Source organism: Corallococcus sp. AB011P, from assembly GCF_003611605.1.
Classification (GTDB): Bacteria; Myxococcota; Myxococcia; order Myxococcales; family Myxococcaceae; genus Corallococcus; species Corallococcus coralloides.
Genome location: NZ_RAVX01000001.1, coordinates 864,602 through 1,239,138, shown reverse-complemented (window position 1 = coordinate 1,239,138; position 374,537 = coordinate 864,602). Strand labels below are relative to the sequence as shown.

Genomic DNA, 374,537 nt, shown 5'->3' with positions numbered 1-374,537 from the left:
GCCCTGTTTCCCCTGAAGCAGTGCGGCTTCCCCCCCACCGACTCCGTCCCCCCCGCCGTGCTGCCCGTCCCTGCTGCCGGGGTGCCTAAGCATTCGCCGTGCCGCCGCTCCTCCGCGACATATTCCCCTTTGATATCAGTGCCTTGCGCCATCCCACCCCGCAGAACGACCCGGGCTGTGGGCTCGGAGCCGGAAAAAACTCCTGACCCTTCGGGGCCCCGGCCTAACGTGTGACAGCCTTGTTGACGGGATGATGGAGGAACCCGTGCGCCTTCCGGTCGCCGCCGCACTGCTCAGCCTGGTCGCCTGCTCCGAATCGACCGAAGGCACCACGCCGAAACTCGAAGGCCTCATCAATCCGTTGCAGCGGCTCGTCACACCCGCGCACGTCTGCAACGCCGGAGGCGGCGTGGACGGATGGCGCCTGGAGCTCATCGGCAGCCGCTTCACCCCCGTGCCTCGCGACGCGCTCACCGACACACCCTCCGTGGAGATGCCGCAGGTCTCGCTGAGCGGCCCGAGCGACTACACGCTTCCCGAGGACCGCGTCTTCTTCGCGCGCACCGAGCTCATGCGGATGGACCTGCCCACCGCCGACAGCAAGCCGTGGAAAGTGCTCCCACCCGGCAGCTATCGCGTCGCCGTGACCAACCCCCTCGGCGGCACCTCCGAGCTCGAGGACGCACTGCGCGTCGTGCCTCCGCCGATCATCGATCGGGTCATCGCGCCCAATGGCTTTCTCTACAACGCCGCCAGTCCCCTCATCATCGAAGGCAGCGGCTTCCGCTCGGACGCGCTGCCGAGCATCGTCCTCCGGCGCGAAGGCCAGGCGGACCAGCCTCTCTTCACGCTCACCGTCGTCTCCGACACGCGCATCGAAACCGAGGTGCCACCCGCGACACCGGAGGGGTCCTATTCGCTCACCCTCAGCAACCCCGAGGGCTGCTCCTTCACGCCGCCCCTGCCGCTCAACGTCGGATACAGGAAGCTGGGCCCCCTCGTCGTGTCGCCCTCGAGCGGTCCCGCCACGGGCGACACGGTCATCACCTTCACCAACCTCCTTCACAGTGGCATGGAGCCCTTCACGCCCGGCGCCCACGACGTGTACCTCGTCGCGCCCGTGAAGACGGATCCCAGCCAGACGGTGAACATCCCGCTGTACGGCGTGAACTACGTCTCCCCGACACAGCTCCGGGCCACCGTGCCCAACTGCTCGGGCTTCGACCCGCGGCCCGTCACGGATCCCTCGTGTCCCGGCGGCGTCGTGCCCGGCACCTATGGGTTCATCGTCGCGGACTCCACCGGCGCCTACGCAACCGTCCCCGCGTCCTCTGGCTTCACCGTCTCCCCATGAACGCCCTCGCCCTGCTCGCGGCCGCGGCGCTGGCCGCCGCCCCCTCCTCCAAGAAGGACAACGGAGGCCCCCTCTTCATCGCGCCCAAGGTGGGCTTCATCAAGCCCGTCACGTCGCTCGGCGGCGACCTCTTCCTGGGCGGCGAGGTGGGCTACCTCATGCCCTTGCTCCAGCGGCGCCTCGCGCTGGTGCTGGAGGTGAACTACTACCGGCCCTCCATGTCGGGGACGCTGCGCGGACCCCAGTTGGACAACCTGGGCCAGCCCATCGAGGCGCCGTACACGCTCGCCGAGCGAGAGGTGGCCATCCAGCTGTCCGCCGTGTTCCGCTTCCCCCGCGCGTTCGGGCCGCTCACGCCCTACGTGGGCGCGGGCCCCGGCCTGTACCTGCACCGCGCGACGGTGGAGTCGTTCGACAGCACCACGTCGGAGAGCGGCGGCGGGCTGGGCTTCCAGGCACTCGCGGGCGTGGAGCTGCCGCTGGGTCCGGGCGGCGCCTTCCTGGAGGCGAAGTACCACTTCGCGCCAGTGGACTTCCTCACCACTGGCGACGTGAACGCGGGCGCGGTGCTCGCGGCCCTGGGCTACCGGCTGCGCCTGTAGTCGCGCGGTGGCTCAGGCCCGTCCCACCGGCGGGCGCAACATCCGCAGCAGGTGCTGGGCCAGCAGGTCGCGCGTGGCCTGGAGCACCGAGCCCATCAAGTAGTGCAGTGCCTCCGCGGTGTCGCCGTGGGCTTCGCGCACGCGCTCGGAGCGGCCGTCGAAGATGCGCAGCCGGCCGGGCACCAGCGAGATGACCGGCAGCGACGGGTGCCGCTTGCGCAAGAGCCCCAGGAACAGCGGGTGGTCCTCGTCCGGGCGGCGCAGGTCCACCACCACCAGCGCGGGCTTGTTCTCCGCGATGGAGGCGAAGGCGTCATCGGGCTCGCCCGTGGCGGACACCTCCACGTCCGGCTCCGAGTCCAGGAAGCGGCTGAGCAGCGCACGGGACGCCGCATGCGGGCTGACGACCAGGACCCGCATCAGCGCGCCAACGCCAGGAAGGACGCGGGACTCCAACCTGCGGGCGGTACAGGGCGAACAGCGGCGGTGCGGGTCCAGGGCATAAGTGGAGCAGGTAACGCCCGGCCCCCCCTCAAAGCAATCCGCCCTGCGTCCAGAAGGCACGCCGTGCCGCCAGGCAGCCAATCGTCCGCGCCCGTGGCTTCTTCCGGCCGCGCGGGCCAGAGTGGCGGCGCGCCTTCCAACCCGCTACTTCCCATCCCGCGCGAGTCTCCCCCCACGTCGGTTCCCCTCAGAGTCCCGAGCGTCCGCCATCGAGCCCCTGCCCTCCCCCCTCACCGAGCTGCACTACGACAGCGGCACGCTGGTGGCCCCGACGCTGCCCGACGACGAGCGCCTGCACGCGCTCTTCCAGAAGGACGGGCGCACGGGCGTCTTCCGAGCGCCCGCGCTGCACTACCGCGACGTCGTCCTGCGCCTGCGCGAATGCGGGCTGCCCTACGAGGACCGCGCGAAGCGCTTCGAGCCGGCGGAGCTGCCCCTGGCGGTGCCCATCGAGCCGTTTCCGCATCAGCGCGCGGCGCTGGACGCCTGGACGCGCGCGGGAGGCCGGGGGCTGGTGGAGCTGCCCACCGGCGCGGGCAAGACGCTGCTGGCGGTGCTGGCCATCGCGTGGGTGAAGCGGCCCACGCTGGTGGTGGTGCCCACGTTGGATTTGATGGCGCAGTGGCAGGGCGTGCTGGCGAAGCACTTCGCCACCCCGGTGGGCATGGTGGGCGGCGGCGTCAATGACCGTCAGACGCTGACGGTGACGACGTACGACTCCGCGGCGATGCAGATGGAGTTCACGGGCAACCGCTTCGGCCTGCTCATCTGCGACGAGTGTCACCACCTGCCCGCGCCCAGCTACCGCTTCATCGCGGAGGGGACGCTCGCGCCCTACCGGCTGGGACTCACGGCGACGCTGGAGCGCGCGGACGGCGGCGAGCGCGTGTGCGAGGAGCTCCTGGGCCCGCTGGTGCACCGCACCGGCATCGACGAGCTCCAGGGCCAGTACCTGGCGCCCTACGAGGTCCGCCGCATCGAGGTGCCGCTCACGCCCGACGAGAAGGCGCGCTACGACGAGGCGCGAGGCCGGTACATCACGTTCGTGCGGAAGCTGGGCGTGCCGCTCGCGTCGCCGGAGGGCTGGGCGCGCTTCCTGGCGCAGAGCCAGCGCAGCGACGAAGGGCGCGCGGCGTACCGGGGCTACCGGGAGCAGCGCCGCATCGCGCTCACCTCCAGCGGCAAGCTGGACGCGCTCTGGAAGATACTGCTGGAGCACCGCGAGGACCGCGTCATCGTCTTCACGGACGACAACGAGACCGTCTACACGCTGGCGCGCAGGCTGCTCCTGCCCGCGCTCACGCACCACACGCCGCTGCCGGAGCGAAAGGCGCTGCTGGCCGCGTTCGCCAGCGCGGAGCTGCCGGTGCTGCTCACCTCGCGGGTGCTCAACGAAGGCGTGGACGTTCCGGACGCGCGCGTGGGCGTGGTGCTCAGCGGCAGCGGCAGCGTGCGCGAACACGTCCAACGCCTGGGCCGCATCCTGCGAAAGCGCCCCGGCAAGCGCGCCCTCTTGTACGAGGTGTGCTCCGCGCAGACGGCGGAGAGCGGCATCAGCGAAAGACGCCGGCAGCACCGCGCCTACCAGGAGCCGGAGGGCCCTCCCAATGCTGACGCGTGAGCTGCTCGCCTCGCGCGTGCGCGAAGGCATCCTGCGCCCCTCCTTCGTGAAGACCCACGACCCGTCCCTCCAGGCGCTCGCGAAGGAGCTGCTCGCGGACGCGGAGTCCTTCCGGGGCCAGAGCCGCGACGACGTGGAGGAGGCCTTCAGCCTCAAGGCCGGCGCGTTCAGCCGCCCCAAGGTCGCGCGCGGACTGGTGAAGCTGCTGCTCGACCGGCTCCTCTTCGACGAGGCCGGTGAAGGCGCCACGGAGGCGCGCTGGCGCACGCTGCTCGTGGGCGCGAAGGTGCTGCGGACCCTTTCGCCGGACACGACGCTGGAGGCCTACGAAGCGCGCCTCACCGAGGCCCTGGACGCGCCGCTGGCGGACACGCGCGAGGCGCTCTACTCGGACCTGCCCGGCAACCGGAAGCTGCTCGGGTGGGAGGGCGAAGCGCTCACGCAGCAGGGGCTGCTGGACCGCTACAACCTGGCGCTCGCGCAGGGGCCGCTGCTCAACGCACGGCGCCTCACCCTGCGCGCGCGGTCGCCGGAGCTGCTGCGCGTGCGCAAGCTGCTGCGCTGGTTGAAGTTCTGCCGGCTGGTGGCGGAGGTGCGGCGCGACGGCGAGGACTGGTCCCTGGAGGTGGAAGGTCCCGGCGCCATGCTGGCCCTGCAGAAGAAGTACGGCCTGCAGCTCGCGAGCTTCCTCTCCGTGGTCCCCATCCTGGAGCGCTGGGAGCTCTCCGCGGTGCTGGAGGACGCGCGCAAGCAGTCCACGCTCCAGCTCTCCCACGAGGATCCGCTGGTGTCCCCGCTGCCCGCCGCGCTGGGGCACGTGCCGCCGGAGGTGACCGCGCTGGCGGAGGGCTTCGAGGACGCCGCCTGGGAGCTGGACCTGACGCCCCTGCCCCGCCACACGGGCGCCGCCGGCCTGTGCGTGCCCGACCTCACCTTCCGCCACCGGAAGACGGGCCAGGAGGTCGCGCTGGAGCTGTTCCACCCGTGGCACGCGGCGCCGCTGTCACGCCGGCTGGCGGAGCTGCGCGCGCGTCCGGACGCGGGACTGCTCCTGGGCGTGGACCGCGCGCTGGCGAAGGAGCCGGCGGAGCGGCAGGTGCTGGAGGATCACCCGCAGGTGGTGCTCTTCAACGGCTTTCCCTCCGTCCGGAAGCTGCGGGAGCGGCTCGCGCGATGGGACGGCGCGGCGAAGGCCGGCTGAGCACCGGAGCGCCTTCAGCTCCGGGGTTTGAACTGCGAGGCCAGCACGCTGAGGATGCGGATGGAGCCCCGGTCCAGTTGCTTCGCGCGGCGCAGCAGCCGGCGCAACTCCGCGGACTCGCCGTAGTCGGACGGAGGCTCCGCGGCCCACTTCACGTCCTGCGACGGCTTGAGCCCCAGCGCCTCGTCCGCGGAGATGGACAACACCACGCACAACCGGCGGAAGGTCTGGATGCTGGGCAGCATGTGGCCGCGCTCCAGGCGCCCGTAGACCTCACTGGCGATGCCGATGCGCTCCGCCACGTCCGCCTGGGTCAGGTTCAGGCGGGTGCGGGCGACGCGGGCCGCGCCTCCGAGCCGGGATGCGAGGGTCTTTTCCATGGGGTCGTTAACCTACCGGGTTCGCCCATGTCGATATGACTTGAGAGGTTGGCTTCCAAGAACTTCCGGGGTAGGCTTTTCGCGACACAACCTCTTGCGTCTAGCTTGGTCGCACCACCCATTGCCTTCATGCGAGAGCCCTCCAGCCCACCACCCAGCTTCCTCTTCGTGGACGCGGATCCGCGTGCGCTGGCCGCGCTGCGACGGCTCTCCAGGCACCTGCCCGGAGACAAGCGCTTCGCCCTGGGCATGCGCGAAGCGGAGCGGCTGATGGTGGAAGCGGAGCCGTCCGTGGTGGTGTGCGGCTACGGCCTGCCGGATGGTGACGGGCTGTGCCTGCTCACGTGCGTGCGCGCCCGGCATCCGCGCGCCGCGTGCGCGCTGCACACCACGCATCCCCCGTCGCGCGGGCTGCGGGAAGAGGGCATCACCTGGATGGACCGCGCCGCGCCGCCGCAGCAGGTGCTGGCGCTCCTGGCGTCGTTGAGCTGACGGCGAGCTGACGGCCGGGCGTTCCCATGGCGTGCGCGGCGGGGAGCGTTAAGGTAGGGCCTTCCCCACGCACGCCATGAAGCTCTACGCCATCAGCGACCTGCACCTGCGGCACAAGGAGAACCACGAGGCGCTGGCCGCACTCGCGCCACGTCCGGACGACTGGCTCATCGTCGGCGGCGACGTGGGCGAAACGCTCGCGGACATGGAGCTGATGCTGCGCACGCTCACCGCGCGCTTCCGCCAGGTCGTCTGGGTGCCGGGCAACCACGAGCTGTGGACCATGCCCTCCGAACAGCCTCCGCTGAAGGGCGAGGCGCGCTACCTGCGCATGGTGGACCTGTGCCACCGCTACGGCGCGCTCACGCCGGAGGATCCGTATCCGCGCTGGCCCGGCGAGGGCCCGCCCCGCGTCATCGTCCCCATGTTCCTGGGCTACGACTACACCTTCCGCCCGGACACCGTGCCCGTGGACAAGGCGCTGGAGTGGGCCTGGGAGGACGACCTGATGTGCACGGACGAGGTGCTGCTGCATCCGGAGCCCTACCCCACCCGTCAGGCCTGGTGCCACGCGCGCGTGGAGCGCACCCGCGCGCGGCTGGAGCGGCTGCCGCCGGAGTGCTCCACCATCCTCATCAACCACTATCCGCTGCGCTACGAACACGTGCGGCTGCCGCGCATCCCGCGCTTCTCCATCTGGTGCGGCACGCGCCTCACCGAGGACTGGCACACGCGCTACCGCGCGGAGGTGGTGGTGACGGGGCATCTGCACATGCCCGCCACGCTGTGGCGCGACGGCGTGCGCTTCGAGGAGGTCTCCCTGGGCTACCCCATGCAATGGCGCCACCGGGGCGGCCTGGAGCGCTGCCTGCGCGAGGTACTTCCCGGTCCGCGGACGCCCGCCCCAGCGCCGTGACGTCGCGAGTCACCGCTCGACGCGGGCCGCGTCCCACCCCGCGCGTTTGACGTTGCGGAGCTCGCGGGCGTGTAGTTGCGCACCATGCCCGAGCCCTCCTCCGCCGGCCCCGTCGAACTCTCCGAGCGTGTGCACCTGCTGGACGCCCTGCGCGGCTTCGCGCTGCTGGGCGTCTTCGTCTCCAACAGCCTGAGCTGGTTCAGCGGCCGGCAGCTCCTGCCGAGTGAACAGGCACAGGCGCTGGCCGCGCCCATGCTGGAGACGGTGGTCCGCCAGCTCTACGCCTTCTTCGTGGACCAGAAGTTCGTCACCCTCTTCTCCCTCCTCTTCGGCCTGGGCTTCGCGCTGCAGCTGACGCGCGCGGAAGGGCGGGGCACGTCCATCGTGCCGGTGTACCGGCGCCGGCTGCTCGTGCTGCTGGGCATCGGCCTTACGCACATGTTCGGCATCTGGGTGGGGGACATCCTCAGCACCTACGCGCTGGTGGGCTTCGTGCTGCTGCTGTTCCGCCAGCGCTCGGACAGGACGGTGCTCACCTGGGTGGCGGTGCTCTTCGTCGTCCTGCCGCTCACGCTCTCCATCGCGCAGCGCTTCGGCCCGGAGCTGCTGCACGGCAAGGAGGCCGCGGAGCAGGCCGCCAAGGCCACGCACGAGGAGGAGGCCGCGCACCGCACGGCGTTCCTCACCGGCCTGTCCAGCGAGTCCGTGCTGACGTCGCAGAAGGCCAACGCCCTCTTCGCCTGGCAGAACCTGCCCAATCCGGGACGCCCCATCTGGCTGTGCATCATCCTGGGCCGCTTCCTGCTGGGCCTGTGGGCCGGACGCCAGAAGCTGCTGGAGGACGTGGAGCGCCACCGCAAGCTGCTCGTGCGGGTGATGGCATGGGGGCTGGGCGTGGGCAGCGCCGCCGCCACCCTGTCGTTGGTGCTCTATCTGAGGAACCGGGGCGCCCCCGGGGGCCCCGGCGGGCAGCTCAACCCGCCGGTGTGGATGGTGGGCATGCGCACCCTGCGGGAGGTGGGCTACCTCTTCATGGGCTGCGGGTACGCGGCGGCCTTCGCGCTGATCTTCCAGAAGGAGCGCTGGCGCAAGGTGCTGGGCGTGCTCACGCCCGCGGGCCGCATGGCGCTGACGCTCTACCTCATGCAGTCGGTGATCAGCATCGGGCTGTATGACGGCTGGGGCCTGGGGCTCGTGGGCCACACGCCGCCGTCGCGCACCGTGCTCATGTGCCTGGGCGTCTTCGCGGCGCAGGTGGCCTTCAGCCACTGGTGGCTGGCGCGCTTCCGCTTCGGCCCGGTGGAGTGGCTGTGGCGCTCGCTCACCTACGGCCGCGCGCAGCCCATGCGCCTTGCCACTGCCGGCGAGGCGCGCGCGGCGCACTGAGCTGTATCAAGAGAGGGGGCGCGTGATTTGACGCTGCCAAGGGCGCCAGCGTGTAGTGCCCGGCATGTCCGAGTCCCCTTCCGCCGGTCCCATTGAAAGCGCGCAGCGCGTCCACGCCCTGGATGCGCTGCGCGGCTTCGCGCTCCTGGGCGTCTTCATCTCCAACAGCCTGAACTGGTTCAACGGCCGGCTGCTCCTGCCGAAAGAGCAGGCCCTGGCGATGGGCGCGCCGCCGCTGGAGCTCACGGTCAATTCGCTCTTCGCGCTGCTCGTCGAGCAGAAGTTCGTCACCCTCTTCACCTTCCTCTTCGGCCTGGGCTTCGCGCTGCAGATGACGCGCGCGGAAGGGCGTGGCGCCTCCATCGTTCCGGTGTACCGGCGCCGCCTGCTCGTGCTGCTGGGCATCGGCCTTACGCACATGTTCGCCATCTGGATGGGCGACATCCTCACCACCTACGCGCTGGTGGGCTTCCTGCTGCTGTCGTTCCGCAAGTGCTCAGAGAAGACGGTGCTCGTCTGGGCGGCGCTGTTCCTGTTCGTGGTGCCCACCATCCTCTCCATCGGGCAGCGGGTGCTCCCGGTGATGCTGGACGGCGCGGCGGAGACGGAGCGCGCCCAGAAGGCCACGCGGGAGGAGGAGGCGGAGCGCCGCGCGGCGTACCTCGCCGGGCTGTCCAGCAACTCGGTGGTGACGACCCAGCAGGCCAACGTGGCCTACGGCTGGGCCAGCATCCCCAACCCCAACCGCCCGGTGCTGCTGTCCATCATCCTGGGCCGCTTCCTGCTGGGCCTGTGGGCCGGGCGCCGGGGGCTCTTGCAGGACGTGGAGCGCCACCGTCCGCTGCTGCGGAAGCTGGCCGCCTGGGGACTGGGGGTGGGCGGCGTCATCGGGCTCGGGGTGCTGGCGCTCAACCTCGCGTACCGGGGCGTGACGAGCCTGCCGGGGTGGCTGGTGTGGATGCGCATCCCGAAGGACGTGGGCATCCTCTTCCTGGGCGTGGGCTACGCGGCGGGCTTCGCGCTGCTCTTCCAGAAGGAGCGCTGGAGCAAGGTGCTGGGGGTGTTCACGCCCGCGGGCCGCATGGCCCTGACGCTCTACCTCATGCAGTCCGTGCTGAGCCTGTGCGTGTATGACGGCTGGGGCCTGGGACTGGTGGGCCGCACGCCGCCGTCGCTTTCGTTGCTCCTGAGCGGGGCCCTGTTCGCGGGACAGGTGGCCTTCAGCCACTGGTGGCTGGCGCGCTTCCGCTTCGGCCCGGTGGAGTGGCTGTGGCGCTCGCTCACCTACGGCCGCGCCCAGCCCATGCGCCTGGGCCCCACCGCGGCGCCCGCGGTGAACTGAAGCGGGACAAAAAAGAACCCCGGGTCCCGCGAGGAGGCGGGAGCCCGGGGTCTCAGGAGCGGAGCGCGGCACCTTCGCCGCGCCCCACACCTTCAGGCACTACTTGACCTTGTAGGAGGCCGCGAACACGGTGTTGATGTAGCCGTCCACCTCGGTGTCGACCAGGCTCGGCACACCGACAACCGTGATGTAGTACTTGCCCGCCGGGATGTTGCGCAGGATGACGCTCTCCGTCGCGCTCTCCCTCACGCCACGGCCCAGGTAGGACGTGAACGTCGGAGCGGCGGCGGCCTGCACGTAGACGTCGGCGTTGCCCTCGCCCTCGCCCAGCGCGATGGACAGCGTGTTGATGCCGGAGTCCTTCTTGAACTCAGGCATGTCGATGATGAAGGTGCGGGTGGAGCCCGGCACGCCCGAGAGGCCCTCGATGCGGGTCTCGTTGCCGATGTCCTCGAAGCCACCCTTCCAGGTCACGGACAGGCTGGTGCCCGTGTAGGTCGTGAAGCCCTTGATCATCACGTACCAGATGCCCTTCGCGCCGGAGGTGGCGAAGGTGCAGGTCTCCGCGTTGCCGGACTTGTACGGACGGCAGTCGTACAGGGAGTCCGTCGGGGCGTTGTTCTTGCGGACGTAGAGGTCCGCGTCACCCGTGCCACCGGACAGCGTGAAGGTCACGTCCGTGGCGCCCTCGGGGATGGTCACCGAGTAGTACACCTTGCTGCCGGAGGTGCCGTTGATGCCCGTCACGGGCACGCCCTTCTCGATCGGCGTGGTCACCGGAGGAGGCACGGGCACGCCCACGCCCACGGCCTTCCAGGCGTTGCCGACATCGGCGATCTCCGCCGCGGTGAAGCCCAGCTGCGTCGCGGCCTGCTCCGACGCGGTCTTCGCCGCCTCGAAGTTGGAGGACGCGGTCAGCAGGTCGGCGTTGATCTTGTAGAAGACCTTGGCGGCCTTCTCGAAGCCGATGCCGTTGACGACCTGGGTCGTCTTGGCGCGCGGGTGCGTGCCACCCTGGGACATCAGGTAGAACGCCAGGTTGGAGATACCCGAGCTGTAGTGCACGTCCACGCCCGAGCCGTAGTCCGGGTAGTAGTCGAGCGAGTCCCCGTCCTGCGTGGGGTTCTTCATGTAGCGCAGGCCGTCACCCGGGATGCTCGGGGTCCAGACGTCGTCGCCGACGATCCAGGTGCCCTCGTCGATGACCTTGCCCTTGCCGTACCACTCGCAGACCGCGCCGAAGATGTCGGAGATGGACTCGTTGAGGCCACCGGACTCGCCGGAGTAGGTGAGGTTGGACTCGTACTCCGTCACCGCGTGCGTCAGCTCGTGCGCCGTCACGTCCAGCGAGTTCGCCAGGTTGGAGGCGTTCACGCCGTCGCCATCGCCGTACACCATCTGGGAGCCGTCCCAGTAGGCGTTGACGTAGTTGTTGCTGTAGTGGACGTAGCTCTTCAGCAGGTGGCCGGCGTTGTCGTACGAGTCACGACCGAACAGGCTGCTGTAGCAGTTGTAGACGGTGCCGAGGTGGTCGTAGTTGTTGTTGATGACCGGGTCGGCGACCGGGGCCTCACCCTCGAAGCGGCCCTTGACGGCCGTGGGCAGGCTGGTGCGGTGCTGCAGGTCCCACACCTCGCGCTTGAGCGCGGAGTGGATGTGCGGAACGCGCTCGAAGACGTCGCCCGTCTTGGCGTTCACGTACACGGAGTCATCCACCGGGGTGGAGTCCTTCAGCTCGCCCTGGACGCGAATCTCGTACGCCAGGATGAGCTCGTTGCCCGAGCGGCGGTAGACCAGCTGGGGCTCCGCGTTGGAGGACGCGCGCTCCGGGGAGCCGCGGTCGCCGATGGCCGCCGCGATGGCCGCGTCGGACGCGATGGTGGCCTTCAGCTCGCCCTGCAGGTCGCCACGGGCGTTCGTGTTCACCGCGAACACGGAGCCGTTGCGCGCGTGCAGACGGAGCTCGGCGTCCTGAACCAGGATGCCGTTCTGGGTCACGCCGTAACGGTAGTGGGTGTCACCGTCGAAGCCGACGTAGGCGCGCTTCAGGAACAGGTCGTTCGCGTTCAGGCGGAACAGCGGCGCCACGCCCGCGAGCACCGGCGCCAGCTGCTGCTGGGCCGCGATGCCCTGGATGGCCGAGGGAGCGGGAACGGAGCCGAAGGAACCGGTGAGGAAGGTGGGGACCGCGTCGGAGTCCGCCGCGATGACCTTCTGACCCGCCGACAGGTTGGCGGAAGCCTTCTGGATGTTGGCGTCCTCCGTGTTCGCGGCAGGAGCGCCATCAGTGCAAGCGCCGACCATCAGGGACAGGGCTGCGGCACCCAGGGCGCCGCGTACTCGCTTCTCGTACATGTAATCCTCCTAAGGGGAAAGATTAGGAAACACTGTGCCACAGGAGAGGCGCGTATTTCAAGTACAGGCGAGATTTCTACTTTTACATCGTTTCTCAGACTTCGAGATATCTCGCAACTGCTTGAAATGACGGAGGGACTCACGCAGCCCGCGGAGAACGGGGTTGATGCTTCAAACCGGGAAGGCGGTTACTTCATGTTTGAAGCACCTGTCGGCGGATGCGTGCAATGAGTGAACGGCGGGGAGAAATTGCCGTCTCATTTATTCCCGACCCGGGTGGGTCCCGTGTCACCGGTGACATCCACGGGGGCTCTGAGGGCGGGGCAGGCGGGCTAGCGTCCCGGGCCCAGGAGGCGACACACACATGCGCGCATTGCAGCTTCAGCGGCTGGAGGGGCCGGAGGGCCTGGCGATGGTGGAGGTCCCGGAGCCGGAGGCCGGAGACGGGGTCCTCATTGATGTGGTGGCGGCCGGGGTGAGCTTCCCGGATCTGCTGCTCAGCCGGGGCCAGTACCAGATGAAGCCGGAGGTGCCCTTCGTGCCGGGAGTGGAGGTGGCGGGCGTGGTGCGCGCCGCGCCGGCGGGGGCGCGGGTGAAGCCCGGCGACCGGGTGATGGGCTTCTCCTTCACCCTGGGCGGCTTCGCGGAGGCCTGCGTGGTGGCGCCGGAGCTGGCCTTCCCCATTCCGGAGGCGTGGAGCTTCGAGCAGGCGGCGGGCGTGGTGATGAACTACCACACGGCGCACTTCGCGCTGCACCGGCGCGGGCAGCTGCGCCAGGGAGAGACGGTGGTGGTGCACGGCGCGGCGGGCGGCGTGGGCACCGCGGCCGTGCAGGTGGCGAAGGGCGCCGGGGCGCGTGTGCTGGCGGTGGTGAGCGACGAGCGCAAGAAGGAGGTGGCGAAGCGCGCGGGCGCGGACGTCGTCCTTCTATTGAAGGATTTCCAGGCCGGCGTGCGCGAGGCCACGGACGGCCGGGGCGCGGACGTGGTGCTGGACCCCGTGGGCGGCGACGTCTTCGAGAAGAGCCTCAAGGTGCTGGCGCCGGAGGGGCGGCTCCTGGTGGTGGGATTCGCCAGCGGCCAGATTCCCTCCGTCGCGGTGAACCGGCTGCTGCTGCGCAACATCACCGTGGTGGGCGTGGCGTGGGGCGCCTTCCTGATGCAGGCCCCGGAGCTGCCGGGAGACATCGCCAAGGAGCTGGAGGCGCTCGCGGCGAAGGGCATCCTCGATCCGGTGGTGGGCCGCGTCTTCCCCTTCGAGGACGGCGCGCAGGCGCTGCGTGAGCTGGAGTCGCGCCAGGCCGTGGGCAAGATCGTCCTGAAGGTGAAGGCCGGCTGACGTCACTCCTCGGGCAGAGGCAGGGGCGTGGGAGTCCCCGCCTCGCGCTCCAGGACGTCCGCGGCGCGGGCGTCCCGGGGCAGGCCGAAGCGGGCGCGCGAGCACATGAGGAGCTGGCCCGCGAAGACGCTGTCCGCCAGCGCGTCCGCGTACAAGCCGTGGGCCTCGCACAGGCGGGCCCGCTCATCCACCAGCCGGGCAAGGATGCGCGCCTGCTCCGGGTGGGCGAAGAGCCCGACGACGGAGCGCGCGTCGAAGCGGGCGAGCGTGTCGTACTCCATGCCCAGCGTCGTGATGCACACCTCGCGGATCCGCTCCAGGCACGCGTCCCAGGAGGCGCGCGACCGGGCGATGTCCGGCACCGAGCGGCCAAGCTCGCGGACGGCGTTGAGCAGGAAGGCGTGTCGTAGCGAAGGCATCCGGTCCTCCACTACAGCCCAGCCCCCCTGAATCATCCAGCGCCTCAGGGGGTGCGACCCCACCCCGACGAATCAGGTTGTACCCACCCGCCGGAGGCTCGCGCGCGGCGGCGGCACACCTCCACGGCAAAAAGACAGACATCGTCACCCTGGCGTGGGGATGCGCGCCCGCAACGCTCCAAAGATATATCCAGACAGGAATGACATACACGGCGTGCGGGCGTCCTCTGGCGGAGACGGGGGCGCGGATGACCCGAGCGGGTGTGTCTCAATCAAGACTCGGCGTGTATCACCGCGCGGTTCCTACGTATTGCGCGGACGCTGCCAGTCTTTAGACTTTTCAAACGCGAAGCCCCCGCGCGCGAGTCACCACATCCAAGGAATGCACCATGGCCCTTCCGTCCACGCTGCGTCTTCCCCCGACCGCGGAGATCGCCTTCGGCTCCACGGTGCTGAAGCAGCCGGAGCTGTTGCGCCGGGCGTCCCGGGTGGCGCGGCGGCTGCGGGCCGAGTGGAACGTGCGGCCGGGAGACCGCGTGGGGTTGATGGTGGTGCCCGGGGCGGAGGTCATCCCGGCCATCCTGGGCATCTGGATGGCGGGCGCGGCCTACGTGCCGTTGGATCCCTTCCTCCCAGATGAGCGACTCCTGCGCATCCTGCGCGACGCGGGCCTGCGCGGCGTCGTCACGCAGCGCATGCACCGGGTCTCCGTGGGGCTCCTGGAGACATGGCTGGGGACTCCCCTGCCCTTCCTGGAGGCGGATGCGGCGGCGGTGGACACGACGGAGGACGGCGAGGTCTCGGACGTCATCGACGCGCCGCCGGACCGGCCCGCCTACCTCATCTACACCTCCGGCAGCACGGGTGAGCCCAAGGGCGTGGTGTGCACGTTCCGGGGGCTCGTGAACCTGGTGCACGGCGTGGGGCCGCTGCTGGGCCTGGGGCCGGACACGCGGCACCTCCAGTTCGCCAGCATCAACTTCGACGCGTCCGTGTGGGAGGTGTTCCCCACGCTGTTCGCGGGCGGCACCGTGGTGCAGGGCACGCGTGAGGACCTGCTGCCCGGCCGGCGCATGGCGGAGTACCTGCGCCAGCAGCGCGTGACGCACCTGTGCCTGCCGCCGTCCGTGCTGGGGCAGTTGGGGCCGCACGTGGACACGCTGCCGGACGTGGCGTGCGTGGTGATGGCGGGCGAGCGCTGCCCGGCGCCGCTCGCGGAGCGGTGGCATGCGTCCGGCCGCCGCGTCTTCAACGCCTATGGCCCCACGGAGGGGACCGTCTGCGCGACCGCGTACCGGGTGAAGGGCGGCGAGTCGCCCGTGCCCATCGGCCAGGCGCTGCCGGGCGTGCAGCTGCGCGTGGTGGGACCGGATGGACAGGACGTCGCGGTGGGCGCGACGGGCGAGGTGTGGATTGGCGGCGAGGGCGTGGCGGAGGGCTACCGCAACCAGCCCGAGCGCACGCGGGAGCGCTTCCCCACGGACGCCCGGGGCGCCCGGTGGTACCGCACCGGTGACGAGGCCATGCGCCGCGCGGATGGGGCGCTCGTGTTCCTGGGCCGGATGGACCAGCAGGTGAAGCTGCGCGGCTTCCGCATCGAACTGGAGGCCATCGAGCAGGCGCTGTACGCGTACCCGGGCGTCGCGCAGGCGGCGGTGACGGTCTTCGAGCACACGGACGCGCAGGGCCAGACGACGGGCCTGCTGGTGGCGTACCACAGCGTGCAGGAGGGCCACACGGTATCGCTGGACGCGCTGCGCGCGCACCTGGGCGTCGTGCTGCCGGACTACATGGTGCCGCACCGCTTCGTGGAGCTGCCGCGCCTGCCGCTCATGCCCCACCTGGGCAAGGTGGACCGGCAGGCCCTGCCGCCCCCGGCGGACTGGGTGGGCGCCACCGCGTCCGAAACCCGCGCCGCTCCCGAGGCGCCCTCCGTCCCCGCGACCTCCATCGACCGGCTGTGCCGCGCCTTCGAGCGGGGCCTGCACGCGGCCCCGGGCACCGTCACCGCGAACACGCACTTCTTCCAGGCGGGCGGTGACTCGCTGGGTGTGGCGCACGTGCTGGCCCAGGTGGAGGAGGACTTCGGCGTGTCGCTGCCGTCGCGCCGCGTGTACTCGCACCCCACGCCCCAGTTGCTGCTGCCCTTCTGCGAGGCCGGCGCGGCCCCGGCCGAAGCAGGCCCCCAGGGCGTGCGCGCCACGCTGCTGACCGATGCGCGGTCCGCCGCCCTGCCCCCGCTCGCGACTCCCGTGCTCGTCACGCAACCGCCTCGCACGCTGCTGCTCACGGGGGCGACGGGGTTCCTGGGCATCCACCTGCTGGCCGCGCTGGCGCCCCGCGTGGAGCGCATCCACTGCCTGGTGCGGGCGCGCGACGACGCGGAAGCCGGCGCGCGGCTTCGCGCCACCGCTCGCAAGTACGGCGTGCACCTGCCCTGGCGCGACGGGCGCATCCAGGCGGTGGCGGGCGACATCACCCGGACGCGGCTGGGGCTGGAGGCGTCCGTGCATGACGCCCTGGCGCTCCAGTGCGACGCGGTGGTGCACTCGGCCGCGAGCATCAGCTACATCCTGCCGTACGCGGACGCGGGGAGGCCCAACGTCGCCGGCACGCAGCAGGTGCTGGCCTTCTGCGCGCACGGCCGCGCGAAGCCCCTGCACCACGTGTCCTCGCTCAGCGTCCACGGCGCGGTGGGCACGCTGCTGGGCCTGGAGGAGGTGGACGAGGACTTCGCGCTGGAGCGCTCGCTGGACCTGATGTCCTACGAGAATGGCTACACGCGGGCCAAGTGGGTCGCGGAGCGGCTCGCCGTGGACGCGCGCGACAGCGGCCTGCCGGTCAGCATCTACCGGCCGGGCTTCATCCAGGGCCACAGCCGCACGGGCATTGGCAACGCGGACGACATGCTGTGCCGGCTCTTGGTGGGCAACGCGCAGCTGGGCATGTCGCCGGACCTGCCGGACAAGTACTGGCTGCCGGTGCCGGTGGACTACGTGGCCAGCGCCACCGCGCACCTGGTGCTCACCCAGGCGCCGGGCGGCACGTACAACCTGGCGCCGGAGCGCGAGCAGGAGCCGAGCCACAATGCCCTCTTCGACATGCTGGGCGAGCACGGGCACCCGGTGCGCCGCGTGGCGCCGGCGGTGTGGCTGCGCGAGCTGGGACGGGTGGGGCCGGACAACGCCCTCTTCCCGTTGGTCGCGTTCCTGCGGGAGAAGGTCTACCACGGCACCCGCACGGTGCTGGAGCTGCACCACCGCACGCCGCGCGTGCGCACGGACCACACCCGCGCCGCGCTGGCGGGCACGGACATCCAGTGCCCGGACATCGACGCGGCCCTGCTGCGCCGCTACGTGAAGGACCTCTTCGCGCGCCACCGCTCCGCGGCCCTCGCCGCGTAGCGGGGGCGGGACGTCAGTGGTGCGGCGGGAACGTCACCTGTCCGTCGCCGAAGCGGTAGTGGGCCACCACCGGCTGGTGGTCCGAGGACTCGGTGGAGCGGTCCACCTCGAAGAGGACCGGAAGCAGGGAGCGCGTCGCGTAGAAGTTGTCGAAGCGCTTGCCCGTGGCGTGCACCACGCCGTGGCTGTCCGGGTGCGAGGTGAGCGTGGCGCAATCCGCGATGTCCTGCAGGCGCCACCACGCGGGGCTGTGCTTGGGAATCTGGCCGGAGCTCAGCTCCTGACGGGCGTGATGGGGCGTCGTCAGCGAGTGGTCCGCCAGCCGCACGCGCACCGTCGTCGCGTGGCACACCGTCTCCGGCAGGTCCTGCTCCAGCGTGTGCAGTTCGTGGCGCAGGCGCGGGTCCGCGATGTTGCCCACGCCGCGGTCGCCCACCGTGACGTTGTGCATGTCGTCGCCGTAGCGCTGACGGAACTCCTCGATGGTGTCCGTGTCGTTGTCCTGCTTCGGGTGCAGCAGGTGCGCCACCAGCCAGGAGCCGCCCCGCTTGATGGCGGTGTTGGCGTTGAAGTCGCCCAGTACGACGGCGGGGACACCTTCGCGGCGGCGCAGGAGCGCGTTGAGCTGGCGCAGGTTGAGGGCGTTGATGGCCGAGTCCCCCAGCGCGTGGTGCAGGTTGTAGAGGTAGAGCGGGCGCCCCCCCACCTGGAGCTTCAGCCACAGCACGCCCCGGTCCTCCACCAGCTCTCCCGCGTAGCCCTGGCGCGCGATGGCTTCATTGCGCTCGGCGTCGGTGAGGACGTAGGTGAAGTGCGCGGCGTCCACGATGGGGTGACGGCTCAGCCAGGCCTTGCCGTTCACCAGCCGGGTGCCGTCGTCGCCGTCGCTGCCCTGGTACGCCAGGTGGAAGCCGAAGCGGGACGCGAGCAGCACCGACATGGGCACGCCCGCCTCCTGCAGGCCGATGACGTCCGGCATGCGGTCCTGGGCCTCCAGTTGGGTGAAGTACTCCAGCAGCGCCTCCTGACGCTCGCCGCCCATGAGGATGTTGTAGCTCATCACCGTGAGGCCCGGTCCCCGGGGCGCGCGCGGCGCGGGGTGGTGCACGATGAAGGTGCGGCCGTCTCCCAACCGGCGCTCGCTTGAAGGCAGCGGCACGGCCTGGAAGTCCGGCAGGGTCAGGGTGGGGTCACGCTTTGGCAAAACATCCTCCTGCCCGCCCGGCTTGCGTCCGAGCAGGTGTCCGACGGCGGGCAGGTGTTCCAGCACTTCGGGCATCTTCATGCCGCCCTCCCCTTGCTGGGGCGCCAGGCCCGCGGGGTGCCATGAGCAAAGGGGAAGCGATGTCGGGCGTCATGCCGTCGCGCTGTGGGTTCCACCAAGCCTCCATCCAGAAGTCCTCCGCTCAAGTTCGTGGCGGCAGGCCTTGTCTGCCAGCGTCATGCAGGGGGCGGGCGGTCGGCCGGATGGTTGCCCTGCGTGCGCCGGGCATGAATTGGACGTCGGACGGTGCACATCCGTCCGGGGCGGAATCGGCCCGGGCATGAGGCCCGGATGGTTAGATGGGTGGGCGATGAAGGAACTCGATGACCTGCTGCGGGCATGCGGACGTGCCTCCGGTCCGGTGGTGTTGGCGACGGTGGTGGCGGTGTCCGGTTCGTCGTACCGGCGTCCGGGGGCCCGCATGTTGATGGGCGCGGACGGCTGGCTCGCGGGCGGGGTGAGCGGCGGGTGTCTGGAGGGAGACCTCGTGCGCAAGGCCTTCTTCTGGACGTCGGATGGGCCGCGCGTGCTGCGCTACGACACCACGGGCGACGCCGCGGAGGACGAGGGCGGCCTGTCGTTCGCGCTTGGTTGCAACGGCGTGGTGGACATCCTGCTGGAGCGCTGGGCGCCCGGCCCGGGTGACGCGCTCGGCTTCGCGGCCGAGGCGCGCAAGCAGTCGCTGCGCGCGGTGGTGGCTACCGTGTACCGGGGCCCCGCGGACGCGGTGGGTTCGCGGCTGATGCTGCGCGAGGACGGCGTGTCGGCGGGCAACCTCACGGGCGCGCTGCTCGAGCCGGTGCGCGCGGCGGCGACGGAGGCGCTGGTTCGCGGCGTGCCCTGGAGCGGCGCGTGCGGGGGCGCGGAGGTGCTGGTGGAGGTGGTGGAGCCGGCGCCGCCGGTGGTGGTGTTCGGCAGCGGCTTCGACGTCGCGCCGGTGGTGGCGCGCGCGCAGGGGCTGGGGTGGCACCTCACGGTGGTGGCGGACCGGCCCGTGGAGCTGCTGCGCCGCAGGTTCCCGCGCGCCCAGGCGCATGTCGCGTCGCGGGCCAGCGAGGTGCTGGAGAAGGTGCCGCTGTCCGCGCGCAGCGTGGTGCTGGTGATGACACACAGCCTGCCGCAGGACCGGGAGCTGCTGGAGCGGCTGGCGCCGCTGCCGGTGCGCTACCTGGGAGTGCTCGGGCCTCGCGCCCGGACGGAGCGCATCCTGCGGGAGCTGGCGCGCCCGCCCACCGCCGCGCAGTTGGAGAAGCTGCACGCGCCCATGGGATTGGACCTGGGCGCGGAGGGCGCGGACGAGATTGCCCTGTCCATCATCGCGGAGGTGCAGGCGGTGCTGGCCGGGCGCGACGGGGGACGGCTGCGCGAGCGGCAGGCGCCCATCCACGCGGAGGCCATCACGCCGGAGCGCAGGTCGGCGTGAGGGACCGCATCAGCGAGATGCACGCCACCGACGGGCTCAGCACGCGCACAGCGCATGAGCCCACCCGCGCGCGGAGGCGCGCATGACCGTCGCCATCGTGCTGCTCGCCGCGGGTAGCTCTTCGCGGCTGGGACAGCCCAAGCAGCTGTTGCGCCACGAAGGCACGTCGCTGGTGCGGCGCGCGGCGGAGCGGGCCCTGGCCGCGAGCCCGGTGGTGGTTGTGGTGCTCGGTGCGCGGCGCGAGGACGTCGCCTCGGAGCTGGACGGGCTCGCCGTGCGGTGCGTGGACAATCCGGAATGGGCGCTGGGTCAGGGCTCGTCACTGCATGCGGGCCTGCGGGCACTTCCTCCGGACGTGGACGGCGCGCTCCTGATGCTCTGCGACCAACTCCGCGTGGACGCGGTCCACCTGCGCTCGCTCATCGACACCTTCGAACGCACGCGCGCGCCCATCGTCGCGTCCGCCTACGCGGGCACCCGGGGCGTGCCCGCCCTCTTCTCCCGCGCCCTCTTCCCCGAGCTGGAGGCCCTTCCTCCCACGGGCGGCGCACGCGGGCTCATCGCCCTGGACCCTTCGCGCGTCGTGGAGGTTGTGCTGCCCGGCGGCGAGGAGGACGTGGACACCGCCGAGGACGCCCTGCGCCTCACGCGCCCCGGACGCGGTGGGTGATGCCCTCCGGCCCGGCCACCACCAGGTCGGTGGTCAGGTTCAGGAACAGGCCGTGCGCCATCACCCCTGCGCGGGACTCCAGCTTCGCGGCCAGCGCCGCCGGGTCGCTGATGGGACCGAAGTCACAGTCCAGCACCACGTTGCCCTGATCCGTGTGGTACGGCGCCCCGTCCAACGCGAGCCGCACCACCACGCGTGCTCCCAGCGACTCCAGGAACAGCGCCTGCGAGCGCCAGCCGAAGGGCAGCACCTCCACCGGCACCGGCCACTTCGTGCCCAGCCGGGGCGACAGCTTGGCCGCGTCCACCACGATGATCTCGCGGCGGCTGGCCTGCGCCACCACCTTCTCGCGCAGGAGCGCCCCACCGCCGCCCTTGATGAGTGACAGGTCCGGCGCCACCTCGTCCGCGCCGTCGATGGTGAGGTCCACCACCGGGTGCACGTCCAGCGTGGTGAGCGGAACGCCCAGCGACGCGGCCAGGGACTCTGTCGCGTGCGACGTGGGGATGCCCACCACGTCCTTCAACGTCCCGGCGGAGAGCAGCGCACCCAGCCGCCGCACCGCGTACGCGGCCGTGCTGCCCGTGCCCAGCCCCACCACCATGCCCGGCTGGATGAAGTCCACCGCGCGCTCCGCCGCCGCGCGCCTCTGGGAAGCGGAAACACTCTCGTCGGAAGTCATGGCTGGCTCTGAGGAAGGAGGGCGGCTTCAGTGCGGCGTCCCAGGATGCCCGGAGTCGGCCGGAGGCGCACGCCGCGCTTCACGCTGTGGCGGCGCGAGTGGACCCGCCAACAGTGCCTCGTCCGCGTTCCCCAGGCCGGAGGGCGGGGCCATCTCCTGACGGCGCTCCCGCTTCCACGTCTTGCGGCGCTCACGCTGCACCTCCGTGAGCAACACCTGCCCCGCCGCCGCCGCCGGCACCGCGAGGATGACGCCCAGCAGCCCCGCGACGGAGCCTCCCACCAGCGCCACCAGTGAGATGAGCAGCGGGTTCATCTTGATGGCGCGCCGCTGCACCAGGGGGCTGAGCAGGTGGGCCTCGAGCTGCTGGTAGACCATGAACAGCGCCAGCGCGAGGAGCGCCCGCTTCGAGCCCACCGACGCCAGCGTGGTCACACTCACCAGCAGCGCGGTGATGACACTGCCGATGTACGGGATGAGCCCCAACACCATCGCCACCAGGCCGAGCGGCAGGAAGTACGGCACGCCCAGCGCCAGCGACATGCCGGCCGTGAAGGCGCCGCCCACGGAGACGATGAGCAGCGTGCCGACGAGGTAGTTGCCCACCGCCTCGCGCATCCGGCCCACTACGCGGCGCACGCGGGGACGGCTGCGCGGGCGCACCCAGCCCAGGATGCTCGCGTAGAGGTCGTGCCCGAAGAGCAGGCCGAACACGGCCAGCGCCAGCACGGTGACGCCCGCGCCCAGCAACTCCACCGTGGACGACAGCACGGTGATGAGCGGCTTGGCCAGCACGCCGGGCTCCATGTTGAACGCGTCCTGCGGATGCGACAGCACGCCGAAGTGCTCGTCCAGCTTCCGCACCCAGGGCGCCTGGGTCAGCTCCGTGAGGAAGACCGGCGCCGCCTCCACCAGGTGCTGGAGCTGCTCCACGAGCAGCGGCACCAGCGTGAGGATGAGCAGGCCGATGACGCCCAAGAGCGTCAGCGCGATGAGCGCCACGCCCAGCCCCCGGCGCAGGCCCCACGACTGCAGCCGGCGGACGACGGGCTCCGCCGCCAGTCCCAGCAGCAGCGCCGCCGCCAGCAGCGTGAGCACGGGCCCCAGGCTCCGCATCGCCGAGCCTAGCAACACGAGCAGCACCACCTGGGCACCGACCGACCACACCGTCCGGGGCGGCACGTAGACGGGGAGCCCCCTGCGCGAAGCCTTCATGCCCCCAAGGTAGGGAGTCCGGGCATTCCAGGCAGGCGACGGAGCACCGTGAAGCAGGCAGTCAGCCGAGGGCTACCAGGAGTCGCTGCCACCGCCTCCGCCAGAATCTCCGCCGCCTCCGCCCCAGTCCGAGGAGGAGCTGGACGAATCACTGCTGAAGGACGACGAGGAGCCGTAGCTGGACGAGGAGTGTGTCACGTCCCCCATGAAACCGTCCCCTTGTCGCTTCGGCCCGGTCCCCCCCGGATCCGCGCCCGACGATACGTCAATTCCGTCCCGGGCCCGATAATGGCTCCCGTGTGCGTGGCGCCCGTCCATCGCTCCGGGCAGACTGCCGCGCCCATGGACAAGCCCCAGACAATGCGGTCGTTCGTGAAGCTGCTGGTGACGGATACGCAGGCTTCCGTGCGCTTCTATGAAGGCCTCGGCTTCGAACGCATCGCGTCGGAACCTCCCATCCTCCGCCTCCAGTGGGGAGGCGAGTCGGACGTGTACCTCGTGAGCCATCCTTCAAGCCTGAAGCTGGAGGGACGAAAGGGCATGGGCGTGCTCGTGGGCTTCCGCGCGGGCTCGGACGGCGTGGACGCGGTGGCCGCGAAGGCGGCGGCGCTGGGCGCGCACGTGGAAGGCCCCACGGAGCAGCCCTGGTACACCCGCGAAGTCGTCGTCACGGACCCGGACGGCTACCGGCTCAACTTCATCGAGCCCGCCTGACGCCCGGCCTCCACTTTCGCTCCGCGCCCCGTCCTCTTAAGGGGCGTGGAACGAACGATGGAATCCACGCCGTTGCGCGGACCCGGGGATGCCGCCCCGCCACTTGATTGCCCCAGCGGCTTGCGCCAGCCTGTCGCGGCCTCCGTGAGCCCGCCCCGCTACTTCGTTCCCCACGCCGCCAGCCCGGTCGAACCCGTGCCGTGCGATGCCTCGGAGGTCGTCCACGTCCTGGACGCCTTCCGGCTGGAGCCCGCGTACCTGGGTGAGCCCGAGTGGTTCGTCTGCACCGACGTCGTGGGCCAGCTCCAGCTCATCCCCGGCAGCGAACGCGCGCGGCTGCCCGCGTCCGTGCAGGCGCAGCTCGCGCACCATGAAGTCGCCTCCGGCAAGCCTCCGCGCCGCCTGGCCGCGACGGAGCTGTTCTTCTTCTCCCCGGAGGTGGTGGAGCACCCCTCCAACACGGAGGGCTTCAACGACCCCGTCTACCTCTACGGCACGCTCACGGGACCGTGGCCGGGCAACGCCGTCACGCGCGTGAACGGGCAGCTCACCGTCACCCGCGGTGACGTGCTCGCGGGCTTCGCGCATGGCGCGCAGGACGCCTTCCACTACGTGAAGGACGCGGAGAGCCGCGACTTGCCTCGCGCGTACCACGCGCTGTTGCCGGGAGACCGCGCGGATCAGCTGGCGCAGGGGCGTGGGCTCGTCCTCACCTACCCCGCGGTGCCCGCGGAGTTGCAGGCCCACCACGCCGCCAACGGCGCGCAGGTCGCGAGCATGCTGCACACGGTGCTCACCCAGCTCCAGGAGGACGCGCACACGAACCAGGGCCCCCAGGCCATCGCTTCGCTGGAGCTGCCCGTGCCGAGCCGCGCGATGGCCATCGCGGACCTGGAGCTGCGCGGCTACGAGGTGAAGGGCGACATCGCCACGCCGCGCCCCACGAAGGGCGGGCTGGTGGGGAAGCTCGCCGGCTGGCTCCAGGACGAGACCGTGCGCGTGCCCCGGGAAGCGCCGCCTCCCGAGTTCCTGGAGCTCGCGCGCCGCGTCCTGCCGCTCCTGCCGGGCTGGCCCACGGAGACGGAGCGCACGCTGCGCGCCCACGTGCTCGCGGGCACGCTGTCCCCGGGCACGCCGGTGATGCGCCCCACGGTGCCTCGCGCGCCCACGCCTCCCGCGTCCATCCCGCCGCGCCTGCCCACGCCGCCCGTTCGCTCCAGCGACTGGATGCAGGACTTCATCGGCGCGCATGGCAAGCCCGGCGGCGCGAAGCCGCGCCTCACGCAACTTCAACCGAAGCCCGCGCCCCGGCCGCCTCCCGCGAAGCCTTCATCCCCGGCCTCATGGCAGTCGGACTTCGCCCCGGCACCGGCTCCGGTCGCGCCCGCCCATCCGGCCACCAGGCAGCAGGAGAAGGCGCCCGCCACGCCCGGCAAGAAGCCAGACTGGATGAGCGACTTCGATGACTGACCCCGTCCGTTTGCGGTGCTCGCACACCGGGCGATAGCGTTTTCACCCTCCAGAAAGGCAGACCATGGGACACGAGAAGCCGATCGAGCCGTTTTCGGACCTGCACCGCGAAGGGGATCACGTGCGCGCGGTGCTGCTGCACGACCCCACGGTGGAGGGCCTGGACATGGCCATCTACATGGACGCGTCCGGCAGCATGCGCGAGGAGTACGCCTACAAGGCGCAGCAGCGCACCTTCCTGGAGTGGCTGCGCGGCGCGCCGATGAAGGAAGCCTCCAACGACGTGGAGCCGCAGGTCCGGTGGATGCTGGAGTATCTGGCCACCAAGGACCGCAACGGCCTCTTGCGCGTGGCCTACTGGGCCTGTGGCACCAACGGCCGCCAGGTGGAGCCCGTGGGTGAGCTCAAGGGCACCGACGTGAAGCAGTACAAGTTCCCCGGCGCGAAGCAGCTGGGCGGCTTCACGTACCTGGAGCCCGCGCTGCGCGACTACGTGAAGTACCTGGAGGAGCAGGTGAAGGTGGGCGCCAGGCGCGGCTGCGCCATCATCGTCACCGACGGCCGCCTCCATGACGCCGAGGCGGTGGAGAAGTTCTCCGCGGAGGTGGCGAAGAAGATCGCCTCCGGGCGCCTGCCGCGCATCAACTTCGTGCTGGTGGGCGTGGGCGACGACATCGACGAGGAGCAGCTGGAGCACATCGCCCACGCGGAGTACCCGGGCGTGGGCCACCTCTGGTGCCACCGCATCGCGAAGGAGATCACCCAGGTCGCGGAGCTGGTCGCCGTGCTGGTGGACGAGACGATGACGGTCGCCGCTGGCGGCACCATCTACGACGACAAGGGCAAGGTGCTGAAGACGTACGAGGGCCGCCTGCCCGCGGTGCTGGAGTTCGAGGTGCCGGAGGAGGCCAAGAGCTTCACGCTGGAGGTGAACGGCCAGCGCTACACCCAGCCGCTCCCCGACGAAGACCACGACGAGGACGAGGACCACCACTGATGGCCGGCCACGAAGTCATCAACCGCCCCTTCTCCGACGTCCACCGGATGGGCAACAAGGTCGTCGCGACGCTGCTGCACGACCCCACCGTGGAGGGCCTGGACGTGGCCCTCTACATGGACGGCTCCGCGAGCATGGAGAACGCGTACGGGCCGCGCGGCATCCTGGCGAAGCTCGCCCCGGTGAAGAACCAGGTCGAGCCGCAGATGCAGTGGATGCTGGAGTACCTGGCCAACAAGGACCGGGACGGCAAGGTGCGCGTCACCTACTGGGCCTGCGGCGACGGCACCCAGCTGGAGATGGTGGGCGACCTCACGGGCCCGCAGGCCAAGGGCTACCGCTTCCCCGGGCCGAAGTCCTACGGCAAGGCCACGGTGATGCTGCCGGTGCTGCGCGACTTCGTGGCGCACATCAAGCAGCAGGTGGGCGAAGGCGCCAAGCGGGGCCTGGCGGTCATCATCACGGACTCGCAGATCAACGACGCCCATGACGTGACGGCCTACGCCACGCAGGTGGCCAAGGAGATCGCATCCGGCCGCCTGCCGCGTATCAACTTCGTCTTCATGGGCGTGGGCGAGCACGTGGACGAGGAGCAGATGGAGGAGATCTCCCATACGACCTATCCGGGCGTGGGACACCTCTGGTGCCACCGCCACGCGGACCGCATGGAGGAGATGGCGGAGCTCGTGGCCGTGCTGGTGGACGAGACGATGACCGTCGCCGCTGGCGGCACCGTCTACGACGAGCAGGGCCAGGTCCTGAAGGTCTACGAGGGCCGCCTGCCCGCGGTGCTGGAGTTCGACATTCCCCCGACGTGCAAGCGCTTCACGCTGGAGGTCGCCGGCCAGCGCTTCGACCAGCCCGTCCCCGAGGAGCACGAGGACGAGGACCACCACGACGAGGACGAGGACGAAAAGCCCCAGGCGGCAACGCCTCCGGCCGCCGCGTCCTCGCATTCACGCCGCGGACACCGCCACTAGGCGACAGGAAGAGCCAAGCCATGTCGGAGCAGAAGAAGAGCGGGTCGCGGTTCGGCACGTTGAACATCAAGGGCCTCAAGGAGGCGGAAGCAGGCGGCAACGCCGTGCAGCGCCACGTCCACGGCCCGGGGTGCAACCACGACCACGGTCACGACCCCGACGAGGCGGACGGCTTGACCCACGTCCACACTGCCTCCTGCGCCCATGGCCACGACCACGGGCATGACCACCACGGACATGCCCACTCCCAGCGCGTCATCCGTCCGCCGGCGCACCGTCCGGCGGAGGGAGGCGGCTCGGCGCTCCAGCTGGACCTGGAGGGCACGCTGCCGGGAGAGACGGACGAGCAGGGCCGCTTCGCGCGGCTGGAGGCGGCCCTGGAGTCGCAGCACGGCATCACCGACGTGCACCTGCGCCGCGACGCGGGACACGCGGAGGTGTGCATCCACTACCAGCCGTCACTGGTGAGCGTGTCGAAGCTGGTGACGCTCGCGCAGAAGACGGGCGCAAAGGTGGCCGCGCGCTACCTGCATCACACCTGGTTCGTGCGCGGGATGGGCTCCGCGGACGCGGCCCAGGTCATCGAGCACGCGGTCTCCAAGATGAAGGGCGTGCTCACCGCCAGCGTCGCGTACGCCAGCGAGCGCCTGGTCATCGAATACGACAAGGAGGAGCTGAAGCTTCCGGACGTGGAGGCCCGGGTGAAGTCGCTCGGGTACGGGCTGGAAGTGCCCATGGCCGGCCACGCCTGTTCGCACCACGCGCACGGCGGCGGTCTGGCGCCGCTCCTGGAGCTGCCCCTGGTCGTCGCCTCCGGCGTGCTGTTGGCCGCGGGCTTCGTGGTGGAGCACTTCGCGCTGGCGCCGCCGCTGGTGGCCACGGTGCTCTGGGCGCTGTCCATGGCGAGCGGGGGTTTCTTCGCCATCCGGGGGTCGGTGCAGTCCATCGCGCAGCTGCGCATCGACATCGAAACGATGATGGTGGTGGCGGCGCTGGGCGCGGCGGTGCTCGGCGCCTGGTTCGAGGGCGCGTTCCTGCTCTTCCTCTTCAGCGCGGGCCACGCGCTGGAGCACCGGGCCATGGAGAAGGCGCGCCGTTCCATTGAAGCGCTGGGCCAGCTGCGCCCGGAGGTGGCGCGCGTGCGCCGGGGCTCGGAGGTCGTGGAGGTGCCGGTGGCGGACGTGAAGCGCGGCGAGCGCATCGTCGTGCGCCCGGGCGACCGCGTCCCGCTGGACGGCGTCATCCTCGAAGGCAAGAGTTCCCTGGACCAGGCGGCCATCACCGGCGAGTCCATGCCGGTGGCGCGCAAGCCGGGTGACGAGGTGTTCTCCGGCACCATCAACTGCGAGGCGGCGCTGGAGGTGGAGGTGACGCGCCTGTCGTCGGAGTCCGTGCTGGCGCGCGTGGTGGACATGGTGGCGCAGGCGGAGGCGCAGAAGGGCAAGCGGCAGCGCTTCGCCCAGCGGCTGGAGCGCACCGTGGCGCCGCTCGTGATGGCGGCGGCGGTGGTGTTCCCGGTGGTGCTGGTGCTGACGGGCACGCCCATGAAGGAAGCGGTGCTGCGCGCGGTGGGGCTGCTGGTGGCCGCGTCGCCGTGCGCGCTGGCCATCTCCACGCCGTCCGCCGTGCTCTCCGCGGTGGCGGCGGCCGCGCGCGGCGGCGTGCTGATCAAAGGCGGCATCTACCTGGAGCTGCTGAGCGGCATCCGCGCCATCGCCTTCGACAAGACGGGCACGCTCACCGTGGGCCGCCCCCGGCTGCTCACCACGTGGGCCGCGCCGGGCGTGACGCGCGAGGAGCTGTTGGGCACCGCCGCGGGCGTGGAGGCGCTGTCCGCGCACCCGCTGGCCAAGGCGGTGGTGGACGGCGCCGCCGAGGCTCGCATCGCAGTGCCCGCGGGCCGCGACCTGGAGGCCATCCACGGCCAGGGCATCCGCGCGAAGGTGGGCGACGACGCGGTGGAGGTGGGCAGCACGGCCCTCTTCGCGGGCGAGGCGATTCCCTCGGAGGTCACCGCCGAGGTGGCGCGGCTGGAGGAGGCGGGCCAGACGACGATGGTGGTGCGCCGCGCGGGCCGCTACCTGGGCGTGCTGGGCGTGGCGGACACGCTGCGCGGCGGCGCCCGGCAGGTGGTGCAGGCGCTGAAAGCGGGCGGCATCGAGCGCACGGTGATGCTGTCTGGCGACAACGCGCTCGTGGCGCGCTCCATCGCGCAGCAGGTGGGCCTGGACGAAGCGAAGGCGCCGCTGATGCCCGTGGACAAGGTGACGGCGGTGAAGGAGCTGGGCCGCACGCACCCGGTGGCCATGGTGGGCGACGGCGTCAACGACGCGCCCGCGCTCGCCGCCGCCGCGGTGGGCGTGGCCATGGGCGGCGCCGGCAGCGACGCGGCGCTGGAGACGGCGGACGTGGTGCTGATGAGCGACGACCTGGCGAAGCTGCCCTTCGCGCTGGAGCTGTCCAAGCGCGCCACGGCCGTGATGAAGCAGAACCTGGTCATCGCGCTGGGCGTGAGCGCGGTGCTCGTGGTGGCCGCCGTGCTGGGCCTCACGCGCATCAGCCAGGCCGTGGTGCTCCACGAGGGCAGCACGCTGCTCGTCGTCTTCAATGGACTGCGCCTGCTCGCCTTCCGGCCGAAGACGCCCGCCTCGCCGCCCCAGCCCGCCACGGGGCCCCAGCCCGCCGCCGGTTAGCCCGCACGCGTCATGCTTGGCGTGGCAACTTCCCCTACGCCCGGAGGAGCGGGCGCACGCGGGACGTGTTGTCTTGCAGGCTGCATGACTTGAAGTGGATGCATGCAGCGCGTCGTGAGCAGGGTGTCACAGGCGGCGCGTGTTGAACGTGGCATGGTGGGAAGTGCCATGCCTGTCAGCGTCTTCGACCTCTTCAAGATTGGAATTGGACCCTCCAGCTCGCACACGGTGGGGCCCATGCGCGCGGCCCGCACGTTCGTGGTGGGGCTGTCGGACGCGGGGCTCCTGGAGCGCGTGACGCGGCTCAAGGTGGAGCTGTTCGGTTCGCTGGGCGCGACGGGCAAGGGGCACGGCAGCGACAAGGCGGTGCTGCTGGGCCTGCGCGGCGACACGCCCGAGGACGTGGACGTGGAGAAGGTGCCGGCCATCGTCGCGCACTGGCGCGCGGAGGGGCGCGTGTCGCTGCTCCAGCGGCTGGTGCTCCCCTTCCGCGACGGCGAGCACCTGGTGATGCACAAGCGCAAGGTGCTGCCCTACCACCCCAACGGCATGCGATTCACCGCGTTCGGCGAGGGCGGGGAGACGCTGGCCTGCCGCATCTACTACTCGGTGGGCGGCGGCTTCGTGGTGGACGAGCAAGCGGCGACGGGCGCGGATCCGCTGCGCGCGGAGAGCGCGTCGGTGCCGCTGCCCTTCAAGTCCGCGGAGGAACTGCTCAAGCACTGCGAGCGGGAGAAGCAGCCCATCAGCACGGTGATGCTGCGCAACGAGCTGACGTCGCGGAGCGAGGAGGACATCCGCGCGGGGCTCCTGCGCATCTGGACGGTGATGCAGGCGTGCGTGACGCGCGGGTACACCACGGGTGGCATCCTGCCCGGCGGGTTGAAGGTGGAGCGGCGCGCGGCGGCGATGTACCAGCGGCTCATCAGCCGGCCGGAAGCGGGGCTCACCAATCCGTTGACGGTGCTGGACTGGGTGAACCTGTACGCGCTCGCGGTGAACGAGGAGAACGCGGCGGGCGGGCGCGTCGTTACCGCGCCCACCAACGGCGCGGCGGGCATCATCCCGGCGGTGCTGCACTACTACTGGCGCTTCGTGCCGGGGGCGAACGCGGACGGCGTGGTGCGCTTCCTCCTCACGGCGGGCGCCATTGGCTCGCTCTACAAGGAGAACGCATCCATCAGCGGCGCGGAGGTGGGCTGCCAGGGCGAGGTGGGCAGCGCGTGCTCCATGGCCGCGGGAGGGCTCGCGGAGGTGCTGGGCGGCACGCCGCTGCAGGTGGAGAACGCGGCGGAGATCGCCATGGAGCACAACCTGGGGCTCACCTGCGACCCGATTGGCGGACTGGTGCAGGTGCCCTGCATCGAGCGCAACGCGATGGCGTCCGTGAAGGCCATCAACGCGGTGCGCATGGCGCTGTCCGGTGACGGGAAGCACTTCGTCAGTCTGGACAAGGTCATCAAGACGATGCGCGACACCGGCCGCGACATGAAGGACAAGTACAAGGAGACCGCGCGCGGCGGCCTCGCGGTCAACGTCCTGGAGGTCGCGAACCTCAGCGTCGGCCTGCCGGAGTGCTGACGGCTCCGGCGGATTGAAGCGCTACCGCCCGCGAGTGTCGCGCGTAGCGGACGCAGGCAGCAGCCCTCGACACCCGCGCGGCCAGGCCTACCGCCTGCGCTTGCCACCGCGCCCGGCGGACACGGGCACCGCCTTTACCACCGGCGCGGGCCTCGCGGAGAGCCACGCCTCGACCTCCTTCGACTGCGCCGTGCGCCCCGCGGACCTGAAGCGCGCGAGCGCCTGTGACGCCGCGTCGCGCGCCTCCGCTTCGTCGCCCTCCGTCCACAGCGCTTGCGCCAGCGCGAAGCCGGACTCGCCCAGCGAGTCCTCCTGCACGTCCTTGAAGGACAGCGCCTGCTTCAGCGAGGCAATCGCGTCGCGCGTGCGGCCCAGGCCCAACTGCGCCTGCCCCACGCCATCCAGCGAGTAGTAGACCAGCTCGTCCTCTGGCCCCAGCTTCGCCTCCTTCACCTTCCGCGCTTCCTCGTAGTCCCGCAGCGCGTCCTCGTAGCGCTTGAGCGCGAGCAGGCTCATGCCCTCCTCGTCCAGCGCCTCCGCCAGCTTCACGCTCTGGTTCCCCAACAGCGTGCGGTGCAGCGACACCGACACCCGCGCGTGCTCCAGCGCTCCGGTGAAGTCCCGCTGTTCGCGCAGCGCCATGGACAGCGCCTGATGCCGGCGCGCCGTGTCCAGGTGCACGGGCCCCATCGCCTTCTCCGTCTGGGCGAGCGCGTCCTTCAGCACCGTCACCGCCTGCGCGCTCTTGCCCGTCTCCAGCAGCGTGCGCCCCAGCGTGAACGCCACCCGCGCCCGCTTGGGGTGCCCGTCCGGCAGCGCCTTCGCCAGGAGCCCCGACGCCTGCTCCAGCAGCTTCAGCGCGTCGTCCGGGTGGTCCTGCATCAGCGCGAGGTTGGCCGCGTTCACCTTCAGGTCGCTCTCCAACACCGCGTCGCCGCCCACGCGCTTGAGCGTCGCCTCGCCCAGCCGGCCCCAGCGCTGCGCGAGCGCGAACTGCTCCTGCTCGCCGTCCACGTAGAGCAACTTGTTCATCACCGCCACCGCGAGCCGGTCCGCCCTGCCGGCCTCCGCGTCGTAGACGGCCTGCTCCAGCACCGCGCCGCCCGCGGCCTTTTCGCCCAGCACAGCCTGCGCCCAGCCCAGGTGGAATCTCAGCTCCGCCATCAGCGGCAGGTAACCCGTGGCCATGACGCGCGCTTCCGCGGCCTTCGCCAACTCCAGCGCCTTGGGCATCCGGCTCAGGTCCACGCGGGCCTTCACGTCCGCCAGCGTCCCCTCCAACTCCTCCAGCTCCGCGCGCTTCGCGGGATCCGCGGGCCGGGGCTGCAGCTCCGTCAGCGACTCCACGTCCGCGCAGTCGCCCGGCGAGGGCAGCGCGTACGCCGCGTCCAGCGACTTGTCCACCAGCGCCACGTCCGCCGTCTGTAGCGTGGCCACCAGCGCGCCCAGGTCCTTGCGCCGCCGCTCCAGGCACACGAAGCGCTGGGACAGCAGTTCCTCCGTCTGCACCTCGCGCACGCGCGTGTCCTCGCACGCCGCCGTGTGCTGCTGCGCCCACTCCGCGCCGTAGCCGTCCAGCACCACGCCCACCCGGCGCGCCATGTCCTGCGCCACCGGGCTCTTCGTCGCGAGGAACGACTGCATCACCTTCTCGCGCGCGTCCGGCCCCCAGCGCTCCGCCACCAGGTTCGCCGCCCCCTCGCACACCTGCGAGCGCGACCACGCCACCCCGCCCGCCACGCCCAGCACCACCGTGGCCGCCACCGCCGCTCCCGCGCGGCGCTGGAGCAGGGCCCGCCGCTCACGCTGGCCCAGCACCGTCAACAGCTCCGCCATGGAGCGGAACCGGTCGCGAGGCTCCAGCGACAACCCCTTCATCAGCGCGCGGCGCACCCACGCCGGCACCTTCGAGTCGCGCGGCGGCTCCAGGATGGGCGACGGCGGCAGCACCTGCACCGCCGCGGCCTTGGTCACGCCGGGCTCGTCAGCCGCCCCCCCCTGGGGCCGCAGCTGGGACGCCACGCGCGACAGCTCGTCCGGGTCGAACGGGCGGATGCCATACAGCGCGCGGTACAGCGCCGCGCAGAAGCTGAATTGATCCGACCGCGAGTCCAGCAGCTCGCCCCGGAACTGCTCCGGGGACATGTACGCGGGCGTGCCCATCACCAGGCCCGCCTGCGTGAGCTGCGAGTTCAACGGCGAGTCGTCCCCCACCGGCCGCGTGCGCTCGCCGTCCTCGTCGTCGTCCTCCGCCTCGCCCATGGGCCGCGCCAGCCCGAAGTCAGTGACGTAGACGCGCCCGTCCTTGCCCACCAGCACGTTGGCCGGCTTGAAGTCCCGGTGCACCAACCCCGCCGTGTGCGCCGCCTCCAGGCCCCGCCCCGCCGCCAGGTACTTGTCCAACAGCTCCTGCCACGTCCGGGGCTTCGCCTTCGTCCAGTCCCGCAGCGTGCCACCGTCCACCAGCGCCATCGCCACGTAGACCTGATGGTCCCACTGCCCCACCTCGAAGACGGGGATGACGTTGGGATGGGAGATGCGCGCCATGGCCTGCGCCTCGCGCAAGAGCCGCGCCCGCCCCTGCTCCAGGTCCTCGTGGCCGCCCTTCACCCGCAGGAGCTTCAGCGCCACCTTGCGGTCCAGGTCCGGGTCATAGGCGGCGTACACCACCCCCATGCCCCCCTGCCCCAGCACCTTCAGCGGGACGAACCGGCCCACCTGCCGCGAGGACAGCCGCTGCGACTCGCCGCCCCCCGTCCCTCGCGAGGGCGCCGAGGCCTCCGCCCCACCCCGCCCCGTCGCGGGCGCGCTACCGCGACCCGTACCGTAAGTTTCTCGCGACGTCGAAACGCGAGGCGCGGAGCCGGGCGCGGAAGGCCCGTCGTCCCTGTCATGCCGGTTCGCCATGGGTCCAGTGTACCCCTCACTCCAGGATTCCATGTTTCTCGGCCCGGCCACCTGCCCGGTTGCGTCTGAAATCGCGCGTTTCCGTCAAAAGCCGTGATCCAGAAGCAACCTCCAAAGTCCTGCGCGGATAATGCGGGAGAAAAAAGACCCAGACGCGACAGGAGATGCCCGTGGCCATCAACATTGGCGCCAAGCTCGATTCGGTCATGGCCCGCATCCGCCAGGCCTCGGCGGAACGCGCGGCGGCGGCCCAGTCCGTGAAGGAGCCCCTGCCGGACGCGCCGGACGCCAAGGCGCTCAACCCCGCGGAAGGCCGCTACCTGGACTCCTTCGAGGAGGAGCGCGCCAAGAAGATGGGCCTGCCCTCCCTGGCCGCCCCCCCGCCTCCGGGCACGGACCCGGCCGCCAGCGCCATCCCCACCAACGAGGCGACGCAGGCCCAGAAGGAGCAGGGCTGGAACGCGCCGCAGACGACCGTCGCGCAGACGAGCAAGAAGGGCTGCGCGGAGGCCACCCTCACCTACCTGGAGCAGTCCAGCGCCGAGGAGGCCGTCCCGCTGACGCAGCAGGAGGCCCGCGAGAAGGTGCGCAACAAGGCGGGCACGATTGCCACGGGCGTGAGCGACCAGGTGGCCGTGAACCTGGATGACGGCGCGACCCCGGACGAGATGGGCGCCATGCTCGGCACCATGGGCATCAAGGTCACCAAGGGCTTCGGCGAGTGCAACACGGACGCGCTCAGCGGCGCGCTGAAGCACGGGCAGATGGCCCTGGCGATGGTGGACTCCAACGCGCTGCTCAACATGACGCTGGCGGAAGATGAGCAGCTCCCGGAGACCGGCGAGCTGCACTGGCTCACCATCGACGGAGTGAACCCGGGCCTGAGCGATAGCACGGACGACGACCTCTACCGCGTGCGCGACCCCATCAACGGCGCCTACTGGGTGCCGGCCAGCGACCTGAAGAAGAGCATCGAGCAGGCCCAGGAGAAGCACGGCAGCGGCGGCGTGATGACGGTGCAGAAGGACGGCACCGCGAAGACGGACGAACAGCGCCAGGCCCTGGCCCGCTCGAACCTGGAGCGCACCCAGCCCCTGGGCAAGGGCAACGGCGGCGCCAGCCGGCGCCTGAGCGTGGGCGAGTCCAGCTAGAGCCCCCGGCACCTCTCTGCTTCACCCCAACGCCTTCCCCAGCCTCGCGCCGGGGAAGGCGGTTCCACGTCCGGAGGACTCCAGCGGCTCGCCCCCCCAGCGTGACGGGACGGAGGCGAGGCTCGTGGGGCTCAGGTGCCGTCGATGAGGCGGTTCGCCAGGTCCGGGCTGAACTGCCCGGCGGGCGTGCCCGGGGCGATGCCGCACTGGCCATCCGAGTCGCCCGGCGTCTTCACCCACAGGAGCAGCTCCGCGCCGCCGCCCGTCTGGGACGTCACGCCCAGCTTGCGGCCACCGGGGTTGCACCACTCGCCGTTGGAGCCGTTGCCGTTGCGGCTGGTGTCGATGATGTACTGCCGCGTGTAGCCGTAGCGGCTGTTCAGCGCGGCGTTCACCGCGTTGCCGTACGTGGTGGACTGCACGGTGGGGTAGAAGTTGGAGACGTTGAGGGAGAAGCCGCGCACGTTGCGCACGCCCGCGGACTCCAGCCGCTGCGCCATGGTGTCGGCGGCGATCCAGCTCGCGTTGCCGCCGTCCAGGTACGTCCAGGTGTTGGGCGCGCGGTCGCGCAGCTGCTCGGAGGCGTAGCGAATGAGGCTCAGCCGCGTGGCGCGCTCCGTGTCGTTGGGCAGGCAGTCGAGCTGTGCGACGCCGTCCGGCTCCACGATGACCACCGCCGGCCGGCTGCCGATGGCCGTCGCGAAGGCGGAAATCCAGGCGCGGTACGCGTCCGCGCTGCCCGCTCCGCCGCCGGAGTGGCTGCCGCAGTCGCGGCCGGGGATGTTGTAGGCCACCAGCACGGGCAGCTTGTCCGCCGCGTCCGCCGCCGCCACGAAGTTGGACACATCCTGGGCGATGTTGCTGTTCCAGTTGCCGAACCAGCGCGCCATCGGCTTCGAGGCGATGGACGCGTTGATGCGCGACGCGCGGCCGTCACCGCTGTTGTTGCGCACCCACACCGCGGGGTTGGAGTTGGGGTCCACGTAGAAGCCGCTCGTCATCGCCACCGGGCCGGAGCCGGAGCCGCTCTCCGTGGTGAGCGAGATGTCATCCAGCCGCACGGTGACGGCGTTGGCGCGGCCACCCAGCTGGAACGTCACCTGCCCCTGGCTCGTGGACAGCGAGGACGTGAACGGGAACGAGAAGCGCCGCGACGTGCCGTCCAGCGTGAAGGACCGCGTAAGCGTCGACGTGAAGGGCGCCGTCTCCTGCTGCACCGTGGCCTGCGCGGTGATGGTCGCGGTGGCCCGGGCCGTGAAGGCCAGCGTGTACGTCCTGCCCGCCACGAGCGTCACGCCGCTCTGCCCGACAATGGCATCCCACGGGTTGGCGGTGTTCGCCGCCACGTCCACACGCCACAGGCCGCTCTCCACATACGACTGCGTGCTGGCGTTGTTCCACCACGGCGCCACCGAGCCGGAGCTAAAGGTGCCGTTGGTGAGCAACTCCGTGAGCGCGGCCTCCTGAGCAGTCAGGGCCGGAGCTTCAGGAGTGACGGGCTCGGCCGGGCCACAGGCCGCGAGCGCGAGCAGCGGAACGAACGACAGCGACAGCCGACGCACGGAACGAGGGGTACGCATGAAGGGGAACTCCTCAGCACAGGGAGCTCCCTTCTTGCGGCGCGTCAGTCAGGAATACAAGACTAAACGGCTATTTCAGCTCTTGACAGAATATTGCTGAAACATTCACGCCAAGGGGCCAACCAGGGCGATGTGTCACGGCCCCTGAGGGCCGGGGCTGGCATTGCCGCCGTCGGTGACGTAGCGCCACTGTCCATCGGCCTGCCGGCGCCAGACGGTGAGGTACTTCACGTGGTCCACCTCCGGCTGGCCCTGCTCGTTCTTGCCCGTGGAGATGGCACGGCCCACCGTGTACGCGAGGTCGCCAGAGCCCGCCGCGTCTCCCAGCACCGGCTCCCAGCGCAGGTCGATGGCCTCCAGCGTGAACGGCGCGTACGCCTTCGCGATGGCGTCATGGCCGAAGATGCCAGCGGATCCGAGCGGCATCACCGCGTCCTGTGCGGCCCAGGCGGCGAAGGCCTTGCCCATGCCCTCGGTGACGGACATGGCGGAGAACGCGCTGTCCGCGGCCTTCGCCTCCTCCAGCACCTTCGCGGGCGGAAGCGCGCGCGGCTCCGGCGCCGGCAGCGTGGACGAAGGCGTGAAGCCCGCGGGCGCCGTCATCGGCGTCTTGGTGGCGTTGAGCACCGCCACCGCCACGCGCCACTGCCCGTCCGGCTGACGCTTCCACGCGGTGATGTAGCGCGCGGTCGGCCGCACCGACGTGCCTCCCGACTCCACGGACACGTTGCCCACCGAGTACCCCAGCGTCCCGTCCGCGCTGACGTCCCAGCGCACGGGCGCCCAGCGCACCTTGCCCTCCGCCTCCAGCGGATGCGCGGCCAGCCACGCACGGATGGCCTCCCTACCCTTCGGCGCGTACGTGCCATCCACCAGCAACACCGCGTCGTCCGCGACGAAGTCCGCGAACGCCTGCGCCGAACCGGACTTCTCCGCCGCGTCCGACATGGCCTGGTCCGCCGCGCGCAACCCCGCGCGCTGGTCCTCCAGCGACTGCCGCGCCGCCACGGCCTCCGCGCCCGGCCCGGAGGCCTTCGCCCCACCACACCCCAGGGTCCCCAACGCCGCGACGACGAGCGCGCCCGCGAACATCCGTTTCATGTGCTGGTTTCCTTTCGTGAAACACCGGGCCCGCGCGCCATGTCCGGCACCCCGGGCTCCCAGGCCGCGAGCCATACACGTAAACACGGAATTCCGCTCGCCTCGTGTCCCGGCGCGATCCAGGAATGATGCGTTTCTACAATTAGGAGGGAATTTCTCCTCGCCGTGAAAGGAATCCCTCGAATGGATGGACGTAACGGAAGGACCGGCGGCGCCCGGCTGCTGCCGCTGACGGCGTTGCTGCTGGCCACCGGGTGTGAGCCGCGCACCGCGACGCCTCCGGCGCCGGAAGGCCCCACCGCGTCGGTGAAGTTGGGGGCGGGCAGCCTCTCCGCCACCGTGCGCAGGACGGCGCACGGCATTCCCCACGTGCTGGCGGACGACTTCGCGGGTGTGGGCTACGGCTACGGCTACGCGTTCGCGCAGGACAACTTCTGCGCGCTGATGGACGCGCTGGTGACGGTGAACGCCGAGCGCTCGCGCTACTTCGGGCCGGACGGCACGTACCTGGCCGCGCTGGGCAGCCAATACAACAACCTGAAGAGCGACTTCTTCTACCAGGCCATCAACGACGACGGCACGGTGGAGGCGCTGCTGGCGAAGCCGCCGCCCCTGGGCCCGTCCCAGGACGTGCGCGAGCTGGTGCGCGGCTACACGGCGGGCATCAACCGCTATCTGACGGAGACCGGCGTGGACGGGCTGACGGATCCGCGCTGCAAGGGCGCGGCCTGGGTGCGCCCCATCACCGAGCGCGACCTGTACCGGCGCTACTACCAGCTCAGCCTCTTCGCCAGCTCGCTCTTCTTCCTGGACGCGCTGGTGGACGCGAAGCCCCCGTCCCTCCTGCCGGACGGCACGCTGCCCCTGCCGCTGCCCGTGCCCGCCACGCTGGACCGCAAGGTCTTCCCCAGCTCGGAGACGCTGGGCCTGGGCAGCAACGCCTTCGGCCTGGGCAGCCAGGCCACGCGCAACGGCAAGGGCATGCTGCTGGCCAATCCGCACTTCCCCTGGGAAGGCTCGGAGCGCTTCTACGAGGCCCACCTCACGGTGCCGGGCAAGCTCAACGTCTCCGGCGTGAGCCTGCTGGGCGTGCCCGCCATCCTCATCGGCCACAACGAGACGCTGGCCTGGAGCCACACCGTCTCCACCGCGTACCGCTTCACCCCCTTCGAGCTGAAGCTCATCCCGGGCTTCCCCACGAAGTACCTGTACGACGGCCAGATTCGCGACATGACCACCCGCACCGTCACGGTGCAGGCGAAGACGGCGGACGGCTCGCTCACGCCGCGTCAGCACACCTTCTACCGTTCGCACCTGGGCCCGATGATGGAGTACCCATCCGGCCTGATGACGTGGAACGGCCTCACCGGCTACGCGTTCCATGACGCCAACGCCTCCAACCTGCGCCTGCTGGACGCGTTCTTCGCCATGGACCGCGCGACCAACGTGGACGAGCTGCGCACGGCGCAGGCCACCTGGCAGGGCATCCCGTGGGTGAACACCATCGCAACGGACGCGCAGGGCCGCGCGTACTACGCGGACATGAGCGTGGTGCCGCACGTCACCGACGCGAAGCTTTTGCGCTGCGTGCTGTCCCCCATCCCGCTGCTGGTGCTCGCGAGCGCGGGGCTGCCGGTACTGGACGGCTCGCGCTCCGACTGCGCGCTCGGCAGCGACGCGGACGCGGTGGAGCCGGGCATCTTCGGCCCGGGCAGCCTGCCGCGCCTCACCCGCGCCGACTACGTCACCAACTCCAACGACAGCTACTGGCTGCCCAACCCCGCCCAGCCGCTCACCGGCTTCCCGCGCATCCTGGGCGGTGAGAAGAACGTGCGCAGCCTGCGCACCCGCCTGGGCCTGAAGATGGTGCAGGGCCGCATCGCGGGCACGGACGGCCTGGAGGGCCAGGGCTTCACGCTGGAGCAACTCCAGACGGTGATGTTCAACAACCGCAACTACTCCGGCGAGCTGCTGCGCGACGCCGCGGTGTCGCTGTGCCGCCGCACGCCCTTCGTGCTGATGCCGGACCTCACCTTCGAGGACCTGCGCCCCGCCTGCCCCGTGCTGGCCGCGTGGGACCTGAAGGGCGACCTGGACAGCCGGGGCGAGCTGCTCTGGCGCGTGTTCCTCTTCACCGCGGTGGGTGCCACCGGCGGGCCGTACCTGGTGCCCTTCAACGCGAACGACCCCGTCAACACGCCGCGCACGCTCAACACGCTGAACCCGCAGGTGGCCCAGGCGCTGGGCACCGCCATCCGCACGCTGCGCGAGCGCAACATCCCGCTGGATGCGACGACGGGCTCCGTGCAGGGCAAGCGCAAGAACGGCATCTTCTACCCGGTGCACGGCTGCGCCCACGACGAGGGCTGCTTCAACCAGATCGCCAACCAGCTCCTGCCGGACGGCACGTATGAGCCCGTCCTGGGCTCCAGCTTCGTCATGGCCGTGTCCTTCACGGACGCAGGGCCCGTGGCGAAGTCCGTGCTCACCTACTCCCAGTCCACCAACCCGGCCTCGCCCTGGTTCGCGGACCAGACGGCGATGTTCTCCCAGAAGCAGTGGGTGGACCGGCGCTACACGGAGGCGGAGATCGCCGGAGACCCGGCGCTGACCGTCACACACCTCCAGGAGTAGTCAAAGCCAGACAGCAGGCCCATGCGGCCCGGTGTCCTTCCACCACGCGGGAGGGACGCCGGGCCGCGGTTTTTTTTGGGACGAGAGAAGAATGGTCGCGCCGGAAAGTAGCAATGTCATCGCATTCCCAGACGCTCCGCACTGCTTGGAAACGCGCCTGTTCAACGCACTTTCCGAGGTCTCAAGAATCCCAAATTGTTGCACTTGGCAAGGATTGTCAGGCCAACCCCCAGAAGGCAGAGTTCACTATGGGTGAAATAGGAATTCCCCTCCAGGAGGCGCACTCCCGCGTCCCTCTCCGGGATTCCCACCCGAGGAGACCCCCGTGAAGATGCTTCATTGGAGTGCGGCGGCGCTGGCGCTGTTCATCGTGGCCTGCGGCCCCGTGGAGGAGCAGCCGCTGGCGCCCGAGCCCGCGGCGCTGGAGACGCTGGAGACGCAGGAGGCGGCGCTGGCGACCCGGGCCTGTACGAACAGCCTGGGATGCCGGGAGGCTTGTGCCTGCCAGGGCGGATTCTGCGTACCGGACGGGTTCGGGCCGCCGCCGCCCGAGGGCCACTGTGACCAGGCGCCCGTGCGCGCCTGCAACGCGGGTTCGGACTGCGCCTCCGGCTGCAACTGCGTGGGCAACGTCTGCGTCAATGACGGCTTCAGCCCGCCCGCCAACTGCCTGCTGGCGCCTCCGGATTCGTACGAGAGCGACAACACGCACACCACCGCGTCCTCGTACCTGGGCACGCCGCAGCTCAACCACTCCTTCCACCGCCAGAACGACGTGGACTGGGTGCTGGTGGCCACGCCGATCAACCAGGTGATGACGGTGGAGACCTACAACCTGCGCAACGGCCCGTGGATGCGCATCGACATCTACGCGTACAACTACGCCACCCGCACGCTGGGCGCGCTCGTGGGCAGCACGTCGAGCACCGTCTGCTCGCAGATCACCCCGTCCTGCTTCGTCTACCGCGCGACGGCGAACGTCGTGGCGAATGGCGTCTACGCGGTGAAGATCACCGACGCGCGCAACCGGCCGTCGGGGTCCGACTACACGCCCACCGCGAAGTACGACCTGAAGATGTACTGAGCCCCAGGGCCATCAGTCGCGGGACGGCAGGTCGTCCGCCGTCCCGTCGATGATGCGCTTCGCGATGGCGAAGGAGAAGCCCGCGCGGGCGAGCGCCGCCAGGTCCTTCTTGCGGTTCTCCTCGCGCGTGCTCAGGTCGCGCCGGTAGGGGCCCAGCCGCTTCTTGCGCGCCCAGATGCGGGCGGCGGCGTCCTCGGGCACGTCCTGGGTGGCCTCCGCCAGCTTCTCCTGCACCAGCTCCGGCGCCACGCCCTTCATGCGCAGCTTCTGGGTGATGACGCGCGCGCTGCGGCCGGACGCACGCAGCGAGTGCACTCGCGTCTCCGCGTAGGTCCGGTCATTGATGAGGCCGTTGCGGATGAGCTTCTCCGCCAGCGCGTCCACCCAGCCCACGGCCTCCGCGCGGTCGGTGCCGTGGAACTTCACGGAGCGGTCCACCCGGCGCATCATCACGCGCTTGAGCTGGCTCACCGTGGCCGCGTACCTCTTGAGGTAGTGCAGCGCCGCGTTCTCCAGGTAGCGCTGCGACACCTTCCGGGGCGGCTTCGGTTTGCGAGGCTCCCGGCGGCGTTCCGGGTCCCTGTCGGTGGGATCATCCATGGCGGGACAGCTCTACCACCGGGGTCCGACTCGCGGGGGTGTGTCCGCCGCCCCTCCGGGTGGACCGCCCGGGGCCCGGCTGCCCGGTGGCCCGCCGTGACGGGTCCCCACCCTCGGCGTCCGGTGCCTGGCGCTGCTCCCGCGCGTAATGCGTGGGCGGCAGTCCGACGTGGCGGGTGAAGGCCACGCTGAAGGTGCTCGCGGAGCTGTAGCCGACCTGCTCCGCGACCTCGGCGACGGTGACCTCCTGCTTGCGCCGCAGCAGGTCCTTCGCCAGGGCCATGCGCCAGCCGAGCAGGTACTCCATCGGGGCCATGCCCATCGCGCGGTTGAAGCGCTCGAAGAACGCCGAACGGGACAGCGCGGCCTCCTTCGCCAGCTGCACCACGGTCCACGCCTGGGTCGGGCGCTCGTGCATCCGGCGGATCGCGACGGACAGGCGCTCGTCGGAGAGCCCGCGCAACAGGCCGGGCGACGCCGCGATGCCCGCCGTGGAGCGGAGCGCTTCGATGAGCAGCACCTCCATGAGACGGGCGAGGATGACCTCGCGCGCGGGCCGCCGTTCGCGCGACTCGTCCCTCAAGAGCTCCACGAGGGCGGTGAGCCTCTGCTCACCGCGAACGTGCACGAACTGGGGAAGGAGCGAAACGAGCAGGCTGGCGTCCGGAGAGGCGAAGGCGCAGTACCCCACCATCATCCGGACATCGGGCGGGCCGTGGTGGACGCCGTTCCTGATTTCACCATCGGGCAACACGATGCGAGGCGTCTCGTGCTTTCCCTTCGGTGGCTCGATGCTCGACGTCGTGAAGTCGAACGCCGCGGGAATCAGGACGAAGTCCCCCTTCTCGAGGATGACCGGCTCGCGTCCGTCCACCGCGAGGCGGCTCCGCCCCATGAGGACCGCGCAGTAGAAGGGCCTCCCATTCTCCGCGCGCCGCACCCGCCACCGGCCCGCGCCGCTGACGAGCTTGGAGAACGGGGCGCCCGGCTGGAGCAGCGAAACCACTTCCGCGAGGGGATCGACCATGACCGGACTCCTGCGAATGAAATATGGACTCCCTGTTGTAGCAGGTCCGGATTGCGCTCCCTATACCTGTCACCGGACCCCGCACTGACAGGAACCGCCATGAAGACCCTTTTGATCACCGGCTGCTCGTCTGGCTTCGGACTCGACACCGCCCGCTACTTCCTCGAGCGTGGTTGGAAGGTCATCGCCACGATGCGCAAGCCGCGCGAGGACGTGCTACCCCGCTCGGAGCACCTGCGCGTGCTCCCGCTCGACATCACCGACCCGCGGAGCATCCGCGAACTGGTGGAGGCCGCCGGCCCCATCGACGTGCTGGTCAACAACGCGGGCGTCGGCCTGATGAGCGTCTTCGAAGGCACGTCGATGGAGACGATCCGCGGCACCTTCGAAACGAACACGTTCGGTGCGATGGCCGTGACCCAGGCGTTCCTGCCCGGGTTCAGACAGCAGAAGTCGGGGGTCATCGTGAACGTCTCATCGGGCACGACGCTGAAGCCGCTCCCGCTGCTGGCCGTGTACAGCGCGAGCAAGGCGGCGCTCAACGCGTTCACCGAGTCGCTCGCGCTGGAGCTCCAGCCCTTCAATGTGCGGGTGAGCCTGGTGATTCCGGGGCGGTCCCCGGAGACGCCCTTCGCCCAGAACGCCCAGGCCCGGATTCAGGACCAGGGCGTCTCCGTCCCCGAGGCGTACTCCGGCTTCGTGCGGAGCATCTTCGACAGAAGGACGGAGCAGCAGTCGGGGCCGGTCACCCGGTCGCTCGACGTGGCGGAGGCCATCTGGCGCGCGGTGAACGACCCGTCATCCCCGCTCCGCCAGCCCGCGGGCGCGGACGCCGTGGAGATGGCCCGGTCGAGCTGAGCCCGGGGTTGTGCTTCAAGCGCACCGGCGCGTGAGCTATCCGTGTCGATCCACCGCACGGCCGTTCGTCGTGCGGATGGAGCCACGCCCCACACCCTCACCCCAGGAGCCCCCATGCGCTTCATGCTCATCCCCCGCCCCTCCACCCTCGAGCCCACGCACTCGGACGCGCCCTTCGACGAGGCCGTCTTCATCGCGCAGATGAAATTCAACGAGGAGATGCACAAGGCCGGCGTGCTCATCGCCTCCGAGGGCCTCAGCCCCTCCCCCGGCGCGCACGTCGTCTTCAAGGACGGCAAGTCCAGCGTGAAGGATGGCCCCTACGCGGAGACGAAGGAGCTCATCGGCGGCTTCTACGTGCTGGAGGTCAAGTCGAAGGAGGAGGCCATCGAGTGGGCCCGCCGCTATCCCGGCGGCATGGGCAACGACGACGTGATGGAGGTCCGCCCCCTCACCGGCGCCGGAGACATCCCGCCAGAGCTGGTGACGCTCATCGAGAAGGTGGCCCCCACCTGGAGCCAGACCTTCAAGGCGTCGTGACCCATCCGCGGCGCGGGGCTTCCTGGGCCCGTCAGACGACCATGCGATGCGGCGCTTCCCCTTCCTGGCGCCTCCCCCTCGGAGCCCCCTCCGAGGGGAGGCCCCTGCCCGCTTGCCCTCCAGGCCCGCTCAAGCCGCACCTTCCCCTGGCGCGCCCGGGAGGGTAAGCACCAGGGCGTGAAGAATCTGGCCGTCGAGAACCTCCCGCCGTCGTCGCCCGAAGCCGACACGGCCCTGCCCCCCGATGTCTCCGTCGAAGACGTGCGCCGCGCCACGGCGCTGCTCAACACGCTCGCCAGGCACCGCGTGCTCTTGCACCGCCTCCCAGACGAGGACCACCACGCCCTGCTGGCCGGCGCCAGCCGGCTCGTCCACCCGGACAAGGCCTCGAAGAACCGGCTCCAGAGCGCGCTCAAGAAGGAGCGCAAGGACGCGCAGCGCGCCAACGACCGCGCCGTGCGCGCCAGCACGGAGATCCGCATGATGCGAAAGGCGCCGGTGCTCAGCCTGCCCGCGCTGCCCGCGCCGCCGCCGGAAGCGGGCCCGGAGCGCCTGCTGGAGGTGCCGCGCAAGTGCTACGTGTGCAAGGGGGAGTACCGCAAGCTCCACTTCTTCTACGACGCCATGTGCATCCCGTGCGGGGACCTGAACTACGCCCGGCGCACGCAGCGCGCGGACCTCACCGGCCAGGTGGCGCTCATCACCGGCGCGCGGGTGAAGATTGGCTTCCAGGCGTCGCTGATGCTGCTGCGCTCGGGCGCCACCGTCATCGCCACCACGCGCTTCCCCCAGGACGCGGTGCACCGCTACGCACGCGAGCCGGACTTCGCGGACTGGGCCCACCGGCTCCAGGTGCACGGCCTGGACCTGCGGCACGCGCCCAGCGTGGAGCTGTTCGCGCGCCACATCGAACAGACGCACGAGCGGCTGGACATCCTCATCAACAATGCCGCGCAGACCGTGCGCCGGCCCCCGGGCTTCTACCAGCACCTGCTGGAGGGCGAGCTGCGCGACGCCGGCACCCTGGCGCCCAAGCTGCGCGCGCTACTCGCGGGCCATGAGGCCTGCATCGCCGCGCTCCGTCCCGCGCTGGGCCCGGGCGACATGGGCAACACGTCACTGCCCGTGGCGACCTGGCGCAGCGGCGACCCGGCATTGGGCATCCACTCCTCCGCGGCGCTGTCGCTGGTGCCCTACGCCATGGAGCAGGAGGGCGACACAGGCGCCCTCTTCCCGCAAGGAAGGCTGGACGCGGACCTCCAGCAGGTGGACCTGCGGGCTACGAACTCCTGGCGCCTCAAGCTGTCGGAGGTGCGCACCGCGGAGATGCTGGAGGTGCACCTGGTGAACGCGGTGGCGCCCTTCATCCTGTGCGGGAAGTTGAAGCCGCTGATGCTGAAGGACCGCTCGCGGCCGGGCCACATCGTCAACGTGTCCGCGATGGAGGGCAGCTTCTCCCGCGGCACGAAGACGGACAAGCACCCGCACACCAACATGGCCAAGGCCGCGCTGAACATGATGACGCTGACGTCCGCGTCGGACTACGCGCGCGACAACATCTTCATGAACGCCGCGGACACCGGCTGGGTCACCGACGAGGACCCCGCGCAGCACGCCGAGCGCAAGGTGCAGGAGCTGGACTTCCAGCCCCCGCTGGACATCCTGGACGGGGCCGCGCGCATCGTGGACCCCGTCATCACCGCCGTGAACACCGGCGAGTACGTCTGGGGCAACTTCTTCAAGGACTACCGCCCCACGAACTGGTGAGCCCCGGCCCTCAGCGCAACGCGCCCCAGTTGTAGGTCGCGTTGCTCCCGCCGGTCAGCACGCGCCAGTACGTGCTGTAATACCCATACGTGTCCTTGATGGCCTTGTAGTTGCTGGACACGTTCCAGTCGTTGGGGCTGGTCGTGCCCAGGTTGTAGACGAGCGAGTCGCCCCAGACGGAGTAGATGGCCCACGGGCGCGAGTCCAACTCGGACACCGTGCCGTAACGGCTGTCACCCCAGCGCACCGGCAGCTTGTCCGTCTCCGCCAGCATGCGCGGTTTGTTGTAGCCCGCGAGCCCCGTATAGAACTGGGCCGGGAAGTAGGGATTGCCGTGGTAGATGTCCACGCCCACCACGTCCACGCGGTCGTTGCCCGGGTAGTAGTTCCACGGGTCCCCGCCGTAGGTGCCGTCCCACTCGTACGGCGACCAGACGAAGATGAGGTTCTTCAAGCCGCGCGTCTTCACCAGGTAGTCGTGCGTGATGTTCCAGAGCTGCTTGTACTGAGCAGGGTCCTGGTTCGCCCACCAGAACGGTGACGCGCTCCCCTTCTTGTTCATCTCGTGGAAGGGGCGGTACAGCACCGGCACGCCCTGCTGCTGCAGGTACGCGAGCTTGTCCGCCGCGAAGGACAAGTCCCTCAGCAGCGCCTGGTACTCCGCCGTGTTGGCCTGCCAGTTGATGACCCGGCCGAACCAGTTGTAATCCATCCATGACTGCCGGAAGTTGTTCGGCCAGCTCTTCACCGGCGCGCCCGGATAGGACATGTGGAAGCTGAACCCCACGATGCCCTCCCCGTAGCTGAAGCGGTCGCGCGCGAAGCCCACCGCGTAGTCCACGTACGCTTCCGCGTAGGTGTTGCGGTAGTTGCCCGGCCCGAAGTCGAACTCCACGAAGCCCGGGCGCCGGCCGGAGATGTCCCCCACCTTCACCCAGTACTCGCCCGCGTAGGCTTCCTTCTGGGCCTCGCAGTGCTGGCCCATGATGGTCTGCTTCGTCCCACCGTTGCGGCTGTTGTTCTCCAGGTCCGTCAGCAGGTTGTAGACCTTCTGCGCCTGCGCCGTGGGGCCCGGCGTGCTCAGCGTCCGGGACACCTGCGCGCTCGCGCTGCTTGCGCCCAGGCACAGCACCAGCGCCGCCAACAGACAAGAGAGGGATGGCTTCGGGGGGACGTGCGTCACGCGGGGGACCTCCAGTGGCTGCCCGGGGAGCAGCCAGGGTGCCACTTCCTGCACGCGAATTACACGAATTTCAGCTTAGGCGAATCTGTCCACCGGCGTGCGGGCGGGTTCGCAAGGGCCTGGATTCACTGCCAAAGGGCCGGGCCGGTGGTATCAAGCAGGCCACCATGCCTGAAACGCCTTCGCCCCTGTTCAACGCGGTCCCCGTGGAGATGGACTTCCCGGCCGAGGAACGCCGCATCCTGGCCTTCTGGAAGGAGCGCGGCATCTTCGAGAAATCGCTCAAGGCGAACGAAGGCAAGCCCTCCTTCGTCTTCTACGAAGGCCCGCCCACCGCGAACGGCCTGCCCCACAACGGCCACGTCCTCACGCGCGTCATCAAGGACCTGTTCCCGCGCTACCAGACCATGCGAGGCCACTACGTGCCGCGCAAGGCGGGCTGGGACACGCACGGCCTGCCGGTGGAGGTGGAGGTGGAGAAGGAGCTCCGCATCCACGGCAAGGCGGAGATCGAGAAGTACGGCGTGGAGCCCTTCACGGAGCGCTGCATCGAGTCCGTGTTCCGCTACACGGGGGAGTGGGAGCGGCTGACCCAGCGCATCGGCTTCTGGGTGGACCTCAACGAGGCCTACGTCACCTATCACCGCGGCTTCGTGCAGAGCGTGTGGTGGGCGCTCTCCGAGCTCTACAAGAAGGGCCTGCTGTACCAGGGCCACAAGGTGGTGTGGTGGTGGCCGCGCGGCGGCACCGCGCTGTCCGCCGCGGAGGTGGGCCTGGGTTACAAGACGGTGGACGACCCCAGCGTCTACGTGGCCTTCCCGCTGCGCGATGCTCCGGACACGTCGCTGCTCATCTGGACGACGACGCCCTGGACGCTGCCGTCCAACATGTACGCGGCCGTGAACCCATCCGTGGACTACGTCACGGTGGACGCGGGCGACCGCAAGCTCATCCTCGCCGCCGCGCTGCGCGAGGAGCTGGCCAAGAAGCTGAAGAAGGACCTGCCCGTGCTGTCCACGCAGAAGGGCAGCGACCTGGTGGGCAAGCGCTACACGCCGCCCTTCGACACGTACTTCGCGAAGGAGGCGGACGCCACGCTGCCCCTGAAGGACGGCGGCTCGGACACGGTGGGCTGGCGCGTGATTCCGGCGGACTTCGTCACGCTGGACAGCGGCACGGGCATCGTCCACACGGCGCCCGCCTTCGGCGAGGACGACTACAAGGCCTACCGCAAGGACGCCACGCGCTTCCAGGACCCGGACGCGCTGGGCATGCGCTGCGCGGTGAAGCCGGACGGCACGTTCTCGGAGGAGGTGCCGCTCGTCGCCGGCCGCTTCGTGAAGGACGCGGACAAGGACCTGCAGCGCAACCTGAAGGAGCGCGGGCTGCTCATCCACACGGAGCAGTACCGCCACGAGTACCCCTTCTGCTGGCGCGCGGACGAAGACCCGCTCATCCAGTACGCCCGCCCCGCCTGGTACATCCGCACCACCTCCGTCATCGAGCAGGCCAAGGCGAACAACCAGCAGGTCAACTGGGTCCCGGAGAACATCAAGGACGGCCGCTTCGGCGACTTCCTGGCCAACAACGTGGACTGGGCCCTGTCGCGCGAGCGCTACTGGGGCACGCCGCTGCCGCTGTGGATCCACTCGGAGACGGGTGAGACGGAGGCCGTGGCCTCCATCGCGGAGCTGCGCCAGAAGCCGGGCAACAACGTGGCCGCCGTGGAGGCGGAGCTGAAGGCGTTCCTCGCCGGCAAGCCGCACGAGTCCAACGCGGAGCACCTGCTGGTCCACAAGCCGTGGATCGACAAGGTGACGTACGAGAAGGCCGGCTCCGGTGGGAAGTTCCAGCGCGTCCCGGAAGTGGTGGACGTGTGGTTCGACTCCGGCTGCATGCCCTTCGCGCAGTGGGGCTTCCCGCACGCGGAAGGCAGCAAGGAGACGTTCAACCGCGCGTTCCCGGCGGACTTCATCTCGGAGGCCATCGACCAGACGCGCGGCTGGTTCTATTCGCTGCTGATGGTGAGCACGCTCCTCTTCGACGAGGAGACGCAGAAGCGCATGGGCCTGACGCCCAAGCGTGAGTGGCCCATGCCGTACAAGAGCTGCATCGTGCTGGGCCACGTCTCCGACAAGGAGGGCAAGAAGGAGTCCAAGTCCAAGGGCAACTACACCCCGCCGGAGATCATCCTGGACGAGGTGCGCATGGACTTCGCGGTGCTCACCGCCACGGAGGCCGGCGTCCCGGCGGAGCCCGGCGTGGCGCTCATCGCGCGCGAGGACCTGGAGGGCCTGGACACGCAGGAGGGCGCGAAGGTGCTGCTCTTCCGCCCGGACCAGCCGGACGCGCCCGTCAGCGTCACCGTGAAGGTGCACAAGAAGCTCAAGCGCCGCGTGGTGCTGCTGGCGCCGCAGGAGCTTCAGCAGCTGGACGTGAAGCCCTCCGCGCGCGGCGTGGACGTGATGCCGGTGGAGGTGCCCCGGCTGGCGGCCACCGAGCGCGTGGTGCTCAAGGACCCCGCCACCAAGGCGCCGGGCGCGGACGCGTTCCGGTGGTTCTTCTACGCGGCCAGCCCCACCTGGTCCAACACGCGCCACTCGCTGGCGAACGTGCGGCTGTTGCAGAAGGACTTCCAGGTCAAGCTGCGCAACGTCTACTCGTTCTTCACCATCTACGCGAACATCGACGGGTTCAACCCGGCGAAGGGCACCGCGTCCAGCACGGAGGCGCCGTGGCTGGCCATCCGCAAGAGCCAGGGCTGGCGCGAGGTGAAGGCCCGGCCGGTGCTGGACCGGTGGATCCTCTCCGAGGTGCAGCTCACCCTGCGCGACGTGGCGAAGGCGCTGGACACGTACCAGGTCTACGACGCGGCCCAGCGGATGGTCGCGCTGGTGGACGCGCTGTCCAACTGGTACCTGCGCCGCAGCCGTGAGCGCTTCTGGGCGCCGGGCTTCGAACAGGACAAGCAGGACGCGTACTTCACGCTCTACGAAGCCTTGACGACCATCACCGCCATGTCCGCGCCCTTCATCCCGTTCTTCGCGGATGACATGTGGGGCAACCTGGTGGGCAAGCCGTGGGGAGCGTCGCAGCCGGAGAGCGTGCACCTGGCGAGCTTCCCGGACGTGGACGCGAGCCTCATCGACGAGGGGCTGGCCGCGGAGATGGGCGCCGTGCGCGAGCTGGTGTCGCTGGGCCTCAAGGTCCGCACGGACAACCGGCTCAAGGTGCGCCAGCCGCTGTCGCGCGCGGACGTCATCCTGTCGCGCCGTGAGCTGACGGAGCGCGTGGCGGTGTACCAGGCGCTCATCAGCGACGAGCTGAACGTGCACACCGTGAAGCTGGTGGAGCCGGGCAGCCCGGAGGCGGACGTGGTGCGCTACCGCGTGCGGCCCAACCTGCGCGCCATGGGCAGCCGGCTGGGCCCCAAGCTCGCGCCGGTGCGCAAGGCGTTCGACTCGGGTGATGGCCGCGCGCTGCACCAGGAGCTGCTCCAGACGGGCAAGGTCGCCCTGAACGTGGGCGGCGAGGACATGGTCTTCCCCGCCGAGGAGCTGGAGACGCTGGTGGAGGCGCAGCCGGGCTACGCCGCCGCGGGCGGAGGCGTGGGCGTGGTCGTGATGCACACGCAGCTCACGGAAGCCCTGGTGGACGAAGGCCTGGTGCGCGAGCTGCTGGCGCGCGTGCAGGGATCCCGCAAGGACATGAACCTGGGCTACACCGACCGCATCCGCCTGTGGGTGGACGGCGATGACCGCGTGAAGCGCGTGGTCGACGCGGCCCGCGACGAGATTGCTCGCGAGACGCTCGCCTCCGAAATCCACGTGGGCCCCCAGGGCCTCACCGGCACGGAGGAGGAGGCCAGCCTCAACGGCCTGCCCGCGAAGCTTCGCGTCGAGCGAGCCTGAAACCCGGCCCCCCGGATGGCAGGGAAAGACAGCTCCGGGTAAACACATACCCGGGGCTTTGAAGGCAGACATCCGGTGTGGCGCGGCGAGGGCCGGGAGGGCGTGGGCGACTCCCGGCTTGCCGCCTCAGGGGGCGCGTGTTACGCGGCAGGGCATCCCCCTGATTTCGCAAATCATTCTCAACCTGCCCACTCCGTTCCGCAGCCGTCCGCGCCACCTCGTCCCGGGGGCGTTGCTTGACGCCTCCCTCTCCCTCCTCGCCTCCCCTGCCCTGGCGCAGGAGCCGGTCGCGCCCCAGGAGCCCGGGGCTCCGGAGCCCGAGCAGTCTCCCATCGCGGGTGAAGACCTGGGGGAAGGCGACCTCTACCTGAAGACGGTGGTGGTGGAGAGCGAGCGCGCCAACGGCCCGGTGCTGGGCTACACCGCGCGCCGCAGCGGCAGCAGCACGAAGACGGACACCGCGATTGGAGACACGCCGCAGTCGGTGTCGGTGGTGGGCCGGGCGCAGATGGACGCGCAGCAGGTGCAGTCCGTGACGGAGGCCACGCGCTACACGCCGGGCGTGCGCTCGGACACGTTCGGCGCGGATCCGCGCAACGACTGGTTCCTGATTCGCGGCTTCGCGTCCCAGGAGGGCGGCTACTTCCTGGACGGGCTCCAGCTCTACTCCAGCAGCTTCGCCACCTGGCGCCTGGAGACCTTCGGCCTGGAGCGCGTGGAGACCCTGCGCGGCCCCTCCTCCGTGCTGTACGGCGGCACGTCTCCGGGCGGCCTGCTCAACATGGTGGGCAAGCGTCCGCCGGTGGAAGGGCACATCCGGCACGTGGAGCTGAGCGTCAACGAGTTCGCCAACGGCTACGCGGCCGTGGACTTCGGCGGCGCCATCGACTCGGGCAACCACTGGCGCTACCGGGTGACGGCGCTGGCGCGCGGCGGCGGCACGCAGGTGGAGGAGACGGACAACAACCGGCTCTTCATCGCGCCGGCCCTCACCTGGGCGCCGACGGAGAACACGGCGCTGACGCTGCACGGCAGCTTCATGGCGGATCGCACGCAGGGGCAGAACTTCCTGCCGTACGTGGGCACCGTGGTGGACGCGCCCCATGGCCGCATCCCCACCAACCTCTTCACCAGCGACAAGAGCCTGGACCACTTCCAGCGCAACCAGTCCTGGGCGGGCTACGAGTTCTCCCACCGCTTCAACGACACCTTCACGCTGCGGCAGAACCTGCGCTACGCGCACCTGGACCTGGACTTCCAGACGCTCTACGGCGTGGGCTACGTGGGTGAGCCGGCGGACGCGCAGCTGTCGCGCGGCAACTTCGTCACCCGGCCGACCGCGAACCTCTTCACGGTGGACACGCAGGGTGACGTGCGCTTCAGCACCGGCCCCGTGCGCCACCTGGTGCTCGCGGGCGTGGACTTCAAGAACTACGTGCTGAACGACGAGCAGGGCTACGAAGCGGGCGCGCCGCTGGACCTGCTCAACCCCGTGCGCGGCGACTACACGCCCACGGAGACGCGCTACACGCTGAACCAGTCCACGCAGAACCAGCTGGGCGTCTACCTCCAGGACCAGCTGCGCATTGGCGACCGGCTGAGCCTGGTGCTGAGCGGGCGTCATGACTGGGTGGGCCTGGACGTGGACAACGAGCTCGCGCCCACGTCCAGCTACGACGGCAGCGAGAGCGCGTTCAGCGGCCGCGCGGGTCTGCTCTACCGCTTCGACGTCGGCGTCGCGCCGTACGTCAGCTTCTCCAGGTCATTCAACCCGGTGGCAGGGACGAAGTCGGACGGCTCGCTGTTCGAGCCGGAGAAGGGCCAGCAGCTTGAAGCGGGCGTGAAGTACCAGCCGGATGTGTTCCCGGTGCTGGTGGGCCTGTCAGTGTTCGAGCTGAAGCGTCAGAACTTCGTGACGACGGATGGCGCCTTCAACCAGCTGCAGATTGGCGAGGTCCGTTCGCGCGGCTTCGAGGTGGAGGCCAACGCCACGCTGCTGCGCGGGCTGAGCCTGATTGGCTCCGCGTCGCTGTACTCGCTGGAGATCACGGAAGGGGCGGAGCTGGAGTTGGGCAAGCGCCCGGTGGGTGTGCCGGAGGTGCTGGCGTCGCTGTGGCTGGACTACACGTTCCAGGACGGAGCGCTGCGCGGCTTCGGCGCGGCGGCGGGCGTGCGCGGCGTGGGCAGCTCCTACGCGGACCGCGAGAACACGCTGGAGGTCCCGGGCTTCACGCTGGTGGACGCGAGCGTGCACTACGAGCGCGGCCCGTGGCGCGCCGCCATCAACGCCTCCAACGTGGCGGACAAGACCTACGTGTCCTCGTGCAGCTCCGCGACGGCCTGCTTCTACGGCGAGCGCCGCCGCACGTCCGCCACGGTCGGCTACACCTGGTAGCCGTCACGAGGGCCTGAAAGCCCTCACCCGCGACTGCATCCACGGGGCCCTTGTCTGGCACGTCTCCGCCAGCGAGGGCCTCATGTCGTTCCCGGCTGCCGCGCCTCGAGACGCGTGGAAGCGCCACGGTCACGCGTTGAAGGGACTTCCCCCCGAGCACCAGGCCCGCGGACACGAAGGTTGTCCCCATGGGTGAGAAGGTGAGAACCCCGCCGGGACGCCCCGTCGGCGGCGCACCGAAAAAACCTGTCCGGCTGTCGGACAAGTTCTGAGAGTCCGTGGCGAGGGAGCTCCGCTCCGCCCGGGCAGCAGAAACCTGTCCGACTGTCCGACAGGTTTGGAAGTCCGTGGCGCAGGGAACCGCTCCGCGGTCCGAGCAGCACGAACCTGTCCGACTGTCCGACAGGTTTGGAACTCCGTGGCCCGGGGGACTCCCTTCCGCCGGCCAGCGAGAACCTGTCCGACTGTCGGACAGGTTTTGAGAGTCCAGGCCACGGAGGAGCCACCGCTCCGCCCAAGCCTCAGGAACCTGTCCGACTGTCCGACAAGTTTGGAAGCCCGTGGCTCGGGAGCTCCGTTCCGCCGGACAGCGAGAACCTGTCCAGCTGTCGGACAAGTTTTGAGAGTCCGTGCCACGGAGGAGCCACTGCTCCGCCCGGGCAGCGGGAACCTGTCCGACTGTCCGACAGGTTTGGAACTCCATGGCACGGGGGGACTCCGTTCCGCCCGGGCAGCGGGAACCTGTCCGACTGTCCGACAGGTTTTTGAGAGTCCGTGGCCCGGGGCCCTTCCGCCCGGACAGCGAGAACCTGTCCGACTGTCGGACAGGTTTTGGAAGACCGCGCCCAGGAGGACCGCCTCGGATGCGAGGTGGACCGCATGGGCACTTGGAGCCTGGCACGCATCGTGCATTCAGGCTTCACAACCGCGCTGCGGGGAAGTCCCTCTCGCGCCCGCCGCGCTTCACGGCCGCTCGGGCCTCACGCCTTGACGAGGGGCCCTTCGGTCGCGGCACCACCGGACACGGGCACCGCCGTCTTCCGCCTGCGCAGGCCCCACGCGAGCCCGCCGCAGCCCAGTGCCATCGCGGCCAGGAACGCCTCCGCCACGAACACCGGGGGAAGGCCGCGCGACAGCGCCGTGAACAGGTTCACGTCCTGCGTCAGCACGTCGCCCACCACCACCGCGCCGAACAGCACCGCGGCCGCTGCGGACAGCACACTGCCCACCCGGCGTGACGACCCTCGCGGCACGAGCGCGATGACGACCGCGAGCGCCCACGCGCCCAGGAACAGGCCGAACTCCCAGTCCGCCCGCCGCGCCATCGCCCACGGCAACACCCGGTTCGCGACGCAGTACACCGCCGTGCCGAACGCGAGCCCCGCGGACACCCCCACCGTCAGCCGCTCCAGCACGCGGTTGCCCCTGCGCGTGCGCAGCGGGTCTCGGCGCTCCAGCCAGATGAGATTGCCGGTGACGAGCACCGCGCACATCGCCAGCGAGAGCAGCGCGTAGAGCGGCTTCATCAGCGCCTCCGCGAACCGGCCCGCGTGCAGGTCGAAGAGCAGCCGCTCGAAGGTGAAGTTCGGCGTGCGGGACTCCATGCTCGACCCGAACGTCTCTCCGCTCACGCTGTCCACGTGCGCGAAGTGGTCCGGCCCCAGCGGGGACAACTGGAAGTACACACCCGCCCAGCCACGCGCATCGCCGTAGCCGTGAAGCTCCACGTAGCGGGGCGTGCCCTCCGCGCCCGGCACCGACGCGCGCGCCCGGTCCACCACCGTGTCCAGCGACAGCATGGGCGCGTCCTTTCCCGCCGCCTCTCGCACGGGAGTGCTGTAGCCGCGCAGCTTCGTCACCCGGTCCGCCTGCCCCCGGTACACCGTGCTCCCGAAGCCCTGCGCCGCCAGCCCCGCCAGGCACAGCACCGCCCCCGTCCACGCCAGCATCGCGGTGAACGGCAGCCCGAAGACGCCCAGCACCTTGTGCGCGTCCGACGCGGAGAAGCGCGGCTTCACCGTGGGCCGGAAGCGCCACCACTGCGCGCGCAGGTCCCTCAGGTGGATCCACAGGCCGCTGACCAGCGCCACCAGCAGCGCCACCGACACCAGGCCCGTGAACTCCATCCCCCAGGGCACCCGGTAGAAGAAGTGCATCCAGTACAGCTCGCTCGCCAGCCGGCTGCGCTCCGGCAGCGCGGTGCCGGTGAGCGGGTCCAGCCACAGCACGCGCATCCCCGTGGGCTCGAAGAGGTACGCAGTGATGAACCGCGTCTCTTCGTGCGTGAGCATTCCCACGTGAGCGCCGCGCGGCAGCCGCCCCTGCTCCCGCACCCGATCGAGCATCAGGTCGAACGACGGCGGCGACCCCGAGGGCGGCGCGACATGGAGCGCGGGCTCCTGCCACACCTCCAGTTCCTCGCGGAACATCGCGAAGACGCCACAGAAGAAGATGACGAACAGGAACAGGCTGGCGACGACACCCGCCCACGCATGCAGGTCGAACTGGATGCGGAACGTCCGGGGCGACAGCTTCATCGCGGCCCCCGCACGACCAGCGCGACGGCCACCGGCACCACCACCGCCAGACACACGCCCCACGCCACCCGGCCATTCCGAGCCAGCGGCAACGCGCACGCGAGCCCCACCCACACCGGCAGCACCACGTGGAAGCCCAGCGCGAAGGCCCACGGCCCCGACACCGGCAGGAACGCCATCACCGCCGCGCCCACCGCGAACGCCGCGAGCGGAGCACCCAGCACCGTCGCCAGCGTCTGCGCGACGGAGTGGTTCGCAGCCTTGTCACCGCGACCCGCGCTCATCGGCCCACGCCCATCAGCGCCACCGGCACCAGTCCCGCCACGCCACTCACCCACGCGAACGTGCGCGCACGCGAAGGCCGGGACGAGAGCACCAGCACCAGCGCCGAGGCCGCCGTCATCGCCAGCACCAGCAGCACCAGCAGCCCCGCCACCCACCCGAAATCACCCACGCAGCACCCCAGCGACGCGAGCCCCGGCACGGCCGCGCTCCACCGCGCACGGCCACCCACGCCCATCCACGACACCGCCGACACGCAGAAGCACAGCGCGGCGAGGCTCAACATCGCGTCCACCGCGCGACCTCGTCTCTTGGTTCCAAGTTGATAATGATTTGCATCCTCACGACTGCCCCCAGACCTGTCAAGGCATGCGGAAGGCACCCGTGCTCACGGTGCGAGCGTCGACGCACGAACACCGTGCGCGCACCGCGCTTCCAGGAAATGTCGCGCTCTGGATGATGGCGGAATGAGCGAAGCCGGGACCTTGAAGGGAAGCTGTCACTGCGGTGCGACGCGGTTCGAGGTGAGCGCGCCGCCCAGGGACGTCACCCGCTGCAACTGCACGTTCTGCTCCAAGCGCGGCGTGCTCTGGGCCTACTACGAGCCCGAGCAGGTGACGTTCATGAGCCGCGACCAGGTGGCCACCTACGCGCGCAACGAGCCCGTGGCGCACCACCACTGCCAGCAGTGCGGCTGCGGCACGTGGACGGACATGCCCGCGTGGGAGGACAACGCGCCCGTGCCCGGCAGGTTCAAGGTGGGCCTCAACGCGCGCCTGTTCAACGACTTCAACCTGGACGCGGTGCGCGTGAAGTTCGTGGACGGCCGCAACCTCTGGTAGCCGTCAGAGGCGCGGGGCCGGAGCGCGGGCCTCCGGGAAGTCGGTGGACACGGAGAGGTCCTTCCACTTCTGGTCCTCCGCCTTGAGCGCGTCCAGCTTCTGCTGTGACAGCTCGAACGCGTCACTGCCCAGCACCAGGTGCAGCGGCGGCGAGGCCATCGCTGCCACCTGGTACGAGCTGGAGCACGGCCCCTCCGTGGACATCCCGGAGCCTGTCGCGCGCAGCAACCAGCACAAGGCGGCCGCCATCGCGAAGGCCCAGAAGGAGGGGCTGGTATCGAAGCACTTCGCGGCGGACGAACTGCTGGCACTGGTGCTGGCGCTGTCCAAGACGTGGGCCTTCCCGCTGTCGTACTGCGCCACGGCCACGCCGCCCACGCCCGCGGAGCTCCGCCGGCGGCGCCGCTCCGTCGTGGAGGCGGTCCGGCTGCTGGTGACGCCCGTCAGTTCAGCGCAGTGAGGCCCGTCAGGGCGCAGGCTTGAGCATGAACTTCCGCCTTCCCTCGAACGCTGGCTACGACACCCTGGAGGGCGCCATCCTGCGCCCGGTTCGCATCAACGACGAGCCGTGCCTGCTCCTCGAGCTGCGCACGACGGGGACCTACTTCAGCCGTGACAGGTCCCCCGCCGGGAAGGTGGTCGAGGACTATGCGTTCCGACTCCCGCAGGTGGTCGTGCTGCGGGACCGCATGGAGGACCTGCTGGACCACCTGCGCCACTGGCAGGTCACCCAGGAGGACTTCGGAGTGGACCTGGAACCGGAGGGACACGAGGCCACCTGCACGATGGAGGTCGGGATGCGCGAAGGCATGCACTGCGGCCCATACAAGCCGGCCTTCACGCTGTACTACTCCAGCGTGAAGACCCGCGTTGAAGTGACCTTCGTGGTCGACCCCTCATGCCTGCTGGAGTGGGCGGAGACGATGGAGCGGGCCTTGGAGCTGGCATCGCCTGCAAGGCGCCGTCCCCCCATCAGTTCGCGGTGAACGTCGTGTCGTTGCGGTACAGCAGCGTCCGCGACCAGTCCGCCGTGTAGACGAGCGTGTCCACCCGGTAGGTGCCCGCGCTCAGCGACGTGGGAAGGGTGAACGCGGACGTGTACCCGCGCGTCTGCCCCGCCGTGAACGCCTGGTTCGTGTACGACGTGGACGTCGCCAGCGCGGAGCCGGTCGCGTTGCGGATCTCATACTTCACCACCAGCGTGCGCGCGGCGGAGGACGTCACGGTGCCCGTCACGTTGAAGGACTGGCCGCGCGTCACCGTCGCCGGGCTCACCGTGGCCTTCGTGGTGGAGAGCTGCGCGGGCTGCGGGTCCTGGTTCGCGTAGAAGCCCTTGAAGGCCGCCGCGGCGTTGGGGAAGCCGGTGACGAAGGTGTTGCCGCCGTTGTTGTCCGCGCTGGACAGCTGGTGGTGACCGTCCGGCGCCTGGATGTCGAAGTACGAGTGGTAGCCCACGTTGTTCGCAGGGTCGAAGATGAACGCCAGCATCTGCTGCACGTAGTACGTGTCATCCCCGCCACCGCTCGTGGCCGCGTCGTTGACGCCCCACTCCGGCACGGACAGTCGCTTGTTGTGGGATTGGGCGAAGTTCTTGAACTTCGTCAGCGCCGGACCGAACTGCGCGTTCCACACCGACTGCCACCGCGTGAGCGCGCATGAACCCGAGCAGCCCGCCGGAATCGGATAGGCGCCGTTCCAGCCCTGGTCGTACATGTCCAGGCCGATGTAGTCGACTTACGCGTCGCCCGGATACGTGGCGCTCAGGTCCGCGGCGGAGATGTCGTAGTTCGGGTTCCAGTCGAACTCGAAGCCCGCGTTCGGCTGCTGCGTGCCCATGGCTGTCACGATGCGGCGGAAGCACGCGGCGAAGTTCGCCTGCTGGCCATTGCCGGAGTACCAGGGCATCCAATTGCCGCTGAACTCCCAGCCCAGCCGGATGATGGTGCCCTGGAGTTCGTAGGCCACCAGGTTGGTCGCCAGGTTCTTGAAGTGCTGGTCATACGCACCAGACGCGCACGCTGCGAGCGTGCCCTGCCCGCTGGGGAACATCGCCACCGAATAGTTGAAGCGCCGCCCTGGCTTCGCCTTCACCCAGGTGCGCCACGCGCCCAGTTGCCAGCCCGGGTTCTCGATGTTGCCCCACGAGTCCTTCGCCTGATGCCCCTGCCCCATCTTCACGTCGAAGCCCAGCCAGGTGGAGTACGCGTTCACCGCGTTCGGCTGCGAATACACCTCGCCCCGGTACACGCCCGTCAGCGGATCCGCCGAAGCAGTCATTCCGGCGCACAGCGTGGACACCACGGCCAGGGAGGAGGTGACGGAGAAGAACAAGCGATGGAGGCGCAAATGCATGGGGGACACTCCTGGAGTGAAATAAGACCTTCCAGACTATGCATGACTTACAGCCAGCAACTCCTGACAGCTGAAGGCAGCCCTTGCTCCTGAGCCGTCCAGACTCACTCTCCGTCAGGGGCTGTCAAGACACCATGCCAGACGCGGTGCTGACGTACTGCGACACATTGCACGGCATATTGAGTTCAATCACGAAGCAGTGCTACCCTTGCAATGACTCTCAACCTGGAGGACACATGCGTGGACTTATTTCAGCGTTGATGTTCGGGCTGCTCGTTGGCTGTGGTGGCGCGATGGAGCCCGCGACCGTGGATGACACGGCAAGCCAGACGGCGCCCGACGTCACCTCCTCGGCATTGCTTGAGTGCGAGGTGTTGGATGGCATGTCATGTCCATCTGCTGGGGCCAACCCGCGTACGTGTATTCGCCCCGGGGGTGTGGGCCATGCCTTCTGCTATTGCGACGGGGAAGGGTACGACTACTGGCGCTGCTACTACTAAAGCCAAGACCCGCGGCGCGCGCTGAAGTCTGACGCGCGGCCGCACGGGTGGTGGTGCGAGTGCGCTCCGCATGGAGCGCACTCGCTACGGATGGCTGTTACAGGTCAACACGGGGCCCGCCGGCTCCACTGTCCGTGGGCGCACGCCGATACGCTCCGGGCCCCACGCCCCAGCGGCGCTTGAAGGCCTTGCTGAAGGCGGGCCCGCTTTCGTAGCCGGCGCGCGCGGCGATGGTGTCCAGGCTGTCGGTGGACTCACGCAGCCAGCGCGCGGCGCGGATCATCCGCCAGTTGGCCAGGTAGTGCAGCGGCGTCTCTCCCACCAGCGCGTGGAAGCGCGCGGCGAACCCGGAGCGCGACACGCCCACGGACCGAGCCAGCCGCGCCACCGTCCATGGGGTGCCGGGCTGTTCATGCATCAGCGCGAGCGCGTTCCCGATGGCGGGGTCCGCCAGCGCCTTCCAGCCCGCCTGCTTTGTTCCTCCAAGTGACGTCTGGGCCCGCAGCGCGTGGACGAGCAGCACGTCCGCCAGCCGGCCCAGCACCAGCGCGCTGCCCGGCCCCGGCAGGGCGGTCTCCGCGGTGATGAGCTGCACGCTCGCGGCGAGCGAGGGCGTCCCCTGCCCCTCCTGCGTGGACAGGCGGATGATGGAGGGGAAGGCCCGCAGCAGCGGATGCGAGGGGTCCGCGCCGAACTGGAAGCAGCCGGTGATTAGCGTGGTGAGCGGCCCGGTTCCCCCCAGCCGCGTTGCGGGTGGGCGGAGCATCTGGGACGGGATGAAGTCGCTCGCGGCGGGGGTGCGGCGGCCGCCGTCATCCAGCACGTGCGCGGGCGCTCGGGGCAGCAGCACCACGTCTCCGGCGGACAGGAACACCGGCTTCGCCGTGCCCTCCACCTGGAGGCGCAGGCTTCCGCGCGCCACCACGTAGAAGGATGCGTTGGCCTTGCGGGGCATGCGCACCGCCCAGGGTGCCCCCAGCTCGAAGCGGCCGAAGAGCAGCGTCTTGAACCGCAGCGTCTCCAGCACGTCGGAGACCACATCTGTCTTTCCATCCGGAGGCATTGGACTTGGAGACAGTTCTTTTGGACGCAGTGACATGGAGCGTCCATAACGGGCGGCCTATTCCTGGTCCATCACCTCTTGCTGGAGGCCGCACATGGACCGCACTTCCCCTGACCTGGCACGGCTGATGGACGCGCACCTCGCGCTCATCGCCACGGACGTCGAGCGCTGGCTGACGCTCTTCGCGGACGACGCCGTCGTCGAGTTCCCCTATGCCCCCTCGCTCGGCGGCTCTGCCCGGCTGGAGGGCATCGAAGCCATCCGCGCCTACTTCGCGCCCATCACCAGGCACTTCCAGGGGCTCACCTTCACGAACGTCCAGCGCCACCCGAGCGTGGATCCAACGACAGGCTGGATGGAGGTGCACGGCTCCGCGACGCTGCTGCCCGGGAACATCCCCTACGAACAGGACTACGTGATGCGGATGCAGGTGCGCGACGGCCGCATCGTGCACTACCGCGAGTACTGGAACCCGCTGGCCGCGCCCCGCGGCACCTTCGAGTCCTTCACCCGGGAGCAGGCATGACGCGCATCCTCGTCATCGGAGCCGCCGGCAACACGGGCCGTCCCATCGCGCAAGGGCTCACGGCGGAGGGCTTCACGGTGCGCACCGCCACGCGCGACACGCGGCCGCCCGTCGCCGCCGCCGAACACGTGCGCTTCGACTGGGCGGATCCGTCCACGCACGAAGCCGCGCTGGAGGGCGTGGACCGGATGTATGTCCTGGCGCCCGCGCTGGTGGAGGACCCGTCCGCCCTCATGACCTCCGTCCTGAAGCGCGCGCTGGATGGCGGCGTGCGGCGGGTCGTCCTGCTCTCCGCGTCCGCCGTTCCGGAGGAGGGCCCGGGGCTGGGACAGGTACACCACTTCCTGCGCATGCACGCGCCAGAGTGGGCCGTGCTCCAGCCGTCATGGTTCATGCAGAACTTCATCAGCCCCAGCCACCACCACGCGGGCAGCATCCAACGCGACGGCGCGCTGGTGACGGCCACCGGCCAGGGACGGGTGGGCTTCGTGGATGCGGCGGACATCGCGGCGGTGGGCGTCCGGGCGCTGGCGGATGCCGTGTCCCATGACACCGCGCACGTCATCACCGGGCCCCAGGCGCTGAGCTACGACGACCTCGCGGCCATCCTGTCCCGCGTGTCGGGCCGCCCCATCCGGCACGTGCATGCGACGCCGGAGGAGGCCCAACGGCACCTTCAGGCCTCCGGCATGCCGGAGATCTACGCGCGCTTCCTCACGCTGCTCGATACGTCCATCCGGGACGGAGCGGAGAACCGCGTGACGGACACCGTGCTCCGGGTCACCAGCCGGCCCCCTCGCGACTTCGAATCATTCGCCCGAGCCCACATGAACGTCTGGCGTTGAAGCCGCACACCCAAGGGAAACACGCCACCGCCCGGGCGACGGGCGGCGGCGCGGACGGCTCAGGTGCAGTACTTCGGATAGCTGGTGTTCGGCAGGCAGACCAGCACCTGCCCACCGTTGCAGCCGCACCAGTTGGACGTGCACTGCGAATCGCTGCTGCACGCCGTCCAGTTGCCACACTGCTTCGGATACGTCGAGTTCGGCAGACACACGCGGGTCGTGCCCCCGTTGCAGCCACAGCGATTGGAGACGCAGTCCGAGTCTCCACTGCACGACGCCCAGTTGGGCTGCAGCTGCGACTCCACACTGCCCACTTCCACGTCAGACGTCGTCCCCTCCGACGGCACGTCCATGCCGCCGCACGCCAGCAACGGCAACACCAACAAGGCCAGGAACAGGCTTTGACGCTTCATCACATCGCCTCCATGCAGGGGTGACGTCCCAGCTCGCTCGGGAATGCGATTGCCGGGACGCCTGATCCCTACCAAGAGCGAAACTACGCGTCAAAGCCGCTTAATTTGATTTAATTGCATTAACCAGAGAGAAGTCCACCGACCGATGCCGGAAGTGTTGGCCTGGCATTGGCCTCATCACCCTCTGGACCTATTGCCTTTGAGAGGGTTGTGCCCTGGCAACGTGACGGCCCCTGTGCTCCGGGGCACGGCCGCGCGCCGCGCGACTTCGAATCATTCGCTCGCGCCCACCTGAGCCCCCTGCGTTGAGTCCGTGTCCGAGCGCAGGGCCTCCATGCCCACGACGCTGATGACGATGCCGGCCGTGAACACCAGGAGGGCACCGAGGATCATCATCGGCAGCTTCACCCAGAAGGGCGTGCGGTCCCACGGGCGTCCCGTCAGCAGGCCCGTGAGCCCCGCGATGACATAGGCGGCGCCCAGGAAGTACGTGGGCGCCACCAGGAGCTGTGCCCATCCGCCGTCGCCGCCAATGCGCAGCCAGACCAGGCCCCCCATGATGACGGCGCCCAGCAGCACCAGGCCCGAGCCCTTCGCCAGGGTCCACAGCGCGCGGAGCCGCACGGCGCCCGGCGTGAGGGGCGCATCGGAGCTGCCTGTCTCGGTGGAAAGCCGTTGGACCCCGTCCAGCAGGAACTGACTTCCGAGGCCCGGCTCACGTGATGGGGACTTCGTCTCGGGGCTCATGGCCCGCGAATCTATCGCCCCCCTGTCCCCACCCACCAACACCGGCCCTCCGGGCACGCCCCCTGGAGAGGGAGGTCAAAATCCGCCTGGGGGACGTGATGGCCGTGCCCGTGTACCGCTGGGTCCCACCCTCCCAGGCCTGGCGGCACCACGGCCAGGAGCGGGAGGCCCTGGCCACCTACCCGTGGGCGCGGGACCGCGAGTTCGGCGCGGGCGCGGTGAAGGTCGCGCCCATCCCCTCGGACACCCTCATCCCCTGCCAGGGCTCCCTGCACTGCATCACGAAGACGTTCCCGAAGCCGTCCCAGTGACGCATGGGGACTGCCGGGCACACTCGGGGGCGGGCGGGGCCACCAAGGCATTGCCCCGGGTAGGGCAATGCGCCTATGGGAGGGGCATGGCTGACGTGCCTCTTACCGCAGCGGACTTCCCGCCCCCTTCCGTCGAGGAGTGGCGCCGGCTGGTGGACAAGGACCTCAAGGGCAAGCCCTTCACGGTGCTCCAGTCGCCCCTAGAGGGCGGTCTGTCCCTCCAGCCCCTCTACACGCCCCAGGACGCCCCGGCGCCCTCGGAGCCGCCCGGCGTCGCACCCTACGTGCGCGGCACCCAGCCCCTGGGCCACACCGAGGGCGGATGGCTCCTGTGCCAGGAGTACGCGGGCCCGGACGTGGCCACGACCGCCGATGCGCTCCGCGACGACCTGGAGCGCGGGACGCAGGGCGTGTGGCTGCTTCTGGACGCGCCCCACGGCCTGGACGTGAAGGACGAGGCCACGCTGGCGCGGCTGCTCGCGCACGTGCCGCTGGAGCGCACGCCGGTGCACCTGGAGCCGACCGCGGACGTGCTGCGGCCCGCGTCCCTGCTGCTGGAGGTGCTGGCGAAGAAGGCCGGCGCCGCGAAGCAGGCCCTGCGCGGCAGCCTGGGCATCGACCCCATCGCGGCGCTCGCGCGTCACGGCGCCGCGAAGGTGGACGTGGCCCGCACGCTGACGGAGGCCGCGCCCATCGTCACGTCGCTGCTCAAGGACGCGCCGGGCCTGCGCGCGCTGCTCGTGTCGTCGCGTCCCTGGGCGGACGCGGGCGCCACGTCCGTGCATGAGCTGGCCTGGAGCATCGCCACCAGCGTGGAGTACCTGCGCGAGCTGGAGCGCGCGGGCGTGTCCCCGGGTGAGGCCTCGCGGTCCATGCAGTTCGCCCTGTCCGTGGGCGGCCAGTTCTTCCCGGAGATCGCCAAGCTGCGCGCGGCGCGGCTGCTCTGGTCCAAGGTCGTCGCCGCTTCGGGCGGCGCGCCGGAGTCGCAGGCCATGGCGCTGCACGCGCGCACGGCCAGCGCCACCAAGACGCGGCGCGACCCGTGGGTGAACATCCTGCGCGGCACCGCGGAGTCCTTCGCCGCCGTCGTCGCGGGCGCGGACAGCGTGAGCACCGCCCCCTTCGACGAGCCCCTGGGCACGCCTGACGAACAGAGCCGGCGCCTCGCGCGCAACACGCAGCTCATCCTGCGCGACGAGTCCAGCCTCAACCGCGTCGCGGACCCCGCGGGCGGCAGCTACTACCTGGAGCAGCTCACCGGCGAGTTCGCCCGCGCGGCCTGGACGGAGCTCCAGCGCGTCGAAGCGCTGGGCGGCATCTCCCGCGCCATCGCGCAGGGCGACGTGGCCCGCGTGCTCACGGAGACGCGCACCGCGCGCGACAAGGCCGTGCGCACGCGCAAGCTCCCCATCGTGGGCGTCAGCGAGTTCCCCCACCTCCACGAAGCCCCCGTGCAGCGCGAGGCCCGCGCCGCCGCGCCCGCGCAGGCCGAGGGCGCCGTCACCCCGCCCCAGCCCGTGCGCGTGGCGGAGGCCTTCGAGTCCCTGCGCGACGCGAGCGACCGCTACCACGCGGCGCACGGCGTCCGTCCTCGCGCCTTCATGGCCAACCTGGGCACCGTGGCGGAGCACACCGCGCGCTCCACGTGGATCGCCAACGTGCTCGCCGTGGGCGGCATCGAGCCCAACGAGCACCACGGCTTCGCGGACGCGAACGCCGCCGCGGAGCTGTTCGCCAAGGCGGGCACGACGCTCGCCGTCATCTCCGGTCCGGATGCCCTCTACCCGGAGGCCTTGCCCGCCTACGTCGCGGCCCTCAAGGCGAAGGGCGCCCGCACGGTCGCCGTCGCGGGCCGTCCCGGTGACCACGAGGCCGCCTTCCGCGCGGCCGGCGTGGATCTCTTCCTCTACGCGGGAGCGGACCTGGTCCAGCTCCTGAAGACGCTGCACACGCAACTGGGAGTGGCCTGATGCGCCCCACCGTTCCGGACTTCTCCCGCGTCGCCTTCGACGCTCCTGAAACCCAGACGCCCGCGTCCGTGCTGGAGCAGCAGCGCGCGCACGCGAGCCAGGCCACGGCCTCCGCCGAACGCTGGGACACGCCCGAGGGCATCCCGGTCAAGCCGCTCTACACCCGCGAGGACCTGGAGGGCGTGGCGCACCTGGGCTCGCTGCCGGGCCTGCCTCCGTTCGTGCGCGGCCCCTACTCCACCATGTACGTGCAGCAGCCGTGGACGGTGCGCCAGTACGCGGGCTTCTCCACGGCGGAGGCGTCCAACGCCTTCTACCGCCGCAACCTCGCGGCCGGACAGAAGGGCCTGTCCATCGCGTTCGACCTGGCCACGCACCGGGGCTACGACAGCGACCATCCGCGCGTCGCGGGTGACGTGGGCATGGCGGGCGTCGCCATCGACTCCATCAAGGACATGCGCATCCTGTTCGACCGCATCCCGCTCGATCAGATGAGCGTGTCGATGACGATGAACGGCGCCGTCCTCCCCGTGCTCGCGCTCTACGTGGTCGCGGCCGAGGAACAGGGCGTGAAGCCCGAGCAGCTCAGCGGGACCATCCAGAACGACATCCTCAAGGAGTTCATGGTCCGCAACACGTACATCTATCCGCCCGGTCCCTCGATGCGCATCATCGGGGACATCTTCAAGTTCACGGCGGAGCGGATGCCGCGCTTCAACAGCATCAGCATCAGCGGCTACCACATGCAGGAGGCCGGCGCGACGCAGGACCTGGAGCTGGGCTACACGCTCGCGGACGGCGTGGAGTACGTCCGCGCGGGCCTCGCCGCCGGCCTGGGTGTGGACGCGTTCGCCCCGCGCCTGTCGTTCTTCTGGGCCATCGGGATGAACTTCTTCATGGAGGTGGCCAAGATGCGCGCGGCCCGCCTCCTCTGGGCCCGCCTCATCAAGGGCTTCAACCCCAAGAGCGACAAGAGCCTGGCGCTGCGCACCCATTGCCAGACGTCCGGCTGGAGCCTCACCGCGCAGGACGTCTACAACAACGTCGTGCGCACCTGCGTGGAGGCCATGGCCGCGACGCAGGGCCACACCCAGAGCCTGCACACCAACTCGCTGGACGAAGCCATCGCGCTGCCCACCGACTTCAGCGCGCGCATCGCCCGCAACACGCAGCTGTACCTCCAGCTGGAGAGCGGCACCACGCGCGTCATCGACCCGTGGGGCGGCAGCTACTACGTGGAGCGCCTCACCCACGAGCTGGCCCAGAAGGCCTGGGGCCACATCCAGGAGGTGGAGGCGCTGGGCGGCATGACCAAGGCCATCGACGCGGGCCTGCCCAAGCTGCGCATCGAAGAGGCCGCCGCGCGCACCCAGGCGCGCATCGACTCCGGACGTCAGGCCATCATCGGCGTGAACAAGTACCCGCCGGAGCGCCCGGACAACATTGAAATCCTCAAGGTGGACAACTCCGCCGTGCGCGAGGCGCAGATTGCCCGCCTGCGCGAGCTGCGCGCGGAGCGCAACGCGGAGGAGGTCCGCCGCCGCCTGGACGCGCTCACCGAAGCGGGCCGGCGCAACGAGGGCAACCTGCTGGCGCTGGCCATCGACGCGGCTCGGGCGAAGGCCACCGTCGGCGAAATCAGCGACGCCCTGGAGAAGGTCTTCGGGCGCTACGAGGCCACCGTGCGCGGGGTGACAGGCGTGTATTCAGCGGAAGCGGGACAGGCGCAGGGCATCGCGGAGGCGCGGGCGAAGGCGGATGACTTCCTGGCGCGCTTCGGCCGCCGGCCGCGCATCCTCATCGCGAAGATGGGCCAGGACGGCCACGACCGCGGGCAGAAGGTCATCGCCACCGCGTTCGCGGACCTGGGCTTCGACGTGGACATCGGCCCGCTGTTCCAGACGCCGGAGGAGTCCGCGCGCCAGGCGGTGGAGAACGACGTGCACGTGGTCGGCGCGTCGTCGCTGGCCGCGGGCCACCTCACGCTGGTGCCGCAGCTCAAGCACGCCCTCAAGGCCCTGGGCCGCGAGGACATCATGGTCGTGGTGGGCGGCGTCATCCCGCCGCAGGACTACGACGCGCTTCGCGCCGCGGGCGCCGCCGCCATCTTCGGCCCGGGCACCGTCATCGCGAAAGCCGCCATCGAGCTGCTCGACAAGCTGGCCGCCGAGCAGGAGGCGGCGTGAAGCTGCTGCCCGCGGACACCTACGTGGACGGCGTGCGCGCGGGCGACAGGGCGGTGCTCGCGCGCGCCATCACCCTGGTGGAGAGCGAGCACCCGAAGCACGCCGCGCTCGCGCAGGAGGTCCTCACGCGGCTCTTGCCCCACACCGGCAGGAGCCGCCGCGTGGGCATCAGCGGCGTGCCGGGCGTGGGCAAGAGCACCTTCATCGACGCGCTGGGCATGCACCTGGTGGGCAGCGGCCACAAGGTGGCGGTGCTCGCCATCGACCCGTCCAGCAGCATCACGGGCGGCAGCATCCTGGGCGACAAGACGCGCATGTACCGGCTGGCGCGCGAAATGGCCGCGTACATCCGCCCCAGCCCCTCCAGCGGCACGCTGGGCGGCGTCGCGCGCAAGACGCGGGAGACGCTGCTGCTCTGCGAGGCCGCGGGCTTCGACGTGGTGCTGGTGGAGACGGTGGGCGTGGGCCAGTCCGAGACGGTGGTCGCGGACCTGGTGGACTTCTACCTGGTGCTGATGCTCGCGGGCGCCGGTGACGAGCTGCAGGGCATCAAGCGCGGCATCCTCGAAGTCGCGGACATGGTGGCCATCAACAAGGCGGACGGCGACAACCTGCCGCGCGCCACGCGGGCCCGCGCTGAGTACCGCGCCGCCCTGCACCTGATGCGCCCCGGCGCGGAGCCGGTGGTCACCACGTGCAGCGCCATGGAGGGAACCGGCATCGACACGCTGTGGGCCTCCGTGGTGGACGTCATCGCGAAGCGCGAGGCCTCCGGCGACCTTTCCCACCGGCGCACCCAGCAGCAGGTGGGCTGGATGTGGGCCATGGTGAACGACGGACTGCGAGCAGCCCTGCGGGCGCACCCCGAGGTGGCCGCCCTGGTGCCGGTCCTGGAGCAGGCCGTACGCGAAGGACGCGCGACGCCTACCTCCGCCGCACTGCGTGTGCTGGGGGCATTCCTGCCCTAATCGCAGGCGTGACAAGGCGCGTCGTCCATCGCGCAACGCCTGTCTCAATCGCTTGCCGGGCCTGCACCGCACTCCTAGTGTACGCCCGTGCGACACCCCCAACCGACCACCGCTCCCCAGCCGTACCGGCCCCAGCACCACGTCCGCATCGTCACGGCCGCCAGCCTCTTCGACGGACACGACGCGGCCATCAACGTGATGCGCCGCCTGATGCAGTCCTCCGGCGCGGAGATCATCCACCTGGGCCACAACCGGTCCGTGGCGGAGATCGTCGACTGCGCCATCCAGGAGGACGCCCAGGGCATCGCCCTCACGTCCTACCAGGGCGGCCACGTCGAGTACTTCAAGTACATGATTGACCTGCTGCGCGAGCGCGGCGCGAACATCAAGGTGTTCGGCGGCGGCGGCGGCACCATCCTCCCCACGGAAATCGACGAGCTGCACAAGTACGGCGTCGCGCGCATCTATTCCCCGGACGACGGCCGCGCCATGGGCCTGCAGGGGATGATCGACGACCTCATCTCCCAATGTGACTTCGAGAAGCGCCCGTCCGACTTCAAGGGCCTGCTCAAGGCCCCGCTGCCCCGCGAGCCGGAGCGCATCGCGTCGCTCATCACCATCGCGGAGAACTTCGCGGACGCGGGCGAAGAGCTGCGCACCGCGCTGAAGGACGCCGGCACGGACGCACCCCGGGTGCCCGTGCTGGGCATCACCGGCACGGGCGGCGCCGGCAAGTCCAGCCTGGTGGACGAGCTGGTGCGCCGCTTCCTGGCGGACTTCCCGGACAAGACGCTCGCGGTGCTCTCCGTGGATCCGTCCAAGCGCAAGTCCGGCGGCGCGCTGCTGGGCGACCGCATCCGCATGAACGCCATCGACAACCCGCGCGTCTACATGCGCTCGATGGCCACCCGCCAGAGCAACCTGGCCCTGTCCCGGCACGTCGCCCACTCGATTGAAGTCTGCAAGGCGGCGGGCTTCGACCTCATCGTGGTGGAGACCTCCGGCATCGGGCAGTCGGACACGGAAATCACCGAGCACTCGGACGTGGCGCTCTACGTGATGACGGCCGAGTACGGCGCGGCGACGCAGCTCGAGAAGATCGACATGCTCGACTTCGCGGACGTCATCGCCATCAACAAGTTCGACAAGCGCGGGTCGCTGGACGCGCTGCGCGACGTGAAGAAGCAGTGGAAGCGCAACCACAACGCCTTCACCCTGGCGGATGACGCGGTGCCCGTGTACGGCACCATCGCGTCGCAGTTCAACGACCCGGGGATGAACACGCTCTACCGGGCCATCATCGACGCGCTGGTGAAGAAGACGGGCGCGAAGCTGGACAGCCGCTTCCAGCTCACGCCCGGCATGAGCGAGAAGAAGTGGATCATCCCCCCGGAGCGCACGCGCTACCTGGCCGAAATCGTCGACGCCTGTGAGGACTACGACGGCTTCGTGCGCGCCCAGGCCGCCATCGCCCGGCGAATGTACCAGCTGCACGGCACCATCCAGGCCCTGCGCCAGAACGTGGGGAAGAAGAAGCTGGAGATCGTCGAGCCGAAGAGCGCGGACGACGTGGTGCAGGTGACCGAGCGCGTGGAGGGCGAGCCCGCGTACCTGGGTGACCTGGTGGCGCTGTACCAGGACCTGGAGAGCCGCCTGCACGCGGACTGCCGGCGACTGCTGGCCGAGTGGCCCGCCACGAAGAAGCGCTACGCCGCGTCCAAGTACCAGTTCCAGGTGCGCGACAAGGTCATCGAGCTGGACCTCATCAGCGAGACGCTGTCGCACCTGCGCGTGCCGAAGATTGCGTTGCCCAAGTATGAGGACTGGGGCGACATCCTGACGTGGCTCCTGCGGGAGAACGCGCCGGGCGCCTTCCCGTTCACCGCGGGCGTATTCCCGCTCAAGCGCGAGGGTGAGGACCCCGCTCGCATGTTCGCGGGCGAGGGCGGCCCGGAGCGCACCAACAAGCGCTTCCACTACGTGTCGCGCGGCCTGCCGGCGAAGCGCCTGTCCACGGCGTTCGACTCGGTGACGCTGTACGGCGAGGACCCGGACCACCGGCCGGACATCTACGGCAAGGTGGGCAACTCAGGCGTGTCCATCGCGAACGTGGACGACGCGAAGAAGCTCTACTCCGGCTTCGACCTGGCGGACCCGTCCACGTCCGTGTCCATGACCATCAACGGCCCGGCGCCCATGCTGCTGGGCTTCTTCCTCAACGCCGCGGTGGATCAGCAGTGCGAGAAGTGGATCCGCGCCAACGGCAAGGTGGACGAGGTCGAGAAGAAGATCGAAGCGCTCTACAAGGAGCGCGGTCTGCCGCGTCCGCGCTACCAGGGCGAATTGCCCCAGGGCAACGACGGGCTGGGCCTGCTGCTCCTGGGCGTGTCCGGTGACGAAGTCCTGCCGGCGGACGTCTACGCGAAGATCCGCGCGTCCACGCTCCAGGCGGTGCGCGGCACGGTGCAGGCGGACATCCTCAAGGAGGACCAGGCGCAGAACACCTGCATCTTCTCCACGGAGTTCGCCCTGCGCGTGATGGGCGACATCCAGCAGTACTTCATCGACCAGAAGGTGCGGAACTTCTACTCGGTGTCCATCTCCGGGTACCACATCGCGGAGGCCGGGGCGAACCCCATCTCCCAGCTGGCCTTCACGCTGGCGAACGGCTTCACCTTCGTCGAGTACTACCTGTCGCGCGGGATGCACATCGACGACTTCGCGCCCAACCTGTCGTTCTTCTTCTCCAACGGCATGGACCCCGAATACGCGGTGCTGGGGCGCGTGGCCCGCCGCATCTGGGCCAAGGCCATCCGGGACAAGTACGGCGGCAACGACCGGTCGCAGAAGCTGAAGTATCACATCCAGACGTCCGGCCGTTCCCTGCACGCGCAGGAGATTGCCTTCAACGACATCCGCACCACGCTGCAGGCGCTCTTGGCGCTCAACGACAACTGCAACTCGTTGCACACGAACGCCTACGACGAGGCCATCACCACGCCCACGGAGGAGAGCGTGCGGCGCGCGCTGGCCATCCAGCTGGTCATCAACAAAGAGTTCGGCCTGTCGAAGAACGAAAACCCCAACCAGGGCTCGTTCATCATCGAGGAGCTGACGGACCTGGTGGAGGCGGCGGTGCTCAACGAGTTCCGCGCCATCTCCGAGCGCGGCGGCGTGCTGGGCGCGATGGAGCGCATGTACCAGCGCTCCAAGATTCAGGAGGAGTCGCTCTACTACGAGATGCAGAAGCACGACGGGACGCTGCCCATCATCGGGGTGAACACCTTCCTGGATCCGAAGGGTTCCCCCACGGTGACGCCGCCGGAAGTCATCCGCGCGACGAAGGAGGAGAAGGACTACGCCATCACCGCGCGTGACGCCTTCTGGAAGCGCAACGCGAAGACGGCGCCCGCCGCGCTGGAGGCGGTGCGCCGCGCGGCCCTGGACAACGGCAACGTGTTCGGCGCGCTGATGGACGCCTGCAAGGTGTGCACGCTGGGCCAGCTGTCCCGCGCGCTGTACGAGGTGGGCGGCCAGTACCGGCGCAACATGTGATGCGAGCGCCGCGGTCCCGGGCAGACGTCCCGGGACCGCGGCGTGGGTTCATTCGGGGGCAAGGACTTCGAACTGGCAGGTGGAGTCCCCGAGCGTGGCCGTGGAGTCCGTCCACAGGTCGATGTTGTAGGTCCCGGACGTGGGGGCATTGATGCTCTGCACCCAGCGTTGGCCTACATGTTCCCGGGTGGACTGCACCCAGGTGCCCAGGCCCAGGCTGACGTCCGCGTACAGCTGCACCTGCCCCGGGGTTTCCTTCCAATCACAGCTGAACTGGTAGCGCTGACCGGCGGTGCCCTGGAACGAAAGGACGTCGTGGTCCAGCAGGTCCGGGATGCGAACGGACACGGTCTGCATGGGTCCCGTGAGCCGCGTCGCCGTGGCCAGGGTGTCGCCGTGGTCATCCGCGCCCAGGTCCTCGATCTGGAGCATGTAGTGCCCCTGCACCCAATACGCCGGCACGGCGGGATTGATGTTCACGCTCACGAAGTGCGGAGTCTGGGACGTCTTGAAGGCCGTCCTCGTGCGGTCACCCGGCGGACCGGTGAACTCGCCGCCCGGTCTGGCATTGCGAACCTCGCAGGCCTTGTCGCCGTCGATGGTGCATGACACCCGGTAGTGGTGACCGGCCAGGACGCCCAGGGAGAAGACGTCCGTGTCCGTGACGGTTTCAATCTTCGCCTGCACGGACGAGGTGCCCGCTTCGAGCCGGGTGGCGGTCTCCACGGTGTCGCCGTGGTCCTCCGCCCCCATGTCCTTCAGGACGCACGAATACGGCTGGGTGGTGGTGTTGTCCTGCTGGTCCTTGATGGATGCGAAGAAGACGCCCCCCGGAGACTTGAAGGCCGTGGCGGCATGGTTCTGCAGGGTTGTGTCGTTGTTCGCGACGCCGTAGCGCTGCCCGCGATCATTGATGATGGACAGGTCCCAGTACGGCGTGGGGAAGGTGCAGTCGAGCGCGTAGACCTTGCCCGCCACGGTCTTGAAGGAGAGCAGGTCCCGTTCTCCCCAGTGCTCCCCTTTGCCCACCAGTACCTGCTCCGAGGGCGTCCAGGGTGTCGCCGTGGTGGGCAGGTCGCCGTGGTCGTCCGGCCCCATGTCCACGAAGCGGAACGTGAAGGGCCGCAGGGCAGCCTCCGACGCCTGCGACACCTCCACGGTATGAAAGACGTTGCCCTTCAGTCCCGACCAATGCCGGGTGATGACGGAGGAGGTGGGGGGTAGCAGGCCTTCATACGCGAGCGTCGTGAAAGTCCCTTCCGCCATGCTCAAGTAGTGGCCGTCGTTCTCCGCTTCGATGATGAAGTCGTAGTGGTGTCCGGCCTGGGTGAGGAAGGCGAACCGGAGCGGCACGCCCCAATCGCCCCACGGGACGGAGTGGACCTCCGTGAACGACGGCGTCAGCAGCGTGTGGCCCTCCGGGATGACGGGCGGTGGTTGCTCCGTCGAACCGGCGTCCGACCCCGCGTCCGGCTCGGTCCCGGCATCGGTCCCCGCGTCGACGGAGGTGCCGGCGTCAGGGCTGGGGTCGTCCTTGGAATCACAAGCGCCCAGCGTGAACAGACAGGCGCCGAGCATGAAGGCAGACAGGGATTGTTTCAGCATGGGCATGGATGGGTGTTCAGGGGGTGAGCGCTTCGAACTGGAAGGTGTATTCCCCCAGGTTCGTGTCGACGTCCGCGGAGAAATTGATGCAGTAGGTCCCCGTCGTCGGGGCCGTGAAGGTCTGGACCCAGTTCGAACCGATGTGCGCGCGGGGCACCTCCTGGTCGACACCCGACATGTTGGTGACGATGGAGCGCACCTGCCCCTGACCCTCCCTCCACGGCGAGCTGAACTGGTAGCGCTGTCCGGCGGTGGTCTCGAAGGAGAAGACGTCGTGGTCGACGGGGACGAAGAGGTGGGCCCGGACGGTCTGCGACGGCCCCGTGAGCGGCGTCGCCGTGAACGGGAAGTTGCCGTGGTCATCCGGGCCCAGGTCCTCGAACTGGAGGGTATAGGGGAGCGCCCGCCACTGTGCCGGAACGACGCCGTCCCCCTGCGTCCACACGGTGTGCAGGGAGCCCCCCGCTTCGAAGGTCACACCCGGCCGAGAGGTGGACTGTTCGAAGCCCGGCTTCGCATGGACGATGCAGGGCTTCGAATCCTCCAGGGTGCATGACACGCGGTAGAAGCGCCCGGGCACGACCTCCAGATCGAAGACGTCCACGTCCTCGACGTAGTCGAGCTTCCCCTGCGCGGACGTCGTGCCCCGGGGCAGTTGGGTCGCCGTGGTTAACAGGTTTCCGTGGTCGTCCAGGCCCATGTCCCTCAACACGCAGCTGTACGTCCCTGACGACGGAGCCGGACTCCGGTCCTGGATGGAGACGACGTGCCGCCCGCCCTGGGACCTGATGGCCGTGGCGGCCCGCGTCTGCGTGAACGGGAAGCTGCCCACGACGCTGTAATACCCCTCCGTGAGCTTGAAGAAGGACAACTGCCAGTCCCCGGTCGGGAAGGCGCAGTCGATGGCGTAGACATGGTCCGCCACGGTCTCGAAGGCGAACGTGTCCTGCTCACCCGCATGCTCGCCCCGGCCCGTCAGAGGCTGTTCGGAGGGAACCCACGGGGTCGCCGCGAGGGGCAGGTCCCCATGGTCATCAGGCCCCTGGTCCACGAAGCGGAAGCTCAGCGATTCCCCTGCCGCGTAGCTCTCCTGCGTGAGCTCCACGGTGTAGACGGCACCGTCGGAGAGCCCCGACCAGTGCCAGGTGAAGGGGACGCCTGACTTGCTGGGGCCGGACTGGCTCAGCGTGACGGCCGCTGCGTCACGCAGGGTCAGGACGTAGCCCTGCGACCGCCCCTCCGCGGCGAAGTCATAGTGCTGCCCGGCCCGGGCCACGAAGGCGAACCGGATCGACGTCACCGCCGCGTCCCAGGCCACGGTCTGGCGCTCCGCCGACGGCGTCAGCAGCGTATGTCCTTCCGGGATGACAGGCGGTGGCGGTTCTGTCGGGCCGGCATCCGACCCCGCATCCGGGTCGGTCACGACGTCAAAGTAGTCCTTAACACAGGCGCTCAGCATGAGCAGACAGGCGCCGAGCATGAAAGCAGACAGAGGACGTCTCAAGACAGGCATAGGATGGGCTCCCCCTCAGAGGACTCCCACCCTATGCCATGACTGACATCCGCCCAACCACTCTCAGTATGGGCTCGACGTGGGGCGGATGATGATCTCGCTCACGTCCACGTCCGCGGGCTGGCTGATGGCGTAGCCGATGGCGCGGGCGATGGCGTCCGCCGGAATGGCATCCTTGCGGAACTCACGCATGTACTCGCGCGACGCCGGGTCGCTGATGCTGTCCGCCAGCTCCGACGTGGTGACCCCGGGCGAAATCACCGTCACCCGGATGTCCGCGCCCACCTCCTGGCGCAGGCCTTCGGAGATGGCCATCACCGCGAACTTCGTGGCGCAGTACACCGCCGCCGTCGGGCTCACCGCGTGCCCGCCAATGGAGGACAGGTTGATGAACTGCCCCGACTTCTGGCGCTTCATCACCGGCAGCCCCGCGGCGATGCCGTGCAGCACGCCCCGGATGTTCACGTCGATCATCCGGTTCCACTCGTCCAGCTTCAGCTCCTCCAGCTTGGACAGCGGCATCACCCCCGCGTTGTTGATGAGCACGTCCAGCCGCCCGAACTCCTTCAGCGTGAAGGCCACGAAGCCCTCCACGTCCTCGCGCTTCGTCACGTCCAGCGGCCGGTAGCGCACCTCGCCGCCCTTCGCCCTCAGCTCGCCCGTCAGCGCCTCCAGCCGGTCCGTCCGGCGCGCGCCCAGCACCACCTTCGCTCCCTGACTGGCGAGCAGGCGGGCTGTCGCCTCGCCAATGCCGCTGCTCGCTCCCGTGATGGCCACCACCTTGCCCTGGATGTCCGTCGTCATCGCTTTTGTCCTCGCGCTTGGGCCCGGCGCGAAGGGCGCCGGGGATGACCGCACCCTCTCAAGGAGCGTGGGGACGGCGTTATCCGGATGCTCGCGGACTCTTGCCCATTCCTGCACGAGCGCCCATCCCCGGCAGGAGTTAGAACGGACGCACATGCCGACCGCCCGCCCCACCTCCGACCTGAGCCCGCACCTGTCCGAGTTGGCGACGCTCCTGGAGCGCCACACGCCCACGGACGGCATCCACGCCACCGCCATCCCCCGCATGGTGCTCATCCGCGCCTCCCACCCCTCCACGCCCCTGCACGCGCTGCAAGAGCCGGCGCTGTGCATCGTGGCTCGGGGCCGCAAACAGGTGCTCCTGGGCGACGAGCTGTATGTCTATGGCCCGGACCAGTGCCTCGTCGCGTCCGTGGACCTGCCCGTCACGGGGCAGGTGGTGGAGGCGTCTCCCGAAGCGCCCTACCTCTGCTTCCGATTGGACCTGGAGCCCGGGCAGCTGGGCAGCCTGATGATGGAGGCGGCGCTGGAGCCGCCCGGCCCCACGGACATGGTCCGGGGCCTGGCCCTGGGGCCCGTGGGCGCGCCGCTGCTGGACGCGACGGCGCGGCTGGTGCGGCTGCTGGACACGCCGCGCGACATCCCCGTGCTCGCGCCGCTCGTCATCCGTGAAATCCTCTACCGCCTGCTGTCCGGCGAGAACTCCGAACGGCTGCGGCGCATCGCCGTGGCGGACAGCCGCCGCGAGTCCGTCACCCGCGCCATCCACTGGCTCAAGGAGCACTACGCCGCGCCGCTGCGCATCGAGCGGCTGGCGCGCACCGTCCACATGAGCCCGTCCGCGCTCCACCACCACTTCAAGTCCGTCACCGCCATGAGCCCGTTGCAGTACCAGAAGCAGCTGCGGCTCCAGGAGGCCCGCCGCCTGATGCTGGCCCAGGCCATGGACGCGGCCATGGCCGGCCACTCCGTGGGCTACGAGAGCCCGTCCCAGTTCAGTCGCGAGTACAGCAGGATGTTCGGTGCACCACCTTCGCGTGACATCGCGAGGCTGCGGGAGTCCCTCGCTTCCGCCCCGGCGGCGGTGCGCTAGCCCCCAGGGCCGATGGCGGGCCCGGCGCATCGTTTCCACGTTGTGCCCTCCTTCCGAGGCCATCGCACCGGAAGACATCCCTGGCGGGAGGGGCGCGATGTCATCTGGTGAAGGTGGAGACTGGGGACTGAAGCACACGGCGGAACAGCTCACCGCCGAGGAGCTGGAGCAGGTGGCCCGTGAGGGGCCGCTCCGGGACTCCGCCCTGCCCCGCTCGGGCAGCGCCGTGCGGTTCCTGCGGGTGCACCTCATGCGCATCGCGGGACACCTGGGCGAGTTGCACCTGCCGGACCTCAAGGAGGTGGTGGGCCATGCGCTCCAAACCGTGGAGGGCCCCACGCCCCTGCTCTTCGTCGCCCAGCTGAGGGAGCGGCTCGCCTTCGAGCGGACCAGTTCACGGCTCTACGCGGGCCTGCTGGTGAAGACCCATGCTTTGGGCAGCTACCCGGGAGGCCCCACGCCGGAGCGGCTGGTGGAGCTGCACAACCAGGAACTGGACCACCTGAACCTCATCCGCGAGTGCATCTACCGGCTCGGCGTGGACGTGCCCCAGCTGACGACGCCCGGGGACGGCGCGGATCCGCGGCCCCATGGGCTGCTCCGGGCCGTGGACGACCCGTGCGCCACGCTCCCGGACGCGCTGCGCGCGGTCCTCATCTCCGAAATCCTCAACAACGCCGGCTGGGCGATGCTCGTGGACCTGGCCCAGGAGCTGGGACCGCCCGACCTGGTGGACGCCTTCCGCGACGTCCTGCGCGAGGAGACGCTCCACCTGGAAGAAGTCACCACCTGGGTCGCCAACCTGCCGGACGACGTCCGCGTCACCGACGCGCGGGTCTCCGCCAGCTGAGGCGTTCAGCGGGGCATGAACCTCAGGCGTGACGGCGCTCGCGCAGGGGTTCGACCTCGCGGCGCAGCCGGGCCACGGAGAGGCCCAGGAACACCAGCATCCCCACCAGCAGCCCGCCGCCGAAGGCGAGCCCCAGGAGCCACGGCTGGAACGAGCGCACCAGCCCGCCCGCGACGCCCAGGCTGAAGGCTCCGCCCAGCCGCGTCAGCGCCGCGTCCCGGCAGGCCACGGCTTCGGCCCCCTGGCGCCCCTCGCATTCGGGAAAGACGGAGCCCAGCTCCTGGCGCGACTGCTCCACCATGGTGGTCGCCATCCGGCCCGCGGTGGCGGACAGGCTCTGACCCAACGGACCTTCTCCCTCTGGCCCCAGCTGACGCTCCAGCTCCGCGCTCAGCCCCTTCGCGACCTGCGAGGCCATCGTCGAGGAGTAGGTCTCGAACCCCGAGCCTCCCGTCCCGGTGCCACCGGATGCGTGCCCCAGGACTCCGCCGGGAACCTCCGCCACCGGCCCGCCCGACGGCGGGTCCCCTGGCGCGGTGGGCGGAGTCTCTGGCCGGGTGACCGCGTCGAGCATTCCGCGCGCGGCCTGCTCTGCTTCGCGGCGGGCCAAGGCGTCGTCGGTGGCCTGCTCCTCGGCGGTCTTCTCCGCCTCATGCTCCTGGATGGACTCCAGGGCGCCCTCCGTGCCCTGCTTCGCCACGTCATGGGCGATGGCACCACACCCCGTGCTCCCCAGGAGTACGAGCATCGCCAGCCCCACGGCCTTCACGTCGCGCATGCCGTCCCTCCCCGGTGGCATCTCTCCGCCACGGGTTCAACCTAGGGACCGAAGGGAACGCGCGACGCAGAGGCGGAAGGGATGCCCCTTGCCCGCCTGCCGGCCACCGCGCCCCTGTCACCCGCGCGGCTGTCCAGCAAGCAGGCGAACCCCTGTATCAGCGGGCCACGGGCCGCCTCCGGGCGACGCGCTCCCGCACGGTGGCGATGAAGGCCGGCTTGTCCGCGCTGCCCTTCACGCCGTCGAAGTCCAGGTCCAGGTTCTCGGCCACGGCCCGGAGGTATTCCAGACAGGGCTCGTCCTGGGGCGTCTTGCCTTCGGCGAACAGCGGATGGCAGACAGGGCAGTAATTGACCACCCAGACGCGCTCGCCCTCTGGAATCTCCAGCGAGACAGGGCTGCCGTCACTCATGTCCTCTTCGTACGGCTCGATGCGCCAGACGCCCGTGGAGTCATCGTCGTCCATGAGCAGCTGCCGGTAGTTGAGGCTGGGGACGAACTCCCAGTCGCCCCAGTCGTAGCCGAAGGACTGCGTCCGCGTGCGGCGGGCGCGGCTCCGGGCTTCCTCGAAGGCGTCCGCGTCCTCCGGCGCCTCGTCGGCGACGAAGAAGAACAGGTCCAGGAGGGCCTCGTCGTTGCCGAAGCCCTCCTCCTCGCACTCCTTGCCGGTCTTCTCACCGCACTCGAATGACGAGGGAGGACCGCAGACACTGCATCGGTAGTCGTGGACGCCCATGGCTGGAGCCTACCAGTCCCACCGCGTCACTCCTCGGGGGCCTCCGCCTCCGGCACGTCGAAGGTGCACGTCGGCTGGCCGCCATCCGCACTCGCCCCTGACCCTGGTGAGGTCTTTCAGCAAGAGGAAGGACGAAGCGCAGCAGGCGCGGGCCAGGAGCGGCAGCACGACGCGCGGCGGATGGGACATGGCCTTCATCCCATCCGGAGGGCCGTGGAGGCATGGCCCGGCCCGGTGGGCACGACCCGCCGGGCCGCGTGCCTCCGTATGAGGAGGCATGCGAGTCATGGACCTCCGCCGGACGCGGTACCTGCTGGGCGCCCTGCTGTCGTGGGGCGCCGCCGCCTGCCATGGGACGGACGGGCCTGCATCCCCGTGTGAGGGCTCGGAGTGCGCGGTGCCCGGGCTCACCCGGGCGTTCGAGCAGGGCACGCCGTCCGCCCAGACGCAGCCGCGCGGGGACTTCGGGGGCCTCAAGGTGCGGCGGGCCTCTGGACGCACCTTCGTGCTGGAGACGACGCGGGACGCGGAGGGACGGGACACCCGCCGGCTCACCGTGTCCGCGCAGGACGGCACGCGACCGTGGCGGTTCGACGCCGCGGCCGGTGACCACCTGAGCGACTTCACCGTGCATCCGTCCGGAGAGGTCACCCTGAGCGTCGAGCGCACCGGCGCGACCGCGGAGGCCTACGACCTGGTGCGCCTGTCCGCCGAAGGCCAGGTGCTGTCACGGCAGCCCCTGCCCGCGCCCGCGACGGTGCCCGGCGCGGACCTGGGAGACACCCTGCCCTCCCCCGCGTTCCGCATGAAGTCGCCCTGGGTCCACGCCCTCACCGACGGCTGGCTGCGCACGGAGGCGCGCGGCGAGGACGTGGCCGTGGCCTTCCTGTCGCTCGTGGCCATTCCGGAAGGCGGGCCCGCCACCCAGGACCTGGCGTCAGGCATGATGACGCTCCAGTGGATGGACGGGCGCTACACCGAGCAGTGGACCCGCGTCGTCGACGGGCGCCACTCCACGCAGCCGGCCGCCTGGGCCTATGACGAGTTCCGCTGGCGCGAGGCCCCGCTCCGGCCGCTGCTCGCGGTGGACTCGGACGGCCGGCTGGTGGTGGGCCGCACGTGGAACAGCTCCCGATGCCTGGCCTCCAGCCGCACGTTCAACGACTTCACCTCCGTGCACTGCCGCTCCGGCGACGACGTCACCACGCCCGCGGACACCGAACGGCAGCCCTTCGCCGTGACGGCCTTCACGCCCGTGGGGACGCGCATCGGGACGCACGTCTTCGTCCCTGTCCGGGCGGCGGAGTTCGTCGTCTTCGACATGGCGGTGCGCGACGGGGAGGTGGCGCTCGCGGGCACCGTGGTGACGGAGGGCTCGGATGGCGCCATCGCCTGGTACCCGTCCTCGCCGGGCGCGCAGGACCGGATGACGCCCTACGACGGTTACCTGGGCGTGCTGTCGCTCGACTCGGGCGCCCTGCGCTTCGAGCACCGCGTGGACACGGGCCGCGCGGACCACTTCTCCGCGCTGCGCTGGACGGACGCGGGACTGGCGGCCGTGGGCGCGTCCGGCTGGGACCGGTGGTACGGCGGGATGAGCATCTCGCGCGGCGCCGGGGCCCTGCTCGCGCTCGCGTCCACCGACGGCCAGACGGTGCGCACGCGGCGGCCCGGCCCCGAGGGACAGGGCCGCCATTTCCACCTGCTGGGAGTGGACGCGGACGGGGACTCGCTGGTGGCGGTGGGGCTCGCGGAGGCGCCGATGACGCACTCCGGAGACGACGGTCACCTGGAGGCGATGACCTTCGGCGGGCTCACGGTGGAGCTGCGCTGAAGCCACCCGCGCGACCCACGGGCTCAGTACGCCGGCGACACGTAGCAGAAGTCAGACAGGTAGGGGCAGTCCTGCGGGCAGCTGTAGGAGTTCTCCGCGCTGGGGTCGCAATAGCTGTCATCGCAGACGGCGCACAGGCCGGCGGAGGACGCGGACGCGAACCCCATGGGGCTCACGTAGCAGAATACGGTTCGAGGATGGCGCTCAAAGCCCCAGGGAGCGCGGCGTAGACTGCCGGGCATGACGACCTCCGCTTCCGACGCCTCGCAGTTCCTGGACCTGCTGTGGGAGCGCTACGCCTCCGAAGTCCCCTTCGCGCGCACCTTCGTGACGCTGTCCGGGGGACACTTCCGCAACGACCACGTCGCGTTCCGCACCCTCGCGCGGCCGGAGGGAGGCATCGCCCTCTTCTCCCGCGTGTTCGAGCGGTTCGGGTGGAAGCCGGCCGGCGCGTACACGTTCCCGGACGCGCACCTGTCCGCCATCTACCTGTCGCATCCGGACGGCCTGCCGCGCGTCTTCCTGTCCGAGCTGAAGCAGGAGGAGCTGTCGCCCCGCGCCCGCGAGCTGCTCGCCGCGCTGCCGGTGGATCCGCCGCCGCCGGAGGACGTGGAGGCGCTCGCGGCGTGGTTCACGGCGCCGCAGCCTCCGGACGAAGCCGCGCTGCTGGAGCTGGAGAAGGAGACGCAGTACGGGGCGTGGCTGCTGGCCTTCGGCCGCAAGGTGAATCACTTCACCGGCGCGGTGGACGACGTGGAGGCGTGGCAGCGGCGCATGCGCGAGGCGGGCGTGCCCATGAAGGCGGACATCGAGGGCGCGCCCGGCACTTCGCTCCGGCAGACGGCCACGCACGCGGCCCCGCTGCCCCTGACGCTCCGGGGCGGTGGCACGCGCTCGTGGCCGTATGCGTACTTCGAAATCGCCCAGCGCTCGGGAGGGTTCGACGGGTTCCTGGGGCCGCAGGCCCGCGCGCTGTTCGACATGACGAAGCGGGGCTGAGGCTCGCGGCCCGGAGAGGGGCGTGTCGGCTCCGCGATGGAGCTGTCCATCCCCGGGGTGGGGCCTTCAGGCAAGGCAGCGCGGAGGACGTGTTGCGAGGGCTGGGACGCCTCTCCACCTTGCCGCACGACAAACCCACGACAGAGGAGGCACACCATGCCCATGTCCCGACTGCCGCTGATGCTCGCCGCGACCGCTGCGCTTTGTTTCTCCGCGGGTTGTTCCAAGAAGGGGATGCACAAGGAGGAGTCCAAGGAGCCGATGTCCGCCACCGCGATGTCGTCCACGGGGGACCAGCGCTGCCCCATGTCGGTCCCGGGCGCGCAGGTCCAGACGCAGGACACGTCCGACGGCGTGGCGCTCATGTTCACCACGTCCGACCCGTCGCAGGTGTCAGACCTCCAGACGCGCGCCCGGCGGATGCTGAAAGAGCAATCCAAGGGCTCCAGCGAGGAGACGCCCATGGGCATGGCGCGAGCGGAGGACCTGGGCGACAGCTCCATGGAGATCCAGGATGGCCTCGACGAGAGCGCCACCGGCGGAGGTGGCGCCCAGGGCATGGCCGGGGCGCCCACCGTCCCCGCCAAGGCCGTGGCCACGGACACGCCGCAGGGCATCACCATCACCTACTCCGCGCAGGACCAGATGCAGAAGCGCCAGCTCATCGACGAGGTCCACGAGACCGCCCGTCAGCTGAAGGGTGGCCTCTGCCCCGGCATGTAGCCCACGCGCCGGGACGGCGTGATGAACGCCGTCCCGGTGGAAGTCCTACCGGCGGAACACCACCGTGAGGTTGTTGCTCGGCATCTCCACCACGCGCTCGCGCTGGAGCCCGTGGCGCGCCGCCTCGGTGGTCACCGCGCCCAGCTCGCGCACGCCCCAGGACGGATCGCGTGCGCGGAGCGACTCGTCGAAGGCGAGGTTGCTCGGCGCGGTCTCCCTTCCCTCCACGAAGTAGGGGCCGTACAGCACCAGCCGTCCGCCCGGGCGCAGCACCCGCGCCGCGCCCCGCATCAATCCCTGGCAGGCCGCCCACGGCGCGATGTGGATCATGTTCACGCAGAGCATGGCGTCCGCGTGTTCCACCGGCCATGCGTCCGAGCTCGCGTCCAGCCAGCGCGCGGGCAGGACGTTGGCCAGCCCGTCCTCCACGCGCCACGCGTCGATGCTCTCCAGCGCCGCCGGGTCGCCATCCGTCGGCTGCCAGGTCAGGCCCGGTAACGCCTTCGCGAAGAAGGCCGCGTGCTGGCCGGTGCCGCTCGCCACCTCCAGCAACGTGCCCTCCGTGGGCAGCACCTCCCGGAGGACGGCGAGGAGCGGTTCGCGGTTGCGTTCGGTGGCCGGAGCGTGACGCTTCATGCCCTCTCCTCTTCCACACCCGCGCACACGAGGGAAGGCCGGTCGCGGAAGATTGCAATCACAGCCAACACGACAACCTCCGCGCACGGAATCCGCAACACTTTCCGGGTCCTTTCGAAAACCTCCTGCTTCAACTCGCCTCATCCCCCAGGCAGGAGTGACCTTGACGTTCTTCAACCGGAATGTTTCACGCATGCTGTGCTCGGTGTCTCTGCTCGCGCTCTCAGGCTGCGGGCCGCTGGAAGCGGACGCTCCCTCCCTCCCCGAGCAGGAGGTCGCGACCGCCCGGCAGGCGGTGTCCACCATCGCGTACCGGAGCAGCGCCACGGCGGGCGGCAGCACGCGCACGTCGCTGAGCATCGCGAAGCCCACGGGCACGGCGGTGGGTGACGTGCTGCTCGCTCGCATCATCAACCGCAACAACGTGGCCGCGGTGGCGACACCGCCCGCGGGCTGGACGCTGGTGCGCTCGGACCAGAGCGCTTCGCAGCTCAAGGCGTGGATCTTCTACAAGGTCGCCACCGCGTCCGAGCCTTCCACGTACGCGTTCACCCTCGACATCGCCAGCTACATGGCCGGCAGCATCTCCGCGTTCTCCGGCGTGGACACGGCCAACCCCATCGACGCGCAGACGGGCCAGAAGAACGGCCTCACCTCCAGCTTCAACACGCCCGCCCTCTCCACCAGCACCGCCAACGGCGTCGCGGTGTGGTTCGGCTCACAGCTGTGGACCGGCGCCGCGTGCCCGGCGAGCCCCATCGTCCCGCCCGCGGGCTTCACCGAGCCCGTGGACACCTGCCTCGTGTCCTCGTCCACGGGCGTCATCTACAACGTGGCCCACAAGGACCTGGGCGCCGCGGGTGCGCAGGGTTCGTTCAACGGTTCGTCCCCGTACGCGGAGACGAACACCGCGCAGGTGGTGGCGCTGCGCGCGGCCAACGCCTCCGCCTCCTGCTCCGTGGGGGACACCTTCTCCACCGCGTACACCACCCAGGGCACCGTGACGGCCACCGCGCTGGTGGAGCCGTCCGGCATCGCCGCCAGCCGCCTCACGCCGGGCGTCCTCTACGCGCACAACGAGGACACCACCGCCATCGTCGCCATCAGCACCGCGGACGCGAGCACGCAGGGCACCTTCACCGTGTCCAACGTGACGCCCGCGGACTGGGAGGACGTCGCCACCGGCCCGTGCCCCGCGGGCCAGTGCATCTACATGGGCGACATCGGCCGCTCGAGCGCCAACTTCCCCACGCCGCCGTCCACCTTCGCCGTCTACCGCATCCCGGAGCCCGACATCGGCGCGGGCCAGACGAGCGGAAACCTCACCGCCGAGGCCTTCCCCTTCCAGTACCCGGACACGCCCAAGGACGCGGAGACCATCATGGTCCACCCCACCACGGGCGACATCTACATCGTCACCAAGTCCTATTCGGGCGCGAGCAAGGTCTACAAGTTCCCCCAGCCGCTCCCCACGCCGGGCACCATGAGCACGCTCGTGTTCGTGGCCAACCTCCCGCTGCCCACCACCACGGACACCAACTACGGCGCCGCCACGTCCGGCGCCATCCACCCCTGCGCCAACCGCTTCCTGCTGCGCACCTACCGCAAGGTGTATGAGTTCCGCGCCGCCACCGGCGCGGCCTTCGAGACCGCGTTCGCCGCCACGCCCGTCTCCCTGACGGACACCGTGGAGGGCCAGGGCGAGGCCATCGAGTACGACCCGACCGGCACGGCCTATTACACGATGAGCGAGTCGCCCTCGCCCTTCCGGCTCAAGCGCGTCGTGCGCCAGTAGCTCGCAATCGCAGTCATCCCCAGGCCGCGTCCGGCTCCCGGGCCGGGCGCGGCCTTTCGTGCGCCGTAAGACAGCCACGCCGAGACAGCACGTTGGCGGATTTTATGCTATTTCTCGTTTTCCATGTATAATCGCATCCATGCGATGCTTCCGTCCCCGTCTCGCGCGCGCCGCCGCGCTGCTTTCGGTGTTCACTCCGCTGGTGGCCTGCGGGCCGGACGGAGGCGCGCCGTCCTCCCCTGACGCGCTGCCCGGGCAGTCGCGGGCGTTGGCGGCGACGGGCCACCAGGCGTTCCGGGTGATGACGTACAACGTGCGCGGTCCCCTGGACACGGGCGTGCGCGCGTGGCCCAACCGCAAGGCGGCGGTCCTCCAGCGCATCCTCGCGAACAACGCGGACATCGTCGGCGTGCAGGAGGCCCAGGCGCCCTCGGGCGGCCCCAGCATCCCCGCGGACCTCATCGCGGGGCTCACGGGCGCGGACAAGCCCTACGGTGTCTACAACCCGGGCGGTGGCAGCCCGAAGCTCGTCTTCTTCAAGAAGAGCCGCTTCGAGATTGCCCCGGAGGTAGGCCAGGGCAACGAGGCGCTCGTGAATCCCTATGCCTCCAGCGAGACATGTTTCAGCCACGCGGAGGGCAAGAAGATTGCCTGGGTGGGCCTGCGAGACCTGGCCTCCGGTCAGGTGTACTTCGTGGCCAACACGCACTTCGCCTACGCGGCGGCGTGCTCCCTGGGGCGGCTGCGGGAAGCCGAGCAGATGGCGTCGTTCCTGGCCACGAAGCCCGGGGGTCTGCCGGTCATCGCCATGGGGGACTTCAACTCCGACGCGCAGGGCCAGTCCACGCCGGGGGAGACGACCATCGCGGACCTGGAGGGCGGGGCCCGGCTGTTCCGCACCGCGCGCTTCGACGGCGTGACGGGCGTGGACGACGCCACGTTCAACAACGCGTGGAACGGCTCCACGTCCACGAAGTACCAGCGGCTGGACTACATCTTCCACAACGGGGGCGCGCTCACCTCGTCCGCGCCCGCCATCGACCGGACGGAGAGCGGCGGCCTCACGCCGTCGGACCACTACCCGGTGCTCGCGACCATCCGCCCGTCCATCTTCACCGCGGGCTCCACCCTTTCGCCGACGCCCAGCGGCACGTCCACCAGCACGCAGCTGTTCTTCGCGGACGTCACCGGTGACGGCTGCGCGGACCGCATCACCTGGAACTACGCGGTGGGCGAAGGCGAGACGTGGGTGGCGAAATCGAAGTGCGACGGCGGCTTCGCCCCGGCGGTGAAGAACACGGGCGCGACGAGCGGGGTCGCCACCACGCGCTTCTTCTTCGCGGACGTCACCGGCGACGGGTGCGCGGACAAGGTCCTCTGGCGCCCCAACCTGGGGGACGGCGAGGTGCGCATCTACCCCGCGAAGTGCGACGGCACCTTCGGCGACCGCGTGGCCGTCACCCAGGCGGCGAGCACCAGCGACGCCACGCGCTTCTTCTTCGCGGACATCACCGGCGACGGGTGCGCGGACCTGGTGCGCTGGAACCCCACGCAGAAGTCCGGCGCCTTCGACACCTTCGTGTCGAAGTGCAACGGCACGGTGTCCTTCGGAGCCGCGGTGACGAGCACGACGGGAGCGAACACGAGCGCGGGCACCCGCGTGTACTTCGCGGACGTGGACGGTGACGGCAAGGCGGACCGCATCCTCTGGAATCCGGCGCAGGAAGGGGGCCGCACGCGCGTGTACCGCTCCACCGGCGCGGGCGCGTTCGCGCTGTTCTTCCTGCACGAGGCGGGCACCAGCGGCGTGGACACGTCCCGCTTCTACTTCGCGGACGTGGACGGCGATGGCAAGGCGGACAAGGTCTTCTGGCGGCCGGGCTTCCGCGAGGGCCGGATGCAGATCTACCCGAGCACCGGCAGCAACTTCGCGGGCAGCCCGGTGATGGACAACACGGGCTTCAGCAACTCGGAGAACACGGACTTCTTCCTCGCGGACATCGACGGCCGGGACGGCGCGGACAAGGTGTACTGGAACCCCGGCAACTACGACGGCGACACCAAGGTGTTCCGCGCGCTGGCGCCGTAACGCCAGCACGCGGCAGGGCGCGCGCCATCAGTCCTGGAGGACGGAGTAGCCGTACGTGTTCGAACTCCACGAGTCCGGTTCGAACACCGGGCGGGCCGCCTGGTAGAGGTCCTGGTAGCCGTGGCCCTTCCCCAGGGAGCGGGAGGACCACTGCACGAAGTAGCGGCCCGCGCCGAGCTCCCGCAGCGGCGACACCTCCGCGGGGAGGATGAAGGGGGTGAAGCTGTCCACGGTCGCGGGGGCGGTGACGTACCAGTCGAGCTCCGGCGCCTGCTGGGGAATCATGCGAATCGTCACGCTGTGCACGGCGGGGTCGGCGCTCCAGCGCAGCGTCAGCCCGGAGCGCGGTCCCGAACCGGGCGCCGCCTCCGTGCCCGCCACAGGCGAGGTGAGCGTCACGGGCTCGGGCAGGGCCAGCGACGTGACACCCCCAGCGGCCAGCGGCGCGTTCACGACCACCCGCCCGGATGAGATCCGCTCATCGCTGCCCGCCGTCGCGGACAAGCGGACGTCCACGGTGTCGAACGGCGGCGTCCGGGCCATGGCCGGGACCTCGATGGGCGTGGCGCCGGGGGTGCTCGTGGTGAAGAGGTACTCCGACCCGAGCGTGAAGGTGGCGGTGGCGCTCGACAGCGCCCCATAGGGCTGGAGGTTCGTCACTTCCACCGGCAGCCGCTGGTCCAGCGGGTGGTCCAGGGGGATGACCAGCCCGCGGGTGGTCCGCCCCTCTCCCACTGCGAGGTCCCGCAGCAGTCCCACGGCCGAAATCCGGCCGGTGTTGTCGGTGTTGTCGGTGACGAACAGCGCCACCTGGCCGGGGTTCTCCCCCCGGACGTCGACGCTGAAGGTGCCGTCCGCCTGCGTGTGGGTGATGCCCGCGAAGCCCTTCCCCACCACGCGCACCTGCGCCGGTCTTCCCAAAAGGTTCGTCACGCGGCCAGCGAGGGTGGCCTGCCGGCTGCCCGGGAAGCCCGCGAGCGAGCCGAAGCCGGAGCGGACCCACACCTCCGTGCCCTCCACGTTCAGCGTCGTGCTTGCCCACACCTTGCCGTCGCCCACCATGACGACGGTGATGTCCTGAGGGCCGGTGATGGCCGCGTCATGGAACCGCGCGATGCCGTCGCGGCCCAGCGGCTGACGGAAGCGGCTGCCGTCCCCCAGGAGGACGGTGATGCCCTGCATGTCGCCAAGGCCGGCGACGAAGTCCCACCAGTCCGAATGGACGATGAGGGTGGCCGGGCCTTCTGGGCCCGCATCCGGAGAGTGGGTGGGCGGGTCGGTCTTGTCGCCACAGGCGACGCACAGCAGCACGGCGAGCACAATCAAGCGATGCAATGAAGGTCCCCCAGCAGAACGATGCGGCATTCGAAAGCCGGCCCCCTGACGCAGGAACCCGCTCCAGCTGACGGCGTGCACGAAGAAAAGCACTCCAAGGCCCCTGCCCCACGAACCCATGGCCCCGGACGGTGCGACGCGCGCAGACTGCGCTCCCACATGCGCGCCCTGCTCTTCGCCACCGTCCTGTCCGGGGTCCTCGGCTCCGCGTCCGCGCGGGCCCAGGCCCCTGCCCGCTCCTACGTGCTGCGCCCGGCGCGCGTCTTCGACGGCACCACGCCCAAGCCCCACACGGGCTGGGTGGTGGTCGTCACCGGCGAGCGCATCGTCGCGGCGGGACCGTCGCAGGGCGTGAAGGCGCCGGAGGGAGCGGAGGTCATCGACCTGCCCGGCGCGACGCTGCTGCCCGGGCTCATCGAGGGCCACTCGCACCTGTTCCTGCATCCGTACAACGAGGCGAACTGGAACGACCAGGTGCTCAAGGAGTCCCTGGCGCTGCGCGTGGCGCGGGCCACGAACCACGCGAAGGCGACGCTCATGGCGGGCTTCACCACCACGCGCGACCTGGGCACGGAGGGCGCGGCGGACGCGGACGTGGGCCTCAAGCAGGCCATCGACCAGGGCATCATCCCGGGCCCGCGCATGGTCGTCACCACGCGCGCGCTGGTGGCCACCGGCAGCTACGGCCCCAAGGGCTTCGCGTCCGAATGGACGGTGCCCCAGGGCGCGGAGGAGGCGGACGGCGTGGACGGCCTCACGCGCGCGGTGCGCGGGCAGATGGGCCGCGGCGCGGACTGGATCAAGGTCTACGGCGACTACCGCTGGGGCCCGCGCGGCGAGGCGCTCCCCACCTTCTCCCTGGACGAGCTGCGCCTCATCGTGGAGACGGCGAAGAGCGGCGGGCGTCCGGTGGCCGTGCACGCCAGCACGCCGGAGGGCATGAAGCGCGCGGTGCTGGCCGGAGCGGAGAGCATCGAGCACGGAGACGCTGGCACGCCGGAGGTCTGGAAGCTGATGGCCCAGCGGGGCGTGTTCCTGTGCCCCACGCTGGCGGCGGGCGACGCCATGCTCCAGTACCGGGGCTGGAAGCGCGGCGTGGACCCGGAGCCCGAATCCGCGAAGAAGAAGCGCGAGGGCCTCAAGGCCGCGCTGGCGGCGGGCGTGCCGCTGTGCGTGGGTGGGGACTCGGGCGTCTTCACGCACGGGGAGAACGCGCGCGAACTGGAGCTGCTGGTGGCCAGCGGCGTGACGCCCGCGCAGGCGCTCCAGGCGGCCACCTCCGGCAACGCGCGGATGCTGCACTGGGAGGACCGCATCGGGCAGGTGAAGGCCGGGCTCTTCGCGGACCTCGTCGCCGTGGAGGGCGACCCCACGCAGGACATCCGCGCCGTGCGCAAGGTGCGGTGGGTGATGAAGGGCGGCACGCTGTACCAGCGCTGAAGCGGCGCTCAACGCCTCGCATGGAGGACGCGGCCGAGCAGGACGTCCGCGAGCCCCGCCAGCAGCAGCACCGGCGCGGCCAGCACCGCGCCGAACCAGGACAGCGCATAGAGGACTCCGAAGCCCATGCTCCAGGGACCGCCCACGACGGTCCCGGACAGCACGCCCACGGACTCACGGCCTCCGCCCAGGTGCAGCGCCAGGAAGAGCGCGCCGATGCCCAGCGCGGCAATGACATACGGGTGTCGCATCATCGGTGCGCCTCCAGGTGCGGCGCCCGCGCGAGACGCCAGAGAGGTCCTTCGACGAGCGCGTACAGCAGCACCGCGTCCGCGAGCGGATTGCCCGCCGCGAAGCGCAAGCCGGTGTCGTCGTGCACCGGGAACGCCGCGAAGTGGAGGCTCGTGAGCAGCCCGTCCAGCGCCGCTTCGTCGTCGAACGCCGCCGCCCCCACGAGCGCGAGCCCGCTGGAGCCCGCGTTCGCGTTCACCCACGGAATCGTGGGCCCGGAGTCGATGTCCTGCACCGCCTCCGCCGCCTCTGGCCACTCCCCCGCCCACGCGAAGCCCAGCGCCTGTCCCAGGAGCGCTGCGCGGGCCCGCTGGTACTGGTCGCTCGCGAAGTCCGCGTCCACCACCTGGAGCATGTGCGCGGCGAGCCACAGCGTGGAGCCCTCCGGCCCATCCTTCGTCACGCCTTCATAGGTGAAGCTGGACACGAGCAGACCGGTCCGACTGTCGGACAGGTTCTCCCGCGCGGAGGCCACCCACCGGCGCAGGAGCGCGCCATGGTCCCGCCCGTCCACCCTGTCCGACAGGCGCAGCGCCGCGAGCGCCACCGTGTTGCAGAAGGTCCAGCCCTCGTCCGGATAGCTCTCCGCCGCGAGCACCGGCGCGCGCTCCAGCTGTCCGGCGATGAGGTCCACACGCTCGCGCAGGAGCGGCGTGTAGTCCGCGCGCTTCTCCACCATCTGGCGCGCGGCGAGCATCAACGCCAGCTCACCGTCCACGAAGAGGCTGCGCCCGGCCGGGTCCTTGAAGGGGCCCGCGTGCACGTAGGGCAGGAAGAAGGCCTCGTGCGCCCGCCGTTCGTCTCGCAGCGTCCGGGCGATGAGCGCGTCCACGACGGCCAGGTGCTCCGCCCTTCGCGCGGGCTCCGACAACGCGAGGTTCGCGAACGACAGCACGGAGAAGGTGCGCACCATCAGGTCCCACTCCGGGTTCGAGCGGTGGAGCACGTCGCGCTCCGCGCTCGACTCCTGGAGCGAGAACGCGCGTTGGCGAAGGGCCAGCGCCGCCGTCAGCGCTTCCCGGTCGCGGGGCCGGAACAGGAGGTGGAGCGCTGGCAGCCACACCGCCACGGCCAGCACCAGCAGCACGAGTTTGCGTCGCATGCGCGGCAGTCTCCGTCGCGGGCAGGGCCGCATCGTGGCGCCTCGGGCCGGACGGTCGGCCCCGCGCACTGAACGGTCGCGGTCCCATCCGAACCGGCGCATCCCGCGAACGCCTTGTCCCAATCCTCCGGCCCCGCGTGTCTCAAGCGCCATGAAGACACACGGCTGGAAGGCCCTGGGCGTGGGGACGTTCTTGTTCGGAGGGGGCATGGTGCTGCCCCCTTCCGCGGAGGCGTGCAGCGGAGTGCCCTGCTACCCCCGATGGATTGATTTCCCGATGCCGGCGGACGCGGTCGTGCCCGCGAACGTGCCGGCGCTGGTGATGGCGTCGCCTGGATGGCCCCCCGTCGACAGCGGGAGTCTGCGCCTGCGCACGGAGGATGGCGCCGACGTGGAGGCACGGCTCCTGTCAGGCCCTCGCGGAAGCGGGGTCCTCGTCCCGGCGGCGCCGCTCGTGCCGGGGACCGGCTATCGGCTGGAGGGCTACAGCCCATGCCCGGGAGCTTCTGAGGAAGAGAACGCCGCGGCGACGACGTTCACCGCGGGCCCGGCGGTCGCGCTTCCCGCGACGTCGGGGACCCTGCAAGCCGGACCCGAGCAGCACGGATCCTTCCCGGTCCATGGCGGCGCTTCCTGTTCGACGGAGGTGGAGGGCAGCGAGGTGACGCTGGCGTTCACACCCGCACCGGAGCTGGTGCCCTTCCTGCCGTGGGTGCACTGGACGCTGGAAGTGGATGGGCAGCCTTGGGCCACCGCACCGCACGGCGCGGTGGAGCCGGCGGGCACTCTCCGCTTCTTGAACCGGCTCCAGTACCCGCATGCACTGCTCACCGTGTACTCGGTCTGCGAGTTCCCTCGGCAACAGCCGCCCCCCACGGACCAGGGGCTCGCGCCCGGAAGGCATGTGGCCACGCTGCGTCCGGTGCTCGAACAGTCCCCCACGCCGCTTCCCGCCCTGGAGGTCTCCTTCGAGCTGACGTGCCCCAAGGAAGAGCCCGAGCCCAAGGCTCCGCGAACCGAGGGGTGCTCCCAGGCGGGCGGAGGCCTCGCGGCGTTCGGGCTCCTGGCCACGCTCCGGCTCTGGCGACGCATGCCGCGCACGAATCGTCCCTGAGCGATGTCCCAACGTCCCGGGCTCCCGTGTCTGATGAAGCAAATGCACGGACACACCTGGACATGGGGCGCGGTGGGGATGTTCCTCCTGGGGCTGGGGGCGCTCGCGCCTCCCTCCGCGGAGGCGTGCGTCGCGCCCAACTGCCTCGTCGACGTCCGCTTCCCGCTCCCCGAGGACGGCGGCACGGTTCCCTCGAACGTCCCCGGGCTGGTGGTGGTGCCGCCGCTCCTGGAGAACACGGACGTCTCCACGCTCCGGCTGCTCCAGTCGGATGGCACGCCGGTGCCCTTCACGCTGGCGAATGGCGACCGGAGGACACATGTCGTGGTCCCGAAGGCGCCGCTCGTGCCGGGCACGCAGTACCGCATCGAGGCGAAGGGCCTCTGCCAGTTCCAGGACACGCAGACGCAGTCCGCGACCTTCACCGCGGGCCCGGAGCTGCCCCTGCCCACGACCCTGGGCACGCTGAGCGTGGACACGCCGAGCCAGGGGGTGTTCCCCGTGTTCGGAGACTCGAACTGCGGAAGCCCGCAGGAAGGCGAGGCCACCACGCTGCGCTTCACCCCGTCGCCGGAGCTGGTGCCGTTCCTGCCCTGGGTGCACTGGGAGGTGGAGGTGGACGGGCAGCCCTGGTCGTTCGCCAATCACCACGGGTTGACCTCGACGGGCGAGGACAACCCGGACAGCCACAAGTACGAGTACAGGCGGCAGCTGCTGTCCCTCTACACGGTCTGCCAGGCGTACAACCCGCCGCCGCCCAACATGGGCCTCACGCCCGGACGTCATCAGGCCACGCTCAAGGGAACGCTGGAGCACGCGGACCTCACGCTGCCGCCGCTGAGCGTGGACTTCGAGCTCCGCTGCCCCACGCGGTGCATGGCCGCGGGCTGCGCCGACGGGGGCACGGGCGTTGTCGGAGACCCCGTGGACGAGGAGCCCATCCACAGCCCGGCCAAGAGCGGCTGCACCCAGGCGGGAGGGGGCCTGACGGTGCTGGGACTGCTCGCCACGCTGCGGCTCTGGCGCGGCCGCAAGGCCCGGGATTGAGCCCCGGAGGCCGGGAGCGCCGACCTCCGAGGCCGGTACTCCCGGTCTCGGGTGGCTCAGGGCACCGGCGGCGCGGGAGCCGTGAAGCTCACAAGGGTGCCACCGGCTCCCCCGGCCACGATGCGAGTGGGTTTGGGGCCGTCCAGCGAGGACAGCGAGGTTCCCCCTGGATACGCGGTGGTCCACGTCGATCCGTCGTAGAACAGGATCCTCCCTTCACTGGTGGCGACGTAGATGCCCTTCTCACTGAAGGCAAGGACGTCCCGGATGCCGGCCTTCGTTGTTCCATTGGATTCGAAGACGGTAGGCAAGGAGGTCCAGACGCCTCCACTCCTCTTGAGGACCAGTCCATTCTCGCCTGCCGCGTAGGCGAAGCGGCCATCCGTGACATGGACGCCCCTGAGCTGTCCGTCGAAGGCTCCGCCCTGGAGGTCCGGCTGCCACGAGGAGCTTGCCGTGTCATAGCGGTAGGCAACTGCCTTGGCAGTTCCATCCCCGCCCACGGCCAGCAATGTGTCCTCGGACCCGCCGCTCGCGACCGCACGAAGGTTGGCGGGAACAGTGCCGAACTCAGTCAGATCCCTGCTGAGCTGGTTGTAGGGCTCTACCCATTTGAAGGTCTTGCCCTGGCTCGAGACCACATAGACAGTGGGGTCTTTGATCTGCTCGATACCCGTGATGCCATACAGCGTCGTCTGATTGTTTGAGCCGGGCGCGGTGGGAGTGAAACACTCCTGATCGGAGGTGTCGGGGCCCCGGGTCGTCATCCTCCCTGCATCCCCGACGGCGAAGACGCGCCCGCTCGCGGACGCCCACACCGCCTTCCAATTCCCCTTGCAGGAAGGTCTCGTAAACGACGTCGTCTCGCCGGTCGTGCTGTCGAAATGGACGAGCTTGTCCTCACCAACCAGCCACGCCTTCCGGCCCTCGTCGTAAAGGGCGATGGCCGTCACGTCCACAGTTCCTCCAACGCCCGCTTGCGTCGTCCAAGCGAGGGTGCCACACCCCTCGTCCACGGCATTGGAGCAGTTGTTGTCCAGCCGGTCGCAGAGCTCCGGCAGCCCGGGCCGGACGTAGACGGAGCTCTCATCGCAGTCCTCGGGTTGGAGAACACCGCCCTCCACGGGCGACTCACAGCCCAGCCCCACGTCCTGGCCCTTGGAACCGTCGCCGTCGCCGTCCACGTACCAGGCCACCGGATTCTCAGTCGGGAGTCGCGCACAGGACGTCTGGCTCGGCGTGGAAGCACACGCGACCTTGCCCGAGCACTTGAGCTCATCCTTGCAATCATCGCCGACGTCGAAATCCTCGTCGTTCATGCCATTGCAGTTGTCATCCTTGTCATCGCAGCGGAACTCCGCTCGATCCGGGCGGACCTGCCCATCGCCGTCGTTGCAGTCACCGCCTCTGTCGGCGGCCCCGGCAGGCCGGGTGCAGGCCTCCACCTGGGAGCTTCCGTAGGTGTCCCCATCCGCATCCACGAACCAGACCTTCTTGTCGACCGCGTCCGACTCCCCGAGGGTGCAGTTGTCATCCCTTCCGTTGCACACCTCCGTGGCCTTGGGGTTCACCGCACTTTCCCGGTCATCGCAGTCGGTGCCGCTGACGACACCTTCCGCGTCGGCGCTGCTGAAGTAGCCGTCCCCATCCCCATCGATGGCCCTCACGGTGAAGGACACGTCCTGCGTGCCTTCCTCGGGAACCTGCGCCTTCATCTCCTGTGGGTCGCCCACCACGGGACCCGAGCAGTCGACCTCATGCAGCTGCGTCGTCACGCTCAGCACGCGGCCCCAGTCCTTCTTCCGGTACACCGCCACCGACACGGTGCCCGGCGTCTTGCCGGGGATCGCCACGGCGAGGCTGTTCGTGTTCCCCGCGTTGTCCGCGTCCGTGGCTGTCACCGTGACGCATCCGCGCGTGAAGCCGCTGTAGCCGATGGTGACGTTCAGCGCTCCGGCCTTCGAGTCGTCCTTCTTGCACCCCGTCAACACGGAGGCACACAGCACTGCCATCAGGATTAAACGCATGGGGCGGCATTTTCGGGTGCGCCCCTGACCCGAGCAAGACGCATCGGAGAGAAATCACACCTACACGCACCCCGACGTGCGGATGCGTGCTTCAAGCCCGGTGCCAGGACGGGCTCATTCTTCCCGTCACACAAGAAGTCGAGGCCCGCGGCGTTGTGCGCTTCCGCCTGGTGCTCAAAGGGCTGAGGAAGCGTGCAGGCAAGCAGCGGCTCGCGCGTGAGCACGAGGCCGGCGTCGCAGTTGGTAGTTGGCGGACACGCAGCGAAGTGTCACGACCCTGGAGTGGGTGACCGACCAGAGCGCCCGGGCCGCTCAGACCCTGTCCGTCCGCAGCGGCGCCTTCATCCTGGCGAGCGCGGGACTGCTCGAGGGCGCCACCCGACTGAGCGCGCGACAGGTGATGGACCCCGCCGGGAAGGAATTCGAAGCCAAGGGACGCTGGACGCGCGTCAGTCCCGCGGCCGCCGGCCCGGCCTCACAGCTGAGCAGTGATTGGACGTTCAGCGGCCGCGATGACAAGCCCTGGACCGGCGTGCTGACCGTCCAGCCCGTGCCCGACGCGACCGGCCGGTACACCGCGAAGCTGTCCATCACACACACAACCGCAAACGCCGAGACCGCTCCGCGCGTAGCTTTTCAGTGACATCGCGGCTTTCCGGGTAAACCTTGACCGACACTCTCGTCCGCTGTTGCATCAGCACCTCACCAGCGAAAAGGAGTGTCACATGTTGCTTCGTGGATTCGCGATGTTCGCCGTCGTCTCCATCTTCGGGATGGGCTGTGGCGGCGCTGAAGTGACGGACGGTGCCGAGAGCGGTGTGCAGCCCGGTCAGGCTTCCGCCGAGCTCGTCAACAGCTGTGAGACGCTCCAGACCCGCCGCTGTTCTCCGGGGGGCATCACGGGCTGCCAGTGGGCCAATGGCACCTTTGGCGAGTGCTTCTGTCAGGAGATCCCCGCCAACAAGTGGGTCTGCTTGAGCAACTGAAGTCCCCGCGCCAACCGCCTCTGGCCGGGAATGCCCTGTCAGAGGCGGCATGGGTTGGCTTTGGCTTCTGTGTCGAGGAAGAACAGGGTCACTCGATGGATGGCGGCTCGGGCTCCAGGAGGTGCGGGGGCTCCGACTGCCCTTCGTCTCGGAGCCTGAGCGCGCGGTCGATGCGCGCGGCGGCGCTGATGAGGCCGAGGTGGCTGAAGGCCTGTGGGAAGTTTCCCAACTGCTCGCGCGTCAGCGGGTGGATCTCCTCCGCCAGCAGCCCCAGGTGGTTCGACGCCTCCGCGTGCGCGACGAAGACATCCTCGGCCTCTTGGATGCGATTGGCCAGCGCCAGCGCCTCCGCCAGCCAGAAGCCGCAGAGGATGAAGCCTCCCTCCGGCCCCGCGACCCCGTCATCCATCCGGTACCGGCGCAGGAACGGGCCCGCGCCCAGCTCCGCGCGCAGCCAGTCGAGCGTCCTCAGGATGAACGGATCCGTCCCCCGGAAGCAGCCCACGATGGGCAGCTGCAGCAGCGCGGCGTCCGGCTCGCGCCCTCCGTAGACTCCGACGAAGTGCTTGCGCGCCGGATCCACGCCGTTGCGCAGGATGTCCGCCCGGATGACGTCCGCCAGGGCGGCACTGGACTGCTCCAGCGCCGTCTCCCCGAAGAGCCGTGCCAGGTGCTGCCCCCGGCGCAGGGCCAGCCACCCCATGAGCTTCGAGTGGACGTTGTGCCGCATCTCCCGGCGCGGCTCCCAGATGCCGTGGTCGGGCTCGCTCCAGCGGCGGGCGGTGGTCTGGATGACCGAACGGAGCAGCCTCCAGGTGCGCAGCGGCAGCCGCCCGCCGGAGCGCTCGTAGAGGTACGCCGCGTCGAGCAGCGCGCCCGCGGTGTCGAACTGGAATTGGTCCCTCGCATCGTTCCCCAGCCGCACCGGCCGCGAGCCCTGGAAGCCGGTCAGGTGGTCCAGCTCCCGCTCCGGCGGCACGGAGGCACCGTCCAGAGTGTACATCACCTGAAGCGAGTCACCGCGCTGCAACGTGTCGCGCACGAAGTAGAAGAATTCGCGCGACTCATGCTGGAAGCCGAGGAGGTTGGTGGCGCGCACCGCCATCGCGGAGTCGCGGACCCAGCTGAAGCGGTAGTCCCAGTTGCGAGGCCCTCCAATCCACTCGGGGAGCGAGGTGGTGGGCGCGGCCACCATCGCGCCCGTGGGGCCGTACATCAGCAGCTTCAGCGCCAGCGCGGAGCGCAGCACGTGGTGCCGCCACGGCCCTTCGTAGTGGAGCTGTTGCGCCCACTCGCGCCAGGCCTGGCGCGTATCCCGCAGGTGGTCGAAGGGCCGGTACGTGGCCAGCGGCTCCGGCCGGTCGGAATCCCACGACAGGATCATCCAGCGCCGCTCGCCCGGCCCCATCCGGATGCGCGTCTGGAGGCCCGTGTCTCCCCGGCAGGGTTGGCCGCGCACCTCCTTGCAGGGCCGCCACTCGGCCTCCCCGCTGAGCACGGCGACCAGCCGCTCCCCTCCCGACCCGCGGGCGACAAGGCCGTGCTCCTCCCTCTCCACTCGCGTCCGCGACGCCCCGTAACCGAAGCGCGGGTCGAAGACGATGTTCAGCTCCACCGGGCCTTCCAGGCACTCGATGCGCCGGTGCACCTCGTGGACGGTGGAGCGCGGGTCGTTGGTCCACGGCATGTAGTCGATGATGCGGATGGCCCCCTTGCGCTCGAAGCGGAACAGCGTCTCCAGGACGTTGGTGTCCGGGTCGTAGCGCTGCAGGCTCTCGAAGGGCCACACGACGGGGGTGATGCCGGTGATGCCACCCTTCTCATCATCGAGGATGCCCGCGAAGACGCTTGGGCTGTCGAAGCGGGGGAAGCAGAGCCAGTCGATGACGCCGTCAGGCCGGACGAGCGCGCAGGAGCTTCCATCGCCAATCACCCCGCGGCCCGCCAGGGGGACCTCCCGGTAGGACGCCGGGTTGGTGAACCGGAAGGGGCGGGCCATCCGCCTGGCGGCGCTGTAGAGGTCCATGAGCAGGCGTGTCGCGGGGCAGGAGCGCGACCTCCCGCCCTCAAAGTAGCGACCCCCGCGACGGCCGCACCGGCAACCCACCCACGCAGGGGGCCCCCGCCCCGCCCCCCGCCCCGTGGATCATTCCTGGAGTCGAGTCCGCGCCCACGGGCGCCTGCGCGTGAGCGCGGACTTGAGGACGTGCCTACTCCCCGCCGTTCCGGACGGTGGGGGCCCGCGAGGGTGCGATGAAGCCCGAGTAGGCCATCCGGTTCGGTGAGCAGCGCCCGGGGTCGGTCACCTTGTCCGGCGTGGCGTTGCCCGTCATGGCGGTGCTGACCTCCTGCGGCGCGGAGGCGGGATGGGCCTCCAGGAAGAGCGCGACGATGCCGGTGACATGCGGGGTGGCCATGGACGTGCCGCTCAGCGTTCGGGTCGCCGTGTCATCACTGGCCCAGGCCGAGAGGATGCCCTCGCCGGGCGCGAAGACGTCCACGCAGTCGCCATGGTTGGAGAAGGACGCCCGCCGGTCCACGCTGTTGGTGGCCCCCACGGTAATGGCCTCGGCGGTGCGCGCGGGAGAGCGCTTGCACGCGTCCTGGTTCGCGTTGCCCGCCGCCAGCACGTACGTCACGCCCAACGCGATGGAGCGGCGCACGGCATCGTCGAGCGCCGCGTCCTCCCCGCCGCCCAGGCTCATGTTGGCCACCGCCGGGGACTGGTGGTGCTCGGTCACCCAGTCCACGCCCGCCACCACGCCCGCCGTCGTCCCGGAGCCCTCGCAGTCCAGCACGCGCACGGCGTGCAGCGACGCGCTCTTGGCAATGCCATACACGTTGCCGCCCACCGTGGCGGACACGTGGGTGCCATGGCCGTTGCAGTCCGCGCCGTTGCGACCGTCGCCGACGGCATCGAAGGCGATGTCCGCCCGCCCGGCGAACTCCTGGTGCGTGGGGCGCAGGCCCGTGTCGAGGACGTACACGTGCACGCCCCGGCCCTGCGTCTGGTACAGGTAGAGCTGATCGAGCGGCAGGTCGCGCTGGTCGACGCGGTCAATCCCCCACGTCGCACCGGACTGGCTCTCGTCAAGCGTCACCACGCCATTCTGTTGCACGTACTCCACCTCGGACGCGGCGGACATGGCACGGGCCTGCTGGTCGCTCATGCGCGCGGCGAAGCCCCGCAGCGCGTGCGTGTACACGTGGAAGGCCTTGCCGCCGAAGCGCTCGGTCAGGCGCTGCGCGACCACCACCGGCGCCGGCGCGGCATCCCCTTCCCGGGGCTCCTTGAGCACGACGACGTATTCACCGGCGACCGGCTTCGCGACCGTGAGGAACTTCTCGCGCACGGGTGTCTGTACGAACGCGGTGCCTCGGCAGGGTGTGTCACCGGGTGGCGGTATGGGATTGCCCGTGCTCTGGCACGCCGACAGCAGGAACAGCACGCAGGCGGACGCGGCCGTCCACGACAGGAGCTTCAGCGACATGGGTTCCCCCGGGGGTAGCACCTCCAGCTTCGGCCGGAAGCCGGGAAGGCAACGCTGGCGCGGCCCTCCCAGTGAATAACGCCTTCTGGCTCAAAGTGGTTGATGCCCCGCGGGGCCGCGAAACGTCCGAAACCCCCACCCGGACCGCCAGCGTGGGCGTGCGTCGAGCCAGGGTGCCCCGCCGTGCTCATTGGCTAGACCCACAGGGTGTGGCCCGAAGGCATGGGGACCGCCTTGCCGCCGATGACGACCCTCCGCTTGCCCATGGTGGGGGGCGATGCGGCCATCGTCCGTCCAGGCTATCCCCCCCACTTGCCTTCGTTCAGGCACTCTCGGAGCACCCAGGTCAGGTGCTCGTCGAAGTCGAAGGTGCAGGCGGAGACGTCGGGGGACTCGGCCAGCAGCCAGGACGCGAGGTCGAAGTCGTCATGGTACGCCTGGAAGATGAGCAGCCCCTCGGCGCGGCGCAGCCCCATGTCGAAGCAGTAGAAGTCGCGCACGTAGCGGGAGACGTGCGGGTACCCGGCTCATACTATTTCGGACCAAGCGTCATGAGTACCTCAGCAACTCCGTCCGCGTGCTGCGGGTTCTCCTGGGCCACCGTGCGGAAGCCACACTTCTCGAGGACGCGGATCGACCCGACGTTGTGGACAGCGACCCACGCATGGAGCGGACGAATCGGCTCAAGCACGAGGAACTCCGAGAGCGCCCGTGTCGCGATGCCCTTGCCCCAGTGCTCGCGACCCATCCAATAGGCGACGAGGCGCTTGCCGTCCTGTTCCCAACTGCCGATGTACCCAGCGACCAGGCCGCCAACGACGATGGTGCGGGTCACGTTCTCGGGGCGGAGAACCTTCGTGCGCCAGTGGGTCAGGAAGGCATCGCGTTCCCGCGACGGGAATGCGGCCATGCGCAGCGCGACTGCGTCCCGTTGGTGCTCGAAGAAGATCGAGAGGTCTTCATCTGTAACGTTGCGCAGGGTCACCATGAGAGCCGGTCTCCGCGAGCCGAGTGACGAGCCGACTCTAGCCCGCGTCTCACGCCGGGGTCGATGCTGCCGTGCCCCGTGCCACCGCTCCCGTCCTTCGCAATACCCTCTCCGCGCGACTCCCACCATCGTCTCCTGGCGCCCCGTCAACGCGCGCCTCATGGTGAGCGCCGGGGCCAGGTTGCCTCAAATGGGATGTAGCCAGCCGACGACGCGCACCTCGGCTGGGAACCGGCCTGCGTCCCGCGGACATCGCCTTAACGGACTTACCTGAAGCAGGTTGATGCACGCGAAGCCGACCCCCGCTGCGTTGCGCGACGGCATGCCGCTGTGCTGGCGGGGAACACGCGGGCTGCGGACGCAATGACAGAACGATGACCAACGCATGGACGCGGGCCCACCCTCGCGTCCATGCGCCTGCGTACCTTGGACACCGTTGCCGTTACCCGCCGTTCCCTCATGGGGCCACGCCGTGGCCCACGCGCACGGAGGCGCGTCTCGTTCCCGCCATGAACTTCACACTCGCGGGTCTGTGGACCCACATGGGTCCGGTCGCACAGCTCATTGTCATCGCCATGGGCGTGATGTCGATGGTGTCCCTCCTCATCCTCGCCGAGCGCACGATCGTCTTCCGCGCTTCCCGCCGCCACTCGCGCAGGTACGCCGCGCAGCTGGGCGCCATGCTCGCCAGTGGCGACTTTGACGCCGCCGCCGAGACGAAGACGGAGAAGGATGTGGGCTACCTGGGGAGGACCATCCGCGCGGGGCTGACGGCCTACCGCATCTCCGCCACCGACAGTCGTGAGGAGGCCATGGAGTCCGTGGCGCGAAGCCTGGAGCGACAGGCGCAGCGCGAGGTCCAGAGCCTCAAGCGCGGCCTGGGCCACCTCGCCACCGTGGGCTCCACCGCCCCCTTCGTGGGCCTGCTCGGCACCACCATCGGCATCGTCACCGCGTTCCAGGAGATGGGCGCCGCGAATTCGGGCGGCATCGGTACCATCTCGACGGGCATCTCCGAGGCGCTCGTCACCACGGCCTTCGGCCTGCTCGTCGCCATCCCCGCGGTCATGGGCTACAACTCCTTGCAGGGATGGGTGGACGCCCGCGCGGTGGACCTCTCCGAGGCGAGCAACGAGTTCCTCGATGCCACGTCCCGCGCCCTCAAGCGCACGCGCGGCACCGTGCGGTGAGCCGCACGACCTACGGCAGGATGTGCTGTCCACGAGCCCCCTGATGCTCCCGTGGGGCACACGCCGGCCCAGGTCCAGCCCGCCCCCTCCACCTGGCATCAGTGGAGTCGGGCGGAGCCCGGCGCGCTCCCGCGGAAGTCGAACGCCGTGGCGGGAGGCGGGGACGGCACGACACCGGCGTGGGAGACCGAGGAGCCGCCATGCGCCGCATCGGTGGAGTTGGTCCAGGTGTTCATGCCCCAGATGAGGAGCGGGATGCCCACGGCGGCGGGAAGGAAGGTGCCGACACAGTCAGCGCCGCCGACCTCGCTGCACGTGCTGACGACCGCCGCTCTGAAGGCTGGCGGTGGGGTGCGTGCCAGCCTGGAGCACCTGGGACTGCCCATGCAGCCTGGGAGGCGGGCCCCGGCGCGAGGGCCACCCCAGGCCTTCCCCTCTCCTTCTGATGCGCCGGACTACCAGGTGACGGGCAGTTCGTGCACGCCGAGCAGGTTCTCATCCTTCTTGAAGCGGACCTCCTCCGGTGGCACGGCCAGCCGCAGCGTGGGGATGCGTTGGAAGAGCGTCTTGAAGACCACCTCGAACTCGATGAGCGACAGCGCCCGCCCCGTGCACAGGTGGATGCCATGGCCGAAGGCGAAGTGACGGTGCACCTCGCGTTGGAGGTCCAGCCGGTCCGGATCCTCGAAGACCGTCTCGTCGCGGTTGGCGGAATCCGGCTGGGCGAGGATGCCTTCACCGGCGCGGATGAGCTGGCCGCCAATGGTGACGTCCACCGTGGCGACGCGTTGCCGGCCCAGGTGCGAGACATTGACGAAGCGCAGGAGCTCCTGGACGGCCGCGGTGATGGCCGCGGGGTCCTCCATCGCACGGAACTTCTCCAGCTGCCCCGGGTCGAGCAGCAGCGCCAGCGTGCCCAGGCCAAACATGTACGCGGGCGGCCCGTGGCCCGCGTAGAACAGCGCATGGAACATGGCGGCGGCATCCGGTGCGCTCAGCTTGCCCGTCGCCACCTGCTCGGACACGACGCGACCAATGAGCGTGTCCGTGGGCTCACGCAGGTTCGCCTCCACCAGCGCCAGGAAGACCTCGTCCAGTCCGGCCAGCGCCGCCGTCGCCTCCTCGCGCGACGAGGCCCGGGAGCCGATGGTCCGGCTGAGGACGTGCAGGCGCTCCGCGCCGTCATGGGGCACCCCGAGCAGGTCGCAGATGATGCGAATGGCGACGGGCAGCGCGAACGCGGCCATCAGGTCCACCGGATGCGGGCCCGCCAGCATCGTGTCGAGCGCCTCATCCACGGTGCGCTGGATTCGCGGCCGCAGAGCCTCCATCCGCCGGGGCAGGAACTCCTGCACGAGCATGGCCCGCTGCACCCGGTACTCCGCGTCCGGGCGAAAGAAGAAAGGCAGGGTCCGCTCCTGCCGGGCCACCGAGGAGGCGGAGATGTGCGGGAACCCTGGCAGCGTGGAGTCCAGGACCATCCGGGTATCGCTCAGGACCGCGAGCACGTCCTGATAGCGACTGACCAACCATGCCGTGTTGCCGTTGAACAGCCGGACCGGACACACCGGGACCTCCTGCCTCAACTGCTTGTAGTCGGCGGGAGGCTCCAACGGATGCTGCCAGTCCTTGGGAAACGGATAGGAATTGCTCATCGGAAGGCTCCTGTTCGTGTCAGCAGGGCGGCGGCGCCCGCCACGGTGGGATGCTGATACAGCTCACGCACTCCAAGGTCCCGGTCCAGCTCTGCCCGGACCCGGGCCGCGATTTCAATCAGCTGAAGAGAATGGCCGCCGAGCATGAAGAAGTCGTCGTACGGGTCGACCGAAGCGACCTTCAGCACGTCCGCGAAGATGCGGGCGAGATGTGCCTCCGTCGCGGTCTGGGGCGGACGCAGGCTCGTCACGCGGGCGTCGGGGCTCACGGTCCGCAGGACCTCTTCGTAGGCCGCCAGCAGACCTTCGATGAACGCGAGGTCGAAGAGACTCTCATCGAATTCGGCCCACACCGTGCACAGGCCGTCGGAGCGCTCCTCGACCCGCAGGGTGAGCTCGAACTTCGCGGAGGGGAGGTCCAACAGCAGCTCCGTCACCTCGCAGCCGTGCAGGGCCAGCGCTCCCGCCGTGTGGGGCGGATGGTAGGCGAAGTTCACCTGGACCACGGGTGACCGCGTGGGGTCCCTGGGAGGCGACAGGTCCTCCACGAGCTGCTCGAAGGGCAGGTCCTTGTGTGCGTACGCTTCCGCCGTGGAAGCGGCCACCCTCGTGAGCAGTTGGCGGAAGTCGGGGTCGCCGCGCAGGTCCACTTCCAGCACGACGGTGTTGACGAAGAACCCGAGCACGCGCTCGACCTCGGGCAGGTCCCGGTTGGCCACGGCCAGCCCCAGCAACACCCGCTCACGTCTCGCAAACCGACCGAGCACGAGGCCACACGCGGCGGCCAGCACCGTGAACACCGTCTGTCGTTCAGCGCTCGCCAGGGCGTGCACGGACCGGGCAATGTCGGCGGGCAGCACGCGATGCGCACGGCGTCCCTGGCCCCGCGCGGGACGCGGGGCGACCAGGTCCAGGAAGAGGGGGACGCCGGACAGCCGCTCACGCCACCAGCGAGACAGGGACTCACGCCGTGAAGCGGTGAGCTGTTCGCGCTGCCACGCGGACCAGTCCACGTACTGCACGGGCAGCTCGGACAGGCCCGTGGGTTCGCCCAGGACCGCCGCGCGGTAGGCGAGGGCCAGGTCCTCGGAGAAGACCTGAAGCGAAGCGCCGTCCGCCACGAGCAGGTGCAGCGCGACGACAAGGAAGTGCGTCCGGGGCTCCAGCCGGAGCACGGTGAGCCGCAGCAGCGGTCCGTGCTCCAGGTCGAACGGACGGGCCGCCTCTGCTTGCGCGTGGCGCAGGGCCTCGGCTTCGGTCGCCACGTCCACGACGTGGACATGTGCCTGCCCCTCCGGCGAGAGGTGCTGCTGCGTCCCCAGTGGGAAGACGGTCCGCAGCGGTTCGTGCCGGGCCACCAGCACGTCCAGGGCCTCCCGCAGGGCTCGCAGGTCCAGCGGCCCCGCCACACGGTGGCAGCGGACCGTGGCGTGGGCCGCGCCGGTGGGATCCATCCGGTGCAGGAAGCACAGCCGCTGCTGGGCGAAGGACATCGGGAACGCGGTCGTCATGCGCGCGGCAATCGCTTGAGGGTGGTGGGGGCGACCGGCGCCACGGTGAGCGCGTCGGCCAGCTGCGCGACGGTGGGTCCCATGAGGATGGTCGCGAGCCCGACCTCTCGCCCCATCATCCGGCCCAGCCGCGAGGCCAGCCGCATCGCCTGCAAGGAATGCATGCCCAGCGCGAGCAGGCTCTCGTGGACATCCACCCGGGTTATGCCCAGCAGCTCCGCGACCACCGCCGCGATGCGGACCTCGGTTTCGGTCCTGGGCGCCGTGAAGGGCGCTTCCGGACTCCGTTGGGTCGTGGTGGGCAGCCGGGAGCGGTCCACCTTTCCATGCGGGGTCAACGGCCACGCCTCCAGGACCACGACCTCCGAGGGCACCAGGTGTCCCGGCAGCCTGCGCGCCAGGTCCTCGCGCACGGCCTGCGCGGCCACCGCGACTCCCGGCTCTGTCACCACATAGCCCACGAGGCGGGGCTCCTCCGCGCGCGAGTCGATGACCGCGAGGGTGTCCGCCACGCCGGGATGTCCGGACAGGGCGGCGCGCACCTCCGCCAACTCCACCCGGAAGCCCCGGACCTTCACCTGCTCATCGCGGCGGCCCAGGAACTCGATGATGCCCCCCGGAAGCCACCGGCCCAGGTCTCCGCTGCGGTAGAGCCGCCCGCCAGGATGCGCCGCGAGCGGATCCGGCACGAACCGCTCCGCGGTGAGCTCCGGCCTGCCCCGGTATCCCCGCGCCACACCGTCCCCTCCGATGCAGATCTCCCCCACGGCGCCCGGCGGCGCTACCTGCCCGGACGCGTCGAGCACGACGACGTGGGCATTGAACAGCGCCCGGCCGATGGGCACGTTCGTGGCCTCGGGATCATGCCCTTCGTCGAGCTTGTAGGCGCTGGCCATCACGGTGGCCTCCGTGGGGCCGTAGGCGTTCGTCAGCTTCGTGAAGCCTGCTCGCTGAAGCGTGCGGAACGCCTCCGGGGGAAAGGCCTCCCCGCCCACCATCACCCGGTCGAGGGCGGCGAAGGACTCCGGGGCCTCCGCCGCCAACCGGGGCAGCACCACGGGGGGAATCACCGCATGCGTGATGCGCTCCTCGATGAGGCACCGGGCCAGCGACGGCACGTCCCAGACCGGCGGCAGGAAGTGGACCGCGGCGCCGTTCAACAGCGCCCCCCAGACCTCCAGCACCGAGACATCGAAGGAGACCGACGCCATCGCCAGCATCGTCTTGCCCGGTCCCAGGTCCTCGGCCAGGGCCGTCCGGTGCATGAGCGACACGACCGAGCGGTGTTCGATTTGAACGCCCTTGGGCTTGCCGGTGGAGCCGGAGGTGTAGAGGACGTAGGCCAGGTCCGACGGACTCCCCGAGGGCAACGGCGGACCGGACTTCGGGGGAAGATCATCCAGCACGACGGTGGGCAGGCAGGTGAGCCGGTCCGTCAGCGCCGCCGTGGTGACCAGGGCGTGGGCCCCGGCGTCCTGGACGAGCGACTCCAGGTACGCCGGTGGCGCCTTCGGATCCAGCGAGAGGAAGGCCGCCCCCGCCATGAGGCTTCCCAGCTGGGCCACGACCAGCTCCGCCGAGCGGTGGAGGCACACCGCCACCAGCGCCCCCCGGCCGACGCCCAGGCCTCGCAGGTGGTGCGCCAGGGTCTCCGCCCGGCGCGTCAGTGCTCCGTACGTCAGCACGGAAGCCCCTGCCTTTACCGCCGGAGCGTCGGGCGCGAGCCGGGTCCAGTGGGCCAGCAGCTCATGCACCTGATACGTGGGAGCCTGCTTCCTGGCGCCCACGCTGACGAGCGCGCGCTGTTGCGCTTCGTTCATCAAGGCCAGCCTGGACACGCGGGTGTCCGGCGCGGCGGTGATGGAGCGCAGCAGCTGCTGGTACGCGGACAGCATGCCGGTGATGAAGAAGTCCTCGAAGAGGTCGGAGTCGAACTCCCACGAGAGCAGGATGCCGCTCAGGGAGGCTCGGGGACTGGAGCGCACGGTGCTGTCGGAGCGGGGAATGGTCACCAGGTCCCCGGCGAACCGGCTGATGTGTCCCGGTTCGGCGTAGAGGGGCACCGCGACGACGGACAGCTCGAACTTGGCGGAGCCATTGCTCAGGCCCTCGACGATGGTGACGTCGAGCGGGGACGCTTCCAGCGAGCCCACCGACGAGTCATGGAAGTTGAACATCGTCTGGATCAACGGATTGAGCCCGCCCTGAAGCCGCGCGGGTGACTCCGCGAAGATGTGCTCGTACGGCAGCTCTTGGTTGTCGAAGACCTCCAGCGTGTTGCGCCGCACCCGCGCCAGGAACTCCGTGAAGGTGGGGTCCTCGTGCAGCTGGCCGCGCAGCACCACCGTGTTGACGAGCATGCCCAGGAGGCTCTCCGTGTCCAGCCAGCGCCGGTTCGCGACCGCGGTTCCGACGAGGAGGTCCCGCGAGCCGGTATAGCGGTGCAAGAGAACGAAGAACGCCGCGAGCAGTGTGGTGAAGAGGGACGTGTGGTTGCGGTCCGCCAGGCCCTGCAACCGGCGCGCGAGCTCCGCGTCCAGCTCCATCCGAGGCGCCACCCCACGGAAGCGCCGGGGCCCGGACGACACGCGGCGCGGGAGCTGGAGCTGCGTCTGCGCGCCCTCCAGTGCCTTGCGCCAGAAGCGGCGCTGCGCGTTCGCGGCCTCCGTGCCCACCCACTCCCGCTGCCAGCGCGCGTAGTCGTAGTACTGCACGGACAGCGGAGGGCGGCGCACCTGTCCGTAGCGCACATGGTCGGCGTAGCCGTTGAGCAGCTCGCGGACGAAGACGTTGAACGACCAGCCGTCATGCACGACGTGGTGCTCGACGTGCACGAGGAGGTGCTCCTCTTCGCCCACCTTCAGAAGCCGCCAGCGGAACGGCCGGCCCTCCGCCAGCGCAAAGTGCGCCTGGACCGCCTCGCGAACCGCCTCGCCCACCCGGGCCTCCAGCACGTCCTCACCCACGCCGCTGAAGTCCTGGAGCGGCACCTCCACCGCCCAGGGCGGCTCCAGCTCGCAGCGCAGCTCCCCATCCACCTCGGGGAAGCGGGTGCGCATCACGTCGTGGCGACGGACGATGTCCGTGAGGCTCGCGTGCAGCGCGGTGATGTCCAGGGCACCCGCCAGCCGGAAGACGGCTTGCGTGTGGTAGGCCCGCGCGTCCGGGTTGAGCTTGTGCATCAACCACACGCGCTCCTGGCCAAACGACGGAGCGATGGCGGCACCCGGCTCGCCTCCGCGAGGGCCCAGGTCCACCCCACCCTGCCCTTGCTTCAAGCCGGCCGCGAGCTGGGCGACCGTGGGCGACTGGAGCACCGCGCTCAACTCCAGCTGCGCGCCCAGGACGCGGCGCACCCGGGCGACGAGCTGGGTCGCGAACAGCGAGTGCCCGCCCAGCTCGAACAGGTCGTCATGCCGCCCCACCCGCTCCATCCCGAGCAGCGCCGCCGCGATGGCCGCCAGCGCCTCTTCGGAGGGGGACTCCGGCGGCTGGTAGCCGGTCCGCTCCATCCGCTGGGGACGGGGCAGCCGGGCCCGGTCCACCTTGCCGCTCGTGTTCAGCGGCCACGCGTCCACCACCACCATCACGTCCGGCACCAGATAGCCGGGCAGCCGGCGGCGCAGCTCCGCGCGCACCGCGTCGCCCGACAACACCGCGCCGGCGACCGGCATCACGTAGCCCAGCAGACGCTCCCCCGTGCCGTCGACGAGCGCCACCGCGTCCCGCACGTCCGGCAGCGCGGCCAGGGCCGCCTCCACCTGCCCCAGCTCGATTCGCGCGCCGCGGATCTTCACCTGGTCATCGCGGCGGCCCAAGAACTCCAGCGTGCCGTCCGGCAGCCACCGGCCCAGGTCGCCGCTGCGGTACAGCCGTCCTCCCGGCAGCGGGCCGAACGCATCCGGAATGAACCGCTCCGCGGTGAGGCCCGGCAGGCCCAGGTAACCGCGTCCGACCCCGTCGCCTCCGAAGCACAGCTCCCCCGGGACTCCGTCGGGGACGGGGTGCAGGTGCTCATCGAGCAGGACCACGTGGTAGTTCGAGATGGGGCGGCCAATGGGCACGCGCTCGCCATCCACGGAGCGCACGGCCTGGAGCGTGCTGGCCACCGTCACCTCCGTGGGGCCATAGCCGTTGATGAAGCGGTGCTGCGAGCCCCACTGCCGCACGGTCTCCGGCAAGCACACGTCCCCCACGCTCATCAGCATCTGGAGGTCGGGGAAGCCCCCCGGTCGCAGCGTGCGCAGGACCGTCGCGGGCAGCACCGCGTGGGTGATGCGCCGGCGCACCAACACCTGGGCCAGCGGCTCGCCGGAGAGCTGCGCCGCATCCAGGGTCTCCAGCCGCCCGCCATTCGGCAGCGCCAGCAAGACGTCGAACAGGGACGCGTCGAACGACGGGTGGAAGTACTGGAGCGCGCGCGTGTCCGGCCCCAACGCGCCCAGGAAGTCCCGCTGGGCGTGCAGGAGGTTGGCGACCCCGCGATGCTCGCTCATCACCAGCTTGGGCTCACCCGTCGAACCGGACGTGCAGATGATGTACGCGAGGTCCTCCTGAACGAGCACCGCGTCGTCCTCCCGCGACGCGACGGAGCCCGCCTCGGCCCCCGCATCCAGGAAGGGGACTCCTGGCACCGCGCTGTCCGGCGAGAAGCCGACCACGAGCGCCGCACCGACCCTGCGAACGATGTCCTCCCGCCAGGCTCGCGGATGCGCTGGCGACAGCGGAAGATAGGCCGCGCCCACCCTCCAGACCGCGAGCGCGAGCTCAACGAAGGCGGGGCCCCGGTCCAGCACGAGCGTGACCACGTCACCCCGCCCGATACCGCGGGCCCGCAGGTCCCAGGCCAGGGCGCGAGTGCGCGCGTCCAGTCGCGCATAGGTTGTTTCAGTGGTCCCGTCCGCGAGCGCCACACGGTCCGCGTGCAGCCGGCATTGCTCCGCGATGACGTCCACCACCGAGCGCCATGGACCGTGGTCGACCCGGGAGTCCGGGACACGCGCGGCCACGTCCCCGCCCTCCAGCGCCACCGCTGTGTTCCGGCCTTCCAGCGCCCAGGGGCTCTTGCGCCGCAGGCTTGCGAGCAGGCGTTCGTATTCGGTGCCGGTGACCCGGGAGGGAGGGGGCGTGGAGGTCAAGCGAGGGCTCCTGGTGCAATGACTTTCACCTCGGCTCTCCGCGCGGAGGCTCGCCGCCCGGCAGCCCGGTGTCCCGGACCTCTAACACGCGAAAAAACGCCCCGCTGCCATCAGTTGGAAACATCCCGGGTGACAATCCAGGGCGACGCCATGAATCGACGCCGGGTGGAATGGGGCCCTGTTTGAAGGCGGGCCCGCTGCTTCAGAGCACGTCGTTCTCCACCAGCGTGGCGAAGATGCCCAGGCCCAGGAAGGCCACGCCCAGCACGATGTAGAGCACTGCCATCCCGAGGGCCCGGCCCCCCGTCGCCTCCGTGTGGAGCGAAGGGTGAGGCTCAAACGGGTTCTTCGGCATCTGCGAGTGCATGGCTTTGCCAAGCAGGCCCGGCCACGCCCCGGAATGGGCGGGGTTCACGACTGTCATCCGCTTGCGCACCAGGGCTCGCACACCGGACACGAGGAAGAACAGGCTGAAGCCGCCGGTGATGATGAGCACGGCTGGATTGATTTTCATGGGGCGGCAGCTTCCTCGGCCCCGGGTCCAGCGCGCAAGCCACGGCCGTACGCCACGGCTCGCTGAACCGCGGGAGGCGCTCCGGTACGGGGTGCGACTGGAGACCGTCTGCCTGGGAGGGCGGCTTGAGCAGGTGTGTGTAAATGATTGGGCTGCGCGGTGGACGCACCGACGTTGGCTTCCGGGGCGGACTGCTCGGGAGAAAGCGAATCCGCGCTCATGGCGCAGCCTCCGGGCCCGTTACCCGCTGGCCGCGCACCTGGAGCCAGAGTGGCACCTCCATCGTCTTCGCGTGCCACGTTCCGTGCTCCCACAGCCCGTCCTCGCCCCAGCAGTCCCCATGGTCCGCCGTGACGAGGATGGTCGCCTCGCTGAAGGCATCAAGCAGCGGCGCGAGCCGGGCGTCGATGAACTCCAGACAGGAGCGCTGTCGTGACTCGCAGAGCGCACGGCTGTTGGTCTGGCCATAGGGAACGCAGGGGTTCTCCCCAGGGCTCCAGGAGGCCCCTTCATGCCAGTAGGGCACATGCGTCTCGCCGGCATTGAGGAAGCAGAAGGCGGGAGCGTCGCCGGTGGTCAGTTCCTTGGACAGCCACGCCAGCTGGCTGCCCAGCGCGGAGGGAGTTTGAGGGTAGAAGAATCGCTGGAAGTCCTGGCAGAGCCAGGCCCCGGTGGGTGTGCCGGGGTCGAACCAATCGACAGCGCCCGTGCCCACCGTGCGGTAACCGAGCTGGCCGAACCCGTCGATGATGCTGCGCCCCGGCAACAGGAAGCCGTCCCGGGGCGTGGCGCGGACCTTGCCATTCACCAACCGGAAGAGGCGTCCCCACTTCGGGTCGAGGAAGGGCTGCTTCAGGCCCGGAACGCCCGGCGTGGTGCCCACCCACATGGCCGCGTGCGAGGCGAACGTGAAGTGGGCCGGTGCCATGGCCCGGATGGGCGGGCCCAGCCGGGACAGCGAGGAGCAGGTGGCCCGCACGGCCGTGTCATAGCGAAGCGAGTCCAGCGTCACGAGCAGCACGCTCTCCGGCGGCAGTTTGCGAAGCTCCGTCATGGGCAGCCTCGGGAGGTGGGCTCCCGCACCAATTCCATGAAGCGCTGGTGCAGGATTTCAAATGAAGCCACTGCCTCCAGCCGCTCGGCACGCCAGCCCGGCGGGCCCTCCCAGAAGCCCTGCGCCAGGTCCTGCTCAAGCGTCCTCCGGCCGTCCTCGTCGATGACATTGGAGGAAACCGGCAGCTTCCAGTCCGGCCGCGGAGTGCCCGGCTCCTGGCGTGCGGCAAGCCGCTCGTGCCTGCGAGCATGCGGCATGACCAGCCAGACGGTGAGAAGCGGGATGGCGCTCTCCTGAAACGCATGCCGGACGGCGGCCCGGTGGATGCCGGAGCCGGAGAACTCGAAGATGCCCCGGGGCGTGCGCGAGCAGGCGCGGAGGAACCAGGCCCTGGCGAAGTACTCCCCCGCGACAGTGCCGTCACCGTGCTCGCGGCGGAAGCCGTCGATGTGGACGTGGGGCAGCTCCCAGCGGGAGCACAGGGCCTGCGCAAGCGTGGACTTCCCCACTCCAGAGAGCCCAATGAGGAGGATGCGCGGCGGCACGGCGACTGAACCGGACATTTCCAAATTCCTCCCCACTGCGGCAGGCACATCATCCTAGCCTCAACCCGCGCTCCTCCGCGTCTTGCAGTCCCCTGTCCGCTGCTCGTCGGACGCAAGGGCACGATTGGAGGGCATCCCGGGACCTAGGGAGCCGGTGCCCGGGGACGTGACGCGCGTCATGCGGCCCGCTATGTCCCTGCTGCGTGAGCACTCCCCTCCTCACCCTGCTTGCCCTCCTGGGCTTCGCCGCGAACTCGCTGCTGTGCCGCGCTGCCCTCTCGGGTGGCGCCGGGCGCGGCATCGACGCGGGTTCGTTCACGCTGGTGCGGCTTGCGTCGGGAGCGCTGATGCTCGCGCTGCTGCTGCGGCTCCGGCGGGGCGGCCGCGGGGCCACGGGGCATGGGAGCTGGGGCTCGGCGCTTGCGCTCTTCGTGTATGCGGCCGGCTTCAGCTTCGCGTACGTGCGCATCGGGGCGGGCGTGGGCGCCCTGCTGCTCTTCGGCTGCGTGCAGCTCACCATGCTCGCGGCAGGGCTCGCGCGCGGTGAGCGGCCACGCGCGCTCGAGTGGGCGGGGCTCGCGGTGGCACTCTCGGGGCTCGCGGGGCTCACACTTCCTGGAGCGAGCGCGCCGGATGCGCTCGGCGCGGGGCTCATGGCCGCGGCGGGCGTGGCGTGGGGCATCTACAGCCTGCGGGGGCGTGGAAGCACGGACCCTCTCGCGGCAACGGCCGGCAACTTCGTGCGCAGCGTGCCGCTGGCCCTGGCACTCGTGATGCTCGCCCACGCTCTGGACGCGGCCCCACGCCCGTCGCCGAAGGGGCTGCTGCTCGCGGTCACGTCCGGCGCGTTTGCCTCGGGCGTGGGCTACAGCCTCTGGTACGCAGCGCTGCCCCATCTGAGCAGCGCGCGCGCGGCGGTGGTGCAGCTGTGCGTCCCGGTCATCGCGGCGGTGGGCGCGGTGCTGCTGCTCGGAGAGCCCCTCACCCAGCGGCTGCTCCTGGGTGGCACCGCGCTGCTTGCGGGCGTTCTGCTGAGCCTGCGTGCGAAGCAGCGTCCCATGACGGCGAAGCACTGACGGGCACGTCCGCAGCGCGCCTATGCGCGAAGCGAGCTCGGGCGGAGACAAGAAGGGCCTGGAAGGGAATCCCACCTCACTGGCGAATCAGCTCATGGACGGGCTGCCCTTCCGGGCCCACACCATCCAGCCGCACGAAGTCGACCGAGAAGGGCCAGGACGTCTTCACGAAGACGTGCTCCAGCCGGGCGACGCTGTTGCCCAGCTTCGTCCACGCCTGGACCTGGCATTTGCCGTCGACCCGCGCGGTGGTGATGTCGACGGGGCGCGAGGGAAAGGCCCTCAGGCTCACCCGGACCCGCCAGCCATCCGCGGTGGCTTCGACCGGCTGCGGGTCCTCCAGCCCATACACGGGTTGCTCGACCCCCAGCAGTTCCTCCACCTCCGAGGGCCCGCGCTCCAACATCCGCCAGTACACCTGCACGGGGCGCGTCCCCACCGGGCGGCAAGCCTCGTCCAGGCGCAGGGCGTAGTGGACCTGGTTCCGGTTCTCGCTCCGCGTCAGGAAGAAGGCGGACTGCGCTGGGAGGGGCTCTCCGGCCGCGGAGGCCAGGGTCGCGACGCTCGTCAGCGCAACGGCGGTGAGGGTGCCGAGCCTGGGTTCAGGAAACATAGGGGTCCCCATGCATCGCGCAGTGACGGCGGTCGCCCGCGAGGCCATATCGGGATGTCGAATACCGCTGTCCCCCGGAACTGTCACCCGCCCGGCACACTTTTCACAGAATTCGGCCCGGTTGCGTGACGTTCAGCGCTCGGCTTCCATGCGCGCCTTCTCACGGACAATGACATCGCGCACGTGGTCGCGCAGGGCGTGCACGTCCCCGGCGAAGCCCTCCGGGTCGATGGGCTCCAGCACACGCACCCGGGCGTGGACCGCCTGCTGGATGACCAGCCCGTGCTTGGGCATGGTCCGTGCGGTGCCAGTGAGGACCACGGGGATGATGGGGCAGCGCTGCTGGATGGACAGCGTGAAGGCGCCATCCTTGAAGGCCTTCACCTCCCCATCCTTGGAGCGGGTGCCTTCGGGAAACATCAGGATGGGGACGCCACGCGACAGCCAACGCTCACACCCGGCCATCATCTGGATGATGCTCGCCCGGTCTCCGCGGATGAGCGGCACATACCGGTTGAGATGCATGTTCCAGCCGATGAGCGGCAGCTTGAAGTTCTCCGCCTTGGAGACCCACTTGAAAGGCCGGTAGAGGCCGAAGAGGACCAGGATGTCCCCCAGCGACTCGTGGTTGGCCACCAGCACCGCCGCGCCCTTCCAGGGCAGGCGTTCGCGGCCCTCCACCCGCAGGTGCCACATCGGGTTCACGTAGAAATACAGCTGTGCCCAGAAGCACGAGTACAGGTGAAGCACGCGTCCATTCGCGTCAAACGGGCGGGTGAGCGCCCACAGCAGGAGCGCTCCAAGGAACAGCATCGCGCTGGACAGCGCGAAGAAGATCCAGAACGCGATCGAGAGGAGGATTCGGATGGCTCCCACTCTGTCACGGATGGATGGATTCACCCAGCGTAGGTGGGCATGGATGACGCCCGGTGCACGAAGGCGGTCCAGCGGCGCTGGGCGAAGGCTGCATCGCCCAGCGCCTGTGAGCACGACTGCCGCACCGGGCTCACATTCCCGCCTATACGCTGTAGGAGTCAGCCCGCTGCCAGAGGATGTCCCCGCCGGGTCCGGCGGCGCCCGAGCTCCAAGGCGCCGCGCTGTCCGCGTGGGTGGAGGCGGAGCCCTCCACCCTGTTCCGAGCGAAGGGCCGTCGGGTGGCGGGGGCTGGCTCAGTTGCCGGCGTAGGCGGACATGTTGCTACCCGGGTAGCCGCCGGTGCCGGACCAGGTGGCGGGCAGCGCCGTCAGCCCTGGCTGGACCTTGTAGGAGCCAGTGCCGCCGGTGTGACGCCAGTAGATGTCGCCGGTGGGCGCGAGGACCGCCAGCCAGTACGTCGTGCCCGACGTCACCGCCTGTGACGTGATGGTGCAGACGTTCCATGCCCCGGGGGTGACGGGCGTGACAGTGCAGGTGCGCAGCTGCGCGCCGGGCGTCCCGTTCCCATTCGCATACAGGCCGACCTGGAGCGTGGTGGCCGTCGTCTGCGCATCCACGTAGAGGCTCAGCCGCGTGACGTTGCCGCTGGCGCTCGCCACGTAGTTGAACGCAGCCGCGACGCCAGCGTTCTCGAAGTCGGACGTCGTCAGCACGGTGCTGTTACCGACGAGGGCGGTGGGCGCGGCGGGGGTCGTCGCGCTGGCGTTGGCCGTGAAGGCCGAGTTCCCCGCGGCGTTGGTCGCGCGAACCCGGTACCAGTAGCGGGTGCTCGCGGCCCGGCCCGTGTCACTGAACGTCGTCACGTTGGCGCCCGGCGTTCCGACCTGGGCGAAGGTGCCCGGGGCCCCGGAGACGTCCGGCGCCCGCTCCACCAGGAAGCCGCTCTCGTTGGTCGAGGCATCGGTCCACGCCAGGTTGATCTGCCCCGGCGACACCGCCGTCGCCGTCAGGCCCGTGGGCGTCGCGGGCACGGTGGTGGCGCTGCTCACGGTGATGGAGACCGTGGCGGAGTTCGTGCTGGCAGCGGGATTGCCCGTGTCCACGGCCACGGCGCGCACCGTATGGCTTCCCTGGGAGGGATTGCTCCAGGTGCAGCCGTAGGGGCTGGTGGTGCTGGAGCAGACGAGCGACGTGCCGTCCGCGTAGAAGTCCACCCGCGCGATGCTCCGGCTGAAGCCCGCGCTGGCGGTCGCGGCCAGCGGCACGGAGGCCGGCGCGGTGTACGTGGCATTGGCAGTGGGAGAGGTGAGGCTCACCGTGGGCGGGTTTGACAGCGTGAGGGGCACCGCGGCGGAGGTGGTGGCCTGGAGCGAGTCGTCGGTGGCCCTCGCCGTCACGCTGTGCGCGCCGTCCTGGAGCGAGCTGACGCCGCAGCTCACGGACGTTGAGGTGGGCGCATTCACCGTGCAGAGCAGCGTGGTGCCGTTGTCGAAGAACTCCACCTTCGTGAGCGTGCGGCCCGGGCCCGCCGTGGCCGTGGCCTGGAGGTTCAGGTTGGCAGGCGCGGTGAAGTTGGCGTTGGCGGCCGGCTGGGTGATGGACACCGTCGGCGCGGTGGTACCGCCCGCGGAGAGGCCATACATCGAAGCGTTGGACGCGCCCGCGTACACCGTGGAGGTGCCGAACGTGGGGCCCGGCAGCGAGGAGAGGCCCGTCGGCGAATAGCGCATGGAGCCGGTGGGCAGGTCCATGTAACGGAACACGCCGCCCCCGTTCGCGCCCAACAGCGCCAGCCAGTAGACGGTGCCCGACGTCAGCGTCACCTGCGGCGCGGCGGTGCAGCCGTACCACTGCCCCGTCACCAGCGGCAGCGGCTCCACCACCGGGGTGGTGCAGGAAGAGAGCAGCGTCCCCGGAGCGCCCGAGGCATCGCTGTAGACGCCGATGGACAGCGACGCATTGGCATTGCCCGGCGCCGCGAAGACCTTGAGCGTCCCCAGCGTCCCGGTCGCGACGGCGGTGTACTGGAAGGCGTTCACCGAGCCGCCGTTGTCGAAGTCGTTCTGCGTCCCCACGGTGTCCACGCCCACGAGCCGCACGCCGCCCACGGAGGGGCTCACCGTGAAGCTCACCGGCGCGGAGTCAGTGACGAGCGCCGGGCTGCCATTGTCCGTCGCGCGGGCAATGACATTCGTGAACGTGCCGGCCGTCGCGTTCCACGTGCAGGCCGTGCCGGTCGTCGTGAAGCAGAGCGACGTGGTGCCCTGGAAGAACTCCACGCGCGTGAGGGTCCGCCCGGCGCCCGCGCTGGCCGAAGCGCTGAGCGTCGTGCTGCCCGTGGGCAGCGTGGCGCCGGACGCGGGACTCAGGATGCTGACGGTGGGCGGGCCGGCGACCGTGATGGCCACCGACGCGGAGCCGCTCTCACCCAGGCTGTCCACCGCCTCCGCGCTCACGGTGTGGCTGCCATTGCCCAGGCTGCTCGTGGCCGTGCAGGTGACCGGGTTGGAGACGGGGGCGTTCACTGCGCAGAGCACGGTGGCGCCCGCGCGGAACGTGACGCTGGCCAGCGTACGGCCGGAGATGGGCGTGGCCGTGGCGCCCAGGCTGAGCGTCGCGGGCGCGGTGAAGTTCTGCCCGGCCGAGGGCGCGGTGATGGCGACGGCGGGGGCGGTGGGAGGCGCCCCGGAGATGACGATGACCCCGCTGGTCGAGTGGCGGATGCGGAGCGCATTGTTGCCGGGGTCGAAGGTCCACCCGTCCGCGGCCAGGTCCGTACGCTGCGACAGGGCGGTGCCGCCCGCCGACACCGCCGAGGGGACGAAGGCGAGGCGCAGCACCTCCGTCGCGCTGGCATCGTAGGTGTTGTAGCGGACCTCGTTGCCGGGACCGTAGGTGATGCTCTTCACGACGGAGGTGGAGCGCAGCAGGTGGTTCTGTCCGGCGGGCGCCCAGTCCGGCTGCGCGCCCATGCCGATGACGAAGTGCCGGATGAAGTCACCCCAGCCGTCCGTGAACCAGACGTTGTTGGGATACGGCCCGTCGATGGTGAGTCCGCTGTCGCGCACCATGTACGTGGCCCAGTTGAACGCGCGGAAGGCCTTGTCCTTCGCCGTCGCGTCCCCGGTGAGCTCCGCGTAGCGCGCGTTCACGGCGGCGTAGCGCGCGGTGTGGCTGCCCATCTTGTAGTGGAACGCGTACTGCTCCTTGATGGGACGCGCGCCGAACTCCAGCGTGTCTCCGAAGTTCGTCTCGATGAAGGCGATGATGTTCTGCACGTGCACCTGCCAGTTCGGATCCAGGCCGGGGTTGTCCATCAGGAACTTGGCCGTCTCCCCGGGGACGAGCTGGTTCAGGTTGTTGGTGGCGTCCGAGCCCACGTCCTCGAAGTACTGGGTCCAGTTCTGCGTCGCGATGGGGCCGTTGCCGCCCAGCAGCCACGCGAGGACGGTGGCCTGGGTGCTCTGCCATTGGGCCAGCTGCGTGCCGCTGTAGCCGGGCGCGCCGTTCAGCGCGCCGGCCTGTCCCAGCCGGATGAGCTCCTGGAACAGCTTGAGGGGCTCCACGACGTTGGACGCGTAGTTGTCGACGATGTTCGCGCCGGTGCGCACGGCGTTGTCGGAGGCCCGTACGCGGTACGGCCACGGTGACACGGTGGCGCTCGGAGTGCGCAGGTGGCTGGTGAGCTGGTTGGCCGCGTTGATGGCCATGTCGCGATAGGCCGTGTTGCCATTGAACTTGAAGGCCTGGACGGCGGCCCACGCGAGCGCGCCCACCTTCTCCGGCTGGAGGTAGCCCACGCCGTCACCCACGCCCACCGAGCCGCCCGCCTGCGCGCCAGCGTATGTCAGCGTGCCGCTGGCGCCGCTCGCGTAGGGCACCCGCGACCAGTGGTCCCCCACGGCCGTCATGCCGTGCGCCAGGTGCCAGTCCAGCAGCGCCAGTGCGACGTCGCGCAGGCGCGGGTCGTTCTTGTAGGGCGAGTACGCAAGGCCGGACTCGATGAGCATCGCGTTCAGGCCGGCGGGGTTGTGCGGCCAGCCCACCGGCTGACCCGCGGGAGAACACCCGGGCGCCGTGCCGCTGCACAGGTACGAGTGCGCGTAGTAGGCCGGCCTGGCCACCGACGGGTTCGTGAGGTTGGACAGGTTGGGGAGCGCGAGCAGGTAGTTCTGGTTCAACTCCAGCACATAGTCATACGCGGCGGAGCTTCCCGGGTTCGTGGGAGGCGCCCAGGACAGCAGCTTCCCCGTGCCGTCGCACTGCGCGGCGTGCTGGTCGATGCTGCCGCCACCGCTGCATGCGAGCGCCTGACGCACGGAGGTGGGCTCGGGGGCGTCGGAAGGAGCGACACAGTGGGTTAGCAGCAGGAGCGTGATTGCTCCGATGAGGGAGCGGACGGTCCGCTCCGGGAGATGGGCATGCATGGGGGTGGGTGTCCTTGGAGGGGCGCACAAACAGCACCGGCCCTGGAGATTGCTCTCTCCAGGGCCGGTGCATTATCGCCCGCGCCCGGTCGCCGGTTGCGTCAGGCCCGGGCTGGCAGCGGGGCGCTGAACGCCAAGGGCTGCGGGGCCGCCATCCTCGTGGGCTTCTACCGAGCCAGCAGCCCAGGTGCGCACTCGCCGTGCGCAACCCCAGGTGCTTCAGAATCGCGCGCACCCCTCATGCTCCCTTCACATACGCCAACACCCTTAAGCCTGCCTCCACACCTCACGCAGGCGAACACGTCGAAGTCGAACGTCCTCCTCTGCAACTCGGCGTAAGGCCACTCGCGGCGTCCGCTGCTTCATCCGCTCCGTTCTGGCCGCTGCCTCCTTCCCCGCTCCCGCATCCTCCTCATTTGCTTGGGGGAGCAGAAATGGCCGCAGTTTGGCGCCTGGAGCGAAGACGCCGTGGAACCTCGTGAGGTTTGCCCGAGGCGGAGGCACCAGGGACGCCACACGTCTCCAGCGGGGATGAGAACGGGACGAAACGGGATGGGGCAGCAGAACGAACCGATGAGAGATCAAGGCATTGGCCGGTAACAGCGCGACCTGCTTGGGTTACGCAAGAGTGGCGATAGCCACCGAGCTTACGTCGCCCACATGGTTCGAGCAGGACACACCCGAGCAGGGCACGGCACGTCCCCGGGGCCCCCCGCTTGGATGTGGGAGCCCCGAGGCACGGCGGACTACTTGCGCAGCTTGAACAGCAGCACGTCGGAGCGCCGGGACTGCGGCGTGTACCAGGTGCCGTCCATCTCGAGCGCCTCGTTCAGGTTGCCCGCCACCACGACGCCGTCCGGGGAGGACGCGAGGTGGAGCTCATGCACGGACGTAAGCCCCAGCACGCGGACCCACCGGGACTCCAGCCCGGGACCGAAGGCCGCCAGCGTGGGCCGGGGCAGTTCGTCCTGGCGCCAACCGACGTCGCCCAGCCCGATGAGGTTCCCCGCGCCGGACTGGGTCGTCACGATGTTCCCGGCCCCGTCCACCACCATGTCCGTGAACCCGGAGTGCGTGAACTGCCGTAAGCCCACGTCCCCACCCGCCGCGGTGAGCATGCCCACGAGCGCATCCCGGGTACCCTCGTATTCCTCCGGCTCGCGGCTGACGTAGCTCTGGCCGGCGAACGGCAGGAAGCCGTTGAAGTTCCCGGTGAAGGCGATGCGCTGGTCGGGCAGCACGCCCACGGAGTTCACCTCGCTGAACCGCGCGCTCATCACCCGCGCCCAGCCGAAGTCGCCCCCGACGTCATACCGGGCGACGAAGCCTCCGCGCTCCGCGACGGTGCCGCCACCGAAGTCGGTGTTGCTGCCCGCATGGCCGCCCACGATGACGCCCTCGCTGGCGTCCACGGCGACGCTGTTCGCCCGCGTGCCCACCAGGGACGTCCCGGCCAGCACGCGCGACCAGAGGTGCGCACCGTCCCACTGGAGCTTCAGCACGTAGGAGTTCGGGTACTCGTCGTCGTACGGAAACGCCTTGCCCGAGTACACCGGCCCGTTGCCGAAGTCCGTGTAGCCCCAGAACGTGCCTACGAGCACCGCGCTGCCGTGCGCATCCGTGGCCAGGTCGAGCACCTCCATCGGGTTGTCTTGGTAATTCTCCGGGTCGCCCGGGTCACCGAACCAGGCCCGGAAGCCGCGCGTCCAGTCCACCGTGCCGTCAGGCGTGAGCTTCATCACCACCATACCGGAGCCCTGGGGCAGCGGCCCCTTGCCCAGGTCCGGTGCCCCAGCGTAGCTGCCGGCGACCAGCACGTTGCCCACCGTGGTCACCACCACCTTCTCCAACCGCACCCCTGCCTGCGGGAAGGAGCGCGTCCACGCGACGGCGCCATCCGCCCGGTGCAGGGTGACGGTGTGACCCGACGGGACGGGCGGGGTCCCCGTGCCGAAGAGCCGGGTGACGACCGCGAACCCGCCATCCGGCGCGGGCGCCACGTGACGGGGGGCCTCCGCCTGCGCGCCTCCGTCCTGACGCACCCAGGCCGTGGTCCCCGACAGCTTCGTGCCCCGGTACGAGCAGAACGGGTCACTCTCATACGTGACGACCAACCGGGGCGCGCCACCGATGATGTGGCGCGCTTCCGCGTCCGTGGAGACGAAGCCCACGCTGTTGGTGCTGTCCGGCAGCAGCGCGAATGCATACGTCCCGGAGGCCGTCACGGTGTTCGTCACGTCCAACTCCACCCACGCATCCCGCGCGACAGCCCCCAGGTCCACCAGCGGCTCGCCCACTGGCGCCGGGCGGTGCTTCCAGTCCGTCGTCGCCCCGTCGAACGTCGACGCCCGGTAGAGCCGGGGCCCGTTGCCCGTGCCGTCAATGGCATACAGGCGCAGCGCCACCCGCTGGATGCGCTCCGGCCGCAACGGGACATCAAAGCGGAGGAAGGCCTCCGCGCGGGGATCCGCGTCCACCCGCAGCGAGGCGTGGTGCTGGAACTTCGAGTCCGGCGCATCCGCCGCGGCGTAGGTGTCGTGCAGCGCGCTGACGGGGACCTCGACGTACTCCGTGCGGGTCAGGCACGCGTCCGTCGGGGCTGTCTTCGCCGCGCCCGTCCAGACGAGCAGCCGGGGACGCAGCGACGCATCCGCGCTCTCCCGCGAGTAGAACGTCACGCCGTCGCTGGAGGTCGGGTACAGCCCGAACGTCACGTCCCCGTTGCCACGCACCAGGTCCGTCACGTCGTAGTCCACCCAGCTCCCCGTCGCGAGCCCCTGCGCGTCCTCCACCGGGCTGCCCGTGCGGGCCGGCCGCGAGCTCCACGTGACGCTGGCCTCGCTCCACGGCAGCCCCGTCAGCGAGTACACGGCCGGGCCGTCATCCGACCCCGAGCTCACGTACAGCCGCAGCACCGCGCGCTGCACGGCCTCCGTCAGCCCCTGCACCGGGAAGCGCAGGTAGGCCTCCTGCATGGGGGCGCTGTCCACCTTGAACGTCGTGGCGCCGCCCTGGGCCGTGCCCGGGCTCTCCGCGTCGACGAACGTGTCGCCGCTCGCGGTGAAGGACATCGGCGCGCCGGAGAGCGTGAGCGGCGCGGGCGGCGGCGGCGGGTTGTTCTCGGCGGACTCCACGGTGAGGACGAGCTGCGGCTTGTACTCGAAGGACTCGCTCGACCCGAACGTGAGGCTGTCCGTGCCCTTCGCCGAGAGGAGGAGGTCGACGCTGTAGTAGCGGCTGGGGATGGACATGCCCGACACGTCGAGATCCACCCAGGTCCCGCTCCTCACGGGCCCCTCGCTCGAGGTGAGCCAGGCGTCGCTCCAGTCCGGCCGGGTGTTCCACGTCACGCTTTCGTCCCAGATGTGCACGCCCGGCGAGTCGTGCACGACGACGCCCTGGGCCGCGTTGTTCATCGCGAACAGGCGCAGCCTCGCGGACGTCACCGTCCCGGCAACGGGGAGCTCGGCCCCGGAGAAGCGCAGGTACGTCAGCGCCTCGGGGGTTCGCGAGACCTTCAAGGTGGAGGAAGCGCCGAAGCTCGTGTTCGGGGACGCGGCCTCCACATGCGCGTCCTCCGTGGGCGTCAGGACGACCGTCCGCGTCGTGAGCGCCGCGCGCTCCGTGCTGACGGTCTCCGCCCCGGGCTCACGTGAATCTTCTTCCGCTGGCAGTGGCGCGCCGCACCCACCCAGGGTCGCGAGCGCCATCCCCATTCCCCACAACATCCCTGCGACTGTCATCCGTCTCACGCTGACTCTCCCTCTGGGACCACGAGGGAAGGGCATGAGCAACGGGTGAGCCAGACATTGGGGCCGTGGCCGCTCCTGGAGAGCCTCTGAAGGATTTCCAAGCTCGCCGTCTTATTCCTATCGAATGGGGAGCTGAACGACGTCACAGCGTCCCTGCTCATGCCGTAGCGGGGCCAGGACAGTTGCCCTGGAAACACTTCGTTGAGGGGGGACCACACAGATGTCCAAGAAACTCACCGTGGCGTTCTTGCTGCTGCTCTCCGGTTGTTCGACCACCGCGACCATCTCCCGCGTGGATGGAGGAACCTACGCCGCCAAGATTGTCCGCAGCGATCAGGACTCCCTCTTCGTGAAGACGTCCTCGAAGGGAAGTGAAATCGCCATTCCCAGGTCGAACGTCTCGGATATCGACCACCCTGGAAATGGCATGGCTGTGTTTGGCGCGCTGCTGACTGCCTATGGCGGGCTGAACGTCGCGGCGGGCGCCAGCACGTGCGGCGAGGTCGGCGGCGCCTACTGTGTCGGCACCTTCCTCCCCGCCGCCGTGGGCATCCCGATCCTCATCTGGGGCCTGACCACCTGGACCAACTCCACCGACGCGGCGCAGGGCGGCTCCACGGCCGCCCACACCGGTGCCGTGCCGTCCCCGCCTTCCGCCTCTGCGTTCGACTTCCGCGGGAGCGCGCCGGGCTCCGCCCAACGCCGCTGAGCATCCGCGCGTGGACTGCCGTTGAAGGGAGGGCCCTCTCCTCAGGCCCTCCCGTCACCGGTCTGCAAGAACGAACTCAGCTCACAGCATGCAGGAGACCGCGTTGTAGGTCAGGATGACCAGACCGGCGTTGCCTGCTCCGGAGGAGGCGGCACCGGCCGCGGCCGGCAGGGTCGTGGCGGTCGACCAGGTATTGGCACCAAGACTGCTGCCGTCGCCGGTGCCCCCATTGCCGCCCGCGCTGCCACCCGCGCTGCCGCTGACGCCACCGCCGCCGCCATAGCCACCCCCACCGCCTGCGATCACGTTGGTGGCGATGCCGCCGTTGAGGCCAACCCCACCACGGGCATAGGGGCTGTTACCACCGGCTCCAAGGGTACCGGCCAGGCCACCTGTGCCACCCGCCGTGCCGCCCGTCGCACTCCCCCCGCCGCCGCCCCACGAGGCAAACCCATGTCCACCGGCCGCGACATCCACGAGCTGATTGGAGTTCAAGATGGCGCTGCTGCCACCACCACCACCACCCAGGATGGAACCGGCCCCGCCACCGCCGTAATAGCCAGCGCCGCCGGCACCCTGGCCACCGTCATAGTAGGCCCCCCAGCCACCACCGCCCCCGACGAAGACCTCCAGGTTCCCGGAACCCAGTGGGAAGCTCCCTGTGGCGGTGGCTCCGTTGGAGCCCCTGAAGTTAAAGCCCATGCCACCGCCAGCACCGCCCACCATGCTGTAGTTCACGGTGACGGGGTAGCCATACGGGTTCGCCTTCTTCAGGTATGAGGTGACGACCTTGACGCACGTCACCGTCCCGCCAGTCAGGTTGATGGAGAAGGTCTGGGTCGTCTTCTGTCCGCTCGCATCCTGGATCACCAGGGTGATGAGTGAAGAAACTCCCAGCGACGGGGCCGTCCAGGTGACCTCGCTCCGAGAGGCGCTGGTGACAGGAGTTCCCAGCGTGCCGCCGCTGGCGCTCCACGTGAAGGTGAGCGCCGCACCCTCGGGGTCGTAGGCGCTCACGACCAGCTTCACCGTTCCGTTCACGGCCACGGTGTCGGTGGATTGGAAGAGCTCATCGATGACGGGGGGCCGGGTGGGAATCTGGGGCAGCCCCACGTTGATGCCCAACTGGCCCGTCGTGCTCCCACCGCGTCCATCGTTCAAGCTCACCGTCACCTTGCACACCGCGCTCGTGGGGGCCGTGGCCGGCGCCGTCCACGTTGGACGCTGCTGCGTGTCCGCGCTGAAGCTGCCGCCGCAATCATCCGCCCAGCTGTAGCTGAGCACATCGTTGTCGGCATCCACCGCCGCCACATCCAGGCTCACGACACCCCCAGGAGCCACCTGGCCGGACGGAGTACCCGTCACCAGGGTCGCCACGGGCCAGGTGTTGAACGCGACGGCGACATCCGCCGAGCCCCTGGCACGCACCACGGCGACCTTCAAGGAGATGCCCGCCTGGCCGCCCTTCCCATCCGTCACGCTCACGTTCAGCGAATAGGTTCCCTCCGTGGCCGGTGCGGTCCACGTCGGGCTGGCGGTGGTCGCGTCGACGAAGGTGCCACCGCTCGCCGTCCAGGCGTAGCTGCGCGCGTCGCCATCCGCGTCCGTGTCGGTGACGGCGAGCGTGACGGACTCGTTCACGTCCACGCGGCTGGTGGAGGCCGTGAGGCCGGTAATCGTGGGCGCGCTGTTGACGAAGGGTGTCGGCGCCGTCGTCTGCTGCAGCACGATGACCACGGCGGCCGTGGCGCTCGAGGTGATGGTGACGCCGGTGGCCTGGCCTTCATAGACCTGGGTGTCGGAGGAATCGAAGGCCTGGGCGCGGAAGGTGCGGTTGGCGCCGGCCGGAATCGCACCGAGGACGGCCCTCCACTGGCCGCCGGTATTCTGCAGGTTGGCGACAATGTCAGCGGAGAGGTCCGCGGCGCTCACCGTGAGGGTGACCCTGGCCACGTCCGAGGTCGAGAGGGCCTGGGCCGAGACGGCGATGTCGGCCGAGCCCTCCTGGGAAGGAGCGGGAGCGGGAGCGGGAGCGCAGGCCGCGAGCGTCATGAGGAGCAGCGGGAGGAGCGCCAGGGATTGGAATGGGTGTGGTCGATTCAAGGGGTTCCCAAAAGGAGCAAGAGGTTCACGGGAAACGCGGGCTAGGGAAGGCTGACGGTGAAGCTCTGCGTCGCCTGCACTCCGGCCGCGTCCATGACGACCGCGGTGAGGGTGAAGGGGCCGCCGCTGGCGGGCGCGGTCCACAGCACTTCGCTCTGGGACGCGGAGGTGGCCGGGGTGCCCAGCGTGCCGCCGCTGGCGCTCCAGGTGAAGGACAGGGCGGTGCCCTCCGGGTCGTGCGCCACCACGAGCACGTTCACCACCCCGCCCGGCTCGACGGTGCTGGCGGACTGGAAGGTCTGGTCAATGACGGGTGCGGCGTCGGGGACGTCCGGCAGGCCGATGGTGATGCTGAGGGAGCCCTGGGTGCTTCCGCCGCGGCCGTCATTGGGCGCGACAGACACGGTGCAGGTGCCACTGGACGGCCGGGTGGCCGGAGCCTTCCAGGTGGGCTTCTTGACGGTGGCGTTGTTGAAGCTGCCGCCGCAGTCGTCGCTCCAGCTGAACGTCAGCAGGTCGCCATCCGGGTCCGCCACCGTCACGTCGAGCCCCGTGCTGTCACCGGGCAGCAACTGACCCTGGGTGACGGACACCTCGCTCACCACGGGCCAGGTGTTGAAGGACGTCGTCACCGTGGCCTTGCCCTTGGCGGCCAACACGTTGATGACCAGGGAGAAGCCGGCCTGGCCGCCCTTGCCATCCGTGACGCTGACGTTGAGGGTGAAGGGCCCCTCGGTCGTGGGCGCGGTCCAGGTGGCCCCTGCCTTCGTGGCGTTGGCCAGGGTGCCCGCCGTGGCCGTCCAGGCGTAGCTCAGCGTGTCGTTGTCCGCGTCCGTCGCCGTCACCGAGAGCGTGGTGGACTGGCCCGGCTCCAGCTGGGTGGAGGACGCCACCAGCGAGCTGATGCGCGGGGCGCTGTTGCGGAAGGGCGTGGGAGCCGTCTTCTGCTGCAACAGGATGAAAACCGCCGCCGTCGAGTCCTGGGAGATGGTGACCCCGGTGACCTGCCCCTCGTACAGCAGGGTGTTGGAGCCGTCATAGGCCCGGGCCAGGAAGGTGCGGCCGGAGCCCACGGGAATCCCTCCCAGGGTTCCGCTCCACTGTCCGGCCGTCTTGAACAGGTTGCGGGAGATGTCCGGCGTGATTCCGGAGCCGCTCACCGTCACGGTGACACGGCTGATGTCATTCTCCGTCAGGGCCTGGGCGGAGACTCCAAGGCTTGCCTCGCCCACGCCTTTGCCCTCGCTCGTCTCTGTGCCGCAGGCCACGGCCAGGGCGAGCGCCAATGCAGCGACAAACAGATTCAGCGGACGGAGGGAGACCCTCGTCGGTATTTGCGACATCAATGACCTCCAGATGGGATTTGACGAATCTCAGGGACTCGTCGTGGGGCGCAATGGAAGGCGCTCCCTGAGACATCTGTAATAGGAGAGTCAGTGATGGGCAAAATCGATGCAGACAAAGTCTACGCCCGCTCGCGTCAAGGGTCCCTCTCGCCCCATCCGAGGTCACTTGAGAATCCCCTGTTTCAAGTCTCCGAGGAGCCTCGGATGCCTTCCTTCAGGAGAATGGGCAGACGTTGAAATCAACCCGCGGACGCTGGAGCTGCCGGAAGAGACGTGAACGAGCTTCCTCTCCAGCTGGTCTCGACCCTCTTCGCCGCCGCGAAGCTGGTGATTCGCGTGGAACGAACGGTGCTCTGGGTCCGACAGGGCCAACATTGCGCGAGCAGATGATTCGGGCTCGGTAGCTCCGTGTTGAGGGAACACCGGGCGGCCCGGCGCCCCTCAAGCGTCTTCAGCGCTTCAGCCACATCGGCTCGCCGGGGCACAGCCGGCAGCGGGCCTCTGCGTTGGCACAGGAGGTCGCGCAGGACGGGAGCGCCGCGCGGGCCGAGCTCCCGGCGCGGTACAGCAGGTCCTGGTACGCGATGGAGCCCACGATGGGGTGCATGCTCTGGAACTGCACCACGGTGGCCCCCGAGCGCTTCAGCCGGAAGGTCGGCGTCCCCACCGCCAGCGCCGTCCGGATGGCCTGCACGCCGCCCTCCGTCTTGTCCGCGCCGTAGGTCGCCGTGCCCTGCGTGATTTCGAGCCGGCCCGCGGACGTGAGGAAGCCCACCAGCTCCACTTCATTCGTCGCCGGGCACCCCGCCTTGCACACCGCGAGGTTCGCGGACGTCTGGGTCGTGGGCACGAGAGACGAATTGTGGATCCGGTGGTTGTAATACAGCACGTCGCGCTCGATGGTCGGCCGCGTGCCCGTCTTGAACCACTGGATGTAATACGCGGTCATGTCGTACGCGGGCCACTGTTTCCCTGTCGACGGCCGGATGTTGTGGTGCTCGTGCTGGTCGTTCCAGGTGACGATCTGGACTTCGTCCAGGCCGTCGGCAATTACATTCTCCCAGATGGAGCGGAGCGTCAGGGAGTTGCGCGCTTCCCAGAAGGCCTTGTCCTTGGGCCGGTAGTCCTGGCTGCTCATCGGGTGGATCCACGACTTGCCGTATCCGGCCGCCTTCGTCTTCAGGTTCCCGGAGTACCCCGCCGTCGTCACCGGGACGGCCGTCCCCCACCCCGCGTAGGCATCCCCTACGTTCTTGTACTCCTCGAAGAGCGCCGTGCTCCCCGTGCCAAGGAAGACAGGCACCAGGTACAGGCTCATGCCCAGCTCCGTTGACGCGCGCTGCTTCATGGTGGCGTAGAACGCCGCTGTCCGGCCCTGCGCGGCAGGATTGAACAGGCCAACGACATACTTCCCATCCGGCCGCCGCAGGAGCGCCGCGTAGCCCTTCAGCTGACCCAGGATGCGAATCATCAGGTCCTGGTCCCCCGACTGGCTCCCCGTCCCCAGGATCGTCATGTCGAAGTTGGGGATGATGTCGAAGCCGCCGGCCTGCGAGGCCGCGTCGACAATCGTCTTCGCCCGCGTCCACACCGCGCCGTTGTTCACGTCGCTGTCGGTCCACAGGTTCAGATAGAAGCCATCAATGCCAATCCTCGCCGCGAGTTCGATTTCGTCCTTCGCGTCGCGAAGCCGCCAGTCAGTCTCCGCGCGGGGAAGTCTCGGGAGCGGCCGCTCCCGCATCATGCCGCCGTAGGCCGCGTGGCTTCCGCTCTCGCCATTCACCGCGATGTAGGCGCGCTCGTAGTAGTCATTGGACGTCGGGTTGGCGTTGTCGAACGACACCGGGTAGTAGTGCCAGTGCGCATACACCCGCTTCGCCGACGCCCGGAGCGTGGTGCGCGGCACCGCGGTGAACGGCCACTCACAGGGGCCACAGTCCGGCCCGCAGTCGACGCCCGTCTCGGTGCCGTTGCGCACCCGGTCCGAGCAGGTCGCGGCGGGCGTCACGCTCAGCGGGAAGCTGGACTGGTTATCGCTCTCGTTCGTCTCCGCCGGCAGGCGGTTGATGTCATCCACATGCGCGAGGAGCGTGTGGGCCCCCGCCGTGGCCGGCGCGGTCCACACCTTCGTCCCCGCGGGGCCGGAGTTGGCGGTGAGCGTGACGCTGCCCTGCGGCTCGATGGAGCTCGTGTACGTGTCCGACCACGACACCTGTGTACCGTTCACCCAGAAGGAGAGACCGTGGACGATGCCCGCGGGCGTCGCGACGTTCCCCGTGTTCCGGATGGTTGCGCTGAAGGTGACGGCACTGCTCGGAGCCACTGTGGTCGGGCTCACGCCCGTGACGACGAGGTTGTAGCCGTCCACGAGCGCCCCCTGCTGCGAGTCCAAGGGCTCCTGGAGCGGCTCCCCGCCACAGCCCATCCACGCGGCCAGCAGCCCCAGTGACAGGGCCTTCCATGCGCTCTTCCAGTTGCGATTCGCGGGGTGCATCCACAGGCTCCGTTCCAGCCCGCATCTTCCTGTCGCGCCATCACGAGATGAATGGCGCGCTCCACGGGCGGGCAGGCTCCATTGTCGCGGTGGAGCTGAACGGGTTGCTTCAGAAATAACGGTATTTCAAGAAATCAATACTAGACCCGGCGCCAGAGGATGTCCCCGCCGGGTCCGGCGACGGCGTGCCCCTCACTGCAGACGGGCTCCTCCTCCCCGTCGCATAGGAAGTTGATGCCCGCCGTGTCCTGCGCCGGGACCTTCGCGAGGAAGCGCTCACCGGATGCGCCCCGTCCGACGATGACGCCGAACCTCGGGCTGCCGTCGCGTTCGTACAGCACCGTGTACGTTTCGATACGGCCGGGGCCCGTGGCGTCCTCCACGAACGGAGGGACGGGGCCGCGCGCGGCGTCCGCTTCCGCCTGATGCTCGAAGGACTGGGGCAGCGTTCCAGCGGGCGGCGGTTCGCGCGTGAGCACGAGGCTGTGGTTGTACGTCGCGAAGCCGCCGTTGCCAAAGAGCAGGCCATGGCGTCCCTGCTCGCGCAGCCGCTGCACCATGCTGACCACCACGTGGCTCATGTAGTTGGCGATGGGCCCACCGCCGAACGTGAGCCCCCCGAACACCGTGGCGGGCTTCTCCAGCGGCCAGCCCAGCACCCGGCGCGCCATCTTCGGCACGCACGGGAAGCAACTGTAGAGCTCCACGAAGTCGAGCATGTCGACGGTCAACCCATTCAACTCCAGCGTGCGGCGCAGCGACACGGCCATGCTCGGTGAGCTTGCATAGCCATCACGCGCGAGGAAGTCCTCCGGCTCATGCGCCGCCACGCCCCGCCCCACGTACACAAGGCGCTCCTCCGGCACTCCCCGCGCGAGCGCATTCGCCAGGCTGGTGACGAGGAACCCCGCGCCCTGGTTGACGGCGCTGTTCGCCACCATTCGCTTCCAATACGGAAACGCGATGGGCCGGTTGGACGGCGAGGGCGTGACAATCTCTTCCACGGACAAAGGCTCGCGGATCCACGCTCCCGGATTGCCCGCCGCGACCCGCGAGAACCGCGACCAGATTTCGCCACTCTCCCGCTGCGCCTCCGCCAGCGTCTGGCCATACGCGGCGCGGCCGGCATTCTCATACAGAGGATAGACGTCGACCGGAGAGTTGAGGCCGTAGCGCTTCCGGTAGGCCGCATGCGCCTGGACACCGATGCTGGTCGCGGCGTTATGCGCCGAGGGTGCGTCCCCCGCCGCCAGCGCCGCACGCCGGGCCGCCGTGCGCAGCGCCTCACCGCCCACGACCGCCGCGACCTCCACGGCTCCGGAGGCAACGCGATTGGCCGCCTCGTGCAGCAGCCGCACCGGGCTGTCGCCGCTGGCCTCCGCCGTCTGCTCATGGAGGCGCGGCCGTGCACCCAGGCGCTCCGCCAGCGCGAGCGGCAACGGCCCCATCTGCCGGAACGAGAGCTGATCCACCACCGCCAGCGAATCCAGCCGGGAGAGCCAGCCACCGCCCGCATCCGCGTCCGCTGCGCGCAGCGCGGCCTCCATCAAGCCCAGCGAGTCCAGGCCCCGCAGCGGATCCTCCGGCCGGTCGTTGATCTGCCCCACGCCCACGATGACGGGAATCCGGTTCGCGTCCTTCATGCCTCGCCTCCTGACCGACCTGCTCCCACGGCCAGCCATCCCGGTCAACGCGCACATATTACCCGGGTATAATTGACGTCCATTTCTACCCGGGTAATATCCCCGCCATGCCCTCCCCTTCCGCCACCTGGACCGCCTTCGCCGGCCAGCGCCTGCTTGCCTCCGGCCCACCGGACGAGGTCGTCACCGCTGCCAAGGGCGCGCTCGACGCGGGCGAGCATGAATCGCTGCTCCTGTTCGACGACGCCACGGGCCGGACGGTGGACTTCCACCTGCGCGGCACACTGGCGGAGGTGCTCGCCCGCCTCCAACCCGCGCCGGACCCGGCCGCCGAGTCCTCCGAGCCCCGAGGCCCCGGCCGCCCGAAGCTCGGCGTGGTGGCCCGAGAGGTGACGCTGCTGCCCCGCCACTGGGAGTGGCTGTCCGAGCAGCCTGGCGGCGCGTCCGTGGCCCTGCGCAAGCTGGTGGAGGCCGCTCGCGCGAACAGCGGCGACGCCGACCGCGTCCGCCGCGCCCAGGCCGCCACGGACCGCTTCATGACCACGATGGCCGGCAACGCGCCGGGCTACGAGGAGGCCGCCCGCGCGCTCTACGCGGGCGACCGCGCCCGCTTCAACAAGTGGACCCGGAGCTGGCCGGACGACATCCGCGACTGCGCCCGGAGGCTCGCGGCCCCCGCCTTCACCAAGGAGACGACGTGAATCACCAGTGGGTGCTGAAGTCGCGTCCCCACGATGAAGTCTCCGACGCCTGCTTCGAATGGCGCCGGACGTCCATCCCCACTCCAGGTCCCGGCGAAGCGCTGGTGCGCGTCGCATGGCTCGCCATCGAACCCACCCAGCGCACGTGGCTCAATCCCAACGCGACCTACATCCGGCCCGTCGAGCTCGGCGAGGTCATGCGCAGTGCAGGTGTCGGACAGGTCATCGCGTCCCGCTCCGAACGGCTGGCCGTGGGCGACTGGGTGACGGGCATGACGGGCTGGCAGGAGTACGCGCTGGCCGGTGACGCGGGCCTCTTCGGCTTCAACAAGGTGCCGGACGGCATCGACCCAAAGGCCATGCTGAACCTCTACGGCGCCAGCGGGCTGACCGCGTGGATTGGGGTGACCGACGTGGGCCGCGTGGCCCCAGGTGAAACCGTCCTGGTCTCCGGCGCGGCGGGCAGCGTGGGCTCCATCGCCGGACAGGTCGCACGGCTTCGGGGCTGTCGTGTCATCGGCATCGCGGGCGGAGCGCATAAAGCAGACTGGGTCACCCGCGCCGCCCGGTTCGACGCCTGCATTGATTACAAGTCCGAGGACGTCCGGACGCGCCTCCAGGCGCTGGCACCCAAGGGCGTGGATGTCTTCTTCGACAACGTGGGCGGGCCCGTCCTGGAGGCGGCGCTGGATCATTTGGCGGTGCGCGCCCGCGTGGTGCTCTGCGGCGCCGTCTCCTCCGGCTACAAGGACCGGGACTACGGCGCCACGCCTCGCAATTACATGCAGCTGGCCTTCCAGCGGGCGCGCATGGAGGGCTTCATCTTCCTGGACCACGTCCCGCGCTTCCCCGAAGCCTTCCGCGAGCTGTCCACCTGGGCGGCCCAAGGGGAGCTCGTCCTGACGGAGACCATCACCGAAGGGCTGGAGCAGGCGCCCTCCGCCCTGCGTGGCTTGTTCCAGGGCCGCAACCTGGGCAAGCAGCTGGTCCGCGTCGCGGCCCCTGTCTGAGCGCGGTAGCCTGCTGCCTCCCACCTCACGCACGGAGCCTCGGATGAAACTCCAGACCACGCTGACCACCGTTCTCGCTCTCGCCACGGGCGCCGCGGAAGCCCGGGACCCCGCGCAGGACGAGCGTGAGCTGCTCAAGGTCGAGGCCGCGCTCTGCCGCGCCTTCGAGACCGCCGACGTCGCCACGCTGCGCAAGAGCCTGGACGCGCGCTTCACGCTCACCGACTCCAAGGGCACGGTGACGGACCTGGAGCAGAACCTGGCGGAGGTGGCGAAGAAGGACCCCGTCTACGAGGTCTTCCGCAACCACCACCAGAAGATCCGCCTGTACGGCGACGCCGCTGTCGTCACCGGCATCACCACCCTCAAGGGCCACTCCGGCAAGACGCAGTTCGAAGGCGACTTCCAGTTCACCGACACCTGGGTCTACCGCGATGGCCAGTGGAAGCTCGCCGCGAGCCACGCGACCCGGCTGTCGAAGTGACAGGCGTTGCTCAATCCCTCGTCAATCCCACATGGGCAAGGCTGGCTCCCAGCCGCTTCAAGCCTTCTGGAATGCGTGTCGCGGGAATGCCGCCATACCCCAGCACCAGCCCTGGCCGCGCGCGCGGCCCCATGAAGTAACGCGACAGGGTGATGAGCCCGACCCCCGCGGCCCGGGCCCGAGCCACCGTCTCCCGCTCCAACGCCACGCCCCCTCGCCGGAACGTCGCGCTCAGGTGCAGGCCCGCCACGGAGGGCACCACCTGGAGCCAGTCGCCACAGTGGCGCGCCAACCCTTCCGCCACGCGCGAGTGCCGCGCCTCGTAGTCCCGCCGCATCTTGCGGATGTGCCGTGCCAGCAGTCCGCTGTCGATGAACCGGGCGAGCGCGGCCTGCTCCGGCACCGGGCTGTGCCAATCCATCACACGCCGGGCCCACCGCAGCTCCCGCTGGAGCGACGGCGGCGCGACGAGGAACCCCATCCGCAGCATGGGGACCATCACCTTCGAGAACGAGCCCACGTAGAGCACCCGCCCGGAGCGGTCCATCCCATGCAACGTCTCCAGGGGCCGGCCGCCAAAGCGGAACTCGCTGTCGTAGTCGTCTTCAATCACCACCGCGTCGCGCCGCTTCGCCCACTCCAGCAGCGCCACCCGGCGCGCGGGCGACATGGGCATGCCCAGCGGGAACTGATGCGACGGCGTGACGTAGACGAGCCGCGCGGTGTCCGGCAGCGCCGCCACGTCCAGCCCCTCCGCGTCCACCGGCACGGGCACGACGCGCGCGCCCAGCGACTGGAACACCTGCCGCGCGGGCGGATAGCCCGGCTCCTCCATGGCGACGCAGTCCCCCGGCTCGATGAGCACCCGGCCCACGAGGTCCAGCGCCTGCTGCGCGCCATTGGTGATGAACACGTCGTCCGCCTCCGCGCGCACGCCCCGCGCGACGCCCACGTGCCGCGCCACCGCCTCCCGCAACCCCCGGTGCCCGGCAGCGTCCACGTAGCCCCCGGACACCGTGGCGGCCCGCAGCTGGCGCGCCACCAGCCGGCGCCAGGACTCGAAGGGGAAGCCCGAGACGTCCGGGCTGCCCACGCCAAAGTCATACGCGGCGGGGGCCAGCGGCGCTGGCAGGTCCGGCAGTGAGCGCCAGAAGGCCCGGGCACGCAGCGGCACCTGGGTTTCCCGCCCTGCCCTGCCACGCGGCCGGGACGCCTCTCCCTGGACGAAGCTCCCTGCTCGCGTACGCCCCGCGATGAGGCCTTCCGCGGTGAGCCATTCATACGCCACACCCACGGTGTTGCGCGCCACGTCCAGGCGCAGGGCCAGCTCACGGGTGGGCGGCAACCGCTCCCCGCGTCGGAGGCGCCCGTCGAGGATGGCCGCGCGCAGCCCCCGGTAGATCTGCCCGGCCAGGTCCCGGCGCCCTCGGAGCTCCACATGGAAGTCCATGCCGCATCCTCCCACGGATTGGCCCAATGGAATTCGCCAATCCTGGCCCTGTCACCGGGCCAGCGGTGGACCATCCTTGCGGCATGACCCATTCCGCCTACGCCTCCCACCCCGTCGACTCCGAGCGCATGCCGTGGATCCCCATGGGCCGGCCCGGGCTCGCGTTCAAGCCGCTGCGCTTCTTCCGCGACGGCAGCGGCTGGATGTACCTCTTCCGCCTGGAGCCCGGCACCCTCATCCCCCGGCACCGCCACGTCGGCGAGTCGCACGCCTTCAACATCTCCGGGCGCCGCAAGCTGCTCGACACCGGCGAGGTGATTGGCCCGGGCACGTATGTCTATGAGCCGCCCGGCAACGTCGACAGCTGGCAGGTCGTGGGCGATGAGCCCCTCGTCCTGCACATCACCGTGAAGGGCGGCATCGAATACCTGGGCGACGACGGTCAGGTCCTCAAGAGCGTGAGCCCCGCGGAGCGGCTGGAGACGTACCGCCGCTGGTGCCAGGAGCACGGCGTGGAGGCCCTCGCCACCATCGAGTGACGAATGCGGTTGCCCCGGCCTCCGCCCCCGGGCAGGAGGAGGCCAGGATCCCCTCACTGGAAGGAAGACCGCCCATGCCGCCCAGGCCCACCGCACCGCCCCAGCTCCAGTCCGCGCCCGAAGCGCTGCGCAAGTTCGTCGAGGACCTGTTCACCCTCGACGTGGAGGAGCCCTGGGCCCAGCCCGCGGAGGTGAAGGAGACGGGCGCCGCTCCCTGGCGGCCACCCAACGCCTACACGCTGGTGATGGGGAACCTGGACGTCGAAGGCAACGTGCTGGTGGAAGCCGACAGGCATGACGAGGGCGTCCTCGTCGTGTTCGGCGATGTCACGTGCCGCAACCTCTTCGTCGGCGTGGGCTTCACCTTCGTCTGCACCGGGACGCTGCGCGTGAAGGAGACGCTCGTCGCGACCTCGATGGACAGCGTGACGTACGCGGCGGGAGTGGTGGAGGCGGAGGTCGTCGACTCCGGCTCCGGCGCGTGGCTCACCCTCTTTGGAGACGCGTCCCAGCTGCATGTGAAACACCTCACGCATTACGTGATGAACGGCCGCAAGGTCATCAAATCGCAGAACCCTCCCGACCTGCGCACGCTTGTCGTTCCAGAGGTCCTCGACCTGGAGGAATGGGATTCCCTCTCCGCGGAGGAGCAGGCGGATGAGGACCCGAAGGCCATCATCAAGCTGGACGCGAGAGCGGCCCGCGAGCGCCTGGCCCGCGGCGAGAGCCTCTTCCGCTCGCCCTGAGAAGCCCGCCCGGCTCCAGCTTCCAGCCCGCGCCCTCCGTGCGGGCCGTCCTCACGCGGAATGTCAGACACGCTTGATAGCTTGCGTACTGTCCGGGCCTGGCGGCGACAGGCTTTCGCCGCCCCGGGCGACAAGCGTTCTCACAAACCGAGGAACATCTTGAATCGTCTTGGACTGAAGTCTTTGGCGGCGATGTGGCTGACGTGCGCGCTGACGGGCTGTGGCGCGGAGCTGGAGACGCCCACCGGAGCCCTGGAAGAGGGCGCCATCGAAGCGCCGGCGGGAGAAGTCGTTGAACAGGACCCGGTGGTGGAGAAGGGCCCGCCGCCGGAGCGGCGGCTCCAGGCCGAGGCCGTGGACTGCACCAGCACCACCACGCTGAGCAACGGCGTGCCGGCATCCGGCGTGGGCCAGGAGGCAGGCGCCTGGTCCTGCATCTACAAACTCTCTGTGCCCACCGGGGCCACCCGCGTGGAATTCACCACCAGCGGAGGCACCGGCGACGGCGACCTGTACGTGCTCCGGGGAAGCACTCCTTCGGCAGCGACGAACGACTGCAAGTCGGCCGGCAGCTCCAACACGGAGAGCTGCGCCCTCACGGTGACGTCGTCCGGCGTCTACTACGCCCGGATGTATGGCTACAGCACGTTCTCCGGCGCGACCATCACGGGCACCTACACCCTGACCACCGGTCAGCCGGGCTGCACCAGCACCAGCCCCATCACCAACAACTCGACCACCTACGGCTTGAGCGCGGCTCCCGGGACCTTCTCCTGCGACTACACGCTCGAAGTCCCGTCGGGGGTCACGAGCCTCGCGTTCAATACCTATCTCGGCTCCGGTGGAATGGCCCACCTCTACGCGAAGCGAGGCAGCTCCCCCACCCTGGCGTCCTATGACTGCAAAGGCACCACGGGCGGAGGCAACAACCAGTCGTGCTCGGTCACCAATCCCGCGGCGGGCACCTGGCATGTCCGCGTGTACAACGCGGACTCCTACATGACGCTCACCGGCGCGGCCCTGCGCGGGTACTACACCACCGGCGGCACGGGGAACCCGGGCACCGGCACGCTGACGAACAACGTCCCGGTGACGGGCCTGTCGGGCGCGCAGGGGTCGTACCGCTACTGGACCATCACCGTGCCGGCCGGGAAGACCTCGCTGCTCGTGCAGACGATGTTCGGCACGGGCGACGCGGACCTGTACGTGCGCCAGGGCTCGAAGCCCGAGGACTCCGTCTACGACTGCCGCCCCCTGACGGGCGGCAACACGGAGTCGTGCCTCATCAACAGCCCCGTCGCGGGCGTCTACCACGTGATGATCAAGGGCTACACGGACTACGCCGGGCTGACGCTTCAGGCGTCCTACTGAAGCCGTCCCGCGAACCTGATGTGTGAAGCAGTGCCCGTCCCCGAGGTGATTTCTTCCCTCGGGGACGGGGTTGGGGGAACACTCCGGACCCATGAGCGCTCGGCGGTTCGACGTGGTGGTCCTCGGCTCCGGTCCCGGTGGTGAAGGGGCTTCGATGAAGGCGGTGAAGTCCGGCCGCAAGGTGTGCACCGTGGAGCAGGGAGCCCTGGTGGGCGGCGCCTGCACCCACACCGCCACCATCCCCTCCAAGGCCCTGCGCCACGCCATCCAGCGGCTGTTGGACGTGCAGCACGACCACCCGGAGATGCGGGCGGAGCTGGCCCGCCACACCACGCTCAAGGACATGATGCGCGTGGCGACCACCGTCGTGTCCAAGCAGGTGCAGCTGCGCACCACCTTCTACGAGCGAAACCGGGTGGAGCTGGTGGTGGGCCGCGCGAAGTTCCGGGACGCGCACACCGTGGAAGTCACCGAGCCGCGCGGCTCCGTGGAGCTGCTCAACGCGGACGCCTTCGTCATCGCCACGGGCTCGAGGCCCTATCGGCCCGCGGGCGTGGACTTCCGCCACCCGCGCATCTTCGACTCGGACACCATCCTCAAGCTGCGCGAGTCCCCGCTGTCGATGATCATCTACGGCGCGGGCGTCATCGGCTGCGAGTACGCCTCCATGTTCCGGATGCTCGGCGTGAAGGTGGACCTGGTGAACACGCGCGACCGGCTCCTGTCCTTCCTGGACGACGAAATCTCAGACGCCCTCTCCTACCACCTGCGGGAACAGGGCGTGCTCATCCGCCACCAGGAGGAGATGGTCTCCGTGGAGCCGCACGACGACAGCGTGGTGCTCCAGCTCAAGAGCGGCAAGCGGCTGAAGGCGGACGTCTTCCTCTGGGCCAACGGCCGCTCCGGCAACAGCCAGGACCTGGGGCTGGAGGCGCTGGGCATCGCGGTGGACTCGCGCGGGTGCATCCAGGTGAACGACGGCTACCAGACGTCCGTGCCCCACATCTACGCGGTGGGTGACGTGGTGGGCGCCCCGTCCCTGGCGAGTGCTTCCTATGACCAGGGCCGCTTCGCCGCCACGCACATCGTGGAGGGGCGGATGGAGCACAAGCTGGTGAAGGACATCCCCACCGGCATCTACACCAGCCCTGAAATCAGCAGCCTGGGCCGCACGGAACGCGAGCTCACCCAGGCGGGCGTCCCCTATGAAGTGGGCCACGCCTTCTTCAAGAGCCTGGCGCGCGCGCAGATAACGGGCCGCACCGTGGGCATGCTGAAGCTGCTGTTCCACCGGGAGACGCGAGAGATTCTCGGCATCCACTGCTTCGGGGACAACGCCTCCGAAATCATCCACATCGGCCAGGCCATCATGGCGCAGGACTGGCCGGGCAACGGCATCGACTACTTCATCAACACGACCTTCAACTACCCCACCATGGCGGAGGCGTACCGCGTGGCGGCGCTCAACGGCCTCAACCGGCTGTTCTGAAAACACGAAGGGCACCGCGGGCTCTTGAAGGCCCACGGTGCCCCGGATGTGTCAGGTCAGGACGCGCCGCTTAGTAGCGGTAGGTGTCCTGCTTGTAGGGGCCGCTCTTCTCCACGCCGATGTAGTTCGCCTGCTCGGGGGTGAGCTCGGTGAGCTGGGCGTTGAGCTTCTTGAGCTGGAGCCGGGCGACCTTCTCGTCCAGGTGCTTGGGCAGCACGTACACCTTGCCCACCTGGTACTTGTCGCTGTGCGAGTACAGCTCGATCTGCGCGATGGTCTGGTTCGCGAAGGAGCTGGACATCACGTAGCTGGGGTGACCGGTGCCGCAGCCCAGGTTCACCAGACGGCCCTTGGCCAGCAGGATGATGCGCTTGTTGTCCGGGAAGATGATGTGGTCGACCTGGGGCTTGATCTCCTCCCACTTGTACTGCTCCAGGGAGGCGACCTCGATTTCATTGTCGAAGTGGCCGATGTTGCAGACGATGGCCTGGTCCTTCATCTTGGCCATGTGCTCATGGGTGATGACGGACTTGTTGCCCGTGGCGGTGACGAAGATGTCCGCCTTGTCCGCGGCGTAATCCATGGTCACGACGCGGTAGCCCTCCATCGCGGCCTGGAGCGCGCAGATGGGGTCGATTTCCGTCACCCACACCTGGGCGGACAGCGCGCGCAGGGCCTGCGCGGAGCCCTTGCCCACGTCGCCGTAGCCCGCGACGACGGCGATCTTCCCGGCCACCATCACGTCCGTGGCGCGCTTGATGCCGTCCACCAGGGACTCACGGCAGCCGTAGAGGTTGTCGAACTTGCTCTTCGTCACGCTGTCGTTGACGTTGATGGCGCGGAACAGGAGCGTGCCCTTGGCGGACATCTCCTGGAGGCGGTGCACGCCCGTGGTCGTCTCCTCGGTGACGCCCATGATCTTGGCGCTCTTGCGCGAGTACCAGGTGGCGTCCTCGGCGAGCTTGGCCTTGATGGAGGCGTACAGCTCGCGCTCCTCCTCGCTCTGGGGGTTCGCGATGACGGACAGGTCCTTCTCCGCGCGCTTGCCCAGGTGCATGAGCAGCGTGGCGTCACCGCCGTCGTCGAGGATCATGTTCGGACCCTCGTGGTCGCTGCCGGCGGGGCCGAACTCGAAGATGCGGTGGGTGAAGTCCCAGTACTCCTTGAGGGACTCGCCCTTGTGCGCGAACACCGGGGTGCCGGCCTCCACCAGCGCGGCGGCGGCGTGGTCCTGCGTGGAGAAGATGTTGCACGAGGCCCAGCGCACCTGCGCGCCCAGCGCCTGGAGCGTCTCCACCAGCACGGCCGTCTGGATGGTCATGTGCAGCGAGCCCGTGACGCGAGCGCCCTTGAGCGGCTGCTGCTTCGCGTACTCCTCGCGGATCGCCATGAGCGCGGGCATCTCGCTCTCGGCGATGCGGATCTCCTTGCGGCCCCAGCTGGCGAGCTTGAGGTCGGCGATGGCGTAGTCCTGATTCTGCTTCTGGGTAACCGCGGTCATGGTGTGGCTCCGGATCCAGGTGGCGCGCCTGCTGGCAAGGGAGCGGCCGTGCCCTGGAAAGAAAGGCCGCCTCACCCTCGCAAGAAACGCGTTCAGGTGAGCGCCGTTGGGTCATTCGGCTTCGAGCCTGGGGCCGGGAAGGCCTCGCAACGCTCCTCGAAGTCGCGGGGGAAACTACGGGAAGGCGCCCTGAATTTCAAAGGGAGATTGCCTCGCGGGAGGCAGGCGGAAGTCGCACCCGAGGTGCCCTGGCGGACAGCCGGCGGGAGTGTCCCGAGGGGTGGGAGGATCTGCCCCCGCTTCCGACTGAACGCGCGCTCTCCACCTGTAAATCGAGCAAATCACTGAAAACCGAAAACCCAGAAGTGAGGATGCCTCGCCTCCTGATTTCCAGAGGGGCCGGCTTCTGGGAGTTCCATGCAATCAGTCTGGCTTATCCTGTGGCTGCTTTTGATGGGAGGGTGTGCGACCACTCGCGTTGTCCATCTCGACGTGGGGAACGGCAGGCACGTGGTCCACGAATCCCTGGATGTGGATCCGGTCCAGGTGAGTGAGGATGCGTTCGAGGCGGCCCTCACGCAGCTCACGATGACGCTGCCCGAACCCGTCACGAAGGTCATCGCGGTGGCACTGACCGCGGCGATGGTGGCCTACCTCGGGGTGGTGCCGGTCTGGGAGATGGGCCGGGGCTTCGTGCGGCTGTGGGACGACGCAGGGACGGCAACGAGCGTCATCGAGTTGCAGGACATCGGCCATCGCTTCGGGAAGGTGCTCGGCACGAACGGGACGCGTGTCCTGGTGTTGTTCGTCACCGCGGCCCTGGGCGGAAGGAATGCGATGGCGGCCCAGGGCCCCAGGCTCCCGGGATTCCCCCAGGCTGCGCTCCGAGGACAAGCCGAAGCGGGATTCCAGCTTGGAGAGGCACTGAATGGCGGCGTGACTTCCATCGCGCTGCCCGCTGCGGGAGTGCTGAATGTGGCACTGGCTCCGGGAGCCGCGGCGGCACTGGCGATGTATGGAGAGGGGCGGTTTCCCGGTGACGAGACGGGGCCGGTTCATCACATCCGCACGAACAAGAACCCCATCTCCGATGCTACTGGCGGTCCCTGGACGCCGAAGTGCGAGGAGGTCTTCAAGAAGGCCGGGATGACCCTCGAAGATGCTGCCAACAAGATACGGCTCAAGGGTCATGAAGGGCCGCACCCCGAGAGCTACCATACAGAGGTACTTCAGCGCCTCAATCGTTCGGTTACCCGATGCCGGACGACTGAGACCTGTCGGGCCAGTTTGATGGAGGAACTTGCGAAGATAGCCAACGAGCTTCTGACGTCGGACTCTCCGTTGCGGCGTCTCATTGTGAAGGGGGAGGGATGAGGTGGAACGGTATTTTTATTGGGTGAGACTTGGCGGTGTACCCCAGTGGCTCCTTGCGACGCCGACACGGGATTCGGGTGAGTCGTTTGACGAGCCTTGGATGTTTGTAGATGGTCGCATCCTCACCGACCCTGGCCCCCTCAAGGCACGGTTCGCACATCCTGGCACCAGGCGAGACTTCGTATTCTCTTCGATTGAGGAAACACCCATCGTCAGCGAAGCCGTCGCCACCGTCTTCAGGACTCTCGCACCCGGTGACGTGCAGCTCTTCCCGGTTTCCATCGAGGGAGAAGCCGACCCGTTCTTCGTCGTCAATGCCACCCAGGTGATTGATTGCATCGACGTGGCACGGTGCCGGGAGGTGCATCACTACGAAGAGGGCGCCCACCCCCCTGAATTCGAAGGGGAGTACAACTGGATCTACGGACTGCGAATCGCCCCTTCGAAGACCGAGGGCGCCCAGGTCTTCCGGCTGAAGAAGTTCAAGGTTGCGTTCATCGTCTCGGAAGACGTCAAGAACGCCCTCGAAGCGATCGGAAACCTGGGGGTGTCGTTCGAGCGCGTGACGGATTGAGCACAGGATTACCGGCGCGCGTGGGAGCGCCCGGTGTCCTGCGCGGCAAGGCCCGCCTCCCGCTGACGGGCGGCCCTGCCCGTGGCCAGCTTCCCCAGGGGAGGCACGCCATGCAGGAGCCGTCACAGCCGAGGAAGCAGGCAGGGCTTCGCGCCCCCGACGCGCCTTCCGTCCCCTGGCATGCGCTTCTCCCGGACGCAGTGCTGGAGCGGCTCTCCAGCGCGCCCCAGGGGCTGACAGAGGAAGCGGCCCGGGAACGGCTCGCGCGCCATGGCCCCAATGTGCTGGAGCGCTCGCGGCCGGACAGCGCGTGGAAGCTCCTGTGGCGGCAGATCGACAGCCCGCTCATCTGGGTCCTCATCGCTTCCGCGGGCCTGGCCATCCTGCTGGGCAAGGTGACCGACGGGCTCGTCGTGGCCGCCGTCGTGGTCCTCAACACCCTCATCGGCTTCGTGCAGGAGTACCGCGCGGGCCGCGCCATCGAGGCCCTGAACCACATGGTGCCGGAGACCGCGCAGGTGCTGCGCGACGGGCACCTGGTGGTGCGGCCAGCGGCGGAGCTCGTTCCCGGTGACGTCGTGCAGCTTGCGTCGGGGGACCGCGTGCCCGCGGACCTGCGCCTCTTGCGCTCCCGCAACTTCCAGGTGGAGGAGGCCGCGCTCACCGGTGAATCCGTCCCGTCGAGCAAGCACGTCGCGGCCGTGACCGTGGACGCGGAGCTGGGGGACCGGGCGAGCCTTGCCTTCGGCGGCACGCTGGTGACGTCCGGTACCTCCACCGCCGTCGTCGTCGCCACCGGCGGCGCCACGGAGCTGGGCCGCATCTCCCATCTGATGGAGCAGGCCGCGGACCTGAGCACGCCGCTCACGCGGGAGCTGGCCCGGCTGGGCCGCGTCATCAGCGCGGGCATCGTCGTGCTGTCCGCCGTGCTGCTCGGGGTGGGCATGTTCCGGGGGTATGCCTTCAGCGACGCGGTGCTGGTGGCCATCACCCTGGCCGTGGCCGCCATCCCGGAGGGCCTGCCCGCCATCGTCACCATCGCCCTGGCCATTGGCGTGCAACGCATGGCGTCCCGCCGCGCCGTCATCCGCAAGCTGCCCGCCGTGGAGACCCTGGGCAGCACCACCGTCATCTGCACGGACAAGACCGGCACCCTCACCCGCAACGAGATGACCGTGCAGGCGCTGTGGACCTGGCGCGGGCACTACGCGCTCACCGGCGTGGGCCACTCCCCCTTGGGAGATCTGCTTCACGCGGGGCGCCCCCTGGACGTGCCGCCCGACGACGTGCGCACGCTGCTCGTCGCGGGCGTGCTCTGCAACGAGGCCGACCTCCAGCCCCGGGAGGGACGCTGGGGCATGACGGGCGACCCCACGGAAGGCGCGCTGCTCTTCGCCGCGAAGAAGGCGGGCCTGGGCGTGACGGAGCTGCGCGAGCGCCATCCCCGCCTGGACGCCATCCCCTTCGAATCCGAGCACCAGTTCATGGCCGCGCTCCACGCGGGCGACCCGGAGCACGCCGAGCTCTTCATGAAAGGCGCCCCGGAAGTCGTGCTGCGCCGCTGCGGACCGGAGACGGACCGGGACGCCGTGCTGGCGGAGGTGGAGCGCATGGCGAGGCAGGGGCTGCGCGTGCTCGCCTTCGCGCACAAGCGCATGTCCCGCGCGGACGCGCTGCGGCCCCAGGACGTGGAGGACGGCTTCGCGCTGCTGGGTCTGCAGGGGATGATCGACCCGCCCCGCGAGGAGGCCGTGGCCTCCGTGAAGGCCTGCCACGCCGCCGGCATCCGCGTGAAGATGATGACCGGAGACCATCCGGGCACGGCGGAGGCCATCGGTCTTCAACTGGGCCTCCACGCCCCGGGACATCCGGGCCTCACCGGCGCGCACCTGTCCGGAATGAGCGACGCGGAGCTGGCCGTGGCGGTGAAGGACACGAACGTGTTCGCGCGCCTGGCCCCCGAACACAAGCTGCGGCTGGTGCGCGCGCTCCAGACGCAGCGGCACGTGGTGGCGATGACGGGCGACGGCGTCAACGACGCGCCCGCGCTCAAGCAGGCGGACATCGGCGTGGCCATGGGCATCACCGGCACGGCCGTGTCCCGCGAGGCCGCGGACCTGGTGCTGACGGATGACAACTTCGCCACCATCGTCGCCGCCGTGGAGGAGGGCCGCCGCGTCTACGACAACCTCGTCAAGTCGCTCGCCTTCGTGCTGCCCACCAACCTGGGGCTCGCCCTCATCCTCATGCTGGGCGTGACGTTCTTTCCCCTTCAGGAGGCCGGCGGCGTGCGCGAACCGCTGCTGGCCATGCGCCCCACGCAGCTGTTGTGGATCAACCTGGTGGCCACCGTCACCCTGGCGCTGCCCCTGGCCTTCGAATCGAAGGAGCGCCACGTCATGCGCCGCCCGCCCCGCGCGCCGGACACACCCGTCCTGAGCCACTTCGTGGTGATGCGCACCGGGCTCGTCGCGCTGCTGATGGCGGCGGGCGCCATCGGCCTGTTCCTCTGGGAGTTCAAGCGCCAGGGCGGCACCCACGGCGTCCCCAACGACCAGGCCGTGGCCGAGGCGCGCACCATGGCCGTCAACACCGTGGTCAGCTTCCAGATCTTCTACCTGTGGCTCAGCCGCACGCTGACGGGCTCCACGCGCGAGGTGGGCTTCGCGAGCAACCCCACCGTGTTCGTGGGCATCGCCGCGCTGGTGCTGCTCCAGGCCGCGTTCATGTACGTGCCCTTCTTCCAGCGCCTCTTCGGCTCCGCGCCGCTGTCGCTGGGGGACATCGCGCGGTCGGTGCTGGTGGGCGCGTGCGTGCTGCCCGTCGTGGGCCTGGAGAAGTGGCTGCGCTCGCGGCGGCGGGAGGTGGGCCGGAGCGTGAGCGCCACCTGAGGGTGTCCGGCGTCAGTCGCTCGCCTCCGCGCGCACGTCCAGTTCCTGGAGCAGGGCCACGAAGTCGGTGAGGTGGCGGGCGGCGGTGAAGCGGGTGCGGACATGTTCGTGCGCCTGGGTCCCCAGGCGGGCCGCGAGGACGGGATCGTCCAGCAGCCTTCGCACCGCGGCGGCGAACCCGGCCAGGTCCCCGGGGTCACGCACGAGCAGGCCGTCCACCTCGTGGCGGACCTGGTCCTGGAGGCCGCCCACCGCGCTCGCCACCACGGGCCGGGACTTCCACATGGCCTCCGTGATGGTGAGCCCGAAGCCCTCCCGCAGGCTCTTCTGCACCACCACCGCCGCGTGGCGCTGGAGCGCGTTGACGATGGCGGCGTTCTCATCCGGGTCCACCATGGGCAGGCACGCCAGGTGGACGCGCTGGCGCAGGAAGTGCGGCTGCTCGTGCCACGCGGCGATGACGGCCTCGAGCGTCGCCGCCGCCTCCGGGTCATCCGCGACGGACGTCACCGAAGGCCCGGCGAGGACCAGCTCCGCGCGCAGGCCGGGCGACTCCCGCAGGAGCAGCGCGAAGCCCCGCAGAACCCCCGCTGGGTCCTTCAGGGGGTCCCACCGGGAGACCTGCACCACGAGCGGCGTCCCGGGGGCGGGCGCCGCGCCCAGCCGCACGATGTCCGCCCCGCGCGACACGCGGGCCGGGACCCCGTCCATCCGGGTGAAGACGGGCTCGGGCGCGTCCGGCGTCAGCTCCACGAGCCCCGTGTGCCCCAGGATGGCGTGCGCGACCTCCGGCGCCATGGGCTGGTTCTTCACCGCGAAGATGTCGATGGAGGGCGGGATGACGACGGACCGGTCCGCGAGCAGGGGCGGCACGTAGGCGGCCCGGGAGAAGACCGCGAGCCGAGCGGCGGCCAGGTCCGGCGCGAGGAACGCCCACGCCCGCGCCACCTCCGCATCGAGCGTGTCACTCCCGATGTGGCAGCGCCAGACCACGCGCGCGCCCGCCGCGGCAAGCGTCGGGGCCAGCCCAGCGGTCTGGGGGTCGTGCAGCAGCACCACGTCCCCCGGCCGCACCAGGACGAGCAGCTCCTCCGCGTTGTCGCGGAGCACCTCGGCGTAGCAGGCGCGCTCGGCGGGCCCCAGGACCGAGCCGTCCCCTGGAGAGCCATGCAGCGCGTGGTGCAGCCGCTTGGTGACGTGGAAGAAGGCGGGCGTGCCCTGCACCACCATCCAGCGCGTGTCCACACCCGCCCCGCGTGCGTAGGCGAGCATCCGGGGCAGCAGCTCCGCCACGCCTCCACCCCGGGCCGTGGAGTTCACATTCCAGAAGGTGCGGCCCGCCATGCGCTCGCGGGCCTGCTCCGCGTTCTCCTGGAGCGCCTCCCACTCCAACCCCGTGAGCCTTGGCCGGAAGCACTCCAGCGAGCTGGCCTGCACGTGGACCTCGAAGGGCTTCAGCATGGCGTCACCATCACGGCAGCACGGGGTGCTTGATCACCAGCACGGGCCGGCGGCTGCGAGCCACCACCTCCTGGGCCACGGAGCCGAGCATCGCGCGGCGAACACCCGTGCGCCCGTGCGAGCTGATGCAGAAGATGTCCGCCCCGTACCGCTCCGCCGCCTGGCAGAGCACCTGCGCGGCGTGGACCCCGGACAGCAGCTCCGTCCGGACGGTGATGCCCCGGCCGGCCGCGTCGCTGGGGACCTGCGCCTCGAGCTGGCGCCGCAGCTCGGCCTCGTCGTCGTCCATGCCCAGGGCCATCGCGGGCCAGAAGTCCGCGTAGACGACGGGGATGGGCGACTCGATGACATACACCAGGATGAGCTCTCCGCCCCGGGGTAGGAGCGACAGGGCGTGGGGGATGGCCTGGTTCGCCAGCGGCGAGAAGTCCGTCGAGACGAGGACGCGCTGGATGGACGGGATGCCCACGGCCGCTTCGGCCTCCCGTGCCGCGCAGGACGGGACGCAGGCGACCGCCGCCACCGGCGCGAGCTGGAGGGCGGAGAGCGACACCGAGCCATGCCGCACGCGCCGCAGCCCCCGTCGCTGGTGGCTGCCCAGGAGGAGGAGGTCCGCACGCGCCGCCTCCGCGAGCCTGGCGAGCGGCTCCGCCACGTTCCCGTGGTCGGAGGACATCCGCAGCTCCGCACCAGCCTCACCGATGCGCGTCAGGCGCTCCCGCAGGTCCCGCTCGAGGATGGCCTCGATGCCCTCGGGCCCCGGGGTCGCGCGGTACAACCCGAGCCGTCCGTACTCCGTGGCCGGATTGTAGACGTGGGCGACCGTCAGCTCGACCGGCCCCACCCGGCGCAGCTCCGGAAGCCAGCGCAGCGCGACCTCCGCGCTGTTCGAGAAGTCATCACCCACGACGACCCGCAGCGGGCGCTTTGCCTGGCACCAGTCCAGGAACGGCTCGGACAGACGGACCATCAGGAAGGGGCAGCGCGACAGCTGCGCGATGCGCGCCGGGACGCCGCCCAGCCGCCAGCGCTTCTCCGAGCGCCAGCCCAGGGCCGCCGTGATGATCATCCGCGCCTGGAGTTTCGCGGCGTGCTCGACCAGCGCCTCGTCCGGCATGCCCAGCAGCACCTGGGGCTCCACGGACAGCCCTGGATGGCTCAACCTGTCGGCCTCGGCGGCGAGCCGCTTCTCGAGCTCCGTGATGGTGCTGCCGTGCTCGGCCGGCCAGTCGCGCCGGAGCATGCCGGGCTCCGCGGCGTGCACGAGCACCAGCGGCGTGCCCGTCCGCTCCGCGATGGCTGCCGCGACGCGGACGGCCTCCCGGGCATGGTCGGAGAAATCCGTGCCGACGACGATGGCCATGACGCCCCCCAAGGGGCTTCGCATGCCCCGCTGCCCGCGAGGGCGCCCCCCTTGCGTGGAACGGTTGGGGCTGGCGGCGGAGTGCGCAAGAGCTCCGGGCAGGGGCAGGCGGCGCGCGGCCCCTCACCCGGGTGCGGGGGCCGGCGGCGCGGGCGCCTCCGGGAAGAGCAGCTCCAGGTGGTACATGCCGTCCTCGCGGCGGCTGCGCACGGGCAGGCCGCTTTCGTGGAAGACGTCCAGCATGGAGGTGTTCGTCACCAGGACATCCGCCTGGAAGCCGGGGATGCCCCGGGCCATGGCGGCCTCGCGGATGCGCCGCATCAGCACCGTCCCCACGCCACGCCCCTGCCAGTCGTCGCGGACCACGAAGGACACGTCCGCCAGGCGCGTCGCCGGGTCCACGATGTAGTGCACCACGCCCACCACCTCCTCCGTGCCGGGCGGACATGCGACCAGGGCCATGTCGTGCTCGAAGTCCAGGTCCACCAGCCGTTGGATCTCCTCGTGCGGGTGCTCCTTCTTGAAGCCCATGAAGCGCCGGTAGCAGCTCTCGCGCGACAGGCCGTACAGCAGGTCCTGCAGGGCGCGCTCGTCGGTGATGCGGGCCGCGCGGACGACCAGCGCGTCGTGCGACAGCGTGTGCTCCAGCCGCTCCTCCGCCCAGGGGTAGCGCGCGTGGGGGACCACCTGGTCCGGCAGCACCCAGCGGCGTCCCTTGGCCGCGGCCAGAAGCTCCGCCCGGAAGTCCGGGTGGGCGACGTTGATGAGCGCGAGCGCGCGCTCACGGATGCTCTTCCCCCAGAGCTCCGCGACGCCGTACTCCGTGACGACGGAGTGGACGTCCCCCCGGCTCGTCACCACGCCGGTGCCGGGCTCCAGCGCCAGCTGGATGCGGCTCACCGTGCCTCCCTGCGCCGTGGAGGGGAGCGCGATGATGGCCCGGCCTCCGGGACTGCGGCTCGCGCCCCGGATGAAATCCACCTGCCCGCCGATGCCGGAGTAGAAGCACCCGCCCAGCGTGTCGGCCGCCACCTGGCCGGTGAGGTCCACCGCCAGGGCGGAGTTGATGGCGACCATCCGGGCGTTGCGCGCCACCACCGCCGGGTCGTTCGTGTCGTCGCTCGGCCGCATCTCGATGGCGGGGTGGTCATGCGCCCAGGCGTAGAGCCGCTGGCTGCCCATGATGAACGACGTGACGAGCTTGCCCGCGAGCACCGTCTTCCTTCGTCCGGTGATGACGCCCGCCTCCACCAGGTGCATGACGCCGTCGGAGAGCATCTCCGTGTGGATACCCAGGTCGTGGTGGTTCACCAACTCCGCCAGGACCGCGTCCGGGATCCTCCCGATGCCCGACTGCAACGTGGCGCCGTCCGGGATGAGCCGGGCGACGTGCGCCCCGATGCTCCGGGACACCGCGTCGGGTGGCTCGGGATGGACCTCCAACAACGGGAGCGTCACCGGCACCAGGTGGTGGATGCGGCGCACGTCCAGGAACGAGTCCCCGTGCGTGCGCGGCATGTTCGGGTTGACCTCCGCGATGATGAGCGAGGCCGCGTCCACCGCGGCGCGCACGATGTCCACGGAGACGCCCAGGCTGACGTAGCCGTGGGCATCCGGAGGACTGACCTGGATGAGCGCCACGTCGATGCGGATCTTCCGGCTCCGGATGAGCTCCGGGATTTCGGAGAGGAACACCGGCATGAAGTCCGCCCGCCCCTCCTGCACGGCCTGCCGCACGTTGGGCCCGATGAAGAAGGCGACGTGGCGGAAGCGCCCGGCCTGCGAGGGCTCCACGTAGGGCGCGGGCCCCAGCGTCAGCAGGTGCACCACCTCGTTGTCCGAAAGGTAGGGGCCGCGCTCGTCCACCAGGGCCCGCACCAGCGTCACCGGCTCGGCGGCGCCCGAACCGATGAGGATGCGCCTCCCCGGCAGGACGGCGCGCAGGGCCTCCTCGGCTGTCCTCACCCGGTCCGCGTGGCGTTGGATCCAATCGTCCATCCCCGTCCGGATAAGCACGGGGCGCGTCCTCCGCGCGCCGGGACGGGCAGGCTCGCGGTGTCCCTGCTCCCCTGACGGTGTACGTCCAGAAGGCGCCAGCCCCAGCTTGGAAGGAGCGCGAGGAGCCCAAGACCATGGATCCGACCCTTCCCCCAGAGCCTTCCGCCCGGGCACCGGAACCCCGACCGGCCCCGCCCCCGTCCATCCTCTGGTTCGACGCCCTGTCCCGGGAGGACGTGGCCCAGGCCGGAGGCAAGGGCGCCAACCTGGGGGAGCTGACCCGCGCCGGGCTGCCCGTGCCCCCGGGCTTCGTCATCACCGCCGCCGCCTTCCATCAGGCGATGGAGCCCGTGCGCGCCCGGTTGCGCGAGCTGTGGGAGCGCGTGGATCCAGATGATCCGCGGTCGCTCACCGAGCTCACGGAGTCCCTGCGCGGCCTCGTGCTCGAGGCGCCCCTGCCCGACTGGCTGGACACCTCCATCCTCGCCGCCTATCACCGGCTGCGGGAGTGCTCCGCGGTGGCGGTGCGCTCGTCCGCCACCGCGGAGGACACCGCCACCACCTCCTTCGCGGGCATGCACGAGTCGTTCACCAACGTGGCGGGCGATGACGCGCTCCTCGACCGCGTGCGTGCGTGCTGGGCGTCGGCCTTTGGCCCGCGCGTGGTGGCCTACCGCAAGGCGCAGGGGCTCACGGAGGTGCCGGAGATCGCCGTGGTGGTGCAGGCCATGGTGGACTCGACGCGCTCGGGCGTCATGTTCACCGTGGAGCCCACCACCGGAAACCGCTGGCACCTCGTCATCGAGGGGGCCTTCGGCCTGGGAGAGGTCGTCGTGGGTGGACAGGTGGAGCCCGACACCTACGTCGTGGACCGTGAGGGGCCGCGCCTGCTGGAGACGCGCGTGGGCCTGAAGTCCTTCCAGCTCGTGCGCGACGGCGTGGGCCGTGAGAAGCGCGAGGAGCTCCCTCCGGAGCGGGCCCACGCGCGGGTGCTCACGGACGTGGAGGTGCTGGAGCTGGCGCGGCTGGGGCTGCGCGTGGAGCGGCACTACGGCGCGCCCCAGGACATCGAGTGGGCGGAGCAGGACGGCCGGTTCTATCTGGTCCAGTCGCGGCCGGTGACGACGGGGGCCGCCGCCGCGCCGGAGGCTCCGGGGGCCGCCGTAGCCTCGGAGCGGGCGCGGGTGAGCGGGCTGGGCGCGTCTCCCGGCGTGGCCTCCGGCCGCGTGCGGGTGCTGCGTGACGCCCGGGAGGGCTCGAAGCTGGAGGCCGGTGAAATCCTCGTGGCGCCCATGACGTCTCCGGACTGGGTGCCCACGCTGCGGCGCGCGGCGGCGGTCGTCACCGACAGCGGCGGCATGACGTGCCACGCGGCCATCGTCAGCCGCGAGCTGCGCAAGCCCTGCGTGGTGGGCACGCGCACCGCCACGAAGGTCCTGCGCGATGGGGAGGAGGTCACCGTGGATGGCGCCGCCGGCACCGTGCGCGAGGGCCTTGCCCGGGAAGCGCCCTCCGTGGCGGTGGTGGGGCCGCCCTCCCCCAATGCAGGGCCCCAGCCCCGGGAGGCCAGCGGGCCGGAGGCGCTGGGCACGCGGCTCTACGTGAACCTGGCCCTGCCGGGACAGGCCCGGGAGGCGGCGGCGCTCCCGGTGGACGGCGTGGGGCTGCTGAGGGCGGAGTTCATGCTCACCGAGGCCCTGGCCGGCGTGCACCCGCGCAAGCTCATCGCCCAGGGGCGCAGCCGCGAATTCGCCGAGCGGATGGCCCAGGCGCTCTTGACCATCACCCGCGCCTTCCGGGGCCGCCCGGTCGTGTACCGGACCACGGACTTCCGCACGAACGAGTTCCGGGGGCTGGAGGGCGGCGGCGAGTTCGAGACCGTCGAGGCCAACCCGATGATCGGCTTCCGGGGCTGCTACCGCTACCTGCGCGAGCCCGAGGTGTTCCGGCTGGAGCTGGAGGTGCTCGCCCGCGTGCGGGACGAGACGCCCAACCTGCACCTGATGATTCCCTTCGTGAGGACGAAGTGGGAGCTGGAGGCGTGCCTGGAGGCCGTGGAGAAGAGCCCGCTGGGACACCACCGCGGGCTGGAGCGCTGGGTGATGGCGGAGGTGCCCTCCGTCGTCTACCGCATCCCCGAGTACGCACGGATGGGCATCACCGGCGTGTCCATCGGCTCCAATGACCTCACGCAGCTCATGCTGGGCGTGGACCGGGACTCGGAGCTGTGCGCGGAGCTCTTCGACGAGGAGGACGCGGCGGTGCTGGACGCCATCGTCCGCATCATCCGGGCCAGCCGCGAGGCGGGCATCACGTCGTCCCTCTGCGGCCAGGCCCCGTCGAACCGGCCCGCCTTCGCGGAGCACCTGGTCCGGGCGGGCATCACCTCCGTCTCCGTGGACCCCGCGGCCGTCGGCGCGACCCGGACGGCCGTGGCGGCGGCGGAGCGGCGGCTCCTGCTGGAGTCCGCCCTGTGCCGGTAGGGCACGCTCAGGCGTACGTCCCGGCGTGCGCCTGGGCGCCTTCCGCCGCGGGCAGCGTGAAGAAGAACGTGCTGCCCACGCCGGGCGCGCTGTCCACGCCGACCTGACCGCCGTGGGCCTCCACCAGCCCCTTCACGATGGAGAGCCCCAGCCCCGCGCCCTCCTTGCGCTTCGGTCCGGCCTGCCAGAAGCGCTCGAAGATGCGCGGCCGGTCCTCCGCCGCGATGCCGGGGCCCGTGTCACTCACCAGGAAGCGGACCTGCCCCGCCTCCGGCTGGACGCGCAGCAGCACGCGGCCTCCCTCGGGCGTGAACTTGAGCGCGTTGCCCAGGAGGTTGGAGAGGATCTGCGACAGCCGCTCCGGATCCGCCAGGACGCGGGGCACGCCCTCCGGCACGTGGGCCTGGAGGAGGAGCGACCTTGCCTCCGCGAGCCCCCGGTGCTGCTCCAGCGCCTCCTGGATGAGCGGCCCCACCTCCAGCGGCTTGCGCTCCACCGACAGGCTTCCACCTTCCATCCGGGCCACGTCCAGCAGGTCCTGGATGAGCCGGTTCGCCCGCTGGACCGACTTCTGGAGGGCCTCCAGGCGCTGCCGGGCGCCGTCGTCTGGAGGCAGGTGCTTCTCCAGCATCCTCGTGCTGAGCTGGATGACGTTGAGCGGGGTGCGCAGGTCGTGCGCCACGATGCGCAGCACCTCCTCGCGCATGCGGATGGCCTGCTCGGCCCGTTCGTACAGGCCGGCGTTTTCGATGGCGAGCGCGGCGCGCCGGGCCAGCTCCTCGGCCTGGGCCTGCTCCCGGGCTCCGTAGCGGCGCCCGGCGCTGGACGTCGCGAGGAGGATGACCCCCAGGTTCCGCTCCCGGCTGCGCAGCGGCAGGATGAGGGCCGAGCGCGGCGCCAGCTGGCGCAGCTGCTCCCGGTGCCCGGCGTCCACCGTCGTCGCGTCGAGCATTCCGGGGGGAGCCTCCGGCAACAACACCGGCCTTCCCGTGCGCCGCACGGAGGCGATGAGGGCCGCTGGCAAGAGGAGCTCCGGTCCATACTCCGCGTCCAGCGCCCGCAGCCGCGCCTCCGTGCCCGCGTCCGCGGCCGTGTGCTCCACCCGCTGGATGCGTCCGTTCGCGTCCAGGCAGGCCACCACGCACCAGTCCGCCAGCGCCGGCACCGCCAGCGCCGCCACCGTGGCCAGCGTCGTCCGGGACGACAGGGACGCCGCGAGCCGAGGGCCCACGTCCGCCAGGAAACGCCAGGCCTGCTCCAGCTCCTGGCGCTCCGTGATGTCATGCATCTGGGAGATGAAGTGGAGCGGCATGCCCCGCGTGTCACGCACCACCGCGCTCCAGATGAGGATGGCGATGCGGCGGCCGTCCTTGCGCACGTAGTGCTTCTCCCGCTGGAAGGAGGACAGCTCCCCCCGGCGCATCCGCTCGGCGTTCTGCTCGTCCACCGGCAGGTCCTCCGGCGCGGTGAGGTCCTGGAACGACCGGCGGAGCAGCTCGTCCCGCGAGTAGCCCACCAGGTCGCAGAGCGCCGCGTTCACGTGGAGGAAGTGGCCATCCAGTCCCACCAGCGCCATGCCAACGGGCGCGCCCTCGAACGAGGTGCGGAAGCGCTCCTCGCTCAGGCGCAGCAGGTCCTCCGCCTTCCGCCGCGCGCTGATGTCCCGGAGGATGACGGTGAGCCGCTGCACGCCCTCCACGTCCAGCTTCATGATGCTGGCCTCCGCCGGGAACGCCTCTCCTCCCCGGCGCCGCCCGAGGATGGGCAGCCGCTCGCCCATGTGCCGGGACGTCGCCGCGCCTCGCGCGAAGCGCCGCACGTGCGCCGCATGGACGGCCCGGAGATGCTCGGGGAGGAGGATGTCCAGCGGCTGGCCCAGCACCTCCCGCGCGGAGTAGCCGAAGATGCGCTCGGCGCTCGCGTTGAACAGGACGATGTGCTGCTCGGTGTCGATGGAGATGATGGCGTCCGCGGCGTGGGTGACGATGCCCGCGAAGCGCGCCTCCGACAGCCGCAGCGACTGCTCCACCCGCCGCCGGCTCGCGTCCAGCCGGGAGAGGGCGTTCGCGTTCCAGAGGACCACGGCGAGGAAGGCCGCCATCGTCAGGAGCACGAAGAGGGTGACTCCCTCGGTGGTGCCGTAGAGCTCCAGCCGCTCACCCAGGAGCCGGACGGCGCCCGCCACGGGCACGAGCAGCAGGACCGCGAACAGCAGCCGCCGCGCCGAGTGCCCCCCGAGGTCCTCGCGCAGCAGCACGCCCGTCAGCCCACGCTCAGGGTGGAGCGAGAGCAGCCCTCCCGACAGCAGCAGCAGGCCCAGCGACAGGGGGAGTCCCGGCGCCCTGGAGGCTCCCACCACGGTGTTCAGGGGGGCCAACCCGAACCAGTGCCCCTGGTACACCCCTCCGACGAGGCCCCACACCGCGAGCAGTGCGGCGCAGGCGGCCAGCCACCGCGCGGGGTACCCGCCCTGGCGCGTGCGCACGTGCAACGTCCAGAGCGACAGCCCCGTGAGCAGCAGGCCCAGCCCACCTCCCGGAGCATCCCGGGTGAGCTCCGCGACGCCCAGGACCACGACCCCGGTCGCCAGCGCCCGCCCCACCGCGCGAGGCCCGCCGCGCGCCGCCTGGGCGTGGAGCAGCCAGAGCGCGCCTCCCGCGAAGAGCAGGCCCCATCCGTCCCAGGGAGACGGGCGGTCCGGGGCCGTGGCGGGCGACAGGGCCCAGCCGCCCACCACGAGCACGCCCAGCAGGACCGCGAACGCGCTCGCTGCGGCGACGACCCCCGCGAGCCCCCTCGCGAACCAGGGCGGCGCACTCCGAGCGGAAGGCGCGGACGGGGTGGCGGGAGGCGGGTGCGTCATGAGGTCTCCGGGGCCGGCGTGCGCCGGCGGGTTCGCCACCGGTGGCCCCGGAGCAGGCCGCCCCGCGCGTGAGGCCCCGCGACGAGCAGGGGCACCAGCGCGGCGGCGACGGCGACGAGGACCCGGCCCCAGTCGCGAGCAGTGGGCGGGTGCAGCCCCACGAGCGCGGCCAGCGCGGGCACCTGGATGAGCAGCACGGAGAGGCCCAGCGACAGGGCGCAGACCCACCGCGCGGTGCGGGTCCGCAACCTTGTGAGCACGGCCGCGAAGGTGGCGCTCGCCAGCGTGAGCGAGGCCATCGCCACCGCCCTCGCGCGCTCGATGTCGTGCCCTTCCGACAAACATCGCGCATAGGCCCAGACGAGCCCGCACGCCATCAGCCCGCCCACCGCCGAGAGCAGGGTCCACTCCCGCCAGGAGAAGAAGCGCGCCGCGGGCCTCGCGCGCAGCGGGGTGAGCCGCCCGGGCCGCGCGGCCGCCTGGAAGGCCAGCATCGCGGTGGGGTGGATGATGAGCTCCAGCCACACGATGTGGATGGGCAGGTACAAGAGCGGCTGTCCCCAGAGCGGCACCAGCGCCGCCGTGCCGACCAGCGGGATGTGGATGAGCAGCAGGTAGAGGAAGCAGCGCTGGAGGTTGGAGAAGAGCTGACGGCCCTCCGCGATGGCGCGCACCAGCGTGCCGAAGTCGTCGTTCAGCAGCACGATGGAGGACGCCTCGCGAGCGCTCCGCGTCCCCCGCTCCCCCATGGCGATGCCCACGTCCGCGACCTGGAGCGCCGGCACGTCGTTCACCCCGTCCCCCGTGGCGGCCACCACCTCGCCCTCCTTCCGGAGCGCCTTCACCAGCGCGTACTTCTGGGCAGGCAGCGCGCGCGCCACCACGTCCACGGGCGGCACCCTGCCCGTGTCGGCCAGCCGTGCCTCCAGGTCCTCTCCCGTGAGCACCACCGGATGTTCGCCCCCCAGCCCCAGCCGCCCGGCGATCGCGAGCGCCGTCCGGGGGTGGTCCCCCGTCACCATCACCGTGCGCAGCCCCGCGTCGCGGCACTCCCGCACCGCCGCCTCCACCCCCGCGCGCACCGGGTCCTCGCACGCCACGAGCCCCAGGAAGTCGAAGCCCCGCTCCGGTTCGCCGCCATGCCAGTGCGCCGCGTCCAGCGTCCGGCTCGCGCACGCGATGACCTTGAGGCCCTCGCGCGCGAGCGCGTCCAGGCGGAGCACCCACTCCCGCCGGGCATCCTCGGACAATGTGCACAGGCCCAGCACCCGCTCGGGCGCGCCCTTCACGGCGGCGAGCAGCGTCCCGGGCCCCTGCCGCACCACCGCCGTCTCACGCTGACGATCCTCGGTGAACGGGAAGGTGGCCTCACGGGTGGGAGCGGGCAGCTCCGGCAGGTCCCGCGCTCCCGCCTCCAACAGCGCCACGTCCAGCGGATCCTTCCCCTCCTCCCGCGAGGCCAGCACCGCGGTCCGCAGCAGCACCCGCGGCGTGGTCCCGGGTGACGGCAGCAGCCGGGTCACCCGCAGGAGCCCCTCGGTCAGCGTGCCCGTCTTGTCCGAGCAGACGCAGCTCACGCGGCCGATGTTCTCGACCGAGACGGCCTGCCGCACCAGCGCCTGCCGCCGGGCCAGCCGGTACACCCCCGCGCCCAGGAAGAACGTGAGGGCCACCGGGAACTCCTCGGGCAGCGCCGCCACGCCGAGCGTCGCCGCGCTCAGGAGCGCGTCCAGCCAGCCGAACCCCTGGCGCAGGCGGACGAGCGCCAGCACCGCGCAGAGCGCCGCCGCCACACCCACCAGCACCGCCACCAGGTGCGCCACCGCGTGCTGGAGCGGCGTGCGTGCCCGGGCCTCCTGCCCCGCCGAGCGGATGATGCTCCCGTACAGGGTCTCCGGACCGGTGAGGATGACGCGCACCCAGGCCGTCCCGGTGAGCAGCCGCGTTCCCGCGAGCCCCCAATGCACCGCCTCCACCGCCGGCTCCACCCCGGGCGGGAGGCGCTCCAGCGGCCGCTTGCGCACGGGCATCGACTCGCCGGTGAGCGAGGACTCCTCGGACTGCAGGCCCTGCCCCCGCACGACCAGGCCATCCGCGGGGAACGTGCTGCCCGCCTCCACGCGCATGAGGTCTCCCGGCACCACGTCCTCCGCCGGCACCTCCGTTTCACGGCCGTCGCGCGACACCGTGGCGCGCTCGGCCAGGCGTCCGCGCAGGCCCTCGGTGGAGGCCTGGGTCCGGTGGTGCAGGAAGACGTCCATGCCCAGCAGCGGCACGAGTGCCAGCAGCATCACCACCGCATTCACCTGCTCGCCCAGGGCGAAGTAGAGGGCGCTCGTGCCCACGAGGAACCAGAGCATCGGGTCGCCTCCGGCCTCGCGCAGGCTCTGGAGCGCGGAGCGGGAAGGCCGGCCTCGCACGTCGTTGCGGCCATAGCGCGCGCGGCGCGCCAGCACCTCTTCCGCCTCCAGACCGCGCACATCTTCCCAGCCATGAGGCAGGCGATCGACCGGAACCAGGACTCGCATGACGCCCCCGGAAGAAGCTGGGGTCCTGCATGGGCGTCGTCAACGCGTCCGGCCCCCGTGAGCCCATCGAGAGGGACCTGGCGTGCGCCGCGTCCGCTGCTTCCGCGTGGGACATGCCGCGCTTGCGCGGTGACTAGCTTGGAGAGGCGACTGCACGGAGGGGCCATGACCATCGCCTGCGCGACCAATTTCTCGGAAGACGCCCGGCGCGCCTGTGACATCGCGGCGCTGCTCGCACGGCGGCTGAACGTGCCCCTGTGCCTCGTGCACGTCCTGTCCGGGAACCTGGTGCGGACCTTCGGGGACGCCATCTGCGAAACCGCCGAATCCACGCTGCGCGACGAACGCGACCGGTTGCGGTCCACCGGCATCCAGGTCGACTCCGTGCTCCTCACGGGAGAGCCGGAAGAGGAGCTGCGGGACCTGGTGGCGAAGCGCGGCCTCCAGTGGGTGGTGACCGGGGCGCCGCGCGAGGACACGCCCTTCCGGGGCCTGGGGGGCACGGTCGACCGGATGGCCCAGCTGCTGGAGGTCCCCTTCCTGGTGGTCCGCGAAGGCTCGGGCCTGGAGGCCTGGGCGCGCGGCGAGCGCCCCTTGCGGCTCATGCTGGGCGTGGACCGCTCCAGGCCCTTCGAGGTCGCCCGGGAGTGGGTGAAGCGGCTCGCGAAGGTCGGCCCCGTGGAGGTCGTGGGAGGCCGCATCGTCTGGGTGGGCAGCGAGGCGGAGCGGCTGGGGCTGGTGCACCCGCACAGCTACAAGGACATGTCCCCGGAGCTGCGACAGGCACTGGAGCGCGAGTCCGACTCGCTGCTGGAGCCCCTGCGCGCGGAGGGCCTGCCGGTGCGGTCCCGGCTGGAGCCGGGGCTGGGCCGCATCGCGGACCACCTCATCGCCCTGGCCACGGAGGAACAGGTGGACCTGCTGGTGGTGGGTACGCACCAGCGCAGGGCGCTCGCGAAGCTGTGGAGCGTGTCCCAATCCGCGCGGAGGCTGGCGCCCATGTCGGTGGTCAGCGTGCCGGTGCGCGCGGCGGAGCAGGGGCTGGAGCAGGAGACTCCCCGGGTGCGCTCGGTGCTCGCGACCACGGACTTCGGCGAGGCCGGCGACCGCGCCATCGCCTACGCCTTCGCCATCACCCCACCGGGCGGCACGGTGCACCTGCTGCACGTGGAGCCCGCGCAGGCGACGCCCGAGGAGCTCCAAGCGGCGCGGCATCAACTGGAGCTGCGCGTACCGTCCCCGGAACACAACGGCAGCCACAAGGTCGAGCTGTCGGTGCTCAAGGGCGACGACATCGCGGCGGTCATCACCCAGGCGGCCGAACGCCACTGCGTGGACCTGGTGTGCATGGGCACGCACGGCCGCACGGGAGTGAGCCGGATGGTGCTCGGCTCGGTGGCGCAGCAGGTGATGGCCCGCAGCGACCGCCCCGCGGTGACGGTGCGCATGCCGCGCACCTGAAAGACAGACGAGGTGAGCCATGAAGGCAACCGTGTTCCAAGGCCCCCAGAAGCTGGGCATGGAGGAGGTGGAGCGGCCCAAGGCAGGCGTGGGCGACGCCATCGTCCGGGTGACACTCACCACCATCTGCGGCACCGACGTGCACATCCTGCGCGGCGAGTACCCGGTGAAGCCGGGCCTCACCGTGGGCCATGAGATGGTGGGTGTCATCGACGAACTGGGGCCGGGAGTGACGGGCTACCAGGTGGGGCAGCGCGTGCTGGTGGGCGCCATCACGCCGTGCGGCCAGTGCCGGGGCTGTCTCTCCGGGCACGCGTCCCAGTGCGGCCACGGCGAGGGCCTGGAGGCCCTGGGCGGCTGGCGGCTGGGCAACACGATGAATGGCGTGCAGGCGGAGTACGTGCGCGTGCCCTTCGCGCAGGCGAACCTGGCGCCCATTCCGGACGAGCTGAAGGACGAACAGGTGCTGCTCCTGGCGGACATCGCGTCCACGGGCTTCAGCGGCGCGGAGTCCGGCGGCGTGAGGATTGGGGACGCGGTGGTGGTGTTCGCGCAGGGGCCCATCGGCCTGTGCGCCACCGTGGGGGCGCGGCTCATGGGCGCGTCGCTGGTGATTGGCGTGGACGGGGACGAAGCGCGTCTGGCCATGGCGCGCAAGCTGGGCGCGGACGTGGTGCTCGACTTCCGGAACCAGGACGTGGTGGCGGAGGTGAAGCGGCTCACCGGCGGCGGCGCGGACGTGGCCATCGAGGCGCTGGGCACGCAGCAGACCTTCGAGAGCGCGCTGCGCACACTCAACCCGGGCGGCACGCTGTCCAGCCTGGGCATCTACTCCGGGAAGCTCCAGGTGCCCTACGACGCCTTCGCCGCGGGGCTGGGGGACCACCGCATCGTCACCACGCTCTGCCCGGGCGGCAAGGAGCGCATGCGGCGCCTGATGGAGGTGGTGCGCGCGAAGCGCGTGGACCTCACGCCGCTCTTCACGCACCGCTTCCAGCTCAAGGACATCCGCGACGCGTATGAGCTGTTCAGCCAGCGCAAGGACGGCGTGCTCAAGGTCGCCATCCGGCCTTGAGCGGACGGGCTCGCGGCGGTGCGCCTACCGTGCCGCCGCGTAGCGCGCGAGGCTTTGGGGCAGCTTCGCGGCCAGCTCGTCCGGGCCGCTGAGCGTCAGGCCCAGGTCATGGAGGAGGCCATCCTCCACGCTGTAGACCCACCCGTGCACGGTGAGCGCCTGTCCGCGCTCCCACGCGTCCTGCACGATGGTCGTCTGACACACGTTCTGCACCTGCTCCAGGACGTTCAGCTCGCCCAGCCGGTCATGCCGCTCGCGGGGTGGCAGTGATTCCGGCAGGAACCGCTCGTGCTTCTGGTGCACGTCCTGCACGTGGCGCAGCCAGTTGTCCGCCAGCCCCACCCGCTTGCGCTCCATCGCCGCACGCACGCCGGAGCAGCCGTAGTGGCCGCAGACGATGATGTGCCGCACGCGCAAGAGGTCGATGGCGAACTGCAACACCGACAGCGCGTTGAGGTCGGTGTGCACGACGACGTTGGCGATGTTGCGGTGGACGAACAGGTCGCCGGGCATCAGGTTGACGATCTGATTGGCCGGCACGCGGCTGTCGGAGCAGCCAATCCACAGGTACTCGGGCGACTGGTGGCCGGCCATCTTCCGGAAGAAGTCGGCGTCCTTCTCCACCATGGAGGCGGCCCACTGGCGGTTGTTCTGGAACAGCGCGTCCAGCGTCCGGTCGCCCGTGTTTCGGTCGGTCATCCGCCGGAATCTATCCCGGCGGAAGTCCGGTGCCGCGCGCCGTTTCCACGAAGGAACGGCGCGCGGTGGTGCGTGCTACCGCGGCGCGAACGTGCCGCTGCGGAGTTCGCCGTCAATGCCCCCAGCGCTCAAGGCGTCAAAGCTCGCGGCGCCCCCGATGATGTCCGCGGACTGCAGAAGCGGATAGCCGTCCGCGCTCAAACCCATGTTTGGCGCAAACGGGTAGAGCGAGAACCGGATGCCCCTCTCCAGGTTCTCCAGGACGATCTGGCCCAGAGAAACGTTGGACGAGCCAGCGGCTTCCATGAAGAAGCTCATCGAACGGCCCTGAAGGGCGGCGATGACCTGCTCCTGGAGGGCCGCGCTCACCGGGCCTCCCACTTGGAAGGTCACAGGCGCAGTCTCGACAGTGACGCGCTTGTAACCGTACTCAACCGAGCGCGTCACCGTGGACGACTCATAGCTGATGACGAAAGGCATGCTCTTCCCGGCCAGCTCGGTGAAGATGTTCGAGGAGCCGTACGGCGGAGGGCTGGCCCAGAACTCGATGGTTCCGGAAATCCACCCGCCCGAGTCCACGCCGATGCCCACGTCCGCGGTGCCGTCTCCCGGCACCTTGAACAGGAAGCGCACCGGGCGCGTCTCACCCTCGCCCAGCGTGAACGCCATCGGGTTCGGCGACACCAGCGTGACAGGCACCGTGACGCCCGGCGCGTCCGTGCGCTCCACGTGCCATTCACCGTTCATCTGGATGGTGTACGTCCCGGCCATGAGCGCCAGGCTCACCGACTCCGCGGACGTGTCCGTGATGGTCGCGTTCTGCGGCCCGGTGATGGCGAACGTCGCGCCCACCAGCTTGTAGCTGCGCCCCGCCGACGTCGACACCAGCGGCAGCTCCAGCAGGCCCTCGCCGTCGCGAAGCACCGGCGTGGACGTTCCAGAAACCTCACCACACGCGACCACCAGCAACGCGAGCGCGCCCACCAACCACTTCAGCATTTGCATGGACTTCCCCCTCAGGAAGACGCGGACGATAGGATTTCGAACATTGCACGGTCAAGGCACGCGGACCCGCACGCGCAATCACAGCCATACCCGGCCGGCGCGTGCATCCTACGAATCATGAGCGATACCCCTGACATCAAGACGGCGGATCTCTGCGACGCCCACTCGGGAACTCCGCAATTCCAGGTCGCCGAGCCGGGATTCCAGGACTATGGCGGGCGCCAGAGTTTCTTTGGACCCATCAGCACCGTGCGCGCGCCAGAGGACAACTCCCTGGTGCGCAAGGCATTGGAGGAGCCCGGCCAGGGCCGCGTGCTGGTGGTGGATGGTGGAGGCAGCCGCCGCTGCGCGCTGGTGGGTGACGTGCTCGCGGCCCTGGGCCAGAAGAACGGCTGGGCGGGCGTGGTGGTCAACGGCTGCATCCGCGACGCGGAGGAGGTGGGTCGCACCGGCATCGGCGTGAAGGCGCTGGGCACCCACCCGCTCAAGAGCGGCAAGCGCAACGAGGGCCAGCGCGACGTGGAGGTGCGCTTCGCCGGCGTCACCTTCACCCCAGGCCACCACCTCTACGCGGACGCGGACGGCATCGTCACTTCGCAGAAGGCGCTGCGCTGACCTTCGACTTCCCCACCCCGGGCCACACGGAGCGCAGCGCCCCCGCGAGGGTGCGCAGCGCTTCAGCCGCCAGCAGCGCCGCGCGCGGTGAGCCCGCCCGTCACTGGAAGTAGCCGTCCGAGAGCGTGCGCAGGAAGGCGACGATGGCCTGCTCCTCCTGGGGTGACAGGCCCAGGTTGCCCAGCTCCCGCGTGTTGATGTTCAGCCCCACCTCCGGCATGGGCCAGCAGTCCACGCCAGGCATCCCAGACGTGCTCCCCGTGCAGACCGGCAGCACGTCGCGCGTGTTGTAGAAGTGGACGACCGACTCGAGGCTCTTGAAGTAGCCGTTGTGGGCATAGGCCTTGGTGAAGCCAGGGAAGGGGCGCTTGTCCACGTTGCGCAGGGTGGGAACCTTGACCCTGCCCAGGTTGGCGCGCGCGGAGGGCGCGTAATCCTGGCGCGTCTGGAGGAAGCCCCCCAGGCCCAGGTCGATCCAGAAGGGCCCGTCCGGGTTGAACTGGAGCTGCCAGTACCAGGGATTGAGCAGGTTGCGCGGCACGCCCAGGTTCTCGAAGGTGTAGTCGGTGAAGAGCGGCGGCTCGCCGCCCGGGCCTCGCTGGCTCGTGTGGCAGTTGTCGCAGTTCGCCTTGCCCTCGAAGAGCTTCAGGCCCCACTGCTCCTGCGAAGAGAGCCGCGCGCGGCCCGCGAGGTAGGCGTCGTACTTCGAGGAGAAGGCGTTCACCTCGCGAGAGCCCTCGTACGCGGCGATGGACCTCGCGATGTTGTCATAGGCGAGCGGCACGTCGCCGCAGATGCGGGCGCCCCAGACGGCCCGGAAGAGGTCGCCGTACGGGCCGCCGCAGACCTTGGCCACCACCGCGGCCTCGCTGGGGTTGTTCTGCTCCACCGGGTTGAGGAAGGGACCCTGCGCCTGATCCGCGGCGGGGTTGCCCAGCTCCTCGCCGGTGGCGCGGCCGTCCCAGAAGTTGCCGCCCACGAAGTCGGGCTGTCCTGGCGTCACCCGGTGGAGGATGGGAGCCTGCGTGGCATAGGCGGACGAGGGCGGCTTGCGATTGCCAAAGCGCCCGCGCACGGCGCCTTCATAGACAGAGCCGGTGAGGTTGATGAGCAGGCTGGGACCCGTCCAGCCCACCTCGGGGCCATGACAGACGGCACAGGCCTGGCCCATGGGCTCGGAGAGTCGGCGGTCGAAGAAGAGCAGCTTGCCGAGCCGCTCCACGGGCTTCAGGCGGCCGGGCGCCGACGTGGCCTCCTCTCGCAACGTGGCCTCGAAGATGGCCGACGCCTGGAGGGACTCGGTCGTCTCCGGCGACTTCGCGTCGTCCGTGTCCCCGCTCGCGGGTGCCTTCATTGGCAACGTGCGCGGGGGCGGAGCGACTTCGCACGCCAGCGGCCCACCCAGCGTCAGCAGCAGGAACAGCTTCCAGCATGACCTCGAGCCGTGCATGTCCATCACCTCGGATTGAGAGGGGGCGGATAGGGTGGTGTCGCCACCGGCCCTCGGGCCATTGGCCGGAAGCGTTGCCGTCTGTTGGATTCCGGGGATGGGATTGCCCTTTGGATTTGGAAGGGCATACCTCCGCGGACGTGAAGGCCCCTGCCGCCCCCTACTGACGACAGGGAGCCCCCGTCGTCCGGCAAGCGACGGCGGGCCACCTGCCCGGGTCATAGGCGGCAATGTCTTCCATCCCGGATAGTCCGCCCAATCACTATCGCGACAAGGAGGGGGACGTTCATGAAGAGAGCAGGCATGCACCTGATGCTGGTGCTCGTGGCAGCGCTGTTCGCGGGCTGCGGTGCTTCATCCGAGGAGGCGGGGACGGCGCGCTTCATGGTCGCCGCGCACCAATCCCTCGCATCCGACATCACCCGCGTCGTCGTCACCTCCGGGGGAGCGGGCATTCCCTCCGTGTCGGTGGAGCTCGCGCCCACGAACGGGGTGTGGGGCGGAATCATTGGCAACATTCCGGCGGGCGCCGACCGCACCTTCCTGGCGCAGGCCTTCGATGCCGGGGGCACGTTGCGCTTCGAGGGCTCCGCCTCCGGCATCTCCATCCTCGCGGACCAGACGACCCTCGTCGCCATCACCCTCCAGCAGCTCAATCCCCCGCCGCCCTTCGAGAACGAAGCGCCCATCATCGACTTCGTAGCGGCGAACCCAAGCACCGTGGCGGCCGGAGGCACCGTCTCCCTGTATGCCTCGGCGCATGACCCGAACCCGGGTGACACGCTCGGCTACGCGTGGAGCGCCACCGGGGGCACGTTCGCATCGACCACCGAGCCCGTCACCTCGTGGACGGCGCCTGCCTCCACCGGGCTCCAGACGCTCACGTTGACGGTGACCGATTCGCGAGGCCTGGCCTCCAGCGCCCTCCTGGTCGTCAACGTCCTGCCCGAGGGCGAGGGTGAGGCCGAACTGTCCATCTTCTTCAACAGCGCGCCCCAGGTGTCCTCCATCACCGCGACGGCGACGCAACTCTCCGTCGGGCAGATGACCACGGTCTTCGCGCTGGCCACGGACCTGGACGGGGACCACCTCTCCTATTCCTGGAGTGCGTCGTGCGCGGGCACCTGGACCGACTCAAGCTCCGCCCTCGGCGAATTCACGCCCTCGCTCGTGCCGGCCGGGGCCTGCAACAACTGCCGCCTGACCGTCGCCGTGTCCGACGGGCGCGGCGGGCACACCACGGGCACCGTCGCCCTGTGTGTCAGCAACACGCCGCCCACCACGCACCTGGCGCCCGTCATCCTCCGCTCCTACCGCTCCGCGAACACCGCCGACCCGGGCGACGTGCTCACCTATGAGGTGGCCGCCAGCGACCCGCAGGGCTCCGCACTCACCTTCTCCTGGGACGCGAGCACCGGCACGTTGGGCACGCCGACCGGCGACTCCACGCACAGCCGCGTCACCTGGACGGCGCCCCCTTGCGCCAGCGGTGGCACGCCCCCGTCCATCACCGTCACCGTGACGAATGCCTTCGGCCTCACGGCCATCCGGAGCTTCGCGGTGACGGGCCTTCCGGTCTGTCCGGTGCGGGGTTGGGCCACGACGGGCTCCATGACGTCGTCACGCTACGCGTTCACGGCCACCCTGCTTCCCAGCGGCAAGGTGCTCGCCGCGGGTGGCTACAACGATGACCTCTTCGAGTTCGTCGCGACCGCGGAGCTGTATGACCCGGCCACGGGCACCTGGTGCCAGACAGGCTCCATGGCGGAGCGGCGCAACCAGCACACGTCCACGCTCCTGACCGACGGCAGGGTGCTCGTGGCCGGGGGATACCGTGGCGACGTCCTCGCGGCGGCGGAGGTGTACGACCCGGCCACGGGCCTCTGGAGCGGAACGGGCGCCCTGGCGGAAGCGCGTTATGGCCACACGGCGACGCGCCTGCCCGATGGCAGGGTGCTCGTCACAGGGGGATTCAGTCAGGGCTTTCTCGCGACAGCGGAGGTGTATGACCCGGCCACGGGCACCTGGAGCCTGACCGCGCCCATGGCCACGCGTCGCGCCTTCCACACGGCGACGCTGCTGCCTGACGGCAAGGTGCTCGTCGCGGGCGGGGACGACAATGAAGTCCCCCGTACGACGTCGCAGCTGTACGACCCGGCCACGGGCACCTGGAGCGCTCCGAGCACCATGGTCGCCGCGTTCATCGGTCACACCGCGACGCTGCTGCCCGATGGCAGGGTGCTCGTCGTGGGAGAACCGACGGCGGAGCTGTACGACCCGGCCACGGACACCTGGAGCCAGACCGGCGCCCTCGCCACGCCTCGCATCTCGCACACGGCGACGCTGCTGCCCGAGGGCAAGGTGCTCATCGCCGGAGGACTCCAGTTCATCAACGGCGTTCCCATCTATCTCGCATCAGCGGAGGTGTACGACCCGGGCCCGGGCACCTGGACTCCCACCGAATCCATGTTCACCGCCCGCGACCTCCACGTCGCGACGCTGCTGCTGGACGGCAGGGTGCTCGTGGCGGGCGGCCTCAATGACAGCCGTGTTCACGGCGCGGCGGAGCTGTACGGCCCGACGGGCCCCTGGCACCGGACGGACTCCATGAGCTCGTCACGCTACGCGGCCCCGGCGACGCTGCTGCCCAACGGCAAGGTGATGGTCGCGGGTGGCTACAGCAGCTCCATCTTCGGATATCTCGCGACGGCGGAGCTGTACGACCCGGCCTCGGGCACCTGGGCCCCCACGGGCACGCTGGCCGAGCCTCGCTCCCAGCACACGGCGACGCTGCTGAACGATGGCAGGCTGCTGGTCGCGGGGGGACTCGCGAGCGACATCCTCGCGACGGCGGAGGTGTATGACCCGGCCTCGGCCTCCTGGAGTGGGACCGGTTCCCTGAGAAGAGGCCGCTGGCTGCACACCGCGACCCTGCTGCCCGACGGGAAGGTGCTCGTGACGGGAGGAGGCGGTGACAACGGCACCCTGGCGAGCGCGGAACTGTACGACCCGGCCACGGGCACCTGGAGCCCGACCGCCCCCATGGCCACGCGTCGCTCCGAGCACACGGCGACGCTGCTGCCCGACGGCAAGGTCCTCGTCGCGGGGGGGCACGACGGCACCGTCAATATCGCGACGGCGGAGCTGTACGACCCGGCCACGGGCACCTGGAGCGCGACGGGGTCCATGAGCACCGCGCTCCCCCGTCACACCGCGACGCTGCTGCCCAACGGCAAGGTCCTCGCCGTGGGCGGCCTGGTGGCGGAGCTGTACGACCCGGCCACGGGCACCTGGAGCGTGACGGGCACCCTGGCCAGGGCCCGTGCCGGCCACACCGCGACGCTGCTGCCCGGCGGCAAGGTCCTCGTCGCCGGGGGCACCTACACCGAGGGCGTTCCCGACCGGACGTCCGAGCTGTACGACCCGGCCTCGGGCACCTGGAGCGCGGCCGGCTCCATGGCGCAAGCCCGCTTCAACCACACGGCGGCGCTGCTTCCCGACGGCAGGGTGCTCGTCACGGGGGGCATCGACGATCAGACCCACACCGACCTCGCGACGGCGGAGCTGTACGGCCCCACCTGAACGCTCCGCTCCGCCGCGGGCCTCTCCTGGACACGTGAGCGCGGACGTCCGTACTGGAGAGGCGCCTGCCGCCCATCCCTCCCGCGCGGTCGGACTGTCACGCCCCGGCGGACGCACTGCCCCCGCCGGGGGGAGGAGCCACCCGAAGCACTGTGGCTAGCATCTCCGCCAGTGGCCGGAAGCCTCCGGTCCAGGGAGGCAACATGCAGCAGACTCGCGGAGTCGTGGTCGCCGTGACCCTCGTCACATTGCTGACGGGAGTGCCCACCGCCCAGGCCAGTGACCCGGTGCGGTCCGCCGTGGATGCCCAGGTTGCGTTCAACCCCGGAGGCGGCGACGTCCATTGCGGTGACACCCTCACCCAACACACGAAGCTCACGCACGATCTCGACTGCCCGGCCACGGCCCCCTTCGCGCTCCGGGTCGCCGGCGATGGCATCGTCCTCGATCTTGGCGGACACACCGTCCGCCGCACCGGTCCGGAGCCATTGAGTTCGAGGGGGATCCTGGTCGAGGCCAACAGCATGGTGCGCAACGGCACCGTTCGCGGCTTCTTCATCGGGATCGTGAGCCAGCCGGGGACCGGCCAGCTGCGGCTGCACAAGCTCGCCCTCCTCGGCAACGGGTTCGCCGTCGTGAACCGGAGCTCCACGCGCTTCCTCATCACGGAGTGCTTCGTGAGCGGGAACGGCACCGGGCTGACCGGCGAGGTCGAGATGTCCAGCGGCTCGTTTGACGTGAGGGCTTCGGTCTTCACCCACAATGAGCATGCAGCATTCTTGTATTACCACTCCCTCGACGTGCTCGACTCCATCTTCACGTCCAATGGAGATGTCTTCAATTGCGTGGATGGCAATGTCCGCTTCAGGTCGAGCACGCTCGCTTGGAACACCGCGGTGGGCGGGAGCCAGGCGGACCTCGTGGGCCCCCTCTTCTGCAGCGAGTTGCGGTTCGAGAACACGCTCATCGCGAACAACGCCGCGCTCGCGACCACTCTGGAGTGGCAGCCGCTCAAGCTCTCGATGATCAACTCGTGGGTCGTCAGCAACGGCACGGGTCTCCAGGCCGCGATCGAAACGGTCTACATCGACGGCAATACCTTCTTTGACAACGCCGGCGGCCTGACCCTGTCCGACCGCCCGGCGTACGTCCCCTACCCGCTCATTGGCATCGTCCGCGGCAATCAATTCCTGAGCAACGACGGCGACGGCCTCCGGGTTCCGGAGCCCAACACCCCCACGCTGATCCGCAACGTCGCCTTGCACAACACGGGCTTTGGCATCTACGCGCCGACTGCCTTCGACGGAGGAGGGAACGTCGCGCGGGACAATGGCGCGGGCAACTGCGTGGGCATCCACTGCGCCCCCTACTGACGCCAGGAACTGTTTCGATTTGGAGTTTCCGATTCGTCGGATGCGCCCCGGGATATCGACATGGCACGGAGGTCCTACTAGGAAGGAACACCGACCATGAGCCCCACGAACGACCCGAAGAACCCGGGTTCAACCCCGGGCACCGAAGACGACGCCGCAGTGAGGGACGCATTCACGGTCGTGCGCGCGGGGGACGCCAGCAAGCTGCGCGAACTGCTCGACGCCGGGCTCCCCGTGGGGGTGCGCAACGAGCGGGGGGACTCGCTCCTGATGCTGGCCAGCTACCACGGCCACGTGGAGGCCACGCGCCTGCTGCTGGAGCGCGGCGCGAACCCGGAGCAGCCCAACGGCGCCGGACAGACGCCCCTGGCCGGCGCGGCCTTCAAGGGCAACGAGGCCATCGCCACGGTGCTCCTGGACGCTGGCGCGGACGTGGACGGCACGGGCCCGGATGGCCGCACGCCGCTGATGTTCGCGGCCATGTTCGACAAGCTGGAGATGATGGAGCTGCTCATCCAGCGCGGCGCGGACCACAGAGCCCGGGACGCGGACAAACGCACCGCGCTGGACTACGCGCGCTCCATGGGTGCGGCGCGCGCGGCCGAGCGGCTGGACCCGAAGCCCTGAGCCTCCCCGGGGCTCAAGCGTTCGTGTGGCCCCAGGCGTTCTCGGACGGCCTTCCCCGGCCGTCCCCGCCCCGGGCCGTCGTCTCCTCCCTCAGCGAGGTGACGGCCTCCACGATGTGCCCGGCGTCGATGCCCGCGGCGTTCAGCAGCTCCGCGGGCTTGCCGGAGCCGGGCATCTTCGTCACCGCGAGCCGCACCACGATGGGCAGCTGCTCGCGCTCACCGGTGAAGGCCTCCAGCACCGCGTCCGCCAGGCCCCCTTCCGCCCAGTGGTCCTCCACCACGATGAGCCGCCCCAGCGTCTCGCGCGCGGCCTTGCGCAGCGTCTTCGCGTCCACCGGCTTCACTGAGTACAGGTCGATGACGCGCACCGCGATGCCGTCCTTCTTCAGCGCTTCGTAGGCCTTGAGCGCTTCGTGCAGCGTGATGCCGGCGGCCACCACCGTCGCCACGTCCTCATCGGACTGGCGCACCACCTTGCTGCCGCCAATGGGGAAGTCCTCCGTCGCGGGGTAGAGCACCGGCGTCTTCTCGCGGGTGCTGCGCAGGTAGGTGATGCCCTGGCGCTCCAGCACCTGCGCCAGCAGCTTCGCGGTCTGGTTCGCGTCGCTCGGGTAGAGCACCGTGCTGCCGCCCACCGCGCGCATCATCGCCAGGTCCTCCAGCGCCATCTGCGACGGGCCGTCCTCGCCAATGGACACGCCCGCGTGGCTGCCGCACAGGTGCACCGTGGCGTTGGAGATGGCCGCCATGCGCACCTGATCATAGGCGCGCGACAGGAAGGCCGCGAAGGTGCTGACGAAGGCCTTCTTGCCCAGCACCGCCATGCCCACCGCGCTGGACACCATGTTCTGCTCCGCGATGAACATCTCGAAGTAGCGCTTCGGGTGCGCCTTCTGGAACTCGTTCGAGTACGTGGAGTTGGACACCTCCGCGTCCAGCGCCACCACGTCCGGCCGGGCGTTGCCCAGCGCCAGGAGCGCGTCGCCATACGCCTTGCGCGTGGCCTCCTTCTGGCCGACCTCGTACGTGGGCAATTGCAACGGCGAGGCCTTGTCCTGGACGGTGGCCTTCAGCGCTTCTGGCTTCTTCACCTGGACGCGGACGTCACGCTCCCCGCCCAGCTCGCGGATGGCGTCCTTCGCCTTGTCCTCCGGCAGCGGCTTGCCGTGCCAGCCATCGTGGTTGGCGATGAGCGAGGAGCCGCGCCCCTTCTCCGTCTTGCAGATGAGGCAGGTGGGTTGGCCCTTCTTCGCCTGCGCTTCGGCGAAGGCCCGGTCGATGGCGTCCAGGTCATGGCCGTCCAGCGTGACGGCGTTCCACCCGAAGGCGCGGACGCGGGCCGCGTAGGCCTCCAGGTTCCAGCCCAGCTCCGTCTCGCGGCTCTGTCCCAGGCGGTTCACGTCGATGATGGCGCACAGGTTGTCCAGCCCGTAGTGGCCGGCCTTGTCGAACGCCTCCCACACGGAGCCCTCCGCCGTCTCGCTGTCGCCCATGAGCACGTAGGTGCGGAAGGGCAGCCCGTCCATCCTCGCGCCAAGCGCCATGCCCACGCCCACGGCCAGGCCCTGCCCGAGCGAGCCGGTGGCCACGTCCACGAGCGGCAGCACGTGCGGGTTCGGGTGCCCCTCCAGCCGGCTGCCGAACTTGCGCAGCGAGAGCAATTCCCGGTCGTCGATGGCGCCCGCCGCCTTGAAGGCGGAGTAGAGGACCGGGCAGGCGTGGCCCTTGGAGAGCACGAAGCGGTCGTTGTTGGGGGCCTTCGGCTGTTGGAAGTCGAAGCGCAGGTACTTCTGGAATAGCACGGCCATGATGTCCGCCGCGGACATGGACGAACTGGGATGGCCCGAGCCCGCCGCCGTGGTGCAGCGGATGCTGTCGATGCGCAGCTGCGCCGCGAGGTCCGCCAAGGTGTCCGCCATCGTTTCGCTCCCGGGTTGGGGGGCCAGGGGTGTGCCCCCGCTACTGTGTTGACTGCCCCGGCTTGCGAGAAGCGTTGCCCCCCGCCGGCCCTGTTCACAGGCAGAATCCGCGAGTGCCTGCCCGCCCGGCCGGACGTGGGCGACAGGGCATGCGCAAATTGAAGCAACGCCATCTGGGAGCCTTGTGCCCCCACCGGGAGAATCCATGAATCCGCTGCGACAGCTCGCCGAGTTCGGCCAATCCGTCTGGGTGGACAACCTCCAGCGCAGCTACATCACCAAGGGCACGCTGAAGAAGTTCATCGAGGAGGACGGGCTCAAGGGGCTCACCTCCAACCCGACCATCTTCCAGAAGGCCGTGTCGGGCAGCGACGACTACCAGGACCTCTTCGACGCGGCGAAGGGCAAGGGCCTCTCCGGCAACGACCTCTACGAGCAGCTCGCCGTGCGCGACGTGCAGGGCGCCGCGGACCTCCTCAAGTCCGTGTACGACGCGACGAAGGGCCAGGACGGCTACGCGTCGCTGGAGGTGTCCCCCCGGCTGGCGCTGGACACGCACGGCACGCTGGAGGAGGCGCGGCGGCTGTGGAAGACACTGTCGCGGCCCAACGTGATGATCAAGGTCCCGGGCACCGTTCCGGGCCTGCCGGCCTTCGAGCAGCTCACCGCCGAGGGCATCAACGTCAACGTGACGCTGCTCTTCAGCCAGGAGCGCTACAAGGAGATCGCCGAGGCCTACGTCTCCGGCCTGGAGAAGCTCGCCGCGTCCGGCGGGGACGTGAGCCGCGTGGCGAGCGTGGCGTCGTTCTTCATCAGCCGCATCGACGCCATCGTGGACAAGGAGATTGAGAAGAAGCTGAAGGCGGGCGCCACGCCGGAGCAGCAGAAGGCGATGGAGGGATTGAGCGGCAAGGTGGCCATCGCCAACGCGAAGCTCGCCTACCGCACCTTCAAGGAGGTCTTCGGGAGCTCCCGCTGGAAGGCGCTCGCGGCGAAGGGCGCGAAGGTGCAGCGCGTGCTCTGGGCGAGCACCAGCACCAAGAGCCCGAAGCTGCGCGACGTGCTCTACGTGGAGGAGCTCATCGGCCGCGACACGGTGAACACCATGCCGCCCGCCACCATCGACGCGTTCCGGGACCACGGCAAGGTGCGCCCCAGCCTGGAGGAGGACCTGCCCGGGGCGGAGGCGACGATGCGCCAGTTGGAGGCGGCCGGCATCTCCATGAAGACGGTGACGGACGAGCTGTCCACCGACGGCATCCGGCTGTTCTCCGAGTCCTTCGACCAGCTGCTCGGCGCGGTGGGCGACAAGCTGAAGAAGACGTAGGAATCGGCCTTCTGCCCGGCGGTCAGGCTGACGCCGGGCGGAACAGGGTCTCGACCTGGAGCGCGATCTCGACAGCCTTCGGCCATCCCATGCTGAGGTACGCATCCAACGCCCGGAGGTAGTCGGCTCGGAAGTCCGTACGCACCGCGAGGGCGCCGTCGTCATCCGCGAAGACACGGGCGAGCAACTCGACCGCGAGGTCCGCCGCTTCCCGGTCACTCAGCTGGCCTCGGCTCATGGCCCCCTCGACGTAACGCCTCAACCAGTGGAGCGTGCGAGGTGCGTCCAGGTGAGCGCAGAACGAGAGCCCCTTGACGAGTGCGCGAGCCGTGAACGGCGAGAGCCGCTCCAGGAGCAATTCCAAAATCGGCTCGACGCGCCTCCACCAGGCACGCATGGCCTCCGCCTGGGACGCGAAGCCCGCCATCGGAGCCTCCGCCCCTCCAACCGAGAGATCCTCGTAGAGCGGGTCGCCCTTCTCCTCATCTTCGTCCAGAGGCACGAGGCGCAACCTCGCTGCGAGGTCTGGATCCTGGGTGCGCAACCATCGCATGGAAGCCCGGCAGAACTTGCCCGCGACTCCCTGGAAGCACTCCTCAAGGCGTTCACGCCACAAGTCGGCCCCCCAGGAGGTCGTGAGGACGCGGGGCGGCTGCCATTCAGGGGAATCAGCCCTCAACTCACCCAGGCAGCTCTTGAGGACACCAAGGAGGAGGGCCTGGGCGCGCTCCACGATTTCAGGTCTTCGAACCAACTCCGGGCGCTTTCGCGGGAGTCCTTCCGGGAGGACCACCCGAGTGGTCTGCCACAACACGTACTGGAGCTCCACGGCTCCATCCCGAGGCCCCTCCAGAAGGCGGGAGAGCTCCTCTTCCACCCAGGCCGGCGCAAGAACACAGTGAAGCATGCCGAGTGCTGCTCCCGCTGTCTTCCGAAGATCGAAGTGAGTATCCCGCTCTTCCTCACGACGTAGACGTGCTTTGTAGAGAAGTGCCTTCAACAGCGCGTCCGCACGGGTCGCATCCCGACCGCGGAGGTGCAGTTGCCAGGTGTCTATGAGGAGTCGATAGAGCAGCTCCGTGCCATCCCTCCGAAGGCCTACCTCCTCCACCCACTCCTCGAGCGACTCGAAGACGAGGGATGGAAAGGGCTCCAACAGGCGCCAGAGATACGACCCCAGCATCTGGCGTACCTTCCCGCGAGGGCTCCGAGCCACGCGACGCAATGCTTCTGCATGAGGGGACAGGCTCCCCGCGCGTAGCGCCAGGCCAATGAGGCCCCGGGCCGCGCTGGACTGAGCATCTCCGGGCTCCGCGCCAAACGCGTAAAGCCCCTTGGCGTTGGGATCAGAGGGCGAATCCAGTGCCTCCTCGAAGCGGGCAGTCATCTCCGCCATCTGCAGGTCATCCAGGACGACCCTGGCATGCGCCAGCTCCGACAGGGCATGAAGGACATATCGTCGGACGACGTCAACCAGCACGGGTTCCACGGAAGATGGAGCCGCCGCCATACGGGCTTCCGCCTCTCGGACGACACGAAAGACTTCTGCCACCTCCGCGCCAGGGTTCTCGAAGGCGAGGATCTCACGAAGCGCGTCACCCACCTCGATGAGGGGTCCGTGCCCGGGACGGTCTATGTCGACGTGCCTGTTCGCGAGCAGGTCCTTCATGGTCTCGGGAATCGGAAGGATGGTGGGAACAGGAACGTCCTCATCGACGTCCGCGTTCCTCGAACCCAAGCCTTTGCTCAGGCGCAGCGCCTGCTCTCCCAGATGCTCCTGGGGAATTCTCCGAAGGAGAGTCGCCCTGGCTCGTTTGATTTGACGGAGCCGGGTCCGTGCGCCCCTGCCCACTTCGCCTCGGATTCCAAGAATCACGGCCTCAATGCGATGGAGGTCTTCCGGCGCCAGCTCGTAGCTGACAGTCTCCAGGGCCCTCCGGGCGAACCGATGAGTGCCTCGCCCCACGAGGACTGCGGGAGCCAGGAGCAACTCCAGGCACCTCCTCCCCAGGAACTCAGGAGCCTCTCTCATGGCAGCGAGAACCTGACACCAGAGACTCGCCTGGTCGTTCTCATGGAGGAGGACCGACCAGACCCGGGTGAATACCTCTTGTCCGTTTGCACCTTTCGCCAGCGCTACGAGCTGATCCCGCCAGCTCTCAAGGAGTTCGTTCGGGTTCTCCGTGTTGAGATTGATGGAGGTCCAGCACCAGCGCCAGTAGCCATCTTCCACCATCCGCCGCTCCTGGCCCGCCAGCTTGAGCGTCTCGAAAGGCTGACTGTGCGAACCGCGGTCGTGCCTCTTCGAGAATCGACGTGCCACGTGAAGCACGGCCCGGGTCGCCTCTTCGGGAGAGACTCTGAAGAAAGAAGGAAAGTCTCGGTTGAGCTGGAACCTGGCGCCCTCTCCACTGGCGCCCCATGGCGCGACCTGTTTCGTAAGCGCCTCCGCCCCGGAGAGCGTCCGCGCCTCCCAGCACCCGAACGCCACCTCATAGAGCCAGCGCGCCAGGCGTGCGTCTCCGCGCGCGATGTCACCGAGGTGGTTCGCGAGCTCGCTCAACGCAATGGCAGGCCGGGTCTCCAGTCCCTCTTCAACGAGGAGCTCACGGATGAAGTCACGGGAACGCTCCGGGGCTGAGGAGAACGTCCGGCAGATCCATCCGAGCATTGGACGCGGAGCTTCGCCCCAGGGGTCCTGACGGCTCCGCTCGTCCGCCAGGAGGATCGCGGCAGCGTTCATGAGCCCACGTGCCTCGTCTCCCAGGCTCTCGAGGTGCGCGTCCGCGGTGGCCAGGAGCAACTGGCAGGCCTCCAAGAGCTCCGGTCCCGACGCGCGCACCAACTGCTGTGCCAGGCGGAGCCACCATGCGCCTTCTCCCTGCGGGAAGCGGCGAGGCAACATGACGAAGGCAGCCCCGATGGCCACTCCCTTGAGCGCACGCGCCCAATCCTCCTCGTCACGGCCCGGGCCCAAGGCGCCCCGCATGAGCGGGTCGAGTTCTGCCTCGGTCTTCGCCTCCTCCGCGATGACCACGTAGGCCGAAAGCCGGTGCAGTCCCGAGACCCTGGCGCGCTCGAGCTCGAGCAGCAGATCCCAGAAGTCGAGCCGCCCCCTCACCCAGGTGTACCGCAGGAACAACACCAGGCTGGGGCGCAGCATGAGCGGCCAGGCCTCATCCGAGACCAGCTCGGCGGTCAGCCGCTTGCGACGGCGGCGCACGAAAAGCCGCTCGGCGGCATAGTCGAAGAAGAGGTGGTGCGAGAACTCGACACGCTCCACCTCGGGGAGCCGTCCGGGAATGAGCGGCGGATGGCGGATGAGCCCGGTACTCAAGAGGACATCGAGCACGGGTGTCGGTAGCGCTCGCGGAGGTATCTGCAGTGTGCGCTCATGGACCATCTGATCCACCAACGCCGTGAGCCCGGCTTCGAGTTCGGCGTGCTGGGGGTGATCCAGGATGCGCCGCTCCCAGTAACGCTCGAACAGCTCCGCCTGTGTCGAAATCCCAGAGAGCGCCGTGGGCTCCTGCCCCTCATCGAGCATCTGGCAGAGCAGATCCAGGCTGAAGAGGTTCCGGATGACGGACCTCAGCGCGGGAGCATGAGTCAACACGCGTCCCAGCACCGGGAAGGCCGTCAGGACCTGCTGTAACTCTTGCTCGCTGAGCACATCGATGAGGAGCGCGTTCACCCGAGGCCCCAGCACAGCCGATGCGTCGGGAACGCCCTCCTCGGAGTCCAGCCACTCTGGCTCCCGGGCGAAGCACTGCTTGAGCCAGCTCGCGTACTGGGCATCCACCCGGCGGATGGAGACGACCACGCGCACTCCCGCGCCGCGGGCCTGTTTCAGCAGCTTCTGGTAGGCGTTCTGGGCACTGGCATCACGGACGCCATCCAGCCCATCGACGATGAGGGTGATGCCCCCGGTGGCCCGCGCCTCGCTGAAGAGACCACTCCAGGAGTGCTGAAGCATGAGCGTGGCGCCCATGCGCATGGGAGTGGGCCCCATCAGGGAGTCCGCGGCCCAGTACCAGACACGCTGCTCGCGCTTGCGCAGCTGACGAGCCAATTGGAGGAGACAGCCGGTCTTGCCCGTACCCGCGTCCCCGACCACCACGAACGAGGCTTCCGGTGCGTCCAGCAAGGCGCGGAGCGCGGGCCGCTCGAGCGAGAAGGTCCTCCCCAGTTGGAGGCGGGAGCGTCCCTCCTGCTCATGCGCGGCGAGCTCATCCTGTGAGAACTTGTCCAGGCGATCAAAGTCCCGCCAGTAATCACTCCCCTCCCGAAGTGAGACCTTCTCGGCCAATACCTTGCGGAGTGAGCTGCGGTCATGGAAACGCCGTTCCGCCAGGAGATCATCCGCGCAGCGGTGAAGGAGCGCCATGGCCGTGGGCGCTTGCCATGACTCTGAGAGGAGCCCGTACTGGAGGGCATCTTGAGCGCTCAGGAAGTCTGCTTCTCCTTCCGCCAGCCGGAGCTGTGCCACACACACCTGTCGAAGCAGGTGCTGTCGTAGAGTGCCCAGCGCCGCGAGTGAGTACTTCCCGGCAAGCCGATCCAGGATCGAGGTGATGTTTTCGGCCAGCTCGTGCTCCCGGGCGTTGGTCGCGGCCGCCACCAGGGCCTCTCCGTCCGCCAGGGAGCGGTAGCGGTCTAGGAGCTGGACGAGGCGAGTGAGCGTTCCATTGTGCTCCTCGTAGAAGAGGACATAGCGGCGCTCCCCCGTCTCCCCTGCGTCCGCCTGGGACTGCCGTGCGAACTGCAGCAGGACGGAGCCCCACTCACTGTCTTCGGACACTCCCACCTTGAGCGACCGCTTGCACTGCCCATAGAGACGTGCGCCGCCAGACAGCTCGACCCGGATGTCGTCGATTGCGTCTCCACTCTCCCCGGCAAGCCGCTCCGCGACACAAGCCCCCACCAGCCCGAACCGGGCGCCCAGGCGCGTGCCCAGGAGGATCCGCGTCATCCACCAGGCAGCCACCCGGGCCTGGAAGCGCTGACCTCCAGCCATGGCGCTACCACCGGCATCGCTGCGCTCCGTCCGTTCCATGGGCTCCCGACTGTAGCGCTCGGCAAGCCAGACGAGTGAGTCGATGTCGGCGGGATCGCATGCGTGAGGACTCGGCGCATCGCGTTCTCCGGGCATCATCCCCTGGCGGCTCCCCCTGGGGCGGGCAGCCCGGAGGCCCCGGGAACACTCCCACGACCTCCCGGCCCCATTGGAAGGCAATGCCTTGCACTCCACCCGTCCCGCCGCGTTTCACGGGTGGAGGCAAAAGCCTCACGGGTCTACCGGTAGGTGTCCAGGTAGGCGCGGTGGCTGCTGGAGAACTCGAAGTTCGTGAACGCGTCCCAGTTGATGGACCAGGTCATCAGCCCCTTGAAGCCTGGGTAGCCGCCGGACTGGCGCAGCACGTAGGTGCCGCCGAAGGACTGGCCCTTCATCAGGTAGTCCAGCGCCTTCTGCACGTTGGCGGGCGTGGTGTAGCCACCGCCCGCGGCCTGCGGCGAGGACGGCAAACCGATGATGACCTGCTCCGGCCGGAGCGCGGGGAAGACGGCGCTCGCGTTGCCGCCCACGGGGAAGCCCTGGAGCAGCATCTCCGCCATGGCCACGTGGAAGTCCGGCGTGGACTGCGCATACGCGCGGCCGTCCAGCCCCATCACGGTGCCGGTGTTGTAGTGCTGCACGTGCAGGTACGTCAGCCGGTCGCGCAGCGCGTAGATGACGGGGAGGTAGGCGCCCCACGGGCCGCCATACGCCGCGTAGCCGCCCTGCACGTAGGCGGTCTCCGGCGCCATGGTGAGCAGGAAGCCCGCGCCGTTGTCGTTGAGCAACTGGCGCGTGCCGGCGATGAGGTGCTGGATGCGGGGCGTGGTGGGGTTGCGGAAGTCGGTGTCCCCGCCGTTGAGCGACAGCGACGCGCCCTCCAGGTCCAGGTCCAGGCCGTCAAAGCCATACGTGTTGATGAGCCCCTGCATGCTGGAGAGGTGTTGGCGGCGAGCCCGGTGACGGTGGCGCTCGTCGTGGTGGAGGTGACGGACGCGGAGGCGCCGTTGTTGACGAAGACCTCGTAGCCGGTGACGCCCACGTTGTCGGTGGACGCGCTCCAGGTCAGCGACACGCTGTCATACGTCTTGGAGGGTGAACCGACGCCGGAGGGCGCGGTGGGGGCCTGCGTGTCGGTGGGAGGATTGCCGGTGCGCTCCAGCCACAGGGCGAGCACGTTGGGCGGCTCCCAGCCCACCAGGGACGTGTGCGACTGCCGGCAGTCGTAGCCCTTCCCTCCATAGGACGCGATGTCGCCCACGGCGTACGCGACGCCTGGGGCCCAGGCGCCCCGGTCCGCGGCCAGGGCCAGGGTGGGAAGAATCAGCAGAAGCACGGCGAGGGCCGCGCGGGACGACGAACGAGGGGGATGCATTGGGGGAAAAGCCTCCCGGAAATGGGTCCGGGACACAGGGAGGGCAGACCCCGCGGAAGCGGGTCAAAGACCCTGAAAGAATTCCCCGAGCGGTTCTGGAAGGTTGGTCAGCGAACGGAGGAGCTCGCCCCTGGGCTCAAGGTGTCCAGCCATTGTCCCAAGGTTCTAATGTCCGTCCTCATGAAGTTTCTAGGTGAGTTGGACGAGGCCTCTCTCGCGCGGACCCAGCGGTGCAACCGTCGCCTCGCGGATCCGAACCGGCTGCAGGCCATCCGGGACACCGGGTTGATGGACACGCCCCAGGAGGAGGCCTTTGACCGCCTCGCCCGGCTGGCGGCGCAGCTGCTCAACGTCCCGCTGACCATCATGTCGCTGGTGGACTCGAACCGGCAGTTCTTCAAGGCGGACTTCGGCCTGCCCTCGCCCTTCCGGGAGACGCGGACGCTGCCCATCGACGCGTCGCTGTGCCGCTACACGCTCGAGGGGGAGCCCATCATCTCCTCGAACGCGCCCGCGGATCCGTTCCTGAAGTTCCATCCGTCCACCGGACCCTGGGGCATCGTCGCCCTCATCGTGCTGCCGTTGATCAATCCGGACGGGCACGTGCTGGGGACCTTCTGCTGCATCCAGCCCACGGTGCGTGAGTGGACCGCGCAGGACCACCTGATCATGAAGGAGATGACGGCCTCCATCATGACGGAGATCAACCTCCGCGATCAGATCCGCAAGCTGAAGGCCGAGCAGCGGATGCGGGACACGTTCGTCGCGGCGCTCACGCACGACCTGCGCACGCCCCTGACGGCGTCGAAGCTGAGCGTGCAGCTGATGGGCAGGCGCCACGCGGACCTGCCGAGCGTCCAGTCCTCCGTGGCCCGGGTGTCGGCGAGCCTGGACCGCGCGGAGCGGATGATCCAGAACCTGCTGGACGCCAGCCGCATCAAGGCCGGCAAGCTGGTGGCGCTGGAGGTGAAGGATTGCGACCTCCACGCGGTCGCGGCCCAGACGCTGGACGAGCTCTCGGCGGTCTACCCGGAGCGCTTCGTGCTGAAGGCGGAAGGCCTGTTCACGATGCGGGCGGATCCGCTCGGGCTGCGCCGCATCGTGGAGAACCTGGCCTCCAACGCGGCGAAGTACGGCGCGCCGGGCACCCCGATTGAAGTCCGGCTGGAGCGGCATGAAAGCCAGGTGAGGCTCCAGGTGCGCAACCAGGGCACGCCCATCGCCGCGGAGGATCAGCAGACCATCTTCGAGCCGTTCCATCGCACCCAGTCCGCGACGGAGAGCGCGGAGAAGGGCTGGGGACTGGGGCTGCCGCTGGTGCGGGGCCTGGCCGAAGCGCACGGCGGCAAGGCCACCGTGACGAGCAGCGCCGAGGAGGGGACCTGCTTCACCATCACCCTTCCGCTCGACGCGAGCACGAGGCAGAGGCTCTCCGCGTAGGGGTTGGGGAGCGCGCCTCGCGCTATCCTTTCCCCATGGCCACTCCCGATCCTTACGACGCCATCTCCACGCAGGAGCTGGCCCTCCTCCAGCTGAAGGAGGACAGGACCTGGGCCGCGTACGAGGCTGGGCCGCGTACGAGGCGCTGCGAAAGCGGGACCGAGAGGAGGTCTTCGAGGCCGCCGTGCAACTGCTGCGGTCTCCCTCCGCGCGGGAGCGAGCCCTGGGTGCGGATCTCCTCGTCCAGGCGACCGGCTACGACGAGGAGGCACGCCTTGAACGCGGGGCGCGGTCCGCGGATGTCCTCCTGGCCGCGATCCCCACCGAGCCGGATGCCAGCGTCCTCCGGGCGATGGGCCACACCCTGGGCTACCTCGCCGACGCCCGGGCGGTGCCCGTGCTGCGGGCGTTGAAGGACCACCCGGATTCCCGGGTCCGGCTGGGAGTCGCCTCGGGTCTGTCGCAGCACCAGGACCCCGTGGCCCTCCAGACCTTGCTCGAACTCTCCCGGGACACGGACGCGTCCGTGCGCGAGGAGGCAATCTCCGCCCTCTCCCTCAAGGACGAGGACGCGGTGGATTCTCCAGAGCTGCGGGAGGCGTTCTTGGACCGGCTCTCGGATGAAGTCACCGACATCCGGACGGACGCCTTGGTCGGGCTGGCCCGGAGGAAGGACCCTCGTGTGCGGGAGCCCCTCCGCCGCGAGTTGGAGCGGCAGCCCACCACATCCACCGCCATCGAGGCCGCGAGGTACCTGGAGGACGCCTCGTTCCTGCCGCTGCTCCTCGCGGTCCGAGAAGCCACCCGCCCGATGGACGATGTCTTCGAAGACGCCATCGACTTCGCCATTGATTGCCTGGGAGGGCGCGCGCCATGAAAGACCACTCCATCCAGGAGTTGATTGCCCTCGCGTTGCAGGGCGACGAGGAGGATGAAACGGCCTGGGAGGCCATCCGCGAGTTGCACGACCGGGGCGGCGACGAGGTGTTCGAGGCCGCCGTCAGGTTGCTGCACTCCGCTTCTTCACGCGAGCGTGGACGCGGCACGGACATCCTCGCGCAACTGGGCGGGCGGAAACGCAGCGACGCACTCATGACGAAGTGCGCGGATGCAATCCTGTCCGCGCTCGCGACCGAGCAGGATGCCGACGTCCTGGGTTCAATGGGTGTAGCCCTGGGGCACCTCCGGGATGCCCGAGCGGTTCCCGCCCTTCAGCCCCTGAAGGACCACCCGGACGAGGACGTCCGGATGGGGGTGGTCATGGGGATGATGCCCCACCGGGATCCGGTCGCGATCCAGACCTTGATTGAGCTCTCCCGAGACAGCGACGAGGACGCCCGCAACTGGGCGACCTTCAGCCTGGGCAGCCAGGCAGAGGAAGTGGACACGCCCGAGCTTCGGGACGCGTTGTTCGACCGGCTCACTGAGTCCGACATGGAGCTTCGCGGCGAGGCCCTGGTCGGACTGGCGCTGCGCAAGGACCCGCGTGTCCTGGAGCCGCTGCGCCGCGAGCTGGAGAGCAGCGAGGTCGTCGTCCTGGCCGTCGAAGCCGCGGAGAAGTTGGAGGACACCTCGCTGCTGCCGCTGCTCCTTCGCCTCCGGGACCGAGCCGGCGATGCAAACAGCTACTTCCGCAGCGTCCTCGCTGACGCCATCGGCCACCTGGAAGCACTCGCCTGAGCAATGCCTGTGCCGGACCGGTCTCCTTGGAAATCCCAGGACTTCCAGACGTGAGGGGGTACGCCTCCCGCAGGGAACCTGACCTCTCCACAGGACAGGAAGCGTGCACACGCCCCACGTGTGCCTTGCGGTGCGGCGGTGGGTGCACTAGCCATCGGGGGACGAGGGCCGACGGCGCCGACCGCTCGGGTCCTCCGAGGATGACTTTATGGCCCAGCGCCGCCCGACCCGACCTTCCGCCTCCTCCGATTCGTCCAAGTCCCGCAGTGCCGCTGGCAAGGCCGCCACGAAGCCCGGGGGCCGTCCCGCCGGGGGCAAGGCCCCTGCCCCGGCGAAGAAGGCCGTGGTCGCGAAGCCGGTGGCGCAGGCACTGAAGACCGCGGCCTCGAAGCTGAAGCAGGTCGCGAAGGCGGTGAAGGGCGCGGCGGCGAAGGCACCGGCCTCCAAGGCAAAGCCTGTCGCGAAGCCCACCGTGAAGGCGGCTCAGGCTTCGAAGACTTCCGCATCGAAGGCCGCACAGGCTCCGAAGACTTCCGCATCGAAGGCTGCACAGGCTCCGAAGACTTCCGTGGCGAAGTCGGGTGCTCAGGCTACGAAGGCGCCTGCCGCGAAGTCCGCGACTCATGCGCCGAAGTCCTCCGCCGTGAAGCCGGGCGGTGCGACGGCGCTGAAGACGCCGGCCGCGAAGTCCGCACAGGCTCCGAAGGCGCCCGCGGCGAAGTCCGTCGCGCCGCCGCCTACCGCGAAGCCGGGCGCACAACCGTCGAAGCTGCCTGCCGTTGCGAAGGCTGCGGAGCAGACTTCGAAGACGCCTGTCACGAAGCCCGCCTCGGCCGAGGAAGGCCCCAAGGCCGATGCATCGAAGTCCTCCGAAGTGGCTACGGAGCCAGCTTCGACCAAGAAGGGCTCAAAGGCCTCCGCGTCAAAGGCTGCCCAGGAGCCTGCATCGACCGAGGAGAGCCCGAAGGCTTCCGCGCCGACGCCCTCCGAACAGCCTCCCCAAGCTCCCGAGCCGACCGCCGCGGGTGCGGAGACGACCGAACTGAAGACGGACGTCAGCGAGGCCCCTTCGAAGCGCGCAGGGAAGGCGCCCAAGGGCTCTTCCGCGAAGAAGACCCCGGCAGAAGTAACTCCCGCCGCCACGCCGCAAGAAATCCCCGCGCCTTCCCCTTCGGAGACCACCCCGGAGTCCACCACGCCCGCGCCCCAGGCGGAGACAAGCGCCGCCGACGCCGCGGAAGGAACGACTCCCGCCACGGAGACGACGACCGCCGAGGAAACCCCCTCACGCAAGGCCTCGGGCCGCGCCGCGAAGCGGAAGACCTCCGAAGCCGAAGCCGAAGCTGCTCCCACCGAAGCGCCTGAAGAGGCGTCCGCCCCTCCTGCCCCCAGCGAGGAGCCTGCATCGAAGTCGAAGCGCGGAACCAAGGGCGCGGCTCGCCCCGCCGAGGAGCCCACCCCTGCCCCCTCCGCCCCGGCGAAGCCCGCGCGCACCGCGGATCCGCAGTACCTCATCCTGACCGGCGGCTCGCCCTTCCTGCGCGCCATCGGCTCCGTGCGCCGCCCGGACGGTGAAACCCTGCCGGGCTTCGCCAACCTGGCCGTGACCAAGATGTCCGCGGCCCCGTTGCCCACCGAACCGGGCCCGTACGAGTTCCGCTTCCAGGCCAGCAACGGCACCGGCGACTTCAAGCTCGCGCAGCGCAGCGAGACCGGCGCCCCACGCAACGTGCGCGACTTCGAGATGGCGTCCTCGGGCGGCTTCCAGCTCTACCGCTTCACCATTCCCTGAAGCCCCCTCACGGCGGCAGGAACCGCGACATCAACGCGAGCCCCGGCGCCTCCAGGGGCACGCGCCCCCGCAGCGCGGAGAACAACGACCAGCCGTGGTCCGCGAGGAGGACCACGGCCGCGTCCGCCGCGACGCTGAGCCCCATGAAGCCCACGTAGCCCCCCATCACCGACGAGCGCCACACCACGTCCTTGCCGCGCACCTGGGACACGTTCCATCCCAGGCCGCGCTGGAAGGACCCGGCCTTCACCCGGGGCGCCTGCATCCGGTACAGGGCCCTCGTGAAGGACTTCTCTCCCCGCCCCAGATTCGTCTCCAGGAAGCGCATCACGTCCCCCACCGTGGAGTGCATCGCGCCGCCCCCCGGGAGCGCCGGGAAGGTCCACGGCGGCACGGGCTTGCCTCGCGCGGTGTGGCCCTGCAACAGGCGCGGCGCCAGCTCCTCCGTGACGCGCGCCGTGGTGTCCACGAGCCCCATGGGCTTGCAGAGCACATCCCGCATCAGGTGCCCGTAGTTCAGCGCCATGCGCCGGGAGAGCGCGTGGCCGAGCACGCCCATGCCCAGGAAGGACTCGGACGACGGGCGCGGCGGCGGCTGCCGGGGGTGGTAGTTGCGCAGGAACTCTCCGAACAGGCTCGCGGAGTAGTGTCCGAACGGGTCATCCGGATTCGCGGGCGCCGCGCCCAGGTTCGGCGGCAGGTGCGGCAGCCCGGACGTGTGCGTCGCCAGTTGCTCCAGCGTGATGCGCTGCGCGACCTCGTCGTTCAGGAGCGACGTGGGAATCAGGTTCCCGAGGGGCTCGTCCAGCCGCACGTCCCCCCGCTCCGCCATCACCGACAAGAGCGCCGCCGTGAAGACCTCCGTGAGCGCCCCCAGGGAGAAGAGGGCGTCCGTGGCCGGAGGCGTCCCCTTGCCCCGGAGTCCCTCGACGTGCAGCGCGCCCCGCCACGTCATCGCCGCGCACACGGAGGCCGTCGGGTAGCCGCGAAGGTAGGGCCGCAGCTCCGCGTGGAGGAGGTCGGAAGGGTTCGACATGGAGTGGCGCTTTATGGGCCCGCCGCCCGGTGAAGCAAGCCTTCCGGATGCGGTTCTGTCAGACATCACCGTGCAGGGGCGTCCGCCCCCTGGAAGGCCCCTTTCGTCCCGACATGCCGCCCGCGTCCGCGCCCTCCAGCGCCCGCCGTGGCCGTGTCAGGCCCCGCGTGTGCTCGCGTCCACGTGGGCCCCTCTCCTGACGAAAGGCCACCTGGATGCCCACTTCCCCTGCCGTGAAGGCGATCCTCTTCGGGCGCAACCCGCACCAGCCGGATCCGTTCGACGTGGAGGCCGACGCGGCCGAAGCGCTGGGCGTGGACACGTATCAGGCGGACCTCTCCGCCCTGCTGTCCGGCGACGCGGCGAGGGCGCTCACGGGCGTGCCGGAGCGCGGCCACCTCCGGCTGCTGTACCGGGGCTGGATGCTCACGGAGGAGGAGTACACAGAGCTCGACGAGGCCGTGCGAGCCCTGGGACACCGGCTGGTGACGACGCCGGAGCAGTACGCCGCCGCGCACTACCTGCCCCGCTGGTACCCGCGGCTGGCCAGCTACACCGCGCGCTCGGTCTGGACGGAGGGACCGGACGCCGCGGAAGCGTGGCGGGCGGCACGGAAGCTGGGGCCTCCGCCGTACATCCTCAAGGACCACGTGAAGTCCGCGAAGGAGCGCTGGGCGGAGGCGTGCTTCGTGCCGGCGGATGCCACTCGCGAGGACTTCGAGCGCATCTGCCAGAACCTGCTCGACGAGCGCGGCGACCGCTTCGAGCGCGGCTTCGTGGTGCGCCGCTACCTGCCGCTCAAGGTCTACGGGCGCACGCCCGCGGGCCCCGCGCACCTGGAGTTCCGGCTGTTCTTCGGCGGAGGCCGGCTGCTGGCCGCGGAGCCGTACCACGAGTTCGACGTGGAGGTGCCCGACTTCACCGCCTTCGAGCCGCTGGGCCGCCGCATCCCCTCCCCGTTCTTCACGCTGGACGTGGCGATGCTGGAGGACGGCGGCTGGGCGGTGGTGGAGGTGAATGACGGCGGCGTCTCCGGCCTGCCGCCCGGGTTGGATCCGCGCGACCTCTTCGCCGCGCTGCTCGGATGATACCGTGCGCGGCCATGAAGGACTCCGCCCGTGCCCACCGGGGGCTGCACCACCGCATCGCAGCCCTCCTCCTCGTGGGACTCACCGCGTGCGGCGGCTGTCAGAAGACGGACGCCGAGCGCGCCGCGCAGGAACGCGCGGAGATCGAGCAACGCCTCCGTGACTCCGTCGCGCTCGTGCCCTACCGAGCCCTCAAGCTCTCCGTGCGCGCGGGCGACGACCCCAGGGCCCCGGAGGAGATCGCCCTGCTCTGGAAGGCCGTGGCCGAAACGCGCATGCTGCCGGACAAGCCGGTCAACGACGAAGTGACGCGCGCGACGGCCCGCATCTACCTGGACCTGGGCATTGCCCTCTACAAGGCGCGCAAGACGCTCCAGACGCGCGACGAGGACGAGTTCCCCCTGCTGTGGACCCGGTGGGCCGGCGGCGAGTCCCTGCCCCTGTCGGGCTACGACGCGGGCCAGGAGCACGCCTTCCTCGCCGCCGTCCTGCTGGCGCTGGACACCGCGGAGAAGTCCGACCGCATCCCCGCCACGGAGCTCGTCTTCTACGAGCTGTCCCGCGCCACGCCCACCCCCTCCTGGCCCGCGCCCCTGCGCGCCGCGGTGCAGGCGAGCCGGGGCGTCTCCTTCTGCCAGGCGGGCTACCACTACGCCGCCGAGGAGGAGCTGACCGGCTTCCTCACCGAGACGGAGCGCCTGCCACCGGAGGCCTTCCCCGCCATCCAGCAGGGCACGCCCGCGCAGTCGCGGGAGGCGGTGCTCGCGGCCGGGCACTTCCTGCGCGCCTGGAACCGCATGGGCCTGAAGCGCGAGCGCGCCGCCGAGGACGACATCGAGCAGGGGCTGCGCTCGCTCCAGACGCTGGGCGTGGAGAACGAGCTGACGTGGTGGGGCTGGGCCTTCATCCACACGCGGCGCGGACGCTACGAAGAGGCGGCGGCGTCGCTCGACAAGCTCGCGGCCAGCCCCTACCTGGAGGAAACGGAGCGGCGCGAGGTGCACGACAGCGCGGAGTCCCTGCGCAAGCACGGGGACAGCCTGCCGCTGTTCCAGCAGACCCGCGCGACGGTGCTCCTGGGCCGCACGCTGCTGGCGCGAGCCGGAGGCCTGGAGCACGTGCTCACCGTCCTGCTGGGCCCGGCGCGGGCACGGCAACTCTACGCCCCGCTCGTCTGGATGGACCGGGTGCGCCAGCGCACGGCGCGGCTCTCCCCGGAGCAGGTGGCCCAGGGCGCGGGCCAGACACTCGACCACGCGCGTGAAGCGGGCAACCGCGGCTGGAAGGCCCTCCAGGAGCGCCTGGACAAGACCACCGCCCAGGACACCCCGCCGTGATGCCGGGGTGAACCGAACGACTCTTCCGGTATATTTGGTTTTCCAATTTAAACCCGGAGGAGTCTGATGAAGCGTCTCCTGTTCGTTGCGATGGCGGTGCTGGGCCTGCAGACGGTGGCGTGTGGCGGCCCGATGGAGGCGGAGGACGCGCTCCAGCCCCAGGAAGGCTCCGAGGTCACGGCCATGGCCGTCTGCACGGCGTCGTGTCCTGGCGGGACGACGGTGTCCTGCTCGGGCAACCACTGCGAGGCCGTGGAGGGCCAGGCGGTGATGTGCGACGGCCAGTGGAGGAACTGTCCCTCGCCGACGACCGTGACCTTCTACTGCGAGGCCAACAACACGGTCCTCAGCTGCACGGGCTTCAACGCCTACACGCTGCAGCCCCTGAGCTCCAAGGTGTGCGGCGGCGTGTCGTGCAACGGCCAGGACACCTACTGCCCGGCCTTCACCGACGCGCGCGAGTGCTTCTGACCCGACTTCCGCCATTCTGGCCCGCCCCGGGCCAACTGCGATACCTCGAAGAGAAAGTCGAGTCCGAGCCTCGCTGAAGCGATGCGGCTCGTGAGGAGGGAAGGGAGCGGGCTCCCTTCCCTCCCAGGACTTCAGCGGCTACGGGCTGAACATGCCCGTGAGCACGCTGGCGCGGCCCCGAGGCAGCGAGCGCTTGAACGGGCTCGTCGCCAGGTCCGAGCCGGGCTGGTACCAGCTCTGGATCTCAGCGAAGTACGTCTGGCCCGCCTGCAGCACGCCCGGGGGCAGGTACACGCTCTGGAGATCCGTGTGCAGCGTCGCCACGCGCGTCACGGTGGTGGAGCCGTTGCTCGTGCCCAGCCGGTAGATGTTCACCACGTAGTTTGTGGCCGTGCCGACCAGCGGCTTCGACCAGCGCAGCGAGGCGTCAGTCCCCACGCCCGTGAGGTTCTGGAACGCGCCTCGCGTGTTCACCAGGGGCGCCTGCACCGGCCCGACGAGGGGCTGCACGGGCGCGGCGGTGAATGCGCTTGCCTCCTGATCCACGCGGATGTCCACGCCCATGGTGTAGGGCGTCGCGGTTCCCAGCGCGTAGCTCTTCGTGAAGCCCGCGGCGGCGAGCGCCACCTTCTGCCACGTCGCCGGGAGCGCGTTGTTGTACGTCATGCTCCCCGTGACGATGTCGGTCCGCTGCGTATCAGGATTGAGCTTCACGAGCAGTGGCTGCCCGCTGATGGACGCGAGCGCCGTGCCCAGCGCGGCCGGCCGGGCGGACATCCAGATCTCGTTGTACGTGCTGACCGCGCCCGGGTTCACCTGGGTGCGCATGGCTTCGAAGGCCGAGCGTCTCCAGTCCACCGCGAAGGTGCCTGTCGCGGTGGGCTGGGTGAAGGTTCCGCTGACGGAGGCGGGCTGGCCCTCCACCTGCGTGATGCTCGCGTCGAGCACCTTGTGCATCGCGCGGTAGGGCACTCCATTCGAGCTCGTCTGCCACCGCATCTGTACCAGCGAAAACACATCCCCGAGGCCGCTGTCGAGCAGCACCGGGTTGAGCATGTCGGCGTAATTGAAGCTCATCCCGGAGAGCGACGTGGCGCCCGTCAGGGGGAACCCCGTGACGCCTGTGTTGACGTAGCCGAACGCGCCCGCGTTCAACGAATACACTTCCAGGTAGTCCCCCGGCTGCCAGGGAGACAGGCCGGTGGCGGACACCGTCACGGGAGTGGGCAGCGAGGCGAAGGCGCCATCGCGGCCCCACTCCGTGGAGCCCAGGTCGAACGCGCGGCCGGTGCTCACCAGGTAGCGCGAGCCCAGCTTCAGGTAGATGCGGCCGGAGGGGACGTTCGGCACGGAGATGGTGCCGTCCGCGGAGCCCGTGCCCGGATAGGCCGTGAACGCCCCGGTCGATGAGTCCCGCATGTATGCCACCACCGACGTGGCGGATTGGTCGTATGGCTTCGTCTCGTTGCCCGACGTGGCGACGAAGGTGACCGGGCTGGTACCGGTGACATGGGTGACCAGGCCCTGGGTGACCTGGGAGGTCGCGTCCGTCGACACTGCGGAGTCCACCGCCTCGGCCTCGTCGAGACCCGCGCAGCCGACCCCTGTCATGCCGACCAAAAGCCCGAGGGAAATCAATGACATATTCATTGTAAGGGAAACCCTTTCGGCGACGCCCGGAATGGCGCGGCGCAGGGAGATTCATACCGGGTCGGTCTGACATTCCCGGGAGCGCTTCGATGCCAATTTCCCCTTGGGGCCGTGAAAGCAAACGCGCTTGTCGGCGGGTTTGTGTCGCGCTCCTCGGGCCCGCTAGTGACATGGCGGACTCATCTCCAGCCGCACCCGATGGCCGCGGCTACCTCCCCCCGTCCGCTCCGAGCCGTCACGGAGCCGCCGCTTCGCCCAGCGCCTTCACGGGGTAGTGCCCCGGGGAGGCGCGGAAGCGGCGCTCCAACCCGCCGGGCTCGAGCACGCCCCGCTCGAACAGGCCCAGCAGGAAGGCCTCGTACGTCCCCTCGCGTGAAGGGCCCGCGCGCTTCAGCTCCTCGTAGAGCACGAAGGCCAGGACGTGCAGGCCGTCGTCGTGGTCGCGGAAGAACTCCGCCCCCGTGAGCGGCCGGCCCTCGCGGTTGCGCAGCAGACCCTCCCGCTCGCTGACGTAGACGTCGATGGCCTCCGCGCAGTCCTCCTCCGTCAGGCCGCGCGCCGTGGTGTAGCCGAACGCGGGGTCATGCTCGCGCACGAGCCGCTGGAAGTAGGGGTCCGCCTCCAGCGCGGACAGCTTCGCGTCCAGCGCGCCTTCGCGCGTGAACGGCGGGTGCAGCAGCTCATGCACCGCCGTCTTCACGGTGACGTCCGCCGGATACGTCGCGTCCGTGAGGAAGTTCCACCCCGTCACCCGGATGCCGTGCGGCTTCGCGAACTTCAGGACGTGCGCGCTCAGCGCCGCCACCTGGAGCTCCCTGCCCAGCACCGCTTCGTTCCAGCCCACCACGTCGTGCGGCGCCACCTTCGCCGCCAGTCCCGCGATGGCCTGCTCCACCTGCGGCAGGTACTCCGCCCGCCAGACGCGGGGGAACTCCACGCGCTCCAGGAACGCCAGCAGGACGCCCAGGTCCCCTCGCACGTCCTCCATCTCCGCGAAGCCGCCCTCCCGCCCGTAGGACGTGGCCAGGAAGTCCGCGCGCATCCGGCTCCACGCGGCATCGTCCGCCACCGTCGCCGCCAGGTCCTCCACCGTGGTGGCCCCCGTCACGGAGAAGACCAGCGTCAGGAACGGCCCCACCATCTTGCCGCCCTGCTTCGCCATCCGCTCGGTGAGGTGCGCGAGCGCGGCCTGCTCCCGCGTCCCCAAGCGCGCGGAGAAGCGCTGGAACTCCGCCGGATGGAAGCGCGTGTAGAACGCGTCGCCGCGCAGCAGGTTCAACAGGCACAGCGCGTCGTACGCCTCCGACGGCCGCAGCACCCACCGCGTGCGTCCGGAGTCCACGCGGCGCACGGCCGGCTCAGGCGCCGCCGGGACGGGCCGGGAACCCGCGCAGGCGGTCCACATCAGCACCGCGCACAGGAGCGCCACGGCGCGGCGGAAGGAATGCGATTCCAGGGTCATGGCGGGGAGATAGGCCCGCCCGCCCATCTGCGTCTTGGACGAAACCTACCGCGTGGAACCGGATGCACGTCCCGCCAGCCGCCGGTACTCCGCCGGGGTGAGGTGCAGGCGGCGGCGGAACTCGCGCGTCAGGTGGCTCTGGTCGCAGTAGCCCGCGTCGAGCGCGATGTCGCCCAGGGGCCGCTCCGTCTCGCGCAGCGCCCGGCCCGCGCGCTCCAGCCGGGACCGGCGCAGGTACTCCGCCGGGCTGCACCGCCAGGCCTGACGGAAGGCCCGCCCCAGCCGCCGCGGGCTCACCCCCGCCTCCCGCGCCAACGCCGCGAGCGTGGGCGGCGGTCCGCGCACCGCGTCCAGCAGCTCCCGGACGCGCCCCAGCCACGCCGGAGCGCCACCCGCATCCGGCGCCGACGCGCGCACCGCCTCCGCCAGCAGCTCCAGCGTCAGCCCTTCGATGGCCAGCGCCGCCACGTCGTCCGCGCGCCGGAACTCCTGGTACACGCGAGCCGCCAGCGCCACCAGCCGCGCCGACGCCAGGTCCGCCCGTGGATCCAACCGCCCGGCGAGCGCGCTCCGCGACCTCCAGGAGGCCTCCGAGAAGTCGATGTTGAAGGTGCGCGTGCGCACGTCCCGGATGCGCTGCGCGTGCTCCAGCCCGGGCGCATGGAAGGCGACCGAGCGGGCCACGCACTCCCGCGCGCGGCCCTCCACCACATCCATGAAGCCCCCTTCCAGCGTGAGCCGGAAGCCCGCGTGCCGGTGCAGGTGGGACGGCAACCGGACGCCCGGCGCGTACGTGCTTTCCGTGAGCACGAGCCCTGCCACCTCCACGCGCTGGAGGGGCGTGCCCAGGTAACGGCCGAGGTCGAGGACGGGTGCGGAGCTCACCCCTCCTCTTTGCATCGGTCAGGGGTCCCATTGCATCCCTGGACGCCGATTCCGCCCTTCCGAGCGCCAGCCAGCCAGGCGGCAAGCGCCCGCGAACGTTGGCCGTGCACGTTCCAAGTCCCCAGCTTTGCTCCAACGCCTTTTTCCTCCAAGGAGCCACACCCCATGAAAGCCATCTGCTGGCATGGCCACGGCGACGTCCGTTACGAGTCCGCCCCCGACCCGAGGATTGAAGACCCTCGCGACGCCATCATCCGCGTCACCCGCACCGCCATCTGCGGCTCCGACCTGCACCTGCTGGACGGCTACATGCCGACCATGAAGAGCGGTGACGTCCTGGGCCACGAGTTCATGGGCGAGGTGATGGAGACGGGCTCCGGCGTCACCAAGCTCAAGAAGGGCGACCGGGTCATCGTCCCCTTCAACATCGCGTGCGGCGAGTGCTTCTTCTGCCAGAAGACCCTCTTCTCCCTCTGTGACCGCTCCAACCGCAACGCGGAGATGGCCGCGAAGGTGATGGGCTATTCGCCCTCCGGCCTCTTCGGCTACTCGCACATGCTGGGCGGCTTCTCCGGCGGTCAGGCGGAGTACGTGCGCGTACCGTACGCGGACGTGGGCCCGCTCAAGATTCCGGACGGCCTCACCGAGGATCAGGTCCTCTTCCTCACCGACATCTTCCCCACCGGCTACATGGCGGCGGAGAACTGCGAGATGGAGAAGGGCGACACCGTGGCCGTGTGGGGCTGCGGCCCCGTGGGCCAGTTCGCCATCCAGAGCGCGTGGATGCTCGGCGCGGGCCGGGTCATCGCCATCGACCACGTGCCGGAGCGCCTGGCGCTCGCGAAGTCCTGGGGCAAGGCGGAGACCATCGACTTCACGAAGCAGGACGTCTACGAAACCCTCAAGGAGATGACCCGCGGCCGCGGCCCGGACCGCTGCATCGACTCCGTGGGCGCCGAGGCCCACGGCACCGGCAGCCTGGACGCCGTCATCGACAAGGCGAAGGCGGCGGTGAAGCTGGCCACGGACCGGCCGCACGCGCTGCGCCAGGCCATCTACTGCTGCCGCAAGGGCGGCACCCTCTCCGTGCCCGGCGTCTACGTGGGCTTCCTGGACAAGGTCCCCATGGGCGCCTTCGTCAACAAGGGCCTGACCATGAAGACGGGCCAGACGCACACGCACCGCTACACCCGGCCGCTGCTGGAGAAGATCCAGGCAGGCGCCATCGACCCGACGCGCCTCATCACCCACCGCGCCCGGCTGTCCGACGCCCCCTCCCTCTACAAGAAGTTCCGCGACAAGGAGGACGGCTGCATCAAGGTCGTGATGACGCCGTAGCCCGTCAGGACTGCCCCGTCAGCCGGTAGTACGCGTGCGGGCGGCGCCAGCGGATGAAGGCGCGCGCCAGCGGGTTCATGCCCCACTGGATGGGCACCGGGTCCACGACGAAGCCCAGCTCGTCCTTGAACTGTTCGAGCTGGGTCGCCTCGCGGGCATGCAGGCCGCCCACCAGCGTCCGGGCCCCCAGCCTGCGGCAGACCTGCGCGAACTCGTAGATGAGGCCCGTGGAGATGTTCGTCGGCAGCGCCCACGTCGCGTAGTAGGCGCTGAAGCCATACGCGACGCCGTCCACGATGTACCCGTCCAGGTAGCCGCCCAGCTTGTCGTCCACCATCCCCGCCAGCACGCACCAGTGGTCGGACGTGAAGTACTGCCGCAGGCCCTTGAGGTACTCATCCAGCGTGGGGATCTTCTTGTGCTGCGTGCGCGTCAGCGCGTCCCGCACCACGGGATAGCCCTGCTCCAGCAGCAGCGACGGCCCCGTGAGCTGGACGATGCGCACCGTGCGCTGGCACTTGCGCAGCTTGTTGCGCCGGTTCGAGTTCAACCGGCTCATGTCATAGGTGTCCAGGTCCTTCAGCCGCACCACGGGCACCTTGCCGGTGGCGACGTTCGCCGTCTCCGGCGTCAGCGCCGCGCGGTAGCCCCAGGCCAGCGGCGTGGGCGGCGAGGCCTCCTCCGGCGTCAGCCGCGCCAGCAGGTGCACCGGCTGGAAGAAGCCGGGCGCCCCCGACTGCTCCCAGTAGTGCCCCCGGTGGGAGATGACGCGAACACCCTCTTCTCGCCGGCGCTCGGCGAGCTCCCGCTCCGTGAGACACGTGAAGCGGGCCTCCGCGACATCGCGGAGCTGGGGAAGTGACAGGACCATGGAAACCCCTCCGGCACACAAGAACGTCAGGAACGGGGCGCGCGGTAGGCGGGGAAGAAGTCCTCGCCCGCGTGCCCCTGGGACAGCTGTGCGTATGCCTCCGGGTCGCAGATGAGGTCGTGCGTGTAGAATTGGGACATCGCATTGGCGAAGCCGCGCTTGAACTGCTCGACGCCATCACCCGGCCGGGCGCCGCCGCCCAGGTGGACGGAGGCCTCCAGCTTCTCCGCCAGCTCCACCATCACCGGGAACTCGTTCTTCGCCGGCGAGTGCATCAGGTACGCGTCCGCCGTGCCGCCAATGAAGGGGTGCAGGAGCCCGTCGCTCAGCACCACCAGCGAGGAGGAGGCCACCGCCCCGTCCGGCGCGCGCGTCGTCACCAGCCACGCGAAGGGACAGGTGAAGGCCTCCTCGAACCAGGCGTCGGAGAAGGAGTACCGCTCCCCGGCCTGGTCGCGGGCCAGGGTCCGCCGGTAGATGGACTTGAGCGCCTGGCGCTGCTCCTGCGTGGAGTCCTTCACCGGAACGACGGAGCTGACGTAGCCGCGCCGGGCGTTGCGGCGGATGTCCGCGCCATGGTCGCCGCGGAACTTCACCGGCAGCTTCGGGTCGATGAGGCACACCTCCCTGCGCAGCCGGCCGCCCGCGAAACAGTACGGCCCGCCAACGCGGTCGCGCAGGAAGATGCTGACCAGCTCCGTGCCCCGCCAGTCGATGCCGTCCACCGGCACCTCGGAGAGTCCGTTCAGCTCCGCCCCCGGAAACCCACGCGGAGAAGCCGCGTCCCGGTAGCGCGTGCCTTCAATGGGCCGCACGATGAGCGGCACCCGGAGGGCCCGCCCCTCCCCATCCTCCACGATGAGGCTGTGCGTCACCCCTTCCGCGCGCAGGTGCTGCTCGGAGCGGAAATAGTCAGACGAAACAGCGCGCTGGCCTCCGTCAGGGACGAGGACGGCTCTCCACGGTGCCATTGGGTTCATGGGTGTTTTCCCCGGGCGGAAACGAGCGGGCCTGAAGAGTGCCCGAGACAGCCTGAGGGTATGTGGATGAGACCCCGGTCCGTCATCGCCCCCCAGGGTGCAGCGCGGATGTCCTGATTCCAGCGCTTCGCGCCACTCCAGCCCCCCAGGGCAATGCATGTGTCACCTCGCCAGCGGGGCATAGCGGCTTCCAGACATTTGGCATTGTTCGGGCTTACGCTTGCACGCTTCCTCCGGAAGATTGCCCGCCCATGAAACACGCCCTGTTACTGGTCGCGGTGTCTTGCCTGAGCGCATGCGCCTGGGGCCCGGGAATGCAGATGGACGAGGATGCCTTCCGGGAGCGCTACGCAGGAAAGGCAGACGCCGGCGCGGATGGCGCCTACGAAATCGTCCCCATCGATGTGTCCCTCCTCAGCCACCAGTTGGAGGAGCGCAGACAGGCGCGGCCCGCGCCCCTGGTGGATCCGCTGGCGCAGGTGGCCATGGACTATGACTACCGGGTGACGCCGCACGACGTGCTGAGCGTCATCGTCTGGGACCACCCGGAGCTCACCATCCCCGCCGGCGAGTTCCGCCCCGCGGAGACCACCGGCAATCCCGTGGCGGCGGACGGGACCATGTTCTATCCCCACGTGGGCCTCATCCCCGTCGCGGGCAAGACGCTGCGGGAGATCCGTGAACTGCTCACGCAGCGGCTGGCGAGCGTCATCGAAAAGCCGCAACTGGACGTGCGCGTGGTGGGCTTCCGCGGCCAGAAGGTCCAGGTGACAGGTGAGGTGATGGCCCCCGGCACCCTGCCCGTCACCGACGTGCCCCTGCGCGTGCAGGACGCCATCGCCCAGGCGAAGGGCTTCTCCACGGAGGCGGACCTGCGCGCCGTCACCCTCAGCCGGCGCGGCACCACCTTCACGCTCGACCTGCAGGCCCTCTACGAGCAGGGGGACGTGAGCCAGAACTGGCTGCTCCAGGACGGCGACATCGTCAACGTCGCGGACCGCAGCCGCAACAAGGTCTTCGTGCTGGGAGAAGTCCGGAAACCCTCCTCGCGCGTGATGGTGAAGGGACGGATGACGCTGGCGGAAGCCATTGGCGACACCGAGGGCTTCGACCCGCTCACGTCCAACCCGGGCCGCGTGTATGTCATCCGCGGCAGCTTCGAGCGGCCCTTCATCTTCAAGCTGGATGCCAAGTCGCCGGACGCGCTGCTGCTGGCGACACAGTTCCAATTACAACCTCGCGACGTCATCTTCGTCTCCGCACACGACTTGACGCGCTGGAATCGCATCATCCAGCAAATCCAGCCAACAGTTCAGCTGCTCTGGCAGGCAGTGGATATCGGAGACAGAACCATCATCATCGACAACCCATGACGAGCACCCCCGAACGCGTGACGCCGCCCCGCCCAGGCCCCGGCACGCAGGATGATGAGCTGGGATTGGGCAGATACCTGGCCATCCTGGCGGAGCGCCGCGGCACCATCGCGGCGTCCGTCGCCCTGGCCCTGGTCCTGGGCGGGCTGTATCTGCTCACCACGGCGCCGGTGTACCGGGCCAATGCCATCCTGCGCATCGAGCAGAAGAGCAGCAGCCTGGGCCAGCTGGACGCGCTGATTCCAGACGCGCCCAGCATGGCGGCCCCGGAGATGGAGGTCCTGGGCTCCCGGGCCCTCCTGGGGCGCGTGGCGGATGCGCTGCACCTGGGCGTGAGCGTGGAGCCCCGCTACTTCCCGGTGGTGGGCGCGGCCCATGCCCGGGCGCACGAGGGGCCGGACCTGGCGGAGGTGCCGTGGTGGGGCGGGGCTTCGTACGCCTGGGGCGGGGAGAAGCTCCAGGTGGAGCGGCTGAACGTGCCCATGGAGTGGGAGGACCTGCCGCTCACGCTCGAGGCGAAGGCGGACGGCGCGTACGCGCTGTGGAGCCCCGAGGGGCGCGTCGTGATCAATGGCACCGTGGGCACCGGCGCCCAGACGGAGACGGGCGCGCCGCACGAGGTGGAGCTGTTCGTCACCGAGCTGCACGCCCGGCCGGGGACTCGCTTCCAGGTGATGCGCCGCTCGAAGCTCGCGGTGGTGGAGGACCTGCAGCGCGCGCTGCGCATGGGGGAGAAGGGCGCCGGCACGGGCGTGCTCAACCTGACCCTGGACGGGCCGGACCCGGTGCTGGCCACCACCACGCTCCAGGCCATCGCGGACACGTACGTGCGCTCCAACGTGGAGCGCCGCAGCGAGGACGCGGGCCGCACGCTGTCGTTCCTGGACAGCCAGCTGCCCGGCCTGCGCCAGGGCCTGGAGCAGGCGGAGACCGCGCTGCGCGACTACCGCGCCGGCAAGGGCGGCGTGGACCTGGGGCTGGAGGTGCAGGCCGTCCTCAACCGGAGCGTGGACCTGGACAAGGACCTCTCCACGCTCGCGCTGGAGCGCTCGGAGCTGCGCCAGCGCTTCACCGAGCACCACCCGCTGCTCGTGGCCACGGAGCGCAAGCTGGCGCGCCTGCGCACGGAGAGGAACGCGCTGGACACCCGGCTCAAGGGCATCCCGGACGCGGAGCGGGTGTCCGCCCAGCTCACGCGCGACGTGAACGTGGCCAACGAGCTGTACCTCCAGCTGAACAACAAGGCCCAGGAGTACCGGGTGCTCAGGTCGAGCAACATCACCAACGCGCGCATCATCGACGCGCCCGTGGTGACCCGCCTGCCCGTGCGCCCCCTGAAGCCGGACGTGTTCGCGGTCAGCGTGGTGCTGGGGCTGGTGTTCGGCGTCGCGCTGGCCTTCGCGCGCAAGTCGCTGAACCCGGGCGTCAACGACCCCGCGGCCCTGGAGTCCGCGCTCGCGGTGCCCGTGCTCGCCAGTGTCCCCACCGGCCCCCGCCGCGCGACGTCCCCCCGGAGCCCGTCCATCATCCTGGCGCGCAGCGCCCCCCGGGACGTCACCGTCGAATGCGTGCGCGGCCTGAGGACCCGGCTCCAGCGGGCCATGAAGGAGGCGGGCAGCCACGTCGTCGCCGTCACCGGGACGAGCCCCGGCGCCGGGACGTCCTTCGTCACCCTCAACCTGGCGTGGGTGCTGGCGGAGACGGGCCAGCGCGTGCTGCTGGTGGACGCGAACCTGCGCGGCGGCTGGCTGCACCGGTGCTTCCGAGAGGCGCACCTCCCCGGTCTCCACGAGGTGCTGCGGGGCACCGCGACGCTGGAGCAGGCCCTGCTCCAGCAGGCCGCGCCCGGCCTGTCGTTCCTGGGCGCGGGCGCGCTGCCGCCGGACCCGGCGGAGCTCCTGGCCGGCGCGGCGTTCGACACCTTCGTGGCGCGCGTGGCGGCCGAGTACGACGTCGTCCTCTTCGACACGCCCTGCATCCTCGCGGTGACGGACGCGGCGCTCGTGGGCCGGCACGCGGGCGTGCGGCTCGCCGTGGTGCGCGCGGCGACCCAGTCCCTGCGCGAGGTGGCCACCGCGCTGCACCAACTGGAGCAGAGCGGCGTCCCGGCCCGGGGCGTGGTCCTCAACGGCGTGCCGCGCTCCCGGGCGGGCCGCGCGGTGAGCGGCGTCTACCAATACGAATACCCGTCCGCGAGCTGAAGACCCACCGGGAGATTTCATCGTGAGCTGGATGAGCTGCACAGGACTGGGCTTCATCGCGGCGCTCTACGTGCTCGCGGGCCGCTGGGGCTTCCACCGGCTGGGCCTCGCGGTCAACGAGGAGGTGGACACGAACCTGGTCCAGGAGCTGCGGCTCTGGATCGTCCTGTGCGGGGTGCTGCTTGGCTCCGTGGGGATGCTGCACCGCGCCCGGCGCGACGCGCGCCCCGGCGAGGCGCGCTTCGACCCGCCGCTCATCGCGGCCCTGCTGGGCTTCCTGGGCTACATGGGCGCCAGCATCGCCTGGACGCCCGACCCGCTCTTCTCCCTGACCAAGGTCGCCGACATCCTGCTGGTGGGGCTGATGTGCGTGGGCTTCGCGCTGGCCGCGCTCCGCCAGCCCGCGCCCCGGGTGCTGGACGCGTTCTGGGCCGCCGTCGTCGTGGCCACGGGGCTGCTCGCGCTCACCGCCGTCAAACAACTGCTGGCGGGCGGCGGGAGCGCGCGGCTGGCGGTGATGGGCGGCGGGCCCAACATCCTCGCGCGGCTCATGGGGCTGCTCGCCATCGGGGCGCTCTACTTCTGGTACTGGAGGGGCCAGGCGTGGCTGTGGATTCCGGTGGCCGCCACCGGCGTCGTGCTGGCGCTGCTCACGGGCTCGCGCGGCGGGTCCGCCGCCATCGTCGCGGGCATCACCACCTGCCTCGTGGTGGGGCGTGTGCCGCTGCGCCGGCTGCTGCTGCTGCTGCTGCTGGCGACCGCCGCCATCACCGCGGTGGCCCTGTTCTCCCCGCTGGGGGAGGCGCTGAGCAACTCCGTGCAGGAGCGCTTCCTGCGCCTCACCCTCAACTACGAGTCGGGGGCGGGCGGCGCCAGCGGCAAGGACAACACGGTGTACCTGTCCGGGCGGGAGATCCTCTACGCCAGGGCCCTCCAGTTGGGGAAGGACTACCCGGTGGCGGGGGCGGGGCTCGCGGCGTTCCCCGCGCTGCGCCTGGGCGTCTACCCGCACAACCTCTTCCTGGAGGTCTTCTGCGAGGGCGGTGTCGTGGGGCTGCTCCTGCTCGCGACCGTCATCGCCACCTTCGTGCGCTCGGCGCTCATGAGGCGCCAGGGCCTGGATGGCGCCACCGCGGGCGCGGCGGTGCTGGTGCTCCTGGGCAGCCAGGCCAGCGGCGACCTCTACGACAGCCGGGCCTTCTTCCTCTTGATGGTGATGGCCTCCGCGACCGCGGTCCCCGGGCGGAAGCCCGCGCAGTCGGGCCCTCCCCCTCCCCACACCCTTTCCCAACCCTCATTCACAGGAGCGGCCTGACATGCGCATCGTCTATCTGCATCAGTACTTCAACACCCCCACCATGCACGGGGGCACGCGCTCCTATGAGCTCGCGCGGCGCCTGGTCTCCATGGGCCACGAGGTCCACATGGTGACGTCCGACACCCGCACGGACGGCGGCACGGGCAGGGGCTGGCGCGAGTCCAACGAGAGCGGCATCCAGGTGCACTGGCTGCCGGTGCCCTACAGCAACGCCATGAGCTACGCGGAGCGCATCCGGGCCTTCAGCCACTTCGCGGTCAACTCCACGCGCCGCGCCGCGCAGCTGCCCGCGGACGTCTTCTTCGCCACCAGCACGCCGCTCACCATCGCGGTGCCGGGCATCGCCGCGTCGCGGTGGAACAAGCGGCCCATGGTCTTCGAGGTGCGTGATTTGTGGCCCGCCATCCCCATCGCGGTGGGCGCGCTCAAGAGCCGCTCCGCCATCCTGGCCGCGCAGCTGCTGGAGAAGGCCGCGTACGCGGGCGCGGAGCACATCGTCGCGCTGTCGCCGGGCATGAAGGCAGGCGTGGAGGCGGCGGGCGTGCCGCCGGAGAAGATCACCATCATCCCCAACCTCTGCGACCCGGAGCGCTTCCAGGTGCCGGCGTCCACGGGCCAGGAGCTCCGGCGGAAGTACCCGTGGCTGGGGGACCGTCCCATGGTGCTGTACGCGGGCACGCTGGGGCTGGTGAACGGCGTGGAGTACCTGGTGCGGGTGGCCGCGGAGATGCGGAGGCTGGACCCGGAGGTCCGCTTCGTCATCATGGGCAAGGGCCGCGAGGAGGCCCCGCTGCACGCGCTGGCGGAGCGGCTGGGCGTGAAGGGGGAGAACCTCTTCTTCCTGCCCAGCGTGCCCAAGGAGCAGGTGCCCGCGGTGCTGAGCGCGGCCACCATCGCCACGTCGCTGTTCACGGACGTGCCCGGCATGCAGGACAACTCCGCCAACAAGTTCTTCGACGCGCTCGCCGCGGGCCGTCCGCTGGCGCTCAACTACGGCGGCTGGCAGGCGGAGCTGCTGGACCGGGAGGCTTTTGGCCTCAGGCTGCCGCCCAAGGACATCCCCGCCGCGGCGGCCATGCTGGCCAAAAGGCTGCGCGACCCGCGCTGGCTCGAGGAGGCCGGCGCGCTGGCCGGGAAGCTGGGCCGGGAGCGCTACTCCGCGGACATCGCGGCGAAGCGCCTGTCGGAGGTATTGCAGCGCGCGGCGGCGGCCAGGTCATGACGGAGCGCTCGGTGGGGGGCAACTTCATCTGGTCGCTCTCCGCCGGGCTCATCTATGCCCTCGCGCAATGGGGCGTCCTGGTGGCCTTCGCGCGGCTGGCCACCATGGAGGAGGTGGGCCAGTTCGCGCTCGCCCTGGCCATCACCGCCCCGGTGCTGCTGATGTCGCGCATGCAGCTGCGCACGCTCCAGGCCACGGACGCGAAAAGCGCCTTCGGCTTCGAGCACTACCTGGGCCTGATGGTGCTCAACGTCGTCGCGGGCGTGGCGGTGTGCTGCGCCATCGCCACGGGGATGGCGGACTCCCTCCACGCGGGCTGGGTCATCGCGCTGGTGGCGCTGGCCAAGGGCTTCGAGGCGGTGAGCGAGGTCTTCTACGGCGCGCTCCAGAAGGTGGAGCGGCTGGGGCTCATCGCCCGGTCCACCATCGCCAAGAGCGTGCTGTCCGTGGTGCTGGTGCCGCTGGCGCTGTGGCTCACGCACAGCCCCATCGCCGGCGCGGCGGCCATGGCCTTCGCGTGGGCCATCGTCCTCTTCGTCTTCGACGCGCGGGCGCTCCAGCGCGAGTTCCCCGGCGTGCGCCCCTGGAGCACCCTCTGGCGCACGCCGTGGCGGAAGGAGGGAAAGCGGCTCAAGGCCCTCTTCCTCCTGTGCTGGGTGCTGGGCCTCACCGCGCTTCTAGCGGCGCTGAGGCCCAACATTCCCCGCTACCTGCTGGAGGTGCACGCGGGCCAGGCGGAGCTGGGCATGTACGCCGCGCTCGCGTACTTCGCCGCGCTGGGCGGCCGGGTGGTGCACTCGCTGGGGCAGGCGGTGAGCCCCCGGCTGGGGCGCTACCACGCGGCGGGGGAAGCGCGCCGTTACGGCAAGGCGCTGGCGGGCTTCACGGCGGCGTCCGCGGCGGTGGGCCTGTGCGCCATCGCCGGTTCGGCGCTGCTCGGCCGGTGGGCGCTGACGCTCTTCTACGGGGCCGCCTATGCCGGAAACCTCAAGTTGTTCGTCTGGCTGATGGCCGCCGCGGCGCTGGAGTACGTCTGCTTGAGCCTCGCCGTGGGCCTCACCGCGGCGCGCGAGCTCAAGGGCCAGGTGGTGCTGCTCGTCGTCTCCGTGGCAGTGGTCGCGCTGGGCAGCGCGGTGTGGGTGCCGCGCGTGGGCCCGGTGGGAGCCGCATGGGCCCTGGGGCTGGGGTGGGTGTCGGAACTCGCGTGCAGCGTCTGGCTGACCTTGCGCGTCTGGCGGCGGCTGACGGCCCCGGAGCCCGCGCAAGCACTCCGGACCATCCCCCCGGGCCCCGTGGATGCACGGGAGCCGACAGCAGCCTGGGTCCCAGGGGTCGTGGTGGAGGACCGGAAGGATTTCTAGCCTTTCCTGCTTCAAGGAGCGTCGTCCCCATGCAAAGACAGGCAGGAACCGGGCTGTTCCTCAAGCGGTGCATCGACGTGGTGGCGGCGGGAGTGGGATTGATATGTCTTTCCCCGGTGATGGCCGCCACGGGGCTGTTCGTCCGTCTGACCATGGGCGGCCCCGTCCTCTTCCGGCAGCGGCGCCCGGGGAAGCACGGCGAGCTGTTCACCGTCCTCAAGTTCCGCACGATGCTGGAGGCCACGGACGCGAACGGCCAGGAGCTGCCGGACGAGCAGCGCCTCACCTGGGCCGGGCGGCTCCTGCGCTCCACCAGCCTGGATGAGCTGCCGCAGCTGTGGAACGTGCTCCGGGGCGACATGAGCCTGGTGGGGCCCCGCCCGCTGCTCGTGGAGTACCTGCCGCGCTACTCCGCGGAGCAGGCGCGGCGCCACGACGTGCTGCCCGGCATCACCGGCTGGGCGCAGATCAACGGCCGCAACGCGCTCTCCTGGGAGGAGCGCTTCCGCCAGGACGTCTGGTACGTGGACCACTGGAGCCTGGCGCTGGACCTGAAGGTGCTGGCGCTGACGGTGGTGCGCGTGCTGCAGCGCCAGGGCATCTCCTTCGCGAGCGAGGCCACCATGCACAAGTTCATGGGCACCCCGCAGCCGGAGGCCAGGGTCGTGGCGCTCCGGCAGCAGGAGCCGGCCCAGGTCAGCCCGCCGTCCGCAGCCCCTGTTTCCGGGGAACGGCTCGGACCCCCTCCACCACCCGCTCGAGCTCCCGGCGCGTGAGGTTGGAGCCGGACGGCAGGCACAGGCCGTGGCGGAACAGGTCCTCCGCCACGCTGCCCCGCCGCCGCTCGAAGTTCGCGAAGACGGGCTGCAGGTGCATGGGCTTCCACACCGGCCGCGCCTCGATGTTGTCCCGCTCCAGCGCGACTCTCACCGCCTCCCGGTCCGCGCCGAACGCCTCCGGGTCGATGGTGATGGTCGTCAGCCAGCGCGTGTGACGGCCCCACGGGGCCTCCGGCATGAACTGGATGCCCGGCAGGTCCCGGAAGGCCTCCGCGTAGAAGGCGTGGTTCGCGCGGCGCGCGGACACCCGGTCCTCCAGCACGCGCAGCTGCCCCCGGCCAATGGCGGCCAGCACGTTGCTCATCCGGTAGTTGTAGCCCACCTCCGAGTGCTGGTAGTGCGGCGCCGTGTCGCGCGCCTGCGTGGCCAGCTTGAGGGCGTGCTGCACCAACTCACCGTCCGCGGACACCAGCATCCCGCCGCCGGACGTGGTGAGGATCTTGTTGCCGTTGAACGAATAGATGCCCACGCGGCCCACCGTGCCGGGGGCTCGTCCCTTGTATGTGCTTCCCAGGGCCTCCGCCGCGTCCTCCACCACGGGCACGCCGTAGCGGTCGCAGGTGGCCATGAGGGGATCCAGGTCCGCGCTCTGGCCGTACAGGTGCACCACCACCACGGCGCGGGGCAGCCGGCCCAGGCGGGCCCGCATCGCCAGCTCCTCCTCCAGCAGCGCGGGGTCCATGTTCCAGGACGTGCGCTCACTGTCGATGAAGACGGGGCAGGCGCCCAGGTAACGGATGGGATTCACCGACGCGGAGAAGGTGAGCGTGCTCACCAGCACGTCGTCGCCGGGCCCCACGCCCACCAGTTGGAGCGCCAGGTGGAGCGCGGCCGTCCCGGAGCTCAGCGCCAGCGCGTGCGGCGTGCCCACGCACCGGGCGAACTCCTCCTGGAAGGCATCGACGTGGGGGCCCAGGGGGGCAATCCAATTGCTTGCGAACGCGTCGTCGACGTAGCCGCGCTCGAGCGTGCCCATGTGGGGCGAGGACAGATAGATGCGGGAGGACATGCGAAAAGCTCCAGGCAAGACCGGGTCCACGGACCCCGGCATTGCCTGGAGCGTTCGCACACTCCCTCCTCCCGCGCGCTCGGGCGGGAGGAGGGTGTGTGTGTTCCGCATCGTGGAATTCGGACTAGAGCGCCGAACCCGCGCCCAGCAGCTTCGCGTTGAGCGCGCCGTTGCCGTAGTACTGGGTGTTCTGGCCCACGGAGTGGGTCTCCAGGCGCTGCTGGAGGGTGGCGTTGTAGCGGCCCAGCTTCATCAGGCCGTCATTGAACCAGCCCGTGCCGCTGCCCGTGCCGTCCACGTAGTTGGCGTACTTCTTGGCGGACGGCCAGATGACGTTGTTCAGGGTGACGACGAACTTGCGCATGTCCGCGTCCGTCCACTCCATGCCCGCGTCGTGGGCTTCCACGAGATAGGCCATCACGCCGTTGCCGTGCGCCACGTCCTGGCCCGGACGCTTCTTGGAGCCCCACTCGGCGGCCCAGAAGTACGCGTTGGCGTTCACCGGGCTGGTCATCAGCTGACCGCGCAGCGACGAGGTGTTGTTGGGCATGTCACGGTTGATGTTGTTGAAGACGGTCATGTACTGCGCCCGCTTCGTGGCGTCCGTCGTCATCTTCGACAGGTCCATGGCGATGTACGCCCAGTGCGACGCCATGTGCGTATTGACGCGGTAGAGGTAGCTGTTCGCGCCGCGCTTGTTCCACTTCTCGAACATGTTCCGTTCGGTGAACGCCAGCAGCTTGTCGTACTGGGTCTTATACGTGCTGTTGTTGTAGAGCGCGGGCGTCTCACGGATGGTGCGCAGCATGCGCGTCACGTAGCGCCAGCAGTAGCTCTCGAACAGGGGGACCTCCTGGCCCAGCGTGTCCGAGCGGGCCGAAGCCCAGCCCATGTAGCTGTCCTTGAACTGGCTCCGGGGCAGCGAAGAGGAGACCTTCGCGTTGTTGACCACGTTGTTCACATACAGCAGCGCCCGGTCCATGTACTGCGTCTTGCCGGTGGCGCGATACATCGCGGTGTTGCCGTCGATGCCGTAGGCCAGGTTGTAGAACTGCCAGCTGTCCAGCGACTTGCTCATGGGCAGGAAGCTGGAGGTGTGCTCCGAATTCCAGCGATTCAGGAACAGCGTCTCCCAGGCAGCGACGGTGCGCAGGCTGACAGCGGCCTGGGCGCTCGTGCCAAGGCTCTCCTCGATGGAGGAGGCAGGCGACTCCGCGGCGGCAGGGGCGTCCGCCTCCGGAGTGGTGGGCGCGGCCTCGGCCTCCGGCTCGGTGGGACCCACCGCGATCTGCTCTTCGGGGGAAGAGGGAGCGAGCGTGTCCGCGCCAGGGGCGGAGACTTCGGTGCTGCCCGGGGTGTTATCTCCGTTGGGACTGGCCGTGCTGGCACCGTCCTGCTCGGGTTGGGGGCCGCAAGCACCACCCACCAGCAGGGTCAGCGACAACAGGGACGACAGGGCACGACCAGAGTTGCGACGACGGGATTCCAACATCAGGGGGGTCCTGTGGGGTAGCTCCCGTCAACCGCCCGGTAGGCTACCCTGTTGTGGGAACGCCGGAGTGCGTTCACTGGACGCCAAAAGGCTTTGACGGCCCACGTAATTCCTTTGTGATTAGACAAAAATAAAATGATGACTGCCCGTGAGTCATCAGTCCAAGGCCCCATGGGCCTGTCCGCCTGAGCCGGCATGTGAGGTATCAGGGGTGGGGGATGTATGACGAGGACAGGGCAGGCGAGCGCCATGCTGGTTCCCGACGCGGGCGCCTCGGCGCTGTCAGGGCAGTACTTCCGCTCTGAGAACCACCTGCGCGCGGAGCAGGTCACCCATACGCTGGCGATTCAAGAGGCCGATACACGCAGGACGTTGCGAATCCCACTCATCGTGCGAGCGATTGAGGGGACTTCGTACCGAGACGCCATTTCTCCGTATGGGTTTCCAGGCGGCGTGACGGACGGATGGAGCGAGGTGCCAGCACATGCCGTGGATTGGCGAGGCACGAAACTGGTCAGCATCTTCGTGAGGGAGCGGGTCCAGGGACCGCATTGCTTCTCGGGTGGTACGGCGCGCAACGAGGTCTTTTTCGTGGACCCATGCCGCCCGCTCACACCGCGAGAGATGCACCGCCGGCACATGCGGCGAAACGTCCGGCTGGGGTTCGTGAGCACGGTGTGTGCGGCCCGGGACGCGCCCCCCGCGGAGCGCGCCGGATTTCGCGAGGTGTACCGGCAGACCATGGTCCGGGACCAGGCGTGCCGCCGGTACTTCTTCTCCGACGCGTACTTCGAGGAGCTGTTCGCGTCCCCGGAGTCCTGGCTCGCGACGACGCTCGCGCCGGATGGGACGGTCGCCTCCGCGGCCCTGGTCGTCCGCAGCGACGGCCTCTTGCACTACTACCTGGGCGGCACGGCGGATGCGCACCTGGCGCGCTCACCGGCGAAGAACGTCTTCGGCGAGATGAGCGCCCTGTGCGTGCGGCTGGGGCTTCCGCTCCACCTGGGGGGCGGGCTCTCGCCGGGGGACGGCCTGGAGGACTTCAAGCGCGGCTTCTCCAACGCCAGCGGCCGCATCCACACGCATGAAATCATCTGCGACGCGGCCGTGTACGCCGCGCTCGCGGAAGGCCACGCCGCCAGCGACTTCTTTCCGGCCTACCGCTCGCAGCCCCGCCCATGACGGAAAGCCCCGGCCTCCCACCCCGAAAGGGGCACGGGAGACCGGGGCTTTCCGTGGACGGCCGGGGCCGCGTGGGGTCAGGCGCTGACGTTCTGCTCCGCCGTGGACGGCTTCGCGGGGGCGAAGGCGGGCAACACCTTCGCCACCGTCCCCGGCATCTTCGACGGGGTGTACCCGGGGATGAGGTCCTGGAGGGCGCGCTTCACGTCGTGGGAGTCACCGGCGCGAGCCGCGCGGTCCAGGCGCTTGAGCTGGAGCTGGAAGTCCGCGGGCGGCGCGGGGCTGCGGGCCACCTTGATGCGGTTGCGCACCTGCTGGGTGAGCTCCTCCTCCTCGGACATGAGCACCTCCTCCAGCTTCTCGCCCGGACGCAGGCCCGTGTAGACGATGGAGATGTCCTTGTCCGGCACCAGGCCCGTCATGGTGATCATGTTCGCGGCCAGCTCCGCGATGCGGACCGGCTCGCCCATGTCCAGGATGCACAGCTCGCCGTAGCCGCCCAGTCCGGCCAGCACCACCAGGCCCACCGCCTCCGGGATGATCATGAAGTAGCGGGTGCAGTCCGGGTGGGTGACGGTGACGGGGCCGCCCGCCTGAATCTGCTGCTTGAAGAGCGGCACCACGCTGCCCGCGGACCCCAGCACGTTGCCGAAGCGGACGGCGCAGAAGGTGGTGCGCGACGTCGCGGCGATGTCGCGGATGACCATCTCCGCCAGCCGCTTGGAGGCGCCCATCACCGACGAGGGCTTCACCGCCTTGTCGGTGGAGATGAGGATGAAGCGCTCCGCCCCGCACGCGTCCGCCATGCGCGCCACGTTCTGCGTGCCGAAGACGTTGTTCTTGATGGCCTCCTCCGGCGCGTCCTCCATCAGGGGCACGTGCTTGTGCGCCGCCGCGTGGAAGACGTACTGCGGCGTGAACTCCTGGCCAATGCGCATCATCCGGTCCAGGTCGCGGATGTCCGCCACCACGGAGTGCACCGGCAGATGCGGGTAGCGCGACTGCAGCTGGCGCACCAGCAGGTAGAGCTCGTTCTCGTTGATGTCCACCACCACCAGCGACGCGGGCGAGTGCCCCGCGACCTGCCGGACGATTTCACTGCCGATGGAGCCCGCGCCGCCGGTGACGAGGATGCGGCGGCCCGTCACCAGCCGGTGCACCTCGTCGTGGTCGAACGAGATGGCGTCCCGGGGCAGCAGGTGCTCCGGGGACAGGTCATGCAGCATGGCGGCGGTGATCTTCTGGTCCAGGTAGGCGAACGAGGCCGGGATGATCTTGAAGCTGACACTCTGGTGACGGCACAGGCTCAGCAGGTGCCGGGTGCGCTCCGGGGACAGCCGGGGGATGGCGATGAGCACCTGCGTCACCCGGTGCTTCTTCATCAGCTCCGGCAGCGCGTCCAGCACGCCGAGCACCGGCTTGCCATTGAGGAACGTGCCCTGCTTGCCAGGGTCGTCATCCACCAGACCGATGACGTGCCACGGGCTGTTGCGGTCCCGCACCAGGTCGCGCAGGAGCAGGTCCCCGGCGCTGCCCGCGCCCACGATGAGCGTACGCTGGGAGCCCTGCGACTTCGCGCGCTGCCGGTCCAGGTACCACTGTCGAACCATGCGCGGGGCGAAGCGGTGGAAGCCCAGCAGCGTGGTGGTGACGAAGAACTCCAGCGCGACCACCTGCCCCGGCAGCGACTCCATGAAGAAGATGGAGCGCAGCAATTCGAACACGATGGTGCCCGCGAGGCTGGCCAGCTCCAGCCGGACCGCCTCGTGGATGCCGGAGCGGTGGAAGGACCAGCGGTGCAGGCCCAACCAGATGAGCGTCACCAGGCGCACCGCGACCAGGAGCGCCACGGCCCGGGGCAGGACCTCCTTGCAGGCCGGCGACAGCCCGTCCGCGAAGTGCAGCATCGTGGCGGCGACCAGCGAGCCGGCGATGAGGACCGCGTCCACGCCCAGCATCCGCAGCCAGCTGAAGCGGTGAGCCCTTCGCGGTGCATGCTCCGGGGTTTCCCGTGGCCCTGCGTCCAGGCTCATCGCTTCCAGGTTCTGACCGTGTTTCATCGATGTCTCCCCCTCCGGCCCGGCGTCCACGGAAAATCCGCCGTCCTCCCACCGCGTAATCAGGAAGACACGCTCTAGCTCGGAATCGCGGAAAGGTGGATGCGCGTCCAGTGCCATCACAGCCGTCCAGGAGTGCTGTCCGACCTGATTCCCGTGAACGTGCGCGCCAGCGAGCAGGCGCCCTGCCCCGCGGGGCCGGTACACGGACATCGCCGCGGTCTCCAGGCGCCGGGAGCCCACGGGCAACGGACCGGCCACGGTGGCGCTTCAGCGATGTGACACATCCCCCGGAGGAAGGGGCGGGCGAGGCCGGGGCGCGATGGTGGCGGCGCCGGGCTGACACTTCGCGAGTCTTGCTCCGCCGGAGCCCGCCCGCCACGCTTGGGCCATGACGACCGAATTCATCCTGCTCCGGCACGGGGAGACGGAGTGGAACGCCCTGGGGCGCCTGCAGGGGCACCTGAACAGCATGCTCAGCCGTGAAGGGCTGCGGCAGGCGGAGGCGCTCGCGGCGCGGCTGGCCACCCTTCCCTTCCAGGCCCTCTACTGCAGCGACCTGGACCGCGCGGTGCAGACGGCCTCGTGCATCGCGGCCAGGACGGGCCACGACGTCCAGCGGGACGCGCGCCTGCGGGAGCGCGGGCTGGGCGTGCTCGAAGGGCTGACGCGCGCGGAGGCCGGCCAGCGCCACCCGGCCGTCTTCGCCGCGTACGCGGAGGGCCACGCCGACTACGTGGTGCCCGAAGGGGAGAGCGCGTCCCAGCGCCTGCGGCTGGCGCTGCACTGCCTGGAGGAGCTGGGGGCGCGCCACCCGGGGGCCCGCGTCGTGGTGGTCACCCACGGCGGCCTGCTCAGCGCCCTGTTGCGCCACTGCCTGGGCATCCCTGCCGCCGCGCCGCGCGCCTTCTCCGTCCTCAACGCGGGTTGGAACCAGTTCGACCTCCATGAGGGGTCCTTGCGGATGGTGACCTGGGGGGACGTCAGCCACCTGCGCGCGCTCAGCCTGGACGACACCTGAAGCACCTGTGCCGGACGGGGCCTGGATGGACGTACAATGGCGCGCGCCATGCGCACGCCAACCGCTCCGGGGCTGGGACCGCCGGCTGTCTTCGTGGGCCGAGCCCACGAGGTACGGCGGCTGGGGGACATGCTGAGGCGCGTGCGCACGGGGGTCGTCTACGGACTGCCGGGCGCGGGCAAGTCCGCGCTGGTGGCGGCGGTGGCCGCGAAGCACCGGGGCCCCGTCGTGCACCGGCGCGTGCGTCCCGGGGACACGCTGGACACGGTGGTGGACGACGTGCGCCGCCTGCTGAGCGAAGCGCCCGTGGCCCAGGCCCTGTCGGACGCGTCCCGGCTGGAGGCGCTGGCGGGGGAATTGGAGGCGCGCCGCGCCCTGTGCGTGCTGGACGACCTGCACGTGCTCGGGCCGCCGGAGCGCGCGGCGCTGGTGGAGGACCTGGGAGGCCGGCTGAGGCATGGCACGCTGCTGGCCACCTCGCGCGAGTCGGTGCCCCGGCACGCGGCGAGTCCGGACCGGGTGGAGCTGCGGCTGGAGGGCCTGTCGCAGGAGGCCGCGCGAGAGCTGTGGCGGGAGCTGGACGCGCTCTACGGCGAGCGCGACGGCTTCGACGCGGCGTGGGGCCGCTCGCGGGGCCTGCCCTTCCTCCTGCGCCGCGCCCACGCGGGCGACACGGGCGGGGACGAACCGGTGCGAGCGGCGCTCGCGGCGCTGCCCGCGGACGAACGGCGGCTGGCCGCGATGCTGGCCTTGAGCCAGCTGCCGCTCACCGCGAGCACGCTGCGGCCGGTGCTGCCCGGCGACACGGCGGGCGGAACGCTGCGCCAGCTGGGCGCGAAGCTGCTGGTGGAGACGGACTCGAGGGGCCGGCACGGCGTGCACGACCTGGTGCGCGAGGCGATGGTGTCCCTGCTGTCGCCGGACGAAGCGCGCGCTGGCCACGAAGCGCTGCTGGAGGTCCTGGAGCGGGAGCCCCTTCCCGCCGTGGTCCGGGTGCGCGCGGTGTGCCGCCACCTCCAGGCGCTCGGCCGGCACGACGCGCGCGCGGCCTTCATCGTCGCGCAGGCGGAGGCCCTGGTGCGCCACGGCGCCGCGGACGAGCTCCTGGGCCTGCTGGACTCGCTGCCCGCCGCGCTGCGCACGCCCCAGGTGAAGCTGGCCCATGCACGCGCGCGGGTGCGGCTGCTCGATTTGCGCCGGGCCTATCCGGAGCTGTTGGCCCTGCGCGCCTCGCTGGAGGCCTCCGCGGGCGCGCCGGAGCCGGAGTCGAACGAAGCCCTGCGCGAGGGCGTGGGCGCCGTGCTGGTGCGGGTGGCCCTCTTCGCGCTGGAGCCGGAGGCCTGCGAACGCACGCTGGAGTCCATGCCGGTGCCGAGCAGCGCGGAGGTCTTCCTCCAGCAACTGCTGGCGTGGACCGCGCTGCGCTTCTTCCAGGGACGGCTGGACGAGTCCCTGGCGATGCTGGACAACGCCGCCGCCGCGACCGGGGACCGGCGCGTGCTGGGCTGGTGCGCCTACGCCCGCGCGCTGATGCTCTGGATTGAAGGCCGCGACAGCGAGCTGGCGGAGCCCCTGGCCCAATGCGTGTCATTGCTGGAGGACGCGCCGCTCGACTCCCGAGGCCCCCTGGTGGCGGCCATGTCCGCGGGCATCCTCAGCCGGCTGGGCCGCTTCACGGAGGCGGACGCCGCGCTCGCCAGCGCCCGGGAGCGCCTGGGCCAGCTGGGCGCGCCCCGGCTCGCGCTGGAGCTGGACTGCATCGCGGCGTGGGTGCGCGGAGAGTCAGGCCAGCGCAGGGCGGCGCTGGCGGCGCTGAGGGAGACGGAGGGCCGCGCGGAGAAGGCGGGCTACCTCTTCGTCCGGCTGCTCTGCCGCGTGGGCTCGGGCCGCATGCTGCTGGAGCTGGGCCGGCGCGCGGAAGGAAGGGCCCAGCTGGACGCGGTGGAAGAAGAGGTCCGGGCGCGCGGCGTGGTGGGGCTGATGCGGGCCGCCCGGGTGGCGCGAACGCTGGACGTGCCAGGGCCGGATGCACCGCCCGTCACCGTGGAGCCCCGCGAGGTGCGCCCCGGCATCGCCGCCCGCCAGCGCGCCCTGGCCGCCCTGGCCGCTGCACGGAGCGCGGACGCCCCTCGCGCCACGGCGCTGCTCAACGCGTTGGAGCCCCTGACCCGCGGTGACGACTTCGCGCTGGAGCGCACGCTGGGGCACCTGGCCCGCGCCACGCTCCACCAGCACGCGGGCCGCGCCCGTGAGGCGGCACAGTCCCTGGAGGACGCCACGTGCGACGGGGCCGAGGGCGGAGTGGACCCCGAGCTGATGGCGGAGCTGACCCGGCCGCTCGCCTCCACCGCGGAGGCCGCCTCCCTCCCGGAAGCACCCGCGCCGGAGGCGGTGGTGCTGGACGCCCGCCGTCATGAACTGCGGGCCCCGGGGAAGACCGTCTCCCTGGAGCGCAGAGCCCTGCCGCGAAGGCTGCTCTACGCCCTGGCCCGCCAGCCGGGCCGCATCCTGTCCAAGGAGGACTGCGTGCGCGCCATGTGGAACGCGGACTACGACCCGCGCCTGCATGACAACGCCTTGCGCGTCCACGTGAGCCACGTGCGAGACATGCTGGAGGGCACCGGCACCCGCGTGGTCTTCGAGGACCCCGGCTACCGCCTGGAGGTGTCTCCGGGCTTCACCTTCGTCGCGGAGTAGACCTCCGGCGCGGGGGCGCGTGTCACATGTGACACGCTGTAGCAGTCACGCCAACCCCATCACAGTAGTTATCCAGTTACGATAAATCGTCGGCCAGGGCATTTACAACGAGTCCTGGATTCCTCCAGAATCCCGTCGCCTCATAACTTCCATTTAAAACGGGGTTCACATGATTTCGGCTCGGATGGTGCGTCGCTGGACTGCGGCCAGCGCGGTGTCGCTGCTGGTCGTCGGTTGCGGTCCCCAGACCACGGAAGAGAAGCAGACGCAGCCGGAGACGCCGGCTCCCGCCGCCACCACCCAGGAGATCGTCGGCGGCACGGCGACCACCATCGCGGTGAACCCCTGGCAGGTGTCGCTGCAGAGCAGCGGCGGCAGCCACTTCTGCGGCGGCTCCATCATCAACGAGAGCTGGATCCTCACCGCGCAGCACTGCGTGAACTCGGGCGGCTCCATCTCCAAGCCGGGCCGCATCGTGGCGGGCATCACCAACCGCACCTCCACCACCGGCGGGCAGATCCGCACCGTGTCCCAGGTGGTCGTGTACCCGGGCTACGTGGACGCGAACATCGGCAAGGACGCGGCGCTCCTCAAGCTGTCCTCGCCGCTGGACCTGAGCGGCGCGAACGCGAAGGCCATCCCGCTGGTCACGGCGGCGGACGAGGCGTCGGGCGTGGGCGGCGTCGGCGCCGTGGCGCGCGTCACGGGCTGGGGCACGCTGTCCAGCGGCTCCTCCTCGCTGCCGTCCACGCTCCAGACGGTGGACGTGAACATCATCAGCAACGCCGCCGCGCAGGCCGACTACCAGGGCGAAGAGGTCATCACCGCGGACCAGCTGGGCGCGAAGGCCCCGGGCAAGGACTCCTGCCAGGGTGACAGCGGCGGTCCCCTCACCGTCCTCAAGGGCAGCAACCGCGTGCTCGCGGGCATCGTGAGCTGGGGCTACGGCTGCGCCGACGCGGCGTACGCGGGCATGTACGGCCGCGTGTCGTTCTTCGAGAGCTGGATCACCAGCACCATCAACGCCCCGCAGCAGCCGACGCAGACGCTGCTGAACCAGACCGGCATCTCCGGCGCGGCCAGCTCCTTCAAGCACTACGCCATCACCGTCCCCGCGGGCGCCACCACCCTGACGGTGGAGCAGTCCGGCGGCACGGGTGACGCGGACCTCTACGTGCGCCAGGGCTCGCAGCCCACGACGACGGCGTACAACTGCCGCCCGTACCTCAGCGGCAACGCGGAGTCCTGCACCATCACCGCCCCCGCGGCCGGCACCTGGTACGTCTCCGTGCGCGGCTATTCCGCGTACACGGGCGTCGCCCTGAAGGCCACGGTGCCGTAGCCGTCGCCTGACACCGGCGTGAGCGCGCAAAGCCCTCTTCCTCCCTTCGCGGAGGGAGGGGGCTTTCGTGTTTCAGCCACCTCGTGTGCGCGGAGTGCTACACCCGGTGTCATGGCCCGGCCCAGAGCTTCGCGCTGTCCCCACTGCAACGCGCCCTTCACGCCCCAGACAGCCAAGACACACTACGTCTGCGGCTACTGCGGCCACGCCTTCGACCTGGATGGCCCGCTTCCGGTGCATCCCCGCCCGCGCGCGCCGCCGCCCCCCGCCCAGGCGAACCGGCATGTCCTGCCGATGCTCGCGGGCGTCGCGGTGATGGTCCTGATGGGGGTCATGGGCGCGGTGTTCGCCTTGGCTTCGGGAGGCCCGGACACACCCGAGCCCATTCCCACCCCGCCTCCCGCGGCCGTCGTCCCCGTCGCGCCTCCGGTCGTCCCCGGGCCTCCACCCGAGCCTCCCAAGCCCGCCCCCGAGCGAATCGAGTGGCTGGAGCGGGGCGCGCCTGCGTTCGTGGACGTCAACGGCGATGGGACGGAGGACATCGTCGGCCACGTGCGCCGCTACGAAGGCACGGCTCCCCGTGAGTACATCGCCGCGTTCGACGGCCGGACGTTCCAGAAGCTCTGGGAGTCGTCGCCTTCGGAGGGGCCGGACGCCTCCCGCTACACGAAGGTCATCGCCCAGAACGGCCGGCTGGTGATGAGCGAGCAGCGCACGGTGAACCTGCTGGAGCTGGAGACCGGCAAGCGGCTGGGGCGCGTGCCGCTGACGGACTCACCGCGCAGGCTGTGCATCCCGCCCGGGGACACGACGTCCGTCTGGGTGGAGGTGGTGGACCACCAGCACCTGCTCTTCGACACGCGCACGGCCACCGCGAAGCCCGCGCCCCGCGCGCCGAGGGGCTGCGCCACTCCGCCCTTGAGCCCGCAGACGTGCAACATGAGCCGGCCGCCGGAGCACCCCACCACCTGCGAGCGCTCCAGCTACCCGCCCTCCGACATCCGCGGCTTCTCCACGAAGTACCTCCTCCGCACGGACGGCTACACGCTGGCGCTGGGCACGCGGTGGCCGGGGACGCAGGTGCCCCTGGTGGCGCTGTACGCGCCGGGCAACCGCAAGCCGCTGTGGCACGACACCGTGTCGGAGAAGGATCCGCTCCTCCTGCGGGACACCGCGCCGGAGGTGGGGGAGATCACGAAGGACGCCGTGTACGTCGTCTATCAGCTGGAGAAGGGCGGCACGCACCTCATCCGGCGCGACCTGCGCACCGGCGCCGTGGCCTGGGACGTGGCCCTGCCCGAGTCCCATTTCAGCTCCATGCTGACGGTCCTCTGGGTCCGGGAGGGCCGCGTGTATGTCCCGCTGTGGGGCAACCTTCTCGTGTTGGATGCCGCGACGGGCGACCGCCTCGGCGGCATTGGAACGCAATGAATCAGTAGATGGAGATGAGGTGGACCCGCACGCGGGGGTTGCCGAGGTACTCCTCCAACCGCCAGCGGGTCCGCATCCCGTCCTCGCGGATGCCCACGCCGCCGTCCGTGGGAGGCTCCGCGCTGGCGAGCGCATCCCGCAGGTGGGACACCGCCCAGGTGTCGAACTTCGGGTCCCCGGAGCCCTCCAGCACCTGGAGGTCGATGAGGCTGCCATCGCGCGCCTGCCGCACCTCCACGATGGCGACGAGCGCGAGCACGGGGGCGGTGACGTCGGTCATGTAGACGTTCGCCGCGCGCCCGGCCTCCACGGCCGCGCGCAGCCGGTCGGACGTCTCCCCGCGGACGTCGCGCGCCTGGGGTGCGAAGGGAGTGCCCGTCTTGCCGAAGCGCTCGATGGACTCCAGCTGCTCGCGCTTCAGCCGGCGGACCAGCACATCGGTGTTGGGAGGGGGCGGGTTCACCAGCCGCTCGGAGAAGCCCTGGCGCAGCTTCGCGAAGTAGGGAGGCGTCGCGCCCGTGGCTCGCGAGGACGCGGTCGCATCCTTGGCCCAGCCATCCACCTTCTGACGCGCCTCCTCCGCCTCACGGGCCGCCAGGGCCTTGGGGTCCGGCTCCGAGCCAGGGACGTTGCGAATCGTCCGCCCCGTCGACGGGGGCCCCTTCAGGAGCCCACCGCCCAGCAGGCCGGGTGGTTCCAGTTGGAGAGGGACGTCCCGGACCGGAGGTGATGTGCGCTCGGAGGGTGCCTCCGCGAGCGGCTCCGGAGAGGCATCCCCCGGGGTCGCGGGAGCCTCGGCTGAAGCTGGCGCTTCGTCCTTCTCCCCCGCGCGCGAGGAGGGCTCGCGCTCCGCCAGGTGCGCTGGCGCTCCGTCCTTCCGCGCGCGCGTGGAGGGTTCGCGCTCCGCCGGCCGCGCTGGCGAGCGCGGGGGCCGCGGCTCATCTTCTGGCACGGGGGGCACGGGCGGCGCGGGGCGTGCGTCCCGGGTGACGATCTCCATCTCGACGACCTGCGACGGCTCCCCGTGATGGACGCGGGCAGACGGGCTCCGCCACAGCGCGAAGAGGAGCGCCGCGTGCAGGAGCCCGGACACGCCGAGCAGGAGGAGCAGCTGTGAGCGCCGGGACACGAAGGTCAGCTTGCTCCGTCCCGCCGCACGGGAGAAGTGGCGCGGAGCGTGGGTGTTGGACCTCCACGCTCCCCTGCCCTCCCCTCGCGCCCTACGGCGCCGCCGGTGTCCGGAACTCCGGAATGAGCTCGCCCGTGAGCCGGATGCTCTTCAGGACCTTGTCGTGCGCCAGCGCGCCCACCTGGTGGAAGGACATGAGCGCGTCGATACCCAGCGCCTGGTAGCGCTTGAGCCCCGCGCGCACCTGCTCCTGGGTTCCAACGATGAGCGAGTCCTGCGCGCTCAGCACCTCCCAGACCTGCTCATCCGGAACCTGCTCCCCGCCCATGATGCGGCCCAGGAGGCGCTGCGCCTGGGACTGCGGCGCGTTCGGGTCCTTCTTGCGCAGGTACTGGCCCGTCAGGCCGCCGCCCGCCGGGTCCTTCGCCAGCACCTCCAGCTCCGCGGCCGTCTTCACGAAGGCGTCCTTCGCCTCGAAGAAGGTGAACGACCCGCTGGTGTACCAGGCAGCGGCCTTCGCGGCGCCGTTCTCCATCGCCTCGCGCTCGCTGTCCGCGCAGTGCACGAACGTGAAGAAGGCGACCTGGTCGTTGACGAACGCGCCCACCGGCTCGCAGCGCGTGCGCAGGGCCTCGCGGTAGATGTGGATCATCTCCGCCACCTCCTCTGGAGAGGCCCAGAGCGTCACGCCCAGCGCACCCACGCCGTTGCGCCCCGCCTGTTCGAAGGACGCGGGGCTGGAGCACGCCTGCCACAGCGGCGGATGCGGCTTGCGGTACGGCTTCGGGATGACGCTGACGTCTTTCAGCCGCAGGTCCGGCCCGTCCCACGACACCTTGTCCTGCGTCCACAGCTTCGGAATCAGCTCGAAGGCCTGCTGCATCTGCCCGCGAGTGGAGTCAGGCTCGATGTTGAAGGTGCGCCACTCCGGGATGGTGCTGCGCGCCAGTCCCAGCTGGAAGCGGCCCCCGCTCAGGTGGTCGATGAAGGCCGCGCGCTCCGCGACCCGGATGGGATGATTGAAGCGCGTGGGCGCCAGCACCGACGAGTGTCCGACGTGCAGGTTCTTCGTGCTCCGCGCGATGGCGGTGAGCATGATCTCCGGCGCGGAGCTGTAGCTGAACTCCACGGCGGTGTGGTGCTCCACCTGCCACCAGACGCCGTAGCCCATCTCGTCCGCCAGCCGCGCCTGCTCCAGCGTCTCCTGGATGAGCTGGTGCTCGTGGTCCGGACCGCTCCAGCGCTCCTTCGGGTGCTGCATCTCCGAAAAGATATCGAGCCGCATGATGTCCCCCTGAAATCGATTTCACTTCGCAAGCAACAACGGGAACGACTCCCACGCCGTCCGGAAGCAAGCCGCTCCGGACGGCGTAGGTCAGACCGTCAGTCCGCCCAGTGGACCTTGCCCAGCCCCGCCGGGATGAGGTCGCAGACGTAGAAGATGTCGTCGTACGGGTAGTTGTCGTACACGCCCCGCGCGGGGATGCAGCGCGCCTGATTGGGATACGGCGCGTTGAACTCCGCGGCGAGCTGCTGGCAGTAGGAGTGGTCGCTGGGGCCACCACACTCCTCGGTGCACTGGTCCGCGCGGATCCACTGCGAATTGTAGATCGGGTACGAGTCCGCCTCCGTCCAACACAGGCCCGTCGCGCACTGGGTGTCAGCCGAACAGCCCTGGCCCACGGCGTTGAGGCCCTGCTCCTGCTGCGTCGGGGCGGGGGTCTGCGGCTCGGCGGCGGGACTGGCGCCACAGGCGAGCAGCGCGAAGGAGAAGAGGGTCACGGGAACGGCGAAGAGCTTCCGCATCTTGGGAGTACCTTTCAGGGAGAAGGAAGAGGGAACAGTGATTACGGCCCGTCGGGGGGAAGGGTGCAGGTCCAGGTGTTGTCGAACTTGCAGTAGCAGCTGCCCGTGGGCAGCCCGTTCAGACAGCAATCCCGATAGGTGCCGGAGGAGGGACACGACGTGCCGTCAATGAACGTGCACGAGTTGGCGCGCGTGCAGGCGGGCGGAGGATCCGCGGGACAGGACAGGAAGTTGCCATTGCAATTCACATACTGGCCGTCCACGGAAGAGCAGGAACTTCCCGAGCACGACAGCGTCACGCCCGACGCGCAGGTCGTCGAACAGGTCGACAGGGCGCCTGAGACCTCCCCCAGCTCCTCCTCCGACACGTCGCCGGAATCCACGCCACCGCAGGCCGCCATCGTCGCGATGACCAGTGCCGCGAACACACCCGATACAAACTTCATGAGGCTCGTCCTTTCTTGCTGATACATCCAGCTAGGCAGCTTATCCCCACAAGATTTGATTCGATAGGGTTCACACCGAAGGCGAGGACGCGGGCGTGGGGTACGCTGGTGGCACTTCACGCGAAGGGACCCGCCATGTGCCGGAGCATCAAGACGCTGTTCAACTTCGAGCCCCCCGCGTCCGACGCGGAGGTCCGGGCGGCGGCCCTGCAGTTCGTGCGGAAGCTGAGCGGCGCCAGCGCTCCGTCAAAGGCGAACGAGGAGGCCTTCAACCGCGCCGTCGAGGACATCACCGAGACAGCGCGACGACTGATGGACTCGCTGGTGACCACCGCCCCGCCGCGCAACCGCGACATGGAAGCCATGAAGGCGAAGCTGCGGTCCGCGAAGCGCTTCGCACCGCGCTAACGTGCTCCCCATGTTCCTCGCCTCGCTGCTGTCCGCGTTCGCTGGCGCCTGGATGTTCGCGGCGGCGCCGTTCACCGTCACGATGAAGTCCGCGGGCTACTCCGCCCGCTCGGATGGTGAGACGGTCACCGTCACCCGGGTGGAGCCCAAGAGCGTCGCCGCCGAGGCGGGACTCCAGAAGGGCATGAAGGTGACAGGCATCACCCAGCCACCCAGGGGCTTCACCCGGGTGCCCCTGCCCCAGCTCGACGCCACCGACCTGCAGGACGCGCTGACGCCCCAGCCCGCCGAGACCCTCTGGCTCCAGGTGGAGACGAAGCGGGGCTCCGACCAGCTCATCCTCAAGAGCCGGGAGCCCCTCCCCGACAACCCGTTCCCGGTCGTGCCGCTCACGGACGCGCAGCAGGCGCGCCTGACCCCAAACCAGGCCAGCCGCTACCAGCAGCGGCTCGTGCAGTTCGCCGTGGAGGCCATGCGCCGGCCCCAGGTCGAAGCCCGCCAGAACACCACCGCCTACGTGATGAAGGGAAAGCTCAGCGGCATCGACGGCGGCGGCGCAACGCCCCTCTGGCTCCATCCGAGCATCGAGCTGCGGCACACCTGTGGCGACAGCCTGGAGAAGATGGAGCTGAGCAGCGCCGCGGGGAACGTGAACCTCACGCTGCGGCCCGAGGATGCCACCCAGGCGGGAGGCCCCATCCAGCTGGCCCCGCCGCTCTGGCCCATGCAGCAGGTGCTCCGCTGTGAAGGCGCCCCCACCGCCTTGCAGCAGACCCTGCACGTCAAGCTGGCCTGCAAGGGACGGCCTCCCGCGGAGCACGACTTCAACGTGAAGCTGACCGTGCGCTGTGACGATCTCCACTCCCAGCCCGGGCCGGCCCAACCGCCGCTGGTCCTGGAGGAGCCCAAGGACTTCCTCGTGGGAGACACGACCCCGCTCCAGATGAAGGTGTTCGCGCACCAGCTCGTCCCCCGCCCCACCGAGGCGACCCTCGTGGAGCTGGATGCCCAGGGACAGGTGCTCCGGCGGCTGACGCCAGTTCCCATGGGGAAGAACGCCCACGAACCCGGCCTGCCGCTCCAGGTCACGCTGGACACGACGGCGAGGCGCACCGCGCGGCTCGCGCTGGACGTGCGCTTCTCCGACGGAAGCACCTGGCTCAGCGAGCCGCAGACGCGGGAGATCCGCACCCGGGCGCAGGTGGAGGGTCTGCGCCGGGAGGCGCTCGAGACCAACGCGAGGGCCTCCGCCTTCCTGGAGGAACTCAACGACACGTTCAGCGAGCCCTGTGACGACGTGCCCACCACGATGAAGTGGATCCTGGCCCATCCCGCCATCGAGGCCGCGCACACGGGATTCCGGAAGCTCCACTACAAGGTGAAGGGCAGCTCCCACTTCTCCGTCTTCATGTGCGGCTACGACTAGTCCGGCGCTTTCACGGACGCTACAAGCGGCCGAGGATCTCCGCCTTCTTCTCCTCGTACTCGCGCTCGGTGATGAGGCCGCCGTCGGCCATGCGCTTCAGGTCCTCCATTGCCCGGACCGGATCCGCCGGGGGCGATGGCGGGCTGGCCGGGGCGGCCATCGCGAAGCCGGTGATGACGACGCGCTGGGGCTTCATCGGGTCCACCATCACCTGGACCCGAAGCCCCGGCCCCCAGGTGGCCGTGCTCGAATGAGGCGGCAGACGCTTGCTCACCCGCGCCTGATAGGGAGCACGGCCGGGGATGTGAACCTCCAGGAGCAGTTGGAGGACCGGGCGCTTGTTGATGCGGATCGCGGTGTCCCGCACCTCCAGCACCGTGGCCTCGCCGGCCCTTCCGTTCTCCAACTCCGCGCGATCCAGCCCGGCGCCCAACAGCCCCAGCAGCCCACCCTTCGGTCCGAACGCCACGCCCAGCCCTCCCGCCACGACGATGAGGAGGACGAGGAGCGCGGGGTCGGAGGTGATGGCGTCGAACATGGGGCTTCCAGCCTAGGGGATGTTGATGCGCGAGTGCAGGGCCCGGCCGTCATAAGAGGCGGCGCCGCAGCGCGCATGGGCCCAGTCGCCGTTCACCGCGGAGCAGACGCGGAAGGCCTGGATGTTGGAGAACGGCACGTTGATGCCCGGCGTGTCGCAGCGCCCCTGGTAGGTCCACGCCAGGCTCTTGTTCACGGCGCCCACGCCGATGCACGGGCCAATCCACGCGCCCGTGTCCCGCCGCTGCACGTCGATGGAGTACTGCGCCAGCGTCTCCTCCTCGCTCCACTCCAGGTCCACGAAGGGCGTGACACCGCCGGGCAGCTCCAGGGACACGTCGTCGGAGATGCCGTCATAGGCCTTCTCCACGGAGGGCCCCCAGACGTTGTTGTTGGAATAGAAGAGGCGGAACGCGGCGATCTCCCCCTTCGTCACCACGCGGTCCCCGGCGCTGCGGCAAACGCCGTCGAACACCGTCTTGTTGGACTGCCCCAGCAGCACCACGGACGTGCACGGCCCCACCACCGAGCCATTCTTCAGCACGACGTCCAGCGAGTAGCTGTACCCCGCGAGCCGGTTCCAGCGCACGTTCACCTGGTTGAGCGACGTCATCGCCCCGTCCGGCTTGAACGCGACGCGCTGCTTGTATGTGCTGCGTGAGGTGAGGTTGCCCGCGCTGTCGAAGGCGCCCTGATGGAAGATGTTGAAGTACTCGCCCCGCCGCTCGACGATGACGTTGTGGCCGTGGGACTGCACCAGCCGGCCCGCGGAGTTCTTCAAGGGCAGGGACTGCCGCCGCACCGCCCGCGCCCGCGTGAGCTCCGGAACGGAGTCCGCCATCACGTAGTACATGGCGTACTGGCTGTTGTACCAACCGCCGCTGAAGACCATGTAGTAGCGCCCGTCGCGCTTGAAGAGCTCCGGCGCCTCGTTGATGCCCTCCTCGTAGGCCGGCGTCGAGAACACCGCCGGGCCCGCGTGGTTGTAGACGGTGCCGGGCGCGGCCAGCTTGAACGAGGAGATGTTGTTGCCGTTCTGGAACCAGACATAGAAGAGCCAGCGGTCCGCGCCATCGTTGAACGTCGCCGAGTCGATGCGGATGTTCCGGTTGCACCCCTGCGGCAGGCACGCCGTGCCGGTGGTGGTGCGCGGCCAGGTGGTGTTGGCGTTGATGGGCTGGGGCACACCGAAGACCAGGTTCAGGTCCGGCGCCGTGGCGACGAAGGTCGTCACCTCCTGGCCCGCCGGAGGACACGCCGCGCCGTTGGGCACCCGGTGGCCGGAGAAGTGGAGCTGGTAGACGCTGCCCACCTTGCTCAGGTCCGGCGCCCACAGGAAGCAGTAGTCGTAGGTTGGATCCGCCGCGGACGGGTTGTAGTCGCGCTTGAAGCGGAACGCCGTCAGGTCGTTGGACTCATACAGCGGAATCAACACCCCGTTGCCCGTGCCGGTGAGGAAGAACAGGTCGTCGTTCTCCTTGTAGACGTCCGGATCCGCCAGCCACTGCATGAGCAGCGTGCGCGAGTTGTCCTGCGCGAGCGCACTCCCGGCGAACGTCGTGGTGAGGAGGGACAACAACAGGACGGCTCGGACGGGCTTCATGAGGCCTCTCCATGGAAGTCTTGAAATTCAAGCTTCCAGGGAAGACCCGGGCCGCGCAAGGCCGATGGGTTTTGACCGTCCAGCGGCGATCCGCTATACCGCGAACTTCGATAATGAAAATCAATTTCATTTGATATCACCTCTCTCTGGATTGCCTTTCCCGTGAGCACCCCTCCCCGGCGGTTCCCTCCCCTCCTCGCGGCCCTCATCGGGGTCGTGGTCATCGCGCTCGCGGTCTTCTTCTGGTGGGGCCCGCGAGCTCCGGCCCCGGAGCCCGTGCCCTCGGAGGGCGCGGCGCCGGCTCCCGCGCCAGGGGCGGGCCGGACCATTGCCCACGCGCAGGGCAGCACCGTCGTGGCCGAGCACCCGAAGCAGGTCGTGGTGTTCGACCTGGCGGCGCTGGACACGCTGGACGTGCTGGGGGTGGACGTGCAGGGCGTGGCGGGTGAGTACTTCCCCGGCCAGCTGGCGAAGTACGCGGACGCGAAGAAGTACCCGCGCTACGGGACGCTCTTCGAGCCCGACTACGAGGCCCTGCACGCCGCCCGGCCCGACCTGGTCATCACCGGCGGCCGCTCCAGCGCCCGGTACACGAAGCTCGCCGCCATCGTGCCCACCATCGACCAGACCACGGACGACGCGCACTTCCTGGACACCGTGGTGGGCAACACGCAGCGGCTGGCGGCCGTCTTCGGCAAGGAGGAGCAGGCGCGCGCCCTGGTGGAGTCGCTGCACCAGTCCATCACGACGCTGAAGGGCACCACCGCCAGCCGGGGCAAGGGGCTCATCGTGCTGACGTCCGGAGGCCGGATGAGCGCGTATGGCCCGGGCTCGCGCTTCGGCGTGCTGCACGACACCTTCGGCATCCCGCCCGCGGCCCCGTCGCTCAAGGCGTCACTGCACGGGGAGGCCGTGGGCTCGGAGTTCATCCTGGAGACCAACCCGGACTGGCTGTTCGTCATCGACCGGGACGCGGCCATTGGCGAGGGCGGCGGCGCGCAGCGGCTCTTGGACAACGAGCTGGTGCACCAGACGACGGCCTGGAAGCAGGGACAGGTCGTCTACCTGGAGCCGGCGAACACCTACCTCATCGGCGGCGGCATCCAGTCCCTGCGGCGCCTGATGGAGCAGATCTCCGATGTCTACGCGAAGCCCCGACAGCCCCCCGCTCCCTGAGCCGGGCTTCGCACTCCCCGGGTCCGAGGCTCCCCTGCCCCTGCTCGCCGTGGCCGTGCTCGGGGTGCTGGTGCTCGCGGGCATCAGCCTGCTGATTGGCGTGAGCCACGTGTCGTGGGAGGCGCTGCTGGCGCCGTCGGAGCACCAGCGCGCCGTGCAGGTGCTGGTCATCAGCCGCGTGCCACGCACGCTGGCCCTGGTGCTGGCGGGCATGTCCCTGGCCGTGGCGGGCCTCATCATGCAGATGCTCGCGCGCAACCGCTTCGTGGAGCCCTTCACGGCGGGCACGGCGGAGTCCGCGAGCCTGGGCCTGCTCGCCGTCACGCTGCTCGCCCCCGGCCTCCCCATCCTCGCCAGGACGGCGGTCGCCGCAGGCTTCGCCATGGCGGGCACGGCGCTGTTCCTGCTCATCCTCCGGCGCATTCCGCTGCGCTCGGCGCTCGTCGTGCCCGTGGTGGGGCTGGTGCTGGGCGCCATCTTCGACGCGGCGACGACGTTCTTCGCCTACCGCTTCTCCCTGCTGCAATCGCTGATGGCCTGGACCACGGGCGACTTCTCCAGCGTGCTGCGCGGCCGGTACGAGCTGCTCTGGGGCGCGTTCGTGCTGACCGTCATCGCCTACGTCGTCGCCGACCGCTTCACCGTCGCCGGCATGGGCGAGGCCTTCACCACCAACCTGGGCTTGAGCCACCCGCGCATCATGGCGCTGGGGCTGGCCATCGTCGCCATGGTCACCGCGGTAGTGGTGGCCACCGTGGGGATGATTCCCTTCATCGGGCTCGTGGTGCCCAACGTCGTCAGCCTCATCGTGGGTGACAACGCGCGCCGCTCCATTCCATGGGTGGCGGTGCTGGGCGCGGGCTTCGTGCTCCTGTGCGACATCGCGGGGCGGGTGGTGCGCCAGCCCTATGAGATTCCCGTGGGCACCGTGGCGGGCGTGGTGGGCAGCCTCCTCTTCCTCCACCTGCTGCTGCGGAGGGACGACCGTGTCGGCTAGCACGCTGCGCCTGGAAGGCCATGAGCGGCGGCTGCTCCTCCTGGGGGGCCTGGCCACCTTCTGCGTGGTGGTGTTCATGACCGTGGACGCGGGTGGCAAGTGGGACTTCGTGCTGCCGTTCCGCGCGCGCAAGGTCGCCACGGTGCTGCTGGTGGGCTACGCCATCGCCGTCTCCACGGTGCTGTTCCAGACCGTGGTGGAGAACCGCGTCCTGACGCCCGCCATCATGGGCTTCGACACGCTCTACCTGCTCCTGCAGACGAGCCTGCTCTTCTTCCTGGGCTCGCGCACCATGGCGAGCCTGGACCCCAGGCTGCTCTTCACGGTGGAGGTCGCCATCATGGTGGCCTTCTCCGCGGTGCTGCACCGCTGGCTGTTCGAGGGCGGCCGGCGCAGCGTCCACCTGCTGCTGCTCACGGGCGTGGTGCTGGGCGTGCTGTTCCGCAGCCTGTCCAGCTTCCTCCAGCGCCTCATCGCGCCGGGCGAGTTCGACTTCCTGCAGGACCGCTTCTTCGCCAGCTTCAACAACCCGGACTCGGACCTGCTCATCGTCTCCGCGCTGATGACCCTGGGCGCATCCATCCTGGGCTTCAGCCTGCTGCGCACCTGCGATGTGATGAACCTGGGGCGCGACGTGGCCATCAACCTGGGCGTGGACCACCGGCGCACGGTGTCGCGGCTCCTGGCGGTGGTGGCGGTGCTGGTGTCGGTGTCCACTGCGCTGGTGGGGCCGGTGACCTTCTTCGGGCTGCTGGTGGCGAACCTGGCGCACGGGCTGGTGCGCTCGCACCGGCACGCCCACGTGCTGCCGGCCGCCGTGTTCCTGGCGGTGATTGGCCTCTTGGGCGGTCAGCTCGTGCTGGAGCGCGTCTTCTCCTTTGGCGCCAACCTGCGCGTCATCATCGAGTTCCTGGGCGGCCTGATGTTCATCACCCTGCTCATGCGAGGCGTGCTGCGATGATCGAAGCCCGGAACGTGTCCCGCCGCTACGGAGACGCCGTGGTGGTGGACGACGTCACGCTCCAGTTCCCGGAGACGGGCGTGACGTCCATCATCGGGCCCAACGGCGCCGGCAAGTCCACCCTGCTGTCCATGGTGAGCCGCCTGTTGCCGCTGTCCTCGGGCACGGTGATGGTGGACGGCATGGACGTGGTCCGCACGCCCGGCGACGCGCTGGCGCGCAGGCTGGCCATCCTGCGGCAGGACAACGCCGTCACCTCGCGGCTCACCGTGCGCGACCTGGTGACGTTCGGCCGCTACCCGCACTCCAAGGGCCGCCCCACGGTGGAGGACCGCGCCTTCGTGGAGGGGGCGCTCCACCACCTGGGCCTGGAGCCACTCGCGCACCGCTTCCTGGACGAGCTGTCCGGCGGCCAGCGCCAGCGCGCCTTCGTGGCCATGGTGCTGTGCCAGGACACGCACTACGTGCTCCTGGACGAGCCCCTCAACAGCCTGGACATGAAACACGCCGTGGCCATGATGAAGGAGCTGCGGCGCGCGGCGGACACGCTGGGCAAGTGCGTGGTGCTGGTGCTGCACGACCTCAACTACGCCTCCTGCTACTCCGACCACGTCATCGCCATGCGCGCCGGGAAGGTCGCCTTCCAGGGGACGCCGGAGGAGCTGATGCGGCCCGCCGTGCTCCGCGGCATCTACGACATGGACATCGACATCCACCTGCTCGACGGGAAGCGCATCGCGGTCCACTACCGCTGAGCCCAGGATGTGACACGCGTGTCGCGCCCGGGCCGGAAGGACGGCGGATCCGGACAGCTGTTCCCTCTGGGACATCCTGGCATCGGGCTTGCTCAGGGGCCCGGGCACCATGTCCCTCTCCCGCGAAGCCCCTCCGAATCCCGGCCTGCGTCGTTGGGCCACCCGGCTGATTCTGTTGGTCGCGTGCGCCAGCGTCGTGGCCACGTCCGAAGGCACGTCCGCCGACGTCGTCTCCGAGCCCTACACGAGCGCGCCCCTGACCCTCACGACGGAGGCGCCCAGGCTCACGCGTCCCATCACCGTGAAGGTCACGGTGCCGAAGGCGCCATCGAGGACCGCCGAGGCGGAGCTGACGGTGCAGGTGAAGGCGCGTTGGACGCCAGCGGACCCCACGCAGACGGCGCAACCCTGGATGCGTGTCTCGCTGTCCCGGACCGGGGAGTCTTTCGCCTGGCCCGCGCACTCCGTCGTGCTGGAAGCGGGGGCGGAGGTGCCGGCGCAGACCGTCGCGTACCTGGATCCGAACTGCGAGCTGGGAACAGAGTGTGGATGGGGCACGGACCTGACCATCGAGCTGCAACCGGACGCTGGCGCCGGCACGGTCGAGCTGGAGTGGACGGGAGTCGCCCGGGCGCGCGTGCTGAACACGTCCGACCTTCCCAAGGGCATGAGCGTGAGCGTTTCGGAGCCGTGACCCCTGACATGGAACCGCACATGCGCCCCTCCCTCCCTGCCCATGCCCTGCTGCTGCTGTTGACGCTGACGGCCTCCGCCTGTGTCCCCGAAAGGGATTGGGTGATGAAGGAAGGCCCGGCTGAATCCCTCACGTTGACCGCCTCTTCCCCCAGCGCCCATCCCCGGCTGCGCGTGCAGGCCACCGGCCGCAAGGGCTCCGGCGTGGAGGTGTCCCTCGTCGACATCGCCTTCGTGGTGGAGCCCCGCTGGGAGCTGCCCGGGGAAACCAGCACGGGGCCTCGGCCCTGGCATCGCGTCCGCATCGTGGATGAGCGCGATGACAAGGTCCTGGGCGAGTACGTCTTCGTGCTCATGACGCCGAATGTGCCGGGCGTCATGAAGTTGGGGTTCCCCGTGTCGATGGAGGACTCCGCCTCCCAGCTCGACGTCACCTACCGCCTCGAGCTCGACTGGCAGGGAGCGCCCGCCGAGGGCGCCATCCAGGTCGGCTGGAAGCCCCAGGTGACCGTGGAGACCGGCAAGGAAGACACGGACGACGTCGAGTTCACCTTCACGTCGCTCTGAGCAGCACGTCCTCGGGTTGATCTCCCTCCACGGAGAGTGAAAGCCTGTGCATCCCTCTTCCTGAAAGGCAGCCGGAGATGCGCGAGAAGAACCTGGAGTACACGTTGGATTGGATTGCCGTGCAGGAGCTGGTGGCCGAGTACGGGCAGGCCATCGACCATGGCAAGGACACGGGTGACTGGACCCGGTGGGAGCGGGTCTTCGCCCCGGAGGTGACGTCGGACTACTCCCGCTTCATGGGCGTGCCTCCCTCCACCGCGCCGCGCGCAGTGCTGGCGCAGTTCGGCAACAAGGCGCTGGAGTGTTTCACCCGCGTGCAGCACTCCACCGCCAACACGGTGCGCACGGAGTTCACCAGCCCCACGCACGCCACGGCGCACGCCTACGCGGAGGTGTCCCACTTCTTCACCATGAACGGCGTGCCCCAGGAGTGGACCCTGGTGGGGCGCTACACGCATGAGATGGTGAAGACGGCCGCGGAGGGCTGGCGCATCCAGAAGGTCACGCTGGATCCCATCCACCACCGGGGCAATCTGCTGGGCCTGGAGTTCGCCCGGGGCAAGCGGCTCGGCACGCCGTGACCCCGGGCGTGCGGTGACGCGGCCCCGTCACCGCGCGCGCTTCTTCCGGGACCTGGCCGGAGGCTTCGCGAGCGCCTCCGCCTGCTTCCCGATGGTCTCCGCCAGGAAGTCCACCACCGCGCGCACCCGCACGTTGTGGGCCAGGTCCTCGTGGAACACCAGCCACACGGTCCGCTCCAGCGCCGGCAGGGCGTCACGCAGGGGCACCAGCTCCGGATGCAGGTGGCCGAAGAACGCCGGCAGCAGCGCCACGCCCAGGCCCTCGCGCGCGGCCTGGAGCAGTCCCAGGATGGACGTCAGCCGCAGCGCCACGGTGGCCTTCGCCGCGTGCACGTCTAGCCACTTCGACTCCGGCCAGCGCCGCGAGTCCTGCGCGTAGCCCACCACCGAGTGCCCCTGGAGCCCCGTGTCGAAGCGCACCGGCCCCCGGCGGGCGAGGTACGCCTTCGACGCGAAAGGCACGACCCCGATGGCAGCCACCTTCCGGGCCCGCAGCGACGCCTCCTGGGGCCGGACCAGCCGGATGGCCACGTCCGCCTCGCGCCGCACCAGGGAGAGTGACTCGTAGCCGGAGAGCAGCTGCAACTCGATCTCCGGATGGCGCTCCTGGAACGCGGCCAGCCACGGCATCACGTTGTGGACCAGGAAGGAGTCCGTCGCGGTGACCGTCACCGGCCCGGAGGGGCGCAGGTCCTCGCCGCTGGCGAGCCGCTCCACCCGCAGCGCCTCCGCCTCCACCGCCTCCGCGGCCGGAAGGATGCGCAGCGCCACCGCCGTGGGCCGCAGGCCCGTGGGCGTCCGGTCGAAGAGCCGCGCCCCCAGCTCCTTCTCCAGCACGGCCAGGCGCCGGCCCACCGTGGTCTGGTCCACCTTCAACCGCCGCGCCGCCGCGGAGAGGTTCCCCTCCCTCGCGATGGCCAGGAAGTGCCGCAGGTCGCTCCATTCGGGCATGGTCAGCACTTTCGCAGAGGTGTCCTGCGGAAACGGGCATTTTCGCAGACCCCGTCCGCCGCCATCCTCCCCGGCGTTTCCTTCCACCGAGGAGTGCCTCCCGTGAAGACCCTGCCCAAGCTCGTCGCCGCCGCCGTCGTTGTCTCCGCGTTCACCTTCGCCGCCGCCAGGGGCAAGGAGTCCGCGGCGTTCCAGCAGACCGCCTATGACAAGCTCACCTGGACGGAGATGATGCCCGGCGGCCCGTCCGTGCACGTGCTCTGGGGCGACATGAAGAAGGGCCCGTATGCCCTGCTGATGAAGTTCCCCGCCGGGTTCGACTCGGGGCCGCACACCCACTCCGCCGGCTACCACGGCGTGCTGGTGAAGGGCCGCATGACGAACACCAGCGAGGGCGCCGCCGAAGCGGGCGCCGTGGAGGCCGGCAGCACCTGGGACCAGCCCGGCAAGGTGGTGCACCGCAACCAGTGCGCGCCGGACGCCGAGTGCGTGATGCTCATCGCCCAGGACAAGCCCTTCGACTTCGCGCCCGCCAAGGCGAAGTAGCCGCCCCGCGGGCCCGGCAACGCGTCAGACCTTGATGGGCACCACCAGGGACGCGGCGTAGCCCTCCGTGGTGTTGCCCGTCACGGTCGCCAGCTGCGTGGACGCGCCGTCGCTGAACACGTTGTCGCTGGAGAGCGAAATCTGGCTGAGGTTGCGGACGCTCTGCGAATAGCCGGACGTCGCATAGACGGTGTCGCAGACGTCCTCTGGCAGGGCCAGCTGGGACGTGGCCACCTTGTTGCGTGAGGAGGAGGTCGCCTCCACCGAGGGGTAGATTTCGAAGTGGATGTGCGGCCAACGTCCGCTGTAGCAGGCGGGGAAGATGCTGGTGAAGGTCACCTTGCCCTCTTCATCCGTCACCTGCACCCCGCGCAGGTAGTTCTCGCTGGTGACGCCCGACGAGTACATCGAGTACCGCCCCGACTGGTCGCAGTGCCACAGGTAGATGGCGTAGCCCCGGAGCGGCGTGCAGCTGTCGTTGCTGGCGACCAGCGTGAGGGTGATGGTGAGAGGGATGCCCGCCGCGACGCCGCTCGCGCCCGCGATGCTGGAGCGGATGTCGCTGCGGACGATGCCTGACAGCACCAGCGCGTTGGCTCCGTTGGAGCCGTCACCGGGATAGGGACCGGCCGTCTCCTCCGGAATCCGGGCACACCCGGACGCGTCGTCGCTGCTGCCGCCGGAGTCCGGCCCTCCACAGCCGATGACGGGAATGAGGCTGGTGAAGGCCATCCAGCGCAGCAGCTCCCGCCGGTCCGTGCGCTTCGCCAGGACCCGCAGGTCCTGCTGGAGTCCGTCGTGGTGGTTCCGTTCGTCGTCACTCATGCGCCCTGCCCCCTTGGAGTGACCGCGACGGTAGGGCAAAGGTCTTAAGCGAGTCCTAAGGCGCCGGGGGTGACGCGTTTTTGCAATCCAGGCGCGGGCTCCTGGCGTATCTGTCCCGCCACCCAGCAAGGGAGCAGACACCCATGACGAAGCGCGCGAGTGGTCCATTCGACGTCAAGCTCACCCCCATGGCGCCGGAGGCAGGCGCGGTGGAGGCGGCCCCGGGCCGGATGATGCTCGACAAGCGCTATCACGGCGCGCTGGAGGCCACGAGCCAGGGGCAGATGCTCGCGGTGCGGACGCCGGTGGAGGGGTCCGCGGGGTACGTCGCCATGGAGCGCGTCAGCGGGATGCTGGACGGCCGCGCCGGCACCTTCGCGCTCCAGCACTTCGGGGTGATGACGCGCGGTGCCCCCCACCTCGTCATCTCCGTGGTGCCGGACTCCGGAACCGGCGAGCTCACGGGGCTCGCCGGCTCGATGACCATCGACATCGCGCCGGGCGGGAAGCACTCCTACGACTTCCAGTACACCCTGCCAGAAGCGCCGTGACTCACGCGCCTCTCGTCACCCGGAGCCACGAAAGGGCTTGAAGGGCCGCGAGCCACGCGCCTCCCGCGAGCACATGCCGGAGCTGGTTCATCCGGGCCCACCGCATGGCGGTCTCCACGGCCGCCGGAGCGTCTGGTGATTGCATCAGCCGGACCATCGTGGGGATGAAGTACGAGAAGGTCAGCAGCCGGTCGACGAGCGCCACCAGCGCGGCCGCGAGCCACCAGGAGCGCAGCGGCCCGGTGGCCCGCATGGCGAAATAGAGGCTGGCCAGCGTGAGCAGCGTCAACGGCCCCGTGGTGACGAAGCCCCAGAAGCGCCGGCCCACGTCATCCTGGCGCGCTGCCTCCGCGGACCAGTGCGCGCCCGTGACGTCGAGCCACCGGGGGAGCGAGATGCGGTGCTCATAGAGCCCCGCGCCGAACGCGACGCCCAGGTTGAGCACGAAGAGCCACAACAGGATTTCCGCCGCGGAAGGCTTCAGGTTCATCATGGGGCCAGCATGCGTCCCGTGCCCGCGAACGTCTTTCGTGCCCTTGTGCTGTTTTTCTCAATCCTGCGGTGTTCTCCATGAGCCCCCGGCACTCGCTGCTCGCCCAGATTGGCGCCGACATCGTCCGCTTCCAGGAAGCCTCCGCGGAGTTCGACGCGGCCGTGGGAGAGGTGCTCGCGCTCGGCCGCGAGGAGCTGAAGTGTCTGGCGCAGCTGCACTTCGGAGGCCCCGCGCCCCTGAGCGCGGTCGCACGAGGCGCGGATGTGGAGCGATTGGAGCTCGCCGGTTACGTCCAACGGGAGGGCTCGGGAAGCACCAGGAGGCTTACGCTCACCGGGCATGCGCGCGAATGGATTGAGACCCTCTGGGGCCCCGTCCAGGCGGATGGCTTGCAGTTGATGGCGCCCCTGCCGGACGCGGAATTGAAGATCATCGCCCGGTTCCTGGGCGAGGCGAGGAAGGTGCAGGACCGCCACTCCGCCCGCGTGGCGAAGCTGCTCCAGGAGCCTGGAGGGACGCGAGCGGCGCGGCGGCGCGGTGGCCTCTCCGCAGCGGCACTCCACCGCGTGCGGCTCTTCATCGAAGCGCACCTCGCGCGGAAGATACGGGTGGGCGAGCTGGCCCGGCGCGCGGGCCTGAGCGTCTTCTACTTCACCCGCGCCTTCCGGCAGTCCATGGGAATGACGCCGCACGCCTACGTGCAGCAGCGCAGGGTGGAGCGGGCGCGCGGCCTGTTGAGCCACACGACCCGCTCCTTGGGAGACATCGCGCTCGCGGTCGGCTTCAGCTCACAGAGTCACTTCACCACGGTGTTCCGCCGGGTGACGGGGCTCACGCCAGCGGTCCTCCGGCGCGCGGGGCGCTGACGCCTACGAGCAGGTCTTCTTGCAAGCCGGTGGGTTCGTGTTCGGCGGCACCGTGAGGGTCCCCCCGCAGATGTAGTACTGCGTCGAATTGCAGTTGGCGCGGTACCACTGGACGTTGGTCCCGGAGCCGGACTTGTACTGGGTGCAGTCCCAGTAGCTCCACTTGACGCCCCCCGGACAACTCGAGTCGGAGAAGCCGCCCGACGGGAAGTCCAGACATCCCGCGACGGCCAGGCCCGGATTGCACACAGCCTGCTCGGCAGACCCGAGCGACTCCTCCGGTCCAGCCTCGTCCATCGCCCCTCCACAGGCGGAAGCAACCGCCATCACGGCACCCAGGCACAGCGAACGCACGACGTGTCTCGACATGGATTGCCCCCTCACGAAGGCCTGCCCTCGCGGCAGGTGGCGGACACCCTACGCACCCCGCGGAGCGGATGGGATTAAACGCGGTTAAATCCACACGCGCCCCCCGCGGGCATTCGCGCCCCTTGGGCTCCATTCGTGAGGGGGGGTGAGAAGATCCGGCCCGCTGGGCGTAGAAGCAGATGACCGGCATTTCCACCGGAATGTCCCGCGCGGCCCGCACTCCTTCTCAGGCACCCCACCATGGCCCGTCCCAAGAGTCCCCTCGTCTGGATCCTCCTCGCGGTCGGAGGCGCCTGCGCGTTCTGCTGCACCGGAACCCTGGGGCTCATGGCCCTGGGCCTCTTCGCCGGAGACAGCGACGCTCCCGGAACTCCAGGCACGGTGAACCGGGCACGCGGCGGCGGCAGTCCCGGCGAGCCCGGCGGCTTCGCGTTCGACGCGCCCCAGGGGTGGAAGACCCAGGAGGACGGGCGCTTCATCCTCGAGTGGGACGACCGGGGCGACACCCTGGCGGTGGAGGTGCTCCGGCTGCCGGCCCTGCCCGGGCTCGACGACGCCGAGGGCAAGCTCGCGAGGCTGTGGCAGGAGCGCATTGGCGCGGATTGGAACCGCGTGCCGCAGAACCCGCTGGTGATGCGGCGCTTCATGTCCAACGGGGCCCGCGCCTTCTTCACCGCCGCGGATGTGCGCGCGAAGAACAACGACCGGAGCTTCCGCGTGAGCCTCTATCTGGTGGAGGCGGGCGACCGCCTGGAGCCGCTGGTGTTCATCCAGAGCTTCATGACGCCCGGGGGCCTGGGTGAGGCCCTGTCGGCCTCGTTCTCCTGGAACACGTCCTACGCCCGGCTGGAGGAAGCGCTGAAAGGGGTGCGCGGGAGCCCCGTGGGCCTGCCGCTGGTGGATGACACGGAGGTGGTGGGCCACTTCGTCTACGGCACCAGCACCGCGGCCCAATGGGTCAACGCCTATACCGGCGGTACCACCATGACGGCGGTCTCCTACAGCATCGACTACACCTTCGGCGCCAATCACGCGTTCCAATACAAGTACGGGGGCGCGTCCGGACAGGTGGGCGCGATGAGGTTCGGTTCCGAGGACGACCAGGGCACCTGGAGCGTGAAGCACGACGTGCTGACGCTCACCGGAGCGAAACGGACACGCCGGTACCTGCTCATCGGGGCGGCGCGCTCGCCGGAGGGAAAGCGCACGCTCTACCTCATGCAGGAGGGTCAGGGATGGTCGCTTTCCCCCGGCGCCATCGGTCGGGACGGCGAGCTGTACGTGGCGGTGGATTGAAGTTCCGCCCTGCCCGGTGACACCGCCCGGGGTCACCGGTGTTCCATCCGCCGGCCGGAAAGCGCCGGCCTTCCCTCACAGGAGATGGAACATGGCTGTCCTGCACCGCGGGCTGCGGCTGGGTATGGCATTGCTCGCGAGCTTCACGGCCCCTGCCTGCGGGCCGGAGGCACCGGCTGGTGCCGCGCTGGAGGTGGGCGACCAGGAGCTGGAGGCGGTGCAGTCGCCCCTGCCGCCCCTGAACCGCGAGGCGCTGCGACAGGCCATCGCGGGGCTGCCGAACGCGGAGGTGACCGGCGCGTTGGTCCGGGTGAGCGGCGCGGACGGGCGCTGGCTGGGCACGTCCGGCGTGGCCGACATCCGCACCGGCGCTCCGGTGCCCGCCGACGCGCACTTCCGCATTGGCAGCATGACGAAGACCTTCACGGCCATCGTCGTGCTGCAGCTCGCCGCCGAGGGGCGCGTGGACCTGGACCGGCCCGTTCAGCACTACCTGCCACGCCTGCTGCCCGCGGGCGTCTACGCCCCCATCACCGTGCGCCAGCTGCTCAACTTCACCCACGGCCTGCCCGGCGTGCCGGTGCCGCAGAAGGACCCCGACTGGTTCTTCGAGAACCGCTTCCGGCGCTTCAGCCCCCGGGAGCTCCTCTCCCTGACGCTCCCCCAGGGCCCCCGCTTCGCCCCGGGCACGCAGCAGGAGTACGGCAACATCGGCTACCTCGTGGCGGGGCTGCTCATTGAGCAGGTGACGGGCCGGCCCTACGGGGACGCGGTGCGCGAGCGCATCCTGCGGCCGCTGCACCTGCGGGACACCTTCGTGCCCGGTAACGACGTGACCCTTCCCGGGCGCCATACGCGTGGCTACGAAGAGGTCGCGCCGGAAGAGACAGGCTGCCCGGCGGGCGCCATCGCCTACGGCACGCGCTGCCTGGTGGATGTCACCGAAGCCAGCCAGTCCGTGCCTTGGGCCGCCGGAGAGATGATCTCCACCGCCGAGGACCTGGACCGCTTCCTCGTCGCGCTCTTCCAGGGGCGGCTGCTGCCGCGCAAGCAGCAGGAGGAGCTGTTCACCGTCCCGGACCTGCCCGCCGCGGGAGGTGGCCGCGCCAGCTACAGCGCGGGCCTCAGGCGTCACGACATCAACGGCGTCATCTTCTGGGGCAAGACTGGCGACCGGCACGGCTACAACAACGGGATGGGTGCCACGCGGGATTTGCGCCGGCGCCTCATCTATTCGGTCAACACGCTCCACATGGGAGGGGACCAGCCGGACATCGCCGTGCGGATCATCATGGCGGCCCTGCAGGGGCCCTCCCAGCCATAGAGGGTTGGGGCGAGATGGGGTTAGCCTGCCACGTCACGTTGACTGGAGGCTCCCATGGCACCGCTCGAACAGCCTGTCATCATCGGCCGCTCAAGCTCGCATTTCACGCGCATTGCCCGGCTCTTCGCGACGGAGCTGGGCGTCGACCATTCCTTCCAGGTGGTGCGGGACCTGCTGTCCACGAACCCGGAGGACTATGGCGGCAACCCCGCGCTCCGGATCCCCGTCCTGAAGACAGCTCAAGGTGCTTGGTTCGGAGCGCTCAATGTCTCCCGGGAGCTGTGGCGGCGGTCGAACTCCAGGCCCCGGGTGGTGTGGCCGGAGGACCTGGACGTGCCCCTGCTGGCGAACATGCAGGAACTCACCCTGCAAGCCATGGCGACAGAGGTGACGCTGGTCATGGAGAAGATGGCCGGCGCCGGTGAAGGCACGACCCACGCACGCAAGCTCCGTGAGTCCTTGGGCAACATGATGGCCTGGTTGGAAGCGAACGCGAGCGCCGCGCTGGCCGCCCTCCCGCAAGAGCGGGACCTGAGCTACCTGGAGGTCACGCTCTTCTGCCTCGTGACCCATCTGGAGTTCCGGGACGTCCTACCCACGGCCGCCTATGAAACACTGAACCGCTTCTGTCAGCAGTTCGCACAGCGCCCATCCGCCAGCGCAACCCTGTTCCGCTTCGATGTCTGACCATCACCAAGAGTTCCAGTAACCGTTCACCGGTTGGTGCCTGCTTGAAGGGACTGCCGGGCAGCGGACGGTGGGCGGGACGGCGCTCGACGGTGGTGGCCGCGACGTGACACACCGCCACTCGTGGCGGAACTCGACCCCCGGGACGCGCGGATTGCGAAGCTGGAGGCGCTGCTGGAAGCGGCGCTGGAGCGCATCGCGCACCTGGAAGAAGAGAATCGGCAACTGCGGGAGGAGAATCGGCAGTTGCGCGAGGAGAACCGGCAACTGAAGGAGCGGCTGAATCTCAATTCGAGCAACTCCTCGAAGCCGCCCTCCTCGGACGCCCCCGGCACCCCGCGCCCGCCGAAGAAGCCCACGGGCCGCAGCCCCGGTGGACAGCCGGGGCACAAGAAGCATGAGCGACGTCTGCTGCCGCCCGAGGCCGTGCAGCACGTCATCGAACTGGTGCCCAAGGAGTGCACCGGCTGCGGGCACCGACTGATGGGCAGAGATTGCGAGCCACGCCGCCACCAGGTGGTGGAGGTGCCGCCGCTGTCGGCCGTCGTCACCGAGTACCGCAGCCACGCATTGGAGTGCCCCGCGTGCGGCACGCTGACGCGCCAGCCGGTGCCAGAGTCCGCCCGCAGCGCCTTCGGAGACAGACTGGGTGCGCTGGCCAGCCTGCTGGTGGGCAAGTACCGACTGTCCAAGCGGCTGGTGAAGGACGCCCTCTCGGACATGCTGGGCGTGGACGTGTCGGTGGGCAGCGTGGTGAATCTCGAAGGGGAGATGACCGACGCCCTGGCCCCAGCGGTGGCCGAGGCTGGCGCGTACGTGCAGGCGGCGGACAAAGCCCACGCGGACGAGACGGGGTGGGTGGAGGGGCGCAAGGAGGGCCGGGGCCATCGCGCCTGGCTGTGGGTGGCAGCCACTGCGCTGGTGGTGGTGTTCCACATCGCGCGAAGTCGTAGCGGCAAGGTGGCCAAAGCTTTGCTGGGGGAGGACTTCCTGGGCATCCTCACCACCGACAGGTGGAGCGGGTACGATTGGTATGACAAGGGCCTGCGCCAAGTCTGCTGGAGCCATATCACGCGCGACTTCCAAGGCTTCATCGACCGCGGAGGCGAGGGCGGCCGTCTGGGCATGCAGTTGATGCATGAGCGCAACCGCTTCTTCAAGTGGTGGCACCGGGTGCGCGACGCAGCCTTGGCTCAAGAGGATTTCGAGCAGCGGATGAAGAAGGTGCGGCGCACAGTGGGCCGACTGCTGCGTCAGGCCGAGGTGCGCGCGGAGAAGAAGACGGCGGGCATGGCGCGAGAAATCCTCCAACTGGAGGAGTGCCTCTGGACATTTGTCGACGTGCCCGGCATCGAGCCGACGAACAACTTCGGCGAGCAGTGCATCCGCCACGCCGTCATGTACCGCAAGACGTCATTCGGAACGCAAGGCCCCGAGGGCAGTCGCTTCGTCGAGCGCATCTTCACCGCAGTCACCACGCTCAAATTGCAAGAGCGGGGCGTGCTGGGCTTCCTGACGGACACGCTGCGCACGCACCGCCGAGGCCTGCCGCCACCCTCGCTGCTACCTCTCGCGGAGGCCCCTCGGTTCGCGCACGCAGCATGAGCCGGTGAACGGTTACGAGTTCCACTGATGTCCGTCGCAATTCTCATCACCTTCAAAGCGAAGGACAGGGACTCACTCTACATTCCGGTTGCCACCCAGGGTGGCGTACCACGCCTTTTGGCTTCCCACGGCCGAGAAGCTTGGACTCAAGTGGGTTCCCCAATTTGAGAATGGCCCCATTGTCGAAGTGGGAGACCTGCCGGCAGTGATGGATGAACTCCGGAAGCTGCGGGATGCGCTGGCAGGCAACCCGAAGAATGATTCGCTTCTCGAACGCATCGATTGGATTCTGGAGAAGTTCAGCGAACTGGACATCGCCGAGGTCTCCAGAATCGCCATTGGTTGATGACTGAGCCCGTCCTCGCTCTACGGCCGCCGCGGTGTTCTCTTCCTTCGCGCGCCCACCGCGCCTGACGCAGCGCCTCGCAGGAGGCGGCGGAAGGTGGGGCACTCCATGTGGCTTGGCGCGGGGCAGGACGCGGCGTGCCGCAGGCCGTCGCGCATCGCGCTCAGCTCGCGGATCGTCTTGTCCAGCTTCTCCGCCTGGGCCGCGAGCATCTTCCGGTCGATTCGCGGTCGCCCGTCCGGTGCGAACATGAGTGCTATCTCATCGAGCGAGAAGCCCGCGGCGCGCCCCATCGCTATCAGCGCCAATCGTTCCAGCACCTCGGGCCCGAACAGACGGCGCAGCCCCCGCCTGCCGATGGAGGCGATCAGCCCCCGCTCCTCATAGAAGCGCAATGTCGAGGCAGGAACGCCGGAGCGCCTCGCCACCTCCGTGATGTCCAGTTCAGTCATCCTCTTGACCTCAAGTCGACTTGAAGTGGCACCCTGCGGCTTATGGTTCTTGAAGGCAAGCAGGAGGAGCTCCCCATGGATGACACGCGCCAGCCCGAGGACGAGCAGACGAAGCTGTGGAACGGCACCGCCGGACACGCCTGGGCTGAGAACCAGGAGGTGCTCGACGCGATGTTCAAGCCGTTCGAAAACCTGCTCGTCGAAGCAGTCGTCGCAGGCTCCGCGAGCCAGGTGCTCGACATCGGTTGCGGCACGGGTAGCACGACGCTCGCCGTCGCGCGTCGGCTGGGCACGAAGGGCCGCTGCACCGGCATCGACATCTCCGAGCCAATGCTCGCCGCCGCCCGGGCCCGGGCCGGACAGGAAGGCACTCCGGCCCGTTTCATCCGCGCCAACGCGCAGGTGCACGCCTTCGAGCCCGCGAGCTTCGACATGATCATCTCGCGCTTCGGCGTCATGTTCTTCGAGGACCCCCTCCAGGCCTTCGCGAACCTGCGGCGTGCCGCGAGGAACGACGCCGAGCTCCTGGCCATCGCGTGGCGGAGCCCCTCGGAGAATCCGTTCATGACGACGGCCGAGCGCGCCGCGGCGCCGCTCCTGTCGAACCTCCCTGTCCGCCAGCCGGACGCGCCAGGGCAGTTCGCCTTCGCGGATTCGAACCGGGTTCACCGCATCCTGGAGCAGAGCGGCTGGGCCGGAATCGATATCCGCCCCATCGATGTGACCTGCACCCTGCCCGAGCAGGAGCTGGTCAACTACCTGACCCGATTCGGGTTCCTCGGGAGGGCCCTCCAGGACGTGGACGAGAAGACTCGCACCCAGGTCATCGAAACGGTCCGCGCCGCGTTCGAGCCCTTCGTGCACGGGGCGGAGGTCCGCTACACCGCTGCCTGCTGGAAGGTGGGGGCCAGGGCGTCAGCGAGCCCCTGAGCTTTCAACACAGCCCGGGATGAACCTCCTGGCGGAATGCATTCGCCAGGAGGCTCCAATCCGAGGAGTCAGCTCAGATGGCGACGCAGTTCGTGCCGTTCGAATCACAGGCGTAGCACGTGCCATACCAGCACACGTTGTTACCGCCCGGGAAACCGCAGCGCATTCCGCACCAACCACAGTTGCTGAGGTCGGTGTAGGTGCTCGTACACACGCCGTCGCACACCGCTTCGCCATCTCCAGAACAGGTGAGCTCGCCGCCGACGCTGGTGACGTCGGAGGTGTTCGCTTCGTTCTCGGGCTGTGGATTCCCACCGCAGCCGGCCAGCAACGCGACGCAGCTCACCATGAGCACTGCTGCTCTCTTGAACATGACTGTTTCCTCTCAGGTCCGGATGCAGTTCTTTAGCGGTCCCGGCACGGGTAGCCGGGGCGGACCTGAAAGTTTTCTAGACCATTATTCCTGAAACTCACAGACAATCGCCCATTCAATACACACAGTGAAATCCAGGCATCTCACGGACCGCTGGAGCCGCGGCGGCGGTCCAGCGGATCCTGCTTTGTCTCCACGCAGGTGGCCCCCTGGGCCTGGGCCCTGCGGACCCGCGCATCGCAGTGCTGCCACGCCCCCGCGGGTGTGGCCATGCTCCCACCGAGGTGGACCGCGCATGAGGGGGTGTGTCCCCAGATGTCGCCCCGTATCCAGTAGAGGAACGTCTCCGTCATCTCTCCCGGCCGGGAGCATTCGATGTAGTGCGGCTTGCCATCCGCCTTGAAGAACGCGCTCGTCGTCGCGTTGGGGACCTGCTTCTTCGGCGGAAGGACCGTTTCGAATCGCGCCTGGAAGCCCGCCACACGGGTGCCATCGGCCGCGAGCCGGATGGGCGGTGTCACCGGCTGGCCCGCGAACTCGTCGAAGAGCCCATCCACCACCACGGACCCGTCTGGCATCGCCGCCACCATCCGGAGGAAGCCCGAGGCATCGGGATTGCGCTTCACTTCCGCCGCCGCCTTCCGGTAGCGCAGTCCCGCGCCGAGCCCCTTCTGGAACCGCGTATCCACCGAGCCGTCCGCCTTCAAGCGCACCAGGCCCGGAGCGCGCCAGGGGCCCTCCGGCGGATCCACGGCGGGGACGTAGTTCTGGGCGAGCACGAGACTCCCGCTCGGTCCAAGCCCCATCTCCGACACGCGCATGAAGCGGCCCTGGGGGTATTCCCCCTCCTGCCGGAAGGTCCTGTAGGTGGGGTCGAGCCGGCCGTCGGACGTCAGGCGCATGACGTGCGCGCGCGTCTCTCCCTGGACAACGTCTCCCACCCCGACGACCGAACCGTCTGGACGGGGAGCGATGAGGCTCAATTCGATGCCGCCCTCCCCCTTCATCACCCAGGAGATGAGAGGCGTGTTGAAGCGCGTCTCAGGCTTCCACTGAGCGTTGAGGGCGAGGACGGGAACCTCGGACCGGCTCCCCTCGGGTTGGAACCGGCCGCTCAGGAAGAGGCCTCCGTCGGCCCGGGCGCGGACCTGCTTCAACACATACCAGCCCAGCCTGAGCTCGTTCAGGACCGAGTCGAAGCGCTCGGCGCGCTCGAGGGCACCAGCGGGGGTGAAGCGCAGCAGCCACAGCGGCACCTGCTTCAGGTAGGTCTCGTCTGGCGTTGACGCCGCGACGATGAGCCGCGACTTCGCATCCACCTCCGCGGTGATGATGAACGACGAGGCGCCCACCTTGTCGAGCAGCGCCGCGCGCACCTTGCTGTTGTAGGCGTCCGCCCTCGCCCCCGCCGCCGTGTGGCGGACGAGCTCATGGGCAATGCTCGCGGGCCCGCTCTCGCCTCGGGGAGCCTTCTCGTCGCGGGAGGAATACGTCGCGATGTAGCCCCCGGAAGGCACGGCGAGCAGTTGCACCAGCTCCTTCATGCGGTCCCGGTCGGACGCGGCTTCGAGCGCCACGGAGGCCGGCGACGTGTCGCGCTTGCCCAGGGCATCGATGACCACGACACTGCCCACGGGCTCGCCGTTCAATCGATTGCAGGTGTGCCCCACCACGCCCCAGGCGCCCTTGGGCGCGGGGAGGACGGCCACGAGCTCGCAGTCCTCATTCGGCTCGTGGAACTGGTCATTGGGTGACCAGATTCCGTCCTCCTCCGCGAAGGCCCCACCGCCCAGTGCGAGCACGAGCAACACCGTGCCCGCGTTCCTCAAAGCCTGCATCGTGCGCTCCCGTTTGACTCAAGGTCGCACCATGGTGTCACGCCGCGTGCTGCCCTGGAACCCACGCGCGGGTGAGCGCTTCAAGCGGGCCAGTTGCCTTCCATGGGATGCGGGCCGTCCGTGAAGGCGCGCACCAGGTGGGTGCCACCGACGAAGGCGCCTGCCCATGAGCCGCCCTTGCCGCCGAAGGACTCCTCACGGTCGCCACGCGAGCGCAGCGCGTTGATGCCCACCTTGAAGGCATGGAGCCGCTCCGCGATGCGCCGGGCGAGCTCCGGGTCGTCCGTCGCCACCGAGGCCACGAGCGCGCCGTTGGAGACGTTGGCCTCCCGCAGCAGCTCCTCCTCGGAGTCCACCGACACCAGGACGTCGACGGGGCCGAAGGGTTCACGCAGGTAGAGCTCACTGTCTCGCGGGACGCCGAAGAGCAGGACGGGCGGCAGGTATGCGCCCCGCTCCTGCCGCGCGGTGAAGGCGTCCTCCGCGACCATCCCCTGATGCAACACCTGCGTGCCCTGCTTCCGCGCCTCGGCGATGAGGGCGCGGAGCTCCTCGACCTTGCTGGGGGAGATGAGCGGCCCGAAGTCCACGTGCGCCCCCAGGACAGGATTGCCGACGCGCAACGAGGAGACCGTATCGACATACGTCCGGACGAACTTCGGGACGAGCGACTTTTCGACGACCCAGCGGGTGTAGGCGGTGCAGCGTTGCTTGCCGAAGTCGAAGCCCGCGCGAATCTGTTCGCCGAGCCCGTCCCAATCCGTGAAGTGCGTGATGGCGTAGGCGTTCACGCCCTCCATCTCCAACGCATAGCGCTTGTCCGTGTCACACAGGCGGCGGTGGACCTCACCACCGTTGGCGCGGCCGCCAATGAAGGCGACGCCCGCGATGTGGGAATGGCCGACGAGCGCCTCGGAGAGGTCCCTCCCGCGTCCGCCGACGAGCGAGACGGGAAGGCCCGCGCGGCGCAGCAACGCGAAGGCGAGCGTGAGTGAGACGCCGCCGCCCTGGGTCGGAATCTTCGCGATGACCGAGTTGCCCGCGAGCGATTGCACGAGCACGTTGAGCAGCAGGACGGAGAAGGGATAGTTCCAGGAGGCGATGTTCGAGACCAGGCCGAGCGGCTTGCGGCCATCGATCATCCGGTCCATCTGCTCCAGGTACCACGCGATGCCCGCGAGACACCGGTCCACGTCGTTGGAGGCCGTGGGCAGCGTCTTGCCGATATCCCACGCGAGAATCCGGACCAGCAGGTCCCGGTGCGAATGGAGCAGCACCACCGCCTCCGCGACGGCGCGCGCGCGGTCATCGAGCGGACGGGCTGCCCAGGGCGCGAACTCCGCCGCTGCCTGCTCGACGCCCGCGGCGACCTGGGCCGCACCCAGCAGCGGCAGCTCCGCGAGGACGCTGCCGTCAATGGGCGAGACAGCGTTGAACCAGGCAGGCGGCTGGACCCACCTTCCAGCGACGGAAGAGAGCAGCCGGCCCTGGGAGTCGAAGGCTTCCGGCACGGCCCTCCGGGCTTCGGCCAACAGGAGACGACTTTCAAGATGACGAAGGGGCTCTCCAACACGTTCGGTATCCAGCATGGGTGCTCCTCCTCGCGCGTTGATGCGCGTTGAATCCATTGAAGCGCCGGCCCATGACGAGCTGCGGCATGAGCGCAATATCGTCATGCACGCCCCGTCTGTCTGGGGAGGCAGGCAAGGGCCCGGTCCCCGGTGCGTCCCGGACGTAAAGGTCACTGCCCCAGGATGAGGATGGCCCTCCCCGCGACGAGGGACCGCTGGCGAGCGGCGGCTGCTTCTCCAGCAGCAACCACGGCCGCTCTGGCGACGACCGCCATCACCGGCCCGTCATGGCAGACTGCGGCCATGACCCGCTCTTCTTCTTTCGCAGTCGTCGCGGCGCTGAGCCTGGTGTTTGTAGCCACGGCCTGCACGCCCCCAGACCACGCCCAGGATGAACTGGACCTCCGCCAGTTGGTGAAGGCGCAGACCGAGGCCTGGAACGCCCACGACGCCACGGCATGGACGCGGGACTTCACGGACGACGCCGACTTCATCAACATCGTCGGCACCGTGTTCCAGGGCCGCGCGGAAATTGAAACGCGCCACGCCGCCATCTTCGCGAGCATCTTCAAGACCAGCCACGCCGAGGTCACCGTGCGAAAGATCCTCTTCCCCAGCGAGGACATCGCCGTGGTGGACACGATGCACGAGGTCACCGGCCACACGGGCCTGCCTCCGGGGGTGCAGAACACCGAGGAGGGGCTGCTGCGCACGCAGATGCGGTATGTGCTGAAGCGCACCCAGAAGCAGTGGCGCATCGTCGCGGGCCAGAACACCGACGTGAAGCCCGCTCCCAAGCCCGCCCCCTAGACATGGATGAGGGTTTCATCCCCCACCCGAAGGCCTGGGCGGACAGGGATGCACTCCCGAAGCTGTACCGGTGGCGGCTGGCGGAAGTGGCTCGCGAGCGGGCCTCGAAATGAGCCAGTGAAGGCACGGCGCGTCACACATGCGCCCTGGACAATTGCAGCCACCGTTCAAGTGATTGCCACGCATGCGGCGGGCAGCCACGCTCGCTCCCCATGGGACACAAGCGGCTGATGAGGATTGGCGTTGTCGGCGGTGGAGCCATGGGGTGCGGCATCGCACTCGAGCTCGCCATCGCCGGCAGACAGGTGGTGCTCTTCAACAGGCAGGCGGAGAGCAGCAAGGCAGCGCGCGCGAAGCTGGAGCGCGACGCCGCCCTGCTGGTGGAGACGGGGATGCTCGGCGCGGAGCAACGCACCACCGCGCTCGCGCGCATCCATCGCACCACGGTGCTCGCCGAGGCCGCCGTGGTTCAGGACCTGGTCATCGAGTCCATCCCCGAGGACCTGGCGCTCAAGCAGCAACTCTTCAAGGAGCTGGACCGGCTCGCGGCGCCGGACACCCTGCTCGCCACCAACACCACCGCGCTGAGCGTGACCGCCATTGCCCGCGACTGCGTGCACCCCGAGCGCGTCCTCTCCGCGCACTACTACCTGCCCGCGCACCTGGTGCCGCTGGTGGACGTCATCCCCGGCGAGAAGACGTCACCCGCCGCGGTGGAGACGGTGCGGCGCTTCCTCGAGGAGTTGGGCAAGTCACCCGTGGTGTTCGCGCGGGACGTGCCGGGCTCGGTGGGCCCGCGCCTGCAGCAGGCGCTCATCGGCGAAGCGCTCCGGCTCGTGACGGAAGGCGTGGCCACGCCGGAGATGGTGGACCGCGTGCTCACCCAGGGCATCGGGCGGCGCCTGGGCGCCTCTGGCATCTTCGACCGGCTGGACCTCGTGGGGCTGGACTTCATCACCAGCGTCCTGCGCGGCTCGGGGCGTCCGGTGCCGCCGGTGCTTGCCCAGAAGGTGGACCAGGGCGAGCTGGGCCTGAAGACGGGCCAGGGCTTCTATCCGTGGACGCCGGACAGCGCCGCCGCCTTCGAGGAGCGCATGGCCCGCCACCTCATCACGCAGCTGAGCGAGGACCGGGCCGCGGGCCGCATTCCCACGCCGGAGTCCGGGGAATGAGCGCCGACGTCGTGCTCGTGGATCCTGCGGCGCTGTCTGACTTCATGGCGGACGCCGTCCGGGAGTACACGGCGTGCACTCCGGAGCTGCCGCCCCGAAGCTGGGCCGTGCTGCTGGGGCGCTTCACGGACGACGCGATGCACGTGGAGCGCGTGGGCTTCGCCACCAACATCCGCGAGACGGACGACACCGTGCTCCAGGAGTTCGAAGCGGCCATCATCCCCCGCTTCGGCGCCTGCTACGCCAACGGCCGGCGCGGCTACTGGTGTGAGCCGCGCGAGCTGCTGCGCATCACCGCCGAGGCCGAAGCCGAGGGGCTGGAGGTGCTCGGCTCCATCCACCTGCACCCGGACTGGCACCGCATCGGTCCGCCCCACGAGCGTGGCCTGCGCGTCAGCCATGAGCCCACGCCCATGGACCGGCACCTGTTCCAGGGCAGCGGCTGGCCCCTCAACATGATCCTCTACCTGGAGCGGCGCGAGGGCAGGCTCTATCACTCGCTCGGAGCGTGGACCCCACCCGCCGACACGGCGCCGGAAGCGGGCTGCCGTGCGCTCGCCATCCGGATGCGCACTCCGGAAAGGGGCGAGAAGTCAAAGAGCGTGACGCCTGGAATTGGCAATAGCGCTTGAACCTACCGCCAGACCGCGCTGAGAAAGGAGGAATGCCCCCTCTTCCAGGATGCTCGGCGCTGGTTGCCACGCGAAACCGCTGGGAGCTTCTTGTCGGTCGTTCATTGCCCTCCATCCACCAGCAGACCCACGCGGTTCGCGAGGTCGTCGTGGTGAATGACGGTGCGTCATTCAATGCCGAGCAGCAGGCGGCGCTGCGGGGATTACTCCATCCGCTGCCTCTCGTCGTGCTCGACAACCGGAGGCCCCCAGGGGCAGCGGGCGCGTGGAACACCGGCCTGGAGTACCTGCTCGCCCTCTCACGAGACGGATTCGTAGCCCTCCTCGACGATGACGACACCTGGGAGGCGTCGCACGTCGCCGAGAACCTCCGTGCCGCCGAGCGCGCGCGGGCAGACATCGTCGTGTCTGGACTCCGGCTGGTGATGGATGGCCTCGAGCGGGAGCGCGCGCTTCCGGAAGGACTTGTTCCCGGCGACTTCCTCGTCGGGAATCCGGGATGGCAGGGGTCGAATACGTTCGTGTCCCGGCGCCTGTGGGCGACGGTTCGCGGATTCCGGGATGGGCTTCGGAGCCTCAACGACAGGGACCTCGCCATCCGCCTGCTGAGGGCGCAGAGGAGCAGAATCGCATACACTGGCCACTGGACGGCGACCTGGCACCTGTCCACCCATGGGGATGCGCTGTCGTCACCGCGCTCACCGGCGAAAATCTCGGGTCTGCGCTGGTTCTGGCGGCTCTACGGTGGTGAGATGTCGGAAGCCCAGGCCGAAGCGTTCTTCGCGCGCGCCGAAGGGCTGTTCGGCGTGCGCCGCACCGAAATCGAAGCGCGCGGGGAAGATGTTCCCCCGCACCAGCAGCCGTGGGGGGATTTGCATGAGAGCGTCTGAGAGCAGCTTCGGCAGGCCGCCGAAGGCATCAGGCCGGTGGCTGTTCCCGCTACGGATGTGGTACCGGGCGCGGGCGTGGTGGCGCCATCAGCGCGTCTCCCGAAGCCTCACACACGTGCTTGGACCTCAGTACCGCCGCAGCCAGGAACTCATCGAGATAGACATCACCTATCTCTGCAACCTGAACTGCTTCAACTGCAACCGCTCCGTGAGGCAGGCTCCGGAGGCACTCCACCTGCCTCTTGAAGCCGTAACCTCTTTCGTCGATCAATCCCTTACACGGGGAAAGCGCTGGCGGCGCATCCGCGTGCTGGGCGGCGAGCCGACGCTCCACCCCGCCTTCTTCGCCATCATCGAGGAACTGCGCCGCTACCGCCGGTCGCATCCGGAGTGCCTCATCGAGGTCGTGACCAACGGTCATGGGGAGGCCGTCCGGTCGAAGCTTTCCCGGCTGCCAGCGGACATCTGGATCGAGAACTCCGCCAAAACGGGCGAGGTACAGCCGGCCTTCGGCCCCTTCAACCTTGCGCCGGTGGACGATGCCGCGTACCGGAACGCCGACTTCCGCAATGGCTGCGCCATCATGCGCGACTGCGGGATGGGACTGACGCCGCTCGGCTACTTCCCGTGCGCCGTGGCGGGCGGGGTGGCGCGCATCACCGGAGAGGGCGGCCGGCGGGAGTTTCCCAGCGATGACGATGACATGGCGGACCTCGTCGAGCGCAACTGCCGGCTGTGCGGGCGTTTCCGCGACGGACACTACGTGCCCACGAACCTCCGGCCGGCGCTGCTTGAGGAGCGCATGTCCCCCTCCTGGATTGCGCTCTATCGGGCCTGGTGGCGGAGGCACAAGCCGGGCCGGCCGCTCCCCATGGTACTCGCCGGCGAAGCAGCCGCGCCTGTGTCCGCGCCAACGGCCTCCCGTTTCGAGAAGCAGACATGACGCCGGAACTCGCAGGATTCGGACACGCGCGGACCGTGAGTGTTGCCGGGGCGCTTGTGGCGGCGGTCGCCAGCGAACCGCACGTGTGGAACTCCGAGGTGGTGGTCGCAGTCAACGTTCACGACCAGGCCGGTCCGCTCGCCCGCTGTCTCGAATCCATCGCGAGGCAGGAACGCCCCGCAGGCGGCCTGGGTGTCCTGGTGATTGATGACGGTTCGAGTGACGACTGGGCGGTGACGGTCGGACGCTTCCGACAACGGCTTCCGCTCATTGTCTGCCGCATGCAGTGTGGCTCTCCTTCTCGAGCGCGCAATGCGGCGCTCTCTTTCGTCGACGAGGCGATGCGAAACGCACGATGGGTCGCTCGGCTCGACGCGGATGACTGCTTCTCGACCGTGCACTCCCTGGCCGCGGCGTGCGAGTTGGGCGACCGGCGCCATGCACACTGGGTGCTCGGAGGGAACCGGCTCGTCCGGGACGGACGGCTTCTTGAGCGGGAGAACCCCGCGACGGATGCGCTTCTTCAACCGGTCGATGTGCTCTCCGTACTGAGGTCCATGGCCGAGGGCACCGCCGGGAACGAGCTGCCCTCATGCAACCTCCTGCTGCGTCCACGAGCGGGTTGGCGTTACCCGGAGGTCTGGAGTGCCGAGGACCACTGGCTCGTCGCGGACCTGCTGTTGAACCACGCTCCCTCGGGCGCGGTGCTCACGGACCCGCTGTACTGCGACTACAATCTGGGAGGAGACGTGACTGCGGCGAACCGGCGTTCAGAGCGATACCTTGCCTCACGGCAGGCGCTGTTCGCGCAGGCGCAAGCGTGGGCGGTACGGCAGGGCCACGTACGATGATTCTGGGGGCGGGCCAGGAGGGAGTCGTCCGGCGCGTAGGCGACTTCGTCGAGAAGCGATTTCATCCGGGCGCCATCGACACATCAAAGGTGGACTGGTTGAGCCGCGCACTCCGCGGCACCATGCCATTCATTCCCGAACCGGAGTGGACGTTCACAGAAGAGGCCTGGGTGCTGTTCTATCCCTGGTTCGAGACCTGTCCCGCCGAGGACCTGACCCTGGACGAGCTCAGGGACTTCCTCCTCTTCTGTCTCGAAAAGAATCTCGTCTGCGCGAACATCAAGCGCGCGAACTTCCGTCGGCGTCCAGGGGGCGGACTGACGTTCGTCGACATCGGTTCGTGGATCGTCCCGATGAACGTCGACTACTTCCGTGACGCCGCGGCGCGGGCGTTTACCCTTGCCGCGCTCGGGTGGACGGATGAGGCGCTTCGACAGCGCAGCCGGGAGTTACGCGAGGACGGCGCGCTCACGAGCCTCCCTGGCTTCTCCGACTTCTACCGGGAGTTGCTCACCGAGCATGCGCATCGGCAGTGGCGGACCGCCGGATTGCCAGAGCAAAGCGAGCTCGCACCGGCCTCCGACGTTACGCTCCTCATCAAGGCGTGCGCGATGGATGTGGCGGTGCTCCTCACGCAGGTGCGGCACATCGTCGGGCAGCTCGAATCCCCGCGCCGTTTCGCGAGACGCGTCCTCCTCGTGGACCCGTTCCCCGGACCATTTCTGCGCGAATACGCGCCGGGGGACCTACCGGGCCTGCTCACCTCGGCACAGCGACTTCTGCCGGAGGGAACCCTCGACGAGGTCTGGGTTGCGCCCCAGGAGCCGGGACTCATCGCGGCAGTGAACGCGATGTGGTTCGGTCTCGCATGTGAAGCCACGCACTCCGCTCGCGGCGTCCCCATCACTCCGCAACTCTGGGGCTTCGACCAGGTACGGACCCGGTATGTGCTCCAGTGCGACCTCGACGTGCTCGTCGGCCGTGGCGACTTCGGGCACGACTATCTTGAAGAGATGCGGGCGGCCGCATCGCCGGAGGACGCCCTGGGAGTGGCGTTCAACATCCCGCAGCCCGCGGGGGTGGTGTCCCAGCCGTACGATGCGCCCTCCGGTGCGTTCGTCCCAGAGGTGCGCTGTGGCTTGCTCGACCTGGAGCGGGTTCGTGCATGCCGGCCGCTTCCAAACGAACTCGTCAATGGGCGGCTCGCGCGCTCCTGGTACCGCTCGCTCGAAGGGCACCAGCAGCGGCATGGATTGAGGACCCTGCGCGGCGGCGATGCACGGACCTTCTACGTCCACCCCCCGAACGCCTTGAAGACGGATGAGGTGTTCCTCGCCCGTGCACGTGACCTGGTCGGACAGGGACGCGTGCCAGACGTGCAGCGGGGCCAGTGGGACCTCATGGGGCACGCCAAGGACTGGGCGTATGAGCCACGCCGTGAGTCTATCGTGTTCCTCATCAAGGGGCGGAACGCGGGCCTGTCACGGGTGCGGCGCTGTCTCGGAAGCCTCGCCATGCAAGAGGACCCGCGCTTCGGAGTCGTCCTCATCGACGATGCCAGTGAAGGGTTGTCGCCGTGGCGGCTGGGCCCACTGCTTGAGCCATTCCGGGACCGGTGCACGCTGGTGCGGCACGCACGGCATGCGGGACGAATCCCCAACTTCCGGATGGGCATCCGTGAGCTCTGTGCCGACCCGGAAGCGCTCGTGGTGGTACTCGACATGGATGATGCGCTGCTGAGCCGCACTGCCGTCGGTCGGCTACGAGCCGAGTACGAGCGGGGCTGCGATGTCGTGTTGGCGTCCATGTTCCGGCCGGACAAGCCGACGAAGCTCTACCACCCCGACTTCGTCGAGCCTCGGAGGCACTGGGGCGGCGAGGTATGGATTCACCTGCGCGCCTTCAGGAAGCGGCTCTTCGACGCCATCCCGCCAGAAGACTTGCAGCTCGACGGACGGTGGATCGAGCAGTGCACCGACTACGCGACGATGCTCCCCATCGTCGAGGCGTGCCGACAGCCCGTGTACATCCCGGAGTATCTCTACTTCCACGAACGCTCGACGCCTCGCACACCCGAGGTGCGAGCCGTCAAGGACGACATCATCCGACGCATCCTCGCGAAACGGAGCTGAGCGGCATCCACTGGAGCGAGGCTGAGAAGCATCGTCCTCGGGAACCCTCGCGGTCTGCCCACATGCACCGTGAGCAAACCGAAAGGGCCCATACCCCTCCCGCCTCTACGCAGCGGCGTCGGGCGCCTGCTGGAGCTCCGACGCGTCGCTGACGGCCACCGTGCGCGTCTTGGCGATGAGCAGGTAGATGGCCGGCACGAAGTAGAGGGTGAAGAGCGTGCCCAGCGCCATGCCCGTCACCAGCACGAGCCCGATGCTGTTGCGCGCCGCCGCGCCCGGGCCCGACACCAGGACGAGCGGGAAGTGGCCCGCGACCGTGGCCACCGTCGTCATCAGGATGGGACGGAGCCGTTCGGAGGCCGCTTCCTTCACCGCCTCGAGCTTCGATTTGCCCTCCTCCTGGAGGCGGTTGGCGAAGTCCACGATGAGGATGCCGTTCTTCGCGATGAGCCCCACCAGCGTCACCAGCCCCACCTGCGAGTAGATGTTGAGCGTGGTGGTGAAGCTGTCCGTGAAGTACGGCATCATCGGGTTCGGCATCCGCAGGAACGTGGTCACCAGCGCGCCGAAGAGCGCCAGCGGCACCGACCCGGCGAGGATGATGAGCGGATCCCGGAAGCTGTTGAACTGGGCCGCGAGCACCAGGAAGATCAACACCACCGCCAGCCCGAACGCCGGAGCGAACGAGTCACCCTCCGTGCGCAACTGCCGGGACTCGCCCGTGTAGTCGATGCGGTAGCCCGCGGGCAGGATGCGCGCGGCCTCCGTCTCCAGGTAGGTGAGCGCCTCGTCCAGTGGACGGATGGCCACGCCGCTGAGCTTCACGGCGTTGAGTTGCTGGAAGCGGTTGAGCGACCGGGGCGCCACCTTGTCCTTGATGGACGCGATGGCCGACAGGGCCACGAGCTTGCCGTCGGGACCGGTGACGTGGATGTCCTTGAGCTGCTCCGGGGTGAGACGGGAGGAGCGCAGGACCTGCGGGATGACCTTGTAGCTGCGGCCGGCGATGTTGAACCGGTTGACGAAGTTGCCACCCACGGCGGACCCCAGGTCCTGGCCCACGGTCCCCAGGTTCAGCCCCAGCTGCGCCACCTTCTCGCGGTCCACCTCGAGCTCCGACTGGGGCTGGTCGAGCTTCACGTCGATGATGGGCGGGAAGGCGAACATCCCGCTCTGCGTCGCCTTCTCCTGGAGCTGCTGCGCGAAGCCCAGCAGCTCGTCCGCCTCCGCCGTGGAGGCGATGACGAACTCCACCGGGAAGTTGCCACCGCCCGGCAGCGCGGGGGGCTGGAGGGTGAACGTCTGGACCGCCGGGATGGTGTTCACCCGCTCCTGCGCCTCCGCCAGCACCTGCGCCGTGGTCCGCTGGCGCTCCTTGTACGGCTTCAGCACCAGGCCCCAGAAGCCATTGCTCGGCTGCACGATCTGGAAGTTGAAGCTGGACTCCGGCATCTCCATCAGCAACTCGCTCGTCTTGGTCACCGACGGCTTCAGCTGATCCAGGGTGCCGTTGGACGGCGTGCTCATGATGCCGATGACGAAGTCCTGGTCCTCCACGGGCGCCAGCTCCCGGGCCGACTGGTTGAACATCATCAGCGCGAGCACGCTCAGGAAGATCCACGCCGCGTAGATGGGCCCGCGGACGAGCAGCGAGCTGTCCAGGGTGCGGGCGTACGCGGCCCGCAGGCGCTCGAAGCCGCGGTTGATGACGCCCGCGAGTCCCTTGTCCTCGTGGCCCGCCTTCAGGAGCACGGAGGACATCATCGGGGAGAGCGTCAGCGCCACCACGCCCGACAGGGTCACCGCTCCGGCCAGCGTGAGCGCGAACTCGCGGAACAGCGAGCCCGTGAGGCCGCCCTGGAAGGCGATGGGCGCGTACACCGCGGCGAGCGTGAGGGTCATGGCGATGATGGGACCCACCAGCTCGCGCGCACTCTTGATGGCGGCGTCCACCGGGCGCAGTCCGGCGCGCAGGTGGCGCTCCACGTTCTCCACCACGACGATGGCGTCGTCCACGACCAGGCCTACTGACAACACCACCGCGAGCAGGGTGAGCAGGTTCACCGTGAAGCCGAACACCTGCATCAGGAACACCGTGCCAATGAGCGACACCGGAATGGCCACCACCGGCACCAGGATGGAGCGCACGGAGCCCAGGAACAGGAAGATGACCACGACCACGATGAGCAGCGTCTCGCCGAGCGTGCTCACCACCTCGTCGATGGCGTTCTGGATGTAGTCCGTGCCGTCGAAGGCGACGCCGCCGTGGATCTGCTCGGGCAGGTCCTTCTTGAGCGAGTCCATCTCCTTGCGGATGCGCTGCATGACGTCCAGCGAGTTGGCGTTGGGGAGCGACCAGATGCCGACGAAGACGGCCGTCTCCCCGTTGAGCGTCACGTCGGTGTCGTAGTCCTCGGCGCCGAGCACCACGTCCGCGACGTCCGACAGCCGCACCACCGCGCCGCCATCCTTGCGGACGATGAGCTGCTTGAACTCCTCCACGGAACGCAGGCCCGTGTTCGCCGTGAGGTTCACCTGCACGAGCGAGCCCTTCGTCTGGCCCACGGCGGCGAGCGAGTTGTTCGTGGCGAGCGCCTGGCGGACCTGGATGGGGCTGACGTTGAGCGCGGCCATCTGGTCCGGCTTCATCCACACCCGCATGGCGAACGTGCGCGCCCCGAGGATGTCCGCGCGCTGCACGCCCTCCACCGAGGACAGCCGGGGCTGCACCACGCGCACCAGGTAGTCGGACAGCTCGTTCTGCTCGAGGAAGTCGGAGGTGAAGTTGAGGTACGCGATGGCGAACTGGCTGTCCGCGGACTCGATGCCCATCACGGGCACCTGCGATTCGGGCGGAAGGTCGCCGCGAACCTGGTCGACCTTGGCGCTGATTTCACTCAGGGCGCGGTTGGCGTCGTAGTTGAGCTTGAGCCGGGCGCGGATGATGGAGATGTTCTGCGAGCTCGTGGACTCGACGTAGTCGATGCCGTCCGCCGCGGCGATGACGCGCTCCAGCGGCGTGGTGATGAAGCCACGGACGAGCTCCGCGTTGGCGCCGACGTAGACCGTGGTGACGGTGATGTCGGCGTTCTCGCTGCGCGGGTACTGCCGCACGTTGAGGGAGCGCAGGGCCTGCAGGCCGGCGATGATGATGATGAGGTTGACGACCAGCGCCACGACCGGGCGCCGGATGAACAGGTCGGTGAGTTTCATGGGTTCGCCTTCTTGCGTCCCTACGGGTTCACCGGCTGGGGAGCGACCTCGATGGGCGGCGCCAGCGCGTTGTTCACGACGACGCTCGCGCCGTTCCTCAGCTTGAAGACGCCGCTGCTGACCACGGTCTGCCCGGGCTTCAGGCCGGACGTCACGGCGACGTAGTCACCCCGGCGCTCTCCCAGCCGCACGAACTGCTGCCGCGCCAGCAGGGCCGTCTTGCCCGCGGCGTCCTTGCCCTCGGCGAGGGTGAACACCGAGTCACCGTAGGGGGCGAAGAGCACGGCGGTGGCGGGAATGGCCACCACCTGCTCGCTGGCGTCGGAGAGCACCTCCACGCTGACGAACATGCCGGGCAGCAGCCGGCCGTCCGCGTTGGGCACGGTGGCGCGCATGCGCACGTTGCGGGAGGACAGCTCCACCTCGGGGTTGATGGTGGCGAGGTCGCCTTCCCAGGACTCGCCCGGGAAGACGTCGACGCGCAGGCGCACCTTCTGGCCCTGCTTCACCTGGGCCAGCGCCTGCTGGGGCAGCTGGAACTCCACGAGCGCGGGGGTGGAGGACTGCAGGGACGCGATGGGGTTGCCCGGGGAGACGAGCTGTCCCAGCTCCACCTGCCGGATGCCGATGCGGCCATCGAAGGGAGCGCGGATGGTCTTCTTGGCGATGAGGGACTTCAGGTGGGCCACGGTGGCGGAGGACTGGAGCGCCCGTGCGCGGACGGCATCCAGGTCCGACTGGGTGTTGGCGCCCTGGGCGTTGAGCTTCTCGGCGCGCTCGCGGGTCAGCCGCGAGAGCTCCGCGTCGGCCTCGGCGCCGGCCAGCTGGGCCTGCTCGCTGGAGGTGTCGAGCTGGATGAGCACCTGGCCCTTCTTCACCGAAGCGCCGTTCTCGAAGCGGATGTCGTTGACGACGCCCGGCAGCTCCGCGCTCAGGGTCACGCCCCGAAGCGCCATCACGGTGCCCACTGCGCTCCGGGTCCCCTGCCAGCCGAAGGACTCCGCCTGGGCGGACGTGACGGACTCGGGCGGCTGCACGAAGGTCTCACCGGCGCTGATCATCGAGACGATCTGGCCCGCCTTGACGGCGACGAGCCCCGCGAAGACCGCGAGCAGGAGCACCACGCCGATGATCCATCGCTTGAGGCGGCTGGCGCGGGGCGGTGAGGACGAAGGCACTTCAGCAGAAGGGGCATGCATCGTGGGCACTCGAACCGGCTGACGGGAGCAGCCGTGTCAGGGAATTCGCCGCCCTGTAGCCGAACCGTCGTGCGTTTGCGCCCTTGAAAATCTGTTCAGGTTGTGACCACTCCCTGGGTTGGCCTGGGGTGCGATTTTTTCGAGCGGCCACGTGACGAGCCCGTTACGGGCTCGTGCTGGATGTGCCGGAGCAGCCAGGCGGCGGACGACTCAGCCTTCCACGGGACGGGTGAGGCCCAGTGTGTCCGCGTAGCTGTGCAGCCCGCGAATGTGATTGCCACCGTCGACGGCGAGGGTGTCACCGGTGATCCATGACGCGAGGTCGCTGCAGAGGAACGACACCACCTTCGCCACGTCCTCCGGCTCGCCACACGGTTTTCCGAGCGGCGTATGGGCGAGGAACTCCCGCCCCATGGCGCCCTTCATGAGGCCGGCGCCCTCGGCCAGGGGGGTGCGGATGGCGCCCGGGGCCACGACATTCACACGAATGCCGTACCGCCCCAGCTCCGAAGCCGCGACCTTCGAGAAGTTCGCGAGCCCCGCCTTGGAGGCGCAGTAGTGGGCGAGCCCATCCGTCACGGCCGTCTGATTCAACGAGGAGATGTTGACGATGGAGCCCGGCTGCTTCGCGGCGACGAGCGCCCTCGCGAGCGCCTGGGTGAACAGGAAGGGCCCCTTGAGGTTGATGGCCAGGATCTGGTCGAACTCCTCCGTCGGCAACTCAAGAAGCGGGCGGAGGGTGGCCGACCCTGCGTTGTTCACCAGGATCCCCGGGAGGCCAAACTCACGCGTGGCAACCTCAATGGCCTGCGCCACGTCCTCCGCACGAACCACGTCGCCCGCGAAGGGCACGGCCCGCGCGTGCCCCTCCATCATCCGGTTGAGATCTCCGGCGGCCGCCTCCACCTTCTCCCGGGTCCGCCCGAAGAGAAGGACGTTGGCTCCGTCCCGCATGAGGCGCGCGGCGATTCCCAGTCCGATGCCCTGGCCCGACCCCGTCACGATGGCACTGCTCGATATCAGCTTCATGGTGGCTCCTGTGTGCTTCGCGGACGGGTGTGAACCTACTTCACCGCGCGTGCGAATCGAACGGCACGGTCATGGGCGTCGGCCGCGGCACGACGTCCCCTGTCTCCCGTACAGCCGAAGGACGCGGCTCACCCTTGCCTCGCCGATGCCCAGCAGGTGGGCCCCGCGCCCGTGTGCATTGCAGGGACAATCCAGGGATGATCCAGCACGTCCCGCCCCGCCCTGGGGCGACGCATGGGATGGGTGCCGCGTTGAGTGAAGAGATCGTCTACCGCCATGCCATCGAGGGGCTCTTCCTGCGCTCCGTGGGCACGCGCCTCACGCCGGAGCTGAAGGACCGGCTGCGAGCCATCGGCCTGGACCTGGATGAGAAGATCCCGCACCACACGCCCCGCCACGTCTTCGCGGAGGCCCTGGGCATCACCGCGCGCCACCTGTACCCGGACGTGGACGCGAATGAAGGCTACCGGCAGCTCGGCATGGCCGTCATCAAAGGCCTGGAGCACACGCTGCTGGGCAAGGCGCTCGTGTCCCTGTGGCCCATCTTCGGGCCCGACCGGGTGCTCTCCCGCATGCAGGAGAGCTTCGCCACGGTGAACAACTACCTGAAGACCGAGCTCATCACCCACGGCCGCGCGAACCACACCATCAAGGTGAGCGAGTGCAACGGCAACCCGGGCTACCACATGGGCATCATCGAAGCAGGGCTGACCCGGGCCGGCGCGAAGAACATCCGCGTGGAGCCCTTCGACTTCAACGGCCACGCCTGCTCCTACCGCGTGCGCTGGGATTCGTGAGTCTTCAGCGCGGGCTCCCACCGGACAGGACCGGACAAGGGCGAGCTCGGTTCAATCGGGCGCAGCACCCGCCCCTGGATATCGAGCGCCAGAGCCTCGGAGGCCTCCCCCAGCACCTTGCCCGTTCGCAGATCAATCCGTTTCCCCATGATGAGCACCGTGTCGCCTGCCCGGAGCAAGCCGGAGTCCGGCGATTCGCTCAAGACGTTCGGTGGAAACCCCGTCTCCACGTTCCAGAGCCACAGCCGTTCTCCCCACCGGCCATCGGGCTCAACGGGTTTGACGCGCTCCTGCAGCAGGGCATGCGCCCCCAGGGACGCCACCAAATCCCCAAAGGGCACCACTCGAACGGTGCGCTGCTTCAGGTCGATGACGGTGTCCACCGCCTTTGAAGGCCCGGGCTCGGAAGAAGCCAACAACGACAACAGCCTTCCGTCGCTTCCGGACAAGCCGACGTACCTGTCCGAAAACGGGAGAGAGACCCGCCAACCCAGGGGTTGATGAACCCTGGCGCCGTGCAACTCCACGGGGCCAAGTTCCGGCTGTGTCTCGCATACCACTACGACCTGCTCGTGCACCGCGTCCGCGAACACCAGGGTTGCGTTGCAGCTCGATGGGACCCAGGTCTCACGGCGTCCATCCACATGTTCGAGAATGATGGAGCGGTCCGGAGCGCGCCGCAGCATTCCTTCACCCATGGGTTGCAGGATGTCGTCGCCCTGGAGGAGCGGGCCTCCCTCCAGCCGGCGGTAGCGGCGCACGGGGGTGTCGCCCTCCCAGCCGAAGTGCGAGCTGGAGCTGACCGGCCCCCGGCATGTCGCGGATGCGAGCGTGGTGTCCTCTTGGGGCCAGCTCTCTTTTCCGTCCGAGTTCGTGTCCTCCACCACGTCGAACACCGCCCACTGACCAGAGGGATCCAGCAGGACCTGCCCAATCAGGCCGCGACCTGCATCAAGCACGCGCTCGGTCCCCTGAAGCAGGTCTCGCACGACGGCGACAGGGCGCCCTGCCTCGGGACGCAGGTAGAGAAGCCGCAGGCCATCCCGGGAGAAGCTGGCGCGGAGGGGAGGCTGGGGGCTCGTCGTGTCAGGTATTACCTCCGAGGCCAGCACCTTCTCCTCGCGGGCCTCCACGTCGAGGAGCCAGAGCGTGGTGTCACGGACCAGGACGAGAAAGCGTCCCGTGGGGGCTACGGCGAGCACCTCGTCGATGCGGATGCCTGCTCCGGGCTCCAGGAAGAGGTACGGGTGAAGCGCGTCACCCACGACATTGCCGTGGTAGCCGAAGACGGTCTCGATGCGCCCATCGCCGTTGGTGTCCTCTCGGGCCTGGCAGGCGAGGATCCACCGCCCGTCCGGTGCGGAGTCCAGGAGCAGGAACGGATGCGCGGTGCCGTAGTCCTCGGAAGGGGTGGAGGGAGTCACTGCCGCCGCATGAGGCATGAAGAAGGTCGGACGTGACGCGGGCCCCTGGGCGGCGCACGCGGACAGCATCACGGCGAACAGCACGAGATGAAGACGCATATGACCTCCGTCGCATGCTCCGGCAGAGTCTGAATCCGGGGTGCTCGGCATGGTGGCGACATCCTTTATTCCCTGTCTTTTGTTCCCATGCACTTTGACAACTGACGCCTTCGCAAGGTTCTGAGGAGTGCGTACTCAAGCTCGCACGGCCGTGCCTGCTCGCGCTGACAGAGCAGTCGACCGAAAGTGCACTTTCAGCGGGGCCACGAAAGCCGGTGGTCTCCCAGACCTCGCCCCAGGGACAAGCGGCCCCGAGCATGCCGGCACACCGATGATGTTCCTCGGCCTGGACAGTGACGACGACGCCTGGTCTGCCGACAGTGACCTGTCTTCCCTCCGTGAAGAGGTGCTCATGGGAACCAGATTCTGGGGCACCCGGTGGCCAGGCAGAACGAAGTGTTACGCGAGGTCCACCAGGCAGCCGTGAACCGGCAGCCGGGCAGTCCTGACGACGGGGGCTTGCTGATGCAGTACGCACGGGACGAAGTCCCGAGCGCGAAGCAGACGTCCCTCGAAGCTGATGGACGCGCAGTGGCTGGACGTGAAGGAAGCAGTGAAATGAAGGGGATCAGGAGCGTTGCCCTCGCAGCGCTTCGTCGTCCCTGAGACTGGGGGGCAGCGCGGACCGCGTCATTCATCCAGTTCTTCGACTCGGCATTGCAAAGTCAATTCCTACCCATCGAACCATGGACGCAGAGGATTGACGCGGAGCACAGCGCTCCAGGAGAATATCCCGTACGATGTGCCCGCCAATGCTTTCCGTCTGAGCCTGCAGCAGCGCGACTGGGAACCCAAGAGGAGGCAGTCATGCATCGTCATTCGGTCGAGAGAGTACGCGATGAAATCGCAACCACGAGGAGGCCGTGGCCCGTCCTGCTCGCTGCGCTATTGCTGGGCTCCACGGGCTGCTACCATGCCGGGCGACACGCGGTGGCGCAGCAAATGCAAGCATCATTCAGAGAGGCCCGTCTGAGCGAAGCGCTCAATGATGAGCGGGAGTTGTCTCAGAAGATGCTTGACCTGGAACTGGCCGCCGTACGGCGCTCCGTGGACGTTGAGCGCGACAATGCCCTCACGCTGATCCTGGGGCAGCCACTGGCAGGTGGCGGAGGCAACGGCGAGTGCAGTCCCAAGTGGAGCGGCGGCAAGGCTGGCAGCCTGCTGTGCGACATCGACTTTCGCATTGAGCGACTCCTGTCGGTCCAACACCAATGCCTCACGGGTTCGACTGACGGAGTGGCATGCGCCGAAGCATCCGTGCTCGGCCAGGTGCATGCCTATGTGGAATTCCAGAACAGGAGGGCACGCAATGAAGCCTCGCTCAAGGATTTGGCGCGAATGATCAACCTCACGCGCAAGTCGCGAGGGCTCTCCGCGCTGCCATTGACGTGTTCGACGAGCGGACTCGAAGAGCTCAAGGCCCCACTCTCCAAGGCGAGCCCCGGGGAGGTGGGAATCCCCATGGCTCAAATCTATGTCACCGACTGCACCGATGAGCTCGCCACCAGGCCACCGCAGATAAACACCGGCCTCATCCCGGACGCGCAGCGTGAACTCGATGCGCTCTCCACTGGCTTGGATCAATCATCCACGAACGCGAAGACGGCCAAGCAAGAGTTCGACGCGGCCCTCGCTGCCTACAATGAAGCGGTGTCCAAGGAGAGCGACACCAAGACGGCCTTGGAGAACGTGAAGACGAAGCTCGAACTGCTTGGCACCGCCAAGGGCAACACGCACCTCCCCGAAGAAGCCGCCGACGCCGCTGCGCGGTACGACGCAGTGGTCCTTGCAATCAACCACATCCTCGAAGGCAAGCCGGCGGACAAGAGCGGTATCGAGCGAGCATTGGTGACGGCGATCAACATCGACAAGCTCGAGCAAGCAGAGCGGCTGCCCGTCCTACTGCTTGAAGCGGAGCGGCTGCGGGGCCTGACAGAAGCAGCCAATGCCCGCCTGGCGCATGCGGAGCGGCAGCGCACCCTGCTTCGGACGCGCATCGAGGCGCTTGGGGATGAGCTCCGCCTGCTCCTGGAGGCGCGACGGATTGCGGCGGGCCCCGCGCGTGCCTGTGCCACGGCCAAACCCTCCTTGATGGAGTCACTCCAAGAGGCGAGCGGCACTTGCAAGATCGATCTCGCTACCGCGCTCATTCACTACGGGAACTCATGGTCCGTCGGTGAGCGACGGGCACGTGTCGCCCTGGTCCAACTCAACGGTGACCTCCATCAGCAGGCGCTCGATCTCTCCGCTGTTGCCCTCAGGCAGTGGGAGAACGTCCTGGCGGTACCAATCAATGCCGTGGTGGAGAGGCATGCAGGCGGCGTGAAACCAGAGGACCTGGCGCGCCTCCTCGTGGAGATCGCAGGTTTCACCGCGGTTGGCCTCGCCACGGCTCTTTAACCCCTGACCCAAGGTGGGACGATGATTGGCACTCGATGGATGTTGGTCGGATGCACCCTGGTGGTGATGGGCTGCGGTGGCGTAGGGCCCGAGGTCCGCATCGCCGGGACAGTTGAGGTGTTCCAGAAAAGCGAGCAGGCCTTCGTCGACATGCGGCGGGAAGTCGTGCGTGAGCGGCAGGCACTGATGAACGCCCAGGAGGCGACGGACGCGCGGCTCCGGGCGGAGGTCGACCAGCGAATCGCCGCATACAAGGTGGCGGGCGACGAGAAGCGCCAGAAGGTGTTCGCGGAACTCCTGGCCGCGACGAACACCGCCGCGGAGGTGAGCGATGCGCTCGAAAAGCAGGCGGAGCAACACCGGATGATCCTCGCCGAAGCGAACACGAAAGTGGCCATCCGCCAGGACAAGCTGAACGAGGTGGTCGCGAAGCTGTCGGCGCTGGGGCAGGAGCAGTCCATCGCCGAACAGGCGAAGTTCATGGCCGACTACCTTTCGAAGACGCAGGGGGAGTTCAAGAAACTCAAGGAGGCCGCGGAGGCGGCGCTCGCTCAGGAGAGACAGCAGACGGAAGCACTGAAGGACGCGAGCGCCCCTCTCACGCGGCCCAAGTGACGTGCTCGGAGCATAGAACGACAGTGGCATGCCTACGACAAGGGAGATGAGGTCATGACAGTCGACGAGAAGCTCAATGAGCTGGGGATGGCGTGGATCCGCATCTACAAAGCGGTGAATCTGCTGGCGGATCGAATCGATGACGCCGATGTAACGGAGGGCGAGCGCGCGATGATCGCTTTGCGCTTTCCGACGCTGCGCGCGGACCGCGACGCGATACAGGCGCGCATCGTGGCGCTCACCGCGAACGCAAGCGAGCTGGGGCTCGTGAGTGATGACGCCTTTCAGCAGATGAAGAGTGTCGTCGCGCAACTGCAATCCGTCACGAAACAGCAGGCCCTCGTGACGCAGCTGCTGAACGTGGCGACGGACGCGGCGGCGGCGGCGCGCTCGATCACCGGCTGAGGCAGCCGCAGCGCGGCACGGCGGCACCAGGGGCTGCTGGACAACGGCGTCCCCGTGGTGGCTTGCACTGAGCTCGAGGCCACTGGGACTCCCCCAAGCAGGCGGGACTTGGGCGCGGGGCCCGCCGGCTTCGCGACCGCCTGGGTCACCGTGCCGCTCTCAACCGCTGACGCCGCCTTCACTTCCGGCGCGGGAGCAGGCTCCTCCTTCTTGCTGCATGCGGCACTGCTGAGCACCGCGGAGGCGAGCAGGACGTATGAGATTGGAAAGGCCTTCAACGAAGGCTCCGTGATGAGTATGTCCGCGTCATCTTCGACGCGGACCGCTGACGCTGGATGTCAGACCGCATCTGTAGAAGGTCATCCCGACGATGACCGACAAAATCACCTTTCCTGAAGAACCAGCATTTCAGGATCCGATCAAAACACCTGGGCGTCTTCGTCAGTCCATGGGGTCCGCGCAAGGAACCGCCCTGCTCTCCGCGGAGCGGCTTTCCTTCGCCTTTCCCCAGGGGACGCCCGTGCTCCGCGACGTCTCCCTTCACTTGAAGGGGGGAACATCCGTGGGACTGCTCGGCGCCAATGGCGCGGGCAAGACAACGCTCTTGGGGGCGCTCACCGGCACCGTGCGAGGAACGACGGGAGGCTCGGTGCGGCTCGACGTGGGTGGGCTTCACGCCCGCCGCGCCATCGGGTTCGCGACGCAGGCCATCGCGCTCTATCCCGTGCTCACGGTGGAGGAGAACGTCGGGCACCTGGCCCGGCTGTTGTTGGGGCGCAGAGAAGCGAAGGGCGCCATCGCGCGGACCCTGGAGGAGTTCGCGCTGGGTCCCATTGCCCGCATGCGCGTGCATCACCTGTCGGGTGGGCAGCGGCGGCTCGTGCATCTGGCGGCGAGCTTCGTCCATGCGCCTCCCATCCGGTTGCTGGATGAGCCCACCGTCGCGCTCGACTTCGAAGCCCGCCAGCTGGTGGTGCGCCGGGTGCGCGCGTGGCGCGAGGAGGGCGCCGCGGTGCTCGTCACCGCGCACTACCCCGAGGACATCGAGGAGCTGTCCACGGAGCTGGTGCTGCTGCGGGACGGGAAGACTCGTGACCTGGGAGAGCTGGGCACCGTGCTGTCGAATCAGGTTCGCACGCTGTCGCTGCGTGGCGCGCGTCCCGACGCATCGTGGGAACTCACGCTCGCCACCAGCAGCCTGGAGGAGGTCCGCTCCAAGCTGGGCGAGGTCCCCTCCGATGTCCACCTGTCCGAGCTGCGCCTGTCCGGCAACCGGCTCCGCGACATCCTGCTGAGGGACCCGTCCCTGAGCGCCTTCGCTCGGGAGTCAGAGGGGCCATGAATCACGACATCGCTTCCAGTGCCCCCTCCGCTCCCAGCGGCGTGGCGGGTTTTGTCAACGTGGTGCGTTGCTACGCCCTGACGGAGTGGCGGGTGCTCGCACGCGAGCGCACGGCCATGGTGTTCATCTTCATCCTGCCCGCGGTGCTCTCCGCCATCCTGGGCCCGGGTGTGTCGGGGCTCGACACGGCTCCGGGCGCCATGGGCCGGGCCACCATCGGCTTCGCGGTGATGTTCAGCTACATGGTGGTGACCTACTCCGGTCACGCGTTCTACCGGGACTTCTGGTACCACACCGACGGCAGGCAGGCGCTGATCCGCCCCTCCCGGCTCGCGTTCGCCATGGGCAAGGTGCTGCCCGCTTGCGCGATGTCCTTCGTGCAGTTGCTGCTCTTCACGGGCTTCGCCGCGCTGTTCCTCGGCCTGCCGCTCAACGGCAACGTCCTCCAGGTGGCCCTCACCGGCGCGGCGCTGGTGACCAGCGGTTCGGCCCTGGGCTTCCTCCTCTTCGCCATCACGCGCAGCACCGCCACGCTCTCCAACCTCTCCTACCTGGTGCTGGTGACGTTCAGCGCGGTGGGTGGCGCCATCGTCGCCACCGAAGCCCTGCCAGGTTGGTCTCGCACGCTCGGCTACGCCACGCCGCACTACTGGGCCTTGCGTGCGCTCAACGAAGCCACCTTCGGCCAGGGGCGCTGGAGCGTCGTGCTCCAGAGCACCGCCGTCATCCTCACCTTCACCGCTGTCTGCGCGACCGCCGCGAGTCTGGCGTTCGACTTCCGGGACCAAAAACATGACACGACCTGAACAAGACACGGCGGACCGCCCTCGGGCGCCCGTCATCCAGCGGCTGCTCGGGGACCCGCGCGTGGCGCAGGCCCGTCTGGGCAAGCGCATTGGCCGCCTCCCCTACTTCACGCGGGTGGAGTCGGCCACCGGCCCCATCACCCGCATGGAGGGCCGGGACATCCTCAACTTCGGCTCCAACAACTACCTGGGGCTCGCGAACGACCCTCGCGTCATCGCCGCCGCGCAGGAGGCTTCCGCCCGCTGGGGCGCGGGCGTGACGGGTTCGCGCCTGCTCAACGGCAACCTGACGCTCCACGAGGAGTTGGAAGAAGCCCTGCGGCGCTTCTATGGCCGCACTGGCGCCATGGTGTTCTCCACCGGCTACGGCGCCAACCTGGGCCTGATGAGCTCGCTCCTGGGCCGCAATGACCGCGCCTGGGTGGATGAAGAGATGCACGCCTCCGTCCTGGACGGCGTGTGGCTGGCGCGCGCGAACATGAAGCGCTTCGGCCACAACGACCCGGAGCACCTGCTGGCCCAGGCGAAGGACGACACCGCCTCCGGCCTCTGTGTCGTGGAGGGCGTCTACTCCATGCGCGGAGACCGGGCCCCGCTGCGCCGGTTCTTGGAGGTGTGCCGCGAGACACGGCTGGCGCTCGTCGTGGACGAGGCGCACGGCCTGGGCACGGTGGGCGCTCGGGGACTGGGCACCGTGGAGGAGGACGGCGTCGTCCAGGACGCGGACTTCATCACCATCACCTTCTCCAAGAGCCTGGGCTCCTGCGGCGGCGCCATCATCGGGGACAAGGCCCAGATTGAAGCGCTGCGCGTCCTCACGCGGCCCTTCCTCTTCACCGCTGCCAACACGCCGGCCTCCGTGGCCGCGGCCCTGGCCGCCCTGCGCATCCTCCATGAGGATCCGGGGCTGGTGGCCCAACTGAAGGAACGGGTGCGCTCGCTGCGCGAGGCGCTGGTGGAGCGCGGGCTGCGCCCCATTCCGTCCGACGGTCCCATCGTCAGCGTGGAGGTGGGCGCGGACTTCGACACGCTCCAGGCGTGGAGGCTGCTGTGGAACCGGGGCATCTACGCCAACCCGGTCATCCACCCGGCGGTCCCCGCGGGCCACGGCCTGCTGCGCCTGAGCGTGATGAGGACGCATGAGGAGCAGATGGTGCGCACCGTCGCGGACGCGTGCGCGGACGTTTTCTCGGACTTGCAGCTGTCCCATACGGGACTGGGGAAGGTGGCATCATGAAGCGCACACATCAGCTTTCCAGTGGTCAACCGCTCACCATGCAGACGCTTCGCGCCCATGGCGTGGACGTTGAACGCATCCTGTCGGAGCTGGTCAGTGACCCCGCCTCGTGCGGCGTGCTGCTGACGGGTTCGCTCGCGGCCGGAAATGGCACGCCCAGCTCGGACGTGGACCTGATGGTGCTGGTGCCGCACCGCACGTCGCTCATCTCCACGAAGGAGGGCGTGCGCTTCAAGAACAGCCGCTTCAGTGAAGCGCTCCAGTACTGCGACGGCATCGAGGTCAACATCGAGCTGGCGGAGCGCAGCCGCGTCGCGGAGATCATGACGTGGATGACGGCCATCGCGCCGGCGCTCTACAAACCGTCCGAGCTGAAGTTCATCCCCATCATCGACGGCCCGGAGCTGCGCTTCCTGCACCGGCTGCGCGTGGGATTGCCGCTGATGAACCCGAGCCTGGTCGCGAGCTGGCGGGACGAGTTCCTGGTGGAGCTGCTGCCCACCTACCTCACCGTGCGGCACTTCATGGAGGTCCACGAGTACCTGGAGGACGCCATCAGCCACCGCGCCGTCAGCGAGGAGTCCAGCCGGCACGTGGCGCGCATCGCGGTGGAGGAGGCGCTGGTCTCCATCCTCGCGGCCCTGGGGATAACGAGCGCGGCGCGCAAGTGGCTGCTCATCGAGTCGCGCAAGGCGATGGCCACCGCGGGTGAGGTGGACCGGGGCCTGCTCGAGGAAGGGCTCCTGCTCCACGCGGACTGCGCGACGGGCCCGCTGGGCGGGTGCCTCACGCGCATCGAAGCACTCCACCAGCGCATGGCCCAACGCATGTCGGCGGAGCCGGAGCTGGCGCGCGCGGTGGAGTTCCTCCAGGGCAGCATCGACTACGTCCTCGAGCACCAGGGATGAGCGCCTCCGGATACACGGCTCACCCGGTCCGCGCTCCCGCGAGGGCGCGGCTGGGGGACGCGCTGGGACAACTCTACGGGGCGGAGCGCGCGGAGGCGCTCGTCCGGGAGCTGGCCCAGGCGGCGGAGGGCGTCCGCGCGTGCCTTCGGCCCGGGCGCGCGGCGGTGGACGCGCGGTCCGCGGTCATCGCCGTGTATCCGGACCACGTGCTCGATGGGGACATGGCTCCGCTCGCGGCGCTGCGGCGCTTCCTCCTTGAGGAGGTGGGCGGCGTGGGGCCGGCCCTGCTGCATGTGCTCCCGCCCTATGTGTCGGACGGGGATGACGGCTTCGCGGTGGTGGACCACCGGGCCGTGCATCCGCGCCTGGGGGCGTGGGAGGACCTGGAGCGGCTGTCGGAGGTGAGCGGCGGGCTGATGCTCGACCTGGTGATGAACCACGTGTCCACGTCGCACCCGGCGTTCCGGGACGTGCTGCGCGGGGAGGGACGGCCAGGGGACTTCCACCTCTTCTCCGAGCCACGGGCCATCGAATGGGGCACGCGGGTGCGGACCTCCTCCATCCTCCAGCGCTTCGACACGGGGATCCGCGCGGTCTGGGCGTGGTGCACGTACGGGCGCGCACAGGTGGACCTGAACCACGGCTCGCCGGACGTCTTCCTGTCCATGGCGGGGACCCTGCTGCGGCTGGTGGAGGCAGGCGCGCGGGTCGTGCGCCTGGATGCCATTCCCCACGTGTGGAAGCGCGTTCCCGGAGGGCCGCACCAGCCGGAGGCGAAGCTGCTGGTGCGCGCGCTGCGCGCCGTGGCCGACCTGGTGGACCCGTCGGTGCGCCTGCTCGCGGAGACGGACCACCGCACGGGCGAGCGGTGCTACCTGGGCGAGGAACTGGCACAGCACGACAACCACCTCGCGGTGCCGCTGCTCGTCTTCGCGGCGGCGCTCGCGGGCGAGGGCGGTCCGCTGGTGGACTGGGTGAACGCGTCCGCGTCAGATGCCCACGGCCGCGACGGCTACGCCTTCCTCCAGACGCATGACGGCGTGCACCTGCGTCCCATGGATCCGCCGCTGGATGCCCCCACCCTGCGGCGGGTGATGGAGCGGATGGCGCGTGCCGGGGTCCGGGTGTCCCACGCGGACGTGGGGGGCGAACCCCGGCCGTACGAGCTCAACAGCTCCCTGCATCGCATCTTCTCCACGGAGGCGGGGCTCGACGTCGAGCGCTACCTGGCCGCGCACGCGCTGCTCTTCGCGCTCCCCGCCACGCCCTGTCTCTACTTCCCCACGCTGTTCGGGCTGCCGGACGCGGTGGGCATCGAGCCCTCCAATCCTCGCGCCGCGAACCGGCACCGGTACTCGGATGGGGCCCTGCGTGCGCGGGTCCGTCAGCCGGTGCACGCGCGCATCCTGAAGTCCCTGCTGGGCCTCATCCGCCTGCGCGACCGGACGCCCGCGCTGCGGGAGGACAGCGGCTGTGAGGCGCGGCTGCCAGCGCCCCAGGTCCTGCACCTGGCGCGAGGCCATGCCCGTCAGCCCCTGCACGTGTTCGTGAACTTCGGCGTGGACCCCGTGTCCGTCTCCGTGCCGTTGCGGAAGTGGACGGACCTGCTCGGCGGGCGTCAGGGCCAGGGGGACGTCCTGCTCGCGCCTTCCGAAGCGCTGTGGCTCGTGGAAGCCGGGAATGGAGAGCTCACATGAGAAACGCTGCCAGTGTGTCCAGCCTCGTGGAGGCCTTCGGCTCGCGTCCGGGGAGCGAGGAGTTCGTCTTCACGTTCTTCGACCCGTATGCCATCGGGCTCGGGCTCGCGGAGGAGGCGCTCGCGTTCCTGGAGCGCGAGGGCTTCCGCGTCGTGGACCGGCGCTTCGTCCAGTACACGCAGAGCAGCATCGAGGCGGTGTACAGCCCCAACCGGCCCATCGCGCTCGACAAGACGTGGGCCGTGCCCAGCGAGGTGTACCTGCTGGAGTCCTCCTGCGCGCTCATCCTCCGCACCCCGAGCCGGTCGGCCTGCGCGGCGTTCAAGTCGCTCAAGGGGTCGGCGAATCCGCACAAGCGCTCACCGCACCACCTGCGCAGCCAGCTCCAGGCCCCGACGCGCGCGCTGAGCCTCATGCATTCCTCGGACGACACGCGCGCCATGATTGAAGAGGCCGCCACGGCCTTCGATCCTCGTGAGCTGCGCATGCTCCTGGAGTCGGAGGGGCGCCCCACCCGGCGCGCGAGTTCCGCCATCCAGCAGTTGCCGGGGGCGGTCGTGAGCCGGGCGTGGCGGCCTTCGCCCATGGAGTTCCTGGTCCACCTCCGCCTGCGCCTCGCGGAGGAGGTGGAGCTCGTCGCGCCCCTGCCGGAGGAGCTGGTCTCGCCGTGGCGCGAGGCTGCGAGCGAGTTGGAGGGGCTCCGCTTCGAGCCCTCGGCGTCGCGCGAGGTGTACCTGCGCGTCGTGGCCCGCGAGGCGGCGCTGGTGAACGACGCGGTCCAGGCGGGGCTTTCGCATCCGCGCCGGCCCGGGATGTTCGACTACCGCGTGGAGCCGGCGCTCGCCGCCACGGTGCTGGAGTTGCTCCACCACCCGGCGCTGTACCGCGAGACGGACCTCACTCGACTCATCGGCCCGCTGGGGGCGCTGGTCCGCAACGCCTACGAGCGCGTGCTCCTGCGCAGCGCGCTCCAGGAGTTCGAATGACCCCGTCACCCTGCCAGCGGTACGCGTTCGAGCACCCGGCTCTTGAGGATGAGGTCGTCGTGCGTGCGCAGGATGGAGAGTTCGGTCACGTCGAGCTCCACGATGGTCGTCTCGCGAAAGCGCCTCAGCACGTCGAAGAGCTCGTCCGCTTCGTGCACGTCCAGCTCGGAGTTGAAGCGCAGGTGGTCCATCAGCTGGAGACAGCCGATGTAGAAGCCCGGGTGGAGCGAATGGCCCAGGCGCGTCTGAACCTCGGTGAGGTGGTCCACGGGGTTCGGGCCATCCGTCAGCTCCGGGTAGACGGGGAAGTAGATGCGGCCGTTCTTCTTGCCCCAGAGCCAGCCCCCCTTCACCTGGATGCGGAAGCGGGGGAAGCCCTCCAGCCGCTGCTTCACGAAGGGCACGATGTCCGCGATGGGCATCCGCTCATGCAGCCCATTGCAGATGGTGAAGTGGTGTCTGTATTTGCGCCGCTCGACGATGTCCCAGGCGATCTTCCGCGCCGCCGCGGTCATGGCCACGGCGTTCATGAAGCGGTTGAACTGGGGGCTCTGCGCGAAGGCGCCGAAGTCCACGAAGCCCACCAGCGAGACGCGGGGCGCGCGGTAGGTGCCCAGCCAGTCGTAGCCGGCCTTGAGGTCGAACGGCACGACCTCCGGGTGGTCGGGCCGCACCAGCGGCAGCTGCATCAAGCGGTACTCGTAGGAGAGGACATGGTCCTCGGACGGGCGGGGCTGAAGCTCATTGCCCGCGCGGCGGTACGCCAGCCGCTCATCCGTGGCGAAGGTTCTCATGCATCGAATCCACCACACGTGGGCAGAGGCCACAATGCGATGCCGCGCACGCGCCATGCCCCACGTCCGCTCGTGCGAGGTCGCCCGTGACAGCCCTGGAATGCGAAGCCGTGATGTTTCGCCCCACCCCTCCGATTGGAAGTCCTCCTGACTGCCGCATCCGTGGCGTAGGCCCCGTGCACGCGTCCATGCGGGCCTGGGCCGAGCGCGTCCTGGACACGCTCGCCCAGACGTATGACGGCGTGCCGCTGACGCTCGTGTTCAAGGGAACGGTGCTCCCGCGTCCGCGCGCGCTCCGCCTGCGGCTCCAGGCGGCCCCCGCCGTCATCGCAACCTGGCGGGGAGAGTGCCGCTTCATCGTCGGAAGGACCCAGGTGGTACGTGCGGCGATGGAAGGCTGGGACCTGGACGAGGTGGCGGACAGGCTTGCCCAGGCCGGAGACGTGGCGCGCTTCGAGCTGGAAGACGACGAGGTCTCCAGCGAGCCCCAGGCCCCCGTGGGCCGGCTCGTGCTGGGGGACAAGGCGCGCACGCTCGACGTCCTTTCGGAGCTGCACGGGCCGTGGCGCATCTCCCCGCCGCACATCGTGCGGAGCGTGGACTGGACCCGGGACCGGGACGCGGTGCTCCGGCGGATGCGGGAGCGCTTCGGCAACGACCGCGTCGTGGTGCGCTCCTCCTGCTCCGCGGAGGATGCGTGGACCGCGTCGAACGCGGGACGCTTCCTCTCCGTGCTCGACCTGGACGCGGGTGATGCCGAGGCCGTGGGCAGCGCCATTTCAGACGTGTTCGAGTCGTACGGTCCGGGTGCCAGGGAGGAGAAGGTCTTCCTCCAGTCCTACGTCCACCCCGTGAGCGAAAGCGGCGTGCTGATGGCGCGGCACCCGGAGACGCTGGCCTCGTACTGGGTGGTGGCGTCGGACGTCTCCAGCGGGCGCACGGATCAGATTACGTCCGGCGCATTGGAGAAGCCTTCGTCCGCGTACGTGGAGCACGGCGTGCCGCGGGGCCTGTTGCCGGACTCGCTCCGTCGCGTCGTCAGCGTGGGGCGTGAGCTGGTGAAGCTCATTGGCGTGGAGGCGCTGGACATCGAGTTCGCGCTGGCGGGCGGTGACTTCCACCTCCTCCAGGTGCGGCCCATCGCCAAGGGTTCGTCGCTGCCGGAGGGAGGCGAGGTCCGCCGGGCGATGCTGCTGGCGGATGCCTGCACGGCGCACCAGGCGCTGCTGCGGCCCAAGGCCCCCGTCGTTGGAGACGGCCCCGTCTACAGCACGATGACGGACTGGAACCCGGCGGAGATGATTGGCCGGCGCCCGCTTCCGCTCGCACGGACGCTCTACGGCAGGCTCATCACGGACCAGACCTGGGCGGAGCAGCGCGCGGCCTACGGGTACCGCGATCTGCGCGGCACTCCCCTCCTGCGTGACTTCGCGGGGCACACCTACGTGGACGTGCGCGCCTCGCTCAACTCCTTCATCCCGGCCGTCACCCCAGCGCGCGTGGCGGAGGTCCTGGTCACCCAGCAACTGGCCCGGCTGGCCAGCGCCCCGGAGCTGCACGACAAGGTGGAGTTCGAGATCGCGGACACGTGCGCGAGCCTGGGCCTGCGCGAGCGGCTTCGGAGGCTCTATGCGTCCTCGTTGGATGCAGGGGAGCTGGACGCCCTGGCCACCGCGCTGCGGGACATCACGCTCCACGGGCTTCGCGACCTGCCCGCGCAGGTGGAGCAGGTGCAGCGGCTGCGGGCCGAGCCGTTCGCTCCGGGCTTCGAGGGCGGGCTCGGCCCCATCCTCGCGCGCCTGCGCAAGCTGGGCACCCTGCCCTTCGCGCATCTGGCGCGGACGGCGTTCGTGGTGACCGCGCTGCTCAAGAGCTTCGTGCGCGAGGGCGTGATGAATTCGAGCGAGCAGCGCGAAGTGCTCCAGCGCATCCGGACGGTGGCGGGTCAGCTGCAAGCGGACGCGCACCGCGTGCGGCGGGGCGAGCTGGGCCTGGAGGCGCTCGTCGCGGAGTTCGGGCACCTGCGCCCGGGGACCTATGACATCCGGATGCCCCACTATGGCGCGGACCCGGAGCGCTACTTCGGCCCGCTCATCTCCGGAGCGGAGGAACCGTTCAGGCACGAGGCTCCCCTCTCCCGGAGCCTCCACGAGCGCCTGGGCGCGGGCCTCCGGAGCGCCGGCCTGTCGATGACAAGCGAGGTGTTCCTCTCGCACCTGGGCGCGGGCATCGCGGGGCGCGAGTACGGCAAGCACGTGTTCACGAAGACGCTGAGTGGCGTGCTCGAACACCTCGCGGCGTGGGGCGAGCCGCTGGGGCTGAGTCGTGATGAACTGGCACACCTGTCACTGGAGCAGGTGGAGAGCGCCCTGTCGCTTCCGCCGCTCGAAGCCCGGTCCTGGTGCCGCGACGCCGTGGAGGAGGCCCGCGAGCAGGCCGCCGCCGTCAATCTCATCGAGCTGCCGGACATCCTGACGCGCACGTCGCACCTGCTCTTCCACGTGAGCAGTGGAGAGCAGCCCCTGTTCGTCACCAAGGCGTGCGTGCGCGCGCCGGTGCTGGTCGCGGACGGGCTGCCAGACCCGGAGCGCGTGCGCGGCAACATCGTGCTGCTGGAGCGCGCAGACCCCGGCTACGACGGGCTGCTCGCGCTGGGTGTCGCCGGCATCGTCACGGCGTACGGGGGCGCGAACTCGCACATGGCGGTGCGCTGCACCGAGTTGCAGCTGCCCGCCGCCATCGGCGTGGGACGGGAGCAGTTCCGGCGGCTGTCGGGTGGGCGGGTGATGACGCTGGACTGCGGGGGGCGCAGGCTCGTCCATGAGTAAGCGCCGCGTGGCCCTCATCACCCAGCGCAGCGACCGTGTCCCGGGACGTCCGGAGGTCCGGGATGCGCTTGAGGACTCCTGGGCCTCGGGCCTGTGGGAGGCCGGCTGGGTGCCGTTCCCCGTGGTGAACGTGGCCGCCGCGGCCGAGGCCCAGTTCGAGGCCCTCCGTCCGGGGCTCGTCATCCTGAGTGGAGGCAACGACGCTCCGGGAACGGGACCGGACTCCGTTCCCGCGCGCGATGAGACGGAGTCCGTCCTTCTGTCGCTCGCCGCCCGGACGCGGACACCGGTGCTGGGCGTGTGCCGGGGCGCGCAGATGCTCGCGCGTTTCGCAGGGATGCGGCTCGTGCCTGTCGAAGGCCACGTGCGCGTGCGCCACGCGCTGAAGGGTCCACTCGCCCGGGCGTGGCGGGGCCCCGCAGAAGTCGCGAGCTTCCACCACTGGGGCGTGGCGGAGGACTCCATGCCTGACGGATGGGACGTCCTGGCGCGCTCGGAGGATGGCGCGGTGGAGGCCTTCGCGAACAGGGAGCGGCGCTCGCTGGGCGTCCTCTGGCACCCCGAGCGTGAGCCCCATCACCTTGCCTCGGTCCTCGAATCCATGGAGGCGTACGAACCGTGAAAGCCATCATCCTTGCAGCGGGCCTGGGCACCCGCATGGGGCCGCTCGCGGCGAACCGGCCGAAGTGTCTGGTGGAGCTGGCGGGAGCCCCGCTGCTCGACCATCAGCTGGCCGTCTACGCGCACTTCGGCGTGGACGTCACGGTGATGGCCGGGGCGTATCCCGAGCTGACCGGGGCGGGGCGCAACGTGCGCGTCGTGGTGAACCCGGCCTACACCACCGGCAACATGGTCTCCACGCTGCGCTTCAGCCTGCCAGTGGTGTCCCGCACGGAGCCGGTCCTCGTCTCCTATGGGGACATCGTCTTCTCGCACGAGGTGCTGGCGCGGATGCTCGCCGCGTCCCGGGACGTCGAAGTCGCCATCGACACGCAGTGGCGCCGGCTCTGGGAGCTGCGGATGGAGGACCCCACGACGGACTGCGAGTCCTTGCGCCTGGAAGGCGAGCGCATCGTGGACATCGGCTCGCGGGTGCGTTCGGTGGAGGAGGTGCAGGGGCAATACATCGGCCTGCTGCGTTTCGGGCCCGGCGTCCTGCACGCACTCCTGGAGCGCTTCGACCAGCGCGTGGCGATGGACCCGCGCTACTGGAACATCTCCATGACAGCCTTCCTCCAGGACCTCATCTCCGAGGGCGTAGCGGTCCACGCCGTGCGCATCGCATCCGGCTGGCTGGAGGCGGACAACGCGGAGGACCTGCGCCGCTACACCGAGGCCCACGCCTCGGGAGCACTGGCGGGCCTCTGGTCCCCCACGGCCGTCAGATGAGGCGCACCCGCGGGTCCCCGGCGTCCTGGAGCAGCGAGAAGCCAGCGCGGTAGCGCTCCTCGATGTCGGGGACGGAGGTCAGCGCGCGGACGGCCGCGTCCCAGTCCGGCCAGGTGAGGTGCTCCGAACGGACGGCGTTGCTGAAGGGCGTGTCGTCCGTGAGGTGGAAGTGCACCTGGCCCACGTCCTGCCGGGGGCCCGCGTTGACGAGCACCGACGCGGGGGCCCGCTGCCGCGCTCCGGCGATGAGCGCGAAGAGGTCCGCGCGAAGTCCGGCGTGGCGCGGGTGTGCCAGGGCGAAGACATCCGGCACGCCGCGCAGGGGAACGGCGATGTGGTGGAAGGTGCCGTAGACGGGACGCGGGTGGCGGTAGATGGCGGCCTGCTCCGAGCGGTCCACGGAGGTGAGGGGCAGGAGCCGGTCCGCGTGCGCGAAGCCGAAGCGCACCAGGGAGCCAGAGGCAGGGGTGCGCGCCATCCGGAACGCCAGCTGTTTCAGGGTTGCCATGAACGTCCTTTGCTCGGTGCCAGTCGAAGGAAGCTTGCCCTCGCGGTCTGACAGCCTGCTCCGGTGGTTCTACCCCAGGCGGGATGCTCAAGGTCCCTGGGGCGCCTCGTACAACGGGACGCCGCACGCAGGGCATGAGGTGCTTCAGGTCGTGCGCGAATGCCTCTCGGGTCAGGTGCTGCTGGCGCGCCCCCTGCTGGCTGGCGGCGAGCAGGAACTCGTGCCGCCGCAGGAGGAAGTGAAGCGTGCACTGTGCCGGGTGCCCATCGTCGGCATGGTGTCCGATGGGCAGCGAAGTCTATTACCTGCGGGAGGCGAAGAAGCAGTTGAAGAAGCGCGTGCGATTGGAGGCTTGTTGCCAGGGCTGGCACGGGTTTCACTTCCCGCGCATGCGCCACGTCCTCCGTTGCCTGAGCCTCGCGGGCTTTGTTCTCCTCGTCGGCTGTGGGGGTGTCCGCCAGCGGCTCGCGGAGGAGGGGTATCTGCAACAGCAGCTGTATGATTATGCCTATGACGTCCCGCTGGATTCCCTCTGGACCGAGGCGAAGGCGGTGACGGGCGTGGAGCACGGTGAAGAGCGGTCGGAGGACGGTGTCCGGGTCTTCTTCATCCCGGCCCGGCTAGGCGCCGCCGAGGGGGACTCGGCTCCACAAGCGCTTCCTGGGATCCTCATGCGTGGCTGGGAGCGCGACGGCCGTGGATACGTGCACATCTTCCACGTGCGGTACGGCGCTCCGGCCCCTCGCTTCGACGACCTCGGCGCGCGGGCCGCGGACCTGGAGCTGAAGCTGCTCGCGCGGTTCCATCCCGAGGATGCGCGGAAGTTCCAGGAGGGCGCGCGGCGAGCCGGGCAGCGCGCCCGGTAGGTCCCCTCACTCCATCTGCACGACGAGGACCTGGGGTCTGCCCGGGCGGATGTCCACCTCGTGCACCTGCTCCCGGGTTCCCATGTGGAGGGTCACGGTCTGCCTGCCCTGGGGCAGCGACAGGCGCGCCACCTGGAATTCGGCGGGGAGGCTGAGCCATCCCTGCGCCATCCGCGTGTTCACCTCGACGACGCGGCGGATGATCAGCGCCGCGCCCAGAGGAGGAACCAGCACATAGCTGGCCGCCGCGCCCAGGTTCACCGCGAGCGAGGGGGCCCGTTCGGTGTCGGCCATCGCCCCCAACGCCCCCCGGCGGATCAGCAGGTTCTCCATCGAGGTGACGGTCTCCGCCACCTGCGAACGCCCGGCCACCTCCACCCGGGCCTTCGCGTGCGACCAGCTCCGGGTGCAGACGGACCAGACCTGTGTTCCCGATCTCGGCACCAGACACCGCTCGGGAATCCAGCCTGCCTCCACGACGACCACCAGCTCTCCCGGGTCCGGGCTGACGGGCTCCGGGGGTCGTTCAACGAGGAGTGGCTCCAGCTCCAGCAGCTCCGGACGCCCCAGCCGCCGCGCTTCCGCGACGAGCCTGGGCAACAGGTGCGTCAGGGACGAGGGGGCTCCCGGAGGAGTCCCCCGGGTGATGCGCCAGGCCTCCAGGTAGTCGATGAACGCGGAGTCCTCGTTGCCCGCGAGTTCATGTGCCAGCGCGCTCACGTAGAGCCCGATGGAAAGCCGCTCCAGGTACGCGCGGAAGTCCTCGTCGAACGGCACGAACGCGAGGCTCCGCTCCAGCTCCGTCTGGTGGAGCGCTTCCAGGTGCTGCCGCAGGTGCAGGGCGTTCGTGAGTCGCGCCTCCACCGCCGCCGCCTCGGGCCTGCCCAGCTTGAGCTGATTCAGCGCGTTCAGGGCATGCAGGGTCTGGCGCTCCAGCGTTCCCATCCGCCAGGGAGCACTGCCGAAGAGTTCTTGGGACAGCGACACCGTTTCGCGCGCGTCCGCGAGCGCCGCCGCCTCGTTCAGGACTCGCGCACTCTGTTCCCACTCCCCCGCCCGGTGCAGCAGCGCACCGTCATCCACCGCGACCAGCAGCGCATCCAGCGAGGAGCGGTCGGCTTCGGCGGCCAGTTCCTTGCGCGCCTCGGTGTACCGCGCGGACTCGGCCAGGACCCGCACCTGGGCCGTCCGCTGCACATAGCTGGGCGAGCAGGCACCCAGGGCCAATAACAGCGGAACTCCCAGGCATTGGATGGCGTGGCGGATGCCCATGGTCCGGGTGAACGTATCGCACCTGGGGTGGAGGGTTCCTTCCAGAAGGGCGCACCGTGCGCCCACGGGCACGGCGCAGAACCCGTGCCTGCGGGAGGCGAGAGCTTTCCGGGTGGCGAGCGGCACACGGGCGGGTTGGCCCCAGGGCCCAGAGAGCCAAGTCCCTGCCGCGCACCTCATGGGCGGGCGGCCACGGCCAGCGTGTACCCCAAGGGGCTCAAGCCGCTTCTCCACCCGCCTGGCTCACTGCTTGAGCGGCCCCGTCCGCGGCCCTCCGCGGCACCTCCGAGCCGACCGTCGTCCCCTGGGCGGTGGGTTCGAATGGTCGGCAGCCCAGGGGGCCAAGGTCATTCGGGATTGCTGCAGGCCAGCGGAGCACCTGCCTGATTGAATTGACCGAACTGCAGGAAGGCGACCATCAGCTGGAGCGAGGTATCCATGTTCATCAGGTTCGGATACTGAGCGTTGCTGTAGGGCATGGGAAACTGGTTGTTGATGAAATAGTCGGCGTTCTCAGGGGCCTGGGTCGTGCACTGGCCCGCGAAGCCGAAGATGATGGGCAGGTTGGTCTTTGATTGCGCAACGCCCGAGGGCGGAGTGTAGGCATTGGCGTGGCATGCAATGCAGGAGGAGAGCTTGTTGTCCACCGGCCCCGCCAGGCGGTTGTTGCAGCCGAAATGTTGCGGCGTGCCAATGGACTTGTTGAGGACGCTCTGGACGATGGGCTGGCTGTCGGCCTTGGAGGTGGCGGGGGAGGACCACGGATCATTGCCCCACTGCACGCCCACGGGAACCAGACGGTCCCAGACGGTTTCGCCCTTCAGCTTGCCGTTGTAGGCAAACGTTCCGTACACCCAGCGGGTGGGGGACCTGCTGTCCACCACGGCCACATCCAGCTGGACCAGGCGGACCTCCTGCACCTGGCGCTGGCAGAGGAACCCCTTCTCCGTCTCCACGTGGCGGTCCGCCTGCCATACCGGAGAGCCTTCAAGGTAGGGGACCTCGGCGGGCGTCGCCGTGGTGAAGAGCAATTTCGCCACCAGCGTTCCACTGGGAAAGGGAAGTCCCGCTGGCTGGGGGCCGATTCCGGTGTTGGGGTTCGCGTTGATTCGCGGTGTCCCGTCGGGATTCCAGGTCTGGCCAATGGCGTAGGCGCCCCATGGGTTGTACACACCAAAGGCCCACGTCTCAAAACCCTTGGACGTCTGAGTCGTGGCAGTCAGGGGCAAGGGGTTCTGGCCCATGAACTCCCGCGTCATCTTGGGCGTCAGCGGCAGGGTCTTCTGGCCCAGCGCTTCCAGCTTGATCATGTCCGTGCGCGACAGCTTCTTCTGGCCCCGGGGCGCGGTTGAGGGCTCACCCAGGAAGTCAGAGATCTCTGCCGTACGCTCGTTGGTGAGTCCGTGAACGAACTCGCGTCCCGACTTGGGGTCATACGCCATCCACGGCATGTGGAACCAGCGTGGGGTGTTCCCCACGTTCACCTTCCAGCCCACCTTGTTGTCGAGCTGTAGATCCTGGCCCTCGCGAATGTAGGCGAGGAGCTGTCCCATGTATTCGGCCCAATCTGAATTCCACTCGGCCTGCTTGATGCCGGGTTCGCCGGAGAATGAAACATTCGGATTGGCCAGCCATGTGCAGACGGCGTTCGGGCAGACGCCGGGGTCCGTCTGCGGATAGTCGTGACTGAGCTGGAACACGGGGCCCGTCCACCCTGGAGGAGGCGCTGTTGCCGCGTCGCGCCACGCAGGTCCAGCGGCTGTATTCGCGAGCTTCGCGGCCTGGGCAGGAGGCGGCTTGACACCCGTTCGGAGGGGCGCAGCCGTCTGGGCCGGTGCCAGGGAACCAAGACATAGGACGGCCAAGGGGAGAGCAGGGCGGAGTGAGCGCAGCATGATGGAAATGGGACCCCTCGCGGATGGAGACCAGGAAGCAATGCAACACTATCTCATCCCACGCCTGGATGACAATCCAAGGCCAAATCCAGACGAGGTTGTCGGGGACCCGGGCGGCGTCGGTCGCGACCTCGCCGCCGCAGCCCCCTCTCTTTCCTTGTGCGAACTGACCATGAGAGACTTCCAGGGCGTCTGATTTGGTGTTGAGGCTCACTCAGGGAGGGAACTCATGGTCAAGTGGAACGCGGTCGTGTTTGAGTTGATGGAGCTCATCAAGGCGAACAACTGGGAAGAACATTTCGACCGGGCGATCGAGAATGCTCGCAAGAGTCGCATCCCAGAGATCGAGGACATCAAGAGCCTCAATGACTATCTGGCGTGGATCAATGATCTGCTCCACTGGGTCCCGACCGAGGACAAACCCGGTCGCGAGGTCTACAACCACCTCTGCAAGTTCCACTTCATCCTCGACCAGCACCCGGTGCTCGGGCTCCAGAACCGGGTGGTTCCGCATGAACTGGCGCCGCCGCTGACGCCGCTGTCCGCGTGGATGGTGAAGTACGCGAAGGAGATGGGCGCGTTCCTGGACACGCCGGAGTCCCTGACGCCGGAGTCGCTCAAGTCCTTCTACGATTCGCCCAGCTACAACATGAACGACTACCTGGTGCCGCATGGCGGCTGGAAGACGTTCAACCAGTTCTTCGCCCGGAACTTCAAGCCGGGCTACCGGCCCGTGGCCGCCGTGTCCGATCCGCGCGTCATCGTGTCGCCGGCCGACGCGACGTTCGCGGGACAGTGGGAGATCCGGACCGACTCCCAGGTCACGGTGAAGAACCTGCACTGGTCGATCAGCGAGCTGCTCGAAGGCAGCCCCTACAAGGACCGGTTCGTCAACGGGCTCTTCATGCACGCCTTCCTGGGCCCCAATGACTACCACCGGCAGCACGCGCCCGTTGGCGGCACCGTCCTGGAGTCCCGGGTCATTCCGGGGCAGGTCTACCTGGAGGTCGTCGCGGAGCCCGTCCCGGGCGACGCGGAAGGCAGGCACCGGCTGAAGCCCCGGCGCAACTTCGACGCCCCCGACCAGGCGGGCTACCAGTTCGCCCAGGCCCGCGGGCTGGTCGTCCTGGACACCGCCATTGGCCTCGTGGCGGTGCTGCCCATTGGCATGTGCCAGGTCTCGTCGGTGATCCTCACCGCGGAGAAGGGCGTCACGGTGCGCAAGGGAGAGGAGATCTCGTACTTCCAGTTCGGGGGCTCGGACATCATCGTGCTCTTCGAGGCGCGCAGTAACGTCAGCTTCACCGCGCAGCCCACCGTCCACTACAAGATGGGGGCTCGCATCGCGCAGGCCTTCCCCGAGACCTGAGAGGCGCGCCCATGAGCCATGAGAACACTCTCGATGCGCGCTACCGGCGGCTGTTTGGTTACCGCGCGGGGTATCTCCCCAGGGACAGGCGCAGCCTGGATGCCTGGCATCAGGACCTGAAGCACCACCTCCAAGCGAACGCGGCCGCGCCCATCCGGAGCGACGCGGTCCGCAAGCTGGCGGCGCTGCTGGAGGAGAATGCCATCCTCCGGATGGACGTGTCGGAGATGATCGCGCAGGTCCCTCCGCCCCACCATTCGATCCACACCCAGGCCGAGCTGCTTCTGGCGTTGGATCTCATCACGAAGACAGCGCCGCTCTACAACGAGGACCCCCACAAGCGGAACGCGTTCCCGATGTCCTCGTTGTTCGCCTACATGATGATGACGCCCGCGGGGTTCGCCGCGTTTCGCGACCGCGAGTTCAACCGCGCCCTCAAGGACATCCTCCAGGAGTGGTGCCAGTACCTGGACAGCCCTGAGAGCGCGCACGTCCTCAATGAGGACCGGTACGGCTGGCTGTCGCAGTTCGCCTACCAGGACATGAAGCTGTACGAGTTCGCCTTCAACCGCGCGGAGCCGCACTGGGGCTGGAAGTCCTTCAACGACTACTTCCACCGGGAGCTCCGCAAGGAGGCCCGTCCCATCGCTTCCCCGGACGACCCCAAGGTCATCGTCTCCGCCAACGACGGCAACATCGTGACGATTGCCAGGAACGTCCAGCGGACGAGCCGGTTCTGGCTCAAGGGAGAGCCCTTCTCACTCGCGGACATGTTGAACCGGAGTGAATACGTCGACCTGTTCGTGGGCGGTTACGTGTTCCAGTCCTTCCTGAGCGGGGCGAACTATCACCGCTGGCATGCACCCATCGAGGGGGTGGTGCGCGACACGCACATCGTGAATGGCTTGATGTTCAGCGAGGCGGAGTCCGCCGGCCCAGATCCCTCCGCGGGGACGCTCTCAGAGGGCTACGACGCCTGCGTCAACACCCGGGGGCTGGTGTTCATTGAAAGCCCGGACCCGCGGATCGGGATGGTGTGCGTCATGCCCATCGGAATCACGGAGATCTCGTCCGTGACGATCTCGGTGAAGAAGGGGGACCGGGTCGCGAAGGGGGATGAGCTGGGCTACTTCAGCTACGGCGGCTCGAGCTTGTGCCTGCTCTTCCAGCCGGGGGCCATCGACCACTTCACCGTGCCCGCGCCTCCGCCGCAGCTCGGTGGGGACGCGTCCAGCGGTCCGGCGATCCAGGTGAACGCGCAGATCGCCGTCGCGCGCTAGCAGGCTGTCCCTAATCAAGCCAAAGCATCATGCAGGCCAGATGGAGGACCGCCAGGTAGTTGATGGCGGTCTTCTCGTAGCGGGTGGCCACGGCGCGGAAGCGCTTGAGACGGTGGAACATGCACTCCACCTGGATGCGTAGCCGGTAGAGGGCGCGGCTGTTGCGGCGCCGGTGGTGCTTGCGCGTTGGATTCATCGCGATGACGGGCCTCATGCCCCGCTCCCGGCCGGCCTGCACAAGGTGGTCGGCGTCATAGCCGGCGTCGGCGATGAGCGCCCTGCCGTGCGCATACTGAATGAGGTGCTCGGCTTCAGTGACGTCGCCACGCTGCCCAGGCGTCAGCGTCACTTCGAGCGGCTGGCCCTGGGTGGTGCAGAGGGCGTGGACCTTGGAAGAAAAGCCTCCTCGAGAATGGCCCAGAGCATTGCATCGGCCCCCCCTTTTGCACCCGAGGCGTCCTGATGTGCCCGGATGGACGCTTGGGGGTTCGAGAATCCGATGAGCTGATGTCCCGCGACGACGCGGACGGTGTTGTCCGGCGGCGCCGGGTTCTTCGTGAGCCCGGCGCCGTTCCGCTCAACCTGCCGCACGGCGACAATCTCCCGAAGAGTCGGATGCGCCGGGACATCTCTTCCAAAACCTATACGGACAGGCCTGCACGGACGTAGCCAAAGACCTGCTCCAGGCGCCTGACGGTTTCGGGCTCCCGGGTTACATCCATGGCCAGTTTGAGGAGCGCGACCACGAAGCCATGCTGCCGTGGCTCTTTCTCCGGCCTGGGGCTCCAGGCGAGGAACCTTCGGGTGCCGCGCGACTCCTGGATGAGGCACTCCAGCGTGATGCCATCGATGCCCCCTGGCGCGGCATCCGGAATGCCCAGGGGATCGAGCTCGGCGACCGCGTCGAGAAACAAGAGTCCCCGCGCATCGGGCACCTCAGAGGTCTCGATTCCCGTGTCCGCGAAGGCGACCGTCACGAAACTGCCTTCCGTCCCAAAGGTCGCGAGGACTTCTCCCGCCTCGTGAAACGAAGGGGAGAACTGGACGTGATAGCTCGCGGTACCAGCGCTGGGTGGCGAAATTCTTGGCATCCCGGAATCACCTCTGGAACGGTGAACAGCCTCGCTCGAAGCTGAAGAGTTGCGATGGGCTCGCGTGGAATACGGGCAGGCAGCTTCACGTTGCCCACGGTTTCTCCAAGCATGCCCCCAGCTCCTTCCGACGTCTCGCCCCCCAGCGCCGTGGCCCGTCCCGTGGACTCCAGCGAACGACTGGCGGTCCTTGACGCGCTGCGCGGCTTTGCCCTGTGCGGCGTGTTCATCTCCAATGTGATGGTGTGGTTCAGCGGCAGGGTATTCCTGCCGCGAGAGCAGACCCTCGCGGCGATGAACAACGCATCGCTCGCCGACACCGTCACCTGGCAGGCGTTCTCGCTCCTCGTGGCCGGGAAGTTCATCACCCTCTTCTCGTTCCTCTTCGGCCTCGGCTTCGCGGTGCAGATGGGCCGCGCCGAGGCGCGAGGGACCTCCATCACGCCGCTCTATGTCCGGCGGCTGGGGGTGATGCTGGTGATGGGGCTCTCCCACCTGTTCCTCATCTGGTACGGCGACATCCTCAGCACCTACGCGGTGCTGGGCTTCGGCCTGCTCCTGTTCCGGGGGCGCTCGGAGCGAACGCTGCTCGTCTGCGCCCTGCTGTTCGCCCTGGGGTGGTCCGTCGTGGGCGTGGCCATCCTCAAGCTCCCGCAATTGATGGCGGATACACCGGAGGCCGGCGCTGCCATCGCCAAGGCGGCGACCGAGAAGTCCGCGGCCATCAGGGCGCAGACGCTGGCGGCCTACGCCCACGGGAGCTGGCTGGACACGACGCAGGCGACCTTCCACTTCTTCTTCCGCGACTACTTCCCGCTGCTGCTGGCCATCACGCTCTCGACGTTTGGCCGGTTCCTGCTGGGCCTGCTGGCGGGCAGGCGCCGCATCTTCCACGACGTGCCCCAGCATCTGGGGCTGTTCCGCCGGCTCCTCGGGTGGGGGCTCGTGGCTGGGGTGATTGGCAGCGGCAGCGGCCTGGTGCTGCAGCAGCTCATGCTGAAGCAGGTCTTCACCCCGGAGACGCTGCCGACGTGGGTGTCCTTCGCCATGGCGCCGCTGCGGAACCTGGGCGACCTGGGCTTCGCGGCCGTCTACGTCTCCGGCATCACCCTGCTCTTCCAGCGAGCCGCCTGGCAGCGAGCGCTGGGGCTGCTCGCGCCGGTGGGCCGCATGGCGCTGACGAACTACCTGTCACAGTCGATCCTCAGCGTGCTGTTCTTCTACGGGTTCGGCCTGGGCTTCATCACGAAGCTGGGCCCCGCGGCGTGCGTGGCGTACTGCCTGGCCGTCTTCTGCGTCCAGGGGGTGTGGAGCCACCTGTGGCTGGCGAGGTTCCGCTTCGGCCCCGCGGAGTGGGTGTGGCGGTCGCTGACGTATGGAAAGGCCCAGCCGATGCGCCGGGATGACGCCGCGAGCCAACGCACGACGGCGCCAGCGTAGCTCAAAAGGTCAGCCGCCGCCGTTCCCACCGAACTCCAGATACGAGCCATTCCAATACGAGAGTGAGTAACACGCGGCGTTGGTCTCGGTACGCCAGGCGTCAGTGACCTGGCTGCAATTGGGGCCAGAGCGGAAACGTTCAGGAAGAATGGGGGCGCATGGAATGACAAGACTGGCGCACAGGGGTCGATGCTGACCACCGGGTACAAATTCAGGACATCCCTGGAAGCGCCTGCGCTGTTCGGGCAACATGGCCAGCCTTCCCCCGCGGTCGCATCCCTGGTGCCTGATGACACGCCTTGGCCTTCCGCAGCGCCTCCTGGTGTTCGCGACCTTGATGGGAGGCGGCGTCTCGGTCGCGGAGGAGGCCCCGGTAGGCGTCGCGGTGGACCGGGCGGATGAGCCTCCGCGCAACTACGGCAACCTGCGCGCCGGGGCGTCCACCTCTGGCCGGCGACCCAGCATCTGTCTGGAGTTGTCTCCGCTGGCGCGGCTGGGCGTGGAGGCCTGCGGCACGGGTTCGGGGTTCCTCCACCGCGACCCGGAGCCGGAGATCGCCCACTTCCGCGCCAACCTGACGCTCACCTCCTTCAAGACGCGCCTCGGCTGGCTCCAGCCCCGGTTGAGCGCCGGCTTCGCCGAGCTGCAGATTGGAGAGGACAGCTCGGGCTTCGACTTCGGGGGCTCCGGCCCCACCGGCGTGGAGACCGCCGGGCCCGAGGTGGGCGCGTCCCTCCGGGCCCTGCTGCCCATCTCCTCCGGCTTCGAGTTCGTGGGGGAGCTGGGGTTCAGCGCCGCGTACTTCAACGCCGCGCCGCAGCTGATCAGACCGCAGGCCCGCTTCCAGCCGAGCGCCTCGTTCACGCTCGGCGTTGGCTTCTGAGCCGCACCATGACCCTGGCGAGCCCTGGAACGAAGCGCGCGGCGGTGGGCTGGAGCATCTGCGTCTGCGTGGTGCTGGCGGCCATCCTCGTCCCCTTCCTCCTCTTCGGCGAGCGCCTGGAGGCCGCCACTCAATCCTTCCTGGAGGCGCGTCCACCGGACTGGCAGGTGGCGCTCGTGCTGGGAGGGCTGCTGGCGGGGGACATCGTCCTGCCGGTGCCGTCCAGCCTCGTCGGCACGGCGTCCGGGGCGCTGCTGGGCTTCTGGGGCGGCCTGACGGCCTGCTGGGCGGGAATGATGGTGGGCTGTGGTTGGGGCTACCTGCTGGGCGCCAGGGGCGGCGAGGCGGCCTTGCGGCGCACCCTGGGTCCGGGGGAACTTCAGCGGCTGTCCCGCCTGGCCGAACGCCGGGGGCCCTGGTTGCTGATTGCATTGCGCGGCGTGCCAATGCTGGCGGAGTCCTCCGTCCTCTTCGCTGGCGCCAGCCGCATGCCGTTGGGGAGTTTCCTCGGGGCCTGCGCGCTCTCCAACCTGGGCGTCTGCGCCACCTACGCCGCGGTGGGTGCCTCGTCGGCGCGACTCGGGTCATTCCTGACATTGTTCGCGGGCATGGTTGTACTGCCTGGACTCGCGCTCTGGCTGGTGCGGCGCTTGATGAACTGACAGCGGACTTTACCGCCCCAGCATGAATTTCATGAAAAACCGTTTTAAGTCTGTTTAGCCCTCGACGGCTTCTCCCCCGCAGCGATTAAACTCTTGCGCCCACGCCCGGCACCTCGTCGGGCGCAACCGCATGGGGGAGACTGCCTTTGTCCGACAAACCGCGCATCCTGCTCGCCGTGGCACTTGGTGCCACGGGCCTCCTGGCCTGCCCAACAACGTCGCTCATGGATTCGGGCCCCTCCGCCCCCAAGGCGACGGCGCTCGAAGCCAATGACTGCCCGGCGGACGTGGCCTGGCTCAACAGCTCCACCCTCCCCAGCGAAGTGCCGGGGAACAAGACCCTCTGCAACTTCGAGCAGTTCATGTGGCAGAGCATGCTCGCGCTCGTCCAGCCGGCCAGCGGCAAGCCGGACATGGTGCAATTCGAGACGTGGATGCCGTCCTACGGCATCTTCATCAAGGACGGGGTACCGACGCCCTGGGGCCAGGAGCCGCCTGTCTCCTGCACCAACGCCGTGAAGCCCACGGCGGGTGGCAAGCCGCCCCGCCTCTACACCGACATCATCAAACAGGCCGGCGCGGATCAGCCGCTGATCGACCTGAAGGGCGAGTTCGTCTACTACGGCATGTCCGTCAACCAGAGCACCTACACGATGCTGACGTCCTGTCAGCTCTACCAGGCGAACTGCGCGGGACAGCTCAAGCCCGGGAACAACGGCATCGACATCATCAAGAAGTATCCGAACCTCGCGTACCCGGACACGGCCGTCGAGCTGAAGACGAGCTGGATGGTGCTCGACGAAGCGACGGCCAGCTCGGGCCTCTTCTATGTGGTTCCCGGCCTCATCCAGGTCAAGGACAGCCCCTGCCGGCAGGTGAACCTGGGACTGACCGGCATGCACATCGTGTCCAAGACGCCCAGCTTCCCGGCGATGATCTGGGCCACATTCGAGCACCGCAACAACGCGCCCGACTGCAGCAACCTCTCCGGGGCGCCTCCGCTCGGGGGCACGTGGAACTTCTACAACCCGGCCTGCACCGACTGCGTGACCAACACCTATCAGCCGGGCAAGCCCGCCCAGGTCTGCCGCATGCACCCGCAGGGGGACTCGGCCATCGGCACCTTCCCTGGCGGCGTCGACTGTAGCGTCAATCCCAATCAGTTCGCCTGTCAGGACAAGACCCGCACGATGCTCGCCGAGAGCACCCAGGCGCTCAACGCCATCAACAGCAGCGTCCAGGCGCTGATCCAGGCCAACCCCGGCCGCATCAACAAGGTCTGGGCCAACTACGAGCTCGTCGGCAACGTGTGGACCGTCAACGGCACGGTCCCGCCCTATCTGCAAGCGCAGCAGGGTTCGCTGTCCGCCGCCAATACCTCCATGGAGACCTTCGTCCAGAACGGCGTCGCGGCGATGACCAATCCCTACAGCTGCTTGAGCTGCCACGACATGTCGGGCCCCACCGGAAGCCAGAACCTGCCGCCCGCGGGCTTGAGCCACCTGTTCGACGAAGTCCAGATGCCCGGTGGGTGCACGAATGGCTCGCTTCCCGCCGCGTGCGCCCCCTACATCGGCAGCGGCAACTAGAACCCCGAGGAGACCTCCATGAGCTACCTTGATACGCCTCGCATCAACTTCTCTGGTTCGTTCCAGGCTTCGCCGGCCACCATCAACAACACGCCCAACAACTACAACCCGGCGAACTACAACGAGGACTCGCTCAAGCCCAACAACATCGAGCTCTACTGGGAGCCCAAGGGCGACAGCATCTTCGACCTGCTCGACTGCAAGGTGACCACCGTCGAGCTGCCCGGCGGCGGCAGTGATTCCCTCATGGGAGCCGGGGTGAGCTGCCTGTACATGGGGTCTCCGCCCAAGCTGGTGGACCTGGATCCCATGCAGCAGAACGGCAGTGAGATCTGGGGCTTCAACGTCATCATCGGTGACATCAGCGGCGCCAATGTCCAGGGCGTGTTCACGCCGGTTGCATTCAACGGCATCTGGATGAATTCGCAGGACCCAAACACCCCCAGGAGCTCCGCGAGCGGCTCCGCCGCCTATCAATCAACGCTCACGAACCTGAAGTGGAACGTCGGCAATTCGGCGGTCCTCCAGGCACTGCAGAAGGCGTCCCCCCACCGCCTGTCCATCCGCCTGGTGGTCAGCGCCCACAACAACGCCCCGTACCTCTTCGCCTTCAACTCCGCCACCTTCCAGGCGATGCAGGCACAGGGGGTCCCCGCCGCCATCGTGGACAAGCTCGCGATCCTCCAGGACTACGTGATGAACGTGGACGGAGATGGCAAGCCGCTGGATCCGGGTCGGGGCTACATCCCCACGCAGATGTACGTCAGCTCCCTGCTGGAGCAGTTGCTGGGCCAGGCCACGGCTCAACAGTACGGGCCCACCATCCTGGCGGTGACCCAGCAGCCCTACCATCCGTGGATCAACTACACCACCAAGGAGCCCCTGCCCCAGCAGCCGCTCTTCAACTTCAATTACGGCAAGCTCGTTGGCTCCGTGGGCCCCTGTCTGGATGACGAGCCCACCTTCGCCGTGCCCGCGCGCACCCTGGCGCAAATCCCGCACCCGCGCCCGGCCGTGAACGCGTGGTGGGCCCTGGCGCAGCTCAACCTGGACTCCACGCCCTCGTTGACGCTCGACCTGGGCAACTCATTGCCCGTCCAGTGGCCGGGCCGTTCGCTCTGGACGGAGAAACTGGGAACACTATCGCTCGCGTACTACACGGGCTCCGGTGACTCGAAGACGTATACGACCATCGTCCCGTCGATTGACTACAGCAATCCCGATTTCATCGACAAGCAGTCCGGGATGCTGGTCGTCACGAACTTTGGCGGTGTCGATCCCAAGAGCCTCGCGAACCTGCCGCTCGCGCTCCGGAGCACGACCGGCACCGGCACCGATGCCGTGACGCTGACCCTGCTGGAGGAGAACTCCGAGGGTTTGAGCCTGCGCGCGGATCAGTTCATCTACCGCATGAACCCGGGCATGCAGACCACGCCTGGCTTCCAGCTCGGGGAGACCAACACCCTCAACCTCTACGTGCGCAAGTTCGGCCGCATCGAGGGGACGGAGCAATGGAAGATCGCCCTGCACACCCTCACCCCGGCCGAAGCGGCCGACTACACCCTGAAGACCCTGGGCACGCAGGGCACCAATGGCATCAGCGAGAAGAACATCTCGACCCCCGAGAACATCCTGGCGCTCTCCCCGAATGTCGTGAGCGTCACCGGAGGCAAGGCCACCGTCACCCTCACCGCAGCGGATCCAAAGAATCCCCGGCTCTATGTGGACGGGCAGGTCTACTTCACCCGGTACACCTTCAGTCCCACGGTCGCTGACTACAAGCAGGACCCCAACGACCTGGTCAGCGTTCAGATCTACCAGCAGACCCCCATCACGGGCACGCCGACGTGGGTCAATGGGATTGGAGACATCCTGCGGCAGTACGGCATGCTCTATCCCGTCATGGGCCGCTTCCAGCTGTGGACCTATGACGGCATCATCAACAACCGCGAGAAGATCGCGCGGGTGCTCGGCCTGGACATCAGCCAGCCGCTGCACATGCCGGTGAGCCGCGACCTGTCCGCCATCAAGCTCAAGCTCATCCTGGATTGGTTCAACGCGGGCATGCCCTACGGACCCATGGGCCCTGAGGGCGGTTCGGGGACGGCCTGGGACAACCTGCCGGCGGTCAGCGGATGGGGGCCCATGACGAGCCTCCTGGTGCGCTCGGGCGACATCATCGACGCCATCCAGCCGAGCTATGGCTCCAACGCCGCGCCCTACCAGGGAGGCCCTGGCGGGAACGCGCACACGCTCGACCTCACGGACGACGGAATCGTGTCGATGACGGGCTACACGGGCACGTACTTCGGCATGACGCAGATTGCCCAGGTCACGTTCAAGACGGCGCGGGGCAAGACCTACGGCCCCTACGGGACGATGGCGAACGTGTCTGGCACGAAGCCCTACTCGCTCGTCGTGCCCACCGGCAGCGCGATCCGGTCCTTCTTCGGAACGACGGTCGTGCACTCGGGCGGCACGAAGTACATCGCCTCGCTCGGCGGCAACGTGCAGCTGCTCTGAGCGCGGGAGCGCTGCCGCCGTGACTCGCGGCGGGCCTGATGCGTGGGCCCGCCGCAGGTCTTCAACGGCAGCCCACCGCCTTGGCAATCAGCTCGGTGACGGCCTCGGGGTGGCTGATCATCGCAACGTGTGAGCTGCGGATCTCGACGGTATGGGCGCGAGCGCGCCGGGCCATGAAGCGCTCGGCCTCTGGCGGGATGGTGTTGTCGTCGCGGGCAACCATGTACCAGGACGGAATGACCTTCCACGCAGGCGGTCCGGATGGCTCATTGAAGACGGAGACCGCGGCCGGGCGCTGACTCGAGGCCCCCACCGCCGCGTCCTTCTCACGGATATCGGCCGCGAAGAGCTCCTGGAAGAAGGCGGGGTCGATGTATGCGTCGGCGTCCGAGGTTCCTCCCCCTGGGAACGGGCGCAAGATGAGGTGCTCGCCGAGCTCGGAATGGCCGCCGCCGAGAGTGTTGGCCTCCGAGATGGTCTCCCCTTGGTCGAGTGCATACGCGGCGATGTACACGAGCGCTTTCACGTTCGGGTTCCCGGTGGCCGCGTTCGTGATGATGGCTCCGCCGTAGGAGTGGCCGACCAGGACGAGGGGCCCGGTGAGGGTCCCCAGGAAGTACCGCAGGTACTCCGCATCCCCCGAGATGCTTCGCAAGGGATTCGCGAACGCGTAGGCCGTGTAGCCTTGTTTCTGCAGCCGCTTGATCACGTCGGCCCAGCCGGATGCGTCGGCGAACGCTCCGTGGACGAGGACGATGGTGGGCTTGCGTCGACAGCCGGTGCTCCATTCGTCTTCGGATGCAACGGCCTGGGAAGGAGTGACGCTGACAGCCATCAGTGCCCAGAGGGCATAGAGCAGACCCAGCCGGCATGCGTTCTGTTGGGTGAAGCGCTGAGCGTTCATCGGCCTCTCCGAATGGGCCCGCGCGTGGCGCGGGACGGCGCGGAAGGTGGGTGGCCGACACGACCGCGACAACCCAGACCGGAGTCCAGGCCTGATGACTCAGCCTGGGAAGGGATTCGACTGGGGCGCCCGGCTGGCGACACCCCGCGCCACGCGCAGCCACACCAGCGAGACCATCAGCCACGCCGCCGTGAGCGCGCTCCACGTCTGGGGCGCGCTGGCCCAGACCAGCCACAGCGTCACCGACACTCCCATCGCGAGCACCCGGACGAGCTCCAAGGGCTCGCTCCACGCCTTCGACTCCAGCATCCCGCTCCACGCGGTCGCCATCGCCCAGAGCAGCAGACTCAACGCGACCTTCTGCCAGCCTGACAGCGGCGAGGCATGGTGGCTCACCAGGAGCATGAACGGCATCGACGCGAACAACTGGAAGACGAGGTACCCACGGACGCCAGGCAGCTCCCGCGAGTGATACTTCACCTCCGCGCCCTCCTGCTTCCAGTACCCCAACACGCGAGGAGGCAGGTCCGCGGGCCGCCAGCCCGTGGGCATCACCCAGAGGCGCAGCCGGTCCCAGTGGCTCTTCGTGGCGACGGCGTCCGCGAAGAGCCGGGCCCATGCCTGGAAGTTGATGACCGTCGGGTCCCAGGTGTTCGCCGGGGTGGTCAGGCCGTAGGAGCACGGCTCGGTCTCCTCCGCGTAGGTGCCGAACATCCGGTCCCAGATGATGAGGAAGCCCGCGTAGTTCTTGTCGATGTACGCGTCGTTGCGCGCGTGGTGCACGCGGTGGTGCGACGGCGTGTTCAGCCAAGACTCCACCCACCGCGGGAGCTTGGGGATGACCCGCGTGTGGGGGATGAACTGGAGCACCAGGTGGAAGGCCACCATCGCCAGCACCGCCTCCGGCGGAAAGCCCACCAGCACCAGCGGCCAGTAGAAGAGGAACGAGAAGAGGCGCTGCGTCACGCTCGCGCGCAGGGCCACCGCGTAGTTGAGCTCCTCGGTGGAATGGTGCGGCGAATGGGCCGCCCAGCCGATGTTGGTGCGGTGCCCGAAGCGGTGGAACCAGTAGAAGAGGAAGTCGACGCCCAGGAAGAGCGCCACCAGCGACAGCGGCGACGAGGCGTCCAGCCGCCACGGCGCGAACTGGCCCAGCTGCGTGAAGAGGGGCAGCACCATCAGGGCCACCGCGACGTTGACGCACTGGTTCATCACCGCCGTGCCCATGCTCGCGATGGAGTCCTGGAAGCTGTAGTAGCCGTTGCGGCGCACCACGCACCAGGCGAACTCGGTCAGGGCCAGGACGATGACGAAGGGCGTCGCCACGGCGTAGACGTTGATGGACATGCCTCCGGTATATGTTTCCCGGAGCGGCCTGCGCCTTAACCCAGGTCAAGCCAGGGTCCTTAGAGACGTGAGATTCCCCAAGCTCTTCGAGCGCCTCGCCACGCTGGCCCCGCTTCCCCCCGAGGAGTGGGCGAAGGCCGAGGCCGTGGCGAAGGAACAGTCGCTGGCGAAGCGGGAGTTCTTCATGCGTCCGGGAGATGCGGCGGACCGGTTCGCCGTGGTGCTTCAGGGCGTCTTCCGGGGCGTGCGCGTGTCGCCACGCGGGGGCGAGTCCATCAAGGCCTTCCGCGCCGAGGGGGAGCTGATTGGCGCCTACGCGGAGATGTTGCAGCGGCGGCCTTCAATGACCGCGATTGAAGCGCTGGAGCCGAGCCGCGTGCTGGTGTTCCAGACGCGGGACTTCCAGGCGCTGGAGCAGGGCCACGTGTGCTGGGAGCGGCTGGCGCGCCGGGTGGCGGAGCAGCACTTCCTCCTCAAGGAGCGCCGCGAGCAGGAGTTCCTGGAGCTGTCCGCGGAGGAGCGGCTCGTGAACTTCTGGGAGGAACATCCCCATTTGAAGGGACGGATTCCCCAGCGCGACGTGGCGGCCTACCTCGGCATCACCGAGGTGGGGCTGAGCCGCATCATGTCGCGGCGCCGCAAGCGCACCACGTCGCCGGCGTAACGCGGACCCGCGAAGGCCAACGACACACAGTATGGGCTCAGGCCGATTGACAGGACGCTTCGTGGAAACTTGATACAACCAGAGCCAAAGTTTTCATCCATCCTCCCGCGACAGATGCAGGTTGTCTGGCGAGCATGCCCGCCTCTACGCTTGCCTGATGACCCGACTGCTCGCAGCGTTGATCCTTCTTCCTTCGATGGCCTTCGGGCAGGTGCGTGTGGACATCGACGTGAAGCTGCCTGACATCGTCTTCACGACCCCGCCGCCACTCGTCGTCGTGCAGCCCGGCGTGCAGGTGGTGGAGGACTACGACGAGGACCTCTACGTCGTGGACAATGTGTACTGGGTGCGCCGCGATGGGCGGTGGTTCCGGGCGCGCGACTACCACGGCGGCTGGGAGGTCGTGGAGGAGCGGCGAGTCCCCGTCACCGTCGTCAAGGTGCCTCCCGGCCGTTACAAGCGGTGGAAGCACCCGAAGAAGCGGGGGGCCGTGCCCGCGTCGTACCATGAGCGCGACCGCCATGATGATCACCACGGCGGTCATCACGACGACCACCACAAGGGCGGCAAGGGCAAGGGGAGGAAGAAGTAGCCCGCCTCCGGCAGGCCCCGCTACGGCCCCAACTCCTGCCCCAGGTCGAGCACGGCGAGTGCCATGACCACCAGGACCGTCCCCAGGAGCACGCCCCTGAGGATGAGTTGCGAGGGGCCCACCTCGTCCCCCACGCGTTGATGCTGCTGGGGGTCGTGCGGCAGGTAACGCACCTGGATGGAGTCTCCCTCCGCGGGCGGACGGTCCCACGGGGTGGACCGGACGCGGTAGGAGTCGTGGATCTCTTCGCCTCCCGGGAGGGGGAAGACGTACTCCACGATGTGCTCAGGATACCGTGCCCTGAGGGCCCTGCGGACGCGGATGAGCGTCCCTTGGGCGGGATGGCCCTCCGCTCGCAGCTTCTGGCTGAGCCAATACGCGTTCAACGACATCGCCATGAGCCGCAGCGGGATGCTTCCGAAGGCCACGGCGATCAGCAGCAGGAAGAAGGGGGACATGGCGCCCCCCGGCTGCAAGGAGCAGACCGCCGGCGCCTACTTCTTCGAAACGGACAGCACGAGCTTCCCGCGTCCGTGCCCCGAGTCGAGCTGTCGGTGGGCTTCGGCGACCTGCTCCAGCGGCAGCACGCGCTCGACGAGGGGACGCATCTGCTTGTTCTCGAGGCTCGGAGGCTTCCTGGCGATGATGTCCGCGCCGACGAGGGCGAGCTCCGAGTACGTGCCGTGAGGGTTCTGGAAGATCTCCGGCGTGTAGAAGACCTCGTCACCGGGCTTGAACCCGGTGACGCCGCGCCCCGCCTGTTCGATGACGCCAGAGGCGTCGTAGCCAATGACGGCGGGAAGCTGCAGCCCGGCCCATGAGCCGTCCTGGCGCAGCTTCGCGTCCACGGGGTTGGGCGGCCAGGAGTTGGAACAGGGACGTCGCGGACTTCGAACAGCGCAGGCCCGCCGACCCGCCTGGCCTCGGCGCGGGGGCCACCATCCTGCCGCACGGCAAGAGGGCTCCCCTTCCACCTATGCTGGGGCGGTGAACACATCACGACTGAAGCCGTGCGCATTCCTGGCTGTCTCCCTCTGGCTGGCATGTACGGGCCAGCTTGGCCAGGACGTTCCCGCGGAAGGCCCTCCAGATTCGGGCGTGCGTCCCCAGGACGACGCCGGGACGCAGCCCGATGCCGGGCCTGGTGACGCGGGCGTCCTGGATGCTGGCAGTCCCGATGCCGGCAGCCCTGACGCGGGGACGTCTCCCATCACGAGCGCCCGGGTCTTCTTCTCCGGACACAGCCTGCTCGACAACCCGATGCCCGACCATTTCGACGACATCGCCAGGAGTCGGGGCAAGGACTTCAACTGGAACCAGCAGATCGTGATTGGTTCACCCCTCCGCGCGCGGACCTGGGGCAGTGGCAACTGGCAGGGCTACCGCTCGGGCAAGAACCGCGTGGGCGACAGCATGAACGTCATCCAGGAGCTGTTGTCCCCCCAGACACTGGGCGCGGGGGAGAAGTACGACACCCTCCTCGTCACCGAGCGGCATGACATCCTGGGCCCCGTCCAATGGGAGGACACCATCGGTCAGCTGCGGCACTTCCATGACCGGATGGTCGCCGGGAATCCCCAATCCGTCACATACTTTTATCATACATGGCTGGACATCAACAAGTCCGACCCGTCCCAGTGGATTGAGTACGAGACGAACGCCCGGGTTGCCTGGGAATGTGTTTCATCCAAGGTGAACCTCACGTTGCAGGCCGACGGCCGGCCGGCCCGCGTGGTGTCGCTCCCAGGGAGCGCGGCGCTGGTCCACCTGGTGGAGCGGGTCATCGCGAACGAGGTGCCCGGCATCAGCGGTTCGACCTCGCAGAAGCTCAACGTGCTCTTCAGCGACAACGTCCACCTGACGTCCCTGGGATCGTATTACATGGCCTCGGTCCACCATGCGGCCGTGTTCCGGCAGTCGCCCGAAGGCGCCCAGGTGCCCTCTGGCCAGAACGCGGCGACCGTGCAGGCCCTCCAGCGCATCGCGTGGGACTTCGTGAGCGCCTATTACGCGCAGCCTGGCGCGGGGGAGCGGACGATGGAGGACTGCCGCACGCGAGTCCCCAGGGACGTCTGCCCTGGCTTCTGGACGATGCTGGGGCGCCCCGAGAACATCGAGGGCTGCCAGCGCTTCTTTGGCAACGCGACCGTGAGCCAGGGTGGAAACCCCTTCGTCTGGCCTGATCCGTACTGGCAGCCTCTGCCCGCTCCGTAGGCAAACGAAAACGGGCTGGGGGGGCGAATGGACGGCTCTCATTTCCCCTCCCATGCTCCCCATGTTAGGAGCCTCCCAATTCCGGGAGGAATTCATGCGTTCATCACAGGCATTGGGGCCGCCCCTGTGCTGGGTCTTTCTCGTCATCCTGCCGTCAGTCGGGCTGGCGGCTCCAAGCAGCGAGGTGAAGAACCATCTGGAGGCCATCGCCAGCCTCTACGAGGAGCTCGAGTTTGAAAGTGCCCTCGGCCAGCTCGCCACGGCACGGCGGCAGGTGAGCGGACCGGAAGACGACGTCGCGCTTTCACTCTGGGAAGGCCTGCTCATGGCGGAGTTGAGCCGGACGGAGGAGTCTGCCGCGGCCTTCACGGCGGCCTTGTTCCTGCGGCCGGACGCACAGCTCCCCGTGAAGGTGTCGCCCAAGGTGTCGAGCCAGTTCGAATCGCTGCGGAAGGCCGTGAAGCGCACACAACAAACGCGCCGTGGCGACCCCAAGCCCTCGCCCGCGCCGCGCCAGGCGACGGATGCACCGCGTGAAGGTTCTCCGCCGCCCACACCGCCCCGAATCGCGTCCCCCTCCAGCGTCGTGGCGGCACCGGCGCCCATCGCGCCCCCGCTCCAGGTGACCCAGGAGACGCGGACGAGCTCCTTGCGCTCCAAGGCCTATATCCCCGCGATCGCCGGTGGCGCGCTCACTGTCGCGGGTGGGATTACCTGGGCCCTGTCTCGTGGGGAGCTGTCAAAGCTTCGCAACGCGGATCCGTCCCTGTCGAACATCGCGGACATTGACCGGGCTGCGTCGCAGGGGCGAGCACTGCAAACCGCGGGCGTGGGCCTGCTGGGGGCCGGTGTACTGGGGCTGGGATTGGCGACGGGCATGTATCTGCTCGGGGCTCCGGAGAAGAACCTCGCGATGCAGATGGGGACGGATGGACGATCGGCGCTTGTGTATGGGAGGTGGCCATGAACTTGTTTCCACTGCGGGCAGTGCTGGTCATGTTCGTGCTCGCGAGCGTGGCCTGTGCCGACTTCGACCAGGAAAAGGCGAAGCTGTGCAACCAGTTCCCTGAACGGTGTGGCAACGCCGATGGAAGCATGGGCGATTGGACAGGCGGAGCGCTGAACGTCACCATCGGCTACAGCGGCTTCACGCGCGGATGCGTCACGGTGACCGCCACGGACGCGGACAACGTGAGGAACACGAACAGCCTCGCCGTGGCGATTCCCGGCAAGAAACCGGGCACCGTGTCGGTGGCGGTGTTCGGGAAGAAGACCTGGGGCCGCGCGCTGAGCGTGACGACGCAGCTGCGTGAGTTCGACTGCTCGGGCCCCGTGGTGGGCGCCCCACAGGAGATGAAGGCGCAGGTTCCCGAGGAAGGCACGCGGGACATGGCTTTCACCGTGAGGGCCATCGATGCGGATGGGGACGGCTACTTCAGCAGCGCCGACGCGGAAGGTGTCGTCACAGGCTCGGACTGCCGTGACGAAGACCCCGCCGTGAACCCCAAGGCCACGGAGGTGTGCAACGGAAGGGATGACAACTGCACCCTCGGTGAGTCGGACGCGATCGACAAGAAGGCTTGGTACACGGACGCGGATGGGGACGGCTACGGCAGCTCCCAGGTGGAGGCCTGCACGCAGCCTACTGGGACCGTGACTGTTAGCGGTGACTGCAACGACAACGACGCGCAGGTCCGGCCGGATCAGGCGGAGTTCCGCTGTGATGGCAAGGATGACAACTGCAATGGCATGAACGACGAGGCCTTCAACGTCGACGGTGATTGCGAGGATGAGCTCAAGTGCGCGGGCAAGGTCGCGTGTGCATCCACGCCGAGCCAGACGGCCTGCGCGCGACTCCCGGGTGAGAATCCGGTGGCCTGGTACGTGGACGGCGACGGCGACGGGTCCAAGGGCCAGGCCGCGGGGCTGGGCTGTGAGGCCCCCGTGGTTGGCGCTGTGACCCAATCCGAGGACTGCGATGAGAGCTCCGTCTACGTCCGGCCCGGGCTGCCGGAGCTCTGCGACCGGCTGGACAACAACTGCTCCGGTGCCGTGGACGAGGGATGTGGCACCCTCGCTTGGACGACGCAAGCGAGCGTTGGAGGAAATGCGGACGTGACGGCCATCGCCCTTTACGACGAGGGGCGGAAGGCGTGGCTGGTTGGTGAGGACAAGCTCGTCCATTTTGACAGCACGACCAACACGACGACGTCGTTTACGAGACCTTCCTGCAAGGGGAAATGGAAGGCGGTGTGGGCGTCCGCGAGCGGGCGCGTCTTCGCCGTCGGGGAGGCAGGGAGGATGACGACCCGGGGCACCGATCCCTCCGATCAGGAGTGTTTCACTCCCACCGCGCCCGGCTCAACGTCCGCGACGACACTGTATGGCATCACGGGTATCGAACAGCCCAACGTCGGCCCCACGGTCTATGCTGTCGCGAACACTGGCAAGATCTTCAAATGGGTAGAGCCCTACAACAATCTCAGCGTGGTTCTGACTGTGTTCGGCACTGTTCCCGCCAACCTTCGTGCGGTCGCGAGCGCCGGTTCCGAGGACACATTGCTGGCCGTGGGCGGGGATGAAAATAACAAGGCAGCTGCCTACCGTTATGACATGGCAAGCTCCTCGTGGCAGCCGGCCCCCCTGGGCGGATCCTTCGACGGATTTCTCAGGGGCGTCCATGTCACGGACGGCCGCTTTGCCTACGCCGCAGGCGAGAATGGGCTGGTCCTCAAGAGGAGTGGAGGCGTCTGGACCTCGCTGCCTACCGTCTTCGAATCCAATGGAACAACGAAGGCCGACATCCGGGACGTCCTTGCCTTCAGTGAGAAGGGCGTCTACGTCGCCACCAGTGAAGGGAGGATCCTGTTCTACGACGGCTCTGCGTGGACCACCGTGTATCCAGGGGGAACCTCGCTGTCCTCGCTGGATGGCCCCAAACCCACTCACATCGTGGCCGGGGGATTCGGTGGCACCGTTGTGAGCTTCACGGCTCCCGCGCCGCCGGTGCCCTGACCGGCTGGAATCGCGCGTCGAATCCATCGACGCGCTTTCCACGTGCCGTCTCGATGAGGGAGTAGAAGAGCGCGGCCTTGCTGGCTCCAGCCGCCTCCCAGCAGGAGGGCTCTCATTTCGCTTGAACTTCTCCTTTGATCAGCGGTAGAGCGACGTCCTCACATGGGCTCAGGTGCAGTGCCTGTTCCGCCCATGAGCGTTTTGTGGGGAGTTAGTTCAGTTGGTTAGAACGCCGGCCTGTCACGCCGGAGGCCACGGGTTCAAGTCCCGTACTCCTCGCCACTAAGAGCCCAGCAATCCTCAAGGATTGCTGGGCTTTTGTTTTTTCTCCCTACCGTCATGTGCCCCCCATGTGCCCCTCCGGCGTTGCTAGGCCGGAACGGCGTGCGCCTGCGGCATGGGCCGGTCAAGCGCCTGCACCGCGCTCTCCCGCGCTTCGGGTGACAGGTGCGCGTACCGCATCGTCATGTCGATGGTGGCGTGTCCCATCAGCTCTTGGATGACCTTGAGGGGGACGCCGCGCATCGCGAGGTGGCTGCCGTAGGTGTGGCGCAGGTCGTGCCATGTGATGGCCTCCTGTTCGCGGATGATGCCGGCCCGGCCCACAGCCCGTGTCAGCCGGTGCTCGGTCATGCTGGCGGTGAGCGGCTGGCCGTCGGGCTGGCAGAACACATAGGGGCCGCGCAGGTGGCGGTGGCCCTTGAGCGCGTCCCCGGCCGATGCGGGCAGGTCCACCGTTCGTCCCCGGCCTCCCTTGGGCACTCCCGTCACCCCCTGCCAGATGGAGCGCCGCACCTGGAGCTTGCCGCGCTGCAAGTCGAGGTCGCCCCACTGGAGACCGATCAGCTCTCCGTGGCGAAGCCCCGTCTTGAGCGCCAACAGGATCAGCGTCCGCCACTCCGGTTCCGCCTCGTCGATCAGTCGCTCGGCTTCCTCGAAAGAGAGGAAGTCGAAAGCGGGCTTCGCCGTCTTGAACAGCTTCACGCGCGGGACGTGTTGGAGCACGCCCTGTTCCTGGGCCAGTGCCAGCAACTTGTGCAGCACGGTCAGGACGTTGTTGACGGACTTGAGACTCAGGATCTTCCCCCGGCTCCCTTGCGCTTGCGCAGGGCATCCTTTGAGGGGGCGTCCTTCCTGCCGGGAATGCCCGCTGGCTTCTTCCGCATCGCGGCCTTGAAGTCCTCGATCTCCGCTGGACCGATGGCATCAAGGGGCGTGTTCGCGAACGCAGGGAGCAGGTGGTCATCAAGGATCTGCCGCTTGGTGACGACGCTGGAGTGCTTGTTGTTGTTCTCGCTGTACGTGATGAAGCGCGGGACGAACTCCCCGAAGGTGAGGATGCGGCCCGGCTCGTTCTGCTTCTCCTTCCCGAAGGTTCCAGTCAGCAGGGCGTGGCGGACCTGACGCTCGTACTCTTCCGCGCCCCGACGGGTGTTGATGGGCGATGCCTTGCGCACTCGCTCCACCTTCCCGCTGGGGTGCTGGTACTTCACGTCCACCCACCACGCCTCCTGCACCTTTCCCTCCTTCGTCTTCCACTTCCGCTGCCTGACGCTCATGGCTTCTCTCCGAGCGCAGGACCGCTGTTACCCGGCCGCCATGCTAACAACGCGTCGCGACGGATGCGGATGGATCTGCGGAGATGGAGAACTCCCGGCACCTGCCCCAGTCGGATCGACTCGTAGAGCGTCTTCCGGTTCACGCGCAGGAGCGTTGCGGCCTCGTCCACGGTGAGGAAGTCGAAAGCCGCATGGGTGGGCGCGTCCGCTGGTGACCTGGGCCCATTCTGGCAAGCGCGACGGCTCATGACGTCACCTTCCCCATTTGCGACGGGAGCGCATGGATCCGCTGGGCGTTCTCCGCCCCTGCCTTCTCGTCATCCAGCACCAAGCAATAGGCACGCACACGCTTGCCCGCGACGGAGACCTTGCGCGTCAGGTGGCCCTCTTCCTTGAACACCAATCCCTTCGCGGCAAGCTCCGTCATCACCTGTCGGGTGTCGAAGCGTCCTTCCCTCGCGATGTCGTGCATCGTCGTCTGAAAGATGGCGACGACACGTCTCCCGCTGGAGTCCCTGTCGTCCATCAGCATCCCGGGGCGTTTGATGGGGACAGGGCTTTCAAAGCCAGCCCAGTTCGCGGCGACGTAGCTCATGATGAAGTCATAGGCCGCATCGGCTGTCGTCCTCGTCTCGCGGGACTCCTTCAACACCGCCGCGCAGAAGGCGTGCCCCGCTTCGAGCGCGGCTGCCTGGGCGTGGGCATCGGCCTCGCCGCAGATGTGGATGCGCGCGAGTCTGTCGGCCATCACGAGGAGCGCGGCGTAGCGTGCTTGCTCCGTTGTCTCTGTCACCATCTGGGCGGCAAGCTTGCGGTGCAACTCGCGGAGTTCGTCGAGCCGTTCCGCGCCCGTGTAGTGCTCCATGAGCGCGCGGATGAAGGCGGGCCCCGCGTGGCCGTGGTGCTTCTCCAAACCTTGATGCGTCAGCGTGGCGAGGCCCGCGTCCCCCAATGGCTGGGCGCACACCTCCAGCGTCCGGTTCTTCGCCCCTGCCGCGCCGCCAATCTGCAACAGCGGCTTCTCCCCGGAGATGAAAGCCAGCGAGCGCCAGGTCTTCCGCGCGCGCAGCTCTCCGGTCTGCGTCGCCCGCGCGCCGCTCGTCTCCGTCCCCACGATGTAGGCCATGAGGTTCGTCATCCCCTCGCGCGTGACTTGGGTGTCGTCAATCCAGGTGGGCAGGTCGCGGTGACGGGACAGCTCTCCCTGCAACGCGGCTGACGAGACGTCCCCGCTGACCTTGAGGCCAGAAGGGCGCCCCCACACCGACGTGGTGGTGGCCTGCACGGCGGACTTCCCCGTTCCAGAGGCGCCCCAGATGGACAGGCACATGCTGCGCAGGCCCAAGAGCCGCAACAGGGGTGCCGCGAAGCCAGCAGCCCACGCCATTTCAGCGAAGGGGCTCCTGTCACGAACGGCCAGCATCAAGCGCAGGTGTTCATCCGCCGAGCCCCGCGGCTCAAGCGCATCGAGGAAGGCTGCTTCTCCGGGCATGATGACGCGGCCGAGCTCGCCAATCACCTGCCGGCCCACGACGAAGCTCTTCATGTCGTGGGACCAGCCGCTCTGGGTGAAGATGCGCACCCGGGGCAAGCTCGCGTGACAGTGCTGCTCCTGGGCTTGAAGGAAGTCCTGGACCTTCTTGCTGTTGCTGCTGGTGAGGGGGGCGCCGCGACCGGCCAGCTCCAGGATTTCATTTCCCGAGACCTTGGCGCGCGGCATCGTCTCCACTCGCTCGCGGTGCCCGTACATCCACCGCGCCGTCACGTAGCAGGTGCCGTGCTCGTCCTCCCCTGTCTCGGTGATGTTGATGGGGGCGGCGGCGATGGTGGAAAGGTTGCCCTTGTCGGTGAACTTGAAGATGCCGAGCGACTGGCCATCGTAGATGGCGTAGCCCGGAGCTGCCATCCAGCCATCAGCACCAGAGGGCGCATCGAGGGTGGGAGGAGCCCCGGTTGACGGGCGGGAATCGGCCGTGCCTCTCAGTGCAGCGGTGATCAGCGCGGACTCGGCCAGCGCAGCGCCGTAATCCTCATTGATTCGTCGGATGCGCTCCGCAACGTGCGCGGTGTCGTGCTTCGCGCAGTTCATCGCCATCACGGACGGGGCCAAGAGCCGCAACAGGGTTGCGTCCGATGTCTCAGGAGCCTTGAAGCGCAGATACGAGAGGAAGGCCCAGAGGTTCCCATCATGATGCCCAGCGGGGAACAAGGGCTGGCCCTGCTTCATGCGCTTCACCGCCGCCGCATGCTCCGGGGCGCTTGTCGCGTGCCATCGCATCCAGAGTTGGGACTCGGTGAGTCCATCCTGGGTTGGCGGCTGCCACATGCTCACCGCGGCTTCCCCCTTCGCCAGCGTGGGCCGCGTGCGCTTCGCCTGGGCTGCGTTGCGAACCCACTGCGGCGCTTCGGCGGGTGGAACCTCGGAGGGGGACGCTCCCTCAAGCCATGCGTAGCGCTCTCCCGTGCGGTGGAGACTCGGGGGGGCGATGACGTAGCCACCATTGCCCCGGGTGTCGATGCCGGGCGCGAGGCTGCCAGCCTTCGACACCATGCCTGCGTGGCGGAAGTAGACGTGACAGCCGCCGCCACTGGTGCGGGCCGTGACGGTATCGGGCAGCTCGCCTCGCTCTTCCTCCAACTGCACGAGGGTCGCCACTCCGTCGGCCTTCGCGTCCGCGTCCACAACATCCACGCCGGAGAGGGCCCCCGTGGCGATGGCGACATTGGCGAACGGCCACTGCTGCCACCACTCGCGGATTTGGGCCTCGTCCGTCGTGGCGTCCTTCACTCCGTTGCGTGTGCGTGGGTGTTTACCCGCTTGGCTGCATTCCGCTCCCTTGGGGCAAGCGCAGATGAGGGCGCCGGAGGGCGAGCGAACGGGCTCGAAACAGGGGAAGACATGCCAGCCGCGTCCCGCGTACTCCAGGGCGGCGGCTTCCAGTGAGGGAGTCGAGTTCGGATCAGAGGCTTCCACGGGACATCCGAGGGCAAACGAAGGGAATCGCGGCGAGCCCAAGGGCTGCTGCGCTGGCCACCCGGTGCGAGACCGAGGCGGATTGAGTGGCGGGGCGGAAATCGGGGCGGGCTTAAGCGGCGAGAATCACTAGAGAATCTGGCGACCTGCCCCGCTGCCCCGCTGGTTCACCGGAACACACGCAGTGGTGCATGGAGAGAATGAGAGGAGTTGAATGTCTGCAATTGCTCTCTGGGGTATGTTCTTCTCTTTCTCTCTCTTCTTTGAACCAGGCGGGGCAGGCGGGGCAGGCGGGGAAAAGGGGCTCGGCAAGCCGTTGATTTCTTGGGCGTTTCTCGCGTTCGAGGGTGCCCCGCTTTTTGCCCCGGTGTGCCGGGAGGCGGGGCAGTGAGCCGACAGCCGGAGTGACGTCCTGAATGCTCTGGGGGACGCTCACGGCTCGCCCTCACGATTCGCGTCGGTGAGGCTGTACGCCCGAGGCACCGCGCCGCGCGCTCCGGGCGTGTACCGCGCGGCCTCGCGAATGACGCCAGCCAGCACGAGGGCGGCGAGGCAACGGCGGAGGACCTGCTCTCCGGCTCCAAGCGCGGCGCACAGCTCCTTCACGGTCAGCCCCTGCGGAGTGGCCTTGGTGAGTGCTTCGATGATGAGGGGGCGGTACTGCTCAACAAGCTCCAGCATGGTTCGAATCTCCCTTTCCCCTGGTCAATGGGGGCACCGCCTGGGAGTGGCTCGCTCGCTCCGTCGTTCTCTCGGGCGAGCGCTTCGATGATGCGGGGCCGGTACTGCTCAACCAGCTCCAGCATGTTTCGAATCTCCCGTACCCGCGTAAATGCCTGCGGCTTTTGGGACTGGCTCACGTGCCCTGTCGTTTTCTCAGGAGCGGAACGGCTTGCCCGGCCTGGCGGGGGGAGGGAGTGGCTCCCCCCCGGCTCGGATTTTCGGAGCCCGGCCTCTTCAAGGCTTGCTCGGCGGTCCCACACGCTCGAAAAATTCTCAGGAAAAATGCGGGGGCTCGTTATGTGCGGCGCACCCCCTGATTTCTTGCCGGAACGACCGCGTACGAAGGCAGCGCGGAGATCTGCGAGCCCACGGCACCTGTTACGGTCGGCGCCGTCTCCTCGGAGGTTGCCTGCCGGTGCTCCTGGTTTCCCGTCCGTTGCTGCTGCTGTCCCTTCTCCTGTTGGGCACGAACGTCACGGCTCAGGAGCCCTCACGGGGGCGTGAGTTGGTGCAGCGGCGGGTGACGCTCTCTCAGGCCGCAGCCGGCAAGCCGGTAGAGCTGCACGTCGCTCCTGGCTCCCTCACCACCTTGGAGTTCGACTCCCCGGTGGATCGCGATGCCGTGACGTCTGGAAACACGGGCCTGGAGTTCGCTCTGTTCGAGGTCAATTCCCGAAGCATCGTGCTCAGGCCTACGAGGGAGTTGGCTCCGGAAGATCGCGTACTGCTGACCGTGCCCTTCGCGGACGGCATGTCCCCGGCACGCGCCGTGTTCGCGCTCGTCTCGAACGCCACCCAGGTGGATGTGCAGGCCCAAGTGTCGCGGCTGCCGCGCACAGCCGAGGCGGTACAGGCCGAACTGGATGAGGTGCGTGCCGCGTGCGCAGGCAAGGATGCCGAATTGGAAGCGCTACGGGCGAGAAGCGCGGCTATGGGGCCTTCGGGCATGATTCTGACCGGGACGATGGACCGTGCCGGTGTCCAGGCGAAGGATCCCGTATTCCAGCAACCGAAGCCCACTGACGGGCTGATGGTAGCGCGTGTCACCGCATTCCGAGGCACAGGGTGGGTCGCGCTCTCTCTTGAAGTCACGAATGAAGGGGCGGCGCCCTGGACGCCCACGGAGGCCCGGCTGTTTCCGCTGGGTGGTGGGCGTTCGCGTGCCGCGACCTTGGTGATGCGAGAGCCTCACATCGCTCACGGCGGGAAGGCGCTGATCGTGGTGGAGGCCCGTGGCGAGGATTGGCCCGAAGACGCAGCCCGCCGAGTAGAGCTGCGCGACAGCACAGGCGCCCGGCGCCTTCTCATCCCTTCCCTGGTGTTCTAGAAGCGCAGGCCATGCTGCTTTTCATTCCCGCCAGCTTAAAGCCCGGGCAGATGGTGGATGGCTGGCGAGTAGTGAAGGCCCTGGGTTCGGGCTCCTTCGGCGCCGTCTACCTCGTGGAGAAGGAGGGCCAGCGTTTCGCGCTGAAGATGGCCATGCACCGCGCCAGCAGTGGAGACGCGGAGCAGTCGGACGCGCGCCTGATGCGGGAGATGGTCTGCCTGGCCCAGGTGAGCGGCCATCCCAACATCGTGCGCACGTACGCCCACGGCAGATGGAATGACGCGACACGGGGCTGGCTCTACGTCGTCGAGGACTACGTGGAGGGCTACACGCTGGGCGAGTGGATGGAGAAGACGCACCCCACGGCGCACGAGGTGGTGGCCCTCTTCGTCAAGCTCGCTTCCGCCCTGGCCCACGTGCACGCGCGGGGCGTATTCCACCGTGACTTGAAGTTGAGCAACATCCTGGTGCGTGCCTCCGACGGCGAGCCCTTCCTGCTGGACTTCGGGGTGGGCAGCTATGCGCAGGCGCCCGAATTGACGGACTCCCCCCTGCCGCCCGGCACCCGGCGCTACCGCTCCCCCGAGGCCACGAAGTTCCTGCGCGAGCATGGCGAGGAGTCCGAGGCGCGCTACGCTTTCAAGGCCACGGATGATGTCTACGCACTGGGTATCTGCCTCTATGACCTGCTGACGATTGCGCGCCCCTGGAGTGAATCTCCGGCCATGTTTCTGGGGGGCAGGTTGGAATTGCCCGCGCCGCATTCGCTCAACCCTCGGGTGCCAGCGGCGCTGGGAGCGGCTGTCCTCCATTTCGTTGCCCGGGACCCGGAGAAGCGGGCCCCCACGGCAGAGGTGATGCGGCGCGAGTTGGCGGCTCTGCTGCCCGAGGTGGGCGTCGCTTGGAGGGAGCCATTCCACGTTCCCAAGCCCCACGTCCAACTCGCCCCCGAGGCGCCACCGCCCGCGCCGTCACAAGAGGTGCCAGCCCCGGTTGCTCGGCATGGACTCGCGCCTCCGCGAAGGCCATTCGTGGTAGCGCTCGCCGTGCTTCTGGGCGGCCTCATGCTCTGGCGCTTCACGACGCCCTCGGAATCTCTTCCGGCTGCTCAGCGAGTGCCGTTAATGCCCTCCTCCTCGCGGCAGGTGGACCCAGAGCAGAGAAGACCTCCTCCCCCTCCAGCGCCCGCCACGACGCCCCCTGAAGTAGCCTCTCCCGTGTCCGCACCCGAGCAGAAGGAAAGTCCTCCCGTGAAGCGCGCTCCCTCGCCCATGTCCCCACCCGCTCCCGCAGTCAGGAAGCCAAAGCCTCTGGCCGCCTCCCCGGGCTGGCCCCCGGCGGAATGGGGTGGCTTCCTCAAGACGTGCGCGGGTCTAACCGCCGCCGCTGCCCTCCAGATCGGCTGCCCGGGAGCCCAGGTGCGGCCCGAGGCCGCGGACTGCCCCGAGGCTGCACGCAAATGGATGTTCGCCCGGGACGACGAGAACGGGCGACGCATGCGGAAGAACGCCCCAGTCGCCTTCTATGTGGATGCGCGGCAGAAGGGCGCGGGGCTTGGAGTCTTTCGCGAGGGACCCGTGACAGGTGAAGTGTATACCGACGAGAACCGGGCATTGCCTAAGGGCACGCTACTCTCTGGTTACCTGTGGACAGGGAATAAAGACCGGCTCCTGGGGCGCTACACCGAGGCCCGTCTTCCGAATGGCCAGAGGGTTCCGGTCTGCATCGAGTTGGGTAATGAGGATGAACTCGGGTGGATCACCCAAAGTGATCCCGAGGAGCTTAAGCTGGCGGGTCCGGGAGAGGTTGTGGTCCGCCGTAACTTGTCTGGCCTTGCCGTCGAACGTTGGCGTTGAATAACTGCCCAACGTAACACCCGTTTACAGTTCAGCCCCTGCCGTTTTCACCCTGAGTGGGAGGGATTTGGGGGGGAAGTTGAACCCGCCGCGTCGTTCCCCAGGAGCAATGCAGGCACTACCTTGCAAGTTCCTTCGCGCGAACTCCTCTCGCGCGGGCGCAAGGGGTATCCGCATGGCCCATCCGTCTGATCTGCCGCTCTCCAGCGGCGTCGTGCTCTTCACGCAGGGGGACACCTCCTACGAATTCTTCCGGGACCTGGGGGTGGGACGGCTGGGAGAGCGCGTCCTGCTCGCCTATGTCCGGACGCCCCAAGGGCTGGGCGACTGCGTGGTGCTCAAGTGCATCCCCCTGCCGCAAGGCGAAGAGCTGCCCGAAGGCTTCCAGCACACGCGGACACGGCTGGAGGAGGAGGTGCGGCTCGCGCGCTACCTCCAGCACCCGCGCATCGCGCGCGTCCATGGCCTTGTCGAGATGACGCATGGGCTGTGCGTGGTGATGGAGAACCTGGAGGGACTGTCCCTCAACACGCTGCTGTCGATAGCCCAGGCACGCGGGCATTACTTCTCCGAGTCCTTCGTCCTCTACGTGGGCACAGAGGTGGCGGTGGCGCTGGACTATGCGCATACGCGGACGGATGAAGCAGGCTTGCCGCTGGGGATCGTCAACCGCGACGTCAACCCGGGCCGCATTCGTCTGGGGCCGCGTGGTGAAGTGCGGATGACGGACTTCGGCGTGGCCCTCTCCCGGTTGACGGGGCGCGTGGCGACGTCCTTCCCCCGGCCCCAGGGCGAAGTCCTCTATGCCGCGCCCGAGGCACTGATGGGCGACGCGGTGGATGCGCGAAGCGACCTCTTTTCCCTCGGGTTGACGCTGCTGGAGTTCGCCACGGGCCGGCACCTCTACGATCCGGGCCACCTACTCATTGAAGGGGTGGAGGCGCGGCTGTCGCGGGAGGAACGAGAAAGGGTGCTCGCAGCGTCCGTGGCTTCTCTGGGGCTCAACCTACCACCCTTCGCGGAAGACATCATCCGGTGTGCCATGTCCTACCGCTCCGAAGACGTGGAGCGCGCAGCGGAGGGATTGTCCATGCCCCTGCGCGACATCCTCCACACGCTGCTTCGGCCCGAACCTTCGGAGCGCTTCGCCACGGCATCGGAATTGGCAGGCCTCCTTCGCGCGCGTCTGGCGCAGTTGCCCCCCTACTCGGGAGAAGACGCGGTGAGGGAGGTTCAGCAAGCCCTCGCGGAAGCTGAGAACCAGCTCTGGGACATCGAAGTGCCAGATGATGAGGGCGGCATCGCCTTGCCCATGCTCGCTACGCCCCACCCGGACGAGATTTCGACGACACCCATACTCTCTACGACTACTGCTTCTTCGCGCCACCCGGATGAGGTGACAACCGTACCCCGCTGAGATTCACACCATTCATTGGAGCAGTCACCAACTCAAGAACCTCCCAGAAACACCAAGTGATTTCCTGGGGAGAGCAGGACCGAAGTGTTGGGACCGAGGACAACAGCCAACAAGGGCACATCTGCTGGCAGCAAGCCTTTAGCAGGCCGGCATTGCCAACTTGATTCCCTCTCCCACCGAACTCAATCCCCTCACAAACAAACATCAAACCACCAAAAACCCGAGAGAGACTCAAATGAATGCGAGCGGCGATTACAGATGCGCCATGACCCACCGCTCCGAAGACATTGAGCGCACGGCAGTGGGCTTACCCGCGCCACTACGCGACATCCTCGCCACGCTGCCGCAGCGCAACAGGAGAATAGACCGCATGAATTCAAGCTGATTGCCTCCTCCATCATGACGGAGAGCAACTCCAACAAAAGAGCCCACATTGACATATCAAAAACACACAGCCCGCGCCCCATCAAACAGGAATAAAGCCATTGCGCCCCCCTGCCCCAGACTTGCCGACAAACTCGGTGTGAGGAATACGAGGCAGCAGCGCGGCGTTTGGCTCTTCGTTTTCAAGGATGATGACCTGCCCACCCTCCTGACGATTCGCGAGCCAATCAAAAAACCTATCTTTTACATTGTCATCCATCGCATCTTCGGAATCACCATATTTGGGATCCCTGTAGGTTACCAACGGAGAGTCTATGGCTACACAACCCAAGTGGGGGTGCTTTCGCGCGAGAGCGTTCTCCATGAGCGCAACGGCATATGCCGCCAAAAAAATCCCCCGTTTCCCTTTCCCGTAAGACACGCGCTGGCGATGACCCACCATAATGTCGGCATCGTCGAGTTCAAGATGCACACTTTCCACATCTGGCACAGCCCACAAATGAAGCAGATTGTAGATCCGGGTGCATAGCGCTTGTGCATCACTCGCCACGTTGCGCTCGATCTTCTGGGGCTGTCGTTTTGCTCGCAAGGCGAGTTCGTTCCTGCGCTTCTCTAGCTGTTCGATGCGCTCAATGTCCCGAATGGCCAGGCTAAGCTCTGTTCGTCGCTCCGACAGGGCTGAAATACCAGTCTTCATTGCGCTCGAAGTAGGAGCCAAGAGAACTGATTGCTGGGCGAGGTTTTCTCTCTCCTGTGAGTTGAGAGTAGCGAGTTCGGCTGACGCCTGCGCCAGTTCCTCGTCGAGATCTTTTATTGCCTGCCTAAGACCCGCTCTGAGCGCGTCAATCTTCGCCATTTCGGCAATAGATGCCGTTGAAATCACCTGAGTCTCTGTAGCAGCAAGCTCTGCATGGCGAACTTGATGCGAGATATCGGCATGACATAAAGGGCATGGCTGCGATTCATAACTAGAAAAGATGGAGGCTGCGGTCTTTATGGCATGAAGCCTCTCAAGATCGCTATGATACTTATGGTCCAGCAGCACGAAGCGTTCTTTGGCCTCTGCCGCCGCTGCGTGACGACTGGATAGTTCACGAATTTTAGATTGAATTTCTTGGCGAACTTCCTTGAGCGATTGAAGCTGGCCTGAGCTTGTCTGGAGATAGCTATTCATCTCCGAAAACTGCGAGTCGATGCGACTCAGTTGCTCCTGCAAGCTTGACTTGTCCGCATCCTTCGGAAGACCACTTTGTAGAGATTTGATTTCCTCGTCAAGAGCTTGAAGCTGACCTCTCGCTATAGTGTTCTCCCTGGTTGAGGTAGGCAAAATCGCCGCGGAGTCGTCGACACCAGACAGCATAAGACTGAGTGCAGAACGGTATCGAGTTTGAAGCTTCCTATCCTTTCCAACCAAGGGAACATTTCCCAGGGTTTCCATTTCATCAAACAGGCTGAAATGCCGCAGGTCTCCAGCGGTGAGGTTCCCGACTACACCCTTTCCGGTGATGATCTTTTTGCCGCGCGCATCACCAAGACTGGCAAGTAACTCTGAAATGTCGGGCTTGAGCGGGACAATGTCCGGCGACGGGGGGTTTTCGTGCACCCCCTCATACACATTGGACTTATCAGAAACCGTGTTCCTAAAAACTGTGTAGTCAACACCTGCGCCTGATTTAAACTGCAGGACTACAAAAGTATATCCGTTGGAGTATCCGATATCCTTAGGCCTGCCGCTTCCTCCCAGGGCATATTTCAGGCAATCCAGCACATAGGATTTCCCTGTATCGGTGGGGCCAAATACCAGATGCGACGCACCATCAAAGGGCAGAATCGCCGGAGGCTTATCGGTTCCAACCACGAGCAGCTTCAACAGTCGAATGCCCATTAGTCCAACCCTGTTCCGCGTTGCTCGTCCCCAAAGGGCACAAGCTGAGCCCCCCAGTACAGTCCACGTTGGTCAAATGCCGAACTCAAGGCGTCACCGTCAAAGTCCACAAATTTTTCGGCAACCCAGCGGCATCGCTCCTGCAATCGCGTTGAGTAACTACCACCAAGCAGGCCGACAAGTGATGATGCGTTTTCGCCTGCGCTGTAGTAGATGCCGTCTTCGGTTGCACTGACATCTACAAATCCACGGGTTGACATCAAGTAAAGGCCCAGCTCTATGAGTTCGCGCCTGGATAGATATTCTGCTCCACGAAGTGGAACTGGGGTATGCAGGCTTGGCGCCCCCCCAATGTCTTCCGAATAAATCGCAGCATAGTCAAGATAGACAAGTCGCTGCAAATCCAACTTGCGTGGGTAGGCAGCTAGAAGCAAGAAGACCATGCGTAAGCCAAGTTCAAATGGAGAATTAAACAGCAGGGGTATCTGACTCATCGTCAATCCAAGTGATTCGGCCTTGATTGGCCAAGTGATGACAGGTGCCTAGGAGATCGGCGGCTTGTAATCTGCTTTTTAGAGCATTTAGTTCAATCTTTAGGGATGATGTGAACTTCATCGTCTCGGTAAGCCGATTCATTCCAGTGGGGTATGGTGCGTACAGCACCGGCCCAATGCCTGCTTCAACTTCGTTGAGCAGGGCGCCGAAGGCGCCGGGCAACTTGTCTCGACTGAATCGACTTAGCCCCTCGGCGGAGTAAAACACTCTCCGCTGCGCACTAAAGTGCTTTCGATGCTTGCTCGGAATTGCTGCCACATCGGAAACCGTAGTGCCAGCCTCCTCTCCATAGACCTTAAGAAGTGCTCCAACATAGGTCTGCTCCGCAGTGGTCGGGCTTGAAGGTATATCGGGGTCTGGACCTCGAACAGGAAGCGCCCCAAACTTCTCCCAGTGTTGTACGTGGTTATGTGAATGAATCTCCAGAAGAGCACTTGGGGTTATCTCTTTGACGATTTGAAACGGGAATGTGCCCATGAATGCTTCTAGCTCAGGAGTCAGTGCCTGCTTAAAGCTCCTAAAATCTCCGTTTTTGTCTTTCCATTGCTTGAGTATCCAGGGCCCTAATTCTCCAGGATTCGCAAGTAGGTCAAAAAGTGAGGTTCCTGCGCCCCGGCTTGCGCACAGGAAGTAGTTGCGAGGTCGGGCGTAGGATTTATTCCAAACATTGGTCACGAATTTTGCTAGTTCTGGCTCAAAATGGCTAGGGGCGAGCGGTGTGGCATAGCACTTGGCTTGATACAAGTCCCAAGTGTCCTCAATCGCTTGGTTTTGGCTGTACCCTCCAATGTCTCGCCCTTTGTCCCCAGCACCACCGAGATGCTTAACCAATACGTACTTGCCCTCAGTCCTGAGTTGCTCAGCACATGCCTTGATGAACTCCTCCCACTCATCTTCATTGAGTGCGAGGAGTCGCTCTTCCGGGGTAGGCGGAGGGGGACCTGGATGATAGGCAGCTGGATGGTGCATTCCTGAGTAGTCTCCGAAGGCTTAGTTTCACTCCCATTGCGCGTACGTGAAACTCAACGAGAGCATAGGCCGGACAGGAGCCCTGTTGAAGGTGGTGGAGTTGCGTAGAAAAGGAGGAAGGGGCCAGCGGGCCAACGATCTCTGCGATGGTCGTGGGCGGCTCCACTATGGCTCTCATCCTACCGGGAGCTACTGGCGGTGTCCGCCAGGACCCTGCGCCTGCTGTGTCTTGTTCAGACTGGGCCCACAGAAAAGGTATGTGAGTGGCAGCCCACGTTCGCTAGCTGAAACCCCGTAGGGGGTAAGCCACATGTGCCCTCAGTGTGCCCCTCCGGCGTGGATTGAGGGGCCACACCAGGGAACAGCACGGGACGGAGCGGGAGGATGAACCCGGGGGGAATCAAGGCAACAGGGGGTAACAGCGCGTCCTGCCTGGGTTTCCCATCGCCTCGGCCCACGGGTTCAAGTCCCGTACTCCTCGCCACTAGAGAGGCCCGGAATCGAAAGGTTCCGGGCCTTTCTTTTTTCGGGCGCCCCGGCTTCCGCTGGGCCCGCTGCGCATGATGGCCATGCCACGCATGCCGCCCTCGGCCCCGCGACGCCTGGCGGGGGCTTTCCCGCGCGGCGTAGCGGTGGGCCCCTCGGCTACCGCGTGACGTCCACGGTGTAGACGCCATCGCCGGACGTGGCGGTGCCCGTCACATGGGTGCTGCCCGGCGTGCGGCGGACCTGGCCGGTGCCGTCGTCCTCGATTTCACCGGTGAGGGCGAGGTCCAGGGTGACGCTGCCCTCCAGGTCCCCGGTCATCTGGAAGGGCCCCTTGAGCGTCCCGGTGAACGTGCCTCCCGGGATGTCGCGCAACTGGAGGGTGAGCTCCGGCTGCGCCGCCGTGTCCGTGCTCGAAGCGTAGGTGATGTTCACCGGGTCCTCGTCCCCGCCCAGGAGGATCTCCCCGTCGGAGTACCCGGTCATGCCAATGCGCAGGCGCATGCCCTTGTTGGCCGAACTGCCCTGGTCCACCTGACCGGTGACGAGCAGCGTCCCTGAGACAGCGCCCTTCGTGGACTGGGGCGGGATGTTCGCGCTGGACGCGGCGTTGAAGCCGACGAAGCCCAGCTGCAGGGCCTTGCTCACGGACGGGTCGAGTCCGAGGTACGCGCGGCGGGCCTGCTCGTCGGAGCTGATGTTGTCATCACCGCAAGCCGTGAGGCCCAGGGACAAAAAGAGGGAACACGCGACAGCGGTCACGGCACGCGGAAGGGGTATGAGCATGGTGGGTGTCTCCTGTCATCCGATGGGGCTGTTGCACCGGCAAGGCTCCGTGCCAGTGCAGGCTTCCCCGGCGATCGTCTCGCAGTTGAGCTTCACGCAGCACGGGCTGGTGGGCGAGCACGCCTGACCGCCAGCGGAGCAGGTCGAACCCGTCTCGCAGGTGCCGACGATGCTCCCACCCGGGATGTTGCAGCCGAGCCCGGCGCAGCAGTCCGCGGGCGAGGTGCAGGCCTGCCCCTGGGGCTGACAGACACTGGGGGCCGAGCAGGTACCATGGGTGCAGATGCCGGAGCAGCAGGCGGCACCCGAGGCACAGGCCTTCCCGTTCGCGGCGCACAAGCCCGCGTCCGTCCCACCCGAGCCACCGTCCGTGCCGCCACCGCCCGGCGTGGCCCCGGCACGGCAGGCGTAGGCGATTTCGGAGACGATGGAGCAGGTGGTGCCAGCACAGCACTTGGAGTCCTGCGGATCACAGAGCGTGCCCACGGGATCGCACGTCACCTTCTGGCAGGTCAGGCCGCCATCCGCCCCGGGCAGGCAGCGCGCGCCGCCGCAGCACTGGTCGGAGAACTGGCACTGCTGGTCCTGCGCGATGCAGCACGGCTCCTCGCCGGTGTAGCCCGTGGGGCAGCCCGCCGGACAGTTGTTGTTGGGGCAGCCGCCGAAGCAGCGCGGCACGCCGACGGAGTCCACCTTGCACACGGCCTTCTGTCCGTCGCAGCAGGCCTCGCGGGCGTTCACGTCGATGATGCCGCCATCCGGCAGCTGGCCGCTGCCGCAGATGTTGCCCACCGGGTTGCAGCCATTCGGCTTGTCACAGCGGCTCTCGCGGCAGTCCACCGCGTTGGATAGCTTCTCACCGCCACAGCACACGCCGTCGTCGGTGCAATAATTGCCCGTGGGGCGGCAGCCGCCCACCGGCTGGCACACGGTGGTCCCGTAGCCCAGGTCCACGCACGCGCGCGAACAGCAGGTGCTGGAGCCCGAGCACGGGTTGCCGTCCTGGAGGCAGCCGCCCGCGCCGCCACCGCTGACCGCCACGCAGCGGCCCGGGGTGCCCGTGTTCTCCTGCGAGCACACACCGCCGCAGCAGTCCGCGCCCTTCATGCACAGATCGTTATTGGCCTGGCACGAGTACGCCGGCTTGCAGAGCCCTCCCTGGCAGTTGCTGGAGCAGCAGTCCCCCGCGCCGGTGCAGGCCTGGCCCGGCACCTTGCAGCTGCTGGTGCTGTTGGAAGGCAGCGCCGCGCACTTGCCGTCCGCGCCGCGGAGCTTCGTGCAGCACGCCTCCGCGCTGGCGCACGTGCTGCCCACGTCCAGGCACTGCAGCGTGGAGCACCTGCCGTCCAGGCAGCTGTTCGTGCAGCACTCGATGCCGCTGGTGCAGGCCTCGCCCGCGGCGCTGCACTGGGCACTGGGGGCCGGACAGACGCCCGTGTCCGAGCAGAGGCCCGTACAGCACTGGACGCCCGAGTCCCGGCTGCACGCCGTGCCCTCGCCGAGGCACTGGGAGCCAGGCCCCGCGTCGGGCAGGGGCTGCCCCGCGTCCGTTCCAGCATCCACCGTGACCGGCGGGGAGTCCGGCGGCTTGCCAATGTCTCCACTGCTACAAGCCACGACACCGAGGGCCACACCCAGGGCCCCCAGCAACAGCCAGCGGTTTGCATTCATCCCCCAGAAGACCCCGGCCGGTGACGACCGGCCACGCGACAGCCCCGCCCACGCCCTGATTCCAGGCTGGAATCCCCTCCGCGCCCGGGCCCACCATCCGCTTCACCATCTGGGACTTGAATCCATCCGTGTACGGCACTGCGTCCTGCCTGCTCTCGCCCCCAAGGCGTGGTCATCCAGGCCGCTCAGCCGAGGCGACAACTTCCCTGACACAGGGGGCCTCCAGGCAGTGTGATCATCCCGGGTCGAGGGAATTGATGGCTTTACGGGCCATGGGTTGGATGACCCTATAGTAGAAGCCGTTGGTCTCCAATGGAGCAGGCGCAGCCCCGTACCCCCCAAAGCCGTGGTCATCCCGCAGCGTGTTGGCGACAAGCAACTCGTTGGCTTTCTTCTGTTCCGGATACTCCCCCTGCTTCCAATTGAAATAACCAGGGGTCTGGTAGACACGGAACGGACCCGAGTTGCTCACGCCACGAAGCTCAGTGAATGACCAAACATCGCTGTTCAACGTCTTGACGTCCGTTCCTCTGGCTCCGGGGCCAAACCGCAGTTTGTTGAACGCGTTCTGGTGCATCCCCGTAATGGAGCCGAAAACCGCCTCTGCTTCGTTTTTTCCGGCGAAAGTGGCGCCGCCCAGGCGGAAGTTCACGCCCTGGTCGAAGTTGCTACCGTACTTGTTTGAAGCGGCAAGGAGAAAGCTGCCCAGGCATTGGTTTTCCACGCCACCGGCACCCGCTCGGGAAAAGCTGATGAAGCTGTCAAGAAAGCGATCCGCAGGGTAGCTGTGGATCCACTTGCTGGGTCCGATTTTCAGGTCCAGTACGATGCCCACACAAGTCCCCGCGATGAATGACTTGGTCAGGTCACCGATGGCATAGCTGGTGTAACCGACGCCAATCTGAGCAATCCACCTGCGCAGCAGGGTCCGGGCGTTTGGCATCACCGGAGTTTCGGGTTCGAGCGTGTCGGCGAGGGACACGACGGAGAGGTCGCCTTCTCCAATATGGTAGAAGGCCGGACGGGCATCCATGGGGAACAGCGCGCTCACGGAGGCACCCGCCACGGGGGCGGGGTGCTTGTAGATGGTGACGGTCCAGCCGCATGATATCCAGCTGAGGATGTTGAACGCTGACAGGTAGTTGATGGGGCCGTTCCCAATCCAGACGCAATTGATTTTCTTCTGTGCCTTGGGAAGCTCTGCCAGTGTGGGCATGTTCGGATCCTGTCGCGTGGAGATAACCCTGAGCATAGGACGACGCATAAGACGGATGGGGCCCTACCGTTGCGCGAGGATCCGGTCAGCAGGGCTCGGAGGGCATCCCTTCCAGGTCGCTGGAAGTGGCCGCGGGCATGGAGCGGCTGTGGCTGGGACGCGGCGGAGGACGTGCAGCCCGGTGGCACGACGGGCGGCGCGCCAGGCTTCCGCTGGGGGGCGCGTCAACGCACGACGGTGAAGCGTCCCCGCGCGAGGAAGACGTGCGCATCGTCGATGAGCACCTGGGTCTCCGGCTGCGAGCGCCACAGGTCGATGAGCTCGCGGAGTCGCTCCGGGGTGACGGGCGCGGGGATGCCCAGAGGCGGCTTCTCCACCAGCACCAGGTCGTAGACGAGGACACCATCCGCCTGGGGCCCGCCCACCATGTAGATGTCGTCCCGCGACGCCACGTCCGGCACCAGGTTACCGCCGAGCAGTACCTTGCCCCCCGGGCTCGCGGCGAGGACGTCCTTCGCGTGCTGGAGGGCCGAGAGGCGTTCGGGTGTGGCGGGGCAGTGCGCGGGAAGGGACTCCGACCGGGAGACGCTGCGCCATGACGAGCGCAGGAGGTTCTGGTTGGTGGTGAAGAGCAGCACGCCGGTGGTGAGCAACACCCAGGGCGGAGGGCCACGCCGGAGCAGCAGCGGTAGCAGGGTCATGAGCGCGGCGGCCATGAGCGGGGCGCCGTACTGGGCGCGCCATGCCATGCCCAAGAAGCGGATGCCAATCATCGGCAGCAGCAGCGACAGCCATACCCAATCGGGCTTCCACTTCCGCCGCCAGGCCCAGAGGCCCACGGGGATGAAGACGGTGAGCAGGGTGCCGACGCGCCGCATGGGGTCGAGCGCGAAACGCTCGGCCAGATACGCGCCCAGCCCCTGGCCCGCGGTCGGCGACAGCCGCGCGCGGTAGTCCACGGTCTCGCCCCACAACGCGGAGCGCCCGAAGAACACGAACGCAAGCCACGCTGCGGACAGCGTGAACACCCACAGCGCGGCGCGACGCTCGCCCCGGAGCCAGAGCCCGCCCGCGAGCATCAGTCCCACGAAGGCGAATTCCTCCTTGCAGGCGAACAGCAACACCAGCGCGGCGATCATCCACCCCGTGCGCCGAAGGCAGTACGCCACCGCGAACCACGTCCACGGCAGCATGGCCCACGTGGTGGGGTGGGCGGGATAGATGAGCGCCGCCAGGGTGCCGGTGTTGAAGAGCAGCACCGCGCCCAGGAACACCGTGGAGGCCCGGTCCAACAGGCCGCGCACGTGGAGCCACGCGAGCGGCGCGACCGACAGCAGGACGAAGACGGCCTCCGCCACCAGCGCCGTCCACATCGCCGGCAGCAGCGCGCCCAGCGGACGGGCCAGCCACAGCACGGGGTCGAAGTGGTCCGCGAAGATGAAGACCTGCCGCGCGCTGAGCCAGGGGTTCGGATCGCTCAACGACAGCCGCGCCAGGGCCTGGGCGTAGATGCCCAGATCATAGGTCGCGAAGCAGGAGCGCGCGGCCTGGAGCCACACCGGCGCCACCGCGACCACCGCCCAGAGGAGCGCCAGCGCGGACAGCACCAGCAGGCCCGGGAGCGCACGGCGAGAGGAGTCGGGAGTCGGGGTGGAGGTCATCGCGCGCGCGGGTGGCGCGGCCCATCTAGCGCATTCCCCCCGGAGACTCCACCGGAGGCCATGGTGCCCGCTTCAGCGACTCCTCGCCCCGAAGCCAGAACCCACGTTCGTTGGAGTTGAGCGTGCCTTCGAGGAAACCAGAGAAGGAGTCCGCAATCTGGCGTAGCTGACGGCTCCGCCTCCTCATGGGAAGGCGGCTTGAGCGGTGAGTCAGGACACGTCGCCGGAGGACCGGCAGGGCAGTGCCCCGAACCAACGACCTGCGCGCCCTGCCTCAAACAGGCAGCGACCATCGGCCGGTGCGGATGACCCTTTTCGTGCCGGTCCGTGAGCAGACGCAGTACGTTCGGACGGAGGATGACGTCAATCCCTCCCGATGGAGTCACGACATGGTGAAGGTGTTCGCCTTTCTCACGAAGAAGCAGGGACTCGAGACGCAGGCCTTCATCGACTACTACGAGAAGAACCACGTGCCGCTGGTCTGCAGCCTGGCGCCCCCGCCCATCGTCTACAAACGCAACTTCCTGGTGCGGGGCGATGCGCTGAACATGGAAGACAGCTCCATCGACTTCGACGTCATCACCGAGCTGGTGTTCCCCGACCGGGAGTCCTTCCATGCATGGGGGGCTCTGCTCTTCGCTCCTTCCAATGGTGACGCGATCGCCAAGGACGAAGAGAATTTCCTCGAACGCTCACGGACCCGGGCCTACGTCGTCGAGGAGCACGTGACGACCTCCGGGTGACCGGTGGCCTCAGCGCCAGGCGTGCCGCAGGAGGCGGGCGGAACGGCGTGCGCTCCGCAGGCGGCGGAGGCCGAAGAGGAGGAGCGCCGTGCCCGCGAGCCACTGCGCGCCCCGGATGATGCGATTGACGTCCACGGCGGGAACCCAGGTGACGTTGCCCTCGCGGATGACGAAGGCGCCCGCGGGGCGGGCCTTCAGACCGAAGCCACTGCCAGAGCCGCTGCCCTTCACGGCCTCTCCCTCCACTCCGGCCTGCTGGATCGCCGCCGGCCCCTCGCCGCCGCCTCCGCCGCCTCCGCCGGCCACCAGGGCCGCGGGAATCACGGTGATTCCGTCCTGCTGGATGGCCTCTCCGTAGACGCGCTTCACGGAGATGCTGTCGCGGGCCCGGTCGATGACCTCATTGACGTCCATGGCGTCCCCCAAGATGGGATGTCGGTGTCCTCTCAGCGAGAGGTGGACACGGTGCGGCATGAGGACCGGATGGGCAGGCCGGCGGGCCGTGGGGCGACACGGGGAGCAGGGGCTCCAGGACAGGGCGCTCGGGCGCAGGGGCCGGAGGGGCTCGGGCTTCACCGTCAGGCCGCTGCCCGGCACCGCGAGCTCAGGACGTCTTGTACTCCAGCGCCAGCAGCGCCTTGCGTTGCTCCGGCTCCAGCCGCTCAATGGCATATAGCGCAGGGTATCCCGCTGCATCCCGGAGATGTTCTCCTGGATGAACCTCACCACCGCCTCCCGGTGGTGGTCCGCCGCTACCTTCAGCAGCCACCCCACGCTCTTCTGCACGCACGGCTCTGGATCCGATAGCAATTGGCGTGCATTGCCGGGGATCACCTCGCCAGGGCACACGCTGCCGTCAGCCTCCCACTGGCTTCTCGTGAGCCCTGCGAGACTGGGGAACTCGGGCCGCTCGCGTCCGTGAGCGGGTTGACCCTGTGGGGCCGCATGTGCCCCCAGTGTGCCCCTCCAGCGGGGATGAGAACGGGACAAGACGGGATGGGGCGGCACCACGAACCGACGTGAGATCAAGGCGATAGCGGGTAACAGCGCGTCCTGCCTGGGGTTTGCTATCGCCCTGCCCACGGGTTCAAGTCCCATACTCCTCGCCACGGAGAAGGGCCCGGAATCGAAAGGTTCCGGGCCCTTCGCTTTTAGCCACAGGGCCCTGGCCACCGACTCGCCACCGGCCGGGTCGAGCTCCAGGGGGCAATCGAATGGATAGGCTGGCGTACACCTCGCGTCCCACCCCCTTCCTTCGGTGAACCCATGCGTCGTTCCCTGTCCCGCCTCGTGCTCGCGGCCATCCTGTTCAGCCCGGGTGGTGCGGCCCTCGCGGCGGAGGGGACGAAGAAGCCCGCCACGCAATGGTTGGCCAGCCCTGCTCAGGCGGCCCGCGCTGCGCGAGTGGAGGCGGGCCTGGCCCCGGTCGTCATCGAAGGCGAGAAACCCCAGAGCCTGACGCTCCCGCAGTGGATGGCGCTGTACCGGATCCCCGGGCTGAGCATCGCTGTCTTCGACAAGCACGCCATCGTCTGGGCCAGGACCTATGGCGTGAAGGAGGCGGGTGGCTCGGAGCCCGTCACCCTGGAGACGCTGTTCCAGGCGGGCTCCATCAGCAAGCCGGTGACGGCCCTGGCGGCGCTGCACTTCGCCGAGGCCGGCAAATGGTCGCTCGATGAGAACATCAACGACAGGCTGCGCTCGTGGAATGTCCCCGAGAACGACTTCACGAAGGAGCAGAAGGTCACCCTGCGCCGGCTGCTCAGCCACAGCGCGGGGACGACCGTGCATGGCTTCCCCGGGTACGCCGTGGACGCGCCCATGCCCACGCTGGTGCAGGTGCTGGAGGGCGTGGCGCCCGCGAACACCGCCCCGGTGCGCGTCGACCTCGTCCCCGGTACGAAGACGCGCTACAGCGGCGGTGGCACGTCCATCGTCCAGCTGATGATGGTGGATCAGCTCCAGAAGCCGTTCCCCCAGGTCATGCGGGAAACGGTGCTGAAGCCGCTCGGCATGAGCAGCAGTTCCTACGAGCAGCCCCTGCCTCCGGCCCTCGCCGCCAGGACGGCGACCGGGACGTACCCCAGCGGGAAGAGCGTCGCGGGCCGCTGGCACGTGTACCCGGAGATGGCCGCGGCCGGACTGTGGACCACGCCGTCCGACCTCGCGCGGGTCGCCCTCGAGGTGTCCAGCGCGAAAGCGGGGAAGTCCAAGCGAGTGCTGTCACAAGCGATGACGAAGCAGATGCTGACGCGGCAGTCGGAGCGGTTCGGGCTGGGCTTCCAGGTGGAACCCGGCACCGACCGCTTCTGGCACGGAGGCGCGGACGAAGGCTTCCAGGCCGCGTTCATGGCCTTCAGTGACACGGGCAGCGGCGTGGTCGTCATGGCCAACTCCGACAACGGCTTCCTGCTCTTCGACCGCCTCATCGCCAGCGTCGCGTCCGAGTATGCCTGGACCGCGTTCAGGCCCGAGCCCGTGTCGCCGTCCGCACAGGTGGATGTGCTCATGCGGCTCAAGGGCGTCGACACCGCGCTCGCCTGGTACACCGCGAAGCATCGCGAGGGCATGAAGGGCCTGGAGTCGGGGCACCTGAACCAGCTCGGTTACCAGATGCTGGGAGACGGCAAGGGCGCGGAAGCGGTGCGGGTGTTCGAAGCGAACGTGAAGCTCTTCCCGACGGATGCGAATGCCTACGACAGCCTCGGCGAGGCACAGCTCCAACTGGGACAGAAGGACGAGGCCATCGCGAGCTACAGGAAGTCACTCGCACTGGACCCGGGGAATGCCAATGCGGTGAAGGTCCTCGGGAAACTTGGCGTGCCCACCGGGAAGTGAGCGGAAGGCAATCACAAGCGCCGCGCCTGGAGGCGCTACAGTCTCGCGCATGCTCACGGGTCGCTCCGCCCTCGAAACGACCGACTGGTCCCGCCTGCTCCACGCCCATGGTCGCGCCACGGACGCGCCCGGGCACCTGCGCGCGGCGGACGTGCCCCTCCGGGACAGCGCGAGAGGGAGATGCGGCCGGCCTACAGCCCTACCTGGAACAGGAGGATGAGCCGCGAGAAGGAGTCCGTGCCCTCCCACAGCGCCGGATAGTGGTCCCAGCTGAGCGCGGCCCCCAGCGGACCGAAGTGCAGGTCCGCGAGCAGCCGCAGTCCCGGCCTGGCTTCGGGGAGCACCTGCACCGGCACACCCAGGCCGAGCCCGAGGCTCGGGATGATGACGACCTGGGGCGTCGCATACTGCGTGAGCGGCGTGAGGACGAGCTGCTCTCGGAAGTCCGTCTCCACCGAGAGCGAATGCAGGAAGGACTCGGGCGCGGCGAGCTGGTAGCCGAGCCGCGCCATGAAGCGGGAACCGCCCCCGAGCCGCGCGCCCAGGCCCAACTGCACACCGCCCGGAATCCACCACGGCTGGGGCTTCGTCAGCGTGACGTTGAGCCACTCGGGCGCGCTCTCCGCCGTGAGGCTCCGCTCCGCCACCACCTGCTCGCCCTCATGCCGAAGCCGCCAGCCCGTGGCCACCGGCAGCGTGCGCGCGGATGCATCCGGGCTGCTGCCCACCTCCCACGCGGAAGGGACACGCACCGTGACGTGGAGCGTGGGGTTGCCCGCCCAGGTCCGGATGGGCCCCAGCAGATAGTCGATGTCCCAGTGCGTGGCCCGCGCCGGTCCGGGGGACAGCAGTGCGTGGCGCGACTGGACCGCGGGCCACACGTACCCCGAGGGCAGGAAGCGCCGCTCGAGCTGCATCACGCCGCGCACCCACAGCTCCCCTTCCCGCCCGGGCGGAAGCGTGAGGGTGAAGCCAAAGCGCTCCACCGGGGAATGCGCGGGCCTTCCGAACGCATCCTCCGGTGTGGGGCCCATCGCTGCCCCCTGCCCCTCTGTCACCGGGAGAGGCTCCTCGTCGAATCGCACGCGGACCTCGCGCGTCCGGAGTCCCAGGAAGGCGGCATCGATGACCTCCGCCTCGGAGGTCCCGTTGCGCAGCCGGTAACGCGCCTCGAAGCGACAGACCGCCTCCTGCTCCGCCTCCGCGCAATCGAAGTCCAGCTTCTCGCTGAGCACCTCCGTGCGCGTGCGCGCGGTCCCCGGGGACAGGGTGAAGGTCGCCGGCGTCCGCCTGGATGCGGCCACGTTGGCGGCGGCGGGCAATGCAGCGAGGAGACACACGAGGAACGCAAGGCGGACCGCCATGTCCGCCATTGTCGCTCAACGAATGCCGTAGGGGACGAAGAACGAGCCCCAGATGAAAGCGGGCTGAAGCGCCAGATGAGCTCCAGCCCGTTTCATCATTGTCCCGGGTTGCCAGGGTGGCCGCGAGCCGTTCGCCCTGCCCCGGCTTCCCCAGGTCGAAGACGAACGCGTCTTCTCCTTCGCCAGGGGAAGGTCCGCTGGATGGAACCATCAGGCTCACGCGTCCACCTACTCACCCGCTTGCCACCCTGACAGACGAATTGTCCGCGCACCTGCTGCTCGATGGGCCGAGAGACTCATTTCGTAGATGAAATGGTTTGGCTGCCCTTCATGGCCACGCCGCCACCGCGAGGACCGTCAGCGCACATTCACGCCCCACACATTGCATCTGCCCAACCCACGCGGGGATGACGAGCCGTGGTGTGTATGGGTGATGCATTACCCATGAGTGTGGGGTGCCACCCGGGTGTTGCCGCGCGGACTTGAAGTCTCCCATTGTCGGTGACAAGGATGCGCGTCGCCGCTCCGTGAGGGATGGAAAGGCTTCCACCTTCGCGTGAGCTGGCGATCACGCCCGAACATGACAAGGACCTTCTTGCCATGGCAGGGCTTCGCTCCAAGGGGGGCAATCCATGACGCGTTCCTTCGCATCCACCTTCCCATCCATCGTGTTGCTGCTCGCCAGCACGGCTTGCGGTCCCGGCCCGTACTACGACCAGGAGCCGACGGGGCCCTCCCCCGCGGTCGAGGTGGCCACCGAGCGCCAGGCCCTCGCCAGTTGGAGCTCCGCCGCGCCGATGTCCACGGCCCGATTCGACCACAGCGCCACCGTCCTGCCGTCGGGCAAGGTGCTGGTGGCGGGCGGCGACCCTGGCACGACCACCTACCTTTCCAGCGCGGCGCTCTATAACCCGGCAACCAACACCTGGGCCGCCACGGGGAGCATGACGCAGGCCCGCTCGGCCCACGTCGCCGTCCTGCTGTCGTCGGGCAAGGTGCTCGTCATCGGCGGCACCTTCGGCAGCACCACCACCGCGGAGCTGTACGACCCGGCCACGGGGACGTGGACCGCCACCGGCAGCCTCTCCACGCTCCGCACCAACTTCTCCGCGACCCTGCTGTCCTCGGGACAGGTCCTCGTCACGGGCGGCCGTGGCACTGGGGGCGTCTACCTGACCAGCTGCGAGCTGTACGACCCGGCCACCGGCACCTGGTCCGCCACGGGCAGCCTCGCCGAGGGCCGCATGGACCACTCCGCCTTGCGGCTCGGCAACGGGCAGGTGCTCGTCAGCGGCGGCCTCTACATGATCTTCACCTCCCTGTACCGGATCGACAGCGCGGAGCTGTACGACCCCGCCACCGGCACCTGGTCCACGACAGGAAGCCTCGCCACGGGCCGCAGCGAGCACCTGTCGCTCCTGCTGCCCTCCGGCGATGCGCTGATCGTGGGAGGGGTGGCCGGCAACGGCAGGCTCCCCGGTCACTACTCGGTCTCCGCGGCCGAGTCGTTCAGCGCGGGCACCATGTCGTCCGCGGGCACGATGAGCAGCCCGCGCCACGGCCACGCCGCCGCCGCACTGCCTTCGGGCGCCGTCCTGGTGGCGGGGGGCCTGAACAAGATTGGCAGCACCACCACGACGCAATTCCTGTCCAGCGCGAGCCTGTACGACCCGGCCACCGGCACCTGGAGCGCCACGACCAGCATGCTGGCGGTGCGCAACCACTTCACGCTCAGCCCCCTGCCGTCGGGCAAGGTGCTGGCGGTGGGCGGAACCAACAGCTCGGGCCTGGGGCTCGCATCCACGGAGCTCTACACCCCGTGACCTGAGTGCCCCGGGGCCCCGCTCGCATGCGGGAGCCCCGAGGCGCGGGTGTCTACTTCTTGAGCTTGAGCCCTTTTGATGGAGGGCAGCCTGGGCTTCCGTCAGCCAATGACTGAGCAAGAAATCCGTGCAACCCGAGCGGTTCCTTGACGCTGATAGGAATTCAAGCCTTCATGGCCTTCCACCCATCCTGCATTGAGGAACGGCTCACCCCATGAAGAAATCCAAGACATTTGTGCGTGCCACGCTTGTAATGGCTCTCGTCTGCGGCGGCTGCGGGCCGGCACCGGAGGGAACGGAAAGCGACACACTCTCCAATACCTCCGGACGGGCTGTCACGTTCGAGGAGTTTCGCGGCACCGTCCACCAGGACTCGCGCGGCCGGTACATCTACGACGGGGACATGGTGGCGCATGACCTGACGGAGCTGAGGCAGGCCTGGGAGCGGATGCATCCTCAGAACGGAGCCCTCACCGTCAACCAGTACAATGCGGCGCTGGACGCAATCTGGAGAAACGGCGAGCAGCTCTATCTCACCTATTGCGTCAGCGACTCTTTCGGAGGCAACAAGCAGGCCGTCGTCAACGCCATGAGCACCGCTGGCGCCGCCTGGGGCGCGAAGGCTCGCATCAACTTCGTCTATGTTCCCGCGCAGGACACCAACTGCACCAACGCGAACGGGAGCGTCGTCTTCAACGTCAGCCCCATGTCGGGAGGCGCGGCCCTTGCGACCGCCTTCTTTCCCGGAACCGCGCGACCGCTACGCACGCTCGATCTCGATGCCTCCGCGTTCAACCTCCAGGGCTGGGCGACGCTGGCGGGCATCCTGACGCACGAGCTGGGTCATACGCTCGGCTTCCGTCACGAGTTCCTCCAGTCCGGCATGTGCTACGCCGGCATGGAGCCCGGGGGCTGGCGAGGCGTCACGCCCTATGACGCGGGCTCCATCATGAACTACCCCTATCCGGAGTGCGGCGGCTTCAACTCCACGGGCCCGTCCACCACCGACCACGAGGGGGCCACCCAGCTCTACGGCAGCCGCGTCTGGGTCAACGCGAGCGCTCCGACAGGGTGCGGCCAGATTCTCGGTGGCAAGGGCCTCGACCGGGATCAACTTCTCTGGTCGTGCGATGGCCGTTTCTATCTCCACCACTCGCCGTTCGGCATCCTTCAGCTCGTCAAGTACACCCCGGGCCCTGGCGGAGCCACCGTCCAGACGCTCTGGACGTCTGGCACCTCGGGGCAGCCGGGCTACGGCACGTACATGCAGACCGACGGCAACCTCGTCATCTACTCGGGTCTCGGGAGGGCCATCTGGCATTCCGGGACCTATGGGAACCCGGGCTCCGCGCTGGCGCTCCAGAACGACGGCAACCTGGTCATCTATTCGCCGCAGGGACAGGTGCTGTGGACCAGCGGCACCGGGGGCCACTGACCTGACGGGCTGACAGCCTGGACTACGGCGCCGCCATCGGCCCCAGGGCGTGAGCGCACGCGCAACGCTCGGTGGATGAAGCACAGCGGCCCTCCCTGAACGTTGGGGCGGGCCGCTTTGGCGGAACGAGAGGTGTCAACCCGACGTCAGCAAACGCCGTCGCGGGACTCGCAGTAGCTGAAGCGAATGGAAGGAGAGCCGGGGGTGCGGCATTCGCTGCCGTCGCAGCAATACATGACGCCCCAGGAAGCATGCTTCGAGTCCGCGCTGGATGAGGCACACTGCGCCTCGCACGTGGCAGCGGGACCGGTGCACGTGGTGCCGTTGGCGCACGAAATGTACACATCTCCGCCGGACGTGCCCCCACAGCCCACCAGCATCCCTGCTGCCATCACGCGGAAGCGGGAGAGTCGGTTGCCCGGCCCCCAGTGGCGTGACGCTGGCAATCCAGCCAGGGCGCCTTGCTCATCCCGAAAATGAAGACGGGCTGGAGACCTTTCGGCCTCCAGACAGCTTCGTCGTTTGGTCGGGGAGACAGAATTTGAACCCGTGGACACGGGGTGTCCTAAACCCGCGACGGTGCACGTCTTTCGCTAAACCATGAGTAAACCCAGGCGCTTCGCATCCATGGGGCTGTCCTCCCCCGTCCCGCCTGTCGCCTGTAGGCCCCGCAGTCTTGGAGACATTTCCGGAGACGGCACCAGGGGCCACGGTACTCCAGCGGTGCGCTGCGAGAGTCGCAAGGACGAATTGCTCGTTGCCTTTTCTTGCAAGGCGGTGCGCTCCATTCTGGAGCACCTGGGGCTGCCCACGCGGCCTGCGAAGCTGGTCCCGACGCAAGGGCCACCCCAGCTGGCGTGGTGTTGAGCCACAAGCAGTCGCGCTGCCCCAGAAGCCTATGCCCCTGCTGCCCTTGCTGGATGGGCCGCCTGGGCCGACGTGAGCCCAGAGGGGACTGCACGACCTCCTCGCCGCATTGGCGCACAGCCTGAGGCCCCGTCAGCCGCCTTCTTCGGCTCCCCGGCTCCAGCCCTCTCCCTTAACAGGGCTCCCGTCCCTCCTATACGGCCCACCCGCGCGGGCGAACAGACGACAAACATGTAATTTTCAAGAATTACACGAATAACCATTTTCAAAGCAACTCATTCACGGGACGCGAGAAAACCCTGTCGACACATCCTCCCCCGCTGTTTCCCCCTCCCCTGGAGCGAGATGCGAAAACAATTCCTGACACTCACAGTGATGACGCTTGCGGCCACCAGTGCCCTGGCGGCGGACCGCCTGAATCCGGCGGATCTGCGCCGTGTCACCAAGGCGCGTGAGTCCCTGGTCCCCGCCGTCGCGAAGGAGTTCGGCCCCAAGGCCCGGTTCATCCACCTCTTCGGCCAGGGCCAGGGAATGCTGGCGGGCGTCGTCGCGGAGATTCCCGCGGAGCCGCTGGGCACGGACGAACTGCCCCTGCTGGCCATCGTCCGGTACGACGAATCCACCGGCGCGGTGCGCATGGTGGCCCGCGAGTTCAAGTACCGCGAAGCCCGCTCGGTGGGAACGGACGTGGCGCTGCTGGAAGGTGATGGCACCCTGCGCATGCGCGACGCCCATGGCCAGGACCGGCTGCTCGCGCGGGGCGTGGGCGGGGACCTGTTCCCCACGGCGAAGGGAGACGCGCTGGTGGCCACGCTGCTGATGAACAGCGAGGGGCCGCATGAAACCGCCGTGGGCCTCATCGACCTCCAGGGCCGCGTGAAGGTCCTGGCGGATGGCCCCGGCGTGGACGCGACGCCCAGCATCTCCCCCGATGGCAAGACCGTGGTGTTCGTGTCCGGCCGGACCAGCGTGGCGTCGTTCTACGTGACGAACGTGGAGGGCGCGCCGGCCCGGCAGCTCACCAACGTCGGCCTGGAGAACTGGATGCTGTTCGGAGGCCCGCCCAAGGAGTTCGTGCCCCCGCCCGTCTCCACCCACCACATGGAGTGGCTGAACGAGGACGTGCTTCGCTACAACGCCGGCGGCGGTGCGTTCTGGAAGCTCAATGTGCGCACCGGCCACGCGGCTCCGGATGTGGGAGGTGAGCCGTGAAGTCCCTGACCCTCGCGCTGGCCTTCGCGCTGCTGGCCTTCCCTGCGGTGTCCTCCGCCCAGACGATGTTCCGCTTCCCCGCCTCACAGCTCGCGGACCAGTGCGGCAACGGCGGCTGCGTGGTGAGCGCATACAAGGACTACGGCGGCCGGGACTACGCCTGTGGCGGCGTGCGCTACAGCGGCCACACGGGCATCGACTACGCGCTGGTCGGCGGGTTCAGCAAGATGGACTACGGCGTCTGGGCCATGAACGCCGCCCGGGGCTACGTCGAGGCGTCCGTGGATGGCTATTTCGACCGGTGCAACTACTGGGACCAGGCCAACCCCTACGCCGCCTGCGGCCTCTACACGGCCAACTACATCATCATGCGACACCCGGACAACACGCAGACCAAATACTGGCACCTGAAGGCATACACCCAGCAGTTCGCACGGGGCACGACCCTCGCCTGCGGAAACTGGATCGCCCGGGTGGGCTCGTCCGGCGCCTCCACCGGCCCGCACCTGCACTTCGAATACTGGGTCCCCGGCTACGGCACGGATGACCCGTACGCGGGCTCCTGCGGAACGCCCTACACGCGGTGGACCGCGCAGGGCGCCTACCGCGGCCTCCCCGGCATCACCTGCCAGTAACCCGCCACCGCCATCCCCTGGGAAAGCCTTCCCGGGTCCAGTGGGTATACACTGTATACCCGCTGGACCCGACAGGAGGAACACCGCATGGGCGACCGATGGCTGCTGCGTGGGGCTGAGATCATCACCTGCGACCCCGAACAGGCGGACCTGCCGCGAGGTGACGTCCTGGTGGAGGACGGGCGCATCGTCGCGATGGGTCCCCAGTTGCACGCCGGGGACTGTCGCGTCGTCGACCTGCGCGGGAAGCTGCTCCTGCCCGGCCTCATCGATGCGCACCGGCACACGTGGCAGACGCCGCTGCGCGCCCTGGGTGCGGACTGGACGGTGATGGACTACCTGGCGGCGGTGCGCGTGAAGCTGTCGCCCGCGTTCCAGCCGGAGGACGTGCATGCCGCCAACCTGGCCGGGGCGCTGGAGGCCCTGGACGCGGGCATCACCACGCTCGTGGACTATTCGCACTGCGTGGAGTCCCCCGCGCACGCGGACGCCGCGCTCACTGCGCTGGAGGACTCCGGCATCCGGGCCCTCTTCGCCTACGGCTACGCGGCGGGTCCCCAGGAGAGCGCCGCGCTGCCGACCCCCGCGAGCCGGAGACAGGACGCCCGACGCCTGCGCTCCACCCGGCTGGCCTCCGACAGCGGGCTTGTCCGCATGGGCGTCGCGCTGACGGAGATGCAGGTTCCCTGGGAGCAGAGCCGGGCGGAGCTCCTCTCCGCACGCGAGCTGGGCGTCCCCATCACCGCCCACTGCTCCGCGTGGCCCGTGTCGGGCCCGAGCGAAGTGCGGCGGATGGCGGACGAAGGCCTGCTCGGTCCGGACGTGCTCTTCGTCCACTGCACGTGGAGCTCTGACGAGGACCTGCGGCGCATCGCCGACAGCGGCGGTGCCGTCGCGGTGACGCCGGAGACGGAGCTTCAGATGGGCATGGGCTTCCCCGTCACCGGACGCGCGCTGCGCGCGGGGGTCCGGACGACGCTCGGCTGCGACGTCGTCTCCAGCAACGGCGGGGACCTGTTCACCGCGATGCGGCTGGCCCTCCAGGTGGAGCGGGCCCGAGCCCATGAGAAGGACGGGCTGTCCAAGGTCCTCGCGCTCAAGGCCGCTCGCATGCTGCCGATGGTGACGCTCGACGCCGCGGAGGCCCTGGGGCTGGGACGCGTGACGGGCTCGCTGCGGCCGGGCAAGGACGCGGACCTCATCGTCCTCGCCGCCGATGCACTGAACCTGACGCCGCTCAACCGTCCCCGCGACGCGGTGGTGCTCCAGGCGCATGCGGGCAACGTCGAATCAGTGATGGTGCGCGGACGGTGGGCGAAGTTCCAGGGCGCCCTGGTGGGCGTGGACCTGGCCACGGTCCGGCGCCGGGTCATCGAAGCCCGCGACGCGGTGCTCGCCCGGGTGGGAGGACCGGACGCACTCCTGGGCGGACGGGAGGACCTCTCCGCGCACTGGGACATGGGAGGCGCTGGAGGCACGAAGGACGCGTGACGTGACGCCCACTCAGCGCTGGTGACGGCGGGGGCGCTTCCGCGCGGGGACCCGCCGTGCGTCGATGCGCCGCTGGATGCCCTCCAGCATGAAGCCGAGGCTCTGCTCGAACTCCCGCTCCACGTCGGTGGCCCGCATGTGCGGCACGCTGTGAGCAAGCCCCGGGTAGTCCCTGGCGGGAAGCGCCTGGGCCGCCGCGAAGAACCGCTCGAACGGCGGCGGCGTCCCCGGTGGCCCCACGTCCCACGGCTCTTGCCGGCGGATGGCTCCGGCCAGCCAGGAGAAGAACGTGTTGTGCAGCGCCCCCGCCTCCTTCCACGGGATGCCGGCGGCGTGAAGTCCGCTCACGGTCCGGTCGAGGATGACGAGCGCCGTGTGGACGACAGGACCTTGCTCCAGCAGGAATTCCATCAGCCCCGGATGCGCCAGCCCCAAGGTACGCAGACGGCCCGCGAGCAGCCGGAGCCACGCCACCGGATCCTGTTGCTCCGAGGGCAACACCAGGGTCTGGAGGATGGTCTCGGCGCACAGAAGCACGAGTGCATCCCGGTTCGCGACATGCTTGTATATCGCCATGGGCGTGACCCGGAGCCGTTCGGCCAGCGTCCGCATGGAGAGCTGTCGCAACCCCTGTTCCCGGACGAGCGCGACGGCGGTCTGAACCACGGTGTCTCGCGACAGCTGAGGCCGACGCCTACGTACTCCTCGATGACTGCCCACGCCGAAGGTCATGCGCTGGAGCATATCCCGTCCGTCAGAAGCGACGGTGATTCACAAACAATTTCAACGCCCTCCCCAAGCCTGTATCCAGGCAATTTCCGCGGATACTGAATCAACCCGACTTCACTTCAAGTGCGTCAGGCTTTGTGCCAGAACGTGGCTTGTCGCGCCCGGGATGCGTGGGCCATGCAGGCCCCGTCCGAGGAGTGGGCGGACGCAAGAGGGAAAACATGTTCACTGAAAACACGCATCGCTCAAGGGGGGCGCTGCTCGTGACGCTCGGGCTTGGCGCATGGGTTGGCTGCGGAAGCGCGCCGGAGGCGTCCATGCCTTCCGAGCAGACACCGCCGGGAGCGCTGCGGCACAGCGAGGCCGAACTCTACGTGGCGTCCTCCACCCTCTGGTGGCCGCTGACCATCCCCGTGTGTTGGGAGAACCCGGCCGCCGGCAACGCCACCCAGCGGCAGTGGGTGCGCGACGCGGTGACGCGCACGTGGGAGGCGAACTCGAGCGTGCGCTTCTCCGGCTGGGGGACGTGTCCGTCTTCATCCAACGGCGTCCGCATCAACATCAGCGACGTGGGCCCGCACGTGAAGGCGCTGGGCAACAGCCTCAACGGCAGGGCCCAGGGCATGGTGCTGAACTTCACGTTCGCCAACTGGAGCCCGTCGTGCGCCAGCAGTCTCAAGTACTGCATCGACGCCATCGCGGTGCATGAGTTCGGCCACGCGCTGGGCTACGCCCACGAGCAGAACCGTCCGGACCGGCCCTCCACCTGCACCGAGCCCGCGCAGGGCTCCTCGGGTGACTGGCTCATCGGGCCGTGGGACCTGGCCTCCGTGATGAACTACTGCAACCCGGCCTGGAACGGGGATGGCAACCTGAGCGCCACGGACATCCAGGGCGCGAAGATCACCTACGGCATCCCCTGGCAGTCGCTGGGCGGTGGTTTGTCTTCCGGCCCGGCGGCTGCGTCCTGGGGCGCGAACCGGCTGGACGTGTTCGTCCGGGGCCTGGACAACCAGCTCTACCACCAGGCCTGGGCGGGCGCGGGCTGGAGCGGCTGGGGCCTCCACACGGGCGTCATCACCTCCGACCCGGCGGCGGTGAGCTGGGGCTCCAACCGCATCGACGTGTTCGCGCGCGGCACGGACAACTCCATGCTCCACAAGGCGTGGGATGGCTCCTCCTGGAGCGCTTGGTATTCGCAGGGTGGCGGCTTCAACTCCGGCCCGGCCGTGGCGTCCTGGGGCGCGAACCGGCTGGACGTGTTCGGCCAGGGCCTGGACAACCAGCTCTACCACCAGGCATGGACGGGCTCGGGCTGGACGTCGTGGGCGGTGATTCCGGGCGTCGTGACGTCGGATCCGGCCGCGGTGAGCTGGGGACCCAACCGCATTGACCTGTTCGCCAAGGGCTCTGACAACAGCTTCCTCCACAAGTACTGGAATGGCACCGCCTGGAGCGCCTGGGGCTCGCTGGGCGGCAGCTTCACCTCCGCTCCGGCGGCGGTTTCTCGCGGCGTGAACCAGTTGGAGGTGTTCGGCCGGGGCACGGACAACAGCCTCTGGGTCAACACGTGGACGGGTTCCAGTTGGACTGGCTGGAGCTGGCTCGGCGGTGAGATGACCTCCGCGCCCGATGTCGCGAGCTGGGGTCCCGGCCGGATGGATGTCTTCTATCGCGGCACGGACAACACCCTGCGGCACTCCTGGTACGTCAACGGCTGGTAGCTCCCCGCCGTCGCCAGAGCCCGTGGGCCCTCGTGGGCTCCGGGCTCAGGCCCTCGCCCTCAACAGAGCTCCCATCCCTCCTCTACGCTTGTCAAGAATCACAGACATTCCGTATCAGCTTCATACCCCAGGTGTCCGGGCTGTTCCCCAGGTCATCGGTGGACCCTACCTGCGGAGTGGACCCGCACAACCCGTGAACACCAGTAGTGGTGCCCCCCAAGCTATCGACTACAATTCCGCCTGAAATCAGCTGCGCGGATTCAATGCCCGTCGGCTGTCAGGGGTGCGTGATGAGCACGGTCTTCATCTGGAACAACAACGAAGTCACATTCGGGAGGAGCTACCCCGGGCACGCGTCCCTGAACATCGACGGCACCTGGCCGCAAACGTATGCGACCAATCACGAGCACCGACACGTGAGTTGGTTCCCCGGCAATAACCAGTCGCACTCGGGCCATGATCAGGCCGATCCCAAGCTCAACGTCCTGCAAGACCTCGTCGCCGAGGGCTACGCGCCGGACCACATCATCCGCATTCCGTCGAACGGGATCCAGGAGCCGGCGATGCGCGCCGCGTGGGACGAGATCCGCAACAAGGCGGTCGTTTGGGGCAACGTCGCCATTAACGGAGCGAACGTGGCGTACCGCCAGAACAACTCCGGTGCGAGCTATCGCTTCCTCGTCAAGAATTGCAGCGTGATCGTCCAGCGCGTGCTGAAGGCGGCGAACTTCAGGTCCAGCAACTGGGACTTCGTGCGCATGCACTCCGCGATCTGGACGCCGCTCAACGTCAAGCGCATGGCGCTCTGCTTCACCGGCGCGCACACGATCACCTGGGCGCACTTCGTTGGCGAGCTGCGGATCGCGAACACGCTCACGCAGCTCGAGCACGATACGCTCGTCAACTTCCAGCGCCGGCACGACCGCCATGGGAGCTCGGGGGCGCCGGCTCGGAACCAGTCCAATCACCCCACGTTCGTACGGCCTCACTGGTGGGGAAACCACCAGAGCGCGGCCGGCAACGCGGCCATCGTGAATTACATCCAGCATATCGGAGACAACCCGCGCGCCGGCGGGCACTGACGCGGCATGCGAAGCGGGCCCCGGCGCAGGGGTCACTCCAGCTGACATGGTGGCGCGCCCCGGCATCCGCAAATATCGTCGCGGGACTCGCAGTAGATGACTCAAGAAGCGTGCTTCGAGTCCTCGATGGTGCCCTCCAGGTTTCGGCGGGCCTCCTCCAGCTTCCTCAACTCCGCGTCCTCCTATCCATCCTTGGAGACATTGGAGCAGGCGGAGGAGCGCGGGTGGGAATACCCGTGGAGGCAGATGCACCGGGACGTCTCTGTTCTTTCAGCATCCGGTGCAGTAGCGGCTAATGACAGAGCCCCGTTCCACCTGGAGTCGGAGGCTCTGATGATCAGCATCTTCAAAGATAGCGTCGGCAGACTCCGCAATGGCTGGTGGATCCTCATCTTCTTTTTCACCCTGGGTGCCCTGGTCGTACCAGCGACTGTTTACGCTTCCTCATTGGGAGACTCCGTCAGCCCATCCCTCCAGGCGTCATTGGCAGTCATCGCCACCTGATCCTGGCTCTGGCCGCGGCGCTGATGTGGCGCAGATGTGCGCCCCCATCCGATGCGGAAAGGGCCGAAGTCGGAGGCCTCGGGGTCCCCCAAAAAAGAAAACGGGCTGGGAACTCTCGCGCAGGGGTGGCCACGGGCACATGATGTTCCCTGGAGGTCACACGTGAGGCGCAGGTGGCGACAAAGGGCGTTCGTGCAGGTGGTGATGGCGGTGCTGGCGGCAGGTTGCGGCGCATCGAATGGTTCAAAGCCCCCGGATGAGCCTCCCCGCGACTGCGTTCCCTCCGGCGGTGCCACGGGCGCCCCCGGAACCATCGAGGAGGCGGTGGCGCTCATCAACTCCCTGCCCCGCCCCACTTCCGTGGCCTGCCTCGTGGAGAGTCTGGACCGGCCCCTGCGGCTGAGTGCCACGGAGAGCGACTTCAGCGCGCAACCCGCGCATGGCCGGCGCAGCCCTCGCATCTTCCTGTTTTCGGGCCCCCTTATCCTCTCGGTCGTCCCCGACGGCCCGGGAGCGGAGGTCGTCGAGTTCAGCCAGCTCGACGCCTCCGGCCGCTCCATCAAGGGAGAACTGGCCTTCCCCATCGAAGCCGAGGTGCCCCCCGAGGCGCCCTACACGAAGGTCATGTTCCAGTCCGACCTCACCGTCTGCGCGTTCTGTCACGCGGACGAGAAGCCCGCTTATCGCGTGGGTAACGCGTGGGCCTACTCCTCCCAGGCGCTTCGCCCGGTGAGCTCCTCGCTCGTCCCGCTCGAAGAGCTCCGGCGGGAAGCCTCCACCTGCGACGCCTCCGTCGAACCCGAGCGCTGCCGACTCCTTCAGGAACTCTTCGAGCACGGCATGCCACGCGCTCACGCCTTTCCCTCGTCACTCCCGACCTTCCCCTGATTCATGCCCCAAAAGCAGCCCGGTGCGCCTTCCTGGAAGGCTTCTCCCTGCATTCCAATACGCACCCCCATGCCAACGACAGGCAGGGGCTGGAGCGGCTGTGCCGCCATGGGGCGCGTGGCGCGCTGGCGCTGGAGCGACTGTCGCGGATGGAGGATGGCCGCCTCGCGTACCGGATGAAGCATCCGCTGCCCGACGGCACTACGCGCCTCTTCTTCACCGGGCTGGAGCTCCTCCGTCGTCTGGCGTCGCTGGTGCCTCCGCCTCGGACAAACCTCACAAGGTTCCACGGCATCTTCGCTCCAGGCGCGAAAGTGCGGCCATTTCTGCTCCCTCAAGCGGGGGCGGAGCCGGGGCTGGAGGAGGAGAGCCCGGCCCAGGCTGCGACGGTGGAGTCGACGATGGAGCGCACGCCGCGATTGGATTGGGCGGGACTGCTGCGCCGGACGTTCGCGCTGGATGTCTTCGCCTGCTCTCGGTGTGGAGGCCGTAGGAGGGTGCTGGCATACCTGACGGCCCCCGGTGGGGGGCGCGCCATTCTGGAACACCTGGCATTGCCCTCGCGGCCTGCGAAGCTGGCCCTGGCACAGGGTCCACCCCAGAGCGTGTGGTGTTGAGCTCAAGCACCCACAGTGACCTGGAAGCCCACGCCCTTGCGGCCTGCCGCCTGGCTGGGCCGCTTGGGCCGGCATGTGCCCCGAGGGGCGGTACGGCCTCTGCTCCGGCCCGGCGCACAGCCCGCGCGTCACCCTCCAGCCGCCCTTCTTGACCCCTCTTCACCAGCCCGCCGCCCTCAACAGGGCTCCTATCCATCCTATACTTCCACACCGCCCGCCATGCTCCAGCCGCAAAGCAAGACGCCAGCCCAGGTGGAGCAAAGACTTCTCAACACGTCTTTCATCGAAGAATCCCCCACTTCGAGTGGAGTTGGATTCCTATCATACGAATGTCTCGACAAAGAACTCCTGGTCCGACCATTTGGAATTCAACTAAAATTCATTCTGGCATTTCGCATGAAATGGCAGGGGATTAGAGCACCTCGGCAGGAGATGAAGCCGTGTCCCTGGCGAACATTTAGAGGGTTACGATTGCCAAGATGCTCGCCGCCGCTGGAGGTCGCTGATGGAGCCGTCCCCCGAAGAGTTCATGCGCGAGGCCATCGCCCTGGCCCGCACCAACATCGAGTCTGGTGGCCGTCCATTCGGGGCCGTGCTCGTGCGCGACGGTCGGGTGATCACGCGCGCGGTCAACGAGGTCAATCAAACGAAGGATCCCACCGCCCACGCCGAGCTTCTGGCCATTCGCAATGCGAGCAAGAGCCTCGGTAGCGCCAGCCTGAGCGGCTGCATCATCTACGCCAGCGGGCATCCCTGTCCGATGTGTCTGGCCGCCATGCACCTGTGCGGTATCCAGGGCGCCTATTTCGCTTACTCCAACGAGGAGGGCGAAGCCTTCGGCCTCTCCACGGCGCAGATCTACGCGCAGTTGGCCCGCGGGCCCCAAGCCCAGTCCCTCCCCTTGCGGCCTCTACGCCCGGCGGACGAGCGTGGACTGTACGACGAGTGGAAGCGCCATCGGGAGTGACTGGCGGGAGCATCGCTCGGGCGGCCCCGTCAGCGGCCCTTCGGTGGAACCGGAGGCACGGCCACTCCCGCCTTCTTCGCGGGCGCGCCGATGCCCTGGACGAACGCCTGCACCGCCTGGATCTGCTGCTGCGTGAAGATGAACCGCGAGTCTCCCTTGTCCATCTCCTTGGAGCCGCCCGAGATGGCGCGCGTCAGGTAGGGGTACTCGCTGAGGAGCCCCTTCACCGCGAGGATGACCTGGCGGTCCAGCACGTTGCCCAGGCCTTCCAGCCGGCTTCGGGACTGGCAGGGCTTGCCCGCGTTGACGTCCGCCTTCAGCGTGGCGGCCATGCGGGTCAGCTCCTTGGACTTCCGCACGTCGCGCAGGCCCTCCCCCATCCGGGCCAGCGTCTCCTGGAGGGTGCGCGCCGTGAACATCTGCACGTCGCGGTGCAGGAGGCTCCAGCCCACCTGGAACAGCTTCACCAGTTCCTGGCGCTCCAGCAGGCCCGCGGCGTCGTCGACGGTGGGGACGCCGGGCCGGTCGCCAGCGGCGTCGCGCAACAGCCGCTCCATGCCCAGGTTGCAGACCGCCACCGCCGCGTCCGCCGCCTCCAACGGACGGAACGCCCGGCCCGCGTAGACGCACCCGGAGATGAGGACGTTGGCCAGGTAGCCGAGCTCCCGCAGCCGGTCCATGTAGGCCTTGGGCTCGCGGTCGCGCACGGCGAGGACGGCCAGCTTGAACAGCGGCTCGGAGTGCGCCGCCCGCGGCTCCCCGGCGGCGAGGAGCGGGGGCTGCGCCGGCGCCTCCAGCACCTCCGCCTCGCGCAACTCCTGGAGGAACTTCTCCACCTTCCGCGATGGCGCGCCCCGCGGCAGGGCCTGCGCGGGCCCCTTCTTCGCGGACTCCCTGGCGGCGCGATCCAGTGACTTGAAGTAGGACTGGGTGATGGGGTCCGCGTCGCGTGAGGCGATGAGTTCCTCCGTGGGGGTGACGCGCGCGAGGTTGAGGAAGCTGGCCGCCGACGAGGGCGCCACGTAGCCCTCCGCCTCGCGCCGGTCCTCGCGGTCCGCCGCGACGTCCGACTCCAGCATCTCCTCGCTGTTGAGGACGTTGTAGAGGCCGCCGTTGTCGTCGATGTACTCCGTGGAGATGTAGCAGCAGCGGTCCAGCATCCGCATCAGGAAGTCATGGTGGTTCTTGTCCAGTTCCACCAGGACCGCGATGAGCGAATCCCAGCCCTGATGGTCCCTGGTGATGATCTGGTATTCGGAGAACTCCTCATACAGACAGCTCTCGAGCGCCTTGTCCGTCAGGCCATCGTCGTCCGAACGGCTGCTTCCAGATATCCGCTCGGCCAGCGCGTCGATGTTGATGACCAGCACATGCTTGCAGACGGCCAGGGTGACCAGGTCCTCGTCCAGCTCCGCCAGCTTCCGCGCCGCGAACTCCGCCCCCGCCTCCATCATCACCTGGAGCCAGAGACCGAAGCGCTCCGCGTCGAAGGTCGGGTCCTTGCCAGGCTTCGCGCTTCGCCAGAGGTCCTCGTCGAAAATCTTCTTGAGCTGCTCGGTCGTCGCCAGCGCGACGATCTCCCCGGAGTCCTCCAGGCCGATGTGGTCGATGAGCTTGGAGAGCACGGGGGCTTCCAACCCCTGCACGATGCCGACCAGCTCTGGCTCCTCCAGGATGCGCGTCAGGAATTGCCGCGAACGGCTGTTCGAAGAGGCCGACAAGGCTTTCGTCATGACATCTCCCCAGGCAATGCGCCTGCATCACGGAGCTTCGCCAGACGAATCCTAGAACGATCCAGTCAAGGACCCCCATCTTTCCTTGGCGTTCTGTCGCCCCCCAGGAGCCGTTTCCACCAGGCCTGCCTCCCCGGTTTCAGGAAGCAGGCCTGCTTCTGGGTTACAGCGCGTAGCGCACGCGGAAGCCGTGGATCAGCACACTGTCGTTGATGGCCGACTTGACCGCGAAGCCGAAGTTCACGCGCGTGGGCAACCGGATCTTCTTCCGGGCGTACTCCGGCGTCTCGGGTGACGCGTTGTGGGCCGTGCCCGCCAACGTGACCTGCACCCCGCTCAAGCCCAGCGCGGAGTGACAGCGCCGGTCAGCGCAAGGCCAGGCGACAATGCACGTCTTCCTGGGGAAGCGATCCGTTCTCCAGGAAGGCGTTGAACACGTCGTCTACGCAGGAAGTGCCCTGGCCGTAGGCATAGTGTCCTCCGGCCTCGACGCCGACCCACGCCGCGCGGGAGCCCAAGGCCTTGCGCATGCCCAGCCCGGACTCCCACGGCGTCGCGTTGTCGCGGCGATTCTGCAGGAGGAGGATGTTCCGGGGGCCCTGGTCGGAGACCGGGACGGGCGGCTCCATCGGGGTCATCCAGAACGCGCAGGGCCAGATGTTCGCTGGCATTCCGGCGGTGAGCGGATGGGCGGCCCGGTCCACGGCGGTGGTCATCCGGTAGTGCTCGATGTCCGTCGGCCAGTTCACGTCACCACAGGTGAGCGAGAGGAAGACAGCGGTCTGGTTGTCCCCGGGAACGCCTGCCTCCGTTGGCTCCTGCGCGAAGAGCTGCTGGAGCGCGGCCCCTTCGCCGTCGCCCTCGTCGGAACTGCCGCACCCCACCGCCAGCATGGAGAGAAGAACCAGGAAACACGTCGCCGTCTTCATATCGTCCTCACGAAAGTCCACAGGGAAAACTGGCCCTATGGGGAGGAGACACGCCGGACGGCGGCGTTGCAGAGAGTCGACAGCCACATCGGAAGGAGCCCGGCTCCTTACGCCTTCTTCACGAACTCCGACTTGAGCCCCATCGCCCCGATTCCATCGATCTTGCAGTCGATGTCGTGGTCGCCGTCAACGAGGCGGATGTTCCGGACCTTGGTGCCGACCTTGACCACCGTCGACGAGCCCTTGACCTTCAAGTCCTTGATGACGGTGACGCTGTCGCCGTCCTGCAGCAGGTTGCCGTAGGCGTCGCGCACCTCGCGCTTATCCTCCCCCGGCTCGACGGCAGCGGCTGTCGCCCACTCATGCGCGCACTCCGGGCAGACGTAGATGCTGCCGTCTTCGTACGTGAAGGCGGAGTTGCACTTCGGGCAGGGGGGCAATGTGCTCATGTCGGTTCCAGAGTAGGGAAGCACGGAGGCATATACACGAGCGGCAAGCCGCGGGGCTCCCATTCCATCCCCCGCCCTCATCTCAGGGAGGTGCGGCCTTCGCGCTCGCGGGTTCGCGGAACGGCGTCACCCCCTCGGCGGAGAGGCTGAAGAACTCGAAGGTATGCGGCTTGGCCCCTTCGCCATCCACCTCCCGGATCCGGGCGCGCATCTTCGCGCGCGCCTTCGCGTTGCCCTCCGGGAAGATGACGAGCGACTCGCGATGGGGAATCGACACCAGCAGCTTCGTGTCCTTCAACGCACGGGCAGCAAAGGTGTGAAGCCGTGGCAGCACGAGGCAGGTGGCAATCAGCCAGGCTCCGGAGAGGGTGATAGCGGGGGCGGAGCCGGGGCTGGAGGAGGAGAGCCCGGCCCAGGCTGCGACGGTGGAGTCGACGATGGAGCGCACGCCGCGATTGGATTGGGCGGGACTGCTGCGCCGGACGTTCGCGCTGGATGTCCTCGCCTGCCCCATCGTGCGTCGCGCCGCGGTTCCTCCTGGGCTCCTGAGGGATCCTCGCGGTGCTTCCATGGTGTGATGGCTCCCGGAAGGGAGCACCGGGACATGGTGGAGAAGCAGGACTGGGGGAGGGATGCCTCCGCGCAAGAAGTGTGGGCCCACGTGGAAGCGGCGGGAACGCCCGGATGGCGACACGAGCTGGCCTCCTGGTGGCGGGGAGTCTCCGAGAAGGGCGTCCTCTTCCACGAGGGAGACCTGGAGGCCGACTCGCTCGTCATCGGCCCCCGGCCGCTCGTTGTCTCTGGCAGCGTCCGGCTGAAGGGCCTGCTCGAGGACGGCCACGCGGCGGACCACACCCTCCTGGTGGTGCTGGGAGATTTGGAAGTGGAGAACGTGGCGACGTTCTCCGCCATGTTCATCGCGGGCAACGCCCGGATCCGGGGGCTGCTCTTCGGCGACTCGTATGGGGATGACGTCTTCTGTGTCGGCGGTGGGCTGAAGGCGCGCGCCCTCGTCGAGCAGCACCACCACCTCTGGGTGTTGGGCCCGCTGGACGTGGACGTGCTCGTGGGCGACAAACTCACCGCGACGGAGAAGCCCCGCAGGAAGCTGGAGCCGCACGAGGCGCTCCTGCCGGGGGCCTTCACCGTGGAGGACGAGGACGAGGGCGACGTCACCGACTCGACGGTGGACCGGAAGGGGCTCCTCACGAAGCTGCGAGCGGGGGATCCCCTGCTGGCGGACACCCGGCTTGGCCCCGTGGAGAAGGCCATCGCCGCCGTGAAGGAGCAGGCGGCGCGAGGCGAGAAGGCGACGCGACTGGGGCTCTCGCAGAAGAAGCTGAAGGCCATCCCCGAGGAGGTTTTCTCCCTCACCGGGCTGGAGAGCCTCAACCTGGACACCAACGACATCGCGGAGATTTCCCCGCGCATCGGCGAGCTGCAGGCACTGAAGAACCTCAGCCTGGAGAGCCTGCCGCTGACGACGCTTCCGGTGGAGCTCTGCCGCCTCCCCGCGCTGAAGAAGTTGAGCCTCCGCTACTGCAACAACCTCACCCGGCTCCCAGACGCGTTCGGCGAGCTGGAGGCACTGGAGGAGCTGTACCTGGACGCGATGGCGCTGGAGGGCTTCCCCGAGGTGCTGACGCGGTTGCCTCGGCTGAAGAAGCTCTGGTTCTGGCGCTTCTTCAAGATGACACCGGGCCGGGTCCAGGTTCTGGTGGATGGGATTGGGCGGATGCCGACGCTGACGCATGCCGGCTTCTTCCAGGGGGAGCTGTCCACGTTGCCGGGGGGACTCGCGCCACTCGCCCGGCTCAAGCAGTTCAAGCTGGGGCTGGACCGCGTCCCGGAGCCGGAGGTGAAGCGGCTGGAGGCGGCGCTGCCTCCTGGACGGCTGCACGTGGGGTACTGATCCGTTGAGGGACGGCATGGCCCTCCGGGAGCCAAGACGGCTTCGCGCCCCGTGGTGACTTATGACGTGGTCGGGGAGACAGGATTTGAACCCGTGGACACGGGGTACCCCAAACCTGAAGTTGCCCCGGTTCCGCAGAGCGTTCCGCGCTTTCGCCCTCAAGCGGCAGCGCGGTGCTCCTTCTCGTAACCAGCGGGTGACTCGGAGTCCACCGCGGGCCCGCTACAGCAGCCCGTCCAGCCAGGTGAGCTGCGCGTCAATCGTCTCTGAAATGGCGAGCGGCTGTTCCGACGTGCTCGGGTCGGTGTACGGATTGCCAATCTCCTTGTGCTGCCACTTCACCCAGGTCTGCTTGTACCAGCCCCAGTCCAGGTCGGTGCCCGTCGAGGGGGGCGTGGCGCCCGCGTACCCGGAGAAGGCTCGGATGCCGGTGGCTGGCGCGACCTCCTGGCCCCCCACCACCTGATACAGGTGCAGCCGCGCGCGGCGGGGGAACTGGGAGGACAGGTTGGTGGCCCACGCGCCGTAGAACGTGCCCCAGGGGCGCACGGGGTTGTTCACCTTGGTGTCGAACGTGCCCAGCTCGCCCTGGCTGTTCCTGCACACGCCATCCAGCGACGACACGTAGACGGTGATGCCATCCAGCGCCGTGTTGGCACGGAGCGCCTGGGCAATTCGCATCACCAGACACCCACCGCGGGAGCTCCCCGCCAGGTAGATGGACCGCGTCTCGGGTCGGACCTGGGCCTGGAGCCAGTGGACGAACCCGTTGACGATGCGCTGCTTCGTGTCGCTGTCGAACAGGTGGTCGAAGTTGTTGTCGTTGACCACGGACAGGTGCGTCCTCCCCGCCGGAAACCAGCCCAGGGCATTGAGCTTCATGGCCAGGGAGCGGCCATCCAGGACCACGTTGGCGCAGGAGACGCCGTCGCAGGACGCGTCCCAGTTGGAGGACTGGCCTGTCACGCCGCTGGAGTGCCCGCTGCTCGAGATCTTCTGCCCGGCGGTCATGAAGACGATGGCCTCGCGCACGCTCGGGGCATCCACCTGGGCGATGCGGATGGCGTGCAGTGTGCTGTCGGAGGCACCGGCCGCGCGGAACTGCTCGAAGCCCGGCGCCGCCTGGTAGTCACCGGAGGCGTTCTTGTAGACGACGCGCCGTGACACCACCGTCCGGCTGCTCCCGTTGGGATAGGCCAGTGCCTGGGATTGTGAGTCCAGGGGCACCTGGGGCTCTCCGGGCAAGTCCTCCGGCCCTGGCGGAGCACAGCCCGTGAGAGTGCCAACCAGCGCCAGGGCAACGCCTGCCCAGAGGGAGATGCGACGAGGGATACCCGAAGTGTGGACCATGGACTGCTCCTGGATTCTGGAGGGAGCCGCGCGGAGCGCAGCGGGGGGCATGTCAGACCAGAACCCGACCGTCAGCGAGTTGTTCGCCGCCGAAAGGTGGTCCTGTGCGACGTATGCCTCCCTCCATGCGGACGCAGGTGTGCAGTCGCGGATCCACGCGCCGAGCCGGAGCTGGGAGGCGGCGGCGCCAGACACCGGGTCGGTGTCTGACGCGGGGCTCTCCGTTGACGACAGGAACTTCGGCCGCGAAGCCACGCTGCTCGCCCAACGCCAGCAGGTGCATCAGCGTGCCCGCGCACGTCATCCCGAGCGCTGGAGCCGTGACACCCGCGACTGGACGCCCGCAGGTCCCGTTCGCCTCGACCCCTCACCGGAAGTGCAGGAGTTGAAGCACATCGGCTGAACCCTCTCACGCGGCAACTACCTTGACGCTCACCGGTCGCGAGAAAGCGCTCGTCCACCTTGGCCTCGCCACTACCCGCGCGTCTGTCACTTCGACGTCACCACGTGGGCCAGGAAGCCAGGGCCGTACTCGCCTCTATCCACCACTTTGGCCGGAGGCGGGGCGGTGACGACGCCCCGGCCGCACGCGCACGCCAGCACCTCCTGCACGTGCACCTGCTTCTCGAAGCGGGCGGGCACGTACTCGTACACCACCGAGGTGCGGCCCTTGCCCAGTGGCTTCAAGTCCTCGCTGCCGCACGCGCAGCGGCTCGCCTCCGTCTGGCGCTTCCTCGACACGACGCGAGCGCGGCCTGACTGGCGCGCTGGCAACCCCACCCTGGCCGCGTCCCTGGCGCGGCTCGGCTTCTAACCCTGCCTCACCCAACGAAAGGCCATGCCCATGCTGCGATGTCTCGCTGTCCTCCTCTCGCTGTCCCTCGTCCTCCCCGCCGTCGCTTTCGCCCAGGAGGCCGGCGCCCCGGACCCCTCCAACGTGGAGTCCTTCGCGCGCCTCGTCCTCGACGCGGTGACGGCTCGTAACTGGGCCCTCGTCGCATCCCTCGGCGTCGTGGCCCTCGTCTACGTGCTGCGCCGGTACATGGGGACCTGGTGGCCGGTGTTGCGCACGGCGCGGGCGGGCGCGGCGCTGGCGGTGCTGCTGTCCGTCGCGGGCGCGGTGGCCAATGCGCTGCTGGCCGGGGAAGCCTTCACGATGGCACTGCTGCTGAAGGCGGTGGCCATCGGCCTCGGTGCGGCCGGTGGCTTCTCCGTCGTGAAGGCGCTCCTCTTCGGCGACGCGGACGCGGAGGCCGTGCGCAAGGCCGGAGAGGTGGCGGCCGGGGAGATTGCCGGCAAGGCGGCGGCGGTGGCCGCGCTGGAGTCCCTCAAGCCGGGCGACAAGGCGTGAAAGCCTGGGTGCTCGCGCTGGCCCTCGTCCTCGCGGGGCCGGCGCACGCCGAGGGCGAGGTGTTGGACGTGGCGCGCGCCACCGTGACGCTTCAGGACGGGCGCACGGTGGCGGTATCCGAGGGCTGCTGGCTGTCCACGGAGCGCTGCGTCCTCACGGCCCGCGAGCTGCGGCGCCTGGAGGCGGAGAACGCGGAGCTGCGTCGGCAGTCCTCCAGGGTGCCCGTGGCGGCGGTGCTGCTGGCTGTGGCCGTGGGCCTGGGGGCTGGTTTCGCGGCGGCCCGACTCGCGAGGTGAAGTGGCAACGCCCCACCTGCAATGAAGTCCTCCACGGCCATTCCTGGCGATGGAGGTTTCCGCGTCTGGTAGGGTTCCGCTTCGGAGAGCCTCCGTTGCCGCGACTTGCTGCCCTTATCGTCCTGCTGCTGGGGACCGCTGTCCCTGCCCAACCCGCTCCATCCTCCCGCGAGCGCCAGGAGCGGCGTCTTGCCCTACCGGATGGCCCCTCGGAGCCCGTGCCGGAGTTGCACGTCGCGGCGGGCGCCGTCACTTTGCTTCTCTTCGATGCGCCGCTGGACCGAGCCTCTGTGGAACTGGAGGGCCGCGAGCGGTTCCGCCTCGTGGACGTCGGCGAGCGCATCCTCGCGTTGGAGCCTGCGGCGGACCTGGGCCCTGGTGAGCGGCTGGGGCTGCGGGTGCGGTACTCCGATGGTGCGCGGCCCGAACAGGCCGTCTTCGTTCTCGTGACCCAGCCGGCTGCGTTCGATGGTCGGGTTCAAGTCTTCCGCCGAGCGCAGTCGATTCCCGCGCTTCAGGCAGAGTTGGCGGAGGTACGTGCCGAGATTGCCGCGCTTCGGGCTCGTAGCGAAGTGAGCAGTCCGGCAGGGCTCGCCCTGGCGGGACTCTTGGACGAGAACGGGGTCGTTGCCAGGAAGATTGAGCCGCAGCTTAGACAGGAGGGCCAGTCCTCGCTGCGTGTCATGGGCGGCTTCATCCTTCGCGCGCCTGCCTGGGGATTGGTGTCCGTGCAGGTGATGAACTTGGGCAAGGCGCCCTGGGCCCCTACGGAAGCGCATCTCACCAATTCAACGGGGGGCGTACAGGTGCCGGTGCTCGGCGTGCGCATGAAGCAACCCCGGATTGGGCCCGGAGAGGTCGGCACCGTTGTGGTGGCGACGGAAGCTCCCACCTGGAACGTGGGCACGCTGTTCCGCTTGGAATTGGTGGATGAGGCAGGCACTCGTCATCTTCTCCTTCCGCGTGTAGCGCTGTAGAGGGGCTGCCATGTTGACTGTCATCCACCATCCGGCATCGCTCCCGCCCGGCTACCAATTTGACGGCTGGCGGGTGGTGGAGTTGCTGGGGGCGGGCACCTACGGTGCCGTGTACCGCGTGGAGAAGGGCGGCCAGCACTGCGCGATGAAGATCGCCATGCACCGGCCGGGAAGCGGCGACGCGGAGCAGGCGGACGCGAGGTTGATGCGCGAGGTGGGGTGCCTCGTCCACCTTCGCCACCCGAACATCGTCGGCATTCATGCGTACGGACGCTGGCCGGATATCGATACGGGCTGGCTGTACGTCATCCTCAAATACGTGGAGGGCTTCACGTTGGCGGAGTGGGTGGAGCGGATGCACCCCACGGCGCAGGAGGTGGTCCGTGTCTTCGAGAAGCTCGCGGGCGCCATGGATTACATGCACGGGCGCGGCGTCTTCCACCGTGACTTGAAGCTCGCCAACATCATGGTGCGCGCCAAGGACGGCGAGCCCGCCATCCTCGACTTCAGTGCAGGCGACTACACGCACGCCGAGGACTTGACGGACGCCCCTCTACCGCCCGGCACTCGCCGTTACCGCTCCCCTGAGGCTGCGCGCTTCTTCAAGGAGCACGGGGACGAGAAGGGCGCTCGATACGAGTTCAAGGTCACGGATGACGTCTACGCCTTGGGTGTTTGCCTCTATGACGTGCTGACCACACCGGCCCCTGCGAGCGGGGCCCCGAAGGCGACCGTCGAGGGACGCTGGGTGCCCAAGCCCGCCCGGGAGTTGAACGCGCGGGTGCCGGCGGGACTCAGTGACGTGGCGATGCGCTTCATCGCGCGTGAGCCCGCGCAGCGCCCGCCTTCGGCGGAGGTGATGCGCCGCGAACTGGCGGCCCTCGCGGGCGAAGCGGGACCGGAGTGGGCCGTTCCCGTCCACGTCCCCTCGTTGAAGCCCCCGACCGCTCCCGCCTCCAACACGGATGAGGAAACGCCCCCCGCCCGTCGCGTGAGGAGGGCCCGCGCCGTGGACGCCGGAGTGGCGATCCTCGTCGTGGCAGCCGTGGCGGGGGCCTTCATGTGGCTGCGTCCCGCGTCACATCCTGTCTCCAGTGAGGACGTTGAGCGTCCGCCCGCCCCCACTTCGCCTGGGGACGCGGGAGTTGTCTCCCTCGTTCCTGCGCCCATGTCCCTCCAGGATGCGGGCCCCTCACCTGACGCGGGCGACGTGCTGACCGCGTCGTCCCCTGGGGTAGCTTTGCCCCCACTTGAATCTGTCCGGAAGGAAAGCTCCGCCGTGAAGCGTGCTCCCATCGTCGCAAGCCCGTCCACCTCCCTGGACAAGAAGGCCCCCGCCACCAGCGCCAGGGCGGATTTCCTCGCGAAGTGCGCTGCGGCGAGCGCCGCCGTGGCCTTGCAGCTCGGGTGCCCTGGTAGTTCCCAGGTACGTCCCGAATCAGGGGCGTGCCCCGAGGAGGCGCGCAAGGCCATGTTCAATGCGCCCAATGAGGGAGGGCTCCTCCTGACAACGCGGTCGGCAGTGGATCTCACCATCGACAAGAGCCAGCCGGGCTATCCAGGTGATGAGGGTGTCTTCAGAGATGGGCCCGTGACAGGAGTTGTCTATGGGGGCACCCGAGGAATTCCCAAGGGTACGGTGCTTTATGGACGCTCGTGGACTGGGGACGGTACATTCCTGCTGGTCCGCTACACCGAAGCGCGCTTCCCGGACGGACGCACGCTTCCCGTGTGCCTTGCGATTGGGAAAGACGGCCCCCAGGAAGCATGGCCGGGTTCCAAGCCTGGAGCCGTCGTCTACTCTCGCGCTGGTGTGGCCTACGTCGTTGACCGCTGGCCCTGAGTCCGGAACGTAAAGACTCGTTGCGTTTCCGTCGCGGCGGGGCCCATTCCGGGGATAGCAGGGAAATTCGAAATAGACGACCCGTGGCGTCGTTCACGCGTGGAGGCAGCCGGAGGTAGCTTTCCGTCTGCCTTTGCGCGGCTCCCCTGCGCGGGCATTCAGGAGCCCCCTTCATGTCCAGTGGTGCTGACTCCCGGCTCGCCGGGGGCACGGTCCTCTTTTGCCAGGGTGATACCACCTACGAGTTCTTCCAGGAGCTAGGCATTGGTCGCAATGGCGAGCGCGTCCTGTTCGCCCGGCCCCGGACGCCCTCAGGCTACAAGGGGAAGGTCATCGTGAAGTGCGCCCCCCTGCCGGAAGGGGCCGTGCCGGAGAAGTTCCAGCGGGCGCGTGCGCGGCTGGAAGAGGAGGTGCGGCTGGCCCAATTCCTCCAGCACCCCAACATCGCCCGCGTCCATGGCCTCTTCGAGATGAAGTTTGGAGAGGCACGGGGCCTGGGAGCCGTCATGGAGTGCGTGGAAGGCTTCAGCCTGAACACCCTCCTCACCATCGCCCAGATGCGCGGGCGCTACTTCTCCGAGGCCTTCGTCCTCTACGTGGGCGCGGAGGTGGCGGCGGCCCTGGCGCATGCGCACACTCGCACGGACGACGCGGGCAACTCGCTGGGCATCGTCAACCGTGACATCAACCCCGGCTGCATCCGCCTGCGCCCCAACGGGGGCGTGGTGCTGACGGACTTCGGCGTCGCTTGCTCCCAGCTGCAAGGGCGCCTTGCCACGACGCTGCCGCGCCCTCCAGGGGAAGTCATCTACGCCTCACCGGAGGCACTGGCAGGAGAGGTGGCGGACGCGAGAAGCGACCTCTTCTCCCTGGGGCTGGTGCTGCTGGAGTTCGCCACGGGGCGACACCTCTACTACCCAGGGAATCTCAAGGAGGAGGACGAGGCCCCACAACTCTCGCGGGAGCAGAGTCACCGCGTGCTCGCGGCGCTGGCCACGACGATGGACATGCACTTGCCGCCCTTCGTGGAGGACGCCGTCCAGCGCGCCATGGTGTTCACCGGGAAGGACGTGAAGGAGGCCGCGTTCGGGCTGTCCACCCCGCTGCGCTCCGTCTTCCTCCGGCTGCTGTGCCGGGAGCCGGTGTCTCGCTACCCGACAGCGGGGGCGCTGGAGCTGGAGTTGCGCGGGCAGCTCGCGCGGCTGGGTCCGTACAGCGCGGCGTATGCGGTGAAGGAAGTAGAGACAGCCCTCTTTGAAGGCGGCGAGGCCATGGAGGAGTTGAATCTGCTGGAGGACGAAGGTGGCATCGTCCCGGCCTTTCCGTCGCTGAGTCAGGACGCCATCCGCACAGAGCCGCGCCCGCTGCGAAGCGCCGACGAGACGACGACAGAGCCGGGACCGGGCGCCTTGCGTCTGTCACGGCATTAACAGTCGCCGGCTCGACGCAGCCGACCTTCACCCCTAGGTAGCGGCGCGTGGCCGGTGGGTGCCGAGCTGAATGTCAGACGTGTGTCCTTTGCTCTCCTTGGGAGGTGTCACTCCCAGGGGGCGCGGATGCGAATGACGCGAAGTGGGGCTGTCTGGCTGTGGCTGCTGTTGCCGGTCGCCGCATGGGCCGACGACGTCCCGGAGGTGTCGCCCGTAGAGGAGGAGCGGCGCCCCCTGGACGAGGCCTGGCGCAACCTGCTGCGCGCGGAGGCGACGACGTTGTCCTTCCTGCCGCGCGCTGGCGTCGGCACGGACGAGGGCTTCCTCCAGGTGGAGCCCACCCTTGTCTTCGAGCGAGGCGAGGACTTCGGCCTCAACCTGGGCACGCCCGTGCGGTTGCGCCTCTGGGGCGGTGGAGGGGACGCGGGCTTCGTTCGGAAGGAGGACTGGGACAGCGTCTCGGACTTCGGGCAGGTGGTGCGCGCCCTCAAGCTGGGCTCGGACAACGCGCCTGTGGGCGTCTGGTTCGGCGCGCTGGAGGGCTACAGCCTGCTTTCCGCGCACCTCGTGCGGCGCTACGGCGGGCGCCTCAACCCCGACTACCACCCAGCGGGCGGCTTCCTCACCGGCACCCTGGGGCCCCTCTACACGGAGGCCTTCGTCTCGGACGTGCTGGGCGCGCGCCTCATGGGCGCCGAGTTCTCCCTGGACGTGGAGCACGTTCTCTTCGGCCCGCCCCGAGAGAAGGCGCGTTACACGCTGGCACTGTCGGCGGTACACGACTGGGGCCGCGCCGGAGGCCGGACGCCCTCGGTGACGCTGGCGCACCTGGACGCCATGGCCGTGGTGGTGGTGCGGCCCACCTACGAAGTGCACGTCCAGGCGGGCTGGGGTGGCCGGCCCGGGGAAGGGGGTGCCTGGGGCGCAGTGGTGGGCGCGGGCGTGGACGCGAGGACGCCCACGTTGCGCTTGCTGCTGCGTCTGGAGGGGCGTCGGCAGCACGGCGGCTTCCGTCAGGGCTTCTTCGGCCCGGACTACGAGTTGGCGCGCTTCAAGGTGGCGGGTCCGGAGGGTGTGCCGCTGGCGGAGGCGTCCTTCCCGGATGGGTATTCAGCCTATGGCGAGGCGGAGGTGGGCTGGGACGCGGTCCACTACTGGGGCGTCCACAAGCACCTGAAGCTGTCGCTGGGGGTGGAGTCCTTCAACTGGGGACGCTTCGACGTGGACGGGCGCGTGGCGGTGCAGCTCATTGGCCGCTCCGTGGAAGTCGCCTTGAAGGGGCTCGCGGTGGGGGCGGGGCAGCCTGGAGCGCGCTACCTGGGCGGGGCGGAGCTGCGCTGGCGTTTGCTGGGCGGGAAGCTCTACGCCATGGGCACGGCGGGCACGCTGCTGTTCCCCGAGGGCGTGGGCACGCTGCGGCCGGGCGCCTTCGCCTCGGTGGGCCTGGGGGTGGACAATGCGCGCTGACGCCTTGCTGCTGGCTGTCGCCATGCTGGCGACGGGTTGCGTTTCGGTGTCGCCCACGCCTCGCCGAAGCATGAGCCTGAGCTACACGCAGCGCCCAGCTCCCACGCCAGAGTGGGAACAGTCGCCGCGCGAGGAGGTGCCTACCTCTCGGGCCCCGCCGCAGCCGTCTCTCGCGACTTCTGCGGAGCAAGGGCGGATGTCGCGCCACCGAAATCTCCGGGAGGACACGGCGGGCATGGCTGGGGCCGTTGGCGGCGGCCTCGCTCCCCGTGACGCGAGGGAAGACGCCTGGGAGAAGCTCCTCACGGCCGCAGGCTTGGAGGTCCATGACTCGCGCCCCCTGGCGGGTGGCTCGCTGGCTCCCACGCAGGCCGCGCGGCTGCTGGAGCAGTTGATGCGGAAACCCGTGACGCTGGGAACCTTTCCGCCCCGCATGGCAGCGGGCTTCCTGCTGCGCGAGGTGCTGGAGGGCGGCGAAGTCTCCCGCGAGGAGCTGCTGCGCCGGGTGGAGCGCTTCGCCCGGGAGCGGGTGGCCGTCCTCCGGCCGGATGGCTACCTCGCGTGGGCCCTCAACGGGAACACGCAGCAGAAGGTGGCGCCTGTCGAGTGGAAGGACGGCGTCTTCCGGGCGGGCAACTTCGAGTTGGGCCTCTTCTACAGCGGCAAGGGCGGCGTCTTTCGTGCCGTGGACGCGCAGCTCCAGGCCTCGGATTGGCGGCCCCTAGCCGAGGTGTACAGCGACGCGGACGTCATCAGTCGCTCGCTGGACGGGGCGCAGGACGCCTTCGTGGAGCTGTACCACGCGCTGGGACAGGTCCTCTCTCGCCCCATGGACAGCATCGCGGCGCTGAGCAACCTTCCTGCGGGAGTCTCGGCCCTCATCGCGTCGTCGCCCGTGTACTGGGAGCGCTTCCGGTACATGACGCAGGGCGAGCAGATCCGCGAGGTCGCGCGACTGACGACGAGCATGTTCGCCACCTGGGGCGCGGCCTCGGCGACGACGCGGACCCTGAAGGGACTGGCGGTGGGAGCGGAGGCAACGGTGCCGGTGCTCTCGCTGTCGGCAGAGGGCGCTTTGGCGTTGGAGCGCGTCGCGGTGCCAGTAGGACGCGCGGCGGCGGTGTTGAGCGGAGGGCCGGGGGCGGCCATCATCCTCCAGAAGGTGGGGGATGCGTCAGGCTCGGGTGGTGGGAACGGTGGAGGTGAGCAGGGCGCCGCGCCTTCGAACGGTCCGAAGGGCTACTCGTCCTTCAAGTCGTTCAAGCGGGCCATGGGGCCGGCAGGGCAGGGGAAGGAGTGGCACCACATCGTGGAGCAGACGGACAGGAACGCGGCACGCTTCGGGCCGCAGGCGCTCCACAACACGGAAAATGTTATCCCGCTCGACAAGGCACTTCATTCCGAGGTCAGCGGGCTCTACTCCTCGATCCGGTATCGGATCACAGGTTCAGAGACGATGACCATTCGGCAGTGGTTGAGCACCCAGTCATTCGAAGCCCAGCGAGCATTCGGGCTTCGTGCCATGGAGAACGTTCGGAACGGAGTGTGGTGATGGAAGATCTTCATGAGATCGTCGCAGAGTTTGCCCGGCATGCGGCTGCGCAGACTGAGGCCATCATGCGAGGCGACCCAAAGACCGGAAACAAGCACGCGAAGCAGTCACTCGCGGCGTTCAAGCGGCTGAGAGCCCATGGAGACGTTGGGCGGGATGCGCTTGCAACCCTCTTCGACCACCCAAGCATGGACGTTCGGACGGCGGCGGCGGCCTTGCTGCTGCGGTATCGAACTGCTGAAGCAAAGGCGGTGTTGGAGGAGGCCGCGAAGGGCAAGGGGCTCATCCCCTTCGAAGCGCAGGAAGCTCTGAAGCGCTGGGAAGAGGGGACCTGGTCCCTGGACCCTGCTTAAGGGGAACTCAATCAGGCTTATCCGAGGAACGAGTCCTCTTGAGGAGGACGCTCACCGGGATATGTGGGCCGTTGTTCCCCAAGAAGGAACAACGAAGGAACAACGTTGAGCGGTCAGAAACGAACGGGGTTGGACGGTTTGACCCGTCCAACCCCGCGTTTTTACTTGTCCCCGACGGGATTCGAACCCGTGTTACCGGCTTGAAAGGCCAGCGTCACCTGCTCTTCACCGGACTGGAACTGTTACGACGTGTGGCGTCCCTGGTGCCTCCGCCTCGGGCAAACCTCACGAGGTTCCACGGCGTCTTCGCTCCAGGCGCCAAACTGCGGCCATTTCTGGTCCCCCAAGCAGACTACACGGATGCGGACTACCGGCAACTCGCCTATGGGCGGCCCCTCCAGTTCCCCGCCGGCCTGCGCTGGAGCTACAGCAACACCAGCTACGTCCTGCTGGGCATCCTGGTGAAAACAGCAGATCGTCCCAGCCCAGCACCGCGCGAAGCCCCGCCACTGCGGCGGCCAGCGTGAATCCGACCACGCCTCCCGGGCGCACGGGAGGCGCAACCAGGCCGCCGGGCGTTTGACCTCCGCGACGTCTAGGCCGTCCAGCAGCATCGCCAGTTGAGTGGCGCCCACCGTCACCGCCTTCGCCTTCGCGTCCACCCGGGGCAGCCCGAATTGGCCCGCCTCCTGCCGCTTGTAGAGAAGCACGAAGCCGCCCCGGCTCGATGGCAGCAACTTGATACGGTCGCCCCGCCGCGAGACGGAAGAGAAGAGGTGCCCCGAGTAGACGTCCTCCCCCTATGCCGTGCGCACCAGCGCCATGAGGCCGTTGATGGACTTCCGCATGTCCACCGGCTCCGTCGCCAGCACTACGCGCACTGACGCAGGCAGCGCGAACATCGCCTCACCGCAACCGCAGCCCGCCGTCAGGGGTGAGCGGCTGGGCGGACTCGCGCAGTGGGGAGTCTTGTCGGCGGCCTCCGGTGGCGCGCACCGGGGCAGGACAGCGAGGAGCAGGACTGCCAGGACGGACGCAAGGGATTATCGGAGGCGCATGGTCGGGGTTTTCGAGATGCCGGCGGTGGCCTGGAGTGTCACGGACACCGCGGGTGCGCAGGATATCGGGTCCGCATTCAATTGACCTTCGGTACAGCCGGCACGCGCGGAGGTGGATGGTGATTGTCGGACTGCCCTCCAGTCATCGCTTGGGATGTCCATTATTCTTGCGATAACCCTCCCCAGGGTTCTAGATGGCTGTGTACTGCGCCTGAGCTCAGGCTCGCGGAGTTCAATCGGGACCCGGACGCAGCGTCTAGAGGGGGAGCCAGCCAATGGATTTCAATCATGTTGCACAGCCGCTCTCGTGTCCTGGTGCTGTCCGGGAGAGGGGATTCCTCGCCATGGGAAGGGGACGCCTCTCGGGTTGGGCAAACATTGCCTTTCTCGTCCTGCTCGGCGTTCAGCTCGCAGCCTGCGGCTCGGACCCCACTGGCGAATGCAAGGACGGCGCGTCGGAATCGCTCGCCTGTGGGTTGAACGGTCGCGGCACCCAGAGCCGGACCTGCGAGGCGGGCAAGTGGAGCGCGCCCGGTGCCTGCGCGGACCCCGACGTGTGCGTGGACGGTGCTTCCGAATCACTGGCCTGCGGGTTGAACGCCCGCGGCACCCAGGTCCGGACCTGTGAGGCGGGCAAGTGGAGCGCGCCCGGTGCCTGCGCGGACCCCGACGTGTGCGTGGACGGTGCTTCCGAATCACTGGCCTGCGGGTTGAACGCCCGCGGCACCCAGGTCCGGACCTGCACGCAGGGCGCGTGGAGCACGCCCACGACCTGTGCGGACCCGGATGTGTGTGTGGACGGTGCCTCGGACTCGCCCTCCTGCGGGCTGAATGGCCGCGGCACCCAGAGCCGGACCTGCGCGCAAGGAGCGTGGGGCACGCCCACGGCCTGTGCGGACCCGGATGTGTGTGTGGACGGTGCCTCGGACTCGCTCGTGTGCGGGCTGAATGGCCGCGGCACCCAGAGTCGCACCTGCGACTCCGGCGCCTGGACCTCGTCGGCGTGCGTGGATGCGGACGTCTGCACCGATGAGGCGATGGAGACCCGTCATTGCGGTGTTCTCGGCAGGCAGTCCCGCGAGTGCAAGACGGGCCAGTGGGGCGACTACGATGTCTGTGACGCTCCCGCGTCCCTTTCCCTCCAGGTGACCGGACGCAGGGACATGGTCCACGATGCCCGGCGAAATCTCCTGTACATCACCACCAGCGAGACCAATGGCAGTGGTCTGGTGCATGTGTACAACCTGGTGACGCGGCAATTCGATTCGCCGCTGCTCACGGGTGGCTCCTTCGTCGGCATCGACCTGTCCCCCGACGGAAATGGACTCCTCGTCGCAGATGCGGGCTACACCGAAACCAAGAACTGGATTCATCAGATCGACCTCACGACCGGCGAGTCGAAGAAGATCGAATTCAGCCTGGACTTCTACGAAGGGGGGACGTTCACGGCGGTCTACACGTCCGCCACCGAGGCCCTCGTCTCGTCCACTTTCAGGGGCTCTGGCTCGGTCCCCTTGCGCAAGGTCAACCTGACGGACGGCACCGCCAGGTCCATCAGGAACGTGCGCCAGGACACCATGCTGACCCCATCCGCAGACGGCTCCACGGTTGCCTATGCGGAGTCGAACACCTCCAGCGGAGCATGGGGACGCTTCAAGGTTGATGCGCAGACGTTCGCTGGCTCGGGTACGAACTGGTTCGTCTATGAGATCGCCGTCAGCCGGCAGGCGTCCCAGTACGCGGTCCCGACCTACGAAGGCCTCTTCATCTACGACAGTGCCCTCAAGCTGCAGACCACGCTGGGACAGTACGCGGATACGTTGCCCATTGGCGCCGTCTACAGCCCCATCGCGGATGAACTCTATCTGGCGTGGTACTCGTACAACGACCGGGCGCCGTCCATCGATGTGTACAGCGCCACGACCCTGACGAAGCAGCGCGACATCGAGCCGGGCACGGGGCTCTTCGACTGGACCGGAAACCACGCCTTCGGAAACGGCCGGATGCGCGTCTCCCGCGACGGCAGGCTGCTCTTCGCGACGAGCGGCTCGGATCGCATCGTCATCTACCCCACGGGCCTGTGAGCCAGGGGCTGGCCGTGCAGCCGTAGGGACAGAGGACCCGGTGGCGCACCACCGGGTCCTCCGCGTTCACGGGTCATACAGAGAGGCCCAGTTCAGCTGCGCCCCCGCGCCGGTGATGGTGTCCAACCTCTGGTACCGCCAAGCACAGCGAATCGGCTCTGTCTCCAGCCGCAGGGCCATGAGGAGCAGTTCCAAGAGCCTCGTCAGTGGCCGCGAGAGATGATTCCCCCGGCTTGCTGCGGGTCTGCTGCTGGCGGTCCACCAAGGAAAAGAAAAAGCCCTGGAATCTCGCTGTAAATCCGCGAAATTCCAGGGCTTTAATGGTCGGGGAGACAGGATTTGAACCTGCGACCCCTTGGTCCCGAACCAAGTGCTCTACCAGGCTGAGCCACTCCCCGATATCCGGTGCTGCGCCAGGAACTGCCCTCGGGCCCGGCGAAGCGAGGGCGGATCTATCCGAGCCGCTTCCTTCAGTCAACGGACTCTTTTGCCTCCCCCTTCCCCCACCCTTCCCCTCCCCCTCGCTCCCCCGACTGTTGTCCTACCTACCCTTCAGGACGGGACAATGTTCACCCTCTTCACAAGATCCAGGCCTTCCTGTAGTTCCAAGCTGTTGCACGTTGATCCGCCCCTGTTCCCCCACAGAGGACCATGACTGCTCCCACTGTCCTCATCTCGGATGATGAGCCCCTTGTCGTGTCCGCACTCGCCCGGGAGGCCAAGCGCTCCGGCCTCGTCTGCGTGTCCGACACCACCTCCGAACATGTGATGGAGCTGGCTCGCAAACACCGGCCCGCGGTCATCATCCTGGACATCAACCAGCACCAGGATGGACGGGATCTGCTCGCGCAGCTGAAGAAGGACCCCGTCACCCGCGACTGCAAGGTCATCATGCTCAGCGGCGTGGAGGATCAGTTCACCCGCCACGTGTGCTTCGAGCTGGGCGCCGACGACTACGAAGTGAAGCCGTGCGACCCCACCTTCATGACCCGCATCGCCCGCATGGCCGCCGCCGCCGTGCGCCCCCCCGCTTCGCCCGAAGCCGCTTGACTCACGACGGCCGCAGCGACCGGATGGCCTCCGCGCGGTCCTTCGCGCCAAACACGTAGCTGCCCGCCACCAGCACCGTCGCCCCTGCCTCCACCACGCGCTTCGCCGTCTCGGCGTTGATGCCGCCGTCCACCTCGATGTCCACGCCCTTCAGCCCCCGCGCGTCCAACATCGCGCGCAGCCGGCGGACCTTGTCCACCGTGGACTCGATGAACGACTGCCCCCCGAACCCCGGGTTCACGCTCATCACGAGCACCATGTCCACGTCGCCCAGCACATCTTCAATCGCCGACAGCGGCGTGCCCGGGTTCAACACCACCGCCGGCTTCGCCCCCGCGTGACGGATGTGCTGCAACGTGCGGTGCAGGTGGGGGCTCGCCTCCTGGTGCACCGTCAGCACGTCCGCGCCCGCCTTCACGAACGCGTCCACGTACTTCTCCGGCTCCACAATCATCAGGTGCACGTCCAGCGGCTTCGTCGCCACCCGCTTGATGGCCTCCACGATGACCGGCCCCAACGTGAGATTGGGCACAAACCTGCCATCCATGACATCCACGTGAATCCAATCCGCGCCGGCGGCCTCGATGGCGCGGACCTCCTCACCCAGGCGGCTGAAATCAGAGGAGAGCAGCGACGGAGAGATGCGGACAGGGCGGGTCATGGCGGCGCTTCATAACCGCTTCCGGAGGCCCCTGGTACCTTCGCCCGGCAGGACAGAGGGCTGGCGGACAGAGGTGGACCTGGCAGGTGGGGGGGCCGGGCGGCCGACACACCGTGCGTGCTAAAACCTGGCGTGCCCGCGGCCATCCGCCGCATCCCACGGAGCCCGCCCCGGTGCTTCCCCAGTCCGTGCCCGCGTCCCCCAACCTGTCCCGCCGGCTCGCGAAGCTGACGTCCATCCTGGATGTCGCCAAGGCGATGAGCGCCGAGCGGGACCTGGACCTGCTGCTGCCCCTCATCCTCTATGAGGCCACCAAGGTCGTGGAGTCGGACCGCTGCTCGCTCTTCATCCTGGACCGCGAGCGCGAGGAGCTCTGGAGCAAGGTGGCCCAGGGCTCCAAGAATGAAATCCGCCTCCCCATGGGCAGCGGCATCGCCGGCCAGGTCGCCCACACCGGCGCCGTCATCAACATCCCCGATGCCTACGCCGACGCCCGCTTCAACAGCAGCTTCGACGTCTCCAGCGGCTACCGCACCCACACCATCCTCTGCGTCCCCATGCGCGACGCCAATGGAGAGGTGACGGGCGTCATCCAGGCCCTCAACAAGCGCGGCGGGCAGGTGTTCGACGAGGAGGACGAGGAGCTCCTGCTCGCCCTGGGCGCCCAGGCCGCCGGCGCGATTGAAAACGCCCTCCTCCACGAAGAAATCAACCGCCTCTTCGAGGGCTTCGTCTCCGCGTCCGTCGTCGCCATCGAAGCGCGTGACCCCTCCACCGCCGGCCACTCCGGCCGCGTCGCGGACCTCACCGTGTCCCTGGCCAAGGCGCTGGAGCACCACACCACCGGCCCCTATGCCCAGACGCGCTTCACCGCCGTGGAGCTGCAGGAGCTGCGGTACGCGTCGCTGCTGCACGACTTCGGCAAGGTGGGCGTGCGCGAGAACGTGCTCGTCAAGGCGGAGAAGCTGTATCCGCATGAGCTGGAGGCGCTAAGCGCCCGCTTCCAACTGGCTCGCAAGGATTTGCAGCTGCAGAGCTCCCGGCGCCGGCTTGCCTCCGTGGAGGTCCGAGGCCTGTCCGCCCTGCCCTCCATCCATCAGGAGGAGGACGCGCGGCTCGCCCAGGAGCTGGCCCAGCTGGATGAGGTGATGGGCTTCCTGCTCACCTGCAACAAGCCCACGGTGCTCGCTCAGGGCAACTTCGAGCGGCTCTTGGAGCTGGGCAAGCTCACGTTCACCGACGCGCACGACCATGGACAGCCGCTGCTGCTGTCCCATGAAATCCAATCCCTCTCCATCACCCGCGGCACGCTCTCCCCGGAGGAGCGCCGCGAAATCGAGAGCCACGTCGAGCACACGTACCGCTTCCTGTCGCAGATTCCGTGGACTCGCGCGCTGCGCCGCGTGCCGGAGATTGCGTACGCGCACCACGAGAAGCTGGATGGCACGGGCTACCCTCGCGCCATCCCGGAGATTCCGGTGCAGTCCCGGATGATGTCCATCTGCGACATCTACGACGCGCTCACCGCGAGCGACCGGCCCTACAAGAAGGCCGTGCCGCACACGCTCGCGTTGGACATCCTCAAGAAGGAGGCGGGGTCCGGACAGCTCGACCAGGACCTCTTCACCCTCTTCGTCGAGGCGGAGATTCCCCGCCGGGCTCTCAAGAAGAGCCCGGCGTAGGGCCCTGCATCAGGCGCTGATGGTGTGCAGCCGGAGGCTGTTGATCTTCCCCGGCTGGCCCACCGGCGCGCCGAACACCACCACGATGCGGTCACCCCTGCGCGCGAGGCCCCGCGACACCAGCTCCTCCTCCACGCGGCGGAGCATGGTCTCCGTCTCCTGGATGGGCTCCAGCACGCGCGGCACCACGCCCCAGAGCAGCGACAGGCGGCGGCGCACCTCCTGGTTCGGGCTGAACGCCACAATCGGCACCGTGGGCCGGTAGTGCGCCAAGAGCCGCGCCGTCACGCCCGACAGCGTGAAGGCCGCGATGAGCGTGGCGCCGCTGGCCTTGGCCGCCTCGCACGCCACGCGCGCGATGACGTCCGGGAAGTGCAGCGGCAGGCCCAGCGGGGCCTCAATCTGGCGCGGCAGGAGCTGCGCGCGGGAGGAGGACTCGGCCGCCAGGATGATGCGCTCCATCATCTGCACGGAGTCCAGGGGGAACTTGCCGCTCGCCGTCTCACCCGAGAGCATCAGCGCGTCCGCGCCGTCGTAGACGGCGTTGGCCACGTCGCTGGCCTCCGCGCGCGTGGGGCGCGGGTTGTCGATCATCGAGTTGAGCATCTGCGTGGCCACGATGACGGGCAGGCCGCGCAGGTTGGAGCGCCGGATGATGTCCTTCTGGACGGCGGGCACTTCTTCCGGGGGAATCTCCACGCCCAGGTCGCCGCGGGCCACCATCACGCCGTCCGTCTTGTCGAGGATGGCGTCCAGGCGCGCGATGGCCTCCGGCTTCTCCAGCTTGGAGATGATGGGCACCGTGCGGCCCACCTCCGCCATGGCCTGGCGCGCGGAGTCCAGGTCGGACGGCTGACGCACGAAGGACAGCGCGATGTAGTCCACGCCCGCCTTGAGGCCGAAGATGAGGTCCTCGCGGTCCTTGGGCGTGAGCGCGTCCGCGCGCACCGCCACGCCGGGCAGGTTGATGCCCTTGTTGTTCTTCAGGATGCCGCCGTGCACCACTTCCGTCTTGATGAGCTGCTTCTTGTCCGTCTCCACGACGCGCAGCTCCAGGAGGCCGTCATCCAGCAGGATGCGGTCGCCCGGGTTCACGTCCGCCGCCAGGTGCGGGTACGTGGTGGACACGATTTCGTCCGTGCCCTTCACCGTCTCGTCGGTGGTGATGTGGAAGGTGGCGCCGTGCTTCAGCTCCGTGCTGCCGGTGACGAAGCGGCCGGTGCGAATCTTGGGACCCTGCAGGTCGCCCAGGATGCCCACCGCCTTGCGCACCTTCAGCGAGGCCGCGCGCAGCATGTCGATGTTCGCCTGATGCTGCTCGTGGCTGCCGTGGGAGAAGTTGAGCCGGGCCACGTCCATGCCGGCCTCCAGCAGCGCTTCCAACATCTCCGGGGTCTGACTGGCGGGACCGAGGGTGCAGACAATCTTTGCTCGTCGCATATGAGGCCGAACATCCGGCTCCACCGCGTTTCGGTCAAGACATCACCGAATGTGACCGAGCAGGTAAACCAGTAAATGTCCAGGCCGCTCGGCGTGCGCTCAACCGCGCAGCAGCGTGCCCAGGTTCTCGCGCTCCCAACGCAGCGCGGCGGCGTAGTGCGGGTACGTGCGCTCGCGCTCGCGGAAGGCGCGCGGGTGGTGCACGCGGCGCCCGGTGCGATTGCTGCTGGGGAACAGCTGGTGGAGCATCTCGTGGAAGACGATGAACTCCACGAAGAAGGCGGGCACGTCCGGCTTGTCCAGCGCGGGGTGGATCCGGATTTCGCGCGTCTGGTGGTCGTAGACGCCCAGGCGGATGGACTTGCGGCGGCGGCGCGGCGGCATGCGGCCCCAGCCGATGCGGGCCTGGATGGCGTTCTGGAAGTAGGCCTCGTTGACGCCGTTGTAGAGCGCGCGCAGGTCGAAGCAGCGGCCGAGCGGATTCAGCTCCGCGTCGGATTCCCGGCGCAGCTGGCGGATGAGCGGCTGCTGGCCCCGGATGTACTCGTCCAGGAGGGCGCCCGCGGCGCGGTGTCCCCGGCCCGCGTAGTCCGCCACCGCGCGCACGATGACTTCGGGCGCGTCCAGGAACATGTGGTGCAGCCGCAGCTGGAGCACCTGCGCGCCGCGGCGGAAGGACACCATGGTGGAGCGGTTGTCCGTCACGGCCAGGCGCACCGGCATGCCCAGGTTCGCGCTCAACCGCCACGCGAGCGACTCCGCGCGCGACCAGAGCTCCTCACGCGACGCGGTGAGGACGCGCGGCGCTTCCTCCGCGACGCGGTTGCGCGGCGGAAGGGGCGCGGGGCCATCCGGTACGCGCTGCGCGGGAATGGCGGCGCGTTCCGCGGACGAGCCACGCGGGAACAGGGACATCTGGCGGAAGGCTTCGGGCGTCACGCGGGGGGCATCGTACCCGGCACTTCCCGAACCTCAAGGCCAGGGGCTGGATGCCCGTCCGCCTGTCGACCGGGCCCACACGCCGAGCGTGACACCCCGGGTTGAATTCGTCCCAGAGGCATCGTCCTTCAGGACAGGCTGCCCGGGTCGCCATGGCGCGACTTGAGCAGCCGCTCCAGCCGCTCCGGCTCCATGCGCACCACGAAGGTCTTCTCCCGGGCATACGTCACCTGCCCGGGGGCCGCGCCCTTCAGCTTGCGCACGAACTTCACCGGCATGTAGCTCACCTCGCCGCGAGGTTCGCCCTTGGCCCCCGAGTGGTGCAGCGCGAGGTGCGCCGCGTCCAGGAGCACCTCCTGCGCCACCTCCGCGTTCTTCTCCAGCGGCACCACCACGTGGCTGCCCGGCAGGCCCCGCGCGTGCAGCCATATGTGCCACGGACGGGCCACCTTGAAGGTGAGCTGGTCGTTGTCCTCCGCGCCGCGCCCCACCCAGATGCGCGCGCCGCCGTGGCCCACGTACTCCTTGAAGGGGAGGCCCCCCTTCGGGCCCTCTTCCCCCTGGGTCACCTGGAGCACTTCCACCTGCGCGAGCAGCGCGGCGTCATCCATGGCTTCAATCTGCGTGAGCGCCGTCTGCGCGTGCGCCACCTCGCGCGCCAGCTCCGCCTCGCGGTGGCGGGCCTGCTCCACGCCGCGCAGGAGGCGCCGGTACTGGTGGAAGTGCCAGTCCGCCTCCTCCTTCGGGGTGCGCTTCGGGTCCAGCTTCACCTGGACCTCCTCCACGCCTGCCTCCGTATAGGAGGTGAGCGTCACCTGGGACGCGCCGCGCTTGAGCCGGTGCAGGTTCTGCGCGAGCAGCTCGCCCACCTCGCGGTGCTTCTCCGCTTCCGGGCCTCGCTGGGCCTCCGCGCGCACCTTCTCCAGCGTGCGGGAGGAGCGCTTCAGCCTCGCCCGGTACGGCTGCGCGAGCCGGCGGCGGATGGTGTCCGCGCGGCTGGTGCGGTCCTTCTGTCCGAGCACCCGCTCGGCGGCCTGCAGCCTGGGCAGCGCGTCTTCTTCCTTCGGCTCCAAACGTGAAGGCTGCGCGCGGCCCTTCGCCAGCGCCTCCGCGGACACGGGCTCCGGTGGTGACCACTGCGCTCCGGGATAGAGGTTGCGCCTGGGGCCGAAGCCTTCGCCGGAGAGCATCAGCACCCGGTTGTTATCGCTGAGGAGCAGCAGGCCTCCGGGCGCGCCCACCTCCAGCACCAGCCGGCGGCGCACGTCTTCGCGATCGAACTCCAGGATGATGGCGCGGCTCTCCTCCAGGTAGCGCGCGGCCTGGAGCTTGAAACCGGTGAGCTCCTGGCGCAGCCAGCGCTGGAAGGGGGCGGGCTCGCCCGGCGTGGGGAAGCGGTCCTCCGCGACGGACAGGCGCGACAGCTCGCCTTCGGCACAGAGGCACAGCACGACCGATCTGCCGGGGACGCGCAGCTCCACGTAGGCCAGGCGGGGAAGCGGGCACCACGCCTTCTGGGCCACCGCGCCCACCAGCCGGGCCGCGGCCTCCGCCACGACCTCACCGAACTCCACCGGACGCAGCGACATGGGCCCCTCCCGGGCGGACACACGAGGAGACGTAAACCCCTGGCCCGCAAAAGAAAAACGGCCCGGCGGGTTTCGCCGAGCCGTTCACCGGACGTCAACCGACGTCCGAAATGACGTCGTTACTTCAGGCTTCCGGGGTCGACGGGGCCGCGGGGGTCGCAGCCTTCCGGCGGGAAGCGGTCTTCTTCTTCGCGGCCTTCTTGGCGACCGGCTTCTTCGCGGCGGCCTTCTTGGCCGTACCGCGCTTGGCGGCAGGGGCCTTGCGGGCGGTCTTCTTCGTCGCGGTCTTCTTCGACGCGGCCTTCTTCGCGGTCTTCTTCTTCGCGGCCATCGGAATCCTCCGTTCAGTGTTGAGGCCCGCGAGGACGCGAGCCCTGCACCCACTTCGAACTGAACGTGAGTGCTTGAAATGAATGGTACGGGCGACATGCCAGTGTGTCAACGCATGGTGATGTATTGCAGTGCGCGGCGAGGCCGATTTTTGGCCTCCGGGCGCGTCGAACCGTTCGTGGCGGTCATTTCGGGGGTCCGACGTGTCGCGCGCGAGGCCGAATTTCCGGCTCCGGACGCACTTCGAGGGTCCGCGCTACGGGGCTGGATGTCCGCTGCCGTGCATCCGGCGCGCGCGCATCGCATCGCTTCCCGTCGTGGAGGCGGCGGCCTACGGTGCGCGCCCGCATGAGCTCCACCGCGCTGACCTTCCCCGCGTCCTTCACCTTCGGCGTCGCTACGTCCGCGTACCAGGTGGAGGGCGGCATCGAGAACGACTGGGCCGAGTGGGAGCGGCTGGGGAAGTTGAAGGAACCCCATGCGAGATGCGGCATCGCGGTGGACCACTGGCGGCGCTACGCGGAGGACTACGCCCTGGCGAAGGCGGTGGGGGCCACGGCGTTCCGGCTGTCGCTGGAGTGGGCGCGAATCGAGCCCGAGCGCGGCCGGTTCGATGGCGCGGTGCTGGAGGGTTACCGCGAGCGGCTGCTGAAGCTGCGCGCGATGGGCCTGCGGCCGGTGGTGACGCTCCATCACTTCACCCACCCCACGTGGTTCCACGCGTCCACGCCCTGGCACCTTCCGGAGAGCCTGGAGGCCTTCCGCCAGTACGTGCGCCGGTGCGCGCCCCTGTTGGAGGGGCTGGACGCGCTCGTCATCTCCTTCAACGAACCGATGGTCCTCTTGTTGGGAGGCTACCTCCAGGGCCTGATGCCGCCGGGCATCACGGACGGGGCGAAGACGATGGCCGCGCTCGGGAACATGGTGCGCGCGCACGTCATCGCTCGGGAAGAGCTGGGCCAGCACCTGGGCCGGGTGGAGCTGGGCATCTCCCAGAACATGCTCGCGTTCGCGCCGGACCGCTGGTGGCATCCCCTGGACCGCTCGCTGGTGAGGCTGGCGGCCCCGGCCTACAACCACGCGTTCCACGAGGCGCTGTCGTCCGGCCACCTGCGCGTGTTCATGCCGGGCGTGGCGTCCACGGACGTGCGCATCGACGGGGCGCGCGACTCCGTGGAGTTCGTGGGCGTCAACTACTACACGCGCGCGCACCTGCGCTTCATGCCGCGCCCGCCCTTCATCGACTTCAAGTACCGCGACCCGGACGGGCGCGGGCTCACCGACATCGGGTGGGAGCAGCGGCCCGAGGGCTTCCTCCAGCTCCTTCAAGAGGTGAAGCGCTACGGCAAGCCGGTGTGGATTACCGAGAACGGCATCGACGACCGCAAGGGGACGGTGCGGCCGGAGTACCTGCACGCGCACCTGCGCCAGGTGCTGGCCGCGCGCGAGGCGGGCGTGGACGTGCAGGGCTACCTTTATTGGAGCCTGCTGGACAACTTCGAGTGGTTGGAGGGTTGGGGCCCGCGCTTCGGCCTCTACCACGTCGACTTCGACACCCTGGAGCGCCGCCCCACCCCGGCCTGCGACTACTTCCGCGCGGTCGCCACCGGGCGCGTGCTGGTGCCGCCGGCCTCCGTCGCGGGCGTGGCCAGCGCTCAGCCCAGCGCCGCGCGGTAGTCCACCTCCGGCTCCTCTAGAGGTGCCGTGGGGTCCGTGTCCGCGCCCGCGAAGAAGCGGCGCACGCTGTCCTCCACCGCCTCCGGCGAGTCCAGCCCGTTCACCTCCGAGCGGAAGTGCGCCGCGCCCTTGAGGCCGTGGGCGTACCAGGCCAGGTGCCGGCGGAAGGAGCGCACCGCGCTCAAGGGCTCCCCGACGAACTCCGCGTGGGTCCGGGCGTGCTCCAGCACCAGCTCGCAGCGCTCCTCCGGCGTGGCGGGTGGGCCGCCCGAAAGCTCGCGGAAGAGCCACGGGTTGCCCAGGGCGCCCCGGCCAATCATCACGAAGTCGCAGCCGGTGCTGTCCAGCATGCGGTGGGCGTCCGCCACCGTCTTCACGTCCCCGTTGCCCATGATGGGCAGCTCCGGGAAGTGGCGCTTCAGGTCCGCGATGTGGGCCCAGTTCGCCTGCCCCGAGTAGCCCTGCTCACGCGTGCGCGGGTGCAGGGCGAGCCCCGCGCACCCGGCCTCCTGCAGCGCCTCCGCCACCTTCAGATAGTTGAGCGTGCGCGCGTCCCAGCCCGAGCGGATTTTACAGGTGACGGGCAGGCCGGTGGCTTCACGGATGGCGCGGACGATGTCGGCGGCGCGGGGCACGTCGCACAAGAGGCCGCTGCCGGCGCCGTTGCGCACCACCTTCTTCACCGGGCAGCCCATGTTGATGTCGATGACCTGCGCGCCCGCGGCCTTGCCCACCTGCGCGGCCTGGGCCATGGCCTCCGGCTCGCCGCCGAAAATCTGGAGCGAGTAGGGCTTCTCCACGGCCGGGTCGTAGCGCAGGTACTTGAGGGTGCGCTGGTTCTGGCGCATCAGGCCCTGGGCGCTGACCAGCTCCGTGGGGCAGAGGGCCGCGCCCAGCCGGAAGGCGATGACTCGGAAGGGGCGCTCGCTCACGCCGGCCATGGGCGCGAGGATGTAGGGGTTGGGGAGCGTGTAGGGACCCAGCTTCAGCATGTCGGAAGACACCCTATAACCCGGAGGGGAACAGAAGCGCGCGGGCCATGAGAACGGCCCTGCGCGAGTGGAGGCCAACGATTAAGGTCCCTCCCCATGTTCCGTTTTCGGCTCGGGAGCGTCCCCGTCCACGTCCACACGAGTCACCTGCTGTTCTCCGCGGTGTTCGCCTACCAGTCCCTTCCCCTGCCGGGCCGGCACTCGGGTGCCGGGTGGCTGGGGGACCAGCTGGCCGACGCCGCGTCGCCCGGGCACATGGGCGCGGTGGTGACCTACGTGCTGGCGTGGATGTTCATCGTCTTCGTATCCGTGCTCGTCCATGAGCTGGGGCACGCGGTGGCCTTCCGCTTCTTTGGTTACCAGCCGAGCGTGGACCTGGTGTTCATGGGCGGCGTCACCCGGCCCAACACGGACGCGCCCCTGCCCTGGCACAAGGACGTGGTGAGCAGCTTCGCGGGTCCGCTGGCGGGGCTGACGCTGGGCGTCCTGTGCTGGGTGGTGCTGATGCAGGTGCGAGGCCGCTCGGAGGTGGCGGACTTCTTCCTGAGCAACTTCTTCTTCGCCAACATGGTGTGGGCGGTGCTGAACCTGCTGCCGGTGCCTCCCTTGGATGGCGGGCACATCAGCACGGCGCTGGCGACGCGGATGTTCGGGCGGCGGGGCTTCATCGTGTCGCACGTGCTGGCGCTGGGGCTGTGCGTGGGCCTGGTGCTGCTCAGCATCAAGAGCGGGGCCCTGTTCATGGGCGTCCTCTTCGCCATGTTCGGCTTCCAGGCGTTCCGCGTGCTGTCGGACGTGATGCGCGCGCGCAACGAGGCCAAGGAGGAGGAGGGCCCCACCGCCCAGGCCCTGCGCGAGGCGCAGCAGGCGCTGCGCGAGGACCGGCTGGACGACGCGTGGCGGCAGGGCAACCGGGTGCTGGAGACGGAAGGCCTGTCCCCGGGGCTCACCAGCCGGACCCATTACCTGCTGGGCTGGGTGGCGCTGAAGCAGGGCCACGGGCGGCCCGCGCTGGACCACTTCTCCCAGGTGCAGGGCCAGCCGGTGGAGATGCACGCGGTGGCGGCGGCGTTCTCGCTGGTAGGGGATGACGCCCGGGCGGTGGGCTACTGGAAGCAGGCGTGGGGCGAGTCGCAGGACCGCACCGTGATGCACGAGTACGCGGGCGCGCTCATCCGGCTGGGCCAGGTGAACGAAGCGCTGCGGCTGCCCGGCGTGGACCCGGCGGCCGCGTTCCGGTGCGCGGAGCGGGCGCTGTTCATCCGCGGCGCCTATTCGGAGGCCGCGGCGGTGAGCGAGGCGGCGTTGAAGCACGTGCCGGACCCGGGCATCGCGTACGACGCGGCCTGCGCCTTCGCGCGCGCGGGCAACGTGGCGGACGCGGTGCGGCTGCTCCAGCGGGCGGAAGGCCTGGGCTTCAAGGACGCGGCCTATGCCTCCTCCGACGAGGACCTGGCCCACCTGCACGGCCACCCCGCCTTCGAGGAGTGGCTGGCGCGGCTGCGGCCGGCCGCGTCGTCCTGACGGGGCGACTTTCTCCCGTGCGGCGCCTTTCGGGCCCTAGAATCCGGGCCCGCCCGTGAGCCCTTCGTCCCCTCCCGTGAAACCTGGTGCCGCGCCCGTGCGTACCGGGGACATGCCGGCATCCTCGGGAGCTTCCGGCGACCCGGACGAGGTGTTGATGGAGCGGTTCTGCCAGGGGGACGCGCAGGCGTTCGACGCGCTCTTCCAGCGCTACGCGCGCCCCGTCCAGGGCTACCTGGCGCGCCTCACCGGCAGCCCCGCCACCGCCGAGGACCTGGCCCAGCTCACCTTCCTGTCCCTGGTGCGCGCGCGGGGCCGCTATCAGGCCGGGGCCCGCGTCCGGCCGTGGCTGTACGCCATCGCCACCAACGCCGCGCGCGACCATGCGCGCCGCCACCGCCGCCCGGAGGACCTCACGCCGGAGGGGGAGTTGCCCCTCACCGCCGTGGCGGACACGCCGGAGCCTCGCGACGCGGGTTTGGAGCGCGCGGTGCAACGCGCCCTGGCGCAGCTTCCCGAAGGCCAGCGGCTGCCCATCCTCATGCACCGCTTCGAGGGCATGGGCTTCGCTGAGATCGCCGAGGCCCTGGGCCTCACCGAGAGCGCCGTGAAGGTCCGCGCCCACCGGGGCTACGCGCGGCTGCGCGAGCTGCTCGCTCCCCTTCAGCAGGAGACTTCACGATGACGCCCGAGTGCGAACGCGTCCTGGACCGACTGGACGGCCCGCTGCCTCCGGACCTGGCGTCACACGCGGCCGGGTGCGCGGACTGCCGCGCCCTGCTGGAGGGCTTCCAGGTGCTGGCGGCACCCTCCTCCGCTCCGCCCGCCGTTCCCATCGACGAGGCCCGGCTCGAACAGACGCGGCGCCAGTCGCTGACGGAGCTGGCGGCGCACCCCCGGCCCACGCCGTGGTGGAAGGAGGTGGCGGTGCTGCTCGCCGCCTATCTGGGCGTGGGCGTGGTGGGGCTGCTCTGGGTGGGCCGGCACGGGATGATGCTCAACTCCGCGTCGCCGCTGGCGGTGGCGCTCGTGGCGCTGCTCATCGTCGTGGGTGTGGGCGGCGGAGCGATGGTGGCCCTGGCGCCGAGGCAGCGCGCCTGGCCCGTCACGCTCGTGGCCGTGGGCGCGCTCGTCGTGGCGCTGGCGCAGCTGACCGGGCGCTCGGGCGTCCAGGTGCGGCCGTTCCTCGTCGGCACCCTGGGGTGCATGGGCGCGGAGGTGGCGCTGTCGGTGGTGCCTCTGGCCCTGGCGCTCGTCCTCTTGTGCCGCTCCGCCTTCCAGCCCGTGCGGGCGCTGGCGGCGGGCCTGTCCTCCGCGGGTGTGAGCCTGCTCGTGCTGCACGTGCACTGCCCGGACGGCAGCGCGGGCCACTTGATGCTGGGCCACGTGCTGCCGTGGTTCGTGCTGGCGGGCGTGGCGGTGTTCATCCGCTCGCGCCTGCCGTCCCGCTCGTTCGCCCCTTGAGGGGGAGCTTGGAGTCCTACTGGAGCCGCGACAGCGCTTCCTGGGGGAAGGCGCGCGCGTCCACCTTGGCGTGCCACTCCTTGATGCGGCCGTCCGGCCCGATGACGACGCCCACCCTGCGCGCGTTGGGGGCCGAGGCGTCATCCGCCGCCCCGTAGGCCAGCCCTACCTTGCGATCCACGTCGCACAGGAGCGGGAAGTTGAAGCCGAACTTCTGGGCGAAGGCCTGGTTCTCATCCGGCGTGTCGAAGCTGATGCCCAGGATGGCGGTGCCCTTCGCCTCGTACTGGGTCTTGTGGTCGCGGAAGGAGCAGCCCTCCGCGGTGCATCCCGGGGTGTCCGCCTTCGGGTAGAACCAGAGCACCACGTTCTTGCCCCGGTAGTCCGACAGCCGGTGCGTCTTCCCCGTCGCGTCCTGCACGGTGAACTCCGGCGCCACGTCTCCCTGCTTGAGCATGTGCGATGCCTCCTTCATGGGGTGGAAACCAGGGGCGTCGTAACACGCTCCGGGGGCAGGGAGCCGGGCACCGCTCGGGTGATGTGTGGAGTGGAGTGCAGGCGGACGGCGCCGGAGCGCTGGCGTCATCAAGAGGCTTGAAACCCACCGGCCTCCTCCATTTAGTAGGTGCACCAAATGAACACCTCCGACGAACCTCCGCCTGCCGAAATGCAGCGGATGGCCGCGCTCACGCTCTGGGCGCGACAGAGCCTTTCACGCCTCATCTATTTCCTGCTGGGCGCGTCCAACCGCATCCGCCTGCCGACCCCCTCGGTGTTGCCCATCGCGGGCGCGGTCGTCGGGCTCTACAGCGGACTGGCCGCGGGCATCTTCTCCAACCTCATTGGCGTGATGAGCGGCATCACGTTCAGCGCCGCGGAGCTGGCGGCGACGTTCAAGCCGCAGCGGCTGCGCACGTTGATGGAGTCGCTCTCCTCCGCGCGCTGGCACCTGGAGTACGCGCTGGTAGGCGTGCCGCTGGCGCTGGGCGCGCTCCTGCTGGCACGGGTGATTGAACCCGGCGGCCCTCGCGATGAGGTGAAGCGCCGCCTGCGCCTGCTGGCGCTGCTGACGCTGGGCGCGCTGTCGCTCTACTACCCGCTCGTGGGCCTGGCGGCCGTGAACGCCGTGTTCGGCCACGCGCACAACCTGCCTGCGGTGCTGCCGCACCTGCCCTGGTGGCTGATGCTGCTCGCTCCCACGGTGGGTGGCCTGGCGGTGGGGCGGCTCTTGCGCGACCGGCCGGAGACGCACGGCCACGGCCTTCCAGAGGTGGTGCGCGCGGTGAAGAGCGGCGCCAACGTGGTGCCGGCGGACCGCGGGTTGCTCAAGCTCATCGCGTCCGCCATCACCATTGGCAGCGGCGGCTCCGCGGGCCGCGAGGGCCCCATCGTCTATGGCGGCGCGGCGTTCGCGTCCAGCGTGGGGCGCGTGCTGGGCTTCAGCCGCAGGGAGCTGTCCATCCTGCTGGCGTGCGGCGCGGGCGCGGGCATCTCCGCGTCCTTCAACGCCCCCATCGCGGGCGCGGTGTTCGCGATGGAGATCATCCTGCGCGAGTTCGAGCTGCGCGTGTTCTCCCCCATCATCCTGGCGAGCGTGGCGGGCACGCTGGTGAGCCGCGGCGTGCTGGACGAAGCGCCCATGCTCAACCGGGTGAACTACGAGCTGGTCAGCGGCGCGGAGGTCTTCGCCTACGCGGCGCTGGGCATCGGGTGCGGGCTGCTCGCGTTCGCGTTCGTGAAGCTGCTGCACGGGGTGGAGCACTTCTTCCACGGCGGCATGGGCGGGAAGCTGTCCCCGTGGCTGGGCCGGAAGCCGCTGCCGGTGCGCGCCGCGCTGGGCGGCCTTTGCACGGGCGTGCTCGTGTTCCTGAGCCCCACGGTGTGGGGCAGCGGGCACGACTACATCAACCTGGCGGCGGCGGGCCAGCTGCCCTTCCTCTTCCTGGTGACGGCGTGCGTGCTGAAGCTCGTGGCCACGTCGCTCACCATCGGTTCGGGCGGGTCCGGCGGCACGTTCTTCCCTGCGGCGCTCATCGGCGCCATGGCGGGCGGCGCGTTCGGCACGCTGGTGCACTACTTCTTCCCGCACGCCACGGGGCCCAGCGGCGCGTACGCCATCGTGGGCATGGGCGGCGCGGTGGCGGCGCTCACGCGCGGTCCGCTCACCGGCATGATGATGCTGTACGAGCTGAGCGGCAGCCACGAAATCATCCTGCCGCTGATGGTGACGTGCACCATCGCGTCCGCGGTGTGCCACTTCCTCACGGAGCGCACGGCGCCCAAGGTGCAGAGCGACGAGGACCTGCTGGCGGCCACGCACGTGCGCGCCCTGATGACGGAGGTGCCGGCGGTGCCCGCGGGTACGCCGCTGCGCGCGCTGACGGACCAGCTGCTCACGTCCGAGGCCGGCACGCTGCCGGTGCTGGACACCGAGGGAAACCTCTACGGCACGGTGCAGGTGGAGCAACTGCGCGAGGTGTGGCGCGACGAGTCCATGTACCCGCTGCTCGTGGCCAGCGACCTGGCGCGCAAGCTGCCCGCGCTGGCGCCGGACTCGGACCTGGCGCATGCGCTCCAGGTGATGGACCAGGAGGACGTGGACGCGTTGCCGGTGGCGCCCGTGCTGGGACTGGCCCCGTGCGGACTCATCACCCGCGCCGCCGTCCGGCGCTTCCTCTTCGCGCAGCACGCGCGCGCGCACTCGACGGGCAACTACCCCGTCACCCCCTCCGAGGCGGCGCACTGAGCATCGGAGAAAGGACTCGGTCAGGGCGGGTCTGTCAGGAAACCAGGGGAGCAGGCATCCTTGGGCGCCATGTCCGAACCCGCCCTGTCCACCCTGCGCGCCGAGCTGACCTCCACCTTCCATGATGCCCGGGTGCGCCACATGGTGGCCCTGGGGCGCAAGGCCCGGACGGACCCGGAGGCGCAGGCGCTGCTGGATGCGCTGGCCCGGGGGGACGCCTTCGAGCGGCGGCTGGCCCTGGCGGCCCAGTTCACGCGCCGGGATGGCGCGGCGGTGCTGAAGGCCACGGCGGACGAGTCCTCGCGCGTGCGCGCGCTGGCGTTCGAGCTGGTGTCACTGGCCTGTGACGACGCGCAGGCGCTGGAGGCGCTGCGGATGGCGCACGGCATGCGCCGCGAGCAGTCCGTGCTGCGCCAGCTGGTGAAGCAGCGGCGCTACCCGGTCATCGACGCGTTCCTCGACGGGCTGGCGGAGGGGGGCGACCACGCCACCTTCGCGGACACGGTGCCCCTGGCCTCCGAGGCGGGCCTGCGCAAGCACCTGGCTCGGGCGTTGGAGCGTCCCAGCCACCGGTTCTGGGCGCGGCTGGCGCGGCGTGCGCCCGCGGTGCTGGGCGAGCTCTTGCTGGAGCAGCTGCGCGCGGTACCCGGCGAGCCGGACCCGGTGACCCGGCAGCATCTGGCGTGGGGCCTCGCGTGGCTGTCGGACCGGACGCCCGACATC

At 69.0% G+C, this 374,537-nt stretch carries 304 protein-coding genes, 3 tRNA genes, 5 pseudogenes and 1 riboswitch (1 of these 313 cut by a window edge); of the genes and pseudogenes, 176 read left to right on the top strand and 136 right to left on the bottom strand.

Going from position 1 to position 374,537, the window contains the following annotated elements; translation table 11 throughout:
- Positions 1-265: 265 nt before the first annotated feature.
- Both D7X30_RS05255 and D7X30_RS05250 read left to right on the top strand, forming a co-directional pair.
- The gene (locus D7X30_RS05255) at positions 266-1,354 is read left to right on the top strand and encodes a hypothetical protein (RefSeq protein WP_147443116.1); all 1,089 of its coding nucleotides are present in this window, start codon (positions 266-268) and stop codon (positions 1,352-1,354) included.
- Positions 1,351-1,956 (top strand): outer membrane beta-barrel protein, encoded by a 606-nt coding sequence (locus D7X30_RS05250; RefSeq protein WP_120561672.1) that lies wholly within the window; start codon positions 1,351-1,353, stop codon positions 1,954-1,956. The genes D7X30_RS05255 and D7X30_RS05250 overlap by 4 nt, the downstream gene beginning before the upstream one ends.
- A 12-nt stretch (positions 1,957-1,968) precedes the next feature.
- Here D7X30_RS05250 and D7X30_RS05245 read toward each other — a convergent pair whose 3' ends face one another.
- The gene (locus D7X30_RS05245) at positions 1,969-2,379 is read right to left on the bottom strand and encodes a response regulator (RefSeq protein ID WP_120561766.1); all 411 of its coding nucleotides are present in this window, start codon (positions 2,377-2,379) and stop codon (positions 1,969-1,971) included.
- Positions 2,380-2,677: 298 nt separating this feature from the next.
- On the opposite strand from D7X30_RS05245, the gene D7X30_RS05240 reads away from it, so the two are divergent.
- Both D7X30_RS05240 and D7X30_RS05235 read left to right on the top strand, forming a co-directional pair.
- Positions 2,678-4,081: a DEAD/DEAH box helicase gene (locus tag D7X30_RS05240; protein WP_120561765.1), complete on the top strand. Its 1,404-nt coding sequence runs from the start codon at positions 2,678-2,680 to the stop codon at positions 4,079-4,081.
- Positions 4,068-5,282, top strand: coding sequence for a DUF790 family protein (locus tag D7X30_RS05235; protein WP_120561671.1), 1,215 nt, complete (start codon positions 4,068-4,070; stop codon positions 5,280-5,282). Before D7X30_RS05240 ends, D7X30_RS05235 begins: the two co-directional genes overlap by 14 nt.
- 14 nt (positions 5,283-5,296) lie before the next feature.
- On the opposite strand, the gene D7X30_RS05230 is transcribed toward D7X30_RS05235, so the two are convergent.
- The gene (locus D7X30_RS05230) at positions 5,297-5,662 is read right to left on the bottom strand and encodes a helix-turn-helix transcriptional regulator (RefSeq protein ID WP_120528580.1); all 366 of its coding nucleotides are present in this window, start codon (positions 5,660-5,662) and stop codon (positions 5,297-5,299) included.
- 129 nt (positions 5,663-5,791) lie between these two features.
- Between D7X30_RS05230 and D7X30_RS05225 the strand changes: the two genes are divergently transcribed.
- The 4 genes from D7X30_RS05225 (at position 5,792) to D7X30_RS05210 (ending at position 9,798) form a co-directional block, all read left to right on the top strand.
- Complete coding sequence (locus D7X30_RS05225; RefSeq protein WP_120561670.1) at positions 5,792-6,154, top strand: response regulator transcription factor; 363 nt, start codon at positions 5,792-5,794, stop codon at positions 6,152-6,154.
- A gap of 76 nt (positions 6,155-6,230) precedes the next feature.
- Entirely contained in the window at positions 6,231-7,070 is an 840-nt protein-coding gene (locus D7X30_RS05220; protein WP_120561669.1) for a metallophosphoesterase, read from the top strand.
- 84 nt (positions 7,071-7,154) lie between these two features.
- Positions 7,155-8,456, top strand: coding sequence for a DUF418 domain-containing protein (locus tag D7X30_RS05215; RefSeq protein WP_120561668.1), 1,302 nt, complete (start codon positions 7,155-7,157; stop codon positions 8,454-8,456).
- Between the two features lie 64 nt (positions 8,457-8,520).
- Complete coding sequence (locus D7X30_RS05210; RefSeq protein WP_120561667.1) at positions 8,521-9,798, top strand: DUF418 domain-containing protein; 1,278 nt, start codon at positions 8,521-8,523, stop codon at positions 9,796-9,798.
- Between the two features lie 99 nt (positions 9,799-9,897).
- Here the strand turns inward: D7X30_RS05210 and D7X30_RS05205 are convergent, their stop codons facing one another.
- The gene (locus D7X30_RS05205; RefSeq protein WP_120561666.1) at positions 9,898-12,153 is read right to left on the bottom strand and encodes a M4 family metallopeptidase; all 2,256 of its coding nucleotides are present in this window, start codon (positions 12,151-12,153) and stop codon (positions 9,898-9,900) included.
- 364 nt (positions 12,154-12,517) lie between these two features.
- Between D7X30_RS05205 and D7X30_RS05200 the strand changes: the two genes are divergently transcribed.
- Positions 12,518-13,492, top strand: coding sequence for an NADPH:quinone oxidoreductase family protein (locus tag D7X30_RS05200; protein ID WP_120561665.1), 975 nt, complete (start codon positions 12,518-12,520; stop codon positions 13,490-13,492).
- 2 nt (positions 13,493-13,494) lie between these two features.
- Here the strand turns inward: D7X30_RS05200 and D7X30_RS05195 are convergent, their stop codons facing one another.
- On the bottom strand, positions 13,495-13,911 hold the full coding sequence (locus D7X30_RS05195; RefSeq protein ID WP_120561664.1) for a hypothetical protein: 417 nt from the start codon (positions 13,909-13,911) through the stop codon (positions 13,495-13,497).
- Between the two features lie 389 nt (positions 13,912-14,300).
- Between D7X30_RS05195 and D7X30_RS05190 the strand changes: the two genes are divergently transcribed.
- The gene (locus D7X30_RS05190; RefSeq protein WP_120561663.1) at positions 14,301-17,315 is read left to right on the top strand and encodes an amino acid adenylation domain-containing protein; all 3,015 of its coding nucleotides are present in this window, start codon (positions 14,301-14,303) and stop codon (positions 17,313-17,315) included.
- Positions 17,316-17,328: 13 nt separating this feature from the next.
- On the opposite strand, the gene D7X30_RS05185 is transcribed toward D7X30_RS05190, so the two are convergent.
- Positions 17,329-18,600, bottom strand: a complete 1,272-nt coding sequence (locus D7X30_RS05185) for an endonuclease/exonuclease/phosphatase family protein (RefSeq protein ID WP_120561662.1) — start codon at positions 18,598-18,600, stop codon at positions 17,329-17,331.
- 289 nt (positions 18,601-18,889) lie between these two features.
- On the opposite strand from D7X30_RS05185, the gene D7X30_RS05180 reads away from it, so the two are divergent.
- Entirely contained in the window at positions 18,890-20,002 is a 1,113-nt protein-coding gene (locus D7X30_RS05180) for an XdhC family protein (protein ID WP_120561661.1), read from the top strand.
- Between the two features lie 82 nt (positions 20,003-20,084).
- On the top strand, positions 20,085-20,672 hold the full coding sequence (locus D7X30_RS05175) for an NTP transferase domain-containing protein (RefSeq protein WP_120561660.1): 588 nt from the start codon (positions 20,085-20,087) through the stop codon (positions 20,670-20,672).
- Here D7X30_RS05175 and rpiA read toward each other — a convergent pair.
- Together rpiA and D7X30_RS05165 are read right to left on the bottom strand one after the other, a co-directional pair.
- Entirely contained in the window at positions 20,647-21,354 is a 708-nt protein-coding gene (rpiA, locus tag D7X30_RS05170; protein ID WP_120561659.1) for a ribose-5-phosphate isomerase RpiA, read from the bottom strand. The genes D7X30_RS05175 and rpiA overlap by 26 nt on opposite strands.
- A gap of 27 nt (positions 21,355-21,381) precedes the next feature.
- Positions 21,382-22,569 (bottom strand): AI-2E family transporter, encoded by a 1,188-nt coding sequence (locus D7X30_RS05165; protein WP_120561658.1) that lies wholly within the window; start codon positions 22,567-22,569, stop codon positions 21,382-21,384.
- Between the two features lie 360 nt (positions 22,570-22,929).
- Here D7X30_RS05165 and D7X30_RS05160 point away from each other — a divergent pair, with 360 nt between their 5' ends.
- From D7X30_RS05160 to D7X30_RS05135, 6 genes are all read left to right on the top strand, one after another.
- Positions 22,930-23,283 (top strand): VOC family protein, encoded by a 354-nt coding sequence (locus D7X30_RS05160; protein ID WP_233591387.1) that lies wholly within the window; start codon positions 22,930-22,932, stop codon positions 23,281-23,283.
- A 120-nt stretch (positions 23,284-23,403) separates the two neighbouring features.
- Positions 23,404-24,753 (top strand): hypothetical protein, encoded by a 1,350-nt coding sequence (locus D7X30_RS05155; RefSeq protein WP_233591386.1) that lies wholly within the window; start codon positions 23,404-23,406, stop codon positions 24,751-24,753.
- A gap of 64 nt (positions 24,754-24,817) precedes the next feature.
- Positions 24,818-25,750 carry a vWA domain-containing protein gene (locus D7X30_RS05150; RefSeq protein WP_120561656.1) on the top strand — a complete coding sequence of 311 codons (933 nt, stop codon included), beginning with the start codon at positions 24,818-24,820 and terminating at the stop codon, positions 25,748-25,750.
- The gene (locus D7X30_RS05145) at positions 25,750-26,730 is read left to right on the top strand and encodes a VWA domain-containing protein (protein ID WP_120561655.1); all 981 of its coding nucleotides are present in this window, start codon (positions 25,750-25,752) and stop codon (positions 26,728-26,730) included. Before D7X30_RS05150 ends, D7X30_RS05145 begins: the two co-directional genes overlap by 1 nt.
- Before the next feature lie 20 nt (positions 26,731-26,750).
- On the top strand, positions 26,751-29,423 hold the full coding sequence (locus tag D7X30_RS05140; protein WP_120561654.1) for a cation-translocating P-type ATPase: 2,673 nt from the start codon (positions 26,751-26,753) through the stop codon (positions 29,421-29,423).
- A gap of 168 nt (positions 29,424-29,591) precedes the next feature.
- The gene (locus tag D7X30_RS05135; RefSeq protein WP_120561763.1) at positions 29,592-31,004 is read left to right on the top strand and encodes an L-serine ammonia-lyase; all 1,413 of its coding nucleotides are present in this window, start codon (positions 29,592-29,594) and stop codon (positions 31,002-31,004) included.
- Positions 31,005-31,091: 87 nt separating this feature from the next.
- Here the strand turns inward: D7X30_RS05135 and D7X30_RS43535 are convergent, their stop codons facing one another.
- Positions 31,092-33,911 (bottom strand): protein kinase, encoded by a 2,820-nt coding sequence (locus D7X30_RS43535; RefSeq protein WP_120561653.1) that lies wholly within the window; start codon positions 33,909-33,911, stop codon positions 31,092-31,094.
- A 170-nt stretch (positions 33,912-34,081) separates the two neighbouring features.
- Between D7X30_RS43535 and D7X30_RS05125 the strand changes: the two genes are divergently transcribed.
- Positions 34,082-35,062, top strand: coding sequence for a hypothetical protein (locus D7X30_RS05125; protein WP_147443115.1), 981 nt, complete (start codon positions 34,082-34,084; stop codon positions 35,060-35,062).
- Between the two features lie 131 nt (positions 35,063-35,193).
- Here the strand turns inward: D7X30_RS05125 and D7X30_RS05120 are convergent, their stop codons facing one another.
- Together D7X30_RS05120 and D7X30_RS05115 are read right to left on the bottom strand one after the other, a co-directional pair.
- Complete coding sequence (locus D7X30_RS05120) at positions 35,194-36,642, bottom strand: glycoside hydrolase family 6 protein (RefSeq protein ID WP_120561651.1); 1,449 nt, start codon at positions 36,640-36,642, stop codon at positions 35,194-35,196.
- A gap of 135 nt (positions 36,643-36,777) precedes the next feature.
- Positions 36,778-37,743 (bottom strand): DUF4440 domain-containing protein, encoded by a 966-nt coding sequence (locus tag D7X30_RS05115; protein ID WP_158619207.1) that lies wholly within the window; start codon positions 37,741-37,743, stop codon positions 36,778-36,780.
- Positions 37,744-37,926: 183 nt separating this feature from the next.
- Here D7X30_RS05115 and D7X30_RS05110 point away from each other — a divergent pair, with 183 nt between their 5' ends.
- Together D7X30_RS05110 and D7X30_RS05105 are read left to right on the top strand one after the other, a co-directional pair.
- Positions 37,927-40,377: an acylase gene (locus tag D7X30_RS05110; RefSeq protein WP_120561649.1), complete on the top strand. Its 2,451-nt coding sequence runs from the start codon at positions 37,927-37,929 to the stop codon at positions 40,375-40,377.
- Between the two features lie 325 nt (positions 40,378-40,702).
- Complete coding sequence (locus D7X30_RS05105) at positions 40,703-41,461, top strand: hypothetical protein (RefSeq protein ID WP_120561648.1); 759 nt, start codon at positions 40,703-40,705, stop codon at positions 41,459-41,461.
- A 12-nt stretch (positions 41,462-41,473) separates the two neighbouring features.
- On the opposite strand, the gene D7X30_RS05100 is transcribed toward D7X30_RS05105, so the two are convergent.
- Both D7X30_RS05100 and D7X30_RS05095 read right to left on the bottom strand, forming a co-directional pair.
- Entirely contained in the window at positions 41,474-42,061 is a 588-nt protein-coding gene (locus D7X30_RS05100) for a regulatory protein RecX (protein ID WP_120561647.1), read from the bottom strand.
- Positions 42,054-43,088 (bottom strand): AraC family transcriptional regulator, encoded by a 1,035-nt coding sequence (locus D7X30_RS05095; RefSeq protein ID WP_120561646.1) that lies wholly within the window; start codon positions 43,086-43,088, stop codon positions 42,054-42,056. The genes D7X30_RS05100 and D7X30_RS05095 overlap by 8 nt, the downstream gene beginning before the upstream one ends.
- Before the next feature lie 99 nt (positions 43,089-43,187).
- On the opposite strand from D7X30_RS05095, the gene D7X30_RS05090 reads away from it, so the two are divergent.
- The 3 genes from D7X30_RS05090 (at position 43,188) to D7X30_RS05080 (ending at position 46,253) form a co-directional block, all read left to right on the top strand.
- Positions 43,188-43,946, top strand: coding sequence for an SDR family oxidoreductase (locus tag D7X30_RS05090; RefSeq protein ID WP_120561645.1), 759 nt, complete (start codon positions 43,188-43,190; stop codon positions 43,944-43,946).
- 114 nt (positions 43,947-44,060) lie between these two features.
- Positions 44,061-44,486 carry a YciI family protein gene (locus D7X30_RS05085; protein ID WP_120561644.1) on the top strand — a complete coding sequence of 142 codons (426 nt, stop codon included), beginning with the start codon at positions 44,061-44,063 and terminating at the stop codon, positions 44,484-44,486.
- A 177-nt stretch (positions 44,487-44,663) separates the two neighbouring features.
- The gene (locus D7X30_RS05080; protein ID WP_120561643.1) at positions 44,664-46,253 is read left to right on the top strand and encodes an SDR family NAD(P)-dependent oxidoreductase; all 1,590 of its coding nucleotides are present in this window, start codon (positions 44,664-44,666) and stop codon (positions 46,251-46,253) included.
- Positions 46,254-46,263: 10 nt separating this feature from the next.
- Here D7X30_RS05080 and D7X30_RS05075 read toward each other — a convergent pair whose 3' ends face one another.
- Positions 46,264-47,436 carry a glycoside hydrolase family 26 protein gene (locus D7X30_RS05075; protein ID WP_120561762.1) on the bottom strand — a complete coding sequence of 391 codons (1,173 nt, stop codon included), beginning with the start codon at positions 47,434-47,436 and terminating at the stop codon, positions 46,264-46,266.
- 167 nt (positions 47,437-47,603) lie between these two features.
- Between D7X30_RS05075 and ileS the strand changes: the two genes are divergently transcribed.
- Together ileS and D7X30_RS05065 are read left to right on the top strand one after the other, a co-directional pair.
- Positions 47,604-51,347, top strand: a complete 3,744-nt coding sequence (gene ileS / locus D7X30_RS05070) for an isoleucine--tRNA ligase (RefSeq protein WP_120561642.1) — start codon at positions 47,604-47,606, stop codon at positions 51,345-51,347.
- A 232-nt stretch (positions 51,348-51,579) separates the two neighbouring features.
- Positions 51,580-53,742: a TonB-dependent siderophore receptor gene (locus D7X30_RS05065; protein WP_233591385.1), complete on the top strand. Its 2,163-nt coding sequence runs from the start codon at positions 51,580-51,582 to the stop codon at positions 53,740-53,742.
- Between the two features lie 980 nt (positions 53,743-54,722).
- On the opposite strand, the gene D7X30_RS05060 is transcribed toward D7X30_RS05065, so the two are convergent.
- Genes D7X30_RS05060 through D7X30_RS05050 form a run of 3 tightly spaced genes read right to left on the bottom strand, consistent with a single transcriptional unit; the run spans position 54,723 to position 56,847 of the window.
- On the bottom strand, positions 54,723-56,279 hold the full coding sequence (locus D7X30_RS05060; RefSeq protein WP_120561641.1) for a PepSY domain-containing protein: 1,557 nt from the start codon (positions 56,277-56,279) through the stop codon (positions 54,723-54,725).
- A complete protein-coding gene (locus tag D7X30_RS05055; RefSeq protein ID WP_120561640.1) occupies positions 56,276-56,563 on the bottom strand; it encodes a hypothetical protein in 288 nt (95 codons plus the stop codon). Before D7X30_RS05055 ends, D7X30_RS05060 begins: the two co-directional genes overlap by 4 nt.
- Positions 56,560-56,847: a hypothetical protein gene (locus D7X30_RS05050; RefSeq protein WP_120561639.1), complete on the bottom strand. Its 288-nt coding sequence runs from the start codon at positions 56,845-56,847 to the stop codon at positions 56,560-56,562. Before D7X30_RS05050 ends, D7X30_RS05055 begins: the two co-directional genes overlap by 4 nt.
- Positions 56,848-57,028: 181 nt before the next feature.
- Between D7X30_RS05050 and D7X30_RS05045 the strand changes: the two genes are divergently transcribed.
- Positions 57,029-57,403, top strand: coding sequence for a GFA family protein (locus D7X30_RS05045; protein WP_120561638.1), 375 nt, complete (start codon positions 57,029-57,031; stop codon positions 57,401-57,403).
- A 3-nt stretch (positions 57,404-57,406) separates the two neighbouring features.
- Here the strand turns inward: D7X30_RS05045 and D7X30_RS05040 are convergent, their stop codons facing one another.
- Complete coding sequence (locus D7X30_RS05040; protein WP_199724178.1) at positions 57,407-57,562, bottom strand: hypothetical protein; 156 nt, start codon at positions 57,560-57,562, stop codon at positions 57,407-57,409.
- 37 nt (positions 57,563-57,599) lie between these two features.
- Between D7X30_RS05040 and D7X30_RS05035 the strand changes: the two genes are divergently transcribed.
- Positions 57,600-57,863, top strand: a complete 264-nt coding sequence (locus D7X30_RS05035; RefSeq protein WP_233591384.1) for a hypothetical protein — start codon at positions 57,600-57,602, stop codon at positions 57,861-57,863.
- A gap of 25 nt (positions 57,864-57,888) precedes the next feature.
- Complete coding sequence (locus D7X30_RS05030; RefSeq protein ID WP_120561637.1) at positions 57,889-58,389, top strand: hypothetical protein; 501 nt, start codon at positions 57,889-57,891, stop codon at positions 58,387-58,389.
- Here D7X30_RS05030 and D7X30_RS42630 read toward each other — a convergent pair.
- The 3 genes from D7X30_RS42630 to D7X30_RS05015 all read right to left on the bottom strand — a co-directional run bounded on the left by D7X30_RS42630 (position 58,376) and on the right by D7X30_RS05015 (position 61,294).
- Positions 58,376-59,116: a hypothetical protein gene (locus D7X30_RS42630; RefSeq protein ID WP_233591383.1), complete on the bottom strand. Its 741-nt coding sequence runs from the start codon at positions 59,114-59,116 to the stop codon at positions 58,376-58,378. The genes D7X30_RS05030 and D7X30_RS42630 overlap by 14 nt on opposite strands.
- 21 nt (positions 59,117-59,137) lie before the next feature.
- A complete protein-coding gene (locus D7X30_RS42625) occupies positions 59,138-59,755 on the bottom strand; it encodes a hypothetical protein (protein ID WP_233591382.1) in 618 nt (205 codons plus the stop codon).
- Between the two features lie 597 nt (positions 59,756-60,352).
- A complete protein-coding gene (locus tag D7X30_RS05015) occupies positions 60,353-61,294 on the bottom strand; it encodes an AraC family transcriptional regulator (protein ID WP_233591381.1) in 942 nt (313 codons plus the stop codon).
- Positions 61,295-61,412: 118 nt separating this feature from the next.
- Here D7X30_RS05015 and D7X30_RS05010 point away from each other — a divergent pair, with 118 nt between their 5' ends.
- Together D7X30_RS05010 and D7X30_RS05005 are read left to right on the top strand one after the other, a co-directional pair.
- Complete coding sequence (locus tag D7X30_RS05010) at positions 61,413-61,844, top strand: nuclear transport factor 2 family protein (protein WP_120561634.1); 432 nt, start codon at positions 61,413-61,415, stop codon at positions 61,842-61,844.
- Positions 61,841-62,689, top strand: a complete 849-nt coding sequence (locus D7X30_RS05005; RefSeq protein WP_120561633.1) for an NmrA family NAD(P)-binding protein — start codon at positions 61,841-61,843, stop codon at positions 62,687-62,689. Before D7X30_RS05010 ends, D7X30_RS05005 begins: the two co-directional genes overlap by 4 nt.
- Before the next feature lie 59 nt (positions 62,690-62,748).
- On the opposite strand, the gene D7X30_RS05000 is transcribed toward D7X30_RS05005, so the two are convergent.
- Complete coding sequence (locus D7X30_RS05000) at positions 62,749-63,102, bottom strand: hypothetical protein (protein ID WP_120561632.1); 354 nt, start codon at positions 63,100-63,102, stop codon at positions 62,749-62,751.
- A 273-nt stretch (positions 63,103-63,375) separates the two neighbouring features.
- On the bottom strand, positions 63,376-63,849 hold the full coding sequence (locus tag D7X30_RS04995; RefSeq protein WP_120561631.1) for a hypothetical protein: 474 nt from the start codon (positions 63,847-63,849) through the stop codon (positions 63,376-63,378).
- Positions 63,850-63,947: 98 nt separating this feature from the next.
- On the opposite strand from D7X30_RS04995, the gene D7X30_RS04990 reads away from it, so the two are divergent.
- The 5 genes from D7X30_RS04990 to D7X30_RS04970 all read left to right on the top strand — a co-directional run bounded on the left by D7X30_RS04990 (position 63,948) and on the right by D7X30_RS04970 (position 72,839).
- Positions 63,948-64,160, top strand: coding sequence for a hypothetical protein (locus D7X30_RS04990; RefSeq protein WP_120561630.1), 213 nt, complete (start codon positions 63,948-63,950; stop codon positions 64,158-64,160).
- Positions 64,161-64,246: 86 nt separating this feature from the next.
- Positions 64,247-66,130, top strand: a complete 1,884-nt coding sequence (locus D7X30_RS04985) for a methylmalonyl-CoA mutase family protein (protein ID WP_120561629.1) — start codon at positions 64,247-64,249, stop codon at positions 66,128-66,130.
- A complete protein-coding gene (scpA, locus tag D7X30_RS04980; protein WP_120561628.1) occupies positions 66,130-68,316 on the top strand; it encodes a methylmalonyl-CoA mutase in 2,187 nt (728 codons plus the stop codon). Before D7X30_RS04985 ends, scpA begins: the two co-directional genes overlap by 1 nt.
- Positions 68,313-69,284, top strand: coding sequence for a methylmalonyl Co-A mutase-associated GTPase MeaB (meaB, locus tag D7X30_RS04975; protein WP_120561627.1), 972 nt, complete (start codon positions 68,313-68,315; stop codon positions 69,282-69,284). The genes scpA and meaB overlap by 4 nt, the downstream gene beginning before the upstream one ends.
- Positions 69,285-69,371: 87 nt before the next feature.
- A complete protein-coding gene (locus D7X30_RS04970) occupies positions 69,372-72,839 on the top strand; it encodes a methylmalonyl-CoA mutase family protein (protein ID WP_120561626.1) in 3,468 nt (1,155 codons plus the stop codon).
- 48 nt (positions 72,840-72,887) lie between these two features.
- Here the strand turns inward: D7X30_RS04970 and D7X30_RS04965 are convergent, their stop codons facing one another.
- From D7X30_RS04965 to D7X30_RS04955, 3 genes are all read right to left on the bottom strand, one after another.
- A complete protein-coding gene (locus tag D7X30_RS04965) occupies positions 72,888-74,450 on the bottom strand; it encodes a hypothetical protein (RefSeq protein ID WP_147443114.1) in 1,563 nt (520 codons plus the stop codon).
- Positions 74,451-74,460: 10 nt separating this feature from the next.
- Complete coding sequence (locus tag D7X30_RS04960; RefSeq protein WP_147443113.1) at positions 74,461-75,867, bottom strand: hypothetical protein; 1,407 nt, start codon at positions 75,865-75,867, stop codon at positions 74,461-74,463.
- Between the two features lie 153 nt (positions 75,868-76,020).
- Positions 76,021-76,761, bottom strand: a complete 741-nt coding sequence (locus D7X30_RS04955; RefSeq protein WP_120561623.1) for an SDR family oxidoreductase — start codon at positions 76,759-76,761, stop codon at positions 76,021-76,023.
- 154 nt (positions 76,762-76,915) lie between these two features.
- On the opposite strand from D7X30_RS04955, the gene D7X30_RS04950 reads away from it, so the two are divergent.
- Both D7X30_RS04950 and D7X30_RS04945 read left to right on the top strand, forming a co-directional pair.
- Positions 76,916-77,854, top strand: coding sequence for an AraC family transcriptional regulator (locus D7X30_RS04950; protein WP_120561622.1), 939 nt, complete (start codon positions 76,916-76,918; stop codon positions 77,852-77,854).
- A gap of 97 nt (positions 77,855-77,951) precedes the next feature.
- Positions 77,952-78,704, top strand: a complete 753-nt coding sequence (locus D7X30_RS04945) for a ferritin-like domain-containing protein (protein WP_120561621.1) — start codon at positions 77,952-77,954, stop codon at positions 78,702-78,704.
- Positions 78,705-78,726: 22 nt separating this feature from the next.
- Here the strand turns inward: D7X30_RS04945 and D7X30_RS04940 are convergent, their stop codons facing one another.
- Together D7X30_RS04940 and D7X30_RS04935 are read right to left on the bottom strand one after the other, a co-directional pair.
- Positions 78,727-79,482: a hypothetical protein gene (locus D7X30_RS04940; RefSeq protein WP_120561620.1), complete on the bottom strand. Its 756-nt coding sequence runs from the start codon at positions 79,480-79,482 to the stop codon at positions 78,727-78,729.
- Between the two features lie 157 nt (positions 79,483-79,639).
- Positions 79,640-80,218: a hypothetical protein gene (locus D7X30_RS04935; protein WP_120561619.1), complete on the bottom strand. Its 579-nt coding sequence runs from the start codon at positions 80,216-80,218 to the stop codon at positions 79,640-79,642.
- Between the two features lie 286 nt (positions 80,219-80,504).
- On the opposite strand from D7X30_RS04935, the gene D7X30_RS04930 reads away from it, so the two are divergent.
- Positions 80,505-82,052, top strand: coding sequence for a hypothetical protein (locus D7X30_RS04930; RefSeq protein ID WP_120561618.1), 1,548 nt, complete (start codon positions 80,505-80,507; stop codon positions 82,050-82,052).
- Between the two features lie 23 nt (positions 82,053-82,075).
- Here D7X30_RS04930 and D7X30_RS41900 read toward each other — a convergent pair whose 3' ends face one another.
- Positions 82,076-82,219, bottom strand: a complete 144-nt coding sequence (locus tag D7X30_RS41900) for a hypothetical protein (RefSeq protein WP_158627259.1) — start codon at positions 82,217-82,219, stop codon at positions 82,076-82,078.
- A 73-nt stretch (positions 82,220-82,292) separates the two neighbouring features.
- Between D7X30_RS41900 and D7X30_RS04925 the strand changes: the two genes are divergently transcribed.
- Positions 82,293-83,051, top strand: a complete 759-nt coding sequence (locus tag D7X30_RS04925) for a DUF1338 domain-containing protein (protein WP_120561617.1) — start codon at positions 82,293-82,295, stop codon at positions 83,049-83,051.
- 156 nt (positions 83,052-83,207) lie between these two features.
- On the top strand, positions 83,208-83,774 hold the full coding sequence (locus D7X30_RS04920; protein ID WP_120561616.1) for a hypothetical protein: 567 nt from the start codon (positions 83,208-83,210) through the stop codon (positions 83,772-83,774).
- Positions 83,775-83,819: 45 nt separating this feature from the next.
- On the opposite strand, the gene D7X30_RS04915 is transcribed toward D7X30_RS04920, so the two are convergent.
- Positions 83,820-84,410: a DUF938 domain-containing protein gene (locus D7X30_RS04915; protein ID WP_120561615.1), complete on the bottom strand. Its 591-nt coding sequence runs from the start codon at positions 84,408-84,410 to the stop codon at positions 83,820-83,822.
- A 163-nt stretch (positions 84,411-84,573) separates the two neighbouring features.
- On the opposite strand from D7X30_RS04915, the gene D7X30_RS04910 reads away from it, so the two are divergent.
- Both D7X30_RS04910 and D7X30_RS04905 read left to right on the top strand, forming a co-directional pair.
- Entirely contained in the window at positions 84,574-86,205 is a 1,632-nt protein-coding gene (locus D7X30_RS04910; protein WP_120561614.1) for a cell wall anchor protein, read from the top strand.
- Between the two features lie 139 nt (positions 86,206-86,344).
- Positions 86,345-88,294, top strand: a complete 1,950-nt coding sequence (locus D7X30_RS04905) for an FG-GAP-like repeat-containing protein (protein WP_120561613.1) — start codon at positions 86,345-86,347, stop codon at positions 88,292-88,294.
- 27 nt (positions 88,295-88,321) lie between these two features.
- Here D7X30_RS04905 and D7X30_RS04900 read toward each other — a convergent pair whose 3' ends face one another.
- The gene (locus D7X30_RS04900) at positions 88,322-89,629 is read right to left on the bottom strand and encodes a hypothetical protein (RefSeq protein WP_147443112.1); all 1,308 of its coding nucleotides are present in this window, start codon (positions 89,627-89,629) and stop codon (positions 88,322-88,324) included.
- A 159-nt stretch (positions 89,630-89,788) separates the two neighbouring features.
- Between D7X30_RS04900 and D7X30_RS04895 the strand changes: the two genes are divergently transcribed.
- The gene (locus D7X30_RS04895; RefSeq protein WP_120561611.1) at positions 89,789-91,069 is read left to right on the top strand and encodes an amidohydrolase family protein; all 1,281 of its coding nucleotides are present in this window, start codon (positions 89,789-89,791) and stop codon (positions 91,067-91,069) included.
- Positions 91,070-91,077: 8 nt separating this feature from the next.
- Here D7X30_RS04895 and D7X30_RS04890 read toward each other — a convergent pair whose 3' ends face one another.
- Both D7X30_RS04890 and D7X30_RS04885 read right to left on the bottom strand, forming a co-directional pair.
- Complete coding sequence (locus tag D7X30_RS04890) at positions 91,078-91,323, bottom strand: hypothetical protein (protein WP_120561610.1); 246 nt, start codon at positions 91,321-91,323, stop codon at positions 91,078-91,080.
- Positions 91,320-92,462 (bottom strand): hypothetical protein, encoded by a 1,143-nt coding sequence (locus D7X30_RS04885; RefSeq protein ID WP_120561609.1) that lies wholly within the window; start codon positions 92,460-92,462, stop codon positions 91,320-91,322. Before D7X30_RS04885 ends, D7X30_RS04890 begins: the two co-directional genes overlap by 4 nt.
- Positions 92,463-92,613: 151 nt before the next feature.
- Here D7X30_RS04885 and D7X30_RS04880 point away from each other — a divergent pair, with 151 nt between their 5' ends.
- Positions 92,614-93,576, top strand: coding sequence for a hypothetical protein (locus D7X30_RS04880; RefSeq protein ID WP_147469227.1), 963 nt, complete (start codon positions 92,614-92,616; stop codon positions 93,574-93,576).
- A gap of 42 nt (positions 93,577-93,618) precedes the next feature.
- Positions 93,619-94,623: a hypothetical protein gene (locus D7X30_RS04875; RefSeq protein WP_120561607.1), complete on the top strand. Its 1,005-nt coding sequence runs from the start codon at positions 93,619-93,621 to the stop codon at positions 94,621-94,623.
- A gap of 56 nt (positions 94,624-94,679) precedes the next feature.
- Here the strand turns inward: D7X30_RS04875 and D7X30_RS04870 are convergent, their stop codons facing one another.
- Entirely contained in the window at positions 94,680-96,650 is a 1,971-nt protein-coding gene (locus D7X30_RS04870; RefSeq protein ID WP_120561606.1) for a putative metal-binding motif-containing protein, read from the bottom strand.
- A 286-nt stretch (positions 96,651-96,936) separates the two neighbouring features.
- Here D7X30_RS04870 and D7X30_RS04865 point away from each other — a divergent pair, with 286 nt between their 5' ends.
- A complete protein-coding gene (locus tag D7X30_RS04865; protein WP_147443110.1) occupies positions 96,937-97,293 on the top strand; it encodes a hypothetical protein in 357 nt (118 codons plus the stop codon).
- 82 nt (positions 97,294-97,375) lie between these two features.
- A complete protein-coding gene (locus tag D7X30_RS04860; protein ID WP_120561604.1) occupies positions 97,376-97,636 on the top strand; it encodes a hypothetical protein in 261 nt (86 codons plus the stop codon).
- 88 nt (positions 97,637-97,724) lie between these two features.
- On the opposite strand, the gene D7X30_RS04855 is transcribed toward D7X30_RS04860, so the two are convergent.
- From D7X30_RS04855 to D7X30_RS04840, 4 genes are all read right to left on the bottom strand, one after another.
- Positions 97,725-99,662 carry a glycoside hydrolase family 15 protein gene (locus D7X30_RS04855; RefSeq protein WP_120561603.1) on the bottom strand — a complete coding sequence of 646 codons (1,938 nt, stop codon included), beginning with the start codon at positions 99,660-99,662 and terminating at the stop codon, positions 97,725-97,727.
- A gap of 184 nt (positions 99,663-99,846) precedes the next feature.
- Entirely contained in the window at positions 99,847-101,127 is a 1,281-nt protein-coding gene (locus tag D7X30_RS04850) for a S8 family peptidase (RefSeq protein WP_233591380.1), read from the bottom strand.
- A 299-nt stretch (positions 101,128-101,426) separates the two neighbouring features.
- The gene (locus D7X30_RS04845; RefSeq protein WP_199724164.1) at positions 101,427-101,627 is read right to left on the bottom strand and encodes a hypothetical protein; all 201 of its coding nucleotides are present in this window, start codon (positions 101,625-101,627) and stop codon (positions 101,427-101,429) included.
- A gap of 32 nt (positions 101,628-101,659) precedes the next feature.
- Positions 101,660-102,112 (bottom strand): GNAT family N-acetyltransferase, encoded by a 453-nt coding sequence (locus D7X30_RS04840; RefSeq protein WP_120561760.1) that lies wholly within the window; start codon positions 102,110-102,112, stop codon positions 101,660-101,662.
- A 512-nt stretch (positions 102,113-102,624) separates the two neighbouring features.
- Here D7X30_RS04840 and D7X30_RS04835 point away from each other — a divergent pair.
- Positions 102,625-103,305 (top strand): MotA/TolQ/ExbB proton channel family protein, encoded by a 681-nt coding sequence (locus D7X30_RS04835; RefSeq protein ID WP_120561601.1) that lies wholly within the window; start codon positions 102,625-102,627, stop codon positions 103,303-103,305.
- A 455-nt stretch (positions 103,306-103,760) separates the two neighbouring features.
- On the opposite strand, the gene D7X30_RS04825 is transcribed toward D7X30_RS04835, so the two are convergent.
- The 6 genes from D7X30_RS04825 to D7X30_RS04800 form a co-directional block, all read right to left on the bottom strand.
- Positions 103,761-104,960, bottom strand: a complete 1,200-nt coding sequence (locus D7X30_RS04825) for a cytochrome P450 (RefSeq protein ID WP_120561600.1) — start codon at positions 104,958-104,960, stop codon at positions 103,761-103,763.
- On the bottom strand, positions 104,957-106,471 hold the full coding sequence (locus D7X30_RS04820; protein WP_120561599.1) for a condensation domain-containing protein: 1,515 nt from the start codon (positions 106,469-106,471) through the stop codon (positions 104,957-104,959). Before D7X30_RS04820 ends, D7X30_RS04825 begins: the two co-directional genes overlap by 4 nt.
- Positions 106,468-111,609, bottom strand: a complete 5,142-nt coding sequence (locus D7X30_RS04815; RefSeq protein WP_120561598.1) for a non-ribosomal peptide synthetase — start codon at positions 111,607-111,609, stop codon at positions 106,468-106,470. The genes D7X30_RS04820 and D7X30_RS04815 overlap by 4 nt, the downstream gene beginning before the upstream one ends.
- Positions 111,610-111,811: 202 nt before the next feature.
- The gene (locus D7X30_RS04810; RefSeq protein ID WP_120561597.1) at positions 111,812-112,123 is read right to left on the bottom strand and encodes a hypothetical protein; all 312 of its coding nucleotides are present in this window, start codon (positions 112,121-112,123) and stop codon (positions 111,812-111,814) included.
- Positions 112,124-112,340: 217 nt separating this feature from the next.
- On the bottom strand, positions 112,341-113,177 hold the full coding sequence (locus D7X30_RS04805) for a hypothetical protein (protein WP_120561596.1): 837 nt from the start codon (positions 113,175-113,177) through the stop codon (positions 112,341-112,343).
- Positions 113,174-113,740, bottom strand: coding sequence for a hypothetical protein (locus D7X30_RS04800; RefSeq protein ID WP_120561595.1), 567 nt, complete (start codon positions 113,738-113,740; stop codon positions 113,174-113,176). The genes D7X30_RS04805 and D7X30_RS04800 overlap by 4 nt, the downstream gene beginning before the upstream one ends.
- 185 nt (positions 113,741-113,925) lie before the next feature.
- Here D7X30_RS04800 and D7X30_RS04795 point away from each other — a divergent pair, with 185 nt between their 5' ends.
- On the top strand, positions 113,926-114,798 hold the full coding sequence (locus D7X30_RS04795) for a DMT family transporter (RefSeq protein WP_120561594.1): 873 nt from the start codon (positions 113,926-113,928) through the stop codon (positions 114,796-114,798).
- 76 nt (positions 114,799-114,874) lie between these two features.
- Here D7X30_RS04795 and D7X30_RS04790 read toward each other — a convergent pair whose 3' ends face one another.
- The 4 genes from D7X30_RS04790 to D7X30_RS04775 form a co-directional block, all read right to left on the bottom strand.
- Positions 114,875-115,411, bottom strand: coding sequence for a DUF4833 domain-containing protein (locus D7X30_RS04790; protein WP_233591379.1), 537 nt, complete (start codon positions 115,409-115,411; stop codon positions 114,875-114,877).
- Between the two features lie 132 nt (positions 115,412-115,543).
- The gene (locus D7X30_RS04785) at positions 115,544-116,224 is read right to left on the bottom strand and encodes a 1-acyl-sn-glycerol-3-phosphate acyltransferase (protein ID WP_120561758.1); all 681 of its coding nucleotides are present in this window, start codon (positions 116,222-116,224) and stop codon (positions 115,544-115,546) included.
- 356 nt (positions 116,225-116,580) lie between these two features.
- Entirely contained in the window at positions 116,581-120,714 is a 4,134-nt protein-coding gene (locus D7X30_RS04780) for an Ig-like domain-containing protein (RefSeq protein WP_120561593.1), read from the bottom strand.
- A 746-nt stretch (positions 120,715-121,460) separates the two neighbouring features.
- Positions 121,461-124,424, bottom strand: coding sequence for a DNRLRE domain-containing protein (locus tag D7X30_RS04775; RefSeq protein WP_120561592.1), 2,964 nt, complete (start codon positions 124,422-124,424; stop codon positions 121,461-121,463).
- Positions 124,425-124,686: 262 nt separating this feature from the next.
- On the opposite strand from D7X30_RS04775, the gene D7X30_RS04770 reads away from it, so the two are divergent.
- On the top strand, positions 124,687-125,175 hold the full coding sequence (locus D7X30_RS04770; protein ID WP_120561591.1) for a hypothetical protein: 489 nt from the start codon (positions 124,687-124,689) through the stop codon (positions 125,173-125,175).
- A gap of 81 nt (positions 125,176-125,256) precedes the next feature.
- Here D7X30_RS04770 and D7X30_RS41895 read toward each other — a convergent pair whose 3' ends face one another.
- From D7X30_RS41895 to D7X30_RS04750, 4 genes are all read right to left on the bottom strand, one after another.
- Complete coding sequence (locus tag D7X30_RS41895; protein ID WP_158619205.1) at positions 125,257-127,278, bottom strand: hypothetical protein; 2,022 nt, start codon at positions 127,276-127,278, stop codon at positions 125,257-125,259.
- A 41-nt stretch (positions 127,279-127,319) separates the two neighbouring features.
- Positions 127,320-128,510 (bottom strand): hypothetical protein, encoded by a 1,191-nt coding sequence (locus D7X30_RS04760; RefSeq protein ID WP_147443109.1) that lies wholly within the window; start codon positions 128,508-128,510, stop codon positions 127,320-127,322.
- 565 nt (positions 128,511-129,075) lie between these two features.
- Positions 129,076-131,118: an endo-1,3-alpha-glucanase family glycosylhydrolase gene (locus D7X30_RS04755; RefSeq protein ID WP_120561589.1), complete on the bottom strand. Its 2,043-nt coding sequence runs from the start codon at positions 131,116-131,118 to the stop codon at positions 129,076-129,078.
- Between the two features lie 140 nt (positions 131,119-131,258).
- Positions 131,259-132,761: an acetyl-CoA acetyltransferase gene (locus D7X30_RS04750; protein WP_120561588.1), complete on the bottom strand. Its 1,503-nt coding sequence runs from the start codon at positions 132,759-132,761 to the stop codon at positions 131,259-131,261.
- A gap of 107 nt (positions 132,762-132,868) precedes the next feature.
- Between D7X30_RS04750 and D7X30_RS04745 the strand changes: the two genes are divergently transcribed.
- From D7X30_RS04745 to D7X30_RS04735, 3 genes are read left to right on the top strand one after another with little or no spacing between them, the layout of a single operon-like run.
- Positions 132,869-133,462, top strand: a complete 594-nt coding sequence (locus D7X30_RS04745; protein ID WP_120561587.1) for a DUF2239 family protein — start codon at positions 132,869-132,871, stop codon at positions 133,460-133,462.
- The gene (locus D7X30_RS04740) at positions 133,459-134,472 is read left to right on the top strand and encodes an NADP-dependent oxidoreductase (protein WP_120561586.1); all 1,014 of its coding nucleotides are present in this window, start codon (positions 133,459-133,461) and stop codon (positions 134,470-134,472) included. The genes D7X30_RS04745 and D7X30_RS04740 overlap by 4 nt, the downstream gene beginning before the upstream one ends.
- A gap of 43 nt (positions 134,473-134,515) precedes the next feature.
- The gene (locus D7X30_RS04735) at positions 134,516-134,956 is read left to right on the top strand and encodes a nuclear transport factor 2 family protein (protein ID WP_120561585.1); all 441 of its coding nucleotides are present in this window, start codon (positions 134,516-134,518) and stop codon (positions 134,954-134,956) included.
- Between the two features lie 10 nt (positions 134,957-134,966).
- Here the strand turns inward: D7X30_RS04735 and D7X30_RS04730 are convergent, their stop codons facing one another.
- Positions 134,967-136,406: a PLP-dependent aminotransferase family protein gene (locus D7X30_RS04730; protein WP_120561584.1), complete on the bottom strand. Its 1,440-nt coding sequence runs from the start codon at positions 136,404-136,406 to the stop codon at positions 134,967-134,969.
- 83 nt (positions 136,407-136,489) lie between these two features.
- Between D7X30_RS04730 and D7X30_RS04725 the strand changes: the two genes are divergently transcribed.
- From D7X30_RS04725 to sthA, 4 genes are all read left to right on the top strand, one after another.
- Positions 136,490-136,945, top strand: coding sequence for a cupin domain-containing protein (locus D7X30_RS04725; RefSeq protein WP_120561757.1), 456 nt, complete (start codon positions 136,490-136,492; stop codon positions 136,943-136,945).
- Between the two features lie 74 nt (positions 136,946-137,019).
- On the top strand, positions 137,020-137,691 hold the full coding sequence (locus tag D7X30_RS04720; RefSeq protein WP_120561583.1) for a hypothetical protein: 672 nt from the start codon (positions 137,020-137,022) through the stop codon (positions 137,689-137,691).
- A gap of 159 nt (positions 137,692-137,850) precedes the next feature.
- Positions 137,851-139,062 carry a PPC domain-containing protein gene (locus tag D7X30_RS04715; RefSeq protein ID WP_158619204.1) on the top strand — a complete coding sequence of 404 codons (1,212 nt, stop codon included), beginning with the start codon at positions 137,851-137,853 and terminating at the stop codon, positions 139,060-139,062.
- Positions 139,063-139,153: 91 nt separating this feature from the next.
- On the top strand, positions 139,154-140,551 hold the full coding sequence (gene sthA, locus D7X30_RS04710) for a Si-specific NAD(P)(+) transhydrogenase (protein ID WP_120561581.1): 1,398 nt from the start codon (positions 139,154-139,156) through the stop codon (positions 140,549-140,551).
- Between the two features lie 70 nt (positions 140,552-140,621).
- On the opposite strand, the gene ahcY is transcribed toward sthA, so the two are convergent.
- Positions 140,622-142,052 carry an adenosylhomocysteinase gene (gene ahcY, locus D7X30_RS04705; RefSeq protein WP_120561580.1) on the bottom strand — a complete coding sequence of 477 codons (1,431 nt, stop codon included), beginning with the start codon at positions 142,050-142,052 and terminating at the stop codon, positions 140,622-140,624.
- A 91-nt stretch (positions 142,053-142,143) separates the two neighbouring features.
- Positions 142,144-142,216, bottom strand: a riboswitch (S-adenosyl-L-homocysteine riboswitch).
- Between the two features lie 253 nt (positions 142,217-142,469).
- On the opposite strand from ahcY, the gene D7X30_RS04700 reads away from it, so the two are divergent.
- The 3 genes from D7X30_RS04700 (at position 142,470) to D7X30_RS04690 (ending at position 146,891) form a co-directional block, all read left to right on the top strand.
- Positions 142,470-143,426 (top strand): AHH domain-containing protein, encoded by a 957-nt coding sequence (locus D7X30_RS04700; protein ID WP_120561579.1) that lies wholly within the window; start codon positions 142,470-142,472, stop codon positions 143,424-143,426.
- 1 nt (position 143,427) lies between these two features.
- Positions 143,428-144,000 (top strand): imm11 family protein, encoded by a 573-nt coding sequence (locus tag D7X30_RS04695; RefSeq protein ID WP_199724163.1) that lies wholly within the window; start codon positions 143,428-143,430, stop codon positions 143,998-144,000.
- A gap of 110 nt (positions 144,001-144,110) precedes the next feature.
- The gene (locus tag D7X30_RS04690) at positions 144,111-146,891 is read left to right on the top strand and encodes an HAD-IC family P-type ATPase (protein WP_120561578.1); all 2,781 of its coding nucleotides are present in this window, start codon (positions 144,111-144,113) and stop codon (positions 146,889-146,891) included.
- Between the two features lie 12 nt (positions 146,892-146,903).
- Here D7X30_RS04690 and D7X30_RS04685 read toward each other — a convergent pair whose 3' ends face one another.
- The 3 genes from D7X30_RS04685 to D7X30_RS04675 all read right to left on the bottom strand — a co-directional run bounded on the left by D7X30_RS04685 (position 146,904) and on the right by D7X30_RS04675 (position 151,731).
- Entirely contained in the window at positions 146,904-148,352 is a 1,449-nt protein-coding gene (locus D7X30_RS04685; RefSeq protein WP_120561577.1) for a glycosyltransferase, read from the bottom strand.
- Between the two features lie 10 nt (positions 148,353-148,362).
- Positions 148,363-149,715 carry a universal stress protein gene (locus D7X30_RS04680; protein WP_121713144.1) on the bottom strand — a complete coding sequence of 451 codons (1,353 nt, stop codon included), beginning with the start codon at positions 149,713-149,715 and terminating at the stop codon, positions 148,363-148,365.
- Between the two features lie 123 nt (positions 149,716-149,838).
- The gene (locus D7X30_RS04675; protein WP_233591378.1) at positions 149,839-151,731 is read right to left on the bottom strand and encodes a bifunctional acetyl-CoA hydrolase/transferase family protein/GNAT family N-acetyltransferase; all 1,893 of its coding nucleotides are present in this window, start codon (positions 151,729-151,731) and stop codon (positions 149,839-149,841) included.
- A 116-nt stretch (positions 151,732-151,847) separates the two neighbouring features.
- Between D7X30_RS04675 and ppsA the strand changes: the two genes are divergently transcribed.
- Positions 151,848-154,196 carry a phosphoenolpyruvate synthase gene (ppsA, locus tag D7X30_RS04670; RefSeq protein ID WP_120561574.1) on the top strand — a complete coding sequence of 783 codons (2,349 nt, stop codon included), beginning with the start codon at positions 151,848-151,850 and terminating at the stop codon, positions 154,194-154,196.
- A gap of 7 nt (positions 154,197-154,203) precedes the next feature.
- Here the strand turns inward: ppsA and D7X30_RS04665 are convergent, their stop codons facing one another.
- On the bottom strand, positions 154,204-157,059 hold the full coding sequence (locus tag D7X30_RS04665; RefSeq protein WP_147443108.1) for a PAS domain S-box protein: 2,856 nt from the start codon (positions 157,057-157,059) through the stop codon (positions 154,204-154,206).
- The gene (locus D7X30_RS04660) at positions 157,056-159,587 is read right to left on the bottom strand and encodes a cation-transporting P-type ATPase (protein ID WP_120561572.1); all 2,532 of its coding nucleotides are present in this window, start codon (positions 159,585-159,587) and stop codon (positions 157,056-157,058) included. Before D7X30_RS04660 ends, D7X30_RS04665 begins: the two co-directional genes overlap by 4 nt.
- Positions 159,588-159,752: 165 nt before the next feature.
- Between D7X30_RS04660 and D7X30_RS04655 the strand changes: the two genes are divergently transcribed.
- Both D7X30_RS04655 and D7X30_RS04650 read left to right on the top strand, forming a co-directional pair.
- The gene (locus D7X30_RS04655) at positions 159,753-161,048 is read left to right on the top strand and encodes a universal stress protein (protein WP_120561571.1); all 1,296 of its coding nucleotides are present in this window, start codon (positions 159,753-159,755) and stop codon (positions 161,046-161,048) included.
- A gap of 19 nt (positions 161,049-161,067) precedes the next feature.
- Positions 161,068-162,123: an alcohol dehydrogenase catalytic domain-containing protein gene (locus D7X30_RS04650; protein WP_120561570.1), complete on the top strand. Its 1,056-nt coding sequence runs from the start codon at positions 161,068-161,070 to the stop codon at positions 162,121-162,123.
- A gap of 24 nt (positions 162,124-162,147) precedes the next feature.
- On the opposite strand, the gene can is transcribed toward D7X30_RS04650, so the two are convergent.
- Together can and D7X30_RS04640 are read right to left on the bottom strand one after the other, a co-directional pair.
- Positions 162,148-162,822: a carbonate dehydratase gene (gene can, locus D7X30_RS04645; RefSeq protein ID WP_120561569.1), complete on the bottom strand. Its 675-nt coding sequence runs from the start codon at positions 162,820-162,822 to the stop codon at positions 162,148-162,150.
- 75 nt (positions 162,823-162,897) lie between these two features.
- A complete protein-coding gene (locus D7X30_RS04640) occupies positions 162,898-163,827 on the bottom strand; it encodes a hypothetical protein (protein WP_147443107.1) in 930 nt (309 codons plus the stop codon).
- A gap of 117 nt (positions 163,828-163,944) precedes the next feature.
- Here D7X30_RS04640 and rraA point away from each other — a divergent pair, with 117 nt between their 5' ends.
- A complete protein-coding gene (gene rraA / locus D7X30_RS04635) occupies positions 163,945-164,442 on the top strand; it encodes a ribonuclease E activity regulator RraA (RefSeq protein WP_120561567.1) in 498 nt (165 codons plus the stop codon).
- 100 nt (positions 164,443-164,542) lie between these two features.
- Here rraA and D7X30_RS04630 read toward each other — a convergent pair whose 3' ends face one another.
- Entirely contained in the window at positions 164,543-165,892 is a 1,350-nt protein-coding gene (locus D7X30_RS04630; protein ID WP_233591377.1) for a cytochrome-c peroxidase, read from the bottom strand.
- A gap of 288 nt (positions 165,893-166,180) precedes the next feature.
- Here D7X30_RS04630 and D7X30_RS04625 point away from each other — a divergent pair, with 288 nt between their 5' ends.
- The 3 genes from D7X30_RS04625 to D7X30_RS04615 all read left to right on the top strand — a co-directional run bounded on the left by D7X30_RS04625 (position 166,181) and on the right by D7X30_RS04615 (position 171,474).
- Positions 166,181-169,474 (top strand): kelch repeat-containing protein, encoded by a 3,294-nt coding sequence (locus tag D7X30_RS04625; protein ID WP_120561566.1) that lies wholly within the window; start codon positions 166,181-166,183, stop codon positions 169,472-169,474.
- Positions 169,475-169,677: 203 nt separating this feature from the next.
- On the top strand, positions 169,678-170,847 hold the full coding sequence (locus D7X30_RS04620) for a right-handed parallel beta-helix repeat-containing protein (RefSeq protein WP_120561565.1): 1,170 nt from the start codon (positions 169,678-169,680) through the stop codon (positions 170,845-170,847).
- Between the two features lie 96 nt (positions 170,848-170,943).
- Positions 170,944-171,474 carry an ankyrin repeat domain-containing protein gene (locus D7X30_RS04615; protein ID WP_120561564.1) on the top strand — a complete coding sequence of 177 codons (531 nt, stop codon included), beginning with the start codon at positions 170,944-170,946 and terminating at the stop codon, positions 171,472-171,474.
- A 13-nt stretch (positions 171,475-171,487) separates the two neighbouring features.
- On the opposite strand, the gene D7X30_RS04610 is transcribed toward D7X30_RS04615, so the two are convergent.
- Complete coding sequence (locus tag D7X30_RS04610; protein WP_120561563.1) at positions 171,488-173,395, bottom strand: transketolase; 1,908 nt, start codon at positions 173,393-173,395, stop codon at positions 171,488-171,490.
- Between the two features lie 205 nt (positions 173,396-173,600).
- Between D7X30_RS04610 and tal the strand changes: the two genes are divergently transcribed.
- Positions 173,601-174,722 (top strand): transaldolase, encoded by a 1,122-nt coding sequence (tal, locus tag D7X30_RS04605; RefSeq protein WP_120561562.1) that lies wholly within the window; start codon positions 173,601-173,603, stop codon positions 174,720-174,722.
- A gap of 22 nt (positions 174,723-174,744) precedes the next feature.
- Here tal and D7X30_RS04600 read toward each other — a convergent pair whose 3' ends face one another.
- Entirely contained in the window at positions 174,745-179,694 is a 4,950-nt protein-coding gene (locus D7X30_RS04600) for a hypothetical protein (RefSeq protein ID WP_147443106.1), read from the bottom strand.
- A 323-nt stretch (positions 179,695-180,017) separates the two neighbouring features.
- Positions 180,018-181,153 (bottom strand): annotated as a pseudogene (locus tag D7X30_RS04595) (carbohydrate-binding protein).
- A gap of 180 nt (positions 181,154-181,333) precedes the next feature.
- Between D7X30_RS04595 and D7X30_RS04590 the strand changes: the two are divergent.
- The 4 genes from D7X30_RS04590 (at position 181,334) to D7X30_RS04575 (ending at position 186,065) form a co-directional block, all read left to right on the top strand.
- Entirely contained in the window at positions 181,334-182,593 is a 1,260-nt protein-coding gene (locus tag D7X30_RS04590) for a GAF domain-containing sensor histidine kinase (RefSeq protein ID WP_233591376.1), read from the top strand.
- Positions 182,594-182,777: 184 nt separating this feature from the next.
- Positions 182,778-183,470, top strand: coding sequence for a HEAT repeat domain-containing protein (locus D7X30_RS04585; RefSeq protein WP_158619203.1), 693 nt, complete (start codon positions 182,778-182,780; stop codon positions 183,468-183,470).
- Positions 183,467-184,273: a HEAT repeat domain-containing protein gene (locus tag D7X30_RS04580; protein WP_120561558.1), complete on the top strand. Its 807-nt coding sequence runs from the start codon at positions 183,467-183,469 to the stop codon at positions 184,271-184,273. The genes D7X30_RS04585 and D7X30_RS04580 overlap by 4 nt, the downstream gene beginning before the upstream one ends.
- A 208-nt stretch (positions 184,274-184,481) precedes the next feature.
- Positions 184,482-186,065: a hypothetical protein gene (locus tag D7X30_RS04575; RefSeq protein WP_120561557.1), complete on the top strand. Its 1,584-nt coding sequence runs from the start codon at positions 184,482-184,484 to the stop codon at positions 186,063-186,065.
- A 7-nt stretch (positions 186,066-186,072) separates the two neighbouring features.
- On the opposite strand, the gene D7X30_RS04570 is transcribed toward D7X30_RS04575, so the two are convergent.
- Complete coding sequence (locus D7X30_RS04570; protein WP_120561556.1) at positions 186,073-187,101, bottom strand: serine hydrolase; 1,029 nt, start codon at positions 187,099-187,101, stop codon at positions 186,073-186,075.
- Between the two features lie 215 nt (positions 187,102-187,316).
- Here D7X30_RS04570 and D7X30_RS04565 point away from each other — a divergent pair, with 215 nt between their 5' ends.
- The 3 genes from D7X30_RS04565 to D7X30_RS04555 all read left to right on the top strand — a co-directional run bounded on the left by D7X30_RS04565 (position 187,317) and on the right by D7X30_RS04555 (position 189,997).
- Positions 187,317-188,189 (top strand): ATP-grasp domain-containing protein, encoded by an 873-nt coding sequence (locus tag D7X30_RS04565; RefSeq protein WP_120561555.1) that lies wholly within the window; start codon positions 187,317-187,319, stop codon positions 188,187-188,189.
- 14 nt (positions 188,190-188,203) lie between these two features.
- Positions 188,204-189,526 (top strand): hypothetical protein, encoded by a 1,323-nt coding sequence (locus tag D7X30_RS04560; protein ID WP_199724162.1) that lies wholly within the window; start codon positions 188,204-188,206, stop codon positions 189,524-189,526.
- A gap of 66 nt (positions 189,527-189,592) precedes the next feature.
- Positions 189,593-189,997 carry a hypothetical protein gene (locus D7X30_RS04555; protein WP_120561554.1) on the top strand — a complete coding sequence of 135 codons (405 nt, stop codon included), beginning with the start codon at positions 189,593-189,595 and terminating at the stop codon, positions 189,995-189,997.
- 138 nt (positions 189,998-190,135) lie between these two features.
- Here the strand turns inward: D7X30_RS04555 and D7X30_RS04550 are convergent, their stop codons facing one another.
- The 3 genes from D7X30_RS04550 to D7X30_RS04540 all read right to left on the bottom strand — a co-directional run bounded on the left by D7X30_RS04550 (position 190,136) and on the right by D7X30_RS04540 (position 193,994).
- A complete protein-coding gene (locus D7X30_RS04550; RefSeq protein ID WP_120561553.1) occupies positions 190,136-191,647 on the bottom strand; it encodes an ABC transporter substrate-binding protein in 1,512 nt (503 codons plus the stop codon).
- Positions 191,648-191,882: 235 nt separating this feature from the next.
- A complete protein-coding gene (locus D7X30_RS04545; protein WP_120561552.1) occupies positions 191,883-193,109 on the bottom strand; it encodes a hypothetical protein in 1,227 nt (408 codons plus the stop codon).
- A 45-nt stretch (positions 193,110-193,154) separates the two neighbouring features.
- Positions 193,155-193,994, bottom strand: a complete 840-nt coding sequence (locus D7X30_RS04540) for a helix-turn-helix domain-containing protein (RefSeq protein WP_233591375.1) — start codon at positions 193,992-193,994, stop codon at positions 193,155-193,157.
- Between the two features lie 165 nt (positions 193,995-194,159).
- On the opposite strand from D7X30_RS04540, the gene D7X30_RS04535 reads away from it, so the two are divergent.
- Entirely contained in the window at positions 194,160-195,332 is a 1,173-nt protein-coding gene (locus D7X30_RS04535) for a zinc-dependent alcohol dehydrogenase (RefSeq protein WP_120561550.1), read from the top strand.
- Positions 195,333-195,336: 4 nt separating this feature from the next.
- Here D7X30_RS04535 and D7X30_RS04530 read toward each other — a convergent pair whose 3' ends face one another.
- Together D7X30_RS04530 and D7X30_RS04525 are read right to left on the bottom strand one after the other, a co-directional pair.
- Positions 195,337-196,203: a hypothetical protein gene (locus D7X30_RS04530; protein WP_120561549.1), complete on the bottom strand. Its 867-nt coding sequence runs from the start codon at positions 196,201-196,203 to the stop codon at positions 195,337-195,339.
- Between the two features lie 26 nt (positions 196,204-196,229).
- On the bottom strand, positions 196,230-197,183 hold the full coding sequence (locus D7X30_RS04525) for a GNAT family N-acetyltransferase (protein WP_120561548.1): 954 nt from the start codon (positions 197,181-197,183) through the stop codon (positions 196,230-196,232).
- Between the two features lie 251 nt (positions 197,184-197,434).
- Between D7X30_RS04525 and D7X30_RS04520 the strand changes: the two genes are divergently transcribed.
- Genes D7X30_RS04520 through D7X30_RS04495 form a run of 6 tightly spaced genes read left to right on the top strand, consistent with a single transcriptional unit; the run spans position 197,435 to position 205,434 of the window.
- The gene (locus D7X30_RS04520; protein ID WP_120561547.1) at positions 197,435-198,556 is read left to right on the top strand and encodes a polysaccharide export protein; all 1,122 of its coding nucleotides are present in this window, start codon (positions 197,435-197,437) and stop codon (positions 198,554-198,556) included.
- Complete coding sequence (locus D7X30_RS04515; RefSeq protein ID WP_120561546.1) at positions 198,553-200,757, top strand: polysaccharide biosynthesis tyrosine autokinase; 2,205 nt, start codon at positions 198,553-198,555, stop codon at positions 200,755-200,757. The genes D7X30_RS04520 and D7X30_RS04515 overlap by 4 nt, the downstream gene beginning before the upstream one ends.
- 31 nt (positions 200,758-200,788) lie before the next feature.
- Positions 200,789-202,072, top strand: a complete 1,284-nt coding sequence (locus D7X30_RS04510) for an O-antigen ligase (RefSeq protein ID WP_233591374.1) — start codon at positions 200,789-200,791, stop codon at positions 202,070-202,072.
- 1 nt (position 202,073) lies between these two features.
- A complete protein-coding gene (locus D7X30_RS04505; RefSeq protein ID WP_120561544.1) occupies positions 202,074-203,297 on the top strand; it encodes a glycosyltransferase family 4 protein in 1,224 nt (407 codons plus the stop codon).
- Positions 203,294-204,658: a lipopolysaccharide biosynthesis protein gene (locus D7X30_RS04500; RefSeq protein ID WP_120561543.1), complete on the top strand. Its 1,365-nt coding sequence runs from the start codon at positions 203,294-203,296 to the stop codon at positions 204,656-204,658. The genes D7X30_RS04505 and D7X30_RS04500 overlap by 4 nt, the downstream gene beginning before the upstream one ends.
- Before the next feature lie 29 nt (positions 204,659-204,687).
- Positions 204,688-205,434, top strand: a complete 747-nt coding sequence (locus D7X30_RS04495; RefSeq protein WP_120561542.1) for a sugar transferase — start codon at positions 204,688-204,690, stop codon at positions 205,432-205,434.
- Here the strand turns inward: D7X30_RS04495 and D7X30_RS04490 are convergent.
- Together D7X30_RS04490 and D7X30_RS04485 are read right to left on the bottom strand one after the other, a co-directional pair.
- Positions 205,355-206,506: a DegT/DnrJ/EryC1/StrS aminotransferase family protein gene (locus D7X30_RS04490; RefSeq protein ID WP_120561541.1), complete on the bottom strand. Its 1,152-nt coding sequence runs from the start codon at positions 206,504-206,506 to the stop codon at positions 205,355-205,357. The genes D7X30_RS04495 and D7X30_RS04490 overlap by 80 nt on opposite strands.
- A 124-nt stretch (positions 206,507-206,630) precedes the next feature.
- Positions 206,631-207,998, bottom strand: a complete 1,368-nt coding sequence (locus D7X30_RS04485) for a hypothetical protein (protein WP_120561540.1) — start codon at positions 207,996-207,998, stop codon at positions 206,631-206,633.
- 222 nt (positions 207,999-208,220) lie between these two features.
- On the opposite strand from D7X30_RS04485, the gene D7X30_RS43785 reads away from it, so the two are divergent.
- On the top strand, positions 208,221-209,180 hold the full coding sequence (locus D7X30_RS43785; protein WP_370039622.1) for a GNAT family N-acetyltransferase: 960 nt from the start codon (positions 208,221-208,223) through the stop codon (positions 209,178-209,180).
- A 77-nt stretch (positions 209,181-209,257) separates the two neighbouring features.
- Here the strand turns inward: D7X30_RS43785 and D7X30_RS04475 are convergent, their stop codons facing one another.
- Entirely contained in the window at positions 209,258-211,240 is a 1,983-nt protein-coding gene (locus D7X30_RS04475; RefSeq protein WP_120561538.1) for a nucleoside-diphosphate sugar epimerase/dehydratase, read from the bottom strand.
- A 388-nt stretch (positions 211,241-211,628) separates the two neighbouring features.
- Here D7X30_RS04475 and D7X30_RS04470 point away from each other — a divergent pair, with 388 nt between their 5' ends.
- The 4 genes from D7X30_RS04470 to D7X30_RS04455 all read left to right on the top strand — a co-directional run bounded on the left by D7X30_RS04470 (position 211,629) and on the right by D7X30_RS04455 (position 217,728).
- The gene (locus D7X30_RS04470; RefSeq protein ID WP_120561537.1) at positions 211,629-212,258 is read left to right on the top strand and encodes a histidine phosphatase family protein; all 630 of its coding nucleotides are present in this window, start codon (positions 211,629-211,631) and stop codon (positions 212,256-212,258) included.
- A 48-nt stretch (positions 212,259-212,306) separates the two neighbouring features.
- Complete coding sequence (locus D7X30_RS04465; protein ID WP_147443105.1) at positions 212,307-214,955, top strand: winged helix-turn-helix domain-containing protein; 2,649 nt, start codon at positions 212,307-212,309, stop codon at positions 214,953-214,955.
- 184 nt (positions 214,956-215,139) lie between these two features.
- Positions 215,140-216,297, top strand: a complete 1,158-nt coding sequence (locus tag D7X30_RS04460; protein ID WP_233591372.1) for a trypsin-like serine protease — start codon at positions 215,140-215,142, stop codon at positions 216,295-216,297.
- A gap of 111 nt (positions 216,298-216,408) precedes the next feature.
- Positions 216,409-217,728, top strand: a complete 1,320-nt coding sequence (locus D7X30_RS04455) for a hypothetical protein (RefSeq protein WP_120561534.1) — start codon at positions 216,409-216,411, stop codon at positions 217,726-217,728.
- Position 217,729: 1 nt separating this feature from the next.
- Here the strand turns inward: D7X30_RS04455 and D7X30_RS04450 are convergent, their stop codons facing one another.
- The 4 genes from D7X30_RS04450 to D7X30_RS04435 form a co-directional block, all read right to left on the bottom strand.
- Complete coding sequence (locus D7X30_RS04450; RefSeq protein WP_199724161.1) at positions 217,730-218,857, bottom strand: ferrichrome ABC transporter substrate-binding protein; 1,128 nt, start codon at positions 218,855-218,857, stop codon at positions 217,730-217,732.
- Between the two features lie 91 nt (positions 218,858-218,948).
- Positions 218,949-220,142, bottom strand: a complete 1,194-nt coding sequence (locus tag D7X30_RS04445; RefSeq protein ID WP_120561532.1) for an LLM class flavin-dependent oxidoreductase — start codon at positions 220,140-220,142, stop codon at positions 218,949-218,951.
- Between the two features lie 98 nt (positions 220,143-220,240).
- Positions 220,241-220,663 carry a hypothetical protein gene (locus tag D7X30_RS04440; RefSeq protein WP_120561531.1) on the bottom strand — a complete coding sequence of 141 codons (423 nt, stop codon included), beginning with the start codon at positions 220,661-220,663 and terminating at the stop codon, positions 220,241-220,243.
- 41 nt (positions 220,664-220,704) lie between these two features.
- Positions 220,705-221,109 (bottom strand): hypothetical protein, encoded by a 405-nt coding sequence (locus D7X30_RS04435; RefSeq protein WP_147443104.1) that lies wholly within the window; start codon positions 221,107-221,109, stop codon positions 220,705-220,707.
- A gap of 135 nt (positions 221,110-221,244) precedes the next feature.
- Between D7X30_RS04435 and D7X30_RS04430 the strand changes: the two genes are divergently transcribed.
- Together D7X30_RS04430 and D7X30_RS04425 are read left to right on the top strand one after the other, a co-directional pair.
- Positions 221,245-221,517: a DUF2277 domain-containing protein gene (locus D7X30_RS04430; RefSeq protein ID WP_120561529.1), complete on the top strand. Its 273-nt coding sequence runs from the start codon at positions 221,245-221,247 to the stop codon at positions 221,515-221,517.
- 10 nt (positions 221,518-221,527) lie between these two features.
- The gene (locus D7X30_RS04425; protein WP_147443103.1) at positions 221,528-222,943 is read left to right on the top strand and encodes a PDZ domain-containing protein; all 1,416 of its coding nucleotides are present in this window, start codon (positions 221,528-221,530) and stop codon (positions 222,941-222,943) included.
- Positions 222,944-222,962: 19 nt separating this feature from the next.
- On the opposite strand, the gene D7X30_RS04420 is transcribed toward D7X30_RS04425, so the two are convergent.
- Complete coding sequence (locus tag D7X30_RS04420; RefSeq protein WP_120561527.1) at positions 222,963-223,481, bottom strand: SHOCT domain-containing protein; 519 nt, start codon at positions 223,479-223,481, stop codon at positions 222,963-222,965.
- A gap of 12 nt (positions 223,482-223,493) precedes the next feature.
- Positions 223,494-225,083, bottom strand: a complete 1,590-nt coding sequence (locus D7X30_RS04415; RefSeq protein WP_120561526.1) for a family 43 glycosylhydrolase — start codon at positions 225,081-225,083, stop codon at positions 223,494-223,496.
- A 162-nt stretch (positions 225,084-225,245) separates the two neighbouring features.
- Here D7X30_RS04415 and D7X30_RS04410 point away from each other — a divergent pair, with 162 nt between their 5' ends.
- From D7X30_RS04410 to D7X30_RS04380, 7 genes are all read left to right on the top strand, one after another.
- Positions 225,246-226,259 (top strand): siderophore ABC transporter substrate-binding protein, encoded by a 1,014-nt coding sequence (locus D7X30_RS04410; RefSeq protein WP_120561525.1) that lies wholly within the window; start codon positions 225,246-225,248, stop codon positions 226,257-226,259.
- Entirely contained in the window at positions 226,222-227,256 is a 1,035-nt protein-coding gene (locus D7X30_RS04405; protein ID WP_233591371.1) for an ABC transporter permease, read from the top strand. Before D7X30_RS04410 ends, D7X30_RS04405 begins: the two co-directional genes overlap by 38 nt.
- Complete coding sequence (locus tag D7X30_RS04400) at positions 227,246-228,217, top strand: iron chelate uptake ABC transporter family permease subunit (RefSeq protein WP_120561524.1); 972 nt, start codon at positions 227,246-227,248, stop codon at positions 228,215-228,217. Before D7X30_RS04405 ends, D7X30_RS04400 begins: the two co-directional genes overlap by 11 nt.
- Positions 228,214-228,972: an ABC transporter ATP-binding protein gene (locus D7X30_RS04395; protein ID WP_120561523.1), complete on the top strand. Its 759-nt coding sequence runs from the start codon at positions 228,214-228,216 to the stop codon at positions 228,970-228,972. Before D7X30_RS04400 ends, D7X30_RS04395 begins: the two co-directional genes overlap by 4 nt.
- 109 nt (positions 228,973-229,081) lie before the next feature.
- Positions 229,082-229,666, top strand: a complete 585-nt coding sequence (locus tag D7X30_RS04390; RefSeq protein ID WP_147443102.1) for a hypothetical protein — start codon at positions 229,082-229,084, stop codon at positions 229,664-229,666.
- 20 nt (positions 229,667-229,686) lie between these two features.
- Positions 229,687-230,232, top strand: coding sequence for a hypothetical protein (locus D7X30_RS04385; protein ID WP_120561521.1), 546 nt, complete (start codon positions 229,687-229,689; stop codon positions 230,230-230,232).
- 77 nt (positions 230,233-230,309) lie between these two features.
- A complete protein-coding gene (locus D7X30_RS04380; RefSeq protein WP_120561520.1) occupies positions 230,310-230,813 on the top strand; it encodes a nuclear transport factor 2 family protein in 504 nt (167 codons plus the stop codon).
- Positions 230,814-230,840: 27 nt separating this feature from the next.
- On the opposite strand, the gene D7X30_RS04375 is transcribed toward D7X30_RS04380, so the two are convergent.
- Entirely contained in the window at positions 230,841-231,764 is a 924-nt protein-coding gene (locus tag D7X30_RS04375) for a LysR family transcriptional regulator (RefSeq protein ID WP_147443101.1), read from the bottom strand.
- 102 nt (positions 231,765-231,866) lie between these two features.
- On the opposite strand from D7X30_RS04375, the gene D7X30_RS04370 reads away from it, so the two are divergent.
- Positions 231,867-232,310: a DUF4437 domain-containing protein gene (locus D7X30_RS04370; RefSeq protein ID WP_120561518.1), complete on the top strand. Its 444-nt coding sequence runs from the start codon at positions 231,867-231,869 to the stop codon at positions 232,308-232,310.
- A 24-nt stretch (positions 232,311-232,334) separates the two neighbouring features.
- Here the strand turns inward: D7X30_RS04370 and D7X30_RS04365 are convergent, their stop codons facing one another.
- Positions 232,335-233,135, bottom strand: coding sequence for an intradiol ring-cleavage dioxygenase (locus D7X30_RS04365; RefSeq protein ID WP_120561517.1), 801 nt, complete (start codon positions 233,133-233,135; stop codon positions 232,335-232,337).
- Between the two features lie 143 nt (positions 233,136-233,278).
- Between D7X30_RS04365 and D7X30_RS04360 the strand changes: the two genes are divergently transcribed.
- Positions 233,279-233,686 (top strand): DUF3224 domain-containing protein, encoded by a 408-nt coding sequence (locus D7X30_RS04360; protein WP_120561516.1) that lies wholly within the window; start codon positions 233,279-233,281, stop codon positions 233,684-233,686.
- Between the two features lies 1 nt (position 233,687).
- Here D7X30_RS04360 and D7X30_RS04355 read toward each other — a convergent pair whose 3' ends face one another.
- On the bottom strand, positions 233,688-234,179 hold the full coding sequence (locus tag D7X30_RS04355; protein ID WP_120561515.1) for a DUF1772 domain-containing protein: 492 nt from the start codon (positions 234,177-234,179) through the stop codon (positions 233,688-233,690).
- 77 nt (positions 234,180-234,256) lie between these two features.
- On the opposite strand from D7X30_RS04355, the gene D7X30_RS04350 reads away from it, so the two are divergent.
- Entirely contained in the window at positions 234,257-235,045 is a 789-nt protein-coding gene (locus D7X30_RS04350; protein ID WP_120561514.1) for an AraC family transcriptional regulator, read from the top strand.
- 3 nt (positions 235,046-235,048) lie between these two features.
- Here the strand turns inward: D7X30_RS04350 and D7X30_RS04345 are convergent, their stop codons facing one another.
- The gene (locus D7X30_RS04345) at positions 235,049-235,414 is read right to left on the bottom strand and encodes a hypothetical protein (RefSeq protein WP_147443100.1); all 366 of its coding nucleotides are present in this window, start codon (positions 235,412-235,414) and stop codon (positions 235,049-235,051) included.
- 240 nt (positions 235,415-235,654) lie between these two features.
- Here D7X30_RS04345 and D7X30_RS04340 point away from each other — a divergent pair, with 240 nt between their 5' ends.
- The 5 genes from D7X30_RS04340 to D7X30_RS04320 all read left to right on the top strand — a co-directional run bounded on the left by D7X30_RS04340 (position 235,655) and on the right by D7X30_RS04320 (position 240,672).
- On the top strand, positions 235,655-236,710 hold the full coding sequence (locus tag D7X30_RS04340; RefSeq protein WP_120561512.1) for a hypothetical protein: 1,056 nt from the start codon (positions 235,655-235,657) through the stop codon (positions 236,708-236,710).
- Between the two features lie 91 nt (positions 236,711-236,801).
- Positions 236,802-238,034, top strand: a complete 1,233-nt coding sequence (locus tag D7X30_RS04335; RefSeq protein ID WP_120561511.1) for a serine hydrolase — start codon at positions 236,802-236,804, stop codon at positions 238,032-238,034.
- Between the two features lie 54 nt (positions 238,035-238,088).
- Positions 238,089-238,721: a glutathione S-transferase N-terminal domain-containing protein gene (locus D7X30_RS04330; protein WP_120561510.1), complete on the top strand. Its 633-nt coding sequence runs from the start codon at positions 238,089-238,091 to the stop codon at positions 238,719-238,721.
- Positions 238,722-238,844: 123 nt separating this feature from the next.
- The gene (locus D7X30_RS04325) at positions 238,845-240,326 is read left to right on the top strand and encodes an IS66 family transposase (RefSeq protein WP_120561509.1); all 1,482 of its coding nucleotides are present in this window, start codon (positions 238,845-238,847) and stop codon (positions 240,324-240,326) included.
- Between the two features lie 100 nt (positions 240,327-240,426).
- Positions 240,427-240,672 (top strand): hypothetical protein, encoded by a 246-nt coding sequence (locus D7X30_RS04320; RefSeq protein ID WP_233591370.1) that lies wholly within the window; start codon positions 240,427-240,429, stop codon positions 240,670-240,672.
- Between the two features lie 20 nt (positions 240,673-240,692).
- Here the strand turns inward: D7X30_RS04320 and D7X30_RS04315 are convergent, their stop codons facing one another.
- Positions 240,693-241,124 carry a helix-turn-helix domain-containing protein gene (locus tag D7X30_RS04315; protein WP_120561508.1) on the bottom strand — a complete coding sequence of 144 codons (432 nt, stop codon included), beginning with the start codon at positions 241,122-241,124 and terminating at the stop codon, positions 240,693-240,695.
- Between the two features lie 75 nt (positions 241,125-241,199).
- Between D7X30_RS04315 and D7X30_RS04310 the strand changes: the two genes are divergently transcribed.
- A complete protein-coding gene (locus tag D7X30_RS04310; protein ID WP_120561752.1) occupies positions 241,200-242,054 on the top strand; it encodes a methyltransferase domain-containing protein in 855 nt (284 codons plus the stop codon).
- Between the two features lie 73 nt (positions 242,055-242,127).
- Here D7X30_RS04310 and D7X30_RS04305 read toward each other — a convergent pair whose 3' ends face one another.
- The 4 genes from D7X30_RS04305 to D7X30_RS43390 form a co-directional block, all read right to left on the bottom strand.
- Positions 242,128-242,427, bottom strand: coding sequence for a hypothetical protein (locus D7X30_RS04305; protein ID WP_147443099.1), 300 nt, complete (start codon positions 242,425-242,427; stop codon positions 242,128-242,130).
- A 143-nt stretch (positions 242,428-242,570) separates the two neighbouring features.
- Positions 242,571-244,265 carry a hypothetical protein gene (locus tag D7X30_RS04300; RefSeq protein ID WP_120561506.1) on the bottom strand — a complete coding sequence of 565 codons (1,695 nt, stop codon included), beginning with the start codon at positions 244,263-244,265 and terminating at the stop codon, positions 242,571-242,573.
- An 80-nt stretch (positions 244,266-244,345) separates the two neighbouring features.
- The gene (locus D7X30_RS04295) at positions 244,346-245,797 is read right to left on the bottom strand and encodes an aldehyde dehydrogenase family protein (RefSeq protein ID WP_233591369.1); all 1,452 of its coding nucleotides are present in this window, start codon (positions 245,795-245,797) and stop codon (positions 244,346-244,348) included.
- Between the two features lie 209 nt (positions 245,798-246,006).
- Entirely contained in the window at positions 246,007-246,141 is a 135-nt protein-coding gene (locus D7X30_RS43390) for a hypothetical protein (RefSeq protein ID WP_255424189.1), read from the bottom strand.
- On the opposite strand from D7X30_RS43390, the gene D7X30_RS04290 reads away from it, so the two are divergent.
- The 7 genes from D7X30_RS04290 to D7X30_RS04260 all read left to right on the top strand — a co-directional run bounded on the left by D7X30_RS04290 (position 246,140) and on the right by D7X30_RS04260 (position 253,266).
- Positions 246,140-246,646 (top strand): SgcJ/EcaC family oxidoreductase, encoded by a 507-nt coding sequence (locus D7X30_RS04290; protein ID WP_120561504.1) that lies wholly within the window; start codon positions 246,140-246,142, stop codon positions 246,644-246,646. The genes D7X30_RS43390 and D7X30_RS04290 overlap by 2 nt on opposite strands.
- Positions 246,647-246,876: 230 nt before the next feature.
- Positions 246,877-247,818 (top strand): 3-hydroxyacyl-CoA dehydrogenase family protein, encoded by a 942-nt coding sequence (locus D7X30_RS04285; RefSeq protein WP_233591368.1) that lies wholly within the window; start codon positions 246,877-246,879, stop codon positions 247,816-247,818.
- Complete coding sequence (locus D7X30_RS04280) at positions 247,815-248,450, top strand: hypothetical protein (protein ID WP_120561502.1); 636 nt, start codon at positions 247,815-247,817, stop codon at positions 248,448-248,450. The genes D7X30_RS04285 and D7X30_RS04280 overlap by 4 nt, the downstream gene beginning before the upstream one ends.
- A 32-nt stretch (positions 248,451-248,482) precedes the next feature.
- A complete protein-coding gene (locus D7X30_RS04275) occupies positions 248,483-249,340 on the top strand; it encodes a glycosyltransferase family 2 protein (RefSeq protein WP_120561501.1) in 858 nt (285 codons plus the stop codon).
- 115 nt (positions 249,341-249,455) lie between these two features.
- Positions 249,456-250,283 carry a radical SAM protein gene (locus tag D7X30_RS04270; protein WP_199724160.1) on the top strand — a complete coding sequence of 276 codons (828 nt, stop codon included), beginning with the start codon at positions 249,456-249,458 and terminating at the stop codon, positions 250,281-250,283.
- A complete protein-coding gene (locus D7X30_RS04265; RefSeq protein WP_120561500.1) occupies positions 250,280-251,134 on the top strand; it encodes a glycosyltransferase family A protein in 855 nt (284 codons plus the stop codon). Before D7X30_RS04270 ends, D7X30_RS04265 begins: the two co-directional genes overlap by 4 nt.
- Entirely contained in the window at positions 251,131-253,266 is a 2,136-nt protein-coding gene (locus tag D7X30_RS04260; RefSeq protein ID WP_158619202.1) for a glycosyltransferase, read from the top strand. The genes D7X30_RS04265 and D7X30_RS04260 overlap by 4 nt, the downstream gene beginning before the upstream one ends.
- Positions 253,267-253,371: 105 nt before the next feature.
- Here the strand turns inward: D7X30_RS04260 and D7X30_RS04255 are convergent, their stop codons facing one another.
- The 3 genes from D7X30_RS04255 to D7X30_RS04245 all read right to left on the bottom strand — a co-directional run bounded on the left by D7X30_RS04255 (position 253,372) and on the right by D7X30_RS04245 (position 258,707).
- The gene (locus tag D7X30_RS04255; RefSeq protein ID WP_120561498.1) at positions 253,372-256,479 is read right to left on the bottom strand and encodes an efflux RND transporter permease subunit; all 3,108 of its coding nucleotides are present in this window, start codon (positions 256,477-256,479) and stop codon (positions 253,372-253,374) included.
- 20 nt (positions 256,480-256,499) lie between these two features.
- Positions 256,500-257,678: an efflux RND transporter periplasmic adaptor subunit gene (locus D7X30_RS04250; RefSeq protein ID WP_120561497.1), complete on the bottom strand. Its 1,179-nt coding sequence runs from the start codon at positions 257,676-257,678 to the stop codon at positions 256,500-256,502.
- A 210-nt stretch (positions 257,679-257,888) separates the two neighbouring features.
- Entirely contained in the window at positions 257,889-258,707 is an 819-nt protein-coding gene (locus tag D7X30_RS04245; protein ID WP_120561496.1) for an SDR family NAD(P)-dependent oxidoreductase, read from the bottom strand.
- Between the two features lie 251 nt (positions 258,708-258,958).
- On the opposite strand from D7X30_RS04245, the gene D7X30_RS04240 reads away from it, so the two are divergent.
- Complete coding sequence (locus tag D7X30_RS04240) at positions 258,959-259,504, top strand: DUF2378 family protein (RefSeq protein WP_233591367.1); 546 nt, start codon at positions 258,959-258,961, stop codon at positions 259,502-259,504.
- On the opposite strand, the gene D7X30_RS04235 is transcribed toward D7X30_RS04240, so the two are convergent.
- Complete coding sequence (locus tag D7X30_RS04235) at positions 259,480-261,027, bottom strand: hypothetical protein (protein ID WP_120561494.1); 1,548 nt, start codon at positions 261,025-261,027, stop codon at positions 259,480-259,482. The two genes, D7X30_RS04240 and D7X30_RS04235, sit on opposite strands and share 25 nt — an antisense overlap.
- Positions 261,028-261,834: 807 nt before the next feature.
- Between D7X30_RS04235 and D7X30_RS04225 the strand changes: the two genes are divergently transcribed.
- From D7X30_RS04225 to D7X30_RS04185, 9 genes are all read left to right on the top strand, one after another.
- Positions 261,835-263,427 (top strand): hypothetical protein, encoded by a 1,593-nt coding sequence (locus D7X30_RS04225; RefSeq protein WP_147443098.1) that lies wholly within the window; start codon positions 261,835-261,837, stop codon positions 263,425-263,427.
- Positions 263,428-263,448: 21 nt separating this feature from the next.
- Positions 263,449-264,042: a hypothetical protein gene (locus D7X30_RS04220; RefSeq protein ID WP_147443097.1), complete on the top strand. Its 594-nt coding sequence runs from the start codon at positions 263,449-263,451 to the stop codon at positions 264,040-264,042.
- Between the two features lie 54 nt (positions 264,043-264,096).
- A complete protein-coding gene (locus D7X30_RS04215; RefSeq protein WP_120561490.1) occupies positions 264,097-264,447 on the top strand; it encodes a hypothetical protein in 351 nt (116 codons plus the stop codon).
- Between the two features lie 370 nt (positions 264,448-264,817).
- Positions 264,818-265,789 carry an ATP-binding cassette domain-containing protein gene (locus D7X30_RS04210; protein ID WP_120561489.1) on the top strand — a complete coding sequence of 324 codons (972 nt, stop codon included), beginning with the start codon at positions 264,818-264,820 and terminating at the stop codon, positions 265,787-265,789.
- Complete coding sequence (locus tag D7X30_RS04205; RefSeq protein ID WP_120561488.1) at positions 265,786-266,595, top strand: ABC transporter permease; 810 nt, start codon at positions 265,786-265,788, stop codon at positions 266,593-266,595. Before D7X30_RS04210 ends, D7X30_RS04205 begins: the two co-directional genes overlap by 4 nt.
- Entirely contained in the window at positions 266,582-267,832 is a 1,251-nt protein-coding gene (locus tag D7X30_RS04200) for an aminotransferase class I/II-fold pyridoxal phosphate-dependent enzyme (protein WP_120561487.1), read from the top strand. The genes D7X30_RS04205 and D7X30_RS04200 overlap by 14 nt, the downstream gene beginning before the upstream one ends.
- The gene (locus D7X30_RS04195; protein ID WP_120561486.1) at positions 267,829-268,740 is read left to right on the top strand and encodes a nucleotidyltransferase domain-containing protein; all 912 of its coding nucleotides are present in this window, start codon (positions 267,829-267,831) and stop codon (positions 268,738-268,740) included. Before D7X30_RS04200 ends, D7X30_RS04195 begins: the two co-directional genes overlap by 4 nt.
- Positions 268,737-270,437: an alpha-amylase family glycosyl hydrolase gene (locus D7X30_RS04190; protein WP_120561485.1), complete on the top strand. Its 1,701-nt coding sequence runs from the start codon at positions 268,737-268,739 to the stop codon at positions 270,435-270,437. The genes D7X30_RS04195 and D7X30_RS04190 overlap by 4 nt, the downstream gene beginning before the upstream one ends.
- Positions 270,434-271,423, top strand: coding sequence for a nucleoside-diphosphate kinase (locus D7X30_RS04185; RefSeq protein ID WP_120561484.1), 990 nt, complete (start codon positions 270,434-270,436; stop codon positions 271,421-271,423). Before D7X30_RS04190 ends, D7X30_RS04185 begins: the two co-directional genes overlap by 4 nt.
- A gap of 5 nt (positions 271,424-271,428) precedes the next feature.
- Here D7X30_RS04185 and D7X30_RS04180 read toward each other — a convergent pair whose 3' ends face one another.
- Complete coding sequence (locus D7X30_RS04180; protein WP_120561483.1) at positions 271,429-272,217, bottom strand: hypothetical protein; 789 nt, start codon at positions 272,215-272,217, stop codon at positions 271,429-271,431.
- A 176-nt stretch (positions 272,218-272,393) separates the two neighbouring features.
- Here D7X30_RS04180 and D7X30_RS04175 point away from each other — a divergent pair, with 176 nt between their 5' ends.
- Genes D7X30_RS04175 through D7X30_RS04165 form a run of 3 tightly spaced genes read left to right on the top strand, consistent with a single transcriptional unit; the run spans position 272,394 to position 276,434 of the window.
- Positions 272,394-275,045, top strand: coding sequence for a PEP-utilizing enzyme (locus tag D7X30_RS04175; RefSeq protein WP_158619200.1), 2,652 nt, complete (start codon positions 272,394-272,396; stop codon positions 275,043-275,045).
- The gene (locus D7X30_RS04170) at positions 275,038-275,667 is read left to right on the top strand and encodes a gamma-glutamyl-gamma-aminobutyrate hydrolase family protein (RefSeq protein ID WP_120561481.1); all 630 of its coding nucleotides are present in this window, start codon (positions 275,038-275,040) and stop codon (positions 275,665-275,667) included. Before D7X30_RS04175 ends, D7X30_RS04170 begins: the two co-directional genes overlap by 8 nt.
- A complete protein-coding gene (locus D7X30_RS04165) occupies positions 275,664-276,434 on the top strand; it encodes an NTP transferase domain-containing protein (RefSeq protein ID WP_120561480.1) in 771 nt (256 codons plus the stop codon). Before D7X30_RS04170 ends, D7X30_RS04165 begins: the two co-directional genes overlap by 4 nt.
- Here the strand turns inward: D7X30_RS04165 and D7X30_RS04160 are convergent.
- On the bottom strand, positions 276,427-276,942 hold the full coding sequence (locus D7X30_RS04160; protein WP_147443096.1) for a homoserine O-succinyltransferase: 516 nt from the start codon (positions 276,940-276,942) through the stop codon (positions 276,427-276,429). The two genes, D7X30_RS04165 and D7X30_RS04160, sit on opposite strands and share 8 nt — an antisense overlap.
- Positions 276,943-277,226: 284 nt before the next feature.
- On the opposite strand from D7X30_RS04160, the gene D7X30_RS41890 reads away from it, so the two are divergent.
- Positions 277,227-277,808 carry a hypothetical protein gene (locus tag D7X30_RS41890; RefSeq protein ID WP_120561478.1) on the top strand — a complete coding sequence of 194 codons (582 nt, stop codon included), beginning with the start codon at positions 277,227-277,229 and terminating at the stop codon, positions 277,806-277,808.
- Positions 277,809-277,814: 6 nt separating this feature from the next.
- On the opposite strand, the gene D7X30_RS04150 is transcribed toward D7X30_RS41890, so the two are convergent.
- Positions 277,815-279,080, bottom strand: a complete 1,266-nt coding sequence (locus tag D7X30_RS04150; RefSeq protein ID WP_120561477.1) for a hypothetical protein — start codon at positions 279,078-279,080, stop codon at positions 277,815-277,817.
- A gap of 347 nt (positions 279,081-279,427) precedes the next feature.
- Complete coding sequence (locus tag D7X30_RS04145; protein ID WP_120561476.1) at positions 279,428-280,780, bottom strand: hypothetical protein; 1,353 nt, start codon at positions 280,778-280,780, stop codon at positions 279,428-279,430.
- A 424-nt stretch (positions 280,781-281,204) separates the two neighbouring features.
- Between D7X30_RS04145 and D7X30_RS04140 the strand changes: the two genes are divergently transcribed.
- A complete protein-coding gene (locus tag D7X30_RS04140; protein WP_120561475.1) occupies positions 281,205-282,344 on the top strand; it encodes a phosphatidylserine decarboxylase in 1,140 nt (379 codons plus the stop codon).
- 11 nt (positions 282,345-282,355) lie between these two features.
- On the top strand, positions 282,356-283,624 hold the full coding sequence (locus tag D7X30_RS04135; RefSeq protein ID WP_120561474.1) for a phosphatidylserine decarboxylase family protein: 1,269 nt from the start codon (positions 282,356-282,358) through the stop codon (positions 283,622-283,624).
- Between the two features lie 10 nt (positions 283,625-283,634).
- Here D7X30_RS04135 and D7X30_RS04130 read toward each other — a convergent pair whose 3' ends face one another.
- Positions 283,635-284,120: an IS5 family transposase gene (locus D7X30_RS04130; protein WP_120561473.1), complete on the bottom strand. Its 486-nt coding sequence runs from the start codon at positions 284,118-284,120 to the stop codon at positions 283,635-283,637.
- Positions 284,121-284,265: 145 nt separating this feature from the next.
- Positions 284,266-284,601: a hypothetical protein gene (locus D7X30_RS04125; protein ID WP_120561472.1), complete on the bottom strand. Its 336-nt coding sequence runs from the start codon at positions 284,599-284,601 to the stop codon at positions 284,266-284,268.
- A gap of 225 nt (positions 284,602-284,826) precedes the next feature.
- Here D7X30_RS04125 and D7X30_RS04120 point away from each other — a divergent pair, with 225 nt between their 5' ends.
- The 5 genes from D7X30_RS04120 to D7X30_RS04100 all read left to right on the top strand — a co-directional run bounded on the left by D7X30_RS04120 (position 284,827) and on the right by D7X30_RS04100 (position 291,812).
- Positions 284,827-286,155: a DUF418 domain-containing protein gene (locus D7X30_RS04120; protein WP_120561471.1), complete on the top strand. Its 1,329-nt coding sequence runs from the start codon at positions 284,827-284,829 to the stop codon at positions 286,153-286,155.
- 289 nt (positions 286,156-286,444) lie between these two features.
- On the top strand, positions 286,445-287,038 hold the full coding sequence (locus tag D7X30_RS04115; protein WP_233587326.1) for a hypothetical protein: 594 nt from the start codon (positions 286,445-286,447) through the stop codon (positions 287,036-287,038).
- Between the two features lie 8 nt (positions 287,039-287,046).
- A complete protein-coding gene (locus tag D7X30_RS04110; RefSeq protein WP_120561470.1) occupies positions 287,047-287,700 on the top strand; it encodes a TVP38/TMEM64 family protein in 654 nt (217 codons plus the stop codon).
- 224 nt (positions 287,701-287,924) lie between these two features.
- Positions 287,925-289,289, top strand: a complete 1,365-nt coding sequence (locus tag D7X30_RS04105; protein ID WP_147443094.1) for a hypothetical protein — start codon at positions 287,925-287,927, stop codon at positions 289,287-289,289.
- An 18-nt stretch (positions 289,290-289,307) separates the two neighbouring features.
- Positions 289,308-291,812: a hypothetical protein gene (locus D7X30_RS04100; RefSeq protein WP_120561468.1), complete on the top strand. Its 2,505-nt coding sequence runs from the start codon at positions 289,308-289,310 to the stop codon at positions 291,810-291,812.
- A gap of 61 nt (positions 291,813-291,873) precedes the next feature.
- Here the strand turns inward: D7X30_RS04100 and D7X30_RS04095 are convergent, their stop codons facing one another.
- Positions 291,874-292,716 (bottom strand): alpha/beta fold hydrolase, encoded by an 843-nt coding sequence (locus D7X30_RS04095; protein ID WP_120561467.1) that lies wholly within the window; start codon positions 292,714-292,716, stop codon positions 291,874-291,876.
- Between the two features lie 99 nt (positions 292,717-292,815).
- Positions 292,816-294,063 (bottom strand): sterol desaturase family protein, encoded by a 1,248-nt coding sequence (locus D7X30_RS04090; RefSeq protein ID WP_120561466.1) that lies wholly within the window; start codon positions 294,061-294,063, stop codon positions 292,816-292,818.
- Positions 294,064-294,130: 67 nt separating this feature from the next.
- Here D7X30_RS04090 and D7X30_RS04085 point away from each other — a divergent pair, with 67 nt between their 5' ends.
- A complete protein-coding gene (locus D7X30_RS04085) occupies positions 294,131-294,727 on the top strand; it encodes a Crp/Fnr family transcriptional regulator (RefSeq protein WP_120561465.1) in 597 nt (198 codons plus the stop codon).
- Positions 294,728-294,884: 157 nt separating this feature from the next.
- Complete coding sequence (locus D7X30_RS04080; protein WP_147443093.1) at positions 294,885-295,319, top strand: hypothetical protein; 435 nt, start codon at positions 294,885-294,887, stop codon at positions 295,317-295,319.
- Between the two features lie 20 nt (positions 295,320-295,339).
- Here D7X30_RS04080 and D7X30_RS04075 read toward each other — a convergent pair whose 3' ends face one another.
- The gene (locus tag D7X30_RS04075) at positions 295,340-295,777 is read right to left on the bottom strand and encodes a DUF3592 domain-containing protein (protein WP_120561463.1); all 438 of its coding nucleotides are present in this window, start codon (positions 295,775-295,777) and stop codon (positions 295,340-295,342) included.
- A gap of 36 nt (positions 295,778-295,813) precedes the next feature.
- Positions 295,814-296,167: a zinc-binding dehydrogenase gene (locus tag D7X30_RS04070; protein WP_233591366.1), complete on the bottom strand. Its 354-nt coding sequence runs from the start codon at positions 296,165-296,167 to the stop codon at positions 295,814-295,816.
- 250 nt (positions 296,168-296,417) lie between these two features.
- Between D7X30_RS04070 and D7X30_RS04065 the strand changes: the two genes are divergently transcribed.
- From D7X30_RS04065 to D7X30_RS04050, 4 genes are all read left to right on the top strand, one after another.
- Complete coding sequence (locus tag D7X30_RS04065) at positions 296,418-297,533, top strand: hypothetical protein (protein WP_233591365.1); 1,116 nt, start codon at positions 296,418-296,420, stop codon at positions 297,531-297,533.
- A gap of 94 nt (positions 297,534-297,627) precedes the next feature.
- Positions 297,628-298,500, top strand: coding sequence for a hypothetical protein (locus tag D7X30_RS04060; RefSeq protein WP_147443092.1), 873 nt, complete (start codon positions 297,628-297,630; stop codon positions 298,498-298,500).
- A gap of 29 nt (positions 298,501-298,529) precedes the next feature.
- On the top strand, positions 298,530-300,548 hold the full coding sequence (locus tag D7X30_RS04055; RefSeq protein ID WP_233591364.1) for a putative metal-binding motif-containing protein: 2,019 nt from the start codon (positions 298,530-298,532) through the stop codon (positions 300,546-300,548).
- Between the two features lie 205 nt (positions 300,549-300,753).
- Positions 300,754-300,830: transfer RNA gene (locus D7X30_RS04050), tRNA-Asp, on the top strand.
- A gap of 87 nt (positions 300,831-300,917) precedes the next feature.
- On the opposite strand, the pseudogene D7X30_RS04045 reads toward D7X30_RS04050, so the two are convergent.
- From D7X30_RS04045 to D7X30_RS04030, 4 genes and pseudogenes are all read right to left on the bottom strand, one after another.
- A pseudogene (locus tag D7X30_RS04045) lies at positions 300,918-302,107 on the bottom strand (tyrosine-type recombinase/integrase).
- Positions 302,104-302,355 carry a helix-turn-helix domain-containing protein gene (locus tag D7X30_RS04040; RefSeq protein WP_120561459.1) on the bottom strand — a complete coding sequence of 84 codons (252 nt, stop codon included), beginning with the start codon at positions 302,353-302,355 and terminating at the stop codon, positions 302,104-302,106. The pseudogene D7X30_RS04045 and the gene D7X30_RS04040 overlap by 4 nt, the downstream one beginning before the upstream one ends.
- Positions 302,352-305,081 carry a bifunctional DNA primase/polymerase gene (locus tag D7X30_RS04035; protein WP_158619199.1) on the bottom strand — a complete coding sequence of 910 codons (2,730 nt, stop codon included), beginning with the start codon at positions 305,079-305,081 and terminating at the stop codon, positions 302,352-302,354. The genes D7X30_RS04040 and D7X30_RS04035 overlap by 4 nt, the downstream gene beginning before the upstream one ends.
- A gap of 432 nt (positions 305,082-305,513) precedes the next feature.
- Positions 305,514-305,762 (bottom strand): hypothetical protein, encoded by a 249-nt coding sequence (locus D7X30_RS04030; RefSeq protein ID WP_120561457.1) that lies wholly within the window; start codon positions 305,760-305,762, stop codon positions 305,514-305,516.
- 457 nt (positions 305,763-306,219) lie between these two features.
- On the opposite strand from D7X30_RS04030, the gene D7X30_RS04025 reads away from it, so the two are divergent.
- From D7X30_RS04025 to D7X30_RS04015, 3 genes are all read left to right on the top strand, one after another.
- Positions 306,220-307,131 carry a DUF2381 family protein gene (locus D7X30_RS04025; RefSeq protein WP_158619198.1) on the top strand — a complete coding sequence of 304 codons (912 nt, stop codon included), beginning with the start codon at positions 306,220-306,222 and terminating at the stop codon, positions 307,129-307,131.
- An 11-nt stretch (positions 307,132-307,142) separates the two neighbouring features.
- On the top strand, positions 307,143-308,987 hold the full coding sequence (locus D7X30_RS04020; RefSeq protein WP_120561455.1) for a serine/threonine-protein kinase: 1,845 nt from the start codon (positions 307,143-307,145) through the stop codon (positions 308,985-308,987).
- A 175-nt stretch (positions 308,988-309,162) separates the two neighbouring features.
- Entirely contained in the window at positions 309,163-310,404 is a 1,242-nt protein-coding gene (locus D7X30_RS04015) for a serine/threonine-protein kinase (protein WP_120561454.1), read from the top strand.
- 466 nt (positions 310,405-310,870) lie between these two features.
- On the opposite strand, the gene D7X30_RS04010 is transcribed toward D7X30_RS04015, so the two are convergent.
- From D7X30_RS04010 to D7X30_RS03980, 7 genes are all read right to left on the bottom strand, one after another.
- Positions 310,871-312,673, bottom strand: a complete 1,803-nt coding sequence (locus tag D7X30_RS04010) for an AAA family ATPase (RefSeq protein WP_120561453.1) — start codon at positions 312,671-312,673, stop codon at positions 310,871-310,873.
- Positions 312,673-313,167, bottom strand: coding sequence for an ABC-three component system middle component 2 (locus D7X30_RS04005; protein ID WP_120561452.1), 495 nt, complete (start codon positions 313,165-313,167; stop codon positions 312,673-312,675). Before D7X30_RS04005 ends, D7X30_RS04010 begins: the two co-directional genes overlap by 1 nt.
- Positions 313,142-314,197, bottom strand: a complete 1,056-nt coding sequence (locus D7X30_RS04000) for an ABC-three component system protein (RefSeq protein WP_120561451.1) — start codon at positions 314,195-314,197, stop codon at positions 313,142-313,144. Before D7X30_RS04000 ends, D7X30_RS04005 begins: the two co-directional genes overlap by 26 nt.
- Positions 314,198-314,842: 645 nt before the next feature.
- Positions 314,843-315,469 (bottom strand): hypothetical protein, encoded by a 627-nt coding sequence (locus D7X30_RS03995; protein ID WP_147443090.1) that lies wholly within the window; start codon positions 315,467-315,469, stop codon positions 314,843-314,845.
- 15 nt (positions 315,470-315,484) lie between these two features.
- The gene (locus D7X30_RS03990) at positions 315,485-317,140 is read right to left on the bottom strand and encodes a hypothetical protein (protein ID WP_147443089.1); all 1,656 of its coding nucleotides are present in this window, start codon (positions 317,138-317,140) and stop codon (positions 315,485-315,487) included.
- Positions 317,141-317,375: 235 nt separating this feature from the next.
- Positions 317,376-318,356, bottom strand: coding sequence for a hypothetical protein (locus D7X30_RS03985; protein WP_147443088.1), 981 nt, complete (start codon positions 318,354-318,356; stop codon positions 317,376-317,378).
- Between the two features lie 224 nt (positions 318,357-318,580).
- On the bottom strand, positions 318,581-320,017 hold the full coding sequence (locus D7X30_RS03980; protein ID WP_199724158.1) for a DUF2079 domain-containing protein: 1,437 nt from the start codon (positions 320,015-320,017) through the stop codon (positions 318,581-318,583).
- A gap of 389 nt (positions 320,018-320,406) precedes the next feature.
- Between D7X30_RS03980 and D7X30_RS03975 the strand changes: the two genes are divergently transcribed.
- Positions 320,407-320,760, top strand: coding sequence for an EthD domain-containing protein (locus D7X30_RS03975; protein ID WP_158619197.1), 354 nt, complete (start codon positions 320,407-320,409; stop codon positions 320,758-320,760).
- A gap of 9 nt (positions 320,761-320,769) precedes the next feature.
- On the opposite strand, the gene D7X30_RS42605 is transcribed toward D7X30_RS03975, so the two are convergent.
- Both D7X30_RS42605 and D7X30_RS43780 read right to left on the bottom strand, forming a co-directional pair.
- Positions 320,770-321,174: a spore germination protein GerW family protein gene (locus tag D7X30_RS42605; RefSeq protein WP_121711075.1), complete on the bottom strand. Its 405-nt coding sequence runs from the start codon at positions 321,172-321,174 to the stop codon at positions 320,770-320,772.
- 270 nt (positions 321,175-321,444) lie between these two features.
- A pseudogene (locus tag D7X30_RS43780) lies at positions 321,445-321,858 on the bottom strand (DNA alkylation repair protein); the annotation flags it as partial.
- A gap of 168 nt (positions 321,859-322,026) precedes the next feature.
- Here D7X30_RS43780 and D7X30_RS03965 point away from each other — a divergent pair.
- Positions 322,027-323,598 carry a serine hydrolase gene (locus tag D7X30_RS03965; protein WP_120561445.1) on the top strand — a complete coding sequence of 524 codons (1,572 nt, stop codon included), beginning with the start codon at positions 322,027-322,029 and terminating at the stop codon, positions 323,596-323,598.
- Between the two features lie 191 nt (positions 323,599-323,789).
- On the opposite strand, the gene D7X30_RS03960 is transcribed toward D7X30_RS03965, so the two are convergent.
- The gene (locus D7X30_RS03960) at positions 323,790-324,962 is read right to left on the bottom strand and encodes a hypothetical protein (RefSeq protein WP_233591363.1); all 1,173 of its coding nucleotides are present in this window, start codon (positions 324,960-324,962) and stop codon (positions 323,790-323,792) included.
- 632 nt (positions 324,963-325,594) lie between these two features.
- On the opposite strand from D7X30_RS03960, the gene D7X30_RS03955 reads away from it, so the two are divergent.
- From D7X30_RS03955 to D7X30_RS03930, 5 genes are all read left to right on the top strand, one after another.
- Positions 325,595-326,785 (top strand): kelch repeat-containing protein, encoded by a 1,191-nt coding sequence (locus D7X30_RS03955; protein ID WP_120561444.1) that lies wholly within the window; start codon positions 325,595-325,597, stop codon positions 326,783-326,785.
- Positions 326,786-327,038: 253 nt separating this feature from the next.
- Positions 327,039-328,220, top strand: coding sequence for a M57 family metalloprotease (locus D7X30_RS03950; RefSeq protein ID WP_158619195.1), 1,182 nt, complete (start codon positions 327,039-327,041; stop codon positions 328,218-328,220).
- Between the two features lie 1,242 nt (positions 328,221-329,462).
- Positions 329,463-330,299 (top strand): hypothetical protein, encoded by an 837-nt coding sequence (locus D7X30_RS03940; RefSeq protein ID WP_233591405.1) that lies wholly within the window; start codon positions 329,463-329,465, stop codon positions 330,297-330,299.
- Entirely contained in the window at positions 330,296-330,934 is a 639-nt protein-coding gene (locus D7X30_RS03935) for a M23 family metallopeptidase (protein ID WP_014399663.1), read from the top strand. Before D7X30_RS03940 ends, D7X30_RS03935 begins: the two co-directional genes overlap by 4 nt.
- Positions 330,935-331,021: 87 nt before the next feature.
- Positions 331,022-332,425: an amidohydrolase family protein gene (locus D7X30_RS03930; RefSeq protein ID WP_120561441.1), complete on the top strand. Its 1,404-nt coding sequence runs from the start codon at positions 331,022-331,024 to the stop codon at positions 332,423-332,425.
- A gap of 12 nt (positions 332,426-332,437) precedes the next feature.
- Here the strand turns inward: D7X30_RS03930 and D7X30_RS03925 are convergent, their stop codons facing one another.
- Complete coding sequence (locus tag D7X30_RS03925; protein ID WP_233591362.1) at positions 332,438-332,962, bottom strand: TetR/AcrR family transcriptional regulator C-terminal domain-containing protein; 525 nt, start codon at positions 332,960-332,962, stop codon at positions 332,438-332,440.
- 6 nt (positions 332,963-332,968) lie between these two features.
- A pseudogene (locus tag D7X30_RS43775) lies at positions 332,969-333,157 on the bottom strand (TetR/AcrR family transcriptional regulator); the annotation flags it as partial.
- Between the two features lie 314 nt (positions 333,158-333,471).
- On the opposite strand from D7X30_RS43775, the gene D7X30_RS03920 reads away from it, so the two are divergent.
- The 6 genes from D7X30_RS03920 (at position 333,472) to D7X30_RS03895 (ending at position 338,936) form a co-directional block, all read left to right on the top strand.
- Positions 333,472-334,878: a M12 family metallopeptidase gene (locus D7X30_RS03920; protein WP_120561439.1), complete on the top strand. Its 1,407-nt coding sequence runs from the start codon at positions 333,472-333,474 to the stop codon at positions 334,876-334,878.
- 290 nt (positions 334,879-335,168) lie between these two features.
- Positions 335,169-335,960 carry a hypothetical protein gene (locus D7X30_RS03915; protein WP_120561438.1) on the top strand — a complete coding sequence of 264 codons (792 nt, stop codon included), beginning with the start codon at positions 335,169-335,171 and terminating at the stop codon, positions 335,958-335,960.
- A gap of 333 nt (positions 335,961-336,293) precedes the next feature.
- Positions 336,294-336,464, top strand: coding sequence for a hypothetical protein (locus tag D7X30_RS41885; protein WP_158619193.1), 171 nt, complete (start codon positions 336,294-336,296; stop codon positions 336,462-336,464).
- Positions 336,465-336,626: 162 nt separating this feature from the next.
- Complete coding sequence (locus D7X30_RS41880) at positions 336,627-337,352, top strand: hypothetical protein (protein ID WP_158619192.1); 726 nt, start codon at positions 336,627-336,629, stop codon at positions 337,350-337,352.
- Entirely contained in the window at positions 337,244-337,969 is a 726-nt protein-coding gene (locus tag D7X30_RS42600) for a transposase (protein ID WP_233591404.1), read from the top strand. The genes D7X30_RS41880 and D7X30_RS42600 overlap by 109 nt, the downstream gene beginning before the upstream one ends.
- A gap of 505 nt (positions 337,970-338,474) precedes the next feature.
- A complete protein-coding gene (locus D7X30_RS03895) occupies positions 338,475-338,936 on the top strand; it encodes a nucleoside deaminase (protein WP_120561436.1) in 462 nt (153 codons plus the stop codon).
- A 29-nt stretch (positions 338,937-338,965) separates the two neighbouring features.
- On the opposite strand, the gene D7X30_RS03890 is transcribed toward D7X30_RS03895, so the two are convergent.
- The 5 genes from D7X30_RS03890 to D7X30_RS41870 form a co-directional block, all read right to left on the bottom strand.
- Entirely contained in the window at positions 338,966-340,669 is a 1,704-nt protein-coding gene (locus D7X30_RS03890; protein ID WP_120561435.1) for a DUF6178 family protein, read from the bottom strand.
- A 163-nt stretch (positions 340,670-340,832) separates the two neighbouring features.
- The gene (locus D7X30_RS41875; protein WP_158619191.1) at positions 340,833-341,000 is read right to left on the bottom strand and encodes a hypothetical protein; all 168 of its coding nucleotides are present in this window, start codon (positions 340,998-341,000) and stop codon (positions 340,833-340,835) included.
- Between the two features lie 34 nt (positions 341,001-341,034).
- Positions 341,035-341,598 (bottom strand): alpha/beta hydrolase, encoded by a 564-nt coding sequence (locus D7X30_RS03885; RefSeq protein WP_120561434.1) that lies wholly within the window; start codon positions 341,596-341,598, stop codon positions 341,035-341,037.
- Positions 341,599-341,705: 107 nt separating this feature from the next.
- Positions 341,706-342,047, bottom strand: a complete 342-nt coding sequence (locus tag D7X30_RS03880) for a zinc ribbon domain-containing protein YjdM (protein WP_120561433.1) — start codon at positions 342,045-342,047, stop codon at positions 341,706-341,708.
- An 82-nt stretch (positions 342,048-342,129) separates the two neighbouring features.
- Positions 342,130-342,495 carry a hypothetical protein gene (locus tag D7X30_RS41870; RefSeq protein WP_158619190.1) on the bottom strand — a complete coding sequence of 122 codons (366 nt, stop codon included), beginning with the start codon at positions 342,493-342,495 and terminating at the stop codon, positions 342,130-342,132.
- Between the two features lie 156 nt (positions 342,496-342,651).
- Between D7X30_RS41870 and D7X30_RS03865 the strand changes: the two genes are divergently transcribed.
- A complete protein-coding gene (locus tag D7X30_RS03865; RefSeq protein WP_120561431.1) occupies positions 342,652-343,959 on the top strand; it encodes a leucine-rich repeat domain-containing protein in 1,308 nt (435 codons plus the stop codon).
- 222 nt (positions 343,960-344,181) lie between these two features.
- Here the strand turns inward: D7X30_RS03865 and D7X30_RS03860 are convergent, their stop codons facing one another.
- A complete protein-coding gene (locus D7X30_RS03860) occupies positions 344,182-345,186 on the bottom strand; it encodes a hypothetical protein (protein WP_233591361.1) in 1,005 nt (334 codons plus the stop codon).
- A 172-nt stretch (positions 345,187-345,358) separates the two neighbouring features.
- Between D7X30_RS03860 and D7X30_RS03855 the strand changes: the two genes are divergently transcribed.
- Positions 345,359-345,712, top strand: a complete 354-nt coding sequence (locus D7X30_RS03855; RefSeq protein ID WP_120561429.1) for a hypothetical protein — start codon at positions 345,359-345,361, stop codon at positions 345,710-345,712.
- Positions 345,713-345,798: 86 nt separating this feature from the next.
- On the opposite strand, the gene D7X30_RS03850 is transcribed toward D7X30_RS03855, so the two are convergent.
- The gene (locus tag D7X30_RS03850) at positions 345,799-346,050 is read right to left on the bottom strand and encodes an IS66 family transposase zinc-finger binding domain-containing protein (protein WP_158619189.1); all 252 of its coding nucleotides are present in this window, start codon (positions 346,048-346,050) and stop codon (positions 345,799-345,801) included.
- A 97-nt stretch (positions 346,051-346,147) separates the two neighbouring features.
- Between D7X30_RS03850 and D7X30_RS03845 the strand changes: the two genes are divergently transcribed.
- The 8 genes from D7X30_RS03845 to D7X30_RS03810 all read left to right on the top strand — a co-directional run bounded on the left by D7X30_RS03845 (position 346,148) and on the right by D7X30_RS03810 (position 354,578).
- Positions 346,148-346,660 (top strand): hypothetical protein, encoded by a 513-nt coding sequence (locus D7X30_RS03845; protein WP_233591360.1) that lies wholly within the window; start codon positions 346,148-346,150, stop codon positions 346,658-346,660.
- The gene (locus D7X30_RS03840) at positions 346,657-346,956 is read left to right on the top strand and encodes a hypothetical protein (RefSeq protein WP_199724156.1); all 300 of its coding nucleotides are present in this window, start codon (positions 346,657-346,659) and stop codon (positions 346,954-346,956) included. Before D7X30_RS03845 ends, D7X30_RS03840 begins: the two co-directional genes overlap by 4 nt.
- A complete protein-coding gene (locus D7X30_RS03835) occupies positions 346,953-347,933 on the top strand; it encodes a DUF2381 family protein (protein ID WP_233591359.1) in 981 nt (326 codons plus the stop codon). Before D7X30_RS03840 ends, D7X30_RS03835 begins: the two co-directional genes overlap by 4 nt.
- A 10-nt stretch (positions 347,934-347,943) precedes the next feature.
- Positions 347,944-349,776, top strand: a complete 1,833-nt coding sequence (locus tag D7X30_RS03830; protein WP_233591358.1) for a serine/threonine-protein kinase — start codon at positions 347,944-347,946, stop codon at positions 349,774-349,776.
- A 173-nt stretch (positions 349,777-349,949) separates the two neighbouring features.
- Entirely contained in the window at positions 349,950-351,206 is a 1,257-nt protein-coding gene (locus D7X30_RS03825) for a protein kinase (protein ID WP_120561427.1), read from the top strand.
- A 126-nt stretch (positions 351,207-351,332) separates the two neighbouring features.
- Positions 351,333-352,673, top strand: a complete 1,341-nt coding sequence (locus tag D7X30_RS03820) for a hypothetical protein (protein ID WP_120561426.1) — start codon at positions 351,333-351,335, stop codon at positions 352,671-352,673.
- Positions 352,674-352,908: 235 nt separating this feature from the next.
- On the top strand, positions 352,909-354,225 hold the full coding sequence (locus tag D7X30_RS42215; protein ID WP_199724155.1) for a hypothetical protein: 1,317 nt from the start codon (positions 352,909-352,911) through the stop codon (positions 354,223-354,225).
- Positions 354,225-354,578 (top strand): DUF2019 domain-containing protein, encoded by a 354-nt coding sequence (locus D7X30_RS03810; RefSeq protein ID WP_120561425.1) that lies wholly within the window; start codon positions 354,225-354,227, stop codon positions 354,576-354,578. The genes D7X30_RS42215 and D7X30_RS03810 overlap by 1 nt, the downstream gene beginning before the upstream one ends.
- A gap of 169 nt (positions 354,579-354,747) precedes the next feature.
- Here the strand turns inward: D7X30_RS03810 and D7X30_RS03805 are convergent.
- A tRNA-Glu gene (locus D7X30_RS03805) sits at positions 354,748-354,819 on the bottom strand.
- Between the two features lie 10 nt (positions 354,820-354,829).
- Here D7X30_RS03805 and D7X30_RS43770 point away from each other — a divergent pair.
- On the top strand, positions 354,830-355,105 hold the full coding sequence (locus D7X30_RS43770; protein ID WP_370051367.1) for a hypothetical protein: 276 nt from the start codon (positions 354,830-354,832) through the stop codon (positions 355,103-355,105).
- 63 nt (positions 355,106-355,168) lie between these two features.
- On the opposite strand, the pseudogene tnpB (D7X30_RS43765) reads toward D7X30_RS43770, so the two are convergent.
- Positions 355,169-355,363, bottom strand: a pseudogene (tnpB, locus tag D7X30_RS43765) (IS66 family insertion sequence element accessory protein TnpB); the annotation flags it as partial.
- Between the two features lie 15 nt (positions 355,364-355,378).
- Positions 355,379-355,480 (bottom strand): IS66 family insertion sequence element accessory protein TnpB, encoded by a 102-nt coding sequence (gene tnpB, locus D7X30_RS42210; RefSeq protein WP_147443086.1) that lies wholly within the window; start codon positions 355,478-355,480, stop codon positions 355,379-355,381.
- 632 nt (positions 355,481-356,112) lie between these two features.
- On the opposite strand from tnpB (D7X30_RS42210), the gene D7X30_RS03790 reads away from it, so the two are divergent.
- Positions 356,113-357,720, top strand: a complete 1,608-nt coding sequence (locus D7X30_RS03790) for a YncE family protein (protein ID WP_120561423.1) — start codon at positions 356,113-356,115, stop codon at positions 357,718-357,720.
- Between the two features lie 321 nt (positions 357,721-358,041).
- On the opposite strand, the gene D7X30_RS03785 is transcribed toward D7X30_RS03790, so the two are convergent.
- A tRNA-Pro gene (locus D7X30_RS03785) sits at positions 358,042-358,118 on the bottom strand.
- Between the two features lie 253 nt (positions 358,119-358,371).
- On the opposite strand from D7X30_RS03785, the gene D7X30_RS03780 reads away from it, so the two are divergent.
- Entirely contained in the window at positions 358,372-358,770 is a 399-nt protein-coding gene (locus tag D7X30_RS03780; protein ID WP_014399693.1) for a two-component system response regulator, read from the top strand.
- Position 358,771: 1 nt separating this feature from the next.
- On the opposite strand, the gene rpe is transcribed toward D7X30_RS03780, so the two are convergent.
- The gene (gene rpe / locus D7X30_RS03775) at positions 358,772-359,431 is read right to left on the bottom strand and encodes a ribulose-phosphate 3-epimerase (RefSeq protein WP_120561422.1); all 660 of its coding nucleotides are present in this window, start codon (positions 359,429-359,431) and stop codon (positions 358,772-358,774) included.
- A 173-nt stretch (positions 359,432-359,604) separates the two neighbouring features.
- Here rpe and D7X30_RS03770 point away from each other — a divergent pair, with 173 nt between their 5' ends.
- Positions 359,605-361,113, top strand: coding sequence for an HD family phosphohydrolase (locus D7X30_RS03770; RefSeq protein WP_120561421.1), 1,509 nt, complete (start codon positions 359,605-359,607; stop codon positions 361,111-361,113).
- 9 nt (positions 361,114-361,122) lie between these two features.
- Here D7X30_RS03770 and pyk read toward each other — a convergent pair whose 3' ends face one another.
- The 4 genes from pyk to D7X30_RS03750 all read right to left on the bottom strand — a co-directional run bounded on the left by pyk (position 361,123) and on the right by D7X30_RS03750 (position 365,412).
- A complete protein-coding gene (gene pyk / locus D7X30_RS03765; RefSeq protein ID WP_120561420.1) occupies positions 361,123-362,553 on the bottom strand; it encodes a pyruvate kinase in 1,431 nt (476 codons plus the stop codon).
- Between the two features lie 99 nt (positions 362,554-362,652).
- Complete coding sequence (locus D7X30_RS03760; RefSeq protein ID WP_120561741.1) at positions 362,653-363,468, bottom strand: hypothetical protein; 816 nt, start codon at positions 363,466-363,468, stop codon at positions 362,653-362,655.
- 152 nt (positions 363,469-363,620) lie between these two features.
- Positions 363,621-365,081, bottom strand: a complete 1,461-nt coding sequence (locus D7X30_RS03755; protein WP_120561419.1) for an NFACT RNA binding domain-containing protein — start codon at positions 365,079-365,081, stop codon at positions 363,621-363,623.
- Positions 365,082-365,205: 124 nt separating this feature from the next.
- Positions 365,206-365,412: an excinuclease ABC subunit A gene (locus tag D7X30_RS03750; protein ID WP_120561418.1), complete on the bottom strand. Its 207-nt coding sequence runs from the start codon at positions 365,410-365,412 to the stop codon at positions 365,206-365,208.
- A 347-nt stretch (positions 365,413-365,759) separates the two neighbouring features.
- On the opposite strand from D7X30_RS03750, the gene D7X30_RS03745 reads away from it, so the two are divergent.
- Positions 365,760-367,088 (top strand): glycoside hydrolase family 1 protein, encoded by a 1,329-nt coding sequence (locus tag D7X30_RS03745; RefSeq protein ID WP_120561417.1) that lies wholly within the window; start codon positions 365,760-365,762, stop codon positions 367,086-367,088.
- Here D7X30_RS03745 and dusB read toward each other — a convergent pair.
- A complete protein-coding gene (gene dusB, locus D7X30_RS03740; protein WP_120561416.1) occupies positions 367,067-368,080 on the bottom strand; it encodes a tRNA dihydrouridine synthase DusB in 1,014 nt (337 codons plus the stop codon). The two genes, D7X30_RS03745 and dusB, sit on opposite strands and share 22 nt — an antisense overlap.
- A gap of 96 nt (positions 368,081-368,176) precedes the next feature.
- Between dusB and D7X30_RS03735 the strand changes: the two genes are divergently transcribed.
- The 3 genes from D7X30_RS03735 to D7X30_RS03725 all read left to right on the top strand — a co-directional run bounded on the left by D7X30_RS03735 (position 368,177) and on the right by D7X30_RS03725 (position 371,068).
- The gene (locus tag D7X30_RS03735) at positions 368,177-369,604 is read left to right on the top strand and encodes a site-2 protease family protein (RefSeq protein ID WP_120561415.1); all 1,428 of its coding nucleotides are present in this window, start codon (positions 368,177-368,179) and stop codon (positions 369,602-369,604) included.
- A gap of 112 nt (positions 369,605-369,716) precedes the next feature.
- A complete protein-coding gene (locus D7X30_RS03730) occupies positions 369,717-370,289 on the top strand; it encodes an RNA polymerase sigma factor (RefSeq protein ID WP_233591357.1) in 573 nt (190 codons plus the stop codon).
- A complete protein-coding gene (locus tag D7X30_RS03725; protein ID WP_120561413.1) occupies positions 370,286-371,068 on the top strand; it encodes an NrsF family protein in 783 nt (260 codons plus the stop codon). The genes D7X30_RS03730 and D7X30_RS03725 overlap by 4 nt, the downstream gene beginning before the upstream one ends.
- 16 nt (positions 371,069-371,084) lie before the next feature.
- On the opposite strand, the gene D7X30_RS03720 is transcribed toward D7X30_RS03725, so the two are convergent.
- Positions 371,085-371,525: a peroxiredoxin gene (locus D7X30_RS03720; protein ID WP_120561412.1), complete on the bottom strand. Its 441-nt coding sequence runs from the start codon at positions 371,523-371,525 to the stop codon at positions 371,085-371,087.
- Positions 371,526-371,702: 177 nt separating this feature from the next.
- Here D7X30_RS03720 and D7X30_RS03715 point away from each other — a divergent pair, with 177 nt between their 5' ends.
- The gene (locus D7X30_RS03715; protein ID WP_233591356.1) at positions 371,703-373,814 is read left to right on the top strand and encodes a chloride channel protein; all 2,112 of its coding nucleotides are present in this window, start codon (positions 371,703-371,705) and stop codon (positions 373,812-373,814) included.
- A gap of 69 nt (positions 373,815-373,883) precedes the next feature.
- Positions 373,884-374,537: the start of a hypothetical protein gene (locus D7X30_RS43530; protein ID WP_120561411.1), read on the top strand. The gene runs 2,910 nt beyond the window's last position; 654 of the gene's 3,564 nt are visible here — the first part of the coding sequence; the start codon lies at positions 373,884-373,886; its stop codon lies beyond the right edge, outside the window.

What these genes read in the sequence shown, in the direction of transcription:
- D7X30_RS04745 (WP_120561587.1), top strand. Translation starts at nt 132,869, where the DNA reads ATGCCCTCCCCTTCCGCCACCTGGACCGCCTTCGCCGGCCAGCGCCTG.
- D7X30_RS04895 (WP_120561611.1), top strand. Translation starts at nt 89,789, where the DNA reads ATGCGCGCCCTGCTCTTCGCCACCGTCCTGTCCGGGGTCCTCGGCTCC.
- D7X30_RS43390 (WP_255424189.1), bottom strand. Translation starts at nt 246,141, where the DNA reads ATGGCCGCAGTCTGCCATGACGGGCCGGTGATGGCGGTCGTCGCCAGA.
- D7X30_RS04135 (WP_120561474.1), top strand. Translation starts at nt 282,356, where the DNA reads ATGAGCCATGAGAACACTCTCGATGCGCGCTACCGGCGGCTGTTTGGT.
- D7X30_RS03810 (WP_120561425.1), top strand. Translation starts at nt 354,225, where the DNA reads ATGGAAGATCTTCATGAGATCGTCGCAGAGTTTGCCCGGCATGCGGCT.
- D7X30_RS04730 (WP_120561584.1), bottom strand. Translation starts at nt 136,406, where the DNA reads ATGGACTTCCATGTGGAGCTCCGAGGGCGCCGGGACCTGGCCGGGCAG.
- D7X30_RS03715 (WP_233591356.1), top strand. Translation starts at nt 371,703, where the DNA reads ATGAACACCTCCGACGAACCTCCGCCTGCCGAAATGCAGCGGATGGCC.
- D7X30_RS05045 (WP_120561638.1), top strand. Translation starts at nt 57,029, where the DNA reads ATGAGCGAAGCCGGGACCTTGAAGGGAAGCTGTCACTGCGGTGCGACG.
- D7X30_RS04425 (WP_147443103.1), top strand. Translation starts at nt 221,528, where the DNA reads ATGTTCCTCGCCTCGCTGCTGTCCGCGTTCGCTGGCGCCTGGATGTTC.
- D7X30_RS04115 (WP_233587326.1), top strand. Translation starts at nt 286,445, where the DNA reads ATGACACGCCTTGGCCTTCCGCAGCGCCTCCTGGTGTTCGCGACCTTG.
- D7X30_RS04110 (WP_120561470.1), top strand. Translation starts at nt 287,047, where the DNA reads ATGACCCTGGCGAGCCCTGGAACGAAGCGCGCGGCGGTGGGCTGGAGC.
- D7X30_RS04280 (WP_120561502.1), top strand. Translation starts at nt 247,815, where the DNA reads ATGAGCGCCGACGTCGTGCTCGTGGATCCTGCGGCGCTGTCTGACTTC.
- D7X30_RS04870 (WP_120561606.1), bottom strand. Translation starts at nt 96,650, where the DNA reads ATGCGTTTAATCCTGATGGCAGTGCTGTGTGCCTCCGTGTTGACGGGG.
- D7X30_RS04505 (WP_120561544.1), top strand. Translation starts at nt 202,074, where the DNA reads ATGCGCATCGTCTATCTGCATCAGTACTTCAACACCCCCACCATGCAC.
- D7X30_RS03780 (WP_014399693.1), top strand. Translation starts at nt 358,372, where the DNA reads ATGACTGCTCCCACTGTCCTCATCTCGGATGATGAGCCCCTTGTCGTG.
- D7X30_RS04445 (WP_120561532.1), bottom strand. Translation starts at nt 220,142, where the DNA reads ATGCGGCTCGATATCTTTTCGGAGATGCAGCACCCGAAGGAGCGCTGG.
- D7X30_RS04310 (WP_120561752.1), top strand. Translation starts at nt 241,200, where the DNA reads ATGGATGACACGCGCCAGCCCGAGGACGAGCAGACGAAGCTGTGGAAC.
- D7X30_RS04095 (WP_120561467.1), bottom strand. Translation starts at nt 292,716, where the DNA reads ATGAACGCTCAGCGCTTCACCCAACAGAACGCATGCCGGCTGGGTCTG.
- D7X30_RS05150 (WP_120561656.1), top strand. Translation starts at nt 24,818, where the DNA reads ATGGGACACGAGAAGCCGATCGAGCCGTTTTCGGACCTGCACCGCGAA.
- D7X30_RS04590 (WP_233591376.1), top strand. Translation starts at nt 181,334, where the DNA reads ATGAAGTTTCTAGGTGAGTTGGACGAGGCCTCTCTCGCGCGGACCCAG.
- D7X30_RS04210 (WP_120561489.1), top strand. Translation starts at nt 264,818, where the DNA reads ATGACCGACAAAATCACCTTTCCTGAAGAACCAGCATTTCAGGATCCG.
- D7X30_RS04600 (WP_147443106.1), bottom strand. Translation starts at nt 179,694, where the DNA reads ATGACGCGGATCCTCCTGGGCACGCGCCTGGGCGCCCGGTTCGGGCTG.
- D7X30_RS04190 (WP_120561485.1), top strand. Translation starts at nt 268,737, where the DNA reads ATGAGCGCCTCCGGATACACGGCTCACCCGGTCCGCGCTCCCGCGAGG.
- D7X30_RS03895 (WP_120561436.1), top strand. Translation starts at nt 338,475, where the DNA reads ATGGAGCCGTCCCCCGAAGAGTTCATGCGCGAGGCCATCGCCCTGGCC.
- D7X30_RS05220 (WP_120561669.1), top strand. Translation starts at nt 6,231, where the DNA reads ATGAAGCTCTACGCCATCAGCGACCTGCACCTGCGGCACAAGGAGAAC.
- D7X30_RS03930 (WP_120561441.1), top strand. Translation starts at nt 331,022, where the DNA reads ATGGGCGACCGATGGCTGCTGCGTGGGGCTGAGATCATCACCTGCGAC.
- D7X30_RS05200 (WP_120561665.1), top strand. Translation starts at nt 12,518, where the DNA reads ATGCGCGCATTGCAGCTTCAGCGGCTGGAGGGGCCGGAGGGCCTGGCG.
- D7X30_RS05060 (WP_120561641.1), bottom strand. Translation starts at nt 56,279, where the DNA reads ATGAAGCTGTCGCCCCGGACGTTCCGCATCCAGTTCGACCTGCATGCG.
- D7X30_RS03920 (WP_120561439.1), top strand. Translation starts at nt 333,472, where the DNA reads ATGCCTTCCGAGCAGACACCGCCGGGAGCGCTGCGGCACAGCGAGGCC.
- D7X30_RS05205 (WP_120561666.1), bottom strand. Translation starts at nt 12,153, where the DNA reads ATGTACGAGAAGCGAGTACGCGGCGCCCTGGGTGCCGCAGCCCTGTCC.
- ahcY (WP_120561580.1), bottom strand. Translation starts at nt 142,052, where the DNA reads ATGACCGCGGTTACCCAGAAGCAGAATCAGGACTACGCCATCGCCGAC.
- D7X30_RS04275 (WP_120561501.1), top strand. Translation starts at nt 248,483, where the DNA reads ATGCCCCCTCTTCCAGGATGCTCGGCGCTGGTTGCCACGCGAAACCGC.
- rpe (WP_120561422.1), bottom strand. Translation starts at nt 359,431, where the DNA reads ATGACCCGCCCTGTCCGCATCTCTCCGTCGCTGCTCTCCTCTGATTTC.
- D7X30_RS04800 (WP_120561595.1), bottom strand. Translation starts at nt 113,740, where the DNA reads ATGTCCGGTTCAGTCGCCGTGCCGCCGCGCATCCTCCTCATTGGGCTC.
- D7X30_RS04885 (WP_120561609.1), bottom strand. Translation starts at nt 92,462, where the DNA reads ATGCGACGCAAACTCGTGCTGCTGGTGCTGGCCGTGGCGGTGTGGCTG.
- can (WP_120561569.1), bottom strand. Translation starts at nt 162,822, where the DNA reads ATGACCGACCGAAACACGGGCGACCGGACGCTGGACGCGCTGTTCCAG.
- D7X30_RS05165 (WP_120561658.1), bottom strand. Translation starts at nt 22,569, where the DNA reads ATGAAGGCTTCGCGCAGGGGGCTCCCCGTCTACGTGCCGCCCCGGACG.
- D7X30_RS04075 (WP_120561463.1), bottom strand. Translation starts at nt 295,777, where the DNA reads ATGTCCCCCTTCTTCCTGCTGCTGATCGCCGTGGCCTTCGGAAGCATC.
- D7X30_RS04855 (WP_120561603.1), bottom strand. Translation starts at nt 99,662, where the DNA reads ATGGACCTCTACAGCGCCGCCAGGCGGATGGCCCGCCCCTTCCGGTTC.
- D7X30_RS05050 (WP_120561639.1), bottom strand. Translation starts at nt 56,847, where the DNA reads ATGTTGAGCCTCGCCGCGCTGTGCTTCTGCGTGTCGGCGGTGTCGTGG.
- D7X30_RS03720 (WP_120561412.1), bottom strand. Translation starts at nt 371,525, where the DNA reads ATGCTCAAGCAGGGAGACGTGGCGCCGGAGTTCACCGTGCAGGACGCG.
- D7X30_RS04565 (WP_120561555.1), top strand. Translation starts at nt 187,317, where the DNA reads ATGCCCACTTCCCCTGCCGTGAAGGCGATCCTCTTCGGGCGCAACCCG.
- D7X30_RS05085 (WP_120561644.1), top strand. Translation starts at nt 44,061, where the DNA reads ATGCGCTTCATGCTCATCCCCCGCCCCTCCACCCTCGAGCCCACGCAC.
- D7X30_RS04775 (WP_120561592.1), bottom strand. Translation starts at nt 124,424, where the DNA reads ATGGCGCTCGCGACCCTGGGTGGGTGCGGCGCGCCACTGCCAGCGGAA.
- D7X30_RS04340 (WP_120561512.1), top strand. Translation starts at nt 235,655, where the DNA reads ATGGCCCGTCCCAAGAGTCCCCTCGTCTGGATCCTCCTCGCGGTCGGA.
- D7X30_RS04755 (WP_120561589.1), bottom strand. Translation starts at nt 131,118, where the DNA reads ATGCACCCCGCGAATCGCAACTGGAAGAGCGCATGGAAGGCCCTGTCA.
- D7X30_RS04360 (WP_120561516.1), top strand. Translation starts at nt 233,279, where the DNA reads ATGACGAAGCGCGCGAGTGGTCCATTCGACGTCAAGCTCACCCCCATG.
- D7X30_RS43785 (WP_370039622.1), top strand. Translation starts at nt 208,221, where the DNA reads ATGACGAGGACAGGGCAGGCGAGCGCCATGCTGGTTCCCGACGCGGGC.
- D7X30_RS04120 (WP_120561471.1), top strand. Translation starts at nt 284,827, where the DNA reads ATGCCCCCAGCTCCTTCCGACGTCTCGCCCCCCAGCGCCGTGGCCCGT.
- D7X30_RS03955 (WP_120561444.1), top strand. Translation starts at nt 325,595, where the DNA reads ATGACGCGTTCCTTCGCATCCACCTTCCCATCCATCGTGTTGCTGCTC.
- D7X30_RS03820 (WP_120561426.1), top strand. Translation starts at nt 351,333, where the DNA reads ATGCGAATGACGCGAAGTGGGGCTGTCTGGCTGTGGCTGCTGTTGCCG.
- D7X30_RS04380 (WP_120561520.1), top strand. Translation starts at nt 230,310, where the DNA reads ATGCGCGAGAAGAACCTGGAGTACACGTTGGATTGGATTGCCGTGCAG.
- D7X30_RS04610 (WP_120561563.1), bottom strand. Translation starts at nt 173,395, where the DNA reads ATGGCGGACACCTTGGCGGACCTCGCGGCGCAGCTGCGCATCGACAGC.
- D7X30_RS04905 (WP_120561613.1), top strand. Translation starts at nt 86,345, where the DNA reads ATGCGATGCTTCCGTCCCCGTCTCGCGCGCGCCGCCGCGCTGCTTTCG.
- D7X30_RS04665 (WP_147443108.1), bottom strand. Translation starts at nt 157,059, where the DNA reads ATGACGCACCCGCCTCCCGCCACCCCGTCCGCGCCTTCCGCTCGGAGT.
- D7X30_RS04385 (WP_120561521.1), top strand. Translation starts at nt 229,687, where the DNA reads ATGCGCCCCTCCCTCCCTGCCCATGCCCTGCTGCTGCTGTTGACGCTG.
- D7X30_RS04820 (WP_120561599.1), bottom strand. Translation starts at nt 106,471, where the DNA reads ATGACGACCGCGTTCCCGATGTCCTTCGCCCAGCAGCGGCTGTGCTTC.
- D7X30_RS04680 (WP_121713144.1), bottom strand. Translation starts at nt 149,715, where the DNA reads ATGGCCATCGTCGTCGGCACGGATTTCTCCGACCATGCCCGGGAGGCC.
- D7X30_RS04780 (WP_120561593.1), bottom strand. Translation starts at nt 120,714, where the DNA reads ATGCATGCCCATCTCCCGGAGCGGACCGTCCGCTCCCTCATCGGAGCA.
- ppsA (WP_120561574.1), top strand. Translation starts at nt 151,848, where the DNA reads ATGGATCCGACCCTTCCCCCAGAGCCTTCCGCCCGGGCACCGGAACCC.
- D7X30_RS04630 (WP_233591377.1), bottom strand. Translation starts at nt 165,892, where the DNA reads ATGCACGGCTCGAGGTCATGCTGGAAGCTGTTCCTGCTGCTGACGCTG.
- D7X30_RS04180 (WP_120561483.1), bottom strand. Translation starts at nt 272,217, where the DNA reads ATGAGAACCTTCGCCACGGATGAGCGGCTGGCGTACCGCCGCGCGGGC.
- D7X30_RS04520 (WP_120561547.1), top strand. Translation starts at nt 197,435, where the DNA reads ATGAAACACGCCCTGTTACTGGTCGCGGTGTCTTGCCTGAGCGCATGC.
- D7X30_RS04170 (WP_120561481.1), top strand. Translation starts at nt 275,038, where the DNA reads ATGAGTAAGCGCCGCGTGGCCCTCATCACCCAGCGCAGCGACCGTGTC.
- D7X30_RS04060 (WP_147443092.1), top strand. Translation starts at nt 297,628, where the DNA reads ATGCGTTCATCACAGGCATTGGGGCCGCCCCTGTGCTGGGTCTTTCTC.
- sthA (WP_120561581.1), top strand. Translation starts at nt 139,154, where the DNA reads ATGAGCGCTCGGCGGTTCGACGTGGTGGTCCTCGGCTCCGGTCCCGGT.
- D7X30_RS05055 (WP_120561640.1), bottom strand. Translation starts at nt 56,563, where the DNA reads ATGAGCGCGGGTCGCGGTGACAAGGCTGCGAACCACTCCGTCGCGCAG.
- D7X30_RS05210 (WP_120561667.1), top strand. Translation starts at nt 8,521, where the DNA reads ATGTCCGAGTCCCCTTCCGCCGGTCCCATTGAAAGCGCGCAGCGCGTC.
- D7X30_RS42630 (WP_233591383.1), bottom strand. Translation starts at nt 59,116, where the DNA reads ATGTACGACCAGGGCTGGAACGGCGCCTATCCGATTCCGGCGGGCTGC.
- D7X30_RS04100 (WP_120561468.1), top strand. Translation starts at nt 289,308, where the DNA reads ATGAGCTACCTTGATACGCCTCGCATCAACTTCTCTGGTTCGTTCCAG.
- D7X30_RS04420 (WP_120561527.1), bottom strand. Translation starts at nt 223,481, where the DNA reads ATGTTCGACGCCATCACCTCCGACCCCGCGCTCCTCGTCCTCCTCATC.
- D7X30_RS04550 (WP_120561553.1), bottom strand. Translation starts at nt 191,647, where the DNA reads ATGAATATGTCATTGATTTCCCTCGGGCTTTTGGTCGGCATGACAGGG.
- D7X30_RS05190 (WP_120561663.1), top strand. Translation starts at nt 14,301, where the DNA reads ATGGCCCTTCCGTCCACGCTGCGTCTTCCCCCGACCGCGGAGATCGCC.
- D7X30_RS04790 (WP_233591379.1), bottom strand. Translation starts at nt 115,411, where the DNA reads ATGTTTCCTGAACCCAGGCTCGGCACCCTCACCGCCGTTGCGCTGACG.
- D7X30_RS04580 (WP_120561558.1), top strand. Translation starts at nt 183,467, where the DNA reads ATGAAAGACCACTCCATCCAGGAGTTGATTGCCCTCGCGTTGCAGGGC.
- D7X30_RS04690 (WP_120561578.1), top strand. Translation starts at nt 144,111, where the DNA reads ATGCAGGAGCCGTCACAGCCGAGGAAGCAGGCAGGGCTTCGCGCCCCC.
- D7X30_RS04330 (WP_120561510.1), top strand. Translation starts at nt 238,089, where the DNA reads ATGGCACCGCTCGAACAGCCTGTCATCATCGGCCGCTCAAGCTCGCAT.
- D7X30_RS04185 (WP_120561484.1), top strand. Translation starts at nt 270,434, where the DNA reads ATGAGAAACGCTGCCAGTGTGTCCAGCCTCGTGGAGGCCTTCGGCTCG.
- D7X30_RS04415 (WP_120561526.1), bottom strand. Translation starts at nt 225,083, where the DNA reads ATGAAGCCCGTCCGAGCCGTCCTGTTGTTGTCCCTCCTCACCACGACG.
- D7X30_RS04390 (WP_147443102.1), top strand. Translation starts at nt 229,082, where the DNA reads ATGTCCCTCTCCCGCGAAGCCCCTCCGAATCCCGGCCTGCGTCGTTGG.
- D7X30_RS05175 (WP_120561660.1), top strand. Translation starts at nt 20,085, where the DNA reads ATGACCGTCGCCATCGTGCTGCTCGCCGCGGGTAGCTCTTCGCGGCTG.
- D7X30_RS05110 (WP_120561649.1), top strand. Translation starts at nt 37,927, where the DNA reads ATGGATGGACGTAACGGAAGGACCGGCGGCGCCCGGCTGCTGCCGCTG.
- tnpB (WP_147443086.1), bottom strand. Translation starts at nt 355,480, where the DNA reads ATGTTCGCGCTGCCTGCGTCAGTGCGCGTAGTGCTGGCGACGGAGCCG.
- D7X30_RS04915 (WP_120561615.1), bottom strand. Translation starts at nt 84,410, where the DNA reads ATGAAGCGTCACGCTCCGGCCACCGAACGCAACCGCGAACCGCTCCTC.
- D7X30_RS04350 (WP_120561514.1), top strand. Translation starts at nt 234,257, where the DNA reads ATGAGCCCCCGGCACTCGCTGCTCGCCCAGATTGGCGCCGACATCGTC.
- D7X30_RS05135 (WP_120561763.1), top strand. Translation starts at nt 29,592, where the DNA reads ATGCCTGTCAGCGTCTTCGACCTCTTCAAGATTGGAATTGGACCCTCC.
- D7X30_RS04685 (WP_120561577.1), bottom strand. Translation starts at nt 148,352, where the DNA reads ATGCTGAAGCCCTTCGAGGTCCACGTGCAGGCCAGCTCGCTGGAGTGC.
- D7X30_RS04735 (WP_120561585.1), top strand. Translation starts at nt 134,516, where the DNA reads ATGAAACTCCAGACCACGCTGACCACCGTTCTCGCTCTCGCCACGGGC.
- D7X30_RS04785 (WP_120561758.1), bottom strand. Translation starts at nt 116,224, where the DNA reads ATGCTGTTCCTTGGAGCGCTCCTGCTGTGGGCGCTCACCCGCCCGTTT.
- D7X30_RS04465 (WP_147443105.1), top strand. Translation starts at nt 212,307, where the DNA reads ATGCGCACGCCAACCGCTCCGGGGCTGGGACCGCCGGCTGTCTTCGTG.
- D7X30_RS04375 (WP_147443101.1), bottom strand. Translation starts at nt 231,764, where the DNA reads ATGCCCGAATGGAGCGACCTGCGGCACTTCCTGGCCATCGCGAGGGAG.
- D7X30_RS04090 (WP_120561466.1), bottom strand. Translation starts at nt 294,063, where the DNA reads ATGTCCATCAACGTCTACGCCGTGGCGACGCCCTTCGTCATCGTCCTG.
- D7X30_RS04215 (WP_120561490.1), top strand. Translation starts at nt 264,097, where the DNA reads ATGACAGTCGACGAGAAGCTCAATGAGCTGGGGATGGCGTGGATCCGC.
- D7X30_RS04640 (WP_147443107.1), bottom strand. Translation starts at nt 163,827, where the DNA reads ATGCAAATGCTGAAGTGGTTGGTGGGCGCGCTCGCGTTGCTGGTGGTC.
- D7X30_RS04955 (WP_120561623.1), bottom strand. Translation starts at nt 76,761, where the DNA reads ATGACGACGGACATCCAGGGCAAGGTGGTGGCCATCACGGGAGCGAGC.
- D7X30_RS04850 (WP_233591380.1), bottom strand. Translation starts at nt 101,127, where the DNA reads ATGTCGCTGAAGCTCCTGTCGTGGACGGCCGCGTCCGCCTGCGTGCTG.
- D7X30_RS03965 (WP_120561445.1), top strand. Translation starts at nt 322,027, where the DNA reads ATGCGTCGTTCCCTGTCCCGCCTCGTGCTCGCGGCCATCCTGTTCAGC.
- D7X30_RS04925 (WP_120561617.1), top strand. Translation starts at nt 82,293, where the DNA reads ATGACGACCTCCGCTTCCGACGCCTCGCAGTTCCTGGACCTGCTGTGG.
- D7X30_RS05040 (WP_199724178.1), bottom strand. Translation starts at nt 57,562, where the DNA reads ATGGCCTCGCCGCCGCTGCACCTGGTGCTGGGCAGTGACGCGTTCGAG.
- D7X30_RS04355 (WP_120561515.1), bottom strand. Translation starts at nt 234,179, where the DNA reads ATGATGAACCTGAAGCCTTCCGCGGCGGAAATCCTGTTGTGGCTCTTC.
- D7X30_RS43535 (WP_120561653.1), bottom strand. Translation starts at nt 33,911, where the DNA reads ATGGCGAACCGGCATGACAGGGACGACGGGCCTTCCGCGCCCGGCTCC.
- rpiA (WP_120561659.1), bottom strand. Translation starts at nt 21,354, where the DNA reads ATGACTTCCGACGAGAGTGTTTCCGCTTCCCAGAGGCGCGCGGCGGCG.
- D7X30_RS04195 (WP_120561486.1), top strand. Translation starts at nt 267,829, where the DNA reads ATGAAGCGCACACATCAGCTTTCCAGTGGTCAACCGCTCACCATGCAG.
- D7X30_RS04315 (WP_120561508.1), bottom strand. Translation starts at nt 241,124, where the DNA reads ATGACTGAACTGGACATCACGGAGGTGGCGAGGCGCTCCGGCGTTCCT.
- D7X30_RS04290 (WP_120561504.1), top strand. Translation starts at nt 246,140, where the DNA reads ATGACCCGCTCTTCTTCTTTCGCAGTCGTCGCGGCGCTGAGCCTGGTG.
- D7X30_RS04825 (WP_120561600.1), bottom strand. Translation starts at nt 104,960, where the DNA reads ATGAGCAATTCCTATCCGTTTCCCAAGGACTGGCAGCATCCGTTGGAG.
- D7X30_RS04725 (WP_120561757.1), top strand. Translation starts at nt 136,490, where the DNA reads ATGACCCATTCCGCCTACGCCTCCCACCCCGTCGACTCCGAGCGCATG.
- D7X30_RS05005 (WP_120561633.1), top strand. Translation starts at nt 61,841, where the DNA reads ATGACGCGCATCCTCGTCATCGGAGCCGCCGGCAACACGGGCCGTCCC.
- D7X30_RS04140 (WP_120561475.1), top strand. Translation starts at nt 281,205, where the DNA reads ATGGTCAAGTGGAACGCGGTCGTGTTTGAGTTGATGGAGCTCATCAAG.
- D7X30_RS04260 (WP_158619202.1), top strand. Translation starts at nt 251,131, where the DNA reads ATGATTCTGGGGGCGGGCCAGGAGGGAGTCGTCCGGCGCGTAGGCGAC.
- D7X30_RS42625 (WP_233591382.1), bottom strand. Translation starts at nt 59,755, where the DNA reads ATGCATTTGCGCCTCCATCGCTTGTTCTTCTCCGTCACCTCCTCCCTG.
- D7X30_RS05140 (WP_120561654.1), top strand. Translation starts at nt 26,751, where the DNA reads ATGTCGGAGCAGAAGAAGAGCGGGTCGCGGTTCGGCACGTTGAACATC.
- D7X30_RS04285 (WP_233591368.1), top strand. Translation starts at nt 246,877, where the DNA reads ATGAGGATTGGCGTTGTCGGCGGTGGAGCCATGGGGTGCGGCATCGCA.
- D7X30_RS04575 (WP_120561557.1), top strand. Translation starts at nt 184,482, where the DNA reads ATGGCCCAGCGCCGCCCGACCCGACCTTCCGCCTCCTCCGATTCGTCC.
- D7X30_RS04010 (WP_120561453.1), bottom strand. Translation starts at nt 312,673, where the DNA reads ATGGGCATTCGACTGTTGAAGCTGCTCGTGGTTGGAACCGATAAGCCT.
- D7X30_RS04020 (WP_120561455.1), top strand. Translation starts at nt 307,143, where the DNA reads ATGCTGCTTTTCATTCCCGCCAGCTTAAAGCCCGGGCAGATGGTGGAT.
- ileS (WP_120561642.1), top strand. Translation starts at nt 47,604, where the DNA reads ATGCCTGAAACGCCTTCGCCCCTGTTCAACGCGGTCCCCGTGGAGATG.
- D7X30_RS03985 (WP_147443088.1), bottom strand. Translation starts at nt 318,356, where the DNA reads ATGCCCACACTGGCAGAGCTTCCCAAGGCACAGAAGAAAATCAATTGC.
- D7X30_RS04530 (WP_120561549.1), bottom strand. Translation starts at nt 196,203, where the DNA reads ATGGTCCTGTCACTTCCCCAGCTCCGCGATGTCGCGGAGGCCCGCTTC.
- D7X30_RS05250 (WP_120561672.1), top strand. Translation starts at nt 1,351, where the DNA reads ATGAACGCCCTCGCCCTGCTCGCGGCCGCGGCGCTGGCCGCCGCCCCC.
- D7X30_RS03755 (WP_120561419.1), bottom strand. Translation starts at nt 365,081, where the DNA reads ATGTCGCTGCGTCCGGTGGAGTTCGGTGAGGTCGTGGCGGAGGCCGCG.
- D7X30_RS04930 (WP_120561618.1), top strand. Translation starts at nt 80,505, where the DNA reads ATGGACCTCCGCCGGACGCGGTACCTGCTGGGCGCCCTGCTGTCGTGG.
- D7X30_RS04770 (WP_120561591.1), top strand. Translation starts at nt 124,687, where the DNA reads ATGTCCAAGAAACTCACCGTGGCGTTCTTGCTGCTGCTCTCCGGTTGT.
- D7X30_RS03890 (WP_120561435.1), bottom strand. Translation starts at nt 340,669, where the DNA reads ATGACGAAAGCCTTGTCGGCCTCTTCGAACAGCCGTTCGCGGCAATTC.
- D7X30_RS04440 (WP_120561531.1), bottom strand. Translation starts at nt 220,663, where the DNA reads ATGCGGAAGCTCTTCGCCGTTCCCGTGACCCTCTTCTCCTTCGCGCTG.
- D7X30_RS04250 (WP_120561497.1), bottom strand. Translation starts at nt 257,678, where the DNA reads ATGCATGCCCCTTCTGCTGAAGTGCCTTCGTCCTCACCGCCCCGCGCC.
- D7X30_RS04990 (WP_120561630.1), top strand. Translation starts at nt 63,948, where the DNA reads ATGGCCGTGCCCGTGTACCGCTGGGTCCCACCCTCCCAGGCCTGGCGG.
- D7X30_RS04660 (WP_120561572.1), bottom strand. Translation starts at nt 159,587, where the DNA reads ATGCGAGTCCTGGTTCCGGTCGATCGCCTGCCTCATGGCTGGGAAGAT.
- D7X30_RS04750 (WP_120561588.1), bottom strand. Translation starts at nt 132,761, where the DNA reads ATGAAGGACGCGAACCGGATTCCCGTCATCGTGGGCGTGGGGCAGATC.
- D7X30_RS04570 (WP_120561556.1), bottom strand. Translation starts at nt 187,101, where the DNA reads ATGTCGAACCCTTCCGACCTCCTCCACGCGGAGCTGCGGCCCTACCTT.
- D7X30_RS04475 (WP_120561538.1), bottom strand. Translation starts at nt 211,240, where the DNA reads ATGAAACACGGTCAGAACCTGGAAGCGATGAGCCTGGACGCAGGGCCA.
- D7X30_RS04965 (WP_147443114.1), bottom strand. Translation starts at nt 74,450, where the DNA reads ATGCCCATGCTGAAACAATCCCTGTCTGCCTTCATGCTCGGCGCCTGT.
- D7X30_RS05145 (WP_120561655.1), top strand. Translation starts at nt 25,750, where the DNA reads ATGGCCGGCCACGAAGTCATCAACCGCCCCTTCTCCGACGTCCACCGG.
- D7X30_RS04535 (WP_120561550.1), top strand. Translation starts at nt 194,160, where the DNA reads ATGAAAGCCATCTGCTGGCATGGCCACGGCGACGTCCGTTACGAGTCC.
- D7X30_RS04220 (WP_147443097.1), top strand. Translation starts at nt 263,449, where the DNA reads ATGATTGGCACTCGATGGATGTTGGTCGGATGCACCCTGGTGGTGATG.
- D7X30_RS03750 (WP_120561418.1), bottom strand. Translation starts at nt 365,412, where the DNA reads ATGGCCGCGAAGAAGAAGACCGCGAAGAAGGCCGCGTCGAAGAAGACC.
- D7X30_RS04810 (WP_120561597.1), bottom strand. Translation starts at nt 112,123, where the DNA reads ATGAAAATCAATCCAGCCGTGCTCATCATCACCGGCGGCTTCAGCCTG.
- scpA (WP_120561628.1), top strand. Translation starts at nt 66,130, where the DNA reads ATGCGCCCCACCGTTCCGGACTTCTCCCGCGTCGCCTTCGACGCTCCT.
- D7X30_RS03865 (WP_120561431.1), top strand. Translation starts at nt 342,652, where the DNA reads ATGGTGGAGAAGCAGGACTGGGGGAGGGATGCCTCCGCGCAAGAAGTG.
- D7X30_RS04365 (WP_120561517.1), bottom strand. Translation starts at nt 233,135, where the DNA reads ATGAGTGACGACGAACGGAACCACCACGACGGACTCCAGCAGGACCTG.
- D7X30_RS04405 (WP_233591371.1), top strand. Translation starts at nt 226,222, where the DNA reads ATGTCTACGCGAAGCCCCGACAGCCCCCCGCTCCCTGAGCCGGGCTTC.
- D7X30_RS04615 (WP_120561564.1), top strand. Translation starts at nt 170,944, where the DNA reads ATGAGCCCCACGAACGACCCGAAGAACCCGGGTTCAACCCCGGGCACC.
- D7X30_RS05000 (WP_120561632.1), bottom strand. Translation starts at nt 63,102, where the DNA reads ATGAAGCGTCAAAGCCTGTTCCTGGCCTTGTTGGTGTTGCCGTTGCTG.
- D7X30_RS41900 (WP_158627259.1), bottom strand. Translation starts at nt 82,219, where the DNA reads ATGGGGTTCGCGTCCGCGTCCTCCGCCGGCCTGTGCGCCGTCTGCGAT.
- D7X30_RS04335 (WP_120561511.1), top strand. Translation starts at nt 236,802, where the DNA reads ATGGCTGTCCTGCACCGCGGGCTGCGGCTGGGTATGGCATTGCTCGCG.
- D7X30_RS03880 (WP_120561433.1), bottom strand. Translation starts at nt 342,047, where the DNA reads ATGAGCACATTGCCCCCCTGCCCGAAGTGCAACTCCGCCTTCACGTAC.
- D7X30_RS05010 (WP_120561634.1), top strand. Translation starts at nt 61,413, where the DNA reads ATGGACCGCACTTCCCCTGACCTGGCACGGCTGATGGACGCGCACCTC.
- D7X30_RS04700 (WP_120561579.1), top strand. Translation starts at nt 142,470, where the DNA reads ATGCAATCAGTCTGGCTTATCCTGTGGCTGCTTTTGATGGGAGGGTGT.
- D7X30_RS04395 (WP_120561523.1), top strand. Translation starts at nt 228,214, where the DNA reads ATGATCGAAGCCCGGAACGTGTCCCGCCGCTACGGAGACGCCGTGGTG.
- D7X30_RS03885 (WP_120561434.1), bottom strand. Translation starts at nt 341,598, where the DNA reads ATGAAGACGGCGACGTGTTTCCTGGTTCTTCTCTCCATGCTGGCGGTG.
- D7X30_RS41890 (WP_120561478.1), top strand. Translation starts at nt 277,227, where the DNA reads ATGGGCAGCGAAGTCTATTACCTGCGGGAGGCGAAGAAGCAGTTGAAG.
- D7X30_RS03990 (WP_147443089.1), bottom strand. Translation starts at nt 317,140, where the DNA reads ATGAATGCAAACCGCTGGCTGTTGCTGGGGGCCCTGGGTGTGGCCCTC.
- D7X30_RS04805 (WP_120561596.1), bottom strand. Translation starts at nt 113,177, where the DNA reads ATGACGGAGCTTCGCAAACTGCCGCCGGAGAGCGTGCTGCTCGTGACG.
- D7X30_RS04875 (WP_120561607.1), top strand. Translation starts at nt 93,619, where the DNA reads ATGCACGGACACACCTGGACATGGGGCGCGGTGGGGATGTTCCTCCTG.
- dusB (WP_120561416.1), bottom strand. Translation starts at nt 368,080, where the DNA reads ATGCTGAAGCTGGGTCCCTACACGCTCCCCAACCCCTACATCCTCGCG.
- D7X30_RS04860 (WP_120561604.1), top strand. Translation starts at nt 97,376, where the DNA reads ATGTTGCTTCGTGGATTCGCGATGTTCGCCGTCGTCTCCATCTTCGGG.
- D7X30_RS04920 (WP_120561616.1), top strand. Translation starts at nt 83,208, where the DNA reads ATGCCCATGTCCCGACTGCCGCTGATGCTCGCCGCGACCGCTGCGCTT.
- D7X30_RS05120 (WP_120561651.1), bottom strand. Translation starts at nt 36,642, where the DNA reads ATGCGTACCCCTCGTTCCGTGCGTCGGCTGTCGCTGTCGTTCGTTCCG.
- D7X30_RS04620 (WP_120561565.1), top strand. Translation starts at nt 169,678, where the DNA reads ATGCAGCAGACTCGCGGAGTCGTGGTCGCCGTGACCCTCGTCACATTG.
- D7X30_RS04430 (WP_120561529.1), top strand. Translation starts at nt 221,245, where the DNA reads ATGTGCCGGAGCATCAAGACGCTGTTCAACTTCGAGCCCCCCGCGTCC.
- D7X30_RS05095 (WP_120561646.1), bottom strand. Translation starts at nt 43,088, where the DNA reads ATGGTCGATCCCCTCGCGGAAGTGGTTTCGCTGCTCCAGCCGGGCGCC.
- D7X30_RS03915 (WP_120561438.1), top strand. Translation starts at nt 335,169, where the DNA reads ATGAGCACGGTCTTCATCTGGAACAACAACGAAGTCACATTCGGGAGG.
- D7X30_RS04485 (WP_120561540.1), bottom strand. Translation starts at nt 207,998, where the DNA reads ATGTTGGAATCCCGTCGTCGCAACTCTGGTCGTGCCCTGTCGTCCCTG.
- D7X30_RS04005 (WP_120561452.1), bottom strand. Translation starts at nt 313,167, where the DNA reads ATGAGTCAGATACCCCTGCTGTTTAATTCTCCATTTGAACTTGGCTTA.
- D7X30_RS04105 (WP_147443094.1), top strand. Translation starts at nt 287,925, where the DNA reads ATGGATTCGGGCCCCTCCGCCCCCAAGGCGACGGCGCTCGAAGCCAAT.
- D7X30_RS04655 (WP_120561571.1), top strand. Translation starts at nt 159,753, where the DNA reads ATGACCATCGCCTGCGCGACCAATTTCTCGGAAGACGCCCGGCGCGCC.
- D7X30_RS05090 (WP_120561645.1), top strand. Translation starts at nt 43,188, where the DNA reads ATGAAGACCCTTTTGATCACCGGCTGCTCGTCTGGCTTCGGACTCGAC.
- D7X30_RS04835 (WP_120561601.1), top strand. Translation starts at nt 102,625, where the DNA reads ATGAACTTCACACTCGCGGGTCTGTGGACCCACATGGGTCCGGTCGCA.
- D7X30_RS04500 (WP_120561543.1), top strand. Translation starts at nt 203,294, where the DNA reads ATGACGGAGCGCTCGGTGGGGGGCAACTTCATCTGGTCGCTCTCCGCC.
- D7X30_RS04205 (WP_120561488.1), top strand. Translation starts at nt 265,786, where the DNA reads ATGAATCACGACATCGCTTCCAGTGCCCCCTCCGCTCCCAGCGGCGTG.
- D7X30_RS04000 (WP_120561451.1), bottom strand. Translation starts at nt 314,197, where the DNA reads ATGCACCATCCAGCTGCCTATCATCCAGGTCCCCCTCCGCCTACCCCG.
- D7X30_RS04950 (WP_120561622.1), top strand. Translation starts at nt 76,916, where the DNA reads ATGCCGACCGCCCGCCCCACCTCCGACCTGAGCCCGCACCTGTCCGAG.
- D7X30_RS04245 (WP_120561496.1), bottom strand. Translation starts at nt 258,707, where the DNA reads ATGAAGCTGATATCGAGCAGTGCCATCGTGACGGGGTCGGGCCAGGGC.
- D7X30_RS04560 (WP_199724162.1), top strand. Translation starts at nt 188,204, where the DNA reads ATGAAGGACTCCGCCCGTGCCCACCGGGGGCTGCACCACCGCATCGCA.
- D7X30_RS04235 (WP_120561494.1), bottom strand. Translation starts at nt 261,027, where the DNA reads ATGCGTCTTCATCTCGTGCTGTTCGCCGTGATGCTGTCCGCGTGCGCC.
- D7X30_RS03980 (WP_199724158.1), bottom strand. Translation starts at nt 320,017, where the DNA reads ATGACCTCCACCCCGACTCCCGACTCCTCTCGCCGTGCGCTCCCGGGC.
- D7X30_RS03825 (WP_120561427.1), top strand. Translation starts at nt 349,950, where the DNA reads ATGTCCAGTGGTGCTGACTCCCGGCTCGCCGGGGGCACGGTCCTCTTT.
- D7X30_RS04225 (WP_147443098.1), top strand. Translation starts at nt 261,835, where the DNA reads ATGCATCGTCATTCGGTCGAGAGAGTACGCGATGAAATCGCAACCACG.
- D7X30_RS04470 (WP_120561537.1), top strand. Translation starts at nt 211,629, where the DNA reads ATGACGACCGAATTCATCCTGCTCCGGCACGGGGAGACGGAGTGGAAC.
- D7X30_RS04265 (WP_120561500.1), top strand. Translation starts at nt 250,280, where the DNA reads ATGACGCCGGAACTCGCAGGATTCGGACACGCGCGGACCGTGAGTGTT.
- D7X30_RS03950 (WP_158619195.1), top strand. Translation starts at nt 327,039, where the DNA reads ATGGCTCTCGTCTGCGGCGGCTGCGGGCCGGCACCGGAGGGAACGGAA.
- D7X30_RS05030 (WP_120561637.1), top strand. Translation starts at nt 57,889, where the DNA reads ATGAACTTCCGCCTTCCCTCGAACGCTGGCTACGACACCCTGGAGGGC.
- D7X30_RS04015 (WP_120561454.1), top strand. Translation starts at nt 309,163, where the DNA reads ATGGCCCATCCGTCTGATCTGCCGCTCTCCAGCGGCGTCGTGCTCTTC.
- D7X30_RS03830 (WP_233591358.1), top strand. Translation starts at nt 347,944, where the DNA reads ATGTTGACTGTCATCCACCATCCGGCATCGCTCCCGCCCGGCTACCAA.
- D7X30_RS04160 (WP_147443096.1), bottom strand. Translation starts at nt 276,942, where the DNA reads ATGGCAACCCTGAAACAGCTGGCGTTCCGGATGGCGCGCACCCCTGCC.
- D7X30_RS05185 (WP_120561662.1), bottom strand. Translation starts at nt 18,600, where the DNA reads ATGAAGATGCCCGAAGTGCTGGAACACCTGCCCGCCGTCGGACACCTG.
- D7X30_RS04495 (WP_120561542.1), top strand. Translation starts at nt 204,688, where the DNA reads ATGCAAAGACAGGCAGGAACCGGGCTGTTCCTCAAGCGGTGCATCGAC.
- D7X30_RS03730 (WP_233591357.1), top strand. Translation starts at nt 369,717, where the DNA reads ATGCCGGCATCCTCGGGAGCTTCCGGCGACCCGGACGAGGTGTTGATG.
- D7X30_RS04555 (WP_120561554.1), top strand. Translation starts at nt 189,593, where the DNA reads ATGAAGCGTCTCCTGTTCGTTGCGATGGCGGTGCTGGGCCTGCAGACG.
- pyk (WP_120561420.1), bottom strand. Translation starts at nt 362,553, where the DNA reads ATGCGACGAGCAAAGATTGTCTGCACCCTCGGTCCCGCCAGTCAGACC.
- D7X30_RS03855 (WP_120561429.1), top strand. Translation starts at nt 345,359, where the DNA reads ATGTCAGACCAGAACCCGACCGTCAGCGAGTTGTTCGCCGCCGAAAGG.
- D7X30_RS04890 (WP_120561610.1), bottom strand. Translation starts at nt 91,323, where the DNA reads ATGATGCGACACCCGTATGTCATTGCCGCGCTGGGCATCGGCGCGCTC.
- D7X30_RS04940 (WP_120561620.1), bottom strand. Translation starts at nt 79,482, where the DNA reads ATGCGCGACGTGAAGGCCGTGGGGCTGGCGATGCTCGTACTCCTGGGG.
- D7X30_RS05160 (WP_233591387.1), top strand. Translation starts at nt 22,930, where the DNA reads ATGCGGTCGTTCGTGAAGCTGCTGGTGACGGATACGCAGGCTTCCGTG.
- D7X30_RS42605 (WP_121711075.1), bottom strand. Translation starts at nt 321,174, where the DNA reads ATGGACGTCAATGAGGTCATCGACCGGGCCCGCGACAGCATCTCCGTG.
- D7X30_RS04625 (WP_120561566.1), top strand. Translation starts at nt 166,181, where the DNA reads ATGAAGAGAGCAGGCATGCACCTGATGCTGGTGCTCGTGGCAGCGCTG.
- D7X30_RS04985 (WP_120561629.1), top strand. Translation starts at nt 64,247, where the DNA reads ATGGCTGACGTGCCTCTTACCGCAGCGGACTTCCCGCCCCCTTCCGTC.
- D7X30_RS04510 (WP_233591374.1), top strand. Translation starts at nt 200,789, where the DNA reads ATGAGCTGCACAGGACTGGGCTTCATCGCGGCGCTCTACGTGCTCGCG.
- D7X30_RS05215 (WP_120561668.1), top strand. Translation starts at nt 7,155, where the DNA reads ATGCCCGAGCCCTCCTCCGCCGGCCCCGTCGAACTCTCCGAGCGTGTG.
- D7X30_RS03975 (WP_158619197.1), top strand. Translation starts at nt 320,407, where the DNA reads ATGGTGAAGGTGTTCGCCTTTCTCACGAAGAAGCAGGGACTCGAGACG.
- D7X30_RS05180 (WP_120561661.1), top strand. Translation starts at nt 18,890, where the DNA reads ATGAAGGAACTCGATGACCTGCTGCGGGCATGCGGACGTGCCTCCGGT.
- D7X30_RS04460 (WP_233591372.1), top strand. Translation starts at nt 215,140, where the DNA reads ATGGTGCGTCGCTGGACTGCGGCCAGCGCGGTGTCGCTGCTGGTCGTC.
- D7X30_RS04515 (WP_120561546.1), top strand. Translation starts at nt 198,553, where the DNA reads ATGACGAGCACCCCCGAACGCGTGACGCCGCCCCGCCCAGGCCCCGGC.
- D7X30_RS04055 (WP_233591364.1), top strand. Translation starts at nt 298,530, where the DNA reads ATGTTCGTGCTCGCGAGCGTGGCCTGTGCCGACTTCGACCAGGAAAAG.
- D7X30_RS04305 (WP_147443099.1), bottom strand. Translation starts at nt 242,427, where the DNA reads ATGTTCAAGAGAGCAGCAGTGCTCATGGTGAGCTGCGTCGCGTTGCTG.
- D7X30_RS04455 (WP_120561534.1), top strand. Translation starts at nt 216,409, where the DNA reads ATGGCCCGGCCCAGAGCTTCGCGCTGTCCCCACTGCAACGCGCCCTTC.
- D7X30_RS05230 (WP_120528580.1), bottom strand. Translation starts at nt 5,662, where the DNA reads ATGGAAAAGACCCTCGCATCCCGGCTCGGAGGCGCGGCCCGCGTCGCC.
- D7X30_RS03735 (WP_120561415.1), top strand. Translation starts at nt 368,177, where the DNA reads ATGTTCCGTTTTCGGCTCGGGAGCGTCCCCGTCCACGTCCACACGAGT.
- D7X30_RS04345 (WP_147443100.1), bottom strand. Translation starts at nt 235,414, where the DNA reads ATGTCGAGACACGTCGTGCGTTCGCTGTGCCTGGGTGCCGTGATGGCG.
- D7X30_RS04030 (WP_120561457.1), bottom strand. Translation starts at nt 305,762, where the DNA reads ATGCTGGAGCTTGTTGAGCAGTACCGCCCCCTCATCATCGAAGCACTC.
- D7X30_RS41885 (WP_158619193.1), top strand. Translation starts at nt 336,294, where the DNA reads ATGATCAGCATCTTCAAAGATAGCGTCGGCAGACTCCGCAATGGCTGG.
- D7X30_RS05100 (WP_120561647.1), bottom strand. Translation starts at nt 42,061, where the DNA reads ATGGATGATCCCACCGACAGGGACCCGGAACGCCGCCGGGAGCCTCGC.
- D7X30_RS04490 (WP_120561541.1), bottom strand. Translation starts at nt 206,506, where the DNA reads ATGTCCTCCCGCATCTATCTGTCCTCGCCCCACATGGGCACGCTCGAG.
- D7X30_RS04150 (WP_120561477.1), bottom strand. Translation starts at nt 279,080, where the DNA reads ATGGGCATCCGCCACGCCATCCAATGCCTGGGAGTTCCGCTGTTATTG.
- D7X30_RS03725 (WP_120561413.1), top strand. Translation starts at nt 370,286, where the DNA reads ATGACGCCCGAGTGCGAACGCGTCCTGGACCGACTGGACGGCCCGCTG.
- D7X30_RS03940 (WP_233591405.1), top strand. Translation starts at nt 329,463, where the DNA reads ATGACGCTTGCGGCCACCAGTGCCCTGGCGGCGGACCGCCTGAATCCG.
- D7X30_RS04995 (WP_120561631.1), bottom strand. Translation starts at nt 63,849, where the DNA reads ATGAGCCCCGAGACGAAGTCCCCATCACGTGAGCCGGGCCTCGGAAGT.
- rraA (WP_120561567.1), top strand. Translation starts at nt 163,945, where the DNA reads ATGAGCGATACCCCTGACATCAAGACGGCGGATCTCTGCGACGCCCAC.
- D7X30_RS04200 (WP_120561487.1), top strand. Translation starts at nt 266,582, where the DNA reads ATGACACGACCTGAACAAGACACGGCGGACCGCCCTCGGGCGCCCGTC.
- D7X30_RS03760 (WP_120561741.1), bottom strand. Translation starts at nt 363,468, where the DNA reads ATGTCCCTGTTCCCGCGTGGCTCGTCCGCGGAACGCGCCGCCATTCCC.
- D7X30_RS03995 (WP_147443090.1), bottom strand. Translation starts at nt 315,469, where the DNA reads ATGCTCATACCCCTTCCGCGTGCCGTGACCGCTGTCGCGTGTTCCCTC.
- D7X30_RS03845 (WP_233591360.1), top strand. Translation starts at nt 346,148, where the DNA reads ATGCCCATGCTGCGATGTCTCGCTGTCCTCCTCTCGCTGTCCCTCGTC.
- D7X30_RS04300 (WP_120561506.1), bottom strand. Translation starts at nt 244,265, where the DNA reads ATGCAGGCTTTGAGGAACGCGGGCACGGTGTTGCTCGTGCTCGCACTG.
- D7X30_RS03745 (WP_120561417.1), top strand. Translation starts at nt 365,760, where the DNA reads ATGAGCTCCACCGCGCTGACCTTCCCCGCGTCCTTCACCTTCGGCGTC.
- D7X30_RS05115 (WP_158619207.1), bottom strand. Translation starts at nt 37,743, where the DNA reads ATGAAACGGATGTTCGCGGGCGCGCTCGTCGTCGCGGCGTTGGGGACC.
- D7X30_RS03960 (WP_233591363.1), bottom strand. Translation starts at nt 324,962, where the DNA reads ATGGCGGTCCGCCTTGCGTTCCTCGTGTGTCTCCTCGCTGCATTGCCC.
- D7X30_RS04435 (WP_147443104.1), bottom strand. Translation starts at nt 221,109, where the DNA reads ATGAAGTTTGTATCGGGTGTGTTCGCGGCACTGGTCATCGCGACGATG.
- D7X30_RS04545 (WP_120561552.1), bottom strand. Translation starts at nt 193,109, where the DNA reads ATGACCCTGGAATCGCATTCCTTCCGCCGCGCCGTGGCGCTCCTGTGC.
- D7X30_RS04935 (WP_120561619.1), bottom strand. Translation starts at nt 80,218, where the DNA reads ATGGGCGTCCACGACTACCGATGCAGTGTCTGCGGTCCTCCCTCGTCA.
- D7X30_RS04040 (WP_120561459.1), bottom strand. Translation starts at nt 302,355, where the DNA reads ATGAGCCGTCGCGCTTGCCAGAATGGGCCCAGGTCACCAGCGGACGCG.
- tal (WP_120561562.1), top strand. Translation starts at nt 173,601, where the DNA reads ATGAATCCGCTGCGACAGCTCGCCGAGTTCGGCCAATCCGTCTGGGTG.
- D7X30_RS04650 (WP_120561570.1), top strand. Translation starts at nt 161,068, where the DNA reads ATGAAGGCAACCGTGTTCCAAGGCCCCCAGAAGCTGGGCATGGAGGAG.
- D7X30_RS42215 (WP_199724155.1), top strand. Translation starts at nt 352,909, where the DNA reads ATGGCTGGGGCCGTTGGCGGCGGCCTCGCTCCCCGTGACGCGAGGGAA.
- D7X30_RS04880 (WP_147469227.1), top strand. Translation starts at nt 92,614, where the DNA reads ATGAAGACACACGGCTGGAAGGCCCTGGGCGTGGGGACGTTCTTGTTC.
- D7X30_RS04525 (WP_120561548.1), bottom strand. Translation starts at nt 197,183, where the DNA reads ATGAACCCAATGGCACCGTGGAGAGCCGTCCTCGTCCCTGACGGAGGC.
- D7X30_RS04945 (WP_120561621.1), top strand. Translation starts at nt 77,952, where the DNA reads ATGTCATCTGGTGAAGGTGGAGACTGGGGACTGAAGCACACGGCGGAA.
- D7X30_RS04255 (WP_120561498.1), bottom strand. Translation starts at nt 256,479, where the DNA reads ATGAAACTCACCGACCTGTTCATCCGGCGCCCGGTCGTGGCGCTGGTC.
- D7X30_RS05235 (WP_120561671.1), top strand. Translation starts at nt 4,068, where the DNA reads ATGCTGACGCGTGAGCTGCTCGCCTCGCGCGTGCGCGAAGGCATCCTG.
- D7X30_RS04720 (WP_120561583.1), top strand. Translation starts at nt 137,020, where the DNA reads ATGCCGCCCAGGCCCACCGCACCGCCCCAGCTCCAGTCCGCGCCCGAA.
- D7X30_RS05225 (WP_120561670.1), top strand. Translation starts at nt 5,792, where the DNA reads ATGCGAGAGCCCTCCAGCCCACCACCCAGCTTCCTCTTCGTGGACGCG.
- D7X30_RS04080 (WP_147443093.1), top strand. Translation starts at nt 294,885, where the DNA reads ATGACCCGACTGCTCGCAGCGTTGATCCTTCTTCCTTCGATGGCCTTC.
- D7X30_RS05195 (WP_120561664.1), bottom strand. Translation starts at nt 13,911, where the DNA reads ATGCCTTCGCTACGACACGCCTTCCTGCTCAACGCCGTCCGCGAGCTT.